The 374,541-nt window shown below is 69.8% G+C and carries 335 protein-coding genes, 2 tRNA genes and 3 pseudogenes; 162 read left to right on the forward strand and 178 right to left on the reverse strand.

The features are described 5' to 3' along the window. The first annotated feature begins 285 nt into the window (after positions 1-285). Positions 286-810, forward strand: a complete 525-nt coding sequence (locus ACFOWB_RS00445; RefSeq protein ID WP_261401827.1) for a hypothetical protein — start codon at positions 286-288, stop codon at positions 808-810. A 4-nt stretch (positions 811-814) separates the two neighbouring features. Here the strand turns inward: ACFOWB_RS00445 and ACFOWB_RS00450 are convergent, their stop codons facing one another. Further along, positions 815-1,363 (reverse strand): BBE domain-containing protein, encoded by a 549-nt coding sequence (locus tag ACFOWB_RS00450; protein WP_261401826.1) that lies wholly within the window; start codon positions 1,361-1,363, stop codon positions 815-817. Positions 1,364-1,719: 356 nt separating this feature from the next. Continuing rightward, positions 1,720-2,292, reverse strand: a pseudogene (locus tag ACFOWB_RS00455) (FAD-binding oxidoreductase); the annotation flags it as partial. 182 nt (positions 2,293-2,474) lie between these two features. On the opposite strand from ACFOWB_RS00455, the gene ACFOWB_RS00460 reads away from it, so the two are divergent. The 3 genes from ACFOWB_RS00460 to ACFOWB_RS00470 all read left to right on the forward strand — a co-directional run bounded on the left by ACFOWB_RS00460 (position 2,475) and on the right by ACFOWB_RS00470 (position 6,125). Continuing rightward, positions 2,475-2,771, forward strand: coding sequence for a twin-arginine translocation pathway signal protein (locus ACFOWB_RS00460; RefSeq protein WP_378145070.1), 297 nt, complete (start codon positions 2,475-2,477; stop codon positions 2,769-2,771). Between the two features lie 91 nt (positions 2,772-2,862). Then, positions 2,863-4,875, forward strand: coding sequence for a LodA/GoxA family CTQ-dependent oxidase (locus ACFOWB_RS00465; RefSeq protein WP_261401823.1), 2,013 nt, complete (start codon positions 2,863-2,865; stop codon positions 4,873-4,875). Further along, entirely contained in the window at positions 4,872-6,125 is a 1,254-nt protein-coding gene (locus tag ACFOWB_RS00470; RefSeq protein WP_378145072.1) for an FAD-dependent oxidoreductase, read from the forward strand. Before ACFOWB_RS00465 ends, ACFOWB_RS00470 begins: the two co-directional genes overlap by 4 nt. Positions 6,126-6,202: 77 nt before the next feature. On the opposite strand, the gene ACFOWB_RS00475 is transcribed toward ACFOWB_RS00470, so the two are convergent. Continuing rightward, positions 6,203-7,918 carry a multicopper oxidase family protein gene (locus tag ACFOWB_RS00475; RefSeq protein WP_261401820.1) on the reverse strand — a complete coding sequence of 572 codons (1,716 nt, stop codon included), beginning with the start codon at positions 7,916-7,918 and terminating at the stop codon, positions 6,203-6,205. A 265-nt stretch (positions 7,919-8,183) separates the two neighbouring features. Between ACFOWB_RS00475 and ACFOWB_RS00480 the strand changes: the two genes are divergently transcribed. After that, positions 8,184-8,471 (forward strand): hypothetical protein, encoded by a 288-nt coding sequence (locus ACFOWB_RS00480; RefSeq protein WP_378145075.1) that lies wholly within the window; start codon positions 8,184-8,186, stop codon positions 8,469-8,471. A 9-nt stretch (positions 8,472-8,480) separates the two neighbouring features. Here the strand turns inward: ACFOWB_RS00480 and fhuB (ACFOWB_RS00485) are convergent, their stop codons facing one another. The 13 genes from fhuB (ACFOWB_RS00485) to ACFOWB_RS00545 form a co-directional block, all read right to left on the reverse strand. Further along, entirely contained in the window at positions 8,481-10,454 is a 1,974-nt protein-coding gene (gene fhuB / locus ACFOWB_RS00485; protein ID WP_261401818.1) for a Fe(3+)-hydroxamate ABC transporter permease FhuB, read from the reverse strand. Further along, on the reverse strand, positions 10,447-11,256 hold the full coding sequence (locus ACFOWB_RS00490) for an ABC transporter substrate-binding protein (RefSeq protein WP_261401817.1): 810 nt from the start codon (positions 11,254-11,256) through the stop codon (positions 10,447-10,449). The genes fhuB (ACFOWB_RS00485) and ACFOWB_RS00490 overlap by 8 nt, the downstream gene beginning before the upstream one ends. Before the next feature lie 79 nt (positions 11,257-11,335). Next, entirely contained in the window at positions 11,336-13,534 is a 2,199-nt protein-coding gene (locus ACFOWB_RS00495) for a TonB-dependent siderophore receptor (protein WP_261401816.1), read from the reverse strand. Positions 13,535-13,687: 153 nt separating this feature from the next. Beyond that, positions 13,688-14,557, reverse strand: a complete 870-nt coding sequence (locus ACFOWB_RS00500; protein ID WP_261401815.1) for an alpha/beta hydrolase — start codon at positions 14,555-14,557, stop codon at positions 13,688-13,690. Positions 14,558-14,636: 79 nt separating this feature from the next. Further along, complete coding sequence (locus ACFOWB_RS00505; RefSeq protein ID WP_261401814.1) at positions 14,637-15,989, reverse strand: L-serine ammonia-lyase; 1,353 nt, start codon at positions 15,987-15,989, stop codon at positions 14,637-14,639. Between the two features lie 127 nt (positions 15,990-16,116). After that, complete coding sequence (locus tag ACFOWB_RS00510; RefSeq protein WP_378145081.1) at positions 16,117-17,778, reverse strand: hydantoinase B/oxoprolinase family protein; 1,662 nt, start codon at positions 17,776-17,778, stop codon at positions 16,117-16,119. Between the two features lie 14 nt (positions 17,779-17,792). Next, positions 17,793-19,874: a hydantoinase/oxoprolinase family protein gene (locus ACFOWB_RS00515; RefSeq protein ID WP_261401811.1), complete on the reverse strand. Its 2,082-nt coding sequence runs from the start codon at positions 19,872-19,874 to the stop codon at positions 17,793-17,795. Positions 19,875-19,907: 33 nt separating this feature from the next. Further along, on the reverse strand, positions 19,908-21,011 hold the full coding sequence (locus tag ACFOWB_RS00520) for an alanine racemase (RefSeq protein ID WP_261401810.1): 1,104 nt from the start codon (positions 21,009-21,011) through the stop codon (positions 19,908-19,910). Then, positions 21,008-22,411, reverse strand: a complete 1,404-nt coding sequence (locus ACFOWB_RS00525; RefSeq protein WP_378145083.1) for an MmgE/PrpD family protein — start codon at positions 22,409-22,411, stop codon at positions 21,008-21,010. Before ACFOWB_RS00525 ends, ACFOWB_RS00520 begins: the two co-directional genes overlap by 4 nt. A gap of 5 nt (positions 22,412-22,416) precedes the next feature. Further along, complete coding sequence (locus tag ACFOWB_RS00530; RefSeq protein WP_261401807.1) at positions 22,417-23,172, reverse strand: ABC transporter ATP-binding protein; 756 nt, start codon at positions 23,170-23,172, stop codon at positions 22,417-22,419. Position 23,173: 1 nt separating this feature from the next. Continuing rightward, positions 23,174-24,220, reverse strand: coding sequence for an ABC transporter substrate-binding protein (locus ACFOWB_RS00535; protein WP_261401806.1), 1,047 nt, complete (start codon positions 24,218-24,220; stop codon positions 23,174-23,176). A 30-nt stretch (positions 24,221-24,250) separates the two neighbouring features. Beyond that, positions 24,251-25,006: an ABC transporter permease gene (locus tag ACFOWB_RS00540; protein WP_378145086.1), complete on the reverse strand. Its 756-nt coding sequence runs from the start codon at positions 25,004-25,006 to the stop codon at positions 24,251-24,253. Beyond that, complete coding sequence (locus ACFOWB_RS00545) at positions 25,003-25,815, reverse strand: ABC transporter permease (protein WP_261401803.1); 813 nt, start codon at positions 25,813-25,815, stop codon at positions 25,003-25,005. The genes ACFOWB_RS00540 and ACFOWB_RS00545 overlap by 4 nt, the downstream gene beginning before the upstream one ends. A 143-nt stretch (positions 25,816-25,958) precedes the next feature. Here ACFOWB_RS00545 and ACFOWB_RS00550 point away from each other — a divergent pair, with 143 nt between their 5' ends. From ACFOWB_RS00550 to ACFOWB_RS00560, 3 genes are all read left to right on the forward strand, one after another. Continuing rightward, complete coding sequence (locus tag ACFOWB_RS00550) at positions 25,959-26,699, forward strand: GntR family transcriptional regulator (RefSeq protein ID WP_378145088.1); 741 nt, start codon at positions 25,959-25,961, stop codon at positions 26,697-26,699. Between the two features lie 251 nt (positions 26,700-26,950). Next, complete coding sequence (locus ACFOWB_RS00555; RefSeq protein WP_378145090.1) at positions 26,951-29,149, forward strand: putative bifunctional diguanylate cyclase/phosphodiesterase; 2,199 nt, start codon at positions 26,951-26,953, stop codon at positions 29,147-29,149. A gap of 47 nt (positions 29,150-29,196) precedes the next feature. Beyond that, positions 29,197-29,679 carry a phage regulatory CII family protein gene (locus ACFOWB_RS00560; protein WP_261401799.1) on the forward strand — a complete coding sequence of 161 codons (483 nt, stop codon included), beginning with the start codon at positions 29,197-29,199 and terminating at the stop codon, positions 29,677-29,679. A 16-nt stretch (positions 29,680-29,695) separates the two neighbouring features. On the opposite strand, the gene ACFOWB_RS00565 is transcribed toward ACFOWB_RS00560, so the two are convergent. Next, a complete protein-coding gene (locus ACFOWB_RS00565; RefSeq protein WP_261401798.1) occupies positions 29,696-30,523 on the reverse strand; it encodes a hypothetical protein in 828 nt (275 codons plus the stop codon). A 235-nt stretch (positions 30,524-30,758) separates the two neighbouring features. On the opposite strand from ACFOWB_RS00565, the gene rutR reads away from it, so the two are divergent. The 12 genes from rutR (at position 30,759) to ACFOWB_RS00625 (ending at position 43,512) form a co-directional block, all read left to right on the forward strand. Next, complete coding sequence (gene rutR / locus ACFOWB_RS00570; protein WP_378145093.1) at positions 30,759-31,448, forward strand: HTH-type transcriptional regulator RutR; 690 nt, start codon at positions 30,759-30,761, stop codon at positions 31,446-31,448. Positions 31,449-31,650: 202 nt separating this feature from the next. Continuing rightward, positions 31,651-32,748, forward strand: coding sequence for a pyrimidine utilization protein A (rutA, locus tag ACFOWB_RS00575; RefSeq protein ID WP_378145095.1), 1,098 nt, complete (start codon positions 31,651-31,653; stop codon positions 32,746-32,748). Further along, complete coding sequence (gene rutB / locus ACFOWB_RS00580; protein WP_261401796.1) at positions 32,748-33,494, forward strand: pyrimidine utilization protein B; 747 nt, start codon at positions 32,748-32,750, stop codon at positions 33,492-33,494. The genes rutA and rutB overlap by 1 nt, the downstream gene beginning before the upstream one ends. Positions 33,495-33,680: 186 nt before the next feature. Continuing rightward, positions 33,681-34,070, forward strand: coding sequence for a pyrimidine utilization protein C (gene rutC / locus ACFOWB_RS00585; RefSeq protein WP_261401795.1), 390 nt, complete (start codon positions 33,681-33,683; stop codon positions 34,068-34,070). A gap of 2 nt (positions 34,071-34,072) precedes the next feature. Continuing rightward, positions 34,073-34,885 (forward strand): pyrimidine utilization protein D, encoded by an 813-nt coding sequence (gene rutD, locus ACFOWB_RS00590; RefSeq protein WP_378145098.1) that lies wholly within the window; start codon positions 34,073-34,075, stop codon positions 34,883-34,885. Further along, complete coding sequence (locus tag ACFOWB_RS00595; RefSeq protein ID WP_378145100.1) at positions 34,882-36,183, forward strand: amidohydrolase family protein; 1,302 nt, start codon at positions 34,882-34,884, stop codon at positions 36,181-36,183. The genes rutD and ACFOWB_RS00595 overlap by 4 nt, the downstream gene beginning before the upstream one ends. A gap of 116 nt (positions 36,184-36,299) precedes the next feature. After that, positions 36,300-37,274: a BMP family protein gene (locus ACFOWB_RS00600; protein WP_261405786.1), complete on the forward strand. Its 975-nt coding sequence runs from the start codon at positions 36,300-36,302 to the stop codon at positions 37,272-37,274. 218 nt (positions 37,275-37,492) lie between these two features. Next, a complete protein-coding gene (locus ACFOWB_RS00605) occupies positions 37,493-39,007 on the forward strand; it encodes an ABC transporter ATP-binding protein (RefSeq protein WP_378145102.1) in 1,515 nt (504 codons plus the stop codon). Continuing rightward, positions 39,007-40,062 (forward strand): ABC transporter permease, encoded by a 1,056-nt coding sequence (locus tag ACFOWB_RS00610; RefSeq protein ID WP_261401792.1) that lies wholly within the window; start codon positions 39,007-39,009, stop codon positions 40,060-40,062. The genes ACFOWB_RS00605 and ACFOWB_RS00610 overlap by 1 nt, the downstream gene beginning before the upstream one ends. Beyond that, positions 40,059-41,003: an ABC transporter permease gene (locus tag ACFOWB_RS00615; RefSeq protein WP_261401791.1), complete on the forward strand. Its 945-nt coding sequence runs from the start codon at positions 40,059-40,061 to the stop codon at positions 41,001-41,003. The genes ACFOWB_RS00610 and ACFOWB_RS00615 overlap by 4 nt, the downstream gene beginning before the upstream one ends. Positions 41,004-41,096: 93 nt before the next feature. Then, positions 41,097-42,053, forward strand: a complete 957-nt coding sequence (locus ACFOWB_RS00620) for a hypothetical protein (RefSeq protein WP_378145105.1) — start codon at positions 41,097-41,099, stop codon at positions 42,051-42,053. A 112-nt stretch (positions 42,054-42,165) separates the two neighbouring features. Then, positions 42,166-43,512 carry an amidohydrolase family protein gene (locus ACFOWB_RS00625; RefSeq protein ID WP_378145107.1) on the forward strand — a complete coding sequence of 449 codons (1,347 nt, stop codon included), beginning with the start codon at positions 42,166-42,168 and terminating at the stop codon, positions 43,510-43,512. On the opposite strand, the gene ACFOWB_RS00630 is transcribed toward ACFOWB_RS00625, so the two are convergent. The 7 genes from ACFOWB_RS00630 to ACFOWB_RS00660 form a co-directional block, all read right to left on the reverse strand. Then, complete coding sequence (locus tag ACFOWB_RS00630) at positions 43,513-45,771, reverse strand: DUF1989 domain-containing protein (RefSeq protein WP_261401787.1); 2,259 nt, start codon at positions 45,769-45,771, stop codon at positions 43,513-43,515. A 148-nt stretch (positions 45,772-45,919) separates the two neighbouring features. Next, complete coding sequence (locus tag ACFOWB_RS00635; protein ID WP_261401786.1) at positions 45,920-47,284, reverse strand: NAD(P)-binding domain-containing protein; 1,365 nt, start codon at positions 47,282-47,284, stop codon at positions 45,920-45,922. A gap of 29 nt (positions 47,285-47,313) precedes the next feature. Continuing rightward, positions 47,314-48,444, reverse strand: a complete 1,131-nt coding sequence (locus tag ACFOWB_RS00640; protein WP_261401785.1) for an aminomethyltransferase family protein — start codon at positions 48,442-48,444, stop codon at positions 47,314-47,316. Positions 48,445-48,636: 192 nt separating this feature from the next. Then, positions 48,637-49,677 (reverse strand): heme-dependent oxidative N-demethylase family protein, encoded by a 1,041-nt coding sequence (locus ACFOWB_RS00645; protein WP_261401784.1) that lies wholly within the window; start codon positions 49,675-49,677, stop codon positions 48,637-48,639. A 175-nt stretch (positions 49,678-49,852) separates the two neighbouring features. Further along, entirely contained in the window at positions 49,853-50,815 is a 963-nt protein-coding gene (locus ACFOWB_RS00650) for a PDR/VanB family oxidoreductase (RefSeq protein ID WP_378145111.1), read from the reverse strand. Next, positions 50,812-51,408, reverse strand: coding sequence for a dimethylamine monooxygenase subunit DmmA family protein (locus tag ACFOWB_RS00655; RefSeq protein ID WP_261401783.1), 597 nt, complete (start codon positions 51,406-51,408; stop codon positions 50,812-50,814). The genes ACFOWB_RS00650 and ACFOWB_RS00655 overlap by 4 nt, the downstream gene beginning before the upstream one ends. An 82-nt stretch (positions 51,409-51,490) precedes the next feature. Then, on the reverse strand, positions 51,491-53,113 hold the full coding sequence (locus tag ACFOWB_RS00660; RefSeq protein ID WP_261401782.1) for an APC family permease: 1,623 nt from the start codon (positions 53,111-53,113) through the stop codon (positions 51,491-51,493). A gap of 686 nt (positions 53,114-53,799) precedes the next feature. Between ACFOWB_RS00660 and ACFOWB_RS00665 the strand changes: the two genes are divergently transcribed. The 3 genes from ACFOWB_RS00665 to ACFOWB_RS00675 all read left to right on the forward strand — a co-directional run bounded on the left by ACFOWB_RS00665 (position 53,800) and on the right by ACFOWB_RS00675 (position 58,004). Continuing rightward, the gene (locus ACFOWB_RS00665; protein WP_261401781.1) at positions 53,800-54,849 is read left to right on the forward strand and encodes a helix-turn-helix transcriptional regulator; all 1,050 of its coding nucleotides are present in this window, start codon (positions 53,800-53,802) and stop codon (positions 54,847-54,849) included. Between the two features lie 38 nt (positions 54,850-54,887). Further along, the gene (locus ACFOWB_RS00670; protein ID WP_261401780.1) at positions 54,888-55,949 is read left to right on the forward strand and encodes a helix-turn-helix domain-containing protein; all 1,062 of its coding nucleotides are present in this window, start codon (positions 54,888-54,890) and stop codon (positions 55,947-55,949) included. A 141-nt stretch (positions 55,950-56,090) separates the two neighbouring features. Continuing rightward, entirely contained in the window at positions 56,091-58,004 is a 1,914-nt protein-coding gene (locus ACFOWB_RS00675) for a caspase family protein (RefSeq protein WP_261401779.1), read from the forward strand. Positions 58,005-58,006: 2 nt separating this feature from the next. Here the strand turns inward: ACFOWB_RS00675 and ACFOWB_RS00680 are convergent, their stop codons facing one another. The 3 genes from ACFOWB_RS00680 to ACFOWB_RS00690 all read right to left on the reverse strand — a co-directional run bounded on the left by ACFOWB_RS00680 (position 58,007) and on the right by ACFOWB_RS00690 (position 60,245). Further along, positions 58,007-58,471 (reverse strand): hypothetical protein, encoded by a 465-nt coding sequence (locus ACFOWB_RS00680; protein ID WP_261401778.1) that lies wholly within the window; start codon positions 58,469-58,471, stop codon positions 58,007-58,009. After that, on the reverse strand, positions 58,468-59,232 hold the full coding sequence (locus tag ACFOWB_RS00685; RefSeq protein ID WP_261401777.1) for a Trm112 family protein: 765 nt from the start codon (positions 59,230-59,232) through the stop codon (positions 58,468-58,470). The genes ACFOWB_RS00680 and ACFOWB_RS00685 overlap by 4 nt, the downstream gene beginning before the upstream one ends. A 101-nt stretch (positions 59,233-59,333) precedes the next feature. Further along, positions 59,334-60,245, reverse strand: coding sequence for a helix-turn-helix domain-containing protein (locus ACFOWB_RS00690; protein WP_261401776.1), 912 nt, complete (start codon positions 60,243-60,245; stop codon positions 59,334-59,336). A gap of 180 nt (positions 60,246-60,425) precedes the next feature. On the opposite strand from ACFOWB_RS00690, the gene ACFOWB_RS00695 reads away from it, so the two are divergent. The 4 genes from ACFOWB_RS00695 to ACFOWB_RS00710 all read left to right on the forward strand — a co-directional run bounded on the left by ACFOWB_RS00695 (position 60,426) and on the right by ACFOWB_RS00710 (position 66,773). Then, entirely contained in the window at positions 60,426-62,681 is a 2,256-nt protein-coding gene (locus ACFOWB_RS00695; RefSeq protein WP_378145117.1) for a TonB-dependent siderophore receptor, read from the forward strand. After that, on the forward strand, positions 62,675-63,610 hold the full coding sequence (locus tag ACFOWB_RS00700) for an iron-siderophore ABC transporter substrate-binding protein (protein WP_378145119.1): 936 nt from the start codon (positions 62,675-62,677) through the stop codon (positions 63,608-63,610). Before ACFOWB_RS00695 ends, ACFOWB_RS00700 begins: the two co-directional genes overlap by 7 nt. After that, positions 63,603-65,543 (forward strand): Fe(3+)-hydroxamate ABC transporter permease FhuB, encoded by a 1,941-nt coding sequence (gene fhuB, locus ACFOWB_RS00705; RefSeq protein ID WP_378145121.1) that lies wholly within the window; start codon positions 63,603-63,605, stop codon positions 65,541-65,543. The genes ACFOWB_RS00700 and fhuB (ACFOWB_RS00705) overlap by 8 nt, the downstream gene beginning before the upstream one ends. Before the next feature lie 180 nt (positions 65,544-65,723). Beyond that, positions 65,724-66,773, forward strand: a complete 1,050-nt coding sequence (locus ACFOWB_RS00710) for a ketopantoate reductase family protein (protein ID WP_378145123.1) — start codon at positions 65,724-65,726, stop codon at positions 66,771-66,773. A gap of 30 nt (positions 66,774-66,803) precedes the next feature. Here the strand turns inward: ACFOWB_RS00710 and ACFOWB_RS00715 are convergent, their stop codons facing one another. Then, complete coding sequence (locus tag ACFOWB_RS00715) at positions 66,804-67,187, reverse strand: DUF6665 family protein (protein ID WP_378145125.1); 384 nt, start codon at positions 67,185-67,187, stop codon at positions 66,804-66,806. A 103-nt stretch (positions 67,188-67,290) separates the two neighbouring features. Here ACFOWB_RS00715 and ACFOWB_RS00720 point away from each other — a divergent pair, with 103 nt between their 5' ends. Next, entirely contained in the window at positions 67,291-68,646 is a 1,356-nt protein-coding gene (locus tag ACFOWB_RS00720) for a PQQ-dependent sugar dehydrogenase (RefSeq protein WP_378145127.1), read from the forward strand. 139 nt (positions 68,647-68,785) lie between these two features. Here ACFOWB_RS00720 and hrcA read toward each other — a convergent pair whose 3' ends face one another. Then, positions 68,786-69,886 carry a heat-inducible transcriptional repressor HrcA gene (hrcA, locus tag ACFOWB_RS00725; protein WP_378145129.1) on the reverse strand — a complete coding sequence of 367 codons (1,101 nt, stop codon included), beginning with the start codon at positions 69,884-69,886 and terminating at the stop codon, positions 68,786-68,788. 185 nt (positions 69,887-70,071) lie between these two features. Here hrcA and rph point away from each other — a divergent pair, with 185 nt between their 5' ends. The 3 genes from rph to hemW are packed head-to-tail and all read left to right on the forward strand — an operon-like array spanning position 70,072 to position 72,618. After that, on the forward strand, positions 70,072-70,785 hold the full coding sequence (rph, locus tag ACFOWB_RS00730; protein WP_261405784.1) for a ribonuclease PH: 714 nt from the start codon (positions 70,072-70,074) through the stop codon (positions 70,783-70,785). Positions 70,786-70,813: 28 nt separating this feature from the next. After that, positions 70,814-71,473, forward strand: a complete 660-nt coding sequence (gene rdgB, locus ACFOWB_RS00735; protein ID WP_378145131.1) for an RdgB/HAM1 family non-canonical purine NTP pyrophosphatase — start codon at positions 70,814-70,816, stop codon at positions 71,471-71,473. Next, a complete protein-coding gene (hemW, locus tag ACFOWB_RS00740; protein WP_261401771.1) occupies positions 71,470-72,618 on the forward strand; it encodes a radical SAM family heme chaperone HemW in 1,149 nt (382 codons plus the stop codon). The genes rdgB and hemW overlap by 4 nt, the downstream gene beginning before the upstream one ends. A gap of 136 nt (positions 72,619-72,754) precedes the next feature. On the opposite strand, the gene ACFOWB_RS00745 is transcribed toward hemW, so the two are convergent. Next, complete coding sequence (locus ACFOWB_RS00745) at positions 72,755-72,985, reverse strand: hypothetical protein (protein ID WP_261401770.1); 231 nt, start codon at positions 72,983-72,985, stop codon at positions 72,755-72,757. Between the two features lie 360 nt (positions 72,986-73,345). Between ACFOWB_RS00745 and mutS the strand changes: the two genes are divergently transcribed. The 5 genes from mutS to lepA all read left to right on the forward strand — a co-directional run bounded on the left by mutS (position 73,346) and on the right by lepA (position 83,542). Next, positions 73,346-76,021, forward strand: a complete 2,676-nt coding sequence (mutS, locus tag ACFOWB_RS00750; protein WP_378145135.1) for a DNA mismatch repair protein MutS — start codon at positions 73,346-73,348, stop codon at positions 76,019-76,021. Positions 76,022-76,131: 110 nt separating this feature from the next. Next, positions 76,132-78,951: a [protein-PII] uridylyltransferase gene (locus tag ACFOWB_RS00755; protein WP_261401769.1), complete on the forward strand. Its 2,820-nt coding sequence runs from the start codon at positions 76,132-76,134 to the stop codon at positions 78,949-78,951. 128 nt (positions 78,952-79,079) lie between these two features. Continuing rightward, positions 79,080-80,195 carry a trypsin-like serine peptidase gene (locus ACFOWB_RS00760; RefSeq protein ID WP_378145138.1) on the forward strand — a complete coding sequence of 372 codons (1,116 nt, stop codon included), beginning with the start codon at positions 79,080-79,082 and terminating at the stop codon, positions 80,193-80,195. A gap of 243 nt (positions 80,196-80,438) precedes the next feature. Continuing rightward, complete coding sequence (locus tag ACFOWB_RS00765) at positions 80,439-81,506, forward strand: fatty acid desaturase family protein (RefSeq protein WP_378145140.1); 1,068 nt, start codon at positions 80,439-80,441, stop codon at positions 81,504-81,506. Between the two features lie 230 nt (positions 81,507-81,736). After that, a complete protein-coding gene (lepA, locus tag ACFOWB_RS00770) occupies positions 81,737-83,542 on the forward strand; it encodes a translation elongation factor 4 (RefSeq protein ID WP_261401766.1) in 1,806 nt (601 codons plus the stop codon). Positions 83,543-83,555: 13 nt separating this feature from the next. On the opposite strand, the gene ACFOWB_RS00775 is transcribed toward lepA, so the two are convergent. The 11 genes from ACFOWB_RS00775 to ACFOWB_RS00825 all read right to left on the reverse strand — a co-directional run bounded on the left by ACFOWB_RS00775 (position 83,556) and on the right by ACFOWB_RS00825 (position 95,545). After that, a complete protein-coding gene (locus ACFOWB_RS00775; protein ID WP_261401765.1) occupies positions 83,556-84,605 on the reverse strand; it encodes a sensor domain-containing diguanylate cyclase in 1,050 nt (349 codons plus the stop codon). A gap of 51 nt (positions 84,606-84,656) precedes the next feature. Beyond that, positions 84,657-85,088, reverse strand: coding sequence for a very short patch repair endonuclease (locus ACFOWB_RS00780; protein ID WP_261401764.1), 432 nt, complete (start codon positions 85,086-85,088; stop codon positions 84,657-84,659). 5 nt (positions 85,089-85,093) lie between these two features. After that, the gene (locus ACFOWB_RS00785) at positions 85,094-86,242 is read right to left on the reverse strand and encodes a DNA cytosine methyltransferase (RefSeq protein ID WP_261401763.1); all 1,149 of its coding nucleotides are present in this window, start codon (positions 86,240-86,242) and stop codon (positions 85,094-85,096) included. Positions 86,243-86,298: 56 nt separating this feature from the next. Beyond that, the gene (locus tag ACFOWB_RS00790; RefSeq protein WP_261401762.1) at positions 86,299-86,487 is read right to left on the reverse strand and encodes a YegP family protein; all 189 of its coding nucleotides are present in this window, start codon (positions 86,485-86,487) and stop codon (positions 86,299-86,301) included. Positions 86,488-86,600: 113 nt separating this feature from the next. Beyond that, positions 86,601-89,912 carry an error-prone DNA polymerase gene (locus tag ACFOWB_RS00795; protein WP_378145144.1) on the reverse strand — a complete coding sequence of 1,104 codons (3,312 nt, stop codon included), beginning with the start codon at positions 89,910-89,912 and terminating at the stop codon, positions 86,601-86,603. Next, entirely contained in the window at positions 89,909-91,348 is a 1,440-nt protein-coding gene (locus tag ACFOWB_RS00800) for a DinB/UmuC family translesion DNA polymerase (protein WP_378146054.1), read from the reverse strand. Before ACFOWB_RS00800 ends, ACFOWB_RS00795 begins: the two co-directional genes overlap by 4 nt. 13 nt (positions 91,349-91,361) lie before the next feature. Beyond that, on the reverse strand, positions 91,362-92,267 hold the full coding sequence (locus ACFOWB_RS00805) for a DNA repair protein (RefSeq protein WP_378145146.1): 906 nt from the start codon (positions 92,265-92,267) through the stop codon (positions 91,362-91,364). Positions 92,268-93,083: 816 nt separating this feature from the next. After that, the gene (locus ACFOWB_RS00810) at positions 93,084-93,335 is read right to left on the reverse strand and encodes a hypothetical protein (RefSeq protein ID WP_378145148.1); all 252 of its coding nucleotides are present in this window, start codon (positions 93,333-93,335) and stop codon (positions 93,084-93,086) included. A gap of 295 nt (positions 93,336-93,630) precedes the next feature. Next, positions 93,631-93,834 carry a hypothetical protein gene (locus ACFOWB_RS00815; RefSeq protein WP_261401757.1) on the reverse strand — a complete coding sequence of 68 codons (204 nt, stop codon included), beginning with the start codon at positions 93,832-93,834 and terminating at the stop codon, positions 93,631-93,633. A gap of 306 nt (positions 93,835-94,140) precedes the next feature. Next, on the reverse strand, positions 94,141-94,626 hold the full coding sequence (locus tag ACFOWB_RS00820; protein WP_261401756.1) for a peroxiredoxin: 486 nt from the start codon (positions 94,624-94,626) through the stop codon (positions 94,141-94,143). Positions 94,627-94,696: 70 nt separating this feature from the next. Further along, positions 94,697-95,545 (reverse strand): protein-disulfide reductase DsbD domain-containing protein, encoded by an 849-nt coding sequence (locus ACFOWB_RS00825; RefSeq protein WP_261401755.1) that lies wholly within the window; start codon positions 95,543-95,545, stop codon positions 94,697-94,699. Positions 95,546-95,670: 125 nt separating this feature from the next. Here ACFOWB_RS00825 and ACFOWB_RS00830 point away from each other — a divergent pair, with 125 nt between their 5' ends. Then, positions 95,671-96,294, forward strand: coding sequence for a YqgE/AlgH family protein (locus tag ACFOWB_RS00830; protein ID WP_261401754.1), 624 nt, complete (start codon positions 95,671-95,673; stop codon positions 96,292-96,294). On the opposite strand, the gene tcuC is transcribed toward ACFOWB_RS00830, so the two are convergent. Together tcuC and phaR are read right to left on the reverse strand one after the other, a co-directional pair. Then, entirely contained in the window at positions 96,291-97,589 is a 1,299-nt protein-coding gene (tcuC, locus tag ACFOWB_RS00835) for an MFS transporter (RefSeq protein ID WP_261401753.1), read from the reverse strand. The two genes, ACFOWB_RS00830 and tcuC, sit on opposite strands and share 4 nt — an antisense overlap. A gap of 222 nt (positions 97,590-97,811) precedes the next feature. Further along, positions 97,812-98,402 (reverse strand): polyhydroxyalkanoate synthesis repressor PhaR, encoded by a 591-nt coding sequence (gene phaR, locus ACFOWB_RS00840; protein ID WP_261401752.1) that lies wholly within the window; start codon positions 98,400-98,402, stop codon positions 97,812-97,814. Positions 98,403-98,763: 361 nt separating this feature from the next. On the opposite strand from phaR, the gene ACFOWB_RS00845 reads away from it, so the two are divergent. The 5 genes from ACFOWB_RS00845 to yddG all read left to right on the forward strand — a co-directional run bounded on the left by ACFOWB_RS00845 (position 98,764) and on the right by yddG (position 103,048). Next, entirely contained in the window at positions 98,764-99,105 is a 342-nt protein-coding gene (locus ACFOWB_RS00845; protein ID WP_261401751.1) for a hypothetical protein, read from the forward strand. 138 nt (positions 99,106-99,243) lie between these two features. Continuing rightward, a complete protein-coding gene (locus ACFOWB_RS00850; protein ID WP_261401750.1) occupies positions 99,244-100,425 on the forward strand; it encodes an acetyl-CoA C-acetyltransferase in 1,182 nt (393 codons plus the stop codon). A 104-nt stretch (positions 100,426-100,529) separates the two neighbouring features. Beyond that, on the forward strand, positions 100,530-101,252 hold the full coding sequence (gene phbB / locus ACFOWB_RS00855; protein WP_378145159.1) for an acetoacetyl-CoA reductase: 723 nt from the start codon (positions 100,530-100,532) through the stop codon (positions 101,250-101,252). A gap of 278 nt (positions 101,253-101,530) precedes the next feature. After that, positions 101,531-102,076 (forward strand): chlorite dismutase family protein, encoded by a 546-nt coding sequence (locus tag ACFOWB_RS00860; protein ID WP_261401749.1) that lies wholly within the window; start codon positions 101,531-101,533, stop codon positions 102,074-102,076. A 93-nt stretch (positions 102,077-102,169) separates the two neighbouring features. After that, positions 102,170-103,048, forward strand: coding sequence for an aromatic amino acid exporter YddG (gene yddG / locus ACFOWB_RS00865; RefSeq protein ID WP_378145162.1), 879 nt, complete (start codon positions 102,170-102,172; stop codon positions 103,046-103,048). Positions 103,049-103,064: 16 nt separating this feature from the next. On the opposite strand, the gene ACFOWB_RS00870 is transcribed toward yddG, so the two are convergent. Both ACFOWB_RS00870 and gloB read right to left on the reverse strand, forming a co-directional pair. Beyond that, positions 103,065-103,523, reverse strand: a complete 459-nt coding sequence (locus ACFOWB_RS00870; protein ID WP_378145164.1) for a cupin domain-containing protein — start codon at positions 103,521-103,523, stop codon at positions 103,065-103,067. Beyond that, positions 103,520-104,278 carry a hydroxyacylglutathione hydrolase gene (gene gloB / locus ACFOWB_RS00875; protein WP_378145166.1) on the reverse strand — a complete coding sequence of 253 codons (759 nt, stop codon included), beginning with the start codon at positions 104,276-104,278 and terminating at the stop codon, positions 103,520-103,522. Before gloB ends, ACFOWB_RS00870 begins: the two co-directional genes overlap by 4 nt. Positions 104,279-104,409: 131 nt before the next feature. Here gloB and ACFOWB_RS00880 point away from each other — a divergent pair, with 131 nt between their 5' ends. Both ACFOWB_RS00880 and ACFOWB_RS00885 read left to right on the forward strand, forming a co-directional pair. Continuing rightward, positions 104,410-105,567 carry an AAA family ATPase gene (locus ACFOWB_RS00880; protein ID WP_378145168.1) on the forward strand — a complete coding sequence of 386 codons (1,158 nt, stop codon included), beginning with the start codon at positions 104,410-104,412 and terminating at the stop codon, positions 105,565-105,567. Between the two features lie 183 nt (positions 105,568-105,750). Further along, a complete protein-coding gene (locus ACFOWB_RS00885; protein ID WP_261401748.1) occupies positions 105,751-106,491 on the forward strand; it encodes a class I SAM-dependent methyltransferase in 741 nt (246 codons plus the stop codon). Between the two features lie 18 nt (positions 106,492-106,509). Here the strand turns inward: ACFOWB_RS00885 and ACFOWB_RS00890 are convergent, their stop codons facing one another. Both ACFOWB_RS00890 and ACFOWB_RS00895 read right to left on the reverse strand, forming a co-directional pair. Continuing rightward, positions 106,510-106,824, reverse strand: a complete 315-nt coding sequence (locus tag ACFOWB_RS00890; protein ID WP_261401747.1) for a DUF1244 domain-containing protein — start codon at positions 106,822-106,824, stop codon at positions 106,510-106,512. Continuing rightward, on the reverse strand, positions 106,825-107,646 hold the full coding sequence (locus ACFOWB_RS00895; RefSeq protein ID WP_261401746.1) for an N-formylglutamate amidohydrolase: 822 nt from the start codon (positions 107,644-107,646) through the stop codon (positions 106,825-106,827). It lies immediately after the preceding gene. Between the two features lie 115 nt (positions 107,647-107,761). Between ACFOWB_RS00895 and ACFOWB_RS00900 the strand changes: the two genes are divergently transcribed. The 3 genes from ACFOWB_RS00900 to pyk are packed head-to-tail and all read left to right on the forward strand — an operon-like array spanning position 107,762 to position 111,095. Beyond that, positions 107,762-109,066 (forward strand): glycerate kinase type-2 family protein, encoded by a 1,305-nt coding sequence (locus tag ACFOWB_RS00900; protein ID WP_378145170.1) that lies wholly within the window; start codon positions 107,762-107,764, stop codon positions 109,064-109,066. Positions 109,067-109,125: 59 nt separating this feature from the next. After that, the gene (locus ACFOWB_RS00905; protein WP_261401745.1) at positions 109,126-109,650 is read left to right on the forward strand and encodes a DUF1036 domain-containing protein; all 525 of its coding nucleotides are present in this window, start codon (positions 109,126-109,128) and stop codon (positions 109,648-109,650) included. Next, a complete protein-coding gene (pyk, locus tag ACFOWB_RS00910; RefSeq protein ID WP_261401744.1) occupies positions 109,647-111,095 on the forward strand; it encodes a pyruvate kinase in 1,449 nt (482 codons plus the stop codon). The genes ACFOWB_RS00905 and pyk overlap by 4 nt, the downstream gene beginning before the upstream one ends. A gap of 224 nt (positions 111,096-111,319) precedes the next feature. Here pyk and ACFOWB_RS00915 read toward each other — a convergent pair whose 3' ends face one another. The 4 genes from ACFOWB_RS00915 to thrC are packed head-to-tail and all read right to left on the reverse strand — an operon-like array spanning position 111,320 to position 117,577. Further along, positions 111,320-114,232, reverse strand: a complete 2,913-nt coding sequence (locus tag ACFOWB_RS00915) for an EAL domain-containing protein (RefSeq protein ID WP_378145172.1) — start codon at positions 114,230-114,232, stop codon at positions 111,320-111,322. 58 nt (positions 114,233-114,290) lie between these two features. Then, positions 114,291-114,875 carry a GNAT family N-acetyltransferase gene (locus ACFOWB_RS00920; RefSeq protein ID WP_378145174.1) on the reverse strand — a complete coding sequence of 195 codons (585 nt, stop codon included), beginning with the start codon at positions 114,873-114,875 and terminating at the stop codon, positions 114,291-114,293. A gap of 12 nt (positions 114,876-114,887) precedes the next feature. Further along, entirely contained in the window at positions 114,888-116,162 is a 1,275-nt protein-coding gene (locus ACFOWB_RS00925; RefSeq protein WP_261401741.1) for a M16 family metallopeptidase, read from the reverse strand. Beyond that, positions 116,159-117,577 (reverse strand): threonine synthase, encoded by a 1,419-nt coding sequence (thrC, locus tag ACFOWB_RS00930; protein ID WP_378145177.1) that lies wholly within the window; start codon positions 117,575-117,577, stop codon positions 116,159-116,161. Before thrC ends, ACFOWB_RS00925 begins: the two co-directional genes overlap by 4 nt. Before the next feature lie 304 nt (positions 117,578-117,881). On the opposite strand from thrC, the gene ACFOWB_RS00935 reads away from it, so the two are divergent. Next, on the forward strand, positions 117,882-119,012 hold the full coding sequence (locus ACFOWB_RS00935) for a carboxylate-amine ligase (protein ID WP_378145179.1): 1,131 nt from the start codon (positions 117,882-117,884) through the stop codon (positions 119,010-119,012). A 57-nt stretch (positions 119,013-119,069) separates the two neighbouring features. Here the strand turns inward: ACFOWB_RS00935 and ACFOWB_RS00940 are convergent, their stop codons facing one another. The 8 genes from ACFOWB_RS00940 to coxB all read right to left on the reverse strand — a co-directional run bounded on the left by ACFOWB_RS00940 (position 119,070) and on the right by coxB (position 125,495). Further along, complete coding sequence (locus ACFOWB_RS00940) at positions 119,070-119,792, reverse strand: SURF1 family protein (protein ID WP_261401740.1); 723 nt, start codon at positions 119,790-119,792, stop codon at positions 119,070-119,072. Continuing rightward, positions 119,789-120,169, reverse strand: a complete 381-nt coding sequence (locus ACFOWB_RS00945; RefSeq protein WP_378145183.1) for a DUF983 domain-containing protein — start codon at positions 120,167-120,169, stop codon at positions 119,789-119,791. Before ACFOWB_RS00945 ends, ACFOWB_RS00940 begins: the two co-directional genes overlap by 4 nt. A gap of 84 nt (positions 120,170-120,253) precedes the next feature. Then, on the reverse strand, positions 120,254-121,084 hold the full coding sequence (locus ACFOWB_RS00950; protein WP_378145185.1) for a cytochrome c oxidase subunit 3: 831 nt from the start codon (positions 121,082-121,084) through the stop codon (positions 120,254-120,256). A gap of 74 nt (positions 121,085-121,158) precedes the next feature. Further along, positions 121,159-121,752: a cytochrome c oxidase assembly protein gene (locus ACFOWB_RS00955; RefSeq protein WP_378145187.1), complete on the reverse strand. Its 594-nt coding sequence runs from the start codon at positions 121,750-121,752 to the stop codon at positions 121,159-121,161. Then, positions 121,749-121,919 (reverse strand): hypothetical protein, encoded by a 171-nt coding sequence (locus ACFOWB_RS00960; RefSeq protein ID WP_261401738.1) that lies wholly within the window; start codon positions 121,917-121,919, stop codon positions 121,749-121,751. Before ACFOWB_RS00960 ends, ACFOWB_RS00955 begins: the two co-directional genes overlap by 4 nt. A 5-nt stretch (positions 121,920-121,924) precedes the next feature. Next, a complete protein-coding gene (locus tag ACFOWB_RS00965; protein ID WP_378145189.1) occupies positions 121,925-122,887 on the reverse strand; it encodes a heme o synthase in 963 nt (320 codons plus the stop codon). Positions 122,888-122,988: 101 nt separating this feature from the next. Further along, positions 122,989-124,593: a cytochrome c oxidase subunit I gene (gene ctaD, locus ACFOWB_RS00970; RefSeq protein ID WP_261401737.1), complete on the reverse strand. Its 1,605-nt coding sequence runs from the start codon at positions 124,591-124,593 to the stop codon at positions 122,989-122,991. A gap of 38 nt (positions 124,594-124,631) precedes the next feature. Beyond that, positions 124,632-125,495 (reverse strand): cytochrome c oxidase subunit II, encoded by an 864-nt coding sequence (gene coxB, locus ACFOWB_RS00975; protein WP_261401736.1) that lies wholly within the window; start codon positions 125,493-125,495, stop codon positions 124,632-124,634. 403 nt (positions 125,496-125,898) lie between these two features. Here coxB and ACFOWB_RS00980 point away from each other — a divergent pair, with 403 nt between their 5' ends. Further along, positions 125,899-126,402 (forward strand): invasion associated locus B family protein, encoded by a 504-nt coding sequence (locus ACFOWB_RS00980; RefSeq protein WP_315855060.1) that lies wholly within the window; start codon positions 125,899-125,901, stop codon positions 126,400-126,402. Here the strand turns inward: ACFOWB_RS00980 and ACFOWB_RS00985 are convergent. Genes ACFOWB_RS00985 through pabB form a run of 3 tightly spaced genes read right to left on the reverse strand, consistent with a single transcriptional unit; the run spans position 126,399 to position 129,234 of the window. Next, positions 126,399-127,217 carry an aminotransferase class IV gene (locus ACFOWB_RS00985; protein ID WP_261401735.1) on the reverse strand — a complete coding sequence of 273 codons (819 nt, stop codon included), beginning with the start codon at positions 127,215-127,217 and terminating at the stop codon, positions 126,399-126,401. The two genes, ACFOWB_RS00980 and ACFOWB_RS00985, sit on opposite strands and share 4 nt — an antisense overlap. Further along, positions 127,205-127,798 (reverse strand): anthranilate synthase component II, encoded by a 594-nt coding sequence (locus ACFOWB_RS00990; RefSeq protein ID WP_261401734.1) that lies wholly within the window; start codon positions 127,796-127,798, stop codon positions 127,205-127,207. Before ACFOWB_RS00990 ends, ACFOWB_RS00985 begins: the two co-directional genes overlap by 13 nt. Further along, on the reverse strand, positions 127,795-129,234 hold the full coding sequence (gene pabB / locus ACFOWB_RS00995; protein WP_378145193.1) for an aminodeoxychorismate synthase component I: 1,440 nt from the start codon (positions 129,232-129,234) through the stop codon (positions 127,795-127,797). The genes ACFOWB_RS00990 and pabB overlap by 4 nt, the downstream gene beginning before the upstream one ends. Before the next feature lie 190 nt (positions 129,235-129,424). Here pabB and ACFOWB_RS01000 point away from each other — a divergent pair, with 190 nt between their 5' ends. Together ACFOWB_RS01000 and ACFOWB_RS01005 are read left to right on the forward strand one after the other, a co-directional pair. Then, on the forward strand, positions 129,425-131,266 hold the full coding sequence (locus tag ACFOWB_RS01000) for a monovalent cation:proton antiporter-2 (CPA2) family protein (protein WP_378145195.1): 1,842 nt from the start codon (positions 129,425-129,427) through the stop codon (positions 131,264-131,266). Between the two features lie 98 nt (positions 131,267-131,364). Continuing rightward, complete coding sequence (locus tag ACFOWB_RS01005; RefSeq protein ID WP_261401732.1) at positions 131,365-132,180, forward strand: DUF937 domain-containing protein; 816 nt, start codon at positions 131,365-131,367, stop codon at positions 132,178-132,180. Positions 132,181-132,246: 66 nt separating this feature from the next. Here the strand turns inward: ACFOWB_RS01005 and ACFOWB_RS01010 are convergent, their stop codons facing one another. After that, positions 132,247-132,528 (reverse strand): DUF1127 domain-containing protein, encoded by a 282-nt coding sequence (locus ACFOWB_RS01010; RefSeq protein WP_261401731.1) that lies wholly within the window; start codon positions 132,526-132,528, stop codon positions 132,247-132,249. Positions 132,529-132,707: 179 nt separating this feature from the next. On the opposite strand from ACFOWB_RS01010, the gene ACFOWB_RS01015 reads away from it, so the two are divergent. Beyond that, on the forward strand, positions 132,708-133,598 hold the full coding sequence (locus ACFOWB_RS01015) for a LysR substrate-binding domain-containing protein (RefSeq protein WP_261401730.1): 891 nt from the start codon (positions 132,708-132,710) through the stop codon (positions 133,596-133,598). A 57-nt stretch (positions 133,599-133,655) separates the two neighbouring features. Here ACFOWB_RS01015 and ilvA read toward each other — a convergent pair whose 3' ends face one another. Further along, complete coding sequence (gene ilvA, locus ACFOWB_RS01020) at positions 133,656-135,170, reverse strand: threonine ammonia-lyase, biosynthetic (RefSeq protein WP_261401729.1); 1,515 nt, start codon at positions 135,168-135,170, stop codon at positions 133,656-133,658. A 101-nt stretch (positions 135,171-135,271) separates the two neighbouring features. Continuing rightward, a complete protein-coding gene (locus ACFOWB_RS01025; RefSeq protein ID WP_261401728.1) occupies positions 135,272-135,784 on the reverse strand; it encodes a hypothetical protein in 513 nt (170 codons plus the stop codon). A 125-nt stretch (positions 135,785-135,909) separates the two neighbouring features. On the opposite strand from ACFOWB_RS01025, the gene dmeF reads away from it, so the two are divergent. Next, positions 135,910-136,881 (forward strand): CDF family Co(II)/Ni(II) efflux transporter DmeF, encoded by a 972-nt coding sequence (gene dmeF, locus ACFOWB_RS01030; RefSeq protein ID WP_378145198.1) that lies wholly within the window; start codon positions 135,910-135,912, stop codon positions 136,879-136,881. A 165-nt stretch (positions 136,882-137,046) separates the two neighbouring features. Here dmeF and ACFOWB_RS01035 read toward each other — a convergent pair whose 3' ends face one another. The 5 genes from ACFOWB_RS01035 to ACFOWB_RS01055 form a co-directional block, all read right to left on the reverse strand. After that, positions 137,047-138,417: a glutamate--cysteine ligase gene (locus ACFOWB_RS01035; protein WP_261401727.1), complete on the reverse strand. Its 1,371-nt coding sequence runs from the start codon at positions 138,415-138,417 to the stop codon at positions 137,047-137,049. Positions 138,418-138,653: 236 nt separating this feature from the next. Further along, positions 138,654-139,301: a L,D-transpeptidase gene (locus ACFOWB_RS01040; RefSeq protein ID WP_261405779.1), complete on the reverse strand. Its 648-nt coding sequence runs from the start codon at positions 139,299-139,301 to the stop codon at positions 138,654-138,656. 169 nt (positions 139,302-139,470) lie between these two features. Next, positions 139,471-140,193 (reverse strand): L,D-transpeptidase, encoded by a 723-nt coding sequence (locus ACFOWB_RS01045; protein ID WP_378145200.1) that lies wholly within the window; start codon positions 140,191-140,193, stop codon positions 139,471-139,473. 242 nt (positions 140,194-140,435) lie between these two features. Beyond that, complete coding sequence (locus ACFOWB_RS01050; RefSeq protein ID WP_261401726.1) at positions 140,436-141,185, reverse strand: 16S rRNA (uracil(1498)-N(3))-methyltransferase; 750 nt, start codon at positions 141,183-141,185, stop codon at positions 140,436-140,438. A 42-nt stretch (positions 141,186-141,227) separates the two neighbouring features. Beyond that, on the reverse strand, positions 141,228-141,407 hold the full coding sequence (locus ACFOWB_RS01055) for a hypothetical protein (RefSeq protein ID WP_261401725.1): 180 nt from the start codon (positions 141,405-141,407) through the stop codon (positions 141,228-141,230). Between the two features lie 217 nt (positions 141,408-141,624). On the opposite strand from ACFOWB_RS01055, the gene ACFOWB_RS01060 reads away from it, so the two are divergent. Beyond that, positions 141,625-142,455, forward strand: coding sequence for a hypothetical protein (locus tag ACFOWB_RS01060; RefSeq protein ID WP_378145203.1), 831 nt, complete (start codon positions 141,625-141,627; stop codon positions 142,453-142,455). A 97-nt stretch (positions 142,456-142,552) separates the two neighbouring features. Here ACFOWB_RS01060 and ACFOWB_RS01065 read toward each other — a convergent pair whose 3' ends face one another. The 4 genes from ACFOWB_RS01065 to ACFOWB_RS01080 form a co-directional block, all read right to left on the reverse strand. After that, positions 142,553-143,290 carry a DsbA family protein gene (locus ACFOWB_RS01065; protein WP_378145205.1) on the reverse strand — a complete coding sequence of 246 codons (738 nt, stop codon included), beginning with the start codon at positions 143,288-143,290 and terminating at the stop codon, positions 142,553-142,555. A gap of 74 nt (positions 143,291-143,364) precedes the next feature. Next, positions 143,365-143,955, reverse strand: coding sequence for a hypothetical protein (locus ACFOWB_RS01070; RefSeq protein WP_261401722.1), 591 nt, complete (start codon positions 143,953-143,955; stop codon positions 143,365-143,367). Between the two features lie 62 nt (positions 143,956-144,017). Beyond that, positions 144,018-144,479, reverse strand: a complete 462-nt coding sequence (locus ACFOWB_RS01075) for a hypothetical protein (protein ID WP_378145207.1) — start codon at positions 144,477-144,479, stop codon at positions 144,018-144,020. A gap of 391 nt (positions 144,480-144,870) precedes the next feature. Then, a complete protein-coding gene (locus ACFOWB_RS01080) occupies positions 144,871-145,971 on the reverse strand; it encodes a response regulator (protein ID WP_261401720.1) in 1,101 nt (366 codons plus the stop codon). Between the two features lie 183 nt (positions 145,972-146,154). On the opposite strand from ACFOWB_RS01080, the gene ACFOWB_RS01085 reads away from it, so the two are divergent. The 4 genes from ACFOWB_RS01085 to ACFOWB_RS01100 all read left to right on the forward strand — a co-directional run bounded on the left by ACFOWB_RS01085 (position 146,155) and on the right by ACFOWB_RS01100 (position 149,462). Continuing rightward, a complete protein-coding gene (locus ACFOWB_RS01085) occupies positions 146,155-147,090 on the forward strand; it encodes an AEC family transporter (RefSeq protein ID WP_261401719.1) in 936 nt (311 codons plus the stop codon). A gap of 20 nt (positions 147,091-147,110) precedes the next feature. Beyond that, positions 147,111-147,872: an alpha/beta hydrolase gene (locus ACFOWB_RS01090; protein WP_378145210.1), complete on the forward strand. Its 762-nt coding sequence runs from the start codon at positions 147,111-147,113 to the stop codon at positions 147,870-147,872. A 91-nt stretch (positions 147,873-147,963) separates the two neighbouring features. Then, positions 147,964-148,734: a M48 family metallopeptidase gene (locus tag ACFOWB_RS01095; protein ID WP_378145212.1), complete on the forward strand. Its 771-nt coding sequence runs from the start codon at positions 147,964-147,966 to the stop codon at positions 148,732-148,734. A gap of 14 nt (positions 148,735-148,748) precedes the next feature. Beyond that, entirely contained in the window at positions 148,749-149,462 is a 714-nt protein-coding gene (locus ACFOWB_RS01100) for a type 1 glutamine amidotransferase (RefSeq protein ID WP_378145214.1), read from the forward strand. 143 nt (positions 149,463-149,605) lie between these two features. On the opposite strand, the gene phoB is transcribed toward ACFOWB_RS01100, so the two are convergent. The 8 genes and pseudogenes from phoB to ACFOWB_RS01140 all read right to left on the reverse strand — a co-directional run bounded on the left by phoB (position 149,606) and on the right by ACFOWB_RS01140 (position 157,793). Continuing rightward, positions 149,606-150,307: a phosphate regulon transcriptional regulator PhoB gene (gene phoB, locus ACFOWB_RS01105; protein WP_378145215.1), complete on the reverse strand. Its 702-nt coding sequence runs from the start codon at positions 150,305-150,307 to the stop codon at positions 149,606-149,608. Between the two features lie 44 nt (positions 150,308-150,351). Then, positions 150,352-151,062, reverse strand: coding sequence for a phosphate signaling complex protein PhoU (phoU, locus tag ACFOWB_RS01110; protein WP_261401715.1), 711 nt, complete (start codon positions 151,060-151,062; stop codon positions 150,352-150,354). Between the two features lie 17 nt (positions 151,063-151,079). Then, a complete protein-coding gene (gene pstB, locus ACFOWB_RS01115) occupies positions 151,080-151,862 on the reverse strand; it encodes a phosphate ABC transporter ATP-binding protein PstB (protein WP_378146056.1) in 783 nt (260 codons plus the stop codon). A gap of 63 nt (positions 151,863-151,925) precedes the next feature. Further along, a pseudogene (gene pstA, locus ACFOWB_RS01120) lies at positions 151,926-152,804 on the reverse strand (phosphate ABC transporter permease PstA); the annotation flags it as partial. Between the two features lie 477 nt (positions 152,805-153,281). Further along, positions 153,282-153,773 (reverse strand): annotated as a pseudogene (locus tag ACFOWB_RS01125) (DUF3333 domain-containing protein); the annotation flags it as partial. Then, positions 153,766-155,148 carry a phosphate ABC transporter permease subunit PstC gene (gene pstC / locus ACFOWB_RS01130; RefSeq protein ID WP_261401712.1) on the reverse strand — a complete coding sequence of 461 codons (1,383 nt, stop codon included), beginning with the start codon at positions 155,146-155,148 and terminating at the stop codon, positions 153,766-153,768. The gene pstC and the pseudogene ACFOWB_RS01125, both read right to left, overlap by 8 nt. A gap of 168 nt (positions 155,149-155,316) precedes the next feature. Next, complete coding sequence (locus ACFOWB_RS01135; protein WP_378145218.1) at positions 155,317-156,369, reverse strand: PstS family phosphate ABC transporter substrate-binding protein; 1,053 nt, start codon at positions 156,367-156,369, stop codon at positions 155,317-155,319. A 185-nt stretch (positions 156,370-156,554) separates the two neighbouring features. After that, the gene (locus tag ACFOWB_RS01140; protein ID WP_378145220.1) at positions 156,555-157,793 is read right to left on the reverse strand and encodes an ATP-binding protein; all 1,239 of its coding nucleotides are present in this window, start codon (positions 157,791-157,793) and stop codon (positions 156,555-156,557) included. A gap of 147 nt (positions 157,794-157,940) precedes the next feature. On the opposite strand from ACFOWB_RS01140, the gene ppk2 reads away from it, so the two are divergent. Beyond that, entirely contained in the window at positions 157,941-158,960 is a 1,020-nt protein-coding gene (gene ppk2 / locus ACFOWB_RS01145) for a polyphosphate kinase 2 (RefSeq protein ID WP_261401707.1), read from the forward strand. 22 nt (positions 158,961-158,982) lie between these two features. Here the strand turns inward: ppk2 and ACFOWB_RS01150 are convergent, their stop codons facing one another. From ACFOWB_RS01150 to ACFOWB_RS01170, 5 genes are all read right to left on the reverse strand, one after another. After that, a complete protein-coding gene (locus tag ACFOWB_RS01150) occupies positions 158,983-159,864 on the reverse strand; it encodes an NAD(P)-dependent oxidoreductase (protein ID WP_378145222.1) in 882 nt (293 codons plus the stop codon). A gap of 31 nt (positions 159,865-159,895) precedes the next feature. After that, on the reverse strand, positions 159,896-161,917 hold the full coding sequence (locus ACFOWB_RS01155) for a cation:proton antiporter domain-containing protein (RefSeq protein WP_261401706.1): 2,022 nt from the start codon (positions 161,915-161,917) through the stop codon (positions 159,896-159,898). A gap of 146 nt (positions 161,918-162,063) precedes the next feature. Further along, positions 162,064-163,545: a M48 family metalloprotease gene (locus ACFOWB_RS01160; RefSeq protein WP_378145224.1), complete on the reverse strand. Its 1,482-nt coding sequence runs from the start codon at positions 163,543-163,545 to the stop codon at positions 162,064-162,066. Further along, on the reverse strand, positions 163,545-164,321 hold the full coding sequence (locus ACFOWB_RS01165; protein ID WP_378145226.1) for a thermonuclease family protein: 777 nt from the start codon (positions 164,319-164,321) through the stop codon (positions 163,545-163,547). The genes ACFOWB_RS01160 and ACFOWB_RS01165 overlap by 1 nt, the downstream gene beginning before the upstream one ends. 155 nt (positions 164,322-164,476) lie before the next feature. Further along, complete coding sequence (locus tag ACFOWB_RS01170) at positions 164,477-165,364, reverse strand: cation diffusion facilitator family transporter (protein ID WP_261401701.1); 888 nt, start codon at positions 165,362-165,364, stop codon at positions 164,477-164,479. A 213-nt stretch (positions 165,365-165,577) separates the two neighbouring features. Between ACFOWB_RS01170 and ACFOWB_RS01175 the strand changes: the two genes are divergently transcribed. After that, a tRNA-Arg gene (locus ACFOWB_RS01175) sits at positions 165,578-165,654 on the forward strand. 42 nt (positions 165,655-165,696) lie between these two features. Here the strand turns inward: ACFOWB_RS01175 and ACFOWB_RS01180 are convergent. The 4 genes from ACFOWB_RS01180 to ACFOWB_RS01195 are packed head-to-tail and all read right to left on the reverse strand — an operon-like array spanning position 165,697 to position 172,631. Beyond that, positions 165,697-166,545 (reverse strand): sugar phosphate isomerase/epimerase family protein, encoded by an 849-nt coding sequence (locus ACFOWB_RS01180; RefSeq protein WP_261401700.1) that lies wholly within the window; start codon positions 166,543-166,545, stop codon positions 165,697-165,699. Next, positions 166,542-167,843: a DUF6005 family protein gene (locus ACFOWB_RS01185; RefSeq protein WP_261401699.1), complete on the reverse strand. Its 1,302-nt coding sequence runs from the start codon at positions 167,841-167,843 to the stop codon at positions 166,542-166,544. The genes ACFOWB_RS01180 and ACFOWB_RS01185 overlap by 4 nt, the downstream gene beginning before the upstream one ends. Beyond that, positions 167,840-170,809, reverse strand: coding sequence for an IucA/IucC family protein (locus tag ACFOWB_RS01190; protein WP_378145228.1), 2,970 nt, complete (start codon positions 170,807-170,809; stop codon positions 167,840-167,842). Before ACFOWB_RS01190 ends, ACFOWB_RS01185 begins: the two co-directional genes overlap by 4 nt. Before the next feature lies 1 nt (position 170,810). After that, the gene (locus ACFOWB_RS01195) at positions 170,811-172,631 is read right to left on the reverse strand and encodes an IucA/IucC family protein (protein ID WP_261401696.1); all 1,821 of its coding nucleotides are present in this window, start codon (positions 172,629-172,631) and stop codon (positions 170,811-170,813) included. A gap of 410 nt (positions 172,632-173,041) precedes the next feature. On the opposite strand from ACFOWB_RS01195, the gene ACFOWB_RS01200 reads away from it, so the two are divergent. From ACFOWB_RS01200 to ACFOWB_RS01210, 3 genes are read left to right on the forward strand one after another with little or no spacing between them, the layout of a single operon-like run. Continuing rightward, the gene (locus ACFOWB_RS01200; RefSeq protein ID WP_261401695.1) at positions 173,042-173,635 is read left to right on the forward strand and encodes a TetR/AcrR family transcriptional regulator; all 594 of its coding nucleotides are present in this window, start codon (positions 173,042-173,044) and stop codon (positions 173,633-173,635) included. Beyond that, the gene (locus ACFOWB_RS01205; RefSeq protein ID WP_261401694.1) at positions 173,632-174,840 is read left to right on the forward strand and encodes an efflux RND transporter periplasmic adaptor subunit; all 1,209 of its coding nucleotides are present in this window, start codon (positions 173,632-173,634) and stop codon (positions 174,838-174,840) included. Before ACFOWB_RS01200 ends, ACFOWB_RS01205 begins: the two co-directional genes overlap by 4 nt. A gap of 10 nt (positions 174,841-174,850) precedes the next feature. Then, positions 174,851-177,982 carry an efflux RND transporter permease subunit gene (locus tag ACFOWB_RS01210; protein ID WP_261401693.1) on the forward strand — a complete coding sequence of 1,044 codons (3,132 nt, stop codon included), beginning with the start codon at positions 174,851-174,853 and terminating at the stop codon, positions 177,980-177,982. 16 nt (positions 177,983-177,998) lie between these two features. Here ACFOWB_RS01210 and ACFOWB_RS01215 read toward each other — a convergent pair whose 3' ends face one another. Continuing rightward, positions 177,999-179,093, reverse strand: a complete 1,095-nt coding sequence (locus tag ACFOWB_RS01215) for an NAD(P)/FAD-dependent oxidoreductase (RefSeq protein ID WP_378145232.1) — start codon at positions 179,091-179,093, stop codon at positions 177,999-178,001. 191 nt (positions 179,094-179,284) lie between these two features. On the opposite strand from ACFOWB_RS01215, the gene ACFOWB_RS01220 reads away from it, so the two are divergent. The 7 genes from ACFOWB_RS01220 (at position 179,285) to ACFOWB_RS01250 (ending at position 186,836) form a co-directional block, all read left to right on the forward strand. Continuing rightward, positions 179,285-180,451 (forward strand): transporter substrate-binding domain-containing protein, encoded by a 1,167-nt coding sequence (locus ACFOWB_RS01220; RefSeq protein ID WP_261401692.1) that lies wholly within the window; start codon positions 179,285-179,287, stop codon positions 180,449-180,451. Further along, positions 180,448-181,074, forward strand: a complete 627-nt coding sequence (locus ACFOWB_RS01225) for an ANTAR domain-containing response regulator (protein ID WP_378145234.1) — start codon at positions 180,448-180,450, stop codon at positions 181,072-181,074. Before ACFOWB_RS01220 ends, ACFOWB_RS01225 begins: the two co-directional genes overlap by 4 nt. 173 nt (positions 181,075-181,247) lie before the next feature. Then, positions 181,248-182,093, forward strand: coding sequence for a nitrilase family protein (locus tag ACFOWB_RS01230; protein WP_378145236.1), 846 nt, complete (start codon positions 181,248-181,250; stop codon positions 182,091-182,093). 46 nt (positions 182,094-182,139) lie between these two features. Next, positions 182,140-183,294: a substrate-binding protein gene (locus ACFOWB_RS01235; protein WP_378145238.1), complete on the forward strand. Its 1,155-nt coding sequence runs from the start codon at positions 182,140-182,142 to the stop codon at positions 183,292-183,294. 183 nt (positions 183,295-183,477) lie between these two features. After that, positions 183,478-184,311, forward strand: coding sequence for a branched-chain amino acid ABC transporter permease (locus tag ACFOWB_RS01240; protein WP_261401691.1), 834 nt, complete (start codon positions 183,478-183,480; stop codon positions 184,309-184,311). Positions 184,312-184,381: 70 nt separating this feature from the next. Then, complete coding sequence (locus ACFOWB_RS01245) at positions 184,382-186,109, forward strand: branched-chain amino acid ABC transporter ATP-binding protein/permease (protein ID WP_378146058.1); 1,728 nt, start codon at positions 184,382-184,384, stop codon at positions 186,107-186,109. Beyond that, positions 186,102-186,836, forward strand: a complete 735-nt coding sequence (locus tag ACFOWB_RS01250; RefSeq protein ID WP_261401689.1) for an ABC transporter ATP-binding protein — start codon at positions 186,102-186,104, stop codon at positions 186,834-186,836. The genes ACFOWB_RS01245 and ACFOWB_RS01250 overlap by 8 nt, the downstream gene beginning before the upstream one ends. Before the next feature lie 18 nt (positions 186,837-186,854). Here ACFOWB_RS01250 and ACFOWB_RS01255 read toward each other — a convergent pair whose 3' ends face one another. Continuing rightward, complete coding sequence (locus ACFOWB_RS01255) at positions 186,855-187,355, reverse strand: hypothetical protein (protein ID WP_378145241.1); 501 nt, start codon at positions 187,353-187,355, stop codon at positions 186,855-186,857. A 189-nt stretch (positions 187,356-187,544) separates the two neighbouring features. Here ACFOWB_RS01255 and ACFOWB_RS01260 point away from each other — a divergent pair, with 189 nt between their 5' ends. The 3 genes from ACFOWB_RS01260 to ACFOWB_RS01270 all read left to right on the forward strand — a co-directional run bounded on the left by ACFOWB_RS01260 (position 187,545) and on the right by ACFOWB_RS01270 (position 189,951). Further along, positions 187,545-187,790 carry a hypothetical protein gene (locus tag ACFOWB_RS01260; RefSeq protein ID WP_261401687.1) on the forward strand — a complete coding sequence of 82 codons (246 nt, stop codon included), beginning with the start codon at positions 187,545-187,547 and terminating at the stop codon, positions 187,788-187,790. Positions 187,791-187,961: 171 nt separating this feature from the next. After that, the gene (locus ACFOWB_RS01265; protein ID WP_261401686.1) at positions 187,962-188,531 is read left to right on the forward strand and encodes a TetR/AcrR family transcriptional regulator; all 570 of its coding nucleotides are present in this window, start codon (positions 187,962-187,964) and stop codon (positions 188,529-188,531) included. Then, the gene (locus ACFOWB_RS01270; RefSeq protein WP_261401685.1) at positions 188,521-189,951 is read left to right on the forward strand and encodes an MATE family efflux transporter; all 1,431 of its coding nucleotides are present in this window, start codon (positions 188,521-188,523) and stop codon (positions 189,949-189,951) included. The genes ACFOWB_RS01265 and ACFOWB_RS01270 overlap by 11 nt, the downstream gene beginning before the upstream one ends. 120 nt (positions 189,952-190,071) lie before the next feature. Here ACFOWB_RS01270 and ACFOWB_RS01275 read toward each other — a convergent pair whose 3' ends face one another. The 6 genes from ACFOWB_RS01275 to ACFOWB_RS01300 all read right to left on the reverse strand — a co-directional run bounded on the left by ACFOWB_RS01275 (position 190,072) and on the right by ACFOWB_RS01300 (position 196,808). Beyond that, a complete protein-coding gene (locus tag ACFOWB_RS01275; protein WP_378145244.1) occupies positions 190,072-191,814 on the reverse strand; it encodes a metallophosphoesterase family protein in 1,743 nt (580 codons plus the stop codon). A gap of 182 nt (positions 191,815-191,996) precedes the next feature. After that, positions 191,997-193,013 carry an LLM class flavin-dependent oxidoreductase gene (locus ACFOWB_RS01280; RefSeq protein WP_378146060.1) on the reverse strand — a complete coding sequence of 339 codons (1,017 nt, stop codon included), beginning with the start codon at positions 193,011-193,013 and terminating at the stop codon, positions 191,997-191,999. A 161-nt stretch (positions 193,014-193,174) separates the two neighbouring features. Continuing rightward, positions 193,175-193,927 (reverse strand): SDR family NAD(P)-dependent oxidoreductase, encoded by a 753-nt coding sequence (locus ACFOWB_RS01285; protein WP_378145247.1) that lies wholly within the window; start codon positions 193,925-193,927, stop codon positions 193,175-193,177. A 116-nt stretch (positions 193,928-194,043) separates the two neighbouring features. Further along, positions 194,044-195,363 (reverse strand): amidase, encoded by a 1,320-nt coding sequence (locus tag ACFOWB_RS01290; RefSeq protein WP_378145249.1) that lies wholly within the window; start codon positions 195,361-195,363, stop codon positions 194,044-194,046. A 78-nt stretch (positions 195,364-195,441) separates the two neighbouring features. Beyond that, entirely contained in the window at positions 195,442-195,837 is a 396-nt protein-coding gene (locus tag ACFOWB_RS01295) for a (R)-mandelonitrile lyase (protein ID WP_261401682.1), read from the reverse strand. A 134-nt stretch (positions 195,838-195,971) separates the two neighbouring features. Continuing rightward, a complete protein-coding gene (locus tag ACFOWB_RS01300; RefSeq protein WP_378145252.1) occupies positions 195,972-196,808 on the reverse strand; it encodes an alpha/beta fold hydrolase in 837 nt (278 codons plus the stop codon). 126 nt (positions 196,809-196,934) lie between these two features. Here ACFOWB_RS01300 and ACFOWB_RS01305 point away from each other — a divergent pair, with 126 nt between their 5' ends. Continuing rightward, positions 196,935-197,927, forward strand: a complete 993-nt coding sequence (locus ACFOWB_RS01305; RefSeq protein WP_378145254.1) for a GlxA family transcriptional regulator — start codon at positions 196,935-196,937, stop codon at positions 197,925-197,927. A gap of 9 nt (positions 197,928-197,936) precedes the next feature. Here the strand turns inward: ACFOWB_RS01305 and ACFOWB_RS01310 are convergent, their stop codons facing one another. Further along, positions 197,937-198,830, reverse strand: coding sequence for a LysR family transcriptional regulator (locus tag ACFOWB_RS01310; RefSeq protein ID WP_378145256.1), 894 nt, complete (start codon positions 198,828-198,830; stop codon positions 197,937-197,939). Between the two features lie 136 nt (positions 198,831-198,966). Here ACFOWB_RS01310 and ACFOWB_RS01315 point away from each other — a divergent pair, with 136 nt between their 5' ends. Continuing rightward, positions 198,967-199,578, forward strand: coding sequence for a glutathione S-transferase family protein (locus ACFOWB_RS01315; RefSeq protein WP_261401681.1), 612 nt, complete (start codon positions 198,967-198,969; stop codon positions 199,576-199,578). An 89-nt stretch (positions 199,579-199,667) separates the two neighbouring features. Further along, positions 199,668-201,713: a 2Fe-2S iron-sulfur cluster-binding protein gene (locus ACFOWB_RS01320; protein ID WP_261401680.1), complete on the forward strand. Its 2,046-nt coding sequence runs from the start codon at positions 199,668-199,670 to the stop codon at positions 201,711-201,713. Here ACFOWB_RS01320 and ACFOWB_RS01325 read toward each other — a convergent pair. Further along, complete coding sequence (locus ACFOWB_RS01325; protein WP_315855056.1) at positions 201,605-202,159, reverse strand: winged helix-turn-helix transcriptional regulator; 555 nt, start codon at positions 202,157-202,159, stop codon at positions 201,605-201,607. The two genes, ACFOWB_RS01320 and ACFOWB_RS01325, sit on opposite strands and share 109 nt — an antisense overlap. A gap of 352 nt (positions 202,160-202,511) precedes the next feature. Between ACFOWB_RS01325 and ACFOWB_RS01330 the strand changes: the two genes are divergently transcribed. The 3 genes from ACFOWB_RS01330 to ACFOWB_RS01340 are packed head-to-tail and all read left to right on the forward strand — an operon-like array spanning position 202,512 to position 206,598. Beyond that, entirely contained in the window at positions 202,512-203,012 is a 501-nt protein-coding gene (locus ACFOWB_RS01330) for a (2Fe-2S)-binding protein (protein ID WP_261401679.1), read from the forward strand. After that, positions 203,009-205,294: a xanthine dehydrogenase family protein molybdopterin-binding subunit gene (locus ACFOWB_RS01335; protein ID WP_261401678.1), complete on the forward strand. Its 2,286-nt coding sequence runs from the start codon at positions 203,009-203,011 to the stop codon at positions 205,292-205,294. Before ACFOWB_RS01330 ends, ACFOWB_RS01335 begins: the two co-directional genes overlap by 4 nt. Then, the gene (locus tag ACFOWB_RS01340) at positions 205,291-206,598 is read left to right on the forward strand and encodes a cytochrome c (RefSeq protein ID WP_261401677.1); all 1,308 of its coding nucleotides are present in this window, start codon (positions 205,291-205,293) and stop codon (positions 206,596-206,598) included. The genes ACFOWB_RS01335 and ACFOWB_RS01340 overlap by 4 nt, the downstream gene beginning before the upstream one ends. A gap of 67 nt (positions 206,599-206,665) precedes the next feature. Here the strand turns inward: ACFOWB_RS01340 and ACFOWB_RS01345 are convergent, their stop codons facing one another. After that, positions 206,666-207,553 (reverse strand): LysR family transcriptional regulator, encoded by an 888-nt coding sequence (locus tag ACFOWB_RS01345; protein WP_261401676.1) that lies wholly within the window; start codon positions 207,551-207,553, stop codon positions 206,666-206,668. Between the two features lie 98 nt (positions 207,554-207,651). Between ACFOWB_RS01345 and ACFOWB_RS01350 the strand changes: the two genes are divergently transcribed. Beyond that, positions 207,652-208,392, forward strand: a complete 741-nt coding sequence (locus tag ACFOWB_RS01350) for an SDR family oxidoreductase (RefSeq protein WP_261401675.1) — start codon at positions 207,652-207,654, stop codon at positions 208,390-208,392. Between the two features lie 41 nt (positions 208,393-208,433). Beyond that, complete coding sequence (locus tag ACFOWB_RS01355) at positions 208,434-208,652, forward strand: tautomerase family protein (RefSeq protein ID WP_261401674.1); 219 nt, start codon at positions 208,434-208,436, stop codon at positions 208,650-208,652. 19 nt (positions 208,653-208,671) lie between these two features. Here ACFOWB_RS01355 and ACFOWB_RS01360 read toward each other — a convergent pair whose 3' ends face one another. Further along, positions 208,672-209,067, reverse strand: coding sequence for a response regulator (locus ACFOWB_RS01360; RefSeq protein WP_378145261.1), 396 nt, complete (start codon positions 209,065-209,067; stop codon positions 208,672-208,674). Continuing rightward, the gene (locus ACFOWB_RS01365; protein ID WP_261401673.1) at positions 209,064-210,683 is read right to left on the reverse strand and encodes a sensor histidine kinase; all 1,620 of its coding nucleotides are present in this window, start codon (positions 210,681-210,683) and stop codon (positions 209,064-209,066) included. The genes ACFOWB_RS01360 and ACFOWB_RS01365 overlap by 4 nt, the downstream gene beginning before the upstream one ends. Positions 210,684-210,822: 139 nt before the next feature. Between ACFOWB_RS01365 and ACFOWB_RS01370 the strand changes: the two genes are divergently transcribed. From ACFOWB_RS01370 to ACFOWB_RS01380, 3 genes are all read left to right on the forward strand, one after another. Further along, a complete protein-coding gene (locus tag ACFOWB_RS01370) occupies positions 210,823-211,110 on the forward strand; it encodes a hypothetical protein (RefSeq protein WP_261401672.1) in 288 nt (95 codons plus the stop codon). A gap of 127 nt (positions 211,111-211,237) precedes the next feature. Further along, entirely contained in the window at positions 211,238-212,917 is a 1,680-nt protein-coding gene (locus ACFOWB_RS01375; RefSeq protein WP_261401671.1) for a caspase family protein, read from the forward strand. Positions 212,918-212,949: 32 nt separating this feature from the next. Further along, positions 212,950-213,306, forward strand: coding sequence for a hypothetical protein (locus tag ACFOWB_RS01380; RefSeq protein ID WP_261401670.1), 357 nt, complete (start codon positions 212,950-212,952; stop codon positions 213,304-213,306). A gap of 16 nt (positions 213,307-213,322) precedes the next feature. Here ACFOWB_RS01380 and ACFOWB_RS01385 read toward each other — a convergent pair whose 3' ends face one another. Then, the gene (locus ACFOWB_RS01385; RefSeq protein ID WP_261401669.1) at positions 213,323-214,492 is read right to left on the reverse strand and encodes a lipase family protein; all 1,170 of its coding nucleotides are present in this window, start codon (positions 214,490-214,492) and stop codon (positions 213,323-213,325) included. Between the two features lie 105 nt (positions 214,493-214,597). Further along, the gene (locus tag ACFOWB_RS01390) at positions 214,598-215,149 is read right to left on the reverse strand and encodes a hypothetical protein (protein ID WP_261401668.1); all 552 of its coding nucleotides are present in this window, start codon (positions 215,147-215,149) and stop codon (positions 214,598-214,600) included. 80 nt (positions 215,150-215,229) lie between these two features. Here ACFOWB_RS01390 and ACFOWB_RS01395 point away from each other — a divergent pair, with 80 nt between their 5' ends. Beyond that, positions 215,230-216,498, forward strand: a complete 1,269-nt coding sequence (locus tag ACFOWB_RS01395; RefSeq protein ID WP_261401667.1) for a hypothetical protein — start codon at positions 215,230-215,232, stop codon at positions 216,496-216,498. A 132-nt stretch (positions 216,499-216,630) separates the two neighbouring features. Further along, positions 216,631-218,454, forward strand: a complete 1,824-nt coding sequence (locus ACFOWB_RS01400) for a sugar-transfer associated ATP-grasp domain-containing protein (RefSeq protein ID WP_378145266.1) — start codon at positions 216,631-216,633, stop codon at positions 218,452-218,454. Positions 218,455-218,473: 19 nt separating this feature from the next. Here ACFOWB_RS01400 and ACFOWB_RS01405 read toward each other — a convergent pair whose 3' ends face one another. From ACFOWB_RS01405 to ACFOWB_RS01435, 7 genes are all read right to left on the reverse strand, one after another. Next, the gene (locus tag ACFOWB_RS01405) at positions 218,474-218,770 is read right to left on the reverse strand and encodes a hypothetical protein (RefSeq protein WP_261401665.1); all 297 of its coding nucleotides are present in this window, start codon (positions 218,768-218,770) and stop codon (positions 218,474-218,476) included. A gap of 118 nt (positions 218,771-218,888) precedes the next feature. Further along, entirely contained in the window at positions 218,889-219,833 is a 945-nt protein-coding gene (locus tag ACFOWB_RS01410; RefSeq protein ID WP_378145268.1) for a hypothetical protein, read from the reverse strand. A gap of 32 nt (positions 219,834-219,865) precedes the next feature. Continuing rightward, positions 219,866-220,723, reverse strand: coding sequence for an OmpA family protein (locus ACFOWB_RS01415; RefSeq protein WP_261401663.1), 858 nt, complete (start codon positions 220,721-220,723; stop codon positions 219,866-219,868). 286 nt (positions 220,724-221,009) lie between these two features. Further along, complete coding sequence (locus ACFOWB_RS01420; RefSeq protein ID WP_378145271.1) at positions 221,010-221,978, reverse strand: trypsin-like serine peptidase; 969 nt, start codon at positions 221,976-221,978, stop codon at positions 221,010-221,012. Between the two features lie 73 nt (positions 221,979-222,051). Further along, a complete protein-coding gene (locus ACFOWB_RS01425; protein ID WP_378145273.1) occupies positions 222,052-223,281 on the reverse strand; it encodes a hypothetical protein in 1,230 nt (409 codons plus the stop codon). Positions 223,282-223,444: 163 nt separating this feature from the next. Next, entirely contained in the window at positions 223,445-223,975 is a 531-nt protein-coding gene (locus tag ACFOWB_RS01430) for a hypothetical protein (RefSeq protein ID WP_378145275.1), read from the reverse strand. Beyond that, on the reverse strand, positions 223,972-225,399 hold the full coding sequence (locus ACFOWB_RS01435; RefSeq protein WP_378145277.1) for a hypothetical protein: 1,428 nt from the start codon (positions 225,397-225,399) through the stop codon (positions 223,972-223,974). The genes ACFOWB_RS01430 and ACFOWB_RS01435 overlap by 4 nt, the downstream gene beginning before the upstream one ends. Before the next feature lie 160 nt (positions 225,400-225,559). Here ACFOWB_RS01435 and ACFOWB_RS01440 point away from each other — a divergent pair, with 160 nt between their 5' ends. Further along, positions 225,560-227,263 carry a S8 family peptidase gene (locus ACFOWB_RS01440; protein ID WP_378145279.1) on the forward strand — a complete coding sequence of 568 codons (1,704 nt, stop codon included), beginning with the start codon at positions 225,560-225,562 and terminating at the stop codon, positions 227,261-227,263. Positions 227,264-227,577: 314 nt separating this feature from the next. Here ACFOWB_RS01440 and ACFOWB_RS01445 read toward each other — a convergent pair whose 3' ends face one another. The 3 genes from ACFOWB_RS01445 to ACFOWB_RS01455 form a co-directional block, all read right to left on the reverse strand. Next, positions 227,578-228,882, reverse strand: coding sequence for a hypothetical protein (locus ACFOWB_RS01445; RefSeq protein WP_378145281.1), 1,305 nt, complete (start codon positions 228,880-228,882; stop codon positions 227,578-227,580). A 212-nt stretch (positions 228,883-229,094) separates the two neighbouring features. Further along, positions 229,095-231,182 (reverse strand): caspase family protein, encoded by a 2,088-nt coding sequence (locus ACFOWB_RS01450; RefSeq protein ID WP_378145283.1) that lies wholly within the window; start codon positions 231,180-231,182, stop codon positions 229,095-229,097. 109 nt (positions 231,183-231,291) lie between these two features. Continuing rightward, on the reverse strand, positions 231,292-231,543 hold the full coding sequence (locus tag ACFOWB_RS01455) for a hypothetical protein (RefSeq protein WP_261405893.1): 252 nt from the start codon (positions 231,541-231,543) through the stop codon (positions 231,292-231,294). 144 nt (positions 231,544-231,687) lie between these two features. Here ACFOWB_RS01455 and ACFOWB_RS01460 point away from each other — a divergent pair, with 144 nt between their 5' ends. Continuing rightward, positions 231,688-233,187 carry a CoA-acylating methylmalonate-semialdehyde dehydrogenase gene (locus ACFOWB_RS01460; RefSeq protein WP_261401650.1) on the forward strand — a complete coding sequence of 500 codons (1,500 nt, stop codon included), beginning with the start codon at positions 231,688-231,690 and terminating at the stop codon, positions 233,185-233,187. A gap of 65 nt (positions 233,188-233,252) precedes the next feature. Here the strand turns inward: ACFOWB_RS01460 and ACFOWB_RS01465 are convergent, their stop codons facing one another. From ACFOWB_RS01465 to mprF, 3 genes are all read right to left on the reverse strand, one after another. Further along, on the reverse strand, positions 233,253-234,728 hold the full coding sequence (locus ACFOWB_RS01465; protein WP_378145286.1) for a mannose-1-phosphate guanylyltransferase/mannose-6-phosphate isomerase: 1,476 nt from the start codon (positions 234,726-234,728) through the stop codon (positions 233,253-233,255). A 145-nt stretch (positions 234,729-234,873) separates the two neighbouring features. Next, positions 234,874-236,253 (reverse strand): AcvB/VirJ family lysyl-phosphatidylglycerol hydrolase, encoded by a 1,380-nt coding sequence (locus tag ACFOWB_RS01470; protein ID WP_378145288.1) that lies wholly within the window; start codon positions 236,251-236,253, stop codon positions 234,874-234,876. Then, entirely contained in the window at positions 236,253-238,973 is a 2,721-nt protein-coding gene (mprF, locus tag ACFOWB_RS01475) for a bifunctional lysylphosphatidylglycerol flippase/synthetase MprF (RefSeq protein ID WP_378145290.1), read from the reverse strand. The genes ACFOWB_RS01470 and mprF overlap by 1 nt, the downstream gene beginning before the upstream one ends. A 210-nt stretch (positions 238,974-239,183) precedes the next feature. On the opposite strand from mprF, the gene ACFOWB_RS01480 reads away from it, so the two are divergent. Together ACFOWB_RS01480 and ACFOWB_RS01485 are read left to right on the forward strand one after the other, a co-directional pair. Beyond that, positions 239,184-239,636, forward strand: coding sequence for a GtrA family protein (locus ACFOWB_RS01480; RefSeq protein WP_261401646.1), 453 nt, complete (start codon positions 239,184-239,186; stop codon positions 239,634-239,636). Positions 239,637-239,753: 117 nt separating this feature from the next. Continuing rightward, the gene (locus ACFOWB_RS01485) at positions 239,754-240,560 is read left to right on the forward strand and encodes a calcium-binding protein (RefSeq protein ID WP_261401645.1); all 807 of its coding nucleotides are present in this window, start codon (positions 239,754-239,756) and stop codon (positions 240,558-240,560) included. A 48-nt stretch (positions 240,561-240,608) separates the two neighbouring features. On the opposite strand, the gene ACFOWB_RS01490 is transcribed toward ACFOWB_RS01485, so the two are convergent. The 15 genes from ACFOWB_RS01490 to ACFOWB_RS01560 form a co-directional block, all read right to left on the reverse strand. Further along, the gene (locus tag ACFOWB_RS01490; protein WP_378145292.1) at positions 240,609-241,664 is read right to left on the reverse strand and encodes a sensor histidine kinase; all 1,056 of its coding nucleotides are present in this window, start codon (positions 241,662-241,664) and stop codon (positions 240,609-240,611) included. Further along, entirely contained in the window at positions 241,661-242,095 is a 435-nt protein-coding gene (locus tag ACFOWB_RS01495; RefSeq protein ID WP_261401644.1) for a response regulator, read from the reverse strand. The genes ACFOWB_RS01490 and ACFOWB_RS01495 overlap by 4 nt, the downstream gene beginning before the upstream one ends. After that, the gene (locus ACFOWB_RS01500; protein ID WP_378145295.1) at positions 242,092-243,588 is read right to left on the reverse strand and encodes a sensor histidine kinase; all 1,497 of its coding nucleotides are present in this window, start codon (positions 243,586-243,588) and stop codon (positions 242,092-242,094) included. The genes ACFOWB_RS01495 and ACFOWB_RS01500 overlap by 4 nt, the downstream gene beginning before the upstream one ends. Positions 243,589-243,751: 163 nt before the next feature. Beyond that, on the reverse strand, positions 243,752-244,555 hold the full coding sequence (locus ACFOWB_RS01505) for a lytic transglycosylase domain-containing protein (protein WP_378145297.1): 804 nt from the start codon (positions 244,553-244,555) through the stop codon (positions 243,752-243,754). Between the two features lie 73 nt (positions 244,556-244,628). Next, entirely contained in the window at positions 244,629-245,798 is a 1,170-nt protein-coding gene (locus tag ACFOWB_RS01510; protein WP_378145299.1) for a calcium-binding protein, read from the reverse strand. A gap of 240 nt (positions 245,799-246,038) precedes the next feature. Continuing rightward, the gene (locus ACFOWB_RS01515) at positions 246,039-248,717 is read right to left on the reverse strand and encodes a nitrate reductase (protein ID WP_261401641.1); all 2,679 of its coding nucleotides are present in this window, start codon (positions 248,715-248,717) and stop codon (positions 246,039-246,041) included. A 166-nt stretch (positions 248,718-248,883) separates the two neighbouring features. Next, positions 248,884-250,512 carry a sulfite reductase subunit alpha gene (locus ACFOWB_RS01520; RefSeq protein ID WP_378145301.1) on the reverse strand — a complete coding sequence of 543 codons (1,629 nt, stop codon included), beginning with the start codon at positions 250,510-250,512 and terminating at the stop codon, positions 248,884-248,886. Positions 250,513-250,672: 160 nt separating this feature from the next. Beyond that, positions 250,673-252,478: a NirA family protein gene (locus ACFOWB_RS01525; protein ID WP_261401640.1), complete on the reverse strand. Its 1,806-nt coding sequence runs from the start codon at positions 252,476-252,478 to the stop codon at positions 250,673-250,675. A gap of 168 nt (positions 252,479-252,646) precedes the next feature. After that, positions 252,647-253,858 carry an NAD(P)/FAD-dependent oxidoreductase gene (locus ACFOWB_RS01530; RefSeq protein WP_261401639.1) on the reverse strand — a complete coding sequence of 404 codons (1,212 nt, stop codon included), beginning with the start codon at positions 253,856-253,858 and terminating at the stop codon, positions 252,647-252,649. Between the two features lie 117 nt (positions 253,859-253,975). Further along, entirely contained in the window at positions 253,976-254,773 is a 798-nt protein-coding gene (locus tag ACFOWB_RS01535; RefSeq protein ID WP_261401638.1) for an ABC transporter ATP-binding protein, read from the reverse strand. Between the two features lie 11 nt (positions 254,774-254,784). Further along, positions 254,785-255,699 carry a nitrate ABC transporter permease gene (ntrB, locus tag ACFOWB_RS01540; protein WP_261401637.1) on the reverse strand — a complete coding sequence of 305 codons (915 nt, stop codon included), beginning with the start codon at positions 255,697-255,699 and terminating at the stop codon, positions 254,785-254,787. 70 nt (positions 255,700-255,769) lie between these two features. Continuing rightward, positions 255,770-257,083, reverse strand: a complete 1,314-nt coding sequence (locus ACFOWB_RS01545) for a CmpA/NrtA family ABC transporter substrate-binding protein (protein ID WP_378145305.1) — start codon at positions 257,081-257,083, stop codon at positions 255,770-255,772. A 406-nt stretch (positions 257,084-257,489) separates the two neighbouring features. After that, positions 257,490-258,593 carry a CmpA/NrtA family ABC transporter substrate-binding protein gene (locus tag ACFOWB_RS01550; protein ID WP_261401636.1) on the reverse strand — a complete coding sequence of 368 codons (1,104 nt, stop codon included), beginning with the start codon at positions 258,591-258,593 and terminating at the stop codon, positions 257,490-257,492. Next, entirely contained in the window at positions 258,590-259,177 is a 588-nt protein-coding gene (locus tag ACFOWB_RS01555) for an ANTAR domain-containing response regulator (RefSeq protein ID WP_261401635.1), read from the reverse strand. The genes ACFOWB_RS01550 and ACFOWB_RS01555 overlap by 4 nt, the downstream gene beginning before the upstream one ends. Before the next feature lie 36 nt (positions 259,178-259,213). After that, positions 259,214-260,056 carry a LysR family transcriptional regulator gene (locus tag ACFOWB_RS01560; RefSeq protein ID WP_261401634.1) on the reverse strand — a complete coding sequence of 281 codons (843 nt, stop codon included), beginning with the start codon at positions 260,054-260,056 and terminating at the stop codon, positions 259,214-259,216. A 96-nt stretch (positions 260,057-260,152) separates the two neighbouring features. Between ACFOWB_RS01560 and ACFOWB_RS01565 the strand changes: the two genes are divergently transcribed. Both ACFOWB_RS01565 and ACFOWB_RS01570 read left to right on the forward strand, forming a co-directional pair. Beyond that, the gene (locus tag ACFOWB_RS01565) at positions 260,153-260,557 is read left to right on the forward strand and encodes a tautomerase family protein (protein WP_261401633.1); all 405 of its coding nucleotides are present in this window, start codon (positions 260,153-260,155) and stop codon (positions 260,555-260,557) included. 92 nt (positions 260,558-260,649) lie between these two features. Next, on the forward strand, positions 260,650-262,299 hold the full coding sequence (locus tag ACFOWB_RS01570; protein ID WP_261401632.1) for a hypothetical protein: 1,650 nt from the start codon (positions 260,650-260,652) through the stop codon (positions 262,297-262,299). Positions 262,300-262,320: 21 nt separating this feature from the next. Here ACFOWB_RS01570 and ACFOWB_RS01575 read toward each other — a convergent pair whose 3' ends face one another. Both ACFOWB_RS01575 and ACFOWB_RS01580 read right to left on the reverse strand, forming a co-directional pair. After that, the gene (locus ACFOWB_RS01575) at positions 262,321-263,361 is read right to left on the reverse strand and encodes a GNAT family N-acetyltransferase (protein ID WP_378145310.1); all 1,041 of its coding nucleotides are present in this window, start codon (positions 263,359-263,361) and stop codon (positions 262,321-262,323) included. A 168-nt stretch (positions 263,362-263,529) separates the two neighbouring features. Beyond that, on the reverse strand, positions 263,530-265,248 hold the full coding sequence (locus tag ACFOWB_RS01580; protein ID WP_261401631.1) for a hybrid sensor histidine kinase/response regulator: 1,719 nt from the start codon (positions 265,246-265,248) through the stop codon (positions 263,530-263,532). A gap of 146 nt (positions 265,249-265,394) precedes the next feature. Here ACFOWB_RS01580 and greA point away from each other — a divergent pair, with 146 nt between their 5' ends. Further along, positions 265,395-265,871 carry a transcription elongation factor GreA gene (gene greA, locus ACFOWB_RS01585; RefSeq protein ID WP_378145312.1) on the forward strand — a complete coding sequence of 159 codons (477 nt, stop codon included), beginning with the start codon at positions 265,395-265,397 and terminating at the stop codon, positions 265,869-265,871. 6 nt (positions 265,872-265,877) lie between these two features. Here greA and ACFOWB_RS01590 read toward each other — a convergent pair whose 3' ends face one another. Then, complete coding sequence (locus tag ACFOWB_RS01590; RefSeq protein WP_261401630.1) at positions 265,878-266,132, reverse strand: DUF3297 family protein; 255 nt, start codon at positions 266,130-266,132, stop codon at positions 265,878-265,880. Between the two features lie 230 nt (positions 266,133-266,362). On the opposite strand from ACFOWB_RS01590, the gene ACFOWB_RS01595 reads away from it, so the two are divergent. Then, positions 266,363-267,691 (forward strand): extracellular catalytic domain type 1 short-chain-length polyhydroxyalkanoate depolymerase, encoded by a 1,329-nt coding sequence (locus tag ACFOWB_RS01595; protein ID WP_378145314.1) that lies wholly within the window; start codon positions 266,363-266,365, stop codon positions 267,689-267,691. A gap of 19 nt (positions 267,692-267,710) precedes the next feature. On the opposite strand, the gene ACFOWB_RS01600 is transcribed toward ACFOWB_RS01595, so the two are convergent. Next, positions 267,711-269,255, reverse strand: coding sequence for a YifB family Mg chelatase-like AAA ATPase (locus tag ACFOWB_RS01600; RefSeq protein ID WP_378145316.1), 1,545 nt, complete (start codon positions 269,253-269,255; stop codon positions 267,711-267,713). Between the two features lie 91 nt (positions 269,256-269,346). Next, positions 269,347-270,522 carry a GGDEF domain-containing protein gene (locus ACFOWB_RS01605; RefSeq protein ID WP_315855053.1) on the reverse strand — a complete coding sequence of 392 codons (1,176 nt, stop codon included), beginning with the start codon at positions 270,520-270,522 and terminating at the stop codon, positions 269,347-269,349. Positions 270,523-270,976: 454 nt separating this feature from the next. Between ACFOWB_RS01605 and ACFOWB_RS01610 the strand changes: the two genes are divergently transcribed. The 6 genes from ACFOWB_RS01610 (at position 270,977) to ACFOWB_RS01635 (ending at position 278,090) form a co-directional block, all read left to right on the forward strand. Further along, the gene (locus ACFOWB_RS01610) at positions 270,977-271,126 is read left to right on the forward strand and encodes a hypothetical protein (protein WP_261401627.1); all 150 of its coding nucleotides are present in this window, start codon (positions 270,977-270,979) and stop codon (positions 271,124-271,126) included. A gap of 257 nt (positions 271,127-271,383) precedes the next feature. Then, positions 271,384-272,616 carry a putative DNA modification/repair radical SAM protein gene (locus ACFOWB_RS01615; RefSeq protein WP_378145318.1) on the forward strand — a complete coding sequence of 411 codons (1,233 nt, stop codon included), beginning with the start codon at positions 271,384-271,386 and terminating at the stop codon, positions 272,614-272,616. Beyond that, entirely contained in the window at positions 272,613-274,055 is a 1,443-nt protein-coding gene (locus tag ACFOWB_RS01620) for a UdgX family uracil-DNA binding protein (protein ID WP_261405771.1), read from the forward strand. The genes ACFOWB_RS01615 and ACFOWB_RS01620 overlap by 4 nt, the downstream gene beginning before the upstream one ends. Before the next feature lie 138 nt (positions 274,056-274,193). After that, entirely contained in the window at positions 274,194-275,201 is a 1,008-nt protein-coding gene (locus ACFOWB_RS01625) for a hypothetical protein (RefSeq protein ID WP_378145321.1), read from the forward strand. 187 nt (positions 275,202-275,388) lie between these two features. Then, on the forward strand, positions 275,389-276,738 hold the full coding sequence (locus ACFOWB_RS01630; protein ID WP_261401625.1) for a DUF1800 domain-containing protein: 1,350 nt from the start codon (positions 275,389-275,391) through the stop codon (positions 276,736-276,738). A gap of 2 nt (positions 276,739-276,740) precedes the next feature. Beyond that, entirely contained in the window at positions 276,741-278,090 is a 1,350-nt protein-coding gene (locus ACFOWB_RS01635; RefSeq protein WP_261401624.1) for a DUF1501 domain-containing protein, read from the forward strand. 179 nt (positions 278,091-278,269) lie between these two features. Here ACFOWB_RS01635 and ACFOWB_RS01640 read toward each other — a convergent pair whose 3' ends face one another. Both ACFOWB_RS01640 and ACFOWB_RS01645 read right to left on the reverse strand, forming a co-directional pair. Next, complete coding sequence (locus ACFOWB_RS01640; protein ID WP_261401623.1) at positions 278,270-280,426, reverse strand: peptidase domain-containing ABC transporter; 2,157 nt, start codon at positions 280,424-280,426, stop codon at positions 278,270-278,272. Continuing rightward, on the reverse strand, positions 280,423-281,883 hold the full coding sequence (locus ACFOWB_RS01645) for an HlyD family secretion protein (protein WP_261405770.1): 1,461 nt from the start codon (positions 281,881-281,883) through the stop codon (positions 280,423-280,425). The genes ACFOWB_RS01640 and ACFOWB_RS01645 overlap by 4 nt, the downstream gene beginning before the upstream one ends. Before the next feature lie 519 nt (positions 281,884-282,402). On the opposite strand from ACFOWB_RS01645, the gene ACFOWB_RS01650 reads away from it, so the two are divergent. Beyond that, entirely contained in the window at positions 282,403-282,600 is a 198-nt protein-coding gene (locus ACFOWB_RS01650) for a hypothetical protein (RefSeq protein WP_261401622.1), read from the forward strand. Between the two features lie 345 nt (positions 282,601-282,945). On the opposite strand, the gene ACFOWB_RS01655 is transcribed toward ACFOWB_RS01650, so the two are convergent. The 4 genes from ACFOWB_RS01655 to metW all read right to left on the reverse strand — a co-directional run bounded on the left by ACFOWB_RS01655 (position 282,946) and on the right by metW (position 286,478). Then, a complete protein-coding gene (locus tag ACFOWB_RS01655) occupies positions 282,946-283,731 on the reverse strand; it encodes a heme ABC transporter ATP-binding protein (protein ID WP_261401621.1) in 786 nt (261 codons plus the stop codon). Then, the gene (locus ACFOWB_RS01660) at positions 283,728-284,774 is read right to left on the reverse strand and encodes a FecCD family ABC transporter permease (protein WP_261401620.1); all 1,047 of its coding nucleotides are present in this window, start codon (positions 284,772-284,774) and stop codon (positions 283,728-283,730) included. Before ACFOWB_RS01660 ends, ACFOWB_RS01655 begins: the two co-directional genes overlap by 4 nt. Continuing rightward, the gene (locus tag ACFOWB_RS01665; RefSeq protein WP_378145324.1) at positions 284,771-285,703 is read right to left on the reverse strand and encodes a heme/hemin ABC transporter substrate-binding protein; all 933 of its coding nucleotides are present in this window, start codon (positions 285,701-285,703) and stop codon (positions 284,771-284,773) included. Before ACFOWB_RS01665 ends, ACFOWB_RS01660 begins: the two co-directional genes overlap by 4 nt. 121 nt (positions 285,704-285,824) lie before the next feature. Continuing rightward, positions 285,825-286,478: a methionine biosynthesis protein MetW gene (gene metW, locus ACFOWB_RS01670; protein ID WP_261401618.1), complete on the reverse strand. Its 654-nt coding sequence runs from the start codon at positions 286,476-286,478 to the stop codon at positions 285,825-285,827. Positions 286,479-286,722: 244 nt separating this feature from the next. On the opposite strand from metW, the gene ACFOWB_RS01675 reads away from it, so the two are divergent. Continuing rightward, positions 286,723-287,805 (forward strand): calcium:proton antiporter, encoded by a 1,083-nt coding sequence (locus tag ACFOWB_RS01675; protein WP_378146063.1) that lies wholly within the window; start codon positions 286,723-286,725, stop codon positions 287,803-287,805. Here the strand turns inward: ACFOWB_RS01675 and ACFOWB_RS01680 are convergent. The 6 genes from ACFOWB_RS01680 to ACFOWB_RS01705 all read right to left on the reverse strand — a co-directional run bounded on the left by ACFOWB_RS01680 (position 287,786) and on the right by ACFOWB_RS01705 (position 292,273). Continuing rightward, positions 287,786-288,322 (reverse strand): cupin domain-containing protein, encoded by a 537-nt coding sequence (locus ACFOWB_RS01680; RefSeq protein WP_261401616.1) that lies wholly within the window; start codon positions 288,320-288,322, stop codon positions 287,786-287,788. The two genes, ACFOWB_RS01675 and ACFOWB_RS01680, sit on opposite strands and share 20 nt — an antisense overlap. 162 nt (positions 288,323-288,484) lie before the next feature. Then, the gene (locus ACFOWB_RS01685; RefSeq protein ID WP_261401615.1) at positions 288,485-289,096 is read right to left on the reverse strand and encodes a pyridoxamine 5'-phosphate oxidase family protein; all 612 of its coding nucleotides are present in this window, start codon (positions 289,094-289,096) and stop codon (positions 288,485-288,487) included. Positions 289,097-289,128: 32 nt separating this feature from the next. Continuing rightward, a complete protein-coding gene (locus ACFOWB_RS01690) occupies positions 289,129-289,788 on the reverse strand; it encodes a response regulator transcription factor (protein ID WP_261401614.1) in 660 nt (219 codons plus the stop codon). Between the two features lie 194 nt (positions 289,789-289,982). Then, positions 289,983-290,690 carry an orotidine-5'-phosphate decarboxylase gene (gene pyrF, locus ACFOWB_RS01695; protein ID WP_261401613.1) on the reverse strand — a complete coding sequence of 236 codons (708 nt, stop codon included), beginning with the start codon at positions 290,688-290,690 and terminating at the stop codon, positions 289,983-289,985. After that, positions 290,687-291,268 (reverse strand): NADPH-dependent FMN reductase, encoded by a 582-nt coding sequence (locus ACFOWB_RS01700; protein WP_261401612.1) that lies wholly within the window; start codon positions 291,266-291,268, stop codon positions 290,687-290,689. The genes pyrF and ACFOWB_RS01700 overlap by 4 nt, the downstream gene beginning before the upstream one ends. Positions 291,269-291,343: 75 nt before the next feature. Then, the gene (locus ACFOWB_RS01705; RefSeq protein WP_378145329.1) at positions 291,344-292,273 is read right to left on the reverse strand and encodes a polyprenyl synthetase family protein; all 930 of its coding nucleotides are present in this window, start codon (positions 292,271-292,273) and stop codon (positions 291,344-291,346) included. A gap of 227 nt (positions 292,274-292,500) precedes the next feature. Here ACFOWB_RS01705 and ACFOWB_RS01710 point away from each other — a divergent pair, with 227 nt between their 5' ends. The 3 genes from ACFOWB_RS01710 (at position 292,501) to rpmF (ending at position 294,598) form a co-directional block, all read left to right on the forward strand. Beyond that, the gene (locus tag ACFOWB_RS01710; protein WP_261401610.1) at positions 292,501-293,391 is read left to right on the forward strand and encodes a ferritin-like domain-containing protein; all 891 of its coding nucleotides are present in this window, start codon (positions 292,501-292,503) and stop codon (positions 293,389-293,391) included. Between the two features lie 160 nt (positions 293,392-293,551). After that, positions 293,552-294,265 carry a monofunctional biosynthetic peptidoglycan transglycosylase gene (gene mtgA, locus ACFOWB_RS01715; RefSeq protein WP_261401609.1) on the forward strand — a complete coding sequence of 238 codons (714 nt, stop codon included), beginning with the start codon at positions 293,552-293,554 and terminating at the stop codon, positions 294,263-294,265. Positions 294,266-294,412: 147 nt separating this feature from the next. After that, positions 294,413-294,598 (forward strand): 50S ribosomal protein L32, encoded by a 186-nt coding sequence (gene rpmF / locus ACFOWB_RS01720; RefSeq protein ID WP_261401608.1) that lies wholly within the window; start codon positions 294,413-294,415, stop codon positions 294,596-294,598. A gap of 94 nt (positions 294,599-294,692) precedes the next feature. Here the strand turns inward: rpmF and ACFOWB_RS01725 are convergent, their stop codons facing one another. After that, positions 294,693-295,088 (reverse strand): hypothetical protein, encoded by a 396-nt coding sequence (locus tag ACFOWB_RS01725; RefSeq protein ID WP_261401607.1) that lies wholly within the window; start codon positions 295,086-295,088, stop codon positions 294,693-294,695. 173 nt (positions 295,089-295,261) lie between these two features. Between ACFOWB_RS01725 and ACFOWB_RS01730 the strand changes: the two genes are divergently transcribed. The 4 genes from ACFOWB_RS01730 (at position 295,262) to ACFOWB_RS01745 (ending at position 299,835) form a co-directional block, all read left to right on the forward strand. Then, the gene (locus tag ACFOWB_RS01730) at positions 295,262-296,950 is read left to right on the forward strand and encodes an EAL domain-containing protein (RefSeq protein WP_378145332.1); all 1,689 of its coding nucleotides are present in this window, start codon (positions 295,262-295,264) and stop codon (positions 296,948-296,950) included. 113 nt (positions 296,951-297,063) lie between these two features. Continuing rightward, entirely contained in the window at positions 297,064-298,170 is a 1,107-nt protein-coding gene (locus ACFOWB_RS01735) for a PAS domain-containing protein (protein ID WP_378145334.1), read from the forward strand. A gap of 19 nt (positions 298,171-298,189) precedes the next feature. Continuing rightward, the gene (locus ACFOWB_RS01740) at positions 298,190-298,642 is read left to right on the forward strand and encodes a response regulator (protein WP_261401603.1); all 453 of its coding nucleotides are present in this window, start codon (positions 298,190-298,192) and stop codon (positions 298,640-298,642) included. 122 nt (positions 298,643-298,764) lie between these two features. After that, the gene (locus ACFOWB_RS01745; protein ID WP_378145337.1) at positions 298,765-299,835 is read left to right on the forward strand and encodes a helix-turn-helix transcriptional regulator; all 1,071 of its coding nucleotides are present in this window, start codon (positions 298,765-298,767) and stop codon (positions 299,833-299,835) included. A 3-nt stretch (positions 299,836-299,838) separates the two neighbouring features. On the opposite strand, the gene ispG is transcribed toward ACFOWB_RS01745, so the two are convergent. The 5 genes from ispG to ACFOWB_RS01770 form a co-directional block, all read right to left on the reverse strand. Next, positions 299,839-301,113: a flavodoxin-dependent (E)-4-hydroxy-3-methylbut-2-enyl-diphosphate synthase gene (ispG, locus tag ACFOWB_RS01750; RefSeq protein WP_261401600.1), complete on the reverse strand. Its 1,275-nt coding sequence runs from the start codon at positions 301,111-301,113 to the stop codon at positions 299,839-299,841. 20 nt (positions 301,114-301,133) lie between these two features. Further along, complete coding sequence (locus ACFOWB_RS01755) at positions 301,134-301,652, reverse strand: transcriptional repressor (protein ID WP_261401599.1); 519 nt, start codon at positions 301,650-301,652, stop codon at positions 301,134-301,136. Positions 301,653-301,754: 102 nt separating this feature from the next. Then, positions 301,755-302,012 (reverse strand): hypothetical protein, encoded by a 258-nt coding sequence (locus tag ACFOWB_RS01760; RefSeq protein WP_261401598.1) that lies wholly within the window; start codon positions 302,010-302,012, stop codon positions 301,755-301,757. Between the two features lie 120 nt (positions 302,013-302,132). Continuing rightward, positions 302,133-303,086: a glucokinase gene (gene glk / locus ACFOWB_RS01765; RefSeq protein WP_261401597.1), complete on the reverse strand. Its 954-nt coding sequence runs from the start codon at positions 303,084-303,086 to the stop codon at positions 302,133-302,135. A 4-nt stretch (positions 303,087-303,090) separates the two neighbouring features. Beyond that, positions 303,091-303,375: an antibiotic biosynthesis monooxygenase gene (locus ACFOWB_RS01770; protein ID WP_261401596.1), complete on the reverse strand. Its 285-nt coding sequence runs from the start codon at positions 303,373-303,375 to the stop codon at positions 303,091-303,093. 63 nt (positions 303,376-303,438) lie between these two features. On the opposite strand from ACFOWB_RS01770, the gene ACFOWB_RS01775 reads away from it, so the two are divergent. Continuing rightward, positions 303,439-304,134, forward strand: a complete 696-nt coding sequence (locus ACFOWB_RS01775) for an RluA family pseudouridine synthase (RefSeq protein ID WP_378145340.1) — start codon at positions 303,439-303,441, stop codon at positions 304,132-304,134. A gap of 62 nt (positions 304,135-304,196) precedes the next feature. Then, complete coding sequence (locus tag ACFOWB_RS01780; protein ID WP_261401595.1) at positions 304,197-305,144, forward strand: diacylglycerol/lipid kinase family protein; 948 nt, start codon at positions 304,197-304,199, stop codon at positions 305,142-305,144. 175 nt (positions 305,145-305,319) lie between these two features. Here the strand turns inward: ACFOWB_RS01780 and ACFOWB_RS01785 are convergent, their stop codons facing one another. Further along, entirely contained in the window at positions 305,320-306,591 is a 1,272-nt protein-coding gene (locus tag ACFOWB_RS01785; RefSeq protein ID WP_261401594.1) for a PQQ-dependent sugar dehydrogenase, read from the reverse strand. A gap of 114 nt (positions 306,592-306,705) precedes the next feature. After that, entirely contained in the window at positions 306,706-307,863 is a 1,158-nt protein-coding gene (gene argE / locus ACFOWB_RS01790; RefSeq protein ID WP_261401593.1) for an acetylornithine deacetylase, read from the reverse strand. 145 nt (positions 307,864-308,008) lie between these two features. Between argE and ACFOWB_RS01795 the strand changes: the two genes are divergently transcribed. The 4 genes from ACFOWB_RS01795 (at position 308,009) to ribB (ending at position 314,655) form a co-directional block, all read left to right on the forward strand. Next, on the forward strand, positions 308,009-308,227 hold the full coding sequence (locus ACFOWB_RS01795; RefSeq protein WP_261401592.1) for a hypervirulence associated TUDOR domain-containing protein: 219 nt from the start codon (positions 308,009-308,011) through the stop codon (positions 308,225-308,227). Positions 308,228-308,493: 266 nt separating this feature from the next. After that, a complete protein-coding gene (locus tag ACFOWB_RS01800; protein WP_378145344.1) occupies positions 308,494-310,869 on the forward strand; it encodes a mechanosensitive ion channel domain-containing protein in 2,376 nt (791 codons plus the stop codon). 152 nt (positions 310,870-311,021) lie between these two features. Then, on the forward strand, positions 311,022-313,439 hold the full coding sequence (locus ACFOWB_RS01805; RefSeq protein WP_261401589.1) for a hybrid sensor histidine kinase/response regulator: 2,418 nt from the start codon (positions 311,022-311,024) through the stop codon (positions 313,437-313,439). A 100-nt stretch (positions 313,440-313,539) separates the two neighbouring features. Then, positions 313,540-314,655 (forward strand): 3,4-dihydroxy-2-butanone-4-phosphate synthase, encoded by a 1,116-nt coding sequence (gene ribB / locus ACFOWB_RS01810; protein ID WP_378145346.1) that lies wholly within the window; start codon positions 313,540-313,542, stop codon positions 314,653-314,655. Between the two features lie 63 nt (positions 314,656-314,718). On the opposite strand, the gene ACFOWB_RS01815 is transcribed toward ribB, so the two are convergent. The 4 genes from ACFOWB_RS01815 to ACFOWB_RS01830 all read right to left on the reverse strand — a co-directional run bounded on the left by ACFOWB_RS01815 (position 314,719) and on the right by ACFOWB_RS01830 (position 318,878). Beyond that, positions 314,719-315,477 (reverse strand): DeoR/GlpR family DNA-binding transcription regulator, encoded by a 759-nt coding sequence (locus tag ACFOWB_RS01815; protein ID WP_378145348.1) that lies wholly within the window; start codon positions 315,475-315,477, stop codon positions 314,719-314,721. A 110-nt stretch (positions 315,478-315,587) separates the two neighbouring features. Continuing rightward, entirely contained in the window at positions 315,588-316,586 is a 999-nt protein-coding gene (gene pdxA, locus ACFOWB_RS01820) for a 4-hydroxythreonine-4-phosphate dehydrogenase PdxA (RefSeq protein WP_261401588.1), read from the reverse strand. After that, entirely contained in the window at positions 316,583-317,842 is a 1,260-nt protein-coding gene (locus ACFOWB_RS01825) for a four-carbon acid sugar kinase family protein (RefSeq protein WP_261401587.1), read from the reverse strand. The genes pdxA and ACFOWB_RS01825 overlap by 4 nt, the downstream gene beginning before the upstream one ends. A 4-nt stretch (positions 317,843-317,846) precedes the next feature. Next, positions 317,847-318,878 (reverse strand): 2-keto-3-deoxygluconate permease, encoded by a 1,032-nt coding sequence (locus tag ACFOWB_RS01830; RefSeq protein WP_261401586.1) that lies wholly within the window; start codon positions 318,876-318,878, stop codon positions 317,847-317,849. A 240-nt stretch (positions 318,879-319,118) separates the two neighbouring features. On the opposite strand from ACFOWB_RS01830, the gene ACFOWB_RS01835 reads away from it, so the two are divergent. From ACFOWB_RS01835 to ACFOWB_RS01860, 6 genes are all read left to right on the forward strand, one after another. Further along, positions 319,119-319,991: an IclR family transcriptional regulator gene (locus ACFOWB_RS01835; protein ID WP_378145351.1), complete on the forward strand. Its 873-nt coding sequence runs from the start codon at positions 319,119-319,121 to the stop codon at positions 319,989-319,991. Next, positions 319,988-321,118 (forward strand): iron-containing alcohol dehydrogenase, encoded by a 1,131-nt coding sequence (locus ACFOWB_RS01840; protein WP_378145353.1) that lies wholly within the window; start codon positions 319,988-319,990, stop codon positions 321,116-321,118. Before ACFOWB_RS01835 ends, ACFOWB_RS01840 begins: the two co-directional genes overlap by 4 nt. 77 nt (positions 321,119-321,195) lie before the next feature. Further along, positions 321,196-322,185, forward strand: coding sequence for a Bug family tripartite tricarboxylate transporter substrate binding protein (locus ACFOWB_RS01845; protein ID WP_378145355.1), 990 nt, complete (start codon positions 321,196-321,198; stop codon positions 322,183-322,185). Positions 322,186-322,340: 155 nt separating this feature from the next. Beyond that, positions 322,341-323,222: a dihydrodipicolinate synthase family protein gene (locus ACFOWB_RS01850; RefSeq protein ID WP_261401583.1), complete on the forward strand. Its 882-nt coding sequence runs from the start codon at positions 322,341-322,343 to the stop codon at positions 323,220-323,222. Between the two features lie 10 nt (positions 323,223-323,232). After that, complete coding sequence (locus tag ACFOWB_RS01855; RefSeq protein ID WP_378145358.1) at positions 323,233-324,228, forward strand: phosphoglycerate dehydrogenase; 996 nt, start codon at positions 323,233-323,235, stop codon at positions 324,226-324,228. Next, positions 324,225-325,280 carry an Ldh family oxidoreductase gene (locus ACFOWB_RS01860; protein WP_378145360.1) on the forward strand — a complete coding sequence of 352 codons (1,056 nt, stop codon included), beginning with the start codon at positions 324,225-324,227 and terminating at the stop codon, positions 325,278-325,280. Before ACFOWB_RS01855 ends, ACFOWB_RS01860 begins: the two co-directional genes overlap by 4 nt. Before the next feature lie 46 nt (positions 325,281-325,326). Here ACFOWB_RS01860 and ACFOWB_RS01865 read toward each other — a convergent pair whose 3' ends face one another. Continuing rightward, entirely contained in the window at positions 325,327-326,010 is a 684-nt protein-coding gene (locus ACFOWB_RS01865; protein ID WP_261401580.1) for a GntR family transcriptional regulator, read from the reverse strand. A gap of 341 nt (positions 326,011-326,351) precedes the next feature. Here ACFOWB_RS01865 and ACFOWB_RS01870 point away from each other — a divergent pair, with 341 nt between their 5' ends. From ACFOWB_RS01870 to ACFOWB_RS01910, 9 genes are all read left to right on the forward strand, one after another. Next, the gene (locus tag ACFOWB_RS01870; protein ID WP_261401579.1) at positions 326,352-327,140 is read left to right on the forward strand and encodes an SDR family oxidoreductase; all 789 of its coding nucleotides are present in this window, start codon (positions 326,352-326,354) and stop codon (positions 327,138-327,140) included. Between the two features lie 67 nt (positions 327,141-327,207). Continuing rightward, on the forward strand, positions 327,208-328,524 hold the full coding sequence (locus ACFOWB_RS01875) for an MFS transporter (RefSeq protein ID WP_261401578.1): 1,317 nt from the start codon (positions 327,208-327,210) through the stop codon (positions 328,522-328,524). Positions 328,525-328,539: 15 nt separating this feature from the next. After that, positions 328,540-329,472: a BKACE family enzyme gene (locus ACFOWB_RS01880; RefSeq protein WP_378145364.1), complete on the forward strand. Its 933-nt coding sequence runs from the start codon at positions 328,540-328,542 to the stop codon at positions 329,470-329,472. Between the two features lie 302 nt (positions 329,473-329,774). Then, complete coding sequence (locus ACFOWB_RS01885) at positions 329,775-330,605, forward strand: ATP-binding cassette domain-containing protein (RefSeq protein ID WP_261401577.1); 831 nt, start codon at positions 329,775-329,777, stop codon at positions 330,603-330,605. A gap of 70 nt (positions 330,606-330,675) precedes the next feature. After that, positions 330,676-331,239 carry an RNA polymerase sigma factor gene (locus ACFOWB_RS01890; protein ID WP_378145366.1) on the forward strand — a complete coding sequence of 188 codons (564 nt, stop codon included), beginning with the start codon at positions 330,676-330,678 and terminating at the stop codon, positions 331,237-331,239. Continuing rightward, a complete protein-coding gene (locus ACFOWB_RS01895; RefSeq protein WP_378145368.1) occupies positions 331,236-333,188 on the forward strand; it encodes a vWA domain-containing protein in 1,953 nt (650 codons plus the stop codon). Before ACFOWB_RS01890 ends, ACFOWB_RS01895 begins: the two co-directional genes overlap by 4 nt. A gap of 364 nt (positions 333,189-333,552) precedes the next feature. Beyond that, positions 333,553-335,673, forward strand: coding sequence for an AAA family ATPase (locus ACFOWB_RS01900; protein ID WP_378145370.1), 2,121 nt, complete (start codon positions 333,553-333,555; stop codon positions 335,671-335,673). Positions 335,674-335,987: 314 nt separating this feature from the next. Further along, entirely contained in the window at positions 335,988-336,506 is a 519-nt protein-coding gene (locus ACFOWB_RS01905) for a hypothetical protein (protein WP_378145372.1), read from the forward strand. Further along, positions 336,493-338,256 carry a phage terminase large subunit family protein gene (locus ACFOWB_RS01910; RefSeq protein ID WP_378145374.1) on the forward strand — a complete coding sequence of 588 codons (1,764 nt, stop codon included), beginning with the start codon at positions 336,493-336,495 and terminating at the stop codon, positions 338,254-338,256. Before ACFOWB_RS01905 ends, ACFOWB_RS01910 begins: the two co-directional genes overlap by 14 nt. On the opposite strand, the gene ACFOWB_RS01915 is transcribed toward ACFOWB_RS01910, so the two are convergent. From ACFOWB_RS01915 to ACFOWB_RS01925, 3 genes are read right to left on the reverse strand one after another with little or no spacing between them, the layout of a single operon-like run. Next, positions 338,253-339,314 (reverse strand): LPO_1073/Vpar_1526 family protein, encoded by a 1,062-nt coding sequence (locus tag ACFOWB_RS01915; RefSeq protein ID WP_261401575.1) that lies wholly within the window; start codon positions 339,312-339,314, stop codon positions 338,253-338,255. The two genes, ACFOWB_RS01910 and ACFOWB_RS01915, sit on opposite strands and share 4 nt — an antisense overlap. Continuing rightward, positions 339,304-339,471: a hypothetical protein gene (locus tag ACFOWB_RS01920; RefSeq protein WP_261401574.1), complete on the reverse strand. Its 168-nt coding sequence runs from the start codon at positions 339,469-339,471 to the stop codon at positions 339,304-339,306. The genes ACFOWB_RS01915 and ACFOWB_RS01920 overlap by 11 nt, the downstream gene beginning before the upstream one ends. Positions 339,472-339,528: 57 nt before the next feature. After that, positions 339,529-339,744 carry a hypothetical protein gene (locus ACFOWB_RS01925; RefSeq protein ID WP_261401573.1) on the reverse strand — a complete coding sequence of 72 codons (216 nt, stop codon included), beginning with the start codon at positions 339,742-339,744 and terminating at the stop codon, positions 339,529-339,531. 170 nt (positions 339,745-339,914) lie between these two features. On the opposite strand from ACFOWB_RS01925, the gene ACFOWB_RS01930 reads away from it, so the two are divergent. The 8 genes from ACFOWB_RS01930 (at position 339,915) to ACFOWB_RS01965 (ending at position 344,630) form a co-directional block, all read left to right on the forward strand. Then, on the forward strand, positions 339,915-340,547 hold the full coding sequence (locus ACFOWB_RS01930; protein WP_261401572.1) for a hypothetical protein: 633 nt from the start codon (positions 339,915-339,917) through the stop codon (positions 340,545-340,547). After that, positions 340,547-341,893, forward strand: coding sequence for a phage portal protein (locus ACFOWB_RS01935; protein ID WP_261401571.1), 1,347 nt, complete (start codon positions 340,547-340,549; stop codon positions 341,891-341,893). The genes ACFOWB_RS01930 and ACFOWB_RS01935 overlap by 1 nt, the downstream gene beginning before the upstream one ends. A gap of 175 nt (positions 341,894-342,068) precedes the next feature. Then, on the forward strand, positions 342,069-342,227 hold the full coding sequence (locus ACFOWB_RS01940; protein WP_378145378.1) for a hypothetical protein: 159 nt from the start codon (positions 342,069-342,071) through the stop codon (positions 342,225-342,227). A gap of 41 nt (positions 342,228-342,268) precedes the next feature. Continuing rightward, on the forward strand, positions 342,269-342,583 hold the full coding sequence (locus ACFOWB_RS01945; protein WP_261405768.1) for an HK97 family phage prohead protease: 315 nt from the start codon (positions 342,269-342,271) through the stop codon (positions 342,581-342,583). Next, entirely contained in the window at positions 342,490-343,782 is a 1,293-nt protein-coding gene (locus tag ACFOWB_RS01950) for a Mu-like prophage major head subunit gpT family protein (RefSeq protein WP_261401569.1), read from the forward strand. The genes ACFOWB_RS01945 and ACFOWB_RS01950 overlap by 94 nt, the downstream gene beginning before the upstream one ends. Continuing rightward, entirely contained in the window at positions 343,779-344,030 is a 252-nt protein-coding gene (locus tag ACFOWB_RS01955; protein ID WP_261401568.1) for a phage head-tail joining protein, read from the forward strand. Before ACFOWB_RS01950 ends, ACFOWB_RS01955 begins: the two co-directional genes overlap by 4 nt. Next, positions 344,023-344,352 (forward strand): DUF2190 family protein, encoded by a 330-nt coding sequence (locus ACFOWB_RS01960; protein ID WP_261401567.1) that lies wholly within the window; start codon positions 344,023-344,025, stop codon positions 344,350-344,352. The genes ACFOWB_RS01955 and ACFOWB_RS01960 overlap by 8 nt, the downstream gene beginning before the upstream one ends. Before the next feature lie 107 nt (positions 344,353-344,459). Continuing rightward, positions 344,460-344,630 carry a hypothetical protein gene (locus ACFOWB_RS01965; RefSeq protein ID WP_261401566.1) on the forward strand — a complete coding sequence of 57 codons (171 nt, stop codon included), beginning with the start codon at positions 344,460-344,462 and terminating at the stop codon, positions 344,628-344,630. On the opposite strand, the gene ACFOWB_RS01970 is transcribed toward ACFOWB_RS01965, so the two are convergent. Both ACFOWB_RS01970 and ACFOWB_RS01975 read right to left on the reverse strand, forming a co-directional pair. Further along, positions 344,627-345,904 carry a DUF6538 domain-containing protein gene (locus tag ACFOWB_RS01970; RefSeq protein ID WP_378145381.1) on the reverse strand — a complete coding sequence of 426 codons (1,278 nt, stop codon included), beginning with the start codon at positions 345,902-345,904 and terminating at the stop codon, positions 344,627-344,629. The genes ACFOWB_RS01965 and ACFOWB_RS01970 overlap by 4 nt on opposite strands. A 128-nt stretch (positions 345,905-346,032) precedes the next feature. Continuing rightward, a tRNA-Ser gene (locus tag ACFOWB_RS01975) sits at positions 346,033-346,122 on the reverse strand. Between the two features lie 183 nt (positions 346,123-346,305). On the opposite strand from ACFOWB_RS01975, the gene ACFOWB_RS01980 reads away from it, so the two are divergent. The 7 genes from ACFOWB_RS01980 (at position 346,306) to ACFOWB_RS02010 (ending at position 351,699) form a co-directional block, all read left to right on the forward strand. Then, the gene (locus tag ACFOWB_RS01980; protein WP_378145383.1) at positions 346,306-346,605 is read left to right on the forward strand and encodes a hypothetical protein; all 300 of its coding nucleotides are present in this window, start codon (positions 346,306-346,308) and stop codon (positions 346,603-346,605) included. A gap of 59 nt (positions 346,606-346,664) precedes the next feature. Next, positions 346,665-347,321, forward strand: a complete 657-nt coding sequence (gene msrA, locus ACFOWB_RS01985; RefSeq protein ID WP_261401563.1) for a peptide-methionine (S)-S-oxide reductase MsrA — start codon at positions 346,665-346,667, stop codon at positions 347,319-347,321. Between the two features lie 87 nt (positions 347,322-347,408). Then, positions 347,409-348,056 (forward strand): TIGR00645 family protein, encoded by a 648-nt coding sequence (locus ACFOWB_RS01990; protein ID WP_261405767.1) that lies wholly within the window; start codon positions 347,409-347,411, stop codon positions 348,054-348,056. Between the two features lie 131 nt (positions 348,057-348,187). Then, positions 348,188-348,955, forward strand: coding sequence for a chorismate mutase (locus ACFOWB_RS01995; protein WP_261401562.1), 768 nt, complete (start codon positions 348,188-348,190; stop codon positions 348,953-348,955). A 66-nt stretch (positions 348,956-349,021) separates the two neighbouring features. Further along, positions 349,022-350,131 (forward strand): pyridoxal phosphate-dependent aminotransferase, encoded by a 1,110-nt coding sequence (locus tag ACFOWB_RS02000; RefSeq protein ID WP_261405766.1) that lies wholly within the window; start codon positions 349,022-349,024, stop codon positions 350,129-350,131. Then, complete coding sequence (locus tag ACFOWB_RS02005; RefSeq protein ID WP_378145386.1) at positions 350,124-351,056, forward strand: prephenate/arogenate dehydrogenase family protein; 933 nt, start codon at positions 350,124-350,126, stop codon at positions 351,054-351,056. Before ACFOWB_RS02000 ends, ACFOWB_RS02005 begins: the two co-directional genes overlap by 8 nt. 70 nt (positions 351,057-351,126) lie before the next feature. After that, positions 351,127-351,699, forward strand: coding sequence for a septation protein A (locus ACFOWB_RS02010; protein ID WP_261401561.1), 573 nt, complete (start codon positions 351,127-351,129; stop codon positions 351,697-351,699). On the opposite strand, the gene mdoH is transcribed toward ACFOWB_RS02010, so the two are convergent. Beyond that, positions 351,678-353,606 (reverse strand): glucans biosynthesis glucosyltransferase MdoH, encoded by a 1,929-nt coding sequence (gene mdoH / locus ACFOWB_RS02015; RefSeq protein WP_378145388.1) that lies wholly within the window; start codon positions 353,604-353,606, stop codon positions 351,678-351,680. The two genes, ACFOWB_RS02010 and mdoH, sit on opposite strands and share 22 nt — an antisense overlap. A 107-nt stretch (positions 353,607-353,713) precedes the next feature. Here mdoH and ACFOWB_RS02020 point away from each other — a divergent pair, with 107 nt between their 5' ends. The 4 genes from ACFOWB_RS02020 to ACFOWB_RS02035 are packed head-to-tail and all read left to right on the forward strand — an operon-like array spanning position 353,714 to position 357,034. Beyond that, on the forward strand, positions 353,714-354,715 hold the full coding sequence (locus ACFOWB_RS02020; protein ID WP_378145390.1) for a zinc-dependent alcohol dehydrogenase: 1,002 nt from the start codon (positions 353,714-353,716) through the stop codon (positions 354,713-354,715). Positions 354,716-354,733: 18 nt separating this feature from the next. After that, entirely contained in the window at positions 354,734-355,144 is a 411-nt protein-coding gene (locus tag ACFOWB_RS02025; RefSeq protein ID WP_261401558.1) for a 6-pyruvoyl trahydropterin synthase family protein, read from the forward strand. Next, positions 355,137-356,198: a glycosyltransferase gene (locus ACFOWB_RS02030; protein ID WP_378145392.1), complete on the forward strand. Its 1,062-nt coding sequence runs from the start codon at positions 355,137-355,139 to the stop codon at positions 356,196-356,198. Before ACFOWB_RS02025 ends, ACFOWB_RS02030 begins: the two co-directional genes overlap by 8 nt. Next, positions 356,195-357,034 (forward strand): class I SAM-dependent methyltransferase, encoded by an 840-nt coding sequence (locus tag ACFOWB_RS02035; RefSeq protein ID WP_261401555.1) that lies wholly within the window; start codon positions 356,195-356,197, stop codon positions 357,032-357,034. Before ACFOWB_RS02030 ends, ACFOWB_RS02035 begins: the two co-directional genes overlap by 4 nt. 16 nt (positions 357,035-357,050) lie before the next feature. Here ACFOWB_RS02035 and ACFOWB_RS02040 read toward each other — a convergent pair whose 3' ends face one another. From ACFOWB_RS02040 to ACFOWB_RS02050, 3 genes are read right to left on the reverse strand one after another with little or no spacing between them, the layout of a single operon-like run. Beyond that, positions 357,051-357,620 carry a cytochrome b gene (locus tag ACFOWB_RS02040; protein WP_261401554.1) on the reverse strand — a complete coding sequence of 190 codons (570 nt, stop codon included), beginning with the start codon at positions 357,618-357,620 and terminating at the stop codon, positions 357,051-357,053. Then, a complete protein-coding gene (locus tag ACFOWB_RS02045; protein WP_378145395.1) occupies positions 357,617-358,168 on the reverse strand; it encodes a cytochrome b in 552 nt (183 codons plus the stop codon). Before ACFOWB_RS02045 ends, ACFOWB_RS02040 begins: the two co-directional genes overlap by 4 nt. Next, positions 358,125-358,964 (reverse strand): RibD family protein, encoded by an 840-nt coding sequence (locus tag ACFOWB_RS02050; RefSeq protein ID WP_378145398.1) that lies wholly within the window; start codon positions 358,962-358,964, stop codon positions 358,125-358,127. The genes ACFOWB_RS02045 and ACFOWB_RS02050 overlap by 44 nt, the downstream gene beginning before the upstream one ends. A 237-nt stretch (positions 358,965-359,201) precedes the next feature. Between ACFOWB_RS02050 and ACFOWB_RS02055 the strand changes: the two genes are divergently transcribed. Further along, positions 359,202-359,855 carry a carbonic anhydrase gene (locus ACFOWB_RS02055; RefSeq protein ID WP_378145400.1) on the forward strand — a complete coding sequence of 218 codons (654 nt, stop codon included), beginning with the start codon at positions 359,202-359,204 and terminating at the stop codon, positions 359,853-359,855. Between the two features lie 25 nt (positions 359,856-359,880). Next, a complete protein-coding gene (gene fae, locus ACFOWB_RS02060) occupies positions 359,881-360,420 on the forward strand; it encodes a formaldehyde-activating enzyme (RefSeq protein ID WP_378145402.1) in 540 nt (179 codons plus the stop codon). A 768-nt stretch (positions 360,421-361,188) separates the two neighbouring features. Here the strand turns inward: fae and ACFOWB_RS02065 are convergent. After that, on the reverse strand, positions 361,189-362,220 hold the full coding sequence (locus tag ACFOWB_RS02065) for a hypothetical protein (protein ID WP_261401550.1): 1,032 nt from the start codon (positions 362,218-362,220) through the stop codon (positions 361,189-361,191). A gap of 226 nt (positions 362,221-362,446) precedes the next feature. Here ACFOWB_RS02065 and moaB point away from each other — a divergent pair, with 226 nt between their 5' ends. Both moaB and ACFOWB_RS02075 read left to right on the forward strand, forming a co-directional pair. Next, a complete protein-coding gene (gene moaB / locus ACFOWB_RS02070) occupies positions 362,447-363,025 on the forward strand; it encodes a molybdenum cofactor biosynthesis protein B (protein ID WP_261401549.1) in 579 nt (192 codons plus the stop codon). Positions 363,026-363,028: 3 nt separating this feature from the next. Then, complete coding sequence (locus tag ACFOWB_RS02075; RefSeq protein ID WP_261401548.1) at positions 363,029-363,436, forward strand: barstar family protein; 408 nt, start codon at positions 363,029-363,031, stop codon at positions 363,434-363,436. 3 nt (positions 363,437-363,439) lie between these two features. Here the strand turns inward: ACFOWB_RS02075 and ACFOWB_RS02080 are convergent, their stop codons facing one another. Then, positions 363,440-364,123 (reverse strand): glycosyltransferase, encoded by a 684-nt coding sequence (locus ACFOWB_RS02080; RefSeq protein ID WP_378145405.1) that lies wholly within the window; start codon positions 364,121-364,123, stop codon positions 363,440-363,442. 151 nt (positions 364,124-364,274) lie between these two features. On the opposite strand from ACFOWB_RS02080, the gene ACFOWB_RS02085 reads away from it, so the two are divergent. From ACFOWB_RS02085 to ACFOWB_RS02100, 4 genes are all read left to right on the forward strand, one after another. Further along, entirely contained in the window at positions 364,275-365,453 is a 1,179-nt protein-coding gene (locus ACFOWB_RS02085; RefSeq protein ID WP_378145407.1) for a PA0069 family radical SAM protein, read from the forward strand. A gap of 74 nt (positions 365,454-365,527) precedes the next feature. Beyond that, positions 365,528-365,956 carry a VOC family protein gene (locus tag ACFOWB_RS02090; protein ID WP_261401546.1) on the forward strand — a complete coding sequence of 143 codons (429 nt, stop codon included), beginning with the start codon at positions 365,528-365,530 and terminating at the stop codon, positions 365,954-365,956. A gap of 45 nt (positions 365,957-366,001) precedes the next feature. Then, positions 366,002-366,670: a ribonuclease HII gene (locus ACFOWB_RS02095; protein WP_261401545.1), complete on the forward strand. Its 669-nt coding sequence runs from the start codon at positions 366,002-366,004 to the stop codon at positions 366,668-366,670. A 57-nt stretch (positions 366,671-366,727) separates the two neighbouring features. Next, positions 366,728-367,222 (forward strand): GFA family protein, encoded by a 495-nt coding sequence (locus tag ACFOWB_RS02100; protein WP_378145410.1) that lies wholly within the window; start codon positions 366,728-366,730, stop codon positions 367,220-367,222. Positions 367,223-367,230: 8 nt separating this feature from the next. On the opposite strand, the gene ACFOWB_RS02105 is transcribed toward ACFOWB_RS02100, so the two are convergent. Next, complete coding sequence (locus ACFOWB_RS02105) at positions 367,231-367,557, reverse strand: hypothetical protein (protein WP_261401544.1); 327 nt, start codon at positions 367,555-367,557, stop codon at positions 367,231-367,233. 298 nt (positions 367,558-367,855) lie between these two features. Here ACFOWB_RS02105 and ACFOWB_RS02110 point away from each other — a divergent pair, with 298 nt between their 5' ends. Then, positions 367,856-368,998: a site-specific DNA-methyltransferase gene (locus tag ACFOWB_RS02110; RefSeq protein ID WP_261401543.1), complete on the forward strand. Its 1,143-nt coding sequence runs from the start codon at positions 367,856-367,858 to the stop codon at positions 368,996-368,998. Here ACFOWB_RS02110 and ACFOWB_RS02115 read toward each other — a convergent pair. Then, positions 368,973-370,154, reverse strand: coding sequence for an MFS transporter (locus ACFOWB_RS02115; protein WP_261401542.1), 1,182 nt, complete (start codon positions 370,152-370,154; stop codon positions 368,973-368,975). The genes ACFOWB_RS02110 and ACFOWB_RS02115 overlap by 26 nt on opposite strands. Continuing rightward, positions 370,151-371,278, reverse strand: a complete 1,128-nt coding sequence (gene mutY / locus ACFOWB_RS02120) for an A/G-specific adenine glycosylase (RefSeq protein ID WP_378145413.1) — start codon at positions 371,276-371,278, stop codon at positions 370,151-370,153. Before mutY ends, ACFOWB_RS02115 begins: the two co-directional genes overlap by 4 nt. Positions 371,279-371,344: 66 nt before the next feature. Here mutY and ACFOWB_RS02125 point away from each other — a divergent pair, with 66 nt between their 5' ends. From ACFOWB_RS02125 to ACFOWB_RS02140, 4 genes are all read left to right on the forward strand, one after another. Next, positions 371,345-371,851, forward strand: coding sequence for a DUF721 domain-containing protein (locus ACFOWB_RS02125; RefSeq protein WP_378145415.1), 507 nt, complete (start codon positions 371,345-371,347; stop codon positions 371,849-371,851). Positions 371,852-372,008: 157 nt separating this feature from the next. Beyond that, the gene (locus tag ACFOWB_RS02130) at positions 372,009-372,677 is read left to right on the forward strand and encodes a DsbA family protein (RefSeq protein ID WP_261401540.1); all 669 of its coding nucleotides are present in this window, start codon (positions 372,009-372,011) and stop codon (positions 372,675-372,677) included. Between the two features lie 234 nt (positions 372,678-372,911). Beyond that, on the forward strand, positions 372,912-373,325 hold the full coding sequence (locus tag ACFOWB_RS02135; RefSeq protein WP_261401539.1) for a hypothetical protein: 414 nt from the start codon (positions 372,912-372,914) through the stop codon (positions 373,323-373,325). A gap of 88 nt (positions 373,326-373,413) precedes the next feature. Continuing rightward, positions 373,414-374,541: AAA family ATPase (locus ACFOWB_RS02140; RefSeq protein ID WP_378145418.1), on the forward strand; the 1,128-nt coding region annotated here is incomplete at its 3' end.

Genomic DNA, 374,541 nt, shown 5'->3' on the forward strand with positions numbered 1-374,541 from the left:
GTCCTCCACATGGCCAAAAGCCATACATCAGGGAGGACCACTTCTCAGGGGGCAGACCAGCTCCAGTCGCCAGATCTCATAGGTCTTCGCAACGCTTGCATCTCCACGAAGCATCCAGGGGTCGTTTCGGACGGATGTAGATCGTCCTCCTGCGCGGCCGCCCTACCCTTCGGGACAGATCGACGCGGGATCTTTGTCTTAACGATCGACCAACCACGTTCGATCACGTCTTCGTCCAAGTCCGTCTTTCGCGCGTTGTTCGGCAAAGCGCGAAAGGAGAGCGACATGGCGATCACCCCGCTTGAGCGTTTCGCCGGCCCGTCGATCTATCCCTCGGTCGACGAGCTTCGAAGCAGCCGATCCGCGGCGGCGCCCCGCGCCGTCGACGACGCCGCGACGGACCCGCGCCCCGTCGGGCCGGTCGAGCCGCGGACCGTCTCCGAGCCGCCGGCGATCGAAAGCCTGACCTCCTCGGCCCGCGCCGCGACCGTCGCGCTCGCCGCCACGCCGCGCGAGGCGATTTCGAACCTCGCCGGCGCGCAGGCCGCAGCCGCCGAGGCGGAAGACGCCGCGCTCGCGGCGCTCGCAGATCCCCTCGATCCGCCGACGCCGCAGGAGATCGCCCAAAACTTCGCCGCCGTGGCGGCGCTCGTGCCTTCGCCGGAGCGCCTCGCGAACGCGGCCGCTGTCCCAGAGCCGGACGACGGAACCGTCGCAGCCTCAGGATCCGTCGCGAACGATCGAGGGTTCGCGGAGCAGGCGTTCCTCGCCGGAACCGACGTCGGAACGCGCCTCTCCCGCTACGCCTGAGGCGTCACAGCGACTGGTCGTGGCGGAACATGTTGGTCGGGTCGTAGGCCGCCTTCACCTGCTCGAGCCGGGCGAGGTTGTCGCCATAATAGGCGCGCCGCCAGTCCGTGAGCGAGGGGTCGGGGAAGTTCTGATAGGCGCTCGTCCCGCACATCTCCCGGAACTCCGCGTAAAAGCCGTCCTGCCAGGCCTTGGCGGCGCGCATGTAGTGCGGCGAGACGTGCTCCTGCGCGCTCCAGTCGAGGCCGATCTCGAAAAGCCAGCGACTGTCGCGATGCACGAAGGCGGTGGCGTCGGGCGCGACGCGGTTGATCGCGCCGCCCGTCGGGAAGAAGGCGACGTCGACGTCCTTGCCGCCGGGCGGCCGGTTCCGCAGCCAGCGCAGCGCGGCCGACAGCATGCGTTCGTCGAGGCTCTGGCGAATGAAGCCGGATCGCTCCTGATAGAAGTTCGGCGCGCCGGCTTCGGCGAGCGCGGTCTGCGCGTCCCAGTAGGGAAGAACCGAGATCTCGCTGTGCGCCGGCTCGGCGACCCTGAAGGTCGTGGCCAGCACGTCGCGAAACCCTGCTCCTGCCCGGCCCACTGGCCGACGAGCTCGAGATGGATCGGACCGCCCTGCCCCGGCGGCGCGCTCAGCGCGACGATGACGCCGAGCGCCTCCGGCGCGGCCTCGATCGCGGGGATGAGGGCGGCGAGCGTCGCCTCGATCTTGTCCTCCCACCGCAGGGAAAACACCGTGATGGCCTCGTCGGCCGGAACGGTCGCGACCGTGAACGAGGTGCTGACGCCGAAATTGCCGCCGCCTCCGCCGCGCAAGCCCCAGAACAGGTTCGGTTCGGCTCCTTGCGACACGGAGCGCACCGCGCCGTCGGCGGTGACGATCTCGGCGCCCGTCATCGCGTCCGAGCCGACGCCGAAGCGGCGCATGTTGAAGCCGATGCCGCCGCCCAGCATGAAGCCCGCGATGCCGACCGTCGGGCAGCGGCCATGGGTGATGGCGCGGCCCGCCGCGCGAAGCCCCGCGGCGACGTCCCGGTTGAGGCAGCCCGCTCCGATCGTGACGCGGCCGCTCGCCGCGTCATAGGCCACCTGCTTCATCGGCGACAGGTCGATCAGGAGGCCGGACGAGGACGAGTGCCCGGCGAACGAATGCCCGCCGCCGCGGATGGCGAAGGGCATGTCCATCTCCCGACACCAGCGCAGCGCCTTGGACACCGTCTCGGCGGAGCCGCACCGCGCGATCGCCTGCGGCTCGATCCGGGCGTAGCGCAGGTTCTGCGGCCGGGCGCGCGCGGAAAAGCCCGCGTCTCCGGGACGCAGAAGGCCGTTCCCGAGGATCTCGGCGAGTCGCGACCAGGCCGCGTCGCCGGGCGCGCACCATGAGCAGTCGTCGAAGACCGTGCGGGCCCGCGCCGCCGCCGGAGCGAGCAGACTGACGGCGGAGCCGATGGCGAATTGTCGACGGCTGAGAGATGAGCGCATGGCTGGCCGATCCGGCTTCACTTTGCGGCACACTATAAAGTTGCGTTTAAGGCCCAGTAAAAACCGAGCGTCCGAGGCGTCCCGGCGCTGTCCGCGCGGCGGACGTCGCCTGACAAATCTGTCGCTTGACGAACATCTCCGCGCTTTTAGAACAGGAGCAAGTTCACCAGCGGCGACGGGCTATGACCATCAGGCGCAGAGACTTCGTGGCGATGCTCGGCGCGGCCCCGGCCGCTCTCTTGCCTGGCGCCGCCGGCGCGGCGACGCGCGCCGAGACGGCCCCCGGCATGGCGGCGGGGGTCGATCCCGCCGTCGAGAAATCGATTCGCGCGAGCTTCGGCGGCGGCTTCTCGGTGCGCACGCAGACCGAGCTGCGCGGGCTGACCTACGCCGAGATCGAGCATTCCGGAAACCGCTTCGTGGTCGCGAGCGCCGACGCGCTGGACTGGAAGTTCGTCGCGTCCGACAGGACGCTCTGACCGCGCCTGACGCCGCGTCCTCGCTCAGGCGCCGGTCTCCAAACCTGATCCGATTTCCCGCAGATCCCGTCATTCCGGAGGGCGACAAGCCATGTCCGAGACGATCAAGACCATCCGCATCCATCCCGGCATCGGCATCGCGCGCCTCGGGAACAGCGACGAGTTCTTCGTCGGGCCCGAAGCGCCGGGCCTCGTGGTCGATCCAGGCGGGAAAGGCGGGCCGGGACCGAACGGCGGATCCTATCGCGACGCCGATGCGCGCCTGAAGCGGCAGGCGCAGCGCTACCGGGTCTACGGCTATGACGCCGACGGCAAGGTCGTGGCCGAGCTCACCAAACAGTCGGACCTCGTCCAATCCCTGCGCTGGCGCGTCCATGTCCGCAACATGAAGGCGGCGAACTACGCGTTTCAGGGCGCCTATCTGTTCGATCCGGACAAGCTGCGCAATCCGTCCGTCCAGCCGGGCAAGAAGCCGATCGAGCGCGACAAGCTGATCATCGATCCGGGCGTCCACACGATCTCGTCCGGCGAGGCCGGCCCCGTCGTCATGAAGGGCGACGTCTTCGTCGACGTCGAGAAGAGCAAGCTGCCGGGCGAGCTGCGCTTCGTCGGCTTCACGCCCAAGGACCCGTCGCAGGAGGTCGAGGTGACCTACGAGGCCGCGCGGGACATCGAGCTCGGCCAGCTTCGCCTCGACGACGGCGACCGCCTGCTGTTCGTGCCGGCGGGCGGAAAGGGCGAATGCGTGACGACGCCCAAGGTCGCGCTGTCGAACCCGAGCGAGACCCACAGCCCGCCGAACGGCCCGGACGGCGGCCGCAACCCGCTCACCAACCAGTTCGCTTACTTCAACGTGCCCGGCTGGTGGGACGACACCTGCGGCGGCGAGATCGACGTCACCGTCACGCTCAAGGACGGAACGGTTCTGAGCACGCGCGACGGCGTGACGTCTGCGGCGGACGAGGGCGCGCGGAACGCCCGCGCGGGCGCCTGGATCGTCACCGCGCCGCCGAAGTTCTCGCCCTACATGCTCCACGTGGTCTCGATCCTCGACCGCGTCTACGAGGCGTTTCCCGAGGCCTACCCGCACGCGAGCCGGAAGACGAACTTCTATCGCGACGTCTATCCTGTGTTCGCCAAGGCGGTGAACTACGGCTGGGTGAGCGCCGAGGCGGCGGGCGTGAAGCCCGAGACGAAGGACGCCGCCCATGGCCCGCGGCAGCCGGGCAACCTGCTCAACGACCGCTACATGGCCGCCTTCACCGACCCGACCGAGAAGAGCCGGTCGATGCGGCAGATGATCTACAATCTGATGCGCCGCGCGCCGGGAAAGCGCGGCCGCCTCGTCGACTCCCTGCAGCCCCCTCCCCCGCAGCGTCCGACGACCTGGAAGGACGAGGAGTTCAAGCGAGAAGAGGAAGACTACAAGATGCCCAAGCTCTGGGGCACGGGCGGCAAGCCCGCCCAGAACGAGGAGACGGGCTTCGACCTTCCCGACCAGTTTCTCAGCCTCACCGACTGGCAGCTCAACCATCTGAAAGAGTGGGCCGACGGAAACTTCGAGGTCGGCGAGCCGGTGCGGCCCGTCGCGCTCGACGAGCTTCCGCTCGCCGACCAGCCGCACGCCCTCGACGCCTCGGCGCTGGAGCCGACCATCGGTGGCGGCTTCCATCCCGGGATCGAGTTTCCCTATCTCATCCTCTACCGCGAGAACTTCGCCGAGGCGTTCCGGGTGGCTGGAGGCGTCGAGCCCGGATCGGTGGCGGCCTACATGTCGAGCCCGTGGCAGGGCGACTTCTGGTCCTGCGACACGGCCTGGTGGCCGACGCAGCGCCCCGACGTCGTGTTCGAATACGACAGGGCGACCCAGACCCGGACCTACAAGGAATGGTTCCGCGGCTATGACGAGAGCGGCGAGCCGCTCTCGTCCGACGACGGCTACCAGCAGATGGCCTACGCCTGGCCCAAGCTCGGTATGGTGCTGCCGCTCAGGACCGAGGACGGCGGCTTCCTGAAGGACAACGGCCAGATGGTGTTCGTCGAGCACGAGCGCGATCCCGCGCTCAACCGGCCGCCGCAGGCCAAGTCGCCCCCGGCCAAGTGAGCCAGGGCGCCGACCCGGCCGGCGAGATGTGGGACGTCATCGTCGTGGGATCCGGCCCGGCCGGATCCGCGACCGCCCTTACGCTGGCGCGGCTCGGACGGCGCGCGCTGCTGGTCGAGAAGCGGCGATCGACGGGCGTGAAGCTTGGCGAGACGCTGCCGCCGGCCTCGATCGACCTGATCGCGCATTTTCTCGGGCCTGAGACCGGGACGGCCGGGCGGCCCTTCGACGCCTTCCCGACGACCGGAAACGTTTCGTCCTGGGCGAGCGAGGGCGCGGACGCCGCGGATTTCTTCTTCGCATCGAGCGGTCATGGGCTCTGCGTCGACAGGCCCGCCTTCGACGACGCCTTGCGCGACGCTGCGGCCGCAGCCGGCGCGACGCTGCTCAAGGGCGCGAGCTTCCAATCCTGCGAGCGCGTCCTAGACGGCTCGCTCAACTGGCGCGTGACTCTCGCGACGGACGCGGGCGCCCGTCAGGACCGGGCCCGCTATCTCGTCGACTGCTCCGGCCGGCAGGCGGTCGTGGGCCGGGCGCTCGGGGCTTCGATCGAGGACGACGACGACCGGCTGTTCGCCTATGCGCGATGGTTCTCATGCCCGGGCGGCGACGACGATCGCCGCACCCGCATCGAGGCGGCGCCGGAGGGCTGGTGGTACAGCAGCCGGCTGCCGGGAGCCGTGGGGGGCGAAACGGGGCGGCTGGTCGTCTTCTACACGGACCGCGACCTGCCGGCCGCGCGGCTCGCCGCGTCGCCGGACGGTTTCGACGGGCTCTTGGAACGCTCGGCGATGATCGCGCCCGTGCTCAGGGATCGCGGTTATCGACCCTACGGGGCGATCCGCGGCGCGCCGGCCGGCGGCCAGCGGCTGCAGGCGTTCTGCGGCGACGCCTGGATGGCGGTCGGCGACGCGGCGCAGGCCTATGATCCGCTGTCGTCGCAAGGCGTCGACAAGGCGCTTAAGTCCGCCAGCGACGCCGGGCACCTGATCCACTACGCGCTGGAGGACTCTTCGCAGGGCGAGGACTGTTCGCAGGGCGCAGCCGAGCTCGACGCGCGCAACCCTTACGTCGTCCGTCACGACGAGGCGCAGCGACGGATGTGGGACGAGTATCTCAGGCGGCGCGCCTTCTACTACGGCGCGGTGCGACGCTGGCCCGGCGAGGCGTTCTGGCGGCGGCGCCTCCCCGTCGAGCAGGCGGCCGCGGACGCCGACGAGCATCGGTTGCGCGCGTCCCCGAGCGTGTGACGTTTCAGGTCGAACCACCGCCGTCACGCCCGCGCTTCGTGCGGGCATGACGGCCGAGCCGGCTGTGATCTCCGCCTTCAGTTCGTCGGCGTCACGGGTCCGCGGCCCGACACCCAGAGGTTCGCCTCTTCGCGCTCGTCGGCCGGGTCCGACGTCACGCAGATCTCGCCGTTGAGCGCCGCCGTCAGCTCGTTGGCCTCGGGAAGCCGCGCGGCGCGCTGGGCGCGGGCCGGCCACCACGGCGGCGGCTCGTCGGAGCCGAGCATGCGGCCGAACATCCGCCAGGCGTCCTCCGCCGCGGTGCGCTGGGGCAGCACGCGGATCGACTGCATCATCCCGGCGTCCTCATGGCCGACGAGATGGCAGTGATAGACGAACTGCCCGGTCATCACCGGATTGGTGAAGGGGATGATGACCGACACCTCTCCGGGCTTGCCGTCGGCCGCGTAAGGCAGGGTGATGACGTCGCGCAGGCCCGTCGCGTCCGGCTGTCTGCCGACGCCCTTCTCCTGCACCAGGAACGAGGTCTGGTGCAGGTGGAAGACGTGGAGTTCGGTCGCGAGGTTGCGCAGGATCCACCGTTCGACGTCGCCCACCCGGGTCGTGGTGTTCACGACGTTCGGGTCGAAGATCTGGCCGTTGATGTAGAACTTGCTGAAGTCCTTCGCGTCCGAGAATTCGAACACGCGCTCGCGGGTGATGGGGAGGTTCTTGATGTCCCTCGGGCGCGGAAAGATCGCGCTCCTGTTCGCCGCAGGCTCCTGGACGCGCTCGCTGATCCCGCGGTCGGGCTTCGGGTCGCCCGCGACGATGAAGGTCCCGAGGTCGGCGGCGTCGTTCGGCAGGCCGGTCGGCCCGGTGTCGACGTTAAGCGAGCTCAGCTTGTAGCTGCCGGCCGCCCCGGCCTTCACCGCGACGGTCACGCGCGCGCCGGGCGCGAGGAACAGCGTCTCCTGCCGCTCGGGCGTGACGAGGACGTTGCCGTCGCGCTCGATCGTCCAGAACTCGTGGCCGGCGAGCGCGAACTTGAAGAACGAGTTCGCGCCGAGATTGCCGACCTGCCAGACCTGCCACTCGCCCGGCCGGGCCTTCACCGGCGCGTCGGTGTAGCCGTTGAGCGTCAGCGTCGTGGCGGTCTCGTTGGGAAGGACGATGTCCTTGAGCACCATCACGCGCCGGCGAAGGCCCGCGAGCTCCGGATAGTGGGCCTCGATGTAGCCGTCGACGATCAGCATGCCGGACATGCCCGACAGGATCTGCTTGTTCACCACGCCGTGCGCATGGGGGTGATACCAGTGCAGCCCTTCGGGATGGTCGCTCGGGAACGGCACGACATAGTCGAAGCTCGTCCCGGCCTTGACCTTGAGGAAGACGTCGTCGCCCGGCGCCTTCGGGCTCACGTCCGCGCCGTGGTAATGCATGTTGGTGCGGACGGACTTTTTGAACTGGACGTCCGCCGGCCCGATCTCGTTGTTGAGTTTCATCCGCAGCGTGTCGCCGCGGCTGAGCACGAGCGTCGGCGGGATGTAGAGGCCGTTATAGACGTTGCTGCGGAACCGCTTGCCCGCGACGCGGATCCAGCTCGGCCGCGCGGTGAGCTCGACCTCGAGCACGCCGTCGCGCGAGCGCAGCTCCGGCGGGTTGGGCAGGTCGTCGATCGCCGCAGGGTCCGCAGGCGCGCCGCGAATCGCGACCACGTCCACCGCCGCAGGCGCTGACGGCGGCGCCTCCTCGGCGAAGGCTGCGGCGCCTGACGCCAACAGCATGAAGAGCGCGACGGCAGGCCGAACCATGGTCATCCCCCGAACCAAGGCTGAGATGTCGCGAGTCTACCTCAAGTCGAAGAGGAGGCAACAGGATCCGGCCTGGAACGCGCCGCCTGTCCTCGGCGAAATGGTCCTTGGTCAATGCGCCTCCGCCGGAACGTCCGGCATTTGATCGACCTCGGCCGCCCTTTTGGGATGTCGCCTCCGCGGCGCGCATGATCTAGCATTGCGAGCAGCCGCCCGCCGACGCCGACGCGCGCTCGCGCACCCACTCTGGACGAAAGGTCCGCCGATGATTAGCCGAACAATGATCTGCGGAACGCTCTTCGCCTTGGTCGCCGCAGGGTCCATCCCGGCGTTCGCCCGCGACATCGGCGCGCCGGAAGTTCGCGACGCGGGCCCGGGAATGGGAGGGCCGCCGCAGATGGACGACGCGCTCGGCGTCACCGTTCCGATCGGAAAGCAGCCGAAAAGCGCGGGCGACGCCCCGCAGGACGGCCAGGCAAGGCCGAACTGCGGCGAGACCGTCACCATGGCGCAGGACGGAACCGAGACGGTCACGCCGAAACCCTGCGACTGACGCGGGGCCTCATCGGCGCTGCAGCAGCCACATCAGCAGCGGTCCGGCGATCAGCATGCCGATGAGCCCGGCCGGAACCTGGAACGGCACGTAGACCACCCGCCCGAGCCAGTCCGCCGCGATCATCGTCAGCGCGCCGATGAGCGCGGCCGCCGCAAGCTGGCCGCCGGCGCGCGCGAAGCCGAGACGCAGCGCGAGATGCGGCGCGATCAGCCCGGCGAAGCTCAAGGGGCCGACCGCGAGCGTCGCGCCCGCGGTCAGGGTCGCGCAGAGGGCGAGGACGCCCAAACCTGCGACGGCCGGCGATGCGCCGACCGAGAGCATGAACGGTCGCCCGAGCGGCGCGAGATCGAGCCAGCGCACGACGAGGAACGAGGCGGCGATCTGCACGATCGCGCAGGCCATGGTCCCGACCGCGACCGCAGGCTCGACGTCGTAGGTCGAGCCCGCCATCCAGTTCGCGACCAGCAGCATGCGCGGGTCGCCGCTCGCCATCAGGATCGCGAGCAGCGCCGAGAACATGGCGCCGAGCGCGACGCCGGCGATCAGGAGCTGTTCGGGCGCGAGCCTGCCGCCGCGTCCGAGCCCGAGCAGCGCGCCCGCGACCAGAAAGCCTCCGGCAGCCGCAGCCGCGGTCTGGACCGCCAAGCCCGGCGATGGGGCGAACAGCAGCGCGAGCACGAAGCCAAGCGCGGCGCCCGAACTCACGCCGAGCACTTCGGGGCTTGCGATCGGATTGCGGGTCAGGCGCTGGAGCATCAGCCCTGCGGCCGCCAGCATCGCGCCCGCGGCCCCGGCCCCGAGGGTCCTGGGCCAGCGCCACGGCAGGAGCTCGGCGAGCTCGGGCCATGGCGCGACCGACAGGCCTCCGCCCGGCGCTGGGCCGATCGCGAGCGAGGCGAGCAACGCGACCGGAACCGCGGTCGCCAGCAAGCAGATCGCCAGGCCGACGCGCCGCACGCGCGGCCCGGCGGGGCGCTCGGTCTCGACCGGCGCGGGGTTGCGCAACCTGGAGGCGAGCCAGACCAGCGTCGGCGCGCCGATCAGCGCCGTCGCGGCTCCGGTCGGCACGTTTAGATGCGCCAAGGCCTCGGCGGCCTGGAGAAGCGCGTCGGTCGCAAACAGGATCGCCGCGCCGATCGCCGCGCTCCAGGCGAGCCGGTCCCTCAGCCTTCGGACGCCGAGAGCGCGGGCGAGCGCAGGCGCAGCGAGCCCGATAAAACCGATGACGCCGACGGCGCTGACGATGACGGCGGTGAGCGCCACCGCCAGTCCGATCGTGACGAGCCGCAGCCGAACCACCGACAGGCCGAGGCTGCGGGCCGGCTCGTCCATCTCCAGCAGCTGCAGCGGCCGGACCGTGAGGGCGACGAGGCCGGCGAGGACCGCGACCTTCACGCCGAGCGGGCCCGCGACCGACCAGTCCTGCTGGTTCAGCGCGCCGCTGCCCCAGACATAGAGGCCCGTCAGCATCCGCTCGTTGAAGAGCGTGAGCGCGGAGGCCGCCGCGCCGCAGAACATCGCCGCCACCATGCCGGACAGGATCACGGTCAGCGGCGCGAAGCGGCTTCGCCAGGAGAGCGCCGTCACCACCGCGGTCGAGGCCGCGCCGCCGAGAAGCGCCACCACCTCCCGGCCGGCCAGAAGCGCAGACGGCGCCGCCACCGTCGCCAGCGACAAAGCAAGCTGCGCGCCGGCCGAGACGCCGAGCGTCGAGGGCGAGGCGAGCGGATTGCGCAGCGCCTGCTGGAGCACGGCGCCTGCGAGCGCGAGCCCCGCTCCCGCGATCAGCGCGACGACGGCGCGCGGCGCGACGCTGTAATGGACGAGAAGCTCACGGATGTCGTCGGCCGAGGGCGCCAACAGCGCCTCGAGCCAGAGCCCGACAGGCAGCCGCGCCGACAGGTTGAGCGCCATGGCGACCGCGCCGAGCCCGATGAGCGCGAGCACGGCGACGAGCGCCGGGCGGAACCCGTCATGCACGCTGGGCGGCCTCCGCCAGGAGCCGCGCGAGACGCGTCACGGACGGTAGGCCGCCGAAGGCGAGCACCGGCGGCAGGCGGAACAGTCGGCCTTCGTCCGCAAACCCCGTCGCGCGCCAGATCGGGCTCCCCGAAAGAAGCGCAAGCGCGTCCGGCGGCGTCGGGGCGAGGCAGAACAGCCGAGCGCCGCGCGCCTGCGCAAGCGCCTCGACGCCGACCTGCGAAAAGCCCCACGGATTGGTCGGGCGGGTCCAGCCATTGGTCAGGCCGAGCCGCTGGAGCGCGTCCTCATAGAGGCTGTTCGCCCCATAGACCCAGGCGTTGCGCGCGTCCTGAAAGGCGGCGAGCAGCACGGGCCGATCGCGAAGCGGAGCCACGCGCTCCGACAAAGCCGCAAGCTCGGCTTCGGTCCGCGCGACGAGCCCCTCGGCCTCCTGTTCCGCGCCGAGCCGCTTGCCCATGGCGCGCGCCGCCGCCACGAGGTTCGGCCAGGGCGAGGATCCGGTGGCGTGGACCGGAAAGCTCTCGACCGGCGCGACGCGCTCGAGCTTCGGGCGGAGGCGCTCGAGATAGGGAGTGGAGAAGATGACGTCGGGCTTCAGCTGGCTCAGGATCTCGAGATTGATCTCGCGCGACGTCCCGAGATTGACGATTCCAGCGGGCAGCCGGGGCTCCACCACCCAATCGTCCCAGTCGTCCGCGGCCGCGATCGCGATGGGCGGCCGCCCCATCGCGATCAGCGTCTGGGCGATGCCGTAGTCGCCGGTGACGGCGCGCGGGGCGTCCGACGCGCGGACGCGCACGGGCGCAAGCGCTGCGGCGGCCGCAAGCGCGACGGCGGCCCGTCGCGTGACGCCGCGCCGTTCGCGTTCCTGAAAGTCCTCACCAGCGATAGCGCAGCGTCCCGATCACCGTTCGTCCCTGGCTCAGATAGCACCGACCGCTGTTGCACACAGGCGCGTCCTTGTCCGCCAGATTGGTGGCGTTGAGCGCCAGCGAATAACCCGCGAGCTTCGGATTCGCTGTGCCGAAATCGTAGCGGGCCGCGGCGTCGAGCAGCGTGTAGGGCCTGTTGCGGATGACGTTGGCGTTTTCGGCGTAGCTCGCCCCGACATGGCGCACGCCCGCTCCGAAGCCGAGGCCCGCAAGCGCGCCGCCCTGGAACTCGTAGTCGAGCCAGGCCGAGGCCGTGTGCCTGGGCGTCACCAGCGGCTGGTTGCCGACGTTCGCCGCGACCGAATCCCGTTTGATCTCGGCGTCGTTGTAATTGTAGGAGGCGATCGCCTTGAAGCCCTGCGCGAGGTCGATGCGGGCGCTGAGCTCCACGCCGCGGGTCTCGATCTCGCCGATCGCCTGCGCGGCGCCGTTGAGCGGATCGTATTTCACCGCGTTCTTCTCGGTGAGCCGGTAGACCGCGGCGGTGAACAGGCTGCTCGATCCCGGCGGCTGGTATTTGACGCCCGCCTCGATCTGCTCGCCTTCGGTCGGCTTGAGCAGTCCGCCGTTCGGGCCGCGAACGGCTGCGGGCAGGAACGAGGTCGAATAGCTGGCGTAGGGCGAAATCCCGCTCTCGAAGGCGTAGAGCACGCCGATGTTGTAGGAAAACGCCTTGTCGTCGCGCTCGGCCGAGGCGGTCGGCGCGCTTCCGTCGAAGCGCGTGTTGTCCGACGTTCGGTTCGCCCAGTCGCGCCGGACGCCGGCCGAAATGTTCCAGCGCTCCCCGATCTTGATCTGGTCCTGCGCATAGAGGCCGAGCTGCTTCAGGCCGATGTCGGTGCGGGTCGTGATCGGCGGCGTCGGGCCGTCGACGCCGTAGCGCGGGTCGTCGATGTCGAGGTCGTAGGCCGGGTTCGCCGCGAGGCTCCCCTGCCCCTGGCGCGACTCCGACCACTGGTAGTCGAGCCCGAACAGCATGGTGTGGCGGATCGCACCGGTCTCGAACTTCGCCTGCAGCTGGTTGTCGAGCTGGACCGCCTCGATCGTCTCGTCGATCGCCCATGAGCCGCGCCGGTAGACGTTCGGCCGCGCCGGGTCGAAGCCTCCGCCCGAGACGCCCGCGGTGAGGTAGCGCGAGCGCATGTCGAGGTGATTGTAACGGGCGTTCTGGCGCACCGTGAAGGTCTCGTTGAAGGCGTGCTCCAGCTCGTAGCCGAGCTGGTATTGGTCCTGCTTCAGATAATCGTAGTCCGGATCGCTGGCGCGGATGTTCAGGACGTTGATGTTCGGCGAAATGCCGGCGTTCATCACCGCGACGTTGCTGTCGGTCTCGTCCTTCTGGGCGAGGCCATAAATGGTGATCCTGGTCTCGTCGTTCGGCGCCCATGTGAACGAGGGCGCGAGGAAGAAGCGCTCGTCCTCGATGTCGAAGTCGACCTCGCCGAGCCGGCCGAGCGCCGTCAGCCGGCCGGTGAGCGTTCCCTCGGCGTTGAGCGGCCCGCTGGCGTCGAAGCCGGCCTCGTAGCGGCCTGTGCCGCCGATCGTGCCGATCGCCTCGAACTGCGGTTCTGCGGTCGGGCGCTTCGACACGCGGTCGATCAGGCCGCCGGGCGTCGACTGGCCGTAGAGCACGGCGGCCGGGCCCTTGATGATGTCGATGCGCTCGAGCTGGAACGGGTCGGTGCGGAAGGTCGCGAACTGCCCCTGCGCCTGCCGCAGCCCGTCCTTGTAGTCGCCGAAGGTGTTGACCGGGAATCCGCGGATCGAGATCTGGTCGAAGCGCGGATCGAAGCCCGAGCCGTTGGTGGTGACGCCCGGCGAATAGCGCACGGCCTCCGGAATGGAGGTGGCGGCGCGGTCCTCCAGCTCCTCGCGGCCGATGACCTCGACCGAGCGCGGGGTCTCCATGATTGGCGTGTCGGTCTTCGTGCCGGCCCGGCTCTCGGTCGCGACATAGCCCTGGACCGGGCCGCGGCCCGTCCCCCCGGCGCCCGGGTTCGCGCCGCCGCCTTGGCCGCGGCCCTGCACCTCGATCCCGTCGAGCGGCGTCGCGTCGTCCTGCGCCCTCGCCTCGCCCGCCCCGACGGTGACGGACAACGCCGCCGCCCCCGCAAGCCGCAACGTCAGTCTGCGCGCAGCCCCCATGCCCATCCGCCCCCGCGATCATGAGTTTCAGATACGGGGCGGTTGCTGGGCGCCTGCAGATTGATTGTCAAGCGATTATTCAATGTATTTAATTATTATAGCTCAAATAATACGCTGTACTCTCTCGTCATACGCGCCGAGTCTGAAGTATTCTCAACGGATCCACGCCCCGAACGCGAACCGGATGGCCTGATTGATCGCGGTCGGCAGGACGGTCATGTGCGTTTCGCATGGAATGAGCTCGTAAGAGACCTCGAGATCATCCATCGCCGCGAGCCTTTCGGACATCGCCCGCGCGTTCTCTTCCGTGCGGCTCCGCTCATGCCCCGCCCGGCGCTTCTCCTCGTCCTCGGCGCCGACCTGGAAGGGCGCGAGGGTCTGCTCGTATTCGCCGACCGAAATCAGCACGCGCTTGCCCGACGGACGGTCGGCGCGCGCCTCGAACCGCTCCGCCGAGCGCAGCAGCGTGAAGTTCTCCCAATAGACCGTCGGCGAGGCCGCGGTCCACGTCGCGAACGCCTCCGGATGGTTGAACAGGGCGTAGAGAACGAACAGGCCGCCGAACGAGTGCCCGAAGATCGCCTGCCGGGCGGGATTCACCGGCAGGCGCCGGGAGATCTCGGGCTTCAGCGTCTCTTCGATAAAGGCGAGGAACTCGTCCGCGCCGCCCGTCAGAACGTCGGGTCCGCCGGCGACGTGCGGCGGATAGGTCGCGCCGGGCGGCGGGCTGTAGTCCCAGGAGCGCCGGACGCTGTCATAGGCCGCCTCGGTCGGATAGCCGATCGCGACGACCGCGGCCTCACGCACCCCGGTGCCGAGCGGCCAGGCGGCCTGAACGCGGATCGCGTCGGCCGCGGTCGCGAACACCGCGTTGCCGTCCAGCATGTAGAGCACGGGCCACCCCTCCGGCGGCGCGTCTCCGGGCGGCGTGCGCAGGAAGATGCGATAGGGCGCCGCGCCGGATTTGGCCGGAAGGTCGAAGCGCACGGCTTCTGAAAGGACGACGGGGTGGTCCTGCGTCATGTCGGCCGGCCTTGCGCTCCGTTCGGGGCGCTCCCCTATCGCGTTCATCGGCCGCCGTCGACCGGCGGGAGAGCCGCCCTCAGCACGCCGCGACGTTGACCGCGAGCCCCCCTTGCGATGTCTCCTTGTACTTGGCCTGCATGTCCGCGCCGGTCTGGCGCATGGTCTCGATGACCTCGTCGAGCGTCACGCGATGCACGCCGTCGCCGCGCAGCGACAGCGAGGCGGCCACGATCGCCTTGTTGGCCCCGAAGGCGTTGCGCTCGATGCAGGGGATCTGGACAAGCCCGCCGATCGGGTCGCAGGTCATGCCGAGATGGTGCTCCATCGCGATCTCGGCCGCGCTCTCGATCTGCTCGGCCGTGCCCCCAAGCGCGGCGCATAGCCCCGCCGCCGCCATCGCCGAGGCCGAGCCGACCTCGCCCTGGCAGCCGACTTCCGCGCCGGAGATCGACGCGCGGCGCTTGATGAGCCCGCCGATCGCCGTCGCGGTCAGCAAAAACTCGCGGCCACGCTCGACCGACCAGCCGGGGCAGAAGTCGCGGCAATAGCGCAGCACCGCCGGCACGATGCCGGCCGCGCCGTTGGTCGGCGCGGTGACGACGCGCCCGCCGCCGGCGTTCTCCTCGTTGACGGCGAGCGCGTAGAGGCTGACCCAGTCGACGATCTCGTGCGGCGGGCGGCTGTTGATGTGCGCGCGGGCGTCGAGCGACTCGCGCATGCGCTTGGCGCGGCGGCGGACCTTCAATCCGCCCGGCAGCATGCCGTCGTGGCGCATGCCGCGCTCGATGCAGTCGAACATCGCGGCCGCCACGGCGTCGAGCCCGGCCTCGATGTCCGTGAGCGAGCGCCGCGCGAGCTCGTTTTCCAGCTGGGCCTCGGCGATGGTCCATCCGGTCTCGCCGCAGAGCTTCAGCAGCTCTGCGCCGCTGTCGAAGGGCGTGGGATAGACGGTCGAGTCCGCGCTTCCGGCGTCGCGCTCGGTGACCACGAAGCCGCCGCCGATCGAGTAGCAGACGTGCTCGTCCAAGACCCCGCCGTCCGTCCCATAGGCGCGGAACCGCATGCCGTTGGTGTGGAGCGGCAGCAGCTCGACGAAGTCGAACACCACGTCGGCTTCGGGATTGAAGGCGACCGCAGACAGCGTGCCGTCCAGGCTCTTGGCTTCGCGCAAGGCCGCCATGTAGCCGTCGACGAGATCCGGATCGACCGAGGCCGGTTCATGGCCCATGAGGCCGAGGCAGATCGCGACGTCGGTGGCGTGGCCTTTTCCGGTCCAGGCCAGCGACCCGAAGATTTCGGCGGTCACCCGCGCGACGCCGTTCGTCAGCATCACCCGATCACGGAAGGCCTTGGCGGCCGCCATCGGCCCGACCGTGTGCGAGCTCGACGGGCCGACGCCGATCTTGAAGAGGTCGAAGGCTGAGATCATGGACGGCAGCGTAATCCAGAATGACGACGCCCCGAAGGCTGAACCGCTGGCGGGATGACGATCCGCCAGCGGTTCTCTTCGTCGCGGCCCTCGGGGGGCGAAACGCCGCGACCTCGTGAGGCGCGGATCACTCCACGCCGTAAACCTCGCGGGCGTGCGCCGCGGTCACTTTCCCCTGCGCGATGTCGGCGCGGATCGCCTCCGGATCGCGTTCTTCGGCCAGGCCGTAGCCGCCCGCGCCCGCCATCTCGACGCGGAGCACGTCGCCGGCCTTGAAGCGGCGGGTAAACTTCGAGGGCAGCGCCTCGGCCTTGTCGGTGCCGGGATTCAGCGTGGTGGAGGCTCCGCCGCCCGCGCCGCCGCCGAACAGCCCCCAGGGCTTCGACTTGAAGCGGTCGGCGCGCACCTGCACCTGGATGTCGTCGGTCAGGAAGCGGTACTGCCGCACGAGACCGAGCGCCCCGCGATAGCGCCCGGCGCCGCCGGTGTCAGGGAGAAAACCGTATTCGTCGATGACGATTGGGTTTTCGGCCTCGATCAGTTCCACGGGCACGTTGGCGAGGTTGCCGATGCAGTAGGGGCCGGCGTCCTGGCCATCGGAGTCCGGGTTCGCCCCGAGACCCGTGTTGTTGTGGAACTCGAGATGCAGGAACCGGCGTCCGTTCGCATCCGACCCTGAGGCCGCGATCGCGAACTCCGAGCCGCCCGCGCAGGCGGGCATCTGGTCGGGAAGGAGCGTCGCGAGCGCGCCGAGCACGATCGAGCGCAGCCGGAAGCCCACCTGCCCGCGCGAGCCGACCGCGGCCGGGAACGTCACGTCCACGAAGGTGCCGGGCTTGGTCTTGACCGTGATGGCCCGGTAGAGCCCGGCGTTGTTGGGGATCGCGGCGCTGAGCACCGTGCGGATCGCCGCATAGGTGCAGGAGACCGTGAAGGCGCGGTTGCAGTGGACCGCGCCGCCGAGATCGACGTCGGTCTGCGAAAAATCGGCCTCGATCTGGTCGCCGGTCTTGGTGAGTTTCAGGTGGATCCGGATCGGGCCGTTGCCGACGCCGTCGTCGTCGTTCCATTCCTCGAACTCGACCGTCCCGTCCGGGAGCTTCGACAGCTCCGAGCGGGTGAGGATCTCGGCGTAGTCGATGAGGTCGTCGAGATAGGCTTCCAGAACCTCCGGCTTCCACTCGCGCGCGAGCTTCTCGGCCTCAGCGGCCGCCTGGTCGAGCGCGGCGAGCTGGGCGCGGACGTCGCCCATCACACGGTCCGGCACGCGGGTGTTGAACTCGATGATGCGCATCAGCGTCTCGTTGACGAGCCCGCCCGCGACCATCTTCAGCGGCGGGATGCGCAGCCCCTCCTCGAAGATCTCCATGCTGTCGGCGGCGTTGCCGCCCGGCACGCGGCCGCCGAGGTCGCTGTGGTGGAGGATGAGGCTGACGAAGGCGACGCGCTTGCCGTCCACGAACACCGGCTTGAACGTGTAGATGTCGTTGAGGTGACTGCAGCCCGAGTAAGGATCGTTGCTCGCCAGCACGTCGCCTTCGCGCACGTCGTCGCCGAAGTGGGCAAGGCATGCCTCCAGCGCCGGCATGACGACGCCGAGATGGACCGGCACCGCGACGCCCTGCGCCACCAGCCGGCCGGCCCCGTCGCAGACGGCGGCCGAAAAATCCATGGAGTTCTTGACGTTGGAGGTGCGCGCGGTGCGCATCACCATGACGAGAGCGTTGTCCGCGGTGGTGACGAGCGCGTTCTTGAGAAGCTCGCGGCGGACGGGGTCGATCGTGGTCATGTCAAAGGGCTCCGTCAGGCCGCGTCGCGGGTGAGGACGACGTTGTTCCAGCTGTCGCGGGCGGCCGACCAGCCGGGGCGGACCACGATCGTGGTGTCGTATTCCTCGATGATCATGGGACCTGCGGCCGGCGTCGCGGTGAGGTCCGAGCGCGGCGCGACCGGCGTGTCGCGCCACCCGGCCTCGCCGAAGAAGGCGCGGCGGACATGGCGCTCGACGGTCTTTTCGGCGCCGCGGCGGGCGCTGTCGGGCATCCGGGGGCTGGAGGCGAGGCCGCGCGCCACGAGCTTCAGCGCGACGAACTGGATCGCTTCGCCGGGCGAGGCGTAGCCGAAGACCGACTTGTGCTCGGCGTGGAAGGCGGCCGCGAGAGCGTCGAGGCCGCCGGCCTCGTCGATCTCGAGCGTCAGCGGCGAGGTCTGGCCGACATAGCGCAGGTCCGCGAAGAGCTTGGCGCTCTGGGTCTCAGGCGTCCCGAAACCCTCGTCGCGCAGCATGCCGAGGCCGCGCGCCAGCATCGGGGCGGCGGCCAGCGTGACGGCCGCCATGTCGACCTCGTCGAGGCGCTTGTAGAAAGCCGAGACCAGCTGATGTTCGACGTCGGCGAACAGCATGCCGAGCGCCGAGAACAGGCCTGCGACCGGCGGCGCGACGATGCGCGTCATGCCGGCGGCCTCGGCGAGCGAGCAGGCGTGCACCGAGCCGTTCCCGCCGATCGCCAGCATCGTGTATTGCGAGGGATCGCGGCCCTTCTCGGACGAGACGCCGCGCAGCGCCCGCAGCATGGTGGCGTCCGCGATGCTGTGGATGCCGTAGGCGGTGTCGGTCGCCGACAGCCCGACGCGCGAGCCCACCGCTTGAATCGCGTCGGTCGCGGCCTTGACGTCGAGCGACAGCTCGCCGCTGACGAGCGCCTTCGGGTTGAGATAGCCGAGCACGATGTTGGCGTCGGTCACGGTCGGCTGCTGGCCGCCGCGGCCATAGGCGACGGGGCCGGGTTCCGCACCTGCGCTGCGGGGACCGACGGTCAGGCCGCCCGCCGCGTCGCTGGCTGCGATCGAGCCGCCGCCGGCGCCCACTTCCGCGATGTCGATGGTCGGCGTCTGCACGGGATAGCCTGCGCCCTTGATCATGCGGGCGCCGAGCGCCGCCTCGCCGCCGACTTCGGTCTCGGGGCAGAGCGCATAGGCGTGGTTCTCGATCACGGTGGCCTTGGCGGTGGTGCCGCCCATGTCGAACACCAGCATGTCTCCTACGCCGATCTTCTCGCCGAGCCGCTGGCCGCCGAGAACGCCCGCCGCCGGGCCGCTCTCGATGATGTCGATCGGCTGACGCGCCACCGCCTCGCCGGGCGAGACGCCGCCGCTCGACTGCATGATCAGCAGCGGCGCCTTGATCCCGAGCCGGTCGAGCCGGTTCTTCAAGGACTGCACGTACCGCTCGACCACCGGGCGGATGTAGGAGTTCACCACCGTCGTGCTGGTGCGCTCATATTCGCCGAGCTGCGGCAGCAGGTCGACCGAGGCCGTCACCGGCACGCCGGGCAGGCGCTTGGCGAGATAGGCCGCTGCGCGGCGCTCGTGGTCGCCGTTGACGTAGGAGTTGATGAACGCGACCGAGACCGCCTCGACGCCTGCCTCCTCGAACGTCTTGGCGGCGGCTTCCAGGTCAGCGTCGTTCAGCTCGCGGACGATCGCGCCGTCCGCGGCGACGCGTTCGTCGGCTTCGAGGCGCAGGCTGCGCTCAACCAGCGCGTCCTGCTTCTTGTAGTGGATGTCGTAGAGCCGCGGCGTGCGGAAGCGCGCGATCTCGAGAACGTCGCGGAAGCCCTTCGTGGTGAGGAGGCCCGACTTCGCGCCCTTGCGCTCGATGATGGTGTTGGTCGCGACCGTCGTGGCGTGCACGAATTCGGCGATGTCGGCGGCGTTGATCTTGAGTTCATCGAGCAGCGCCGAGACGCCGTTCTCGATGCCCTGGCTGTAGTCCTGCGGGGTCGACAGCACCTTCTTGGAATAGATCACGCCGTCGGCGCTCATCAGCACGACGTCGGTGAACGTGCCGCCGATGTCGACGCCGAGACGATAGGGAGCGGACATGTCAGGACTCGCGGGTTCGGGATGCTGTACGGGTCACCGCAGCTTGGCTGCGGGAGAAATCGGCCACACGTGCTCGATCCGGCCGCCACGGGCGGCGAAGATCGCATCGTGCAGATGGACGGTCGTGTCGGCGTAGCCGACCACGAAGCGGATGACGTCGCCGACGCGCGGGGTCGCGCTGTCGGAGCCGAGTTCGATCTTGCCATGCTCGGCGGAGAACGAGACCGAGGCGACGTCGCCCAAATCGAGCGGGATCGGCGTTCCGGCGTCGACGCTCATCGCCTTCTTGCCGGCGTCGCAGATCACGCGCCGCGGCGTCGGGCGGCTCGTCACCGTGGCGTGGACCGTCAGCCCGTAGGCCACCGGAACGCGGTAGATCGTGCGGTAGCGCGCGTCGCCGAACACGCCGCCGCCGGCCTGAATTTCTGTCACGCCGGGGATCGTGGCGGAGGTCTCGAAGGTGCCGGTGCCGCCGCAGCTGACGACGTCGATCGCGATCCCGTCGCGCCGGCAGAGCTCCGCGCTCGACACCAGCGCGCCGACCGCGTCTTCGATCGCCCAGCGCTTCTCCGTCGGATCGGCGATCTGGGTGGTGTGGCCCTCCCAGGTCATGACGCCGGCGAGGCGCAGTCCCTGAAGGCCGACGAGACGGCGGGCGAGCGCCAGCACCGGCTCGCCCGGCTGGACGCCGGCGCGGCGCGTGCCGGTGTCGACCTCGATCAGGACGGACAGCGTGAGGCCTGCGAGCCGCGCGGCTTCGGCGAGCGCTTCCGCGTTCTCCATGCCGTCGACCGCCACCATCACGTCGGCGCGGGCGGCGAGGTCCATCAGCCGCGCGATCTTGGCAGAGCCCGCGATCTGGTTCGCGATCAGGATGTGGTCGACGCCGGCCCGCGCCATGGTCTCGGCTTCGGAGAGCTTGGCGCAGGTGACGCCGATCGCGCCGGCGGCGAGCAGCAGCTTGGCGACTTCCGGGGACTTGTGGGTCTTGCAGTGCGGGCGCCACGCCACGCCGCCCGCCGCGCAGGCCCCGGAGATGCGCGCGAGGTTCTGCTCCATGACGTCGAGGTCGGCGACGAGCGCCGGCGTGTCGAGCGCCTCGACCCGTTCGCCGATGAGGGCGGCCGCGTCGCTCATGCGGCCCGCCGCTCCTGCTCGCAGCCGCGGAAGAGATGGATGATGAGGCTCGCGTCGACCAGCGCGTCGAGCGACATCACCGCGTCCTCGAGCCCCTGCAGGTTGGCGTCGCCCGCGTCCATGCCCCAGCGCAGGCAGGCGCGGAACTTCGCCACCGTCTCCTCGAGGCTCATCGGGTCATTGGGCGCGCCCTTCATGGTCCAGCGCGTCAGCTCGACCGAACGGCCGCTCTTCAGCTGAAGGCGGATGCGCGCCGGCGGCACCGCGGTCGGCTCCATGTCGGCGGCGTCGGCGCTGTCGAAGATCGAGGCGAAGGACACGTCTTCGGCGCGGATGCGGTCCGGCGTGAAGGTCGAGATGTCGACCTTGCCGTCGACGAGCGCGGCCGCGAAGGCGTAGGCGGCGTTGAACTGGGCGTGCACCACCGGATTGGGGTGGGACTGATCGAAGCGCGAACCGACGATCTGGCGGTTGACCTTGCCGATCTCGATCACGCCGCTCTCGATGTCGTCCGGCGCGATCCCTTCCGCGCGCACGTCGAGCGCGAGCTGGATCACCGTGTGGGTGCAGCGGCAGCACGGATAGGGCTTCATGGAGAGTTCGCGGATGCGCCAGCTCTCGCCCAGGCCCTCGGTCAGCAGTTCGGGGATCGCCTCGCCGCGCTCGTAGAGCTCGAAGAGGCCCGCCTTGCCGTCGAGATAGCGGTAGGGGCCGGTGACGCCGTGCTTGGCCATCTGGGCGGCGAGCAGCCCGGAGCGGGCCGCAAAGCCCGGGCCGACGCGTTTCGCGAGCGCGCCGTCGGCGATGAACTGCGTGGTGCCGGAGAGCTGCACGAAGGCGAGCGCCATGGCGTGCAGGGTCTTCTCGGCGTCGAGCCCGAACACCTTGGCGCAGGCCGCAGCGGCCGAGATCGAGCCGAACGAGGTCGTCGGGTGCCAGCCCTTGCCGAGCGAGTTGTGGCAGGCGAGGCCGATGCGGCAGAACACCTCGACGCCGACGGCGAGCGCCGTGATGGCCTCGCGGCCTGAGACGTCGCGCTTGGCCTCGATCGCCGCGAGCACCGCGGGAAGGATCACGCAGAAGGCGTGGATGCGCGCCTGATCGTGCTGGTCGTCGAAGTCGAGGCTGTGGGCCGCCGCGCCGTTGGCGAGCGCGGCGGTCGCCGGGTTCGCGGTGCGGCCGTTCAGCAGCAGCGTCGCCTTGCCGGCCGTCTCCCATTCGGTGAGCGCCGAGAGCAGCTCGGTCATGCCCGGGGCCCGGCGCGCGCCGCCGATGACGCCGAGCGTGTCGAGCGTGAAGAGCTTCACGATCTCGACGACGTCCGCCGGGATGTCGTCATAGCCGATCGCTGCGAGCGTCGCGGCGATCTCGCGGCCGATGGAGGGAGCGGTCGTGGTCATGGTCGTCAGGCCGTGATGTCGTGGCGCAGCAGTTCGGAGATCTCGCGGCGCAGTTCGAGGAACTGCGGCTCGAGCTTCATGGCCTCGCGGCGCGGCCGTTCGAACGGCACGACGATCTCCTTCAGCACCCGCGCAGGGCGCTTGGAGAATACGAGGATGCGGTCGGCGAGGTAGAGCGCCTCTTCGATGCCGTGGGTGACGAAGAGCACCATCTTGGGCTCCGCCTCCCAGATCCGGACCAGTTCGTCCTGCAGGATGTCGCGGGTCTGGACGTCGAGGGCGCCGAAGGGCTCGTCCATCAGAAGGAGCTGCGGCTTGACGCAGAAGGCGCGCGCGATGCCGACGCGCTGCTGCATGCCGCCCGACAGCTGGTGCGGCCAGGCGTCTTCGAAGCCCTTGAGGCCGACGAGATGCAGATAGTGGCGCGCGCGCTCGAGCCGCTCCTTCCTGGGAACGCCCATTACCTCAAGCCCGAAGGCGACGTTCTCGAGCGCGCTTCTCCAGGGGAACAGGTCCGCCCCCTGGAACACCATTCCGCGGCCGGTACCGGACTTGCCCGTCACGTCCTGCCCGTCGAGCACCACGCGGCCGGCGTCCACAGACGTCAGGCCGTTGATGATCTGGAGCAGGGTCGACTTCCCGCAGCCTGACGGCCCGAGAAGCGCGACGAACTCGCCCTCCGCCACCTCGAGCGACTGGTCGATGAGGACCGGGACGCTTCCGAACGACTTCGAGACGCCGGAGACCGACAGGCTGGCCATGTCAGGCGAGGTCCTTCAGGGCCTGCTCGAGATAGGTGCGGTCGATCAGCTTGCCGAGATCGACCGTGCCCTTGAGCGCGCCGGCGTCCTTGTAGACGGGCAGCACCTTGGCGAAGGCGTCGGGGTTGAGGTCCTCCATGGCCTTCGGGAAGGCCTTGATCTCGGTCGTGAGCGTCGTCCAGACCGGCTTCAGGAACGCGTCGTCCGCGGCCTTCAGCTCCTTGGACGAGGCGTATTCGGCGACCTGGGACTTGTACCAGTCGAAGTCGTCGTCGGTCTTGCGGAACGAGCCGAGGACCGCCTTCAGAACCGCGACGGCGGCCGCCTTGTTGGCGTCGTCCTTGAGCCACGCGCCGCTCGCGATCACGCCCGCGCTCGGCCAGGAGCCGTATTCCTGCCAGGGCCGGACGAGGATCTGGTAGTTGCCCTTCTGGGCGAGCTGCGCGGCCTGCTCGACATGCATCGGCACGGCGTCGACGCGGCCGGCGACAAGCGCCCGGGCGCGGTCGCCCGACGAGCCCATCTCGATGAAGTTGATGCTCTTCGGGTCGATCTTCTGCTTCATCAGCACGCCGACCAGCATGACGTACATGAAGTCGCCGATGCTGTTGACCGCGATCGCGCCGCCGTGCTTGGCGATCTCCTCGAGGCTCTTGGTCTTGTCGGCGTTGACGACGATGACCTGCGAGGTGTTGGCGTAGGAGAGGCCGATGATCTTGAGGTCGGCGCCGGCTTCGGCGGCGGCGAGCGTCGAGGCGACGTCGGCGTCGCCGAGATCGGCAGCGCCCGCGATCACCTCCTGGGCGATCTGCGGGATTTTCGCCGTCGGACGGACTTCGGCGGCGGTGTAGCCCTCGATCTTGGCGAGGCCGGAGCGCAGCGCCGACTGCATCGGCACGTTGACGGCCGCGGCCGACGCCAGCGTGTTGATCTTGAGCGTGCGGGGGGCCGCCGCGAAGGCGCGGCCCGCGACGCCCGAGCCGAAGGCCACAAGGCCAAGGCCCGCGCCTGCTTTCAGGAGACTGCGGCGGTTCATGCTCTCGAACATCGTCAATTTCCCAGGCGTCCAGAGGGGGCTTCAGGCCTTGGTGCGGCTCGCGTACCAGGGGGCGGATCGATCGGCGACGAAGCGCAGGAGACCGGTGGCCGCGACGCTCAGCGTCATCAGGATCACGATCAGCGCGAAGAGCGGCGCGGTGGAGAGGTCGAGGCCGGCGTTGTTCAGGAGCCCGCCGAAGCCCGCGGAAATGAACATCTCCGCCGTGATCATGGCGCGCAGCGCATGGATCAGGCCGATGCGGGCCGCGATCAGCACGAAGGGATGCAGCGCCGGCAGGATGACGTAGCGGAAGCGCTGGAAATCCGAGGCGCCGAAGGAGAGCGCGACGTTGATCAGCTTCGGCGAGACGCCGCGCGCGGCCTCCGTCATGGTCGTGACCACGTACCAGACGGTCACGAAGAACACGATCGAAACGCACATCACCGGGCCGCGGCCCATCAGGATGATGAAGAGCGGGACGATGGCCGCGGCCGAGATGACGATGAACATCTGTGACCAGGGCTTCACCACCGCGAGCACGCGGTCGGAACGGCCCATCGCGACGCCGAGCGGCACGCCGACGCCCATCGCGAGCGCGTAGCCGAGCAGCATCTGCCAGCCCATCGACCAGAGCGCGGGCCAGAATTCGCCGGCCGCGAGCGTCTCGACGAGCGCATGGGCGACCTGCACGGGCGTCGCGACCAGCGCATCGCCGAGGCGAGAACCCAGGATCTGCCAGCCGACGAGCGCGAGTCCGACGCCAGCTGCGTTCACGAGGAGACGGGGCGGCCTCATGACGACGCCCCCTGCCGCCACACGCAGATGCGGCGCTCGATGAGAAGCAGGATCTCCTGCAGCGCGAGCCCGATCATGCAGAGCACCGCGAGCACGCCCAGCACCGCGGCGCTGTCGAGCCGCACCGCCGCCTGCTTCATGATCTGGCCGAGATTGACGGCCGCGAGGAAGAGCTCGGCGGTGATCATGGCGTTCACCGCCCGGACCGCGCCGATGCGCAGCGCCGTGAACAGGAACGGCAGGCTTTCGGGCAGCAGGATGTAGCGGAAGCGCTGCCAGCCGCTCGCCCCGAAGGAGCGCCCGACGTTCAGCAGCTTGCGGTCGGCGTTCTGCGCGCCGGCGCTCGTCACGATGATCATGTCGAAGGTGCACATCATGACGACGAGCGCGACCCGCGCCTCGAAGAAGAGGCCGAACCAGATCATGATGAAGGGCGCCCAGGCGACGCTCGGCACCGCGTAGACGAGGTTCACGATCGGATCGAGCAGGTCGTTGATGAGGCGCACCCGCCCCATCAGCATGCCGATCGGAATGGCGATCGCGCAGGCGATCAGGAAGCCGAGCGCCATGTGCTGCAGCGCGCCGCCGAGCGCGCGGGGCAGCTCGCCGCTCATGGTGAGCTCGACGAGGCGGTTCAGCACGCCCGTGGGCGGCGCAAGCACGAAGCTCGAATAGCCGCTCGCGATGACGTGCCAGACGCCGAGGCCCGCCACGATCGACACGAGGTAGAGCAGCATCAGCGACCGGCGGGCCGGCGCAGGAGCGCGCTTCGGACGGCCGCCGACGGCCGAAAGGGCCGCGTCCGTCATCGAGCGAGATCCTGTGACGCCAAAAACATGCGTGAAACGCCTGTCGAGCCTGCCGCGGCCACTTCCGCGGAACGGCGAGACCCTATATGACTGATCTCGGACATGTATAGTTGACTATGCAGCTTTTTGCGGGAGAGCCGGTTTTGTCGCAGCAGGACTTCGTCCCGCTTTACGTCCGCATCCAGCGCTATCTCCTCGACGAGATCGCGGCGGGCCGGCTCAGCGAGGGCGACCGCACGCCCTCCGAACCCGAGCTCGCCTCGAAGTTCGCGACCACGCGGGCGACGGTCGCGAAGGCGTTCCAGCAGCTCGTCTATGAGGGCGTGATCGTGCGCCGCGCGGGCAGCGGCACCTTCGTGGCGCGCCCCGCCATGAGCGCGCCGATCGATCTGTCCCGCGTGCGGTCATTCGAGGAGCAGCTCGCCGACCGCGGCGCCATCATCGACTACGAGGTGGTGGCGTTCGACAGCCACATGCCGACCCCGCTCGAGATCGAAGCGCTGCATCTGCGCAAGGCCGAGACCGTGTTCCGGCTCGACCGCCTGCGCGTCGTCAGCGGCGAGCGCATGAGCCTGGAGCGCCGCGTCATCCCGGGCGAGCTCGGCCGGCGCATGACGCCGATCATGATCCGCACCAAGTCGATCCACCGCATCCTCGACGAGGATTTCGGGCTTCCCGTCCTGCGCGTCGAGGGCTCGATCCGCGCCGGCGTCGCCAAGGGCGCGATCGCCGACCAGCTCGCGGTCAAGCGCGGCGCCCCGGTGCTGATCCGCGACTACGTGCTGCTGAGCGCCGACCGCCGCCCGCTGGTGCGGGGCGAGTCGTTCTACCGGGAAGACTTCCACATTGACTACGTGGTCCAGCAAGAGCTTCGCGATCGGTGATCCCGAGAGCCGCAAGGCCCTCGCGTGAGGTCGGCCGCCCGCCCCGGGCGATAGAACGGGCGGACGGCTCTCCCCACGCCTCGGGCCACGCCCGCGACGCGGGAGTGCAGCTATCCGGGACGCGCGGCGCGCGAAATCAAATCGTCACGTTCGTTTTGACGCTAATCGGCGGAAATCAGGGATCTCTAAAACCGCATCTTAAGATTTGAGCGATCAAATCGATCCGGGCGATGGTTGTCGGATATGTTACGATGTCCCCACACCTTCGCCCGGACGACGAACGGCTGCGCCTCGCGCGCCTCGACAGCTACGCGATTTTCGGCGCGCCCCCCGATCCCGAATTCGACGAGATCGCCAGGCTCGGCGCCGAGGTCTTCCAGACCCCGTTCTGCCTGATCGCGATCACCGGCGAAGAGGAGCACTGGCTGCTCGCGCGCCGGGAATTTCCGCGCCAGTCGCTCGTCCGGACGGGCGCGTTCTGCTGCTACGCCTTCGCCGCCGACGGGCCGTTCGTCTGCCTCGACGCGGCGCAGGACCCGCGCTTCGCCGGCCACCCGCTGGTGACCGGCGAACCCCACATCCGCTTCTACGCCGGCGCGGCCCTCATCGACTCCGACGGCGCGCGGCTCGGCGTGCTGTGCGTCGTCGACCGCACGCCGCGCGAGCGCTTTTCAGAACGGGAGGTGGAACTGCTGTCGACGCTCGCGCGGATCGTCTCGACCAAGCTCGAAAAGCGTCGCAAGGCGCGCGACGGGACGATCGTCCAGGGCTTCGCCGAAGCGAACTCGCTCGCGACCGTCGCGACCGACCACGTCGGACGCATCACCTTCTGGAACCCGGCCGCCGAGCGGATGTTCGGCCGCAGCCGCGACGAGGTGGTCGGCCGGTCGATCGAGATCATCATGCCCGAACGGTTCCGGGCCCAGCACGCCGCGGGCATGCGGCGCATGACCGAGAGCGGAGAGTCGCGCCTCGCCGGCAAGTCGGTCGAGGTCGTCGGCGTCGACGGCGCCGGGCGCGAATTTCCGATCGAGATCACGATCTCGTCCTGGCCGGGCGCGCGCGGCCGCGAATACGGCGCGCATGTGCAGGACATTTCGGAGCGCAAGATCCGGGAGCGCCGGCTCGAGCATCTCGCGCGGCACGATCCGCTCACCGGGCTGCTCAACAAGGCGGCGTTCGGCGAGGAAGTCGCGCGGCTGCTCGGCGAGCACGGGACCGCGACCGCGATCCGGCTCGATCTCCATCGCTTCAAGTCCATCAACGAGACCTTCGGGCACGACGTCGGCGACGCGCTGCTCCAGACCGTCGCGCTCCGGCTGCGGTCCTGCCTCGACGAGACCGCCATCGTGGGCAGGGTCGGGGCCGACGACTTCGCGGCGCTGCTTCCCCATGACGACGAGGGCGCCGCGCGCGAGGTCGCCGCACGCCTGCTGGCGCTCTTCGAGTCGCCGTTCCACGTGTCGCGCTTCGCGATCCCGCTCGCCGCCGCGATCGGTCTCGCCTTCGCCCCGGCGCACGCCGTCGAGGCCGAGGATCTGCTGGCCCGGGCGGAGTTCGCGATGCTGGGCGCGAAGCCCGAGGCCCGAAGCGCCTGCCGCGCCTTCGACGACAGCATGGCCAACCAGCTCGCCGCCCGCCGGGCCTTCAAGGACGAGCTGCGCCGCGCGACCGTGCGCGGCGAATGGGAGCTGTTCTACCAGCCCCAGGTCGCGCTCGACGACATGACGCTATCGGGCTGCGAGGCGCTGCTCCGATGGCGCCATCCGCAGCGCGGGCTGCTGAGCCCGGCCGCTTTCATGCCGACGCTGGAGACCCATCTCATCGCTTTCGACGTCGGCCGCTGGACGCTCGACGAGGCCTGCCGTCAGCTCGCCGCCTGGCGCGCCGAGGGCCGCGACGTCCCGAGGATCGCGGTCAACCTCTTCGCGGCGCACTTCCACTCAGGCGCGCTGAAGGCCGACGTCGAGGCGGCGCTCGCCCGTAACGGCCTGTCGCCCGAAGACCTCGAAATCGAGATCACGGAGACGATCGCGCTCAATTCCGACGACGACGCGATGCGCTCGCTCAGCGAACTGCGCGACATGGGCGTCGGCCTCGCGCTCGACGACTTCGGAACCGGCTTCGCGTCGCTCTCGACCCTCAAGCGCTTCCCGGTCTCGCGCCTCAAGATCGACCGCTCCTTCGTCCAGGACATCTGCGACAACGCCATGGGCCGCGCGATCGTGGAGGCCGTCGCCTCGATCGGGCGGAGCCTGTCGATCGAGGTCGTGGCCGAAGGCATCGAACGGGACGAACAGGCGCAGATGGTGCGGCGGCTCGGCTGCCAGATCGGACAGGGGTTCCTGTATTCCAAACCCCAGGCCGCAGACGCGCTGTTCGGTCAGGCTGCGGCCGGCTTCTCGGAGCGCGCCCGCGCCGTCAGGAGCCTTGCCCGATCGGGCGCCTGACGCCTAGGCTCGCAGCGCGCGGTCCATCGCGCATCGGGAACAGGCCCGTGGCTGAACGCGGCAAGGACTTCGCCGACATCGCCTACACGATGATGGTCGTGGAGAAGTCCCATTCCATCGAGGCCGTGGCCGCGGCCCTGAACATGAGCTACGCCGCGCTGCACGCCCGGCTGATCAACCGCACCTGCTTCTCGGCCGACGAGATCCGCGGCGTGATCGCCGCAGCGCCGAGCGCGAAGCTCGTCTCCTACCTGCTCGAGGGCACGCGCTTCGTCGCCGCCGACCGCGTCGAGGGCGGGCGCGACGACGTGCCGGCCGCGATCCAGCGCAGCGCCACCCATGTGGTGGTCAACGCAGCCGACATCCTGCACTCGATCGACGAGGCGCTGTCGGACCGCAGGATCGACCACCGAGAGGCGCTGTCCATTCTTGAGGGGATCGAGAACGCCCGCCGCACCCTCGCCTCGCTCAAGCTCAAGATCGAAAGCGCCGGCGTCCATCCGGCGCCGCGGCCGGACGCCGGCGGCTGAGCGCTGACGGCTCGCGTCAGTGGTCGATTTCCAGCCGGCCGCTCTGCGGGTCGAACTTCAGCAGGTTGTTCGGGCCGTTCTCGCGGTAGCCCACCACGTCGCAGCCCGACCAGATCGGCGCCTGCCCCTGCAGAGCCCAGGAGCCGGTCGCGACGCGGGCCTGCATGACCGCATAGGGCGCGGGTTCGCAGCCCTTCTTGAACACCCAGGCCGTGCCGACCATCGACGACACATAGATGCCCGGCGTTTGTTCGTTTTCGTAGACCACCAGAACGTCGCCGGGCTTGATCGTGCCCGCGATCGACGGCTTGGGACGCGAATAGCTGATGACGCCGTTGGTTCCGTCGAGAATGACCTTCGAGCCGTTGTGGTCGATCTCGATCGCCGGGAACTCCGGCTTCTCGGTGACGCGGGGGCGTCGGCCCGTCGCGAGATCGATGAGCCAGCCGCACGCCGACAGCCATCGGCCGCCCATGTAGAGCCTGTGGTCGCCCGCGCTTCCGTCGCACGCGAACTTTTCGGCGATCTTGGCCCCGCCGCGATACACGATGGTCTTGCAATTGAAGGCGCCGCAGGCGTTCGTGTTCGAGCCCTGCACGATCACCGAGCCTCCGGCGCGGGCCGCCTGCAGCTGCGGCCGGTCAACCGGCGCAGCGCTGATCAGGCCGTCGCGATCGGCCGCGATCAGCGCCGCGATTTCAGGATCCTCGGGCGAGACCGGCGCGTAAGCGTGGCGCTCGACGGCGGCGGACGCCGCGCCGGCCGAGACCGCGAACATCAGCGCAGGCAGAGCGAGCCGCGACACCCCGCGCGCCACGCGGGCAGAGACGGACGAGAAACACATTCAGACACCCCCAGTCGGTTACGGGGCGCAGTTCATCACTCAACTTGTGAGAGATTTTATCTCGACATGATTGCAATTTTAGGCAAGCCGTCCGGGCGCGCGCGTCGTCCGCAATGACGGGGGCGCGGCTTCTCGCTATGGATGGCTGCGGTCGGGCGCAAGGCCCCGATCAGGAGCAGATCGACGGAGGCGGAGCGAGCGCGTGGCGTCCGGAAGTGCGAAAGCGACTGAGGCGGTGACGAAGAGGCGCCGGATCGCCGCCACGCCCGTCGACGAAACGAAGACCTCCGACACCTCCCGACGGCAGCGGCGCGTCCTGGCGCGTAAATCCGCGATCCTCGACGCGGCGCTGACGCTGTTCTCGCAATCGGGACTGCACGGCGTCAGCGCCGAGCAGATCGCGGAGGCCGCGGACGTCTCGAAGACCAACCTGTTCTACTATTTCGCCTCGAAGGACGAGATCTATGTCGGGGTTCTGAAGCGGCTGCTCGCCGACTGGCTCGCGCCGCTTGAGGCGCTCGATCCCCAGGCTGACCCGATCCGGGCGATCGGCGACTATGTCCGCCTCAAGATGGAGATGTCGCGCGACGAACCGCGCTCGTCCCGGCTGTTCTGCCTCGAGATCGTGCAAGGCGCGCCGATGATCGGGGAGGAGCTCCGAACCTCGCTCAAGGCGCTCGTCGACCGCAAGGCCGGCGTCATCCGCGCATGGAGCGACGCGGGCAAGATCGCGCCCGTCGACCCCCACCATCTCATCTTCATGATCTGGGCCGCGACCCAGCACTATGCGGACTTCTCCGCTCAGGTGGAGGCGATCACGGGACGCACGCTGGACGACCAGAAGTTCTTCGAGGACGCGACCGAGAACGTGCTGCGCGTCGTGCTCGGAGCGCTCTCGCCGCAGCGGGCCGCGGATCCCGCATGACGCCTTCCGCGGCGCCTGTCGCCGCAACTTTCGGCACAAACCGGACCGCACGATAAAAAATCGGACCAAATGGTCCGATCAATCGACGTCCGGATCTCCGCATCGCTCGAAACTCAGGGCCGGATCAACATCTGGCACGCGCCCTGCTTAGCCTTTTCCATCTCGTGACGACGCTGCGGTTTCTGCCGCGCAGGAGGACGCGATGCAGATCGGCGTGTTCATTCCCATCGGCAACAACGGCTGGCTGATCTCCGAAACGTCGCCGCAATACAAGCCGACCTTCGAGCTCAACAAGATCGTGACGCAGACGGCCGAACGCCACGGCCTAGATTTCGTGCTCTCGATGATCAAGCTGCGCGGGTTTGGCGGGAAGACCGAGTTCTGGGACCACAATCTCGAGTCCTTCACCCTCATGGCGGGGCTCGCCGCCGTCACCACGAAGATCAAGCTCTTCGCCACCGCCGCGACGCTGGTGGTACCGCCTGCGATCGCGGCCCGCATGGCGTCCACCATCGACTCCATTTCGGGCGGCCGCTTCGGCCTCAACGTCATCACCGGCTGGCAGAAGCCGGAATATTCCCAGATGGGCGTGTGGCCGGGCGACGAGTATTTCGGCCGCCGTTACGAATATCTCTCCGAATATGTCCAGATCCTGCGCGAGCTCTGGGAGACCGGCGTCTCGGATCGGAAGAGCGAATTCTTCCAGATGGACGACTGCCGCCTGAGCCCCCGGCCGCAGGCCGACATGAAGATCATCTGCGCCGGGCAGAGCGCGGCCGGGATGGCGTTTTCCGCCCAATACGCCGACTATAATTTCTGCTTCGGCAAGGGTTTCAACACCCCGACGGCCTTCGCCCCGACCGCGGCGAAGCTCGCGGAGGCGGCTGCGAAGACGGGGCGAAACGTCACCTCCTTCGCGCTCTTCATGATCATCGCCGACGAGACCGACGAGGCCGCCCGCGCCAAGTGGGAGCTCTACAAGTCGGGCGCCGACCAGGACGCGCTTAAATGGCTCGTCGACCAGTCGAACGTCGACAAGTCCTCCGGGGCCGACACCAACGTGAAGCAGATGATCGAGCCGACCTCGGCGGTGAACATCAACATGGGAACGCTGGTCGGCTCCTATGAGACCGTCGCGACGCTGCTCGACGAGGTCTCGACCGTGCCCGGCTGCGAGGGCGTGCTGCTGACCTTCGACGACTTCATCAAGGGCGTCGACGAGTTCGGAACGCGCATCCAGCCGCTGATGAAGAGCCGCGCCGGGATCGCCGCGCCGGCGCCCGAACTGGCGGCGGTCTGATGGCGGCGCCCCTCCACGCCGGCTATGCGCTCGGCGACTCAGCCGACGCAGCTATCGTGCCGGCGCGCCCCGAGCCGCTGTCGCTGAAGCCCGCCGAGACCGCGGTGATCGTCGTCGACATGCAGAACGCCTACGCCTCGAAAGGCGGCTATGTCGACATCGCCGGCTTCGACGTGTCGAAGACCGCCAAGGTCATCGGCAAGATCGGCCAGGTGCTCGACGCCGCGCGCGCGGCCGGCGTCGCCATCGTGCATTTCCAGAACGGCTGGGATCCGGCCTATGTCGAGGCCGGCGGGCCGGGCTCGCCCAATTGGCACAAGTCCAACGCGCTCAAAACCATGCGCGCCCGGCCGGAGCTCGAAGGCCAGCTGCTCGCCAAGGGCGGCTGGGACTACGCGATCGTCGACGAGCTGAAGCCGCAGCCGGGCGACATCCTGATCCCGAAGACGCGCTACAGCGGTTTCTTCAACACCAATGTGGACAGCGTTCTGCGCGCCCGCGGGATCCGCACGCTCGTCTTCGTGGGCGTCGCCACCAATGTCTGCGTCGAGAGTTCGCTCCGCGACGCGTTTCATCTCGAGTATTTCGGCCTGATGCTCGAGGACGCGGTCAATCATCTCGGCCCCGACTACATCCGCGACGCCAGCCTCTACAACATCGAGAAATTCTTTGGCTGGGTGTCCACCGCCGCCGACTTCTGCGGCGCGATCTCCCAGCACGCCGCCGAGGCGCAAGACGACCGATGACTGAGAGGCCTGGATCTCCGCCGCTGCGTGCTTCGAGACGCCGCCCTGCGGACGGCTCCTCAACATGAGGGAGGTTTGCGCTTTAGCGCCCTCAACAATCCTCATGCTGAGGAGCCCGCGCAGCGGGCGTCTCGAAGCACGCACATCGCCAACGCCTCCGACCACACAGGTTTTGAGAAGCCCGCCATGCCCAAGACCATCGTAACGCCGCCCGGGACCGGAAAGCCGATCGCGCCGTTCTCGCCCGGAACGCTCGCCGACGGCGTGCTCTACGTGTCCGGCACCCTGCCCTTCGACAAGGACAACACCGTCGTCCATGTCGGCGACGCCTCCGCGCAGACGCGACATGTTCTGGAGATCATCAAGTCGGTGATCGAGACCGCCGGCGGCACGATGGACGACGTGACCTTCAACCACATCTTCCTCACCGACTGGGCCAACTATGCGGCGATGAACGCGGTCTACGCCGAGTATTTCCCGGGCGAGAAGCCCGCGCGCTACTGCATTCAGTGCGGACTGGTGAAGCCCGACGCGCTCGTCGAGATCGCCTCGATCGCGCATATCGGCAAGGCCTGACGTTGAACTACACATCGACTGGCCGCGAAGGCGCGGAGACGGTGCTTCTATCGACGGGGCTCGGCGGCTTCGGCGCGTTCTGGAAGCCTCAGCTCGCCGCGCTCGAGCAGCGCTTCCGCGTGATCGTCTACGACCACCGCGGCTGCGGCGCGAACGCCGGCCCGCTGCCCAACGGCTATGCGATCGCGCACATGGCCGACGACGTCGTGGAGATCCTCGACGCGGCGGGCGTCGGCCGCTGTCATTTCGCCGGCCACGCGCTCGGCGGGCTGGTGGGGCTCGAGCTTGCGCTCAAGTCCCCGGAGAGGCTCGCGACCCTGACCCTCGTCAACGCCTGGGCCGCGGTCTCCCTGCATACGCTGCGCTGCTTCGAGGCGCGGCTCGCGCTGCTGCGGCATGTCGGGGTCGAGGCCTATGTGAAGGCGCAGCCGATCTTCCTCTATTCCGCGGCCCATGCGGCGGCCAACGCCGAGGCGATCGACCGCGAGGTCGCGCACGCCATCGCGGCGTTCCAGGGCGAAGAAACCCTGCTGAGGCGCGTCTCCGCGCTTTCGGCCTTCGACGTCCGCGACCGGCTTGGCGAGATCGCCGTCCCGACGCTTGTCGCCGCCTCCCGCGACGACGTGCTCGCGCCCTGGACCGCCTCGCGCGATCTCGCCGAACGATTGCCCGCAGCAGAGCTCTGGATGGCCGAGAGCGGCGGCCACGCGTTCACGGTCGTCGATCCAAAGCCCTTCAATGATGTGCTGTTGCACTTTCTTGCGAAGGGCGGCATGCCGGCGTCTTCCTCGAACGCCGCCGACGGCCTCTCATGATCGACACGCTCATCCGCGACGCGACCCTGCCCGACGGCCGCAAGGGGATCGACCTTGCGATGTCGGGCGGGAAGATCACGGCGATCGAGCGCGGGATCGCGGCGGAGGCCGGCGAGATCGTCGACGCCGCCGGGCGGCTCGTCTCGCCGCCCTTCGTCGATCCGCATTTCCACATGGACGCGACGCTGTCGCTCGGCAGCCCTCGCCTCAACGTATCCGGCACCCTGCTCGAGGGCATCGCGCTCTGGGGCGAGCTGAAGCCGCTGCTCACCCATGACGCCATGGTCGAGCGGGCGCTGCGCTATTGCGACCTCGCGGTCGCCCAAGGCCTGCTCGCGATCCGCAGCCATGTCGACGTCTCGGACCCGCGGCTCCTCACCGTCGAGGCGCTGCTCGACGTTCGCGAGCGGGTGAAGCCCTACATCGACCTCCAGCTCGTCGCCTTCCCGCAGCACGGCTATTTTCGCAGCGGCGGCGCGGTCGCGGCGCTCGAAAAGGCGCTCGACATGGGAGTCGAGGTCATCGGCGGCATCCCGCATTTCGAACGCACCATGGCGGACGGGACGGCGTCGGTCGAAGCGCTCTGCCGGCTCGCCGCGGAGCGCGGCCTGCGCGTCGATCTCCATTGCGACGAGAGCGACGATCCGCTGTCGCGCCATGTCGAGACGCTGGCGGCCGAGACGGTTCGGCACGGGCTGCAGGGCCGCGTGGTCGGCTCGCACTGCACCTCCATGCACTCGATGGACAACTACTACGCCTCGAAGCTGATCTCGCTGATTGCGGAGGCGGAGCTCTCGGTCGTCGCCAATCCGCTGATCAACATCACGCTTCAGGGCCGGCACGACAGCTATCCAAAGCGCCGCGGCATGACGCGCGTGCCCGAATTGAAGGCGGCCGGGGTCAACGTCGCCTTCGGGCACGACTGCGTCATGGACCCCTGGTACTCGCTCGGGAGCGGCGACATGCTCGAGGTCGCCCATATGGCGATCCACGCCGCCCCCATGACCTCGCGGGAGGCGATGCGCGGCGCCTTCGACAGCGTCACGATCAACGGCGCCAAGGCCATGGGGCTTGAGGGCTACGGCCTCTCGGTCGGCGCGAGCGCCGACCTCGTGATGCTGCAGGCCGCCGACCCGATCGAGGCCATCCGCCTCAAAGCCACGCGTCTCCTCGTGATGAAGGCCGGCAAGGTTCTTGCCCGCGCGGCGCCGCGCGTTTCGGAGCTTTCGATCTCAGGCCGTCCGCCGATCGTCGACGCCTCGGCCTATGCGCCGCGACTTGATCAGGAATCGGACTGACGGCGCCGAAGTCTTCGTCTTGACGTGAACAGGCGGGCCCGGAAGCCTGTCTTCGAAACGACCGCGACGGTCCGGGGATCGCGGCTCAGGAAAGCATGTCCGACATGGTCCATTTCATGAACCGCAGAGACGTTCTCGCGCTCACGGCCGGCGGCGCCGCGGCGCTCGCGCTTGGGGGCCGCGGCTTCGCGCAAGGGACCAAGATCAAGGTTGCGGGGCTGCATTCGAGCCCGGTCGAGAACGCCTGGAACTCGCGCCTCCACGAGGCGATGCTCGAGGCCGCCAAGGACGGCGTCATCGAATACGTGTTCTCCGAAGGCGTGGCGGGCACCGACTATCCCCGCGCCATGCGCGAATACGCCGAGCAGGGCCACCAGCTGATCGTCGGCGAGTCCTACGCCGCCGAGACCGAAGCAAGGCAGGTCGCCGCCGACTATCCGAAGGTAAGCTTCCTGATGGGCTCGAGCGCGGGCCCCGCCGGCCCGAACTTCGGCGTGTTCGGCACCTGGAACCACGAGGCCGCCTATCTCACCGGCATGCTCGCGGGCAAGACCAGCAAGTCCGGCAAGTTCGGTTCGGTCGGCGCGATCCCGATCCCGGAGATCAACAACACCATCAACGCCTTCCGCGCCGGCGTGAAGGAGACGCGGCCCGACGCTGTGTTCCTCAACGGCTTCATCGGCACCTTCTTCGATCCGCCCAAGGCCAAGGAGGCGGGCCTCGCGCAGATCGACGCCGGCGCCGACATCCTGTTCGGCGAGCGCATCGGCACGGCGGACGCGGCCAAGGACAAAAACGTTCTGTCGATCGGCTCGCTGCGCGATTATTCCCCGCGCTATCCCAAGACCGTGTTCGCCAACGCCATGTGGTACTTCCGGCCGATCCTCGACGGGGCGCTCGCCGACATCCGCGCAGGCAAGCCCACGGGGCAGGACTACAGCCCCTTCAGCTTCATGGCGAAGGGCGGCAACGACGTGCTGTTCGACAAGGAGCTGGTTCCCGCCGAGGCGGTCGCCCTGATGGAAGCCAAGCGCAAGGCGATCAAGGAGGGGAGCTTCACGGTGCCGGTCGACAATTCGGAGCCGTCCTGACGGTTGGCTTCAACATGAAGGCGCCTGGCTCAAACGAACTGCGTGCTTCGAGACGCCGTCCTGCGGACGGCTCCTAGAGCCATGAGGGAGGTTTGCGTTCCGGCGTCCCAAAACGGTCCTCATGCTGAGGAGCCCGCCACCGGCGGGCGTCTCGAAGCACGCAGTCGGCCGATCCGACGCGCTGTTTCCGAAGACGTTGCTGCTGGCGGCGTCTCACGATGACCGACCCGGTCCTGCGCCTCGAAGGGATCACCAAGCGCTTTGGCGCGCTTCTCGCCAATGACGGGATCTCGCTCGAGCTCGCCCGCGGCGAGGTGCTGGCCCTGCTCGGCGAGAACGGCGCGGGAAAGACCACGCTGATGAACATCCTGTTCGGCCACTACGCGGCCGACGAGGGCAGCGTCTCGGTCTTCGGCAGGGAGCTGCCGCCCGGCCATCCGCGCGCCGCGATCGAGGCCGGCGTCGGCATGGTGCACCAGCATTTCGCGCTCGCGCCCAACCTCACCGTCATCGAGAACGTGGTGGCGGGAACCGAGCCGCTCTGGGGTTGGCGCTCCCGCCGCTCTGCGGCGCGAAAAAAGCTCGCCGAACTTTCAAGTCGCTTCGGCCTCGCGGTCGATCCGGACCGGCTGGTCTCCGAGCTGTCGGTCGGCGAGCGCCAGCGGGTCGAGATCCTCAAACCCCTCTATCGCGACGCAAAAATCCTGATCCTCGACGAGCCGACCGCGGTGCTGACGCCGGCGGAGTCCGAGAGCCTGTTCGCTGCGCTGAAAACCATGGCGGCCGAGGGGCTGTCGCTGATCTTCATCTCCCACAAGCTGCATGAGGTGATGCGCAGCGCGGACCGCGTCGCGGTGCTGCGCGGCGGCCGAAAGATCGCCGAGCGCCGGACCTCCGAGACGAGCGTCGACGAACTCGCCGAGCTGATGGTCGGCCGCCGCGTCAGCCGCCCGACGCGGACCGCGCAGGAGCCGGGCGCGCCAATGCTCGCCGGCCGCGACCTCGGTTTCGCGAAGGGCGGGCGGACGCTCGTCGAGGCTGCGAGCTTTGAGCTCCGCGCCGGCGAGGTGCTCGGGATCATCGGCGTGTCGGGCAACGGCCAGTCGTCGCTGGTCGAGATGGTCTGCGGCTGCGAGGCGCCCGCCTCGGGCGAGATCGCGTATTTCGGCGAGACGCAAGCGACCGCCTCGCCCCGCGGGCTCGTGGCCTCGGGCGTCGGCCGCGTGCCGGAGGACCGCCACGCGCAAGGCGCGGTGGGCGAGCTCACCCTCTGGGAGAACGCCGTGCTGGAGCGGTTGAAGGAGCCGCGCTTTCGCCGCCTCGGTTTCGTGCGGCGCGCGGAGGCCCGCGGTTTTGCGACGGACGTCATCACGCGGTTCGACGTGCGCGGCGGCGGGCCCGAGACCCCCACCCGTCTGCTCTCGGGCGGCAACATGCAGAAGATGATTCTGGGCCGGAACCTCGCCTCGGACCCAAGAATCCTGATCGCCGCGCAGCCGACGCGCGGGCTCGACGAGGGCGCGGTCGCGGGCGTGCACGCCGAGATTCTCAAAGCCCGCGCCTCCGGCATGGGCGTGCTGCTGGTCTCCGAAGACCTCGACGAGGTGCTGGGCCTCGCCGACCGCGTGCAGGCCATGGTCAAAGGCCGCCTGTCGCCGCCGGTCCCGGTCGAACAGCTCGACGCCCGCCGGCTCGGGCGCATGATGGCCGGCGTCTGGGACGAGGCGGCGTGATGCGTCTCGAACGGCGCGCGAGCGTTCCCCCGATCCTCTATGTGGCCGCCCCGCTCGCCGCGGTCATGGTCGCGCTCGCGATCTCAGGCGCGCTGATCGCGCTCGCGGGCGCGTCCGTGCCGGAGGCTTATCGGCGCATGGCGATCGGCGCCTTCGGCTCCCGCCTCGCCATCACCGAGACGCTGACGCGGGCCACCCCCCTCATCCTCACGGGGCTTGCGGCCGCGGTGGCGTTCCGCGCCCGGCTCTGGAACATCGGCGCGGAGGGGCAGTTCTACATCGCGGCGCTCGCCACCGCCGCGCTCGGCGGCGCGGCCTCGGCCGGCGGGCTGCTGCCCGGGCCGCTGCTGATCCCGTTCCTCATGATCTGCGGCGCGGCCGTCGGCGCCATGCTCCTCCTCGCGCCGCTGGCCTTGCGCCTGCGCTTCGGCGTCGACGAGGTGGTGGTGACGCTGCTGCTGAACTTTGTCGTGCTGCTCTTCGTCTCGATGATGATCGACGGGCCATTGCGCGACCGCATGGCCTTCGGCTGGCCGCAATCGGTGCGCGTCTCGCCCGAGGCGGCGCTGCCGAAGCTCTGGCAGGGCACGCGGCTCCATGTCGGCCTTCTGGTCGCGGTCGCGATGAGCGTCGTGGTCTGGATCATCCAGTCACGCACGGCCTTCGGGCTCGAGGCCAAGGCCGCGGGCTTCAACCCGCGCGCCGCCGCCTTCGCCGGGGTGCCGATCCCGAAGGTGCTGGTCGGCGTCGCGTGCCTCTCGGGCGGCCTTGCGGGCCTCGCCGGCGCGATCGAGGTGATGGGGGTGAAGGGCTATGTCACCACCGACCTCTCGCCCGGCTTCGGCTATGCCGGGATCGTGGTCGCGATGCTGGCGGCGCTCAATCCGATCGGGGTCGTGGCCGCCTCTCTCTTCGTCGCCGCCACCTTCGTCGGCGTCGACGGCATGAGCCGGGCGCTGAAGGTCCCGAGCTTCATCGCGGACGTGACCGTCGCGCTGTCGCTGCTCTGCGTCCTCGTCGCCCTGACGCTCGTCACCTACCGGATCCGGCGATGAGCGAGACCCTCGACATCCTCGCGAGCGCGAGCCTCTGGGCGGCGGTCCTGCGGATCGCGACGCCGCTGCTGTTCGGCGTGCTGGGCGCGCTCTTGTGCGAGCGCTCCGGCGTCCTGAACCTCGGCATCGAGGGGATCATGACCTTCGGCGCGATGATCGCGTGGCTGACCGTCTTCAAGACCGGCGACCTGTGGTTCGGCCTCGCGGCGGCGCTCGCCTGCGGGGCGCTGTTCGGGCTGCTGCATGGGGGGCTCACCGTCGTGCTCGGGCTGTCGCAGCATGTCGCGGGGCTCGGCGTCACGCTGCTCGGATCGAGCCTCAGCTACTATCTCTACCGCCTCGCGATCCCGGTCTCGGGCAGCCCGCCCACCATCACGCCGTTCCAGCCGCTCAAGATCCCGCTGCTCTCGGACATCCCTCTGCTCGGCGAGGCGCTGTTCTCGCAGACCGCGCCCACCTATCTCGCGATCCTCCTCACGCTCGCCGTCGCCTATGCGCTGGCGAAGACGCCGCTTGGCCTCGCCATCCGGCTCGTGGGCGAGAACCCGCATGCGGCCGAAGCGCAGGGGCTCGACCCCATCCGCCTGCGCATCGGCGTGGTGGCGTTCGGCAGCGCGCTGATGGCGCTCGGCGGGGCGTTTCTCACGACCGCGGCCTTCAACAGCTTCTTCCCCACGATGGTCCAGGGCCGCGGCTGGGTGTGCATCGCGCTCGTGGTGTTCGCCTCGTGGATGCCCCTGCGGGCGCTCGGAGGCGCGCTGCTGTTCGCCTTCTTCGACGCCTTCCAGCTCCGCCTCCAGCACGTCACGGGCAAGGCCGCGCCCTATCAGCTCTTCCTGATGATCCCCTACCTGATGTCGATCGCGGCTCTCGTCGTCTTCGCCCGGCGCGCGAAGGTGCCCCAGGCGCTGATGCAGCCCTATCGCCGCGGCGAGCGATGAGGCGCCGGCCGCGGCGTTTCGCAGCCCGGCCCATGGACGTCGCGAAGCTGCGCTCGATATGCCCTCCAAAACACAACGATGGAGGGCGGACGGTTGAGCTGTTTCTGGAACGCGCGCAGCGGCGCGGCGGCGGCGAGCATGGCGCTTACGATCGGACTTGCGTTCAGCGCGCCGGCGAGCGCCACCGACGTCATCCCTCTGCCCGAGAGCCACGCCTTCCCCGAAAACGTCGCGGCGACGGCTGAAGGCGTGCTCTACGTCTCGAGCTTCCGCGACGGCGGGGTGCTGAAGATCGCGCCCGGCTCGACGCCGGTCCCGTTCTTCAAGCCGGGCGAACACGGGACGCGCTCGACCTTCGGGCTGCTGATCGACGAGAAGACCAGAACGCTCTGGGTCGCCTCCAACGACATCTCGGCGATCGGCGTCAAGGGACCGGGCGACGTCGAGGGCGCCTGGGTGAAGGGCTTCGATCTCGACGGCGGCGCGCCGAAATTCAGCGCGAAACTGCCGGCGGACGCCGCAGTCGCGAACGACTTCGCGCTCGGCGACGACGGGACCCTCTACGTCACCAACACCCGCGGACCGCAGATCTTCCGGCTCGCGCCGGACGCCAAGGCCTTCGAGGTCTTCGTCGAGGACGAGCGGCTCAAGGGCGGCCTCGACGGGATCGCGTTCGACGAGTCCGGCGCGCTCTACGTCAACACCTACATGTCGGGCGAGCTGTTCCGCATCGACATGAAGGCCGGAAAGCCCGGCGCGATCACCAAGCTCAAGACGTCGCGCCCGCTGAAGCATCCCGACGGCATGCGGGCGATCCCGGGCGGCTTCCTGATGGTCGAGGGCGGCGGCGCGCTCGACCGCGTCACCGTTTCGGGCGACGAAGCCAAGATCGAGACCTTGAAGGACTTCGCCGGCCCGACCGGCGTCGCGGTGGTCGGCGACAAGGTCTGGGTGAGCGAAGGCCAGCTCGCCTGGCTCAGCGACAAGGACAAGAAGGGCAAGCCGCTGCCGAGCTTCCAGCTCCGCGCGACGGCGCTGCCCAAGGACTGAGACGGCGAGCCGGCGAGGGTCCGCTCAATAAACCGTGGGGCGCGGTTGCCCCAGGGCGACCCTGGCCCATGTCGTGGCCAACGCCAAATTGCCGTGGATTTGCATGATGTTGATGACACGACGCGCCGCCGTCGGCGGACTGGTTTCGCTGGTCGCCCTCCCCGCTTTCGCGCAAGGCTCGCCCGGCGCCGGCACCGCGCTCCTGAACGCGCGCCTCTTCACCGGCTCCGCCATGAGCGCGCCCTCGAGCCTGCTCATCAAGGATGGCCGCATCAGCGCGATCTCGGCCGGGGCCGGCCCGGCGGACCTTCCGCAGGGCGTGCGGCGCGTCGACATGGCGGGACGCTTCCTCGTCCCGGGGCTCAACAGCGCGCATGTGCATGTCGGCCATGTGGTCGGGATCGAGTCCGGCATCCGATTCTATACCCGAGACCGCGTCGAGGAGCAGCTCGCGCTCTACGCCGCCTTCGGCGTGACGCAGGTGTCGGCGCTCGGCATGTCGCCGCCGCTGTTCCACGAGATCAGGCGCGAGAGCCAGGCGGGGCGGCTCAAGGGCGCGACGCTCTATGGCGCGGGCCCGGGCGTCGGCGTCACGGACGGCGCGCCGCCCGCGAAGGTCATGAACCTCAGCGACGAACAGGTCGCGCGGCCGCGCACCGCCGCCGAGGCGAGCGACGTCGTCGACCAGCTCGCCGAAGCCGGCGTCGACCAGATCAAGCTCTGGATCGAGGACATGAACGGGCAGCTGCCGGTGATGTCGCCCGAGATCGCCAAGGCGACGGCGGACGCCGCGCATCGCCGAAACCTGCCGGCGGTCGCGCATGTGCACGACGTCTCCCACGCCCGGCTCGCCATCAATTCGGGCGTCGACGTCCTCGGCCATGGCGTGCGCGACGAGGAGATCGACGACGCCATGCTCGCGGCGATGAAGCAGGGCGGCGTGCGCTACATCCCGACCATCCAGATCGACGAGGCCGAATACATCTACGTCGACCGGCCGGAGCTCGCCGACGACCCGTTCTTCAAGGCCGCGGCGCCGGAGGCCTTCCGCAAGAGGATGGCGGACGCCGCCTGGCGCGAGACGCAGGCCAAGAAGGGCGAGAAGAACCGCCCCTCGGTCGAGATGAACAAGCGCAACCTCGCGAAGCTCCACGCCGCCGGGATCACGATCGGAATGGGCACGGATTCGGGCGCGACGCCGATGCGCATTCCGGGCTTCGCCGAGCACCGGGAGCTCGCGCTGATGGTCGAGGCGGGGCTGACGCCGGCCGACGCGCTGCGCATCGCCAGCGAAGGCTCGGCGGCGGTCTACGGCCAGAAGGACCGCGGCGTCCTGAAGGTCGACGCGGCCGCCGACCTCGTGGCGCTGGACGCCGACCCCGTGGCCGACATCGCCAACATGCGCCGGATCGTGTCGGTGTGGCGGGCCGGCGAGCAAATCGCCGGAGCGCCCGCCTGATCAGGCGGGATCGGCCTCGGTCCGCACCCGCGACTTGGTCGGATCGTAATGCGGGAAGGCCACGACCGTCGCCTTGATGCGCTTCTGCTGGCCGTCGAGCTTGCCGATCTCGACGTGCTCGCCGAGGTTGGCGTAGGTCACGTCGAGGCGCGCGAGCGCGATCGACTTGCCGAGGATCGGCGAGCGCGTCGCGCTCGTCACGACGCCGATCTGCGCGCGGCCGACATGGACGCAGTCGCCATGGCCGATCGCGTCGTTGGAGGCGATCTCCAGCCCCACGAGCTTCTTCGACGGCGTCTCGCGCCGGCGCGCCAGCGCCTCGGAGCCGACGTAAGCGTCGGCCTTCTCCTTCGGCACCGCGAAGCCGATGCCGGCCTCGAACGGGTCGGTCTGGTCGCAGAATTCGTAGCCCGCGAAGGCGAGCCCCGCCTCGATCCGCACCATGTCAAGCGCGAGAAGCCCGAGCGGCTTGATGCCGTGCGGCTCGCCGGCCGCCATGATCGCGTCCCACACCTCGACCGCGCGGGAGGGATGGCAGAACACCTCGTAGCCGAGCTCGCCGGTGTAGCCGGTGCGCGAGACCACGACGGGCACGCCTGCGAGCCGCCCGACCGTGAAGCGGAACCACTTCAGCTCCGAGACGGTCGGCTCGGCGGGCGGCGTCACCGTGATGGCGTGGAGGATCTCGCGCGAGCGGGGGCCCTGCACGCCGACATTGTGGAGCTGGTCGGTCGCGGTCTTCACCCAGACCTTGAGATTGTGCTTGGCGGCGAGCTCGCGCAGATGCACGCCGCAGTAATCCTCGCCGCAGATCCAGCGGAAATTGTCCTGGCCGATGCGGAACACCGTTCCGTCGTCGATCATGCCGCCGTGCTCGTAGCACATGGCGGTGTAGACCACCTGGTTGATGGCGAGCTTCTTCATGTTGCGCGTGACGGCGAGCTGCATCAGCGCCTCGGCGTCAGGGCCGATCACCTCGAATTTTCTCAGCGGCGAAAGATCCATGATCGCGGCGCGCTCGCGGCAGGCCCAGTATTCCTCGATCGGGCCGTTGTCCGAGTAGCAGTCGGCGAGCCAGAAGCCGCGATATTCGGAGAACTTTCGGGTCAGCGCAGACGTGCGCGGGTGGAAGCCGGTCTCGCGCGTGAGACGGGGCGCGGCGTCGGGGGTCATGCGGTGAGCTATCCCTCGGGAGAAGGTTTCTGACGCGTCATAGACGCGGACGTGGATGTCGGTCGGGGCCCAGCCGTTCGCGGGGTCGATGTCGTCGGTGCAGGACGAGGACGCGCAGACAAGGTCGGTGAGCGCGCGCAGCAGCACGTAGTCGCCGGGCCGCGACCATGGTTCGTCCATGCTGATCGAGTCGTCGGCGTTGACGGTGGTGTTGTAGAAGAAATTGATCGCGGGCCAGCCGGCCTTCGGCGCGATCCCGTAGGGCTTCAGCGCGCGGTTGAAATTGTCCGTGCAGTTGTCGTGGCCCGGATAGCCCATGTCCTCGTAGTATTTCGAGTTGCAGGCCAGCAGGAACGCGTCGTGGCGGCCGACCGTGTCGCGCACGATCTCGACGAGCGGGGTCAGCCGCGCGTCGAAATACTTCGAGTGAAGGCCCGGCGCGGGATTGGCCGTGGCCATCAGCGTGCGGGTGACCGTCGGGTCGATGCCGGTCTCGTCGCCGCGCTCGAGCGCCGCGGCGTCGAAAGCGAGGAAGTCGGAGCACTGGCGGCCGTCGACGTCGATGATCTGGATGTAGTCGCCGGCCTTCACGCGATAGGCGGACGCCGTCGCGGCGTCGATGCGAAGGTCGAGTTTCGGCTCGGCGAGCGGCGCCGGGGCGACGCCCTTGGCGGGCGCGGCGGACTCGATCTCGACCAGGAGCTCGGTCGGCGGGGTCTGTTCGTCCGGAGCCATCTGCGCGCCGGCCGGAACCAGCGCGCAGACGGCCGCCGAGGCGGCCTCGAGGGCGATCGAAGCGCCGGGCTCGGCGTCGTCGGAGAACAGGCGGAAACCCTTGAGCTTCGAGACGTCCGTCCCGCGCGCCGCGAGCGCGGCTCTGGCTGCGGCGGCTTCAGCCTCATCGGCCGGCGTCAGCCCTTCGGCCTCGATCTCGCCGGAGACGAGCAGGAGGCCCGGCTGGCGGCCTTCCGGATCGACGATCCGGACCCGGTCGCCGGCCGCGAGGTCGAACAGCAGGGGCTCGGTCCCGCGCGCCACCAGCGTGTCGGTGCGCAGCGGCGAGGTCGCGTCTGAACGGGCGTCCATGATCTTGGTCCTCGATGGATCATCGTCATCCCGGACCAGCGGCGAAGCCGCGCCGATCCGGGGTCGTCTTCAGGATGGGGCGCCCCTTCCGGAACGCGATCCCGGATCGACGGCTTGCAGCCCTCGTCCGGGATGACGCCCCTTGAGGCTACTCCGCCGCCTGGCTCGCGGGCTGGTTCAGGAACGCCTCGAGGCTGTCGTCGAGCGCATCCATCCACGGCGTGTGGTGCACCGGCGCGACGGTGCCGGTGAGCGTGGAAGGGTAGGAGCGGTTGCGGTAGGTGAGGATGCCCTCGGCCTTGTGGTGTTCCCACTCCTTGAACAGCCGCGCGCACATGTCGACGTCGAGACGCGGATAGTCGGTGGGCTCCAGCAGGTCGCGGACATAGTCCGTCTGGTAGTCGATCATCTGGTCGGCGTTTTCGAGCGCCTCTTCACGCGACATCCAGCTCTGCCAGTCGGCGCGCATCTCTTCGGGAGACGGAAGCGCGATGCGGCCGAGCACGACGTCGCGGGCGTACCAGGCCTGCGCGTCGAACATGTTGAAGGTGTAGAACTGGTCCTGCGCGCCGATGTAGAGCAGCTTCGGATTGCCCTCGTAGAAGATGCCCTTGTAGAGGTTCGGCGGGAACAGCCGGTTGCGGGTCTTCAGGCGCAGCTCGTCGTCCAGGAACGGGTAATAGTTCAGGTAGCCGGTGCAGAAGATGATGGCGTCGACGCCGTCGACATGGGTGCCGTCCTTGAAATAGCAGGTGTTGCCGACGACCTTGGTCAGCAGCGGCTTCTCCTCGAAACCTTCCGGCCAATCGAAGCCCATCGGCCGCGTGCGGTAGCTGAAGGTGACGCGCTTCGCCCCGTATTTGTGGCACTGGGTGCCGATATCCTCGGCCGAATAGCTCGAACCGATCATCAGCACGTGCTTGCCCGCGAACTCGTCCGCGACGCGGAAGTCATGGGCGTGCATGACGCGGCCCAGGAACTTATCGACGCCCTCGAAATACGGGATGTTCGGCGTCGAGAAGTGGCCGTTGGCCACCACGACGTAGTCGAACTCTTCCGAGAACACCCGGTCGCCGACCAGATCCTTCACCGTGACGGTGAACTTCTCCGTCTCGGCGTCGAAGGTCACGCCTTTCACGGCGTGGCTGAACTTGCAGTATTTGCGCACGCCGGACTTCTCGACGCGGCCGGCGATGTAGTCGTGCAGCACCGCGCGCGGCGGATAGCTCGGGATCGGCCGGCCAAAGTGCTCCTCGAAGCCGTAATCGGCGAATTCGAGGCACTCCTTCGGGCCGTTCGACCAGAGATAGCGGTACATGCTCCCATGGACCGGCTCGCCGAACTCGTCGAGACCAGTGCGCCATGTGTAGTTCCACAGACCGCCCCAGTTCGACTGCTTCTCGTAGCAGACGAGCTCGGGAACCTCGGCGCCCTTCTGCTTGGCGGACTCGAAGGCGCGGAGCGCGGCGAGGCCGCTCGGGCCGGCGCCGATGACGGCGATACGCTGGGTCATGACATCCTCCTTGAACTGAACGGCGAGCGTCAGGCGCGCTCTTCGAGCGGGTGCGTGCGCAGGCGGTGCGGGTCGTAGAACGGCGTCCGCACGACATGGGCGGAGAACTCGCCCTTCTCGGACTTCACCGTAAACGCGGTTCCGATCGCCGTCAGGTCCGGCGTCACCTGCGCAAGCGCGATCGACTTCATCAGATAGCGGCTGTAGGTGGTCGAGTTGACCGTTCCCACGTCCTTGCCGTCCTTCAAGAGCTTCGCGCCGGGCTCGATCGCCTCATGGGCGTCGATCTCGACGCCGACATTGGCGAAGCGGATGTCGCTTTTGCGCTTCTCGAGCGCCGCCTTGCCGTTGAAGTCAGACTTGGACAGGTCGACGGTCCAGTCGGCGCCGACCTCCCAGGGGGTCTCGTCGCCATGAGGCATGTCGAAGGGGAAGAACAGCAGCGCGCCCTCGACGCGGACGATGTCGAGGCAGTCCCACGACGCCGCGCAGATGCCGGCGCTCTTCCCGGCCTCCATGATCTTCTCCCAGATGACCGGCGCGTCGGCCGCCGAGCAGAAGACTTCGTAGCCGCGCTCGGCCGAATAGCCGCCGCGCGCGATCAGCACTTGCTTGCCGAACAGCACGTTGGGCGAATGCTCGAAATACTTGAGGCCGGTGATGTCCTTCTCGGCGTGCGGCTTCAGGATGTCGAGCGCGAGCGGGCCCTGCAGCGAGAGGATGTGGACGTCGTCGTCCTTGGCCCAGGTCGAGGACGAGCCGGCGAAGAAGCCGTCGATGACGTCCTCAAGCGCGCCGCCGCCGTGGGAGAGACGGAACTCGGTCGGCCCGTCGCAATAGACCAGCACGTCGTCGATCAGGTTTCCGTTCTCGTTGACGATGTTGGAGATCGCCGACTGGCCGGCCTTCAGCTTGGCCATGTCGGAGGTCAGCATCTTGTTGAGCACGGCGACGACGTCGGCGCCCGAAACGTTGATCATGCGAAGCCCCGAGACGTCGAACAGGCCCGCCTTCGTGCGGACGGTCGCGGTCTCCTCATAGGGGCAGGTCGAGTAATGCTGCGGGATCGGCATCCCGTTCCAGTCGCTGTCGAGCTTTGAGCCGAGATCCAGGTGGATCTTCTCGAGCGCGTTCTTGCGGGGAAAGTCGGCGGGTCCCATCGAAATGTCCGTTCTTGTCTGACGTTTATTGTTGCATCAGCGGAAGTGCGTCCTTCGAGACGGCCCTTCGGGCCTCCTCGAGGCATGAGGACCGGGGAGGACGCCAAGCTCCGACCTCCCTCATGCTGAGGAGCTTTGGCGTCAGCCAAAGCGTCTCGAAGCACGCAGTCCGGTCGGAGCGAGGCGCCTCCTTCAGTCCGGATAAAAGCCCGGCGAGGTCGGCGCGCCGTCGTCGTGCTTGGCCAGCCAGTCGACCACGGTCTGGCGGTAGCGGGTCGTGCCCTTGTAGTCGGCGATCTGGTCCGGCAGGTCGCGCAGCACGCGGTGGAAGCGGCGCGCCCATTTGGGGATCGTCACCAGCTCTTCCATCTTGATCAGGTAGCAGCGGATCGAGAACACGATCGCGTTCGAGCGCGGCAGCCGCCACAGCGCCTGCAGCTCGACGCGCAGATGCACCTTGTCGCCGACGTTCTCGGGCGTCACCGTCGTCCGGTCTACGCCCCACTTGTGGTAGTTCTCCGGCGACGTATCGAGCCGCGGATTGATGGTCATCGTCCAGTTGAGGCGGCGCACCGGCCGGCCCTGCTGAAGGTTCAGCAGGAACTTCAGCGCCCGGTCGAACACCCCGATGTCATGGGCGATCGGCACCGGCGCGTGCCATTCCATGAAGTTCATGCCGAGGTCGAAGTCGAGCGACCAGTCGGCCTGGGACGTGATGATGCCCGCGTCCATCCAGAGATTGTCGTTTCTCTGGTCGATCAGGTTGAAGTCGCCCTGGCACTGGCGGGTGACGTATTCCATCGGCGGATAGGGCAGCGTGGCCGTGTCGCCGAAGGTGAACTGCTGGTCGATGCCGAGCGGCCGGTTGATCCAATGCCAGCGGTCGCCGTCCTTGGTCAGGGTGAAGTGCTCGGGATAGTGCTTCGACATCGACTCCATCAGGAGCTCGAGCAGGTCCCATTCGGCCGTGATCATGTGCGGCAGCGACTGGCAACGCAGCGGGTCCTGCTTCAGCACCAGCGACCGGTCGGCCATCTCGGCGACGTAGTGCTCGTCGATGTCGATCGGGAATTCGGTCGCCGACTTGATCGGCCCCGGCATGTGCTGCTCGATGTTGACCGCGTACATGTAATGATCCTTGTCGAACGGGAACGGAAAGCGACGGATCGCCTCCGGCGAGTTCGAGAAGGTGAAGTCGTCTCGGAAGGTTTCGGTCTTGAACTGGATCGTCATCGGGCGGCTCCGTTCGAGTATTGGATCAGCCCGACTGCGTGCTTCGAGACGGCCCTTCGGGCCTCCTCAGCATGAGGGGCGTGGGAGAATGCCAAAGCGCGAACCGACCTCATGCTGAGGAGCCCGGCGGGAGCCGGGCGTCTCGAAGCACGCGCTCGGCTCGTGCAGGCCGCGCTCACAGGTCGAGCACCAGTTCGCGGCCTTTCAGGCGCGACATGCAGATCATGATCTTCCGGCCCGAGGCCTTTTCCTCGTCCGTGAGGTAGTGGTCCTTGTGGTCGAGCTCGCCGTCGGCTCCGAGCACCACGGTCTCGCACTGGCCGCAGGCGCCGCCGCGGCAGAGATACGGGGCGTCGACGCCCGCCTCCTCGATCGCTTCGAGCAGGCTCTGGTCGGAGCGGACCTGCGCGGTGATGCCGGCTTTCGCGAGCGTGACCGAGAACGGCTCGCCGCCCGCCGGCGACAGGAAGCGCTCGGCGTGGAGGTTCTCGTCGGGCCAGCCGGCGTCGCGGCCGCCTTTCAGGATCGCGTCGATCATGCCCTCGGGCCCGCACACATTGAGATGCGTGCCGAGCGGCTGGTGGGCGAGGATTTTCGCCACCTCGATGATCTCGCTGCAGTCGTCGCGGTAGAGCCGGAGCTTGTCGCCATGGGCGTTCCCGAGCTCCTCGACGAAGGCCCCGTGGGCGGCCGAGCGCATGGCGTAGTGGATCTCGTAGGGGAGGCTCTGCTTCTTGAGCTCCGCCGCCATTGCGTGGATCGGCGTGATCCCGATGCCGCCCGCCACCAGAATGTGCTTGCGGCCCGTCCGCACGATCGGGAACAGGTTCACCGGCATCGCGATGGTGAGCTCGGTTCCGACCTCGACCTTTTCGTGCATAAACCTAGAGCCGCCGCGGGAGTCCTGCGTCCGCAGCACGCCGATCCGGTAGCTCGAGCCGTCCTCGGCGCGGTCGATCAGCGAATAGGGGTTTTTGATCCGGCGGCCGTCGTCCGACATCGTCACGATGACATGGGCACCGGCCGAATAGGTCGGCAGCGGCTCGCCGGAAACGGAGACGAAGCGGAAGCGCTTCACCGTGTCGGTCGCCTGCTCGATCTCGGCAACCCGGACCTTCAGTTCGACGCCGCCGCTCACAGGTAGAGCTCCTCTTTCGCCGGAAGAGCGCCGGGCTCCTCGCAATCCACGACGACGCCCTGGAAGGCCGCGAGCCGTCGCGAATAGTGGTCGCGCACGAACAGGTTCAGCCCGCAATGCGAGCAGACGAAGGGCGTCGCGGTCACGTCTTCGGTGACGCCCTTGCAGTGGACGCACTGGACGCGCCGGGCGAGCGAGCCGCGATGCTCGGTATAGATCGACTGATGGTCGACGCCGTGCTCGAGGCCGGACGCGATCACCTTGCCGAGAAAGCCCTCGACGCCGGCCGCGTAGAGACGCGTGCCCATGACGGCGTTGGCGAGAAAACTGTTGAGCCGCACCATGGCGGTCTCCTGGGTGGGCGCCACATGCAGCGTCCCGACCCCGAGGCCCGCGAGCGCGTCCTCGTGGCCCTGCCCCGCGGAGCCGCCGGGCGTGTAGATCAGCGTCGTGGCGGCGAGCGCGGCGGGCTCGCCCTTGAAGGTCCCGATCACCGCGAGGGCGCCCTCGCCTTCCGCCGCGACGAGGTGGCGGCGCGCCCTCTCGTCAAGCTTCAGTCCGGGATAGATCGGTCGGCTTTTGATGGCGGACACGAAGTCTCTCTGCTCAGCTATTTCGAGGCGTGGCGAAAAGAGGCCCCGGCGCGTCGCCGCGCCGGGGCCGGGACGCGATGCGTCAGAGCTGGAAGACCCAGTTGGCGATGAGCACCGTGGCGACGCCCGCCAGCAGCGTGAGGTAAGGCAGGATCCCGGCCTTGCGCTGGCTGATCGCGTTCTGCTCGCCGACGCCGAGGTCCTCGAGCATCTTGGCCGGGAACTTGCCCTTGTCCTGCACGTAGTGGCGGAACAGGAACACCGGGATGATGAGCGCGGCCGTGATCAGGCCCGCCCACAGCGCCATCGGATTCCAAACCTTCGCCCCCGCGCCCATGAACACGGCGTTGACGAAAGCGAAGATCGTGCCGATCGCGATGATGACCGTCGGGGCCTTGTAGGGGCGGTCGATGTGGCCGTTGTCGATCCGGTGGATCCAGCCCGAGTTCAGGTTCAGGAAGTTGAAGATGATGTAGCCGCAGTTCGACACCGCCAGGATGAAGAAGAACGAGGTGGCGTCGGCGCAGGCGATCGCGAGCAGGACCAAGTTGACCGCGAGGTCGGTCCACATGGCGTTGGTGGGCGCGCCGTTGTGGTTCACGAAGGAGAGGTACTTCGGCAGCCAGCCGTCGACCGAGCCCTGGTAGAGCGTGCGCGAGGAGCCGGCCATCGCGGTCATCAGGCACAGGATCAGCGCGAGGATCATGAGCATGACCAGCGCGTTCTCGATGATCGGACCGCCGCCGACCATGTGAGCGAGCGCGGCGGCGACGCCCGAGCCGTCAACGATCGGGGTCTCGAGCATGCCCGTCAGGCCGAGCTGGCTCTGGAACGTGAAGGGCACGATCACGAAGAAGCCGATGCAGAGGAGGCCCGAGAAGAAGATGGCCTTGAACGTGTCCTTGCGCGGATCCTTGAACTCGCTCGTGTAGCAGACCGCGGTCTCGAAGCCGTAGGTCGACCAGGCGGCGATGAACATGCCGCCGAGCACCAGCGTCCAGCCGGCGATGTTCCAGGAGCCGGGCTCAGGCTTGTAGGCCTCGGCGAGCGGCACGAAGGGCGTGAAGTTCGCCCAGTTCACCCCGTTCTGCAGCAGCGGCGCGATGCCGACGATCGCGAGCGGGATGATGACCAGGAGGCCGATGAACTTCTGGGTGTTGGCGGTGTCGAGAATGCCGCGATGCTGGATCCAGAAGGTCATCAGCATCAGCGCCGCGCCGATGAAGAAGGCGGCGTTGAACGAGAACGACACCGGCCCGAGCGAGCCCGTGAACAGCGTCCAGGTCCGCAGCGCCGAGGCCGCGTCGGGCGAGATCGCGGTGAGGATGTAGCCGGCGGCGATCGAGGTGCCGAGCGAGAGCACCGGCGACCAGGCGAACCAGTTGCACCACACCGAAAGCGGCGCGACGGGCTTGGCGTAGCGCACCCACGCGGCCGCGCCGTAGATCGAGGCGCCGCCCGACTTGTTCGGGAAGAGGCCCGCGATCTCGGCGTAGATGAAGGACTGCAGGAAGCCCATGAACATCGACGCGGCCCAGATCGCGAACGCGACCGTGCCGGTCGTGCCGGCGATGCCGCCGATCGAGAACAGGACCAGCGGCGGCACCCCGCTCGCCACCCAGAACGCGCCTGTCCAGTTGATGCTGCGTGAGAGTTGGCGCTCCTCGCCTCCCGCCACGCTGATGTCGCCGGCCGCAATTGTCATGTTGTTACCCCGTTGCAGTCACGATGCATGGCGCTTCCGCGAGCTTTCGCATGCGCCCAGGCGCAGCGTTCAAGGCATAGAGCCCCGAACGCCGCAGCCGTTTCCGGCGCGCCGCAAGAGTTCGCCGCCGCGTCGGCATGATGTCCGTCGCGGCTCGAAAGCATTGGTCTGACGTCGTAGTCCGTAAGCATCGACGACACGCCCGTCCGTGGCCGGATCGACTGCGTCTTCGCGATCTTGCCGCGATGATGCAGCAATTATCGCCCATGTCAAAAGTTTTTCTTCTGAATAAAAAATAGGCTGAAGCGCCGATATTTGCGGCAGCAAGTGCAGCGCATGCGAAGCCCTCCCATGGCGTCGCCGAACGCAAGCTTTCAGCATGCGACGGCGATGCGTTGCTTGAGACGCAAGGGATGGAGATCTTCGGCGCAGGGAAGCGCAGCGCTCCGAAATTTTTCGGAGACGCGGATGGCCTGCGTTAGCTTAGGCGTTCCCTTGAGTCTTTCTTATTTTGAAGTGAGCATCCCCGCGCTTTGCTGATGACGCAATGGTGACGAATGGCACCATTGGGCACGCCTATCGATCGCGGGGCGCTCGCGAATCCGGTCTGGAACGGCTCTCAAACTTGCGCGGGACGGCGTGATCGCGGCTTTGTTCGACGCGCGAGAACGCTTAGGTTCCCTTGCATGATCTCGACCGAAGCGCGGTCCGCGCTGCCCCGCATCGACGCGCCGGACTGGTTCGCGCATGCGGGCGAGGTCATCCAGTCGATCGGCACCAAGTTTTTCCACCGGGAGCTCATCGCGCTGCTGGAGGCGAGCATCCCGAGCGACGCCGTCTGGATCATCCGCTATTCGGGCGAGGCGCCGCCGGACGTCGTCTACACCCACAACGTCAGCAGCCACGCGATGGACGTCTACATGAACGAATGCGGCGGCGTGGACCCGTTCTCCCGCCGCTGGAAGGCGACGCGCGAGCCCGGCGTCTTCACGCTCGAGACCCTGCGCGACGAGAGCGTCGAGTACCTGCTCTACACTAGGCTGTTCCTGCCGGCGGCGCAGGTCGAGGACGAGCTCGGCGTGATCTTTCCCGCCACCGCGCACAATTGCTTCGCGTTCTTTCTCGAGCGCGTCTCCGGTCATTTCACGCGCGCCGAGGTCGCGCGGGCGCAGCTGATGTATCCGGCGCTCGAAAGCTTCTACCGCGCGCATCTCGGCTGGATGTTCAACGAACTGCGCTACGACGACGGCGCGGACGTGACCGCGATGATCGACCGTCCGACGCTGATCGAGGACCGCTCCGCCGAGCCGGTCTGGTCGAACGCCGCCTGGAACGAGCGTTTCGCCGCCCATCCGGCGCTCGCCGCGCAGCTCGGCGCGCTGCGGGGCGGACCGCTTCCCCAAGTCGAGCTCGACGACGCCGTCCTGAAGGCGGAGGCGCTCGGAGCCGATTTCCCGCTCGCGCCGGGCGGCCGCATGTATGTGATAGAGCCGCGGCCGCGCGGCGCGACCGACGACGCGGTGCTGTCGAACGTCCTGCAGATCTTCACGCCGCGCGAGCGCGACATCCTCGATCTCGTGATGAAGGGGCGGAACTCCGCCGAGATCGCGGAGACGCTCGGCCTCGGGGTCGGCTCGGTGAAGAACTGCAAGATGCGGATCTACCGCAAGGCCGACGTCACGACCGAAGCCGCGCTGGTCACGAAATTGATGGCGCTCTATGAGGCTCACCCGTGAGCACGGCGGTTGGTCTGCCGCAAATTTGGGCAGAGCCCATGACGCGTCAGTCGGATGAAGCCGAGAATTTTTCGCCGGACGCCGTGGCCGGGCCCATCCGGCTCGGCCAGGCGGAATGGTTTCGCCGGGTCGGCGAGGTCGCGTCGTCGATCGGGACGGACCGGTTCCACCAGCTTCTGGTCGAGCTGTTCGGCGCCACCATCCCGCACAGCGCCAGCTGGATCATCCGCTATTCACGCGGCGCGCCGCCGGACGTCATCTACACCGCCAACGTTCCGGCGGACGTCGTCGACTTCTATGTCGCCAACTGCTCGGCGCTCGATCCGTTCTCGGCGCACTGGAAACGGTACGAGGAGCCGGGCGTGCGCTCGCTTGCAAGCTTCGGCGCGCGCGGCGGGCCGATCGATCCGCAGCCCTACAGCCGCCTGTTCAAGGCGGCGGCCAAGATCACGGACGAACTCGGGATCTTCTTCTCGACCGTCGGACACTCCTCGCTCGGCATGTTCCTGGAGCGCGAGAAGGGCCGCTTCACCGAGGCCGAGATCGAGCGGAGCCGTCTCGTGTTTCCCATGCTCGACGGCTTCCACAAGACGCATGTCGGCCGGATCTTCGACAGGCTGCGCTACGCCGGCGACGTCACCGACAGCGAGCTGATCACGCGCCCGACTCTGGTGCAGGACCGGATGGGGCTCGAGATCTTCGCGACCCCGTCCTGGCGCGAAGCGACGGCGGCCGACGCCTCGATCGCCGAAGCCGTGGCCGCGGCGACGGACGCGCGCTCCATCGATCTCGCCGGCCACACGCTCAAGGTCGAGCGCTTCGACGACTACTTTCCGCTCGCGCCCGCGGGCCGGATGTTCGTTCTCACGCCGCGCGCCAAAGCCGCCGACCGGGCGGAGCCGGATCCTGGCCTGACGGCGCGCGAAAAGGCGGTCTTCGATCTTGTGATGGCCGGCGTCACCACCGGCGCCATCGCCCAGACGCTCGAAATTAGCAAGGGCGCGGTGAAGAACGTCAAGCTGCGGATCTATCGCAAGGCCGGCGTCGCCTCCGAGCGCGCGCTCGTCCAGAAATTCGCCCGCGCCAGAACCGCCGAGTGACCTCGCGCCAGGGCTCCGTCCGCCTCCGGCGGACCTGAAGCCGCGGAGTCGGCCGGTCCCTGCGGTCGTTCTTGGAACCGCGCTCGAGATGCGCTTGGATCTGCGGGGTGACAGACGGGGCGACGAAGCCGGGGTGCGGGCGTGGCGAAGGGCGGCATCATCCGAAGCGCAGGTCCGGTCGCGCTCGCACTCCTCGCAGTCGCGACGGCCGGAACGCCCGCCCGCGCCGCGTCCGACATCGCGCTATGCGCCGACGAGCGCGTGAAGCAGGAGATGCTGCCGCTCAAGGAGCTTGCGGCGGCGGAGGCCGCCTGCGGGCGCGCGCTTGGCGCCGCCGCCGATCCGGCCGACCGGCAGAAGGCGGCGTTCTTCCGCGGCCTGATGCGCTTCCTGCAGGTCGTCCAGAAGGGCGCGGAGCTGAAGCCGAAGCGCGACGGCGCGTTCGCCGGCTACGCGCCGCCGACGCTCGAGCAGGTGAGCCCGGCCCTCAAGGACGTCGAAAGCGCGCTCGCGATCGAGGGCCCTCTCAAGGACGAGGCGCTCGCGCTCCGGATCACCATCAACCAGACGATCGGCCGCCCCGCGGAGGCCCAGGCCGACATCGAGCAGGCGACGCGCTCCGACGCGCAAGGGGCGACGCCCTTCGTCCAGCGCGCGCTGGAGCGCGAGCGCGCCGGCGACCTCCGCGCCGCGCTCGTCGACCTCGACCATGCGCTCGGGATCGAGCCGACGGCGCCGACGGCGCTGCTCGCGCGCGGCCAGTTGCTGCGCCGGCTCGGCAGGCTTGGCCCCGCCCGCGCGGACCTCGAGGCCGCCGCCGCCGCGGGCCGGCCCTATCGCCTTGTCGCGCTGATGGCGAAATCGGGCGCGGAACTGCGGGCCGGCGATCTCCGGGCGGCCTATGAGAGCCTTCTCGGCGCGGCGCGCGCGACCGATGGCCTGCCGAAGTCCGAAGCCGCCTCGATCGGTGCCGACCTGCTGATCCGCGCCGGCGACTTCGCCCTCGACAAGCTCAAGGAGCCGGAGGCCGCGCGAAAACACTATCGCGAGGCGCAGAAGCTCGTCCCGAGGAACTGGAACGCGGCGATCGGCCTCGCGCGCTACGAGGAAAGCCGCGGCAAGCGCGCCGAGGCGATCGCGATCTGCAGGCGCATCCTCGCGGAGACGCGCGCGACGCCGAATCTTCCCGAACGGCTGCTCGCCTCGCTTCTCCTGAAGCGCCTGACCACGCCCCTCCAGAAAAGCGGGTCCGGGCCGTTCAAGAGCAGCTTCGAGACCGCCGGCGTCGCCGACGGCGCGGGCTCGCCGGACGGCCTCAAGCGCGTCGCCTTCATCATCGGCGAGAGCGACTACGCCGAGCTCGCGAGCCTTCCGAACGCCCGGCGCGACGCCGCCGTGATGGCGAGCGCCCTCGCCGAGATGGGGTTCGACCGGGTCGAGATCGCCGAGAACCTCGACAGCGCGGCGCTGCGCGGCGTTCCAGCGGCGATCGAGGAGGGCGTCGGCGACGCCGACGTCGTGCTCGTCTTCTACGCCGGGCACGGCGTCGAGACCGGCGGCGCCAACTATCTGATCCCCGTCAACGCCGTTCCCGAGACCGACGCGGATCTCAGGACCCGCGCGCTCGCGCTCGCCGACCTCACGGCCGCGGCCGGCAAGGCCCGGCGCGGGTCGCTCGTGATCGTGGACGCCTGCCGCGACGATCCGTTCGTGGAGGCGCGCGCGGTGGCGCAGTCGCGCGGGATCGGCGGCTCGGCCGTCGCAGATCCGGCGCCGGAGCGGATCCGCGCAGGCCTGGCCGCGACGCCCGTGACGCCTGCGAACGGCGTCGTGCTGCACTCGACGCAGCCCGGACAGGTCGCGCTCGACGGCGACGGGCTCGAGAGCCCGTTCGTGCGTGCCCTGCTCGAGACGCTCGGGACGCCGGGCCAGCCGTTCGAGGCGGTGGTCACCGGCGCCGCGGCGCGCGTCTCGGAGCGCACCGAAGGCCGGCAGCTGCCGGCTTCATACGGGGTCTCGCCCGCCGTCGCGCTGCTGCCGCCGGCCGCGAAATAGCGTCACTTCGGCGGATCGACCGTCAGCGTCACCTGCGCGCGCCCCACCCGCCCCTGCAGATCCGTCGCCTCGATCTCGATCACATGGGCGCCCGGCGGGACGACGACCGCGGCGGCCTCGATGCCGTCGGCGGTGACGAAGGGCTTGAGCCGCGGGCTGAGGTCGACCGAGGGCGCGCGCTGGTAGGTGACGCGCACGCTCGCCGGATCGATCGGCACGCCGTTGCGGGGCTTGAACTTCACCGCGAAGCGGAACGGCTCGCCCTTCAGCCCGACCATCGCGGGCGCGATCCGGTCGATCCCCGGCCCCCGCGTCATGTTCCGCGGCTGGCCGCCCGAGGCCACGACCGGCGGCAACGCCGCCTCCTCGGCCGTGATCAGCCGGACGGGCTCGGCGCCGGAGGCGGGCGAAGCCGCAAACAGCAGCGCGGCGAGGGCGAGGCGGCCGCGGAGGGCGGGATCGGTCATTGGATGAGCCCCATGAAGCCGGCCGCGAGACCGGTGACGGCGGATATCACGGCGCTGACCATCAGGATCGTCAGCTCGATCGCCTTCAGCGTGTCGAGCGGCGTCTTTCCGTTTCCTGACAGCAGGCTGTCGCGCAGGCGCGGGATCGAGGTGAGCCCGCGCGCCCGCAGAGCCGCGCGCAGGACGCCGACGAGCAGGCCCGTCAGCATCGAGGCTCCGATGCTCAAGGCGTAGAACACGGTTTCGCGCCAGGCCACGACGCCCTGCGGCGCGATCGGGACGCCGTCGACCCAGGCGAGCGCCGCGTTCATCGTCGCGACGGAGGCGACCGCGAAGGATGCGGCGATCGCGACGTCGAACCACCTCAGGCGCGGCCGGACGCCGAAATAGACGACCCCGGCGGCGAACGGAATGATGATCGAGGCGAGCCGCAGATAGGCGAGCGGCAGATCGAGCCAGAACACCACGGCCGCATAGGCGGCCAGCAGCGCCGCGAACCCGACCGCGAGAGCCTCGTAGCGACGCCACGCGGCGGGCAGCGGCGGCGTTTCGTCCGTCGCCGCCTCGGCCGCTGGCGGCGGCGCGAGCGCGAGCGGCCGGGCGAGCGCGCCGTCTTCAAGCTTCGCAAGCCTCGCCTCGAGCGCCGACAGGCGCGTCAGCAGCGGCAGGACCGGAACGAGGTCGCGTCCGCAGCTCCGGCACGAGAGCGCGCCCTCCGCGAGCGGCCCGTGACAATAGGGACAGCCGGTCTGGTGTTGCACGGAGCTCTTGGGCCTGAGGCCGTTTCCCGCCGAGGCTGTATCAAAGCCATGGGTCGGCTCATCCGGCAACGTCCGTTTCGCGAGCCGCCCGCAGCCCGGCCTCAGCGCATGCGTCGCCAGGCGGTCGGCGTGCAGCCGGCGAGGTCGCGGAACACGCGCGTGAAATGCGCCTGGTCCGAAAAGCCGAGCGCGCTCGCGATGTCGCTCAAGGAGGCTTCGCCGAGCCCGACGAGGCGCTTGGCCTCGCGCACCCGCGCCTGAAGCTGCCAGCGGTGCGGCGGCATGCCGGTCGCGGCCTTGAAGGCGTGGCTGAAATAGGTCTCCGACAGCCCGGTCAGGTTGGCGAGTTCGGCGAGACGGATCGTGTCGGCGCAGCGCGCCTCGATGTAGTCGAGCGCGAGCCGCAACTGGCGGTCCGAGAGCGCGCTGCGCCTCGCTTCGGCCCCCACATGAGCGAAGGTCGCGGCCACCAGCGCTGCGAGCAGGCCGTCGCCGTAAAGCCCGGGCGCGCCGCCGGCCTCCCCGCAGGCGCGCTCGATCAGCCGCGCGAAGCGCTGCACGCGCGCGTCGAGGAACATCAGCCGGGGCCGCTCGACGCTCGTCGGATCCAAGCCGTCGATCGGACCGAGGCGGTCGATGTCGAAATGGACGTCGAGATGTCGGACTTCGGTCGCGCCGTCGGCCGTCATCGACAAGGCGACGCCGGGCGGCACGTAGGTGGCGCTGAGCCCGCGGGACGCCGCCCGGCCGACGCCCCCGCCGCCGTCGAACGCGATCTCGGCCCTCGGCTCCTCGATGACGACGAACAGGCGCGGGTCCCGGGACACGTATTCGCCCCGCGCGCCCTCCTCGAAGCGCGCCCGCCAGATCTCGATGAGGCCGATTTCGGAGGCGTGCGTCAGCGGCCCGCCGACGACCGAGATGCCCTGGCGCGCGGCGACCATCCTCGGCCGGAACGGCGTCATGCCGGCGCCCCATGCTGCGGCGCAAAGCGACGGGCGCTGGTGCGCCATGAGCACACCGGCGGATCCGAGTATTCAAAAGCCAAAAATGTGCAAGACGGAAGCATCGCCCCGAACTCTTAGTGGCCGCATCGGGGCGGTCAAGATTCAAGGCTTTAGATTAGATTATATCTATTCTAAAGAGCGATCGATCTTAGCAGCTCGTAAGACTTGAGATTGTCGGGGATTAAAGTGATCTACGTATCGAAGAGGCGAGCCGCGCTGCTCGCGAGCGTTGCGTTCGCGACGCTGGCCCACACTGGCTATGCTGCAGCGCAGCAGGCCGATGGGACCACCCAGCTCGACGCGATCGAAGTTCAGGGCCGCGGGGGCGGCAATCTGATCGCGTTCGACGGATCGGGCGTCGCCCCGGTGAACGGCTACGTGCCGGCCGCCACCACCACGGGCACCAAGACCGACACTCCGGTCGTGCTCATTCCGCAGTCGGTCGGCGTCGTCGGGCGCCAGCAGATGGACGACCTCGGCGCCCAGAAGGCCGACGAGGCGACGCGCTATTCGGCCGGCGTGTTCAGCCAGCCCTTCGGCGACGACACCGACACCAACTGGTTTTACATCCGCGGCTTCGACGCGACCCAGACCGGCGTCTATCGCGACGGCATGCAGCTCTACTCCTACGCCTTCGGCAACTTCTACCAGGACACGTATCTGGTCGAGCGCGTCGAGGTGCTGCGCGGCGCCTCCGCCTCGCTCTACGGCGGCGGCAACATCGGTGGCATCATCAACTACGTCTCGAAGCGCCCGCTCGACGCCGACTTCAGCCAGGTCGAAGTCGGGATCGACAACTACCCGACGGCCTTCGCGGCCTTCGACGTCAACAAGGTCATCCCGAACGACCTCGTCACCAAGGGCGACCCGCTGCCGCCGGTCTGGAAGTACCGCGTCACCGGCAAGCTCGAGGGCGGCGACGGCTACGCCAAGCACGAGGACGGCATCCGCGGCGTGATCCAGGGCGCGGCGACCTATACGCCGAACGCCGGCACCGACGTCACCGTCTACGCCAACTACACCCACGCCGACCAGAACCACGGCTCGGGCGACTTCCTGCCCTATTACGGCACGGTGAAGGACGCGACCTCGGCCGACGGGACCATCAACCTCGGCAAGATCGGCCGGAAGACCAACTTCACCGATCCCGACCTCGACGATCATGACCGCCGCCAGTTCATGGTGGGCTACGAGCTCAACCACGACATCGACGACGTCTGGACCGTCAACACCAAGGCGCGCTTCGCCTACAGCCACCTCAAGGAGCAGCTGCTCTACCCGTTCGGCTACGGCTTCGCGGCCCGTCCGAGCGCCGGCAACACCCAGCTCGCGCGCATCAACTTCGCGCACGACACCGAGACCTTCAGCTTCACGACCGACAACAACCTCGTGGGCAAGTTCTCCACCGGCGGGATCGACCACACCCTGCTGATGGGTCTCGACTACAAGATGTACTACATCGACGAAGTGCAGGCCTCGAGCATCGGCACGTCGGTGGACATCCACAATCCGGACCTCAACCAGCCGCAGCCGGGCGTCGTCCCCTATCTCGACCAGACCTCGAAGCTCCATCAGGCCGGCGCCTTCATCCAGGACCAGGCCCGCTTCGGCGACGGCTTCATCGCGACGCTGAACGGCCGCTATGACCGGATCTGGCTCGACGGCGACTCCCGCCTGAGCAACGACGTGAAGATGGAGAAGGGGCGCTTCAGCGGCCGCGCCGGCCTCGGCTACGAGTTCGAGAACGGCATCGTGCCTTACGTCAGCGTCGCCAGCACCTTCAACCCGCTGATCGGCTACAACAGCGTCGGCGGCGTGAACGAGCCGTTCAAGCCGGAGACGGGCATCCAGTACGAAGCCGGCATCAAGTGGTCGCCGACCGCCTTCCCGGCCATCTTCACCGCCTCGGTCTTCGACCTGACGAAGAAGAACGTGGTCTCGGGCCCGTTCAACGCCCAGAACCAGATCGGCGAAGTGCGCTCGCGCGGCTTCGAGCTCGAGGCTCAGGCGAACCTCACCGAGAACTGGAAGCTCCTCGCCGCCTTCACGGCCTATGATCTGGAGATCCAGAAGGGCGTCGGCGCCGATCCCGTCACCGGCGCGCCGGTCTCGCTCAAGGGCGAGCAGCCGTTCCTCGTCCCCGAGGTCATCGGTTCGGCGTTCCTCGACTACACCTTCACCGCCGGTCAGCTGAAGGGCCTCAGCCTCGGCGGCGGCGTGCGCTATATCGGCAAGTCCGAAGCCACGCAGCCGAACACCGTCAAGGTGCCGGACGCCACGCTGGTCGACGCCGCCGTGCGCTACCAGTGGGACAACTACAAGGTCAGCCTCAACGTGACGAACCTCTTCGACAAGCGCTTCGTCTCGGGCTGCCAGGGCATCAACGTCTGCTCCTTCGGCGAAGGCCGCCGGGCGCTCGTGAGGGCGAGCTACACGTGGTGATCGACGAGCGCGCGGCGGAGACATCCGCCGCCCGCAAGACTGACGGAACGACCCGCCGCGGCCTCCTCCTCGCAGGAGCCGCGGCGTTTGCGTGCGTTCAGGCGGCGTCCGCCGCGCGATCCGCCGCGCCGCCCGCCCGCCTCGCCGCGATCGACTGGGCGATGCTCGAGACCGCGCTCGCGCTCCAGGCCCCGCTCGTCGGCGCCGCCGAACTCGTGCTGTTCCGCGAGGCCGCGATCGAGCCGCCCATGCCGGACGGCGTCGCCGATCTCGGGCTGCGCGGCACGCTGAGCTACGAGCGGCTGCTGTCGCTCAAGCCCGATCTCATCCTGATTTCGCCCTGGTACGAGGCCCGCGCCCCCATCCTGACCCGGATCGCGCCGGTCGCGAGCTACGCGATCTACCAGTCCGGCCGCTCACCCTACGAGGCCGCCGTCGAAGTCACGCGCGCGCTCGGCGCCCGGCTCGGGCGCGAGCGGGAGGCCGAACGCGCGATCTCCGAGGCCGAGGCCGAAATCGCCGCCTGCCGCGCCCGCCTCGCGCCCTTCGCCGGCCGCCCGGCGCTCGTCATCAATCTCGGCGACGCCCGGCATTTCAGAGCTTTCGGGGCCGACAGCATGTTCGGCGACGTGGCGATGCGGCTCGGCCTTGGCCTCGCCTGGGCCGCGCCGACCCGCTTCGGCGCCTATCCGACAGTCGGCGTCGAGGCGCTCGCGGACCTGCCCGACGCCATCGTCGCCAATGTCGGCCCGACGCCGCCTTCGGCGCTCGAGGAGGCGCGCACGAGCCCGCTCTGGCGCGCCATGCCGCCAATCAAGGCCGGGCGTTTCCTGAGCCTGCCGCCCGTGAACCCCTACGGCGCGCTGCCGGCCGCGCGCCGTTTCGCGCGCCTTCTCGCCGACGCCGTCTCGACGCTTCCCCATGCATGACGTCCGACGCCGGGCGGCGGTCGCCGCCTGCCTTCTCTGGGCGGCCCTCGCCGCGGTCGCGGCCGCGCTCTCGCTCGACGACGTCTTCGCGCGGCTCGGCGCCGGCGCGACCGACGCCGACCAGGCGCTCGTCGCCTACAGCCTCGCGCCGCGGATCGTGGTGGCGCTGCTGGCCGGAGCCGCGCTCGGCCTCGCCGGCGCGCTGATGCAGGCCGCCCTCGACAATCCGCTCGCCGAACCCTCGACGCTCGGCGTCTTCGCAGGCGCCCAGCTCGCGCTCGGCCTCCTCGCCGCCTTCGCGCCCGCCGTGGGCGCGCTCGGCCGGGAGGCGGCGGCCGTCGCGGGCGGCGGCGGCGCGGCCGCGCTCGTGCTCGCGCTCGGATGGCGGCGCAAGCTCGATCCGGCGACCGTCGTGCTGTGCGGCATGGTGGTGGCGATGGTGGCGAGTTCGCTCACCGCCGCGCTGATCCTGTCGCGCGGCGAATACCTGTTCGCGCTGCTGATCTGGGGCGGCGGAGCGCTCACCCAGGAAGGCTGGCGCGGCTCCGGCGCGATCGCGGCTGCGCTCGCGGTGGCGGGCGTCGGCGCGCTGCTCCTGGCGCGCCCGCTCGCGGCCCTCGTCGTCGGCGAAACCAGCGCCCGCGGCCTCGGCGTCTCGACGCCGGCGATCCGCATCTCGGCGCTCGCGCTCGGCGTCCTGCTCGCCACCACGGTCGCGGCCGAGGTCGGGCTCATCGCCTTCGTGGGGCTTGCGGCCCCGACCTTCGCGCGGCTCGCGGGCGCGCGCTCGTCCCAGACGCTGCTGGTCGCGCCGGCGATCGGCGCGGTCCTGCTCTGGCTCGCGGATTCGCTCGTGCGCCATGTCGGGTCGGACGAGATGATCCCGACCGGCGCGGCGACCGCGGTCCTCGGCGCGCCGCTGCTGCTGTGGCTGCTGCCGCGCCTCGTCCTCGCCGATCGCCCGACCGTGGTCGGCGCGCCCAGGCGCCGCGATCCGGCGCGGACGCTCGCCGTCCTCGCGGCGCTTGGCGTCCTGGCGGTCCTGGCGGCGCTCTTCGTCGGCTCCGACGGCCATGGCTGGACGATTTCGTCCTTGCGCGAGACGCTCGACCTGCTGCCCTTCCGCGCTCCGCGAGCGGCGGCGGCGGTAGCCGCCGGCGCGACGCTCGCGGCCGCGGGCGTCATCCTCCAGCGCCTGACCGGAAATCCGCTCGCAGGCCCCGAAGCGTTGGGCGTGGGCGCAGGCGCCGGCGTCGGCCTCGCGATCGTGCTGGTCGCGTTCGGATCCGCCTCCTTGCCGATGCAGGCCGCGGGCTCGGCCGTCGGCGCGCTCGCGGCGCTCGGCGTGATGCTGTCGGTCGCGCGCGGCGGACGGCTCGGGCCGGAGCGCATGCTGCTCGCCGGCGCGGGCATCTCCGCGCTTTGCCTGGCGGGCCTCAACGCGGTGATCGCCACCGGCTCGCCGAGCGCCTTCGCGCTTCTGGCCTGGATGACCGGGGCGGCCGACGCGGTGGACGCGTCGCGCGCGGCGACGGGCCTCGCCGCGCTCATGGCGCTCGCGGTTCCGCTCGCCCTCGTTTTGCGCTGGCTCGACGTGCTTCCGCTCGGGGCGATGGGCGCGCGCGCGCTCGGCGTCAATGTCGGCGCGGCGCGGACGGCGCTGATCGCGATGGCGGCGGCCCTCACCGGCGCCGCCGCGCTGATCGTCGGGCCGCTCAGCTTCATCGGCCTCGTCGCGCCGCACGCAGCCCGGTCGATGGGGCTCGTGCGGCCGGCCGGACATCTCGTCGGCGCCATGCTGATCGGCGCGGCTCTCATGACGGCCGCGGACGCGCTCGCGCGCACGCTGATCTTCCCCTACCAGCTTCCGCTCGGCCTGTTCGCCTCGCTCATCGGCGGCGGCTATCTGCTGGCCTCGCTCGCCCGGCGATAAGCGAACGCGCGCCGCAGTCGCGCGACGTCCGCCGTCAGGTCATTGCGTTTTCTGATGATTATGTCGCGACGCGAAATATATACTCCAAAGTCTAATGTGACCGTACGTCTCTGCTTCATTGCACTGGCATTCCACGTGCGATAAAACCAGCGCAATTCATGTATAGATGTGGAATGTCGTATGGCCCGCAATATTCTAATTCTTGGCGCATCTTACGGTTCGTTGCTGGCGACGAAGCTTCTGATGGCCGGCCACAACGTAACGCTGGTGTGCCGACAGAAGACCGCGGACCTCATCAACAGCGCCGGTACGGAAGTCCGCATCAAGCTGCGCGACGAGGCCGAACATCGCTCGATCTTTTCGCGCGACCTGCCCGGAAAGCTTGACGCGACGCAGCCGCAGGACGTCGACGTCTCGCGCTACGACCTCGTCGGCCTGGCGATGCAGGAGCCGCAATACGCCAACCACACGATCCGCGTGCTCATGATCAAGATCGCGGAGGCCAAGCTGCCCTGCGTGTCGATCATGAACATGCCGCCGCTGCCCTATCTCAAGCGCATCCCGGCGCTCGCCGAGATGGACCTCGAAGCCGCCTACACCAACGCCCAGGTCTGGGAGCGTTTCACGCCCGGCTTGGTGTCGCTGTGCTCGCCCGATCCGCAGGCCTTCCGGCCGCCGGAGGAAGGCGCGAACGTGCTGCATGTCGGGCTGCCCACGAACTTCAAGGCCGCGACTTTCGAGGACGAGGGGGCCAACGCCCTGCTGCGCGAGCTCGAGGCCGACATCGACGCCGTCACGCTCGACGGCAAGGACGTGCCGGTGAAGCTCAAGGTGTTCGACTCGCTGTTCGTGCCCTTCGCCAAGTGGTCGATGCTGATGACCGGCAACTACCGCTGCGTGACGCCGGCCGAGCCCCGCTCGATCCGCGACGCGGTGCATGGCGACGTCGAGCTCTCCCGCTCGATCTACGGCCATGTCGACGCGATCACGCGCAAGCTCGGCGCGGACGCCGAGGATCAGGTTCCGTTCGAGAAATACGCCAAGGCGGCCGAAAGCCTGCTGAAGCCGTCCTCGGCGGCGCGCGCGATCGCCGGCGGGGCGCCGTTCGTCGAGCGCGTCGACCTCCTGATCGCGCTGATCTCCCAGCAGCTCGGAATGCCGAACGAGGAGATCGACCGCACGGTGAAGACCGTCGACAGCCGCCTGAACGAAAGCATCGTCTCAGGCTAGAACGACAGGGCGCGGGCATCGTCCGCGCCCTCACTCCGGACGCGCGCCGATCTTGCCGAACACTTCGGGCGGGATCGCCAGCCGCCGCACGACATCGTCGTGGCTGCGGTGGCCCGACAGTTCGCGCTGGATGAAATGGGCGTGCGCAGCCTCCGCGGCCGCGAACGCCAAAGAGCGGCGCCGCGCCGGATCGTCGCCGGCCGCCCGATAGGCGTCGAGCGCCTTTTCCAGCCGCTCTCCCGACCGGCCGAGCGCCGCGGCCTTTTCGGCCAGCAGCTCAACTTCCAGCGTGTCGGCGCCGCTGCGCAGCAGGTCGGGAAGCTGGGCGGGCCGGCGGCTGAAATGCATACCCGCCAGTCTAGACGATCCTTGGTCCGCGCGAGAACCGTCGGCCGAAAAAGCGGCCTTGCGCAAACGGTTCCGTGAGTTGCGGCCGCGCGCGGGAACGGAGCCGCGCCCCGTCCGTTGCGCCTTCCGTGCGGGCCTGCGCCCGCCGGACGATATGCAAGGACATGAAATGACGATCCCAGCTTTTCGCCTGACGCTCGTGGCCGCGCTCGGCCTCGGGCTCGCCTCCTGCAACGAGGAGGCCAAGGTTCCGATCGCACAGGGCCACGGGCCGAACCCGACCCTGCCCGAGCCGGTGAAGAGCTGGATCCCGACCATCAATCTGAGCAAGGCCGTGGGCTGGACGGGAGACGCCAAGCCGACGGCCGCGAGCGGCATGCAGGTCGCGGAGTTCGCCGGCGGGCTCGATCATCCGCGGCGCGTCTACACGCTCCCCAACGGCGACGTGCTCGTGGTGGAGACCGCCGAGCCGCCGAAGCCCGACGCCAAGAGCGGCCCGATGAGCTGGGTCAAGGGCTACTTCATGGACCGGGCCGGCGCGAAAGTGCCGAGCGCGAACCGCATCACCCTGCTGCGCGACGCCGACGGCGACGGCAAGGCCGAGTTCCGCTCGACGCTGGTGAAGGATCTCTATTCGCCCTTCGGCGTCGTGCTGTCGAACGGAAGGCTCTGGATCGCCAACACCAACGCGATCGTGAGCGTGCCCTACAAGGACGGCGACACCGAGATCACGGCCAAGCCCGAGAAGCTTGTCGACCTGCCGGAGCGGCCGCTCAACCACCACTGGACCAAGGACCTGACGGCGTCCAAGGACGGGACCAAGCTCTACGCCACCTCCGGCTCCAACTCGAACGTCGCCGAGAACGGCATCGAGGCCGAGAAGGACCGCGCCGCGGTGCTCGAGGTCGACGTCGCGACGAAACAGACGCGGGTCTTCGCCTCTGGCCTGCGCAACCCCAACGGCGCGACCATCAATCCTGCGACCGGCGAGCTCTGGGTGGTGGTGAATGAGCGCGACGAGATCGGCTCCGACCTCGTGCCCGATTACATGACGTCGGTGAAGGACGGCGCGTTCTACGGCTGGCCCTACAGCTATTTCGGCCAGAACGTCGACGAGCGCGTGCAGCCGCCCCGGCCCGACCTCGTGGCCAAGGCCGTGAAGCCCGACTACGCGCTCGGGCCCCACACCGCCTCGCTCGGGCTGATCTTCAACGAGGGCCAGCTCTTCGGCGAGAAATACGCCGGCGGCGCGTTCGTCGGCCAGCACGGCTCGTGGAACCGCAATCCGGTGAGCGGCTACAAGGTGATCTTCGTGCCGTTCAAGGACGGCAAGCCGAACGGGGCGCCGGAGGACGTCCTGACCGGCTTCCTCAACAAGGACGGCGACGCGCAGGGGCGACCCGTCGGCGTCGCGATCGACAAGGCCGGCGCGCTGCTCGTGGCCGACGACACCGGCAACAAGATCTGGCGCGTGACGCCCGCACAGGCTGCGGCCGAAGCTGGCGCCGCGAAGCCGCAGGGCTGAACACGACGCTCTTGTCCCGGACTTGATACGGGACCCAGAAACGTGGCGCGTTCCGGACAGAACCCGGAGCGCGCCAATTTTTCTTGAGGGCTCGTCGGTTCTGGGTCCCGGATCAAGTCCGGGACAAGGGCGTGGAGGCTCAGCCGCCTTGCGGCTGCCCCAGCATCCGGCCCACCACCCGCGCGGTGTAGTCCACCATCGGCACGATGCGGGCGTAGTTGAGCCGCGTCGGGCCGATGACGCCCAAAACGCCCACGATCTTCTTGTCGCCGTCGCGGAAGGGCGCTGCGATCATCGAGGAGCCGGAGAGCGAGAACAGCTTGTTCTCCGAGCCGATGAAGATCCGCACCCCGTCGGCGTCCTCGGCGCGGCCGAGGAGTTCGATGACGTCCTTCTTGCCCTCGAGGTCGTCGAGCAGCAGCCGCACGCGTTCGAGATCCTCAAGCGCCTTCAGATCCTCGAGCAGGTTCGCCTGTCCGCGCACGATGAGCTGGCGCGGATGGTCGCCGCCTCCTCCGCCCCAGCCGGCCAGACCCGCCTCGACGACGCGCGCGGACAGCTCGTTCAGCTCCCGCTCGGCCGAGGCCAGCGCGTCCTGGATCGCGGCCCTGGCCTCGGCGAGCGTGCGCCCGCGCATCCGGCCGTTCAGGAAATTCGAGGCCTCGACCAGCGCCGAGGGCGGCAGGCCGGGAGGAAGCGGCAGCAGGCGGTTCTCCACCGAGCCGTCTTCGCCGACCAGCACCGCGAGCGCCCTGCCCGGCTCGAGCGGCACGAACTCGATGTGCTTAATCGCCGGATCCTGCTTGCTCGCCACCACGACGCCCGCGCCGCGCGACAACCCCGAGAGCATCGCGGAGGCGTCGGTGAGGATCTCCTCCATCGAGCGCTGATGGCTCGCGCCCGTCACCTGGCGCTCGATCGCGGTGCGGTCTTCCGGCGAGAGATCGCCGATCTCGAGCATGGCGTCGACGAAGAAGCGCAGTCCGAGCTCCGTCGGCAGGCGCCCGGCGCTGACATGCGGCGCGTAGATGAGGCCGAGCGCCTCGAGGTCCGCCATGACGTTGCGCACCGAGGCCGGCGACAGCGAAACCGAGAGCAGCCGCGAGATGTTGCGCGAGCCGAGCGGCTCGCCCGTCGAGAGATAGCCGTCGACGATGCGCCGGAAAATGTCGCGCGATCGCCGGTCGAGCTGCGAGAATCCCGCGGCCGTGGACTCGAGGAGCCGCCGTTCAATCGACATGGGGCACGGGCGAGACAAAGCGCTGCATGAATTGACCCTGTTCCGCCTGAGCCGCCGGATCAAGTGATCCCGAGGCCTTGGGTCGCTCCATCAACCACGAAGCTTGGCTTGCAGGCGCGGCCCTGGAAAGGCAGAAGAACGCGCATCCAGCGCAAGCGCCTGAAGAAGAGCCCGTCCTTATGTCGATCCGTCCGTCGAACCGCGCCCCCGAAGCCATGCGGCCCGTGTCGCTGGAGCGCGGGGTCGCGCGCTATGCGGAAGGCTCGTGCCTCGTAAAGTTCGGCGAGACCCACGTGCTGTGCGCCGCGTCCATCGAGGACAAGGCCCCAGGCTGGCTGCGGGGCCAAGGCCGCGGCTGGGTGACGGCCGAATACGCCATGCTGCCGCGCGCCACCCACCAGCGCACCCGGCGCGAGGTGACGAGCGGAAAGCCCTCGGGCCGCACGCAGGAGATCCAGCGGCTGATCGGCCGGAGCCTGCGCGCCGTCGTGGATCTCAAGGCGCTCGGCGAGCGCCAGATCACGGTGGACTGCGACGTTCTGCAGGCCGACGGCGGCACCCGCACCGCGTCCATCACCGGCGCCTGGGTCGCGCTCCACGACTGCCTCCAGTGGATGAAGGCCCGCGACATGCTGAAGGGCGAGGCGCTGAAGGACCACGTCGCGGCGATCTCATGCGGGATCTACAAGGGCGCGCCGGTGGCCGACCTCGACTACGCCGAGGATTCTTCCTGCGAGACCGACGCCAATTTCGTGCTGACGGGTTCCGGCGGCATCGTCGAGGTGCAGGGCACCGCCGAGGGCGCGCCGTTCTCGGAAGAGGAGCTGCTCGCGCTCCTCAAGCTCGCCAAGGACGGCTGCGCGAGCCTCGTCGAACTGCAGAAGCTGGCGGTCGCGTGAACGCGATGGGCTCCGACGGACTGATCTGATGACCCTTCCCCCGCTCGGCCCCCGCCTCGTCATCGCGACGCACAACGCCGGAAAGCTGCGCGAATTCCGCGAGCTGCTGTCGCCCTTCGGGCTCGAGCTCACCTCCGCGGGCGAGCTCGGGCTTCCAGAACCCGACGAGACCGGCACCACCTACGCCGAGAACGCCCGCATCAAGGCCGAGGCCGCAGCCGAGGCTTCCGGCCTTCCCGCGCTCGCCGACGATAGCGGGCTCTGCGTCCACGCGCTCTGGGGCGCGCCCGGCATCTTCTCGGCCCGATGGGCGGGCGAGACCAAGGACTTCGACGCCGCCATGCTGCGCGTCGAGGAGGATCTTCGCGACCGCGGCGCGGACTCGGCCGACGAGCGCGACGCGGCTTTCGTGGCGGCGCTCTCGCTCGCCTGGCCGAGCGGCGAGTCGGTCGACATCGAAGGGTCGGTCGCCGGAACGATCGTCTGGCCGCCGCGCGGCGATCTGGGCTTCGGCTATGATCCTATCTTCCTTCCCGAAGGTCATCACCGCACGTTCGGCGAGATGGACTCGGACGAAAAGCACGGCCTGGAATGGGACGATGCCGGCCGCGCCACGGGCCTTTCGCACCGCGCCCGCGCCTTCGGCGAGCTGATGGCGCTCCTGTTCCCGGAAGGCCCGCCGAGATGACCGAGCCCGGCTTCGGGGTCTATGTGCACTGGCCGTTCTGCGCCTCGAAGTGCCCCTATTGCGACTTCAACAGCCATGTCCGCCACCGCGGCTGGGACGAGCCGCGCTTCCTATCGGCCTTCCGGCGCGAGATCGCCCATATGGCCGCGCTGGCTCCCGGGCGCACCGTGTCCTCGATCTTCTTCGGCGGCGGCACGCCCTCGCTGATGCAGCCTGAGACCGTCGGGGGAATTCTCGACGCGATCGCGGAGAACTGGGAGGTCGACGACGCCGTCGAGGTGACGCTCGAGGCGAACCCGACCAGCGTCGAGGCCGACCGCTTCCGCGGCTACCGGGCGGCGGGCGTCGGGCGCGTCTCGCTGGGCGTGCAGTCGCTTGTGCAGGAGGACCTGACCCGGCTCGGGCGGCTCCACACCGTCGAGGAGGCGATGGCGGCGCTCGACGTGGCGACCGAGATCTTTCCCCGCGTCTCCTTCGACCTGATCTACGCCCGGCCCGACCAGACGCCGCAGATGTGGAAGAAGGAGCTGTCCGAGGCGCTCGCCCGCGGAACCGAGCACCTGTCGCTCTACCAGCTCACCATCGAGGAAGGCACGCCCTATTACGAGCTTCACAAGGCGGGCAAGCTGAAGACGCCCGACGAGGCGACCGGCCGCGCGCTCTGGGACGTGACGCAGGAGACGTGTGCGGAAGCAGGTCTGCCGGCCTACGAGATCTCGAACCACGCGCGGCCGGGCTCGGAGAGCCGCCACAACCTCGTCTACTGGCGCTACGGCGAGTATGCGGGCGTCGGGCCCGGCGCGCATGGCCGCCTCGTCGTCGACGGGACACGGCGGGAGCTTTCTACCGAGCGCAATCCGGAGCTCTGGGCGAGCGCCGTCGAGGCGGACGGCTCGGGGCTGGTGATGGACGCCGCGCTCAGCCTCGAGGCGCAGGGCGACGAGTTCCTGCTGATGGGCCTGCGGCTGACAGAAGGCATCGACCTCGCGCGCTTCATCGCGATTTCGGGCCGGCGCATCGACGACCGCCGCATCGACGACCTCATCATGGATGGCATGGTGGAGCGGGTAGGCAAGACGCGCCTGCGGGTGACGCCCGAGGGCCTGCCGGTGCTCGACGCCGTGGTGGCGGATCTCGCGAGCTAAGGTCGCTCCTGAACCACCGCCGTCATCCCGGCCGAAGAGCCGGGATCCAGAACCGAGGCGGCCCGTCCAGCGCGTCCAGCGGCGTCGGTTCTGGATCCCGGGTCAGGCCCATGATGACGGCCTAAGGGTCCGCGCCTCAGTTCGCGCTCTTCCGCCCGTCGGCCGGCTGTTCGCTCTCGGCGACGCACTTGTCGATGAACGCCTGTTTCTTGTCATCCTTAAGCTGAAGATTGCTGGCTTTCTGCATGCAGATGAACAGGTTGCGCTGCGCCTCCTGCACGGACTGCGCGGAGGCCGGCGCCAGCGCGGCTGTTGATAGGCCGGCGGCGACCAGCAGTCGGGCGGCGACGATGACGCGATGATCCATTATCGGTTCTCCCTTGGCGCGCTCTTGCGGCGGCGTTCTTAGGGACCGCTTAGCGCATTCGCGGAGCCTTTGGCGCGCAAAAGTGACCGTGGGATGGAGAGCCAGCCGGCATCGCCCATCGGGGGCTCAGAAGCTGAGGATGACGCGCGGCCAAGCCTTGCCCTTTGAGCTGCCCTCCTCGCATCTTGCGCCTCGACCTTGCGCGCGCCGACTGCGTGCTTCGAGACGCGTTCCTATCGGAACGCTCCTCAGCATGAGGACTGGTTTGGTTTTGGCATTCTCTCCGCGCCTCATGCTGAGGAGCCCGCGCCAGCGGGCGTCTCGAAGCACGCAGTCGACCGCTCCAATGCGTCGCCGCCGATGAGCGCGATCGAGCAGGAGACTGCCGCGGCCCCCGCCCCGACGCCGATGATGGCGCAGTATCTCGAGATCAAGTCCGCCAATCCCGACAGCCTGCTGTTCTACCGGATGGGCGACTTCTACGAGATGTTCTTCGCCGACGCGGAGGCCGCAAGCCGCGCGCTCGGCATCGCGCTGACCAAGCGCGGCAAGCATCTGGGCGAAGACATCCCGATGTGCGGCGTGCCGGTGGAGCGCGCCGACGACTATCTCCAGCGCCTCATCGCGCAGGGCTTCCGGGTCGCGGTCTGCGAGCAGACCGAGGACCCGAAGGAGGCCAAGAAGCGCGGCTCCAAGTCGGTCGTGCGGCGCGATGTCGTGCGGCTCGTCACCCCCGGAACGCTCACCGAAGACGCGCTGCTGGAGCCGCGCCGCGCCAATCTGCTGGCCGCGATCGCGCGCGGCCGCTCCGAGGACGGCGGCTTCGCCTTCGGCCTCGCCCATGTCGACGTCTCGACCGGCGCCTTCGGCGTGTCGGAAGTCGCGACCGCCGGGATCGGCGCCGCGCTCGCCCGGCTCGACGCGGCCGAGATCGTCGTGCCCGAACAGCTCGTCGAGGATCTTTCGACGGCGCTCGGCGAAGCCCGCGCCGCGATTACGCCCGCGGCCCGCGACCTTGTCGATCCGGCGCGCGCGGAGGCCCGGCTCGCGGCCCATTTCGGCGTCGCGACCGTCGACGCGTTCGGCGCGCTGTCGAAGCCCGAGGTCATGGCTGCGGCCATGATCGTCGGCTACATCGAGCGCACCCAGCTCCAGAGCCGCCCGCGTTTGCAGGCGCCGGCGCGCGAGGGTCGCGGCGTCGTGATGGAGATCGACGCCGCGACGCGCGCCAATCTCGAGCTCGTGCGGCGCCTGTCGGGCGAGCGCGAGGGCAGCCTGCTCGACGCCGTCGACCGCTGCGTCACCGCGCACGGCTCGCGGGCGCTCGGCGCGCGCATCGCCGGCCCGCTGCTCGACGTCGCGGCGATCCATCGCCGGCACGACGCGGTCGCGGCGCTGATCGACGCGCCGGAGCTTCGCCGGACGGTGCGGCAGGCCCTCGCGCGCGCCCCCGATCTCGCACGCGCCGCCCAGCGCATCGCGCTCGCGCGCGGCGGGCCCCGCGACCTCGCGGCGATCCGCGACGCTCTGAACGCCGCGCAGGGGCTTTCCGCCCGCCTCGCCTCTCTGGACGACGCGCCCGACGAACTCTCGGCGATCGCGGACGCGCTCGCAAACGCAGACCACGCTCTCGCGCTCGATCTCGCGCGCACTCTCGCCGACGAACTGCCGCTCCTGAAGCGCGACGGCGGCTTCGTGCGCCAGGGAAGCGACGCCGAGCTCGACGCCACAAGGAGCTTGCGCGACGAGAGCCGCAAGGTGATCGCGCAGTTGCAGGCGGCTTACGCCGAGGCGACCGACGTCCGCACGCTGCGGATCAAGCACAACAACGTGCTGGGCTATTTCATCGAGGCGCCGCAGCAGCACGGCGAACGGATCCTGAAGGACCACGGAGCGACCTTCGTGCACCGCCAGACCATGGCGGGCGCGATGCGCTTCACCACGACCGAGCTCGGCGATCTGGAGCGCCGCATCGGCGAGGCGGCCGACACCGCGCTCGGCATGGAGCTCGCGATCTTCGAAAGCCTGTCGCTACGCGTCACGGAAGGCTGGGAGACCTCTCGCGCCTGCGCCGAGGCGCTCGCGGCGCTCGACGTCGCCGCGGGCCTCGCGGAAGTCGCGGTGGAGCTCGGGCACGTTCGCCCGCATGTCGACGACGGGCTCGACTTTCATCTCGAAGGCGCGCGCCACCCCGTGGTGGAGGCCGCGCTGAAGCGCGAGGGAAAGCCGTTCGTGCCGAACGACGTGGATCTTTCCGCGCCCGACGGCTCCGGCGGGCTGATCCAGCTCGTCACCGGCCCCAACATGGGCGGCAAGTCAACCTATCTCCGCCAGGCGGCGCTCTGCGCGGTGCTGGCGCAGGCGGGCGCATATGTGCCCGCCAAGGCCGCGCGGATCGGCGTGGTGGACCGGCTCTACAGCCGCGTCGGCGCCGCCGACGACCTCGCCCGCGGCCGCTCGACCTTCATGGTCGAGATGGTGGAGACCGCCGCGATCCTGAACACGGCCGGACCGCGCTCGCTCGTGGTGCTGGACGAGATCGGCCGCGGCACCGCAACCTTCGACGGCCTCTCGATCGCCTGGGCGGCGATCGAGCATCTCCACGAGGCAAACCGCTGCCGCGCGCTGTTCGCGACGCATTTCCATGAGCTGACAGCGCTCGCCCGGAGGCTGCCGCGCCTGCGCAACGCCACCGTGCGGGTGGCCGAATGGAAGGGCGAGGTCGTGTTCCTGCACGAGGTCGCGGCGGGCGTGGCGGACCGCTCCTACGGCATCCAGGTGGCGAAGCTCGCGGGGCTTCCCGCCGCGGTGACGCGCCGCGCCAAGGCGGTCCTGGACGAACTCGAGGCCGCCGACCGCGCCTCGCCGATCGAGCGCATGATCGACGACCTGCCGCTCTTCGCCGCCACGCGCGCCAAGCCCGAGGCGGAGGCCGATCCGGTGGCCGAGGCGCTCGACGCGCTGGACCCCGACGCCCTCACCCCCCGCGAGGCGCTGGAGGCGCTGTATCGGCTGAAGGGGCTGCGGAAGGGTTAGGGCCCCGTTTGCGCCCGGCCCCCTCCCGCCATAGATAGCGCCTTCACTTTTGGCGCTCATAGTCGCGCCGAACGCGCGCAAGCCACGCGCCCGGAGCCTTGTTTCGTTCGATGTCCAACGTCCGCCAACGCCTTCGCGCCGCGCGCAACGTGCGGGCGCTCGTCGACCAGGAGGCGCTGACCCGCGAGCTGTCGGAGATCACCGTCAAGCATCGCGGCCAGTCGCTCGAGCGGCACACCGCTGTCGTCGCCCGGCTCAAGCTCGCGCTCGCCGAGGGACGCGAACAGGCGCGCGAATGGCTGAACGAGGACGGCGCCGGCACGGCTTGCGCCGAGCGCCTGTCGCGGCTGATGGACGGCTGCATCCGCGCGCTTTACGCCCATGTGACCACCGACCTCTATCCGCTCGCCAATCCCTCTTCGGGCGAGCGGCTCGCGGTGGTGGCTGTCGGCGGCTACGGCCGCGGCGCGATGGCGCCGGGCTCCGACGTCGATCTGCTGTTCCTCATGCCCTACAAGGCCACCGCCTGGGCCGAGAGCGTCGTCGAGGCGATGCTTTACGTGCTGTGGGACGTCGGGCTGAAGGTCGGCCACGCCCGCCGCTCGATCGACGAATGCGTGCGCCTGTCGCGGGCCGACATGACGATCCGCACCGCGGTGCTCGAATCTCGCTTCATCGTCGGCGACGAAGGGCTGTTCGAGGAGAAGGTCACGCGCTTCGACGCCGAAGTGATGGAGGGCACGGCGGCCGAATTCGCCACCGCCAAGCTCGCCGAGCGTGACGAGCGCCTGCAGAAGGGCGGCGGCGGCTCGCGCTATCTCGTCGAACCCAACGTCAAGGAGGGCAAGGGCGCGCTGCGCGACCTCAACACGCTCTTCTGGATCGGCAAATACGTCTACCGCGTCCGCGAGGTCTCGGACCTCGTCGAGGCAGGACTGTTCTCGGCCGCGGAGCTGCGCCTGTTCAAGAAGTGCGAGGATTTCCTCTGGGCGGTGCGCTGCCACCTGCACTTCATCACGGGCCGCGCAGAGGACCGGCTCTCCTTCGACCTGCAGCGCCAGATCGCGATCGCGCTCGGCTACACCGAGCATCCGGGCCTGCAGGACGTCGAGCGCTTCATGAAGCACTACTTCCTCGTGGCCAAGGACGTCGGCGACCTCACCGCGATCGTCTGCCATGCGCTCGAGGCGCGGCACCAGAAGAAGAAGCCGAAGCTCGACCGTTTCCTCACGCGCTTCCGCAAGTCGAACCGCCGGGCGGCCCCCGAGAGCGGCTCCTTCGTGATCGACGGCGACCGCCTGAACGTCCATGACGATCAGGTGTTCGTCCGCGATCCGGTCAACCTGATCCGCTTCTTCAAGATCATGGACGCGCACGAGATCCCGGGCCATCCGGCGGCCGCGCGCCTCATCACCAAGTCGCTGAAGCTGATCGACGCGAAGCTGCGCGAGGACAAGGAGGCCAACGAACTCTTCCTCGAGATCGTCAGCTCGCGCCGCTCTCCGGAAAAGATCCTGCGCCGCATGAACGAGACCGGCGTGCTCGGCCGCTTCATTCCGGACTTCGGCCGCATCGTCGCGATGATGCAGTTCAACATGTACCACCACTACACGGTGGACGAGCATCTCCTGCGCTCGATCGGCATCCTGTCGGAGATCGAGGCGGGCCGGGCCAGCGAAGAGCATCCGCTCGCCAACGAGCTGATGCCGACGGTCCGCGACCGCGTGGCGCTCTATGTCGCGCTGTTCCTGCACGACGTCGCCAAGGGCCGGCCCGAGGACCATTCGATCGCCGGCGCCAAGATCGCCCGCAAGCTCTGCCCGCGGCTCGGCCTGACGCCGGCGCAGACCGACACGGTCGCGTGGCTCATCGAGCAGCATCTCACCATGTCGATCGTCGCGCAGTCGCGCGACCTCTCGGACCGCCGCACCATCGAGGACTTCGCCAAGATCGTGCAGAGCCCCGAGCGGCTGAAGATGCTGCTCATCCTCACCATCGCCGACATCAAGGCCGTCGGTCCGGGCGTGTGGAACGGCTGGAAGGGCCAGCTGCTGCGCACGCTCTACTGGGAGACGGAGCTTGTGCTCACCGGCGGCCATTCGGCCGGCGACCGCCGCAACCTCGTCGAGCGCGTGAAGAGCGAACTTCGCGAGCGGCTCCGCGACTGGAGCGACGCCGAGTTCGCGACCTACGCCGAGCGCCACTACTCGCCCTATTGGCTCAAGACCGACCTCGACCGCGCCGAACGCCATGCGCGCTTCGCCGCCGCCGCCGTCGCGGAAGGCCGGACGCTGGCCACCGACATCTCGACCGACACCTTCCGCGGCGTGACGGAGGTCACGGTGCTCGCGCCCGACCACCCGAAGCTGCTGTCGATCATCGCAGGAGCCTGCGTCGCGGCCGGCTCCAACATCGTCGACGCCCACATCTCGACCACGACCGACGGTTTCGCGCTCGACACGATCTTCGTCGGCCGCGCCTTCACGGACGACGAGGACGAGCTGCGCCGCGCCCGTCGCGTCGCAGAGGCGATCGAGCAGTCGCTGAGGGGCGAGATCCGGCTGTTCGACATGGTGGCGAAGCGCCAGGAACAGGCGATCTCCAAGTCGAAATCGCGCGCCTTCGAGATCGAGCCCGAGGTCACGATCACCAACGCCTGGTCGGACCGCCATACGGTGATCGAAGTGGTCGGCCTCGACCGGCCGGGCCTGCTCTACGAGCTCACCGACGCGCTTTCGAAGCTCAACCTCAACATCGCCTCGGCGCATGTCGCGACCTTCGGCGAGCGCGCCGTCGACGTGTTCTACGTGACCGACCTCACGGGCGCGAAGATCTCCAACGCGAACCGCCAGACGGCGATCCGGGCGCGCATGACCGCGGCTTTCGAGACCGAAACGCGGAAAGCCAGGGATCGTGTCGCAAGTCGTTAACCGCCCCCCCTGATACCCTTACGCGCGCCGCTAGGTAGTAGTACTTAAAACGTCGAAGTGACTGGACTTGGGGGCTTTCCGGAAACACAACGCTTCCGGAAGCGGTCATGAGACTTTGGGGGGAATCCATGTCTTTCCGTATCATGTGCGCGGCGGCGGTCTTGACCCTCGTCGCGGCGCCTCTTGCGCATGCGCAGTCGGGCGAGACCACGTCGCTCAAGAACCGCGACGGCAAGTCCAAGGTCGACTACGCCAAGCCGCTGCCTCTGCCGACGAGCCCGACGGCGGCCGCGCCGCTCCTCGACCTGCTGCGTCAGGCCGAGAAGTCGCCAATCGTCGAGGAGGCCCACGCCGAAGACGGCCAGGCAGGCGACGGCGTGCGCTCGCTCGTCAAGCTTCCGAAGTCCAAGGTCAAGGCGGCCGCCGACGGCGCCCCGCCCGCGCCGGAGTTCGGCACGAGCGGCATGGTGTACAACACGGCTTACGAGCCCAACCCTGAGCGCGACCCGTCGCGGCGCGCCGGCAAGCTGTTCTTCAAGGACAACGGCGACCAGTTCGTCTGCTCCGCTTCGATGGTTCGCCGAGGCGTGCTTGTGACCGCGGCCCACTGCGTGAGCCAGTTCGGCGAGAACCGCTTCTTCTCCAACTTCAAATACGTGCCGGCCTATTCCGACGGCGCGGCGCCGTTCGGCGAGTGGGACTGGCACACGGTTATCGCGCCGACGAAGTACCTCAAGGGCACCGACCGCTGCGCCGTGCGCGGCATCGTCTGCGAGAGCGACGTCGCCGTGATCATTCTCGCGCCGCAGGGCTCGCGCTACGCGGGCGACGCGACCGGCTACTTCGGCTTCGCCGTCGGCGGCTTCAGCTACAACAACGCGGGCCAGGCGCAGATCACCCAGCTCGGCTATCCGGTCTCGCTCAACGGCGGCGAGGAGATGATCCGCACCGACGCCCAGGGCGTCATCGACCAGAGCCTCGCCAACAACACCGTCATGGGCTCCGGCCAGACCGGCGGCTCGAGCGGCGGCCCGTGGCTGGTGAACTTCGGACTTGGCGTGACGCCCGACAACACCAACCCGTTCGGCCGCGACCCGCAGCGCAACCGCGTGGTCGGCGTGACGAGCTGGGGCTACAACGACAACGGCCAGATGAAGCAGCAGGGCGCGTCGTTCTTCACCAAGAAGAACATCACCACGCTGGTCAAGGACGCCTGCAAGAAGGTCAAAGCCGCCTGCAAGTGACGCTTTGGCCGCTCGCCGGCCTGAAACGACCGCGCCCCGGACGCCCAAGCGTCCGGGGCGTTTTCGTTTCAGGGGCGCTGCTTCGGCATGCGGGCGTTGCGCCGGCGCCGCTGTCGCAGGTCCTCGGACGATGGTATAGAGGCGCGGCTTGAGCCGGTCCTGCGGGGGACGCCGGCCGCCGGGCGGTCGCTCCGCTCGCTTTGCGCCCGCGCCGCGGGTTCGCCGAGGAAAGTCCGAAGCTCGATGACCACGCACGCCGCTCCCGACCGCAATCTCGTCGCCCAGGCGCACAAGCTGTGCTCGGACCTGCTGACCGCGCGGCCGGCAATCTACTGGACCGACCTGATCCTCACCGCGCTCGTCGCCTATGCGGGCTTCGCCGGCGCCGTGCTGTTTCCCGAGCTCTGGATGCGGGCGATCGCCTTCGTGGTCTCGGCGCTCGCCTTCTATCGCGGGGTCTCGTTCATCCACGAGGTCAGTCACCTGCGCGCGCAGGACGTGCCGGGCTTCAAGGCCGGCTACAACGCCCTCATCGGCGTGCCGTTCCTCACCCCCTCGCTGATGTATGAGGGCGTCCACAACCTGCACCACGCCAAGACGCGCTACGGCACGGTGCAGGACCCCGAATACATGCCGCTCGGCCATGGGCGGATCTGGCAGGTGCCGCTGTTCGTGCTCGTGGCGGGACTCGCGCCGTTCGGCCTGCTGATCCGCTTCGGGATCCTGTCGCCGATCGCCGCAATCTTTCCGCCGTTCCGCCGCACGGTGGTGGAGCGGTTCTCCGCGCTCGCCATCAACCCGCTGTTCCGCCGCGAGATGCCGACAGGCTCGCAGCTGAAGCTCTGGCTCTGGCTCGAAAGCCTCTGCGCGCTCTGGGCCATGACGTTTCTGGCGCTCGTCTTCGCCGGCGTGATCACCGAGACCGTGTTCTGGACCGGGATCGGGCTCGGGGCCGCGGTCGGGCTCGTCAACCAGCTCCGCACGCTCGTCGCCCACCACTGGGAGAACGAGGGCGAGGAGATGACCCCGACCGAGCAGTTTCTCGACACCGTCAACGTGCCGCCGCCCGCCACGCTCCCGATGCTCTGGGCCCCGGTCGGCCTGCGCTACCACGCGCTGCATCACCTTCTGCCGCGCCTGCCCTACCACAATCTCGGGGCGGCCCACGCCCGCCTGATGGCCGAGTTGCCCGAGAGCGCCCGCTACGGCGAAGGCAGCGCCCGCGGCTTCTGGGAGGTGGTGGCGCGCCTCATCGGCTTCATCCGCAACCGCCGCTCCGCCAGCGAGACCAAGATCGCGCCGGCGGAGTAAGGCGACCCCAAACGAACCAATTGCGTGCTTCGAGACGCCTGCTACGCAGGCTCCTCAGCATGAGGGAGGTTTGTAGCTCCAGATAACTCCCCATCCCTCATGCTGAGGAGCGGCCGGCAGGCCGCGTCTCGAAGCACGCAGTTCCTTTTCCGCGGCTTTTTCGATCAAGGACTTCGCCGTCCTCCCCGCGCTCCTTGCCGCGGCGCAAAACCCCTGATACTCGCGGCGGCATGGCCGCTTCTCCCCAGAACAACATCCGCAACTTCTCGATCGTCGCCCACATCGACCACGGGAAGTCGACGCTCGCCGACCGGCTGATCCAGCTCACCGGCGGATTGCAGGCGCGCGAGATGACCGAGCAGGTGCTCGACTCGATGGACATCGAGAAGGAGCGCGGCATCACCATCAAGGCGCAGACCGTGCGCCTCACCTATCCGGCGCAGGACGGCAAGACCTACATCCTCAACCTGATGGATACGCCCGGCCACGTGGACTTCGCCTACGAGGTCTCGCGGAGCCTCGCGGCCTGCGAGGGCTCGCTGCTCGTCGTCGACGCCTCACAGGGCGTCGAGGCCCAGACGCTCGCCAACGTCTACCAGGCGCTCGATAACAACCACGATATCGTCCCGGTCCTCAACAAGATCGACCTGCCCGCGGCCGAGCCCGACCGCGTCAAGGAGCAGATCGAGGAGGTGATCGGCCTCGACGCCTCCGACGCCGTGCCGGTCTCGGCCAAGACCGGCATCGGCATCGACCTCGTTCTGGAAGCCATCGTCAACCGCCTGCCGCCGCCCAAGGGCGACCGCGAGGCGCCGCTGAAGGCGATGCTGGTCGACAGCTGGTACGACGTCTATCTCGGCGTCGTGGTGCTGGTGCGGATCGTCGACGGCGTCCTGAAGAAGGGCCAGCGCATCCGCCTGATGGGCACCAACGCCTCCTACGACGTCGACAAGGTGGGCGTGTTCACGCCGAAGATGACTGACGTCGAGAGCCTCGGGCCGGGCGAGATCGGCTTCCTCACCGGCTCGATCAAGGAGGTGGCCGACACCCGCGTCGGCGACACCATCACGGAAGAGAAGCGCCAGACCGCCGACATGCTGCCGGGCTTCAAGCCGGCGCAGCCGGTGGTGTTCTGCGGCCTCTTCCCGGTCGACGCCGCCGACTTCGAGGACCTGCGCTCGGCGATGGGGAAGCTGCGCCTCAACGACGCGAGCTTCACATTCGAGATGGAGACCTCGGCCGCTCTCGGCTTCGGCTTCCGCTGCGGCTTCCTCGGCCTTCTCCACCTCGAGATCATCCAGGAGCGGCTCGAGCGCGAGTTCAACCTCGATCTCATCGCGACCGCGCCGTCGGTCATCTACAAGATCCAGATGACCAACGGAGATGAGATCGAGCTCCACAATCCGGCCGACATGCCGGACGTGGTGAAGATTGAGGAGATCTCCGAGCCCTGGATCCGCGCCACGATCCTGACGCCCGACGAATATCTCGGCGCTGTTCTGAAGCTTTGCCAGGACCGGCGCGGCCTCCAGATCGACCTCAACTATGTCGGCAAGCGCGCCATGGTCGTCTATGACCTGCCGCTCAACGAGGTCGTGTTCGACTTCTACGACCGGCTGAAGTCGATCTCGAAGGGCTACGCTTCGTTCGACTACGCCATCACCGACTATCGAGTCGGCGACCTCGTGAAGATGTCGATCCTGGTCAACGCCGAACCCGTCGACGCGCTCTCGATGCTCGTCCACCGCACCCGCGCGGAAGCCCGCGGCCGGGCGATGTGCGAGAAGCTGAAAGAGTTGATCCCGCCGCACCTCTTCGTCATCCCGGTGCAGGCGGCGCTCGGCGGCAAGATCATCGCGCGCGAGACCATCCGGGCGCTCCGCAAGGACGTGACGGCGAAGTGCTACGGCGGCGACGCCAGCCGCAAGCGCAAGCTGCTCGACAAGCAGAAGGCGGGCAAGAAGAAGCTCCGCCAGTTCGGCCGCGTGGAGATCCCCCAGGAGGCGTTCATCGCCGCCCTGAAGATGGACGAGTGAGGCCCGGCGCCCGTCAGGCCGCCTTGCCCCGCTTCTGGAGACGCGACGCCTCGGCGACGACGCAGCGGTCGCGGCCCATCGCCTTGGCGAGGTAGAGCGCCCCGTCGGCGGCCTTCAGCATGTCGTCGAGATCCATTCCGGTCCGGAACGTCGCGAGGCCGAAGCTCGCGGTGACGCCGAACGTCGTCGTCTCGGTCTCGAACGTCTCGGCGGCGATCGAGCGCCGCAACGCGTTGGCGACCTTGAGGGCCGCGGGCTCGTCGACATGGGGAAGCAGAACCGCGAACTCCTCGCCGCCGAGCCGGCCAACGGCGTCGGACCGCCGAAGCCGCCGCATGCTGGCGGAGACCGAGCGCTGCAGCACCGCGTCGCCGACGGCGTGCCCGTGGGTGTCGTTGACGGACTTGAAGCGGTCGAGGTCGAAGGTGAGCACAGAGAGCGGATGGCCGTGCCGCGCCGCAAGCCCCATGGCCCGCTCAGCCTCCTCTCGGAACGCCCGCCGCGACAGCGCGCCCGTCAGCGCGTCGACATTGGCGATCTGGCGCAGGTTCATCTCGGCGACGACGAGCTCGGCGAGGTCGACGAGAATCTCGCGCTCCTGAGGATTGAACCGGCGCGGCGTGCGGTCGAGCACGCAGAACGCGCCGAGCGCATGCCCCTCGGGCGTGATCAGCGGCGCGCCGGCGTAGAAGCGCAGATAGGGCTCGCCCGTCACGAAGGCGTTGTTGGCGAACATCGGGTCTTTGGCCGCGTCCTCGACCACGAGCGGCTCGGCGCGCTGGATCGTGACGTTGCAGAAGGCCGGTTCGCGCGGCGTCTCCTCGACGGCGACGCCGATGCGCGACTTGAACCACTGCCGGCGCGCGTCCAGCAGGCTGATGGTGACCATCGAGGTCCGGAAGATCTTCTGGGCGAGCCGCGTGATGCGGTCGAAGCGCTCTTCGGGTGGCGTGTCGATGATGTCGTAGCGCATCAGCGCGGCCAGGCGCTGCAACTCCGCCACGCCCGGCGCCGGCGCGTCGCAAACCGCTCCTGTCGGATGGTCCGGCAGTTTCGGGTTCATTCGCAGTCCTCGGCCTTTCCTTCGACGAGACGGACGGTCCCATACCGGCCTTTACGAAGGCTTTCGGCGCGCCTTCAAATCGCCGGGCGCGCCGAGGCCGAGGGTCAGGCGGTCGCGGAGCGCCTGCGCGTCCTTCAGCTCGCATTCCCAGATCGTCATGACGGTCCAGCCGAGGTCCCCGAGCTCGCCGCGCACGCGGGCGTCGCGCGCGACGTTGCGGGCGATCTTGGCGCGCCAGTAGTCGGCGTTGGTCTTGGGAGCCCGCGCCCCGCGCGGACAGTCATGGCCGTGCCAGAAGCAGCCATGGACGAAGACTGCGGTCTTGAAGCGCGGAAAGACGAGGTCGGGGCTGCCCGGCAGGTCCTTGCGATAGAGGCGGAAGCGATAGCCGAGCGCGTGGGCGGCGCGGCGCACCTTCATCTCGGGCTTGGTGTCGCGGCCCTTGACCGCGCGCATCACGGCCGAGCGCGCGGGATCGGTCACGCCCGTCAGCCGGCGAGCCGCGCGGCCGCCGCGCGCCCGAGCAGCGGCTCGAACAGTTCCTTGGCGAGGAACCGCACCACCGGGACCGCGACGCCGTCGCCGGCGAGCCGGTAGGCCTCGTTGTAGCGGGCGGGGAGCTCGTAGGCGTCGTCGAGGCCCATCAGCCGGGCGGCCTCGCGCCCTGACAAGAGGCGCGAGCGGATGCGACCGCCCTCGACCTCGACGATCTCCTGCCGGCTGGAGCCGCCGGCGGGCGTGCGCAGGCACCCGGCGAGTCCGTCGAACCGGACCTCGGCGCGCTGGACCTTGCCGCCCTGCCCGTCCGGCCGGATGCGGCGGTAGACTGCGCCGACATGGCGGCGGCCGGTGGCGGCGAAAGCCTCAAGCCGCGCCCGGTGCAGCGGGGCCATCAGCGAGACCAGCCGCTCGGTCTCGGCGTCGGCGCGCCAGGCGACGTCGGCCGGCTCGCGCTCGATGACGGCATCGAGCGGGGGAACGTTCACGCGGGGGGCTGGAAGGCTCCACCAGAGAGCGTCGTCGCGCGCGGGGCCGTCGAGCGCCTCATGGGCTGCGAGAAGCGCGCGGGGGCTCCATCGCGGCTGCGGGTGGGAGGCGAGCAAGGTCGCGGGGATCTCGACGTCCCGGTCCACCGCCACGATGAAGAGACGCGGCCGGGACTGCGGCACGAACAGCGCCGCGTCGACCACCAGCGCGCCGAAGCGGTAGCCGGCCTCCGACAGCGCGTCGCAGATCGCGGAGAAATCGCGCCCGCCGCGTGAGGTGAGCGCGCCGCAGACGTTCTCGAGCGCAAGCAGTCTTGGAGCCCGCCCCTCTGTTCGGAGCGCTCGGACCGCGCCCATAAAACCCCAGAACGCGCCGGAGCGCCGGGCCGAGAGGCCGGCCTTGGCGCCGGCGAGCGACAGGTCCTGGCAGGGAAACGAGCCCCAGGCGAGGTCGGCGCGGCCGGGAAGCTGCGCGGCCGCGACCTCGTGGACGTCGCCGACCCAAAGCTCTTCGCCGCCGAAATTGGCGCGATAGGCGCGGGCCTTCGCCGGCGATATGTCATTGGCGAAGGCGCAGGTCCATGAGGACCCGAGCCCCGCCCGCACCATGCCGCCGCCGGCGAAGAACTCGTAGAAGGAGAACCGCGTCATGGGTTTCTCTGGGGAGCGTCGGGGTCGTTCGCCCAAGAGGCGCCGGCGCGCAGATCTCAGCTTTCCTTGGTGTCGTCCTCGACGGTCGCCTCGGGGGCGTTCTTCTTGATCGACTCGATCGCCTTCATGGCGGAGGCCTTGGCCTTGTAGCCTTCCGAGCCGAACATCTTCTCGCCGTTGGAGGCGATGAAACGGAAACGGAATTCGCCGGCCTTGTCCTTGTAGACTTCGAACTTGTACGCCATCGCCTCGTCCTCGCCTTCCTGACCGATCTTGGCCTCGCGGGTCTGTCCGCGAGGCGTCGCGTCGGCAGGCTAAGTCGAATGACATGCAAGCGCCAAGCGGAACGGCGTCAGGATCAGTGGAAATCGCGCGATTTCGGCAGAATGCGCACGTCGCGCGGATGCACGCGCGGCGAATGAGCCCGATCGGACAGCGTGGAGTCGGGCAGCGGGTGCTTCACATGGTCTGCGCGAGCGATCGGCGGCTTGAGCTCGCGCTCGGACAGCCGCGACAGCTCAATCGTGCGGTCGACCAGCCTCTCCGCGACGAGATGCACGATGCCCTCGGGGCTCCGCTGGACGCGACCGGAGATCTCGATCAGCCGCGCGCCCATCACCTCCTTGCGGAACGCCTTGGTCACAGAGGGCCACATCACGGCGTTGGCGATCCCGGTCTCGTCGGCGATCGTCATGAACACCACGCCCTTGGCGCTGCCGGGCTTCTGGCGCACGAGCACGACGCCCGCGGCCTTGAGGCGCCGCCCGTCGCGGGCCTGGCCGAGCTCGCTGCAGGACACGGCGCCCTCGGCCGCAAACATCGCGCGCAGGAACTGCATCGGGTGGCCTTTGAGCGAGAGCCGCGTGGTCTGGTAGTCGGCGACGACGTGCTCGGAGAGCGGCATCTCGGGCAGCGGCGCGGCGCTTTCGCGTCCGAGATCGCGCGCGTCCGCGGCCGCAAACAGCGGCAGCGCGACGTCGTCGGGCAGCCGCCGCACCTCCCAGAGCGCGGCGCGCCGGTCCAGCCCGATGGAGCGGAACGCGTCGGCGTCCGCGAGCTTTACGAACGCGGCCTTGGGCAGTCGCGCGCGGCGGCGGAGGTCTTCGATGAAGGTGGAGATTTGGCTACCGTCTCCCACAAGGGCAGAGGGTATCGAAGACATTGCGCCGTCTTCGTCTTCCCTCCCCTCCGCCAAAGCCTCGGCCCACTCCTCCCGAAATCCCTCGATCTGGCGAAAGCCGAGCCGAAGCGCGAGGCCACGCTCGCCGTGCTCCAGCACATTGTCCCAGCAACTCGCCGTGACGTCCGCGCCGAAAACCTCGACGCCGTGCTCGCGGGCGTCGCGGACGATCTCCGCGGAGGAGTAGAAGCCCATCGGCTGGGAGTTCAGCAGCGCGCAGGCGAAGGCGGCCGGATGGAAGCATTTGAGCCACGAGGAGACATAGACGAGCTTGGCGAAGCTCGCCGCATGGCTCTCGGGAAACCCATAGGAGCCGAAGCCCTCGATCTGCTTGAAGCAGCGCCGGGCGAAGTCCGGATCGTAGCCGCGCTCCACCATGCGCCCGACCAGTTTGTCGAAGAATTTCTCAACCCCGCCGACATGCCTGAAGGTCGCCATCGAGCGTCGGAGCGCATTGGCTTCTTCGCCTGAAAATTTCGCCGCCACCATGGCGACCCTCATTGCCTGCTCCTGGAACAGCGGCACCCCGAGAGTCTTCTCCAGAACCTTTTTAAGCTCGTCAGGATCATGAGGGGACCCAGGCTGCGGATAGACGACCGCTCCCGGGTTCTTCCGAGCCTTCAGATAGGGGTGCACCATGTCGCCCTGGATCGGGCCCGGCCGCACGATCGCGACCTCGATGACGAGGTCATAGAACTCCTTCGGCCGAAGCCGCGGCAGCATGTTCATCTGCGCCCGGCTCTCGACCTGGAACACGCCGAGCGAGTCTCCTCGCGAGAGCATCTCGTAGACCTGCGGCTGATCCTTCGGCACGTCGGCGAGCTCCAGCCGCTTCCCGCCGTGCAGCGCGATGAGGTCGAAGGCCTTGCGGATGCAGGTCAGCATGCCGAGCGCGAGCACGTCGACCTTCATCATGTTGAGCCTGTCGAGATCGTCCTTGTCCCATTCGATGAAGTGCCGCTCCCCCATCGCCGCAGGGCCGATCGGCACGCTTTCGTCGAGCCGGTCATCTGTCAGCACGAAGCCGCCGACGTGCTGGGAGAGGTGGCGCGGGAAGCCGACGAGCTCCGTGGCGATCGCCACCACTCGGGCAAGGTCCGGATTGTCCGGGTCGAGGCCGGCCTGGCGCACCTGATCGCGGGTGAGGCCAGAGCCCCATGAGCCCCAGACGGTGTTGGCGAGCGCCGCGGTGACGTCCTCGGTCAGCCCGAAGACCTTGCCGACCTCGCGGATCGCGCTGCGCGGCTTATAGTGGATGACGGTCGCGGCGAGCGCCGCGCGGTGGCGGCCGTAGCGGCCATAAATGTGCTGGATCACCTCTTCGCGCCGCTCGTGCTCGAAGTCGACGTCGATGTCGGGCGGCTCATCGCGCTCTTCCGACAGGAAGCGCTCGAACAGCACGTCTGTCTCGGCCGGATCGACCGCGGTGACGCCGAGCACGTAGCAGACCGCAGAATTCGCAGCCGAACCGCGCCCCTGACAGAGGATGCCTTCGCCTCTTGCGAAGAAGACGATGTCATGGACAGTCAGGAAGTAGTGCGCGATCTCCTTTTTCTTGATGAAGGCCAGTTCCTTGGCGATCGTGTCCAGAACCTTGCGCGGCGCGCCGTCCGGATAATGCTTGGCGATGCCGGCCCGCACGAGATCGCGCAGATGGCCGTGAGCCGTCTTGCCGGCAGGCACTGGCTCGTGCGGATAGTTGTAACGAAGGTCTTCGAGACTGAAGACGACCCGCTCCGAAAACCGCAGCGTCTCGGCGAGCGCCTCGGGCGCGTCGCGGAACAGCCGCGCCATCTCGACCGCGCCCTTCAGGTGCCGCTCGGCGTTCACTTCCAGCAGGCGGCCCGCGGCCTCGATCGAGAGGCCCTGGCGGATACAGGTGACGACATCCTGCAGCGGGCGACGGTCCGGTGCGTGATAAAGCGGCTGGTTGGTGGCGAGCAGCGGAGCGCCGATGCGGGCGGCGAGGCTCTTCAGCGCGCCGAGGCGGCGGGCGTCGTCGCCGCGGCGGGGCATGTCGGCGCCAAGCCAGACAGAGCCCTGGCGCGCCTCGTGCAGCGCCTCCAGCGCCTTGCGCGTTTCCGCGCCCGGCCGAGCGGGAGGCATGACGACCGCGAGCAGGCCCTCGCTCCACTGAAGCAGATCCTCAAAATTTAGCCGGCAATCTCCCTTCTCCGTCCGGTTCTTGCCAAGCGTGATCAGCCGGCAGAGCCGCCCCCAGGCGTCGCGGTCGCGCGGATGGACCACGACGTCGGGCGCCCCGTCCTCGAACACGAGCCTGGCGCCGGCGAGCAGCTTCGGAACATTGGGCAGCTCCGGGTTCTTCAGCGTCGCATAGGCCCGCACCACGCCCGCCACCGAGTTGCGGTCCGCGATCCCAAGCGCCGACAGCCCCATGAAAGACGCGGCCACGACATAGTCTTCCGGCCGCGAGCCTGAACGCAGGAACGAGAAGGCGGTCGCAGCCGCGACCTCGGCGAAGGCGTTCACGCGAACAGCCCGTGCAAGAACCAGCGCGGATGCTCGATCTCGCGGCCGAACAGGCCGTCGCGAAAAATCCAGAAGCGCGCGCCGGCCTCGTCCTCGACGCGAAAATAGTCGCGCGTGGGCTTGGCGCCGCCGGGCCGCCACCACTCGAGCGCGATGCGCTCCGGCCCTTCGGCGCGCAGCACGGAGTGGGATGCGCGCCGCCAGACGAAGCGCGCCGGCGGGCCGTCCGGGGCCTCGGCCACCACCTCGATAGGCTCCGGCGCAGGAAACAGGCGCAGCGGGCGGCGCGGCGGGCCATCGTCGCGCTCAAAAGCTTGCGCGGCTTCCGAGAAGCCGCCGGTCTGCGCAGGCTCGAACCGCGCCTGCCGTTCCGGCCGGTGCGCGTCGACGGCCCGAATTCCGACGACGCGCGCGCGGCCATGGCGGGCGGCGAGCCGGTCGACGAGTTCAGCGAGTTCGGCCCGCGCGGCCGCGCCTTCGTCGAAGCTGCGAACGGTCTCGACGAGCGGTTCGGCGGTCTGCGCGGAGAGGCGCAGAAGATCATAGCCGAAGCCCGGATCGAGCGGATCGGCGAGCGCGTCGAGCCGCTCGCGGAAGAGACGCAGCAGCAGGCGCGGATCGCGGCTCGGGGCGCCGACGCCAAGCGCGACGCGCGTCACCCTTCCGTCTGCGCGGAAGAACGCGGCCTCGGCGCCCATGAGCCCAAGCCCCGCGGCCTCGAGCCTGCCGCACAGCGCGTCCGCCAACGCGGCGAGGGCCGCAAGCGCCGCCTCGACGGTCGCGATCGGCTCGGCGAAACGCCGCTCGACCATCAGCCGCGGGGCCGGCCGCAAGGGCGAGACCGGCGGGTCGTCATGGCCGAGCGTCCGGTCGAGCGTCGCGACCATCTTCGCGCCGAACCGCGCCGCAAGCTCGCCCCGCCCGCGCGCCGCCGTCGCGCCGATCGTCTTCAGCCCCGCGCGCAGCAGCGCGGTCCTTTGCGCCTCGTCGAGGCCGAGCGCGACCACCGGCAGCCGCGCCACGAGATCGCGGCTCGAGCCTGCGGGCGCGACGCCGCCTTGCGTGAACCAGGCGAGCGCGCGGGCCGGCCCCGCCGCGTCCGCCACCGCGACGCGGCAGGCGAAGCCGTGGGAGCCCAGCGCCTCGACCAGGCCTTCTACGAGGCTCTCCTCGCCGCCGAACAGCGCCCCGCAGCCCGAGACGTCGAGCAGCAGGCCGCGCGGCGGATCGAGCGCGACAAGCGGGGTGTAGCGGTCGCACCAGTCCGCGAGGGCCTTGAGGAGACGTTCGTCCTCGTGGACGTCGGCGGGCGCGGCGCGCAAGGTCGGACAGACCGCGCGCGCCTCGGCGAACGCCATGCCGGGCGCGCAGCCGCGCTTGCGCGCAGCCGCGTCGACGGCGAGCAGCCGCAGCGCCGCCCCGACCCGCTCGACCACCGCGAAGGGCCGCTCATCCGGCTCTGCGCAGGCCGCCCGCTCCTGGCGCCGCAGCCGGTCGATCGGCAGGTCCGGCAGCGCGATCGCGAGGATCCGCCGCCGCTGCGGCGTCGCGCCGGACGTCCGGGTCGAGGGCGCCGAGGCGCCGCTCGGCAAGGCGGAAGAGCCCGTCATCGAACCCCCAGGCGAGCGGCCAGCGCCCGACCCCGCCGAACCGGTTGCGCGTAAGCTCGGCGCGCGCGAGCGGGCGCCCCCAGCCCTCCAGCGCCTCCGCCCAAGCCTCCGTCCGCGCGGCGGCCGCGCGGGCTCCAGCCGCCCCCCAGGCGGAGGAGAGCGGGGAAAGGCGCCAGCGCGTCTCGGCGGCCGAAAGCCCGGCTGGCGCCCCCGGCTGCGGCGCAAGGCGCAGCATGACCCCGAGCGCGCCCGACCGTCCCGCCGCAAGCGCGAGCCTGCGGCCCGCGATCCGGTCGAAGCCCTGGATCGCGCCGAAGGGCTCGATCACCACGGCCGCGACCGCGGCGGAGGAAAGCCCGGCCTCCGCCGCCTTCAGCGCCGCGGCGACGTCCGGCGCCCTCAGCAGGACGAGCCGTGCGGGATCGAGGCCGAGCGTCGCGAAACCTGGAGCCCAGATCTCGCCGCTCTCGCGCGCCGCCATGTCCTGCCTGATCCACAGCACCGCTCCCTTTGTCCCCGCGGCCAGAGCCGCAAGCGCGCCCACGAACCCGGTGGCGGCCCCCGCGGCGGCCGGCGAGGCGGCCGCCACCACATGCAGCGCGCCGCGCCTCAGCCCGCCTCCGAGCGCGGCGTCGATCTCGCCGACGCCGAGCGCGACCCGCGGGCCGCGCGCGTCCGCCTCGCGCCCCTCGACGCGGGCGACCGCCTCCCGCAGGGCCGCAAGCGTCTCCGCCGCCTCGCCCATGGGCGCCGCCTCGCTGCTGTCTGTTGACCTTAAGTTCCTGTTTTGTTCTTTTACGAAGCGACGGAAAGGTGAGTCAAGCCGCCGCAGGCAGGGGACGCCCCTGGGCATAAAGCCGGCCCCTGAAAATCGCTCAGGACTCAGCCTCCTGGGATTTTCGGAAATTTACGCCGCCACCGTGACGAGCAGTGCATAGCCTGTGCACAAGCCGGTTGCGCACAGGAAGACATGGCCTGACCGTTCCCGATGGCAGGGCGGCCTGTTTCGTCCGTTACTTAGGAAAAAACTGCACGGTCATCGCGCCGCCGTTGACATTGCAGCTGGCGCTGGACTCCCACGCTCGGAAATCCGCTTTCCCGAACGTTTTGTACAAAACCGTCTTGGCGCGATCGATACGTAGGCTTGGCGGCCTGCGATTGCTGAGGGAGCAAACCACTCCCCGCCGACAGCCCCAACGCAACCACGACAGCAATCGCCCATCTTACCCCTCCCCATCACCCTCATGGCTCCACGGGCCGAGCGTATGGCGACTTCGCGCTTAGGGCGAGCGACATCGACCTCAAAGCCAAGGCCGAACAGCGGCTGCAACGGCAAGATGTCTCCCAGCGCCGCTTGGAATGGACAGAATAAGGGCGCGTCTCAAACGAACGCCAAACTCAACCTGAGATTATATTTATGAGATTTTCGCTCGGCGCGCTTCGATCGCACGTCCGGGAACATTCCAGAACGTTCTGGTCCACTGGCGCACAAGGCTTTAGCCCGAACGTCGAACGGATATCATCGGACGAATAGCCGTCGCCTCGCCGATTTTCCGATCCTTCAGGCCACGCCGATCCGCTCCACGACCCCCCTGCGGTGATCGACGAGGATGCGAAGCGTCTCCTCGGCCTCCAGGCCGGTTTCGTAGCTTGCGACGAGAATCCCGGCGGCCTTTCGTTCGAGAAGCTCCCGCAGAACCGGCAAGGCCTCATCGGCCGTTTCGCACGCCAGTTCGACGTCGCCCCGGGCGCCGATGTATGTGATCACGTATGCCATGGCGCGAGATACGACCAAAGTCGTAGCGTTTACCATGACGATTGCATCATGGCTGACATTCAATTTGCGGTATACGCAAAAACGCGTATCCGCGGCTTCGCCGGACGCGCGCTCCCTTCGACATGGGAATCGCGAAAGCAAAAGCCCGACGCGTCGGGGGAGCGCGCCGGGCTTGCCGTTAGGCGAAACGCATCGGGGAGGTACGTTTCAGACGCTAGACGCGCGAGCGAGCGTTTGGTTCCGCGATTGATCCAGAAAGCGCTCTCGAACTCAGCGCGATCATCATACGCGTGAGCGATCGGCCGTTCGGAACAGGCTCGCCGAAGGCGTCCTAACGCTCGTCTGGCGACCGTTCCCTGGCCGCAAGGACCCGCAAAGCATCCATTGCCTCGGCTTCGGTCTGGAAGCTCGAGACCATCACGCCCGGCTCGCCCTTCTGGGCAAGCTCCGTCAGCGTCTCCAGCGCCTCCACGGCCGTCTCGCACGAGACTTCCCTGGCCATGCCTAGCGGGCCGTAGGTGATGACATAGGTCATGCGCTATCAGGTGGCGCGCCATTTGTCGCCGTCCACCATAGCGAGCATACAGTAAGTACTACTACTTAGTATGTCGTCCGCAACCCGCGCAGACGTGGGGCGGAGCCGTCCCGTCGCGCCAGCCGGCTGGCGGCGCGACGGGATCAGCCGGAAATGACCGCGCCGCCCCTCTCGCTTCCAAGGAAGCGCACTGCGGAGAGCCATTCCCGCCCAGTAGCCTAGGGCGTCGGCCCCGGGGATAAAACCCTCTCCGGGGAATCCTTTTGAAGGGGCTCGGCTGTTCCGAAGGACGAGCCGAGCCCGCGATCAGAGCGCCTCGAGGGTCTTTTCCGCGGTCGAGAGATCGGCCTTGCCAGGCGAGTCCTCGATCGCGAGATGCGTCACCACCATGTCGTCCAGCACCATGGCGTAGCGCTTGGAGCGCAGGCCCAGACCGCCGCCCGAAGCGTCGAGGTCGAGCCCGATCGCCTTGGCGAAGTCGCCGTTGCCGTCCGACAGGAAGGTGAGCTTGCCCTTGGCCCCGGTCGCTTCGGCCCAGGCGTTCATCACGAAGGGGTCGTTCACGGCGGTGACCGCCACGACCTCGACGCCCTTGGCCGCGAGCGCGTCGAGATTGTTCAGATAGCCCGGCAGGTGGTTGCGGTGGCAGGTGGGCGTGAAGGCGCCGGGAACCGCGAACAGCACGGCTTTCTTGCCGGCGAATACGTCCTCGGTCATCACGGTCTCGGGACCGTTGTCGCCAAGGCGACGGAAGGTGGTGTTGGGAAGGCGCGCGCCGACCTCGATCGTCATGAGGCTTGTGTCTCCGGAAACTGCGACGGGCGGGATGCTCCTGCCCATGCAAGGCGTTGCGCCGCGAGACTTAAGGCGTCCTGGCGATGTCGTCGAGGGCGACCGGGGTCTCGATCGCGCGCCCGCCGGCCGAAAGCGTGAGGCGCAGGCCGCTCTTCGGCAGTTCAGGCTCGTCGAACGCCATGCGGAACGTCGCCCGTCCGCTCTTCGGCGCGGCGAGCAGTTCGGGAGCCGGCGCGAAGTCGCCGTCGCCGGTTTCCGCGAAAAGCTCAGGCCGCGCGCCTTCGGGCGACGCCACCGCGATCTCGAGCGCCGCGCCGCCGCTCGCGGAGGCGCGGGCAACGGAGGCGACGGCGAGCGGCTCCGGCGCGCCGAGCGCAAGCGGCTTGGGCGTCGCGGCCTGGGCGGCGCGGACCGGCTCGGTCTCCGCGCCGGTCGTGGCGGCGGTGAGCTCGAGCTCCGCCTCGGCCCTCACTGGCACGCAGACCATCTCGCAGACGCCGTAGTCGGCGACGAGCCTGAGCTCCACGGGCGCAGCAGGATCCTTGGGCCGCACCGTCACGGGGAACGTCACCTCGCCATGATAGACGTTGGTGACGCCGTCGCCGTCGTCGGCCCGCTCGGGCGCGGGAAACGCGACCCTGGCCTCGGCGACGTTTTTCGACCCCGAGAAATCGAACCGCGGAGGAACGCCGCTCGCGCCGGGCTGGCGCCAGTAGGTCTTCCAGCCGGGGTCAAGCGCGATGGAGATCGCCGCGAGACGCTCTCCGGGGGCGGCGTCCGCGCGTTCCGCCTCCAGCGGCCCGGCGTCGATCAGGCGCAGCGCCGCCGCGCCTTCGCGCGCCCAGGGCGACGCGTTCTCGGCGACGGCCGGCAGGGGCGAAAGCGCGACGAGCGCGGCGGCCAGGAAACGGATCATGGTCGTGCGAGGATAGCGGCGACGGACCGTTCGCCAAAGCAAAGCGACGTGAGCGGCGCCCCGCAGCGTCTGATTGCGCGCGATACGACTTTCAAAAACCGCCGGCCGCCCATAATCTTCAGCCCATGGCTCCGGTGATCCGCAAACATCTGACCGAAAAGAAGGACCGCTCGGGATATCTCGACGGTCAGGTGCTGGTGGCGATGCCGACCATGGAGGACGACCGCTTCGCGCGGACGGTCATCTATGTGTGCGCGCATTCCTCCGAAGGCGCGATGGGCATCGTGGTCAACAAGCCCGCGCCGCACATCAGCTTTCCGGACCTTCTGGTGCAGCTTGACGTGATCACGGAGGGCGAGGAGATCCGCCTGCCGGACGGCGCCGAGGCGATCCAGGTGCTGCGCGGCGGGCCGGTCGAAAGCGGGCGCGGCTTCGTGCTGCACTCTGCCGACTTCATGATCGAGGACTCGACGCTGCCGATCGACGACGGCATCTGCCTTACGGCGACGCTCGACATCCTGAAGGCGATCGCGCGCGGCGACGGGCCGCAGAGCGCGATCCTCGCGCTCGGCTACGCCGGCTGGGCGCCAGGTCAGCTCGAGACCGAGATCCAGGCGAACGGCTGGCTCAACGTGCCCGCCGACCGCAGCCTCGTCTTCGACGGCGAGCCGGATTCGAAATACGAGCGGGCGCTCGCCAAGATCGGCATCGACCTCGGCAAACTGTCGACCGAGGCGGGGCACTCCTAGGCCCGCGCAGCCGCCCCTTCGGGTTCGGCCTCCGGCTTCCGCCGGAACAGAAACAGCGTCGACACGAAGCCGCAAAGCGCGGCGAACGACATCCAGATCCCCGGCGCCGCTTTGTCGCCCGTCGCCTCGATCATCCAAGTGGAGATCGCGAGCGAGAAGCCCCCGAGCGTCGTCGCGAGGCTGTAGGCGAGCGAGAAGCCCGAGGCGCGCACATGGGCGGGGACGAGCTCCGTCAGCGCCACCACCATCGCGCCGTTGTAGGAGGCGTAGAGGAACGACAGCCACAGCTCGACCTCGAGCAGGCGCAGAAAGCTCGGCTCGGCCACGAGCCAGCGCAGCGCCGGATAGGCGGTGAGCATGGTGAGCGCCGTGAAGGCGAGAAGGATCGGCTTGCGGCCGACACGATCAGAGACAGCGCCCCAGATCGGCAGCCAGACGAAATTCGAGACGCCGACGCAGATCGTCACGATCAGCACCGCCGAGCGGTCGAGCTTCAGCTCCCGCTCGCCGAACGTCGGGGTGTAGGCGGTGATGAGATAGAACGAGACGGTCGTCATCATCACCATGGCCATGCCGGCGAGCACGATCCGCCAATTCGCCGCGAGCGTGCGGTAGATCTCGCCGGCGCTCGGACGATGGCTGCGGCGGGCGAATTCTTCGGTCTCCTCCAGCGAGCGGCGCAGGACGAACAGGAACGGCACGATCGCGCAGCCGATTACGAAGGGGATGCGCCAGCCCCAGGACGCGAGGTCGTCGGGCGCGAGCAGCTTCCCGAGACCAAAGCCGAGGGCGGCCGCCGCGACGGTCGCGACCTGCTGGCTGGCGGACTGCCACGAGACGTAAAACCCCTTGTTGCCGGGCGTCGACATCTCGGCGAGATAGACCGACACGCCGCCGAGTTCCACGCCGGCCGAAAATCCCTGCAGCAGACGGCCGACGAGCACGAGGATCGGGGCCGCGAGGCCGATGGTCTGGTAGCCCGGCACGAAGGCGATCAGCACCGTGCCGGCCGCCATGATGGCGAGCGTGACGATCAGGCCCTTTCGCCGCCCGACCCGATCGACATAGGCGCCGAGAAAGATCGCGCCGAGCGGACGCATCAGGAAGCCGGCGCCGAAGATCACCAGCGTCAGCATCAGCGAGGCGAACTCGCTGTCGGCGGGAAAAAAGGCGCCGGCGATGTACTTCGCGTAGAAGCCGTAGAGAAAGAAATCGAACATCTCGAGGAAGTTGCCGCTCGTGACGCGAAGCACGGTGGCGGCCCGAGACTTCGGGCTGGCGTCGCTTGCCGACATGGACGACCTCTTGCGTGGCCCGCCGGGCACGGGTCAACGCCTTGCGCAGGCTCGTCGGCCCATGATCATGCGAGCGCCGATCACAGAGGCGTGACTTAGGGGATGGTCGACGCGCGTCCAGAAAAACCGCGTCCGAGAAAAGCGTTCCGAGGCCGCATGCTCTCAGCCGTGCAGCGGCGAAGAGCCGGGATGCCAGGCGCTTCGGAAATCAGCCCCGGCGGTTCAGCCCTTCGCGCCGCCGATCTTGTCGAGCCTCGCGCGCATCTCGGCCATCTCGCGGCGGAGATCGTCGAGGTCGTCCGGATCCTTGGCCTTGGGCGTCGGCGCTGTGGCGGCGGCCTCGCCGGCCGCGCCCTCCTGGACCGGGAACACGGTGAACATGCGGAAGGCGCGCTCCATCATCGCCATGTTGGCGCGCACCTGCTCCTCCATCGCGTTCTGGAACGGCGCCGCGCCCGGCAGGCCGCCCATCGCGTCGCGCATCTTCTGCTGATCGCGGGTCAGCGCGCCCATCGAAAGCTCGAGATACTTGGGCACGAAGCTCTGGACCTGGTCGCCGTAGAACCGGATGAGCTGTCGCAGGAAGGTAATGGGCAACAGGTTCTGCCCCTTGTTCTCCTGCTCGAAGATGATCTGGGTCAGCACCTGATGGGTGATGTCGTCGCCGGTCTTGGCGTCGACCACCTGGAAGTCCTCGCCCTTCTTGACCATGGAGGCGAGGTCTTCGAGCGTGACGTAGGTGCTCGTGCCCGTATTGTAGAGCCGACGGTTCGCGTATTTCTTGATGGTGATCGGATCGGTCGTGCTCGCCATACGCGCCAGTCTCCGTCACTTCCCGCAATGCGATAGCCGACCGGCGCGCGGCGCCGCGAAAGGCATCGAAACATCGGAACGATAGGGCGAAATTTCTGTGACGGCCACTTTTTTGTGCAGTGCGGAGATAAGTCTTTGGACGATGAAGCGACTTTCGCGCGCCGCCTGATCGGAGCGCGCCGGACGGCCTTGGGCGGGCGCGGCGCTTTCCGCCGCGACGGCCCTCATCCTCGCGACGCCGGCCGCCGCGGCGCCCGACAGCCTCTACACACGCCACGACTTCGAGCGCTGTCCGGAGGCGAAATCGCCCGAACCCGGCGTGGTCTCTGTGCGGGTGTGCACCGGCACATCCACAATACGGGTGACGTGGACCGCGGACTCCGACTCCTCCGCGCTCTCCTTCGGACGCGCGCCCGCCGACGAGGACCTCGACATCGGTTCGTTTTTCGAGGCTCAGCCCACGATCGAGTGGCGCCTCGGCGCGGACGGCCGTCCCGCCGCCGCGATCGTGCGCTACCGGGTCGGCAGGTCGGTGGGCAAACTCACCGAGAGCCGGCTGGTGGTCTACCGGCTTGAACCCGGCGGCCGGTCCTGCATCATGGGCGACGTCGTCGAGCCGCAGGCCAACGTGAAGGCGCGGGCGCTCTCCGACGGGCTCGCGGGAGACTTCCGCTGCGGCTCGAGCAAGCGTGTGGCGCGCTGACGAACGCCAGCATCAGACCTTCGGTCAATGACCTAAGGCTGTCTTGACGCTCTTCGGGCGCGCCACCATTAACCCAACGACCCTCTCGTCCGGACGGGCCCGTTTGGACGTCAGAAATCCTCGCGAAGGAGAAGCTTCATGGCCGAGACCGACGTCGTCATCGTCAGCGCCGCGCGCACCCCGGTGGGCTCGTTCTCGGGCGGGCTGTCGTCGCTCCCCGCGCATGAACTCGGCAAGGTCGCGATCAAGGCCGCGCTGGAGCGCGCCGGCCTCGACCCGAAGGAAGTGTCGGAGGTCATCCTCGGCCAGGTCCTGACCGCGGCTCAGGGGCAGAACCCGGCCCGTCAGGCCTCCATCGGCGCCGGCGTGCCGATCGAGGCCTCGGCCTGGGGCATCAACCAGGTGTGCGGCTCGGGGCTGCGCGCCGTCGCGCTCGCCAGCCAGGCGATCAAGAACGGCGACAGCTCGATCGTGGTCGCGGGCGGCCAGGAGTCCATGAGCCAGTCGGCCCATGCGGCCCTCATGCGCCCGGGCCAGAAAATGGGCGACATGAAGTTCATCGACACGATGATCAAGGACGGCCTCTGGGACGCCTTCAACGGCTACCACATGGGCACCACCGCCGAGAACGTCGCGACCCAGTGGCAGATCACCCGCGAGCAGCAGGACGAGTTCGCGGTCGCGAGCCAGAACAAGGCCGAAGCCGCCCAGAAGGCCGGCAAGTTCAAGGACGAGATCGCGCCCGTCACGGTGTCGAGCCGCAAGGGCGACGTCGTCGTGGATCAGGATGAGTACATCCGCCACGGCGCGACGCTCGACGCCATGACGAAGCTGAAGCCCGCCTTCTCGAAGGACGGCACGGTGACGGCCGGCAACGCCTCCGGCATCAATGACGGCGCCGCGGCCCTCATCGTGATGTCGGCCAAACTCGCCCAGGAGAAGGGCCTGACGCCGCTCGCCCGCATCGCGAGTTGGGCGCAGGCGGGCGTCGACCCGTCGGTGATGGGCTCGGGCCCCATCCCGGCCTCGCGCAAGGCGCTCGAAAAGGCCGGCTGGTCGGCCTCCGACCTCGATCTGATCGAGGCCAACGAGGCCTTCGCGGCGCAGGCCTGCGCGGTCAACAAGGACCTCGGCTGGGACGTCTCGAAGGTGAACGTCAACGGCGGCGCGATCGCGATCGGGCATCCGATCGGCGCGTCGGGCGCGCGCGTGCTCGTCACCCTGCTGCATGAGATGGGCAAGCGCGACGCCAAGAAGGGCCTCACCACGCTCTGCATCGGCGGCGGCATGGGCATCGCCATGTGCCTCGAGCGCGACTGAGCTTTTTGCAGGACGACGCGCGGAGCGCCCATGCACTCCGCGCGCACTGAGCCGGGCGGCCACAAGCCCGACCGATCGAACTGGTTTTTCAGGGAGGAATCGCAATGGCGCGCGTCGCGCTCGTGACTGGCGGAACCCGCGGCATCGGTGAGGCGATCTCGATCGCGCTCAAGAACGCCGGCTACAAGGTGGCCGCGACCTATGCCGGCAACGACGAGAAGGCGAACGCCTTCAAGGACCAGCACGGCATCGCCGTGTTCAAGTGGGACGTGGGCGATCCGCAGTCCTGCGCGGACGGCATCGCCAAGGTCGAGGCCGAGGTCGGCCCGGTCGACGTGCTGGTGAACAACGCCGGCATCACCCGCGACGGCATGTTCCACAAGGCGACGTTCGAGCAATGGCGCGAGGTGATGTCCACCAACCTCGACTCCATGTTCACGATGACCCGTCCCGTCATCGACGGCATGCGTGAGCGCGGCTTCGGGCGCATCATCAACATCACCTCCATCAACGGCCAGAAGGGCCAGATGGGCCAGGCTAACTATTCCGCGGCCAAGGCGGGCGTCATCGGCTTCACCAAGGCGCTCGCTCAGGAGAACGCCAAGAAGGGCGTCACCGTGAACGCGATCGCCCCGGGCTACATCGCGACCGAAATGGTGATGGCGGTGCCTGAGAAGGTGCGCGAGTCGATCATCGCCACCATCCCGGTCGGCCGTCTCGGCGAAAGCGACGAGATCGCCGAGGCCGTGGTCTATCTCGCGAGCGAGAAGGCCGGCTTCGTCACCGGCTCGACGCTGACCATCAACGGCGGCCAGTACATCACCTGAGCCGTCGACGAGGCGTCGTCCCGGCCGAGCGCGAGCGAGAGCCGGGATTGCGCTTCGGACGGAACAAAGCTCTTTCATGTCCCGGACTTGATCCGGGACCCAGAACCGACCCGCATCTTGCTAGAGCGCCACGCCCGCCACGTCTTCCGGGAACCGCATCGGTTCTGGGTCCCAGATCAAGTCCGGGACAACGGCTGCGGCGGCTCCGTCGCCCTTCCGGAATGACCGTTCGCAGAAAGCTCTTGTAACAAGGGCGCGGCCTGCTCCGTAATCGGGGCATGCCGCGCCCTTCGATTTTCAGCTTCTGCTTCGGCGACGCCGGCGAGTGGCGGATCGCCTCGATGCGCGCCGTCGTCGGATCCGCGCCGCCGCCGGCCGAACGGCTCGCGGTGCGCGAAGGCGTCCTCGCCGATCAGGCCGGCTTCGTGCTGCGCGGCACGACCAGCAACGCCCGCTATTCGAAACGCGCGGAGCTCGACGCTCTTGCGGCCAGGCAGGAGGAGCTCGGCCGCCCCACGGCGACCCGCGCGGCGCTGATCCCGATCCGCAAGTCCGAGGCCTGGTGGGCGCTCGCGCAGGACGAGCGCCGCGCCGTCATGGAGGAGCGCTCGCGCCACATCGCGATCGGGCTCGACTATCTGCCCGCGGTCGCGCGACGCCTGCATCACGGCCGCGACCTCGGCGAGCCGTTCGATTTCCTCACCTGGTTCGAATATGCGCCGGAACACGAGGACGCGTTCGAGACGCTGGTGACGCGCCTGCGCGAGACCGAGGAATGGCGCTTCGTCGAGCATGAGGTCGACGTTCGGCTGGTCCGGGACTGAAACGCCGTCTCATCCCGGCCCCAATCCCGGACAAGGCGGCTGCGGCTCCATCGCTCTTCCGGGCGCCGCGCGGCGCGGCTATGACCGCGCGGCATGACCCCCGCCCGCGCCACCCTCATCGGCCTCACCGCCATCGCCCTCTGGTCGACGCTCGCGCTGCTGACGGCCGCGACCGGCGCCACGCCGCCGTTCCTGCTTACGGCGCTGACCTTCGCGATCGCAGGGGTCGCCGGCTGCGCGGTGGCGGCGTTGCGGCCCGGCGGGCTTGCAACTGCGCTTCGCCAGCCGCCGGCCGTCTGGGCCCATGGGGTCGGGGGCCTGTTCGGCTTCCACTTCTTCTATTTCACGGCCCTGAAGCTCTCGCCGCCGGCGGAAGCGAGCCTCGTCGCCTATCTGTGGCCGCTGCTCATCGTGTTGTTCTCCGCGGCGCTGCCGGGCGAGCGATTGACGGTCCGCCATCTTTTTGGGGCGGCCGCGGGGCTGTGCGGCACCGCGCTGCTCATCGGCGCGCGGGCCGGCGACGGGCTGTCGTTCGAGGGCGCGCATCTGCTCGGCTATCTGTCGGCGGTCGCGTGCGCGGTGGTGTGGGCCGCCTATTCGGTCTCGAGCCGCTTCTTCGCCAAGACGCCGACCGAGGCGGTGGCGGGCTTCTGCCTCGCCACCGCCGCGCTTGCGGCGCTCTGCCATGTCGCGCTCGAGACGACCGTCTGGCCGGGGACCACCGGCGAATGGCTCGCCGTGCTCGGGCTCGGGCTCGGGCCCGTCGGCCTCGCCTTCTTCGTCTGGGACGTCGGCATGAAGCGCGGCGACGTGCGCCTCTTGGGCGTCGCGGCCTATGCGGCGCCGCTGATCTCGACACTGCTGCTCGTCGCCTTCGGCTACGCGCAGGCTTCGCCGGCGCTCCTCGCCGCCTGCGCGCTCATCGTCGGCGGCGCGCTGGTCGCGACGCTCGGCGGGCGGGTGAAAAACTAGAAGGACGCAGTTCCTCTCAGTCGCCAGTCTTGCGCGGCGTCGGACGCCAGTCCGGCGGGGCCATCTCGAAGCCCGAGAACTCGAAGCCCGGCGCGACCGTGCAGCCGACCAGCGTCCACTCCCCAAGCGACTCCGCCGCCTGCCACCAGCCGGCCGGAACCACCACCTGCGGCCGGTCGCCGGCGGGAAGGTTCGGCCCGAGCCGGTGGGCCTCGGCGTCGTGGCCGTTCGGCGAGAGCGTCAGCGCAAGCGGCGCGCCGGCGTAGTGGTGCCAGATCTCGACGGCGTCGACCTTATGCCAGGCCGACACTTCCCCTGCGGCCAGCAGAAAGTAGATCGCGGTCGAGCGCGCCCGGCCATTCGCGTCGGTCGCAGGATCGCGGAACACCTCGCGAAACCGCCCGCCTTCCGGGTGCGGCTCGAGATCGAGCAGGCTAGCGACGGTGTCGGCGGAAAGCCCTTCGAGCCCGGTCATCCGCGGTTCTTTCGGTCGCGAAGCTCGGCGAACACCGCCGCCGCGTCGCCGTCGAGCCCGACCGCCGCCGCGACCTTGTCTTCGGCCGCGCGCAGAAAGACGTTGGTGGCCTTCTCCGCGCCGATGGTGGACGGCACGGTCGGCTCGCCCTTCGCCCGCGCGGCCTCGATCTTCTTCAGGCGCTCTGCGATCGCGACGTCGCCGGGCAGGATCGAGGCGCAGAACTTGGCGTTCGAGAGCGTGTATTCGTGCCCGCACCAGACGCGCGTCTCGTTCGGCAGCTTGGCGAGCTTCGAGAGCGAGCGCCACATCGCCTCCGGCGTGTCCTCGAACAGCCGCCCGCAGCCCATCGCGAACAGCGTGTCGCCAGCGAACAGCCATTTTTCGCGCGGCTCGAAGAACACCACATGGCCCTTGGTGTGGCCCGGCGTCGCGATGGTCTCGAAGCTCCAGGGCCCGATCTTGGCGACGTCTCCCTCGGAGAGCGGGACGTCGAGGCCGGGGATGTGCTGGGCCTCGTCCTTCGGGCCGTAGACGGTCGCCCTGTAGTCGTTCCAGAGCTCCGGCAGGCCTCCCACATGGTCCGCGTGCTTGTGGGTGATGAGGATGTCGGTCAGTCGCCAGTTCCTCTCCCGCAGCGCATCGAGGATCGGCTTCGCCTCCGGCGCGTCGACGAGGACCGTCGTGTCGCCTTCGTGCAGGAGCACCGCGTAATTGTCGCTGAGGCAGGGAACGAGGACGATTTCGGCTGGCATGGGAGCTCCCGGGAGATTCGGACCGGAAGGCTAGCGGCGGCGCCCTCGGGGTCAAGGAGCCGAGGCGCCGATCACGCGTCCGTATGCGCCCGGCGGTGCCCGAGCGCGCGCCGCCGCGCTAGACTGGCGCCATGATCACTCGTCTCGCCGTCTCCGGCTATCGCTCCCTCAGAGATCTCCGTCTCGTCCTGTCGCGGCTCAATGTCGTGACAGGCGCGAACGGCTCCGGAAAATCGAGCCTTTACCGCTCGCTGCGGCTCCTCGCCGACGTCGCGCAGGGCCGCGTGATCCAGTCGCTCGCGGGCGAAGGCGGCGTGCAGTCGACGCTCTGGGCAGGGCCGAAGACGATCGCGGCGTCGGTCCGGCGCGGCGAACACGAGGTCGAGGGCCTAGCGCCGAAGGGCCCGGTCGGGCTGAAGCTCGGCTTTGCGGGCGAGGACTATGGATACGCGATCGATCTCGGCTTTCCGCCGCCGATACCGCCAAGCATGTTCAGTCTCGATCCGCAGATCAAAGCTGAGGCGCTGTGGACCGGCGAATGTCTCGGCCGTTCCAACCTGTTCGCCGAGCGCCGCGGACCGGGCGTGCGCATCCGCGGCGAGGACGGCGCGTGGCGGCAGGCCTCCACGCAGCTCGCGACCTTCGACAGCATGATGACGCACTGCGCCGACCCGCGCGACGGCGTCGAGCTTCTGACGCTGCGCGAGCACATGCGCGATTGGCGCTTCTACGATCTGCTGCGCACCGACCGCGACGCGCCCGCCCGACGGCCGCAGATCGGCACCTACACGCCCGTGCTCGACGGAGACGGCGCGAACCTTGCGGCCGCGCTGCAGACCGTTCGCGAGATCGGCGACGCCGAGGGCCTGCGAGTCGCGATCGACGACGCGTTTCCGGGGGCGTCCGTCGAGGTCGTCTCGAATGACGGCTGGTTCGAGGTCGAGATGCGCCAGCACGGCCTGTTGCGCCCCTTGCGCACCGCCGAGCTCTCGGACGGCACGCTGCGCTATCTGCTGCTCGTCGCCGCGCTGACCTCGCCGCGGCCGCCCGCGCTCATGGTGCTGAACGAGCCCGAGACCAGCCTCCACCCCGACCTTCTCGGTCCGCTCGGCAGGCTCATCGCGCTGGCGTCCGAGCGGTCGCAGGTCGTGGTGGTGTCGCACGCCATGCCGCTGGTCGAGGCGCTCGCCGACGCCGGCGCGCGGCGGATCGAGCTCGAAAAGTCCTTCGGAGAGACGGCTCTGGCGAGCGACGACGACCGTCCGCGCTGGGACTGGCCGAAACGGTGAGCGCAATCGCATTCGACAAACGCCGCCGTCATGCCCGGCGGCGGCCAGGCATCCACGACTTTCTGAGATCGCAGAACTCTACGCCGAAGTCGTGGATGCCCGCGCGAAGGCGCAGGCATGACGACCGCGCCTCTCATCCGCGTGAGTCGTCGTTTGTGACGCGCCCCGCTACATAAGGGCGCCATGGCTCTCGACGTCGTCGATCTCCGCGAGTTCTACGCCCGCCCGCTCGGCGAGATCGCGCGGCGCGTGCTGCGCGCCAAACTCCGCGCCCGCTGGCCGGACCTGCGCGGTCAGCGCGTGCTCGGGATCGGCTACGCCGCGCCCTATCTCGGCGTCTTTCGGGACGACGCGGAGCGGCTGCTCGCCTTCTGCCCGGCCCAGACCGGCGTCGCGGCCTGGCCCGAGGGCCGCCCGAACGCCGCGGCGCTCGTCGACGACGGCATGTGGCCGCTGCCGGACGCCGCCGCCGACCGGATCGTGGCCGCGCACGCGCTCGAGACGTCCGAAAGCGCCGTCGAGGTGCTGCGGGAGGCCTGGCGCTGCCTTGCGCCCGGCGGCCGGCTGATCGTGATCGCGCCGAACCGCCGCGGCGCCTGGGCGCAATCGGACGCGACCCCTTTCGGCCATGGACGTCCGTTCAGCCGCAGCCAGCTCAACGAGTTGCTTCGCGAGGCGCTGTTTGCGCCGGAGGGCTGGGGCGAGGCGCTGTTCATGCCGCCGCTCGAGGGCCGGCTCGCCTTGCGCTCGGCGCTCGCTTTCGAGCGGATCGGCGCCCGACTCTGGGGCCCGTTCGCGGGCGTCCATGTGGTCGAGGCCTCGAAGCAGGCGATGCGCGCCATCCCGGCGCGCCCGTCCCGCAAGGCGCGCGTCGCGCCGGCGCTGAGGCCGGCCCCCGTCGGCGCGCCCGCGCCCCAGATCTGACGGCGGCGAAGCGGCCCTTCAGTGGCCGCCGCCGGATTTTCCGAAGGCGGCCTTCTGGTCGGGCGTCGCCTCGCTCTGGTGCTTCGCCTTCCACTCGTCATAGGGCATGCCGTAGACGGCCTCGCGCGCCTGCTCCTTGCTCACGGACAAGCCCTGCGCGTCGGCTGCGTCCTTCAGCCAGTTCGACAGGCAGTTCCGGCAGAAGCCCGCGAGGTTCATGAGGTCGATGTTCTGCACGTCGGTGCGTCCGCGCAGATGCTCGACGAGCCGGCGGAACGCCGCGGCCTCGAGTTCGGTCGTGGTCTTGGCGTCGACGCCCGGAAGCTCGGTCATCTAGCGTCTCCTTGTTCCTGCGCGGGTTCCGTAATGGACGATGCGGCGCGTCTCGGACAGGTCGAGCAGCGGCGGAACGAGGCGCGCGAAGCGCTCGGCCCATTCGGCCTGCCCCTCCTCGCCGCCCACGAGATCCTGCCGGATCTCGACCAGCACGTGCGGAAAGCCGCGATTGGTGCCGTGGCGGTTCATGCCGTCGCCGATGAGGGCGCCGTCGTAAGGCTCGTTGTCCCCGACCACGATCCCGTCCTCGGCCGCGAGCGCGGCGAGCAGCGGCTTGGCCACGCGGTCGTCGAGGTCCCAAAGCAGGCCGACATGCCAGGGCCGCGGCACGCTCTTCCAGGCTGGCGTGAATGAGTGCATCGCCAGGATCAGAGGCGTCTCCCCGGCGTCGACGATCGCGTCGAGCGTCGCCGTGACGGCGCCGTGATAGGGCCGGTGGAGCCGGTTCAGGCGGCGGGTCCGCTCGTCCTCCCCGACCCTCGCATTGCCGGGGATGAGGTCGCCGTCAGAGAGCCGCATCAGCAGCGTCGGGTCGTCCTCGCCGCGGTTCGGATCGATGACGAGGCGCGAAAACGTCGACAGCACCGCATGCGCGCCGAGCAGCTCTGCGAGCCGCAGCGTCACGCCGCGCATGCCGATGTCGTAGGCGATGTGGCGCCGAAACGTCTCTTCGCCGAGACCGAGGTCGCCGAGTTCGGGCGGAACGCGGTTCGAGGCGTGGTCGCAGGTGAGCACGAGCCGCGAGCCGGCGCGGCCCTCCACGACCTCGAAGGGCGGGGCTTCGTCTTTCGTCTCGGGCGAAAATGGGTCGCAGCGCATGGGGTTGCCTGAGAGTAGTGATGGCCGTGGGCCTATGCCATAGGAAGGGCGGCGGCGCGACTGCGCGCGGCCGAAGACCCGCGCGTCAAGCGGGCCAGACACGGGGGATCCGCCGATGACGCCAGACGAGCGCCGTTCGCTGTTGCGCCGCGCCTTCGAGGCGGCGGTCGCGGCCGCCCATCCCTCGATCTGCATGCCGCCCCACTTCCCGGCCCCGCCGAAGGGCAAGGTGATCGTGCTTGCGGCCGGCAAGGGCGCGGGCGCCTGCGCCGAGGTCGCCGAAAAGTTCTACCGCGAGACCCACGGGCTCGGCCCGGACCGGTTGACGGGCCTTGCGGTCACGCGCCACGGCCACGCCCGGCCGACCGAGTTCGTGAAGGTCGTGGAGGCCGGCCACCCGGTGCCGGACGCCGCCGGCCTGCAAGGCGCCGCCGACACCATCGCGATCGCCAAGGAGGCGGGTCCCGACGACCTCGTGCTCGCGCTCATCACCGGCGGCGGATCGGCCAACTGGGTGTCGCCCGCCGACGGGCTCGACCTCTCGGCGAAGCAAGCCACCACCAAGGCGCTGCTGCGCTCGGGCGCGCCGATCGACGCGATCAACACCGTCCGCAAGCACCTGTCGAAGATCAAGGGCGGGCGCCTCGCCGCGGCTGCGCATCCGGCCAAGCTCGTCGCGCTCGCGATCTCGGACGTGCCGCGCGACGACCCGTCGGTCATCGCTTCCGGCCCCACGGTCCCCGATCCCTCGACGCTCGCCGACGCCCGCGCGGCGTTGGAGCGCTTCAAGGTGACCCCGCATCCCGACGTCGCCGCGGCGCTGTCGAATCCGGCGAACGAGAGCCCGAAGCCCGGCGACGCCGCCTTCGACAGCGCGAGCTTCGTCGTCGTCTCGCGCCCGGCCGACGCGCTGCAGGCGGCGATCCAGACGCTCGAACAGGCGGGCGTCGAAGTCCGCGTGGTCGGGGCCGATCTCGAGGGCGAGGCCCGCGAGGTCGCCGCCGAACACGCCGCGATCGCCCGCGATCTGACAGGGCTCGCGAAGCCCGTCGCGCTGATCTCGGCCGGCGAGCTCACCGTCACGATTCGCGGCGAAGGCGGTCGCGGCGGGCCCAACCAGGAGTATGCGCTCGCGCTCGTCGGCGCGCTCGAGGGACTGGCGAACTGGGCGGCGCTCGCCGGCGACACCGACGGCGCGGACGGCGGCGGCGGCGCGCCGACCGACCCGGCCGGCGCGGTGGTCGATCCCGGCACGGCGGCGCGAGGATTTTCGGAAGGCGCGGACCACCGGGCGTTCCTCGAGAACAACGATTCGACCGGCTATTTCGAGAAGACCGGCGACCTGCTCCAGACCGGCCCGACCTGCACCAACGTCAACGACATCCGCATCGTGCTCGTTGACATCCCCGACCCGGCCTAGCGATAAGTCGTGCCGACGAGGCCCCGAGGCGGCCGCATCCGTCGGAAGAACAAACTCGAATGCTTGACTTTGTCCGCCTCGCCTTCGGGCTTGGAATCTGCCTTTCGGCGACGGCCTTCGTCACATCTCCTGCGTTCGCCGACTTTAGGCTCTGCAACAAGACCTCGAGTCGGGTTGGGGTCTCGGTGGGCTACAAGGACCACGAGACCTGGTCGACCGAAGGTTGGTGGAACGTCGGGGCCAATTCGTGCGAGACGCTGCTGCGCGGACCGCTCTCGGCGCGCTTCTACTACGTCTACGCGATCGACTACGACCGCGGCGGGGAATGGAACGGCAAGGCCTACATGTGCACCCGCGACAAGGAATTCACCATCAAGGGGATCGAGGACTGCCTGGCGCGCGGCTATGACCGGTCAGGCTTTTTCGAGATCGACACCGGCGAACAGAAGAGCTGGACAGTGCAATTGACCGAGCCGACCGGGCGCGGCCAGGGCGTGAAGCCCTCGGCCGCCGGCGCCCTCACTCCTCCGCCTGCCCCCGACCGTCGCGTCGACCTCGCGCCAGCATCCGGCGACGCGCGATGAGGCGGCTTCGCAGAACCAAGATCGTCGCGACGCTCGGACCGTCGTCGTCGACGCAGGAGATGGTCGGCAAGCTGTTCGCGGCCGGCGCGGACGTCTTCCGCATCAACATGAGCCACACGAGCCACGACCGGCTGCGCGAGCTCGTCGGAATCATCCGCTCCACGGAAAAGAGGGTCGGGCGCCCGATCGGCATCCTGGTCGACCTACAGGGCCCGAAGCTGCGTCTCGGCAAGTTCGCGGACGGCGCGGTGATGCTCGAGAAGGGCCAGACCTTCACGCTCGACTCCAATCCCGAGCCCGGCGACAAGACCCGCGTCCAGCTGCCCCATCCCGAGATCCTCGAGGCGCTGGAGCCCGGCCACAACCTGCTGCTCGACGACGGCAAGGTGCGGCTCGTGGCCGAAAGCTCGACCGCGACCGAGACCGTGACCCGCGTGGTCGTGGGCGGGCGCATGTCGGACCGCAAGGGCGTCAGCCTGCCGGACACCACCATCAAGACTTCGGCCATGACGCCGAAGGACCACGCCGACCTCGACGCGGCGCTGGAGACCGGCTGCGAGTGGATCGCGCTCTCCTTCGTGCAGCGTCCGGAGGACATCACCGAGGCCAAGGACATCATCCAGGGCCGCTGCGCGGTGATGACCAAGGTCGAGAAGCCCCAGGCCATGACGCGGCTCTCCGAGATCATCGAGCTCTCGGACGCCATCATGGTGGCGCGCGGCGACCTCGGCGTGGAGATGCCGATCGAGAAGGTGCCGGGGCTGCAGAAGCAGATGACCCGCGCCTGCCGGCGCGCCGGCAAGCCGGTGATCGTCGCGACCCAGATGCTGGAGTCGATGATAACCCAGCCGACCCCGACCCGCGCCGAGACCTCGGACGTCGCAACCGCGGTGTTCGAGGGCGCGGACGCCATCATGCTCTCGGCCGAGAGCGCCGCCGGCTCCTACCCGATCGAGGCGGTGTCGATGATGGACTCGATCGCCCGCAACGTCGAAAGCGACCCCTACTACCGCTCGATCATCGACGCCCAGCACGCGGTTCCCGAGCCCACCGGCGCCGACGCGATCTCGGCGGCCGCCCGCCAGATCGCCGAGACGCTCGATCTTTCGGTCATCATGTGCTGGACGGCGGGCGGCACCACCGCGCGCCGCGCGGCGCGCGAGCGGCCCAAGACCCCGATCATCGCGCTGACGCCGAACCTCGACACCAGCCGGCGCCTGACGCTGACCTGGGGCATCCACTCGCTGCTGACGAGCGACGCCTACGACCTTGACGACATGGTGGACCGCGCCTGCGACTTCGCCCGCGCGGAAGGCTTCGCCAACAGCGGCGACCGGGTGATCGTCTCGGCGGGCGTGCCGCTCAGGACGCCGGGCGCCACCAACATGCTGCGCATCGCCTACATCTCGGCCGACGGCAAGGGCGCGGACAACGAGCGTCGCTGAGGCGTTTATCGTTCCGGATCGAAATGAAAACGCCGCCCTCGGGGCGGCGTTTTTCGTTCGGCGCGCCGCCCTTGTCCCGGACTTGATCCGGGACCCAGACCCGATGCGCTTTCAACACGAAACAGGACGGCCGCAGCTTTTCTTGAGAGCCGTCTCGGCTCTGGGTCCCGGCTCAAGGCCGGGACAAGAGGGCGACGCGTCTCGATCGCCCCTCCGGGCAGCGCTCACCCGCGCCTCAGCGCGCCCTGCATCACGCGGCGGGCGACCCCCTGCGGCGCGAGGCCGAGAAGGCGGTCGCACTGGGCGGCCGGCTGAGGCTCGCCGAAGGCGAAGCCCTGACCGTAGGTCGCCCCGAGATGGTAGAACTCGACGGCGTCGGAGTCCGTGTCGACGCCGTCGGCCGCGACCTCGATGCCGAGCTCCTGCGACAGGCGCACGATCGCGCGGATCATCGGCGAGCGGTCGCCGCCGGCCTGCGGGCGCATCAGCGACCGGTCGATCTTCAGGACGTCGAAGGGCAGCCGCTCGAGCAGCGGGAGGTTCGAGAAGCCGGCGCCGAATTCGTCGAGCGCGAGACCCGCGCCGACGTCGCGCAGACGCTCGAGGATGTGGGCCGAATGCTCGGGGCTATCGAGCACGAGGCTCTCGGCCAGCCCGATCTTGAGGGAGCCTGGCGCGAGGCTGTGGCGCGAGAGCGCCTGCGCGACGTCGTGGACGAGCTCCTGCCGCAGGAACTGCGCGCCCGAGGCCGCGACCGTCATGAACAGCGGCGGCTCGCCGGGCACCTGATCCTGCCAGACGCCGAGCTGGCGCGCCGCCTCCTCGAGGGCGAACAGGCCGAAATCGACGATGAGGCCGGTCTCCTCGGCGATGGCGAGAAACTCCTGCGGCGGCCTGCGGCCGTAGCGCGGATGCTCCCAGCGCAGCGCCGCCTCGAAGCCGGCGATCGAGCGGTCGTCGAGACGCACGACCGGCCGGTAGTGGACCCTCAGCTCGTCGCGTTCGAGCGCGCGCGCGAGCTCGCCCGACACCAGAAGGCGGTCCGTGGTCGCCGCGCGCATGTTCGGGCGGAAGGTCTCGACATGATCTCCGCCGAAGCGCTTGGCATGGTACATCGCGACTTCGGCGTTCTTCAGGACGCCCTCGGCCTCCTGGGCGCTGTCGCCCGGCGCGAGGCCGATGGAGGCGGTGAGCCGCAGTTCGCGTCCGCCGAACGAGATCGGCGCGCCGATCGCCCGCTTCAGGGCTTCGGCGAAGGCGCCGGCGCTCTCGGCGTCGCGGGCCGAGACGAGCAGCAGACCGAACTGGTCGCCGCCAAGCCGCGCCAGCGTGTCCTGCGGGCGCATCAGCCGGGTCAGGCGGCGCGCGACCGTGATGAGGATCGTGTCGCCGGTGCCGACGCCGACCGCGTCGTTGAGCTTCTTGTAGCGATCGATGTCGAGCACCATCACGGACGGTCGGGCGCCCGCCTCGCCCTCGACGAAGGCGAGCGCGGCCTCGATGCGGTCGAGGAACAGGCGGCGGTTCGGCAGGCCCGTGAGATTGTCCTCAACGGCGTTCTGAAGCAGGCGCTCCTCGGTCGTCTTGGAGGCGTTGACGTCGAGCAGCGTGCCGACGCAGCGCACCACCTCGCCGTCGGCCCCGACCACGGGGCGCGCGCGCAGCATGTACCAGAGATGGTGCCCGTCGGCGCCGCGCAGGCGGAACGTCTCGACCAGGCGGCCCCGGCGCTCGTCGACGAGCGCGTCGAGCGCGGCGCGGAAACGGTCGCGATCGGCCGGGTGCACGATTTCGGCCCAGTCCGCGGCCGGGCCCTGAAGGGCGCCGCGACGGAGGCCGAGCGCCGCCTCGAGCTCGGGCGCGGCGTGGACCTGGTCGACGACCACGTCCCAGTCCCAGACGACGTCGCCCGCGCCCATCACCGCGAGCGCCCGGCGCTCGATGTCGGAGGCGCCGCCCTGGTCCACCACGCCGCCCGCGAAGGCGTGCTGCATCACCGTGAAGCCGATGAGCAGCGTCAGAAGCACGAGCCCGCCGAAGAGCGCGGGGGCGACGAGCTCGTTCGCCAGCGGCCCGCTGACGGCCGCGCCTGCGGCGCACACCCAGACCAGCAGCAGCAGCCAGGTGGGCGCGAGCGTCACCGCGCGGTCGTAGCCCTGAAGCGCGAGCCAGACCACGACGCCGAAGCCCACCGCCGCGATCGCGGCCAGCGACAGGCGCGCGAGGCCCGCGGCGATCGACGGGTCGTAGGCCGAGAGCCCGATCGTGACGAACAGGAAGACGAGCCAGACGCCGACCACGTGGCTGTAGCGGACGTGCCAGCGGCCGAGATTGAGATAGGCGAACAGGAACACGAGCAGCGTCGCGGCGAAGCCCGCCTCGCCGCCCGCCCTCAGGATCCGGTCGGCCGCGGGATCGAGATCGAGAATGTTGCGCCAGAAGGCGAAGTCGACGCCGAGATAGAACAGCACCGACCAGGCGAGCGCGGCGGCCGCCGGGAACATCATCGAGCCCTTCACCACGAAGAGGATGGTGAGGATCAGCGCCAGCAGGCCCGCGATCCCGAGCATGATGCCGCGGAACAGGGTGAAGGAGTTCACCTTGTCCTTGTAGGCGTCGGGCTCCCAGAGGGTGAGTTGCAGAAGCGTCGGCGAGGCGAGCTCGGCCACGTAGGTGACGGTCGCGCCCGGATCGAGCGTCAACCGAAACACGTCGGCGTCGTCGGCGCCCTGCCGCTCGGGCTTGAGGCCCTGGCTCGCCGTCAGCGCCCGGATGCGCTCCGAGCCGAGGTCGGGCCACACCGCGCCCGAGCCCGAAAACCGGAAATATGGCGAGACCAGCAGGCGATCGATCTGCTCGTCGCCCTCGTTCTTCAACGAGAACACCACCCACTGGCGGCCGTCGCCGGGGGTCTCGGCGCGCACCTCGATGCGCCGCACGATGCCGTCCGGCCCCGGCTGGGTCGCAACCTGGATGCGGTCGGCCTGTCCCACAGGACGTTCGATCGCGGGGGTGAGGTCGACGGCCTCGTCGTCGGGCTGGACGGAGAGCGGTGGGGCGGCGCCTGCGGATCCTGCGAAGCCGAGCGCCGCGACCAGCAGCGCGATCGCGAGAAGGGGCAGGCGGAGGATACGCAACGCCTCGGCACTCCTGGTAAGTTTCGCCCGGAACGCAGGGCGACGCAGCGTCGGCACGTTAGCTCACGCCGTCGCTGCGCAGAAGCGCATAGAGCAGGTGATCCTGCCAGCGTCCGTCGATGCACAGATATTCGCGCGCATAGCCTTCGCGCTTGAACCCCGACTTTTCGAGCAGGCGGATCGAGGCCTGGTTGTGCGGCAGGCAGGCGGCCTCGACCCGGCGCAGCTTCAGCGTCTGGAATACGAAGGGCGCGAGCGCCTTGACGGCGGCGCTCATATGGCCGCGCCCCGCATGGCCCGCGCCCATCCAGTAGCCGAGCGAGCAGGTCTGCGACACGCCGCGGCGGATCTGGCTGACCGTCACCCCGCCGACCAGCGCGCCATCGGCGCGGAACACGAAAAACGGATAGGCCTGGTCGCTCTCGAGTTCCCGGACATAGCGCTTCAGCCGCTTGCGGAAGGCCAGGCGCGAGACGTCGTCGGCCGGCCAGGTCGGCTCCCATGGCTGTAGAAAGGCGCGGCTCTCCTCGCGAAGCTGGCTCCAGGCCGGATAGTCGGCCATCTGGGGCGTGCGCAGCTTCACGCCGTCGCCGGTCAGCGTCGGGACGGTCTCGGCTGCGGCGAGAGAGCGGAAAAACGCCATCCCGGTCCCGCCTCAGGCCGCGGAGGCGCGGCGGCCGAGCCGCTCGGCGAGGCGTTCGGGAGGCGTGAGGCGCCGGATCGGGCCGACGGCCGCAAGCGTCGGGGCCGAGGTCATCAGCGCGCGGCCGCTTTCGCGCACGGCCGCGACCGTGACCGCCTCGATCTTCTGGACCGTCTCGGCGACGTCGAGCGGGCGGCCGAAGGCGAGCTGGTGGCGGGCGTGATGATCGGCGCGCGAGGCCGGCTGCTCGAGCGACATCAGCAGCCCGGCCTTCATTTGCGCCTTGGCGCGCTCGACCTCGCGCTCGTCGGCGGTCTCGGCCGCCTGCAGCAGCACGTCGATCATGACGGGCAGGATGTCGGCTGCGTCCTCCGGGCCGAGCGCCGCATAGGCCCCAAAGAGGCCTGAGTCGGCGTAGGACCAGTGGAACGCATTGACCGAATAGGCGAGCCCGCGCTCCTCGCGCACCTCCTGGAACAGGCGCGAGGACATGCCGCCGCCTGCGAGATTGGCGAAGACCTGCGCGGCATAGACGTCCTCGGCGTCGAAGGCCCGGCCCTCGAACGCGATCGTGACGTGGAGCTGCTCGTAGTCGCGCTTCGCGCGGCGGTCGCCGCCGACGTAAGCCGCGAGCGCGGGCTTCGGGGCCTCGCCCGCTGGAAGTCCGGCGAAGCGCTTCTCGGCTTCGGCCACCACCGCCTCGTGGTCGACCGCGCCTGCGGCCGTCACCACCGTGTCCTTGGCGCGGTAGCAGCGATCGCGGAAGCCGCTGAGCAGGTCTCGGTCGAGCCCGCGCACTGATTTCGGCGTGCCGAGGATCGACCGGCCGAGCGTCTGGTTCGGGAATGCGGTCTCTTGCAGCCAGTCGAAGACGAGGTCGTCGGGCGTGTCCTCCACCCCGCCGATCTCCTGCACCACGACGTTCTGCTCGCGCTTGATCTCGGTCGGATCGAACGACGGCTCGATCACGATGTCGGCCAGCATGTCGAGCGCGAGGCCGACGTCGGCGGCGAGCACACGGGCCGAGTAGCCGGTCTGCTCGACGCCCGTCGCTGCGTTGAGGTCGCCGCCGACCTGCTCGATCTCCTCGGCGATCTGGCGCGCGGAGCGGCGGGCCGTGCCCTTGAACGCCATGTGCTCGAGGAAATGCGCGAGACCGTGCTCTTTTTCGGTCTCCGAGCGCGCCCCCGCCCCGAAGGTGACGCCGACAGCCGCGGTGCCGAGCTCCGGCATCGCGTCGGTGATCACCGCGACGCCCGAGGGCAGCACGGTGAGACGCGGGCTCACGCTGCGGCCTCGCGGGCGACGCGGGCGCGCTTTTCGACGAAGGCTTCGAGCTCGTCGAGATCGTTCGGCAACTGGTTGACGCGTTCCGGCGCGTCCATGAGCTCGGACAAATGGACGGGCAGGTCCGGACGAACGCCCGAGGCGGCCTCGACGGCGTCCGGGAACTTGGCGGGATGGGCGGTGGCGAGCACGACGGTCGGCGTCGCAGGATCGAGCCCGGCGCGCTCGGCGACCGAGACGCCGACCGCGGTGTGCGGGTCGAGCAGATAGTCGGTCTCGCGCTTCACCCGGCCGATGACCTCGGCGACCGCGGCCTCGTCGGCGCGGCCGGCGTCGAACTCGGCGCGGATGTTCGCAAGCGTCGTCTCATCGAGCGTGAAGGAGCCGGACTGCGACAGCGAGGCCATGGCGCGGCGGACCGCGGAGGCGTCGCGGCCGCCGGCGTCGAACAGCAGGCGCTCGAAGTTCGACGAGACCTGGATGTCCATCGAGGGCGAGCTGGTGGGCTCGACGCCCTTCACCTCGTAGCGCCCGGTCTCCAGCGTGCGCGCCAGGATGTCGTTGACGTTGGTGGCGATGACGAGCCGGCCGATCGGAAGCCCCATGCGCTTGGCCACGTAGCCCGCGAAGATGTCGCCGAAATTGCCCGTCGGCACCACGAAGTCGACCTTGCGCGCCGGGCTTCCGAGCGCGACCGCTGCGGTGAAATAGTAGACCACCTGCGCCAGCACGCGCGCCCAGTTGATCGAGTTCACCCCGCCAAGCGCCATCCGGTCGCGGAAGGCGTGGTGGTTGAACGCGGCCTTCACCAGCGCCTGGCAGTCGTCGAACGAGCCGTCGACCGCGATGGCGTGGACGTTGTCGTCGGGCGCAGTCGTCATCTGCCGGCGCTGGACGTCCGACACCTTGCCGTGCGGCATCAGAATGAAGACGTCGGCGCGCTCGCGCCCACGGAAGGCCTCGATCGCCGCGCCGCCGGTGTCGCCCGACGTCGCGCCGACGATCGTGGTGCGAAGGCCCCGCTCGGCCAGCACGTGGTCCATCAGCCGCGCGAGCAGCTGCATGGCGACGTCTTTGAACGCGATGGTGGGCCCGTGGAACAGCTCGAGCACGAAGCGGTTGTCGCCGATCTGCACCAGCGGCGCGACGGCCGGATGCCGGAAAGCCGCGTAGGCCTCGCGGATCATGGCGCGCAGCTTCTCGGGCGCGACGGCGTCGCCGACGTAAGGCGCGATGACGGCTTCCGCCACTTCGGCGTAGGGGCGGCCTGCGAAGCCCGCGATGGTCTCAGGAGAGAGCGTCGGCCAGGTCTCGGGAACATAGAGCCCGCCGTCGCGGGCGAGGCCCGCGAGCATCGCGTCGGCGAAGCCGAGCGCAGGCGCTTCGCCGCGGGTCGAGACATAGGCGAGTGACATCGGAGGCGGAGACTTTCATGCACGCGTCGGGGGCCCGCCAAACTAGGCGCGCGGGGCCTCGCTCGCAAGCGAGGGGGCCTCGCCCATTCTTCCCCCGATTGGCGGACGCGAGCTGCGGGCTTCGAGACGCTTGGCTCTCGCCAAGCTCCTCAGCATGAGAAAGCGGGGGAGGTTCCGAGAACCGAGACCGTCCTCATGCCGAGGGGGCGTTCGTAGAACGCCGCCTCGAAGCGCACAGCCGCTCCCATGGCTGCGGGCGGAAATCGCGCCACATATCCCCCATGCGCAGCCGGACCGACGCCTGATGGCCATGGACGAACGCTTCCGCTTCGGGATCGAGGAGGAATACTTCCTCGCGGACGCCAAGACCTGCGAGAGCCCCAAGGGCGAGACCGCCGACGCCTTCCACGAGGCGGCCAAGGAGATCGTCGAGCCGCTCTCCCACGAGTTCCTGAAGGGTCAGGCCGAGGTCCAGACCGAGCCGCAGCTTTCCTTCGACCGCGCCTGCGACGATCTGGAGCGCATGCGACGCGACCTGTCGCGGGTCGCGAGCGAGCACGGGCTGATCCTGTTCGCGGCCGGAACCCATCCGCTCGCCCGCCAGCGAGATCAGGAGGCGAACCCGGATCCGCGCTACGACCGGCTGGTGGCCGAGCTCGGCGTCATCGCCAAGCGCGCGATGATCTGCGCCATGCACATCCATTGCGAGGCGCCCGAACCCGCGCGCCGGCTCGACGTCATGAACCGGCTGCTTCCCTTCCTGCCGCTGTTCTACGCGCTCTCGGTCTCCTCGCCGTTCTGGCAGGGCCGCGAGGCGGGGCTGAAGGGCATCCGGCTCTCGACCTTCGCCGAATGGCCGCGCATGGGGCTGCCCGAGATCTTCGAGAGCGACGCCGAGTATCGCCGCTTCGTCGACCTGCTGGTGGCGGCCGACGTGGTGACCGACGCGAGCTTCATCTGGTGGCACATCCGCCCCTCGACGCGGTTTCCGACCGTCGAGCTCAGGATCTGCGACAGCTGCACGCGGGTCGACGACGCGGTGGCGATCGCGGCTCTCTACCAGGCGCTCTCGCGCTGCGCGACGCGGCGCCCGGAGCTCAATCGCGGCGTCGGCGCGGTGGAGCGCGGGGTCTGCGCGTCGAACATCTGGCAAATCCAGCAGCATGGCGGCGAAGCGCGGCTGATCGACGTCGCGCGCGGGCAGGCCACGACCGTGTCGGCCCTGCTCGAAGAGGCGCTGAAGCTCGTGGAGGACGACGCGCGCGAGCTCGGCTCGCTCGACTGGGTTTTGCGCACGCGCGACGTGCTGGCGCGCGGCTCGAGCGCCGACCGCCAGCTCGCTACGTTTCGCGAGCGGGTGGCGGAAGGCGCCGGCGAGGAGGAGGCGCTGCGCGAGGTGGTGCGGATGCTGGGGCGCGAGACGGTCGGGGGATAGCGCGACGACGCCTCACCCTCGTCCATGAACGGAAGGGGGGCCGGCCAGTGTGGCGCCCTACTCCGCTTCTCTCACCGTCCGCCAGGCGAAAGCGCCGAACACGGCTGCAAGCGTCGCCGCGAGGCCGTACCAGGTCAGCGCGTATTCCATGTGCCGGTTCGGGAACGACACCCGCGTCTCGCCGGCCTGCGGCAGCGGACCTGCGCCGGCCGTCGCCTCGGCGTCGACGGTGAAGGGCGCGACGTTGTCGAGATGGAGCCCCGCGGCGATCGCCTTCGGGTCGCGCGCGAAGAACATGTCGCGCCCGGGATCGTCGGCGGGCGTGAACATGTTGCGGTCCTCCGCCTCACGGAGCGGCCCAGACACCTCGACCTCGCCCTCGGGTCGCGCCGCGCGGCCGACCGCGCCCTCGGGCGCGAAGCCGCGATTGACGATCACCAGCCCGCCGCCGGAAAGCCGCAGCGGCGTCATGAGGAAATAGCCCGGGCCCTTCAGCGGCCCGCGCGGCTCCGAGAGGTTCACGAACACCCGCGCCTCGCGCTCGTGGTCGAACGTTCCCTTGGCGCGGACGCGCCGATAGCTCCAGGCGGCGAGATCGAGCGAGGGCCAGTCGGCCGGGGGCGGCAAGGCGACGGGCTCGGCCGCCATGCGCTCGCTGACGCGCGCCACGAGTTCGGTCTTCCACGACAGCCGCGCGAGCTGCCACGAGCCGAGCCCGACCAGCAGCGCGACCGCGATCGCGGTCGCGGCGGCCGCCTTCCAGAGCCCTGCCCGCCTCATCGGTCGAGCCGCCCCTCGGCGGCGCCGTGGGCGTGCTGGAGCGCGATCAGGACGCCCTTGATGACGCGCAGAAGCGTGAGGCAGATGACGGCGACCACGGGCAACGACACGACGAGATGGGCCCAGAACGGCGGCTCATAGGCGAATTCGAACCACAGCACGAAGCCGAGCGCCAGGAAACCGGCGATCAGCATGACGAACACCGCGGGCCCGTCGCCGGAGTCGGCGAAGCCGTAGTCGAGCCCGCAGGCCTCGCAGGCCGGCGGCAGCGCGATGTAGCCGCGGAACAGCCTTCCTTTCCCGCAGGCGGGGCAGCGGCCGAGCGCGCCGGACAAAGCCGCCTCGCCGGCGGTGCGGTTCGGCGCGGGCTCGTTCATGCAGGCTCCGGGCTTTCAGAAACGAGACGGGGCCGCCGGCGCTGTCGCCGACGGCCCCGCCCGAAGGGTGGGGAACTCTTCGCCTCAGTGCGCGCTCGCGCCCGCGCCCCAGACGTAGATGGCGGCGAACAGGAACAGCCACACCACGTCGACGAAGTGCCAGTACCAGGCCGCCGCCTCGAAGCCGAAGTGCTGCTTGGGCGTGAAATGGCCCTTGTAGACGCGGGCGAGGCACACGATCAGGAAGATGGTGCCGACGATGACGTGGAAGCCGTGGAAGCCGGTCGCCATGTAGAACGCCGCGCCGTAGACGTGGCCCGCGAAGCCGAACGCCGCGTGGCTGTACTCGTAAGCCTGGCAGATCGAGAACAGCACGCCGAGGATGATGGTGAGCCACAGGCCCATCTTCAGCCCCTTGCGGTCGCCATGGATCAGCGCGTGATGCGCCCAGGTGATCGTGGTGCCGGAGGTCAGCAGGATCAGCGTGTTGAGCAGCGGCAGGTGCCATGGGTCGAAGGTCTGGATGCCCTTGGGGGGCCAGACGCCGCCCGTCACCTCGGTGCGCTGGAACTGGTGCACGTCGCTCGGAAACAGCGCGACGTCGAAATAGGCCCAGAACCAGGCGACGAAGAACATCACCTCGGAGGCGATGAACAGGATCATGCCGTAGCGCAGATGGATGGCGACGACCCGCGTGTGGTCGCCGCGATGCGCCTCGTTGATGACGTCGCGCCACCAGGCGATCATCGTGTAGAGCACGCCCGCGAAGCCGACGAGCGCGATGTAGGGCATGCCGCCCTTCATCCACTGAACGGCGCCGACCGCAAGCACGAAGGCCGCGATCGAGCCGACGAAGGGCCACGGGCTCGGATCGACGAGATGGTAGTCGTGGTTCTTAGCGTGGGCGTCCGCCATCGGGGCTCCCCTTCCCTCTTGTGACTTCCGCTCTCGGCCGTTTCGGCCGTGGCGGCGCGCGCGTTTCCTGTTGTTTAGCTCTTAGGGCGTTCCGGTCCCGCCGCGGAAGCCGACTTTTGGCTCTTGGCGGGGAAGAATGTGTAGGACAGCGTGATCTCGTCGACGTCGTCGAGGTCGCGGTTCTCGGCGATCGAGGGGTCGACGAAGAAGGCGACCGGCATCTCGATCTCCTCGCCCGGCTGCAGCGTCTGCTCGGTGAAGCAGAAGCACTGGAGCTTGGAGAAGTAGGCGCCGGTCTGGTTGGGCGTGACGTTGTAGGTCGCGGTGCCGGTGATCGGCTTGTCCGAGACGTTCTTGGCCTTGTACATCGCGAGCTTGGTCTCGCCGACACTGACGCTCATCGAGATCGTCTCGGGCGAGAACTTCCAGCCGAGGCCGGGCGCGACGTTGCCGTCGAAGCGCACCGTCACTTTGCGGTCGATCGCGGCGGAAGGCGCGGCGCTCGCCACCTGAGTGGTGCCGCCATAGCCGGTCACCCGGCAGAACATGTCGTAGAGCGGCACCGCGGCGAACGACAGCCCGGTCATGCCGGCGACGATGCCGACGCAGACGAGCACGACGCGCCCGTTGCGGGCTGGCCTGGGGGACACGTCCGGCCCCGCGCTCAAAGCGGCCGGTTGGCGACGTTGCCGCCCATCTTGAACACGGTCACCAGATAGAACAGCACGACGAGCACGAACAGCGCGACGGCGATCGCGACGTTGCGGGCCTTGCGGCGGCGCAGCTGCTCCTCGGTGAGGACCAGCCCCTTGTCTTCGTCGTGCGGCTCAACCATCGCCATCACATCCAGCCCGGAACGGGGCCGGTCAGCGGCGCGATCCCGACGAGCTTCTCGGCGATCAGCACGAAGAACAGCGCGAAGAGGTGGATGAGCGAGAAGCCGAACAGGCCGCCCGCGGCCTTGCGCGCGGCGTCGCCCTCGCGGACGCGATAGACTTTCACGGCGCGGCGCAGGAACTCCAGTCCGACCACGATCGCCACGGCGAGATAAAGCGGCCCGCCGAGGCCGACGAAGGCCGGCGCGACGCCAAGCGGCGCAAGCGCGATCGAATAGAGCAGGATCTGGCGACGGGTCTCGTCAGGGCCGGCCGTGATGGTGAGCATTGGCACGCCGGCGCGGGCGTAGTCGTCCGACTTGATGAGGCAGAGCGCCCAGAAGTGCGGCGGCGTCCACATGAAGATCAGCGCGACGAGCACGGCGCTCTCGAGGCCCACGGTCCCGGTCGCGGCCGCCCAGGCGACCATCGGGGGCATGGCTCCGGCGAGGCCGCCGATGACGATGTTCTGCGGCGTCCAGCGCTTCAGCCACATCGTGTAGACGACCACGTAGAAGAAGATCGTGAAGGCGAGCAGCCCGGCGGCGAGCCAGTTGGCGGTCAGGCCGAGCATCAGCACCGAGCCGACCGAGAGCGTCATGCCGAAGGCGAGCGCTTCGCCCGGCGTCACGCGGCCCGCGGGCACCGGACGGTTGGCGGTGCGGGACATGACCGCGTCGATGTCGGCGTCCCACCACATGTTGAGCGCGCCGGACGCGCCCGCGCCGACCGCGATGCACAGCAGCGCGACGGCGGCGAGCACCGGGTGGAGCCCCGCAGGCGCGGCCACGAAGCTCGTCAGCGCCGTGATGACGACGAGCGACATCACGCGCGGCTTCAGCAGCGCCAGGAAGTCCTCGACGCCAGCGAGGCTCGGGCCCGGAAGGGCCGCGGAGGCCTGCGCGCGGTTCTCTTCGATCATCGACATGGGTTTAGGACACGCTCAGTTCGGAACTGCGGCCGGCGACCTTGAGGTCAAGGTCGCCGGAATGAACCGGCGGCCGGGAGACCCGGCCGCCGCAAGCCGCCTTACTTGATGCGCGGCAGCGTCGAGAACTGGTGGAACGGCGGGGGCGAGGACAGCGTCCACTCGAGCGTGGTCGCGCCGGGGCCCCAGGGGTTGTCGCCCGCGACCCGCTTCTTCGCGAAAGCCTCAAACACGCCGTAGAGGAAGATCAGCACCGCAAAGCCCGAGATGTAGGAGCCGAACGACGAGATCATGTTCCAGCCGGCGAACGCTTCCGGATAGTCGACGTAGCGGCGCGGCATGCCCGCAAGACCAAGGAAGTGCTGCGGGAAGAACACCATGTTGACGCCGACGAAGGTGACCCAGAAGTGCAGCTTGCCGATGGTCTCGTTGTACATGTAGCCGAACATCTTCGGGAACCAGTAATACCAGCCCGAGAAGATGGCGAACACGGCGCCCAGCGACAGCACGTAGTGGAAGTGCGCCACCACGTAATAGGTGTCCTGCAGCGAGCGGTCGATGCCGGCGTTCGACAGCACGACGCCGGTGACGCCGCCGAGCGTGAACAGGAAGATGAAGCCGATCGCCCAGATCATCGGGGTGCGGAGCTGGATCGAGCCGCCCCACATGGTCGCGATCCAGGAGAAGATCTTCACGCCGGTCGGCACCGCGATCACCATCGTGGCGAACACGAAGTAGGCCTGCGTGTTCACCGAAATGCCGGTCGTGTACATGTGGTGGGCCCACACCACGAAGCCGACGACGCCGATCGCGACCATCGCGTAGGCCATGCCGAGATAGCCGAAGATCGGCTTCTTCGAGAAGGTCGAGATCACGTGGGAGATCATGCCGAAGCCCGGCAGGATCAGGATGTAGACCTCGGGGTGGCCGAAGAACCAGAACAGGTGCTGGAACAGGATCGGGTCGCCGCCGCCCTGCGGGTCGAAGAACGTCGTCCCGAAGTTGCGGTCGGTCAGCAGCATGGTGATGGCGCCGGCGAGAACCGGCAGCGACAGCAGCAGCAGGAAGGCGGTCACGAGCACCGACCAGGCGAAGAGCGGCATCTTGTGCAGCGTCATGCCCGGGGCGCGCATGTTGAAGATCGTCGTGATGAAGTTGATCGCGCCGAGGATCGACGAGGCGCCGGCGATGTGAAGCGCGAGGATCGCGTAGTCCATCGCGGGGCCGGGCTGACCGGCCTTAGAGGAGTACGGCGGATAGATGGTCCAGCCGCCCGAGACGCCGTGCGAGCCGGGCGCGCCGGGCACGAACAGCGAGATGATCAGGAGCGCGAGCGCCGGCGGCAGCAGCCAGAACGAGATGTTGTTCATGCGCGGGAACGCCATGTCGGGCGCGCCGATCATGAGGGGCACGAACCAGTTGCCGAAGCCGCCGATCATCGCCGGCATCACCATGAAGAAGATCATGATGAGGCCGTGGGAGGTGGTGAAGGCGTTGAAGGTGTTCGGGTTGGTGAAGATCTGCATGCCCGGGCTCTGCAGCTCGAGCCGGATGCCGATCGACAGCGCGCCGCCGATGATCCCCGCGCAGATCGCGAAGATCAGGTACATCGTGCCGATGTCCTTGTGGTTCGTCGAATAGACGTAGCGCCGCCAACCCGTGGGATGGTCGTGGTGGTCGTGTCCGTGAGCTGCCGCCGTGGCCATGCCGCCCTCTCCCGATCTCTGTTCTTTTTACCCGTGGCTCAGCGCGAGGCGACCGAGGCCGGCGAAGCGTCCAAGACCTTCGCAGAATCCTTGGCCTTCTCGGCCGCGGCCTGCTTCAGCACGTCCTTGGCCTTCTCGACGTCGCCCTTCGCAGCTTCGAGCCACTTCTTGTACGTCTCCTCGCTGACCACTTGGATCGCGATCGGCATGAAGGCGTGGGCGAAGCCGCAGAGCTCCGAGCACTGACCGTAATAGACGCCCTCGCGCTCGGCCTTGAACCAGGTCTGGTTCAGGCGGCCCGGGATCGCGTCCACCTTCACGCCGAAGGAGGGAATGGTGAAGGCGTGGATTACGTCCTCGGCCGTGACGTCGACCTTGACCACCTTGTTGACCGGCACGACCGCTACGTTGTCGACCGCGAGCGTGTAGGGCTGGCCGTCCTCGATCTCGTCCTTCTGCAGCATCATCTGGGTGACCGTGACCGCGTTCGCGTCCGGATAGACGACGTCCCAGTTCCACTGGCGGCCCACGACCTTGATGGTCAGGTCGGCCGGCGGCGGCGAATACTGGGCGTAGAGCAGACGGAAGGACGGCACCGCGATCACGACGAGGATCAGCACCGGAATGACGGTCCAGGCGACCTCGAGCAGGGTGTGGTGCGTGGTCTTTGACGGGACCGGGTTCTTGTCCTCGCGGAAGCGGACGACGCAATAGACGAGCAGCGCGAGCACGAAGAGCGTGATGACCGTGATGATGATCAGCACGAAATTGTGGAACGCATGCGCCTGGTGGAACACCGGCGTCACGGCCTCCTGCAGGCCGAGCTGCCACGGCGAGGGCTGACCGTAGCCGGCGAGCGCCGGAGCGGCGGCCGCGATGGTCGCCGCGGCGGCGGCGGTCATGAGCGTCAAGCGTCCGGGTCGGAACATGCTTTCAGAGCCTCTCGTCGCTTCCCCGGGGCTCGTGAGCCGGCCCCTTCCGCCGTCCCGGCGGCGTTTTCGCCGACCGTCAGGCTGTTCTTAACCGCTTGGAGCCGGCGCGCAAAACGGTTCGCGCGGCGCACCGACCCCACCCTCGGCGAAGCCTTGAAACCATAACGGTTACAAAACCACAACTTGGCCCTTCGGCTTGATCCATGCGGCATTTGCGCGCGAAAAAACCGTTCCGCGGACGCATGATCGCCGTGATTTGTGACAGGCTCGCGCGCGCCCGCCGCCAGCGGGTCCCAAGCTTGACACGGCCTTGGGCTCTGTTACGCCCGTCGCCGTCGACCGGACCTGTCGACGGAGCAGGAGACCCCCGATCTTGCGCTCATACTCTCTCGCCGCAGCCTGTCTCGCGGCCCTTGCGACCGCTTTCGCCCCGGTCGCGGCCCTCGCGCAGGGGGCCGTGAAGTCGACCCATGGCGACTGGCAGATGCGCTGCGACACGCCTCCCGGCGCCCAAGGGGAGCAGTGCGCGATCGTCCAGAGCGTCACCGCGGACGACCGGCCGAACGTCGGGCTGACTGTCATCGTGCTGAAGACCGCCGACAAGAAGAGCCGCCTTTTGCGCGTTCTCGCGCCGCTCGGCGTGCTGCTGCCGTCCGGGCTCGGCCTGCGCATCGACCAGGCCGAAGTCGGCCGCGCGGGCTTCGTCCGCTGCCTGCCGAACGGCTGCGTGGCCGAGGTCGTGCTCGAGGACCAGCTGATCAACCAGCTGAAAACCGGCAAGCAGGCGACCTTCATCATCTTCCAGACGCCCGAGGAGGGCATCGGCGTGCCGGTGTCGCTGAACGGCTTCGGCCCGGGCTTCGACGCGCTGCCCTAGTCCGGCTGCGGCGCCCCGCAGATGCGGGCGACCGCGGCCGCGACCATGCCGAAGATCGGATGGTCGGGCATGGGCCGTCCGTCGAGCTCGATCACGGGCATGACCAGCCTGACGCTGTTGGTCGAGAAGACCGCGGAAGCGCCGGCGAGCTCATCCTGCGAAAGCGGCCGCTCGACCGCGCCGAAGTCCTCGCTCAGCACGACGCCTCGGACGATTCCCGGCAGCACGCCTTCGGAGACCGGCGGCGTCACGAGCTCGCCCTCCACCACCGCGAACAGGTTCGCCATCGCGGTCGAGGCGACGCGGCCGTCGGTGTTGAGCATCAGCGCGTCGTCGGCGCCCGCGCGCCTCGCCTCGGCGAAGGCCAGAACGCTGTCAAGATAACTGAGCGTCTTGGCCCGCGAGGCGAAGGACGTCGGATTGCGGCGGACCGACGAGGTCGCGAGCCGGACGGGCGCATAGAGCGCGTCGGCCGGATAGGGCGAGGCGGCGGCGACGACGTTGGGGCGCGGGTCGGCAGGCGGCGCAAGGCCGCGCGCGCCTCCGCCGCGCGTGACCGTGTAGCGGATCACCGCATCGGAGCGGCCGATGGCGTTGAGCAGCGCCTCGATCTCCGCCACGAAGAGCGCGCGGTCGACCGGCAGGCGGATCTCCGCCGCGGCCGTCTCGAGCCGCCGCCAATGCTGGCCGAGCGCGGCCGGCCGTCCGCCGAACACCGCGATGGTCTCGAACAGCCCGTCGCCGAGCGTCAGCCCACGGTCCCCGAGATCGAAGAGCGCTGGACCCTCGACCGGCGCGCCGTTCAGACGGAGCATGTCGCCCGCGCCTCCGCGGCCGAAAGGAAGTTCTGAAGCAGGCGATGGCCGCCTTCGGTCAGGATCGATTCGGGATGGAACTGAACCCCGAAGGTCGGGTGCTCGCGATGTTCGAGCGCCATCACCTCGCCCTCCTCCGAACGCCCCGTGACGACCAGCGGCCCGTCGTAGCCCGCGTCGAAATCGACGATCAGCGAATGGTAGCGGCCGACGGAGAGTGGATTGGGCAGGCCTTCGAAGAGGCCGGCGTCGTCATGCTCGACCCTCGAGGCTCGGCCGTGCAGAGGCCGGCGGGCCCGCATGACCTGGCCGCCGAAGGCCTCGCCGATCGCCTGATGGCCAAGGCAGATCCCGAGAATCGGGATGCGGCCCGACAGCCGCCGGATGACTTCGAGCGACACGCCGGCCTGGGCCGGCGCGCAGGGGCCGGGCGAAACCACGATGGCCTCGGGCGACATCGCCTCGATCTCCTCGACCGTCGCGGCGTCGTTGCGCACCACTTCGGTCGGTCGGCCGATCTCCTCGAAATAGCGGGCGACGTTGAAGACGAAGCTGTCGTAGTTGTCGACGACGAGGATCATCGAAGCCCCCCGGCCTGCGCGAGGCGCGCCGCCGTCTCCTCGCTGTCGGCGGCGAGCGTTCCGCCGAAGGCTTCGAAGACCGCGCGGGCCTTGGTGAGGGTCTCGTCATATTCGGCGGCCGGATCGGAGAGCGCCGTGACGCCGCCGCCGGCCTGGAACTGCGCCTTGCCGTCCGCGATCGTCGCGGTGCGGATCGCGATGTTGAAGTCGGCGTCGCCCGAAAAGCCCATCCAGCCGATCGAGCCGCAATAGACCCCGCGGGCGTGGCCCTCGAGCTCTGTGATGATCTCCATCGCGCGGAGCTTCGGGGCGCCGGTGATCGATCCGCCGGGGAAGCTGGCGTTCAGAAGGTCGGCGACGCCGAGCCTGTCGCGCAGTCGGCCCGTCACCACGGAGACGAGGTGGTGCACCGAGGCGTAGGTCTCGAGCCCGCAGAGCATCGGCGCCTCCACGGTTCCCGGCCGGCACACGCGGCTGAGATCGTTGCGCAGAAGGTCCACGATCATGACGTTCTCGGCGCGGTCCTTCTCGCTGTCGAGCAGCGCCCGCGAGGCCGAGCCGTCGGCGTGCGGAATGGACCAACGCTTCGCCGTGCCCTTGATCGGCCTCGCCTCGACGCGGTCGCCGTCGACCCTGACGAAGCGCTCGGGCGAGCTCGAGCAGACCGTCATGTCGCCGAACGCGAGATAGGCCGCGAAGGGCGCGGCGTTGCGGGTTCGAAGACGCCGGTAGAACGCCCACGGATCGAAGTCCTGTGCCAGGTCGGCGAGGAACCGCTGGGCGACGTTGGCCTGGAAGATGTCGCCCGCGAGCACGTAGTCGACCGTCCGGGCGATCGCCTCGACATAGGCCGAGCGGGTGAAGTTCGAGCGGAAGACCGGCCCTGCGGGGCCGGCCGCGGCCGGCTTCGCCTCGACGGGACGGGACAACAGGTCCAGCGCCGCCGCCGCGCGGGCCTTCGCGCGGGCATCGCGCTCGGGGCCGGCGGGCGCCGGCGCGCCGGTCGAGATCAGCCAGGCCCTTTCGGCCGCATGGTCGCAGGCCACGACCCAGTCGTAGAGCGGCAGCAGGGCGTCGGGCACGCCGAGATCGTCGACCCGGGGGGCGGGCAGCCGCTCGAGCCGCCGGCCGTACTCATAGGCGATATAGCCGATCGCGCCGCCCTGGAACGGCGGCAGATCGGGATGCCGTTCGCCGCGCTGGGCTTCGAGCGCGCCGGCGAGCGCGGCAAGCGGATCGTCCTCGACCGCGCGCCCTCCGAGCGTCGCGCCGCCGGCGCCGACGTGCAGGACGTCGTACGGGTCGGCGGCGAGATAGGAGAACCGGCCAAGCGAGGCGTGCGGCATCGCGCTGTCGAGGAAGGCGACGTAGGGCAGGCCCGCGAGGCGCTCGGCGAGCGCCGCCATGTCGACGGTCGGCAGTTCCTGGACGTACATCGGTCGCAACGCGCTTGCCGCCGAACGCGGCGGCTTCATCCAGCCTACATAATCAGCCCGGGGCCCGCCGTCATGCGCGCTGGAGCCGCGGGCGCGGACGCATGGCCGCATTGGCCGCCGCGCCCTTGCGTCGCCGAGCCCCGATGGGCCAGATGCCCGCTCTCGAAATCGCGAGGCGCGCGCGAGGACCATGGAACACGGCTCTACCGGAATGTTGCTCGGCGCCCTTGTGTTTCTCGGCGCCGCCGTCCTCTCGGGGCCGCTCGCGCGGCGGCTCGGGCTCGGGGTCGCGGTCGGCTATCTGGCGGCCGGCGTCGTCATCGGGCCGTCGGGGCTGAAGCTCATCGGCGACGCGTCCTCGGTGCTGCACGTCGCCGAAATCGGCGTCGTGATGCTGCTGTTCCTGATCGGCCTCGAGCTTCGGGTGGAGCGCCTCATCGCGCTGAAGAAGCTCGTCGTCGGCTTGGGCGGGCTGCAGATCGCGCTGTCGACCGCGGCCTTCGCCGCGGCCGCATGGGCGCTCGGCGCGGAGCCGCCGGCCGCGATCGCGATCGGCGTCGCGCTCGCCTTTTCGGGCACCGCCATGGCGATCCAGATCCTGGAGGAGCGCGGCCACCTCAACCGCACCTACGGCGAGAAGACGTTCTCGACGCTGCTCGCGCAGGACATCGTGGTGGTGCCGGCGCTCGCGCTCGTGCCGATGCTGGGCGGCGGCGGCGACCACGCTGGCGGCTGGGCGGAGGCGCTCGCCGCCGCGGTCGGCGGCGCGGCCGCGATCGGCGCGATCGTGGTGGCGGGCCGCTGGCTGCTCGACCCGGTGTTCCGCCTGCTCGCCGGCGTCGGCGCCCGGGAGGTGATGACGGCGGCCGCCCTCCTTGTGGTGCTCGGCGCGGCGGAGATCGCGGCGGTGGCGGGGCTTTCGATGGCGATGGGCGCCTTCCTCGCCGGCGTTCTGCTCGCCGGCTCCTCCTATCGCCACGAGCTCGAGGCCGACGTCGAGCCGTTCCGCGGGCTCCTGATCGCGCTGTTCTTCATGGGCATCGGCATGGCGATCGACGTCGGCGTCATCGTCGACAACGTCTGGCGGCTGCTCGCCGGCGTCGTGCTCTACCTCACGATCAAGGTGGCGGTGGCGGCGGCGCTCGCGCGCGCCTTCGGGGCGACGAGCGGCGACGCGCTCCGGGTCGGCGCGCTTTTGGGCGCCGCGGGCGAGTTCGCCTTCGTGCTGTTCCCGCTCGCCCAGACCAACGGACTGATCTCGGCCGAGGTCGCCAGCATGCTCTCGGCGCTCGCCGCGCTCAGCCTCGTGGCGGCGCCCGGCGTCGCGCTTCTGGCGGAACGCGTCGCCAACCGCCTTGCGCCGGCCGCCGAGACGCCGGACGAGGATTTCTCCGACGCCAAGGGCCAGGTGCTCGTCGTCGGCTTCGGCCGTGTCGGCCAGATCGCCGCGCAGGTCCTGCTCGCCGAGGGCGTCGAGACCACGCTGATCGACGCCAATCCGAGCCGCGTGGAGCAGGCCTCGCGCTTCGGTTTCAAGGTCTATTACGGCGACGGCTCGCGGCTCGACGTGCTGCGCGCGGCCGGCGCCAAGGAGGCGCGCGCCATCCTCGTCTGCGTCGACGACCGCGAGGCCACCAAACGCATCGTCGAGATGGCGAGGCAGAGCTTCCCGCTGACCGAACTCGTGGTGAAGGCCTATGACCGCGGCCATGCGCTCGAACTGATGGGCGCCGGCGTCGAGCGCGTGGTGCGCGAGACCTTCGAGAGCGCGCTCGTGCTCGGGCGTCAGGCGCTCGAGGCCGTCGGCGTCGATCCGGAGCGCGCGGCCGAGATCGAGGAGGACGTGCGCCGCCGCGACGCGCAGAAGCTCGAGATCCAGATGGTCGAGGGCGTCTACGCCGGCCGCGAGCTCACCTACACCAACAAGCCGGTCCCCGAGCCGCTGTCGCTGCCCAAGCGCAAGGGCGGCAAGATCGAGGAGCGCGTCGAGGACGACGGCCCTGCGGGGACGGCGGCCGCGCCGGCCGAGTGACGCCGTTCGTCGCGTCGGCGGTCCCGACCTTGGGCCGGGTGGCGGAGCGGCCGCGGCGCGCCTAACATCGCGTTCGGGTTCGAGCCGGGATGTTCGCGATGTTCAACATGTTCGACGTCTTCCGACAGGCGCAGGGCGGCGCGGCGTTCGACAATCTGTCGCGCGCCTACGGCGTCTCGCCCGACCAGCTGCGCGCCATGACGGCGGCGCTCACCCCCGCCTTCGCGCAGGGGTTCATGCGGCAGGCCGCGACCGACGAGGGCGCGCGGCGCTTCGCCGAGCTGTTCCGCACCGAAGACTACGCCCGGGCCTTCGAGGCGCAGGCGGCCGCGCTCGACTCCTCGACGCGCGGCGCGGGCGAGAACGCGCTCGACGCGCTGTTCGGATCGAAGGAGGTGTCGCGCGCCGTGGCCGCCCAGGCGGCGGCGGCCTCGGGCGTCCAGGCGCAGATCATCCGGCAGGTGCTCCCCGTCTTGGCCAGCATCCTGATGGGCGGCTTCATGAAAGCGGCTCAAGGAGCGGGCGCTCCGACGTCAGCCTTCGACACGCTGTTCGGCGGCGGCAAAGAGCAGGCGCAGAGCCCCTTCCCGGCCAACCCGTTCCAGGGCTGGATCGACGCCTTCAACCGCAGCGCGGAGGGCGCAGGGGGATCGGCGGCCGGATCGGGCCAGATCCCCAATCCGCTCGGCGACATGATGGGCGAAATGATGAAGTCGATGTTCGGCGCGCCTGCTCAGCCGGAAGAGCCAGAGGCGCCGCCTTACGAAGAGCCGGCCGAGCCGAAGTCCGAGACCGCGGCCGAAAATCCGTTCGACGACTTCGTCGCGACAGGCCGCGAGCTGTCGCAGCAGAACGCCGAGGCCATGAGCCAGATCTTCGACGCCTTCTTCAGCGACAAGCCGAAAAAGGCGTAAGGGGCGCGCCTCCTTCTGAAACGCGCCCCACCCTGCCTTTCCCTGCCCCAGGGAAGGACAGTCGCCTCAGCCCAAGCGGCTGCGCGCGGCCCGGCGCTCTTCAGAAATCGCCGTGAGGCGTTCTCCGGGATCGCCCCAGAGCGACCAGCGCGCCGCCTCCTCGAGATCGGCGCGGGTCACGCCGATGTCTGCGAGCATGCGGTCGTCGAGACCGCCGAGCGCCTCGATCTGCTTGCGACGGGTCATCGACACGGCGAGAGCCTTGAAGCGGCTGGCGAACCCGGCGCCCACGGCGCGGGCGACGCTCAAAAGTCCGGATTGCGTCTGGCGTTCGATCAGGACGGACATGTTCGCCTCCTTCGGCTCTCGCTTCCGCCACACCTCCAGCGCGGCGGCCGTCTGAGGGCGAACCACCGCGGCCCGCCTTCACGAAACGAGATAGATCCAGCCGATTGATCAGTGAAACGAATGTTTATAATGTCGTCCATCACCATACGTGATGCCGCCTGATCCAGGAGCCGTCGCCCATGTCCGCTCTGTTCGACGTCGACCAGCTCAAGACCTTCATCGCCATCGTGGACACCGGCTCGTTCACCCGCGCGGCCGACGCGGTGCACAAGACCCAGTCGGCCGTCTCGATGCAGATGAAGCGGCTGGAGGAGCGGGTCGGCCGCTCGATCTTCGCCCGAGACGGGCGCGGGGCGCGGCTGACCGAGGACGGCGAGCGTCTGCTCGATTACGCCCGCCGCATCGTGCACATTTCGCGCGAGGCGGTGTCGGCCTTCTCCAACGACGCGCTGACGGGCCGGGTGCGGCTCGGCGTGCCGGACGACTACGCCGAGCGCTATCTGCCGGAGATCCTCGCGCGGTTCTCGCGCTCAAACCCGCTGGTCGAGGTGACGGTCGAGTGCGAGCCCTCCGACACGCTGACCCAGTCGATCATGCGCGACGAAATCGACCTCGCGATCATCACCCATGCGAGTCGCAAGCCCGTGGGCGAGGTCATCCGTCAGGAGCCGCTGCTGTGGGTCACCTCGCAGCGCTCGCTCGCCCATGAGCAGGCGACGCTGCCGCTTGCGCTCAGCCACCCCGCCTGCGTCTGGCGCGAGGCCGCGATCTCGAAGCTCGAGGAGCTGAAGCGGCCCCACCGCGTGCTCTATTCGAGCCGCAACTTCGCGGCGGTGGGCGCGGCGGTGATGGCCGGGCTCGCCGTCACCGTTCTGCCGGAGAGCGCCATCCGTTCCGGCATGCGGGTGCTCGGACCCGCCGACGGCTTTCCGCCGCTGCCGAGCTGCAAGATCGCGCTTTTGCGCAATCCGGGCTCGGTCACCGACACGGTCGAGGCGCTCGCCGACCACATCGTGGCGAGCCTCGACAACATGACCGGCGGCTTCGAAGGCGCGCAGGCGGCGGAGTAGCGCCGCCCTTGTCCCGGGTTCGACCCGGGACCCAGAACCGACGCCGAGGCGTATTCCTCACCCCGCCCGCAAGAACGTCGCGTAAGCGGGGTTCTGGGTCTCGTCCTCATAGGGATAGCCGAGACCCTCGAGGCTCGTCTGGAAGCGCGCCCGGTCGGCGGGCGGCACCTGCAGGCCCACCAGCACGCGGCCATAGTCGGCGCCGTGATTCCGGTAGTGGAACAGCGTGATGCTCCAATCGGTCCCGACCGCCTCGAGGAAACGCAACAGCGCGCCGGGCCGCTCCGGGAACTCGCAGCGCAGGACGATCTCGTCGTCGAGCGTGATCGGCCGCCCCCCGACCATGTAGCGGACATGGAGCTTGGCCGCCTCGTTCGCGCTCATGTCGACGACGCCGTATCCGGCCGCCTCGATCGAGGCGATGAGCTCGGGCTTGTCGCGCGCGGCGTCGGCGAGCTTCACGCCGACGAACACATGGGCGGCGTCGGCGCCGGCGTAGCGGTAGTTGAACTCGGTGATGGTGCGCTGGCCGATCAGCTCGATGAAGCGGCGATAGCTGCCGCGGCGCTCGGGGATGGTGACGCCGAGCAGCACTTCGCGATCCTCGCCCACCTCGGCGCGCTCGGCGACATGGCGCAGCCGGTCGAAATTGAGGTTCGCGCCGCTGTTGATCGCGATCAGCGCGCCGGCGTCCGTTCCGCCGCGTGCCGCATAGGCCTTGAGGCCGGCGAGCGAGAGCGCGCCGGCGGGCTCGGAGAGCACGCGCGTCTCCTCGAAGATGTCCTTTACGGCCGCGCACATCGCGTCGGTGTCGACGGTGATGACCTCGTCGAGAAGTTCGCGGCAGAGGCGGAACGTCTCCTCGCCCGCCTGCCGCACCGCGACGCCGTCGGCGAAGAGGCCGACGCGCGGCAGCGTCACCCGTTCCCCGGCCTCGATCGCGGCCTTCATGGAGGCGGCGTCTTCCGGCTCGACGCCGATGACCTTCACGGAAGGCCGCAGGTATTTCACATAGGCCGCGACGCCCGCCGCAAGGCCGCCGCCGCCGATCGGCACGAACACGGCCTCGATCGGGTCCGGGTGCTGCTGAAGCGTCTCGACCGCCACCGTGCCCTGTCCGGCGATGACGTGCGGATCGTCATAGGGGTGGACGAACGTCAGCCCTTCGGCGTCCGCCATGGCGCGCGCATGCGCATAGGCGTCGTCGAAGGCGTCGCCGTGGAGCACGACCTCGCCGCCGAGCCGGCGCACGGCGTCGACCTTGATCGGCGGGGTGGTGACCGGCATCACGATCACGGCCCTCAGCCCCAGCCGAGCGGCCGAAAGCGCGACGCCTTGCGCGTGGTTGCCCGCGGAGGCGCAGATCGCGCCGGCGGCGCGCTCGGCCGCGCTCATCTGCGCCATGCGGTTGTAGGCGCCGCGGATCTTGAACGAGAAGATCGGCTGCAGGTCCTCGCGTTTCAGCAGAACCTGCCGGCCGAGCCTCGCCCCGAGCTTGACCATCGGGTCGAGGGGCGTGCGCGCCGCGACGTCGTAGACGCGGGCGTCGAGGATGTCTCGCACATAGTCCATGGGCAAAAGGCTCCGCGCGCGGCCGGGAGGACGGCGGCCGGCGCATAGCCGTTAGCCTCTCGGCGCCCGGAACTGAAGCCTTCTCGGCGCGGGGCAGCCCTTTAGGGCAGGTCGCCGACCTTGTTGACGCGCCGGTACTGCGCGCCTGCGGCGGTCGTCCAGATGGAGTTGTTGTCCGACAAGGCGCCGTCGAGCAGCTGGCAGAAATGGTCGCGCTCGAGGTCGGAGACGATCCGCATGCCCGAGAACCTGCGGACCGTGCCCTGCACCGCCCAGAGCCCCGTTCCCTGATACCAGCGCGAGCAACCGATCTGGTCGCAGACCGTGTTCCAGTAGGAGTAGAGGCCGGCCTGCGCGCCGCGCCCCTCATAGACCTCCCACAGATAGCTCACCTGGCCGGTGAAGGGATTGCGGGTCTGGCTGAACCAGATCCCGTTGATCCGCTTCATCGTTCCCGCGCTGCGGTTGTCCTCGATCTTGCGATAGCCCTTGGTGGCCGTCTTGTTGATCGAGCCGTCGGAGTTCAGGCAGAAGTCCTCGCGGGCGAGAGCCGGCGTGGACGCCACGACCGCGACGAGCGCCGCCGCGAGTCCCTTCATGATGCTGAAGCGCATGCCAAGCTCCCTTAGCGAACGGAACCGCGCCTTCTGCAGTTAGACTCGTCGAAAGACGGCGCCGAGTCCGGTAAACTGCTTACGCGCCCAGTCGTCGCCGCCCGAGACCGACCCAAAGAGCCGCCATGCACACCTCCGCCGCCGGAGCCGCGCGCTTTTCCCATCAGCACCGCTTCCTCGGGAGCGACCACGCCCGCAACGCCCGCCGCACCACGCTGGTGGTGGCGATCACCGCGGCCGCGATGGTGGTCGAAATCGTGGCCGGCTGGGCCTACGGCTCGATGGCGCTCCTCGCCGACGGCTTCCACATGGCGACCCATGCGGGCGCGATCGGGATCGCGGCGCTCGCCTACCGCATCGCCTCGCGCCGCGCCGCCGATCCGCGGCTCGCGATGGGCGCGGGCAAGGTCGGCGACCTCGCGGGCTTCGGCAACGCGGTGGTGCTGGGCGTCGTGGCGCTGATGATCGGCTGGGAGTCGCTCTCCCGCCTCGCCTCCCCGCAGCCGGTCGCCTATGGCGAGGCCATGGTGGTGGCGGTTCTGGGCCTTGCGGTGAACGTCGTCTGCGCGCTTCTGCTCGGCGGACACGGGCACGGGCATGACCATTCCCACCACGGCCACGCCGGCCACGACCATGGGCATGACCACGGTCACGGCCACGCCGACCACAATCTCCGCGGGGCCTATCTCCACGTGCTCGCCGACGCGCTCACCTCGGTGGTGGCGATCGCAGGCCTTGCGGCAGGCTGGTTCCTGGGCTGGACGTGGATGGACCCCGCGGTCGGCGCGCTGGGCGCCGTGATGATCGCCTCGTGGTCCGTCTCGCTCGCTCGCGAGACCGGCCGCACGCTGGTCGACGCGCCGGCCGACGAGAGCCTCGAACTGGAAATCCGCAAGCGGCTCGAGGTCGGCGACGTCGTCGTCAGCGACCTGCACATCTGGCGCGTCGGCCCGGGCCATCTCGCAGCGATCGTGTCGCTCGTGACGCACGAGCCGCAGGAGCCCGCCGCCTACAAGGCGAAGCTCGACGGACTTTCTGGGCTTAGCCACGTCACCGTCGAGGTGAACCGCTGCCCGGGAACCGCCGCGGCCGCCTGAGGGGCGCGAGGCCCTTTGTCCCGGACTTGATCCGGGACCCAGAGCCGACGCGGTTTTCAGAAAAATCTCGCGGGCGCCGCCCGGAGCAGTCGATACGCGCCTTCCAGAACCGTCAGACGTCTCGGTTCTGGGTCCCGGATCAAGTCCGGGACAAGAGAGCGGCGCTCAATAAGCCATCTTGGCGAACACGCGATCCACGTCGCGGTCCCACGAGCGCTCGTATTCGTCGAGCAGGGCCTCGGCGAGGGTGCGGCGCTCGTCCAGCACCTGCACGAGCGGGCGCAGATGGATGCGCTCGTCCTCGCCGAGCCAGTTCAGCCGGTTGCGGCGCTTGAGGCCGAGCTGGGCGAGCGACAGCGCGTCCCTGGCGACGTCGAGGACGCTGCGGCCCGCGATCGTGGCGCGCAGGCCCTCGCTGGGGACGGCGTCGCGAAGCGCCTGGCGCTCCTCCGCGGTCCAGCCCTTCACAAGGTCCCAGGCGCCGTCGAGGCTGGTCTGGTCGTAATAGATCCCGCCCCAGAAGGACGGCAGCGCGCAGATGCGGTTGGTCGGACCGCCGTCCGCGCCGCGCATTTCGAGGAAGCGCTTCAGCCGCACCTCGGGGAAGATCGTCGAGAGGTGGTTGGCCCAGTCGGAGACGGTCGGAAGTTCTCCGGGAAGCTGTTCGAGCTTGCCCGCCATCAGGTCGCGGAAAGAGGCGCCGGCGACGTCGTGATAGGTCTCCCCGCGCTTGACGAAATACATCGGCACGTCGAGCGCGTAGTCGACGTAAGCCTCGAAGCCGAACCCGTCCTCGAAGGCGAAGGGCAGCATGCCGGCGCGGTCGTTGTCGGTGTCGCGCCAGATCTCGGACCGCGCCGAGAGGAAGCCGTTGGGCTTTCCTTCGGTGAAGGGCGAGTTGGCGAAGAGCGCGGTGGCGATCGGCTGGAGAGCCAGCCCCACGCGCATCTTCCGGACCATGTCGGCTTCGGAGGAGAAGTCGAGGTTCGCCTGAACGGTGCAGGTCCGGTACATCATGTCGAGCCCGCGCGAGCCGACCTTCGGCATGTAGCGCGTCATGATCCCGTAGCGGCCCTTCGGCATCACGGGCGTCTCGGCGAGCGTCCATGTCGGGCTCATGCCGAGGCCGAGGAAGCCGATCCCGAGCGGCTCGGCGATCTCGCGCACCTGAGCGAGATGGGCGTGCAGCTCCGAGCAGGTCTGGTGGACGTTGTCGAGCGGCGCGCCGGACAGCTCGAACTGCCCGCCCGGCTCGAGGCTGATCGCCCCGCCGCCGGTGACGTCGTAGAGCCCGATGATCTTGTCGCGGTCGTGTATCGGCTCCCAGCCGAGCAGCGCCTGCATGCCTTCGAGCAGCGCGCGGATGCCGTCCGGGCCCTCATAGGGAACCGGCGAGAGGTCGGCGCGTCGGAACGGAAACTTCTCGTGCTCGGTGCCGATCTTGAACTCGGAGGCCGAGCGGCAGCCCGCCTCGATCCACGCGACGAGTTCGTCCCGCGTCGTGAGCGCGGTCGTGTCTGTCTGGTCGCGGGCCATGAGGATCGGTCTCGGCGGGAAATCAGCCGCCGTCAGTTAGGCGGTCACGGGCGAAGCGTAAAGGGCGGCCGCTGAGAGCAGGGTAGCTCTCAGCACGATCACCACCCTCTCCGCGTCATCCCCCGGCTTGTCCGGGGGATCCACAGACCGTCAAAGGACGCCGCAAGCGGATGAGCGGATGCCCCGGACGAGCCGGGGCATGACGAACTGGAGCAGCGGCGGCGCCCCTCAGCCCCTCACGCCTCGATGATCACCGTCGCGCCGACGTCGGCGCGGTCGTAGAGGTCGATGACGTCGTGGTTGAACATGCGCACGCAGCCCGACGACATCGCGAGGCCGATCGACTTCGGATAGTTGGTGCCGTGGATGCGGTAGGACGAATCCCGGCCACCCTGGAACAGGTACATGGCGCGCGCGCCGAGCGGGTTCTTGAGGCCGCCCGGCATGCCCCCGGCCCAGGGGCCGTTGGTCTTCGGGTCGCGCTTGATCATCGAGGCGGTCGGGGTCCAGCGCGGCCACTTGGCCTTGTGGGCGATCTTCGCCCGGCCCTTCCACTCCATGCCTTCCTTGCCGACGCCGATGCCGTAGCGCACCGCGGTGCCGCCCTTCTCGACGATGTAGAGCCGGCGCTGCGAGGTCAGCACCACGATGGTGCCGGGCTTCTCGCCGGTCGGATCCTTCACCCGGCGGCGCAGCACGGCGTCGTCGACATTGGCGTAGTTCATCGCGGGCAGCGGATGGGCCTCGTCGTCCTGCGCGCCGTAGATCCTGGAATAGCTGAACCCTGAGTCGCCGAAGTCGTCGAACATGCCGCGGGGCATAGCCGCGCAGGCCCCGAGCGCAAGCGGCAGACCAGCCACAAGGGCGCGGCGCGACAGCCCGATCAGGGCGGGTTTGGGGAAAGCGTCGTCGGTCATCGGCTCGTCATCGGCTGAAGGGGATCCAGAAACGACGAGGCCGGGCCGTCCGAAGACGACCCGGCCATCGCATGCCGGCGCTCAAAAAGCGCCCGGCGGTGGGCCCGCTCTCCCCCGAGGCGGGCCCGAACCTCGATCACGAACGAACCACGACCTTGGTGCCGAGCGGCACGCGATCGTAGAGGTCGATCACGTCCTGGTTCATCATGCGGATGCATCCCGACGAGACGGCCTTGCCGATCGAATAGGGCTCGACCGTGCCGTGGATGCGGAACAGCGTGTCCTTGTCGCCCTGCCACAGCGTCATGGAGCGGGCGCCGAGCGGATTGCCGGGGCCGCCCGGCATGCCGTTGGCGTAAGGACGGGCGTGCGGGTCGCGCGCCACCATCTCCGCCGGCGGATGCCAGTCCGGCCATTCCAGCTTGCGGCGGATATAGGCCTGGCCGGACCAGGCGAAGCCCTCGCGGCCGACGCCCACGCCGTAGCGGATCGCGGTGCCGTCGCTCTGGACGAGATAGAGATGACGCTCGCTCGGGTCGATCACGATGGTGCCGGGCGCCTCGCCCGTCGTGTTCGGCACGGTCTGCTTGAGGAAGCGTGGGTCGACCTTCTCGAGGTTGACCGACTTCACCGGATAAGGCTCGGAGGCCGTCAGCTGGTCGCCGTAGCGGCTCGACGAGTCGAGGTCGCCGACGATCGGGCCGGCGGTCACCGGCGGCACGGGGGCCGGGGCGAAGGCCGGCGCCGGGGTCTGCACCGCCGCTTGGTTCGGCAGCGGCCGCGAGCCCGCGCAGGCGGCGAGCGCCAGCGGCAGGGCGGCGATCAGGACGAGACGTCCCAGCGAAGACAGATGCGGCATGCGATCACGAAGACGGAAATTGGACGCTGTCGACATGGGACGTGTTCGCGCTACTCGAGTTGAGCGCCCGCATCCGCGAACGCCTGTCTAAAGGCTATACGCCGCTCCGCGCGGCCCCGGGATGGCAAGTTGATGACGCGGCGGCGTTCCTGCCGCAGTGCGGCATTTCGGCAACGGGTCTGTCGCGGGCCCCGAACGCCCTCGAGCCCTGACACTCTCGGGGCCGCATGGTTAACCAAAGGTCAACGGCCCGAAGACCAGTCGCCGACTGTGGCCTGGAGGACGGCGAGCGCGGCCACCGCCGCGGTGTCGGCCCGCAGGATGCGCGGTCCGAGCCCGATCCGCACCGTCTGGGGGAGCGCCGACAGCGCCTTGCGCTCCGCCGGATCGAAGCCGCCCTCGGGGCCGATCAGCAGCGCGAGCGGCTTGCCCGCGAGGGCGCGAAGCGGCGCGAGCGGATCCGCGCCGGCGGCGTCCTCGTCGCAGAACACCAGCGGCTCGCCCTCCGGCCAGCGCGCGAGAATCGCCTCGAGCGTCTCCGGCTCGTTGATCTCGGGGACGGCGAGCACCCCGCATTGCTCGGCGGCCTCGACGGCGTTCGCCCGCATCCGGTCGAGATTGACGCGCGAGACCTGCGTGCGCCGCGTGATCGCGGGCGAGATGCGCGAGACGCCCATCTCCACCGCCTTCTGCACCATGTAGTCGAGCCGCGCGTGCTTCAGCGGCGCGAACAGCCAGCGCAGCCTGCCGGACGGAGTCTGCGGCCGCGTGAGGCCGACGAGCTCGGCGCGCGCGCGCTTCTTGGCGACCTCGACGAGCCGGGCGCTCCACTCGCCGTCCCGGCCGTTGAACAGCAGCAGGCCGTCGCCCTCGCCCATGCGCAGAACGTTGCGCAGGTAGTTCGCCTGCCCGTCGTCGAAGTCGATCTGCGCCCCCTCGGACATCGGGGCGTCGACGAACAGGCGCGTCGAGGAGAAATCATATGCCGTCATGGAATGCCGTCGTCGGGATCCTCGGCCCTGACGCCGCCGGGCCTAATCCCTGTGCAGCACCAGGAGGATGATCATGGTGTAGGAGATGCCGGCCGCGCCGTAGAACCAGCCGACGTTGATCGTCGGGTTCGAGTTGCCGAGCAGGAACGCCGCGAAGCCGAGCGCGGCCATCAAGGCGAGGGCGGCGACGACGCCGAACAGGTTGCGAACGATACGGAACATAGGTCGTGCTTGCGGCGAATCCGAAAGGGGGAGCCGGCAGGCCCACCGGGCGCTTCTAGCATGGCGCAGCGCGCGCGGTTAGGCGACGCTCCATTTCGACGATGCGCGGACCCTCGCCTCGCGGACCCTTGTCTCGCGGACCCTTGCGAAATGCTCAGCGACTCGGCCGCGGGCGTCGGTTAAACAGGACCAAAGACGTTCTCCGCCCCGGACTTCCGTGCTGCGCCATCTGCTGATCGCCGCCCTCATCTTCGCCGCGCTGGCCGCGACAGGCCTGCGCGAGCGCGCCGGCCGCGCGCTCTACGCGGCGGGCTTCGCCTCGGCGGGCGCGGCGCTCGTCGGCGGCGAGGCTTTCGCGGCGGCGGCGCTCTATCACGACAAGCGCTACGACGAGGCCGCGCAGGCTTTCCGCGCCGCGGACTTTCCGGCCCAGCATTACGACGTCGGCCTCTCGCTCGCCCGCGCCGGGCGCCTCAAGGAGGCGGCCGACGCTTTCGACTACGCGCTCGTGGTCGACCCGAACGACGAGGACGCCCGCTTCAACCTCGCGCTGATCGAGGCGCTGATGCGCGTCGAGCGCGCCGACGGCCCGAAGGCGAGCGGCGCGGCCGGCGCGAGCGCGGACGAGAACAAGCGCTCGAACTCCTCGGCCGACCTCGACAGCGGCGTGAACTCGACGGGCGCGGGAGCCGCGGGCGATCGCGACAGCGGAGAGCGCGCCGTGAACGCCGGGCCGAGCCGCGTGCTGCGCGAGGGAAGCGGCGGCCCGTCGGACCGCGCCGACGAACCCGGCAAGGCGAGCGGCTCGGTCGGCTCCGGCGCGGGCGCTGGCCGCACCGGCGAGGCCAATCGCAACGTCGCGCGGCCGCCCGAGCAGCTCGCCCACCGCCTTGCGCCGATGTCGCTCAAGACCATGGCGGCCTCGCAGCGCTGGCTCGAGACCTTGCCGGACGATCCGGGTCTCTATCTGAAGCGCCGCATCGTCCATGAGCGCGACGGACGTCAGGAACGCGGGGTCGCGGCCCCGCAGCAGACCGACGCCTGGTGAGTTCGGCTTGGCCCGCAGGTTCGGCGCGAACGGCTCGACGCCCCGCCCCGGCTCGCCTTGGGGCGTCTGATCCGATGGACAAGGATCCGGCGCTGGGTCAGCACGCAGCCGCTGAGCAGGATTTCCGGATCGCGTCGATCCGCTGCAGCAGATCTCCCTCCTGAAGGGAGCTTTGGATCAAGCTGTCGCCGAGAATAAGCGCCGGCGTTCCGGTGACCCCCAGGCCTCGAGCAAGCTCCGCATTGGCGTCCAGCTCGGCCTTGATCGCCGGATCCGCCATGTCCTTGCGCAACTGCTCGCCGTCGAGGCCAAGGCGGGTAGCGGCGGCGACGACGCTTGCTTCCGACAGGTCGTTTGTCTCGAACAGCGCGCGATGCAGGTCGAGATAGCGCTCCGGTCGTTGCCTGCGCGCGGCGATCGACGCCGTGGCCGCGACGCGCGAGCCCGGCCCCAGGATCGGCAGGTCCCTGAATATGACGCGAACGTCGGAACTGTCCGCCACGACCTTATGGAGCGTCGGCAGCATCTTTTTGCAATAGCCGCAACGGAAGTCGAAGAATTCGACGATCGTGACCTTCGCGGTCTCCGGACCGATGGACGCGGCTTTCGGATCGAAGATCGCGGCGCGCTGCTCGGCGATCTTCGCTCTCGCCTGAGCCGCCGCCTTCTCCTGCTGCTGCTTCTTGTAGTTCTGCGCCGCTTCGGCCAGCACTTCGGGATTGCTGATCAGATAGTCGCGAACGATCTGCCGGACCTGGTCCGCCGTCAGGACCGGCTGCCGGTCTTCGGCATACGCCTGGGCCGTCGCGAAGAACAGCCCCAGACATGCCGCCAAGCCGAGCCGGATCGGCCAAATCTTGATCAGCGACGTCTTGATCAGCTGCGTCTTGATCGGCGGAGTCTTGCGCCTCATTCAGGCTTGCCGGCGCCAGACGACGCCTCGCAGCTGAAGCAGGTCGTGACGAAGAGGGCTTGCGAGCAGAAGTAGTTGGTGACCGTGTCGCCGTTGACGCACTGCTCGTTCCAGGTCACCCAGCAATTGTCCGCCGGCTGGCACTCCGTCTGCCTGTTCGATTCCGGGCAGCCCGGATCGCTGACTTCCTTGCTCGCCCCGTTGCAGGAGCCGTTTGGATTGATCGGCGAGCACGCGATCGAGATCGACCACCTGTTCGAATGGACCGAGGTGTTGCTAAGCAGAAAGTCGAGACTGTTTAAGTTATCGCCGATGGGGTTGCGCGTAATGATATGCCAGCTGCTTGACCAGCTGTCGCTCCACCCGCCCCAGGCATACATGCCGGCGGGGCAGTACACGTTCATATATTCGCTTCGATCGGCCTTGAGCTCGCCGGTGTCGGTCTGCACGTAGCATTGCGGGATGTTGCTGTTATCGCAGACGTCGGCCTTTGCGGACCTGGCGTCGAGCATCAGCGCCATCAAAGCGAACGCCGCGAGGCCGCAGCACCGAAAAAACGACCGGCCGGTCATCCTGATCTTGCTCACGACTTTGTCTCCCCAGTCACGCAAATGAGCCGACACGCCATTTCAGAGCAGCGAACGAGCCGCTAGCTCCTCTCATGCGGGTTCCACCCGTAGCCCACCCGACGGTGCTGAAGGCCCCCTTTGGAGAACGACCTCTTGGAACAGGCCAGGTAAACCTTCGCTTTGCCTGACCCGTTTCCCGACTGCGCGAAGTATTCGAAGGTCGCGCCGATCTCGCGGTTCTTCTTGTCCAGCTTCGTGCTTTTCAACGTGACGAACACGTGCTTCCCGACGATCGCCGACCAGTTCCAGAAGTACGTTCCGGAAGGACACGAGAAATCGGCGAGCATAGGCTGGCCCATCTTCAGTTTCTGGACCGGGGTCGGCTCGGTGTTGCACGCCGGAACCTTGCGGCACTCCGGGGCCCCCACGCGATCCTCCAGACCCGAAGTGGGCTCGGCCGCGGCCTCGCGCGCGCCGAAAGGCCCCAGGCCCGCCCCGAGAGCCAAAAGCACGCATGACGTGAGTGTGCTGAACCGACGCATCAAATCCCCGCCTTCGAAGACGCCGCGTTAATGGAAACCTTGCACCTGCAATAGAGTCTGTCAACGAGATCCGAGAAAAACAATACGCGTTGCTTACGATTACATGGCATCTCAAGACACATTCGCGTGATATTGATTCGTTATATTTAAATTTGATATGTTTGCGTCATCTTTCTTCACTCGGGACGTCGACTCGGCCGCGAAGGGCGAGGCCGCCGTCAGCGGGCGGCCGCCCTCGCACGCGCTTCGATGTGACTTTCCAGCTTATTGAAGCTGCGGCGCGATGATCCGCCGCTCCTCACGCGTCAGCTCGGGCCGCAGCGCGCCCATCTCAGAAAGGATGGAGCGAGCTCGGCGCCACAGCGGACCCGTTCTCGATGGGAACGCCGCCTCAGCCCGTCGCCTGGCGCTCGCCGACGTCGATCGCCCGCCAGAGCTCGGCGACCGAGATCGGCTTGGTGACGACGGCGTCGGCGCCGGCTTCCAGAAAGGCCGCGATGTCCTCGTCGAAGGCGCGGGCCGTCAGCCCGACGATCCGGATCGCTCCGACCGGACCTTCCATCGCGCGGATCGCGCGCGTCGCCGCGAGGCCGTCGAGGGTCGGCATCACGGCGTCCATCAGAACGAGATCGTAGTCCCCGCCCCCGACCGCCGCGACCGCGGCCGCGCCGTTCTCGACCACGTCGAAGCCATGGCCGAAATGCTCGAGCAGCGTGCCCACCACGCGCTGGTTGATGGCGTTGTCCTCGGCCACCAGCACGCGGATCGGGCCGTTGGCGGCGCGCACGTCGAGCGCGCCGAGGCGCAGCGTCACCGCGACCTCCGCCCCGCCCGAGGGACGATCGAAGGCCTGCGCCTCGCCGCCCATGCCGCGCGCGAGATCGGCGACCACCGCGAGCCCGAGGCCCGCCGCGCCCTGCGCGCCGTCCCCTTGCGCGAAGGGCGCGAATAGCAGCTCCGGCCGCGGCCCGACGCCGGGGCCGGTGTCGCGGAGCGCGATCCGCAGCGTCACGGTCTCGGCGTCGCCCGAGACCCGCTCGATCGCGAGCTCGACCGAACCGGACTCGGTCGCGCGGAGCGCATTGTCGGCGAGATTGTCGACGATCTGGCGCAGCGCCGCCTCGTCGGCGAGCACGCGGTCCGGCGCGCCCGGCGCGCGGACGGCGCGGAAGGCGAGCCCCTTTACGGCCGCGCGCGCGGCGAGCGGCGGCGAGACGCGAGCGAGAAACAGGTCGACGTCGAGCGCCTTCGGCGCGGTCGGGACCGCGCCGCCGAGCAGGCTGGTGGACAGGCCGAACAGATGCTCGGCCGCCGCCTTCAGCGCGTTGGCGTGGCCGCGCGCGCCCTCCGACAGGTCTTCGGCGAGCAGCAGGTCGGCGAGCGCCAGGATCCCGCCGAGCGGCGTGCGGATCTCGTGCGCCGCGACCGCGATGCGCCGATCCGCCGATTGCGGGGCGGGCATGTCGTCCACGGGGATCGCCTTGGCGCTCATCTGGCGCATGCTCCGTCGCGAGGGCGTGAGTGAGAGTGCCGCGACGATGACTTCCAGGACTTTAAGGATGGGCTAAACCGATCGCGTAAAACACGGTTGTACGACAGCAATCCACAACCTTTCCGTCAGCGCCCCGCATGCGTTGACCGCTCGATTTCGAGACGTTACGCCTCGGTCCATCCCATGAACGATCTTATCTCCATCGTCCTCCCCACCTTTGGCCTGATCGCGATCGGCTACGGGACCGGCCGGCTGAAGCTGCTCGGCGACCGGGCGGGCGACGGCCTGTCGGACTATGTCTTCCTTCTCGCCATCCCCTCGCTGATCTTCAGGACGCTCTCGACCAGCACCTCGCCGGCCGAAAACCCCTGGGGCTACTGGATCGCGTATTTCGGCGGCGTGATCGTGGTCTGGACCGTCGCCATGATTCTGGCGCGCCGGGTGTTCAAGCGCGACAAGGCGGAGGCCGCGGTCCACGGCTTCTCGGCGGGCCAGGCCAACACTGTGCTGGTCGGCGTGCCGCTGATCCTGAAGGTCTACGGCGACGACGGCGCGGTGCCGCTGTTCCTTCTGCTCGCCATCCACCTGCCGATCATGATGACGGCGGTGACGGTTCTGATCGAGGCGGCCGAAGGCGGCCGCCCGCCGCTCGTCATGGCCAAAGGGCTCATCAAGACGATCGTGACCCACCCGATCGTCATCGCGCTCGTCGCGGGCGTCGCGGCGCAGCACTTCCAGGTGCAGGCGACGGGCGCCGCCAGGGCGCTGATCGACCAGCTCGCCGCGACGGCGAGCCCCTGCGCGCTCGTCGCCATGGGCCTCGCGCTCGCCAAGTTCGGCTTCGTGAGCGACATGAAGGCGGTGGCCGCCATCTCGGCCCTGAAGCTCGTCGTGCACCCGTTTCTCGTGTGGCTGCTCGCCTTCCACGTGCTCGACGTGCCGCCGGTCTGGGCGGGCGTCGCGGTGCTGTTCGCCGCCATGCCCTGCGGCGTGAACGCCTATCTGATCGCCGCTCGCTACAAGGTCGGCCAGCCGACCGCGTCCGCGGCGGTCGCGGTCTCGACAGGCTTCTCGGTGATCTCGGTGTCCGGCTGGCTCTGGGTCATCGGCGCGATCTGAACGGCAAGGAGCCTCGAAGTTTGACCGACCCGATCTCCGACCGCTTCTCCCACGGCTCGCCGCCCCGCGAGATCGCGGTTCTCAGGCGCGAGGGCCAGGGCCCCTGCGTGGTCTGGCTCGGCGGGTTCCTGTCGGAAATGACCGCGACCAAGGCGAGCGCGCTCGACGTCTGGGCGGCGAAGACGGGTCGGGCGTTCCTGCGCTTCGACTATTCGGGCCACGGCGCCTCCGGCGGCGCCTTTCGCGACGGGACCATCGGCGACTGGCTCGAGGACGCCCTTGCGGCGATCGCCCGACACGCCGGCGAGGCCCCGGTGCTGGTCGGCTCGTCGATGGGCGGCTGGATCGCGCTGCTGGCCGCGCGCAAGATGCCGAGGCCGCCTTCCGGCCTCGTGCTGATCGCGCCGGCGGCCGACTTCACCGAGACGCTGATGTGGGAGCGGTTCCCGGACGCCCAGCGCCGCGCGATCCTCGAGGACGGCGTCTACGAGCGGCCGAGCGAATACTCGCCCGACCCGACCCCGATCACCCGCCGCCTGATCGAGGAGGGGCGCAACCATCTTCTGCTCGGCGGGCCGGTGCGCACCGGCTGCCCCGTCCACATTGTGCAGGGGATGGCGGACCCGGACGTGCCGTGGGAGCATGCGCTGAAGCTCGTCGAGCGGCTCGCCGAGGACGACGTGACCACCACGCTCATCAAGGACGGCGACCATCGTCTCTCCCGCCCCGAAGACCTCGCGCGCATCGTGGAAGCCGTGGACGGCGTCGCAGAGCGGGGCTGAGGGGGCTCGCCTCGAAGGAATCGGGATGGCTAAAGTCGGCTCGCCGCCGATTCGCGCGGTTGATTTGACGATCGCGAGCGCCCGCCGCCTCATGTCGCTGTTTCGCGTGCTCAGGCCCCGACCTCTCCTCGTGCAGGACACGGCGGCCGACGGCGCCTCGTTCCTGATCAACACGCGGCTCGGGAAGGTCGCGGTCACCGTGCGCCGCTCGAGTCAGGCCCGCCGCATGACGTTGCGCGTGCGCTCCGCCACCCGCGACGTCACCCTTACGTTGCCCTCGCGCACCGCCGAGGCGGCCGCGCGCGACTTCGTCGAGCGCCATGTCGGCTGGATCGAGCAGCGGCTGGCGCGGCTTCCCGAACGGGTGCCGCTCGCCCCGGGCGAGATCGTGCCGTTGCGCGGCGTCGCGCATCGCATCTCGCTTCGCCCCGGCATGCGCGGCCTCGTCCGGATCGAGCCCGGCCAGCGCGGCCGCGAGCCCGAGATCGCGGTCTACGGCCTGCCCGAGCACGCCCCGCGCCGCGTCGCCGACTTTCTCAAGCGCGAGGCGCGCCAGGCCTTCGTCGAGGCGGCGGGCCGCCACGCGGCGGCGCTCGGAGTCACGATCGGCAAGATCGTCATCAAGGACACGACCAGCCGCTGGGGCTCGTGCTCGGCGGCCGGCGACCTCGCCTTTTCCTGGCGCCTGATCCTCGCGCCGACCTATGTCCTCGACTATCTCGCCGCCCATGAGGTGGCGCACCGCCGCGAGATGAACCACGGGCCGCGCTACTGGGCCAATGTCGAGCGGCTCTTCCCCGACTATGAGCGGGCCGAGGCGTGGCTGCGCGCGCACGGCGCCGCGCTGCACCGCTACGGCTGAAGGAAGCGACCGGCATGCGCGTCCTCGTCTTCCAGCACCTTGAGGTCGAGCATCCGGGCTCCTTCCGGGAATTCTGGCGCGACCGGAACGTCGAGTGGACCACGGTCGAGCTCGACGCCGGCGACGAGATCCCGCCGCTCAAGGGCTTCGACCTGCTCGCCGTCATGGGCGGCCCGATGGACGTCTGGGAGGAAGACCAGCACCCCTGGCTCGTCGCCGAGAAGGCCGCGATCCGGCGCTGGGTGGCGGAGCTGAAGCGGCCCTATTTCGGCATCTGCCTCGGCCACCAGCTCCTCGCCGTCTCGCTCGGCGGCGAAGCGAAGATGATGGCCTCGCCCGAAGTGGGGCTCGGCGACGTCAGCCTGACCGATGAGGGGCGCGCCGACCCGCTGTTCGCCGGCCTGCCCGAGCGCGTCCAGACGTTCCAGTGGCATGGCGTCGAGGTGACGCGCCTCCCGGAAGACGCGGTCGCGCTCGCCTCGAACGATGCGGCGGCGGTGCAGGCGATGCGGGTCGGGGCGAACGCCTACGGGGTCCAGTTCCATCCCGAGATCGTCGCCGAGACGGTGGCGGACTGGCGGCGCATTCCCGAATATTGGGCGAGCCTGCAGAAGGCGCTTGGTCCGGACGGCGCGGAGAATCTCGCGGGGGAAGTCACGCCGCTACTTCCGGCATTTCGCGAAACCGCGGCTGCGCTCGACCGCAATCTGACAAAAATCGCCGGCTAACAACAATTGTTTCGCGCCGGCGGGAGCCGTCTTCTCGCGCCTTCGCGCGGGTATGCGGCTGGGCGTGGCGCTCGCTTAGAACGCCACGCATTCCCGGCTGTCGCCGACGTGACGACCGGCGCTTCAGGGACGATCGAAGACCCTCAGCTCGCGCGAGAGAACGTTTCGTCGAACGAGTAGCCCGCGCCGCGCACCGTGCGGATCGGATCGGGCTTGCGGCCGCGGTTCAGCGCCTTGCGCAGCCGCCCGACATGGACGTCCACGGTGCGCTCGTCGATATAGACGTCCCGGCCCCACACGCCGTCGAGCAGCTGCTCGCGCGTGAAGACGCGGCCGGAGGACTGCATCAGGAACTCGAGCAGACGGAACTCGGTCGGCCCGAGATGGACCTCCCGCAGCTGCCGACGCACGCGCCGGTTCTCACGGTCAAGCTCGATGTCGCCGGCCTTCAGCGTCCGCGACACGTGCTCGGGCTTGGTGCGCCGGAGCAGCGACTTCACCCGCGCCACGAGCTCGGGAACCGAGAAGGGCTTCACCACATAGTCGTCCGCGCCGGTGGCCAGGCCCCGGATGCGTTCGCCCTCCTCGCCGCGCGCGGTGAGCATGATGATCGGCAGACGTTCGGTCTCGCGCTTGGCGCGCAGGCGCCGGCAGAGCTCGATCCCCGAGACCCCCGGCAACATCCAGTCGAGCAGGATGAGGTCGGGGGTCGCCTCGGAAAGGCGCACCTCGGCCTCGTCCCCGCGCGCAACGCTGTCGACCTCGTAGCCTTCGGCTTCGAGGTTGTAGCGGAGCAGCATGGTGAGCGGCTCTTCGTCTTCGACGATCATCACGCGCGGGTTCATGCGGCCAGGCCTCTCCTGAGGTCAGTCGGTCGAAGTCGCGAGGGTCAGTCGAAGTCCGCGCTGACGAGGTCGGCCTTGGGCCGGTCTTCGGTCAACGGGACGCCGTGCACGACGTAATACACCGTCTCGGCGACGTTGGTGGCGTGGTCGCCGATGCGCTCGATGTTCTTGGCGCAGAACAGCAGATGCGCGCAGAAGCCGATGTTGCGCGGATCCTCCATCATATAGGTGAGGAGTTCGCGGAACAGCGAGTTATAGAGCGCGTCGATCTCGCCGTCATGCGTCCACACCTCGAGCGCGCGCTTGTCGTCGCGGCGGGTGTAGGCGTCAAGCACCTCCTTGAGCTGCGCGAGCGTGAGGTCGGCGATGTGCGCAACCCCGCCGGCGAGCTTGGGCGGCTGGAACTGGCCGTCGAGCGCGACCACGCGCTTGGCGATGTTCTTGGCGAGGTCGCCGATGCGCTCGAGATCGTTGGCGATGCGCAGCGCCCCCACCACCTGGCGGAGGTCGATCGCGACCGGCGCGCGGCGCGCGATCGTCATGATGCCGCGCTCCTCGATCTCATGCTGGAGGCGATCGATCGCGCGGTCCCACTCGATGACGCGGCGGGCGAGCGGGATGTCGCGGCGAACGAGCGCGTCGACGGACTCGCCGACGAGCTTCTCGCAGAGCCCGCCCATCTCGGCGAGCTTGTCGGCGAGCTGGTTGAGGTCGTCGTCGAACGACGAGACGATGTGGTTGTCGGCGAGCGACATGGCTCTCCTCCTGAAACTCAGCCGAACCGGCCGGTGATGTAGTCCTGGGTGCGCTTGTCGTTCGGGCTCGTGAAGATCTTCTCCGTCTCGCCCGTCTCGACCAGAATGCCCAGATGGAAGAAGGCGACGCGCTGGGAGACGCGCGCGGCCTGCTGCATCGAATGCGTCACGATCACGATGGTGTAGTTGCGTCGGATCTCCTCGATCAGCTCCTCGACGCGCGCGGTCGCGATCGGGTCGAGCGCCGAGCAGGGCTCGTCCATGAGGATGATCTCGGGGCTCACCGCGATCGCGCGGGCGATGCACAGACGCTGCTGCTGGCCGCCCGAAAGGCCGGTGCCGGTGTCGTTAAGGCGGTCCTTCACCTCGTTCCACAGGCTCGCCTTCTTGAGCGAGGACTCGACGATCTCGTCGAGCTCCGCCTTGTTCCTGGCGAGGCCATGGATGCGCGGGCCGTAGGCGACGTTCTCGTAGATCGACTTCGGGAACGGGTTCGGCTTCTGGAACACCATGCCGACGCGGGCGCGCAGCTGAACGACGTCCAGGCTCGGATCGTAGATGTTCTGGTCGTCGATCTGGATGAGGCCGGAGACCTTGGCGCTCGCGACCGTGTCGTTCATGCGGTTGATGCAGCGCAGGAAGGTCGACTTGCCGCAGCCCGACGGTCCGATGAAGGCCATGACGGCCTTCTCGGGAACGTCGAGCGTGACGTTCTTCAGCGCGTGCTTCTCGCCGTAATGCACGTTGACGTCACGGGCGATGATCTTGGGCTCGCCCAGAGGCTGCGGGCGGGCGCCGATGTTGGCGGGGGCGGATTTGGCGACGGCGGTAGCGTCCATGAGAAAAACTCCTTCAGAAACCGGTCACCAGCGCCGCTCGAAGCGCTTGCGCAGGAGAATGGCGAGCCCGTTCATCGCGAACAGGAAGAGCAGAAGAACGAGGATCGCGGCCGAGGTCTTGGCCTGGAATGCGACTTCCGGCAGGTCCGACCAGAGATAGATCTGGACCGGGAGCGCCGTGGTGGCGGAGGTGAAGCTCGTCGGAACGTCGACGATGAACGCCACCATGCCGATGAGGAGCAACGGCGCGGTCTCGCCGAGCGCGTGGGCCATGCCGATGATGGTGCCGGTCATGATGCCCGGCATCGCGAGCGGCAGGGTGTGGTGGAACACCGCCTGCTGATGCGAGGCGCCGACGCCGAGCGCGGCCTCGCGGATCGACGGCGGCACCGCCTTCAGCGCGGCGCGCGACGCGATGATGATGGTCGGCAGCACCAGAAGCGCCAGCACGAAGCCGCCCACCACCGCCGAAGACCGCGGCATGCCGAAGAAGTTCAGGAAGATCGCGAGGCCGAGCAGGCCGTAGACGATCGAGGGCACGGCCGCCAGATTGTTGATGTTGATCTCGATGATGTCGGTCCAGCGGTTCTTGGGCGCGAACTCCTCGAGATAGATCGCCGCGCCGACGCCGACCGGCAGGCAGAACACGAGCGTCACGAACATCGTCATCAGCGAGCCGACGAGCGCGCCGAGGATGCCGGCCTGCTCGGCCTCGCGACTGTCGCCGCTCGTGAAGAAGCCGGTGTTAAAGCCGCTGTCGACGAGGCCCTTGGCCTTGAGCGTCTCGAGCCAGGCGATCTGCTGGTCGCCGACGCGGCGCTCGTTCTCGGGCGTCTCGAAGGTCAGCACCTTCCACTGGCCCGCCTGGGCGGCGTTCTGGTTGGTGAGCGGGGTCAGCGCCACGCCCTCGATGCGGTTCGCCGAGAGGCTGTTGACCTTCACGAGGCCGCCGTTGATCGAGACCAGCAGGCTCGGGAGCTTCGGATCGAGCTTCTCGGCGCCGCTTCCGTCCTTGAAGCGGGTTTCGAAGTCGGCCGCCTCGCCGGCGAGCGTCTCCATCTGAGCTTGGAGGCTGGAGGCGTCGCTGTCGATCTTGCCGAGCGCCGCGGTCGCGACGTCGATCTTGGACTGGTCGCCAGTGGAGCGCGCGCCCGCGAGGTTGGCCTCGGCGGCGGGACGATCCGCCACGACGCCGTCGCGCAGGCTTTTGAGACGCTCGACCGTGAAGCGGCGCTCACGGGCCTTCTCGGAGAGATCGGTCTTGATCTCTTCGAGATCGCTCTGGAAGGCAGGGTTCGAGGTCTCGATGACGACGTCGCCGGTGACGGCGCTCGGCGTCGCGACGCCCTTGCCCTCTTCCTCTTCGATCTTGGTGACGGCGCCCTTCAGATAGAGGTCGGCGTCGTCGGAGAACAGCGCGCGGGTCGAGACCTCACGGCCGATCAGCGCGGGGTCCGCCATCACGGCGGCGCGAAGGTCGTCGCTCGCGCCGTTCGACAGCAGGCCGTTCAGCTGGCGGCGTTCGGCGCGCCCCTTAACCTCGGGGAACAGCGCCTGATACGACGCGCGCACCGCCTTGTTGTAGTCGCCGCGGGCGAGCGAGGCCGCCGATCGGTCGCCCGACGGGTCGACGTCGGAGGCTTCCGGGGTCGCCGAGAGCGAGAGATGCGTGGTGGTGAAGGCCGGCCACGCGTTGCTGACGATGTCGGTCATCAGGATCACGAGGAAGGCGGCCGCGAAGGCGATCGCCCCGATGCCGTAGGCCTTGAAGCGGGCTTCGGCGCGGTAGCGCTTGCGGACGCGGGCGCGCGCCTCGTCGGAGTCCATCGCGTGTCGCATGGTCCGGTTCGTCGTCGCGGTGACGTCAGTCATACTGTTCCCGATACTTCTGGACGATGCGCAGCGCGATGAAATTCAGCACGAGGGTGAAGAAGAAGAGCACGAAGCCGAGCGCGAAGGCCGAGAGCGTCTTGGCGCTGTCGAACTCCTGGTCGCCCACGAGCAGCGTCTTGATCTGCACCGTGACGGTGGTGACCGCCTCGAGCGGGTTGAAGGTGAGGTTGCCGGCGAGGCCGGCCGCCATCACCACGATCATGGTCTCGCCGACCGCGCGGGAGATCGCCAGCATGAAGGCCGAGACGATGCCCGGGAGCGCCGCGGGAAGGATGACCCGCTTGATGGTCTCGGACTTGGTCGCGCCCATGCCGTAGGAGCCGTCGCGCAGCGACTGCGGCACCGCGTTGATGACGTCGTCGGAGAGCGACGAGACGAACGGGATGATCATCACGCCCATCACGAGGCCCGCCGCGAGCGCGCTTTCGGACGCGACGTTCAGGCCGAAATATTCGCCCGTGGAGCGGATGAACGGCGCGACGGTGAGCGCGGCGAAGAAGCCGAACACCACGGTCGGAACGCCCGCCAGCACCTCGAGGATCGGCTTGGCGACCGCGCGGACCTTGGGCGAGGCGTACTCGGCCATGTAGATCGCCGCGAAGAGACCGACGGGACCGGCCACCAGCATCGCGATCAGCATGATGAGGGTGGTGCCGGCGAAGAGCGGAACCGCGCCGAACGCGCCCGACGAACCGACCTGGTCGGAGCGGATCGCCGTCTGGGGCGACCACTGCGTGCCGAACAGGAACTCGTACCACGGCACCTTGGAGAAGAAGCGCAGCGTCTCGAACAGCACCGAGAACACGATGCCGACGGTGGTCAGCACCGCGACCGAGGCGCAGGCGACCAGCATCCAGGTGACCCAGCGCTCGACGCCGTTGCGGGCGCGGAACTCGGCCGAAAGCTGGCGGGCGCCCCAGTAGAAGCCGAGGATCGCGAGCGCGAGGCCGACGACCAGCAGGCTCCAGTCGGTGACCGTGCGCCAGAAGTTCAGCATGTCGGCGCCCGCGGAGATCGCCGGGTCGACGCCCTCCATGCGGATGCCGGAGGCGATCTGGTAGATCTCGCGCAGACGCGCGCCGTAGGTGAGCTCGTCGGTGGGCTTCAGGCCCGGGGGCAGCGCCGCGATGGCCTGCGCGTCGACGATGCGGTGGGCGACCATCAGCCAGACGATCAGCCAGACCAGCATCGGGGCGACGGCGGCGAGCGCCACGTATCCGCCGTGATAGCTCGGGAGCGAGTGAAGCCGGGCGACGCCGCCGCCGGCGATCGCGAAGCTCGCGCCTTTCTGGCGACCCGTGACATAGGCGCCGGCCGCCACCAGCAGCATCGCGGCGATGTAGATCAGCATCATGAAGATGCGCGCTCCCCGTGGGCGCTCGGAAACTCTGGGATCAGGACATGCGGCGGAGGCGGCTCCGCGGAGCGCTCCCGCCGGCCCCCGGCGAACTGTCCGCCGGGCCGAAAGGCCGACCGGCCCGGAAAGCGACGCTCTCCGGGCCGGCGGTCGAGACGTCGGACCTTACGAGGCCGGAGCGCCGATGGTCTTCAGAGCCTTGGCGGCGTCCTCAGAGGACTTGGCGAGCTCGGCCGGGAGCGGGACGAGGCCCTTCTCGCCGAGATAGCCTTCCTCGCCCATCGCCTTGTCGGAGGCGTACTCGGCCAGGAACTCCTTGAGGCCCGGGATCACGCCGATGTGCTGCTTCTTGAAGTAGACGTACAGCGGACGCGACACCTTGTAGGAGCCGTCGGCGATGCCCTCGAAGGTCGGGGCCTTGCCTTCGATCGAGGCGCCCTGGATCTGCGAGGCGTTCTCTTCGAGGAACGAGTAGCCGAAGATGCCGACGGCCTTCGGGTTCGCCTCCAGCTTCTGGACGATCAGGTTGTCGTTCTCGCCGGCGTCGATGTAGGCGCCGTCCTCGCGGACCGTCTTCCAGACCTTGTCGAAGGCCTTGCTGTCGGACTTCTTAAGGGCCGCGAGCGCGTCGATCTTCTCGGCGCCCTTCTCCATCACGAGCTCGAGGAACGCGTCACGGGTGCCCGAGGTCGGAGGGGGACCGAGCACTTCGATCTTCTCGGCCGCGAGCGACGGGTCGATGTCGTTCCAGTTCTTGGCGGTGTTGGCGGCGAGCTTGCCGTCGGCGCCCGGAACTTCCTTGGCGAGCGCGAGGAAGAGCTGCTGGCGGGTCAGCTTGAAGGCCGGGCCCTTCTTGGAGTTGGCGATGACGATGCCGTCAAAGCCGATCTTGAGCTCGATGATGTCGGTCACGCCGTTCTTGGCGCAGTCTTCGAACTCGGACTTCTTGATGGCGCGCGAGGCGTTCGCGGCGTCCGGATGGCCGGCGCCGACGCCGGCGCAGAACAGCTTGAGGCCGCCGCCCGTGCCGGTCGACTCGACCACCGGGGTCTTGAACTGGCCGCCCTTGCCGAACTGCTCGGCCGCCGCGGTGGTGAACGGATACACGGTCGACGAGCCGACGATGCGGATCTGGTCGCGCGACTGCGCGTTGGCGGCGCCGGCGGCCAAGAGGCTGCAGCCGAGCGCGAGCGCGCTGGTGAGCGTGAGGAGTTTCACGTGTCTCTCCTGTTTGAGACTGGCTGTTCTGTCATCCGCGCCGCCACGCTTTCGCAGGCGGCGCAAAACCTTCGACGGGCCGCTTTGGAACCCTGCCGACCGGGACCGTACTGGCCCCTCGCTGCTCTTCTATGACCTTCACATGACAGTTGGATGACGCGCCGGAATCCCTCAAAACTGAGGGGTCAGCTCGCGCGCTTCAGATCCTGCCCGACATTGGCGGGCGCATCCGCGGGCTCCAGCAGCGCGGTGAAGGTCGCGCCGTCGCCGGCCGCGCTCTCGATGGTCAGGCGACCACCATGGCGCTGGAGGATGTGCTTGACGAGCGCCAGGCCAAGGCCCGTGCCGCCCTTGTCGCGGCTGTCGCCGACATCGACGCGGTAGAAGCGTTCGGTCAGGCGCGGCAGGTGCTCGGGCGCGACGCCCGGCCCGTAGTCGCGGACCACGAGGCGGGCGCCTTCCGCCCCCAGATCGACCCCCACGTCGACCCGTCCGCCGGACTGGCCGTATTTCACGGCGTTCTCGATGAGGTTCTCGGCGACGCGGATGAGTTCGTCGCGGTCCCCGCGCACGCTGGCCTGAGCGAGCGTGAGCGCGATCTCCACGCCGCGCTCGCGGGCGAGCGGCTGCAGGCTGTCGGCGACGCCGCGCACCAGCTCGGCGAGATCGACGACGCTGCGGGGCTTCACATGGGCCTTGAGCTCGATCCGCGACAGCGACAGAAGGTCGTCGATCAGCCGCGACATGCGGTTGGCCTGGGCGCGCATGATCTCGAGGAATTTTTCGCGCGCCGCGACGTCGTTCTTCGCCGGGCCCTGAAGGGTCTCGATGAAGCCGAGCAGCGAGGCGAGCGGGGTCCGCAGCTCATGGCTGGCGTTGGCGACGAAATCGCCGCGCATCCGCTCGGAACGGCGCTGCTCGGTGAGGTCGCGCAGCGCGACGACGGTCAGCACGCCGGCGCCGGGGCTGAGCCGCGTCTGCGCCACATGGGCCTCGCGCCAGCGCTCCACCGGCGCGCGTTCGACATAGAGCACCGTCTGGGGCGCGCTCGACGCGGCGCGCACGGCCTCGAGCACCTCGGGCGCCCGAAGCGCGAAGGAGACCGGCTCGCCGATGCGGATTTCGCCGAGCGCGGCGCGGGCGCGCTCGTTGAAGACGGTCACGAAGCCGCGACGATCGAGCACAAGAACGGGGTCGGGAAGTCCCGACAGGATCGCGGAGAGCTCCTCGCGCAGCGCCTTGACGCCGCCGCCGACTTCGCGCGGCGCGGGCGCCGATGCGCGCGGCGCGACCGCGGTCGCCAACAGGACCACGGCGAAAGCGAGCAGCCCCTCCCAGGGCCCGAGCCGCCCCGCGGCCACAACGCTTGCGAGCACGAAGGCCGTGGCGAGCAGGGGCCACCGGGCGGACGCGAGCCACGCCAAGCGCCGCTCGGGCGCGATCAGCCGTCTTGCCCTCTGGAGTCGTTCCGCCATTTTGCGACGCGACGCGCTTTCCGTCCGGTTGTTCGAGTCAGGGTTAGACACTCGACACCAGGTCGGTGACAACCCCGCGACACGGAGCCGCCGATCATGACTGAAAAAGACGCCGCCTCAACCGCCAAGGCCGCGGGCGACGCCAAGGGCGTCGGCGAGAAAGCCGACAAGGTCGAAGCGGCGCCGGCCACGGAGGCGGTCGCCGCCCCCGATCCGACCGACGCGGTCGCGCCGGAAGGGATGGAGGATGCGCCGGCGGTCACGATCGACGGCGTGACGGTCGATCTGGACGACCGGAAGCTGCCCAAGGAAGTCGACAAGCAGGCGTTTGCGAGCGGCGGCTATCCGTATGAGGACAAGCTCGACGACGCCGCCTACGAGGCCGAGCTCCGCAATCTGCAGATCGAGCTGTTGAAGCTGCAGGCCTGGGTGAAGAAGACCGGCGAGCGCGTCGCCATTCTGTTCGAGGGGCGGGACTCCGCCGGCAAGGGCGGCACCATCGCGCGCATCACCCAGCACATGCCGCCCCGCAGCGTGCGCGTCGTCGCGCTGTCGAAGCCCTCTCCGTCCGAGGCCGGCCAGTGGTACTTCCAGCGCTACATCCAGCAGATGCCGACCGCGGGCGAGATCGTGCTGTTCGACCGCTCCTGGTACAACCGGGCGGGCGTCGAGCCGGTGATGGGCTTTTCGAGCCCGACCGAGACCGCCCGCTTCCTCGAGGAGGCGCCCCAGATCGAGAAGCTGCTCGTGGGCGACGGGCTGCGCCTCTTCAAGTTCTGGCTGACCGTCGGCCGGGAGATGCAGATCAAGCGCCTGCACGAGCGCCGGCACGATCCGCTGAAGCGCTGGAAGCTGTCGCCGATCGACTACGCCGGGCTCAATCTCTGGGACGCCTATTCCGAGGCCGCCGACCGCATGCTGCGCGCCAGCGACTCGCCCGAAGCGCCGTGGACGGTGGTCAAGGCCAACGACAAGAAGCGCCTGCGCCTTGCGGTGATGCGCAAGATCCTGCTCGCGATCCCCTACAAGGGCCGCGACCTGCAGATCGTCGGCGGGCTCGACGGGCGGCTCGTCATGGGCGCGGAGGCGTTTCTGGCCGAGGGCGGCGAGCGCTGATCAGGCGCCGACGCGCAAGGAGCTAGCCGAGCGGCCGGCCGGCGCGGCGGAACGCGCCGGCGCCGAGCGCGCTCCAGTCCTTTTCGGAGTCGCCCGCCGCGATCGCCTCGATGAAGGCGTCGCGCAGCAGCGAGGCGATGGGCAGCGGCGTCGCGGCCGTCTCCCCGGCCTGAAGCGCGAGGCGCACGTCCTTCAGCCCGAGCGGCAGCTTGAAGCCCGCGGGCTCGAACGCCCGGTCGGCGATCAGGCCGGAATAGATCTTGTAGGCGGGCGAGGCGAACACGGTGCCGGTCATGACGTCGTAGAGGTCGGCCGCCGGAACGTCGTGTCCCTCGACCAGCGCCCCGGCCTCGCCGAGCGTCTCGATCATGCTGGCGAGCGCGAAATTGCAGGCGATCTTGACCACGCTCGCCCGCGCGGCCCGGTCGCCGAGCGGCCAGACCTTCTTGGCGAAGAGTTCGAGCACGGGCGTCGCTTTGGCGACGGCCTCGGGCGCGCCCGCGCACAGCACGTTGAGCTGGCCGGCCGCCGCGACGTCGGGGCGGCCGAGCACCGGGGCCGACACGTAGGACAGGCCCCGCTCGCGATGAAGCGCCTCCATGCGCTCGGCGAAAGCGACAGAAACCGTCGACAGGTTCACATGCACGAGGCCGGGCCGCGCCTTCTCGAGCGCCCCCGAGGCGACGAGCACCTGGTCAATCACCTCATCCTGGCTCAGCATCGAAAGGCAGAGGTCGGCGTCGAGCGCGCCGGCCGGCCCGGCCACGGCTTCAGCGCCTTCGGCCGCCAGAGCTTCGGCGGGGCCGGGAGAGCGGTTCCAGACCCTGAGGTCGTGTCCGCCCTGCATGATGCGGCGGGCGACGCCCTGCCCCATGCCTCCAAGGCCGATGAAGCCGACGATCATTGGCTGTCCTTTCCCGCTGGCCGAACGGCCCTTAACGCGCGGGATCGGTCTCGGTTCTTGCGCCGGCGCCTTCGGTCGGCGGCGTCGGCGCCGGTTCGACAGGGTCTGGCGTCGCCGGCGCGGGCCCGGCGGCGGCGGGCGCGGCCGTTTCGGCCTGCTCGGCCGGCGCGCGCTCGGGCGTCGGCTTGGCGTCCAGAGGCTTGGACTCCAGAGGCTTGGACTCCACGTAGGCCGCCATGCCGCGCGCGATCTCGCGCTCGCCCATGATGACCTCGTTCGCGCCGAGCTTGCCGAGATGCTCGACCTCGGCGTCGGAATGAGCGCGGGCGACGATGACGAGGCCGGGGTTCTCCTCGCGCGCCTGCTCGACAACCTGACCGGCCTCGAACGCCTCGGGGATCGCGACGACCAGCGCGCGCGCGCCCCTGAGATTGGCGAGCGCCAGCACCGCGGAGCTCGCGGCGTTGCCCACGATCGTCTCGACGCCCGCCTCCCGCAGCTCCGAGATGCGCGTCTCGGCGTCCTCGATCACCAGGAAGGCGTCGCCGCGGGCCTTGAGCTCGGCTCCGAGCGCGCTGCCGACGCGGCCGTAGCCGACCACGACCACATGGCCGGTGAGCTCGGTCGGGCGCGCCTCGACTTCTTCGTCTTCCGGCGCGGGCTTTTCGGCGGCCTCCTTGGCGGGCGTGGGCTTCGTCTCTTCCTTGGCGACGGCGGCCGGCGGATGCGTCCGGTCGATCGCGAGTTCGTCGGCCTTCTCCTCCTCGGCGGGCGCCGGCGGCGCCGCGGCTTCGGGCTTCTTGCGCACGAGGCGCGCCTCAAGCCGCGGCTTCAGCCGCTCGGCGGCGAAGAACACCAGCGGGTTGAGGATGATGGAGAGCAGCGCGCCGGCCAGGATCAAGTCGCGGCCGGCCTCCGGCAGCAGCTTCAGGCCGACGCCGAGCTCGGCGAGGATGAACGAGAACTCGCCGATCTGCGCGAGGCTCGCCGAAATGGTGAGCGCGGTTCCCACCGTTCGTCGGAACGCGATCACCAGCAGGAACGCCGCGACCGACTTGCCGATCACGATGATGAAGACGACGCCGAGCACCGGCCAGGGGTCGCGGATGATGATCGTCGGGTCGAACAGCATGCCGACCGAGACGAAGAACAGCACCGCGAAGGCGTCGCGAAGCGGCAGGCTTTCCTGCGCGGCGCGATGGGAAAGTTCGCTCTCCGAGAGGATCATGCCGGCGAAGAAGGCGCCGAGCGCGAGCGAGACGCCGAAGAGCTTCGCCGAGCCGAACGCGACGCCGAGCGCGATCGCCAGCACGCCCAGGCGGAACAGCTCCCGCGAGCCGGTGTGCGCGATGAAGTGCAGCAGCATCGGGATGAGCCGGCGGCCGACCACGAACATCAGCGCGACGAAGATCGCCACCTTCAGCAGCGTGACGCCGATGAGAGCGGGCACGCCGAGCTCCATGCCGAGCGCCTCTCCGATCGCGACCGCGACCGGGTCGGAGCCGCCATGCGATCCGCCGCCGCCCGCCGCCGCGCCCGCCACCGCCGGGATCAGCACAAGCGCCAGCACCATCGCCAGGTCTTCGACGATGAGCCAGCCGACCGCGATCTTGCCGCGCTCGCTCTCCATCATGCGCCGCTCCTGCAGCGCCTTCAGCAGAACGACCGTGGAGGCGACCGAGAGCGCGAGGCCGAACACAAGCCCGCCGCCGTCCGACCAGCCCATGAGGCGCGCAAGGCCCCAGCCGAGAATGGTGGCGCAGCCCATCTGCACGATCGCGCCCGGGATCGCGACGCCGCGGACGGAAAGGAGGTCCTTGACCGAGAAGTGCAGGCCGACGCCGAACATCAGCAGGATGACGCCGATCTCGGCGAGTTCGGGCGCGAGCGCCTGGTCGGCGACGTATCCGGGCGTGTGCGGGCCGACCAGGATGCCGGCCACCAGATAGCCGACGAGCGGCGGCATCTTCAGGCGGTTGGCGATCGCCCCTAGAATGAACGCCAGCACCAATCCCGCGACGATGGTCGAGATCAGCGGTGTGGCGTGCGGCATCCAGGGCTCTTTCCATGTGGAGGGCGGTCGGGAGGAGCCGCATTAAAGCCCGTCCGCGCCGCCACGGAAACGTGAAAGGGCGTCGCGGCCGGTCAAGCTTTCGGCGCCGGGAGGATTTTTCGCCCGAGGCGCTCGGCGGCCGAGCGCTATTCGTCGATGACCTTCACGCGCTCGCCTGCCCTCAGCGTCTCGCCGGGCGCGAGGCCGTTCAGCACCGCGAAGCGCTCCACCGCGCGGTCCGACACCGCCATGCGGCCCGCGATTGTCGCCTCCGTGTCGCCTTCGCGCACCCGCGCGACGTCGAGGCGCAAGGGGCGCGCGGCGTCGATCTCGGCCTGGGCGAGGCGGCGGAACGTCATCAGCGACTCGCGGAACCCGCCGTCGATCGCAGGCGTCAGGTCGCGCGCGGCGAAGATCAGGCGGTAGACGTCCGGGCCTAAGCGGATGGCGGCGAAGCGGAACGTCCACTCGCGGCCCTTGGCCAGCACCGTCACGGCCTCCATGCCGTTGAGGTCGAGCCGCTCCACCGGACCAGGCTCGGTGCCGTCGATCCAGTTCTCCTGCACGTAGCCGTCGAGCGACTGGCCGATGGCGAGCTTGGCGGCGTCCATCCGCAGCGCCCGGCCGTCGGGCGAGACGCCGAGCAGCGCCTCCGCGCCGTTGTCGAAGGCGAAACCCTCCGGCGCGACGAAGGAGAAGCCGAGCCGCGGATGCAGGAACGTGCGCCCGCGCGCGAAGCCCTGGGACGGATCGTCCCCGTAGGTCATGCCGTCGATCGCGGTGAGGTAGCCGTCGCGGTCGCGCTCGCCGATCCCGGGCGCGCCGATCTGGCGGGCCGACGACACGGCGAGCTGCACGCGCTCGGGCGTCGAGGGATGGGTCGCGGTGAAGTCGAGCCCCGGCTGCGACGGCTTCTGGCCGAGCGCCGCGATCCGCAGGTCCGCCTGGCGGCCCATCGAGAGCAGGAAGCGCGAGGCGCCGTAGGGATCGAAGCCCGCGCGGGCGATGTTCTGCACGCCGATGCGGTCGGCCTCGAGCTCCTGGGAGCGCGAGAAGCTCGCGAGCGACAGCTTGCCCTTGGCGAGCGCCACCTGCCCCGCCTGCTGGTCCTGCAGCACGTCAGAGACCACGCGGCTGACCAGCAGCGCCTTGCGCTCCTCGTCGGCGCGCTGCAGCGCGTGCCGGGCGGTGACGTGCGCCATCTCATGGGCCAGCACGGCCGCGACTTCCGAGCTGTCGTTCGCGACCGCGAGCAGGCCGCGGGTGACGTAGAGGTTCCCGTTCGGCAGCGCGAAGGCGTTGATCAGCGGCGAATTGAGCAGCGTCACCTTGTAACGCAGGTCCGGCCGCTCGGAGGTCGCGGCCAGCCGGTCGGCGATCGCGTTGAGATGGGCCTCGAGGCGACCGTTCTGATAGACGCCGCCATAGGCCGAGGCGATGCGGGCCTGCTCCTGGGTGACGGCGCTCGGCGGCGGCGGCGCGACCTTCGGGGCGGCGGCCGGCACGGCGGCGGTCGCCTGCGGGGCGGCGCGCTCCGAATTCATCGAGCTGCAGCCCGCAAGCGCGAGCGCGCCTGCGAGAATCGCGAAGCGGGACGGCCGTGAAAGGATGTCGACGAAGCCCGGCATCAGCGCGTCCGACCGTCCGCACGTCCGGCGTCGAGGCGCTCGACCTGCGCGAGTTCGCTCACGCGGATCGTCGGCCCGGCGCGCATCTCCAGGACGCCCCGCGCCCGCACGCGCGCGCCAGCCGCGACGCCCAAACCATCGAACCCGCCGAACCTGCGCAGGGCCGCCTCCGACAGGGTCAGCGAGAGCGCCCCGCGCCACCGCCGCCCGAAATTGACGTAGGCCCTTCCGGCCAACGTCCTCACGCTCGCGACGCGGCCCTCCGCGACGACGAACCGCCCGTCGAGGGCGGCCAGAGCCGCGCCGTCAGAGGCGTCCTGAACCTCGTAATATGGTTCGGACCACAAACCAAGGCGCGAGCGGACGGCGGCGGCTTCGGCTTCGGCGAGCGTTGCGCGACAGTCACGCCCGGCCGGATCGGCGGCAACGCGAAGCGTCCCGGATCGCAAGAGCGCGGCCGTAAGTCCGGCATGGTCGGCGTCGCCGATCTCCGTGAGATATCCGAGAGCCCGGCCCCTGCGGTCCGGCGAGACGCGGGCAGGACGAAGCTCCAGCACCTTGCCCGCGGCCGCCGCGCCAAGCGCCTCGCGGGCCGCCGCCTCGAGCGGCCAGTCGGAGGGCTTCGTCCCGAGCGGCGCCTTCGGCGCCTCGACGCCTGCGAGCCGCACGAGCCGGCCGTCGTCGAGCGCCAGCGTGTCGCCGTCGATCACGCGCTCGACCGCGACCGTCTCGTGCGCGGACGCAAGCGCGCAGGCGCCGGCGGCCTGCGGCGTCATCTGCGCTCCGGCCAAGGCGGCGAGCGCGACGATGGAACGGGCGGAACCCATGGGTCTGCAGGCGGTCTCGGCGGTCCTCGGAAACCGCGCCCCCGGTCGTCCGAGAGCGCTCTCCAGAGTGGCGCCGTCATGGTGGACGAGCGGTTAAACCGTCCTCACAGCACCACGATGCCGGCGTGCTTGGCCTTGTCGTCCGGTTCGACATGGATGGTCACCACCATGTCGTCATCGATCTCATGCAGCGCCCGCTCGATGCGATCGCAGATTTCGTGGGCGTCGGTGACCTTCATGTCGCCCGGCACGACGAGATGGAAGTCGAGGAAGGTGAGCCGCCCGGCGTGGCGGGTGCGAAGGTCGTGGGCCTCGATCGCGCCGTCGCCGTTGGCCGCGATGACGGCTCGGATGCGCTCGACCGTCTGCGGGTCGGCCGCCTCGTCCATCAGCCCGCCGACCGACGTCCGAACGAGTTGCGCGCCGGACCACAAAACGTTGAGCGCCACCAGACAGGCGAGCGCGGGGTCGAGCCAGTGCAGGCCGGTCAGCGCCACGAGCCCGACGCCGACCAGAACGCCGGCCGAGGAGACGACGTCGGTGAGGAGATGTTTGCCGTCCGCCACGAGCGCCGGCGAGCGCAGCGCCCTGCCCCGCCGGAACAGGACGAGGCACCACAGGCCGTTGACCACGCTCGCCGCAACGTTGGCGCCGACGCCGAGCGGCGTGAGGTCGATCTCGCGCGGATTGCGGAACGCGCCCCAGGCCTCGTTGAGGATCGCGACCGCGGCCACGATGATGAGCGCGCCCTCGACGACCGCGGAGATGTACTCGGCCTTGTGGTGGCCGTAGGGATGCTCGCGGTCCGGCGGAACGGCCGACAGCCGCACCGCGAGAAACGCCGCGATCGCGGCCGCGACGTTCACCACGCTTTCGACCGCGTCCGAATAGAGCGCGACGGAGCCGGTGAGCCAGAAGGCCGCCGCCTTCAGCCCGAGCACGAGCAGGCCGACGGCGATGCTGCCGAGCGCGATGCGCTGCGCGCTGTCCATGCGGCCCTCCCGATAACGCCCACGCGAGCGAACGCGCAGCCGTTAGCGGGCCCGAACCTCAAGAGCAACAACGATCTTCGCAGTTGCGACGCGCTAGCGTTCTCATTCGCCGCCGCCCGTCTGCGGCTCTCGAACGCGCGCCACCCGGCTTTGCCCCCGCCCGCCGTCGTGATAGATCGGCCGGGAAGATGCGGGGGCCTCCCGCTCTTCAGCGTCCCGGTAGCTCAGCAGGATAGAGCAACGGTTTCCTAAACCGTAGGTCAGGGGTTCGAATCCCTTCCGGGACGCCAAGATCCATCGCCGGAAACGTCAGAGAGAGCGTGTCGGCGCCGTCACGCCGCCGGCTGGCGGCGCTCGACGGATGGTTTTGCGCCGGCCAGAGCGCGCGCCATGCGCGCGTCATGGGCGAGCGTGTCGAAACAATCGTCGCCGAACCATTCGAGCGAGGCCTCCGCCGACGGATCCTCGGCGAGCGCGGCGAGCACGGGGCCGAAGTCGAGCGCGCCTTCGGTCAGCCGGGTCATGCCCTCTCGGCGGCCGGCCGCCGCGTAGACGTTGGCCGGGTCGAACACTCTGAGATCCTCTCGCGACCGCACGTTCTTCAGATGAAAATGCCTGACCACGGGCTTGAGCGCGGCGAGCGCTTCGAGCGGGTCGTCGCCGCCCTCCCAGACGTGCAGAACGTCGAAGTTCAACCCGAAGGCCGGGTGGGACACGTCCTCCACGAGCCGTATGGTCGAGGCGAGGCGATCGGCGAGCGTGCGCGGATGGGTCTCGACCAGCAGCGTGACGCCGTGGTCGGCCGCGATCGCGGAAAGCTCCCGCAGGCGGACGGCGAGTCGCGCCCACTCCGACGCGCTCGTCTCCAGACTGCCCTTCGTCCCGGCGAAGGTGCGGATCTTGGCCGCCCCCCAGCGCCGGGCGCGCTGACAAAGCGCCACGCCGCGCGCCCGCATCACGGCGGTGTCGCCCTCGGTCGGCAGATAGTCGCTGATCATCGGCGCATAGAGGCCGAAGCTCGCGAGCCACTCCTCGCCATGGATCAGGCTCGCCTCGAGATTGCGGGCGTGCGCCCCCCAAAGCTCGATGCCGTCAAAGCCGTTGGCGCGCGCGAAGGCCGCGATCTCCTTCATGGAGAGCAGGTGATGCCGGAACGTGATGGTGCAGAGCGAGAGCCTCATGCGCTCGCCCTCCGGGCTTCCGGCGCAAGCCCCGGCAGGCCGCGCGCCAGACGCCACTCCTCGAAGGCTTCGAGCAGCCGGGCCTTGATGCGCGTCTCCAACTGATCGAGCCGCTCGACCTCGGCGAAGACGTCCGCGGCGAGGCGCCGGTCGCCGGTCTCGGCGAGCTTCAGCGCGGTGAAGTGCAGGGTCTTGAGACCCTTGAAGAGCGCGTCGATCTCATCGCACCAGCGCTCGAACTCGTCATGGGGAGCCTTCAAAGCTCGCCAGAAGAACGCGAAGCCGTGCTCATAGGCGTACTTTCTGATCGCGATGACGGGGAGCTGCCGGATCGCCAGCGGAAGCTCGGCCAGCGTTAGGCCGTCGCGGGCGGAGAGATGCGCCTCGACGATGGCCCGGACCGACCGCTGCAACGGGTTGTCGGGTCGGTGGCAGGCCTCGAAGTAGTCCCGCACCGCCGTGTCCGACGCAGGCTGCGCGGCGTCGCCGTCGAAAAGGTAGCCGCCAGCGACCGAGGGCTGGCTGAAGGCGTTCAGCATCGCCTCGCGCGCGATTTCGCCCTCCCAGCGGAAATCGGGGTCGCGCACCATGAACATCGCGGGATCTTTGGCGCTCTCCAGCATCAGGTAATGCGGGAACGGGTTCTGGTTGAACTTGTTCTCGCGCTCCGGGAGATGGTGGAGATCGACCATCGCCATCACGCTCTGGCCCGGCCGCCGCCCTGCGACGAGCCGCAGCAGCGTCGCGGCGTTGTCCTCCTTCGGTCTCGAGTGGTCGTACCACTCGGCCATGGCGACGCCGTAGAGCGCGCGGAACCAGCTGCGGAACGCCTCGTGGTTCACCGCCGGGTCGTGATAGCGCAGCGCCCAGCGGTCGGTGACGGCGAAGTCCGCGTCCCAGACGCCGAAATAGAACGCTCGGTGATCGATGCCGCGGGCCTTCAGAGCCGCGCACACGCAGCTGACGAAGCAGTGGACCTTGATGTCGTAGTACTCTTCACCGTGCACCCCCTCCCCGGCGTCGACGGGTTCAGCGGCGGCGGGCGCGGCCTCCACGTCGCGGGCGAACAGGTCGACGAGGTCGCTGACGCGCTCGATCTCTGCGCCCGCGATCGCCTCCTCGGGCGCGGCGAGGCCGTGGCGCAGCTCCAGATGCAGGAAGAGCTGCAGCGTCTGGATGCTGTCGAGGTGAAGATCGGCGTTGAGCCGCGCCTCCGGGGAAAAGGCTGCGAGCTTCGGGATGTCGAGCGGGTCAGCGAGCGTCGCGCGGATGGCGGCCAGAATGTCGTCGCGGGTCATCGCGCGGCCTCCGTAAGCGTGGCGAGCTTTCGTTCGGCGTAGAGCGCCGCGACCTCGCGGCGGCTGACCTTGCCGTTCGCCTGACGGGGCGCGGCCTCGACCTGAAGGATCGCCGCGGGGGTCTGGTGGCCGGCGAGGTTCGCGCGGCACCAGTCGCGAAGCGCGCTCTCGTCGATGCGGCGCTCGCCGACCACGATGAGGCCGACGCGCTCGCCCGCGAAGGGATCGGCGATGCGGAACGCGACGGCGTCGGAGACGTCGGGATGGGCCATCGCGGCGTCCTCGACCTCGCCCGGATAGACGTTGAGGCCCGAGACGTTGATCGTGTCGTCGAGGCGCGAAACGAAGACGAGCGTCCCGTCGGTCTTCAGGTATCCAAGGTCGTGCGTCTCGACGCGTCGGCCCGCGACGTCGACGAGGATTTCGCCCGGCGCCTCGCGTGATCCGCCAGCCGAGAGCCGCAGATGCGGCAGCGCGCGGCCCATCTCGTCTGCGGCCGTCACCTCGCGGTTCACCGCCACCACGCCGGCTTCCGAGCAGCCATATTGCTGGAACATGTGGTCCGAGCGCTCGCGGATCTTCGCGAACCACGGCGCGGGCAGCAGCGCGCCAGAGGTCATCACGCCATGGATCGTCTCGCCCGCCGGCATCAGCTGCGCGAGCGTGTGCAGCACGGCGGGGGAGGAATAGAGCAGAGGCTTCTCGGTCTCTTTCAGGATCCGGATCAGGCTCTTGGGGTTCTGGGCGTTGACGATCTTCGGGGCTCGCCCGCGCTTCAGGCCCGCGAGCACCCCGCAGATCAGGCCGTAGGAATGGGTCGTCGGGCAGGCCACCACCGGCGTCATGTCGTCGGGCTCGGGGAAGCCGGCGACGTAAGCCGAGAGCTCCGCCTCGATCTCGGCCCAGGGCCGGCTCGCGCATTTCGGCGCGCCGGTGGTTCCGGAGCTCATCTGCAGCAGAACGCCGCTTTGCGGCTCCTCGGACGGCTCCAGGATCTCGACCTCGCCGTCGGCGAGCAGCAGCCGGTCGCAGCCGGCGCGCTCGGCCAGGCGCCGGGCGGCGGTGCGGGGCGTCGCCGGATGGATCGGCAGCACGCCGCCGCCGGCCTCGCGGATGGCGAGGAACAGCGCCAGCCAGTCGGCGGTCTCGGGCAGCAGCACCGCGTAGCGCCGCCCGCCGCCTGCCCGGCCAAGGCGGACCCGCTCGGCCCAGCGGCCGGAGAGCGCTCCAAAAGCGTCGCGGTCAAAACCGCGCTCGTCGATCTCGATCATCGGCATGCGGGCTCCCTTTGCGCGCTGGGCGAAGACGTTGGGGACCTCGACGAAGCGCGCGGCCTCGCCGGAGAATTTCGGGGCGACCAGCCGTTCGACCGCGACGCACTCGGCGCGCCAGCCGAGCCGGGCGGCCCGCAGCGGCGGGACAGTCTCGCGGGACAGGCGCTCGTCGATCAGCGCCCAGAGCTGCGTCTCGGCGAGCGCGCCATGGCGTTCCAGCGCCTCGGCGAGGTCGGAAAGGCAGAAGACGAAGAGGCAGTCGGCGACGAGCGCGCGAAGCTCCTCGACGCGGTCCATGCGATGGAATTGGTTCGCGGGGGCGTCGGCGTAGACCGGGTCGATCGCAGCGAGATCCGGCGCGGCGGCGGGCTTGGCGAGAAAGTCGGGCGCGTATTCGAGGCTGTCGTGGAAGTCGCGCAGGATCAGCCGTTCGGGCCAGCCGTCGCGATGGACCAGGACCATGTTCTGCCCATGAGCCTCGAGCGCGATCCCGTGGACCGCAAGCAGTCGCCAGACGGGCCCGGCCACGACCTCGGCGAGGCGTTCGGCCCAGGCTTCCGCGCCATGCCGATCGAGCCAGGGCGCGCAGAACAGCCGCCCGTCGGCCTCCTCCGCCATCAAGGCGTTGAACGGGACCGCCGCCTCGCCGGGCTTCAGGAGCGAGGCGACGCTTTCGCGCCAGATGGCGGCGACATGGCCGGCGAGCGCCCCCTCGCGATCGACCACCATCCCGGCATATTCGGACAGGATCGCAATGCGCTCGCGCAGCTCCGGATCGCGCTCGACGATCTGGCCAAGCCACATCGAGATCGCGGGAGCGACGCAGACCGAGTGCGGCTCGATGGTTCTGAGCGACGAGGTGTTGGCCATCGTCATGGCGAGCTTCACGCTCGGCCGCGTGGCCTCGTCGGCGTTGTGAAGCGTGCGGACCGACTGGCTCGCGAGGTAGAGCGGGCCGGCCTCTCCAAGCGCATGGACCGCTCCCTGTTCGATGAGTTCGGCGAGCGGCCCGTCGGCGAGCTTGCGCAACTGCCAAGGATGGACGGGCACGAGCGCGAAAGCCTTGGCGTCGAGCCCGGCGGCGGCGCGGCGGGCGATGAGGTCGGCGGCCTCCGCCTCGCCGAGCTCTGCGCGCCAGAAGGCGTCTTCGTCGGCGGGGAGCGTCTGCGCGACGAGGTCGCGTCGCACGGCGAGGAAGGCGAGCCGGAACGTCGCGCCCGCCTCCGGACCGAAGTCCGCGTGGTCCTCCAGGCTGAAGCCGGTGCGGGCCTTGAAGCTCGGATGGTAGGCGTGGCCCTCGTCGATCGCGGCGTCCAGCTCCCGAAAGGCGAGCGAGCGCCGGTCCCCGCGGGGAGCGTGCAGCGCGTTCCAGCGGCAGAGTTCGACCGTTCGCTCAAGCTCCGCGAGAAACGTCGCGGCTCTTTCGGGACTGTCCGCGGCGCTCTCGACGACGTCGCGCAGGCCGGCCCGGAGCCAGCCGCCCTTCCCGTCTTCGGTCTCGATCGTGGCGGGATCGACCCGCACCCGCCCGAAACCGCGGCGGCGGCCGAGGCAGCGGAAGGCGCGGCCCCCGGCCGTCCAGCTGAAGCGGCGTCCCTGCGGTCCGTCTGTCTCTTCAGCGCGCACGACGCCTTCGAACAGCATCGCCTCGACGAGCTGGCGCAGCGTCCGGTCTTGCGGCTCCTCGGCCATCTCAGACCGCCACCGCTTGTCCGCCGCGGGCTTCCCCGGCGGCGAAGCCTGCGATCGGGTTCGGCAGGCGCTGGTATCTCGCGGTCTCGTCTCCGGACGCGAGCTCGTCGATGTTGAGCAGCCGCGTCATGAGGTTCGACTTCGCGGCGATCACCGAGCGGCGCAGCAGCCCGTCGACGAACACCCGGCCGGCGCCGCTCAGGCGCAGCGACAACGCCTCGAGGCGCTCACGCAGCAGCCCTACAAGTTCGGCTTCATGCACGAGCCCGTCATGGCCCATGCGCGAGACGACCGAAAAGATCTGGTTGACCACGAGATAGTAGGCGAACGGATCCTGGATCGCCGCGTCGTCGTAGAAGAGATGCGCCACGCCCTCGGTCTCGGGCGCGATCGCGCGCAGCGTCTCGCGATAGGCGTTGGAGAGGTAATAGCCCTGGCTGTCGCGATACCACGAGACGGCCGGCCAGCCGTCGCGCAGGCCGATCAGCGCGTTCTGCTGGTGGGCCTCGAGCGCGACGCCGAGCTCGTCATAGAGCGCGACCAGCGGATCGAGCGCGCAGTCGAGATAGGCGGCGAACCACTCGCGGGCGACGACGGACGCATCCCGGCCTTCGCGGGCGGCGATCTCGCCGACGATCCGCTCGAGGCGCGACGTCTCGCCCGGCCGCGGATCGGCGCTCAGCGCCGCGATGGTGGCGACGCCTGACGCCGCCTCTCCCCTGAACGGGTTTTCGCGGAAGATCGTCTCGAAGCCGCTTTCGCTGAGGCCGGGAACGTCCACGGTGACGTAAGCCGGGTCGCGCAGCACGCGGAAGCGCGGATGTCGGACGAGGAAATCCGAGCGCTCGAACAGGCCCGCCATCGCCACGCCCGCGTCGAGCTCGTGGCGGCGGTTGCGACGCACCGAATTGGTGATGCGCACCGGAAGCGAGAACTTCAGCATCCAGTCCGCGTCGCGGCGATAGACGGTGCGCACGGAGGCGGTCGCCGAGAACTCCGGACCCGCAGGGCCGAGATGGCGAAGAGCCCCGCCGGCGAACTCCCCCGCGAGCTCGGGGTCGAGCAGCAGCGCCTGCGCCTGCAGCGGATGCATCGGGATCAGCGCCTCGCCGTCCCGCGCTCCGAGGCGATCAAAATCCTCGCCCGCGATCCCGGCGACGATCTCGGCGACGCTTTCGCGCGCGGCGGATTTTGTCGAGACGCGTTCAAGAGGCGCGGCGAACCAGTCGAGCTGGAACGCGCCGCGAAGTTCCGGCGAATAGGCGGGCTGTTGCCACGTGGTCATGCCCTGCCGGCTCTTCGGCGTCGGGTGCAGCCAGTGGCCGAAGGTCAGCGACTGCTCGGAGGCGAGGAAGTCGTCCTCGTCCTCGGCGCGCGGCGCATCGAGATAGCGCTCGGTCGCGCGGTAGCTGTCGAGCACGCGCGACAACAGTTCGAGCTCGCAGCCGCGTTGCTCGTCGGAGGCCTCCTTGCCGGGCCGGCGATAGGCCTCGTGCAGCAGCGCCTGAAGGGCCGCCAGCGGCTCGACCTCGCGCCAGGCGGGCTCGAGCGCGCGCTTGAGAAACGCGCGGCCGAGCCGGTGCGGGCCGCAGAGCGAAGCGCCCAGGAGCTCGATCCGAAGCGACGCGCGCTGGGCCGGCAGGGCGAGCTCGACGGCGTCGACCGCGTGTCCGAAGTTCAGCGTGTGACGCGTGGCGACGCCCGGGTCGATTTCGCGCAGATAGCAGTTGGCGAAGCTCTGGAAGGTCGCCTGCTCCGCCGCCTGCCGGGACGAGCGGACCGGGACGGCGCTTTCGCGCCGCGTCTTCGCCTGAGGATCCATGGTCCGCCCGTCAACAGATCGCGTCCGCTTGATGCGGCTTTTCGTTTGTTGAACGGACGAGGCGGCCTCTCCCCTGAAAATAAATCTGTCTCCCAAGAAGCCGAGGACTTTGGAGGAGGTCCAGTTTTCGCAGAGCCGGCTTATGGTCTGCTCAGGTCGGCGTCCCGCATCCTTACCGCCTGTGAGGCGTCAACTCGGCTGGCGCGTTCAGGGAGCAGGACATTCCTTTCGGTTGCAGACGTGGCGGCCGGAATACTGCCACGCCAATGCCGCTCAACGTCTCGTGATATCACACAAAAATCATAGATACCGGACGAATGGTATGTTTAGAAATGCGTGAGATCTCGACCATTCCGGACCGGGCGAAGCAAGGCGTTTCGCGACCGGTTCCGGACGCGCGGCGAACGAAAATGTCCGAAGCCCACACCCGACGAAAGCAACCCGACGTCGTGCGTCGCGCCCTGCTCCAGGAAGCTGCGCGCATCGCCGCGAACGAGGGCCTGGCCGCGGTGACGATCGACTCCGTGGCGAAGGCCGCGGGCGTCACCAAGGGCGGGCTGTTCCATCATTTCCAGAGCAAGCAGGCGCTGATCGACGGGGTGATGGCCGAGGCCATCGCCTTGCTTGAGGAAGACGTCGAGCGGCGGATGGAGGGCGATCCAGAGCCCTATGGTCGCTTCACCCGCGCCTATGTCGACTGCATGTTCGCCGATCTCGAGCGCGAGGACGCCCGGCTCTGGGCCGCGATCTGCGCCTCGCTGATGGCCGACGCCTCGCTGCGCAAGACCTGGAGCGACTGGTTCACGGCCCGCCTCGCGCGGCACGCCGAAACCGACGGCGCGCTCGAGCACGCCATCGCGCGGCTCGCCGCCGACGGCGTCTGGCATGCGAGCCTCTACGGCATGGAGGCCGAATGCGGCCCGGACCGCAACGCTTTGCGCGGCCGGTTGATCGAGATGACCCGGCGACCCGCCATGTCCGAGAACACGAGCGAAGACCGATGACCGAGGGCGCCGCCATGGGTTTGCAAAGACTCGGTTCCAGACAGCTCGCTGCGATCGCAAGCGGCGTCTCGCTCGCGCTGCTGCTCGCGGCCTGCGACCAGAAAGCCGCGGACGCGCCGGCCGGCGCTCCGCCGGTCGCGGTCTCGTTCGTGACCGTCAATCCGCAAACGCTGCCGATCGCCAACGAGCTCCCCGGCCGCATCGCCCCGACCCGGATCGCGGAAGTGCGGCCGCGCGTCTCCGGCATCCTGATCGAGCGCGTGTTCGAGCAGGGCAGCGTCGTAAAACAGGGCGACGTGCTCTACCGCATCGACCCTGCGCCGTTCCGCGTGCGTGTCGAGAGCGCCAAGGCCGTGCTTCAGCGCGCCGAGGCGACGCGCACCCTCGCCCGCCAGCAGGCCGAGCGCCAGACGCAGCTGAAAGAGCGGCAGATCAACAGCGCCCAGAGCTACGACACGGCTGTCGCCGAGCTCGCGCAGGCCGAGGCCGACATCGCCTCGGCGAAGGCGAGCCTCGACGCCGCCGCGCTCGATCTCGAATATACGGACGTGCGCGCGCCCATCACCGGGCGGATCGGCCGCGCGATGATCACAGAGGGCGCGCTCGTCTCCTCGACCGACGCCCAAAGCCTCGCCACGATCCAGCAGCTCGACCCGATCTACGCCGACTTCACCCAGTCGGCGAACCAGCTGCTCGCGCTGAAGAGGGCGGCGGCCGCGAGCGCGAAGGCGGAAGGCTCCGACGCCAATCGCGCCGAGGTCGCGCTGAAGTTCGACGACGGGAGCCGCTACGCCCATCCGGGCAAGTTCCTGTTCTCCGAAGCCGCGGTGGACGCAACAACCGGCCAGATCACGCTGCGCGGCGAGTTCCCGAACCCGGACGGCGACCTCCTGCCGGGCATGTATGTCCGCGTCCAGATCGTCCAGGGCGAGCAGCCGAACGCGCTTGCGGTGCCCGAACGCGCGATCCAGCGCGATCCGGGCGGCGCGGCCGAGGTCTATGTCGTGGGCCAGGACAACAAGGCGGCGCTGCGCAAGGTCCGCACCGGCCGCGTCGTCGACAACCGCTGGGTCATCGAGAACGGGCTCGTCGCCGGCGACCGCGTGGTCGTGGAAGGCTTCCAGGCGCTCTCGAACGGCGCGGCGGTCGATCCGCAGCCCTGGACGCAGAACGTGACCGACGCGTCCGCGGCCGAGAAGCGCTGAGGCACGAGAGATGGCGAACTTCTTCATCGCCCGGCCAATCTTCGCCTGGGTGGTCGCGATCTTCATCGCGATCGGCGGCGCGATCGCGATCCCGATGCTGCCGATCTCGCAGTATCCGACCATCGCCCCGCCGCAGATCTCGGTGACGGCGACCTATCCGGGCGCGTCCTCCGAAGAACTCTATCAAGGCGTCACCAAGCTCATCGAGGAGGAGCTGAACGGCATCAAGGGGCTCATGTATTACGAGTCCACCTCCGAAGCCTCCGGCCTCGCCACCATCACCGCGACCTTCGCGCCCGGAACGCCGGTGGAGCAGGCCTCCGTCGACGTCCAGAACCGGGTGCGCCGCGTCGAGGCGCGGTTGCCGCGCGCGGTGACGCAGCAGGGCGTCGTGGTCGACGAGGCCTCGAGCTCGTTCCTGATGGTCGTGTCGCTGACCTCGACCGACGGCCAGATCGACGACATCGGGCTTGGCGACTATCTCGCGCGCAACGTCATGGGCGAGCTGCGACGTTTGCCCGGCGTCGGCAAGGCGCAGCTGTTCGCGACCGAGCGCGCCATGCGGGTCTGGGTCGACCCGGACAAGATGCTCGGCCTCGGGCTCACGGCCGAGGACGTCACCGCGGCGATCACCGCCCAAAATGCGCAGGTCGCGGCCGGCCGCATCGGCGCGCTGCCGAACCCGATCAGCCAGGAGACTTCCGCGCCTGTGCTGGTGAAGGGCCAGCTCGGTTCGCCCGACGAGTTCGCCGCCATCGTGCTGCGCGCCAACCCCAACGGCTCGACGGTGCGCCTGCGCGACGTCGCCCGCGTCGAGATCGGCGGCCAGGACTACAATTTCACGAGCCGCCTCAACGCGCAGGCGAGCGCCTCCGCCGGCGTGCAGCTTTCCGCCACCGGCAACGCGCTCGAGACCGCGAAGGCCGTGCGCGCCAAGATGAAGGAGCTCGAGCGGTTCTTTCCGCCGGGCGTCAAGCAGACCATCCCCTATGACACGACGCCCTTCGTCGAGGCGTCGATCAAGAAGGTGCTGATGACGCTCGCCGAAGCCGTCGGGCTCGTCTTCGTCGTGATGTTCCTGTTCCTCCAGAACATCCGCTACACGCTCATCCCGACCATCGTGGTGCCGGTGGCGCTGCTCGGCACCTGCGCCGTGATGATGGCGGCGGGCTTCTCGATCAACGTGCTCACCATGTTCGCCATGGTGCTGGCGATCGGCATTCTGGTCGACGACGCCATCGTCGTGGTCGAGAACGTCGAGCGCCTGATGGCGCAGGAAGGGCTCTCGCCCCGCGAGGCGACCAGGAAAGCAATGGGCCAGATCAGCGGCGCGATCATCGGCATCACGCTGGTGCTGACCGCCGTGTTCGTGCCGATGGCGTTCTTCCCCGGCGCGACCGGCATCATCTACCGCCAGTTCTCGCTCACCATGGTCGTCTCGATCCTGTTCTCGGGGTTCTTGGCGCTCTCGCTCACGCCCGCGATGTGCGCGACCTTCCTTAAGCCGATCCCGCAGGGCCATCACGAAAAGCGCGGCTTCTTCGGCTGGTTCAACCGGAAGTTCGACCGCACCGCGAGCGGGTACAGGTCGATCGTATCCAAGCTCACGGCCAGGGCCGGGCGGATGATGATCGTCTATCTGGCGCTGCTCGTCGGCCTCGGTTGGGCCTTCATGCGCCTGCCCTCCTCGTTCCTGCCGACCGAGGACCAGGGCTACCTCATCGTCGACGTCCAGGCGCCGTCGGAGGCGACCGGCACTCGCACCATCGAGGCGATCAAAAAGGTCGAGGAGATCTTCATGAAGGAGAAGGCGGTCGCGGACATGTTCGCGATCCAGGGTTTCTCCTTCTCGGGCAACGGCCAGAACGCCGCGATCGGCTTCCCCGTGCTGAAGGACTGGAGCGAGCGCGGACCGGAGGACAGCGCCGACGCCATTTCGGCGCGCGCCAACGCGCAGCTCTTCGGCATCAAGGACGCGCAGAGCTTCTCGCTGTCGCCGCCGCCGATCGAGGGGCTCGGCACCTCCGCGGGCTTCACATTCCGCCTGCAGGACCGTTCGGGCCGCGGCCATGACGCGCTGGGCGCGGCGGGCCAGCAGCTGCTCGCGCTCGCAGGCGCGAGCCCGAACCTCGCCGCGCCCCGCATCGAAGGACTGGCGAACGCCGTCCAGCTCGACATCGTGGTCGATCGCGAGAAGGCCAACGCCTTCGGGGTCGCGTTCGCGGACATCAACGCGACCATCTCGGCCAATCTCGGCTCGGCCTATGTGAACGACTTCCCGAATTCGAGCCGCATGCAGCAGGTCACCGTCCAGGCCGACGCCCGCAACCGCATGCAGGCCGACGACATCCTGAAGCTCAACGTGCGCAACGCCAGCGGCGGCATGGTGCCGCTCTCGGCCTTCGCGCGCGTCGAATGGTCCAAGGGCCCGACCCAGATCGTCGGCTTCAACGGATATCCGGCGCTGCGCTTCGGCGGCGAGGCTGCGCCGGGCCTCTCCTCGGGCGACGCCATCGCCGAGATGCAGAAGCTCGCGGCGAAGCTCCCCGCGGGCTTCGGCTACGAATGGTCCGGCCAGTCGCTGCAGGAGATCGCGTCGGGCACGCAGGCGCCGTTCCTGCTGGGCCTGAGCATCCTCTTCGTGTTCCTCCTGCTCGCCGCGCTTTACGAGAGCTGGAAGATCCCGCTGTCGGTCATGCTCGTCGTGCCGCTCGGCGTGATCGGTTCGGTGCTCGCCGTGATGGCCCGCGACATGCCGAACGACATCTATTTCAAGGTCGGCCTGATCGCGATCATCGGCCTCTCGGCCAAGAACGCCATCCTGATCGTCGAATTCGCCAAGGACCTGCACGCGGAAGGCAAGTCGGTCCGAGACGCCGCCATCGAGGCCGCGTTCCTGCGTTTCCGGCCGATCATCATGACGTCCTTCGCGTTCATGCTGGGCGTCACCCCGCTCGCGATCGCAAGCGGCGCGAGCGCCGCCAGCCAGAACGCGATCGGCACCGGCGTTCTCGGCGGCATGGCGACCGCCACCGTGCTGGCGGTGTTCTTCGTGCCCGTCTTCTACGTCTTCGTGCTGCGCGTGTTCTCGCGGAAGCCGAAGGACGCGCCCGCTCCGAGCGCAGGCGAGGCGCACGCATGATCTGCGGCGGCCGACGCTAGTCCCGGAGCATCTCAGCGACGGTCTCCGCGATCGACAGGCTCGAGGTCAGGCCCGGACTGTCGATGCCGAAGAGATGCACGAGGCGGTCCATGCCGTGGTCGGCCGGACCGTCGATCCGGAAGTCGACCGCAGGCTCACCCGGCCCGCTGAGCTTCGGCCTGACGCCGGAATAGTCCGGCGTCAGACTGTCGTCGGGCAGGCCCGGCCAGAAGCGCCGGATCGAACCGTAGAACGCGTCCGCGCGCCAAGGATCGACCGCATAGTCGAGCGCGTCGATCCATTCGGCGTCCGGCCCGAAGCGGACCCGGCCGGCGAGATCCAGCGTCAGATGCACGCCGAGCCAGCCCCCTTCCGCGGGCGCTGGATAGATAAGCCTTTGGAAGACCGGGCGGCCGGCGAAGGAGAAGTAACTGCCCTTGGAGAGAAAGAGCCGGGGGATCCGGTCGGCCGGATAGCCTTCGGTGACCGCGGCGACCTGCTGCGCCCCAAGGCCCGCGGCGTTGACGACGGCGTCGAACGCGATCTCGCCGGCGTCCTCGCCGACCGTGACGAGCCAGCGCCCCCGGTCGAATCTCAGGCGAAGCGCCGGCGACATCAAAGCGAGCGAGCCGCCGCGGTCCTCGATGTCGCCGAGCAGCGCGAGCATCAGCGCGTGGCTGTCGATGATCCCGGTCCGGGGCGACAGCACGGCGGCATGGCATCGCAGATGCGGCTCGAGCCGCGCCGCCTGCCCGGCGTCGATCAGCTCCAGCCTCTCGACGCCGTTCTCGGCGCCGCGCCGCCGGATCGCCTCGATGGCCGGGACTTCCTCCTGCGACGTCGCGACGATCAGCTTGCCGCAGGCGCGGTGCGCGACGCCGTGGCTTTCGCAGAACTCGTAGAGCAGCCGCGCGCCCCTCACGCAGTGACGCGCGCGCAGCGACCCCGCCGGATAGTACATCCCGGCATGGATGACCTCGGAGTTGCGCGACGAAATCCCCATGCCGAAAGCGTCGGACGCTTCGGCGACGACGACGTCATGTCCGTCGAGAGCAAGCGCGCGCGCCGCCGCAAGGCCGACGACGCCGGCGCCGATGACGAGAATTTCCAAGCGGCCGCTCCCTGCTGTTCTCGGCCCGTGGCCATCCGCCCCGTAAGGCGTGCTTACCCCGAATTCTCGCCGAAGTTCAGCGGGGCCCGGATCGAACCCGCATCGGCTCGGCGGCGCGCCACAGCCGCGGCGCTTCTGCTATTGAAGCTTAAGGCGACAAGTGACTGGACGGGCATCTCGAATGGCGCAGCGTGGATAAGATCGACAGGACGTCACGCGACCAGGGCTGGCGGGTCGGCATCCTGTTCTCGCGCAGCGGCGTGAGCGGGGTCACCGAGAGCGAGCACTTCTTCGGGACCGCGCTTGCGATCGACGAGATCAACACCGCGGGCGGCGTGCTTGGACGGCCGATCGAGCCGATCTGCTACGACCCCGGCGGCGAGAACGAGGGCTACCGCGCCTTCGCCCGCAGGCTTCTGGCGGAAGACGGCGTCGAGGTGATCTTCGGCTGTTCGCTGTCGGCGAGCCGGAAAGCCGTGCTCTCCACCATCGAGCGGCACAACGGACTGCTCTGGTATCCGTCGATCTACGAGGGCTTCGAGTATTCCGAGAACGTCCTCTACACGAGCGCGACGCTGAACCAGAACGTGTTCGCGCTCGCCGACTTCCTGCTGCAGGAATACGGGCCGCGCATCTTCATCGTCGGCTCGGATTACATCTATCCGCGCGAGTCGAACCGCGTGATGCGCGACCTCGTCGAGGCCAAGGGCGGCGAGATCGTGGGCGAGCTCTACGCCCCGCTCGACGGCGACGAGGACGTGCACCGCGAGATGGTGGCCGAGATCCGTCGCGCGGACCCCGACGCGGTGTTCTCCACTGTGGTCGGGCGCGGCGCCGAGCGCCTCTACCGGCTCTACGCCGACGCAGGGATCGACAGGCGGCGCCAGCCGATCGCGAGCCTCACCATGTCGGAAGGGCAGATCCGGGCGATCGGGCCGCAGCTCTGTTCGGGCCACGTGCTCGCCTCGCATTATTTCCAGCGCATCGAGAGCGAGGAGAACCGGCGGTTCGTCTCGGCCTTCCGGCAGCGCTTCGGCGAGGAGCGGCCGACCAGCATGTGGTCGGAGACCGCTTATGCGCAGGTCCATCTCTTCGCGCAGGCGCTCGAAGAGGCCGGGACGCTCGACTCCGAACGCCTCGGGGCGGCGGCGATGCGCCAGCGGGTGGCGGCGCCGGGCGGCGAACTCGCTTTCGACGGCGACACCCGTCACGTCTGGCTGACGCCCGGCGTCGGTGTGGCCCGCGACGACGGTCAGTTCGACGTCGCCTGGCGGTCGCGCCGCCCGGTCAGGCCCGATCCCTATCTCGCGGCGACGCGCTTCGAGGCCAACTGGCTCGAGGAGGGCCTCGCCAGTTGAGCGCCCCGGCCCGCAGGATCTTGGACGAGCTCCGCCGCGCCCGGGCGCTGATCGTGCATCCGCGCGACGAGGAGGGCGTGTCGCTGCTCGACCAGCTTCGGCGCCTCGGCTGCGAGGTCTCGCTCGCCTGGCCGCCGCCGGCGACGCTGCCGCCCGAGATCGACACGCTGTTCATCCAGCTCGACGACGCCGAGGTCGCCCATCTCCTGCCCTCGATCGAGGAGCAGGAGCCCGCCGTCATCGCGATCGTGGCCTATGAGAGCCCGACCTCGCTGAAGGCCATCGTGGACTTCAACGCCCATGGCGTTCTGGCCAAGCCGCTGCGGCCGCGCGGCGTTCTCACCCAGTTCGCGCTCGCCCGCTACCGGCGCGGCTATGAGGGGCGGCTGACGTCCAAGATCAACAAGCTCGAGGACACGATGAAGGGCCGCCGCACCGTCGAGAAGGCGGTGCGGCTCCTCACCGAGCTCAACGGCCTCGACGAGGACGCCGCCTACAAGCTGCTCCGCGACCGGGCGACCGCGACGCGGGCGCCGATGACCAGCGTGGCGGAGGGCCTCGTCACGGCGCATGAGGCCATGAGCGGGCTCGGATTGCATATCTCGTTGGCTGAAAGGCGATGAGTTGGGCAGGATTTGCCGTCATTATCGGCTTGCGCCGACTGACGATCGGGCTATCGTGACCCCATAGGGCAAGATTGCCCTGCAGCAGGATTGCTGCCTTACATCTTGGCTTTGAAGCCTCTGGTCTGCGGATGACTTCCGCGTCCAGGGGCTTTTTGCGTTTTGGAGCTGAAATGATCCAGGCGAACGCCTCCGCACGCCCACCGTTACAGGTGTCGTGCATCCAGTTCGAACCGCTGATGGGCGACGTCGAGGGCAATGTCGCGCGCTCCTGCGCGGCGGTTCGCGCGGCGGCGGCCGCCGGCAGCCGCCTCCTCGTCCTGCCAGAACTCGCCAACACCGGCTACGTGTTCGAGACCATGGAGGAGGCGGCGGCGCTGGCGGAGGCCGTGCCCGGCGGTCCCTCCACGCAGGCCTGGGCGGCGCTCGCGGCCGAACTCGGCGTCCATATCGTGGCCGGCGTCGCCGAGAAGGCCGGCGACGCTTTGTTCAACTCCGCCGTGGTCGTCGGTCCCGAGGGCTATGTCGGGACCTATCGCAAGTCGCATCTCTGGTTCCGGGAGAACGTGTTCTTCCAGAAGGGCGACCTCGGCTTCCCGGTGTTCGAGACCGCGCTCGGCAAGATCGGCGTCGCCATCTGCTACGACGGCTGGTTCCCCGAAACCTTCCGGCAGCTCGCGCTCGGCGGCGCCGAGATCGTCTGCATCCCCACCAACTGGGTGCCGATGCCCAACCAGCCGGCCGGCGAGGCCGCCATGGCCAACACGCTGCATCGGGCGGCCGCGCATTCGAACGGGATCTTCATCGCCTGCGCGGACCGGGTCGGCGTCGAGCGCGGCCAGCCCTTCGAGGGCCAGAGCCTGATCATCGACACCAAGGGCTGGACGATCGCCGGCCCCGCGAGCCGCGACGCGCCGGAGACCATCACGGCCGTCATCGACCTCGACGACGCCAGCCGCAAAGACCTCAACGAATTCAATTCGGTGCTCGGCGACCGCCGCACCGACGTCTACGGCTGACGCCGCCCCGTCCTCCAGCGCCCGTTTTCCAGGAGCCAGCTTCCCCATGTCCAAGCGCCACGTCATCGGACTCGCCGCCGCTCTCGCTCTCGCCGCGCCGCCGGCCTTCGCGGATGAAAAGCCCATCGTCATCGGCGTGCCGGTCGGCCTCTCCGGCGCGAACAGCGTCGTGGCGCCCTCGGTCGTCCAGTCGGCCGAACTCGCGGTCGAGGAGATCAACGCCAAGGGCGGCGTGCTCGGCCGCCAGCTCAAGCTCGAGATCGCCGACGACGCCTCGGGAGCGGCTGGCGCGCAGAAGGCGTTCGACTCGCTCATCTACCAGAAGAAGGTCGACGTCCTGATCTCGATGGAGACGAGCGCGGCGCGCAACGCCGGCCTTCCGGCCGTCACCAAGGGCCGGGTGCCGTACATCTACACCTCGTTCTACGAGGGCAAATCCTGCAACAAGAACATGTTCGTCAATGCCTGGGTGCCCGAGCAGCAGGTGCCGCCGGTGGTCGACGCCTTCAAGCTCAAAGGCGCTCAAAACTACTTCCTGATCGGCAGCGACTACGCCTTCGGGCGCGGCATGCTGGCCTTCACCAAGGAATATATCGGCAAGATCGGCGGCAAGGTCGTGGGCGAGGAATACCTGCCGATGGACGGCAGCGACTGGACCGCGATCATCTCCAAGCTGAAGGACTCCAAGGCCGACGCGCTGATCACCTCCACGGCCGGCGGCGCGCCGAACGTGACGCTGACCAAGCAGCTGCGCGGCGCGGGCGTCTCCCTGCCCTACGCCAATCTCGCGGTCGACGAGGGCACGGCGAAAAGCATGGGGGCGGACGCGGAAGGCATCTACCTCTCGGCCTCTTACGTCACCGGCATCGACAGCCCGGAGAACAAGACCTTCCTCGCCGCCATGGAGAAGAAGTTCGGCTCCGGCCTGAAGACCCCGAACGACCTTTCGGTGCCGCAATATGAGGCGGTCTATCTCTACAAGGCCGCGGTCGAAAAGGCCGGCGGCACCGAGACCGCCAAGGTGCTGGAGGCGCTTCCGCAGGTGAGCGTCACGGGCCCGCGCGGCGTCATCAAGATGGACAAGCAGCACCATGCGGCGCTGACCATGTATCTCGGCCAGGTGCAGGGCGACGGCTCGGTGAAGGTCGTCGGCACCTTCAAGGACGTCGATCCCGGCGAGCAGTGCCCGAAGCTGAAGTGAGGCGCCTTCTCCCCTCCCCCTTGCGGGGAGGGGCCGGGGGTGGGGGCGGCTCCGAATGAGGCGGAACAGGCGCCGCAGCGCTCTCCGCCGAGCCACAGCGATCGTCCTTGACCACCCCCGCGCTTACCCTCCCCGCAAGGGCGAGGGGCCGGATACGTCGCGTACAAACACCGGAGGACCTCCATGCTCCTCATCCTCGACGTCCTGACCACCGCCGGCATCCTGTTCGTGGTGTCGATCGGCCTGCTCGCGGTCTTCGGCGTGCTGAAGATCATCAATTTTGCGCACGGCGCCTGGCTCACCATCGGGGCCTATTGCGCGGTGATCGCGGCCGAGCTCGGCCTCAACCCATGGGCCGCGCTGCCGCTCGCCTTCGTGATCGGCGCGGCGCTCGGGGGCCTGGCCGAGCTCTTCATCATCCGACCGCTCTACCGGCGCCCGCTCGACGCGATCCTCGCGACCTGGGGCCTCGGCATCGTGATCGGCCAGCTCATCACGCTCGGCTTCGGCCGCGACGTGCAGATGACCCCGAATCTCTTCTCCGGCACGGTCGAGATCCTCGGCGTCGACTACTCGGCCTATCGCCTCGTCGCGCTCGGCGCGGCGCTCGTCATCGGCGTCGTGTTCGCGGCCGCGATGGAGGGCACCCGGCTCGGCCTCTCGGCGCGCGCCGTCATCATGAACGAGACGCTGGCGCGCGGGCTCGGCATCGACACGGTGCGGGTGCGCCTCGTCACCTTCATGGCGGGAGCGGGCCTTGCGGCGCTCGCAGGCGTGCTGCTGACGCCGCTCACCAGCGTCGACCCGAACATGGGCGTCGGCTGGCTGATCGGCGCCTTCATGCTGGTCATGGTGGCCGACGCCTCGCTCGTGGCGCTCGCCGTCGCCTGCCTCGTCTTCGGCGCGGCCCAGGTGCTGATCAGCACCTTCGTCAGCCCCATCCTCGGCAGCATCGCGATCGCGGTCCTCGCGGCGCTCGTGCTGCGCGTCAGCCCGAAAGGTTTTTCGCGTGCCTGACACGTCCGCACTCGCAACCGCCGCTCCGGCGGCCCGCAGCAGCCCACGGCTCTCGCGCGCCGCGCCCTTCGTGGTCGCGGGCCTCGCCGCCGTCGCGCTCTGGATCGCGCCGCTCGCGCTCGACACCTTCGCGGTCAACGTGCTCACGCGCTCGATGATCTACGCAATGCTCGCCGTGACGGTCGACCTGCTCTGGGGCTTCGCCGGCGTCCTCACCTTCGGGCAGGCCGCGTTCTTCGGCGTCGGCGCCTACGCCGCCGCCATGGCGCTGACCTATCTCGGCGCCGATCCCGTCTGGATGGTCGCCGCGCTCGGCCTTGCGGTCTTGGCGCCCGCCGTTCTCGGCCTCGCTGTCGGGTGGCTCTCCTTCTACCACCGCTCCACCGCGCTCTACGCTTCGGTGATCTCCCTCGTCGTCCCGATCGTCGTCGTGCAGCTCATCTATTCGGGCGGCGAGTGGACCGGCTCCTCGAGCGGGCTCGTGGGCTTCGACGTGCTGCCGCTGGAGCTCGAGGGCTTCTTCCGGCTGGCGGCGCTGGCGCTCGTCGCGCTCACGCTCGCGGCCTGGATCTTCGTGCGCTCCGACGCCGGCCGCGCGCTCGTCGCGGTGCGGGACAACGACGCGCGCTGCGCCTATCTTGGCCTCAGCCCCAAGCGCATCCAGATCGCGCTCACCACCGCGCTCGCCGGCGTCGCGGGCCTCGCCGGCTTCCTGTTCGCCAACGCCTCCTCGGTGGTCGCGCCCGAAAACGCCGGCTTCCTGTTCGGCACCGAGCTCGTGATCTGGGTCGCGCTCGGCGGGCGCGGGACGCTGCTCGGGCCGATCCTCGGGACGATCGCGATCGACTATCTGGCGGCCAATCTCTCGGGCGACCTGCCGTTCCTCTGGCAGCTTCTGCTCGGCGCGACCTTCGTGGCCGTCATCATCCTGCTTCCCGGAGGGTTGGCCGACCTTGCGCGGCGGGCCTGGGGCGCGACGCCGTTCAGCGGCCGCGCGGCCTTCGCGCCGGCGCTCGCGGCGCTTCCCGCCCGCCCGGCGCCCGACGCCTCCGGCGCGCCGCTGCTCAAGATCGAGGGGCTCGCCAAGTCCTATGGCGCGCTGACGGTGCTCGAGAACATCGACCTCGAGATCCGCGCCGGGGAGCTCGTCAGCCTCGTCGGCCCGAACGGCGCCGGCAAGACCACGCTGATGCGCTGCCTCTCGGACGGGACGGAGGACTTCCGGGGACAGGTCTCGATCGGCGGCGCCTCGACCGCGGGGCTGACGCCGAACCGCATCGTCGCGCTCGGCGTCGGTCGCAAGTTCCAGGTCGCGAGCGTGTTCGAGAGCCTCAGCGTCGCCGACTGCCTGCTGCTCGCGCGCGCCTCGAATGACGGCCTGAGCCCCTTTGGACGCGCCGAGACGCTCGCCCTCCCGCAGGCGGCGCTCGACGTGATGCGCATGACCGGGCTCGACCAGATGCTGGCGCTGCCGACGCGCCTGCTCTCCCACGGCCAGAAGCAGGCGCTCGAGCTCGCCATGGTGGTGGCGCTCGAGCCGCGGCTGATCCTGCTCGACGAGCCGACCGCGGGCCTCACCAAGGCCGAGCGCTCGACCATCGGCGCGGTGCTGAAGACGCTGACGGGCGAGCTCGGCATCGCCGCGGTCCTCGTCGAGCACGACCTCGACTTCGTGCGGCAGATCTCGTCGCGCATCGTGGTGCTGCATCAGGGCCGCCTCGTGCTCGACGGCGGCGTCGACGAGGTGGTCGGCTCCGAACTCGTCCGCACGATCTATTCGGGAGGCTCCCATGGCTGAGGCGGCGCGAGAGCTCGAAGCGGCGGCCGGCGCCGCGCTCGCCCTCGACGGGGTGACGAGCGGCTACGGCGCGGTCTCGATCGTGCGGGACGTGTCGCTCAAGGTCGCGCCCGGCGAGATCGTCGCGCTGCTCGGCAAGAACGGCATGGGCAAGACCACGCTGCTCAAGACGATCATGGGGCTGATCCCGTCGCGCGGCGGATCGGTCGCGATCGACGGGCAGGCGGTCGCGGGCATGTCGCCGGCGAGGCTCGTCGCGCTCGGGGTCGGCTACGCGCCGCAGGAGCAGCCGCTGTTCCAGGACCTGTCCATCCGCGACAATCTCCGCCTCGCGCTGCCGAGCGACCGCCTGCTGCCCGGCGCGCTCGACGTGGTCGCGGGCCACTTCCCGTTCCTGAAGGACCGGCTGGCGCAGAAGGCCGGCACGCTGTCGGGCGGCGAGCAGAAGATGCTGATCCTCGCCCGCGCCCTGATGCTCCGGCCGCGGCTGCTGCTGATCGACGAGATCTCCGAGGGGCTCCAGCCTTCCGTGATCGACCGCATCGCCGCCGCGCTCGCGGCGGTGCGCGGCGAGAGCGGCGCGAGCATGCTGATCGTCGAGCAGAACCTCGACTTCGCGCTGCGCGTCGCCGATCGCTGGGCGGTGCTCAAGCTCGGGGAGATCGACGACGAAGGTCCGGCCGATCCGGGCGCGCGCGAGCGCGTGCTTTCGCATCTGAGCGTCTGAACCGGCGGTCCGGGCGCTTCAGACGCCGCGGGTCAGCTTCAGCCATTTCCGGTAGCGCGAGGCCTTGGGCGCCGGCAGGCCGGCCTCCCGGCAGCGCCTGACCGTCTCGCGATGGGCCGCGGCGATCGCGCCGTGCGGCGGAGGCCGGACCGCCAGCATCTCGTCGGCGACCGCGTCCAGGATCGCGCTGCGGAGCGTCCCCTCCCCGGCCTTGAGCCGGCTGGTCCCGGCCTGCCAGCGCCCGATCTTTGCGAGCTGCCGCGGCGTCGGCCCTGGCGCGACCGGATCCGGCCGCGCGCGATCCCAGCCGGCGAGCCATCGTCTTTCCTCCGCCCGATGCGCCAGATCTTCGGGCGCGGCCCGGTCGTCGCCGGCCATGCGCGCGACGCGGCCCGCCTCGCCGAGCGCCGCCAGATGCGCGCGCAGCCGCCGCGCCCGCCAGGCGGGCACCGAGATCTCGAAATCGGGCGCGTCGTCGCTCAAGCCGCAGCTGTAGCGGCTCGCGCGGCGCCGCGCCACCGACGGCGAAACCGGCTGCGGGCGCCCGCAAATTCGCACGCTGAGTTTGCGCCGGGCCATGCGCGAAGCAGGCCGCGCGTCCCTTGCGGGCGACGCCACCCCTTTTTAGATGATAATCATAATACAAAGACGGCGACGCGCCGCTTCCTCCCAACCGCGACCGGCCAGGCCGGATCACAGGAGCATGTCATGACCCTCAATTACGCCGCCGGCGCCCTCGCCTTCGCGCTTCTCGCCTCGCCGACCTTGGCCGACACGCCGCCGCTCGGCGCTCCCAGCGAACCGACCGTCTGGGGCCACCGCGTCCATGCGCCGGAGCCCGCGCAGGAGATCGAGGCCGTCGGCCTCAAGCGCTCGACCGCGCCCGAAGCGCGGCCGGGCTTCGTCCCGAGCGAGCCGACGATCTGGGGCCATCGCCCCGAAGGCGGCCGCTGACGCCGGCGGGCATGGCCCGGACCCGGCCTTGCGCCGGATCCGGGCCGTGCGCCCGATCAGCCGGGCGGGCGCTTTGAAAGTTCAATCGTCAGATGATATGACATTCGTCATGATCTGATCGCCCGCGCGTTGAAAACGACGACCTGCGAGGCGACGCCGAGGACCACGACCATGCCGCTGAGCAAGGAGCACAAGGCCCAGACCCGCGAGCGCATCCTCAAGGAGGCGGGCGCGCTGTTTCGGCGCGACGGCGTCGAGGCGGTCAGCGTGCCGGCGCTGATGAAGCAGGCGGGCCTGACCCATGGCGGGTTCTACGCCCATTTCGCCTCGAAGGACGCGCTCGTCGCCGAGGCGCTCGCCGAGGCGCAGGAGCGGTCCTCGGAGTTTCTCCAGGGCGTCGCGAGGCACGCCAAGGATCCGGTCGCGGCCGTCGTCGACACCTATGTCAGCGCCGTCCATCGAGACCGGCCCGAGGGCGGCTGCGCGGTCGCCACGCTCGGATCGGAGGCGGCCCGCGGCGAGACCGAGACGAAACGGTCGATGGGCCGCGAGGTCCGCAGGACGGTCGAGCGCCTCGCCGAAACCCTGAAGCTTCCGGAAAGCCGGCACGACGACGCGATCGCGCTCTTCGCCGGCATGGTGGGCGCGCTGGTGCTGGCGCGCGCGAGCGCCGGCGACGCCGCGTTCTCCGACCACGTCCTCGAGGTCTGCCGCGACCGGATGAAGTCGCTTGCGCGCTGAGGCCGCCGCCGCCGGCTCCGAGACGCCCGTCGTCGACGGTCTGCCCGGCGCGGACCTCGATCCGCGCACCCGCGCGCTGCTCACCGCTCCGGTCGGCCCGCTCATCGCGCGCATGGCCTGGCCGAACCTCGTGGTCATGCTGCTGCAGGCCTCGACCGGCCTCATCGAGACCTATTGGGTCGGGCGTCTCGGCTCGGACGCGCTCGCCGGCATGGCGCTGGTGTTCCCGCCCTTCATGCTGATGCAGATGCTCTCCGTCGGGGCGATGGGCGGGGGCGTCTCCTCGGCGATCGCCCGCGCGCTGGGCGCCGGCCGGCGCGACGACGCCGACCGCCTCGCCTTTCACGGCGTCGTGCTGCTCGGCGCGATCGGGCTCGTCTTCTCCGTGCTGATGCTCGCCTTCGGCCGCCCGTTCTACCGGCTGCTCGGCGCAGATGGCGGCGCGCTCGAGGCCGCGCTCGCCTATTCCAACGTCGTCTTCGCCGGCAACGTGCTGCTGTGGGTCATGAACGCGCTGGCGAGCGCCATGCGCGGCACCGGCGACATGGTGGTCCCGGCGCTCGTCACCTGCTTCGGCGTCGCGTTGCTGATCCCGCTGTCGCCGCTGCTGATCTACGGCTACGGGCCGCTTCCCGGCTTCGGCGTGGCGGGCGCCGGCATGGCCATCGTCGCCTTCAACGCGCTCGGCTGCGCCTATCTCGCCTGGCGCCTCGCCTCCGGCCGCGCCGTGGTCCGGCCGACACGGGTCCCGATCGAGACACGCTTCTTCGCCGACATCTTCAAGGTCGGGGCGCTCGCCTCGCTGACCTCGATCCAGACCAACCTGATCTTCATCGTGGTGACGGCGCTCTCGGGCAAGATCGCGGGCGCGCCGGCGCTTGCGGGCTACGGCGTCGGCGCGCGGCTCGAATATCTGCTGATCCCGCTGTCGTTCGGCTTCGGCGCGCCGCTGGTCTCGCTCGTCGGAACCCATGTCGGCGCCGGGGAGATCGAACGCGCCAAGCGCATCGCCTTCACGGGCGCGGTCTTCGCCTTCGCGGCGGCCGAGACCATCGGGCTCGCGGCGGCCGCGTTCCCCGCGGCTTGGCTCGGAATCTTCGGCTCCGATCCGGCGATGATCGAGGCGGGGTCGGCCTATCTCAGGATCGCCGGCCCGGCCTACGGCTTCTTCGCCTTCGGCATGGCGCTCTATTTCGCGAGCCAGGGCGCGGGCCGGCTCGGCAAGCCGCTCGCCGTCACCGTGGTCAGGACCGCGATCGCGATCGGCGGCGCGGCGCTCGCCGCACATATGGGCGCGCCGCTCTGGACCATGTTCGCGGCGGTGACGCTCGCGATCCTGGTCTACGGCTCCGCCATGGGTTGGGTGACCTGGCGGGCCGACTGGAGCCGCGCGGCCGCAGCGTCGCGGGGAAGGCCATAACGCGGAACCTCCACGTCATGCCCGCGCCTTCGCGCGGGTATCCACGACTTGGACCTAGAGCTCGACGATCCCAGAAAGTCGTGGATACCCGGCTCCGCCGGGCATGACGGCTGCGGATCTTCAGACCGTCTCGGCCAAGGCCGGCTCCGCCATCTTCGCCTCGCTCCCCCCAAGCTCCACCCGCTGCGGCTCGAGCAGCGCGAGCCCCTGGTCGCGGATCGCGAAGCGCTGGATCCAGAAATAGGGCTCGCCCATCACGGGCGACGGCGCCGAGACGATGCGCAGATCTCCGCAGCGTCCCGTCCAGTCGATGTGGCGGTGGCCGTGCATGACGACGAGGCGCTTGGCGGCGGGCTTCAGCTGGCGCAGGAACCAGCTCCCGTTGATGAGCGCGGTGCCGATCCGCTCCGAGAGCGAGCGCGTCGCCCGCGGATATTCGACGAGATGGTGGTGGAGCGCGACGAGCCAACAGGCCTTCGGCGAAGCCTTGAGGATGGCGGTGAGCCGCCGCTCCTGCTCGGCCGGCATCAGGCCGAGCGCGTTGGTGAAGGAGAAATGGGTGTCGGCGTTCGAGTTCAGCAGGATGACGCCGAGCCCGTCCGGCGTCTGCGGCTCGAACGCCATCGGAAAGGCCTCGTCCCAGAGCGTGCGGATGTCGTAGGCGCGCTTTCCCCGACCGGTTCGCACGAAGGTCTCGACCGCCTCGGCGTGCGGCGCGAGCCAGTCGGTCAGCGTCAGCGGCCGCCGCTTACGCCGGCCGACCGACACCCGGTCGCCCTGAAGGCCGGCGAGCAGCGCGAGCGCCCGCATCTCCCGCAGCCTCTTGCCCGGCGAGAACGGCAGGTCGAGGCGCGCGGGATTGGAGCGGTCCACGACGTTGACGTCGTGATTGCCCGGCAGGAACAGCATGCGCTCGCGCAGGTCGGGGTCGAGCCGCTCGAGCGCCTCCAGGAACTCGGCCCATTCGGCCGAGCGGCCGGCGTCCGTCATGTCGCCGGTGACGAGGACGAGGTCGAGCGGCTCGGCGGCGTGCGCCCGCGCAAGCGCCTCGAAGGTCCGGGTCAGCCGCCCGTTGCCCTGCGGCCCGCTGCGCCCGCTCTCGATGCGGAAGCCGAAGCGCTCTCCGACGGCGTGGAGGTCCGACAGATGCGCGACGCGCCAGACCTTGCCGTCGCCCTCCTCGTCATAGGCGTCGAGATTGCTCGGCTGCGCCATGGCGGCGTCCGCCGCGCCCCAGGCGAGTGAGCCGACCGCGACATAGACGCCGAACAGCACCACGCTGTTGGCGAGCGAGGCGCCGAGCAGCGAGAGCGGAGACGCGAAGTCGATCCATGCGCCGATCCAGCTCGAAGCCGGCCAGGCGAGCCACGCCGCGACGCCGGCCGCGATCGACATCAGAACCGCGGCCGCGATCGCGGTGCCCTGCGCCACGCGCGCGCCGTCGCGCCGCAGCCGCCGCGACATCCGCTGGCCGATGAAATGCCGCATCGCCTCGCGGCAGAGCACGAAGCTCGGCTGCACCGCGAGCGCGTTGAGCGACCAGAAGCTGCGCTCGGCGAGCCGGAACGCCGGGCGGACGCCGAACCAGACCACGGCGAGCGAGGCGCCCACCACCATCAGCGGCGCGACGCCGCCGACGATGTCCGTGACGCTCGTCGACACGCTCGAGAACCAGGCGGTCGCCACGATCGGGGCCGCGCCGAGCAGGAGGCACGGCAGCCCGATCAGCATCATCCATGAGAGCGCGAGCTTCGGCAGGCTGATCTCGACCAGCACCCAGCCGGCGAGCGAGGCGAGCGACCAGAGCTTGGTGCTCGACGCGTCGTCCTCGATATCGCCTTGGCGCGGGTCGATCAGCGGCATGTCGGCGAGCTATCCGCCCCAAGCGGCCTTGTCCATCGGAACGCGCATGGCCTCAGCCGTCATAACGCGCGTCGGTGACCTTCTCCATGCAGTCGGCGACCTCGCCGTCGACTTTGCTGCAATGCGACATGGGCCGCCGACGGCCGGCGGAAAGCCGCCGGCCGCAGTCGTTCACGCAGTCGTCAGCGCCAGCCGAGCTCCGGCGCCACATGGGCGAGCAGGGCCTCGATCACATGCGCGTTGTAGGCGACGCCGAGCTGGTTCGGCACGGTGAGCAGCAGCGTGTCGGCCTCGGCGATCGCTTCGTCGGCCTTGAGCTGCGCGATGAGCTTCTCCGGCTCGGCCGCGTAGGTGCGGCCGAACACCGCCCGCATGTTGTCGATGACGCCGACCTGGTCGCTGTCCTGTCCGCGGCCGAAATAGGCGCGGTCCTCGTCGTTCACGATCGCGAAGATCGAGCGCGAGACGGAGACGCGCGGCGCGCGCGTGTGGCCGGCCTCCTTCCAGGCCTCGCGATAGAGCCGGATTTGCTTGGCCTGCTGGACGTGGAACGGCTCGCCGGTCTCGTCCTTCTTGAGCGTCGAGCTCTGCAGGTTCATGCCCTGCCTGGCCGCCCAGACAGCCGTGTCGTTCGAGGCCGAGCCCCACCAGATCCGCTCCCGCAGGCCTTCAGAATGCGGCTCGATCCGCAGCAGGCCGGGCGGGTTCGGGAACATCGGCCGCGGATGCGGCTCGGCGAAGCCCTCGCCCTTGATGACGTTGAGGAACACCTCGGCGTGGCGGCGGCCCATGTCGGCATCGCTCTCGCCTTCGGCCGGCGCGTATCCGAAGTGGCGCCAGCCGTCGATCACCTGCTCGGGCGAGCCGCGGCTGATGCCGAGCTGCAGCCGGCCGCCGGCGATGAGGTCCGCCGATCCGGCGTCCTCCGCCATGTAGAGCGGGTTCTCGTAGCGCATGTCGATGACGCCGGTGCCGATCTCGATCCGGCTGGTCCTCGCGCCGACGGCGGCGAGCAGCGGGAACGGCGAGGCGAGCTGGCGCGCGAAATGGTGGACGCGGAAATAGGCCCCGTCCGCGCCGAGCTCCTCGGCCGCGACCGCGAGGTCGATCGACTGGAGCAGCGTGTCGCCGGCCGAGCGCGTGCCGGAATGCTGCGAGGGCGACCAGTGGCCGAAGGACAGGAACCCGATCTTCTTCATCGCGACGCCGCCGCCGGCGAGATGAACCGGCGACGTCTCCTTGTTGGGTGAGGCGCCGGAACTCGGCGCGACCGCAATGTCGTGTCGGCGCGCCTCCATCGCCAATGCGCCGGCGAAATCGAACGATCTCGCCAGCGCATGACTGTCTCAGGTTTCTCTCGTCAGAACTGGACCCCGCGCGTCAGGCCGCCGTCGACCAGCATGTCGGCGCCGGTGGTGAAGCTCGAGGCGGGGCTGGCGATGAACACGACGGCCTTGGCGATCTCGTCCGGGCGCGCCATGCGGCCGAACGGGTTCGTTGCGAGGCACGTCGCGAAGGTCTCGGGCTGCTCGCGCTCGATCTGGCCCCAGACGCCGTCGGAGAAATAGACGTTGCCGGGCGAGACCGTGTTGACGCGGATCCGGTCGGCGGCGTGGCGGTTCGACAACGTCTTGCCGTAGTGGATGAGCGCGGCCTTCAGCGCGCCGTAGGGCTCGCCGAACATGTCGCTCTCGCGCCCCGAGACGCTCGAGATCAGCACCACGGAGGCCGCGTCCGAGCGCTTGAGGTAGGGCAGCGCCGCCCCGACCATGCTGACCGTGCCGAGCAGATCGATGTCGAAGGCCTTGCGCCAGGTCTCGAGTTCGCCGCCGACCGCGAGCGCGCTGACGTTCGGCACCACGATGTCGACGCCGCCCATGCGCTCGGCGCAAGCCTCGATCCAGTCCTTCACGGCCGCGGGGTCGGCGACGTCGACGGCGGAGCCGAAGGCCTTGTCGCCGAGCGCCTGTTCGGCGCTGCGGACGCCCTCCTCGCCGCGGGCGCAGAACGCGACCGTCGCGCCTTCGACGAGAAAGCACTCGACGATGGCGCGGCCGATGCCGCGCGAGCCGCCGCTGACGATGACTTTTCGGCCGCTGAGCCCGAGATCCATGCTGAGTCCTCGATCAAATACATTGCAGGAGATGCGCCGAACGGCGCCCGCGCGCCGTCAAGCAAGTTTTGTGCAGCGTTCGGAAAGGCTTAAATCGCGGTCGCGTCTCAGTCGCCTCAGGCCGGTTCGGCGAGCCGCATGGGCCGGCCGACCACCCGTTCGCACCAGGCGGCCGTGCGCAGCAGATTGGCGTCGTCGAGGTCGCGGCCGACGAGCTGGACGGCGAGCGGCAGGCCGCCCGAACCGTCGCCCGCCGGAAGCGCGAGCGCCGGCAGGCCGAGATAGGTCCACGGCACGCAGAACCGCGGATCGCCGGTGAAGGCCAGCCCCTTCGGCGCGACGCCGGTCGCGGCGAGGGTGAGAACCGCGTCCCGATCGCCGATCCACGCGGCGGCCGCGCGCCGCAACCGGCTGCGCCGCCGCTTCTCCTCGACATAACGCTGCGCCGGGATCCTCGCCCCGTCGGCGACCAGCTCCCTGATGGCGGGGCCGACCGCCCCGGGGCGCTCGGCGATCAGCCGCGAGAACACGTCGGCGGCCTCCGCGGCGAGCAGGACGCGGGCGCCGGCGGGAATCTCGGCGAACGCGTCCGGCGGGGTCAGCTCGTCGACGCGCGCCCCGGCCGCCGCGAGGTCCGCCGCGACTTTCTCCAAGAGGTCGCGCTGCTCGCGGTCGGCGAGGTCCCAGTCCGCTGTGCGCAGAAGGCCGATCGACGGCGGCCCGTCGCGCTCGGCGAGCGCCTGCGGCAGCCCCGGAATGTCGCGGCCGTCCTCGTCCTCGTCCGAGACCGCCGCGAGACGCCCGATCGCGAAGGCGGCGTCCCCGACGTTCCGGGCGAAGACGCCGATATGGTCGAGCGAGGGGCTGAGCGGATGCGCGCCGGTCCGCGGGATCGCGCCGAAGCTCGGCTTGAAGCCGACCACGCCGCAATAGGCCGCGGGCCTCACCACCGAGCCGAACGTCTGGGTGCCGAGCGCGAGCGGAACGAAGCCCGCCGCGACCGCGGCCGCCGAGCCGCTCGACGAGCCGCCGGGCGTGTGGCCGAGGCTCCAGGGATTTCGCGTCGCGCCGGGATCGCGCCAGGCGAACTCCGTCGTCACGGTCTTGCCGAAGACGGACGCGCCCAGAGACTTGAGCCGCGCGACCGCCCAGGCGTCGCGCTCGGGACGATGGTCGGCGAAGCCCGCCGAGCCGTAGGTCGTGGGCACGCCGCCGACGTCGATGAGGTCCTTGATCCCGACAGGGACGCCGGCGAACGGGCCCGCCGCGGGCGACGCCTCGCCGGCGCCCCCGGCCTCGGGCAGCCAGCCGAACGCCTTCACCTCGCCGTCGAGGCGCCGTGCGCGGTCGTAGAGCGCCCCGACGTAATCGGAGAGCGCGAACCGGCCCTCGTTCAGTCCGGAGACCGCCTCGCGCAGCCCGAGCTTCGCCAACATCGCCGGTCCTTTCGCAGTCTCGCCGCCGGCCGCGACTTTGGCCGCAGCCCCGCCGGGCGTCCACCGACGGGCGCGCGATCAGCCGCCATATTGCGCGTCGGCGACGTGTTCGAGCCAGTCGACCGGCGAGCCGTTCAGCTTCTCCTGGATCGCGACGTGGCTCATCGCGGTGGTCGCGGTCGCGCCGTGCCAGTGCTTCTCGCCCGGCTCGAACCAAACGACGTCGCCGGGCCGGATCTCCTCGATCGGGCCGCCCTCGCGCTGCGCCCAGCCGAGGCCCGAGACGACGAGCAGCGTCTGGCCGAGCGGATGGGTGTGCCAGGCGGTGCGCGCGCCGGGCTCGAACGTCACGAGCGCGCCCGCGACACGGGCGGGTTCGGGCGGGCTGAACAGCGGGTCGATCCGCACGCGCCCGGTGAAATACTCCGAAGGGCCCGCGCCGGACGGCTGCGACCCGCTTCTCCTGATGTCCATGATGCGACCTCACGCTCGCCGGCGACGCGGAAAGCGGGCCGGACGCCCCGGACCTAGCGCGGCGCCGCGCCAAACGAAGACGGCCCGCCTGAACGAACAGGCGGGCCGCGGCGTCTTGGTAAGCGCGGAGGGCGTCAGCCCTTCACGAACGCCAGCAGGTCGGCGTTGAGCACGTCGGCGTTGACCGTCAGCATGCCGTGGCCGAAGCCCGGATAGGTCTTGAGCTCGCCGTTCTTCAGCAGCGGGGCCGAGAGCTTCGCGCTGTCGTCGATCGGAACGATCTGGTCGTCCTCGCCGTGCAGCACCAGCGTCGGCACGGTGATGGCCTTGAGATCCTCGGTCTGGTCGGTCTCCGAGAAGGCCTTGATCCCGTCATAGTGGGCCTTGGCCCCGCCCATCATGCCCTGCCGCCACCAGTTCCAGATCACGCCCTGGTCGACCTTCGCGCCCGGCCGGTTGTAGCCGTAGAAAGGACCGCTCGGAACGTCGAGGAAGAACTGCGCGCGGTTGGCCGCGAGGCCCGAGCGGAAGCCGTCGAACACCTCGATGGGCAGGCCGCCGGGATTGCTCTCGGTCTTCAGCATCAGCGGCGGAACGGCGCTCACCAGAACCGCCTTGGCGACGCGGCCGTTCGGCTCGCCGTGCTTGGCGACATAGCGGGCGACCTCGCCGCCGCCGGTCGAATGTCCGATGTGGACCGCGTTCCTGAGGTCGAGATGGTCAGCCACCGCGGCGGCGTCGGCCGCGTAGTGGTCCATGTCGTGGCCCTCCGAGCCTTGCGCCGAGCGGCCGTGGCCGCGCCGGTCATGGGCGACGACGCGATAGCCGTTGTTCAGAAAGAACAGGACCTGCGCGTCCCAGTCGTCCGACGAGAGCGGCCAGCCGTGATGGAACACGATCGGCTGCGCGTCCTTGGGCCCGAGGTCCTTGTAGAAGATCTCGACGCCGTCCTGCGTGGTGACATAGGCCATGATGTCTCTCCTTGAGTGGCCGGGGCTCTTGGCTACCGGCGTTTCGTTTCGATGGAGAGACAGATAGATGGCGGCCGGCCACATTCGGATTGGCGCGATCGACAGACTTCGGGCCATAACTGACAAATGACCCAGAAAGCTCCGATCGCCGAGATCGCCGTGCTGATCTATCCGGGCGCGCAGCTCGGCGCGGCGCACGGACTGACCGACCTGTTCTCGGTCGCAAACTTGATGGCGAGCCGCAGGCTCGGCGAGGCTGCGCCGAGGCTTCGCTACAGCCACTGGCGGGCACGCGAGGACGGAAGTGGCGCGGAACGCGTCTTCGACAGCGACCCGGGGATGGCCGGAGAGCCGGACTTCGTGATCATGCCGCCCGCGGTCGTGGCGCCCATCACCGCCGAGGAGGCGGCCCCGCTCGCGCTCTGGCTTCGCGACCGTCACGAACGCGGGGCGACGCTCGCCTCGGTGTGCGCCGGCGCGTTCCTGCTCGGCGAGACCGGCCTGCTTGAGGGTCGCGCCGCCACCACCCACTGGTTCTACGCCGAGGACTTCGCGGAGCGCTTCCCGAGCGCGCGGATGGACGTCGACAAGCTCGTCATCGACGACGGCGACCTCATCACCGCGGGCGGCATCATGGCCTGGACGGATCTCGGGCTGAAGCTCGTCGACCGCCTGCTCGGGCCCACCACGATGCTGGAGACCGCGCGCTTCCTGCTCGTCGACCCGCCGGGCCGCGAGCAGCGGCACTACAGCCTGTTCTCGCCGAAGCTCAGGCATGGCGACGAGGCGGTGCTCAAGGTCCAGCACTGGCTGCAGGCGACCGGCGGCCGCGACGCCTCGCTCACGGCCATGGCCGAGAAGGCGGGGCTGGAGCCGCGCACCTTCCTGCGCCGCTTCCACAAGGCCACGGGGCTGAAGCCGACCGAATATTGCCAGCACCTGCGCGTGGGGAAAGCGCGCGAGACGCTTGAGACCAGCACCCGACCCGTCGAGCAGATCGCCTGGGACGTCGGCTACGAGGATCCGGGCGCGTTCCGGAAGGTCTTCCTCAAGGTCACGGGCCTTGGCCCACGCGAGTACCGCCAGCGCTTTGGACTGGCGGCCGTGCGGGAGGCCTGAGCCGCCGGGTCAGTTGATCAGCGGGTCGGCCCGCAGCCGCTCGACCGCGAAATCCACGAAGGAGCGCACCTTCGCGGCCGCGCCTCGGCCCTCGACATGCACGACGTGGATCGGCAGCGGCGCGGGCTCGAAATCTTCGAGCAGCACGACGAGCCGGCCGTCGCGCAGCGCCTCGGCCACCTGATAGGACAGGACGCGCGTCACCCCCCAGCCGTCGATCGCGGCCGAGATCGCGGCCTCGTTGACGTTGCAGGCGAGGCGCGGCGTCACCGTGACGGCGACGTCGCGGTCGCGCCCGAACCGCCATTCGGACGCGCCGGAATGGGGAACCGCCACGACCCGATGCTCGGCGAGGTCGGCGGGCGCGCGCGGCGCGCCGTGCTCGGCGACGTAAGCCGGCGACGCGCACACCACCCGGCGTACGGTTCCGCAGCGGATCGCCGCGTGTCCGGAATCCGCCATCCGCCCGATGCGCACCGCCACGTCGACGCCTTCGTCGACGATGTTGACCACCCGGTCGAGGAACAGCGCCCTGCCCTCCACCGCCGGGTTCTCGTCGAGATAGCGGGTGAGGATCGGCAGCACGTAGATGCGCCCGAACAGCACCGGCGCGGTCACGGTCAGCAGGCCGGTCGGCCGGGCGTAGGAGCCGCCCGCCGCGGCGTCGGCGTCGGCGAGGTCGGCGAGGATGCGGCGGCAGTCCTCGAGATAGCGCGCTCCGACGTCGGTCAGCTTCACCAGACGTGTGGTGCGCGTCAGCAGCCGCGCGCCGATCGCGTCCTCGAGCGCCGCGATCGCACGCGTCACGGCCGGAGGGCTGAGCGCGAGCCGCCGCGCGGCCTCCGCGAAGCCGCCGGTCTCGGCCACCTTCACAAACACGCCCATCGCCTGAAGCCGGTCCACGAGCGCCCCTCACAATTCCAATTATCGGAACAGTGCCTTTCCCATTATGGCGCTTATCACCCCAGACCGAAACGCTCATCTTCGTACCGTCAGGCGGACGATGGTCCGTCGGAAACTGCCGAGGGAAGGCAAAGCCATGAAGCTCCACCACCATCCGCTGTCGGGCCATTCGCACCGGGCGCGCCTGTTCCTGTCGCTCGCCGGGATCCCGCACGAGCTCGTGCAGGTCGATCTCGCCAAGGCCGCGCACAAGTCGCCGGAGTTCCTGAAGCTCAACTCGTTCGGGCAGGTGCCGGTGCTGGTCGACGGCGACGTGGTGGTGCCGGACTCGATCGCCATCATGGTCTATGCGGCCAAGAAGTTCGGGAAGACCGAGTGGCTGCCCGAGGATCCCGCCGAGGCCGCCGCGGTGCAGCGCTGGCTCTCGGTCTCGACCGGCCAGATCTTCAACGGACCCTGCGTCGCCCGCCTCGTCACCGTGTTCGGGATGAAGTTCGACGCCGCAGAGGCGATCGAGCGCGCGCACGCGATCCTCAAGCTGATCGACGCCGAGCTCGAGGGCCGGGACTGGATCGCGACCGCGCGGCCGACCGCCGCCGACGCCGCGCTCTACAGCTACATCGCCAACGCGCCCGAGGGGAACGTCGACCTCTCGGCTTACGCCAACATCCGCGCCTGGCTGTCGCGCGTCGAGGCGCTGCCCGGCTTCACGCCCTTCCAGAAGACGCCCGTGGGCCTTGCGGCCTGAGGGGTCTCCTCGTCGTGCCCGAGCCTGTCTCGGGCATGACGGCGGCGGCGATCAAAGCCAGACAGCTACGGAAAACAAGGGAGACAGCTATGGACGGCTTCGCCCCGACCGACATCGGCTCGCCCTGGCATAAGGGCGAGATCGAGATCCAGCGCAGCGCCGGCGTCGTCGAGCAGATGGCGGCGGTCGGCCGCCGCCATCTGCTCGACCACCTGATCGACCAGCACCGGGCCTTCTACCCGCAGCTGCCCTTCGTCGCGGCGGGCGCGGTCAATCCGCAGGGCGACGTCTGGGCGACGCTCCTCGCCGGCGAACCGGGCTTCCTGCGCTCGCCCGATCCTTTGACGCTCGCCGTCTCGACGGCGCGCGACCCCTCCGACCCCGCTGACGCCGGGCTCGAGGACGGCGACGCCGTCGGCTTGCTCGGGATCGAGCTCCACACCCGCCGGCGCAATCGCCTGAACGGGATCGTCGGGCGCCGCTTGCCCGAGGGCTTCGTCGTCGAGGCGCGCGAGAGCTTCGGCAACTGCCCGCAATATATCCGCCTGCGCGACTTCCGCTTCGTCCGCGATCCTGCGGCGCGGAGCGGCGTCACGGCGCAGACGCTCGACACGCTCGACGACGAGGCGCGCGCGATGATCGCGGGCGCCGAGACGCTGTTCGTCGCCTCCTTCGCGGACGATCCCGACGCCGGGCGGCGCGTCGACGTCTCCCATCGCGGCGGCAAGGCCGGCTTCGTGCGGGTCGACGCCGACGGAACGCTCACGATCCCGGATTTTGCCGGCAACAACTTCTTCAACACGCTCGGCAACATCCGCGCGACGGGGACGGCCGGGCTCGCCTTCGTCGATTTCGAGACCGGCGACATGCTGCAGCTTTCCGGCGACGCCGAGGTCGTGCTGGACGCGCCCGAGATCGCGGCCTTCACGGGCGCCGAGCGGCTGCTGCGCGTCCGCCCGCGCCGCATCGTCCGCCGCCTTGACGCGCTGCCGCTGCGCTGGACATCGCGCACGGACGGCGCCTCGCCCAACGTCGCCCTCACGGGCGACTGGGCCGAGACGGCGCGGCGCGTCGAGGCTTCCGGGCGGCCCAACGAGTGGCGCAGGCTCAAGGTCGCGCGCATCGTCGAGGAAAGCGCGACGATCCGCTCGCTCCATCTGGAGCCTGCCGACGGCGGCGCGGCGCTCCCGCACCTGGCGGGCCAGCACCTGCCGGTGCGGCTCGGCGCGCCCGGCGACGCCAAGAAGCTGAGGCGCGCCTACACGATCTCGACCGCGCCCTCGGACGGCGTCCTGCGCATCAGCGTGCGGGCGCAGGGGCCGGGCTCGCGGCGCCTGCACGCGCTCGAAGTCGGCGACGAGATCGAGGCGCTCGCCCCGGCCGGCGACTTCACGATCGACGCGCGCGAGCGGCGGCCGGCGGTCATGCTCGCGGCCGGCGTCGGCGTCACCCCCATGATCGCGATGCTGCGCCATCTCGTGTTCGAGGGATTGCGGACGCGGCGCACGCGGCCCACGACGCTGTTCTACGCCGCCCGCTCGCGCGCCGAACGCGCCTTCGACCGCGAGATCGCGCGCCTCGTCGAGGTCGCGGGCGGCGCGATCGAGGTCGTGCGGCTGCTGAGCGACGTTTCCGACGCGGTGGAAGGCCGCGACTACGAGGTCGCGGGGCGGCTCGATCTTTCGGTCGTGGCCTCGTACGCCCCGCTCGCCGACGCCGACGTCTATCTCTGCGGCCCGGCAGGCTTCATGCAGGAAATCCGCGCGGGGCTCGAAAAGCTCGGCGTCGCCCAAGACCGCGTCCATGCGGAGGCCTTCGGGCCCGCGCCGGCCGTCGGCGTCCCGACGGAGTCGGTCGCCGAGGGTCCGGTCGAGGTGTCGTTCTCGCGCGCCGCCGCCGCGCGCTGGACGCCGGGCGCGGGGTCGCTGCTGGAGCTCGCCGAAAGCGCAGGGCTCGCGCCGCCCTTCAGCTGCCGGTCGGGCGCCTGCGGCTCATGCCGCGCGCGGGTCGTCTCCGGCGCGGTCGCCTATTCCGCGCCGCCGCTCGCGCCGCTCGGGCCCGGCGAGGCGCTGCTCTGCGTCGGCGAGCCGGCCGCGTCCGGCGGAGATCGCCTCGAGATCGAACTCGAGGCCTGAGACAGGCCTGCAGCGCAGAGCGCGACCTCGACGTCGCTTTCGCCGAGGCCGCGGCCGTCCTGGGCCCGAAGCTCCAGTTTCGCGAGCGGACGCCGGTCGCGCGCGTCTACCACCGAATAGCGCGGCTCGTCGGCCTCGAAGAGATGCTCGGCGCTCCATTGCCCGAGCGCGACGAGCACCGGGCGCAACGCAAGGCCCTTCTCGGTCGGCGCATAGTCCTTCTGGCCGCCCGGCGCGACCGAGACCTCGAGGATCCCGTCGGCGACGAGGCGTTTCAGCCTCGCCGCCAGAATGTTCTTGGCGGCGCCGAGGCTCTTCTGCAGCTCGCCGAAGCGGCGCTTTCCCGACAGCACGTCGCGCACGATCAGCAGCGACCACCAGTCGCCGATGACGTCGAGGGCCCGCGCGACCGTGCAGGCGTCGTCGCAAAAACTCTTCCGCTTCATGCCTCACGCTCTGCGGATCCGCGCGTCGCCGCGCCGCCGCTCCCCTCTTCGTTGCGGCGCGGCCGGAATTTCAAGCTTCCGAGAACGACGACCCCGCATTGCGAGATCGCATGATGCGGATCGAACTTATCTTGTTCTAAGGTAGCATCATTAAACCGCGCTGGACGCAGCGGCGCAAAGCGCCGCGACGTCGCCCCGCTGAAGGGGCGCGCGGGGCGCGACGCTCGCGCCGTGCGGCAAGCTTCCGACGTTCGCGCGAACGTCCGGGAGCGCTCCGCAAGGACAGGGCGCCGCGTTTGACTGCGGCGCTCAGGGCGGCGGCCCGGGCGCCCCGACAGCGGGAGCGCTATCGATGATCTCCATCAACGTGAATGGCGAGGACCGTCAGGTCGACGGGCCGGAGGACATGCCGCTCCTCTGGGCGCTCCGCGACGTGCTCGGCATGACGGGCACCAAGTTCGGCTGCGGCGTCGCCCAGTGCGGGGCGTGCACCGTGCATGTGAACGGCCAGGCGGTGCGCTCCTGCGTGCTGCCGATCGGCACGCTCAAGGACGCCAAGGTCACGACCGTCGAGGCGGTCGGCCAGTCCGAGCAGGGCAAGAAGATCCAGCAGGCCTGGCTCGACGTCGAGGTCGTGCAGTGCGGCTACTGCCAGTCCGGCCAGATCATGAGCGCCGCGGCGCTGCTCCAGCACAATCCGAACCCGTCCGACGCCGACATCGACGCGGCCATGTCGGGCAACATCTGCCGCTGCGGCACCTATGTGCGCGTGCGCCAGGCCATCAAGCAGGCGGCGACCGGCGAGAAGGTCGCGATGCAGACCATTCCGAACGACGCGGAGGCCGTGCGATGAGCGCCCCCGTGCTCGCCTCCCCCTCCCGCCGCCTCGTGCTTCAGGCCGGCGGCGGCCTCTCCCTCGCGTTCCTGTTCGGCGGCCGCGTAAGCGCGCAGGACGCGAGCCCCCAGGCCAAGCTCGAAGCCGCCGCCGCCGGCGACGCGGCCTTCGCGCCCAACGCCTTCATCCGCATCGACAAGACCGGGCCCATCCGCCTCGTCATCCCGAACGTCGACATGGGCCAGGGCATCTACGCCACCGAGGCCGCGATGATGGCCGAGGAGCTCGAGGTCGGGCTCGGCCAGGTGGTCGTCGAGCACGCCCCGCCGATCGAGCCGCTCTACCAGACGCCGCTGTTCAAGAGCCAGATCACCGGCGGCTCGACCAGCGTTCGCGCCTTCTACAAGGGCCTGCGCCAGGTCGGCGCCGCGGCCCGCACCATGCTTGTCGGCGCGGCCGCCGAGCAGTGGGGCGTGCCCGCCGAGAGCCTCAAGGCCGAGAACGGCAAGGTCGTCGACCCTGCCAACAATCGCTCGGCCACCTATGGCGAGCTCGCGGAAGCCGCGGCCAAGCAGCCGGTGCCGGATCTCGAGAAGGTCGCGCTCAAGGAGCCGAAGGACTTCAAGCTTCTCGGCACGCCGTTCCGGCGCGTCGACACCGCCGACAAGACCAACGGCAAGCTCGAGTTCGGCATCGACTCCAAGGTCGAGGGCATGCAGGTCGCTACCCTTGCGCTCTGCCCGCATGTCGGCGGCAAGGTGAAGTCGCTCAAGATCGACGAGGCCAAGAAGGTCCCGGGCGTCCGGGACGTCATCCAGATCGAGGGCGGCGTCGCGGTTTCGGGCAAGCATTTCTGGGCCGCCAAGATGGGCCTCGAGGCGCTCGAGATCGAATGGGACGAAGGCCCGCACGCCGACTTCTCGACCGAAAGCCACTTCAAGGCGCTCGACGAGACCTCGCGGACCGGCAAGGCGCTGGTCGCGGCGTCAGAGGGCGACGTGACCAAAGTCACCGGCAAGAAGGTCGAGGCGATCTACCGGCTGCCGATGCTGGCGCACGCGGCGCTCGAGCCGCTCAACGCCACCGTGCATGTGCGCCCCGACGCCTGCGAGATCTGGGTTGGCACGCAGGTGCCGGTCCGCGCCGTGCAGATCGCCGCCAAGGTCGCGGGGCTGCGCGAGGACCAGGTGATCCTCCACCAGCACTATCTCGGCGGCGGATTCGGGCGCCGGCTCGAGGTCGATTCGATCGAGACCGCGGTGAAGTTCGCCAAGCAGGTTCCGTACCCGCTGAAGCTGGTCTGGACCCGCGAGGAGGACATGCAGCACGACGTGCCGCGGCCGGCCTATCTCGACCGCATGTCGGCGACGCTCGGGGACGACGGCTTCCCGCTCGCCTTCACCGACCGCGTGACGGGCGCCTCGGTCGCGGCGCGCTGGGCGCCGGTGATCCTGCGCAAGGACGGCTTCGACAGCGACACGACCGAATGCGCGGCCGAGATGGTCTACCACGTGCCCAACACCCACGTGGAATGGGCGCCGTTCCAGATGCCGGAGGCGCTGCCGATCGGCTGGTGGCGCGGCGTCGGGCCGACCCACAATCTCTTCACGGTGGAAAGCTTCTTCGACGAGCTGGCGCACGCCGCCGGCAAGGACCCGGTCGAGTACCGGCTGAAGCTGCTCTCCAAGAACCCGCGCGCCGCCGCGACGCTGAAAGACGCGGCGGGCAAGATCGGCTGGGGCGAGAAGATCGGTCCCCGCCGCGGCCGCGGGATCGCGACCGGCGCGCCCTTCGGCGCGTTCACGACGGCCGCCGTCGAGGTCGAGGTGTCGCCGCAGGGCGAGATCAGAATCGTGAAGGCGGTCTGTTCGGTCGACTGCGGCGTGGTGATGAACCCCAACACCGTCGAGGCCCAGATCCAGGGCGGCCTCGTGTTCGGCTGGACCATGGCGCTCTACGGCGCGCTCACCTACGAGAACGGCGCGGCGCAGCAGTCGAACTTCCACGACTACCGCATGATGCGCATGAACGAGACGCCGCACATCGACGTCTCGATCCTGAAGTCCGGCGAGGCGCCGGGCGGCATCGGCGAGGTCGGCACGGCGATCGCCGCGCCCGCCCTCACCAACGCGATCTTCGCGGCGACCGGCGTGCGCATCCGTGAGCTCCCGATCGACAGAAAGCTGCTGATCGAGAACGGCGACGCCAAGAAGAAGAACGTCACCGAGCGCGAGGCGCCCGATCGCAAGGCGCCCAAGCGTGACCTCGCCGAAGCGACCGCCGCGGGCGGCGCGTCATGATCCGGGTCTATCTCAAGCTCGTCGTGTTCCTCGGCCTCGTCGCGCTCGTGGGCGCGGCGGGGTTCGCTGGGTGGCGCTTCGCGACTTCGGACGCGGAGGTCTCGGCCGCCGACGTCACGCCGACGCCGGAGCTCATCGAAAAGGGCCGCTACCTCACGGCGGCCGCCGACTGCGCGGCCTGCCACACCACGCCGGGCGGCAAGCCGTTTGCGGGCGGGGTCGCGTTCGACCTGCCGTTCGGCACGATCTACTCGACCAACATCACGGCCGACGACTCCACCGGCATCGGCCTGTGGAGCGACGACGAGTTCGTGCGCGCGCTCCACAAGGGCGTGGGCAAGGACGGCCGCAACCTCTACCCGGCCTTCCCCTACACCTCCTACACCGGCCTCACGCGCGACGACGCGGTGGCGATCAAGGCCTATCTGTTCAGCCTGCCCAAGGAGCGCGTCGCGGAGAAGGAGAACACCCTCGCCTTCCCGTTCAACCAGCGCTGGGCGATGACGTTCTGGAACGTCGCCTTCCTTGACCAGAAGCGGTTCCGCCCCGATCCCGGCCTCGACCACGTGGCCAACCGCGGCGCCTATCTCGCGACCGCGCTCGGCCATTGCGGCGAGTGCCACACGCCCCGCAACCTCGCTTTCGCGCTCTCGGGCAAGGAGTTCGCCGGCGCCGAGATCCGCGGCTGGCATGCGTACAACATCACGCCCGACCGCGACGAGGGCGTCGGCGCCTGGACCGACTCGCAGCTCGCGAGCTACCTCTCGACCGGCCATGCGGAAGGGCGCGGCGCGGCCTCGGGGCCGATGGCCGAGGTCATCGTCAACTCGACCAAGCTCCTGACCAAACCCGACATCGACGCGCTCGTCGCCTACATGCGCACGGTCGAGCCGCGGAAGGGCGACGGCGGGGTCCGCGTGGCGGAGTCGCCGAAGTCCATGACGACCTCGACCGCATGGGCGGCCGCGCCCTCGGGCGCGGAGAACGGGCTCGGAGCCAAGGTCTTCCAGGGCGCCTGCGCGAGCTGCCACCAGTGGAACGGCAAGGGCCAGCAGACGCCCTACGCCGCCCTCGCCGGAACCCGCGCGGTGAGCGATCCTGAGGGCGTCAACCTCGTGCACGTCATGCTCGAGGGCACGGATCTCCGGTCCGTTCACCAGGCCGCCTGGATGCCGAAGTTCGCCGAGGCCTACACCGACGCCGAGCTCGCGGCGGTGGCGAACTACGTCATCGGGCATTTCGGCGGCAAGGAAGGCAAGGTCACGCCCGAGATGGTGTCGGAGCGGCGGGCGACCGCCAAGTAACGGCCTCAGAAAACGCCCGGCAAGCAGCGCCTGCCGGGCGGCGGCCCGAAAGGACCTTCGATCGGGGTCAGGCGCCCCTGAACAGGCCCGCGACCCAGTCGAGAAAGACCCGCAGCCGCGGCGTCACCTGGCGGGTCTGGGGAAACAGCGCCGACAGCGCCGTGGGCGACGGCGGGAACTGCGGCAGCACCTCGACGAGCGTCCCGTCGGCGAGCTCGGGTTCGAAACGATAGCGCGGCGCCTGCACCAGGCCGAAGCCGAGCCGCGCGAGGTCGGCGTTGGTGTCGGCGTCGTTCGACGCCGTGCGGCTTAGCAAAACGATGCGCCGGGTCTCGCCCTCGATCACGAATTCAAGCGGCAGGATCTCGCCGGTCCGCGACGAGACGAAGCCGACCATCTCATGTCCGTCGAGATCGCCGATCGCGCCCGGCGTCCCGCGCCGGTCGAGATAGGCCGGGCTCGCGACCGTGACCTCGGGCAAGGCGCCCAGCCGACGCATCGCAAGCGCGCTGTCGGCCGGTTCGCCCACGCGGATGGCGCAGTCGACGCCCTCGCGCACGAGGTCGACCAGACGCTCGCTCTGGCCGAACTGCACGTCGACCTTCGGGTGCCGCTCGAGAAACGCTGGCAGTTCGGGAAGCAGGAACGTGCGCGTCAGCAGTCCGGGCGCGTCGACGCGCAGCAGGCCGTGCGGCTCGCCGGACCGCAGCGTCGCCTCCGCGTCCTCGATATCCGCGAGGATCGCGACGCAGCGCTCGTAGAAGTGCCGTCCGTCGAGCGTCGGCGTCACGACGCGGGTCGTGCGCTCAAGCAGCCTTGCTCCGAGCCGCGCCTCGAGCCGGCGGATCGCCTCGGTCGCCGTCGAGCGCGGCAAAGCGAGATCGGACGCGGCGGCCGTAAAGCTCCTCCGCTCCACGATCCTGGCGAACAGGCGGAGTCCGTCGAGATGGTCCATGACCATTGTTCGCCATAAACGAAAAGTATTGGCAAGCGGCGACCGATTATCCGGACGTTGTGTGGATCCATGTTCTCCTTCGAAACAGGAGACGGACCATGACCGACACGCCCAATCGCACCGCCATCGTGACAGGAGCCTCGCGCGGCATCGGAGCCGCGATCGCGCGGCGTCTTGCGGCCGACGGCTTCTCCGTGATCGTCAACTACGCCCGCGGCCGCGACGCGGCCGAGGGCGTCGTCGCGGAGATCTCGGCCGGCGGCGGCCGCGCCACAGCGGTCCAGGCCGACCTCGCCGATCCGAAGGGCGCCGCCACGCTGTTCGATGCGGCCGAGGCCGAGTTCGGCGGCGTCGACGTGCTCGTCAACAACGCCGGCGTCATGAAGCTCGCGCCGATCGCCAAAACCGACGACGCGCTGTTCGAGGCCCATATGGCGGTCAATCTCGGCGGCGTGTTCCGCGGCATGCGCGAGGCCGCCAACCGGCTCCGCGACGGCGGGCGCATCGTCAATTTCTCGACCAGCGTCGTCGGGCTGAAGCTGCCGGGCTACGGCGTCTACGCCGCCGCCAAAGCGGCCGTCGAGACCATGACCCACATCCTCGCCAAGGAGCTCGGGCCCCGCGGCGTCACCGTGAACGCCGTCGCGCCGGGACCGGTCGCGACCGAGCTGTTCCTCTCCGACAAGTCCGACGAGCAGGTCGCCGGGATCACCCGGATGATCCCGGCCGGACGCCTCGGCGAGACGGACGACATCGCCCGCGTCGTCTCGTTCCTCGCCGGACCGGACGGCGGCTGGGTCAACGGCCAGGTCATCCGCGCCAATGGCGGCATGGTCTGAGCCCGCCGTCGCCCCCCAAACGCCCGATCGAGGAGAAACCAATGCCGTTCGTGAACATGAAGGTGCCGGAAGCCGCCCTGTCGCGCGCCCAGAAGGAGGAGATCATCCACCGGGTGACGGACCTTGTGGTCGAGTATTTCAGCGAGGCTGCGCGCCCGCACACCATGGTGCTGATCGAGGAGGTCAAGGACGGAGGCTACGCGCGCGCCGACGAGGTGTTCGTGATCCCCGAGGCCTATCGGGCCGTCGACGGCGCATGAGCGCCGGGGACGCGCGGCCTCAGCCGGCCATGCGGCGCAGGGCGGCGACGACCGCCGCCGGCTCGTAGGGCTTGGAGAAATACTCCGCGCGCTCGGGCAAGCGGACCTCCGCCAGAGCCCGGAATCCCGAGATCACGATGATCTCGATCGGCGGCCAGCGCTCGCGGATGAGGGCCGCGAGACGCACGCCGTCGAGCCCGCGCGGCATGTCGATGTCGGTGACCACGATCCGGATGTCGGCCCGCGCCTCGAGGACCGACACCGCTTCCGTGGCGTCGGCGACCTCGAGCGCCTCGAAGCCCGCCTCCTCCACGAGGTCGACCGCCATCATCCGCTGCATCGGCTCGTCCTCCACGACGAGCACGACCTGGCGGACCCCGGAGCGCCGCAAAGGTTCGCTTTCCCTGCCGGTCATGACTGGCGCACCTGATGGAGCGGGGCCCGGAAGTCTCCCTCCAGCCCGCTCGGCAGAAACCGCAGATCGACGCCGCCCGACCCGACGAGGCCCATATTGATGAGCCGCGAGCCGAAGCCCCGCGCCGCGGGTTCGCGCGCCGGCGGCCCTCCTGTCTCGCGCCACTCCAGAACGAGTTCGGGCTCGCCGCCATCCTGCTCCACGCGCCAGAACGCCGACGCCTTGCCGGCCTCGACCGAGAGCGCGCCGTGCTTGACCGCGTTGGTGGCGAGCTCATGCGCCAGCATGGCGAGAGAGAGCGTCGCCCGGGGCCCGAGCTGCACCTCGGGGCCGCCCATCGCGAAGCGTCCGTCGTCGAGGCCGAAGCGCGCGATCACGGAGGCGACCGTCGCGCCGATCGGCGCCGAGGTCCAGTCGGCGGTGAGCAGCGCGTCATGCGCGGAGGCGAGCGCCAGCAACCGCTTCAACAGCGCGTCGACGGGCGCGCGGTCGGGCACGCCTTTCAGCGTCTGGGTCGCGATCGCCTGCACCATCGCCATCATGTTCTTCATGCGATGGCTGAGCTCGTGGTTGAGGATGCGCTGGTCGGCCTCCGCGCGCAGACGCCCGACGCCGACCTCCAGTCGATCGGCGACGTTCCTCAGGAACACGAGCTCCTCGGCCGACCACGCCCTCGGGCGGTCGTCCTGCGCGATCAGCATCGCGACGGTCCGGCCGCGGTCGCGGACCGGAACGTTGACCAGCGAGCCGATCTGCAGCGCGAGCATCGGCTCCGGATCGGCCGCCGTGCGCGGATCGGCGCGCACGTCGTGGATCACGAGCGGATCGCCGCGCAGGATGTCGGGCAGCAGGTCGCCGTAATCCTCGAAGCGATGGCGGCCCGCGATGCTCGCGATCCCCTCGCGGGTCCAGTCCTGCACGATGTCGATGTGCTCCGTGCGCGCGTCGAGATGGCCGAACCCGGCGCGCGAGGCGTCGAGCGCGCGCCCGACGAGCCTGGACGCGATCCGGATCATCTCCTTCTCGGTCTCAGCCTCGCGCAGGTCGTCGCCGAGCTTCAACAGGTCCTCGCGTCTCGCGACCGCCTGAGCGCGCTGGCGGAGCAATGCGTCGCGGTCGGCGAGCGCGCGCCGCAGCTCGAGCTGGGCCATGACCTGCGCGGCGAGGTTCCGGAGCGCGCTCGCCTGTTTGGGCGACAGGCCCGCGGGCCGCGGCGCGACGTCGATGACGCAGAGGCTTCCCAGCACCTCGCCGGCCGGCGTGCGCAGCGGCGCGCCGGCGTAGAAGCGGATGCGCGGCTCGCCCGTCACGAGGGGATTTGCGAGCGTCCTCGGATCGGCGGCGAGGTCGCCGATGACGAGCAGGTCGGGCTCGAGAAGCGCATGCGCGCAGACCGAACTCGCGAGATCCGTCTCGCTCGGCGCGAAGCCGTCGCGCGCCTTGAACCATTGCCGGTCCTGCCCGACGAGGCTGACGAGCGCGACCGGCGCGTCGCACAGCACGCGCGCGATGTGCACGACCTCGTCGAAGCCCGGCTCGGGCGGCGTGTCGAGAATGTCGTAGCTTGCGAGCGCGGCCAGTCGTTGCGCGTCGTTCACGATGTCGGGCGGCGTCACTGAGGCACTCGGGGCTACGCGGTCTCCGCAACATGTAGGGCGCGCAACCGGAACGCAATCGGCGCAGGCTTCGCGGACGAATCCCGCTCTGCGGAGCGCAAGGACCGACGACCGACGCGAGAGACGGAAAGACCCCGCCATGGCCACGAACCCGCCTTCCGACGAGACCGCCGCCCCGCGCTTCGTGGACTGCTGGGTGAGCCGCGAATGGCGCTTCACGCTCGGGCTCGATCGACGGACCGGCGGACGCTTCCTCAGCACGCCGGTCAGCGGCGCGATGTCGGCCGCCGAGTTCGAGGCCTATTTCGCGATCAGCGCCGAGGAGTACGACCGCTTCCGCGCCGACCCGGCCGCCGCCGGACCCCTGCTCGAACTCTGCCGCCTCGGGCGCGCCGACGACCGGCGCATTCCCGAAAACGTGACCTGAGGAGGCTGGAGGCGTGACCGCGTCTTGCGGAAAGTTCGGACCGCGCCGCAACGGACCGGCGCGCGCTTTCAGGGCGGGACGGCTTGGAGCCGCGGGCGATGCGGCTTCTCGGGGAGGAGAACGCGCGATGGTCAGGCTTCTGGCGGTTCTCGCCTTGCTGTTCGCCGCCGTTCCGCTCGCCTTCGCGGAGGCCCCCCGCGCCTTCGACGACAATGCGGACTCGATCGCGATCGTGGTCGGCAACCGGAACTACAAGCAGACCACGCCGGTCGACTACGCCCACAACGACGCCGGCGCAATCCGCGAGTTCCTCGTCCGCGGCCTGCGGTTTCGCGACGAGAACGTCTTCGTGCTGCAGGACGCGACGCTCAACGAGCTGAACCAGGCGTTCGGCAGCGAGGCGAACCCGCAGGGCGGGCGGCTGTGGCGCAGCGTCGTGGCCGGGCGCTCGAACGTCTTCGTCTATTATTCCGGCCACGGCGCGCCGGATCTGAGGACGCGCCAGCCCTTCCTGCTGCCGCAGGACGGCGATCCCAACTTCCCCGAGAGCGGCTATGCGCTGGAAACGCTCTACCGCAACCTCGAGCTCGTGAAGCAGAAGGTCGGACCCGCCCGGCAGGTCGTCGTGATGGTCGACGCCTGCTTCACCGGCGAGACCGGCCGCAAGGGCGAGAACATGCTGGCGGTCTCCGCGCCCGGCTTCACGCCCGCGAAGCCGAAGGCCGCCGGCGGCGTCGTGCGGCTCGCCGCGACGTCCGGAGCGACCCCCGCGAACTGGGACGAGGGCGCGAAGCTCGGCCTCTTCACCAGCCGCTTCCTGATGGGAGCGGCCGGTCTTGCGGCGCCCAAAGGCGCGGGCGCGGGCGACGCCCGGCGCGTCGAATGGGCCGACCTGCAGGCCTATGTGGCGCGCGAGGTGCAGGCGACGGCCCGGCGCGAGGTCGGCCGCGAGCAGGCGCCCGAGATCGACGTCGCCGCGCTTTCGCTGCCGATGGTCGAGCCGGCGCCCGCGATCCGCCGCAGCTTCGACCGCGCCCGCGACGAGGCCGCGTGGCGCTCCGCCGAGATCGACGGCTCGCGCGAGGCGCTCGAAGCCTATGTCGGCCAATGCGCCGAGCCCTGCGCCTATCGCGACCAGGCGATGGACCGGCTGCTAAAGCGCCGACGCGCCGCCGAGGCGACGGCCGACGACGAGACCTGGCGGCGGCTCTCCGCCGAGGGCAAGTACCAGGCCTATCTCGACGGTTGCGGCAAGGTCTGCGCCTATCGCCGGCTCGCGCTCGGATATCTCGGCAAGGACGGCGAGGCCGCCGCGCCGCCGCCGCTCGCTGAGCCCGAAAAGCCCGCCGCGCCCGCCGAAGCGCGCGATCCGGCCAAGGAACTTCAGGCGGCCAAGGCCGCCGGAACGGTCGAGGCGCTCGACGCCTTCCTGAAAGCCAATCCGAAGGGCAGGCTCGCGACCGAGGCCCGCGCCGCGCGCGCGGCGCTCGTCAAACGGACGCCCTCCTCGGCGCCCGCGGCCGCTGCGACCCGGACGAAGCCTTATGAGCCGACCGCCGCGGAGCTTCGCGCCTTCAAGGCCACCGAGGCCGAAATGGCGCGCTATCGGCCGACCGCAGCCCAGCAGCGCGCGCTCGGCGAACGCTACCGCCCGGAGTACAATCGCCGCGCGGCACGCGACGGCAGAGCGGCGGCCGACGCCTGGCTCAAGTCGGTGGCCTTCGAGGTCGGGCGACGGCAGGGCGAACAGGCCAAGCGCCAGATCCTGATCGACCGACGCCGCGCGGCCGAGGCCGCCGGACGCTGAGCCGACCGCTCGTACGATCAAGGAGAACGCGCATGGCGGGACGTCTGTGGATCGCCCTCGCGCTTGGCTCCCTCGCCGCGGCGCCGGCGGCTTCCGACGAGCGATCTTTCGAAGGCCGCCTCAAGATCGGCTCGACCGGCGTCATGTGCGTGAAGGAGCCCTGCCCGCGCATCGGCGTCCTCGCCGCATCCGAGCCCGGAAAGCCGCGTTTCGGGCGGCCGATGTTCGCCGGCGACGCGCCGCCGCCGATGTCCGGCGCGACAGCCGACCAGGAGGCGGTGGCGGCGGCCTGGCGCGCCGACGGCTGCCTCGTGATCGAGGGCCGGTTCAGCAGGCCGCCCCTGCTGGAGATCGATCGCGTCGAAGGCCCGTGCGGGCCGCACGATTGACCGCGTCGCGCCGTCGCTACGGCGTCGCGGCGGCGCAGTCGTTGGGCGGCGCAAGCCCTGCGAAGCGGTCGCCGATCCATGCGACCGCCTGCGCGGCGCTGTCGCGCGCGGCGTAGAGATGGCCGCCCTTCGGCAGCCAGACCATCCGGACGGCCCGCCCCGCGCGGCAGGCGCGATCGGCGTAGTCCTGCGTGACCTGCGGCCTGACGAGATCGTCCGCCGTCCCCTGCGCGAGGAACAGCGGCGCGCCCTTTGGCGGCAGGCCGGGCGAATTGCGGGCGAGCAGCCCGCGCCACGGCTCGGTCTCGTAGAAGGTCTGCGACTTCAGGAACTCCTTCGCGAGCGCCCTCGAGGGAGCCATGCGGGCGAAGATGTCGAAGACGCTCTCGATGCAGTCGCCCGCGAGCCTCTGGACGACCGGCAGCGCCTCGGCCTTCACCACGTCGTCGATCGGCGCGCGATAGACCTGCGCCCAGGACCAGAGCGTCATGGCGGTGAGGTTGCGCCCGCCCAAGGTCGCGATGTCGTCGGCGAGCAGCGTCGCGAGCTCGGTGGCGGGCGCGGCCGCCGCGACGCCCGCCAGGTCGAGCTCGGGCGCGTAAGTCGCGGCCAGAACGCCGGCGAACAGCGCGGCGTGACCGCCTTGCGAATGGCCCCAGACGGCGAAGCGGCGGCTCGCGCCGGCCTCGGGCAGCGCGTGGGCGGCCCGAACCGAGTCGAGCACCGCCCGTCCTTCGCTGACGCCGACGAGATAGGGATGGGGACCGGGCATGCCGAGGCCCGGATAGTCGGTCGCCGCGACCACGTAGCCGGCCTTCAGCATCGCGCCGAGGCCTTGCACGAAGCCGAAGAAGCCCCGCGCCCGCGACGGCGCGCACTGGTCCTCGACGCCCGAGGTCGGATGCGCCCAGACGACCACGGGCCTGCCGCCGGCCGGCGCCGGCCCGCTCGGCGCGACGATCACGCCCGAGACCGGGATCGCGCCGCCGTCGAAGGCTGTGGACCGGTAGATGACGCGGTAGGCCGTCGCCCCTTCGGGCGCGCCCTCGAGCACGGCGACCCGCAGGATCGCTCCCGGACGCCCCGACGCGAGATCGAGACCGCCGGGATCGTAGAAGTCGGCGCTCTCGGCGGCGCTCGCCGCCGCCGCGACCATCGCCGCCACGAGGATCAGGAGAACGCGCATCCGGGGCTCCGCTCGTGGGTCCGCTGCGGGAGCCGCGATCATAGCGGAAGCCGGAGGGCGCCGGGAGCCTGGACAGAGGCCGCGCGGATCAGGATCGCGCCGCGCCTATCGCAGCCGTCGCAGCGCCGTCGCGATCCGCCGGCGGGCGAGCCAGGCGGCCGTCAGCGCGCTTCCGACCGCCGCGACGCCGAACAGCCCGACCTGGCGGTCATGGCGCGCCGCCGCAGCCTCGTAGCGGCCGAGCGTGTCGGCGTGGTCGAGCAGCCTGCGGTCGCCGAGCTCGACGCCCACGACCTCGATGACGGGCCTGTCCATCGGGCGCCGGTCGCGCTGCGCCGCGGCGGGGTCGCCGACCATCGTGAGCCGCGCCTGCGCGCCCGCAAGCCCCGTCGCGTCGATCGCGGCGTCGAGCGGAAAGACGACGTCGGGGTAGTCCGGCAGCATGAGGGTCTGGCTCAGCCCGCGCGAGGGCCGCGACGGAGTTCCGGTCGAGACGGTCTCCGAGGAGACCTCCGCCACCACGGTCTCGACCGTCACCAGCCGGCCGCTGTCGAACGGCTTTGTCAGGCGCGACGCCTGATCGGCGTGGAACAGCGCGAAGCCCGCCCAGATCAGCGCGAGGAGACCCGCGGTCGCGATCCGTCGCGTCTCCGTCACCCGTCCGCCTCTACCGTCTCTTGACCTTGCGCCGCCTTCATGGTCGCTCGACCACCCCGGCGTCAATCCGAAGGTTCGCCATGAAGCTGTCGCGCGCCGCCGTCGTCCTCGCCGCCCTCGGCTGCTGGCCCGCGGGAGCCGCGACGGCCGCACAGGAGACCATCGAGGGCGTGACGTTCGAGGCGCCGGAGGCCGGCGCAGGCTGGGAGCGGAAGGCGGGGACGTCATTCACCGTGTTCCAGAAGACCATCGTGTCCGACAAGGGCCGCAAGTCGAGCGCGATGATCCAGGTGGCGGCGCCGCTCTCGGTGGGGCCGGAGCAATTCGACGCCAACTTCACGCAGTTCTCCACGTCGGTGACGGAGCTGACGAAGGAGAAGCCTTCGCTCAAGGCCGACGGGCTGACGCCGGCGGGACGGCGCATCCGCACCGAATGGCGCTGCTGCGCGCGGGTGCAAGGGGTGTCGGTCGGCCAGCGCACGGCGGGCATCGCCTCCGACGACCGGCAGGTCTTCGTCGTGCTGCTGACCTTCAACCTCCGCGGCGACGAGGGCAAAGCCGCCGAGGCCGCGTTCGCCGGCCTCGTGCGCTCGCTGAAGCTCGATCCGTCGGACGGGACCGCGCTCGTCCCCGCCAAGGGCAACGGCGGGCTCGAGGGCGCGTTCACGCATCTCGACACGGGACTGCGGCTCAACGCCTTCGGCGGCACGGATTTCTATTCGCAAAGCCGGATCAAGGTGTTCGACAAGTCCGGCCTCTATTCGAACCGCCTCCCCGAGGACGGCGACCTCGCCGCCCATTGCGCGAAGACGCCGGCCGATTGCGGGCTCTATGCGCTGAAAGGCGGCGGCTGGTTCTCGGGCGCGAGCGAGATCGAGCTCCGCGACGTCGTCAACCAGTACGGGGTGATCGAGACCAGGACGCGGGCCTTCGAGACCGACGGCGACGACGTCAAGATCGGCAAGGACCGCCACGTCCGCCTGAAACCGCTGGAAGACGGGACGCCGCTTCAGGGAAGCTGGCGTTACTTCTTCGCCTCCACGGGCAGCACCGCGTTTTCGAGCAACAGCGTGTCGTCGGAGCGGACGCTCACCTTCGACACTGGCGGCCGCTTCGCCCGCACAGGCTTCACCAGCGCGAGCTCGACCTCGGACATGGGCGGCGGGACGACCGGCTTCACCGCCGGCGGCAGGCGTCCGGAGGCGAGCGGGACCTACCGGATCGACGGCTTCACGCTCACGCTGACCGACGAGGCGGGAAAGGTCGAGAAGCTCTCCGTCTTCGCACCCGACAAGGGCTCGGACGGGCTGCTGGTCATCAACGGATCGAACTACCTGAAAAAGAAATGAGGAGCGGCGCTCGCGCCAACGCCTCACGCCATCATTGCGCCCTCAAGCGGACGCACTTGCGCGGCTGGCTGGGCGTCGCCGGAGACGTCGGCGCCATGACGTCCCGAACCGCCGTCGCGAACGGATCGCCCCATGCAGACTGACGCCGCGCTCCATCCGCTGTTTTCGTCTGCGCGCCGCATGGCGGCCGGCGGGTTCCTCGTCCTCTGCGCCGTGCTAGCGATCCAGGAGGCGAGCGGCGTCTCGCCCTGGCGCGCCTTCGCGCCGATCGAGCTCGGCAGCAACGCGGTCGCCACCATGGGCTTCGCCTGGTCGCTGCTGCAGCTGCGGAGCTACTGGCGGGCCGAGCAGGCGCGGCGCGCCTGGTTCGCGGCCACGCTCGGCATGGGCCTCCTGTCGGTCGAGGGCAATGTCGGCGAACTGCTGTTGTTGAAGACCCACGGACCGAGCGAGATGGCGCTTTCGATCGCCATGTGGTTCGTCGCCGCCTATTTCCTCTTCAAGGCGTGCCGGCGCTACGCGATGCGGCGCTCGGTGATGACGGTGCTCGCGGTCGGCTTCGCGGCGCAGGTCGCGGCCCAATATGTCGGCTGGCTGGCGGCGATCGAGCCGGACCCTGCGGGCCGGGCCGAGGCGCTCGAATATCTCAACGACAGCGGCGAGCTCGCGGCGGTTCTCGCCTATGTGGTCGCGTTGCTGCTCGCTGAATTCGCGCCGCTCAAGAGCTACGCGTTCTCGCCCTCCGAGGTCGGGCGCAAGGGGCGCGCGCTCTACCGCGACTTCAGCCTGCGCAACGGCGGCCGCTACCCGACCCGCATCCCCTTCCTGCAGGAGGCGGGCGCCCGCCACGTGGTGCTCGCCGTCATGGCGCTGATGTTCGGCGCGCGCGTCGGCCCCTCGGTCAGGCGCGCCGGCGGCCCCGGCCTGCTGCGGCAGGCGCTCGATCTGGCGCGGCTCGGCGCTCAGGGGATCGACGCGTTCAGCTACTACGTGCTGTCGCTCTACAAGGCGTCCGGCCCGCGCGACGTCGACGGCTACATCTCCCGCGTCGAGACCAAGAACGGCCTGATGGCGGCGATCAACCGGAGCGCGCCCGCATGGGGCGGCGCCCGCGACATGAGCGACAAGATCGCCTTCACGCAGGTCTGCGAGGAGAACCGCGTGCCCGTCGCGCCGATCCTCGGCTACGCGTCCGACGGCGCCTTTCAGCCATGGGCCGGACCGGAAGCGTTCGACCGCGACCTGTTCGTGAAGGACCGCAAGGGCTGCGGCGGCAAGTTCACGCTCAATTTCGAGCGCATCGCGCCACTCTTCTGGCGCGACGACGCGGGCGGGACGCTCGGCTACGCCGAGCTCGCGGAGCGCCTCGCCAAGCTCGACCGGCCCCACGGGCTGATCGTCCAGCCCAAGCTCGCGAACCATCCCTCGGTCGCGCTTCTGGCCGAGACGTCGCTCGTGGTGTTCCGCGTGGTCACCTGCCTCGACGACCTCGGCCGGCCGAGCCTCACCCACGGGCTCGTCCGCATCCTGCGGCGTTTCGAGAAGGGCTGGCCGCGCTTCGCCGAGAAGGAATGGGGCGCGGCGATCGACATCGAGACGGGCGTTCTCGGCCCTCTGCTCGGCGACGTGGCGAGCACCTGCGTCGAGCGCTATCCGGTCCATCCGGTGACGGGCGCGCCGGTCGCGGGCGTGCGGATCGCCGAATGGGATCAGGTCGCGCAGGCCGCGATCGAGGCGCATCGCGTGTTCTCGGCGCGCCCGATCGTCGGCTGGGACATCGGACTGACGCCGGACGGCCCGCGCGTCCTCGAAGGCAACTCCAATATGGACGTCGCCTTCATCCAGCGCTGCTACGAGACCCCGATCGGGCGGTCTCCGCTCGGGCCCCTGCTCGATCGCCATCTGGACCGCGTGCTGTCCGTCGAATGGGACCGCCTCGCCCGCGAACGGTCCTGACGCGGAGAGGTGGTCAGGGTCACGAGCCGCAGCGGATCCAGTTGCGCTGGTAGCCAGCGTCTCCGGGGCGGCCGTAGCACCAGCCGCCCTTTTTGAGCCTCGCGCCGATCGTCTCGCGCTCGTCGCAGGCCTTCATCGTCTTCGGGTCGTCGCCGCTTCCGCCGCGACAGGCGGAGTTGAGGTCGGTCCATTGGGCGATCAGCGCTTCGAAGGCGTCGCTGCGGGCGGAGGCGTCGGCGGGCGCGAGCAGCGCGATCGCGAAGCAGGCGGCGGCGACGAGGCTTGGGCTTTGAGCGCGACGGCTCGGCTTGGTCACGCCCGCGTCTTCGCGGGCGTGACCAAGCCCCTCGGCGCGATGGATGTCTTTCGAGGCATAGTCGTCATCTCCCTCGCCGGCGCCGCCCGAAGACGACGACGGCCGCCGAGCCTCCTGGTCAGCGCGTCGCGACCTTGGCGATGGTGAAGGTGTTGCCCGTGAAGGTGACCTGGCCGGCCGAGCCCATATGGTCGAGCATCAGGCGCAGGTTCCGGTTGAGGCGGGCGCTGTCGGAGCGGGTCTCGTACCAGTATTCGGCCATGCCGCCCGAGGCGCGCACCGGGCGATGGCTCGCATAGCAGCTGAACGCGGCCGAATACTCCTCCATGCGCTGCATCTCTTCCGCCGAAAAGCCCTGCACCTTGATCACATAGGCGGTCGGCATGCCGCCGCAGGCGTCGCCCGCCGGGGCAGGCGCGCCGACGGAGCCGCCGCCGGCCGGCGCCACGTCGGTCACCGCACCGCCGCCCGCGGACGGGGCCGAGCCGATGAAGCCGTCAAGCTTGGCGCCGAGCGCGTTGGAAAGGTCGTTGGCCAGAGTCTTGGCCTCGGCGCCGACCTTTTCGAGCAGGCATTCACGGTCGCAGCCCTGCGGCAGCGGCGGCAGCTGCTGGCCCGTGGTCTCGAACGAGCCCAGGCCCTGGCCGGTGCGCACGTTCAAGAGCCGGCCCGCGACCCGCACCTCGGGACGCACGATGTCGGAATACATCGACTTCTGCGCCGAGGCGTAGATCTGGAACACCACCACCACGTCGAGCGGCGGCTGCTGCACGGCGCGGGCGACGTCGATGAGCTCCGCGTCGCGGCGGCGCACGCGGCCGGGCTGGGTGACCGACATGGCGACCGCGGTCTCGTCATAGACGTTGTAGCCGCGCAGGTTCATGGTCTCGCCGAGCTCGGCGATGACGCGCTGGAAGATGCGGTTGCCGCGCGGCACCGAGTCCTGGTCGGCGTCCTCGCCCATCACCACGATGTTGGGCTTGGTCTGGGCGCCGGCGGGCGCGGCGAGAGCGATCGACGCGAACGCAAGTCCCGCGATCGCCGAAAGAGTCCTGATGAGCATCGGGGCAGTCTCCGGTGTTTTGGCGCGCGGGTTCAGCGGCGCGGGGCGAGTTCGAGATCGTCCATGTTCAGGGTCTCGGCGCAGACCGCGGCGGGCGCGGCGCCGAAATCGTCGAGGTCCAGCGGCTTGCGCAGCCGCGGATCGGTCATCTCCTCGAGCCCGCAGCCGTCGTCGCCGGAAACGTCGTGGCGCAGGCCTTGCGGTCCCTCGTAGCCGAGCCTCGACCGCTCGAGCGACGAGGAGCGGCGCGGCGGCGCGATGAGCGCGACCTCGACGCGGCGATTGACGCGCGACAGCGGGTTGCCCCGATCCTTGAGCCGGCTTTCGCCCCAGCCATAGGCCACGAGCCGCGACGGCTCGATGTCGAAGGCCTCGACGAGATAGCGCTTCACCGCCGCGGCGCGCCGGGCGGAGAGGCCGCGATTGTAGGCGTCGCTGCCGGCGGCGTCGGTGTGGCCGGCGATCAGGAAGCGGAAGCCAGCGAGCTTTTCGGATTGCAGCGCGCGACCGAGCGGCTCGAGCTGGATGCGGGCCTCGGGCGTCAGCTGGAAGCTGTCGTAGAGGAAGAAGACCGTGAGATCGACGGCGCGGCCGTAGTCGACCCGCACCGTGCGCCCGCCGGCGTCGACGTCGCGATACTGGCGCGGCGCGTTCGGGTTGCCGTCCGCGAAGGGAGCGAGCGAGCGGATGATCTCGGTCGCGCTCGGATTGACGGTCGCGCGCTCCTCGGCGGCGCCCTGCGGCTCCATGGCGACGCCGGCCTCGGGCTCCGGTCCGTGGCCGGGCTGGTCGGTCAGAGGGTTCGACTGCGCGAAGGCCGCGGCGACCAGCAGCGTGAGCGCTGCGGCCGAGGCCGCGGATCGAAGAGCGAGGCGGGTCGCGAACATCATGACGTCGGTTCCTTCAGCGTCGGGGAGCCGACCGGCTCCGTCTCTCCGATGCGTGGGACGGCGAGAGCGGTTTTTGCGCAGGAGCTGATTTCAGAAAGCGAGGCGGGCGCTTCTCCCCTCCCCCTTGCGGGGAGGGGTCGGGGGTGGGGGTGGTTCCGGAAGAGGCTCAGGGGCTGACGTCGCTCCACGCGCAACCGTGGCGATCTATCCTGAGCCACGCCCACCCCAACCCTCCCCACAAGGGGGAGGGAGGCGGAGAGGTCGCGCTCTGCGATCCCCCCTGCCCTCATTGGCCCCTCAGGATCGAGTTCATCTGGCCCGTATCCAACCCGCCCGACGAGCCGAGCGGCGTCGACTTCATCGGGTCGTCGCCGCCGCGGTCGGCGGCCTTGGGCGCGGGCGGCGCGTCGGCGCCTGCCGTCGCGACCGCGGCCTGGAGAACCTTGCTTTCGGCGAGGATCGCCGACATCCGCGTCGCGGTGTTGAAGCTCGTCGTGTCGGCGGGATCGAGCCCGCCCTCCTTGTGGAGCGCGACGCCCTCGGACCCCATCGCGTAGAGCAGCGAGCCAGAGCTGCCGCCGAGCGTGTCGCAACGGTGGCGGAGCTCCGCGCCTTCAGCCTGCTCCTTCAGCGCGAGGCAGCGGAAACGGCTCATCACCTTCGGCCGCCCGAGCGGATGGTGGATGACGAGCAGCGAGCGCGCGCCCTCGGGCGAGGCTGCGACGAGCCTCACCGAGCCGAATTCGGCGACCGCCCCGCCCGACACCTTGGCGACCGCGAAATCGAGCTTGGCGCTGAACTCTTGGGGGCTCGGCTCGACGTCGAACCGCTTCGAGCCCTTTCCGTCGAGCGTCAGGTAGTCCATCAGCAGCGAGGCCTTCACCGGCCTCAGATCGCCGGACTGCGGCAGGCAGTGATGGTTGGTGAGCACGTAGTCGCCGGCGATCAGCTCGCCGGTGCAGGACGAACCGACCTCCTGGCCGGTCTTCTGGTTGCGCAGCACGACGTCGAGCCGCCCGACCGGCCGCGCGAGCGCGTAGAGCGGGTCCCTCGGATCAAGCTCCGCGACGGGCTCGAACGCCCCGCGATTGCTGTCAATGAATTTCGCGGCGTCGCCGGTGCTCTGGCGGGACGGAAGTTGCGCCTTGCCGTAGTCGGCGGGGTCGAATCCCGCGACCTGCGCGCCCGCCGGGCCCGCAAACGCGACCGCCATCGCCAGTCCGGCCAGAATGCCCTGCCTGCGTCGCCGCCGCATTCGCCCCTCCGCTCGTGATCAACCTATTAACTGACGCCGCGGCGCCGGCAAATGACGAACGACGCCATGAGGCTCACGGCGCAAGCTCGTGGCGCACGGGATCGCCGATCGCGCCGCCGTCCTTCGAAAGGGCTTGGACCTCGTAGACGAGCTTTTGGCGGGCCCCGTCCTTCAGCCAGTAGATCTGGCCGCCGGCGTCCGGCCGCGGGGCCGAAGAGGCGCCGGCGAGCGCGCCCGTCACCCGCACCGACGCCGCCGCGGGATCGGAAGCGCGAACCGCAACGCCGCAGAGCGCGCCGTCGAGGCGGCTCGGCTCCAGCCTCCCGTCCGTGACCGCGACCGGCCGGCGTTCGGGCGCCGCCGAACCGAACAGCGCCTGCGCGCAGGTCTTTCCGGCCGTCGCGCGGAGTTCGTCGACGGCGATTTTTGGCGAAGGTTTTGGAGGCGCGGGCGGAGGCGTCTCGTCGCCTCTCACTGCCTGATTGGTCTCGACGGGATCGGGCGTCGGCACAGGTTCGGGGCCGCCGAACCGCCAAATCGCCGCGCCGCCGCCGAGAACCGAAAGGCAGGCGAGCGCGAAGAAAAAGCGGAGGACGTTGCCGCCCCCTTCCCCCTTGCGGGGAGGGGTGAGGGATGGGGGCGGCTCCGGAAGAGGCTGAGCGGGCGCCGATACTCGATGCGCAACGGCGGCGCTTTGTTCTGGACCACCCCCACCCTCACCCTCCCCGCAGGGGGGAGGGAGTCGAGACGCGGCGTGCTGTCCAACAGCGGCGACGATATCCTGCGCCGACGTCGGCCGGACGATCCGGGCGCTCGGCCGGGCTCCGGGCTCTCCCGCCGTCCCCGGCGGCAGCGCCACGACGACCACCGCGCCCTTCGCCGCCTCGAACAGGGCGGCCGACAGCTCGATCTTCTCCGCGACCGCATAGTCGCCGGAGATCAGCGCCAGATCGAGATCGACCGCGCCGGTGGCCCACAGCAGGACGTCGGCCGCCGCCGGATCGTCGGTCAGTTCAAATCCTCGTGCGATCAGCAGATGCGCGGCCGCGACCGGCGCCTCCCAGCTTCGGCCGGCGTCGAAGGAGCGGTCGAGGCGCAGTTCATGCGGCGCCGGCGCCTCGCCGAGCGCGCGGGCGATCGGACCGCCCGGGGCCGCCAGCCGGGCGTAGTCGGCCGACCAGGCGAGCGGCCGGTAGTCGCCGTCGGCGAAGGCGGCCGAGACCGGCAGCCCCGCGCGGGGGCCGAGCCGCCGCAAGACAGCGGGGCCGCCGGTGGTCGGGACGACGACGAGAAGACGCCTCATTCTGGGCCGCTCGAGCACGGAGGTTTCAGGATGAACCACACCGTCATGCCCGCGTCTTCGCGGGTATCCACGACTTCGGCGTAAAGCTCCATGCTCCTGGAAAGTCGTGGATGCCCGGCTCCGCCGGGCATGACGGTGTGAGCGCGTCAGATCGCAGCATGATCTAGAAGAGGAAGATTTCGGCGGCGCGATCCTGGAAGGCTTCAGCCGCTCCTTGCGCCTCGGGATCGGCCGGATCGAGCGCGAGCACCTGCGCGCCCTCGACGGCCTCGGGCAGCGCGAGGCGGACCCTCGTGTCCCCGGACGCGATCTCGATCGCCTTCGGGGCCGGCGCGCCCTCCGAGGCGATCACCAGCAAGGGCGGCGCGCCGTCGGACGCCGCGACGAGCGAAAGCCGGTAAGGCCCGACCCGACGCTCGGTCATCGCGCCGTCCGAGGCCGCGACGGCGAAGGGCGCATGCGCGACCGCGACGCCCGAGAGCAGCGCCCGATAGCGCGCCGCGGTCTCAGGATCGTCCCGCAGCGCGCGGACGACGGCGAAATCGACGGGCGCGCCGGCCTTGCGACTTGCGTGCGCCCAGAGCGCGCGGATGGGGACGGCAGGCGCGGCGGCCTCGCCCAGCGTCGCGGCCGCGCGCGCGGCGTGGGCCTCGGCGAGAAGCCGCCCTGCCTCGGGTCCGGACAGCGCGCTCATGCGGCGGTCTCCTGCGCGAGATAGGCGCGGGCGAAAACGGCGGCGAACGCCTCGCGGTCCTCGTCGAAAGCTTCGGGAAGCGGGCTCCAGCCCGTCAGAGCGCGGGTCGCCGCAAGAAAGTCGGAGAGCGCCGCGCGGGCGTCGGCCAGAACGCCGTCGGCGGTCGCAAAGCCTGCCGCCAGCGTCTCGCGGTCGGCGTCGAAGCCTGCGCGGCGCACGCGCTTCAGGTCGGCCTCGGCCTGGGCGACGACGGCCTCGAGGCGCGCGTCGCGCGTCGCGGAAGCGCCGAGGCGAAGCGCGGCGGCGATCCGGACCATGCGCTCGACATGCTCGTCCAGAACCTGCGCGCGCCCGATGACCGCCTCATAGCTTTCGGCCTCGCCGCAGGACGCGCGTTCGGCGACGTCCGGCCCGCCGGTCCCGCGGCGAAGCCGGTTGGCGATGCCGGACTGCACGCGCCCGAAGCTGATCGAGCGCAGCACGGTCAGCGGCCGGTCGCGGTGGAAGGGCGCAAGCGCCACGATGTCGGCGACCTCGTCGCGCTCGGCCTTGGTGAGGATCTTGGGTCCGTCCGGCAGCGCCTTGAGGCGCAGGGCGAGCGGCTCCTGCTCGTCCGCCTCGCCCACGAGGTCCGCGAGCGCCCCGTCGAGCCGGTCGCTCCAGCCCTCGATCTCCTCGACCGACGCCGCGCCGGTGAGCTTCGCCAGCCCGCCGAAGGCCTCGAAAGCCTTGGAATAGGTGACGAAATGCTCCGCCACGGTGCGGAACTGGGTGCGCTCGCCGCTCTCGACCTCCGCGCGCCAGAACGCCAGCACGTCGCCGTCGCCGAACGCGCCCCCGCCGCGGCGTTCGCCGAGGAAGGAGAGGATCGCGCGGAACCGCTTCTCGACCGGTGCGATCGGCATGTGGGCCTCGCGATAGGCGGTCGCGATCCGCACGAGACGTCGGGAGAACTGGTCGACCGCCTCGCGGTCCGGCGCCGCGCCGAGGTCGCTGACAAAGCCGCGGACGGCGGCGAATTGCGCCAGCCCGTCGGCGGTCAGCACGAATTCGGCGAGCGCCAGCAGCCGCGCCGTCCCGCTCCAGCCCATGCACCAGTCGCGGCCGTCGAGAGCGAGAAGAGGACCGTGGTCGTCGGTCGCAACGCCGGCGTCCGCGAGCCCGCCGCGAACCGCATCCCCGCGCGACAGCCGCGGGTCGAGCGCGAGGTCGATCACGCCGTCGGGGCCGGCGGCGCGGGCGATCACGGCGAGGAGATGGGCGAGATCCCAGAACGGCTTGTCGCGGTTGGGGCGTACGGCCCCCGTCACCGCGCGGGCGAGCCAGGCGCGATCGCCGAAAGCGAGGCCGCGGCCTTCCGCGACATTGGCCACGTCGCCCATCAGCGTTTCGTCGACGCCCGAAAGCCGCTCCGTCCCGTCCACTCTCGTCTCCGCCCGGTTCTGGCGCGCCGCCGCTTCTCATGTCGTATTGTCGTGCGACAACGTCGCCCGCAGGCAGGTCGCCTTGCAAGCGAAACGGCCTCTCGACGCTCCAAGCATGGGTCATCGAGAGCCCGATCCGGGCGATATGGGAGGGGAATGGATGAAGGCGACGGTTCGACCGCTCATCGCCGCCGCGGCGCTCATCGCGCTCGGAGGTCCGGCGCTCGCGCAAAGCCCAAACAAGGTGCCGGAGTCGCTGATGACCGCGGCGCGGAGCGGGGCCTCCCAGCGCGTTATCGTGCTGATGGCCCCCAACCGGCAGGAGAGCGCCCGCGAGCCCGAGAGCTACATCGCTTCGACCTACGGCGCCTCGGCGCAAGCGGTGAGCCGCATCGGCGACACGCCCTTCGTGGTGGCGGAGGTCTCGCGCGACGGGCTCGGGGGCCTCGCCCGCGACCAGAACGTCCAGCGCGTGGCGCCGGACCGGCTGATGCAGGCCTTCCTTCCGCAATCGACCGCGATGCTGAAGGTTCCGGACGCCTGGGCGACGGCTGGCGAAAAGGGCGACGGCGTCTCGGTCGCCGTGCTGGACACGGGCGTCGAGACCGAGCACCCGTTCCTTGCCGGCCGCATCGCGGCGGAGGCCTGCTTCTCCTCGAATTCGCCCGCCACGGGCGCGAAATCGCTCTGCCCGAACGGGCAGGACCAGCAGGTCGGCCCGGGCTCCGGCCGCGCTTGCGACATCCGCGCCGTGACGCCGAACTGCGTGCACGGCACGCATGTCGCCGGCATCGCCGCGGGCGCGAACGGGCAATCGGCCGAAGGGCTTTTGAACGGCGTCGCCCCGGCGGCGCGCATCGTCGCCGTTCAGGTGTTCTCGCGCTTCGACGGCGAGAAGGTCTGCGGAAAGGGCCAGAAGACCTGCATCTCGGCCTTCACCTCAGACGTGCTGAAGGGGCTGCTCTACGTCGAGAAGATCCGCGCCGAGGCCAAGGTCGCGGCGGTCAACCTGAGCCTCGGCGGCGGCAAGGCCGCGGAGGCCTGCGACCTGCAGTCGGCCTACGCCCAGGTGATCGACCGGCTCACCGCCGCAGGGCTCCCCGTCGTCGCGGCGTCGGGCAACAACGGCTTTTCGGACGCAGTGACCGAGCCCGCCTGCATCCGCTCGGCCGTGACGGTCGGGTCGGTCGGCAAGGACGGCAAGATCGCGGTGGCCTATTCCAACGCCTCGCCGCTGGTCGATCTCGTCGCGCCCGGCAGCCAGATCCTCTCCTCGGCCGCGCACGCCTATTACAAGCTCGACGGCACCTCGATGGCGGCCCCGCATGTCACAGGGCTGTTCGCGCTGATGAAGGCCAAGGTCCCGGAGGCCTCCGTCGACCAGCTAGTGAAGATCCTGGCCTCAACCGGGACCAAGGTGACCGACCCGCGCGGCGGCCGCGCCTTCGTGATGCCGAACGCCGCCGCGGCGGTCGCGGCGCTCGGGCAGGCCGGCGGCGAGACGCCGGGGCCGACGCCCGACCCCGGAAAGTCCGAGGATCCGAAGCCGTCGCAGCCCGACCCCCGGCTCGCCGGCTGCGGTCCGGTCTGCGTCGAGCTCGGAAAGGAGAACCGCCGCGTGATCTTCGTGCTCGCCGGCCGCGACCGGGTGCCGCCCGAGACGCTCGTCTCGCTCCGCACGATCTTCGGGCAAGGGGTCAAGGTCGAGGACATCGGCGACGGCAAGCTGGTGGTGGAGCTTCCCGCCGGAACCTCGCCCGACGACGTCGACCGCGCGCGGCGGAACGTCGGCGGGGACACGCGGGTGCTGCCCGACCGCCCGATGGACGCGCTGCAGCCCGGCGGGCGGATCGAGATCCGGTGAGGGGCATTGCGTGCTTCGAGACGCGGCCTGACGGCCGCTCCTCAGCATGAGGATCGTTGTGGCTCTGAATCAGATCCTCCGACCTTTCTCATGCTGAGGAGGCTCGAAGAGCCGTCTCGAAGCACGCAGTTCGTCTTGGCGCGTCATGCCCGGCGCATTCGGCGCATCCACCTTTCCGGCTCCGCGGCGCTTTTGTCCCGGACTTGATCCGGGACCCAGAACCGAGACGGGTGACAAGTGAACTGAGGCGTCGAGGATCTGCCTGAACCGCCGTCGGTTCTGGGTCCCGGATCAAGTCCGGGACGAGAAAGAGATCACCGCACCACGATCCGCGTCGTCGCTTCCCGAACTCCCGGCGTCGCGCGGATCTGCTCCATGAGGTCGAGGATTTCGGCCCGAGACAGCAGCTTGGCGTCGCCATCGGCGCCCGGCGAGGCGGCCATCCAGCGCGCCTCCAGCGCCTGCGGCAGGCCGTTCTCGGCGGCGAAGCACGAGAACAGGTTTTCGAACGGCTCCTGAAGCACGATCTCCGCGAGGCCGAAGCCGCGCGGGTAGCGCCGGTCGCCCGGCGCATCCGTCGCCTTGCCGCCTCGGACAGGCAGCGCCACGAAGCCGGTCTCGTCGGGGGCCAGCACCCAGCAGTAGAGCTTCTGGCGCGCGCTCGACGCGATGCGGACGTCGAGCCGCTGGCCTCTCGAAAACGGGTTCTGGAGCGCCGCGATGTCGAGCTTGGCGCGATCGGTGGCCGCGGTCGCCGCCACATGGTCGAGAAACGGCCGCATCGCCGGGTCGCAGCCGAGCGCCTCGATCGAGATCTTCCGCCGGCCGACCGGCGCCAGCACCGCGCCGCCGCGGCGGAATTCGAGGCTCATCCAGGACTGGCCCTGCCGGTCGTGGTCGAAGCCCCCCAGCGCGACGAGATTTTCGCCGCCGGCCTCGCAGGCCCCTTCCGCGGCGCGCTTCACCTCGAGCGTCCCGCCCCTCAGCACGCGATTGGCCGAGCGCGCCTCGGCGTCGAGCGCGATGGTGAGCCGCTCGGCGAGCGCCGCCCCGCAGGTGGAATGGCCCGACGCCGCGCGGAACGGGCAGACGGTGACGCTCGCAGCCTCCGCCGCCGCCTGCCCCAGCGCGCGGACCGCGCCCGAAAACAGCTGGTCGATGTCGGCGAGGCCCGGCCCCTCGCGGACGGGCACCTCGATCGGCTCGCTCGTCGCCTTGCAGTCGGCGCGCGCGCCGATGGCGAGCAGACGGACGCTCGCCTTGGCGCCCTCGCGCTGGGGATCGGCGAAGAACACCGTGGCGTCGCCCGAAAACGCCGCGCGGATCTGCGCCTCGGCCTCGTCCGCGGTCAGGCCCGTGGTTCCCTCGCGTAGGCCCTTGATCCGGACGACATCGGACGCCGCCGCGAGCTTGGCGCGGCCGGTGGCCTGAAGCCGGGACTCGATGGCGAGCCTCACCTCCTCGGCCTGCTCGCGCGAAAGCGCGGTCTGGCTCGGCTCGACCCCGACCACCGCGAGCGTCAGCGGGCGAGCCGGCGCGCAGGTCTCGACGGCGTCGAGCCATTTGGCGAGCGGATCGGCGGAAGCGGGGGAGGCGGAGAGGAGGAGAGCGGTGGCCACCCCGGCCGCAAGGCGGGACGCGGTCTTGAACGAGCGCGACGTCTCCGCTCCCTCCCCCTTGCGGGGAGGGTAAGAGTGGGGGTGGTTCAAGATGGAGCGGCGGCGTTGCGCGTGGAGCAGCGTCGCCCTCTGCCCCTCATCCGGAACCACCCCCTCCCCCGACCCCTCCCCGCAAGGGGGAGGGGAGAATGGCGCCGCGTTGTCCCTGTCCCTCACTCCGCGGCCTTCGCCTGGGCGCCTGGATCCTGCTGCTCCTGGTATTTCGCGTAAGTGTCGAGCGCCCGCACGAACACCGGATTGAACTTGCCGTCCTGCGGGCCGGTGTAGAACTCGTCCTTGCCGAGCTCCTTCTGCAGCGCCTTGACGGTGGCGGGCTTCAGCTTCTGGGCGTTGCCGTCGAGCGCGGAGATTGAGGCCGAGCCCGCGATCCCCTTGGCCAGCGCGCGCTTCAGGAGCACGACCGGCTTCTCGCCGGGGAAGAACGAGCCGAAGCCGTTGTCGATCAGCACCGCCATGGTGGCGAGCGCGCTCGGGTCGCCCTTATCGGCGGCCTGACGGAAGAGATCGAAGCCCTTCTGCGGGTCTCGCGGCAGGCCCGCCGTGCCGGCGTTGTAGTGCGGCACGAGCTTGACGATCGACGGCACGTCTCCGGCCTCGGCCGCCATCCGGTACCAGCGGACCGCGCCCTCGACGCTCTTCTGCGTCCCCCGGCCATATTCGGTCATGCGGCCGGCGTTCGACATGCCGAGCACGTTTCCGGCCTCGCCGGCCTTCGAATAGAGCCGATAGGCCTCGGGCAGCGAGACCTTCACGCCCTCGCCGTTCTCGTAGAGCGTCGCGAGATTGTTCATCGCCGCGACCGAACCGGCGTCGACCGCGGCCTTGTAGGAGGCGAAGGCGTCGCGATAGCGCTCCGCCTTGTCGTAGGCGCGGCCGAGCTGATAGGCGAAGCGCCGCTCGGCGGGTTGGCTCTCCGCGGCCTTCTTGCAAGCCGCGATCGCAGGCCGCGCCTCGATCCGCGACAGCGGCACGCCCTTGGCGTCCGCCGGCTTGTCGGGATCGTTCGGGGCGGCGGCGAGGTCGTCGCACTCGGTCGCGCCCGCGCCGCCCTCCGCCGCCACGGGACGGCCGAGATAGCCCTCGGCAAGCGAGCGATAGGCACAGATCGGCGAGCAGGTCTTGAGGTAGTCCTCATATTTGCCGGCGGCGCTCAAGCTCCGCCAGTTCTCGGCGTCGCGCAGCGCCTGGGTCGAGCGCTGGCCCTCGAACAGTTTGGCCATCGCGTCCTGCCGGTAGGCGCAGACCTCGCCGCACTGGCCCACATAGGCCTCGAGCGCCTCGCGCGTGCCGGCCTGGCTCGCGCGCTTCCACGCCGCCTCGTCGCGCGCGGCCGAGAAGCTCGGCGCGATCGCGGGCACGGGGGCCGCGACCTTCAGGATGATGTTCGACGGATCGACCTCCGGGATCTGCTCGCGTCCGGAATCCCGCCGCGCGTCCGCCTCCACCGTGTCGTCGAGATATTTCTGGAGCTCGCTCCACGCCACGAGCCCGTCGGGCTTGGCGCCGTCCGCGCCGTCGGCGAGGCCAGCCGCCCCCATCAGCATGCGGCTGGTGAAGAGGCCGAGCTTGGCGCGCGAATCCCAGTTGGCGGGCGTCGCGCCGGACGTGGCGGCCAGGCGTATGACCCCGCCTCCGGTCTTGGGCTTGGCCGGCGCGAAGCCCGGCGCGGAGACCGCGAGCAGGGATTCGCCCGATCGCCCGGTCTCGCCGGTGAAGCACGCGTCGACCATGACGACGACGTTGCGGTCGGCGCCGACCTTCTGCTTCACGAGGTCGAGATTGCGGTAGAGCGTCTCGAGCGGATAGCCGCTTTCGGGGCTGTTCGGGTCGCCGTCCTGCGGCAGCAGGAAGGGCTGGCGCGTCTTGAAGTCGGGCGCGCCGTGGCCGGAATAATAGACGAAGACGTTGGACTTGCCTTCCACGGCGCTGCGCCAGAGCCGGCCGCCCTGCGGGTTCTTCTCGGTGCCGAACGCCTGGTTGAATTCGTTCAGCGTCGCGTTCTTCAGGACGAAGACGTTCTGCTCGCGAAAGCCGAGCGAGCCGACGAGGAACGCCTTGATGGCGTCGGCGTCGTTCGCCGCGAAGTCGACCGGCACGGTCTGCTTGTAGTCGCGGTTGCCGACCACGACCGCGATCGAGTCCGTGTTGTCGGTGAGGCCCTGGGGCGCCGCATGGGCCCATGCCGGGATCAGCGCCGCCCAGACGAGCAGGATGGATCGGAACAGGCGGCTCGCCGTCATGTCGCGTCTTCCCCAAGGCCCGAGGCGGCTCTGCGGCGGCCCCGGGCGAAGTCATCCACCGATCATTTGTCGTGATCAAGCGTCATCGAGGCGACGACGCGCCGCGCGGTCACCGGAAGTAGAGGCCGCGGCCGCAGCGGCGGGCGCGGCGGCGCTCGTAATAGCCGGTGACGCGGTTGAACACGCGGACGGTCTGGTAGAGGCAGTATCGACCTGAGTTGCGGCCGTTGTAATAGATCGAGCCGTTGTCGAGATCGATGCCGATGAACTGGGCGTCGGCGCGGCCCGTCTCGGCCGAGGCGGGAGACGCAAGACCGATGGCGCAGGCTGCGAGTCCGGCGGCGAGGACGAGGGTTTTCATGGCGTTCGGCTCCTGATCGGCGTCGCCCGGCGGGGAGCCGCCGGGTCCATGAAAGCCCCATGGAGACGCCAGAGCCGGTTTCGCGCGCTTCTGGACGAAAGGGCCGCCCGGCTTGGGGCGGCGAGGCAAGGAGAAGAGGCCGAGATGGCGAAGGACGTCACCCACTTCATCGACGGCGCGCTGACGCCCGGCTCTGGCCAGCGCTCCGCGCCGGTGTTCGATCCCGCGACCGGCGAGCAGACCGGCACGGTGCGGCTCGCCGACGTCGCGACGGTCGACGCCGCGGTCGCGGCGGCCAAAAGGGTCGCGGTCGAATGGGGCGACACGCCGCCGTTGCGCCGCGCCCGCATCCTCAACAGGTTCCTCGGCATCGCCGAAGCCCGCGCGGACGAACTCGCGGCGCTCATCACCTCCGAGCACGGCAAGGTGCTCTCCGACGCCAAGGGCGAGATCCAGCGCGGCCTCGAGGTGGTGGAGTTCGCGACCGGAATCCCCGAGCTTCTCAAGGGGGAGTTCACCGAGAACGTCGGCAGCCGCGTCGACAGCCACTCGCTGCGCCAGCCGCTCGGGGTCGTGGCCGGCATCACGCCGTTCAACTTCCCCGCCATGGTGCCGATGTGGATGTTCCCGGTGGCGCTCGCCTGCGGCAACTGCTTCATCCTGAAGCCGTCGGAGCGCGACCCCTCCCCCGCCCTCCTCGTCGCCGCGTGGCTGAAGGAGGCGGGCCTGCCGGACGGCGTGTTCAACGTCGTCAACGGCGACAAGGAGGCGGTCGACGCGCTCCTGCATCACCCCGACGTCGACGCCGTGAGCTTCGTCGGCTCCACCCCGATCGCGCGCTACGTCTATGAGACCGCGACAAAGACCGGCAAACGCGCCCAGGCGCTCGGCGGCGCCAAGAACCACATGATCATCATGCCGGACGCCGACATGGACCAGGCGGTCGACGCGCTGATGGGCGCGGCCTACGGCTCGGCCGGCGAGCGCTGCATGGCGATCTCGGTCGCGGTGCCGGTCGGCGAGAAGACCGCCGACGTGCTGATCGAGAAGCTCGCGCCCAAGGTTCGCGCGCTCAAGATCGGACCGGGCGCCGACCCGGAAGCCGAGATGGGTCCGCTCGTCACCGAGCAGCACCGCGGCAAGGTGAACGACTATGTGTGCTCTGGCGTCGACGACGGCGCGGATCTCGTGGTCGACGGCCGCGGGATCTCGCTGCAGGGCTATGAGGGCGGCTTCTTCGTCGGCGGCACCCTTTTCGACCACGTGACGCCGGACATGAGGATCTACAAGGAGGAGATCTTCGGCCCCGTCCTGTCGGTCGTGCGCGCGCCGGACTACGCCGAGGCCGCGCGGCTCGTGAACGAGCACGAGTTCGGCAACGGGACCGCGATCTTCACCCGCGACGGCGACGCGGCGCGCGAATTCGCGCACCAGATCAAGGTCGGGATGGTGGGCGTCAACGTTCCGATTCCGGTGCCGATGGCGTTCCATTCCTTCGGCGGCTGGAAGGCCTCGCTCTTCGGCGACCACCACATGCACGGCCCCGAGGGCGTGCGCTTCTACACGCGGCTGAAGACCATCACGACCCGCTGGCCGACCGGAATCCGGGCCGGCGCGGAGTTCGTGATGCCGACGCTCGGCTGACCGCCCAAACGAAGCGCGGCCGCCTCCCCAAGGAAAGCGGCCGCGCCTGATCTTTCTAAGCCAACTTACTTCTGCATCGACTTCGGGACGTTGACGTAGTCCTTCGGCTTGTCGCGGGAGTCGCGGGCGTAGATGTCGTCGGAGCGGACGATGTCGTCCTCGCCCACGTAAGATCCGATCTGCACCTCGATCAGCTCCAGCGTCTGCTTCCCCGGGTTCTCGAGGCGGTGCCACTGGGTCGCGGAGATGTAGACGGACTCGTTTTCCCGCAGGAACTGCTCGGTCTGGTCGACCGTCACGCGCGCGGTGCCGCGCACCACCACCCAGTGCTCCGACCGGTGGTAGTGCATCTGGAGCGACAGCTTGCCGCCCGGCTTCACGGTGAGGCGCTTCACCTGGAAGCGGTCGCCGATCGCGAGGCGCTCGAACGAGCCCCAGGGCCGGTGCTGCTTCAAATGGACATGGGCCTCGGGCCGGCCCGCGGATTTGAGCGCCGAGACGAGCGCCGCCACCCCTTGCGCCTGCGCGCGGTCGGCCACCAGCACCGCGTCGCCGGTCGACACCACCATGACGTTGTCGAGGCCGAGCGTCGCGACCAACCGGTCGGGCGCGTGGACGAGCGTGTTGGTGGTGCGCTCCATCAGCGCGTCGCCGGTCGCGACGTTGCCGTCGGCGTCCGCCTCGCCGATGTCGGCGAGCGCCGACCACGAGCCGATGTCCGACCAGCCGACGTCGATCGCCACCACGGCCGCCGCGTCGGTGCGCTCCATCACCGCATAGTCGATCGAGATCGACGGGCAGGTCGAAAGCGCCTCGGCGCCGAGCGCGGTCGCGCCGCCGCCGGACTTCGCCGAGGCGAGCGCGGCGTCGACCGCCGAGGCGATCTCGGGCTCGAGCCGCCGCACCTCGTCGAGCAGCGTCGAGGCCTTCATGATGAAGAAGCCGCCGTTCCACAGATAGTCGCCCGAAGCCAGGAAGCCCTCGGCGATCTCACGCTGCGGCTTCTCATGGAACGAGACGACGTTCCGCACCGCCCCGCCGGGCGTGATCGGCTCTCCGACGCGGATGTAGCCGTAGCCGACGTTCGGCGCGTCGGGCTTGACGCCGAGCAGCACGATCCGGCCTTCCGCCGCGGCCTCGGCGGCGGTCCGGACCGCCGCCACGAACTCCTCGACGCGGGTCACCACATGGTCCGACGGCATCACCGCCATGATGGCTTCCGGATCGGTCGCCGCGAGCGCCGCCGCGGCGGCCGCCACCGCCGGCGCGGTGTTGCGCGCGACCGGCTCCAGCAGCACCGCCTCGGGCGTCACGCCGGCCTTTTCGAGACCCTCGGCGATCTGGAAGCGGTAGGCCTCGTTCGACACCACCACCGGGCGTCCGAACCCGTCCGCCGCGGAGAGCCGCGTCAGCGTCCGCTCGAACAGCGTTCCCCCGCCCTCGCCGAACAGCTCGATGAACTGCTTCGGAGCCTCGCCTCGCGACAGCGGCCACAGCCGCGTGCCCGAGCCGCCGCACAAAATCACCGGATAGACCGTCATCTGAACTCCCCAAGCGCGGACCGGCGTCCAAGCCCCCAGAGCCGCCGTCGCGAGCACGCCGCTTTTTTAGACTGCTGGCGGGGCGAAACGCCAGCGTGCGCTCGAAACAGGGTTTCCGGCCGAAAGGCCGCGCCGCCCCTCGCCCTCACGGGCCCGCGCGCTTGACGAACTCGGCGTCGATCCGCCCGGCGAGCGCCTCGTAGTTCTCGTCATAGTGATGGCCGCCCGGCAGCTCGAAACGGGCCTGCGGGGCGATGGCGTCGGTCGCGCAGGCGACGTCGTTGTCCTTCTCGTCGAGCTCGTCCTTGCCGTAGACGCACATCACCTTGTCCATCGGCAACTGCGCGGCGGGCTTGAGCACGTCATGGTCGCCGGAGCCGACGCCGAGCCAGCCGGAGACCGACACCTCGAAGTCGGCCGTCTTGGAAAGCCCGAGCAGCGCCATCAGCTTGACCTGGTCGCGCACCTGCCGGGAGAGCCGCGGCCAGGCGAAGGGAATGACGTCGGCGCCGAACGAATAGCCGCCGAGCAGCACCTTCTTGATCTTCCAGTCGGTCCCGTAGCGCTGGACGATCGCCTCGAGATCGTCGCCCATTTCGCGCGGGGATTTCTCGTTCCAGAAGTAGCGGAGCGTGTCGACGCCGACGACGCCGTAGCCTTCCTTGTTGAGGAAGTCGGCCACGCGCTTGTCGAGGTCGCGCCAGCCGCCGTCGCCGGCGTAGATCACCGCGAGCCCCTTGGGGTTCGGGTTCGTCGGCGGATAGATCACCAGCGGCAGGTTCTTGACCGCGTCGGGCGATCCGCCCCCGATGTCGAAGGCCGCGTCGCGCGCTTCCGCGGCCATGTCGGCGGAGGCGTCCTCCTCGACGAAGTCGCCGGTCGGCAGGTCCTTGACGAAGTCCTTCACAAAGTCCGGGGCCGGCCCTCGGGTCAGCACCCGCCACTCGCCCTGGATGGGCTCGGGCGTATCGTGGCCGAGCACGAGGTCGGGGCCCTCGCGGGTCTCGGTCTTTGGGCCGTCGCAGAGCGGCTTGGCGAGCGGCACGCGGCCGGTGAAGCCGAGGGACACCGCGCCCGAGAACATGTTGGCGGGCGCCTGGGCGAGCATCGCGTAGACGATGTCGGCGCCCTTGCCGACGCCGACGAGCACCGGGAGCCGGTAGCTCTTCAGCCCCATCTCCTTGCCGGCGAGTCGTCCGTATTCCTCGATGTCGCCGGAGAGGAAGATGCAGTCCTCGGTGTTCTTGGCGACGCCCTGGAGATAGCGCGGCAGGTCGACGCCGATGACGAGGGCGCCGCCCTTGGCGTATTCGTCGGCCTCCGCGGCCCGCGCCGGCGTCCAGCCGTCGAGATCGGAGACGAGCGCGACGATCGCGGTCGGCTCCCCGGCCGGCGCGACGATGGGCGCGCCCTTCATGGTGTCGTTGTCGACGGTTCCGCGCCGCAGCTCCTGGGCGGCCGCGGGGGCCGCGAAGAGCGCGGCGGACAGCAGGCAGGCGCTCGCGCCCGCGATCAAAGACTTCATCACGCGACGGACTCCTCCGCGCTCGGGGGCGGCAGCGCCGATCCCGTCGGGGCTGACAGCGCGCGCTTCGGCGCCTCGCCGATCAGCGCCGTGATGTCGAGCAGGATCTGGGGCAGCACCCAACCGCCCGGACAGGCGAGATAGCGCGGCTCCCAGGTCGGATTGAACTTGGACTTGTAGGTCCGAAGCCCCTCGAAATTGTAGAAGTTGTCGCCGTAGCGGAACACGAAGGCCCCGACCCGGTTCCAGGTCGGACCGAGCGGATGCTCGGTGAGGCCCGAGAGCGGCGCCATGCCGAGGTTGAACCAGCGGTAGCCCTCGGCCTTGGCGCGCAGCATCAGGCGCACGAACAGCGCGTCCATGACGCCCTTGGGCGCGTCGGGCGCGTAGCGCATGAGGTCGACGGTCGCCTCCTCGCGGTCGGCCCCGCTCCAGACGTTGGCGAAGCCCACGACCCGGCCCTGGTAGCGCACCACCGCCATGTCGAAATGGCGCAGATACTCCTCGTTCCAGAAGCCGAGCGAGAAGCCCTTCTCGCCCGCCTTGCGCGACCCCATCCAGGCGTCGGAGACGCGCTTCAGCTCCGGATAGAGCGCGACGGCGTCGGCCGCGGAGACGACCGAGATGTCGAGCCCGTCCTTCTGGGCCTTGCGGTCGACGTAGCGCCACTCGTAGCCGGCCTTGCCCTCCAGCGTGAAGGTGCGCAGGTCGACGCGCGCCTCCTCGCCGAGCTTGAGCAGCGATAGGCCGAGATCGAGATACATCGGCAGACGACCGACGCTCGCCTGGTAGAACACCGGCCAGCCGCCATGCTTGTCGGCGAGCTCGCGAAACGACCAGAGCAGCTCGGAGGCGCGCTGCGGCGGGCCCACGGGATCGCCCATCGCTACCCAGCTGCGGCCCTGCACCTGGTACATGATGAAGGCGTCGCCGGCCTCGCAGAACAGGAAGCGCTTGTCGCCGAGAAAGGCGAGGTTCGAGTCTGCGCGCGGCGAGGTCGCGACGATCGAGGCGAGCCGGGAAGCCGATTCCGGCGGCGTCGCGGCCGGCCGCGCGTGCCGGTGGAGCAGCGCGTGGAGCCCGATCGCGAGCGCCGCGACGCCCGCCGCGAGGCTTGCGCGCAGGAAGCGCGGCGCGTCGCCGCGATAGGCGAAGTCCCACCAGAGCTCGTTGGAATAGTCGACGTTGCGATAGGCGAAGAAGCCGAGCCAGACCGAGCCCGCGAGCACGATGACGACCGCCGCGAGCCAGGCGGGCGCAAGGTCCTGGTCCCAGAGCGAAGCGCGCCGGTAGAAGGCGCGGCGGTTGACCGTGAGCAGCGCCAGCACGACGCCGAGCACGATCGCCTCCTCGAAGTCGCCGCCCTTGGTGATCGAGAAGACGAGGCCGGCGAGCAGCAGGATCTGGGCGACCCGATAGGCGCCGTCGAGGCGCCGCAGCAGGCCGCGCGCCACCACCAGCAGCACCACGCCGACGACGCTTGCGAGCAGATGGCTCGCCTCGACGAAGGGCAGCGGCACGACGTGGCGCAGCACCCGCAGGCGGTCGGTCTCGGCCGGCAGCGCGCCGGAGATCAGCAGCACGATGCCGCCGAGGAACACCGCGGCGCCCAGCACGATCGGCGCGACCGGCCGCATCACGGCGGCGAGCAGCGAACCGGCGCGCGCGAAATAGCCCTTGCGGCGCGCGAGCTCCGAGCCGCCGAGCAGGCCGAGCGCGAGCGTGAAGGGGATGAGATAGTAGACGACGCGCCAGAGCAGCAGGCTCGCCAGCACCTTGTCGGGCGGCAGGCCCGGCAGCGCCAGCAGCACCGTCGCCTCGATGACGCCGGCGCCGCCCGGCGCATGGCTCAGCATGCCGAGCGTCATGGCGACGACGAAGAGCGCCGCGAAGGTCGGGAAGGCGATGACGGCGTCCGGCGGCAGCAGGATCCAGAGCGCGAAGGCGGCGCCCAGCAGGTCGACGAGACCGATCAGGATCTGCGCGCCGGTCGACTTCACGCCGGGCAGCGCCAACGTGTAGCCCTCGACCGTGACGGACCGCTCCTTGCGCGAGATCCAGAACACATAGGCGGCGATCGCCGCGAGGATCGCGATCCCGAGCGCCATGTTGACGGCCGGCGAGAGCCCGTCGAGCTTCGAGACGTCCGGCGCTTCGGTGACGAGGCCGAGCGCGAGCGTGAAGAAGATGCCGAGCCAGAGCGTCAGCGCCGAGATCGCCGTGATGGCCGCGACCTCGGCCGCTCCGAGCCCCGCCCCGGCGTAGATCCGGTAGCGCACGGCGCCCGCCACCACGAGCTGGAAGCCGATCGTGTAGGAGAGCGCGTAGCCGGTGAAGGAGGCGAGCGCCGCGACCGGATAGCCGACCTCGCGCCGCTTGATGTGGATGATGCCGAACCAGTCGTAGCCGGTGAGCGCCACATAGCTCGCCGCCGTCGCCAGAAGCGCGATCGCGAGCGTGCGCCAGGGCGTCGCCGAGATCGCGGTCTTGACGTCCTCGAGCTTCACCTCCTCGACGAGGTTGTGGAGCACGACGAGGACGATCGCGAACAGCAGCAGCGAGCCGATGGCCCCGACGGCGCGCCACGGCACCGTGGCGGCCCAGGCCCTCAGCTTGGGAAAGCCGAGCGGCGGCGCGGTTTCGCCCGCGGAGCCTTCGCGCGGCTCCGTTTCGCTCGGTTGCGCCGCCGGATCAGCGGCGGGTTTCGACGTTTCGGACATGCCGGTCGTGACGAGACACTGCGTGGAAGAACCCGCGCCCTGCGAGTTCGAGAGGATGAGAACGGCTGCGCGCGGGCGGGACCAAGCCCCGCGAACCGGGCGGACTTAGGGCGGTTCTTAACCCGATGCCATTACATCGGGCAAAGGCCCCTGCCCTTGGCAGCGGCGAAACGCCGCCGATGACGGGCCGAACAGGGACGCGAACCGCCGATGCTCTCCGCCGCGATCGCGCTGATGCCGCCGATGGTCCGGGCCAGAATGACCGAAACCGAGCTGCGCCGCATCGGCCGCTTCCTGCTCGCCGGCGGCTTCGGGGCGCTGGTCAACTGGGGCTCGCGCTTTCCTCTGGCCGAGTTCATGCCCTTCGGCGCCTCGGTCATCGTCGCCTACGCCATCGCCATGGCGGTCGGCTTCTTCCTCTACCGCGCCTTCGTGTTCGAGGCGAAAGACGGCTCCGCCCGCGGCCAGCTCTGGCGCTACGTCGTGGTCAACCTCGTCGGCGCCGCCGAGGTCTGGCTCATCGCCGTCGGCCTCGCGCGCTGGCTCGCGCCCGCGGTCGGCTGGACGCTCTACGTCGAGCCGATCTCGCATGCGGTCGCGATCGCGATCGGGGCCGCGACCAGCTATCTCGGCCACCGGCTGCTGACGTTCAAAGGCGCGTAATTCGCGCCGGGGACACGCTCTTATCGGTTGATCATGACGAGGGGCGTCGCTACCGTGCGGCGCATTCAGTGCTCGTTCGCGTTTGTCTCGTGTCTTCAATCACTTGATAGGTGCGCCATGGCGACGATCATCATCGACAGCAGCTTCAAGTTCTCGCTCGACGCGCTCGACCTCAACGAGCTGACGAAGGGCGAGAGCTATCTCGCGGATTCGAGCGTCTTCCGCGTGGCCTATGGCGGCGGCGCGGGCGACGAATTCCGCGGCTCCGGCTTCGAATACGGCCGCGACGGCTTCCCGATCGACGGCACGATCACCTCCTACACCAAGATCGACAACGGCTATCAGCTCCAGATCACCGGCCTGTCGCTCGACGCCAAGCTCGTGGGCGACGCGGCCAAGACGGTCTCCCAGGCCGACGACCGGCAAGTCTTCATCACCGCGCTTCGCGGCGACGACCGCTTCACGGGCGGCGCGCTCAGCGACCACATCGAGAGCTTCGCCGGCAACGACTCGGTCGCGGGCGGCGGCGGCAAGGACACGCTCGAGGGCGGGCTCGGCAACGACACGCTTTCCGGCGGGATCGGCGCGGACCTGCTGGTCGGCGGCAAGGGCGCGGACGTGTTCGTCTTCGACGCGGCGCTCGGAAAATCCAACATCGACCGCATCTCCGACTTCGGAAACGGCAAGGACTCGATCGCGCTCGACGGAGATATCTTCGACGAGCTCGGCGGGATCGGCGCCCTCGACAAGTCGCAGTTCCATGTCGGCTCGAAGGCCGCCGACGCGAACGACCGCATCATCTACGACAAGGACGCCGGCCTGCTGCTCTACGATCCGGACGGCAAGGGCGGCGAGAAGGCGCAGGTCTTCGCCCGTCTCGACGACGACCTGAAGCTCACCTTCAAGGACTTCGACGTCATCTGAGGCCGGGCGGCCTCAGGCCGCAGCCGCCCCCAAAGGCCGGAGCTGGCCTCAGGCCGGGAACGCCAGCACGATCCGCGTGCCGCGCGTCGAGGCGTCGCGTTCGACGCGCGACTGGATCGAGGCCGCCATGGCGCCGACGATCTTCTGGCCAAGCCCTGTGCCGACGGGCTTGGCGGCTTCCGACATGCCGACGCCGTCGTCCTCGACCGAGAGCGCCAGCAGCGCCCCGTCGCGGGCGAGCCGCACCCGGACCTCGCCCTCGGCGCCGGACGGGTAGGCGTATTTGAACGCGTTGGTGACGAGCTCGGTCACGATCACGCCGAGCGAGACCGCGCGATCCGTCGCCATCTTCACGGGCTCGACCTTGACCGCGATGCGGTGCGGTCGGTCGGGCGTCCGGAGCGAGCTCTCGAGCTCCTCGGCGAGGCCGGAGAGATACTCGTCCATGTCGACCGCGCGCACGTCCGCCGAGGTGTAGAGCCGGCGGTGGATCTGGGCGATCGCGAGGATGCGCGCCTCGGTCTCGCGCATCATGTCGCGCGCCGGGCCGTCGGGCAGCGTCGAGGACTGCAGATGCATGAAGGCTGAGACGAGCTGCAGCGAGTTGCCGACGCGGTGGTTCACCTCGCGCAGCAGCGTCTCGGCGCGGTCTCGCGCCTCCACGACCGCGCGCTCGGCCGCCTCCTTGAGGCGGCGCATCTCGACCTGCTCGAGCGCATGCGCGACCGAGGCCCGCAGCAGCGCATGGAACTCGCCGGCCACGTCCTTGATGACGTAGTCGGAGGCGCCGGCTTTGAGCGCCGCGATCGCGACGCGCCCGTCCTCGGTGCCGGTCACGTAGATCACGGGCGGGGCCTCGGGCAGCGAGCGGATCGCCGGCAGAATGTCGAGCCCGGTCTCGCCGCCGAGGAAATGGTCGAGCGCGACCACGTCGAAGCGCTGGGAGGCGAGCTTCTCCAGCCCCTCGGCGCAGCTTTCCGCGCCCGCCGCCTCGTAGCCCGCGCGCTCGAGGTCGCGGGTCACGAGCCGGCGCAGGCCCGCGTCGTCCTCGATGACGAGGACGCGCTTCTTCGGCGGCGACTGGTCGGGCTCGCCTTCGCTCATGCGTCGGGAACCTGCATGACCGACAGGAACAGGCCGAGCTGGCGGATCGCGGTCGCGAAGGTTTCGTAGTCGACGGGCTTGGTGATGTAGACGTTGCAGCCGAGGTCGTAGCAGCGCTGGATCTCGACCTTGTCGTCGGTGGTGGTCAGCACGATCACGGGCGCGCGCTTCAGCCGTTCATGGCTCTTCAGCACGCCGAGAATGTCGATGCCGGTCATGTCCGGCAGGTTGAGGTCGAGCAGGATCAGCATCGGGCCGTTGGCCTGGACCTCGTCGGACTGCAAGAAGGCGAGCGCCGAGGTGCCGTCCGCGAAGTGGCGGATCTCATTGTTGACGCCCGCGCGGCGCACGTTCTTCTCGATGAGCCGGGCGTGGCCCTGATCGTCCTCGATCATGACGATCACGACGGAACGCTGGTTGGTCTGGCTCATGCTCGGGCCTCGGATGGCGGCTGATAGACGGCCGGAAAGGTCAGGTGGAAGGTCGAGCCGCGGCCGGGCTCGGAGGTCAGGCGGATGGCGCCGCCGAGGCGGCGCACGCTCGCGCGCACGAAGGCGAGGCCCAGCCCCTCGCCCGGCTGGTCCTGCGCGCCGGCGCGGCGGAACAGCTCGAACACGCGCTCGTGGTCCTTGGCGTCGATGCCGCGGCCGTTGTCCTCGATGGCGTATTCGACCTGGGAACCGACGCGCCGGCCGGTGACCTTCACGCGGCCGGCGCGCGAGCGGTCGAGATACTTCACGGCGTTCTCGATCAGGTTCTGGAAGATCTGCTCGATCGAAAGCCGGTCTGTGACGATCGCAGGAAGGCCGGCCTGCACCTCGATCTCGGCGTCGGCCGCCTGCAGCTGTTGATACATGGTGTCGGCGATGCCCACGACCAGCGTCTCGATCTGGACGCTCTCGGGCCGGATGAGCCTGCTGCCCTCGCGCGAGAGCTTCAGGATCGCGTTGATCAGCCGGTCCATCTTGGCCGTCGAGGTGCGGATGAAGCCGATCGCCTCGGGAAGATCCTCCTCGATGGCGAGCCGCGCGTCGGGACTGACTTTCGCGGCCCCGACCTCGTCGAGGCCGTCGATCTGCTCTTTCAGCACCTTCCGCGCCGCGTCGAGCTCGCTCGTGAAGCCCATGACGTTGACGAGCGGCGCGCGCAGGTCGTGGCTCACGATGTAGGCGAAGCGCTGGATCTCCTCATTGGCCTGGATCAGGTCGGAGGTGCGCTCGGCGACCGCCGCCTCGAGGCCCTCATTGGCCTCGGCGATCGCGGCCCGGGCCTCCTCCGCCTGTCGCGCGCCCCGGCGCACCATGATCTGGGCGAGAACCGCGAGGCCCGCCGCGAGAAACAGGCCGGCGGTCATGAAGGCGACGAGCTGCGAGCCCGAGCGCGACGTTTCGCCGGACAGCTCGGCGAACGCCTTGTCCTCGCGCGCCGTCATCAGCGCCACCACGCGGCGGACCGAGAGCATCGCGTTGCGGCCGCGCTCGGTGTCGACGACGGCGAGCGCCTCCTCGCGCTGTCCGGAGCGCTGCAGCGCGACGGTCTGGGCGAGCTCCGCCAGCTTGTCGCCGACCGCGCTCCTGAGCTTCGCCAGATCCGACATCTGGTCGCCTTCGTCGGCGAGCAGCTTGCCGAGATGCTCGAGCCGCTCGCCGATCTGCGCGGCGGCCGTCTCGTAGGGCCTTAGATATCGCTCGTCATTGGTGAGCAGATAGCCGCGCTGGCCGGTCTCGGCGTCCTGCACCAGGCTCAGCACGCGCACGATCTCGGCCTTGGCCTCGAGCACGCCGGACACCTGCTCGTTGAAGGCGGCGTTGCGCGCGACGAGCCAGACCGAGGCCCCGCCGACCGCGACGAGCGCCGCAAAGCCGAGCAGCAGAGCCAGCGTCTCCTTGCGCCCTGCCCTGCGGGCGCGCGGTTCGGCGCTCATGATGTCGTGAGACGCAAGGCCTTGGCCACGTCGGTCGTACCCATCCCCGAGGTCGGCCGCGTCCGCCCCCAGGCGCCGCCGTCCGTCCCGCGCTCGCATGGCGCGGTCTCGAACCACAAAGCCACGGTTTTCGCCGTCTCGCCAAGTGAAAAGACGCGGAGCCTCACTCGACGATCCGCAGCGAGACCGCGCCGGCCCGGTCGAGCGACTTGCGCTTGAGATCGACGTTCGCCCAGTTGAAGCGCATGCGCACCCGCCCGTTCGCGAGCCTGCGCGCGCCGCGCGCCGGCCCGAGCCGTCCGGCCGGGCCCCCGAAGGTCGCGACCGGCACTTCGCCCGTCACCTTGAAGCCCGAGGCCGCGAGCAGCTCGCGGACCCGCACGCAATAGGCGACGGATTTGTGCGAATAGCGCGTCTCGCCATGGCCGGCGCGATACTTCATCACCGAGGCGCAGATGTTCTCGTTCGTCATGCGCCACGCGCCGGCGAGATAGCGCACGCCGTAGCGGACGTTGGTGGCCGGCTCGAACAGCTTCGGCAGCGGCTCGGAGAAGCCCAGCATGCGGGCGGTCGAGGGCAGGACCTGCATCAGCCCGATCTCGCCGACGCCGCCGACAGCGCGCGGATCGAAGCCGCTCTCGACGGTCGCAACCGCCTCGGCGAGTTCGGGCGGCAGTCCCTGCGCCTCCGCCTCCCGACGCACCAGCGCGCGAAGCTCGGCCTCGCCGGCGGGCGGCGTCGCAGCCGCCGGGGCACCGCCCTCGGGGGCGGTGATCGGCGCGGTCGGAGCCGGGGCCTCGGGCGACAGCGCCGCCGCGGGCGCGGCCTGCGGGTCAGGAGCGCTCGGGAGGGTCTGGGCTGGCGGCGGGGCCTCGGCGCGCGCAGGCGCCTCGAGGAACGCGATCGTCATCGCCGTCGCGAGCGCCGCCAGCGCGATCTTCGGCGTGACGCCGCCCGACAGCCCCAAAACGTCGCTCTCCGCATCGTCGTTCGCCCGCCGGCGGGGCGCGATCCTCGCCGGCGGACTGTATCACGAGCGCTCAGGCGATGACGAAGTCGTCCTTCGAGAGGTTGTTCACGTCGTCGAGCAGGGCGACGTAGACCGCGTCCTGCCCGCCCTTGCCGTCGGCGTCCCAATAGAGACGGTGGGTGTCGGTGTCGAACAGGAACGTGCCCTCGCCGGCCTTCCCCGCCACGGGGTCGGCGCCCACCACCAGCGCGAAGTCGTCTGTCATGTTCGCATAGCCGTCGGCGTCGAACACGAGCGAATCCTCGCCGCGGTGGAAGTCGAGCACCTGGTCCGGGCCATCCGTCGACTTTTCGAAGTGGAACTGGTCGCGCCCGAGCCCGCCGAACAGCGAATCCTGGCCGGAGCCGCCATAGAGCTTGTCGTCGCCCGCGCCGCCGTCGAGCGAGTCTCGGCCGCTTCCGCCCTTCAGCACGTCGTTTCCGGAGTCGCCGTAGAGCTCGTCGTCGCCAGAGCCTCCGTTGAGCTTGTCGGCCTTGGAGCCGCCGCCCAGCACGTCGTCGCCGGCGTCGCCCGAGAGCTTGTCCTTGCCGGCGCCGCCCTCGAGGTCGTCATGCCCGGCGCCGCCCGAGATCACGTCGTTTCCGGCCTCGCCCGCGAGCGAGTCGTTCCCGGCGTCGCCCGACAGCGTGTCGTTCCCGTCGAACCCGTAGATGAGGTCGTCGCCGTCGCCGCCCGAGATCACGTCGTCGCCGGCGCCGCCGTCGATGTCGTCGAAGCCCGAGCCGCCGAGGATCGAGTCGGCGCCGTCGCCGCCCTTGATTAGGTCGTCGCCGCCGCCGCCAGAGATCGTGTCGTTTCCGGCGTAGCCCTCGAGATGGTCATTGGCGTTTCCGCCCGTGATCACGTCGTCGCCGGACATCAGCTCGGCGGTGAAGGCGCCGGACTTACCGTCGACCGCGACCTTGTCGTAATAGTCCTCGAGCGAGTAGTTCGCGTCCTTGATCTCGCCGACGAGGTTTCCGTTCGGGTCGTAGAGCAGGATCGTGTCGATCGTGCCGTCGGTCGGCCGGTCGCGGCCGTCGAAGGCGAAGTCGTCTCCCTTGAACACGAGCTCGTAGCCGTCGCGGCTGACGAGCGAGACTTCGGTCTTCGTGCCGTAGTTGAACGCGGCGTTCGGATCGAAGAATTCGACGATGCGCAGATTGTTGACCGCGCGATCCGTGATCCGTGTGTCCGTCATGGCGTTGTTCCGTCCCGTCGCTTGTCGCCCCGCCGCGCATGCCCGCATCGGCTGGCCGGTGAGCCCCTGGCGAACGGGAGCGTGCTACCGCTTCCCGCCCACAACGGGGCGAGATTGCGGCCAAATGCGCCGCCGTTCGACCGCGGGCTTGGCGTCGCCCGCATGTCTTGAAACGGCGCCCGGGCCGCAACCCTGCGGAGGGATGTGACGACGGGTTCTACTGACGATCGATCCGCGCCGTCAGGCCGGCGCGAGCTCGGCCGCCCGGGCGCCGGCGAGCATCCGGCGGATCTCCGGCAGGCAGGAGCCGCAATTGGTGCCCGCCTTGGTGGCCGCGCCGACCGCCGCGGCGTCGGCGCAGCCGCCCGAGATCGCCGTCTCGATCTCGCCCTTCGGCACGCCGTGGCAGGCGCAGACGAGCGGTCCCTGCGCCGCGCCCTCGCTCGCCCGGCCCGCGAGCAGCAGGCTACGGATCCGCCCTTCCGAGATCGGCTCGCCAAGCTTGCCGCGGAGATAGGTCCAGGGGCTCTCCGACCGGCGCGCGCCGACGAAGAGGCAGGCCTCCAGCACGCCGTCGCGAAACACCGCCGCGCGGAACGCTCCGCGGGAGGGGTCGGCGAAGGAGACGATCTCGTCCTCGGGCTCGAGAGCGGGCAGCAGCGTCTCGAGGTCCGGCGCGGCGTCGCAGGCGAACAGCAGCCCGGCGCCGTTCGGAACGGCGGCCTTCGCCCACCACGCGTCGCCCTGGAGCGGACCGAATCCGCTGCGCGACAAGGCGAAGCCCTGGACCGCGAAGGCGACCGGCGCGACGGCGGCGGGCGTGGCCTTGGCGTCCGGCTGGCCGGAAATCGGGTCGTAGAGCGCGTGGACCAGCGCGCCGACGCGGGCGTCGGACGCTGTCTCGCCGGTCCAGTGGATCGGCGCGAACAGCGCGCCGGACGGCGCGCCTTCGGCGACGCGCACGCGCAAGGTCGCCGCGCCATGCGCGCTCGTCACCCGCGCGAAGCCGCCGTCGAGCAGTCCCTCGCGGGCTGCGTCCCCGACCGAGATTTCGAGGAACGGCTCGGGCAGATGGCTCGCGAGCCGCGGGCTCTTTCCGGTGCGCGTCATCGTGTGCCACTGGTCGCGGATGCGCCCGGTGTTGAGGCGGTAGGGATAGGCCGTCTCGGCCGGCGGCGCAGGCTGCGGCTCCACCGCGACGAGCCGCGCGCGGCCGTCGGCCGTGAAGAAGCCGCCCTTGGCGAAGAACCGCGTCTCGCGCCGCACCCCGCCGCGCGGCGCCGGCCATTGCACGGGCTGCAGGCGATCGTAGTCGCGGGTGTCGAGATCAGCGAGCGCGCCGATGTCGAAGTCGCGCGCGCCATCGTTCTCGAAGGCCGAGAGCGCGGCGTGCTCGCGGAACACTTCGCCGACCGTGCGCCAGGCGAAGGCTTCTCCATGGCCGAGGCGCCTCGCCACCTGCGCGATCGCCCACCAGTCGGGGCGCGCCTGCCCGGGCGGGGCCAGGAACGGACGCTGGCGGGAGATCCGGCGCTCGGAATTGGTGACGGTGCCGTCCTTCTCGCCCCATGCGGCCGCCGGCAAGCGGATGTGGGCGCCGGCCGTCACCGTGTCGGTCGAGGCCATGTTCTCCGACACCACGAAGCAGTCGAGCTTGGCGAGCGCGGCCCTCGCCTCGTCGGCGCGCGGCAGCGAGGCCGCGGGGTTGGTGCCCATGACCCAGAGCGCCTTGATCTCGCCGCGCCCGATCGCCTCGAACATGTCGACGGCCTTGAGCCCCTCGGCTTTCGCCATGCGCGGCGCGGACCAGAACCGGCGGACCCGATCGACCGACTCCGCGTCGAAGCCCATATGGGCCGCGAGCTGGTTGGCGAGCCCGCCGACCTCGCGCCCGCCCATGGCGTTGGGCTGGCCGGTGAGCGAGAACGGCCCCATGCCTTCGCGCCCGATGCGTCCCGTGGCGAGGTGGCAGTTGAGGATGGCGTTGACCTTGTCGACGCCGGCCAAGGACTGGTTGACCCCCTGGCTGTAGAGCGTGACGACGCGCTCTGTCTTCGCGAACAGGTCGAAGAAGGCGGCGACGTCGGCCTTCGCCAGCCCGCAGGCCTCCGCGGTGGCGCCGGCGTCGGGCGCGGCCTCCCGCGCCTTGCCGAGAGCCGCGTCGAAGCCGTTGGTGTGAGCGGCGACATAAGCCTCGTCGATCCGCCCCGCGGCGGCGAGATAAGCGAGGAGCCCGGCGAACAGGGCGGCGTCGGTTCCGCCCGCGAGCGGCAGGTGAAGGTCGGCCTCCTCCGCGGTCGCGGTGCGGCGCGGATCGATCACGACGATCTTCGTTCCGCGGCCGGCTTTCGCGGCCAGCATGCGCTGGTAGAGCACCGGGTGGCACCAGGCTGCGTTGGAGCCGACCAGCACCAGAAGGTCCGCGGTCTCCAGGTCGCGATAGGTTCCCGGAACGGTGTCGGCCCCGAAGGCGCGCTTGTGGCCCGCGACCGAGGACGACATGCAGAGGCGGCTGTTGGTGTCGACGTTGGCCGAGCCGAGGAAGCCCTTGAACAGCTTGTTGGCCGCGTAATAGTCTTCCGTCAGGAGCTGGCCGGAGAGATAGATCGCGATCGAGCGGGGCCCGTGGGTCTCGAGCGCTTTGCGGAAGCCCTTGGCCGCGGCGTCGAGCGCCGCTTCCCAGGCGACGCGCCGGCCGGCCACTTCCGGATGGAGCAGGCGCCCCTCGAGCGCCAGCGTTTCGCCGAGCGCCGAGCCCTTGGAGCAGAGCCGCCCGAAGTTCGACGGGTGGTCGGGATCGCCCGCGACCGTCGCGCCGCCCAGCCGGTCCGGCGTCGCCAGCACCCCGCAGCCGACCCCGCAATAGGGGCAGGTGGTGGCGGTCGGCGCGGGCGTCTGGTTCGGCGCGTGGACGTTCATCTGGGGCTCGTCGGCGAAGAGAAGCGGAGACGAACTGCGTGCTTCGAGAAGCCGGCCTTCGTCCGGCTCCTCAGCATGAGGACCGTTGTCGCTGCTCCGCCCTCCCTCATGCCGAGGAGGGCCGTAGGCCCGTCTCGACGCGCGCAGACGGTCTCCGCGGCGCCCATCAGTAGACGTCCGCCTGGTAGCGGCCGGCCTTTTTGAGTTCGCCGATATAGGCCTTCGCGCCCTCGCCCTTCGCGCCGTGCTCGGCCGCGATGTCGATCAGCGCCTTCTCGACGTCGGCCGCCATGCGCTTGGCGTCGCCGCAGACGTAGAAATGCGCGCCCCGCTCCAGCCAGCTCCAGAGCTCGGCGCCGGACTCGCGCATGCGGTCCTGGACGTAGACCTTCCTGTCCCCGTCGCGCGACCAGGCGAGCGAGAGCTTGGTCAACGCGCCTGCGGCCTCCAGCTCGGCGAGCTCCTCGCGATAGAAGAAGTCGGTCGCCTCGCGCTGGTGGCCGAAGAACAGCCACGCGCCGCCGGTCGCTTCAGTCGCGCGGCGCGCCCGCAGGAACGAGCGGAACGGCGCGACGCCGGTGCCCGGCCCCACCATGATGATCGGGACCTCGCCCGAGGCCGGCAGGCCGAAGCCATGGGCCTTCTGGACATAGACCTTGAGCTTCGAGCCCGGCTCGACGCGGTCGGCGAGATAGGTGGAGGCGAGGCCTTTGCGCATGCGCTCGGCGATGCGGTAGCGCACGCTGTCGACCGTCAGGCTCACCTTGCCGGGATCGGCGGAAAGCGCGGACGAGATCGAATATAGCCGCGGCTGCAGCGGATCGAGCGCGCCGAGGAACTCAGCCGCCGCCGGCGTCACGGCCGGAAATTTTTCGAGCGCCGCCAGAACGTCGAGGCTCATCAGATCGCCGTCCGGATCTTCGCCCTCGGCGAGCCGCGCGAGCCTCGTCTTGTCGTCCGGATCGCTCGCGAGCGCCCCCATCAGCTCGAACAGCGCGTCGGGCGCGGCCCCGAGGCTCACCTTGTCGGAGAGCCACACGCCGAAAGGCATGGTCTCGCCGTCATGGGTCACGGGCTCATCGGTCGACACTTCGAGGCGCTTGGCGACGAGGCCTGCGAGCTCCGAGCAGTTGGTGGCGAAAAGCCCGAAGCTGTCGCCCGGCTCATAGGTCAGGCCGCAGGCCGAAAGGTCGATCTCGACGTGGTTGGTCTCCTTGTCCGAGCCGTCGCCGTTGAGGCGCAGGCGCGACAGGAACGTCGCCTCGACCGGATGCTCGCGCGACCGGCCGAGCTCGATCGCCGGAACCGCGGGCGTAGGCGCCACGGCAGCGGGAGCCGCTGCGCCGCCCTCGAGATCCGCCGCGAGCTTCTTCAGCATGCGCTGCGTTTCCTTGCCGCCCGGAACGCAGAGGTTGAGCTTCTTCTCCTCGCCCGCGGCGATCGCGGCCGAATAGGTCTCGCACTGGTAGCCGCACTGGCCGCAGTCCTGCTGCGCCATCGCCGCGAACATCTTTCGCGAGACCGGCCGGTCTTTGGCGAGCTCCATCCGCTCGTCGATCGGCATCGAGGCGTCATGCCAGGGGGCGCCGTCGTCCTCCTCGGCCGGCGCGCTTTGCGCTTCGCCGGGGAGCGGGCTTCCGAGCAGCGCCGTCGCGGCGTCGCGCGAGAGCGCCTGCGGGCCGCCGTCCATCGACAGGATGCCGGCGAAGAAGCCGTTGAGCCAGGCGCGCTGCTCGGGGCTGAACGGCGCGTTCTCGGGAATGAGCGGAGGCAGGATCGGGGTCTGGGCGGTCATGGACGTGCTCCGACGATCGGAGAGGACACTGCTGGCTTCGAGACGCGCCTGCGACGCTCCTCAGCATGAGAACCGTTTGTGCGGCTGAGATCCTCCTCATGCTGAGGAGCCGGCCGGAGGCCGGCGTCTCGAAGCAAGCAGTCGGTTTCCGCGCCCGCCATCACGCGTCCTCCAGCTCGAAGATCGACTTCAGCTCGACGATCTCGTGGCGCCGCGTGAAGGCCGCGAAGGTCTCCTCGCCGTCGCGCTTGGCGAGGTAGCCGCGCAGCATCTTCTCGACGAGCGCCGGGCAGTCCTCGCCCTTCACCTTGGCGACGAGCTCGCGCGCGATGGTGGCGTCGGTCCCGAAACCGCCGCCGACCAGCACGTCGAAGCCGTCGACCGTGTCCTCCTCGCCGACCGGCACCCGCGCGCCGATCAGCCCGATGTCGCCGATGTAGTGCTGGGCGCAGGAGTGGTGGCAGCCGGTGGCGTGGATGTTGATCGGGGTGTCGACGGTGAGCCCGATCGCGTCGACATGGGTCGCGATCTGGTCCGCGAACCCCTTGGTGTCGGCGGCCGAGAACTTGCAGCCGCGGTTGCCGGTGCAGGCGACCAGCCCCGCACGGACGTTCGAAACCTCGGTCGCGAGCCCGATCTCGGCGATCTTCGCGCGCGCCTCGTCGACGAACTCGTCGCGGACGCCGGAGATCAGCAGGTTCTGCCAGACGGTGAGGCGAATATCGCGATCGCCATACTGCTCGGAGATGTCGGCGATCGCCCGCATCTGCTCGCAGGTCATCTTGCCGAGCGTGAGGCCGACGCCGATCCAGTTGTGGCCGGACTGCTTCTGGGGATGGACGCCGATATGGGCGAGCCGGTCGCTTTCGGGCCGCGGCGCAAGCGCGCCCGCCGGAGCCCGCACGAGCTTGGAGCCCAGAAGCTTCTCGACCTCCTCGAGGAATTTCTCGAAGCCCCACGCGTCGAGCACGTATTTGAGCCGCGCCTTGGCGCGGTCCGAACGGTCGCCGCTCGCGATGAAGACGCGCACGATCGCGTCCGCGACCTTGATGGCCTGCCCAAGCGGCACGATCACGCCGGTGTCGCGCGCGAAGTCCTTGTGGCCGGTGATGCCGCCGAGCGCGAGACGCCACCAGACGCCGGGCTCGATCCCGTGGCCGTCGAGCGCCTCGACCGCCTGGAAGCCAATGTCGTTGGTGTCCTCGAGCGCCGCGATGAGGCCGGCGCCGTCGAACGCCACGTTGAACTTGCGCGGCAGGCCGTAGAGCGAGCGGTCGTTCAGGATGTGGTGGTGCCACTCCTTGGCGTAGGGCCGCGTGTCGACAAGCTCCTGCGGGTCGATCCCCGCCGTCGGCGTGCCGGTGACGTTGCGGATGTTGTCGGCGCCCGAGCCCTTCGAGGTGAGGCCGAGGTCCACCAGCCCCTCGATGAACGGAATGCCGTTCGCGGCGTCGATCTCCCGCACCTGCAGGTTCGCGCGGGTGGTGACGTGGGAATACGGCCCGCCATGGCGCTCGGCGAGATCGGCCACGCCGCGGAACTGCCAGGCCTTCAGGATGCCGTTATGGATCCTGAGCCGGCACATATACGCGTCCTGCGTCGGGCCGACATAGAATAGGCCGTGGAAGCGGATGCGGAAGTCGTCGAGCGACTTCGCGAACTTGTTCTCCGCCGCGAGACCTTTCAGCCGCGCATAGGCGTCGAACGGGTGCTCCTCGCGCTTGGCCTTCTCCTGCGGCACGAGCTTCTTGCCCGCCGCCTCCTGCCTGGCCATGGCCTCGAGATGGACCGCGTCGGGGCCTGAAGGCGCCTGCTGCTGCGGCGCGGGCAGGCCCTTGTCGCCGGCGCCCTGGAACGGCACGGCCCCGCCGAAGCCCGGCGCGCCGCGCGAGCCGCGCACGGCCTGCACGCCCGAGACGAAGCCTTCGAGATAGCGCTTCTGGTCCGCCGAAAAATCGCCGCTCATCTCACACCCAAGAGTTCGAACTCGAACGGAACTGCGCGCTTCGGGACGCCCCGGCTGTCGCCGAGGCTCCTCGAGCCATGAGGACCGTTGGGAGCCTCAAACCTCCCTCATGCTGAGGATCGGCCGGCAGGCCGCGTCTCGAAGCACGCGGTCCCATCCCCCGCCTCCTCACGCCGCCATCGCGAAGCTGCGCCCGAAGGCGAGGTCGTCGCGCATGGCGCCGAGCGCCTCCCCCTTGGCGATCAGGTCGAGGTACCAGAGCGCGTCCGAGGCCTCGCCGACGAGGATCGCGCCGACGAGCCGGTCCTCGCGCACAAGGAACTTGCGGTAGTGGCCGTGGCCGGGATCGGCGAGCAGCACGGTCTCGCACCCCTCCTCGGCCTCGACGAGCCCGGCCGAAAACACCGAGACGCCCGAGACCTTGAGATTGGTGGAGAGCAGGCTCCCCTCATAGATCTCGGCCTCGCCCGCGAGATGGGCGGCGAGCGTCCTGGCGTGCTCGTAGGCCGGCGCCACGAGGCCGTAGACGACGCCGCGGTGCTCGGCGCATTCGCCGATCGCGAAGACGTCCGGATCGGAGGCGCGCATCGCGTCGTCGACCAGGATCCCGCGCTTGGCCTCGAGCTCCGCGGCGCGGCCGAGAACCGCATTCGGGCGCACGCCGCACGCCATGATGATCATGTCGGCGGGCAGCACCTCGCCGGTCGCGAGCCTCAGGCCCTCGACGCGGGTTTCGCCCAGAATGGTCTCGCTCTGCGCGCCGAGCGCGAAGGCGATCCCCTTGGCTTCGAGCGCGCGCTTGAGCGTCGCGGCGCCGGCGGCGTCGAGCTGGCGCTCCATCAACTTGTCGGCGAGATGCACGACGGTCACCGCGCAGCCGAGCTTCACGAGGCCATAGGCCGCCTCGAGGCCCAGAAGGCCGCCGCCGATCACCACCGCGCGGGCGCCGGGCGTCGCGAGCGCCGTCATCTTCATGGCGTCGCAGCGGTCGCGGAAGGTCAGCACCTGCGGCAGGTGGCCGCCCGGCAGCGGCAGCCGGATCGGCTCCGAGCCGGTCGCGAGCACGAGCTTGTCATAGGCCAGCACCCGGCCGTCGCGCAGCGTCACGCGTTTGCCCGCCCGGTCGATCGCCCGCGCCTCGGCCCCGGTGAAGAGGCGATAGCCGTTCGCGCCGTACCAGGCGCGCTCTTTCAGCGCGAGATCCTCGTCGCTCGCTTCGCCGGCGAGCAGCGAGGAGAGCAGCACGCGGTTGTAGGCCGGCTCCGGCTCGGCGCCGACGACGGTGACGTTGTAGCGGCCGGGGCAGCGGCTCTTCAGCTCCTCGAGGAGCTTCAGGCCCGCCATTCCGGCCCCCACCACGACGAGGCGTTCGCGCTCCATGGGTCAGGCTCCTCGCAAGGTGAGGCGCGACGCGGGGGACCCCTTCTCCCGCACGCGGGAGAGGGGGCGGAACCGATCCGCCTCATCGCCTGTGAAGCGTGCCGCCCCGCCCATCGCTCAGGCCGCCTCGACGAATTTGTGGCGCTCGTAGAGGAACTTGAGCACAGCCGCGCGGGCCGCGATGTAGGTGCGGTCCGAGACGAGCTCGAGGCGCTTCCTCGGCCGGGGCAGGTCGACGTCGAGAATCTCGCCGATCCGCGCCGAGGGGCCGTTGGTCATCATCACGATGCGATCCGACAGCAGCACGGCCTCGTCGACGTCATGCGTGATCATCAAGACCGTGTTGTTGAGCTCGGCCTGGATCTGCATGACCTGGTCCTGCAGATGGGTGCGGGTCAGCGCGTCGAGCGCGCCGAAGGGCTCGTCGAGCAGCAGCACCTTCGGCTGCATGGCGAGCGCGCGGGCGATGCCGATGCGCTGCTTCATGCCGCCCGAGATCTCGGAGGGACGCCGGTCCTTGGCGTGCTCCATGTTCACGAGCTTGAGCTTGTGCATCACCCAGTCGTGGCGCTCGGCCTTCGACTTCGTGCGGCCGAACACCTTGTCGACGGCGAGCGACACGTTCTCGTAGCAGGTGAGCCAGGGCAGCAGGCTGTGGTTCTGGAACACGACGGCGCGCTCCGGCCCCGGCTCGTCCACCACCTTGCCCTCGAGGAAGACGACGCCCTTGGTCGCCTGGGTGAGGCCGGCGACGATGTTGAGGAGGGTCGACTTCCCGCAGCCCGAATGGCCGATGATCGAGATGAACTCGCCCTGGTTCACGCTGAGCGAGATGTCCGTCAGCACCTCGTTGGTCATCGCCCCGCGGGTGAAGGACTTGTCGACGTGCTCGATGGTGAGAAAGGCCTTGCTCATGGATCTGGTCCTCAGGCGTTGGCCGTGCCGCGGGTGACCGCGACGGCGATGAGAGCGACGATCCGGTCGAGCACGAAGCCGACCGCGCCGACATAGATGAGCGCAAGAATGATGTCGCTGATGCGCGACGAGTTCCACGCGTCCCAGATGAAGAAGCCGATTCCGACGCCGCCGATCAGCATCTCGGCCGCGACGATGGCCAGCCACGACAGGCCGATACCGATACGAAGACCGGTGAAGATGTACGGAGCCGCCGCCGGAAGCATGATCTTATGGAAATATTCGATCGGGTTGAGCCGAAGAACCTGCGCGACGTTCTTGTAGTCCTGCGGGATGTTTCGGATGCCGACCGCCGTGTTGATGATCACGGGCCAGATCGCGGTGATGAAGATCACGAAGATCGCCGAGGGCTCGCCGTCGCGGAACGCCGCGAGCGAGAGCGGAAGCCAGGCGAGCGGCGGGATGGTGCGCAGCACCTGGAACACGGGATCGAGCCCGCGCATCGCCCAGGTGGAGGCGCCGACCAGCGCGCCGAGGCCGATGCCGACGATCGCCGCGAGCGCATAGCCGAGCGCCACGCGCTTCAGCGAGGCGTAGAGCTGCCAGCCGAGGCCCTTGTCGTTGCCGCCGTTGTCGTAGAACGGGTTGGCGATCAGCTCCCAGGTGTCGGAGACGACCTTGGAGGGCGCCGGCAGCGACGAGGTCGGCGACGAGCAGAGCACCTCCCACAGGATCAGCAGCACCGCGGTGGTGAGCAGCGGCGGGATCACGGTCGCGCCCCACTCCATCATGCGGGTCTTGGCCCGCGGGCTGAAGAACGGCTTCTTGGCCGCAGGCGCCGGCAGCGGCACGACCGTCGCGGTCGGCGCGGCCGCCTGTGGCTTCAGTTGCGTCACGTTGGACGTCGCGGCTGCTGTCGGGGTCATGGATGTCTCCGGAGAACGGGGAGGCCGGCGTCAGGCGGGCAGCCGCGAGGGACCGCCCCGCCCGGGACGCTCAGACCATGCGCTTGATGCTGAGGCTCTCGAGGTATTCGGCGGGCTTTTCGGGGTCGAACACCTTGCCGTCGAAGAACTTCTCGACGCCGCGCGACGTGGAGGCGGGCACGTCCGAAACGCCGAGCGTCTTGGCGGCCTCGCGCCACAGATCCTCGCGGTTGACCTTGTCGATCAGCGCCTTGGTGTCGGTCGTGCCCGGCAGATAGCCCCAGCGGATGTCCTCAGTCAGGAACCAGAGGTCATGGCTTTTGAAGGGATAGGAAGCGTGGTCCTTCCAGAAGTGCATGATGTAAGGCGAGTTCTCGACCACAGGTTTGCCCGCGCCGTAGTCGAACTTGCCCTTCATGCGGTCGGCGATGTCGGCGACCGGCGCGCCGATCCAGTTGCGCTTGGCGCAGATGGTCGCGAGCTCTTCCTTGTTCTCCATCTTCTCGCACCACTGCTGGGCCTCCATCACGGCCAGCAGCAAGGCCATCGCGGCCTTCGGGTTCTGCTCGACATAGTCGGTGCGCAGGGCGAAGGACTTCTCGGGGTGCTTGTCCCAGAGTTCGCCCGTGGTCAGCGCCGTGTAGCCGATCTTCTGGTTCTTTAGTTGCTCGTTCCACGGCTCGCAGACGCAAAAGGTGTCCATCGTGCCGACCTTCATGTTCGCCACCATCTGCGGGGGCGGAACCACGATGGTCTGGATGTCCTTGTTCGGGTCGATCCCGCCGGCGGCGAGCCAGTAGCGGATCCAGAGGTCGTGGGTGCCGCCCGGGAACGTCATGGCGGCCTTCACGTCCTTGCCCGAGGCCTTCTTCTTCTCCAGCGCTGTCTTGAAGGGCGCTGCGTCGGTCCCGAGCTTGAGATCGGCGTATTCCTGGCCGACCGAGATGCACTGGCCCGCCACGTTGAGGCGCGCCAGGATCGTCATCGGGGTGCCGGCCTTGTTCTGGGTCACGGCGCCTGACGTGATGAGGTACGGCATGGGGGTGAGGATGTGCGCGCCGTCGATGCCGCCGCCGCCCGAGCCCAGCACGATGTTGTCGCGCGTCGTCCCCCAGGACGACTGCTTGGCGACCTCGACCTCGGTCATCCCGTACTTGTCGAAGAAGCCCTTCTCCTTGGCGACGAAAAGCGGGCCTGCGTCGGTCAACGCGATGTAGCCGAGCTTGGCCTTCGTGGTCTCGGGACCGCTCCCTTGCGCAAACACGCCTGAAGGCGACAGCACGCGCGCGGCGGCGAGCGTCGCGGCCGTATAGGCGCCGGCGCGGAGCACGTCACGGCGGCCGAGGCCGGTGGTCAGCAAGGTCGACAGGTCTTTCTTGCTCATCGGGTCCGTCAAAGCTCCGTTGGCCCCTCGGGGCGGACATCGGTTACGCGGTAAAATCCGACCCTTCGCTGGGGTCCGGACATGAAAAAGCCGCTGACACGGCGCGCCTCATCGGCGTGTCGGTTCAGCGGCGGTGCTGGCGGCCCTTCATTGGGCTTCGGGGTTCGAACGTCAGCGCCGACGCGGAACCTTTCGCCAAGAGCTATTCAAGGCGCGTGCCAGTTCTGGCGCGGGCGAAGCGATCGCTCGATTTTCAAGGAATTCTAAATATCACAGGGCTGTGATCGCCCGGCTGCGGGCGATGAAGCGCGGGCCACGGCGCGCCCGATAGGCGCCGCGTCAGGTTGCACTGCACAAAACAAAGGCATCGGAGGCGCGCGCAATATGATGGCGCGCAACAGGCCCGTCAGCCGGCGCGGTCGACGAAACAGTCGACCGGACGCGGCCGCGCAGGCGCGGCGATGAGCCCCAGAGCGGCGTCGTAGACGTCGGGGCGGTAGACCGCCGCCGCCTCCTCGGCGGTCGCGGCGCTCGCCTGTCCCCAGCGCGCCATCTGGGCGTGCAGCCAGAGCGCATGTTCGGGATCGGGCCGGGTCTCGCCGTCCCGGTCGAACAGCAGATAGTCGGCGTCGAAGCGGGTTTCGGCGCCGCGGCCCGTCGGCATCCGGCCTTCGAGGCTCCGGCTGATGGCCTCGGCGCGCACGTCGAGGCGGTCGCGCGCGGCGAGACGCTCGGCGGCCTCCCACCGGTTCGTAGGATCGGACAGCCAGCGGGCCGCCGCATGGCAGGCGCGCAGCAGCCGCGCCGCGACGTCGGGGCGCTCGCCGAGCCAGCGCTCGCGCACCGCCAGCACCTTTTCCGGGCAGGAGCGGACGAGGTCGACGCCGAGATGGACGATGCGCCCGATGCCGAGCTGCACCGCCACCGCGTTCCAGGGCGCGCCGACGCAGAACCCCTCGACATGCCCCTGCTCGATCGCGTCGACCATGAAGGGCGGCGGCACCACTGCGAGCCGGACGTCGACGTCGGGCTCGAGACCCGCCGAGGCGAGCCACAGCCGAAGCAGGTAATTGTGCGTCGAGAACGGGAACGTCATGCCCAGGGTCGGCGCGAACTCGCCGTTCGCGCGCCGCGTCCGCACGAGCGCCGCGAAGGCGCGGGCCGTCGCGCGCGGGTCGGCGAGGTCGGCGTCGAGATGGCGCACGAGCTCGTCATAGAGCGGAAGCGACAGCGTGATCGCGTTGCCGTTGAGGTTGAGCGCCATCGGCGCGGAGAGCCGCTCGCGGATCGGCCCGAGACCGAGAGAGGTCGCGATCGCGAGCGGGGCGAGGAGATGGGCGGCGTCGAAATGGCCGAGCACCAGCCGGTCGCGGATGTTGGACCAGGAGACCTCGCGCGTCAGTTCGATGCGCACGCCCTCGGCCGCCGCGAAGCCGACGTCCGCGGCCATGATCGGGATCGCGGCGTCGACCAGCGGGATGAAGCCGACCTTGACCGTGTCTAGGCTCATTTCAGCAGCTCCGCGGCGGTGACGACCGCCTGCGCGATCTCGGAGATCTTCTTCTTTTCGTTCATGGCGACGGTGCGAAGCAACGCGTAGGCCTGTTCCTCGCCGATGTTCTTCTGGCGCATCAGGACGCCCTTGGCGCGGTCGACGACCTTGCGCTCCTCGAGCTGGCTCTTGGCCTGGTCGAGTTCGGCCCTGAGCTTGGCGAAGGCCTGGTGGCGGCTCACCATCGTGTCGAGGATCGGCTTCACCCGCTCCTTCTTCAGCCCGTCCACCACATAGGCCGAAACGCCGGCGTCGATCGCGGCCTCGATCGAGGAATGGTCGGTCTGGTCGACGAACATCCCGACTGGCCGCTTCACGGCGCGGCTCACCTGGAACATCTGCTCGAGCACGTCGCGGCTCGGGTTCTCGAGGTCGATCAGGATGACGTCCGGGTCGATCGCGTAGATGCGCTCGAGCAGGTTGGCGCGGTCGGGGATGCGCATCACCAGCGAATGCCCCGCCTCGCGCAGCCCGTCCTCGAGGATCGCGGCCCGGACGGGACTCTCCTCGATCACGACGATCTTGAGCGGGCGATCGGGCATTCCGCGGGGCGGACCTTTCTCAAAAGTGGGCTCAAGTCACCGTAGGAGCGAACGAACGCCGGCCGCGAGCGCGCGGATCGCCGCAGCGGCCTCCGGAGACCGCGCGCGCGCCAGCAGCACGACGGGCGAAGAGCCGAGCGCCGGCAGGCCGAGCGCCGGCCCGCGGTCGGGCGCGCCGTCGCTGCCCGCAAGCCCCATGGGCGCGACCCCGAAACCCGCCGCCGCGCCCGCAAGCAGCGCCGAACAGCTTCCGGCCACATAGGACTCGCGCCAGGAAAGACCCGCCGCCTCCAGCGCGCGGATCGCGGCGGCGCGCACGCCGCAAGGGCTCCCGAGGCTCGCGAGCGGCACGGGCCGGCCGGGATCGAGCCGGAAGCCCGGCGCCGCGCGCCAGCCGAGCGGGTCCTCGCCGAGCAGCTCCCCCTCCCCGCCGCCCGCCTCGCGGCGCACAACCGCGGCGTCGAGCGCGCCGTCGTCGAACATCGCCCGGATCGGTTGCGACAGGCCGACCCGCGCCTCGATCGTGGCGTCCGGCGGGAGCGCCGCCTTAACAGGCGCGAGCAGCCGCGCGATCGCGGCCCCGAGCGCATGATCGCTCGCCCCGAGCGCGAAATGGACCGCGGGCTGGCTTCCAAGCCCGAGCGCCGCGTCATGCGCGGCGAGGAGATCGCGGGCGCGGGCGAGAAACACGGCGCCGTCGGCGGTCGTGCGCACGAAGCGCGGACTGCGGTCCAGCAGCCTGCGGCCGAGCCGGGTCTCCAGCGCCTTGATGCGCTGGCTCACCACGGGCTGCGCGGTGTTGGCCGCTTCGGCGGCGCGCGTGAGGCTGCCGAAATCGGCGGCGAGCACGAACAGGCGGACGGAGTCGAGATCGAGCATCATTCAATTTTGCTATGATGAAACTCATTCTTTATGCGCTTCAGATAATGATGGCGCAAGCGCATGTTCGGGCCACCCCAAACCAAGGAGGCTCCCATGCCCATGATCGTCGTCCGCTACGTCACGCCCTCGCCCCGCCCCGGACTCGACGCCGAGATCGCCGCGCTCGCGTCGCGGCTCTCGGCCGAAAAGCTCGGAAAGGATCCCGGCGTCACCGCCGTTCTGGTGGAGCCCGCCGATCCGGGCCGGTGGTTCATCGCCGGCGAGCGTCCGGCCGAAGCCGGGCTGTCGGCCTTCTGGCTCGACATCAAGGTCACGGCCGGAACCAATGTGAAGGCCGAGACCACCGCCTTCGTGCGCGCCGTCTTCGACGGGATGTCGGGGCTGCTCGGGCCCGTGCACGACGAAAGCTACGTGCTGGTCCATGCCGTCGACGGCGACGCCTACGGCTATGGCGGGCGGAGCCAGAACGGCCGCTGGGCCGTGGCCAATCCGGGCTGAGCGACATGCGGCGGCGTAAGGGTTCTCCCTAATGGACGCCGCCGCGGCTCTCTCCAGAATTCAGGCCCCGCCCTCGAACGGTGACGGCAGGCATGACGATCGGACGGAGCCTCGCAGCCGTCGCGCTGGCGGCCCTCGCCTGCGGACCGGCGCTCGCCGCCGAGACGACGCGGATCAGCGTCTCGTCGGGCGGCGGGCAGGCCGACGGCGACAGCCAGAAATCCTCGATCAGCTTCGACGGCCGCTATGTCGCGTTCTCGTCGCGCGCGACCAATCTCGTTTCCGGCGACGGCAACGGCGCCTTCGACGTCTTCGTCCACGACAACGACACGGACGAGACGGCGCGGGTGAGCCGGGGCCGCGGCGGGGCGGAGGCCAACGGCGCGAGCTACCGGCCCGCGATCAGCGGCGACGGGCGGTTCGTGGCCTTCACGTCGACCGCCAGCAACCTCGTCGAGGGCGACACGAACGGCAAGGCCGACGTCTTCGTGTTCGACCGCCGGACCGAGACGACCGAGCGCGTCAGCGTCGCCGACGGCGGCGGCGAGGGGGACGGGCCGAGCGACTTCGCCGCGATCTCGGCCGACGGCCGGCGCGTCGCGTTCCAGACCGACGCGACCAATCTCTTCCCGGAGGACGAGAACAAGCTCTCCGACATCCTGATGCGCGACCGCGCCGCCGGAACCACGACGCTCATCAGCAAGAGCTCGAACGGCGTGCCGAACGAAGGCCAGAACATGACGCCGGCCATCAGCGCCGACGGCCGATATGTCGTGTTCTGGGGCGATTCTCAGGGCGACTTCAGGGTCTACGCGGTCCTTCGGCACGACACCGTCACCGGCCGGACGGAGTGCGTGGAGGTCATGGGGCCCCGGCGTTGCATGGAGAGCCTGCCGCAATTCTCCCCCACGGCGGTCAGCGCCGACGGGCGCTTCGTGGCCGTCCAGCGGTTCATCGACGGCGACACCGGCACGGACGAAACCTATGTGAGCGGCGTCGTCGCCGTCGACATGAAGACGGGCGAGGAAAGGATCGTCAGCCGCCCGGCCTCCGGCGATCTCGCGAACTACGACAGCTACCGGCCGACGATCAGCGCGGACGGGCGCTACGTCGCCTTCACCTCCGGGGCCTCGAACCTCGTTCCGGGCGACACCAACAAGAAATGGGACGTCTTCGTCACCGACCGCCTGTCCGGCGCGGTGACGCGCGTCAACGTCGGCGGGAAATCGCGGCAGGCCTCGCTCTACAGCGACCTCGCCTCGATCACGGCGGACGGGCGCATCGTCACCTTCTCCTCGCAGGCCCCGCAACTGGTCGACGGCGACACCAACGGCGCCTTCGACGTCTTCATGCGCGACCTCGACGCCGAGCCGGGAAAGAAGGCCGACATGCGGGTCGAGGCGCGGAGCGCGCCGCGCAAGGTCAGGCGCGGCGAACGCACGACGTTCTCCTTCGTCGCGACCAATTTCGGCCCGGACGCTGCGACCGCGGCCTCGTTCTCGCTTCGGGTGGAGAACGGGCGCCTGAAATCGGCCTCGAGCAAGCTCGGCGACTGCCGGACCCTGGGCGGCTTCGTCAGCTGCGACCTCGGCAAGCTCGCGCCGCGCAAGAGCGTGCTGATCAAGGCGGAGGTGGTCGCCGAGGACCAGCCGCTGCGCCAGTCCGCGCGGGTTCAGGCGGGGCCAGTCGATCCGGAGAAGGCCGACAACTCGCTCACCGTCACGTCCAAGGTCGCGAACTGACGTCCCGGTCCGGGCCGTCGTTCAGGCCGCGTAGCGGTCGGCGTCGGCGCCGTAATAGTCGATGTAGCGCGGGTTGATCGCGGCCTTCGGCAGCACGATCAGCACGTCGGTGGTGCCGAAGGCCTCGTCCACCACCGCGCCGTCGCCCACATAGGCGCCGAGCCTCAAGTAGGCCTTGATCAGCGGCGGCAGCGTGCGGAGCGCCGAGCGCATGTCGATCGCCTCCTTCGGGAGAAGGTCGAAGCGCGCGCGCTTGCCCGGCAGCGCCTCGGCGCGCCATTCGGCGGGCGCGGCGTGGAAATGGTGCAGGTAGGAAAGCGGCAGCCGCAGCTTCTCCGGGTCCACGCCCTCAAGGCTCGCGCAGCCGATCATCACGTCGCTCTTGTGCGCCAGCACATAGGCCCAGATGCCGTGCCAGAGCAGCTCCACCGTGCGCTTGTCGCGATAGGGCTTGAGCACGCAGGAGCGGCCGAGCTCGAGGAAGTTGAGGCCGCGATGGCGCGCGATCAGCGGCTCGATGTCGAATTCTCCGGCCGTGTAGAAGCCGAGCGTCTGGTCGGCGACCTCCTGGCGGAGCAGCCGGTAGGTGCCGACGACCGGCGGGCGCTTTTTCGCCTCGTCGGCCGACGCGCCCACCTCGAAGCCCTGCAGCCCCGGGATCAGCGTGGCGGCGAGCGAACGGACGGGCTTGGCGGCGTAGTCGGAGACGATGAGGTGGTCGCAGACGGGATCGTAGAGGTCCATGTCGCGCCGGGCGAGCTTGGCGATCGGATCGGCGACCGCCGACATCTCCTCGAAGAACACGCGGTAGCGCAGCTGCTGGGCGCGCTTGACGTCCTTGGGGCGCTCGGCGAGGCGAAGCTCGAGGCCGCCGATCCGCCCGAGCGGCTTGGGCAGCAGCGCGGCCGAGGCCTCCAGCCGCTCGCGGCTCGGCTTGGTCCCGGGCTGCGTCATGAAGCCGTCGAACCACTTCGGCGCAGCGAGGGCCTTGGCGGGGCGATGGGAGCGGAAACGGCTCACGATCGCGCCGGGACCGGCCTGCGGGAGACGGACGATCGCCATGATCGAGCCTTCTAGCGAGAGAACGCTGGCGTTCCATACCGGCAGGCGAAAGTTTTCGATAGCCGCCGGTTTCTCGGAAGACGACACCACACTCGCCCGACGCCCTCATGACAACGTAAGGGCCTGAGGCAAAGAGACTTTCAGCCGCCTAAGCAGCGGCTCTCACTTTTAGGCGACCGCGGTCCGTCGAGATCCCGCGAGCGGCGCCAGCGCCTCCTCGAGCGCGCGGCGGTCGAGCGGCTTCTGCATCAGCCCGTCCATGCCGGCCGCCCGCGCCGCCGCGTCGTCGCCGACATTGGCGGTGAGCGCGAAGATGAGCGCGGGCGCGCGGCCCGCCGCGAGCTCGACGGCGCGCATGCGACGCGCGGCCGCGCAGCCGTTGAGCCGCGGCATGCGGATATCGATCAGCGCCGCGTCGAAAGCCTCGCGCTCGAAGGCCTCGCAGGCCGCCTCGCCGTCGGCGACGTGCACCGAGGCGTGGCCGAGCCGCGCGAGATGGGCGAGCGCGATCAGCGCGCTCACCGGGTCGTCCTCGGCGACGAGCACCTTCAGCCCGTCCCCGGCCGGGAACGGCACGGCGGGCGCGGCGGGCTCGGCCGGGCGGTCCTCGACGCCGAGCGGATCGAGAAGCCGGCTCGCGAGCGAGGAGGCGCGCACCGGCTTGACCAGATAGCCGTCGAACCCCTGGGCGTGGAGGCGGTCGAGCTCGCCGCGATCGGCCGGCGACAGCAGCAGCAGCGCGCGCTCGGCGCCGGCGAAGCGCGCCGCCGCGGCGAGCGCCGAAGGCGACGGGCCGGCCTCGCGGTCGACGAGCGCCGCGAAGGTTCCGTCGAGCCGCGCCTGCGGCGACGCGGCCGCGTCGAGCTCGGCCGGATCGACGACGCGCGCGGCCGCGCCCATGGCTTCGAGGCTTTCGGCGAGCCAGGGTCCGGTGAAGGGCGCGCTTGAGACGATCGCGATCCGCAGCCCCGCGAGCGGACGATCGCCCGAGGCCTCGACGGTCTGCGACATGGGAAGCTCGAACGTGAACGTCGCGCCCTGCCCCGGGGCCGCGAAGCCGGAGAGCGACCCGCCCATCGCGGCGGCGAGCCGGCGGCTGATGGCGAGGCCAAGCCCCGCGCCGGACGACTGGCCCGCGCCCTCGCCGCGCTCGAACTCCTCGAACAGGCGCTCGGTGTCGGCCGGATCAAAGCCCGGCCCGGTGTCCTCCACGGCGAAGCGCAACTTCCCCCCGGCCGCCTCGACCTTGAGGCCGACGCCGCCCTGCTCGGTGAATTTCACGGCGTTGCCCGCGAGGTTGAGCAGCACTTGCCGCACCCGGGCGGCGTCGCCGCCGACCTCCTCGGGAACCCCGGGACCGACCTTCACGGCGAAATCGAGCGCCTTGTCCCGCGCGCGGGGGGCGAGAAGCTCGGCCACCTCCTCGATGAGGGCGGCCGGCGAGAACGGCTCTTCGGAAGGCGCCTGCCGATCCGCCTCGACGCGCGACAGGTCGAGGATCTCGTCCACGAGCCCGAGCATCGCCTCGGCCGAGCTCTTGATCGCGCGGGCGTAGGTGCGCTGGTCGGGCGCAAGCCGGGCGTCGAGCAGGAGGCCGGCGGTGCCGATCACGCCGGTGAGCGGCGTCCGCATCTCATGGGTGACGGTCGCGAGAAAGCGCGACTTCGCCTGCGATCCGGCCTCGGCGCGGGCCTGGGCCTGCTCCAGCGCGCGCTCCCCCTCTAGGCGGATGCTCTCGGCGCGGTCCTCGGACTCCCACAGCCGGTCGCGCACGGCCTCGAGCTCGTCCTCGACGCGTTCGGCGCGCCCGAGCGCCATCAGCGCGGCGCGCAGGATCCAGATGCAGGCGAGCGCCAGAACGCCGCTCAAGGCCGCAAAGAACGCCACGGCTTCGCTCCAAGGAGGCTGCGCGCGCGTCACGCGTCGCGCAGCTGAACTCGGCCGAGCCTGCGGCATTAGGGTTTACGAAGGTTTGACGCGATCGCGGACGCCCGCGATTGCGTCCGCGACCGTGGCGCCCCAGATACGTGTGGATGAGCGTCGCCTTCACCAAAGAACAGGACTACGAGGCCGCGGCCGCCGATCTGCCGGACCGGCCGGTCTCGTCGCACCCGAACCTTGTCACCCGCGAGGGCCTCGCGGCGCTCGACGCCGCGCTCGCCGAGGCGCGCAAGGCGTTCGCCGCCGCCCAGGCCGCCGGCGGCATCGACGTCGACCGTTCGGCGATGGCGCGCGCGGCCCGCGACGTGCGCTATTACGCGGCGCGGCGCGCGAGCGCCGAGCTCACCGAGCCGAAGCCGACCGGCGCCGTGACCTTCGGCGCGCGCGTGACCTTCGAGCGCGAGGACGGACGGCGCCAGACCTACCGCATTGTCGGCGAGGACGAGGCCGAGCCCTCGCGGGGCACCGTGTCCTACGTCTCGCCGCTCGCCCGCGCGCTCATGGGCAAGGGCGTCGGGGGCGAGGCCACGGTCGCGGGCGGCGCTGTCGAGATCCTGTCGATCGACTGACCCGCGTCAGTTCTCGCCGGCCTCGCCGTCGCGATAGTAGGGCTCGACCGGGCCCTTCAGGAGGATCGTCAGCGGATTGCCGGCGCGGTCCCGCGCGGCGCCCGCCGCGACCCGGATCCAGCCCTCCGAGACCGAATACTCCTCGACATTGGTCTTTTCCTGCCCCTTGAAGCGGATGCCGACGCCGCGCGAGAGCGCCGCCTCGTCATAATGCGGGCTGTCGGGATTGACGGACAGGCGATCGGGCGGCGCGTCGGCCATGGCGGCTCTCCATTGGGCCCCGGGGGCCATGAACAAGGGCGGCGCCGGAGCCCTTGGCCCCCACGCGCGAGCGCGGGTCATAGACCGCTGTTTGCGCCGGCGCCAAACGCCGATGCGCGACCGCGCGCCGCAGCCCGCTCATTGTGGCGCCGCAATAGGCTTATATGCGTTGCAACATGGACGAGCCTCAGGGTCCGTCCCGGTGAGTGACATTTTCACGGAGAAGCCTCATGGCGTCGATCTTCGACACCGTCTGGGGAACCGGACCGCAGCGCGCCAGACGTCAGGCCAACGGACCGTCGGCGCGCGTCGCGCCGGGCGGAGACGCCAAGCGGCGCAAGCGCTTGACCGAGATCGAGAGCTTCGGCGCCGACCCCGGCGCGCTGCGCATGCTGGCCTATGCGCCCGCCAACCTCGCGCCGGGCGCAGCGCTGGTTGTGGTGCTGCACGGCTGCACCCAGTCGGCGGAAGACTACGACGCGCAATCCGGCTGGAGCGCGCTCGCCGACGAGCTCGGCTTCGCGCTGCTCTATCCCGAGCAGCGCCGCGCCAACAATCCGGCCGGCTGCTTCAACTGGTTCCTGGCGGCCGACAGCGCCCGCGGGCTCGGCGAAGCGCGCTCGATCCGCGAGATGGTCGAGACCATGATCGCGCTGCGCGGGCTCGACCGGGGACGGATCTACGTCACGGGCCTGTCGGCCGGCGGCGCGATGGCCGCCAACCTGCTCGCCGGCTATCCGGACGTGTTCTCCGCCGGCGCCCTGATCGCGGGCCTGCCCTGCGGCGCCGCCGCCAACGTCACGGAGGCGTTCGGCGCCATGTCGCAGCCGGCCGCGCGCACCGACGCCGAGCTCGGCGACGCGGTGCGGGCCGGCGCGCCCTATGAGGGGCCGTGGCCGCGCGTGTCGATCTGGCAGGGGCTCGCCGACCGCACCGTCGCGCCCGGCAACGCCGACCAGCTCGCCCGCCAGTGGCTCGACGTGCACGGGGCGCCCGCCGCGCCGACCACGGAGGCCCGCCGCGGCGGGCGGCTGCGCCGCGCCTGGAAGCTCGACGGGCGCGAGGTGGTCGAGGTCAACACCATCGAGGATCTCGGCCACGGCGCGCCGCTGGACGGCCGCCGCGGCGAACGCCCGGGTCCGTTCATGATCGACGTCGGCGTGTCCTCGACGCGCGCGATCGCGCGGTTCTTCGGTCTGGTGCGGCGCGCGCCTCCGGTGGCCGACGCCGCTCATCGGAGCGCGGAGCCGGACGCCGGAGACGACGCCCACGCGACGCCCGCCCAGACATCTGCGGGCGCGAAGACGCGCTCGGGCGCCGAGGCGCTTTCCGACGCGAAGACCCGGTCCGACGTCGCGCCTGCGGCCGCCGGGGCCGGCGCGCCAGCCGACGACGGGACGCCGCCGCCGCGAGATCTCAAGCCGCGCGCGCTGCGCGAGCCAACGACCGCCGCGCGCTCCGAGCAGGCCGATCCGGCCGCCTCGCACGCCGCCCCCGGGCGGATCGACGTCGCCGCGATCATTACGAAGGCGCTCCGCACCGCCGGACTGATGCGCTGAGCCGACGTCCCGGACCGCCTCACGCCGCGCGCGCCGCGTCGGGCGGGCTCTCCGCGCGATAGGCGAGCGCCTCGGCGAGATGGATGCGGCCGACCGCGGCCGCGCCGTCGAGATCGGCGAGAGTGCGGGCGACCCGGAGCACCCGGTGATAGCCGCGCGCGGAGAGCTTCAGCGCGTCGGCGGCGTCGGACAGCAGCCGCCGGCCGCCCGCGTCGGGCCGCGCGACCTCCTCGAGCGCGCTCACCGGCAGGCGGGCGTTGAGCCAGGCGCCGGACTCCGACGCGGCGACGCCGAGCGCCGCGGCGCGTTCGCTCTGGAGCCGGCGCGCGGCCGCGACCCGGGCGGCGACCGCGGCGGAGTCTTCCTTGGGCGGCGGCGCCATCAGGTCGGCGGCCGAGACCGCGGGCACGTCGAGGCGGATGTCGATCCGGTCGAGCAGCGGGCCGGAGACGCGCGACTGGTAGTCGACCGCGCAGCGGGGCCCGCGCCGGCAGGCGTGGCCGCCCTCGCCGCCGCCGCAGCGGCAGGGGTTCATGGCGGCGACGAGCTGGAAGCGCGCCGGATAGGCGATGCGGTGGTTGGCGCGCGCGATCGCCGCCACGCCGGTCTCGAGCGGCTGGCGCAGCGCGTCGAGCGCCTGCGGGTTGAACTCCGGAAGCTCGTCGAGGAACAGCACGCCGTTGTGCGCGAGCGCGATCTCGCCCGGCCGCGGCCGCGCCCCGCCGCCGACGAGCGCCGCCATCGAGGCCGAGTGATGCGGGCTGCGGAACGGCCGGCGGTTGGTGAGGCGCCCGCCCGCGAGCTCGCCCGCGACCGAGCGGATCATCGCGACCTCGAGCAGCTCGGCGGGCTCGAGCGGCGGCAGGAGCGAGGACAGACGGCTCGCGAGCATCGACTTGCCGGCCCCCGGCGGCCCGCGGAACAGCAGATTGTGCCCGCCCGCCGCCGCGATCTCGAGCGCGCGCTTGGCGGTCTCCTGGCCGCGCACGTCCTTCAGATCCGCGGCCGGCGCGGCGGCGTCGGGCAGGCCCGGCCGCGGGCGGGCGAGAACCTGCGCGCCTTTGAGATGATTGGCGATCTGGATGAGCGAGCGCGGGGCGACGAGGTCGAGGTCGTGGCTCGCCCAGGCGGCCTCCGCGCCGCAGGCCTCCGGGCAGATCAGCCCGTGGCCGCGCGCATGCGCCGCGACCGCGGCCGGCAGCGCGCCCGCCACAGGGGCGATCGAGCCGTCGAGCCCGAGCTCGCCCAGCACCGTGACGCCGGCGAGCGCCTCGGGCGGCACCGCGCCGATCGCCGCCATCAGCCCGAGCGCGATCGGCAGGTCGAAATGGCTGCCTTCCTTGGGCAGGTCCGCGGGCGCGAGATTGACGGTGATGCGCCGCGGCGGCAGCGCGAGGCCCGAGGCGATCAGCGCCGCGCGCACCCGCTCGCGCGCTTCCGACACCGCCTTGTCGGGCAGGCCCACGATCGAAAAGGCCGGCAGGCCGGCCGCGACCTGCACCTGGACGTCGACCGCGCGGGCCTCGACGCCTTCGAACGCAACCGTGGACACCCAAACGACCATCGCGCCGCCCCCTTGACGGGAAACGATAGCGGCGGGCCGGCGGCCGTCAAGAACATTCTGAGAACATCGACGTGAGATCGACGCTCGGCCTTCAGGCCGAGGCGAGGTTTCCGCTCCGCACGACCTCGAGCCGACCCGGGCGCGCCGCGGCGACGACGCAGCGCGACTTGCCGAGCCCCTTGGCGGCGTAGAGCGCGCCGTCGGCCACGTCGAGCAGGTCGGCGAGCGCGTCGCCGTGGTCGGGCGTCAGCGCGACGCCGACGCTGACGCCGACCGCGAGCTCGAGGTCGGGCGCGAGCTCGTAGGGCTGCGCGAGCTCACGGATCAGCCGCTCGCCGAAGGCCTGGGCCTGTCCGCGCGCGACGCCCCGCGCCACCACGACGAACTCGTCGCCGCCGATGCGCGCCGCGACGTCGCCGGAGCGCAGCAGCCGCCGCAGCCGCCCCGCGGCCTGTTGCAGCAGGCGGTCGCCGGTGGCGTGGCCGTGGATGTCGTTGACCGCCTTGAAGCCGTCGAGGTCGAGATAGAGCAGCGCGAGGTCGCCGTCCCGCCCGCCGTCCATCGCGCGCGAAAGGCCCGAGCGGTTCGAAAGCCCCGTGAGCGGGTCCTCGGTGGCGCGCCGGTCACTCTCACGCTCGGCCATCATGGTCTTGATCAGCAGCGCGTTCAGCCGGTAGGCGGCGAGCCGCATGCTGTAGAGATACATCGGGATCTGGGCGAACACGACGAGCATCACGGGCTCGCCCGAAAACGGCGCGGCGAGGCAGGCGGGCCCCAGGCTCAGAGCCGTCATGACGGCGGACAGCCGCGGCGCGCCGAAATTGCGGAAGCAGGTGCCGCCCACCATGGCGGCGGCCGACATGCAGGCGAGCGTCGCCGCGACGAAGTCGCCGCTCACGATCGAGACGAAGGCGCCGTAGCCCACGCTTGCGGCCCAGCCGACGCCGAGCACGAGATAGAGATCCGTCGGCGTCTCGCGCCCCTGGCGGGCGCGGCGGAACGAGATCAGCAGCACCGCGAGCCGCCAGACGCAGACCACGATCTCGATGGCGAGCCACAGCAGGATCGGCGTCGTCGGCATGCGCCAGGCGATGAGGGCTGCGATCGCGATCGTGTTCAGCACGCCGCCGATGTAGATCGGCAGGGTGCCGTAGAGGCTCCCCACCAGCGCGCGGCGGATGTCCTCGGGCGCGTCGACGCCGGGATCGGCGAGCCACCTTGTGAGGCGCCACCGCGGCAGGCTGAAGCTAAGACCACGATGCGGCATGTCGTCTGCTGATTCGAATCGCGTCGAGAACCGGTATCATGGCCTGCGACAGCTGAACGGGTGATTAGCGCGTCTGCGCGACGTTTGTTCGACTTGCGCCTTCCCGCCGCAGCCAGGCCGCGTCGCAGTCGTCCGCCGACGGCGCGCCTCGAGGCGCAGGGGCCCGCGACGTCCGGCCGTAGGGCTCGCGATGTCGGCGCAACGCCTACAGTTCGCGGCGCCGACGCCGGCGCCTGCCTTAAATCGTTGGGGCGCAATCATCTTGTGGATTCTAAAGTCACGCATGAACAGATCACGACGCGGGATGGTTCCGAACAAGATATCGGAAAATAATCTTCATCGCTTTGCTTGACTTGGCAAAACGTCTCCCGAACTCTCGTCGCAAGAGGAAGGGTGACAGAACATGGAACGGGCTCACGACGGATCGGGACCTGACGGCGCCGGCGGCTCGCGCGTGGCGGTCGCCGCGCATATCGCGAGCCAAAGCGAAGATCTGAAGCGACTCGCGCGCAAGCATCAGCTGGCGACGCTCGCCTATCTCCTCGACATGGCGCGGCTCGAGGCCGAAACGGCCTGCCGGACGCAGGCGCCGGCCGAGACCTGAGAGCGCGGGCCGAAACGGCTTCGCCGGCGGCGGACTTAAAGCCGCGCACGCCGCAGTCCGACGGCGGCCTGCGCCAGCCCCTCGCCCGCCGCGATCGCGATCCTGTCGCGGATGGCAGGCCGGAAACTGCCGCGGGCTCATGGCGCCGAGCCCGTCACGACGGCGGTCGCGGCCGCGTTTGAAACCACATGATCGCCGCCGCTTGATAAGAACAAATATCGAACATATGGTCATGCCCTCACTAAGGACGTGATCTCTTGGATGTCACCCGTAAGCTCGCAATTCTGGCCGACGCCGCGAAATACGACGCCTCCTGCGCGTCGAGCGGCACGACGAAACGGAACTCGCTCGGCGGGGCCGGCGGCGGCCTCGGCTCGACCGAGGGAGCCGGCATCTGCCACTCCTACGCGCCGGACGGCCGCTGCATCTCGCTCCTGAAGGTACTGATGACGAACGCCTGCGCGTTCGACTGCCTCTATTGCGTCAATCGCGCGTCGAGCAACACGCCGCGGGCCCGGTTCTCGATCGCCGAGATCGTCAACCTGACGCTCGACTTCTACCGGCGGAACTACATCGAGGGCCTGTTCCTGTCTTCGGGCGTCATCCGCAGTCCGGACTACACGATGGAGCAGGTGGTGCGGGTCGCGCGTTCGCTGCGGATCGACCACGGCTTCAAGGGCTACATCCACCTCAAGACCATTCCGGACGCCTCGCCCGAGCTCATCGCGGAAGCCGGACTCTTCGCCGATCGCCTGTCGATCAATGTCGAGCTGCCGAGCGAGGCGAGTCTCAAGACGCTCGCGCCCGAGAAGGACGTGCGGGCGGTGCGGCGCGCGATGGCGGGCCTTCGCACCCGCATCGAGGCCTCCAAGGCCGACGGCAAGACGCGCGCGAAACCGCCGCGCTTCGCGCCCGCGGGCCAGAGCACGCAGATGATCGTGGGCGCGGACGCCGCCGACGACCGGCTGATCCTCGACGCCTCCGCCAATCTTTACGCCGGCTACCGGCTGAAGCGGGTCTATTATTCCGCCTTCAGCCCGATTCCAGACGCAAGCGCGCGCCTGCCGCTCAAGCCCGCGCCGCTGATGCGCGAGCATCGGCTCTACCAGGCCGACTGGCTGATGCGGTTCTACGGCTTTTCGGTCTCCGAGATCACCGAGGCCGGCGGCATGCTCGACCTCGAGCTCGACCCCAAGCTCGCCTGGGCGCTGCGCCATCGCGGCCGCTTCCCGCTCGACTGCCAGACGGCCTCGCGCGAGGAGCTGCTGCGGGTGCCGGGCCTCGGCAAGACCACGGTGGACCGGATCCTTTCGGCGCGCCGCTTCCGCGCCATCCGCAGCGAGGACCTCGCGCGGCTGAAGGTGTCGCTCGCCAAGGTCTCGCCCTTCCTCAAGCTCGCCGACCACCGCCCCTCGATCGCGGCGCTGGAGAGCGAGCGCCTGATCGAGCGGTTCCGGCCGAAGCCCCGCCAGATGGCGCTCGCGCTGTGAGCGGGCGGCGGATCGTGCTCGCCGAGCCCGACGACGTCGCCGGCTGGCGGCGCGCGGCGCGCGGGCTGCTCGCCGAGGGCGCGCCGCCGTTCACGGTCGACTGGCGCGTCGGCGAGGACGACCGCGACCTGTTCGGGACCGACGACGCGCCCTCCCCGCAGGTCGCGGGCGCGCCGGCGCCGAGCGTGCCGCGCAGCTTCCTCGAGCTCGCCGAAACCGGTCTGCTTCATTCCGATCCCGGCCGTTTCGACCTGTTCTACCGCCTGCTGACGCGGGTCGCGGCCGACCGCCGGCTGATGGAGGACGCCGCCGACCCGGACCTGACGCGCGCCCGCGCGCTCGTGAAGGCGGTGCGGCGCGACAAGCACAAGATGACCGCCTTCGTGCGCTTCCGCGAGATATCGGGCGAGGACGGCGCGCCGCAGTTCGTCGCCTGGTTCGAGCCCGAGCATCACATCGTGGCGGCGACCGCGCCCTTCTTCATGCGGCGCTTTTCGGCGATGCGCTGGTCGATCCTCACACCGCGGCGCTCGGCGCATTGGAACGGGACGCGGCTCGAGATCGCCGAGGGCGCGAACCGCGCCGACGCGCCCGAAGGCGACGCGCTCGAGGCGCTGTGGCGGACCTATTACGCCTCGATCTTCAACCCGGCGCGCCTCAAGGTCTCGGCGATGCGGGCCGAGATGCCGAAGAAGTACTGGCGCAACCTTCCCGAGGCCCCGCTCATCGGTCCTCTGATCGCGCAGGCCCAGCGGCGCTCCGACGAGATGGTCGCGGCGCCCGCGGCCGAGCCGAAGAAGGGCCAGAGATTGATGTCGCCCCCGCCCGCCGCCCCGGAGCGCGATCCGACGCCGCTTTCGGCGCTGCGCGAGATGGTCGAGGGCTGCCGCGCCTGCCCGCTATGGGGGCCGGCGACGCAATCCGTGTTCGGAGAGGGGCCGGAGGGCGCGCAGGTGGTGGTCGTCGGCGAGCAGCCCGGCGACAAGGAGGACATCGCCGGCCGCCCCTTCGTCGGGCCCGCGGGCGCGCTGTTCGACCGGGCCGCGGAGGCCGCGGGCGTGGAGCGCGAGAAGCTCTACGTCACCAATGCGGTGAAGCACTTCAAGTTCGAGCCGCGCGGAAAGTTTCGGCTGCACAAGTCGCCCGCGCCCGGCGAGATCGCCGCCTGCCGCGGCTGGCTCGAGCGCGAGCTCGGCGCCATCCGCCCGCGCCTCGTGGTGGCGATGGGCGCGAGCGCGGCGCGCGCGGTCATCGGGCGCGCCGTGAAGGTCGGCGACGCCCGGGGCGCGATCATGGAGCGCGAGGGCGCGCCCGACGTGCTGGTGACGGTCCACCCGTCCTACCTGCTGCGCCTGCCGGACGAAGCGCGCAAACAGGAGGAGTTCGACCGCTTCGTCGCCGATCTTCGTCTCGCCCTCCCGTTCCTGCAGGCCGCGTGAGGCGCCGCCTCGATCCGGCGAGGCAACCATTTCCCGCCCTCGCGCGTTTGCCCGACGCCGGGTCGGCCGACGTCGCGCGTGGATGCGATCGAGGCCCCGCCCGGCAGGCGTAGGGGCGCCGTGTGAAAGGATCGAGCCATGACCGTCCGGTCGGCTTCGCAGTCGCGTGACGCGTTCAAGTCCACGTCGGAAATGAGCTCCATCTCGGGAAAAACCGCCTCCTCATCCTCCTGGCGCGACGATGCGCGGCGCTCGTTCGACGCGCGCCTCGGAAGCTTGCGCGACGTCGTGCGCGAGCGCCGTTGGCCGGTCGTGGCCGCCGTCGTGATCGTGGCGCTGTCGGGCGCGGGCGTCGTCGCCAATGTCGGCGGCGCGGCCTCGGATCGCGCCGACGCGCTCGAAAAGTCCGTGGCCGAGCGTGAGAAGCGCGTCGAAGCGCTCGACGCCGAGCGCAAGCGTCACGAGGACCGGCTCGCCGAGTTGCAGCGCAAGCTCAACGCCAAGGAAAGCGAGATCGCGGCGGGCGAGGAGCGCGTCGCCGCGCTAGAGACGCGCCGCGCCGGGCTCGAGCGGCAGGTCGCCGAGCTCGTCGGACCAGTCGCGCCCGGCGCGACGGAACGCGTGTCCAACGCGGAGCCGGCGGAGATCAAGGCCGCGTTCGCCGACGCGGCCGACATGCCGCCGGACGAGACCGTCGAACCCTCGACCGCGCGCGTCGACCCGCCTTTGCCCCCGCGGCGAAGCGAGCGCCTGCGGGCCTCGTCCCGCGCCACGGCGGATGAGTTCGCCCCAGCCGACGAGACCGCCGCGGTCGACGACGCCGCGCCGGACGAGCGCATGGCGGCAGGGCCGGTGCGCGTCTTCATCCATGTGCGCTCGGCCGACCCGGCGGCGCGCGAGCGGGCCGCGGCGGTGGCCGCCGAACTCCGCCGGCGCGGCGTCTCGGTCGCTGAGATCCGCGGCGTGAGGCTGCCCGTGCGGCGCGACGCCGTGCGCTTCTTCTATGATCAGGACCGCGCCGCGATCCGCGCGCTGCAGGACGCGGTCCGCCGCGCCTCGCCGAGCGATTTCGCCCCGGAGGTGCGCGACTTCCGCTCCTACGGCTCGCCGCCGCGGCGCGGCACGATCGAGCTCTGGCTCTCCTGAGCCAGGCCCGGGCCGGAACCACGGGCGAAGCCAGAGACACGGGGAGAGGTCCGCTAAACTGTGCGGACCTCCTTCACGCTTCGTTCGCCCTTATCACGGTCCGTTGATGAATCGCGAAGAAGTTGAGGGCAAGGTTGCGGCCTAAGGCGCCGGCTGATTCGCGGCCGGGCCAGGGAGCCCCGCGTCCATGTCTCTCAGCGCCGGCCAAGCGAACCGGGCCCGGATCGCGCTGCAGCGATTCGGCCTCGGCCCGACCCCCGGCCTCATGGAAAAGATCGGCGACGACCCGCTCGCCGCCCTGAAAGCCGAGCTCGACGAGCCCGACGTCGCGCTGATCTCCAACAAGGCTCTGCCGAGCCGCGCCAAGGCCGCGCGCCTGTCGCAGACCGATTTCTCGACCAGCGAGCAGATCCGCCAGCTCGAGCTCGACGCGCGCATCGACAAGCACCTGTCGGCCCGCATCGGCTTCGTGGAGCGGCTCGTCCTGTTCTGGTCGAACCACTTCTCGATGTCAGTCAACAAGGATCAGGTGATCCGCGCCACCATCGGGCAGCTCGAGCGCGACGTCATCCGCAAGAACGTGCTCGGCAAGTTCGCCGCCATGCATCGCGGCGTCATGCGGCACCCGGCGATGCTGCGCTATCTCGACAACCAGGACTCCAAGGGCCCGAACTCCTATCGCGGCCAGTGGAGCGGCGGCTTCAACGAGAACCTCGCGCGCGAGCTCATGGAGCTGCACACGCTCGGCAGCGGCGCCTATAGCGAGCGCGACGTCACCAACATGGCGCTGGTCCTCACCGGCTGGTCCTACATCCGGTCCTGGGAGGTCGGGCAGGAATGGGCGGACGCGCCCGGCGGCAAGGCCGGCGAGTTCTATTTCCGCGAGAAGTGGCACGAGCCCGGCGCGATCCAGCTGCGCGGCAAGTCCTATCCGGCCGGCGGGATCGAGCAGGGCGAGGCGGTGCTGACCGATCTCGCCCGCGCGCCCGAGACCGCCCAGCACATCGCCTTCAAGCTCGTGCGCCACTTCATCACCGACGAGCCGACGCCCGAAATGGTGAACCCGGTGGCCAAGGCCTTCCGCCAAAGCCGCGGCGACCTCAAGCAGACGGCGCTCGCGCTGATCTCGCTGCCGGCCGCCTGGAGCCTCGAGCACAAGAAGATCCGCACGCCCTACGAACTCACCATCGCCCAGTACCGGGCGCTCGGCACGCGCTACGCGCCCGACCGCCGCTGGGTGTTCACCGAGCCGCTGCGCGCGATGAACCACCTGCCCTGGGAGCGCCCGGCGCCGGACGGCTATTCGGACGAGAACTATTCCTGGCTCGACCCGGACGGCATGACCATCCGCCTCGACACCGCGCAGCTCGCCGTCTGGGAATACGGCGCCGCCTCGACGGCCGCGCCGCTCGCGCTCGCCCGTTCGCTCTACGGCGAGTCGCTGTCGGGCCAGACCAAGAGCGCGCTGACCTGGATCACCGAAAAGACGCCCGGCTACACGGTGTTCTTCATGTCGCCCGAGTTCCAGAGGAGATGAGCGTGACCGATCCCGTCTCCCAGCGCCTCGCCGCGGCCGCCGCCGAAGGCTGCGCGGAATCCCGCCTGCTGCTGTCGCGCCGCGCGGTGTTCGGCATCACCGCGGGCCTGTTCTCCGCCGCCTATCTGCCGCAGACCGCAAGCGCCGCCTCCGATGATCCGCGGCTCCTCATCGTGGTGCTGCGCGGCGGCATGGACGGGATCAACGTCGTCGTGCCGCATGGCGACGCCGCCTATGCGGGCATGCGCGGCCGCATCGCCATCCCGCGCGACGCGACGCTGTCGCTCAACACCAGCTATTTCGGCCTCAACTCCGCGTTGCCCTCCTTCGGCCAGATGTATCTCTCCGGCCAGGCGGCGGCGGTGCACGCGGTCTGCACGCCGTTGCAGAACCGCTCGCATTTCGACTGCCAGGACAATCTCGAGAGCGGCCTGCCGGGCCTCTCATCCAACCCGACCGGCTGGCTGAACCGCCTGCTCTCGTCGATGCCGAGCGGCTCTCCGATCGACGCCTACGGCGCGATCCAGGTCGGCGAGGCGCCGCTGCTGCTGCGCGGCCCGGCGCCCGTTCTCGGCTGGTCGCCCACCTGGTTCTCGCACCCGCCCGCGCCCACCTCGGACGCCGTCGTGACGCTGCTGCGCAAGCGCGACACCGAGCTCTACGACGCGCTGAGGGCCGGGATGAAGGCCGACGCGCTCGCCGAGAAGACATCGTCGGACGAAGACCAGAACGTCTCGCAGTTCCGCCGCGCGTTCCGCGGCGCCGGGCGGCTGCTCGCCTCGAGCAACGGGCCGCGCATCGCGGTGCTCTCGGTCGGCAATTTCGACACCCACGCCAACCAGGGCGCGACGGACGGCTTCCTGTGGGGCTCGCTGAACGAGCTCGACGTCGGCCTGAAGGAGTTCGCCGACTACGCCGCGCCGGTCTGGTCCAAGACCGTGGTGGTGATGGCGACCGAGTTCGGCCGCACGGTGCGGGTCAACAGCGGGAACGGCACCGACCACGGCGTCGGCACGGTGGCGCTGCTCGCCGGCGGCGCGGTGCAGGGCGGCAAAGTCTATGGCGACTGGCCGGGCCTCGCCGCCTCCCAGCTCGTCGACGACAGCGACCTCAAGGCCACCACCGACCTTCGCGCCGTGTTCAAAGGCGTGCTCGCCGATCATGTCGGCGTGCCGCGCAACGTGCTCGACACCACGGTGTTCCCGGACTCCGCCGACGTCGCGCCGATGCAGGGGCTGATCCGCGGCTCGGCGCCGTCGAGCGCGAAGGTCGCGGGCGTGCGCGGCCCGTCGAAGGCTGCGCTGCGGCCGACGACCGGCATCGCCAAGTATCGCGCGGCCTACGGGGTTTGAGGGCCGCGCGCTTTCGGCTCATCTGACAGACGATCGCCAAAACCTCGGCCGTCATGCCCGCGCGAAGCGCGGGTATCCACGACTTGGGAAGCGGCGCCCTCGTCAAACACAGTCGTGGATACCCGGCCTGACGGCCGGGCATGACGGCGGTGGTTCGGACGCGCTGATGCGAACCCAACTCACCCCTTCGCGGCTCCCTGCGGCAGCGACATCAGGATCTGCCGGTCGGCGATGCTCGCGACCCGGCTGTTGTGCGTGACCACGATGCGCGTCATCGGCAGCCGTTTCAGCGCGTCGAGCACGACGTCGATCGCCCGCTCGTCGAGATGGTTGGTCGGCTCGTCCAGCAGGAAGAGGCTCGGCTTCCGGTAGAGCGCGCGGGCGATGAAGATGCGCTGCTTCTGCCCGCCCGAGAGCGTCGAGCCCATGTCGCCGACGAGCGTCTCGTAGCCCATCGCCATCCGCATCACGTCGTGGTCGATGCCGGCCGCGGCCGCGCAGGCGCGCGCCCACTGCATGTCGAGCGCGGGATCGAAACACGCGATGTTCTCCGCGATCGAGCCCGCGAACAGCCGGTCGTCCTGCAGCACGCAGCCGATGCGCTCGCGATAGGAGGCCATGGAGCGCTCGTTCAGCGGCGTCCCGTCGATCTCGATCGCGCCGGAGGTCGGGGGCAGCAGGCCGGCGAGCATCTTGAGCAGAGTGGTCTTGCCGCAGCCCGAGGGCCCGAGCAGCGCGACGCATTCGCCGGGTCGGATGTCGAGGTCGAAGCCGCGCACGATCGGCTGCTCGCCGCCGCCATAGGCGAAGCCCACGTTCTTCATCGAGATCGCGGTGGCGGGCCGCAACTGGCCCGGGGCGGCGGGCGCAAAACCTTCGCCCGAGACCTCGCGGGGCGTAAGCGCGATGTCGGCGAGGCGCTCGGCCTGCAGGTTCAGCATCCGCATCTTGAAGGCCGCCTGCACGAGGCTCTCGATGCGGGTCGCGAACTGGTCCTTGTAGGCCAGGAACGCGACCAGCGCCCCGAGCGTGACGCTCTGGTCGATGACGGCGTTCGCCCCGAGATAGAGGATCAGCACCCGGTCGAGCCCGAACAGCAGCTTGGTGGCCGAGTTGAACAGCACGTCGAGCTTCTGGGTGTGGAGCCGGGCGTTGAAGCGGTCGACCAGCAGGTTGAGCCACGTGGCCGTGCGCCGCTCCTCCAGCCCGAACAGCTTTACGGTGGTGGCGCCGCGCAGGGTCTCGAGGAAATGCGTGTTCTCGCGCGCCGACTGGACGATGCTCTCCTCCGACGCCGCGCGGTAGGGCGCATAGGCCCCGACCCGGATCGCGACGTAGATCAGCGTCGTGCCGACCGCGACGAGCGCGAGCCAGCCGCCGAACAGCGCCATCATGGCGATGAGCCCGACCGCCATCACGCCGTCGACCACGGAGAGAACCGAGGTCGTCGAGAGCGTGTCCTGCACCGTCTCGAGCGAGCGGAACCGCGAGGTGACGTCGCCGACGTGGCGCTTTTCAAAGTAGTCGAGCGGCAGGCGGATGAGGTGCGAGAACAGGCCGCTCGCCCACTGCACGTTCAGCCCGTTCGACAGCGCCATGATGGCCCAGGAGCGGGCGGCGAACATCGCGGTCTGCAGCACCACCAGCAGCGCGAGGCCGAGCGCCACCAGCGTCACGAGATCGGCGTCGGCGGCCACGATCGCCTGGTCGATGATGATCTGCGTGCCGAACGGCACCGCCAGCGTGAACACCTCGAAGGCGACCGAGAGCGCGAGAAGCTGGAGGATCGCGGCCGGCAGGCCGACGACGTTGCGGAACAGCGCGGTGAGCCGGATCGTCTGCCGCTCGTCGGCGGGCGAGAAGTCCTGCGTCGGCGTCAGCTCCAGCGCGACGCCGGTGAAGGACTTCGAGAGCTCCTCATGGCTCATCGTCCGCCGGCCGATCGCGGGATCGAGGATCGTGGCGGTCCGCGGGCCGACGCTTTCGAGCACCACGAAATGGTTGAAGCCCCAATGCAGCACGCAAGGGACGGCGAGCTCGGGCAGCGCCTCCATCTCGACGCGCAGCGCACGCGCGGCGAGCTCCAACCGCCCCGCGATGCAGACGAGCTGCTTGAGCGTCAGCCCGCCGAGCGAGGTCGAAAAGCGTCGGCGCAGCGTGGCGAGATCGACCAGGCGCCCGTGGAAGCCCGAGACCATCGCGAGGCAGGCGAGCCCGCATTCGGCGGCCTCGGTCTGGAGCACCGTCGGCGTCTTGGGCCGCGACCAGCCGAGCGAAAGCCGCTCGACCAGCGAGCGCGTCTCCGGCGCAGGCCCTGCGGCGTCGGTCGCGCTCACCAGCCGCCTCCCGCGCCCGTCTGCCCCGGCCCGCCATGGAGCGGGCGCAGGCTGAAGAGCGGATTGAGGATCCATTGCCAGATCGGCCGCGTGTCGAGGAAGATGTCGGCCTCCACCTGCATGCCGGCCTGCAGCTGCTCGCGCTTGCCATAGGCCTCGATGTCCGACGATCCGGGCTTGACGGTCAGCCGATAGAGCGCGCCGCGCCCCTGCAATTCGGCCGGCATCGGCACGCCGGTGTCGATCTCGTCGGAACGCAGCGCCGCGCGCGAGATCGCGGTGACCACCCCGGGATGCTGCCCGAACTTCTGGTAGGGGAACGTCGCGTAGCGCAGCATCACAGGGTCGCCCTCGCGCACGAAGCCGATGGCGCTCGATTCGGCGTAGAGATTGGCCTGCAGCGTGCCGCTGTCGGGCACGATGGTGAGCAGCGGCGCGCCGTTCGGCACCGCCTGGCCGGCATGGGCCACGACGCCGGTGACGCGCCCGGCCTCCGGCGCCACGATCTCGATCCGCCGCTGCGCCTCGGCCTCGGCGATGGCGCGGTCGGCCTCGGCGACCTGCCGGCGGATCTCCGAGAGCTTCGAGCCGCCCTCATGGTCGATCTGGGCGATCTCGGCGCGAGTGGCGTTGGCGTCGCTTTCGAGCCGCACGCGGTCGCGGCGCAGCTGCTCGAGCTTGGTCTTCTCCGTCATCAACCGCGAGCGGCGGTCGTCGACGTCGCGCTGCACGGTGATGCCGCGCTTGAGATAGTCCTGATAGGAGCCGAGCTGCTCGTCGAGCAGCTTCATGTACTCTTCGCCGGTCGTGATCTGGCGGTCGACCTGCGCGGTCTCGCGGTCGAGATCGCCGATCTTCACGTTGAGAGCGTCCTTGCGCTCCGTGTCCGAGACGGTGCGCCGGAACACCTCCTTGCGAAGCTCCTCGCGCTGGACTTTCAGCGCGGCCAGCACCGTCTCGCTCGCGGCGCCGAGCTCGGTCTGACGGTCGAGGTCGAGCGCGTAGAGCGCCTGGCCCTTCTCCACCCGGTCGCCGTCCGTCACCTTCAGCGACAGGATTCTGGCCTGCTGCGGAGCCGCGAGCTTGATGAGGCCCTGGCTCGGCGCGAGCACGCCCTGCACGCGGGCGCGCTGGGTGTACTGGCCGAAGATCAGGAAGGCGACGACCGCGACCGCGAGCCCCGCGCCGACCGAGGCGACCACCCGGATCGGCCAGGGCTGCACCGCGCGCGTCGTCCCGAGCCACTGATCGGCGCGCGCCGAGATCGCGGCGGCGCGGAACAGCGGCAGCGCGCGCTTCGGCTCGACGGACGCAGGCGGCGCGGCCGCCGAAGCGTTCGCGACGAGCGCGCGGGCTTCAGGCGCGGCCTCCGGAGCCGCCGACTTCGGCTTCGGTTTGGGGCTCGGCTGGGGCTCGGGCCTGGAGCCCGGCTCGGACAGCGCCTCGGCGCCCATCATCTTTGACAAGAGTCTCGCATGCTCCCTGCGGCCGTCGCGGCGACCGTCAAACCCCCTTCAATGCCGGAAAAGGCGGCGAGAATGAGCAGCTGCGCCCGCCGCGTCCACCCCGCGGCCGCATAAATTCATCATTCGATCATTTCGCTGGAAATTTCCGCTGATGCGACGCCCGGCCGCACAAGTCCTGAAAATCGGTTGAGGCTCAGAGGCCTGCGCGGACGCGGACTCGAACGGCGGCTTTCGCCGGCTCCCGGCGATCTTTCGGGCGGCGGGGCCGTGACGCCGTGTCCCAGATCGGGACCAACTCCCTGAGCGACCGCCGGATTTTGTGATCATACGATCAACATAATTGCCAAACCCTTCTGATTCGAAAGGTTTTTCCCGTCGGTCGGCTGTCACGGGGCCGGACTTGATGCTCCGGGCGACCGATGCTCAGGTCGTGGGCGAAGCGCCGCTCCGGCGTTTCTTCAAACATTGGCGGGGCGTTTATGCGCGTCCCTTCCAGGGGAGAAGGATTGCATGACCAAGTTCGAAATTATCCGTGAGCTCAACGCCGCCGAGCTCGACGACGTCGCCGGCGGTCTGACGCTCGGTCTCGGCCTCGACCTGAGCAGCGAGCTCGCTGCGGTGTCCGGCACGATCGACCAGGTCGGCGGGCTCGTGGGCGACACGCTCGGCACCGTTCTCGGCGCCCTGCCGCACGCGACGGTCTCTTAAGGCCCCGCACAAGGCCGGTCCGCCCGACGGGTCGGCCGCTCAAGCGGTTTTGGGGACCGCCGCGCCGACGGGCGCGGCGGTCCCTTTTTCGTCCGACGCTCGGCGCCGGCGGCCCCGGTCAGGGCATGCGCTTGAAAACCCGCCCGTCATCCGGCCGAAGAGCCGGGATCCAGAGTCGATCCGGCCGTTCCAGACCTCGCCGCGGCGTCGGTTCTGGATCCCGGGTCAGGCCCGGGATGACCGTTGCGGTTCCTGCGCGAGCCTTCGGCAGTCACTGTCCGCTCTTCAGAGGCGCCCGCCCCTCCGCCCGTCATCCCGGCCGAAGAGCCCGGACAAGAACTGCGGTCAAACCAGCCGCACGCTCTGCGGCAGCAGGAACGGGCCGGGCGGCGCGACGCCGATGCGGGCCTCGACGTCATAGACCTCGCGCATCACCGCGTCGGTCAGCACCTCGGCGGGCGCGCCCCGCGCGATGATCCGTCCGGCCTTCAGCGCCACGATCTCGTCCGCGGCCATCGCCGCGAGATTGACGTCGTGCAGCACCGCCAGAACGCCGCCGCCCGCCTCCGCATGCCGCCGCGCGAGCGACAGAGTCGCGAGCTGATGCGACAGGTCGAGCCCGGCGGTCGGCTCGTCCAGCATCAGATGGCGCGGACGACCGTCGGGCGCCGAGGCGAGCTGAGCGAGCACGCGGGCGAGATGGACGCGCTGGCGCTCGCCGCCGGAGAGCTCCGAGCAGATCCGCCGGCTTTTGCCCGCCATGTCGACGGCCAAAAGCGCCTGAGAGACGACCGCGTCGGCTTCGGCTCGCGACAGGCCGGCGGGCAGGCCGAGCCGCGCCACCTCGTCGACCGTGAAGGCGAAGGCGAGTTCGGTGGCCTGCGCCAGCACCGCGCGGCGCCGGGCGAGCTCGGCCGGGCGAAACGCCGACAGCGCCTCGCCGTCGAGGCTGACGCGCCCCGAAGCTGGCGCAAGCTCGCCCGACAGCGCGCCGAGCAGCGAGGATTTGCCGGCTCCGTTCGGGCCGATCAGCACCACGACGCGGCCCGGCCGGACCTCGAGGCTCGCGCCGGAGACGACCTCGCGGCCGCCGAGCCTCACCGTCACGTCCTCGGCGACGAGCCCGCTCATCCGAACAGCTTTCCGCGCCGTCGCATCAGCAGCCAGAGAAAGAAGGGCGCGCCGAAGGCCGCGGTGACGACGCCGATCGGCATCTCGGCGGGCTGCGCGACGATGCGCGCCGCGACGTCCGAGGCGAGCAGCAGCCCGGCGCCCGCAAGCGCCGCCGCCGGCAGCAGCGCGTGATGCGACGGGCCGATGGCGAGCCGCACCAGATGGGGCGCGGCGAGGCCGATGAAGCCGATCGCGCCCGCGCCCGCGACCGCCGCCGCGCTCGACGCCGCGACGCCCAGCAGCGCGAGCCGCTTCAGCCGCTCGACGTCGACGCCGGAATGAAACGCCGCCCGCTCGCCGAGCGCGACCGCGTCGAGCCCGCGGGCGAGCGCGGGGATCGCGACCACAAGCGCCAGCACGAAGGGCGTGGCGAGCGCGGCCTTGACCCATGTCGCGCCGCCGAGGCTTCCAAGCGTCCAGAACAGGAAGGTGCGCAGCTGGTCATCGCGCGCGAGAAACACCAGGAGCCCGGTGACCGCCGCGACGAACGCCCCGAGCGCGACGCCCGCGAGCAGCGTCACCGCGATCTCGGTGCGCCCGTCCCGGGTCGCGATGCGGGCGAGCAGCGCGGTCGCCGCGAGACCTCCGAAGAACGCCGCGACCGGCAGCGCGAGCGCGTTGAGCGCCGGCGGGAGCGTGGCGGAGAGCCCCTCCCCCAGCACGATCCAGGCGACCGCCGCGAGCGCCGCCCCGCCCGAGACGCCCACGAGGCCGGGATCGGCCAGCGGGTTGCGGAACACGCCCTGCATCACCGCGCCGCCGAGCGCGAGCGCGGCGCCCGCGAGCGCGCCGAGCGCGGTCCGCGGCCCGCGGACGTCGATCAGGATCGCGGCGTCGCGCGCCATGTCGGGCGGCAGCCCCGCGCGGCCGAGGCGCGCGACCGCGCCGAGCACCTCCAGGGCGCGGGCAGGCGAAATCGCCACCGGGCCGACGCCGAGCGAGGCCGCCGCCGCAAGGACGAAGAACGCCGCCGCGAGGGCGACGCCGGCGGTTTTGGTCATCGCGCCGCGACGTCGCGGTCGACGGTCCAGTCCCGTTCGGGCAGGTCGGGAATGGCGGCTTCGGGATAGATCCCCGCCGCGACCGCCCGCGCCGCATGGGCGACCCGCGGGCCAAAGCCGATGAAGCCGAGCGCGTCGGCCGACACGACCCGGTTCTCCTTCACGGCGGGCGATCCCGCGAAGGCCGGATGACGCGCGATCTCGTCCGGCGAGACCGGGGCGCTCGTCGCCAGCACCACGATGGCGTCGGGCTCCATGGCGTAGGCCGCTTCGTCGGTGAGCGGCTTCCAGCCCGACAGCGCCGCCGCGGCGTTGTCGGCGCCTGAGAGCGCGAGCGCATGGGCGCCGCTCGAGCCGGCGCCGGCCGCCATCAGCGCGCCCCCGCGCGGCGGGCCGAGCAGCACGATCGCCCTCCGCCGCCTGGCGACCTTAGAGAGCGAGGCCTCCAGCGCGGCGGCGTCCTCCTCGATCCGCCGCGCCGCCGCCTCGCCGCGCGCCGCCTCGCCCACCGCCCCGGCGACCCGCCGCATCCGCGCCGCGACGTCCGCGCCGGACGTGGCCTCGTCGAGCTGGAGCAGGCCGACGGAGGCGCCTTTCAGCACGTCGATCGCCTCTTTCGGGCCGGCGCCGTCGGTCGCGACCACGAGGTCCGGCCCAAGAGCCAGAACGCCTTCGGCCGACAGCGAGCGGTAGTAGCCGACATTGGGCTTGGCGCGCGCCGCGGACGGAAACCGCGACGAGACGTCGACCGCCGCGATCCGGTCGCCGGCGCCGAGCGCGTAGAGGATCTCGGTCGCAGCCCCTCCGAGCGACACGATCCGCCGGGCCTCCGCCCAAGCAGCGACAGGGTATCCAAATACACCCATCGCCCCTGCTGCGGCGAGCGAGGCGGTGACGAACAGGCGGCGGTCGAGGCTCGGCGACTTCATAATTATTCCAATGAAAACATTGGTTTAGACATCGAAGCCTATCGACGCCCAAGCGCGGCCGCTGTCAATCGACAAGGCCGTGGAGCCGATCGTGCAATTGCGCAGCAGGGGAAGCGCGCCCTCAGTCCCGCGAGAGCAGGAACACGGCCTGGACGCCGAACAGGTTCCAGAACCACCACGGCGCGTTGACCCGCACCGGCCGGCCGAGCGCGTCGAGCGCGACCGCCCGCTCCATCCGCGCCCCAAGAAGCTCTACGAGATCGACGAAGTCGCGGATCGTGCAGAGATGGATGTTGGGGGTTTCGTACCAGGGGTCGGGCAGGTTCGCGTTGGTCGGCATGCGGCCTTCCGCGAAGAACTGCAGGCGCGTGCGCCAGTGGCCGAAATTCGGGAACGAGACGATGGCCCGATGGCCGATCCTCAGCAGGTCCTCGACCACCTGCTTGGGCCGCCGCGTCGCCTGGAGCGTCTGGGACAGGATGACATAGTCGAAGGCGTCGTCCGGATAATGCATGAGGTCGGTGTCGGCGTCGCCCTGGACGACGGAAAGGCCGTGCGCCACCGAGGCGTTGACGCCCGACTGCGACAGTTCGATGCCGCGTCCGTCGACGCCGCGACGCTCGGCCAACAGCCGCAGCAGCGCGCCGTCGCCGCAGCCGACGTCGAGCACCCGCGAGGACGGCCGGACCATTTCGGCGACCAGCAGATGGTCGGGCCGCGGAGCGGCTGCGAGCGCCTCGGGCTCTGCGATAGGATCAGTCAAAGCGAGGGTCATCGGCTCACAATCACGCAAGGCGGACAGGAAACGGCTGGACGGCGCGCGCCTCTGTCCTAAACCCACCTTTCGATAATCCATCCCGAACCGGCCGCAAAGGCCGCGGCGCTTGTGTTCGCCGCGGCCTTTGCGGCGCGCGACTGTAAGGAACCTGCAGCAAATGACCGCCGCGGCCGTCGACGCCCCCGCCAAGGCCGACACCAAAACGCCAGAACCGAAGATTTGCGATCCCAAGACGCCGTTCATGGCGTGGGCGCCGCCCCTGGCGGGCCTCGCCTTCGTCGGCGCGCTCAAAGCCTTCGGGCTCGACGGCGGCTATGACGGCTCCATGGCGAGCCTCGTCGTATCGATCGCGCTTCTGCCCGTTCTGTTCGGCGCGGTGTTCGCGGCCGTCTATCACGCCGAGCTCATCGCCCACCGCACGGGCGAGCCCTACGGCACGCTTGTGCTCGCGATGGCGGTCACGGTGATGGAGGTGGCGCTGCTCGCCTCGGCCATGCTCGGCGCCGACGCCAACCCGGCGCTCGCCCGCGACACCATTTTTGCGGTGGTCATGATCGTGGGCAACGGGCTCGTCGGGCTCTGCATCCTGCTCGGCGGCCTGCGGCACCGCGAGCAGAGCTTCCGCATCACCGGCGCGAACGCCTATCTCGCGGTGCTGATGCCGCTTGCGACGCTCTCGCTCGTGCTGCCGAACTTCACGGTCGCCGCGCCTGGCGGCGCCTATTCGCCGAGCCAGCTCGCCTTCGCGGGCTTCGCCACGCTCGCGATCTACCTCGCCTTTCTCTACACGCAGACGGTGCGCAACCGCGAGTATTTCGCGGTGGTGATCGAGGGCGACGACGTCGCCGACAAGGCCCATGTGCCGAGCAATCGCGCGACCGCGATCTCGTTCGGCTTCCTGGTCGCCTCGCTCGGCGTCGTGATCCTGCTTTCGAAGACCTTCACGGCCACGGTCGCGGTCGGGCTCGACGCGGCGGGCGCGCCCGCCACTGTCGCGGGCGTCATCGTGGCGTTCCTGATCCTGCTGCCGGAGTTCAGCGCGGCGGTGCGGGCGGCGCGCGCCAACAAGCTGCAGAAGAGCGTGAACCTCGCGCTCGGCTCGGCCTGCGCGACCATCGGACTGACGATCCCGGCGATCGCAATCGTGTCGCTGGTCTACGGCGCGCCGCTCGAGCTTGGGCTCACGCCCAAGGACACGGTGCTCCTGTTCATCACCTTCGCGGTGGCGTTGCTCACCTTCGGCACCGGGCGGACCAACATCCTCTACGGGATGATCCACCTGGTGCTGTTCGCGACCTACATCTTCATGGTTTTTTCGCCGTAAGCGCGAGGCCGGGGCCGGCCACGGGCGCGGCGATCCCCGGCCCGCGCCGCAGGAGCTTCCACAGGCGTCGCTTGGCGCTCATGGCCGCGACCACGGGCGTCGGGAAAGGCTTGCGGCAGAACGCGACCTTCTTGACGTGGTCCGCGATCTCCCAGGTGGCCCAGCTTCCGGCCGCGAAATAGGCGACGTCGCCGGCCGAGATCGTCGAGGTCGCGCCGGTCTCGTCGGTGACGACCACCGAGCCGGACACGATGTAGACCGTCTCGTCCCACACGAAGTTCCAGCGAAACTTTCCGGCGCTGCAGGCCCACACCGTGGTCGATGAGCAGGCGTCGGCGCTCTGCGAATGCAGCGCGCCTTCGGCGCGCGGATCGCCAGCCAGGATCCAGCTCGGCTCGATCGGCGAGCTCTGGAGCTCGAGGCCGGCGAGCGCCGCGGAGACGAAGGCCGGATGCGAGCCGCCGGCGAGCTTGGGGTCGTCGAGGGCGATTTCGACGAGTTGCGAAAGAAGAGACATCTGGGCCCTGGGCGCGACGCGATCTGTTTGTGACGCCCGCAAGGGTAGTGCGGCTGGGTTAACGCACTTTTTACTCGCTGATCACAATTGCGGCAGCACAGCGCTTGGGACGACGGGACGTTTCTGAGCGGCGCCGCTCATCTCGTCTGGCCGCGACTTTTCTCACCACAGCGTCTTGGCCGCGCGGACGGGCCAAGCGGCGTCATAGGCTTCGCCGCCGACATCTCCCTCTGACAGCGCGGCCAGGATGCGGCCGGGCGTCGGCAGGCTCGCCGGATCGACACGGCGCGCCGGATCCCAGAGCCCGGACCGGACGATCGCGCGGGCGCACTGGAAATAGACCGCCTCGACCGTCAGCACGATCGCGCTGCGCGGCTGCTTGCCCTCGACTTCGAAGGAGGCGAGCAGCTCCGGCTCGACCGAGATCGAGGCGCGGCCGTTGACGCGCAGCGTCGTGCCAAGGCCCGGGATGAGGAAGAGAAGCGCGGCGCGCGGGTCGCGCACGATGTTGCGCAGCGAGTCGATGCGGTCGTTGCCCTTGCGGTCAGGCATCGCCAGCGTCCGCTCGTCGGCCACGCGAACGAAGCCCGCCAGATCGCCGCGCGGCGAGCAGTCCAGCCCTTCCGGGCCGGCGGTCGCGAGCGCGCAGAACGGAGAGGCCTCGATGATCGCCCGGTACTCGGGAGTGACGCGGTCGGTCTCCTTGACGAGCGACGGCGCAGCCGGACGGCCGTAGAGCGCCTCGAGCGCTTCGATCGACGTGACGATGGTCATGACGGCATGTCTAGCACGGCGTCTGGCCGCGCTCAGCCCTGGGCGGAGGCGGCCCCGCCGTTCTTGCCCTCGGTCGCGGACAGGACGATGCGCACGAGATCGGCGGCGTTGCGGGCCCCGAGCTTCTCCATGATGCGCGCGCGATGAACCTCGATGGTGCGCGGGCTGATGCCGAGTTGGCGGCCCGCCTCCTTGTTGGACTGACCGCCGGAGATGAGGCTTAGCACCTCGCGCTCGCGCGGCGTCAGGTTCTCGGAGCCCGGGATCTCGCCGGTGCGGTCGATCTGGGCCCGCGCCGCGGCGCGCGCGCCGGTGGCGTCGAGCGCGGCCTCGACGCGGCGCACGATGGTCTCGGGGTCGAAGGGCTTTTCGATGAAGTCGAGCGCGCCGTGCTTGATGGCGTCGACCGCCATCGGAATGTCGGCGGAGCCCGAGATCATGATGACGGGCGCGCCGCCGCCGCGGCCGTTGAGCTCCTTCAGAACGTCGAGGCCGGACCGACCCGGCATCAGCACGTCGAGCAGCACGCAGGCCGGCGTGAAGCTTGGGCTGCTGGCGAGGAAGCGGTCGCCGCTGTCGAAGGTCTCGACCGAAAAGCCGTTGGCGTCGAACACGGCGGACAGCACGTCGCGAATGACTTCGTCGTCATCGACGACGCAAACGATTTCGCCCTGGCGCTGGTCCGCCGCCATCTACGCGCCCCCACGCGCCATACCCTCTGCACGCGGTAAATCCGCATGGTGCAGCCACCACTGCGCGAAGGCGCAAAACAACGCAAGGCCTTACTTGGTCGATTGCATATTTTCAGGTGACGATGTGGCCTAACGGACTGCGCCAGATCATCGAAATTTGGGGCGTGTAGTTGATATGAACCATATCATGACAGTCACGTGAGGCCGCGCGAAGCCTCGTCTATTTCGGCGACGATCGCCTCTGCGGCCGCCCGCGGGTCGTCGGCGGAGAGAATCGGGCGCGCGACGACCAGGCGGTCGGCGCCGGCGCGAATGGCGTCGCCGGGCGTGGCGACGCGCTTCTGGTCGCCGAGCGCCGCGCCCGCGGGGCGGACCCCCGGCGTCACCGCCAGGAACGGCCGCGGCGCGATGCGGCGCACGGAGGCGAGGTCGGTCGGCGCGCAGATCACGCCGTCGACGCCGGCGTCGCGCGCGTGACCGACGCGGCGCTCCACGAGCTCGGCCGGGCTGTCGGAAAAGCCCGCGGCGCGAACGTCGTCGGCGTCCCACGAGGTGAGCACGGTGACGGCGAGGATCTGAAGCCCGCTGTCGCCGCGCCCTTCGGCGGCGGCCCGCATCGTCTGCGGATAGGCGTGGACGGTGAGGAAGGTCGCGCCGAGGCGCGCGACCTGCCGCGTCGCCTTCTCGACCGTCTGGCCGATGTCGTGGAGCTTGAGGTCGACGAACACCTTCTTGCCGGACCGCGCCAGCCGTTCGGCGAGCGTCAGCCCCCCCGCCACCGCGAGCTCGAAACCGATCTTGTAGAACGTCACGGCCTCGCCAAGCCGCGCCACCATGGCGTCGGCTTCCTCAAGGCTCGCGACGTCGAGGCCGACGATGAGACGGTCGCGCGCGTCGGTCATGCGAGCGCCCCAGCGGTCTCGACGAGCCGGCCCGCCGTCTGGGCGAGCAGCGCCGCGACCTTCTCGTTGGCGAGGCCGCCGTCGTCGGCGAAGGCGGCGGCGGCGTTTCCGACCGCGACCATCTCGGGCAGGACGAGCGCGCCAAGCCCGAGCTCCATCATCGAGCGAAGCTGGGTGAGCCCGCGATAGCCGCCCATCGCGCCGTTCGACACGGCGCCGAGCGCGAACACGCGCTGCTTGAAGGCCGGCAAGGGCGGGCGCCCCTCGATGTTGACGCGCGACATCCAGTCGAGCGCGTTCTTCAAGAGCGGCGAGAAGCTCGCATTGTATTCGGGGCTCGCGATGAACGCGCCCTGATGGCCGAGGAACAGCTCCACGAGCTGCTTTGCCGCCTCAGGAATGCCGTCTCGCGACTGCAGGTCGCCGTCGTAGAGGGGCAGCGCGTAGTCTTTCAGCGAGATCGCGGTCGGAACGCCGCCGGCGGTCTCGATCGCCTTGGCGGCCGCGACCACGAGCTTCTGATTGATCGACCCGGTCCGGACCGAGCCTGCGAACACGACGATCTTCGGAGCGGACATGCGGTCTCGGAACGTGAATGAGGTCCGTTGTTCTAAGGCGAAACCGCGCGCCCCGTCACCCCTTTCGGACCGCAATCAGGCCTTGCGCGCCGCGACGAAGCGGGCGGCGCCGCGCAGCGTCTCGGCCCGCGCGCCGAAACCGCCGAGCGCCGCGAGCGCCTCGTCGGTCAGCGCGGAGAGCCGGGATCGGGCGCCGTCGAGGCCGAGCAGGCCGACCAGCGTCGCCTTGCCGGCCGCCGCGTCCTTGCCTGTCGCCTTTCCGACCGCCGCAGCCTCGCCTTCGGCGTCGAGCAGGTCGTCGGCGATCTGGAACGCGGCTCCGAGCGCGCGGGAGTAGACGCCGAGCGCCGCCTTCTCGTCGGGCGTCGCCCGGCCGAGGATCGCGCCCATCTCGGCCGCGGCCGCGATCAGCGCTCCGGTCTTCATCGACTGGAGCCGCAGGATCTCGGCCGGCGCCAGCGCCTCGGGCCGTCCGTCGCCGAAACGGCCTTCGGCGGCGAGGTCGAGCATCTGCCCGCCCGCCATGCCGCCGAGGCCGGATGCGCGGGCGAGCGCGAGCACGAGTTCGGCCCGCACAGACGCATCCTCATGGGCGCGCGGATCCGCGAGCACATCGAAGGCGAGCGTCAGCAGCGCGTCGCCCGCGAGAATCGCGGTCGCTTCGTCGAAGGCGCGGTGGACGGTCGGGCGGCCGCGCCTCAGATCGTCGTCGTCCATCGCGGGCAGGTCGTCGTGGACGAGGCTGTAGCCGTGGACGCACTCGATCGCGACCGCGGCTCTCAGCGCCGCCTCGGCCTCGACGCCGAAGAGCCGCGCCGAGGCGACGAGGAGCGCCGGCCTCAACCGCTTGCCGCCGCCGAGCATGGCGTGGCGCATCGCGGCGAGCAGGCGCTCGGGCCTGAAGATTTCGCCGGCCGACGGCTCGGGCGCGAGCAGCGCCTCGAGCGCCGCCTCGACGCGCGGACCGACTTCGGCGAGATGAGCCTCGAAGGACTGCGGCTGCATGAAGAGTGATCCGGAGGCGCGACGGGGAGGCCCAGACCGCCGCCCGTGCCCGAAGCCCGCCGGGTCGTCAAGCGCCGAGGCCGGAACTCACCGGCCTGATACCTTAGGTTATATCGCGCGCAATATTTTTGAATGCGACGGAACCATGGCTCCGCGGCGCCGCTTGTGGTTGCGCCGGGGCCGCTCACAACTGCGCGTGCTTGCACGGCGAGCCAGGGAGACGGGTCATGAACGTCGACGCCAGATGCGACGCACCGGAAACGGTCGAGGTGAACTGGGCGGCGGGCCGCCGCGCGTTTTTGAGGACCTGCGGACTCGCTGCGGGCGCGGCCGCGATCGGCGTCGCGGCAGGCTCCGGCTCGGCGCGCGCCGCGAACGTCACGGACGCTGACGTGCTGAACTTCGCGCTGAACCTCGAATATCTCGAGGCCGAATTCTATCTGCGCGCGACGACCGGCAAGGGCCTGTCCGACGACGACATCGACGGCAAGGGCAACCAGGGCTCGGTCGTCGGCGGCAAAAAGGTGAAGTTCGACACCAAGGCGATCCGCCTCTACGCCGAAGAGATCGCGGGCGACGAAAAGGCTCATGTGCAGTTCTTGCGGGCTGGCCTCGGCGACGCGCGCGTGGCGCGTCCGAAGATCAATCTCAGGGCCAGCTTCACGGCCGCCGCCACTGCGGCGGGGCTTGTGACCGAGGGTCAGGAGTTCGACGCCTTCGCCAACGAGACGAACTTCCTGCTGGCGGCCTTCATCTTCGAAGACGTCGGCGTCACCGCCTACAAGGGCGCTGCGCCGTTGCTGACCGACAAGGCGCTGCTGGAGGCCGCCGCCGGCATTCTGGGCGTCGAGGCCTATCACGCCGGGATCATCCGCACGCAGCTCTATTCGCTCGGCCTGTTCAAGGAAGCGCGCGCGATCTCCGACGCGCGTGACTCGCTCGACGGCGACAGCGATCTCGATCAGGGCATCGGCAACGCGAAGGTCGCGAACCTCGTGCCGACCGACGAGAACGGCATCGCGTACAGCCGGTCCGTGCCCCAGGTGAGGTCGATCGTGTTCCTCGGCGGCGAGAACAAGGGCGGCTTCTTCCCCAACGGACTGAACGGCGCGCTCTGAGCGCGCCGGCCTCGAGAGCCCCGGCCGGTCCTGACCGGGGCTCTCGAACGACACGCTGTCTCGTATCGGCGCGCGGCGTCACCAACACGTCAGTCGTCCCGCGATGGCGCGCGCCCCCGCCTCTGATAGATTGCCCGGCCGGGGAACGATCGGGGTCGGCATGGGGGCATACGCATCGAGAGCGACCGCGCGGCTGCTGAGGCCGAGCACGCCGCTTTGGCGGCGCGTCGCCTTCGTTCTCCTCGCGCTTGCGGCGCTGCCGATCGTCCTGACGCCGATCTATGCGGTGGTTCCGCCCGTCTCCACGCTGATGATCGCGCGCTGGGCGACGTTCCGCTCCGTCGACCGGACCTGGGTTCCGCTCGAGAAGATGTCGCCCGCGCTGCCGCGCGCCGTGATGGTCTCGGAGGACGCGCTGTTCTGCCGGCATTCTGGCGTCGACTGGAACGCGATCAGCACGGTCATGCGCGAGGGCGGAGCCGACGGGCCGGGGCGCGGCGCCTCAACAATCGCCATGCAGGTCGCCAAGAACCTCTTCCTGTGGCAGGGCGCGGCCTATCTGCGCAAACCGCTCGAGATCGGGCTTGCGCTCTGGATCGACCTCGTCTGGTCGAAGCGGCGGATCATGGAGGTCTATCTCAACATCGCCGAATGGGGCCCGGACGGAACCTTCGGAGCCGAGGCCGGCGCGCGGCGCGCCTTCAAGCGCGGCGCCGGGCAGATCGACGCGCGTCAGGCCGCGCTGATGGCGGCGGCGCTTCCGAACCCGATCCTGCGCGACCCGCGCAAGCCGAGCGCCCGCGCCCGCTCCAACGCCGCGATCGTCGCCAGCCGCGCGCGCGCTGCGGGCTCGCTCGCCGCCTGCCTCAACTGAACTGAACCGTCGAAAAAGCGTCGCACGCCTCTGGCGCGAGCCGGCCGATGCGGCTATAAGCCCGGCCAAACGGCGAGTCCCTTTGGGCTGCGCCTCGACATTTCGCGCGCCTGCGGGCCGCGCAAGACGGATCCGACGGAGTTCGAAATGGCCGTTCCGAAGCGAAAGACTTCCCCCTCCAAGCGCGGCATGCGCCGTTCCGCCGACGCGCTCAAGTCGCCGACCTATGTCGAGGACAAGGACTCGGGCGAGCTGCGCCGTCCGCACCACCTCGACCTCAAGACCGGCATGTATCGCGGCCGTCAGATCCTCTCGCCCAAGACCGAGGCGTGATCTGACCGGCGCTGCGCTTTCGCGGCGCGGCGACCAAATTCAAGAGCCGGCCCTTTGGGTCGGCTCTTTTCGTTTCGGACAGAGCCGATCGCGCTCAGACCTCTCCGCGCGAGCGCTTGGGGCGCTCTCGCTTCGGGCGGTAGGCCGCCTCGGCCTCGGCGAGGCTCGCGCGGCGGCGGGCGCGGGTCTGCTCCAGCCCCATGACGCCCGCGATCAGTTGCGCGACGAGCGGCGCATAGGGCTTGGGCGCCTGCGGAAACCGGGGGGCCTCGGCTTCGGCCCCTTGCGCCCTGTCGGAGGCGCGTCGTCCTCCACGCCGGGATTGGCGCGTGTCGATGATCGGATCGGGCTCGATGGGGAACGGCGCTTCAATCCCCGCCTCGGAGGCGGATCCCGCCGCCGCCGTGTCCGCGCCCCGGTCCGACGCCCTGCGGGCGCGCCTGCGACGCTCGGCCCTTTCGCCGGGGCCGACCGGCGGCAGCATCATCATCGCTGTATTCGCCTCGCCTCGACAGCGCGCCTGATTAGACTACGCACGCTGAAAATCTGTTAACCAAGTATTCTTCGTTCGCCATTACCCGAAGGCTGTCTATGAAATCTAGACAAATTGCCCCTAATGTCCAGTCGAACGATTCGTGATCCACTCGTTCCCGGGAGGACAGCATGGCAGAGGCGCAGCCGATGACCGTCCGCACGTCCCAGGAGGGAACGGATGCGGTCGATCTGTCGACGATCCTGCTCGCCGTCGGGACCGTGGCTTATGAATGGGACGTGGCGAGCGACCGCCTCGTCTGGAGCGCGGGCGCGCACAAGACGCTCGGACTGCCGCCGAGCGCGCAGATCGACACGGCGACGAGCTTCGCCTCCCTGTTCGATCCCGAAGCGCTGACGACGCGGCGGGAAGCCGTGTTCGGCTCCAAGCAGACCGATTTCGGCGACGGCGTCGCCTTCGAGGTCGAATATCCGCTGATGCGCGGCGCGCGCGACAAGCGCCTCTGGGTGCAGGACCGAGGCCGCTGGTACGCAGGGCCCGACGGGCGGCCGGCCCGCGTCGTCGGTCTGGTGCGCGAGCTTGGCTCCCGCTACGAGGCCGCCGCCCACGCCGCGAGCCTCTCGCGCTTCGACGCGCTGACCGGGCAGCTCGCCCGGCCGCGCCTGATCGAGATCGCGGGCGCGGCGCTCGCGGCCGGCGCGCGGATGCAGACCTCGACCGCCTTCGCGCTGGTCTCGCTCACCAATCTCGGCGCGATCAACGAGGCCTACGGCTTCGACATCGGCGACATCGTGATCGTCGAGGTCTCCCGCCGCCTGCGCTCGGCGATGCGGGGCGGCGACACGCTGGGCCGGTTCTCGACCTCGACCTTCGGCCTGGTGCTGCAGGAATGCGAGCGCTCCGACCTCGAGGTCGCGGCCCAGCGGCTCGCCGCCGCGATCCACGACGAGCCCGTGACGACGGCGGCCGGCCCGATCGCGGTCAGGATCGCGCTCGGGGCCGTGGTCGCGCCGCGCCATGCGCGCACGGTCGACGACATGGTGGCGCGCGCCCGCATAGCTCTTTCGCGCGCGAGCGAACTGCCGTCCGGACTCTGGATCTATGCGCCTGACCCCGACCGCGACGTCGCGCGGCGCGCCAACATGAAGCTCGCCGACGACCTCGTCGCAGCGCTGAACGATCGCCGCGTGCTGCTCGCCTACCAGCCGGTGGCGCGCGCCGCGACGGGCGAAATCTGCTGGAGCGAGGCGCTGGCGCGCATCGTCACGGCGACCGGGGAGGCTGTCTCCGGCGGCCCGGTCGCGGCTGCGGCCGAAGAGGTCGGCCTCGTCCACATGCTCGACCGGCGGGCGCTCGACCTTGCGATCGCGCGGCTCGCCCGCGACCCGCAGGCTCAGGTCGCGGTCAATGTCTCGGCCGCGACCACCGGCGACGAGACCTGGAGCCATGCGCTCGACGGATGGCTCGCGCTGCGCCCCGACATCGCCGAGCGGCTGCTCGTCGAGATCACCGAGACGGCGGCCATCCGCGATCTCGCGGCGACGCGGGACTTCGTCTCGGCGCTGAAGGCGCGCGGCGTCCGGGTCGCAATCGACGACTTCGGAGCCGGCCACACCTCGTTCAAGGCGCTGCGCGAGCTCAAGGTCGACCTCGTCAAGATCGACGGCTCCTTCGTCAGCGATCTCGAGACCTCAGCGGAGTCCGGCGCTTTCGTGCGCGCGCTCTTGGCTCTCGCCCGCGAGCTCGGCTTCGAGACCGTCGCCGAGAAGGTCGAGAGCGCGGCCGTCGCCGATCTTCTGCGCGACTGGGGAGCGACCTACCTGCAGGGCGACTTCATCGCGCCGCCGGCGCTCGATTGATCTTCGACCGCCTTGGGGACGGAAAGCCGCGTCCAGAGCTTGACGCGGGGCCGTCGGATCCGATTTTTGTCGGACCGAACCGATATCGCTTTCACATTCTTCCAGGATCCTGAATGCCCGACCGCAGCGCCTCAGAGCGCGAAGGCAAACGTTTGGCCGAACTGAGGGGCGAGAGCGACCCCTATGGCGCGGCGATCCGGTCCACGCGCATGCCGATCGTCATTTGCGACGCGACTCTGGACGACTGCCCGATCGTGTTCGCCAACGACGCCTTCGTCTCGCTTTCGGGCTATCCGCGTGAGGAGATCATCGGCCGCAACTGCCGCTTTCTTCAGGGCCCGGAGACGGATCGCGCGGAAGTCGCCCGCGTTTCGCAGGCGATCGTCGACGGCAGCCACGTCGAGACCGAGATCCTGAACTATCGGAAGGACGGCACGCCTTTCTGGAACGCCCTCTTCATCAGCCCGGTCCACGACGCCGACGGCCGCGTCACGCATTTCTTCGGATCGCAAGTCGACATGACCGCGCGCAACCGCGCCGCTTCCGACCTCGCCGCCGCCAAGGCCGACGCGGAAGCGCTCGTGGCGGCGCGGACCGCGGACCTCCAGAAGGCCCTCGACCAGAAGACCGTGCTGCTCCACGAGGTCGACCACAGGGTCAAAAACAACCTGCAGCTCATCTCCTCGCTCATCCTCCTGCAGTCGCGCCGCATCGCCGATCCCGAGATCCGGGACACGATGACGTCGATGCTGAACCGGGTGAGCGCGCTCGCGACCGTCCATCGCAACCTGTTCCAGGCCGACGACCTGTCGGCCTTCGACGTGCCGGCCTTCATGCGCGACATCGCCTCGGACCTCTTGGACGCCTCGGGCCGCGACGACCTGAGCGTCGAGCACGACCACGAGCCCGCCGCCATCCCGGCGCAGCAGGCTTCCGCCGTCGCGCTCATCGTGAACGAGCTCCTCATAGAAGCGCTCGCCTGCGCGCCCGAGAGCGCTCCGGGCCGCCTGCGGCTCGCCGTGCGCCGCCCCGACGGCGAGTTGGCGATCGAGGTCGATCACGACGGCTCAGTGGAACCGGGACAGAGCCGGGAGAGTTTTGGCGCGAGCCTGATGTCCCTGCTGACCCGCCAGCTTTCCGCGACCATCGAGCGCTCCGGCGCCGACGATGGCCCGCGCGTCCGCCTCACCATGCCCGTCGCCGACCGTCCGGCGTCCTGAGCGAAAGGAGACCTCGACGATGCGCGTGCTCATCGTCGAGGACGAGGTTCTTGTCGCGGCCGAAATCGAGTTCCTGATCGCCGAAGCCGGGCTCCAGACGCTCGGCGTCGCGATCTCGAGCGAAGAGGCGCTCAAGATCGTCGAGCAGGAGCGGCCCGATCTCGTCCTCCTCGACGTGCACCTCGCCGACGGCCCGACCGGGATCGAGATCGCGCGGCGCGCCGCGAAACTCCAGGGCGTCGCGGTCCTGTTCATGACGGCGAACCGTCGTCGGCTGCCGGACGACTTCGCAGGCGCGATCGGCTCTGTGGCGAAGCCCTACACGGAGTGGGGCATGCGCGGGGCGCTGCGCTTCATCGCCGAATGCCTTCGCGACGGCGGCGCGACGCGCCCGGCGCCGTCGAGCCTCGAGCTCTCCTCCGCATGGTCGCGGAAGTGGCTCGTCCCCGAGGTCGGCCACTCGACCCATTAGGTCAAATGGATCATGCGGCGACCGATCGTTGCCGGAATGATCGTCTGACAATCTTTGAAATCATTGCGCAGGGCTTGGCTTTCACTCGGCCGCAGAACCCGGCCGGCAGGAGATGTCGTCCGATGGTCGCAGACGTGATCGACCGAATCTACGAGGCCGCGACGATCCCCGAGCTCTGGGAGGGTCTGCTCGAAGATCTGTCGGTCGAGCATGGCTTCGAGGGCGGCGTGCTTTTCACCGTCAACGCCAACGCGCAGCGCGGCGTCTTCTCGCAGGGTGTGCGCGACGTGTTCGACGCGTTCCTGCGCGACGGCTGGGCGAGCCGCAGCGAGCGCGCGCGGCGCACGATCGCGAAGAACCATGCGGGCTTCGTGCGCGACGAGGATCTCTTCTCCGCCGAAGAGGCCGCGGTCGATCCGCTTCATGTGGAGTTGCTGCGGCCGTTTGGCCTCGGCGACGTCGCGGGCTCGGTGATCGAGTCCCCGAACGGGGATCTCACGGCGCTCTCGTTTGAACGGGCGCTCGCCCGCGGCCGCACGCCGGACGACGCGATCCAGGCTTTTGATGCGCTCCGGCCCCATATCGCGCGCGCCGCCGTCATCGCCGGCCGGCTTGAGCTTGATCGCGCCCGCACCCAGGTGATGACGCTGTCGTCGATCGGCCTGCCCGGCGCCGTTATGTCAACGACCGGGCGCGCGATCGCTCTCAATTCCGAATTCGAGGCCCTGAGCGAACAGGTCGAGGTGCGCGCCCACGACCTCGTCGCCCCGCGCGACCCGAAGTCCGCGGCCCTGTTCGCGCAGGCGCTGGCGGGGATCATTCCGGGCGGCCGCTCGATCCCGCTGCCCCGGACGGAGACCGCGCCGCCCGCAGTGCTCCACCTGTCTCCCGTCCGCAGAAACGCACGCGACGTGTTTCCGAGCGCCTCCTGGCTGCTGGTCGCGACGCCCCTCGGCCGCAAGCCCGACATGCCCGCAAGCCTGCTCGGAGGGCTGTTCGACCTCACCGCCGCGGAAGCCAAGGTCGCGGCCGCGCTGATCGAGGGCCTCACGCTTCAGGAGATCGCGGCGCGCCACAGCCTCAGCGTCTCGACCATCCGCAACCAGGTGGCGGCGGTGTTCGCGAAGACCGGCGTGTCGCGGCAGAGCGAGTTCGTGCTGCTCTGCGGCGGCTCGCCGATCGTGCGGCGCTAGGAATTACTCGGCGGCGTCGCGGCCCGACTGGCCGAACCGGCGGGCGACGTAATCCTCGACCATCGTCTTGAAGTCCGCGACGAGCGTCGGGCCGCGCAGCGTCGCGACCTTCTTGCCGTCGACGAACACCGGCGCGGTCGGAGCCTCGCCGGTGCCGGGCAGCGAGATCCCGATGTCGGCGTGCTTGGATTCGCCCGGCCCGTTCACGATGCAGCCCATGACCGCGACGTTGAGCGCCTCGGCCCCGGGGTACAGCCGCTTCCATTCCGGCATGCGCTCGAGGATGTAGGTCTGGACGTCCTTGGCGAGCTCCTGAAACACCGTCGAGGTGGTGCGCCCGCATCCGGGGCATGCGGCCACCAGCGGCACGAAGGTGCGAAAGCCCATGGTCTGCAGGATCTCCTGCGCGACCTTCACCTCCACGGTGCGGTCGCCGCCGGGCTCGGGCGTCAGCGAGACGCGGATCGTGTCGCCGAGGCCCTGCTGCAGCAACACGCCGAGCGCGGCCGAGGACGCCACGACGCCCTTCGAGCCCATGCCGGCCTCGGTGAGGCCGAGATGAAGCGCATAGTTCGAACGGCGGGCGAGCTCGGCGTAGACCGCGATCAGGTCCTGCACCGCCGAGACCTTCGCCGACAGAATGATTTTCTCGCGCGGGAGGCCGAGCTCTTCTGCGCGGGCGGCCGACAGCAGCACGGACCGGATCAGCGCTTCGCGCGTCACTTCGCGGGCGTCCTTGGGGTTCGGCGCGACCGCGTTCTCGTCCATGAGGGCGGTCAGAAGTTCGCCGTCGAGCGAGCCCCAGTTGCCGCCGATGCGCACCGGCTTGTCGTTCCTCGCCGCGGTCTCGATGATCTGGGCGAACTGGCCGTCCTTCTTCGCGCCGAAGCCCACATTGCCGGGATTGATGCGGTACTTGGCGAGCGCCTCGGCGCAGGCCGGATGCTCTGCGAGCAGCTTGTGGCCGATGTAGTGGAAGTCGCCGATCAACGGGACCATGACGCCGCGCGCCGCAAGCTGGTCGCGGATGTGCGGCACGGCGGCCGCGGCTTCAGCGCGGTCGACCGTAATGCGCACGAGCTCGGAGCCCGCGCGGGCGAGCGCCGCGACCTGCGCGACGGTGCCGGCGATGTCGGCCGTGTCGGTGTTGGTCATCGACTGCACGACGATCGGGGCGGCGCCGCCGACCGTCACGCCGCCGACATTCACCGCGACCGAAGCGCGCCTGTCGGCGAGCGCCGAGGGACAATCGACGGGAAGCGGCGTGCAATCGCTCATGTCGCCCGGCATGTCGTTCATCAGGAAGCCTCCCGCATCGCGTTGCGGCAATGCGCGCATTCGCCTGACACCTCGATCACCGGCGAGCGCGGGCGGAAACCGGACGCGCGCGCGAGCGCTTCGAGCGCCTCGGCGAAGTCGGCGGTCGCCGCCTCGCCCACCGCGCCGCAGCGCTCGCAGATGAGGAAGACGGTCGGGCCCTCTTCGCCCTCGCCGTGCTCGTGGCTGCAGGCCACATAGGCGTTTCGGCTCTCGATGCGGTGCGCGAGGCCATGCGCGAGCAGGAAATCGAGCGCGCGATAAACGGTGATGGGCGCAGGCGGACGGCCGCCGTCCTCGGCGAGCCGCTCGATCACGTCATAGGCGCCGGCCGGCGCATGGTCGGCCGCGAGCGCCGCCAAAACCTTCCTGCGGATGTCGGTCAGGCGCGCGCCGCGAGCGGCGCACAGCGCCTCGGCGCGCTTCAGCACCGCGCCCGAGCAGGCGCGATGGTCGTGGCCGGGTTCAGCGAACGGAATGGCGGCGCGATCGTCGGTCATTGCGACCGATCTCATAGCACGAAGCGCGCGGCGGATGTGCGACGTTCCCGTGCGCTGCGCGCAGGCCCGGCCCCACGATCGGGACCGGGCCGGGCGAGAGCCCTACATCGCGCTCGACTTCTTCGACTTGGTCGACTTGCTGGACGTTTTCTTTGCGGAGCTCTTCTTGGTCGAGCTCTTCGACATGCCTGCGCCCGATCCGCTCTTGGCCGCGGGCGCGCCGGGGTTCTGCGGGTTCGCTGGATCAGCGAGATTGCCGGCGTTGCCGCTGTTGGCGGCGGATTGGGCGTTGGCGGCGACCGCGCCGCCGAGCGCCAGCGCAGCGGACACGGCGGCGACGCTCAGGAACCTGAAAGTCATCGCGTTTCTCCCTCATCATGTTTTTGGAATGCAGGAGAAACGGTTTTGTATTCGAGCGAGTTCCTCAGATCATCCGAAGGTCTTAGCTCTGACGTCAAAGATCCCGAGCGTCGTTTCGCTTCAGACGCGGCCGCGCGCCGCCATCGCCGAGGCGCCGATGAGGCCCGCGATCGGCGAGGTGACGACCGCGGTCGCGGTCGCGCGCATCATCTCCTCATGAGGAGACTTCGCGTCGAAGGCCGCGCGGAACGCCGCGACGTCTAGCGCCGGAACAAGCCGCGGCGCGACCCCGCCGCAAAGATAGACCCCGCCCTTCGCGCCGAAACTGAGCGCCATGTCGCCGGCGAAACGCGCAAGCATGGTGAGGAACAGCGCGGCCGTCGCGGAGGCTTCAGGATCGCCGTCGAGCGCAGCCTTGGTGACGGCGGCCGGATCGAGGCCGGGGGCCTTGCGCCCTTCGACTTCGGCGAGCGCGTCGTGGAGCCGCGCGAGGCCCGGGCCCGAAACCACATACTCGGCCGAGACGCGCCCGAACCGGCGGCGGAACACGCCGAAAGCCGCGCTCTCATGGGCGTCGACGGCCGCGAACTCAATATGTCCGCCTTCGCTCGGCAGCGGACGCCAACCGTCGTCGCCTTCGGGAACGAGCGACGCGACGCCAAGTCCCGTGCCGGGCCCGACCGCGGCCTTCACGGCGCGGCGCGGGCGGGCGTCGCCGATCAGGATCGTCTCGTCGTTCTGCAGGTGCGGGAGCGAGGCCGCCTGAGCCACGAAGTCGTTCATGATGAGAACGTCAGAAAAGCCGAAGCGTCGCTTCAACGCCTGCGGATCGATCGTCCAGCTCTTGCGGTTGGTGATCCGCGCGCGGCCCTCGTCGTCCACGGGTCCAGCAACCGCGAGCGCCGCCCGATCGGGCTTTTCGCCGGTCTTCTCCAGATAGGCGCCGAGCGCGTCCTCGAAGGATGCGTGGTCGTCGCCGGGCTCGACGTCGATTCTGTCGGGCCGCAAGCCGCCCTTCTCGGCGAGGCCAAAACGGCCGTTGGTGCCGCCGATATCGCCGACGAGGACCGCCATCGCCTCAGCCCAGGTCCACGAGGCGGACGCGCTTCAGCTTCACGTAAGGGCGCACCGCCTCCTCGAAAGCCTGGCCGGCCTCGCAGGTTCCGTGGTTCGCCGCCGCCTCTTCGCTTGCATAGAGCGCGGAGGTGAGAAAGAAGCCCGGCGCCGACGGATCCTCGGCGATCGCGACGCCCCGGCAGCCCGGATCGCCCCGCTCGACCGCAAGAGCGTTTGCGAGCACGGCCGCGCGGAAGGCGGCCGCATGCTGCGGCTCAACCTCGAAGACGGTTGCGACAAGCTTCATCGTCCGCGAGATAGTGCGGCGCCCCCGCCCGCCTAGCGCTTGTCAGTCGCATAGAGACGCCCCATGTCGCTCGCCGCCCCGCTGGTCCCTCAGGATCTCGAAGCCCGTGTCCTTCATCGCGACGGGCTGATGCTGATCATCGACAAGCCCGCAGGCCTTCCAGTGCATGCCGGGCCGAAGGGCGGGCCGAACCTCGAGGCGCTGTTTTCGGGGCTGCGTTTCGGCCTGCCGCGCGACCCGGCGCTCGCCCACCGCCTCGACAAGGACACCAGCGGCTGCCTCGTGCTCGGCCGCCACCGAAAGGCGCTGACGCGGCTCGGCAAGCTGTTCTCGTCAGGGCGAGTGGGCAAAACCTACTGGGCGGTGGTGCGCGGCGCGCCCGCGGAGGACGAGGGCCGCATCGAGGCGCCGCTCGCCAAGCGCAGCCCCGATCGCGGCTGGTGGATGGCGGTGGACCCTGCGGGTCTGCCCAGCGTCACCGAATGGCGCGTGAAGGCGCGGGCGCAGGGACTGAGCTGGATCGAGTTCACGCCGCTTACCGGCCGCACCCACCAGATCCGAGCCCACGCCGCCCATATCGGCCTGCCGCTGCTCGGCGACCCGATCTACGGATCCGAACCGGTGGGCGGCGCCGTGCTCCATCTTCACGCCCGCGCCGTCATCGTACCGATGCGCGAGAGCCAGCCGCCGGTCTCAGCTGAAGCGCCGCTGCCGCCCCACATGGCTGCGACCTTCTCGGCCATGGGCTGGAGCGGCTGAGCTTCCGCCTTATGTCGCAGGACGCGTCTTCCCGCACACCGCGCTTTTAGGTTTGAAGATCCATGGCCCGGTGTCTCGTCCTGCTCAATCCGCGCGCGGGAACGCTGAAAGACCTCACAGAATCCTCGGGCGCGCAGGGCCCCTCGGAGAAGATCGCCGAGATCTTCGCGGCGGCCGGCAAGGAGGTCGACGTGCGGATGGTGCCGCCGCGCGACCTTGGGTCGGCGCTGGAGGAGGTCGGCCGCGACCAGACGCACGACGAAGTGATCGTAGGCGGCGGCGACGGTTCGCTGTCGCGCTCGCTCGGGCGCCTGCTCGCGACGGGCAAGACCTCCGGGGTGCTGCCCTTCGGCACCATGAACCTGCTGGCCAACGACCTCGGCGTGCCGCGCGAGATGGACGAAGCGATCGCGGCGCTCGCCCGCGCCGAGCCGAAGCGCATCGACCTCGCCTCGATCAACGGGCGGCCGTTCCATTCGATCTCGGGCCTCGGCTTCTTCGCCCAGATGGCGCGCGCCCGCGAAAACGCCCGCGGGCTGAAGGGCCTCGGCCGCTACGCCGGTTTCTCCTACGCCGCGCTGCGGGCGTTCTTCCGGTCGGGGAGATCGCGCTATCAGCTCGTCGTCGACGGCGCGCCGGTGAAAGTGGAGGCGACCGCGGTGCTCGTCACCAACAACGCCTTCGCGGACGACGAGTGGCGACGCCCGAGCCTGAATGAGGGCGTGATCGAGGTGATCGTCGCGCATTCGGGCGGCTGGCGGCAGCGGTTTCGGCTTGGTCTCGACGTCGTGACCGGCGGCTGGCGCACGAACCCGCTGATCGAGACCTTTCGGGCGACCTCCGTTGTGGTGGAGAAGACCCGCCGCACCCGCGTCTGGGTCGCGACCGACGGCGAGCTGACCCGCGAGCGTTGCCCGGTCGCCTATGAGGCGATGCCGGGCGCGGCGACGATGCTGACGCCGGGACCGGCTGAGGACACGACCGGCGCAGGTCAGCTTTCCGGAGATTGACGGCCGCTGAGCTTCCAGCGAGGCGGCGTCAGATCAACCGTCATGCCCGGGCTTTGCTCGGGCATCCACGACTTGGGCGTAGAGCTCTACGATCCCATTAAGTCGTGGATACCCGCGCTGCCGCGCGGGCATGACGGCCTGCTTGTCCAACGCCGGGCTCGTGGATCATCCAAGCTCACTTCCCGTAGGAAATCCGCCAGATCGCGCCCGACAGGTCGTCGGAGACCAGCAGCGAGCCGTCGAGCGCCACCGCGACGTCCACGGGGCGCCCCGCATAGCGGCCGGTCTTGTCGTCGAGCCAGCCGTCGGCGAACACCTCCGCCTTGTCGGCCGAGCCGTCCGACTTCAGGCTCACGAACATCACGCGCGCCCCGACCGGCTTGCTGCGGTTCCACGAGCCGTGCTCGGCGACGAAGATCCCACCGCGATACTTCTCCGGGAACTGCTCGGCCGCATAGAACCGCATGCCGAGATCGGCGGCGTGCGCGGCCATCTCCACCTCGGGGAACACGACGTCCGCCGGCGGCTGCTCGTCCTGATACTCCTTGGTGCGCGTCTTGCCGCCGCCATACCAGGGGAAGCCGAAGTTCTGGCCGGCCTTCACGGCGCGGTTGAGCTCGCCCACGGGCTGGTCGTCGCCCATGCCGTCGACCTGGTTGTCGGTGAACCAGAGAACGCGGTCCTTCGGGTTGAACGCCATCCCGACCGAATTCCTGACGCCGAGCGCGAACACCTCGCGGTTCTTGCCGTCGCGGTCCATGCGGATGATCCCGCTCATGCCCTGCTCGTCATAGAGCGGCCGCTTCTCCTTCGGGGTCACGTTGAAGGGCTGGCCGAGCGTTATGTAGAGCTTGTTGTCCGGCCCCACGACGCAGGTGCGGGCGCCGTGGTTGAAGCTTTCCTCGGCCTTCGGGATCAACTGATCGGAGATCACCTCCACGGCGACGTCGGGATTTTCGTAGAAGAACTCGGCCGCAGGGAAGAGCAGCACGCGGTTGTGCTCGGCGATGTAGAGGAAGCCGTCGGGCGTGAAGCACACGCCGTTCGGATTGCTCTTGGCGATCGTCGGCGCGAACTCCTTGACCTCGTCGGCGACGTTGTCGCCGTCGCGGTCGGTCACCGCATAGGCCTTGGTCTTGCGGGTGCCCACGAACACCACGCCGACATTGTTGCCGACCGCCATGTGACGGGCGTCCGGCACGACGGCGTAGAGCTCGACCTTGAAGCCGTCCGGAACCTTGATCTTGGCCGCGAGCGCCTTGAGGTTCTCGGCCTTCTTTCCGGTCTGCTCGACCTCGGGAATGACCGGGCTCCCGCCGGTCGACTGAAAGCCCTGGAGCTTCTTGAGGGCTTCGTCCGACTTGGTTTGGCTGTCCTGCGAAAACGCAGGGACCGCCGTCAGGCACAGCGCGGCGAGCGTCGCCGTCGCGAGACGCGATTTGAACATCGACCGTCCTCCCATGACCGGGCGTCTTTGGCCCGTTGCCTGCGAGAGTGACCGTCTGGCGTGTGGCGTACAACCCAGAAAGACGAAATCGCGCCGTTGCGCCGGCGCCGCTGGTCAGGCCGCGCAGTGCGCGATCAGCTTCCTGACGAAGTCCTCGCACCTGGCGAGCTGGTCTTCGCTGACGAACTCGTCCGGCTTGTGCGCCTCGCCGATCGAGCCCGGGCCGCAGACGATGGTCGGGATGCCGGCGGTCGCCACGAACAGTCCGGCTTCCGTGCCGTAGGCGACTTTCGCGTGGTCGTTGCGGCCGGCGAGGCGCTTGGCCAGCGTCACGATCCCCGTCTCGGCCGCGATCTCGAGGCCCGGAATCTCGGACACCTGCTCGCAGGTGATCCCCGCACGCGCGTCGCGCCCTTTCATCTCGCGCCCGATGGACTCCGCGATTTCGCGGATCTCCTCGGAGACCGCGTCCAGGTCGTCCTCGGCGATGGTGCGGAACTCGAGGTCGAGCGTCGCTTCGGCCGGCACGACGTTCACGGTCGATCCGGCGTTGAACACGCCGACATGGGCGGTCGAGTACGGCACGTCATAGAGCCCGTCGCGCGGGCCCGTCGTTGCGAAGCGCTCGGCGATGCCGGTGGTCGCCGTCACGATGCGGGCGGCGTATTCGAGCGCGTTGACGCATTCGGGCGCGCGGGAGGAGTGGCCGCCGAGCCCGTGGGCGCAGAAGCGGAAGGTGCGCTTGGCCTTGTGGCCGATGACCACCTGCATGCTGGTGGGCTCGCCCACGATGCAGCCCGCGGGCCGCACGGGGCGCTTGGCGAGCTCCTTCAGGAGATCGCGCACGCCGACGCAACCAACCTCTTCGTCATACGAGAAGGCGAGATGCAGCGGGACCTTGAGGTCGGCCGCCAGCATCTCGGGGACGAGCGCGAGGCAGACGGCGATGAACCCCTTCATGTCGCAGGCGCCGCGGCCGTAGAGCAGCCCGTCCTTCCGCTCCATCGCGAAGGGGTCGGTGGTCCAGTTCTGGCCGTCGACCGGCACGACGTCGGTGTGGCCGGAGAGCACGTAGCCGGCCTTGTCGGCCGGCCCGATGGTCGCGAACAGGTTCGCCTTGGTCCCGGTCTCGTCCGGCGTGCGCTCGCACGCGACCCCGTGCCCGTCGAGATAGGCCTCGACGTGGTCGATCAGCGCGAGATTGGAGTTCCGGCTGGTCGTGTCGAAGCCGATCAGATGGCCGAGATGCTCGATCGTCGCGTCGGAAGCCATGGGGCGGGGGCTTGCGTCCTGAGAGTGGGAAACAGCGTGCCGTCCCGTCTTACGGCTTCGCGGCGCCGATCTGAACCCCCGTGGGGTTGCGGAACGCGTGGCGGGCCGCGGCGTTCGGGCACAGGAGAGATGAGGGAGACAGGCGATGGCGCAGGCTTATCCGGTCGGATCGACGGTCAGCTGGTCGTGGGGACAGGGCGAGGCCAAGGGCAAGGTGACGGACGTGTTCAAGACGCGCGTCCAGCGCACCATCAAGGGTTCGAAGATCACGCGCCGGGCGAGCGAGAAGAACCCCGCCTACCTCGTCGAGCAGAGCGGCGGCGACCGGGCGCTGAAGTCGCACTCAGAACTCACGAAGGGCTGAGAAGAACGCCCGGACCGCCGCAGTCACCCCGCGCCTGCCCCGGGATCCAGAACCGACGCGCTCTGGGATCTGGTTCGGCCGTCTCGGTTCTGGGTCCCGGCTCTTCGGCCGGGATGACGGGCGGGGGGCGGCCCGCCGGAAACTCTCCATGAGTCCCATCTCGGGTTTTCGGATCGCCGATCGGGCCTATGTGCCCAAGCCCTGATCTTGGCGAGCCCCATCGCCGCAAGAGTGAAGCCGCGACGTCGCGCGGCGCTTCGAGGCCCATGTCCGTCGCTTCCCGCTGGCTCGCTCCGCTTGTTCTGCTGATCTTCGCAGTCGTCGGGGGCTTGCCCGCCGGCGCTCAGGAAGCCCCTCCCGCACAGGCGCAAGCGACGCAGGCGCCCGCGGACGTCGACGCGCTCATCCGTATCCTGGAGGACGAGAAGGCCCGCGCGGCGCTGATCGAGCGGCTGAAGTCGGCGACGCCGGCCGAGGCGGCGCCCGCCAAGCCCGCCGACGCCGCGAAGACCGCCGGCGACGGACCGGTGGCCGCGCCCGACCAGAAGGCCGCGGTGGACGCCGCCAAGTCCGCCGAAGGCACCGCCGAACCGACATTCGCCCGCCGCGCCGCCGAATACACGCGCAGCATCGCCGAGCGCGGCGCGGCGCTCGCGGCCGCCAGCACGACGCTGATCTCCGACCTCGTGAGCATCGTGACGGGCGCAGGAAGCGGACACGGCTTCGACTGGGGACGTCTGACCGCGGTCGCGCTCACCATCGCGGTCACGTTCGGCGCCTTCATCGGCCTGAGGACGATCGGCATTCCGTACTACCGCTGGATCGGCCGGCGCGCGGCCGACGCCGGCGTCGTCCAGCGCGTCGTGCTGGTGATCGCGAGCGTGGTCGTCGACGCTCTCATGGTCGCCATCGCCTGGGGCGCGGGCTACGTCTTCGCGCTGCAGTTCGGCGCCTTCGGCGTCATGAACATCCAGCAGACGCTCTATCTCAACGCCTTCTTCGCCGTGGAGCTCGCCAAGGTCGCGCTGCGCGCGGGCCTCTCGCCCGTGCAGCCGACGCTGCGCGCGATCCCGATCGGCGACGAGGCGGCGGCCTACTGGTATTTCTGGCTGTCGCGCATCGTCTCGACGCTCGGCTACACGTTCCTGTTCATCGCCCCGATCATCGCCGCGGCGGTGACGCCGGGGGCCGCCCAGGCGCTGCGCGTCGTGGTGGCGTTCGCGACGCTGATGATGGCGGTCGTGATCGTCCTGCAGAACCGCGAGCGGGTGCGAGAACGCCTCGCTGGAAAATCCGAAGCGACCAGCGGCGACGCGCTCACCGCCTTCTACGGCTTCCTCGCCAAGTTCTGGCACTGGGCGGCGCTCGGCTGGCTGTTCGCGCTGTTCGTCGTCTGGCTCGTCAATCCGAACGAGGCGCTGCCCTTCATGGCGGCGGCGACGCTGCAGACGCTTGTCGCCATCGTCGCCGGCGCGCTCGCGACCGCCGTCATCTCGCGCCTCATCGCTGGCGGCATGTCGCTGCCGGGCGACGTCAGGGCGCGACTGCCCGCCCTCGAAGGGCGCCTCAACGCCTTCGTGCCGGCGATCCTCAAGGTGGTGCGCATCGTCGTTCTGATCGTCGTGCTGCTCGCCATCGCGCAGAGCTGGGCGCTGCTCGACCTTCTGGGCTGGCTCTCGACCGAAGCCGGCGCGCGCTTCGCGACCTCGACCATCACGGCCGCCATCATCGTGCTGGTCGGCGTCGCGGTCTATCTCGGCGTTTCGTCCTGGATCGAATATCGGCTGAACCCCGAATTCGGCCATGTGCCGACCGCGCGCGAAAAGACGCTGCTGACCCTCTTCCGCAACGCCTTCTCGATCATTCTCGTGGTCATGGTCGCGATGCTGGCGCTCGCGCAGCTCGGCGTCGACATCGCGCCGCTGCTCGCCGGCGCCGGCGTCATCGGCCTCGCGGTCGGCTTCGGCGCGCAGACGTTGGTGAAAGACATCATCACCGGCGCGTTCATCCAGTTCGAGAACGCGATGAACACCGGCGACAACGTCAAGGTCGCGGGCGTGCAGGGAACGGTGGAGCACCTCACCATCCGCTCGGTCGGCATCCGCTCGATCGACGGCACCTACCACCTGATCCCGTTCTCGTCGGTCGACGCCGTCTCGAACGCGACCAAGACCTTCAGCTATCACCTCGCCAAGATCGGCGTCGCCTATCGCGAGGACATCCCCTTCGTGAAGCAGGCGCTGCGCGACGCCTTCGATCGCCTGAAGGAGAGCGAGCATGGCGCGACCATCATCGGCCCGTTCGAGCTGCACGGCGTCACGGAGTTCGGCGACAACGCCATCACGGTCCGCTGCCGCATCAAGACCAATCCGGGCCAGCAATGGGCGACGGGGCGCGCCTTCAACGAGATCGTGAAGGAGATCTTCGACGAGCGGAACATCGAGATGCCGTTCCCGCACGTCACCCTCTATATGGGCGAAGACCGCGAGGGGAACGCGCCAGCGCTGCGCGTGAAGGGCGACGGCGAAGCGCCGCTGCTCGCCGTGGCGGAGCGTCGCGGGCCGCGTGGCGGCCGCGGATCGGACCACGTCGAGCGCCTCGACGGCCCCGACGATTCCGATGGCGACGCCGCCGGCCCGTAACGGTCTACCGGTCCGCGCGTCCGCAGGCTCATGCTTGCGACCAAGCCTCTCGCATGGCTCGGCATTCGTGCTAGCGTTGCGTCCTCGGGGCGAGAACGGACGCTTTTCCCAGCGGCCGGCTGAGGCCCCGCGAGTTCTGGGCCGGCCCTCGGATGTCTTACGTAACGTCGCGTCTTCTCGGCAGATTCGCGCCTGAGACGGCCGCCGGAGACGCGCGTCCGGATCTCGCCGCGCTGATCGCCGAAGCGCCGGCGATCGTTTGGGCGGCCGGACCCAACGGCGAGACCGAGTTCGTCAGCGAGCGCTGGCGGGAGGTCACGGGCACCGCGCCGCTCGGCGACTGGGTCGAGGCGATCCACAAGGACGACTTCGACGAGCTGGTCAGGGACTGGCGCGGCTGCGTCGCAAGCGGCGAGCCTTTCGAGAACGAGCACCGCATCCGCGTCCGGGACGGAACCTGGCGGCGTTTCCTCGCCCGCGCCCGCCCCTCGCGCGACGCCGACGGCGCGATCGTGCGCTGGGTCGGCACGCTGATCGACATCGAGGATCTGGTCCGCGACCGCGAGGCCGCCGGCGCCCAGCTCGCCAAGCTCGTCGAAGCCCAGACGGTCGACCTCGAGGTCGCCGAGCGGCGCTTCGCCAACGAGGTCGAGGGACGAGCGAGCGACCGCCGCGCCCGCCGCGACGACGACGCGCTCTACGCCGCCTATCTCGACAACACGACCGACGGCGTCTTCGTGGTCTCGTGCACGCCCGGGCGGCCGATCCTGGTCGAGACCGTCAACCGCACGATGGAGCGCGCGCTCGGCATCTCGCGGCTCGTCATGCGCTCGCGCAAGATCTCCGACATTCTTCCGCGCGAAACCTCCGAGCGGCTGGAGGGCGCGATCGAGGCCTGCGCGATGTCCGGCGAGTCGGCGCGCTACGAGCAGGTCACCGAGCTCGACGGCGAGGAGCGGGTCTTCGAGATCGCGCTGTCGCCCGTGTCGTCTTCGGACGGGCGCACCGTGCGCGTCGTCGGGTCGGCCCGCGACCTCACCGAGCGACGCAAGTCGGAGCAGCAATTGCGTCAGGCGCAGAAGATGGAGGCCGTGGGCCAGCTCACCGGCGGCGTCGCGCACGACTTCAACAACCTGCTTCAGGTGGTGAAGGGCAATCTCGAGCTGCTTGCGAGCGAGCTCGCCGCCGTCATGACGCCCTCGATCGAGCGGCGCCTGCGCGACGCGACCGCAGGCGCGGACCGCGGAGCCAAGCTCACCCGGCAGTTGCTCGCCTTCTCGCGCCGCCAGCCGCTCGCCCCGCGCCCGACCGACGTCGGCGCGCTGGTGACCTCCATGGCCGACATGCTCGACCGCACTCTCGGCGAAACCGTCGAGGTCGAGATCAGCCGCGACGCCGGCGGCTGGACCGCGCTTGTCGACCCGGCCCAGCTCGAGAACGCGGTGCTCAACCTCGCGATCAACGGCCGCGACGCCATGCCGGACGGCGGACGGCTCGCGATCGCGGTCCGGCATCTGCCCGCGGGCCTGAGCGGGTCCGAGCGCATCGAGATCGCGGTGACCGACGCCGGCGTCGGCATGAGCGAAAGCGTGCTGGCCCGCGTTTTCGAGCCGTTCTACTCCACCAAGCCCGAAGGGCGCGGCACGGGTCTCGGCCTGCCGCAGGTGCAGGGCTTCATCGAGCAGAGCCACGGCGAGATCGAGATCCAGAGCGCGCCGGGCCGCGGCACCACGGTGCGGCTCAGCCTGCCGCGCAGCGCCGCCGAGGCGGTCGTGGACCCGGACACCGATGGCGAGGCCGACGAGCCTCCGCGCGGCGCGGGCGAGCGGATACTGCTGCTCGAGGACGACGAGGCGGTGCGCAGCTCCGTCGCCGACCTGCTGACGGCGCTCGGCTACCAGGTCGAGCCCACGGCCACGACCCGCGACGCGACGCTGCTGCTCGAGGCCGGCCGGGCCTACGACCTGCTCCTGTCCGATGTGGTGATGCCGGGCCAGCCCTCGCCGCCGGACTTCGCGCGCCTCGCCCGCGCCAAGCTTCCGACGCTGAAAGTCCTGTTCATGTCGGGCTACGCCGAGAACGTCATCGTGCATCAGGGCCGCGTCGACGCCGACGTGCATCTCATCCAGAAACCCTATCGCAGCGACCAGCTGGCCCGGAAACTGCGCCAGTTGCTCGGAGAGCCCGCCGCGACCGAAGCCGCGCCCTCGCGGCCGCTCGAGATCCTGCTCGTCGAGGACGAGCCGCTCATCGCCATGAGCCTCGTCGAGCTTCTCCAGAGCTTCGGCCACAAGGTCACCGAGGCGCGCAACGGCGCGAAGGCCAAGGCTGCGATCTCGGACGGGGCGAAGTTCGACCTGCTTCTGACCGACCTCGGCCTGCCCGACATCGACGGACAGGCGCTCGCCGAATGGGCGCGCGTCGCACGCCCGAGCCTGCCCATCCTGTTCTCGACCGGCCGCGACGACTTCGAGCCGCCCCCGACATTGCTCGAAGGCGGCCCGACGGCGGTGATCGTGAAGCCCTTCGACGCCGAGAGCCTGCGCGCCGCCATTTCGGCCTGCGCGTAGACGCCCGCTCACGGGCCCTTGACCCGCCGCGGCGCGGGGTGCATTCGACGGCCCTCTCTCGGGCGGGGCCCTCTCCCGCCGCATGACCCGACGGGCCGGCATGGAACTCGACACAATCGAAGACGCGATCGCCGCGATCGCCGCGGGCGAACTCGTTGTCGTGGTGGACGACACCGACCGCGAGAACGAGGGCGACCTCATCATGGCGGCCTCCAAGGCGACGCCAGAGGCCCTCGCCTTCATGGTGCGGCACACGAGCGGCATCATCTGCGCGCCGATGACGGCCGAGCGCGCCGACGAGCTCAACCTCGCGCCCATGGTCGCCAACAACCGCGACCCAATGCGCACCGCCTTCACGGTGTCGGTCGACTACAAGGTCGGGCTCACCACCGGCATTTCGGGCGAGGAGCGCGCCAACACGGTGCGCGCGCTCGCCTCCGACAACGCGATCGGCTCCGACTTCCTGCGGCCGGGCCACATCTTCCCGCTGATCGCCCGCGAGGGCGGCGTGCTGACCCGCTCCGGCCACACCGAGGCCGGGGTCGACCTCGCGACCCTTGCCGGGCTGCCGGCCGTCGGCGTGCTGGCCGAGGTCGTCAATGACGACGGAACGGTCAAGCGCCTGCCGGAGCTCATCGAGTTCGCCAAGGAGCACAAGCTCAGGATCGTCTCGATCGAGGATCTGATCGACCACCGCTCGCGCCGCGAGACCTTCGTCCGGCGCATCGACCGGTTCGAGCGCCGCATCGGCGGGCTCGACGCGACGATCACCATCTACGAGACCCCGTTCGAGCAGACCCAGCATCTCGCGATCACGGTCGGGGACGTCGGCGGGGAGAAGCCGGTCCCCTGCCGCATCCATCGCGAGCACCTGCTCTCCGACCTGCTGCGCGGCGCCGCGACCTCCAAGGGCTGGCTCGACAACGCGCTGGCGCGCTTCGGCGACACCGGGCGCGGCGTCTTCGTGATGATCCGCGACCCCGCCGTGCTGCGCGACGCCGCCGAACCGGACGCCGCCCCGGCCGACGCCGCCGAGGAGAAGCACATGTCGGCCCGCCAGCGCCGCGCGCGCTGGCGCGAGATCGGCGTCGGCGCGCAGATCCTGCGGGATCTCGGCGCCCGCAAGATCTCGCTGCTCGCCGGCCATGAGCGCCAGTTCGTCGGCCTTGCGGGCTTCGGCGTGTCGATCGAGAAGACCGAGATCGTCGACGAGTAAGCGCGACCGCCCGGCGCCCGCGCCCTTCCTGTCCGGCCCCCAAGCCGAAATTGGCGGCAGAGCTCAGTCCGGCGCGACCACCACTCTCGCGCCGACCCGCTCCATCGCCGCGATCTGGGCGGGTTCGGCGCGCGCGTCGGTGACGAGGGTCCAGCGCGACGGCAGCGGCGCCCAGGCCGACTGCTCGGCGCGGCCGAGCTTGGTCGCGTCGGCGAGAACGACGACGTCGGCCGCCTGATCCATCATCAGCGACTTCAGCGCCACCTGGTCGAGGCTCGCCTCGCAGAGGCCCCGGCCCGCCACCACCCCGTCGGCGCTGGTGAAGACGCGGTCGGCGGTGAGGCGGCGCATGCCCTCCACCGCCAGCGGACCGACCGCGCTCATGCTGGTCGGCCGGATCGTCCCGCCGAGCGCGACGAGTTCGACGCCGCTCTCGCCCGCGAGCACCGGCAGCAGAGCGAGATTGTTGGTGACGACCCGGCAGCGCCGGCCCTTGAGCAGCGCGCCGAGCGCGGCGACCGTCGAGCCCGCGTCGAGGATCAGCGTCTCGCCGTCCTGGACGAGCGCGACGGCCGCGCGGGCGATCGCGCGCTTCTCCGCGCCGTTGACGCCGATCCGCTCGCCGAGCGTCGGCTCGGGCGCGCGCTGGCTGAGGATCGCGCCGCCATAGGTGCGGGTGACGGCGTTCTCGCGCGACAGGCGCTGCAGGTCGCGCCGCACCGTCGAGGGGGATACGTCGAAGCGCCGCGCAAGATCGTCGACGTCCGCCTCGCCCGAACGCAGGGCCTCGAGGAGGAGCGATCGACGTTCCCTGCTGCGCATCAAGTCGACGGCTCCATGTGTTCGCGGCCCGCCAGTCTACCGGCGGACGGGCGGCCGAACCAACGCGGCCGCTCGCCCCAGCCGCGGCGCCCGGCGCCGCGGTCGGTCAGTCAGGCCGCGCGCTTGGGCGCGAGGCCGACGGCCTGCCGCAGCGCCTCCACCATCGAGCCGTCGTCGGCGATCCCCTTGCCCGCGATGTCGAAGGCGGTGCCGTGGTCGACCGAGGTGCGGATCACCGGCAGGCCGACCGTGATGTTCACGCCCGCTTCCAGCCCCAGCACCTTGATCGGGCCGTGACCCTGATCGTGATACATCGCGACCACCATGTCGTAGTCGCCGCGGCCGGCGAGGAAGAACAGCGTGTCGGCCGGCAGGGGCCCACGCACGTCCCAGCCCTTGGCCTGGCACTTTTCGACCGCCGGCGTGATCTTGGCGGCTTCCTCGCCCTGGCCGAACAGGCCGTTCTCTCCCGCATGCGGGTTGATGGCGCAGACGCCGATCTTGGGGTTCTGGACGCCGGCCTTCACCAGCACGTCGTGGCCGCGCGCGATGACGCGCTCGACGAGGCCGGGCTCGATCTTCGCGATGGCGTCGATGAGGCCGATATGGGTCGTGACGTGGATCACGCGCAGCTTCGGCGACACCAGCATCATCGAGACTTCCGGCGTGCCGGTGAGATGCGCCAGCAGCTCGGTGTGGCCGGGGAACTTGTGGCCGGCGGCGTGGAGCGCCTCCTTGGAGAGCGGCGCGGTGCAGATCGCCTGCGCGGCGCCGGCCTCGACCACGCGGACCGCCTTCTCGATGTAGCGGTAGGCCGCCTCTCCCGAGACCGGCGACATCTCGCCGAACGGGTGGTCCTTCGGCACGAGCTTCAGGTCGAGGCACTGGACCGCACCGGCGGCGTAGCGCGCCTGGCCGGCGTCCTGCAGCGAGTCGACCCTGAGCGAGGATCCGACGATCTCGCCCGCGGCCTTGAGGCGCTCTGCGTCGCCCACGACCAGCGGCTCGCACATGGCGTGGACCTCCGGATGGGCGAGCGCCTTCATGATGATCTCCGGCCCGATGCCGGACGGATCGCCCATGGTGATCGCGATGGTCGGGCGGGTCACGCGAAGCTTCCTTCTGTTCGAACGGCCTTGAGGCGTTCGGCGATGCGGGTGATGCTCATCTCGTCTCCGAACGCCCCGGCCTTGGTGGCGATCGGAACCGACAGCTCCCCGAGCGTGAGGCCGAGCGAGACGCCCGGCTCGATCTCGTCGGCGAGCCGGATGCCGGTAACGCCGAAGCGGCTCAGCAGGGCCGCGGCGGTCTCGCCGCCGGTCGCCGCGAACGCGCCGACGGCGGGGGGGACCGCTTCGAGCGCGCTTGCAAGACCGGCGGCGAGGCTGGCCCCGATGGACATGTCGACGGACTCGCCCATCAGGATCTCGACCAGAACATCCTCGCCGGCGCTGAGCCGACGAGCGACGTCCCGGCCGAGATCCGCGCGGCCGTCACGGTCTCCTGCGAGCAGAACCTCGGGCGAGGCCGGAACATAGGAGACCGCTCCGGATTCGACGAGCTTGCGCGCGCCGGACCGCGAGCTTGCGGCGAGCGAACCCACCACGATCAGGGTGCCGTTGGCGGTCGGCGCGAGCCTCGGGCTCGGCGTCGGCTCCAGCGGCGCGACGGCGGCGAGCGCATGGGCGAGGCCCGCGCTGCCGATGAAGAAGGGCTGGGTCGACAGCGCGAGGCTCGCCTTGGCGACAGCCGCGAGATCGGCGTCGCTCTCGGCGTCGCAGACCGCGACGACGTCGCCCTTGGCCGCGATCGACTCGAGCGCGGCGACGAGCGCCGCCTCCTCGCCGCGCACGACCGGGAGCAGAACCTTTTCGGCCGCGACTTCGGCGGAGGCGAGCGCCTCCGTCAGGTCGGCGCTGTCATAGGTGTGGTCGCGCTTCCAGGTTTCAGTGTCCTCGAGCGCGCCGCCGGAGACGAGGATGCGCCCGTCGACCGTGGTGCGCCCCGTGGCCGGGAAGGCCGGCGCGAACACGCCGAAACCCGACCGGCCATGCGAGCGCAGATGCGCGATGGTGGCGGCGGTTTCGGCCGCCGGCTGCCCACGAAGCGTGGAGTCGATCTTCTTGAACAGGACCCGGTCCCGTTCGAGATGCTCGGAGAGCGCGCGGACGTGGCGGCGGCCCGCCGCCTCGCCCGTCATGCCGCGGCTGTCGGCGTCGTAGGAGAACACCGGCGGCCGCGAGCCGCGATCGTCAGTCGCGACGCCCCAGCTGACCGCCGCGGCGAGGCCGCGACGGCCGAACGCGATGGCGCAGTCCGCCGCGCCCGTGAGATCGTCCGCGAGGATCAGCCAGCGACCGGACATGTCGTCAGCGGCCCGGCTGCGCCTGGATCGGCGAGGCGACCGGCTCGGCGGCCGCAGGCGCCTCTCCGGTCGCGTCCGGATCGGCCGGACGGCCGAACTTCTTGTACGTCCAGGCGGTCGCGATCGGGCAGAGGATCGCGGTGACCACGACGCAGGCCGCCACGAGCACGGTCGCGTGGGTCGCGGCCTCCGCATAGGCCGGGTTCGCCGAAGCGACGATCGCGGGGACGGCCGCCGCGTTGCCCGCGGTCGAGGCCGCGGCGACGCCGGCGACGCCCGTTCCGCCCGTCAGGCGGTCGGCGAAGAACAGCGGGATGCCGGTGATCACCACCACGCCGACGCCCATGGCGAGGCCGAGGAGGCCGGCGGTCCAGACCTTGGAGAGGTCGAGGTTCGCGCCAAGCGCGAAGGCGAAGAACGGGATCATGACCGGGACCGCCTTCGAAAGGAACTCGCGCATCTCACGGTCGAGATTGCCGATGATCATGCCGACGACGAGCGGCAGGATCGCGCCCATCATGACCTGCCAGGGGAAGGCCGAGAGACCCGCGACGCCGAGCGTCAGCATGGTGAAGAACGGGCCGCTTTCCAGCGACATGATGGTGTAGGCGCCCACGTCCCGCGGACGGCCGTACTGGCCCATCAGCGCCATGTAGAGGCCGCCATTGGTGTCGTTCATCGCGGCGACGATGGCGAGCGTCGAGATGCCCGCGAAGATGCCGAAAGAGACCGGCCCCTCGCCCAGGAACTGGCCGGCGACCACGCCGAGGACGACCGCGATGCCGACCTTGGTGAACAGCAGCGTGCCGCCCTTCTTCACAATGTAGGGGGTGGCGCGGAAATCGATGCTCGCGCCCATGCAGACGTAGAACACCGCGAGGATCGTCAGGGCGCCGGAGAACAGCGCGCCGGTGAACGAGCCGAAGAACTTCGGCGTGCCGGGAAAGAACGTCGCGATCAGCGCGCCGATGAGCAGCGGCACGACCATCATGCCGCCGGGCACGCGCTCGATCGCCCGCTTGATGGGGACCTGCATGTTCGTCTCCTCCATGCGCGCTTTGCGCATTTTTTGGGCTCTAGGCCGGGCGATCGCGCATTTCTGCCGCCGCTAAGTGCGTATTCGCGCGAACTATGCAGCCTGTCAATCAGTATGCGCGGTTTGCGCAAATTTTGTTTGACATGCCGTCACACGGGAGTCATGCTCAAATTACGAACAAAAGTTCGGATACCGAACAACTAGACGCGCCGCCAAGGCGCGCGGTCCGGGAGACGAAACATGGTCGCGCCGACCCATCCGAACGATGACGCGGACCTCCGCGCGGCTGCGCCCCGCGGCGCGCCCACCGACGACCCAAAGAACTTCGTGGGAAGCGTCGCCAAGGCGTTTTCGGTGCTGCACGCCTTCGGCCCGGACCTTCCCGAGCTCACCATCGCCGAGATCGCTGCGCGAACCGTGCAGAACCGCGGCGCGGCCTTCCGGCTCGCACACACGCTGGTCGCGCTCGGCTATCTCGACCACATGCCCGAAACGCGCAGGTTCCGCCTGTCGCTGAAGTGCCTGGAGCTCGGCTTCTCGGCGCTTGCCGCCAACGATCTGCCGACCCACGCCCGCCCGCTGCTCTCCGACGTCGCGCCGCGGATCTCCGACAGCGCTTCGCTTGGGGCGCTCGACCGCGGCGACGTCGTCTATCTCCAGCGCGTCGAAGCCGCCGCCCAGCCGGTCTCGCGCCGCGCCGGCAGCCGCACCGGCGCCTATGCGGCGGCGCTCGGCCACGCGATCCTCGCTTTCTTGCCGCGCGACGCGCAGATCGCGCATCTCGACGCCGCCCCGCGGGTCAAGCTGTCGGAGCGCACGCTCGTCGATCTCGACGCGCTGATCGCCCGCCTCGACGAGGTCCGGGCCCGCGGCTTCGCGGTGTCGGACGGCGAGAACGCCTATGGCCTGCGAACCGTCGCGGCCCCTGTGCTCGACGCGGGCGGAAAACCCGTGGCCGGCGTCAGCCTCACCATCAACGCCGCGCGGATGAGCGTCGACGACTTCGTCGCGCTCGCCGCCCCCCATGCGATCCGCATCGCCGAAAAGCTCGGACAGGCGTCGCGCCTGTCGCTCGGCGCGATCGCCCTCCCCCAGTCAGGAGCCGCCTCATGAGCGCCCTCGTGGCCCCCATCGAAATTCTGCGCCCGGCGCGGCTCGAATTCGGACCGGGCGTCGTCTCGTCCGTCGCGGCCTATCTCGCCGAGAAGGGCTATGTCCGCCCGCTCGTGGTCGCCGACCCATTCAACGCCGCGCGCGTCGAGCTGCTCGGCCTCAAGGGCGAGGTCGCGGTGTTCGGCGAGGTGAAGCCGGAGCCCGACGCACCCAATCTCGACAAGGCGCTGGCGCTCGCCGCGGAGGTCCGGCCCGACGTCGTGATCGGCTTCGGCGGCGGCAGCGCCATGGATCTCGCCAAGCTCGTCGCGGTGCTGCCCGGTTCGGGCCAGAGCCTCAAGGACGTGGTCGGCCCGGAGAAGGTGCTCGGCCGGACGGTCGGGCTCGTGCAGGTCCCGACCACCTCGGGAACGGGTTCGGAGGGCGGAACGCGCTCGCTCGTCACGGACCCCGAGACCCAGAACAAGCTCGCGGTGCAGAGCCGCTTCATGCTGGCCGACCTCGCGGCGGTCGATCCCGACCTCACCATGACGGTGCCGCCCGCCGTCACCGCCGCCACCGGCGTCGACGCCATGGCGCACTGCGTCGAGGCCTTCACCTCGAAGAAGGCCCATCCGATCATCGACCTCTATGCGCTGGAAGGCGCGCGGCTGGTCGGCAAATATCTCGCCCGCGCGGTCGCCGACGGCTCGGACCGCGAGGCTCGCGTCGGCCTTTCGCTCGCATCCCTTTATGGCGGCTTCTGCCTCGGCCCGGTGAACACCACCGCGGGCCATGCGGTCGCCTATCCGCTCGGCACGCGCCACCACATCGCCCATGGCCTGGCCTGCGCGCTGATCTTCCCGCACACGCTCGCCTTCAACGCGCCCGCGGCTCCCGAAAAGACCGCGCTGGTGCTTGAGGCGCTCGGGCTTGCGCCCGACGCCCGGCCGGATGCCGCGTTCGAGGGCGCTTACCGCTTCTGCGCCGACCTCGGCGTCGAGATGAAGCTTTCCGCGCTCGGCGTGCCGACAAGCGACTTCGAGACCATGGCGGGCGACGCCCACGCGATCCGCCGCCTGCTCGACAACAACCCGAGAAACATGAGCCGCGAGGACATCCTCGCGATCTACGCCAAAGCCGCCTGAGGCCCGAGCCTCAAGAGACGGAAACGCAGCGGCCCCGAGAGGCCGCGACGACGATGACGGTCCCTGGAGGAACCAAGATGCTGAAGTCCCTGATGGTCGCGGCGCTCGCGCTCGCGACGCCGCTTTCGCTCGCCCCGATCTCGGCCGCGCACGCGGCAGACGGCGACTGGCCGAAGTCCCAGATCACGCTGCTGGTGCCGTTCACGGCCGGCGGCACCGCCGACATCTTCGCCCGAATGGTGGGCGACCATCTCGGCAAGGTGACGGGACAGGTGATCGTGCCGGAGAACATCGGCGGCGGCGGCGGCACGCTCGCGCTCGGGCGCCTCGCGCGTTCGGAAGCCGACGGCACGACCGTCGCGCTCGCCTCGACCTCGAACCTCTCGATCCACCCGACGCTGTTGAAGGACCGGATCCAGTACCAGACGCTGCGCGACCTCGCGCCCATCACCCAGATCTCCCTGGTGCCGAACCTCTTGGTCGTGAACCCCGAGCGCATCAAGGCGCGCACGGTGCAGGAGCTCATCGACCACCTGAAGGCCAATCCCGAGAAGATCACCTTCGGCTCTTCGGGCGTCGGCACCACGCAGCATCTCGCCGGCGAGCTCTTCATGCAGCGCACCGGCACGAAGATGACGCACGTCGCCTACAAGGGCTCGAGCCAGATGATGCCGGATCTGATCGCCGGCCAGATCGACCTCGCCTTCGACAACGCCCCGCTGCTGTGGCCGCACATCAAGTCCGGCAAGCTGATCGCGCTCGGAACCGCGACCGCCGAACGCCTCACGGTCGCGCCTGAGCTGCCGGCGATCGCCGAGACCGTCCCGGGCTTCAAGGCCGTCGCCTGGCACGGCTTCCTCGCCCCGGTGAAGACCCCGAAGGCGCTGGTCGACGCCTACGCGAAAACGATCAACGAATTCATGCAGCGCCCCGAGACCCAGAAGCGCTTCGACGAGCTCGGCGTGCTGCCGATGCACACCTCCCCGGAGGCCTTCGCCAAGCTGATCGCCGACGAGGCCGCGCAGTGGAGCAAGGTCATCGAGACCGCGGGCGTGAAGCCCGAGTGATTTCCGCCTGAACCGCCGCCGTCGTCCCGGCCGAAGAGCCGGGACCCAGGAACGCCGCGCGTCGCCGACTTTGCGCCGCCGGCTCGTCTGGATCCCGGGCCAAGCCCGGAATGACGGCTCAGTTTCCAGCGCCCCATCCCCCCTTGAGAGATCCAATGACCTGCGAAACCTTCGTCGCCCTCGTCACGTGCTTCGACGACAAGGAAGCGATCGACTACGCCGCGACCCGCGCGCAGGTGCGCCGGCAGGTCGAGGCCGGCAACAACATCATGTGCGCCGGCACCAATGGCGACTTCACCGCGCTCACCTTCGAGGAGAAGGTGCGGCTGACCGAGGAAGTCGTGGACGAGGTCGGCGGAAAGGCCCGCGTCATCGTCAACGCGGGAATGCCGGCGACCTACGAGACCGTGCTGCTCGCCAGGGAATTCGACCGCATCGGCGTCGACGGCGTGGCGGTGATCACGCCGTTCTTCATCGAGTGCACGCAGGACGGCCTCGTCCGGCACTTCTCGACAGTGGCCGACGCGATCACGACGCCGGTCTATCTCTACGACATCCCGGCCCGCACCCAGAACCACATCGAACCCGATACCGCGCGAGCGCTGGCCCGCCACGGCAACATCGCCGGCATCAAGGACAGCGGCGGCGCGCAGGCGACGCTCGAGGCCTATCTCGCGGTGTCGAAGGAGGCGGAAGGCTTCGACGTCTATTCCGGACCGGACTCGCTCGTTCTCTGGGCGTTCCAGAACGGCGCCAAGGGCTGCATCTCGGGCCTCGGCAACGTCATGCCCAAGGTTCTGGCCGACATCTGCGCGGGCTTCAACGACGGCGACCTCGCCAAGGCCGAGGCCGCGCAGGCGACGTTCACCGCCTTCCGCACCGACCTCTACAAGCTCGGTTATCCGCCGGCGCTCGTGAAGCGCTCCCTCTACCTGATGGACAAGTCGGTGGGCGCAAGCCGCCAGCCGGCGCTGCCGCCGAGCCCTGAGCAGGACGCCAAGATCGCCGCGCTGCTCGCCGCCCACGGCCTCGCCTGAGGATTTCGTCATGACCATCGTCGCCACCACCTCGCCCGGCTTCGGGCGCTACGGAAGCGTGCCCGACCGGCTGGCCGAAAAAGGCTGGACCTTCGTGCGCTGCGTCGACACGTCGAAGCCCGACGGCGGCCTCTCCGAGCATCTCGCCGAAGTCGACTTCATCGTCGCGGGCCTGGTGCGCGTCACGGACGAGACGCTCGCGGCCGCCCCGAAGCTCAAGGCCGTGTTGAAGCACGGCGTCGGCGTCGACAGCATCGACATCCCGGCCTGCACCGCTCGCGGCGTGCCCGTGCTCAACACGCCGGGCGCGAACGCGGCCGCCGTGGCGGAGCTCGCCGTCGGCATGATGTTCGCGTTCGCGCGCAACATTCCGGCCGGTCACGAGAGCGTGGTCACCGGCGCCTGGAAGCGGACGGTCGGCGGCGAGATCGGGGCCAAGACGCTCGGGATCGTGGGCCTCGGGGCGATCGGCCGTTCGCTCGCCAAGAAGGCGATCGGGCTCGGCATGCGCGTCGTGGCCTCGGACCTTTATCCCGACCGCGCCTTCGCGGCCGAGCACGGGATCGAGCTCCTCGAGCTCGACGAGCTTCTCAAGCGCGCCGACTATGTGTCGCTTCACGTCTTCGGCGGCGCCGACAACGCGGCGCTCATCAACGCCGATCGCCTCGCGCTCATGAAGCCGACCGCCTGCCTGCTCAATCTTGCGCGCGGCGAGGTCGTGGATCTCGACGCGCTGGACGCAGCGCTGACCGAGGGCCGGCTCGCGGGCGCCGGCATCGACGCCTACACGGTCGAGCCGCCGGACGTCAGCCACCCGATCTTCCGCCAGCCGCGCGTCGTCTTCACCCCGCACACGGGCGCGGACACGGTGGAGTCGGTCGAGCGCGTGGGCCTGATGAACGTCGAGGACATCGAGACGATCCTGGCAGGCGGGCGTCCGACGAGGGTGCTCAACCCCGAGGTCTTCGAGACCGAGGCCTTCGCGGCGCGGCGGGCCGCCGCGTGAGCGCGGCCGCTCCGCGCTACCGCGGCGGGGATCTCGTCGCGAGCGCCGAGGCCCTGTTCGCAGCCGCCGGCCTCGAGGCCGACAAGGCTAACGCGGTCGCGACCTATCTGGTCGAGGCCGATCTCATGGGCCACACCACCCACGGGCTCGCGCTCGCCGGCTGGTATCTCGACGGCGTCGCGGACGGCGTGATGACCAGGGCCGGCGCGCCCGAGGTCGTCTCTGACCGCGGCGCGGCGGTCTGCTGGCGCGGCCGGCGGCTCCCCGGGGCCTGGCTCACCTCGGAAGCGGTGAAGCTCGGCTGCGAACGGGCGCGGACGCATGGTGCGGCCACGATCGTGATCGGCGACAGCCACCACATCGGCTGTCTCGCGGCCTATCTGCCGATCGCGACCGATCAGGGCCTCATGGTCTCGATCGCGAGCTCCAGCCCTTCCGGAGCGCAGGTCGCGCCCTTCGGCGGGCTGAAGGGGCTCTACACCCCTGACCCGGTCGCCCACGGGATCCCGACGCCGGGCGACCCGATCCTGATCGACATCTCGGCCTCGATCACCACGGTCAACATGAGCCAGCGGCTCATCAAGGCGGGCGAGCGGTTCCCGCACGACTGGCTGATGGACAAGGACGGCGTCCCGTCCAGCGACCCGAAGGTCATGACCGAGGGCGGAACGCTGCTGCCGACCGGCGGGCTCGACCACGGCCAGAAGGGCTACGGCATGGCGCTCCACGCCGAGGCCGTGACGCAGGGTCTCGCGGGCTACGGCCGGGCGGACGCCCCGAAGGGCGTCAACGCCGCCGTCACCGTGCAGGTCTATGATCCCGAAGCCTTCGGCGGCCGCGAGGCCTTCCTGCGCCAGACTGGGTGGCTCGCGGACGCCTGCCGCGCCAACCCGCCGCGCCCGGGCGTCAAGGCCGTGCGCCTGCCCGGGGAGGCGGCGCTGAGGCGCAAGCGCGAGGCGCTCCGCGACGGCGTCGCGCTTCATGACGGGATCCTCGCCTCGCTGGAGCCTCATGCGGCGCGGCTCGGCGTGACGCTTCCGGCCGCGCTCTGACGCGGCCTTCACGGCGCGACTGGCGCTCCGCCAGTCGCGCCGTCGCTCACCCCTCCGCGCGCGCCACGAGGAGGCGCGCGAGCGAACCCGCCGCCTGGAGAATGTCGTCGCACACCGCCGCCCGCGCGGCTGGTCCGTCGCCGTTGCGCATCGCCTCGCGGATGTCGCGATGGGCGGCCATCGAGCGGTGGAGATGGGCGCGCTCGGGCGTCAGCAGGTAGAAGCACGGCCCCATCAGCAGCCAGAGGCTCTCGACGATCCGGAGCGTGATGGCGGCGTCGGCCACCACATAGATGCGACGGTGAAAGGCGAAGTTCGCCTCGAGATAGCCAGAGCGGTCGCCGGCCTCGACCGATCTCTGCATGGCGTCGAACAGCGCGTCGATCTCGAGGCGGTCGGCCGCGGTCGCGGCGGCGGCGGCGCGCTCGGCCAGCATGCCCTCGAGCGCCATCCGCGTGTCGCGCACCTCGCGCAACTGGACCGGATCGAGCGAGGCGACGCGAATGCGCCCCGTCGGCGTGATCTCGATCGCGCCCTCGGCCTGAAGCCGGTGCAACGCCTCGCGGATCGGCATCGGGCTCGACCCGAGCGCGGCCGCGAGCCCGCGGATGGCGAGCTTCTGGCCCGGCGCGAAGCGGCCGCTCATCAGGCCGTCGCGCAGGCGCCGGTAGACCTGTTCGGTGACAGTGGTGCGCGCCACGGGGTCGAAGGTCGGCAAGACGGCTGTCATGAGATCCGGGGGATCGTTGCGGAACGATAAAACGTGATCACATCTGACGTTTCGTCAAGCGTTGAGGTTGTGAACGGCGGAACCACACCCGTCCTCCTGAGCCTGATCCCGGGATCAATCGACGTCGACGTCACCGATCTCTCGGAGCGTTCCTGTTCATGGATCCCGCTCTTCGGCCGGCACGACGACGGCGGAGAAAAGAGCCCGCCTCCATCACGCCCCGCGCGCTTCGCCTCCGCCGATCCCTGCTCTTCCGCTGCCTTGACTCCCCTTGATTTTGTGATCACAAATCACAAAACGGACGCACAGACGTCCAGAAAAACATCAGGGAGAGACGCGCCATGGGCGTCATCGACACGCTGGTCCCGCGTCCGGGCCTCAAGGTTCTGATTTCCGGCGGCGCCGCGGGCATCGGCGCTGCGATCGCCGAGGCCTTCGTGGAGGCCCGCGCCGAAATCCATGTCTGCGACGCAAGCGACGACGCGCTCGCAGCCTTCCGCGCCCGCTTTCCGGACGCGCTCGCCACCAAGGCCGACGTCGCCAGCGCATCCGACGTCGACGCGGTGTTCGCCGCCCATGCGGAGCGCTTCGGCGCTCTCGACGTGCTGGTGAACAACGCCGGCGTCGCAGGCCCCACCGCCGGCGTCGACGCCATCGACGAAGCGACGTGGACGCGCACCATCGACGTCAACCTCAACGCCCAGCACCGCTTCGCGAGCCGCGCCGTCCCGCTGCTGAAGCGCTCGGACGAGGCGCGCATCATCTGCATCTCGTCGGTCGCAGGGAGGCTCGGCTACGCCTGGCGCACGCCTTACGCGGCGACCAAATGGGCGATCGTCGGCATGATGAAGTCGCTCGCGATCGAGCTCGGGCCCGACGACGTGCGCGTCAACGCGCTGCTTCCGGGCATCGTCGAGGGCCCGCGCATGGACGGGGTGATCCGCGCGCGCGCCGAACAGACCGGCGTCCCCGAGCCCGAGATGCGCGAGGAGTATCTCAGGAAGATCTCGCTCGGCCGCATGGTGACGGCGCAGGACGTCGCCGCCATGGCGCTGTTCCTGTGCTCGCCCGCCGGGCGCAACGTCACCGGCCAGGCGATCAGCGTGGACGGCGACGTCCAGTACCTCTGACCAAAACCGACAAGACGGCGCCGGCCTGGAGCCGGACGCCGCGGCCAGACTTTTGGGAGAACGACCAATGGCGAGCATCGACGGAGCGGCGGCCTCGACCGTCGCGGCTGGCGCGGTCCCGCGGGACCAGAAGGCCACCACCGCGCTCATCATCCGCAAGCTGATGCCGCTCTTGGTGATCGCCTATGTGATCGCCTTCATCGACCGCACCAACGTCGCGCTCGCCAAGACCCATCTCGAGGTCGACATCGGCCTCACGGCGGCGGCCTACGGCTTCGGCGCGGGCCTGTTCTTCCTCACCTACGCGCTGTTCGAGGTGCCCTCGAACCTCATCATGCACCGCGTCGGCGCGCGGTTCTGGATCACCCGGATCATGGTGAGCTGGGGGATCGTCTCGGCCGGCATGGCGCTCGTGCAGGGGCCGACCTCGTTCTACGTGATGCGCGTGCTGCTCGGCATCACCGAGGCCGGCTTCTTCCCCGGCGTGATGCTCTATCTCACCTACTGGTTCGGGGCCGAGGACCGGGCGCGGGCCACGGGCCTGTTCCTGCTCGGCGTCTGCTTCGCCAACGTCATCGGCGGACCGCTCGGCGGCGCGCTATTGGCGATGGACGGGATCTGGGGCTTCCACGGATGGCAGTGGCTGTTCGTGATCGAGGCGATTCCCGCGCTCGTGCTCGCCGTCGTCATCTGGAAGAAGCTTCCCGACCGCCCTTCGGACGCCAAGTGGCTCACGCCGGAGGAGGCCCGCGCTGTCGAAGCGCGCGCGGCGGAGGCGAGCGCGCCCGAGACCGGCGAGTCGATCTGGAAGGCGCTGCTCGGCGTCCAGAGCCTGCTCGCGATCGGCGTCTATTTCTGCCACCAGATCTCGGTCTACACGATGACGTTCTTCCTGCCCGGCATCATCGGCCGGTGGGGAACCATGGGGCCGATCACGGTCGGCTTCCTGAACTCGCTGCCCTGGATCGCCGCGACGCTCGGCGCGATCTTCGTGCTGCGCGTCTCGCTCGACGCCAAGCGTTCGAAGGCGCTGCTGATCGCCGGCGTGCTCGTGATGGCGGTCGGCATGGCGATCGCGTCCAATGGCGGCCCGGCCTACTCGCTGGTGGGCTTCAGCATCGCGGCTTCGATGTTCTTCGTCGTGCAGGCGCTCATCTTCACCTACCCGTCCTCGCGGCTTTCGGGCGCGCGGCTCGCCGCCGGCATCGCCTTCACCAACACCTGCGGGCTGATGGGCGGCTTCATCGGCCCGACCGTGATGGGCGTCATCGAGCAAAGCACCGGCGCGGCCACCTGGGGGATCGTGGCGATGTCGGGCCTCTTGTTCCTCGCAGCCCTCATCGCGCTCGGCCTGCGCCGCGGCGACGAAGCCCGCGCGGCCTAAAGAAGGAGAAAAACAATGGCGACCAAGCGCAAAGTCATCATCACCTGCGCGGTGACGGGGGCGATCCACACGCCCTCGATGTCCCCTCACCTGCCGGTGACGCCGCAGGAGATCGCCGAGGCCGCGATCGGCGCGGCGGAGGCGGGCGCGGCGATCGTCCACCTCCACGCCCGCAACCCCGAGACCGGCGAGCCCGACCAGTCGCCGGAGGCCTTCGCCAAGTTCCTGCCGGTGATCAAGCAGCGCTCCAACGTGGTGATCAACCTCACCACCGGCGGCGCGCCCACAATGCCGATCGAGGAGCGCGTGCGCCCCGCCGCGACCTTCGCGCCGGAAGTCGCCTCGCTCAATCTCGGCTCGATGAACTTCGGCCTGTTCGGCATGCTCGACCGCTTCGGCGACCAGCTGGAACACGAGTGGGAGAAGACCTACCTCTCCAACAAGGACATCATCTTCCGCAACACGTTCGGCCAGATCGAGCATGTTCTGACGACCTGCGCGGGCAACGAGACGCGTTTCGAGTTCGAGTGCTACGACACCGCGCATCTCTACAATCTCAAGCACTTCTTTGACCGCGGCATGGTGGCGGCGCCGCTCTTCATCCAGACCGTGTTCGGCCTGCAGGGCGGAATCGGCGCGCATCCGGAGGACGTGATGCACATGAAGCGCACCGCCGACCGGCTGTTCGGCGACAGCTACCGCTGGTCGGTGCTGGGCGCTGGGCGAAACCAGATTCCGGTCGCCACCATGGCGGCGGCGATGGGCGCGAACGTCCGCGTCGGGCTGGAGGACAGCCTCTGGGCCGGCCCCGGCAAGTTCGCCGAGTCGAACGCCGAGCAGGTGCGGATCGTCCGCGCCATCATCGAGGGGCTCGGCTTCGAGGTCGCGACGCCCGACGAGGCGCGCGCGATGCTGGCGTTGAAGGGCGGAGACCGGGTGGCGTTCTGAAGACGCCGGCCGACGGGGCGCGAAGATCAATTGTCCAGGCCGGGCGATCGCGGTCGCCGGCGCCCGGTCGTTTGGAGAAAGCCCGCGCGTCGGCGCGACTTCAAGCAGATCTATGAAGAAAACATAAGACACCCGTCGATCTGCCTCGATCTTACACTGTCTTCGGCGTTCCGTTGCTTTCTTGGAACCATTCAAAACAACGGATCGATTGATCATCCCGTCCGCGCGCACTTGTGCGCGGCGCCGCAATATGGCTCTGGATGGGGCGCGCGACGCGTTCGCGCAGAGCCATGGGACGCAGGATGACCCACGACAGCGCCGCCTCACCGGCGGGAGCCGAGAGCTTCGACCTCTCCGAGGCCGCCTTCACGGTCGAAGGCCGTGCGCTGCTCTCGCCGCTGACGCTCACCCTCGAGCCGGCGCGCATGATCGGCCTCATCGGCCACAACGGCTCCGGCAAGTCGACGCTGATCAAGCTCCTCGCGCGCCAGCAGCCGGCGAGCGGCGGCGCGATCCGCTACGGCGGCGAGCCGATCGAGCGCTGGCGCACCCGCGACTTCGCGCGCCGCGTCGGCTACCTGCCGCAGACGCCGGCGGCCGCCACCGGCCTGACGGTGAAGGAGCTCGTGTCGCTCGGCCGTTATCCCTGGCACGGCGCGCTCGGCCGCTTCGGCGAGGTCGACCGGAAAGCGGTCGAGGACGCCATGCGCCTGACCGACACCGAAGGGTTCGCCGAGCGGATGGTCGAGGAGCTGTCGGGCGGCGAGCGCCAGCGCGTCTGGCTCGCGATGCTGGTCGCGCAGGGCACGCGCTGGATGCTGCTCGACGAGCCGACGTCGGCGCTCGACGTCGCCCACCAGATCGAGGTTCTGGCGCTGACGCGGCGGCTGACGCGCTCGCACGGCCTCGGGGTGATCGTGGTGCTGCACGACGTCAACATGGCGGCGCGGTTCTGCGACGAGCTCGTGGCGCTGCAGCGCGGCCGGCTGATCGCCCGCGGCGCGCCCTCCGATCTGATGACCGGCGAGCAGCTCGAACGGATTTTCGGCGCGCCGATGGACATCCTGCCCTGCCCCGACGGTTCGCTCGTCGCAGCGCCCCGCATCGACCTGCGCGAGACGGAAGCGGCCTGATCGACGGCCGCTCCACTTTTTTCTGAGACGGCGCAAAGGTTCTCTCCGGATCGAACGTCTTATCAGGCGAATGTCAGACGGATCGGAGGAGTTCGGCCTCGGGGCCCTGGACGACGCCGCGCTCGTGGACCGGGCGCGGCGCGGAGACGCGCGCGCCTTCGAGGCGCTGGCGGCTCGGCACTACGAGCCGATCCGCCGCTTCGCGTGGCGCCGCTGCGGAGACGCGACGGACGCCGAGGACGTCGCGCAGGAGACCCTGATCCGGATCGCCCGGAGCCTCGACCGCTTCGAGGGACGCTCGGCCTTCTCCACCTGGGCTTTCGGCATCGCGCTCAACGCCGCGCGAGACCGCGGACGGGCGGAGGCGCGACGCGGCGCGATCGAACGGGAGGCGCTCGCGCTCGCCCGTCTCGATCAGGACGAAGCGCCCGGCGACGACATGACCGACGAGCTCTGGGCCGCGGTCGACGCTTTGCCCGAGCCGCAGCGCGACGCGGTGCTGCTGGTCCATGTCGAGGGCCTCACTCACGCGCAAGCCGCGCAGGCGCTCGGCTGCGCCGAGGCGACCGTGTCCTGGCGGCTGTTTTCGGCGCGCCGCCGCCTCAAGTCCGCGCTATCGAGGAAAGGCGCATGACAGACCGCGATCTCGACCAGCGTCTCTCAGGGCTTCGCCGCGACGTCCCCCCGGCGTCCGAAGCCGCGCGCGCCGACGCGCTCTCCGCGGCTGGCGCTGCCTTCGAAGAGGCGCAGGCGAAAAAACGCGCCGACGCCCTCAAAGGATCGGCCCACGACCGGCGTCACAGCCTCGCAAGCCCATCGGGGCTCTGGAGGATCGTGATGCAGAATCGTCTCGCCATCGGCGGCGTCGCCGCCTGTCTCATCGTCGCGCCGATCGGCGGCGCGCTGTTCGTCGAACAGGCGCGTCGCCAAGCGCCGGATCTGCGGCAGGACGCGGCGGCGCCCCGACCCGTGCAGGAGGCCTCGCCCGAGCCCGAGGTCGCGGCCAAGCTTGAGAGCGCCCCCAAACCCGTGGCGCCTTCCGGGGCGCGGCTTGAGCGCCGCGCCGTCGCGCCCCCGCCGCCGCCGTCCGCCCCCATGGCGGGGCTCGCGGACGCCTATCGCGGCCCGGACGTCGTCGTCGGGGCGCCCGAGAACCGCGACCGCTTCGAGTCCACGGCGGCGAACGGCCTGAAGGTGACCGCGCAGGAGCCGGTCTCGACCTTCTCGATCGACGCCGACACCGCCTCCTACGCCTGGGTGCGCCGATCGCTGAGGCAGGGCCGCGCCCCCTCGCCCGATCAGGTGCGGATCGAGGAGCTGATCAACTACTTCCCCTACGCCGACCCGGCGCCCGTCGACGCCGCCACGCCGTTCCGGCCGACCGTCTCGACCTTTCCGACGCCATGGAACGCCGACACAAAGCTGGTGCGCATCGGGATCAAAGGGTTCGACAAGGTCGCGGTCGCGCGCCCGAAGGCCAACCTTGTCTTCCTCGTCGACGTCTCGGGCTCGATGAACGCGCCCGACAAGCTGCCGCTGCTGAAAGCCAGCTTGAAGCTCCTTCTGACGAAGCTCGGGCCCGACGATCATGTGGCGATCGTCACCTATGCGGGCGCGGCCGGCGTCGCGCTGGAGCCGACCAGGGCGTCCGACAAGGCCGCCATCGCCGCGGCGATCGACAGGATGGAGGCCGGCGGCTCGACCGCAGGCGCGGCCGGCATCGCCGAGGCGTACCGGCTCGCCAGGAAGAACTTCGACAAGGACGGCGTGAACCGCGTGATGCTCGCCACCGACGGCGACTTCAACGTCGGGGAGTCGGATCCGGACGCGCTCACCCGCATGATCGAGGACGAGCGGAAATCCGGCGTCTTCCTGTCGGTGCTCGGCTTCGGGCAGGGCGACTACAACGACGCGCTGATGCAGCGCCTCGCCCAGAACGGCAACGGGACCGCGGCCTATATCGACGAGCTGGAAGAGGCCCAGAAGACGCTGGTCGAGGAGGCGGGCGCCGCGCTGTTCCCGATCGCCAAGGACGTGAAGATCCAGGTCGAGTTCAATCCGGCTCAGGTCGCCGAGTATCGTCTCATCGGCTACGAGACCCGGATGCTGAAGCGCGAGGACTTCAAGGACGACCGCGTGGACGCCGGGGAGATCGGCTCGGGCGCCTCGGTGACGGCGCTCTACGAAATCACCCCGCCGCAGAGCCGCGCGCGCATGACCGACGAGCTGCGCTACGCCAGGCCCGCGGCCGAGCCCGCCCCTGCCGCCGGCGACGCCGAATTCGGCGCCGTGAAGATCCGCTACAAGCTGCCGGACGCGGACACGAGCCGCGAGATCGTCGAGCCCATCCGCACCGCCGAGTCCGCGCCGACGCTCGCCGGCGCCTCGGACGACGCGCGCTTTTCGGCGGCGGTCGCGGCCTTCGGCCAGAAGCTGCGCCGCGAGCGGCAGGTTGAGACGATGGGCTGGGACGAGATCGCGGCGCTCGCCGCCGGCGCGAAGGGCGCCGACCCGTGGGGCTATCGCGCCGGCTTCGTGCGGCTCGTCGGCCTCGCCAAGGCGGTCTCGGGCGGAGCGCCGTAACGGCCTATCGCGGCGGCGGCGGCTCGATGGCGCGCGAGCCCGATCAACGGCCCTGCGCAGGCCGGCGCGCGCATTGGGCGTGGATGGAAGGGTCGTCGGGTCGCGTGGCGGAGGGAGCGTCCGCTGCGCCCCTGTGGGTAAAATAAAATATCATTTAAATACAATAACTTATATAACATACGTCCCGCGAAATGTACGGCGTAATGTATTGCGAAATTGGCTTTTAGCGCTGACGTCGCGAGGCCGAAACTCCTACCCTCCATGACGCGAAAAGGGCCGCCCCGCGACCAACGGGACGGCCCTCAATCACTTCGCCGCGCGGTTCGCAGCCGCACGATCCACACCCACGGGATAGGCCCCGCAGATGTCCGCCAATACCTACCGCGCTGACGCTGACTCCTCAACGGTTTCGCCGCTCGACCGGCGTTTCCCCTTCACCATTATTCCCGACCTCTCCGGCGCGACGATGCATGTCGAGGAACTGTCTCTCCGTGAGCTTGCCGCTAGGGCCAAGGGCACGCGGCGGAAGACGAAGAAGCGCCTGCCCTTATTCAACGGCGCAGCCTTCGGCGACGTGCTGAGCGACAAGGGCTCGCTGCGTCACGACGCGAACGTGATGGCCGTCGCGGCGGTCGTCGTGGACTACGACGGCGGCACGATCGCCATCGGCGCGGCCCGCGCGGCGATCAACGCGGCCGGGCTCAACGCCCTTGTCCTGACCTCGCCGACCAACGGTGAGCCCGGCCGGGGCTACCGCTGGCGCGGCGTCTTCCCGCTGTCCCGGCCGCACGATCGGGCCGCCTATGAGGCGCTGGCGGAGCAGGCGAACGGGCTCTTTGGCGGCGCGCTCGACAAGGGCTCTCGCGAGCCCTCGCGGTCGTACTTCATCGGTCACACCGGCAAGCTCACGACCTACCTTGTCGAGGGCCGTCGCTGGATCGATGAAGCCGACGACCTCCCGCGCACGGCATGGACCAAGGCCGAAACCGACGCGCCCGGCGCGCACGACCACGCGGAGAAGTGGGGCCGCCCGCTGCACGTCCTGCGCTCCGCGCTTTTCGCCGTCCCAAACGATGGGAGCCGCCCCGAGCACGCCGACCGCGATTGGTGGCTGAAGATCGTCGCGGCCGTGAACTTCGAGACGAGCGGCGCTGACGAGGGCTTCGCCGTGCTCGACGACTGGTCCCGCCAGTGGCCCGGCTACGACGCGGAGAAGACCCGCGCGGCATGGGACTCGTTCCGCCGCTCTACGGGCCGCGTCGTCACCGGCCGCCACATCTTGAACCTCGCGGAGGCTGAGGGCTGGCGCGACCTAGAGCGCATGTTCGGTCTGTTCGACGACCTCGCGGAGGAAGAGCGGGAGGACGCCGCGTGGCAGGAGGCCGTAGACGATATCGTCGGAAAGGCCGGCGGCGGCTTCTTCGAGTCGGTGGCGGATTGGGGCGAGACCGCGCCCGAACGGGAATGGCTCATCAAAGACCTCATCCCCAATCGGCAAGTAACGCTTCTCTACGGCGACGGCGCGACCGGCAAATCGCTCTTAGCCCTGCAATTGGCCGCCGCCGTTGCGAACGGCTCGCCATGGATCGGCCGGGCGATCGACCGCCCCGGCGTCGCGCTGTTCTTCACCGCCGAAGACGACAGGGACGAAGTGCATCGGCGCGTCGTGGACATCGCCACGCATCACGGGACCACGGTCGCGGACCTCTGCCGCCGTCTCTACGCCCATTCGACGATCCGCGAGGATGGTGAGTTTGAAGACCCGTTGCTGGCCTCGCTCGACCCCAAGAAAGGGCTGGTGCCCACGGCGGCGTATGAACGCCTCGACAGAGAGATGGGCCGCCGGAAGCCGTCCGTCGTGGTCCTCGACACGCTCGCGCACTTCCACGACGGGGACGAAAACGCCAAGGCGCTCGCGACGCGATTCATCGGCCTCATGCGTCGGCTCGCCGTGCGCCACAAGTGCGTGGTGTTCGTGCTTGCGCACCCCAGCGTGGCGGGCATGGCCAGCGGTATCGGCTCAGCGGGCAGCGTGGGTTGGAGCAACACCGTGCGGTCACGCCTCTACCTGACGAGGGTGAGGAATGGCGACGGCACAGAGGCGAACCCGGACGCCCGCACGCTGGGGACCATGAAGGCCAACTATGGTCCGTCCGGCGGACAGATCGCCCTGCACTGGCATGCAGGTGTGTTCGTGGCCTCAGAAATCTTCAGCGACAGCGAGACGGTCGCAGAGAAGGCGAGGCGGGTGTTCCTCAAGCTACTCGACCTCTGGTCCGCTCAGCCGGGGCGGTACGTCTCCCCGAGTCCATCAAACACCTATGCGCCGAAGGTGTTCGCGGCGCACCCCGAGGCTGAGGGATGCACCAAAGGCGCGCTAGAGGCGGCCATGCACGCTCTGTTCAAAGACGGGACGATCACCACGGGGCTGCATGGGCGCGCCGGAAGCGAGCGCAGTCATTTAGTGAGGGCGAACCGTGGGTAGGAATCCGTACGTCGCAACGGTGTCGCAACGCTCTGGGGGCCGTCGCGACGCGCTGTGGGCATGTCGCAACGCGCTCAGGGTACGTTGCAACGGTGTCGCAACCCGTCGCAACGGGGGTGTGCGACACACGCTCCCCCTAAAGGGGGAGACCCCCGCCCCTTGGGGTGGGGCGGGTCTCCTACCCTCAGGGGGAGGGGATCGCGCGCGGAGGGGCATGGCCTCGGGTCCCTCTGGGGGGATGGCCGTCGCGGGGCCGCCGAGCCCCGACCTTTACCCCTGTGGAGCAGAACTGAAATCGGAATCGGAGTTTTGCCGTGAGTAACCCGTGGGGGCTGGACCCCGACGCCCTCGCGCTTGTGGGTGAAATTACCCCTGAGAATAACGCGATCCCTGCCGAAACCACGGCGGCGGAGCTGACAGCGCTCGTGGGCGTCAGCAACAATCGAGGCCGTGAGCTTGCCGACCGGGGCGTCTTCGTCCGTCTCGGGCGCAACCGCTTCGACACCCGCGCCAGCGTCGCCGCTTACGTCGCCGAACTGACCCGGACGGCGAAGCGCCCTGTGGCCGCCGACCTCGACCGGGCCAAGCTCCGGGTGCAGACCGAGACCGCCGACAAGCTCGCTACCGCGAACGCCGTCGCGCGCCGCGAACTGCTACCGGCCGCCGAAGTCGAACGCGAATGGGCGGCGATCCTCCGCGACGTGCGGGCCGCGATGCTGGCGCTGCCGAGCCGCGTCGCTCAGCGGCTCGGGCATCTGACGCCGCACGACATCGCGACGCTCGACCGGGAAATCCGCGACGCACTTGGGGAGGCCGCGCGTGACAACGCTTGAGACCCGCCGCCGCGCGCTGCGGGCGCTGATCCCGCCGCCCCGGCTCCGCCTGAGCGAGTGGATCGAAGGCGAGATGCGCCTTCCCGAAGGCGTCTCAGCGCTTCCGGGCCGCGTGTCCCTGTGGCCGTATCAGCGCGACATCGCCGACGCCATCGCGGACCCCGAGATTGAGCGGGTGACGCTCGTGAAGTCCGTCCGTGTCGGCTTCACGACGCTGCTGACGGGCGCGCTCGCGAGCTACGTGGCGAACGAGCCGAGCCCTATCCTCGCGCTGCTGCCGACCGAAGCCGACTGCCGCGACTACGTCGTGAGCGACCTAGAGCCGATATTCGACGCCACGCCCGCGCTGCGGGGGCTGCTGTCGGCGGAGGCTGACGAGACGGGCCGCAACACGCTGCTGAGCCGTCGCTTCGCGGGCGGCTCGCTTAAGATCGTCGCGGCCAAATCCCCGAGAAACCTCCGCCGCCATAACGTTCGCGTCCTGTTGATCGACGAAGCCGACGCCATGGAGCCCGGCGCGGAGGGGTCGCCCATCACCCTCGCGGAGCGGCGGACGCTCAGCTTCGCAAACCGCAAGATCATTTTGGGCTCGACGCCGACGCTGGAGGCTACGAGCAACGTGCTCCGGTCCTATGCCCGGTCCGATCGGCGGGTGTTTGAAGTGCCGTGCCCGGAGTGCGGCCACTGTCACGAAATCACTTGGGCGGACATCCAGTGGCCCGAGGGGGAACCGCACCGGGCGCACTACGTCTGTCCCGAGTGCGGGTCCGTCGTCGAGGAACGGCGAAAGGCCGCCATGGTCGAAGCGGGCCGCTGGCGCGCGAGCGCGCCGCACGTCGAGGGGCATGCGGGCTTCCGGCTCAACGCGCTCGTCTCGACGCTCGCTAACGCCTCGTGGGGCAAGCTCGCGGCGGAGTTCGTCGAGGCCAAGCGGTCGCCCGACACGCTTCAGGTGTTCGTCAACACGATCCTCGCCCAAGGCTGGCGTGAGGCCGCCGAAGAGATCGACGAAGCCGCGCTCGCGGCCCGGGCGGAACCGTTCGGGCTCCCCGACGCCATGCCCGCCGACGTGCTCGTGGTGACGGCCGGAGTCGACGTGCAGCGCGATCGGCTGGAGATCGTCTTCCTCGGCTGGGGCCGCGAGGACATCTTCGTGCTCGGGCAGTCCGTCATCTGGGGCGATCCGGCGGGCGACGACGTTTGGTCGGAACTGGACGAAGCCCTCCGCACGACATGGAAGCACCCCCGGGGCGGCTTCCTACGCGTGGACGCGGCCGGAGTGGACGCGGGCGACGGAGAGACCATGGATCGCGTCATGGCCTATTGCCGGGCTCGCAGGGCGTTCCGTGTACACGCTTTGAAAGGAGCGACCGGCAACCGGCCCTCGATCCGCGCCAGCGACACCAAGGGCTCGCGGCTCTTCATCGTCGGCGTGGACGGTCTGAAGGCTCAGCTTGCGACGCGGCTGAGCCGGGGGAAGAGCGTCCGCTTCAGCGACCGGCTGGAGGGACGGTTCTACGAAGAACTGGCGAGCGAGCGCCTTCTCGTTCGCTATGTGCGCGGCGCGCCCGTCCGTCTATGGGAGCGCATCCCGGGCCGCCGGGCGGAAAGCCTCGACTGCGTTATTTACGCCATGGCCGTGCGCGCGCTCGTGAGTAAGAACCTCGACCAGCGCGAAGCAGAGGTCGCAAGCCCCGCAGCGCCGCCAAAGAAGCCAATTGTGGTACGTTCGGAGTGGCTAAGTCGTTAGTTTATCCAAATTGATAGGTCAGCACTCAAGCCGGTTTTCTTTGTAAGATTTGCATGAGCAAGTGCAACGCCTGTCGATGTTAGGCGCAAGTCCTTTACTGGAGTGCCATTATATGCATCGATGATGCCATCTATCTCAGAAAGTTTCGCCCTCAACACGTCGGCAAATTTATCTACTGAAGGAGCATTTGCTTTGCACAGCCCAATGTAACCTTCTGCTACTTCAGGACCCAAACCTGTTTGTGCAAAAACTTGCTTCAAAGTTTCACTTCCGCCCAACGCAAATACAAATCGGCTCGGATCGAACGGAGAGGGAACTATAAAGCCACCTATGGTTGGCTGGTTATTCGGAAATAGACTAAGAATCTCTTCATTAGTCAGGCCATTTGTTACGATGCCCGGATATCTGATTTGCAATATCTCTAAGACGCTCTTGAACGTTATTACTGCATTTCCAAGCACCACGCAGCCGTGAGACTCTAGATAATGATACGCATTATTGTTCTTCGAAACCAATCCGTAGATTGGGACCGCAAATTGCCTTAAATAATCAACAATACCATCAACATCATTGATGCCGTTATTTTGCATATTCTTGAATATAAATGCCAAGCTTAGCGCAGAAAAATCTTCGTCTGTAAGAGATTTTGCTTTCTCAATAGCATCGTTAAGCGTAAGTGTTAGTCTATCCCTGACCGTTTGCTTAGATCTTTGAACGATAAGGTCTACAAGGACCTCTTGAAGATTTGCATCTCCGGATCGGGCAAAAGAGGTCTGGGCCTCCAAGAGCGAATGCTGAAAATCAGGATCAGCAAAAGCTTCTGACTTTGCTTCGCTATTGCTAGCAAATTCCTCAAGGATTGATTTTTTAAAATCAGACAGCCGGCTATCGACTGTATTTCTTGCATCGGCCGTGAAGTTTTGAACTTGTTTCGCAACAAAATCCATGACCTCTCCCATTTGAGAGATCGACAAACCTTGATTATAAGTTACATCGCCCTTCGCTTGAATGGCTACAGCGCCCTCTTCGGCGTGCTGATCTTGCTTATCACCGATCATTGATCTTGGTATCTCGTCCCGACTGGATACCAATTCCACCAGAGCCAACCTTCTGATCCTGACGATGATATTTGCGATATGCCTTAATGCCTGCAATCGCGAAAATGATCGAAACGATCAGGGCTATGCCCCATAGAATCAAATCGTTTGTGTCCATAGCGTCCTCCCAAGTCGAGGTATCGCATGACCGGAAGCGCAACGTAAGCGGGTGCGACTAGCCTCCCACAGGCGACTGCCAGTTCGTCACCTGTGCATCACTGATCTTCCCCTCGAAGGTAAATGCGAGAATGTCCCGGGGAACCGGAAGGCCCTCTTTTCGCATCATCAATTGGATCGCCAAATAGGTAAGCGCGAGCGGGAAGCCTAAGTCGCGCCCCTCCGCCAACATCTGGCGCGCCTCGTAGCGCACGTGCTCGATTCTGTCGTTCATCGGTCTCTCCCTTACGAAAAAGCCCGACCGTGACGCCAAGAGGAGTTAAGCACGGCCGGGCTTCCGGAGACACGGCGGGAGGCAGGACAACCCCGAGCCGCATCATCATGTTAGACATTGACTGACTAATGTCCATTCGATAGCGTCGGCCATCCTTCGGAGGCCCCCTGATGCCAGACGCCCTTTTCACCCTGACCGACCTTGCCGAGACGGTCGCCAAGAGCTTCAAGGCCTCTGAGGATCAGCAGCGGCTTTTTCACCGGCAGGCCAAGAACCTGCTGAATCAGCGTCTCATTGAAGCCACCACGACCAAGGGCGGGCGGCGCGACTCGCTGCTAGACCTTCGGGAGGCCGCCAAGGCCCGGATTCAGCTTGCCGTCATAGACGCCGGGCTCGACGCGACGACCCTGAGGGCGATCGACTCGTTCTGGGATCGCGCGGCCGAAGCGTCTCTCGGATTGCCGATCATCAACGGCTGCTATCCGCCTCGCGCCTTGGACGCCTGCCTTCGCGACGCCGCCGATCGAAAGGCCCCAGCGTGGGATTTCGTCATCATCATCCTGCGCGGTCTCGAAACCGGCGAACGGACGATCATGGCTGCGTTCGAACGCGCAGATCAGCCCGAGCGTCCCGAGGAAGACCCGATGTCGGGGCGTGGGCCGCATGCCGATGGCGTTGAGGTCGCCGAAGGCAATATCGGCGACGACGGCAACCTGAGATGGCGGACGCGCGAAGCGCTGCAGACGATCGCCACGATCCGCCTTCCCGCGACGGCCCTCGTGCGCCCTTTGCTGGAGGCGTGATGCTCGACCGCGCCCGCAGCGCTCTGGCGAACCTGATCCGTCCCGCCGCCCCAAACGCGGTCCGCCGCTTCGACGGCGCTGCGGGCGGTCGGCGCATGGGCGGCGTGGGGACATTCGGGGCGATCAACCCGGAGGTCGGCGCTGCGGCGTATATGGTCCGCAGCCGCGCTCGTTATCTCACCCGGAACAACCAGTGGCTCAGCAACGCGGTCGCGAACTGGACCACGGCCTTGGTCGGCTCCGGCATCCGCCCCACAAGCGAGAGCGCGGAAGCCGTCGCCGCCTTCGACATATGGGCACTCGACGCTGACGCGGATGGCCGCACGGACTTCTGGGGCCTTCAGGCCGTCATCGCCCGGGCGCTTGTTGAGGACGGCGAGTCGTTCGTCCTGATGCGGGCTGAAGACAACGGCTTCCGCGCGCTCGTCATCCCCGCCGAACAGGTGGACGAGTCGATGACCCGCGACCTCTACGGGGGCGGCTACATCGTGCAGGGCGTCGAGTTCGACGCCTCCGGCCGCCGCGTCGCGTATTGGGTGCTGCCCCATCGACCGACCCAGATGTTCGCGAACTACGCGCCGCCGGTCCGCGTAGACGCCGCCGACGTGCTGCACGTCATGGCTCCGATCGCCCCGGGGCAGGTGCGCGGCGTCTCGTGGCTCGCGCCGATCATCCTCCCGGCAAACGAACTGGACCAGTTGACCGACGCGCTCTTGGTCGGCGCCAAGGTCGCGGCGATGCACGCCGCCTTCCTCGTGGACCAGAACGGCGCGGGTGAACCCTTCGACGGCGACCTCGCGGACGTCTCGCTTGAGCCCGGCACGGTCCGGCGGCTCCCGAATGGCTTCGATATTCGGTTCAACTCTCCGCAGGCCGCTCAGCAGACCGCAGAGTTCGTGAAGCACTCCCTTCGGGGCCTCGCGGCCGGGCTTGGCCTGCCGAGCCATATGCTCGACGGCGACCTTAGCGGCGCGAATTATTCGAGCCTCCGGGCAGGCCTCATCCCGTTCCGTGCCCGCGTCGAGCAAGTCCAGTACGGCGTGCTGGTCCCTCAGCTTCTCCGCCCCCTTTGGGGCCGCGTTCAGCTTCTCACTGGCGTGCCCGACGCGACCGCCGAATGGCTTCCACCCGCATGGGCGCAAGTCGATCCTCAGAAAGCGATTGAGGCCGACGTTGCCGAGATCAGTGCGGGCCTCGCGAGCCGTCGCCAGAAGGTCGCTGAACGCGGCTGGAGCGTCGAAGAGCTTGACCGGGAGATCGCCGCCGACCGCGAGCGCGAAGTTTCGCTCGGGCTGACGTTCGGCGCGCCCGAGCCTCAGCCAGAGAAGGAGACCGCCGATGCCTAGCGGCAGGATCGCGACCGGCGCTGCTGGGAAGCGCAATAATCCCGTCTGGGTCCGTCCCGAGCGTGACGAGCCCGTGGCGGCTAAGCGGACGATCCTCCGGCGAATCCCGGCGGAGGCCGCACCGCTGATCGTCCGTCGCGGCTCGTTCGGCCCGTCCACGTTCGACGCAGACGCCATGACCGTCGAGGCGACGATCACGGCCTTCGCGGACGTGCAGCGGCGCGACGCGCGCGGCGCGTTCGTCGAGCGCTATCCCCGACCGGGTTGGACACAGCGAACCTTGTCGGCGCGCCGCTCTTGGACGGCCACCGGCAGGGCGGAAGCCGTGACGTGATCGGCGTCGTGCAAGCGCTTCGGCACGAGCCCGGCCGCCTTGTGGCGGTCCTCCGCCTCTCGACCGCAGACGACGCCGCCCCGGCCGTCACCCGCATCCGGGAAGGCACGCTTCGCGGCGTCTCTGTCGGCTACCGGGTCGCCTCATGGCGCGAGAGCGTCGAGAGCGGCCACCGCATCCGTACCGCCGTGTCTTGGGCGGTCTTTGAAGTCAGCGCGGTCCCTGTGGCCGCTGATCCCGCAGCGAGCTTAGGAGCAAGGCCATGGAGCCCGAGAACGAGACCGAAACTGTCGAGCGCGAGAACATCGAGTCCCCGCTGGTTGTCACGCAACGCGCCGATGGCGCTTACAATGTGAGCCTCCGCGACGGCTTCGATCCGGCCAGCTTCGACTTCGCCGCCTTCCTCGAACAGAAATACGGCGCGGAGCGCGAGGAAATTCGTCGGCGCTCGCGCCAGACGCCTCGCATCCGCACGGCCGCGCCCGAGGCCGATCCCGCGATCCAGCGCCGGGCGATGGAAGACGCCCTTAGCGTCCGCTCCGGCGTGGCGCTCGACGACGCCCGTGCGGAGGCCGCCCGGCCGTTCCTGGGCTATTCGCTCCGGGACTTCGCCCGGGCCTCGCTGGAGGCGCGCGGCGTCTCGACGGTCGGCATGGACCCGGACGCGCTGTTTCGCGCCGCGCTCCACACCACGACCGACTTCCCGCAGCTTCTCACGGGCGCGGGCCGCCGGACGCTGCTGGCGTCCTACACGGCTGCCGCGTCGGTCCTAAAGACGCTTGCGCGGCAGGGCTCGCGTGTGGACTTCCGCACCGGCTCGGCGCTCCGCCTCGGGGAAATCGGCGCGCTTCAGAAGGTAAGCGAGTCCGGGGAGATCAAGCACGTCTCCCGCTCGGAAGCCGTCGAGAGCTACGCGCTCGACACCTACGGCGCGCTGTTCACGATCAGCCGCAAGGCGCTCATCAATGACGACCTCGGGGCGTTCAATGATTGGGCGACGGCCGCCGGGCAGGCCGCCGCTCAGACCGAAGCTGCGCTTCTGTGGGGGCTGCTGTCGCAGTCCAACGGCGCGGGTCCCGTCATGGGCGACGCGCAGCGGCTCTTCCATGCCGACCACGGCAACCTTCTGACGGGGGCGGCGCTGAGTGTCGAGGCGCTGTCCGACGCCCGGCTCGCCATGCGGAACCAGATCGGACTCGATGGCAAGACCCGCATCGCGGTCACGCCCCGCTATCTCGTGGTCGGTCCCGAGTTGGAGACGCAGGCCGAAAAGGTGCTCGCGTCGATCTACGCGGCCACGACCGCCGACGTGAATCCCTTCAGCCAGAAGCTCGCGCTCTTGGTCGAGCCGAGGATCACGGACGGCTCGTGGTTCGTGTTCGCCGACCCGGCCTCTGCGCCGATCCTCGAATACAGCTACCTGTCGTCGGCTCCCGGGCCGCAGATGTCCGAGCGCGAGGGCTGGGAAGTGCTCAGCCGCGAGTTCCGGGTCGTGCTCGACTTCGGCGCGGGCGCGCTCGACTGGCGCGGCGCGGTCCGGAACCCGGGGCCGTGAACGTACCCGACGAACAGTCCGCCGCCGACCGACTGAAGCGGCTCCAGTGCGCCCGGCGGGACATGGAAGAGGCCCGGTACTCCGGCGCGCGCCGGGTCCGGGACCAGAACGGCGAAGAGATTGAGTTCCGGTCCGACGCCGAACTTGCCCGCGCCATGGTCGCGCTGGACCGCGAGATCGCGGCCATAACCGGCCGCACCCGCAACGCTTTCACCTTCAGAACCTCGAAAGGGCTCGACCATGCGTAACCACGTCCAGAAGGGCGAGAACATCACGATCCCCAGCCCCGCCGTCGTCGCCTCCGGCGACCTCGTGGTGGTCGGCGCGCTGTATGGCGTGGCCGCTGGCGATGCGGAGACCGGGGCCGACCTCGACCTCGTCACCGTTGGTGTCTTCGACCTGCCGAAGGTCTCCGCGCTGGCGATCAACGCGGGCGACAAAGTCTATTACGACTCCACGGCGAAGCTCGTCAGCAAGACCGCCTCCGGCAACACCTACATCGGCGTTGCTGTGACGGCGGCCGTTAACCCTTCCGCCACGGTCAATGTCCGGTTGAACGGGGCGTTTTAGTCAAGTCTCTGGCGCGGATTTATTTCCGCGCTATGCTTGCACCGTCTCCCCGACAAGCCCCCATCAACCTGCCGTTTCGCCTCCGGGCGACGCGGGAAAGGTGCGTCATGACTGCTGAAGAGATCGAAGAGCTTCGCGACATCGTGGCCGAATACACGGCCACGAACCCGTTGCTTGTGCCGGTGTTCGAGGCGTTCGAGCGCGACCTAGCCGAAGCCCGCAAGCGTGAGGCGGCAATCCGCCTTGCCCGGCGGCTCTCCGCACCAGCGCTGATCTAGAGGGCGATCTTCTTGAGCAGCGCCGCCCGGTGCTCCAGCGCGCCGCCCTCGCCGTAGCGCTCCCGTCCCCCCAGGCTGTGGCCCATGAGGTCGCGGCGGATGCGTTCGTCTATCCCGGCCGTGAGCATGCGGTCCTCAAACGAGTGTCGGAGGCTGTAGAGCGAATGTTTGGGCGTCTGCTTCAGCCCATTGTCGGCAAGGAAGGCGTTCACGGTCGCGCTGATCTTGTCCTTGCCCGCGTAGGTCGGGAAGCCGCCCGGGCAGGCCCGGAATGCTTCCAGCGACACGCCCGTGAGAGGAATGAGCCGCTTGCTGGTCTCGTTCTTCAACTGCCGCCCTACGGGCTCAATCGAGATGTGCGGCGTCTTCCCCTCCAGCCGGATATGCTCGCGCAGCAGCCCCGCGCCCTCGCTCGGGCGATAGCCGGTGTTGACCATTCCCAGCACGATCGTGCGAGCTTCCGTGTTGAGGCCGTCGAGCGCGCCGGGCTTCAGCAGGCGGGTCTTGATCCACTCGACGTCGAAGGGCGGCCGGGCGCGTCGCTCGCCTTCTTTGAAGGACAGATCGGAGAGCGGCAGCACGAGTCCCAGCCGCTTCATCTTGTTGACCGTGCGCCAGACGACCGCGAGATGCGTGAGGTCTTTGTTGGCGCTGTTCGCCGTGAGGCCGCCCGTCTCCAGCCGTTCAAGCCACCACTGGCGGAAGTCGAGCATGTCGTCTCCCGTGATGTCCGCGAGGGCCTTGTCTCCGATCTGCGCGACGAAGTTGGCCGTGGCCTTCTTCAGTGGGTTTTCCCAGCGCCGCAGTTGGTCCGCCGACTTGCCGAGCGTCTTGTCCTTCGCCAGCATCCAGTAGAGATCGAGCGCCTTCGTCACCGTGATCTTCGCCTCGGGCACGCCGCCAAGCAGCGCCGCCGCCGCGAGCGGGTCCGGTTCGCCGTTCACGATCGTGGCCCGCACGCGCCGGGCGCGCTCTTCCAGCGGCAGGGCCGCCACGCGATCGGCGGGGAGGAAGTTGAAGCCGAGATGGCCCGCGAGGTCGCGAGCGGCTTCGAAGCGCCGTTCGGCGTCGGAGTACTGCCCCTTAAGGCGGGCTTCCCAGCCTTCTACGAGATGCGACCACACGGCCGCCGCCTTGCGCTCCGCGACGCTGCGGGAATCAGTCTTCAGGCTCTTCAGGACATGCTTGCGCGGCTCGACGGACTCGAACCGCTTCGGGACGCGCCGATAGAGCGACCATCCGCCATTGCGGAGAACGATGATGTCCTGAGCCATCGCGTGTACCTCGTTTTGTACGACGCAATGTATTGCGAAAACGCGCTGAGGGTAAACGCCCCAGCGTTACCGAGGGTTAATTCGGTAATAAAATCAGCAATTTATGCTGCGGTCGGAATAGGAATATATGGCGGAGGGAGCGGGATTCGAACCCGCGATACGGTTTCCCGTATACACACTTTCCAGGCGTGCGCCTTCAACCACTCGGCCACCCCTCCGGAGCCGCTCGACCTAGCAAACCGCGTTGCGCCGGACAAGTGCGGGAACGCGGCGAAACATCAAAGGCCGCAGGGCGACGACGAAGCATTGCCCTCGCCCGGCCGGCGTCGCATCCTCCGGGCCGCCGGCCCAAAGGGGCGGCGCCTCGCCAAACGCCCCTCCCGACACCATGTGACGCCTTCATGATCCGCTTCCTGTTCCGTCTGCTTGGCTTTCTCGTTCTTGCCGCCGGTTTCGTGGCGTTGGTGATCGACGGCACCCGCGCCATCGCCTCCGGGGCGGTCGCCTTCACGGCGACCGAGACGAGCTGGGCCGCGGCCTCGCCCGAGACGCTCGCCAGCCTGCGGCAGTCGGCGGGCATGGCGCAGGCGCCGGTCGACTGGATCCTCGCGCAGCCGACCTGCGCGGTGCTCGCGGTGATCGGCGTCGTGTTCATGCTGATCGGCCGCCGCAGACGCCGCCGCGTCGGCGTCGCGCCGTAACGCCGGAGCCCTCGGCGGCGTATCAGGGGAAGATCCATTTCCAGCCAAGGAGACGCCCGATGTTCGGATTCCTCCGCAAGTCCCTCGAACTGCCGACGCGCGAGGAGGCCCTGCCGGGCCGCGACGCGCCGCTTCCCACCGCCGAGCGCCACCACGTCAACGGCTCGCTTCTGAAGGGCCCGCACCCGGACGGCGCCGAGATCGCGATGTTCGGCCTCGGCTGCTTCTGGGGCGCCGAGCGCGCGTTCTGGCAGGCGCCGGGCGTGATCTCGACCGCGGTCGGCTACGCCGGCGGCTTCACGCCGAACCCGACCTATGAGGAGGTCTGCTCCGGCCGCACCGGCCACAACGAGGTGGTGCGCGTGGTGTTCGATCCGGCGAAGACCTCCTACGAGGCGCTGCTGAAGCTGTTCTTCGAGAGCCACAACCCGACGCAGGGCATGCGCCAGGGCAACGACATGGGCACCCAGTACCGTTCGGGCGTCTACGTCTTCGACGACGCGCAGCGACGCGCGGCCGAGGAGACGGCCGCCCGCTACGGCGAGGCGCTCGAAGCCCGCGGCCTCGATGCGGTGACGACCGAGATCCTCGACGCGCCCGAGTTCTACTTCGCCGAGGGCTACCACCAGCAGTATCTCGCCAAGAACCCCGGCGGCTATTGCGGCCTCGGGGGCACGGGCGTCGCGTGCCCGATCCCGACCGGCGTCGCGGCCTAAGGACCAGGCCGCGACTTTTAGACAATCAGCGGCCTGCGGCCGTCGGGCGCCTTGCCCGGCGGCTCGCGCCGTGTCATGCGGCTTTCCATGGCACAGGCGCGCAAGAGCAACGTCTTCGAACGCAAGCTGGAGCGGGGGCTGTTCGCCAGCCGCTGGCTGATGGCGCCGTTCTATGTCGGCCTCGTGGTCGGCCTGGTCGTCCTGCTGCTGAAGTTCGCGCAGGAGCTGCTGCACTTCATCGAGCGCGTCTTCGTCGCGACCGAGAGCGAGACGATCCTCGGCATCCTGTCGCTGATCGACCTGTCGCTGACGGCGAACCTCGTGTTGCTGGTGATCTTCTCGGGCTACGAGAACTTCGTGTCGCGCATGGACCTCGCCGACCAGAGCGAGCGCCCGGAATGGATGGGCAAGATCGACTTCTCGGGCCTGAAGCTGAAGCTTCTCGCCTCGATCGTCGCGATCTCGGCCATCCAGCTCCTCAAGGCCTTCATGGACATCAAGGAGATCGCCGACCGCGATCTCTGGTGGATGGTCGTGGTCCACGCTGTGTTCGTCGCCTCCGGCATCCTGCTTGCGCTCTCCGACTGGGTCAGCGACCACGCGCACTACATCGAGGCGAAGTCGCACGCGCTGCACAAGAAGAACCACACCAAAGAGACCGACGAGGTCGCAGACGAAGACGCGCCGGCGGCCGACGAGAACCACAAGGGTTCGGCTGCGGCCAAGGCGCACTGAACGGCGCCGCGGTCCCTTCGCATTCTTCCGCCATCCGCTTGGCCTTCGCGCCCGCCTTCGTCTATGAAGGCGCGCTTCCCGTCCGGATCGGCAGCTGAAAGGCGCGCGGTCCTCCGCCTGGACCGCAGCGCATGACCGACGCACAGCCCGACACGCTTTCTGAGATCCGCCGCGAGATCGACCGGATCGACGAGGCCATGCACCTGCTGCTCATGGAGCGCGGGGCCGTGATCGACCGTCTGATCGAGATCAAGCGCACGGCCGCCACCGGCTCGGCGTTCCGGCCCCAGCGCGAGGCCGACATGATGCGCCGCCTCGCGGCCCGCCATCAGGGACGCCTGCCGCTCGCCACCGCCGAGCATCTCTGGCGCACCATCATCGCGACCTTCACCCATGTGCAGTCGCCCTTCACCGTCCATGTCGAGCAGGGCTCCGACGCGCTCGGCATGCATGACCTCGCGCGGTTCCACCTCGGCTTCGACGTGCCGCTCGTCGGCCACGGCACGCCGCAGCGGGTGATCCAGGCAGTGGCGGGCTCGACCGGCGACCTCGGCCTCGTGCGCATCTCAGCCGAGCCGGGATCGGCCTGGTGGGAGGCGCTTGGCGGCGAAGGCGGCCCGCAGGTGATGGCGCGGTTGCCGTTCCTGGCGCGCGGAAGCCATCCTGCGCCCGCGCCCGCCCTCGTGGTGGCGCGCCCGCTCGGCGAGGCCGCCGCCTCCGAGACCACCGTCTGGGCGATCGAGCACGAGAGCGAGACCGCGCCCGACGACGGAGCCGAGACGCTCGCGAGCGTGAAGCGCAACGGCCGGCTGCTGCGGCTGGCCGCCGCCCATGGCGAGACGCCCCCGGCCGAACACGCCCGCAGGCTCGGCGGCTACGCCTCGCCGCTCGCCGCCTGACGCGCCGCGCCTCGCGGCGGGACGCACGCCGCAGAAACGATCGACTCCATGACGCTCTCCGAACCGATGACGACCGACACCGCCCCCACCCCTCGCCCCGGCGCGCTCGCGATCGACGCCTATGTGCCCGGCAAGTCCAGGGCGCCGGCGGGCGTGAAGCTGCACAAGCTGTCGTCCAACGAGACCCCGCTCGGCCCGAGCCCCAAGGCGATCGCGGCGTTCCGCGAGGCCGCCGGCTCCCTCGAGATCTATCCGGACGGCAGCTCGAGCGCTCTGCGCGAGGCGATCGCGCGCGCCCACGGCCTGGACCCTGAGCGCATCGTCTGCGGCGCGGGCTCCGACGAGCTGCTGTCGCTGCTCGCCTCGGCCTATCTCGCGCCGGGCGACGAGGGCCTGTTCACCGAGCACGGCTTCCTCGTCTACAAGATCGCGATCCTGGCGGCCGGCGGCGCGCCCGTGGTCGCGCCCGAGACCAACCTCACGACCGACGTCGACGCGCTGCTCGCGCGCGTCACCGACCGGACCCGCATCGTCTACATCGCCAACCCCAACAACCCGACCGGCACCTACCTGCCGTTCGACGAGGTGAAGCGGCTGCACGCCGGGCTGCCGAAGTCGACGCTGCTGGTGCTCGACGCGGCCTATTCCGAATATGTCCGCGCCAACGACTACGCGGCGGGCATCGAGCTCGTCTCGGGGTCGGAGAACGTCGTGATGACGCGCACCTTCTCGAAGGTGTTCGGGCTCGCGAGCCTTCGCATCGGCTGGCTCTACGGACCCGAAGGCGTCGTCGACGCGCTCAACCGCATCCGCGGGCCGTTCAACGTCTCGGGGCCCGCGATCGCGGCGGGCGCGGCGGCGGTCGCCGACCGGGCGCATCTCGACGCCGCGGTCGCGCACAATTCGGAATGGCTCGTGAAGCTCACCGAGGGCGTGCGCGCGCTCGGGCTCGAGGTCGCGCCGTCGGTCGCGAACTTCATCCTGATCCGCTTTCCGAAGGACGCCGGCCGCACGGCCGCGGACGCGGACGCGTTCCTCACCTCGCGCGGCCTCGTGTTGCGCGCCGTCGGGGCCTATGGGCTTCCCGACTGCCTCAGGCTCACCATCGGCTCGGCGGAAGCCAATGAGACCGTGCTTGCGGCGCTCGCCGAGTTCACGGGCAAGTCCCGTGGCTGAACCGATCTTCGAACGCGTCGCGATCATCGGCGTCGGCCTCATCGGCTCGTCGATCGCGCATGCGGCGCGGCGCGGCCGGCTCGCGGCCGAGATCGTGGCCACCGACGCAAGCGCCTCGGTGCGCGCCAGGGCAAGCGACCTCGGCCTGTTCGACGCGGTTCTGGAGACCTCGGCCGAGGCCGTCGCGGAGGCCGACCTCGTGGTCGTCTGCACCCCCGTCGGCGTCTGCGGCGCGGTGGCGGCGGAGGTTGGCCCGAAGCTCAAGGTCGGCGCCGTGCTCACCGACGTCGGCTCGGTGAAGGGCGCGGTGGTGCGCGACATGGGCCCGCACGTTCCCGCCCACGCCGCCTTCATCCCCGGCCACCCGATCGCCGGCACGGAAGACTCCGGACCGGACGCGGGCTTCGCCGAACTCTTCGACGGCCGCTGGGCGATCCTGACGCCGCTGTCTCCCGCCGACGAGGCGGATGTCGCGAAGCTGCGCGGCTTCTGGGAAGGCATGGGCGCGAACGTCGACACGATGAGCGTCGAGCATCACGACCTCGTCTTCGCGATCGTGAGCCACGTGCCGCATCTGATCGCCTACAACATCGTGGGAACGGCGGCCGACCTCGAGGACGTGACCCAGTCGGAGGTCATCAAGTACTCGGCCTCGGGCTTCCGCGACTTCACCCGCATCGCGGCCTCCGACCCGACGATGTGGCGCGACATCTTCCTCAACAATCGCGACGCGGTGCTCGAGATCCTCGGGCGCTTCGTCGAAGACCTGACGGCGCTGCAACGCGCGATCCGCTGGGCGGAAGGCGACAAGCTGTTCGAGCTTTTCACCCGCACCCGCGCGATCCGCCGCGGCATCATCGAGCAGGGCCAGGACACCGCGGCGCCGGATTTCGGCCGCAGGGCGGCGCCAGAGACGAAAGGCTGAGGGCCGCACGCATCGCGCGCGCGGTCATCGGGGTTGATCAGCCCGCCATGCGGGCGCAAAGGAAACGCGCATGACCAAGGCCCTCGACCAGAGTCGCGCCGTCAATCCGCTGCTCAAGCTCGCGCTCGAGCTCGGGCCGCTCGTGGTGTTCTTCGTCGCCAACTCCCGCGGCGGGCTGTTCGTCGGCACCGGCGCCTTCATGGTCGCGACCGTGGTGGCGCTCTCGATCTCCTGGGCGCTCACCCGCCGCATCCCGATCATGCCGCTGGTGTCGGGCGCCGTGGTGCTGGTGTTCGGCGGGCTGACGCTCGCGCTTCAGGACGAGCTCTTCATCAAGCTCAAGCCGACGATCGTGAACCTGCTGTTCGCCGGCGCGCTGTTCGGCGGCGTCGCGTTCAACAAGCCGCTGCTCGCGATCGTGTTCGACCAGGCCTTCGACCTCACCCATCAGGGCTGGATGAAGCTCTCGACCCGCTGGGCGTGGTTCTTCGTGTTCCTCGCCGTGGTCAACGAGGTGGTCTGGCGCACGCAGACCACCGATTTCTGGGTCGCGTTCAAGGTGTGGGGCATCATGCCCATCACCCTGATCTTCGCGATGGCGCAGGCGCCGCTGCTGCAGCGCTACTCGGCCGCCGCCGAGTAGGCCGCGCGCTTGGGCTCCGCGTCGAAGCGGAACGGCGACATCGGCGGGGCGTAACCCGCGCCCGCCGCGTCCTCCGGCCCGGCGCTCACCGCCCGGACCTCGACCGGCGTGTCCATCTCCTCGGGAATCGCCACGAGACGGAAGCGCGGCGCGTCGGCGTCCGGCGCGTCGATCGAGGTCATCACCGTGAAGGGCGCGGCGAAGATATAGGCGATCAGCACGGGGGCGGCCCAGGGCAGCACGTCGGGCGCCGTCAGCCAGAGCGAGACCGCGAGCGCAACGCCGAACAGCGTCGCGGGCCAGAGCAGGCGCATGGCCTCGCTCCACCGCACGCGGCGGCCGTCGCGGTCCTGCGCCTCCCAACCGAGGGGCTTGCGCAGCACGAAGAGCTGCAGCAGGAACGCGGTCACCGAGAATGAGACGATCGGCGCGAACAGCATGCCGAACGTCACCTCGGCCGCGACGCCGGCCGCGAACACGCCCTGCCCGCCATAGCGACGGCTCTCGGCCGGCTGCAGCAGCACGTCGAGATAGCCCATGATCTTGGGCGCGAAGAGCACCAGCATCATCATGACGACGAGCGCGGTGCTGAGCGTCCAGGGGAACGGATCGTCGCCGCCGCCGCCGATCACCACGGGCGGATCCCAGGCCTGGGCGGCGCCTGCGACCATGAACACGATCCAGGCCGGCGCGCCGGCGTACATCAGGATCGCGATCATCAGGTTCACGCGGCCGAGGAACGGCAGGCCGGGCGAGCCGATGAGGCGCAGATACTGCATGTTGCCCTGGCACCAGCGCAGGTTCCGGCGAAGGAACTCCGGCAGCGAGGCGGGGTTGTCCTCCCACGAGCCGCCCTCTTCGGGCAGCACGCGCACCTCGTAGCCGCCCTTTCGCATCAGCACGGCCTCGAAAAGGTCGTGGCTCAGCACCGCGCCCCCGAGCGGGGCGCCGCCCGGCACGGTCGGCAGCCGGCAGTGGTCGCGGAAGGCCGCGATGCGGATGGCGGCGTTGTGGCCCCAGTAAGGGCCGTTGTCCCCGGCCCACCAGGCCGCGCCCATCGTGTAGGAGCGCATGCTGGCGCGCATGCCGAACTGGAAGGCGCGCGCGAAAATCGTGCGGGCCGGCAGACCCACCACGAGACTCTGCAGGATGCCGAGCTTGGGATTGGCCTGCATGACGCGCACGAGCCGCAGAATCGCCTCGCCCGACATGACGCTGTCGGCGTCGAGGGTGATCATCACGTCATAGGCCGCGCCCTGGTCGAGCACGAAGTCGCGGATGTTGCCGGCCTTGAAGCCCTCGTTGGAGGTGCGGCGGCGGTAGGTCACGCGCTCGGGCCGCGCGAGGCTCTCGCGCCAGCGGGAGATCGTGGCCTCCTCCTCGGCGACGGCGTCGGGCTTCTGGCTGTCGCTCAGCACGAAGACGTCGAAGCGCCCGCCCCAGCCGGTCGCGTCGAGGCTGCGCGTCACCGCGTCGAGGCGGCGCACGACGCGGGCGGGATCCTCGTGGCGCACGCACATCACCACCGCGACGCGGGCGTCGATCGGGCTGTCGGCGGGCGTGTCCGCGATGCAGGGCGCGACGACGCGCATCGGGTCCGGGGCGAAGCGCAGAATCGAGAAACCGACGAGCGCGTTCCAGAATCCGATGACGATCCACGGGGCCGAGATCAGGAAGCACCCGAGCATCACGAATTCGGGAATCGTCCAGCCGTCGACCGCCAGCACCGTCCAGAAGGCCGATCCGAGCGCCGCGACTGTCGCGAGCACGAGCGTCGCGAAAATGATTCGACGCGTCCTGAGGGACCACGCCGCCTGCGACCCCGTGGGAGTCGAGTCGGCGGATCGCTCCGCGTCCTCAGGGTCTTCCGGGGAGGACGCAGGCGTAAGATCGAGGCTAGAACGCATGTCACGCTTTCGGTTTGAGCCGGGCCGCTTATGGCGGCTTTCGACGGCGCCCCTATAACACGTCAGGCGGTCGTCCAACCGGCGCGACCCCGCCACCAATTAGGCGCATGCAGGCGAGCGGCAACGGTCCGGGCGGAGGAGCTCCTCGCGCCCTCTGGTATCTCGGCGACGGACGGGTCGAGCTGCGCGACGGCGCAGCCCTCGGCGCGGCCGGCGACGGAGCTGTCGTGCGCGCGCTGTTTTCGGGGGTGAGCCGCGGCACCGAACGCCTCGTGCTCGACGGCCGCGTGCCCGAAAGCGAGCGGCTCCGGATGCGCGCGCCCCGGCAGGAGGGCGACTTTCCCGGACCCGTGAAGTACGGCTACGCCGCGGTCGGCCGGGTCGAGGACGGTCCGCGCGATCTCGTCGGGCGCCTCGTCTTCTGCCTCCATCCGCACGAGGAGGCGTTCGTCGCTCCTCCCGCCGTCCTCCACCTCCTGCCGCACGGCCTGCCGCCCCGGCGCGCGACGCTTGCGGCCAACATGGAGACGAGCCTCAACGCGCTCTGGGACGCAGGCGCCGGCGCCTGCGACCGCATCGTCGTGGTGGGCGGCGGGATCGTGGGCCTCCTCGCCGCCTCGCTCGCCGCGGGTCTTCCTGGCGCGCAGGTGACGGTGGTGGACGTCGACGAACGCCGCCGCGCGATCGCCGAGACGCTGGGCGCGGCCTTCGCGACGCCGGCCGAGGCTCCGCGCGACGCCGACGTCGTGCTTCACACCAGCGCGACCGCCGCGGGCCTCGCCACCGCGCTCGCGGCCGCCGGCGAGGAGGCGGCGGTGGTGGAGATGAGCTGGCACGGCTCCGACGACGTCGCGGCGCCGCTCGGCCGCGCGTTCCATTCCAAGCGCCTGAAGCTGCTGTCGTCGCAGGTGGGGCAGGTGTCGCCGTCGCGCCGGCCGCGCTGGAGCCATCGGCGCAGGCTCGCCGCGGCGCTCGAGCTGCTTGCCGCCGACCCGCGCCTCGACGCGTTGATCGACGTCGAGATCCCCTTTGGCGAGGCGCCGGCGCTGCTGCCCGAGCGTCTCGCGCCCGGCGCAGACGGCCTCGGCGTCGTGCTGACTTACCCTTGAGAGTTCTGGAGTTTTGAGATGTACGCCGTCGAAGTCCGCGACCGCATCATGATCGCCCACAGTCTCAAGGGCGAGGTGTTCGGACCCGCGCAAAAGCTGCATGGCGCGACCTTCGTGGTGGACGTCGCGTTCTTCCGCCAGGAGCTCGACCCGGATTCGATCGTGGTCGACATCGGGCGCGCGACCGAGGAGCTCGCGGCGGCGCTCAAATCCCTGAACTACGCCAATCTCGACGAGGTGGAGGAGCTCAAGGGCAAGCTCACCACCACCGAGTTCCTGAGCCGCCTGATCTTCGACCGCATGGCGGCGGCGCTCAGGGACGGGCGGCTCGGCGCGCATGCCGGCGGGGTGGAGAAGATCCGCGTGACGCTGCAGGAAAGCGACGTCGCGCGAGCCTGGTTCGAGGGGCCGGCAGGCGCGCATGGCTGAGCTCGTCCTCGCCGTCCCGGGCGACATCGCGGCCCCGACCGGCGGTTATCGCTACGACGCCCGGGTGATCGCCGAACTGACAGGCCGCGGACAGGCGGCGCGGGCGCTCTCGCTCCCGGACAACTTCCCGGCGCCGAGCGACGCCTCGATCGCAGGCGCGCTGAAGGCGCTCTCAGGCGTGCCCGCCGAGGCGACGCTCGTGGTCGACGGGCTCGCCTACGGGGCGTTGCCGGCGGAGGGGATCGTCGCGCTCGGCCGTCCGGTCGCGGCGCTCGTCCATCATCCGCTCGCGCTCGAAACCGGCCTGTCGCCGGAAGACGCCGCGCGGCTCGAGGCCTCCGAACGCGCGGCGCTCGCGGCGGCGGCGCTCGTGATCGCGACCAGCGAAGCGACCCGCACGATCCTCGTCGAGCGCTTCGGCCTCGACGGCCGCCGGGTGCGCGTCGCCGAGCCCGGCGTCGATCCCAAGCCCCGCGCCAAGGGCGGCGGCGAGGTTCCCGTGGTGCTCAGCGTCGGAGCCGTGACGCCGCGCAAGAACCACGCGACGCTCGCACGGGCGCTCGCGACGCTCTCCGACCTGCCGTGGCGCTGGGTCGTGGCCGGCGCGCTCGACCGCGCCCCCGCCTGCGCCGACGCCCTGAGGGGAGAGATCGCGTCGCTCGGGATTTCGGACCGGACAGAGCTTCTGGGAGCCGTGGACGAGGCGGGCCTCTCCGCGGTCTTCGACGGCGCGGACGTCTTCGCGTTGCCCTCGCGCTTCGAGGGCTACGGCATGGCGGTCGCCGAGGCGCTGGCGCATGGCCTGCCGGTGATCGCCGGTCGTTGCGAGGCCGCGGCGGCGCTGATGTCCGAGCGCGCCGGGGCGCTGGTCGAGCCCGACGACGTCGACGCGCTAGCGCAGGCGCTGCGGGCGCTGCTCGACAATCCCGGCGCGCGCGCCCGCGCCTCGAACGCGGCCCGCACCCGCGCCGCCCGCCTGCCGCGCTGGTTCCAGTGCGCGGACGTGTTCGAGCACCTCATGGACCGCGGCCTGCCGTCTGCGGCGGCGACGTGAGCGGCTTCGATCCGGACTGGCTCGACCTGCGCGAGCCCGCCGACCACAGATCGTTGGCGAACGAACCGCTGGAGCGCATCGCCGCGCTGTTCGCCGGCCGGGAGACCGTCTCCGTCACGGATCTCGGCGCCGGCTCCGGTTCGCTGCTCCGGGCGCTCAGCCCGCGGCTTGGCCCGAAGCAACGCTGGACGCTGGTCGACGCCGACGAGGGGCTGTTGGCCCACGCCCGCACGCGGCTTTCGAAATGGGCGGACGCCTCGTCCGACGCGGGCGGCCGTCTTCTCCTCCAGAAGACCGCGACCGAAATCGAGGTCATGACGCTCGCCCGGGACCTCTCGGCCGATCCGCTGCCTGCGGCGGCGGCGGAGGCCGATCTCGTGACCGCCTCGGCGTTCTTCGATCTCGCAGGCCATGACTGGACCGAAGCCTTCGTCTCCCGGCTCGCCGCCTCCGGAAAGCCGCTCTACGCGCCGCTGGTCTATGCCGGCGAGAAGCGGTTTTCGCCAGCCCATCGGCTCGACGCGGCGGCGCTCGAGGCCTTCAACCGCCACCAGCTTCGCGACAAGGGTCTGGGACCGGCCATGGGGCCGGGAGCGGCGCTCGGGCTCGCCGAGATCGGTCGAGCGGCGGGGCTCGCCTGCCTCTCCTCGCCAAGCCCGTGGCGCCTCGACGAGGCGGATGAGGCGCTCACGCGACGGCTCGCCAGCGACATGGCGCAGGCGATCGCGGAACTGCCGGACGGACCGGAGCTCGGCGAGTGGCTCGCCTTCCGGCTTGAGCATGCGGCGAGCGGCGTCGGGGTCGCGCATGAGGATCTGCTGCTGCAGCCGGGATAGGCGCAGCGCCCTTTCCCTAGTCCGTCTCAGCCGGCGCGGTCGTCATCCGCGCCAGCACGGCGTCCTTCAGCGCGAAACGGTGATAGAGCGCGGCCGCGATGTGAAGCAGGATCAGCGCGCCGGCGATCAGCCCCATCGTGCCGTGGATCCCCAGCAGCGTCTTGGAGAAGTCTTCGTTCTTCGAGGCGATGTCGGGCAGCGTGAACAGGCCGTAGACCGAGACCGGCGCGCCGAAGGCGTTGGAGCCGGCCCAGCCGATTACCGGCATCACAAGAAGCAGCAGATAGAGCGTCCAGTGCACCGCATGGCTCACCCCGACCTGCCAACCCGCGAGCGAGGGCTCGGGAGGCGGCGGCGGCGCGGCCAGCCGGAAGGCGAGCCGGGCGAGCATCAGGACCAGCACGAGAAAGCCCGTGGATTTGTGGGCGGCGTAGAACCCGTCCTGGATCGGGCCCTTGGGCAGGCTCTCGAGCGAGATCCCGACCGGGATCATGCCGAGCACCAGGACGGCCACCGTCCAGTGCAGGATCTTCGCCGGAGTCCGGTAGCCGCCAGCGGCGGGGGCAGGAATTGCGGCGTCGCTCATCGCGCTCCTCCAAGCGTCATGCGGGACAGGACGGCGTCCTTGCGGACGTAACGGTGATGGAGCGCGGCCCCGACATGGAGCACGACGAGCGCCAGCAGCGCGTAGCCGAGGCCCTCGTGCCAGCCGTAGAGCGCCTCTCCGAGCGGCTTGTTCTCCGCCGTCAGCGTCGGAAGGTCGAACAGGCCATACATGCTGACCGGCCGGCCGAGCGCGTTCGAACCGGCCCAGCCGAGCACCGGCATGATCATCAGCAGCGCATAGAAGGCCCAATGCACGACGCCGCTCGCCGCCGCCTGCCAGGCGGGCGTGGAGGGGTCGGGCGGCGGGGGCGGATCGGCGAGCCGCAGGCGAATGCGCAGGAACATGAGGACCAGCACCACGACGCCGGTCGCCTTGTGCAGCATGGTGACGACGTCGCGCTCCGGACCCTTGGGCATGTAGCCGCGGCCGATCCCGACCGCGATCAGCGCGATCACCAGCGCCGCCACGATCCAGTGCAGCGCCCTAGCGGCCGGCGAATAACCCGCCGCGGGCGTTCGCTCGCTCATGGGCGCTCTCCTGGTCGTGTCGCAGGGTTTCGGCCTCGCGCCGCATGTCGCAGTCGAACAGAACGTCGCCGCCGGGCAGCGGGAAGCTCCGCGTGACGGGCCGCCGCGCATGGACGAGCTCGGCGACTGGCGCAAGCGCGAGGCCCGGCCGGCCGGAGCCGACGATAAGCGGCGCGACCATCACGTGGAGCCGATCGACCGCGTCAGCGGAGACGAAGCGCGAGACCGTGTCGGCCCCGCCCTCTATCAGGACGCGGCGAAAGCCGCGGCGGGCGAGCGCGGCGACGACGTCGCCGGGCGCGATCTGGCCGGCGGTCACCGGCAGATGCACGGTCTCGACGCCCTGGACCTGAGAGCGCCGCGCGCCCTCGGCGCGAATGACGAGGCGGCGGGCGCCGTCGTCGGCGAAGATGCTGGCGTCGTCGGGAACGCGCCCGGCGGGATCAAGCACGACGCGGGCGGGCGACGCGCCCTCGACGCGCCGCACGGTCAGCCGGCAGTCGTCTGCCAGCACCGTGCCGACGCCGACCAGCACGGCGTCCAGCAGCGCGCGCAGGCGGTGCAGATGTTCGACGCCGCCGGGACCGTTGATGAAGTGCGAGGCTCCCGTCACCGTCGCGATGCGGCCGTCGAGCGATTGGCCGAGTTGGGCGACGACGATCGAACGCGCGGTCGCGACCGGCAGCAGCGCCTCGCAAAGCGGATGGCGGCTGAGCGCCGCCGGCACGGTCGCGCCGTGGCGGGCGGCGCGGACCGCCTCCCAGGCGGCTTCGGCGTCGAGGTCGGTCGCGGCCATGGTCGCTTTCGATAGCGGCGCGTGTTTTGAACGCATCCAAATAAGCCCCCGCAGGCGCGTGGAAAGGCGTTCGCGCGCGCTCGTGACGAATTGCTGAGCCGCGCGCCGTCTTCCCTCGGCCTTTGGGCGAGGATGCGCAGATGTCGCGGGCGCTCCACAATGATCGCGCCTTGACGGCGGCCGGCCGGCATGATCGGTCGCCGCCGAAAGGCGCGCTGAAACATCAGGAGAGAGCAGATGGGCGAAACTGAACGTCCGGAGCCGGCCGCCGGCTCGCTCGACGCGCTGTTCGACGGCTACCGCCGGTTCCGCGAAAACGCCTGGCCGGAGCTGCAGCGCCGGTTCGAACGGCTCGCCAAGGGCCAGTCGCCGAAGGTCATGGTGGTGGGTTGTTCCGACAGCCGCGTCGACCCCCAGCAGATCCTCGACGCCGCGCCGGGCGAGCTGTTCGTGCTGAGAAACGTCGCGGCTCTCGTGCCGCCCTACGCGCCTGACCAGCGGCACCACGGCGCGAGCGCCGCGATCGAGTTCGCGGTGCGGGTGCTGAAGGTGAAGCGCATCGTCGTGCTGGCGCATGCCGGCTGCGGCGGCGTCAACGCGCTGTTCAACGGCGCCCCGCCGGAAGCCCAGGACTTCGTCGCCGGCTGGATGGACATCGCCGCGCGCGCCCGCGCGCACGTCGATCCCGCGCTTCAGGGCGAGGAACGCCAGAGCGCGGCCGAGGAGGCCTGCGTCGACGTCACCGTCGAGAACCTCATGACGTTCCCGTGGCTCGCCGAGCGCGTGAACGCCGGCGACCTCGAGATCACCGGCATGCATTTCGGCGTCGCGAACGGGTGCCTCCGCTGCCGCGACGAGCGCGGCTTCTGGGCCGACGCGCCGGGCCAGTGACCTTCCCTTCCTTCAGGAGACTTCGATGACCGATCTCACCATGCTGACCGGCGAGGCCACCGTGCTCGCGGCCGAGGGCCAGGCGACCGACGCCATGCCCGAGATCGTGATCGGCCTGAAGAGCGGCCCGGTCGGCCACGCCTTCGCGTCGATGCTCGCCCAGAGCGTCGGCCACACCTGCATGTTCGCGGTGCGCGACCTCAACCAGCTCGTGAAGCCCGCCACCATGATGACCTCGAAGGTCACGATCCCGAGCGCCGAATACGTCGACCTGCTCGGCGGCGTGGTTCAGGGCGCGATCTCGGATGGCGTGCTCGACAGCGTGATCGAGGGCGTCATCCCGAAGGAGATCGTCGAGGACATCTGTATCGTCGCGACGATCTGGCTCGACCTGCGCTGCGCCGAGGACGAAAACCTCGACAAGGCCGACCTCTACCGGACCAACTACGAGGCGATGAAGCTCGCCATCAAGCGCGCCTTCGCGAGCGAGCCGACGATCGACGAGCTGATCGCCAACCGCAAGACGATCAAGCACTACGCCCTCGACGGCGTGGTGGAGTACTGAGACGACGCCGCCTTTCTTGTCCCGGACTTGATCCGGGACCCAGAACCGTTACGGCGAGACCAGAACGCTGCGAGCGGCGGCGCTTAAGCGAGAAAGCGTGTCGGTTCTGGGTCCCGGATCAAGTCCGGGACAAGGGTCGCGCTACACCCGCGCCGCGAAGAACCTCACGCCCCGCCACGCGACGTTCGAGACCGCGCCCGCGAGCAACCCGCCGAGCCGCCTTTCTTGTTCCGGACTTGATCCGGGACCCAGAACCGATGCGGCGAGACCAGAACGCTGCGAGCGGCTGCGCTTGAGCGAGAAAGCGTGTCGGTTCTGGGTCCCGGATCAAGTCCGGGACAAGGGTCGCGCTACACCCGCGCCGCGAAAAACCTCACGCCCCGCCACGCGACGTTCGAAACCGCGCCCGCGAGCAGCCCGCCGAGCCGCCTTTCTTGTCCCGGACTTGATCCGGGACCCAGAACCGATGCGGCAAGACCAGAACGCTGCGAGCGGCGGCGCTTAGGCGAGAAAGCGTGTCGGTTCTGGGTCCCGGATCAAGTCCGGGACGAGGGTCGCGCTACACCCGCGCCGCGAAGAACCTCACGCCCCGCCACGCGACGTTCGAGACCGCGCCCGCGAGCAGCCCGCCGAGCCACATTTTTTGTCCCGGACTTGATCCGGGACACGGAACCGTTGCGGCGAGACCAGAACACGGCGAGCGGCGGCGCTTAGGCGAGAAAGCGTTTCGGTTCTGGGTCCCGGATCAAGTCCGGGACAAGGGTCGCGCTACACCCGCGCCGCGAAGAACCGCACGCCCCGCCACGCGACGTTCGAGACCGCGCCCGCGAGCAGCCCGCCGAGCCACATTGCGATCGCGATCAGGTGCTTGGCGATGAGCTCGGCGAAGCGCACCGTGGTGCGGAACGCCCGCAGGCTCGCCCGCCCCATCACTTCCGCGACCGCGCGTGAGCGCGCGCCGAAGCGCTCCGCGAAGCGGCGCAGATCCGGCAGGTCGTCGACGGTGCGGACATATTTCATCATCCGCACGGTCTCGGCCGTTCCCACCGCCGAGCCGACCGCGCGCAGATCCGCGGCCGGGCCCGACAGCGCGCCGAGCGCCCGCGCGCCGCGGCTCGCTTCGGGAGCGGCGTCGGCGGTTCGCCCTGCCGCCTTGGCGAAGCGGCGGCCGAGATCGGCGGCGAACTCGGCCGTCATCGCGCCGGTGCGCCGCGCGGCCTTGAGCACCGACAGGCTGAAGCGCGCCGGCGCCGCGCCGCCGGCGCTCACATAGGTCGCGGCCGTCACCGCCACGCCCGCGGCGGCGAGGCCGAGAATGAGGTCGCTGTGCTCCTCGCCCTTGGCGCGCGCGACGCCTTCGCGGGCGAGATCGCGCAGGTCGCCGATCACCGTCAGGTCGGCCGCGATCGCCCCGGCGAGCGAGGCCGTCCCGTCAATCTCGCCGGTGGCGAAGCCGCGCGCCGCGCCGCGGGCGTTGCGCATGGCGACGGCGGCTGGCGCTTCGGCGGCCGAAAGCCGAGCGAGCGTCTCCGCTGTAAGCGGCCGGCCGAGCTGCTGGCCGAGATCCGCGAAGCCGCGGGCGAGATCGACGTCGTCGGCCTCGAGCGCTGCGCGGGCGCGGGCCTCGAGACGCTCCGCCGGGGCGGCCTCTGCGAGCCCGCGCTCGATCGCGACCTCGAGCGGCACGGTGTAGCCGAGGTCCGACGCCGCTCCGACCGCGACCACCACGAGCGAGGCCGCGAGCGCGACCCGGCAACCGCGCGACGTCCAGTCCACGACACGGACCGCCCGCGCGCCCATCAGAACGCCGGCCGGGGATCGAAGGAGGAAACCGCAGGACCGATCATGGAATTCGCGCGCCCGGATGCGTAAGTGCTGGCCTGAAGGAGATGGCGGCTCGAAGCGCCTGCGCAAGCCGTGCTTCCCCGGCGCCGGCGCTCCTCACGAAAGCGCGACCCGCGCGCATTGGTCGCGCCGTCGCCCAAATGCGGTATTATCCGGTTCGACTCGGCGAAAGGTTGCGACCATGGCAGGCATCGACGAGGACCGCCCCTTCGTGCCGCTCGGCATCGCGGTGGTGACCGTGTCGGACACGCGCGGACCGGACGACGACAAGTCCGGCGCGACGCTTCGCGAGCGGATCGAGACGGCCGGCCATCGCGTCTCGGGACGGCAGATCGTGCGCGACGACCGCGAGGCTCTGCGCGCGGCGGTCTCGGGCTTCGTCGCCGATCCGGCGACCGACGTGGTGCTGACCACCGGCGGCACCGGCTTCACCGGCCGCGACCTGAGCCCGGACGCGCTGGAGCCTCTGTTCGAGAAGCGCATGGACGGCTTTTCGGCCCTCTTCCACGATTATTCCAAGGGCACCGTGGGAACCTCGACGCTGCAGTCGCGCGCGACCGCGGGCGTCGCGGGCAAGACCTTCGTGTTCGTGCTGCCGGGCTCGTCCGGCGCCTGCCGCGACGCCTGGGACGGGGTTCTGAAGGCGCAGCTCGACTATCGCCACCGCCCCTGCAACTTCGTCGAGATCCTTCCCCGGCTCGACGAACACCTGAAGCGCGGCAAGCTCAAGGGCGCGGCCCCGCCGCAAGGCGGGGCCTGAACGATGCGCCCGGGCCTCGAAACCTTCCGTTTCGAACCCGACCTCAGCGGCCGGATCAACGGGCGCTCGTTCTACTGGCGGCTTCCGGGCGACATCAGCGCCAAGGACGAACTGTTCGCCGTCTTCTCGAAATCGCTGTGGTTCCCCCGCGACTTCGGATTCGACTGGGACGGTCTTCTGGACTGCCTCTGCGATTTCGGCTGGATGTCGGACCGCAAGATCATCCTGGTGCACGACCGCCTGCCGCGCCTGCCGGAGCGCGAACTCAAGCTCTACCTGATCGTGCTTCGCGACGCCGTGCGCTGGTGGCGCTTCGAAGACCCGCACGAGCTGGAAGTCGTGTTTCCGGAAGACTTGCGCGGGCGGATCGAGGCCTTGCTGGCGGCCGACCCGGCGACGCTCCGGGGCTGACGCTCAGTAGAGCCGCGCGAGCAGGCTCGGCGGCACGCGCAGCATCAGCAGGCCGGCGCACAGCGCGGACTTCAGGCCGCCTGACCGCTCCTTCGGCGTCGCGCCTGCGGGCGCAAGCGCGCGCGCGCGCAGCCGCGTCAGACGCCCGGCCCCGATGCGGCGGACGAGATCGGCCTCCGCCATCACGGCGAGCGGACGGAAACCGCCGGTCTTTTCATAGAAGCTCTTGTGGATCAGCAGCCCCTGTTCGGGCCGCGGCAGGCCGGTGAGCAGCCGCGACAGCGCGGCCGAGACCTCCGCCATCCGCGCCTGCCGGCCGAAGCCGTCCTGCCCGAAGCTGAAGGTCGCGGCGCGGCGGCCAGTCTCGCCCGTGCGCTCCAGCGCGTCGGCGAACTGGCGCGCCTCATGGCGCCAGCTTTCGTCGAGCACGACGCCCGGCTCGAGGAACAGCAGCCACGGCCCCTTGGCCGCGCGGGCGGCGGCGTCGAGGCGCGAGCCGCGGTCGGGCCGGCCCTGCATCACGTCGCAGCCGGCGAGGTCGGCGATCTCGACGGTGGCGTCGGTCGAGCCGGCGTCCGTCACCACGACGTCGCGAACGAGGCCGTCGGCCGCGCCGGGCACAAGGGCCGCGAGCGTCGGCACGAGCCTCGCTTCGTCGTTCCGGGTGGGTATCACCACGCTCAACATGTCAGATCGCTAGCATGCCAGAAGCCTTCTGTCCGTTGCGGTTTTGCCCCTCGGCGTCTCAAAACGGAACGATGATGAATGTTCTTGATTTGTTCTGACGTCGATCCTAGCTTCGGGACCGCCACGACCCCGCAGGCACTGGAGGCAGCAGATGACCGCAGCCCTGAAGCTCGCTTTCCCGCACCAGAACGCCGCGCCGGTTTCCGGCGCCTCGCTGAAGCCCGCGGCGTCCGAGGTCGAGCCGCTTCCGATCGACCGCTCCCGCCGGCGCGGCCGGGGCACGACGACGAACGCGAGCGGCCGGTTCGAGCCTTATGCGCGCGTCGAGGTCGACGACGGCTGGGAGACCGGCGAGGAGCTGCCGGACTTCCGCACCGAAGTGACGCTCGAGACCGCGCGCACGGCGATCACCCGCAACCAGTCGCCCGACATCGCGTTCGACCGCTCGATCAACCCCTATCGCGGTTGCGAGCACGGTTGCGTCTACTGCTTCGCGCGGCCGACCCACGCGTTTCTCGGCCTCTCGCCCGGGCTCGATTTCGAGTCGAAGCTGGTGGCCAAGCCCAATGTCGCGGACCTTTTGCGCCGGGAGCTCGCGGCGGCGAGCTACAAGCCCCGCACCATCGCGCTCGGGACCAACACCGACCCCTACCAGCCGATCGAGCGCACCCACCGGCTGACGCGAAAAATCCTCGAGGTGCTGGAGGAGGCGCGCCATCCGGTCGGGATCGTGACGAAGTCGGCGCTCGTGACGCGCGACCTCGACATTCTGGCCCGCATGGCGGCGCAGGGGCTCGCCAAGGTCGCGATCTCGATCACCACGCTCGACCCCGCGCTCTCCCGCGACATGGAGCCGAGGGCCCCGACCCCGGCCAAGCGCCTCGAGACAGTGGCGAAGCTCGCGCAGGCGGGCGTTCCCGTGACGGTGCTGACCGCCCCGATCATTCCCTCGCTCAACGACCACGAGATCGACCGGCTGCTCGAAGCCGCGCACGCCGCCGGCGCGACCGAGGCCGGCTATGTGCTGCTGCGCCTGCCGAACGAGATCAAGGATCTCGTCTCCGACTGGCTGCTGGAGCGCCACCCCGCCAAGATGCGGCGCATCCTGTCGCTGGTGCGCGAGACCCGCGGCGGAAAGCTCTACGATTCGGGCTGGGGCGTGCGCCAGACCGGCGAGGGCGTCGTCGCCTGGACGATCGGGCGCCGATTCGAACTCGCGGCGCGACGCCTCAACCTCGCGCGGCGCCATCTCCGGTTGCGCACGGACCTGTTCACGCCGCCCGCACGCGCAAAAGGCGAGGCCAATGACGTCCAGCTGTCGCTATTTTGAACCAAATCCTAAACTCTGCGTAAGATGAGGACCGTTCACGGGCGCCGCACGCCGCGTAACCGAGCGAGGCTTCGATGCCCCTGCCGCTTCGCCTCACCCTGGTGACGCTCGGCGTCTCCGATCTTCCGAAGGCGACGGCGTTCTACGAACAACTCGGCCTCGTGAAATCCTCGCAGAGCAATGACGGCGTCAGTTTCTTCGACGTCGGCGGCGTGGCGCTCGCGCTGTTCGGCCGCGAGGCGCTGGCCGAAGACGCCGGCGTCGAGGCGGAGGGCGAAGGCTTTCGCGCCCAGTCGCTCGCCTGGAACCTCGCTTCGCCGGGCGACGTCGACAAGGCGGTCGTGCGCATGGTGGCGGCTGGCGGCAATCTCGTGAAGGCGGCCGAAAAGACCTTTTGGGGCGGCTACGCCGGCTACGTCTCGGACCCTGACGGCCATCTGTGGGAGCTCGCCCACAACCCGTTCTGGACCGACGCCGAGGGGCAGACGCGTCTGCCGGCCTGAACTTCCGAGGTCGCGCGCCGGGCGCGAATCGCCCAATTTCGCGCGATGGAAAACGTCGCGAAGATCTCCAGGCCGAAGACCCGAGCCGCCGCTCCGCGCGTCGCCGCGACTTTCGCGCGTGAGGCCGCCGCGATCGCCGCAGGCGCACGCCTCGTCGCAGGCGTCGACGAGGCAGGGCGCGGGCCGCTGGCCGGCCCCGTCGTCGCGGCCGCGGTCGTGCTCGAACCCACGCGCATCCCCGCGGGCCTCGCCGACTCCAAGGCGTTGACCCGGGAGCGGCGCGAGGCGCTGTTCCCGGAGATCATGGCGAGCGCCAGCGTCTCGTTCGTGGCGGCCTCCACGGTCACCATCGAGCGCCTCAACATCCGGGGCGCGACCCTTTGGGCGATGGCCCGCGCGCTCTCAGGGCTGAACGTTCCGCCCGACCTCGCGCTGATCGACGGAAACGTCGCTCCGCCGGGCCTCGCCTGCCGGGCGGAGGCGGTGGTGGCGGGCGACGCGAGCGTGCAGTCGATCGCCGCCGCCTCGATCGTGGCCAAGGTGATGCGCGACCGGATCATGGCGCGAGTCGCGGAAGAATTCCCGCTCTACGGCTTCGAGCGCCACATGGGCTATGGCGTTCCGGAGCATCTTGCGGCGCTGCGCCGCCATGGCCCCTGCCCCCATCATCGCCGCGGCTTCGCCCCGATCGCGGCGCTCATCGCCGCCGCCTGAGGCGGAACCGGATTGCGGCCCACGGCCTTTTCTTTCCGTGACGGGAAGGAGGTCGCCATGCCGATGACGCTCAAGGGCTCGTGCCGCTGCGGCGGAGTGCGCTTCGTGGTCGAGAGCTCCGGGCCGGCGCCCTACCAGCTCTGTTATTGCTCGATCTGCCGCAAGACCGCGGGCGGCGGAGGCTACGCCATCAATCTGAGCGCCGACGCGCGCACGCTGAAGGTTTCAGGCGAGATGAGGCCCGCGGTCTACCGCGCCGAAATCGCGGACCAGGACGGGATCTGCGAGACCTCGACCGGCGAGCGCAACTTCTGTCCGCGCTGTGCGACGGCGCTCTGGCTCTACGACCCGTCCTGGCCGGACCTCGTCCATCCCTTCGCCTCGGCGGTCGACACCGAGCTGCCGAAGCCGCCGGCGCGCGCGCATCTGATGTTGCGCTTCAAACCAGAGTGGGTCGACCCGAACGTCGGCCTAGACGACAAGCGCTTTGACCTCTATCCCGACGAGTCGATCGAGGACTGGCACAGGCGCCACGGCCTCTGGATCGACTGATCCGGCGGTCAGGCCGCCGCCGCCGCGACGAAGCGGTTGCGGAACTCGTGGGTCATCGCGGCGAAGAACAGTTTCTGGCTCTCGAGCTCCTCGCCTTCCGGACGCCCCCGCCTGCCCGGCGAGGCCTGCTCCATCGCCTCCGTCGCGGCGTCGAGCCGCTCGAACAGGCTTTCAAAGAACCGCAGCCCGTTGAGGCTCGGCCCGTCGATCGAGGCCGAGATGTAGTCCGCAAGCGCATAGGTGCGCTCGTCGAGGTCCGGCCTGTCGGAAACGGCGTAGTCGGCCGCCTGGGTGGCGATGACCTCCATCGCCTGTCCCACGCTGATCGTCGTCATGGCGCTCTCCGCGACGTGTGATCGGACGACCATCACGCCGGGTCGTGGTTGACGAAGCGTAAAGCGCGAACCGGAACTGCGCGCTTCAAGACGATCCTCGGGCCTTCTCGAGCCGTAAGGGCGGTTCACCCCAAGACGGGCGAGCCTCATGCCGAGGAGCCCGCGCCGAGCGGGCGTCTCGCGGTCCGTTTCAGCCGCGGACGCCGTCAACCTTCCGTTCACCCTGTTTCTTGAGTCCGCCTTTACGTTACCAAAGCGAGACTCGGGGCCGTCAAAGCGTAAACAGGACGGCGGCCACATGGCGTATCGGCGGAACGGAGCGGCGCTCGCGCGCTCGACTGAAGCCCCTGCCCTTCACCCGGATCTGCCGCTCGATCGGATCCTGATCGGCGACTGCATCGCGGAGCTCGAGAAGCTGCCGGCGGCGTCCGTCGATCTCGTCTTCGCCGACCCGCCCTACAATCTCCAGCTTCAGGGCGACCTGCGTCGGCCCGACCAGAGCCTCGTCGACGCCGTCGACGACGCCTGGGACCAGTTCGAGAGCTTTTCGGCCTACGACGCCTTCACCCGCGCCTGGCTCCTGCAGGTGCGCCGCGTGCTGAAGCCGACCGGCACGCTCTGGGTCATCGGCTCCTACCACAACATTTTTCGCGTCGGCTCGGCGCTTCAGGATCTCGGCTACTGGATCCTGAACGACGTCGTGTGGCGCAAGACCAACCCGATGCCGAACTTCCGGGGCCGCCGCTTCACCAACGCCCACGAGACGCTGATCTGGGCCGCGCGCGGCGCGGATTCGAAGGGCTACACCTTCAATTACGAAGCGCTGAAGGCCGGCAACGAGGATCTGCAGCCCCGGTCCGACTGGCTGATCCCGATCTGCTCGGGCGGCGAACGCCTCAAGGGCGACGACGGCAAGAAGGCTCATCCGACCCAGAAGCCCGAGGCGCTGCTCGCCCGCGTGCTGCTGTCGGCCTCGAAGCCCGGCGACGTGGTGCTCGATCCGTTCTTCGGCTCCGGCACGACCGGCGCTGTGGCCAAGCGCCTCGGCCGCCATTTCGTCGGCGTCGAGCGCGACCGGGAGTACGCCGCCTACGCCAAGGCCCGCATCGACGCGGTCGAGCCGGAGGCGCATGAGGCCATCGTCCAGGCGCCGGCGAAACGCGAGGCCGCCCGGGTGGCGTTCTCCGCCGTCGTCGAGCGCGGGCTGGTGAAGCCCGGAACGCGGCTCGTGGACGACCGCGGCCGCTACGAGGCGACCGTGCGCGCCGACGGCACGCTTGCGCTCGGCTCCGTGGTCGGCTCGATCCACCGCATCGGCGCGATCGCGCAGGGGCGCGAGGCCTGCAACGGCTGGACGTTCTGGCACGTCGCCGGGCCGAAGGGGCTGGTCGTGCTCGACGCCTTCCGCGAGACGGTCAGGGCCGAGGAGAAGGCGGGCTGATCGTCCGCCGCGCGAAGAGCGCGACGATCGCCGCGGCGACGACCAGCAGGCCGAAGCCGAAGCGCAGGCCGAAGGCGTCCGACAGGAAGCCGATGGCCGGCGGTCCCAGCAGGCCGCCCGAATAGCCCATCGAGGCCACCATCGCGAGCGCGGCCGCGGGCGCGACGCCGGGCGCGCGGGTCGCGGCGGAAAACAGCGGCGGCACGATGTTGGCGAAGCCGAGCCCCGCCGCGAGAATGCCGGCGAACGCCACCCACGGGTTCGGCGCGAACGTCACGACCAGCAGCGAAACCGCCGCGACCGCTCCCGAAAGCTGCACCGCCCTCGCCGGGCCGAGCGCTTCCACGAAACGGTCGCCGAGAAGGCGCCCAATCGTCATGGTGGCGGAGAAGGCGGCGTAGCCGGCGGCCGCAAGTCCGAGCGACGCGCCCGCGACGTCGCGCAGGAACAGCGCGCTCCACTCCATCATCGCGCCCTCGCAAAGAAACGAGCAGACGGTCAGCAGCCCGAGCAGCAGCACGGCGCGGCTCGGAAGCCTCAGCCCGTGGCCGCCCTCCGTCTCCGGCCTGTCCTCGAAGGCGAGGAAGCGCGCGGCCGCCAGGACGATCAGCGCGACGACCGCTCCGCCGGCCCCCATGCCGAGCTTGGCCCCGACAGCAAGCCCGACGAGACCCGCCGCGCCCGCCGCCCCGAACAGGCCGCCGATGGAGAAGAAGGCGTGGATCGACGACATGATGGGTCGTCCGAAGGCCTTCTCGACCGCGGCCGCATGAGCGTTCATGGCGATGTCGATGCCGCCGAGCGAGAGGCCGAGCAGGAAGGCCGACAGGCCGAGCGTGACCGGATCCGGCATGTGGGGCGGCAGGGCCAGGGCGACCGCGATGGCGAGCCCAGAGGCGATCGAGACCGCGACGGCGCCGAAGCGGTGGATCAGCGCGCCCGAGCACGGCATCGCGACCACCGCGCCGATCCCCATGGCGAGCATCACGAGCCCAAGGGTCGAATCGTCGAGGGCGAGACCCGATTTCAGCAGCGGGATGTGGGCGGCCCAAACGCCCAGAGCCGCCCCGCAGACGAAGAACAGCGCAAGCGTCGCCAGGCGCGCGCGCCACAGCGTGCGCCGCGACGGCGCGATCGGCTCCGCGGCGGCGGTCATCGCGCGGCGCGGCGGCGGATGGGGGCGTCTGTCATCGGGGCGTCTGTCATGGCGGCGCTCTTCGCATGGACGAGCGCCTTGCGGAAGACGGTCGGCAGCGCCTCGCCCGGAAGATCCCCGGCCTGCACCCAGCGCGCGCCTGTCGGGGCCGGAACGTCGGCGCCGACCTCCGCCGTCATCACCGCGAGCTCCAGCGAAAAATGGGTGAACACATGGGCGGCGGCTCCCGGAACGCGCCGCCAGCGCGCCGAAAGCGGCGCCTCGGCCGCGAGCGTCTCGCCGGACGCGGAAAGATCGACGTCCTCGGCCCAGCGCCCGGTCGGAATCTCGGCCATGCCGCCGAGCAGGCCCTTGGGCGGACGGTCGCGCAGCAGCGTCGCGCCGTCGGGCCGGGTCGCGACGAAGGCGACGCCGCGGCGGGTGGGCTTGGCGGCCTTCTTGGCCTTGCGCGGATAGGTCTCGGGCGCGCCTTCCGCCCTGGCGGCGCAGGACGCGCTCCACGGACAGAGCGCGCAAGCAGGCTTTCGCGGCGTGCAGATCGTGGCGCCGAGATCCATCGTGGCTTGCGCGAAGTCGCCGTGGCGGCTCTTCGGCGCGAGCGTCGCGGCGAGCCGCCGGATCTCGGGCTTGGCGCCCGGCATCTCCGCCGCCACGGCGAAGAGCCGCGAGACCACACGCTCGACATTGCCGTCCACCACGGTCGCCGGCCTGTCGAAGGCGATCGAGGCGATGGCGGCGGCGGTATAGGGACCGACGCCCGGCAGCGCGAGCAGCTCCGCCTCGCTGCCTGGGAAACGCCCGCCATGGCGCTCGACCACCGCCTTGGCGCAAGCGTGAAGATTGCGGGCCCGCGAATAATAGCCAAGGCCCGCCCAGAGCTTCAGCACGTCGTCGAGCGGGGCCGCGGCGAGCGAAGCGACGTCGGGAAAACGCTCGAGGAAGCGCAGGAAATAGGGGCCGGCGGCCTTCACCGTCGTCTGCTGCAGCATGATCTCGGAGAGCCACACCCGATAGGGCTCGGTGCGGCGGCCCGGCGCGGCGCGCCACGGGAGCGCGCGGCGATGACAATCGTACCAGGCGAGCAGCGCGGCGGGCTCGGGTTTGGGTTGTGCGGCTGCGGCCAAGGTCTAGACTCGGTGAAACGCGGGGGCGGAAGGTCGGCCCGCCACATGATCGGATTCCAAAGTACGATGCTTAAGCCGCGTCCGACCAAGCGCCTGTCTGACCTGTTGCCGCAAGCCATGGGCCCCGCGGCCGCGCGGCAGGGGTTTGCGGGCGCCGAGATCGTGTCGCGCTGGGCGGAGATCGTCGGGCCGGAGCTCGCCGCGGTGTCGGCGCCGCAGAAGCTCGGCGTCCCGGCCCGCGCGCCTGCGCAGGATCCCGACGCCGCCCCGCCGCGCGCGACGCTGACCGTGCGGGCCGAGGGCGCGTTCGCGCTCGAGATCCAGCACCGTTCGGCCGAGATTCTCGAACGGGTCAACGCCCATCTCGGCTGGCCCTGCGTGGGTCAGGTGAAGATCCGGCAGGGCCCGGTCGCGGAGCTGCGGCGGCGCAAGCCCGTCCCGCCCCGGCCGCCCGAGCCGACCGCCGAGGAGCGCGGCCGCGTCGAGACCGCGACCGCGACGATCGAGGACGAGGGGCTGGCGGACGCGCTGAGGCGCCTCGGCGGCGCGGCGCTCGCCCGGTCGAGGCGCTGAGGAGCTTGGTTCAAGAGGGCGTGACGGCGGGCCGACCTCCGTCCAACTTGCTCACGCCACATTCTTCTTGCGAAAAGAGCCGTGGCCCGCGACTTTCGCGCGCCAGAACGTTTTAAGATCGCACGGCCGCCCGGCGGCCCGACCGCGAGGATCCGTCGTGACCCTGACCCGCCGCCGCCTTCTCGAGACCGCAGCCGTCACCGCCGCCGGCTTCGCGGCGCTCTCGCTCGCGCCGAAGCTCGGCTTCCTCGGCGAAGCCCTCGCCCAGGCCCCCGACCCGCAGGAGCTGCTGGTCGCCGGCCCGCTCGGCGAGAAGGCCGAAGGCAAGGACGACGCGCCGGTCACGATGATCGAATACGCCTCGACGACCTGCGGCCACTGCGCCCAGTTCGCGCTCAACACCTTCCCGAAGATCAAGGCCGAATACGTCGACACCGGCAAGCTGCGCTTCATCCTGCGCGAATTCCCGCTCGATCCGCTCTCGGCCGCGGGCTTCATGATCGCGCGCTGCGCCGGCGACGACAAATACTTCGCCGTCGTCGACCTTCTGTTCAAGGAGCAGAAGCAGTGGGCCTACGCCGACAAGCCGGTGGAGGGGCTGCAGAATCTCGTCAGGCAGATCGGCATGTCGCAGCAGAGCTTCGAGCAGTGCCTGTCCAACCAGGAGATCCTGGACGGCGTGAACTGGGTGCGCTCGCGCGCGGCCGAGAAGTTCGGGGTGAATTCGACCCCGACGTTCTTCATCAACGGCAAGATCCAGCGCGGCGCCGTGAGCTTCGAGGACTTCAAGAAGATCATCGACCCACTGGTCGACAAGAAGGCCTGAGGCTCGGGCTGCTTTTTCCTGAGCGATAGCGCTCGCCTCCTCCACCATCGCTGACGCGATGGTCCCCCTCCTCCGCTTCGCAGAGGAGGATCAAGAGAGGGGGCGCGTTCTGTGCGCGGATCCTCCCCTGTCGAAGACGGGGGAGGGGGACCACCCGCAGGGTGGTGGAGGGGGCAGGCGCCGCCGCCCTGGCGTAAAACGCCTCAAGATCCGGCCATCAGGGCCGGCGACCATATGACCGAGAGGCCGATCGATCTCGACGTCGCGCGAGAATTCTCGCTCGCGAACGCCGCACTGAGGGATCTCGCGGCCGGCGACGGAACGCGCTGGAAGGAGGCCGTCGGGGAGCTGCATTCGCAGTATGGCGAGCTTCCCGTCTGGGTCCTGCTCCATGAGGACGACGACCTTCGCCAGACCCATGCGGCGCTATGCGAGACGCTTCGGCCCCATATGGAGCGCCTCGCCCCGTTGCAGATCGTGCTGCTCTACGAGGTCGTGGTCGGCGGCGAGGCGTTCGCCGCGAGGCTCTCGGGCAATGACGCTGTGTTCTCGGCCGCTTCGGGCGGCGACACGCGTCTCACATGGCGCGCCCAGCCGAGGGGCCTCAGCACGGTGTTCAGGTCGCGCGACTGCCGACGGACGACGTAATCGGCGGCCGCGGCTTTGCGGTTCGATTCCCGTGGAAAGGCCCTCCGCGCCTTAAGCGCCCCGCCGGCCTTCGCGCTAAAATCCCCCAATGAACTTCACGCGCCTCAGACTTGCGGGCTTCAAGACCTTCGTCGACGCCACCGACGCGCCGATCGAGCCGGGGCTGACCGGCGTCGTCGGGCCGAACGGCTGCGGCAAGTCGAACCTCGTCGAGGCGCTGCGCTGGGTGATGGGCGAAAGCTCGTTCAAGAGCCTTCGCGCCTCCGGCATGGACGACGTGATCTTCGCCGGCAACACCAGCCGCCCGGCGCGCAACCACGCCGAAGTCTCGCTGATCCTCGACAATTCCGCCGGCCTCGCGCCCGCGCCGTTTCAGAACGCGGCCGAGATCGAGGTCAGCCGCAAGATCTCGCGCGGTCTCGGCTCGAGCTACCGGGTGAACGGACGCGAGGTGCGGGCCCGCGACGTGCAGCTGCTGTTCGCCGACGCCTCTTCGGGCGCGCGCTCGCCCTCGATGGTGGGCCAGGGCCGCATCGGCGAGATCATCAACGCCCGCCCCGACCAGCGCCGCCGCATCCTGGAGGAGGCCGCCGGCATCGCGGGGCTCCACGCCCGCAGGCGCGAGGCCGAGAGCCGCCTCGAGGGCGCGGAAGCGAACCTCGCCCGGGTCGAGGACGTGCTGGTGAAGCTCGGCGAGCGCGCCGAGGCGTTGAAGCGGCAGGCCCGCTCGGCCGAGCGCTACCGGGCGCTCACCGAGGAGATCCGCCAGGCCGAGGCGGCCCTGCTCGTCGCCCGGCATCGCCTGGAAGCCGAGGGCGCTCTCGCCGCCGAGGCCGCCGAGGCGAAGGCGCTTGCGGGCGTCGCCGACGCCGCCCGGGCGCAGGGCGAGGCGGCGCGCGCGGAGGCGGTCGCGGGCCATGCGCTCGGCCCGGCGCGCGAGGCGTCGACCCAGGCCGAAGCCGCCTTGCGCAAGATCGCGGTGACGGCCGGCGAGCTCGAGGGCGAGGAGGCGCGGGCGCGCAAGCGGCTCGCCGAGCTCGTCCAGCGTCTTGCACAGATCGAGCGCGACGGCGCCCGCGAGAGCGCCATGGCGGCCGACGCCGCGACGAGCCTCGAGCGGATCGGCGCCGCGATCGAGGCGCTCGGGCCCGAGGCGGCGGATGACGCGGCGGCGGACGAGGCGGCGCGCGCGCGTCTTTCCGAGACGGAGGCCGCC

This window comes from Chenggangzhangella methanolivorans (assembly GCF_042648545.1).
Taxonomy (GTDB): domain Bacteria; phylum Pseudomonadota; class Alphaproteobacteria; order Rhizobiales; family Methylopilaceae; genus Methylopila; species Methylopila methanolivorans.

Excerpts from the sequence above, each read along its gene's own strand:
- ACFOWB_RS00445 (WP_261401827.1), top strand. The coding sequence starts at position 286 with ATGGCGATCACCCCGCTTGAGCGTTTCGCCGGCCCGTCGATCTATCCC.
- ACFOWB_RS00460 (WP_378145070.1), top strand. The coding sequence starts at position 2,475 with ATGACCATCAGGCGCAGAGACTTCGTGGCGATGCTCGGCGCGGCCCCG.
- ACFOWB_RS00465 (WP_261401823.1), top strand. The coding sequence starts at position 2,863 with ATGTCCGAGACGATCAAGACCATCCGCATCCATCCCGGCATCGGCATC.
- ACFOWB_RS00475 (WP_261401820.1), bottom strand. The coding sequence starts at position 7,918 with ATGGTTCGGCCTGCCGTCGCGCTCTTCATGCTGTTGGCGTCAGGCGCC.
- ACFOWB_RS00480 (WP_378145075.1), top strand. The coding sequence starts at position 8,184 with ATGATTAGCCGAACAATGATCTGCGGAACGCTCTTCGCCTTGGTCGCC.
- ACFOWB_RS00495 (WP_261401816.1), bottom strand. The coding sequence starts at position 13,534 with ATGGGGGCTGCGCGCAGACTGACGTTGCGGCTTGCGGGGGCGGCGGCG.
- ACFOWB_RS00500 (WP_261401815.1), bottom strand. The coding sequence starts at position 14,557 with ATGACGCAGGACCACCCCGTCGTCCTTTCAGAAGCCGTGCGCTTCGAC.
- ACFOWB_RS00505 (WP_261401814.1), bottom strand. The coding sequence starts at position 15,989 with ATGATCTCAGCCTTCGACCTCTTCAAGATCGGCGTCGGCCCGTCGAGC.
- ACFOWB_RS00510 (WP_378145081.1), bottom strand. The coding sequence starts at position 17,778 with ATGACCACGATCGACCCCGTCCGCCGCGAGCTTCTCAAGAACGCGCTC.
- ACFOWB_RS00515 (WP_261401811.1), bottom strand. The coding sequence starts at position 19,874 with ATGTCCGCTCCCTATCGTCTCGGCGTCGACATCGGCGGCACGTTCACC.
- ACFOWB_RS00520 (WP_261401810.1), bottom strand. The coding sequence starts at position 21,011 with ATGAGCGACGCGGCCGCCCTCATCGGCGAACGGGTCGAGGCGCTCGAC.
- ACFOWB_RS00525 (WP_378145083.1), bottom strand. The coding sequence starts at position 22,411 with ATGACCACGACCGCTCCCTCCATCGGCCGCGAGATCGCCGCGACGCTC.
- ACFOWB_RS00530 (WP_261401807.1), bottom strand. The coding sequence starts at position 23,172 with ATGGCCAGCCTGTCGGTCTCCGGCGTCTCGAAGTCGTTCGGAAGCGTC.
- ACFOWB_RS00535 (WP_261401806.1), bottom strand. The coding sequence starts at position 24,220 with ATGTTCGAGAGCATGAACCGCCGCAGTCTCCTGAAAGCAGGCGCGGGC.
- ACFOWB_RS00540 (WP_378145086.1), bottom strand. The coding sequence starts at position 25,006 with ATGAGGCCGCCCCGTCTCCTCGTGAACGCAGCTGGCGTCGGACTCGCG.
- ACFOWB_RS00545 (WP_261401803.1), bottom strand. The coding sequence starts at position 25,815 with ATGACGGACGCGGCCCTTTCGGCCGTCGGCGGCCGTCCGAAGCGCGCT.
- ACFOWB_RS00555 (WP_378145090.1), top strand. The coding sequence starts at position 26,951 with ATGTCCCCACACCTTCGCCCGGACGACGAACGGCTGCGCCTCGCGCGC.
- ACFOWB_RS00565 (WP_261401798.1), bottom strand. The coding sequence starts at position 30,523 with ATGTGTTTCTCGTCCGTCTCTGCCCGCGTGGCGCGCGGGGTGTCGCGG.
- rutA (WP_378145095.1), top strand. The coding sequence starts at position 31,651 with ATGCAGATCGGCGTGTTCATTCCCATCGGCAACAACGGCTGGCTGATC.
- rutB (WP_261401796.1), top strand. The coding sequence starts at position 32,748 with ATGGCGGCGCCCCTCCACGCCGGCTATGCGCTCGGCGACTCAGCCGAC.
- rutC (WP_261401795.1), top strand. The coding sequence starts at position 33,681 with ATGCCCAAGACCATCGTAACGCCGCCCGGGACCGGAAAGCCGATCGCG.
- ACFOWB_RS00595 (WP_378145100.1), top strand. The coding sequence starts at position 34,882 with ATGATCGACACGCTCATCCGCGACGCGACCCTGCCCGACGGCCGCAAG.
- ACFOWB_RS00600 (WP_261405786.1), top strand. The coding sequence starts at position 36,300 with ATGAACCGCAGAGACGTTCTCGCGCTCACGGCCGGCGGCGCCGCGGCG.
- ACFOWB_RS00605 (WP_378145102.1), top strand. The coding sequence starts at position 37,493 with ATGACCGACCCGGTCCTGCGCCTCGAAGGGATCACCAAGCGCTTTGGC.
- ACFOWB_RS00610 (WP_261401792.1), top strand. The coding sequence starts at position 39,007 with ATGCGTCTCGAACGGCGCGCGAGCGTTCCCCCGATCCTCTATGTGGCC.
- ACFOWB_RS00615 (WP_261401791.1), top strand. The coding sequence starts at position 40,059 with ATGAGCGAGACCCTCGACATCCTCGCGAGCGCGAGCCTCTGGGCGGCG.
- ACFOWB_RS00625 (WP_378145107.1), top strand. The coding sequence starts at position 42,166 with ATGACACGACGCGCCGCCGTCGGCGGACTGGTTTCGCTGGTCGCCCTC.
- ACFOWB_RS00630 (WP_261401787.1), bottom strand. The coding sequence starts at position 45,771 with ATGGACGCCCGTTCAGACGCGACCTCGCCGCTGCGCACCGACACGCTG.
- ACFOWB_RS00635 (WP_261401786.1), bottom strand. The coding sequence starts at position 47,284 with ATGACCCAGCGTATCGCCGTCATCGGCGCCGGCCCGAGCGGCCTCGCC.
- ACFOWB_RS00640 (WP_261401785.1), bottom strand. The coding sequence starts at position 48,444 with ATGGGACCCGCCGACTTTCCCCGCAAGAACGCGCTCGAGAAGATCCAC.
- ACFOWB_RS00645 (WP_261401784.1), bottom strand. The coding sequence starts at position 49,677 with ATGACGATCCAGTTCAAGACCGAAACCTTCCGAGACGACTTCACCTTC.
- ACFOWB_RS00660 (WP_261401782.1), bottom strand. The coding sequence starts at position 53,113 with ATGACAATTGCGGCCGGCGACATCAGCGTGGCGGGAGGCGAGGAGCGC.
- ACFOWB_RS00665 (WP_261401781.1), top strand. The coding sequence starts at position 53,800 with ATGATCTCGACCGAAGCGCGGTCCGCGCTGCCCCGCATCGACGCGCCG.
- ACFOWB_RS00670 (WP_261401780.1), top strand. The coding sequence starts at position 54,888 with ATGACGCGTCAGTCGGATGAAGCCGAGAATTTTTCGCCGGACGCCGTG.
- ACFOWB_RS00680 (WP_261401778.1), bottom strand. The coding sequence starts at position 58,471 with ATGACCGATCCCGCCCTCCGCGGCCGCCTCGCCCTCGCCGCGCTGCTG.
- ACFOWB_RS00690 (WP_261401776.1), bottom strand. The coding sequence starts at position 60,245 with ATGGCGCACCAGCGCCCGTCGCTTTGCGCCGCAGCATGGGGCGCCGGC.
- fhuB (WP_378145121.1), top strand. The coding sequence starts at position 63,603 with ATGCATGACGTCCGACGCCGGGCGGCGGTCGCCGCCTGCCTTCTCTGG.
- ACFOWB_RS00710 (WP_378145123.1), top strand. The coding sequence starts at position 65,724 with ATGGCCCGCAATATTCTAATTCTTGGCGCATCTTACGGTTCGTTGCTG.
- ACFOWB_RS00720 (WP_378145127.1), top strand. The coding sequence starts at position 67,291 with ATGACGATCCCAGCTTTTCGCCTGACGCTCGTGGCCGCGCTCGGCCTC.
- hrcA (WP_378145129.1), bottom strand. The coding sequence starts at position 69,886 with ATGTCGATTGAACGGCGGCTCCTCGAGTCCACGGCCGCGGGATTCTCG.
- rdgB (WP_378145131.1), top strand. The coding sequence starts at position 70,814 with ATGACCCTTCCCCCGCTCGGCCCCCGCCTCGTCATCGCGACGCACAAC.
- hemW (WP_261401771.1), top strand. The coding sequence starts at position 71,470 with ATGACCGAGCCCGGCTTCGGGGTCTATGTGCACTGGCCGTTCTGCGCC.
- ACFOWB_RS00745 (WP_261401770.1), bottom strand. The coding sequence starts at position 72,985 with ATGGATCATCGCGTCATCGTCGCCGCCCGACTGCTGGTCGCCGCCGGC.
- mutS (WP_378145135.1), top strand. The coding sequence starts at position 73,346 with ATGAGCGCGATCGAGCAGGAGACTGCCGCGGCCCCCGCCCCGACGCCG.
- ACFOWB_RS00755 (WP_261401769.1), top strand. The coding sequence starts at position 76,132 with ATGTCCAACGTCCGCCAACGCCTTCGCGCCGCGCGCAACGTGCGGGCG.
- ACFOWB_RS00760 (WP_378145138.1), top strand. The coding sequence starts at position 79,080 with ATGTCTTTCCGTATCATGTGCGCGGCGGCGGTCTTGACCCTCGTCGCG.
- ACFOWB_RS00765 (WP_378145140.1), top strand. The coding sequence starts at position 80,439 with ATGACCACGCACGCCGCTCCCGACCGCAATCTCGTCGCCCAGGCGCAC.
- lepA (WP_261401766.1), top strand. The coding sequence starts at position 81,737 with ATGGCCGCTTCTCCCCAGAACAACATCCGCAACTTCTCGATCGTCGCC.
- ACFOWB_RS00775 (WP_261401765.1), bottom strand. The coding sequence starts at position 84,605 with ATGAACCCGAAACTGCCGGACCATCCGACAGGAGCGGTTTGCGACGCG.
- ACFOWB_RS00785 (WP_261401763.1), bottom strand. The coding sequence starts at position 86,242 with ATGACGCGGTTCTCCTTCTACGAGTTCTTCGCCGGCGGCGGCATGGTG.
- ACFOWB_RS00790 (WP_261401762.1), bottom strand. The coding sequence starts at position 86,487 with ATGGCGTACAAGTTCGAAGTCTACAAGGACAAGGCCGGCGAATTCCGT.
- ACFOWB_RS00805 (WP_378145146.1), bottom strand. The coding sequence starts at position 92,267 with ATGGGCGAGGCGGCGGAGACGCTTGCGGCCCTGCGGGAGGCGGTCGCC.
- ACFOWB_RS00810 (WP_378145148.1), bottom strand. The coding sequence starts at position 93,335 with ATGGTAAACGCTACGACTTTGGTCGTATCTCGCGCCATGGCATACGTG.
- ACFOWB_RS00815 (WP_261401757.1), bottom strand. The coding sequence starts at position 93,834 with ATGACCTATGTCATCACCTACGGCCCGCTAGGCATGGCCAGGGAAGTC.
- ACFOWB_RS00820 (WP_261401756.1), bottom strand. The coding sequence starts at position 94,626 with ATGACGATCGAGGTCGGCGCGCGCCTTCCCAACACCACCTTCCGTCGC.
- ACFOWB_RS00825 (WP_261401755.1), bottom strand. The coding sequence starts at position 95,545 with ATGATCCGTTTCCTGGCCGCCGCGCTCGTCGCGCTTTCGCCCCTGCCG.
- ACFOWB_RS00830 (WP_261401754.1), top strand. The coding sequence starts at position 95,671 with ATGGCTCCGGTGATCCGCAAACATCTGACCGAAAAGAAGGACCGCTCG.
- tcuC (WP_261401753.1), bottom strand. The coding sequence starts at position 97,589 with ATGTCGGCAAGCGACGCCAGCCCGAAGTCTCGGGCCGCCACCGTGCTT.
- phaR (WP_261401752.1), bottom strand. The coding sequence starts at position 98,402 with ATGGCGAGCACGACCGATCCGATCACCATCAAGAAATACGCGAACCGT.
- ACFOWB_RS00850 (WP_261401750.1), top strand. The coding sequence starts at position 99,244 with ATGGCCGAGACCGACGTCGTCATCGTCAGCGCCGCGCGCACCCCGGTG.
- phbB (WP_378145159.1), top strand. The coding sequence starts at position 100,530 with ATGGCGCGCGTCGCGCTCGTGACTGGCGGAACCCGCGGCATCGGTGAG.
- ACFOWB_RS00860 (WP_261401749.1), top strand. The coding sequence starts at position 101,531 with ATGCCGCGCCCTTCGATTTTCAGCTTCTGCTTCGGCGACGCCGGCGAG.
- yddG (WP_378145162.1), top strand. The coding sequence starts at position 102,170 with ATGACCCCCGCCCGCGCCACCCTCATCGGCCTCACCGCCATCGCCCTC.
- ACFOWB_RS00870 (WP_378145164.1), bottom strand. The coding sequence starts at position 103,523 with ATGACCGGGCTCGAAGGGCTTTCCGCCGACACCGTCGCTAGCCTGCTC.
- gloB (WP_378145166.1), bottom strand. The coding sequence starts at position 104,278 with ATGCCAGCCGAAATCGTCCTCGTTCCCTGCCTCAGCGACAATTACGCG.
- ACFOWB_RS00880 (WP_378145168.1), top strand. The coding sequence starts at position 104,410 with ATGATCACTCGTCTCGCCGTCTCCGGCTATCGCTCCCTCAGAGATCTC.
- ACFOWB_RS00885 (WP_261401748.1), top strand. The coding sequence starts at position 105,751 with ATGGCTCTCGACGTCGTCGATCTCCGCGAGTTCTACGCCCGCCCGCTC.
- ACFOWB_RS00890 (WP_261401747.1), bottom strand. The coding sequence starts at position 106,824 with ATGACCGAGCTTCCGGGCGTCGACGCCAAGACCACGACCGAACTCGAG.
- ACFOWB_RS00895 (WP_261401746.1), bottom strand. The coding sequence starts at position 107,646 with ATGCGCTGCGACCCATTTTCGCCCGAGACGAAAGACGAAGCCCCGCCC.
- ACFOWB_RS00900 (WP_378145170.1), top strand. The coding sequence starts at position 107,762 with ATGACGCCAGACGAGCGCCGTTCGCTGTTGCGCCGCGCCTTCGAGGCG.
- ACFOWB_RS00905 (WP_261401745.1), top strand. The coding sequence starts at position 109,126 with ATGCTTGACTTTGTCCGCCTCGCCTTCGGGCTTGGAATCTGCCTTTCG.
- pyk (WP_261401744.1), top strand. The coding sequence starts at position 109,647 with ATGAGGCGGCTTCGCAGAACCAAGATCGTCGCGACGCTCGGACCGTCG.
- ACFOWB_RS00920 (WP_378145174.1), bottom strand. The coding sequence starts at position 114,875 with ATGGCGTTTTTCCGCTCTCTCGCCGCAGCCGAGACCGTCCCGACGCTG.
- thrC (WP_378145177.1), bottom strand. The coding sequence starts at position 117,577 with ATGTCACTCGCCTATGTCTCGACCCGCGGCGAAGCGCCTGCGCTCGGC.
- ACFOWB_RS00935 (WP_378145179.1), top strand. The coding sequence starts at position 117,882 with ATGGCCATGGACGAACGCTTCCGCTTCGGGATCGAGGAGGAATACTTC.
- ACFOWB_RS00940 (WP_261401740.1), bottom strand. The coding sequence starts at position 119,792 with ATGAGGCGGGCAGGGCTCTGGAAGGCGGCCGCCGCGACCGCGATCGCG.
- ACFOWB_RS00945 (WP_378145183.1), bottom strand. The coding sequence starts at position 120,169 with ATGAACGAGCCCGCGCCGAACCGCACCGCCGGCGAGGCGGCTTTGTCC.
- ACFOWB_RS00950 (WP_378145185.1), bottom strand. The coding sequence starts at position 121,084 with ATGGCGGACGCCCACGCTAAGAACCACGACTACCATCTCGTCGATCCG.
- ACFOWB_RS00960 (WP_261401738.1), bottom strand. The coding sequence starts at position 121,919 with ATGGTTGAGCCGCACGACGAAGACAAGGGGCTGGTCCTCACCGAGGAG.
- ACFOWB_RS00965 (WP_378145189.1), bottom strand. The coding sequence starts at position 122,887 with ATGTCGATGATCGAAGAGAACCGCGCGCAGGCCTCCGCGGCCCTTCCG.
- ctaD (WP_261401737.1), bottom strand. The coding sequence starts at position 124,593 with ATGGCCACGGCGGCAGCTCACGGACACGACCACCACGACCATCCCACG.
- coxB (WP_261401736.1), bottom strand. The coding sequence starts at position 125,495 with ATGACCGCCGCCGCCGCGGCGACCATCGCGGCCGCCGCTCCGGCGCTC.
- ACFOWB_RS00985 (WP_261401735.1), bottom strand. The coding sequence starts at position 127,217 with ATGCTCCGTCTGAACGGCGCGCCGGTCGAGGGTCCAGCGCTCTTCGAT.
- ACFOWB_RS00990 (WP_261401734.1), bottom strand. The coding sequence starts at position 127,798 with ATGATCCTCGTCGTCGACAACTACGACAGCTTCGTCTTCAACGTCGCC.
- pabB (WP_378145193.1), bottom strand. The coding sequence starts at position 129,234 with ATGTACGTCCAGGAACTGCCGACCGTCGACATGGCGGCGCTCGCCGAG.
- ACFOWB_RS01000 (WP_378145195.1), top strand. The coding sequence starts at position 129,425 with ATGGAACACGGCTCTACCGGAATGTTGCTCGGCGCCCTTGTGTTTCTC.
- ACFOWB_RS01005 (WP_261401732.1), top strand. The coding sequence starts at position 131,365 with ATGTTCAACATGTTCGACGTCTTCCGACAGGCGCAGGGCGGCGCGGCG.
- ACFOWB_RS01010 (WP_261401731.1), bottom strand. The coding sequence starts at position 132,528 with ATGTCCGTCCTGATCGAACGCCAGACGCAATCCGGACTTTTGAGCGTC.
- ACFOWB_RS01015 (WP_261401730.1), top strand. The coding sequence starts at position 132,708 with ATGTCCGCTCTGTTCGACGTCGACCAGCTCAAGACCTTCATCGCCATC.
- ilvA (WP_261401729.1), bottom strand. The coding sequence starts at position 135,170 with ATGGACTATGTGCGAGACATCCTCGACGCCCGCGTCTACGACGTCGCG.
- ACFOWB_RS01025 (WP_261401728.1), bottom strand. The coding sequence starts at position 135,784 with ATGCGCTTCAGCATCATGAAGGGACTCGCGGCGGCGCTCGTCGCGGTC.
- dmeF (WP_378145198.1), top strand. The coding sequence starts at position 135,910 with ATGCACACCTCCGCCGCCGGAGCCGCGCGCTTTTCCCATCAGCACCGC.
- ACFOWB_RS01035 (WP_261401727.1), bottom strand. The coding sequence starts at position 138,417 with ATGGCCCGCGACCAGACAGACACGACCGCGCTCACGACGCGGGACGAA.
- ACFOWB_RS01045 (WP_378145200.1), bottom strand. The coding sequence starts at position 140,193 with ATGCCGCATCTGTCTTCGCTGGGACGTCTCGTCCTGATCGCCGCCCTG.
- ACFOWB_RS01050 (WP_261401726.1), bottom strand. The coding sequence starts at position 141,185 with ATGACGGCATATGATTTCTCCTCGACGCGCCTGTTCGTCGACGCCCCG.
- ACFOWB_RS01055 (WP_261401725.1), bottom strand. The coding sequence starts at position 141,407 with ATGTTCCGTATCGTTCGCAACCTGTTCGGCGTCGTCGCCGCCCTCGCC.
- ACFOWB_RS01075 (WP_378145207.1), bottom strand. The coding sequence starts at position 144,479 with ATGCGTCGGTTCAGCACACTCACGTCATGCGTGCTTTTGGCTCTCGGG.
- ACFOWB_RS01080 (WP_261401720.1), bottom strand. The coding sequence starts at position 145,971 with ATGAGCGCCAAGGCGATCCCCGTGGACGACATGCCCGCCCCGCAATCG.
- ACFOWB_RS01085 (WP_261401719.1), top strand. The coding sequence starts at position 146,155 with ATGAACGATCTTATCTCCATCGTCCTCCCCACCTTTGGCCTGATCGCG.
- ACFOWB_RS01095 (WP_378145212.1), top strand. The coding sequence starts at position 147,964 with ATGTCGCTGTTTCGCGTGCTCAGGCCCCGACCTCTCCTCGTGCAGGAC.
- ACFOWB_RS01100 (WP_378145214.1), top strand. The coding sequence starts at position 148,749 with ATGCGCGTCCTCGTCTTCCAGCACCTTGAGGTCGAGCATCCGGGCTCC.
- phoB (WP_378145215.1), bottom strand. The coding sequence starts at position 150,307 with ATGAACCCGCGCGTGATGATCGTCGAAGACGAAGAGCCGCTCACCATG.
- phoU (WP_261401715.1), bottom strand. The coding sequence starts at position 151,062 with ATGTCGCTCGCCGACAACCACATCGTCTCGTCGTTCGACGACGACCTC.
- pstC (WP_261401712.1), bottom strand. The coding sequence starts at position 155,148 with ATGATGCTGATCTACATCGCCGCGATGCTGCTGGTGGCGGCCGGCGCC.
- ppk2 (WP_261401707.1), top strand. The coding sequence starts at position 157,941 with ATGACTGAAAAAGACGCCGCCTCAACCGCCAAGGCCGCGGGCGACGCC.
- ACFOWB_RS01150 (WP_378145222.1), bottom strand. The coding sequence starts at position 159,864 with ATGATCGTCGGCTTCATCGGCCTTGGAGGCATGGGGCAGGGCGTCGCC.
- ACFOWB_RS01155 (WP_261401706.1), bottom strand. The coding sequence starts at position 161,917 with ATGCCGCACGCCACACCGCTGATCTCGACCATCGTCGCGGGATTGGTG.
- ACFOWB_RS01160 (WP_378145224.1), bottom strand. The coding sequence starts at position 163,545 with ATGCCGGGCTTCGTCGACATCCTTTCACGGCCGTCCCGCTTCGCGATT.
- ACFOWB_RS01165 (WP_378145226.1), bottom strand. The coding sequence starts at position 164,321 with ATGACGCCGCAGGCCGCCGGCGCCTGCGCGCTTGCGTCCGCGCACGAG.
- ACFOWB_RS01170 (WP_261401701.1), bottom strand. The coding sequence starts at position 165,364 with ATGGACAGCGCGCAGCGCATCGCGCTCGGCAGCATCGCCGTCGGCCTG.
- ACFOWB_RS01180 (WP_261401700.1), bottom strand. The coding sequence starts at position 166,545 with ATGAGGCTCTCGCTCTGCACCATCACGTTCCGGCATCACCTGCTCTCC.
- ACFOWB_RS01185 (WP_261401699.1), bottom strand. The coding sequence starts at position 167,843 with ATGACCCGCGACGACATTCTGGCCGCCATCCGCGCGACGCTCGCTGAC.
- ACFOWB_RS01190 (WP_378145228.1), bottom strand. The coding sequence starts at position 170,809 with ATGGCCGAGGAGCCGCAAGACCGGACGCTGCGCCAGCTCGTCGAGGCG.
- ACFOWB_RS01195 (WP_261401696.1), bottom strand. The coding sequence starts at position 172,631 with ATGGATCCTCAGGCGAAGACGCGGCGCGAAAGCGCCGTCCCGGTCCGC.
- ACFOWB_RS01200 (WP_261401695.1), top strand. The coding sequence starts at position 173,042 with ATGTCCGAAGCCCACACCCGACGAAAGCAACCCGACGTCGTGCGTCGC.
- ACFOWB_RS01205 (WP_261401694.1), top strand. The coding sequence starts at position 173,632 with ATGACCGAGGGCGCCGCCATGGGTTTGCAAAGACTCGGTTCCAGACAG.
- ACFOWB_RS01210 (WP_261401693.1), top strand. The coding sequence starts at position 174,851 with ATGGCGAACTTCTTCATCGCCCGGCCAATCTTCGCCTGGGTGGTCGCG.
- ACFOWB_RS01230 (WP_378145236.1), top strand. The coding sequence starts at position 181,248 with ATGATCCAGGCGAACGCCTCCGCACGCCCACCGTTACAGGTGTCGTGC.
- ACFOWB_RS01235 (WP_378145238.1), top strand. The coding sequence starts at position 182,140 with ATGTCCAAGCGCCACGTCATCGGACTCGCCGCCGCTCTCGCTCTCGCC.
- ACFOWB_RS01240 (WP_261401691.1), top strand. The coding sequence starts at position 183,478 with ATGCTCCTCATCCTCGACGTCCTGACCACCGCCGGCATCCTGTTCGTG.
- ACFOWB_RS01250 (WP_261401689.1), top strand. The coding sequence starts at position 186,102 with ATGGCTGAGGCGGCGCGAGAGCTCGAAGCGGCGGCCGGCGCCGCGCTC.
- ACFOWB_RS01260 (WP_261401687.1), top strand. The coding sequence starts at position 187,545 with ATGACCCTCAATTACGCCGCCGGCGCCCTCGCCTTCGCGCTTCTCGCC.
- ACFOWB_RS01265 (WP_261401686.1), top strand. The coding sequence starts at position 187,962 with ATGCCGCTGAGCAAGGAGCACAAGGCCCAGACCCGCGAGCGCATCCTC.
- ACFOWB_RS01275 (WP_378145244.1), bottom strand. The coding sequence starts at position 191,814 with ATGCCGCTGATCGACCCGCGCCAAGGCGATATCGAGGACGACGCGTCG.
- ACFOWB_RS01280 (WP_378146060.1), bottom strand. The coding sequence starts at position 193,013 with ATGAAGAAGATCGGGTTCCTGTCCTTCGGCCACTGGTCGCCCTCGCAG.
- ACFOWB_RS01285 (WP_378145247.1), bottom strand. The coding sequence starts at position 193,927 with ATGGATCTCGGGCTCAGCGGCCGAAAAGTCATCGTCAGCGGCGGCTCG.
- ACFOWB_RS01290 (WP_378145249.1), bottom strand. The coding sequence starts at position 195,363 with ATGTTGGCGAAGCTCGGGCTGCGCGAGGCGGTCTCCGGACTGAACGAG.
- ACFOWB_RS01295 (WP_261401682.1), bottom strand. The coding sequence starts at position 195,837 with ATGGACATCAGGAGAAGCGGGTCGCAGCCGTCCGGCGCGGGCCCTTCG.
- ACFOWB_RS01300 (WP_378145252.1), bottom strand. The coding sequence starts at position 196,808 with ATGGCCTATGTCACCACGCAGGACGGCGTCGAGATCTTCTACAAGGAC.
- ACFOWB_RS01305 (WP_378145254.1), top strand. The coding sequence starts at position 196,935 with ATGACCCAGAAAGCTCCGATCGCCGAGATCGCCGTGCTGATCTATCCG.
- ACFOWB_RS01315 (WP_261401681.1), top strand. The coding sequence starts at position 198,967 with ATGAAGCTCCACCACCATCCGCTGTCGGGCCATTCGCACCGGGCGCGC.
- ACFOWB_RS01320 (WP_261401680.1), top strand. The coding sequence starts at position 199,668 with ATGGACGGCTTCGCCCCGACCGACATCGGCTCGCCCTGGCATAAGGGC.
- ACFOWB_RS01325 (WP_315855056.1), bottom strand. The coding sequence starts at position 202,159 with ATGAAGCGGAAGAGTTTTTGCGACGACGCCTGCACGGTCGCGCGGGCC.
- ACFOWB_RS01330 (WP_261401679.1), top strand. The coding sequence starts at position 202,512 with ATGATCTCCATCAACGTGAATGGCGAGGACCGTCAGGTCGACGGGCCG.
- ACFOWB_RS01335 (WP_261401678.1), top strand. The coding sequence starts at position 203,009 with ATGAGCGCCCCCGTGCTCGCCTCCCCCTCCCGCCGCCTCGTGCTTCAG.
- ACFOWB_RS01340 (WP_261401677.1), top strand. The coding sequence starts at position 205,291 with ATGATCCGGGTCTATCTCAAGCTCGTCGTGTTCCTCGGCCTCGTCGCG.
- ACFOWB_RS01345 (WP_261401676.1), bottom strand. The coding sequence starts at position 207,553 with ATGGACCATCTCGACGGACTCCGCCTGTTCGCCAGGATCGTGGAGCGG.
- ACFOWB_RS01350 (WP_261401675.1), top strand. The coding sequence starts at position 207,652 with ATGACCGACACGCCCAATCGCACCGCCATCGTGACAGGAGCCTCGCGC.
- ACFOWB_RS01355 (WP_261401674.1), top strand. The coding sequence starts at position 208,434 with ATGCCGTTCGTGAACATGAAGGTGCCGGAAGCCGCCCTGTCGCGCGCC.
- ACFOWB_RS01360 (WP_378145261.1), bottom strand. The coding sequence starts at position 209,067 with ATGACCGGCAGGGAAAGCGAACCTTTGCGGCGCTCCGGGGTCCGCCAG.
- ACFOWB_RS01370 (WP_261401672.1), top strand. The coding sequence starts at position 210,823 with ATGGCCACGAACCCGCCTTCCGACGAGACCGCCGCCCCGCGCTTCGTG.
- ACFOWB_RS01375 (WP_261401671.1), top strand. The coding sequence starts at position 211,238 with ATGGTCAGGCTTCTGGCGGTTCTCGCCTTGCTGTTCGCCGCCGTTCCG.
- ACFOWB_RS01380 (WP_261401670.1), top strand. The coding sequence starts at position 212,950 with ATGGCGGGACGTCTGTGGATCGCCCTCGCGCTTGGCTCCCTCGCCGCG.
- ACFOWB_RS01385 (WP_261401669.1), bottom strand. The coding sequence starts at position 214,492 with ATGCGCGTTCTCCTGATCCTCGTGGCGGCGATGGTCGCGGCGGCGGCG.
- ACFOWB_RS01395 (WP_261401667.1), top strand. The coding sequence starts at position 215,230 with ATGAAGCTGTCGCGCGCCGCCGTCGTCCTCGCCGCCCTCGGCTGCTGG.
- ACFOWB_RS01400 (WP_378145266.1), top strand. The coding sequence starts at position 216,631 with ATGCAGACTGACGCCGCGCTCCATCCGCTGTTTTCGTCTGCGCGCCGC.
- ACFOWB_RS01410 (WP_378145268.1), bottom strand. The coding sequence starts at position 219,833 with ATGCTCATCAGGACTCTTTCGGCGATCGCGGGACTTGCGTTCGCGTCG.
- ACFOWB_RS01415 (WP_261401663.1), bottom strand. The coding sequence starts at position 220,723 with ATGATGTTCGCGACCCGCCTCGCTCTTCGATCCGCGGCCTCGGCCGCA.
- ACFOWB_RS01420 (WP_378145271.1), bottom strand. The coding sequence starts at position 221,978 with ATGCGGCGGCGACGCAGGCAGGGCATTCTGGCCGGACTGGCGATGGCG.
- ACFOWB_RS01425 (WP_378145273.1), bottom strand. The coding sequence starts at position 223,281 with ATGAGGCGTCTTCTCGTCGTCGTCCCGACCACCGGCGGCCCCGCTGTC.
- ACFOWB_RS01430 (WP_378145275.1), bottom strand. The coding sequence starts at position 223,975 with ATGAGCGCGCTGTCCGGACCCGAGGCAGGGCGGCTTCTCGCCGAGGCC.
- ACFOWB_RS01440 (WP_378145279.1), top strand. The coding sequence starts at position 225,560 with ATGAAGGCGACGGTTCGACCGCTCATCGCCGCCGCGGCGCTCATCGCG.
- ACFOWB_RS01450 (WP_378145283.1), bottom strand. The coding sequence starts at position 231,182 with ATGACGGCGAGCCGCCTGTTCCGATCCATCCTGCTCGTCTGGGCGGCG.
- ACFOWB_RS01455 (WP_261405893.1), bottom strand. The coding sequence starts at position 231,543 with ATGAAAACCCTCGTCCTCGCCGCCGGACTCGCAGCCTGCGCCATCGGT.
- ACFOWB_RS01460 (WP_261401650.1), top strand. The coding sequence starts at position 231,688 with ATGGCGAAGGACGTCACCCACTTCATCGACGGCGCGCTGACGCCCGGC.
- ACFOWB_RS01465 (WP_378145286.1), bottom strand. The coding sequence starts at position 234,728 with ATGACGGTCTATCCGGTGATTTTGTGCGGCGGCTCGGGCACGCGGCTG.
- ACFOWB_RS01470 (WP_378145288.1), bottom strand. The coding sequence starts at position 236,253 with ATGAAGTCTTTGATCGCGGGCGCGAGCGCCTGCCTGCTGTCCGCCGCG.
- mprF (WP_378145290.1), bottom strand. The coding sequence starts at position 238,973 with ATGTCCGAAACGTCGAAACCCGCCGCTGATCCGGCGGCGCAACCGAGC.
- ACFOWB_RS01480 (WP_261401646.1), top strand. The coding sequence starts at position 239,184 with ATGCTCTCCGCCGCGATCGCGCTGATGCCGCCGATGGTCCGGGCCAGA.
- ACFOWB_RS01485 (WP_261401645.1), top strand. The coding sequence starts at position 239,754 with ATGGCGACGATCATCATCGACAGCAGCTTCAAGTTCTCGCTCGACGCG.
- ACFOWB_RS01490 (WP_378145292.1), bottom strand. The coding sequence starts at position 241,664 with ATGAGCGAAGGCGAGCCCGACCAGTCGCCGCCGAAGAAGCGCGTCCTC.
- ACFOWB_RS01495 (WP_261401644.1), bottom strand. The coding sequence starts at position 242,095 with ATGAGCCAGACCAACCAGCGTTCCGTCGTGATCGTCATGATCGAGGAC.
- ACFOWB_RS01500 (WP_378145295.1), bottom strand. The coding sequence starts at position 243,588 with ATGAGCGCCGAACCGCGCGCCCGCAGGGCAGGGCGCAAGGAGACGCTG.
- ACFOWB_RS01510 (WP_378145299.1), bottom strand. The coding sequence starts at position 245,798 with ATGACGGACACACGGATCACGGATCGCGCGGTCAACAATCTGCGCATC.
- ACFOWB_RS01515 (WP_261401641.1), bottom strand. The coding sequence starts at position 248,717 with ATGAACGTCCACGCGCCGAACCAGACGCCCGCGCCGACCGCCACCACC.
- ACFOWB_RS01520 (WP_378145301.1), bottom strand. The coding sequence starts at position 250,512 with ATGACCGCCCAGACCCCGATCCTGCCTCCGCTCATTCCCGAGAACGCG.
- ACFOWB_RS01525 (WP_261401640.1), bottom strand. The coding sequence starts at position 252,478 with ATGAGCGGCGATTTTTCGGCGGACCAGAAGCGCTATCTCGAAGGCTTC.
- ACFOWB_RS01530 (WP_261401639.1), bottom strand. The coding sequence starts at position 253,858 with ATGGAGCGCGAACGCCTCGTCGTGGTGGGGGCCGGAATGGCGGGCCTG.
- ACFOWB_RS01535 (WP_261401638.1), bottom strand. The coding sequence starts at position 254,773 with ATGAGCAAGGCCTTTCTCACCATCGAGCACGTCGACAAGTCCTTCACC.
- ntrB (WP_261401637.1), bottom strand. The coding sequence starts at position 255,699 with ATGACCCCGACAGCAGCCGCGACGTCCAACGTGACGCAACTGAAGCCA.
- ACFOWB_RS01545 (WP_378145305.1), bottom strand. The coding sequence starts at position 257,083 with ATGAGCAAGAAAGACCTGTCGACCTTGCTGACCACCGGCCTCGGCCGC.
- ACFOWB_RS01550 (WP_261401636.1), bottom strand. The coding sequence starts at position 258,593 with ATGAGCCTAGACACGGTCAAGGTCGGCTTCATCCCGCTGGTCGACGCC.
- ACFOWB_RS01555 (WP_261401635.1), bottom strand. The coding sequence starts at position 259,177 with ATGCCCGATCGCCCGCTCAAGATCGTCGTGATCGAGGAGAGTCCCGTC.
- ACFOWB_RS01560 (WP_261401634.1), bottom strand. The coding sequence starts at position 260,056 with ATGCTCGATCTCGACTCCGTCCGCCTGTTCGTGCTCGCCGCCGATTTC.
- ACFOWB_RS01565 (WP_261401633.1), top strand. The coding sequence starts at position 260,153 with ATGCCCATGATCGTCGTCCGCTACGTCACGCCCTCGCCCCGCCCCGGA.
- ACFOWB_RS01570 (WP_261401632.1), top strand. The coding sequence starts at position 260,650 with ATGACGATCGGACGGAGCCTCGCAGCCGTCGCGCTGGCGGCCCTCGCC.
- ACFOWB_RS01575 (WP_378145310.1), bottom strand. The coding sequence starts at position 263,361 with ATGGCGATCGTCCGTCTCCCGCAGGCCGGTCCCGGCGCGATCGTGAGC.
- greA (WP_378145312.1), top strand. The coding sequence starts at position 265,395 with ATGAGCGTCGCCTTCACCAAAGAACAGGACTACGAGGCCGCGGCCGCC.
- ACFOWB_RS01590 (WP_261401630.1), bottom strand. The coding sequence starts at position 266,132 with ATGGCCGACGCGCCGCCCGATCGCCTGTCCGTCAATCCCGACAGCCCG.
- ACFOWB_RS01595 (WP_378145314.1), top strand. The coding sequence starts at position 266,363 with ATGGCGTCGATCTTCGACACCGTCTGGGGAACCGGACCGCAGCGCGCC.
- ACFOWB_RS01600 (WP_378145316.1), bottom strand. The coding sequence starts at position 269,255 with ATGGTCGTTTGGGTGTCCACGGTTGCGTTCGAAGGCGTCGAGGCCCGC.
- ACFOWB_RS01605 (WP_315855053.1), bottom strand. The coding sequence starts at position 270,522 with ATGCCGCATCGTGGTCTTAGCTTCAGCCTGCCGCGGTGGCGCCTCACA.
- ACFOWB_RS01625 (WP_378145321.1), top strand. The coding sequence starts at position 274,194 with ATGACCGTCCGGTCGGCTTCGCAGTCGCGTGACGCGTTCAAGTCCACG.
- ACFOWB_RS01630 (WP_261401625.1), top strand. The coding sequence starts at position 275,389 with ATGTCTCTCAGCGCCGGCCAAGCGAACCGGGCCCGGATCGCGCTGCAG.
- ACFOWB_RS01645 (WP_261405770.1), bottom strand. The coding sequence starts at position 281,883 with ATGATGGGCGCCGAGGCGCTGTCCGAGCCGGGCTCCAGGCCCGAGCCC.
- ACFOWB_RS01650 (WP_261401622.1), top strand. The coding sequence starts at position 282,403 with ATGACCAAGTTCGAAATTATCCGTGAGCTCAACGCCGCCGAGCTCGAC.
- ACFOWB_RS01655 (WP_261401621.1), bottom strand. The coding sequence starts at position 283,731 with ATGAGCGGGCTCGTCGCCGAGGACGTGACGGTGAGGCTCGGCGGCCGC.
- ACFOWB_RS01660 (WP_261401620.1), bottom strand. The coding sequence starts at position 284,774 with ATGACCAAAACCGCCGGCGTCGCCCTCGCGGCGGCGTTCTTCGTCCTT.
- ACFOWB_RS01665 (WP_378145324.1), bottom strand. The coding sequence starts at position 285,703 with ATGAAGTCGCCGAGCCTCGACCGCCGCCTGTTCGTCACCGCCTCGCTC.
- metW (WP_261401618.1), bottom strand. The coding sequence starts at position 286,478 with ATGACCCTCGCTTTGACTGATCCTATCGCAGAGCCCGAGGCGCTCGCA.
- ACFOWB_RS01675 (WP_378146063.1), top strand. The coding sequence starts at position 286,723 with ATGGCGTGGGCGCCGCCCCTGGCGGGCCTCGCCTTCGTCGGCGCGCTC.
- ACFOWB_RS01680 (WP_261401616.1), bottom strand. The coding sequence starts at position 288,322 with ATGTCTCTTCTTTCGCAACTCGTCGAAATCGCCCTCGACGACCCCAAG.
- ACFOWB_RS01685 (WP_261401615.1), bottom strand. The coding sequence starts at position 289,096 with ATGACCATCGTCACGTCGATCGAAGCGCTCGAGGCGCTCTACGGCCGT.
- ACFOWB_RS01690 (WP_261401614.1), bottom strand. The coding sequence starts at position 289,788 with ATGGCGGCGGACCAGCGCCAGGGCGAAATCGTTTGCGTCGTCGATGAC.
- pyrF (WP_261401613.1), bottom strand. The coding sequence starts at position 290,690 with ATGACCGACGCGCGCGACCGTCTCATCGTCGGCCTCGACGTCGCGAGC.
- ACFOWB_RS01700 (WP_261401612.1), bottom strand. The coding sequence starts at position 291,268 with ATGTCCGCTCCGAAGATCGTCGTGTTCGCAGGCTCGGTCCGGACCGGG.
- ACFOWB_RS01705 (WP_378145329.1), bottom strand. The coding sequence starts at position 292,273 with ATGCAGCCGCAGTCCTTCGAGGCTCATCTCGCCGAAGTCGGTCCGCGC.
- ACFOWB_RS01710 (WP_261401610.1), top strand. The coding sequence starts at position 292,501 with ATGAACGTCGACGCCAGATGCGACGCACCGGAAACGGTCGAGGTGAAC.
- mtgA (WP_261401609.1), top strand. The coding sequence starts at position 293,552 with ATGGGGGCATACGCATCGAGAGCGACCGCGCGGCTGCTGAGGCCGAGC.
- rpmF (WP_261401608.1), top strand. The coding sequence starts at position 294,413 with ATGGCCGTTCCGAAGCGAAAGACTTCCCCCTCCAAGCGCGGCATGCGC.
- ACFOWB_RS01725 (WP_261401607.1), bottom strand. The coding sequence starts at position 295,088 with ATGATGATGCTGCCGCCGGTCGGCCCCGGCGAAAGGGCCGAGCGTCGC.
- ACFOWB_RS01730 (WP_378145332.1), top strand. The coding sequence starts at position 295,262 with ATGGCAGAGGCGCAGCCGATGACCGTCCGCACGTCCCAGGAGGGAACG.
- ACFOWB_RS01735 (WP_378145334.1), top strand. The coding sequence starts at position 297,064 with ATGCCCGACCGCAGCGCCTCAGAGCGCGAAGGCAAACGTTTGGCCGAA.
- ACFOWB_RS01740 (WP_261401603.1), top strand. The coding sequence starts at position 298,190 with ATGCGCGTGCTCATCGTCGAGGACGAGGTTCTTGTCGCGGCCGAAATC.
- ACFOWB_RS01745 (WP_378145337.1), top strand. The coding sequence starts at position 298,765 with ATGGTCGCAGACGTGATCGACCGAATCTACGAGGCCGCGACGATCCCC.
- ispG (WP_261401600.1), bottom strand. The coding sequence starts at position 301,113 with ATGAGCGATTGCACGCCGCTTCCCGTCGATTGTCCCTCGGCGCTCGCC.
- ACFOWB_RS01755 (WP_261401599.1), bottom strand. The coding sequence starts at position 301,652 with ATGACCGACGATCGCGCCGCCATTCCGTTCGCTGAACCCGGCCACGAC.
- ACFOWB_RS01760 (WP_261401598.1), bottom strand. The coding sequence starts at position 302,012 with ATGACTTTCAGGTTCCTGAGCGTCGCCGCCGTGTCCGCTGCGCTGGCG.
- glk (WP_261401597.1), bottom strand. The coding sequence starts at position 303,086 with ATGGCGGTCCTCGTCGGCGATATCGGCGGCACCAACGGCCGTTTTGGC.
- ACFOWB_RS01770 (WP_261401596.1), bottom strand. The coding sequence starts at position 303,375 with ATGAAGCTTGTCGCAACCGTCTTCGAGGTTGAGCCGCAGCATGCGGCC.
- ACFOWB_RS01775 (WP_378145340.1), top strand. The coding sequence starts at position 303,439 with ATGTCGCTCGCCGCCCCGCTGGTCCCTCAGGATCTCGAAGCCCGTGTC.
- ACFOWB_RS01780 (WP_261401595.1), top strand. The coding sequence starts at position 304,197 with ATGGCCCGGTGTCTCGTCCTGCTCAATCCGCGCGCGGGAACGCTGAAA.
- ACFOWB_RS01785 (WP_261401594.1), bottom strand. The coding sequence starts at position 306,591 with ATGTTCAAATCGCGTCTCGCGACGGCGACGCTCGCCGCGCTGTGCCTG.
- argE (WP_261401593.1), bottom strand. The coding sequence starts at position 307,863 with ATGGCTTCCGACGCGACGATCGAGCATCTCGGCCATCTGATCGGCTTC.
- ACFOWB_RS01795 (WP_261401592.1), top strand. The coding sequence starts at position 308,009 with ATGGCGCAGGCTTATCCGGTCGGATCGACGGTCAGCTGGTCGTGGGGA.
- ACFOWB_RS01800 (WP_378145344.1), top strand. The coding sequence starts at position 308,494 with ATGTCCGTCGCTTCCCGCTGGCTCGCTCCGCTTGTTCTGCTGATCTTC.
- ACFOWB_RS01805 (WP_261401589.1), top strand. The coding sequence starts at position 311,022 with ATGTCTTACGTAACGTCGCGTCTTCTCGGCAGATTCGCGCCTGAGACG.
- ribB (WP_378145346.1), top strand. The coding sequence starts at position 313,540 with ATGGAACTCGACACAATCGAAGACGCGATCGCCGCGATCGCCGCGGGC.
- ACFOWB_RS01815 (WP_378145348.1), bottom strand. The coding sequence starts at position 315,477 with ATGCGCAGCAGGGAACGTCGATCGCTCCTCCTCGAGGCCCTGCGTTCG.
- ACFOWB_RS01825 (WP_261401587.1), bottom strand. The coding sequence starts at position 317,842 with ATGTCCGGTCGCTGGCTGATCCTCGCGGACGATCTCACGGGCGCGGCG.
- ACFOWB_RS01830 (WP_261401586.1), bottom strand. The coding sequence starts at position 318,878 with ATGCAGGTCCCCATCAAGCGGGCGATCGAGCGCGTGCCCGGCGGCATG.
- ACFOWB_RS01835 (WP_378145351.1), top strand. The coding sequence starts at position 319,119 with ATGGTCGCGCCGACCCATCCGAACGATGACGCGGACCTCCGCGCGGCT.
- ACFOWB_RS01840 (WP_378145353.1), top strand. The coding sequence starts at position 319,988 with ATGAGCGCCCTCGTGGCCCCCATCGAAATTCTGCGCCCGGCGCGGCTC.
- ACFOWB_RS01845 (WP_378145355.1), top strand. The coding sequence starts at position 321,196 with ATGCTGAAGTCCCTGATGGTCGCGGCGCTCGCGCTCGCGACGCCGCTT.
- ACFOWB_RS01850 (WP_261401583.1), top strand. The coding sequence starts at position 322,341 with ATGACCTGCGAAACCTTCGTCGCCCTCGTCACGTGCTTCGACGACAAG.
- ACFOWB_RS01855 (WP_378145358.1), top strand. The coding sequence starts at position 323,233 with ATGACCATCGTCGCCACCACCTCGCCCGGCTTCGGGCGCTACGGAAGC.
- ACFOWB_RS01865 (WP_261401580.1), bottom strand. The coding sequence starts at position 326,010 with ATGACAGCCGTCTTGCCGACCTTCGACCCCGTGGCGCGCACCACTGTC.
- ACFOWB_RS01870 (WP_261401579.1), top strand. The coding sequence starts at position 326,352 with ATGGGCGTCATCGACACGCTGGTCCCGCGTCCGGGCCTCAAGGTTCTG.
- ACFOWB_RS01875 (WP_261401578.1), top strand. The coding sequence starts at position 327,208 with ATGGCGAGCATCGACGGAGCGGCGGCCTCGACCGTCGCGGCTGGCGCG.
- ACFOWB_RS01880 (WP_378145364.1), top strand. The coding sequence starts at position 328,540 with ATGGCGACCAAGCGCAAAGTCATCATCACCTGCGCGGTGACGGGGGCG.
- ACFOWB_RS01885 (WP_261401577.1), top strand. The coding sequence starts at position 329,775 with ATGACCCACGACAGCGCCGCCTCACCGGCGGGAGCCGAGAGCTTCGAC.
- ACFOWB_RS01890 (WP_378145366.1), top strand. The coding sequence starts at position 330,676 with ATGTCAGACGGATCGGAGGAGTTCGGCCTCGGGGCCCTGGACGACGCC.
- ACFOWB_RS01895 (WP_378145368.1), top strand. The coding sequence starts at position 331,236 with ATGACAGACCGCGATCTCGACCAGCGTCTCTCAGGGCTTCGCCGCGAC.
- ACFOWB_RS01900 (WP_378145370.1), top strand. The coding sequence starts at position 333,553 with ATGTCCGCCAATACCTACCGCGCTGACGCTGACTCCTCAACGGTTTCG.
- ACFOWB_RS01915 (WP_261401575.1), bottom strand. The coding sequence starts at position 339,314 with ATGATCGGTGATAAGCAAGATCAGCACGCCGAAGAGGGCGCTGTAGCC.
- ACFOWB_RS01920 (WP_261401574.1), bottom strand. The coding sequence starts at position 339,471 with ATGGACACAAACGATTTGATTCTATGGGGCATAGCCCTGATCGTTTCG.
- ACFOWB_RS01925 (WP_261401573.1), bottom strand. The coding sequence starts at position 339,744 with ATGAACGACAGAATCGAGCACGTGCGCTACGAGGCGCGCCAGATGTTG.
- ACFOWB_RS01930 (WP_261401572.1), top strand. The coding sequence starts at position 339,915 with ATGCCAGACGCCCTTTTCACCCTGACCGACCTTGCCGAGACGGTCGCC.
- ACFOWB_RS01935 (WP_261401571.1), top strand. The coding sequence starts at position 340,547 with ATGCTCGACCGCGCCCGCAGCGCTCTGGCGAACCTGATCCGTCCCGCC.
- ACFOWB_RS01940 (WP_378145378.1), top strand. The coding sequence starts at position 342,069 with ATGACCGTCGAGGCGACGATCACGGCCTTCGCGGACGTGCAGCGGCGC.
- ACFOWB_RS01950 (WP_261401569.1), top strand. The coding sequence starts at position 342,490 with ATGGAGCCCGAGAACGAGACCGAAACTGTCGAGCGCGAGAACATCGAG.
- ACFOWB_RS01960 (WP_261401567.1), top strand. The coding sequence starts at position 344,023 with ATGCGTAACCACGTCCAGAAGGGCGAGAACATCACGATCCCCAGCCCC.
- ACFOWB_RS01965 (WP_261401566.1), top strand. The coding sequence starts at position 344,460 with ATGACTGCTGAAGAGATCGAAGAGCTTCGCGACATCGTGGCCGAATAC.
- ACFOWB_RS01970 (WP_378145381.1), bottom strand. The coding sequence starts at position 345,904 with ATGGCTCAGGACATCATCGTTCTCCGCAATGGCGGATGGTCGCTCTAT.
- ACFOWB_RS01980 (WP_378145383.1), top strand. The coding sequence starts at position 346,306 with ATGATCCGCTTCCTGTTCCGTCTGCTTGGCTTTCTCGTTCTTGCCGCC.
- msrA (WP_261401563.1), top strand. The coding sequence starts at position 346,665 with ATGTTCGGATTCCTCCGCAAGTCCCTCGAACTGCCGACGCGCGAGGAG.
- ACFOWB_RS01990 (WP_261405767.1), top strand. The coding sequence starts at position 347,409 with ATGGCACAGGCGCGCAAGAGCAACGTCTTCGAACGCAAGCTGGAGCGG.
- ACFOWB_RS01995 (WP_261401562.1), top strand. The coding sequence starts at position 348,188 with ATGACCGACGCACAGCCCGACACGCTTTCTGAGATCCGCCGCGAGATC.
- ACFOWB_RS02000 (WP_261405766.1), top strand. The coding sequence starts at position 349,022 with ATGACGACCGACACCGCCCCCACCCCTCGCCCCGGCGCGCTCGCGATC.
- ACFOWB_RS02010 (WP_261401561.1), top strand. The coding sequence starts at position 351,127 with ATGACCAAGGCCCTCGACCAGAGTCGCGCCGTCAATCCGCTGCTCAAG.
- mdoH (WP_378145388.1), bottom strand. The coding sequence starts at position 353,606 with ATGCGTTCTAGCCTCGATCTTACGCCTGCGTCCTCCCCGGAAGACCCT.
- ACFOWB_RS02020 (WP_378145390.1), top strand. The coding sequence starts at position 353,714 with ATGCAGGCGAGCGGCAACGGTCCGGGCGGAGGAGCTCCTCGCGCCCTC.
- ACFOWB_RS02025 (WP_261401558.1), top strand. The coding sequence starts at position 354,734 with ATGTACGCCGTCGAAGTCCGCGACCGCATCATGATCGCCCACAGTCTC.
- ACFOWB_RS02030 (WP_378145392.1), top strand. The coding sequence starts at position 355,137 with ATGGCTGAGCTCGTCCTCGCCGTCCCGGGCGACATCGCGGCCCCGACC.
- ACFOWB_RS02040 (WP_261401554.1), bottom strand. The coding sequence starts at position 357,620 with ATGAGCGACGCCGCAATTCCTGCCCCCGCCGCTGGCGGCTACCGGACT.
- ACFOWB_RS02045 (WP_378145395.1), bottom strand. The coding sequence starts at position 358,168 with ATGAGCGAGCGAACGCCCGCGGCGGGTTATTCGCCGGCCGCTAGGGCG.
- ACFOWB_RS02050 (WP_378145398.1), bottom strand. The coding sequence starts at position 358,964 with ATGGCCGCGACCGACCTCGACGCCGAAGCCGCCTGGGAGGCGGTCCGC.
- ACFOWB_RS02055 (WP_378145400.1), top strand. The coding sequence starts at position 359,202 with ATGGGCGAAACTGAACGTCCGGAGCCGGCCGCCGGCTCGCTCGACGCG.
- fae (WP_378145402.1), top strand. The coding sequence starts at position 359,881 with ATGACCGATCTCACCATGCTGACCGGCGAGGCCACCGTGCTCGCGGCC.
- ACFOWB_RS02065 (WP_261401550.1), bottom strand. The coding sequence starts at position 362,220 with ATGGGCGCGCGGGCGGTCCGTGTCGTGGACTGGACGTCGCGCGGTTGC.
- moaB (WP_261401549.1), top strand. The coding sequence starts at position 362,447 with ATGGCAGGCATCGACGAGGACCGCCCCTTCGTGCCGCTCGGCATCGCG.
- ACFOWB_RS02075 (WP_261401548.1), top strand. The coding sequence starts at position 363,029 with ATGCGCCCGGGCCTCGAAACCTTCCGTTTCGAACCCGACCTCAGCGGC.
- ACFOWB_RS02080 (WP_378145405.1), bottom strand. The coding sequence starts at position 364,123 with ATGTTGAGCGTGGTGATACCCACCCGGAACGACGAAGCGAGGCTCGTG.
- ACFOWB_RS02085 (WP_378145407.1), top strand. The coding sequence starts at position 364,275 with ATGACCGCAGCCCTGAAGCTCGCTTTCCCGCACCAGAACGCCGCGCCG.
- ACFOWB_RS02090 (WP_261401546.1), top strand. The coding sequence starts at position 365,528 with ATGCCCCTGCCGCTTCGCCTCACCCTGGTGACGCTCGGCGTCTCCGAT.
- ACFOWB_RS02095 (WP_261401545.1), top strand. The coding sequence starts at position 366,002 with ATGGAAAACGTCGCGAAGATCTCCAGGCCGAAGACCCGAGCCGCCGCT.
- ACFOWB_RS02100 (WP_378145410.1), top strand. The coding sequence starts at position 366,728 with ATGCCGATGACGCTCAAGGGCTCGTGCCGCTGCGGCGGAGTGCGCTTC.
- ACFOWB_RS02105 (WP_261401544.1), bottom strand. The coding sequence starts at position 367,557 with ATGACGACGATCAGCGTGGGACAGGCGATGGAGGTCATCGCCACCCAG.
- ACFOWB_RS02110 (WP_261401543.1), top strand. The coding sequence starts at position 367,856 with ATGGCGTATCGGCGGAACGGAGCGGCGCTCGCGCGCTCGACTGAAGCC.
- ACFOWB_RS02115 (WP_261401542.1), bottom strand. The coding sequence starts at position 370,154 with ATGACCGCCGCCGCGGAGCCGATCGCGCCGTCGCGGCGCACGCTGTGG.
- ACFOWB_RS02125 (WP_378145415.1), top strand. The coding sequence starts at position 371,345 with ATGCTTAAGCCGCGTCCGACCAAGCGCCTGTCTGACCTGTTGCCGCAA.
- ACFOWB_RS02135 (WP_261401539.1), top strand. The coding sequence starts at position 372,912 with ATGACCGAGAGGCCGATCGATCTCGACGTCGCGCGAGAATTCTCGCTC.